We start from the raw sequence: 448,773 nt of genomic DNA, 5'->3' as shown, positions 1-448,773 counted from the left end.
AGATGGCGGCGAGCACGATGGCGGCGGTGCGGCGCACGAGCGGCGTCCAGATCAGCGCGAAGGCCAGGGTGAACTCGATGACGCCGGCGGCCTTCATGAGCAGCTCCGGGCTGGCGCCGAGCGTCATGGCGGGCTTGGCGGCGAGGAGCGGCGCGGTCCAGTCCGGATAGGCCCACTTCTCGACGGAGGCCCACATCAGGGTTACCGCGGCGGTCGCCCGCACCACGTCGATCGGGCGCATGCCGAACAGGGTCCGGTCGAGGCCGGTCAGGGCCAGGTAGGCCGCGATGCCGAGGAAGACGGGGTAGTCGGCGAGGTGGAAGGCGCCGTAGGTCCAGGTGGCGAGGCCGAACAGGAAGACGATGCCGAGGGCAGCGAGAGGCAGCGTCCGTTTCCAGATCAGCATCGCGGCGATGCCGAGTTGCAGCCACGAGACCCAGCTCGCGTCGGTCTTCAATTCGGGCGTCAGGATGATGCCGCCGAGGTTCCACAGGGACACGAAGAAGAAGCCGCAGACGACCCTGACTAGGAGCTCGGTGTCGGTCCGAAGCCGCTCGGTCGCCCGGTCGAGCGCGTTGAGGAGCGCGGTGCCGACCGGCGTTCCCTCGGCGAGGCAGCCCGCGATCAGGCAGAGCATGGCGAGGCCGACGAGCCACTCGAAATCGGCGCAGAGGACGTTCCCGAGTCCTTCCGGCTGCCCCGCCACGTTGAAGGCGCAGAACCATTTGACGTGAGCCTGCGCCGGCCCGGCGGCCACCAGACCGGCCGGCAGAGCGACCAATGCCGCCAGGCCCGAACGCAGCAAACACTTCCTGATTTGAGTCATCGGCGCCTCGGCAGCGGAGCGTTCATCATTGCTGATCGAGATATTTACCTTCACTACCAGAGGTCGCGCCAACGCTTTGTTAACAGAGCTTACCGAAAGGTTAACGCTGTGAGTTGTGTGCAGAGCCGGGACAAGCCCGGATCTCGACGACATTTCGTGCGGGAACGCCTTGCAAGGCCGGGGCGCCCCGGCCGCTGCGATCCGGGCGCCGGGACAGGGGCCACAATCAGGGGCGCGGCGCGTCCACGGTCAGGTCGGCAAGGGCCGGAACCCGGCCGGGCTCCGACGAGAGCGTCCTCAGGAAGGCGAGGAGGTCGGCCTTCTCGGACGCCGTGAGACCGAGGGGTCTGATGTCGGCGGAGCGGCTCGGCCGCTCGATGCCGCCGCGGTCGTAGAGGTCGATCACCGCCTCGAGGGTGGGGACCGACCCGTTGTGCATGTAGGGTGCGCGCCGCGACACCTCGCGCAGGCCCGGCGTCTTGAAGGCGAAGCGCAGGGCCGGCGAGGTCGGGAAGAAGCGTCCGCGGCCGACATCGGCGCCGGTCGCCGTGCCGATGTCGTGGAACGAGCCGTCGCTGAACGACCAGCCGCTGTGGCAGGCGGCGCAACGCGCCTTCCCGTTGAACAGGTCGAAGCCGCGCTTGGCCGCCTCCTCGACCGCGCCCTCGTCGCCCGCGATCCAGCGGTCGAAGGGGGCCGGCCGCGACACGATGAGGCGCTCGAAGGTGGCGAGCGCGGCCTCGACCCGCTCCCGGGTCACGGCCGGATCGGGGAAGGCCTCGGCGAAGGCGCGGGCGTAGCCGGGATCCTCGGACAGGCGGCTCAGGGCCTCGGCCACCGGCAGGTTCATGTTGCCGACCCCCGTGATGGGGAAGAAGGCCACGCTCTCCAGATCGCGGAACTTCCCGTCCCAGCCGAGACGCTCCTGCCAGGCGATGTTGAGGAGGCTCGGCGTCCGAAGCTCCATGTCGGTCGCGTTGAGATCGAGCGAGCGGGCGCGCCCGTCGCCCCAGCCGAGGCCCGGGACGTGGCAACTCGCGCAGGAGCGGTTGCGGTCGCCCGACAGGATCGGGTCGAAGAACAGCCGCCGGCCGAGCTCGGCCTTCACCTCGGTGTAGGGGTTCGCGTCGGGGAAGGGGATCGCGGTGGGCGGGCGGTACCCGCGGCGCCAGAGATCGCGCTGGGCGGTCGCGCGGGAGGCCGTCTCCTGCCGTGCGGCAGCGCCCTCGGGAGCGGGACTGACCGCGGCCGAGCCCGCCACCCAGACCAGCACGAGGAGCGACGCCAGCGCGCCGCCGACCTTCCACGCCATGACCGACCTCTCCTCCGCCCTCTACGATGCAACCCGTTGAGGATCGGTGAACGGATCGTTGCGGCTTCGTGGCGAGGCGCGTTTCCGGACCGTATCCTGTCGTGCGCTCAGCGCGTGTCGAGCGCGGCCCGGGTCAGGCCGTCGGCGCCGATGTCGTCGGTCCCGTGCATCCCGAGCGCCTCGATCAGGCGCAGCCGCGCCCGGCTGACCCGGCTCTTGATGGTGCCCACGGCCACGCCGCAGATCTCGGCGGCCTCCTCGTAGGTGAAGTTCTGCGCCCCGACGAGCACCAGCGCCTCGCGCTGCGCGAAGGGCAGCAGGTCGAGGGCGGCCTGGAACTCCCGCATCTCCACGCGCACCTCCTGCTCGGGCAGGCTGGTCAGCCGTCCCGCCAGCGCGCCGTCCGCATCCTCGACCTCGCGCTTGCGCTTGCGCTGCTCCGAGTAGAACAGGTTGCGCAGGATGGTGAACAGCCACGCGTAGAGGTTCGTCCCCCGGCGGAAGCTGTCGGCCTTGGTCCAGGCGCGCACGAGGGTGTCCTGGACGAGGTCGTCGCTGCGGTCGAGATCGTAGGTGAGCGAGAACGCGAACGCCCGGAGCGCCGGAATCGCGGCGAGCAGGAGGTCGCGCATCTCGGCGTCGGCGCCGTCGGGCGTGCCCACGGGTGCGGCAATCTGCATCATCGCGAGGGCTCCTCGGGCTTGGTGCGCGTGGCGAGATCCGCGAGCAGCGTCTCGAAGCGCGGCGGCAGCGGCTGGACGAGCACCTCGGCGTAGAGAGCCCGCAGGCTCTGCCCGATGCGGCGGCGCGCGATGGGATCGAGCCGGCTTTGGCGCTTCGCCGCGTCCGCGGCCGGGATCTGGCCAGCGGCCGGGTCGGTCAGCCTGTCATCGGGATCGCGCGTCATCACCGCCCTGCGAGAGGATGCGGCGGCCTCGGAAGTCCCGCTCCTGCACTGTGCCGATGCGGGACGCTCGCCGCCCTGTGGCCGCGGTGCTATCGAGATGGGATTTAACGCGTTCTGAAAAAAGCATTCATCGGGCCTTCAGCCGGCATTTGCAGCCGAAGACCTGGCAAATTTCACGTCAGCTTGGCCGAATACACCTTGACGCGCAGCAACGCGCGGTGACGAGCCTTCCTGTACTGCCACGCTTGAACCCCGCCTGAACGCCGGGCCGGCCCGGCGCCGCGCCATTGCGGGCGCCCCCGGGCTTGCACGGGAACGGATGCGCTGCTAGCGCAAGCGGGTTCAGCCGGTTTAGCTCAGCTGGTAGAGCAACCGCCTTGTAAGCGGTAGGTCGCGAGTTCAAGTCCCGCAACCGGCACCATTTTTCCGGATCCGAGTTGAAACTTCGCTGTTGCGTTTCGACTCGCTTCCCGAATTCCCCCTGGCGCAATCGCAAATTTCCATCGAACCGGCCCTGTGCCGGCACTGTGAAGCACAGGTTCGATCGCGCTCAGGAAGAAGCCCTCGCCCAGCAAGCGGCCGATCGGGTTGTGGCCTACCGGGAGCGAAGTCGGCGTCGCGCGGAGCGCAGCGGGAAGCAATTCGAAATCGTGACGATCCAAGACTTGGCGGCGGACGAGGACGAAATTGAGAGCCTCACGGCAGAGGGCTTAGTCGCACCCAAGTTTCCTGCATCCTGCATCGAGCGCTCAGAATAGAAGACCGCAGATGGTTGCTGAACCATTCGATAAGGCGACGGTGTTCTAGGGGTGATCGAGGTTCTCGGATTGGCGTGGGCGGTCAGCGGACATGCTCAGGGCCTGCGCCTGTTCGTCGGCGCCATTCCCGCCAGCAGCCCGACGAGTTCGGCCTGCCGGCGGGTTCCGGTCTTGGCCAGGACGGATTTGAGCTGCGTGCGGATTGTGTTGACGGAAACTCCGGCCTGCGCGGCGATCTCCTCGACCGTGCGGCACGCAGTCAGTTCGCGCGCCACCCGGGCCTCAGCCCCGGTCAGGTCGAACAATCCGGACAGGACGGTCAGGTCCGGTGCCTCACCCAGGGCGACGGGCGTGAAGATCACGATCGCCGAGGCTGCATTGAACAGGTCCGCCGCCGCGCGCCGGACCGGCAAGACATGTAGGATCAGGGGGCCACGCTCCTCTGTGGCGGGAATTGGGATGGAGCAGATCGAGGTCGGCCGCTTCGCCGCGAGAGCTTCCAACGCCGGCGCCAGCAGGCGGTCCGCTTTCGGGTTGTTGAGGGTCAGCCGGCGCGCTTCGCGGATGGTGCTCCCGAGAAGAGCTGAGCAGCCGTCATTGACCGCCAGCACCTGCGCCTGCCAGCCCAGGATTGCCGCAGGTATGTTGACGACATCGAGAACCTGTGCGGCGACCTTTACGGTCTGAAGCCTGAGCCGTGCCGACATGGTAGCCGCACGGGCGAGATGCGGACGCAGTGTGTCGAGGCGGGCGACGATGTCGCCGGTGATCGGACCGCGCGAGAAGGCACGCTCCACGTTGAAGATGAGGCGGTCGCCGCTGGGCACCGTGATGGCGCTGGCGACGCCCCAACCAAACCCTCTCGGACGCAGGAAATCGCGGAAGACGGGCTCCGTCTCCATCTCCTCGGCGGTGTAGACATCGAGATCGGTGAGGAATCCGGCATGCTGCTTGGCGAAGAGGCGGGCCGCCCGATCAGTCCGAGCCGGCCATCCTTCAGCAACGTACTCGGCGGTTCCCGCTTCGAAGCCCGGAGAGGTGACATACCGGAAGTCGTTCCCGTCGGTCGTGAAGAGAAGTGCACCGTCTCCGCCGCCAAATCGCATCAGTTGCGAAAGCACATTTGGCCACATCTCGGGTATGACCGCGGCCTCGTAGATATGGTCAACGAGGCCGCCCGAGTCGATTTCCACTATCCCCTCCGAGCACTCCGATTGCATAAGCAAGTCTTCGGGACTTCGGAGTCCGACTTGCACATCCCTGCGCGGCCGGCAAGCTGGAAGCGGTCACGGCGTCGTGAAAGCCTGCCGCGGCGAGCTCGGCAGGCTGGAGACGATCACGACATTTCCGGGATGATCAATCTCCGAAGAATGTCCGTCCCTCGCTCGCTCCGAACTGCAGGTAATGCAGCAGAGGATCGACGCCCGCCTGAGCCACATCCGGATTGGCTTCCAGATAGAGCGCAGCGTTGAACTGCAGTCCCGTGAACTCGGGCGATGGAGTGGGGTCGCGTCCTTCCTTCCAGCCGAAGAGATGGTAGTGTTCGAGCGGGTTCACGCCGGCGGCTTGGACGTCTGGATTGGCCTGCAGATATGCATCCGTATCGAAGAAGGCGTTCGGATCCCGTCCTTCCTTCCACCCGAAGGTCGCGTAGTGCGTGGCGGCATCGACCCCGGCAGCTGCCACGTCAGGGTTGGCCAAGGCATAATAGGCCTTATCGAAGCCCGACGAATTAATGTCGCTCGGTTGACCGACCGCCGTGTAGGTCTCGCGTCCTTCGGCGCGACCGAAGGCCTCATAATGCCCCAAGGGGCTGATCCCTGCCTGATCGACATCGGGATTGTGCTTCAAGTACAACTGCGTATCGAAGTCGGCTGATGGGTCGCGCCCCTCCTTCCACCCGTATTGATCGTAGTGTGCCCACGGATCGACGCCGGCGGCGCGAACGTCGGGGTTCGCTCCCAGGTAGCCGGTGGGCGAGAACGCGACGTCCTTGCCGAGGGCCGGCTGATCCGAGACGACAACGAGAACCTCAGCCGTTGCCGTCCCCTGACGACCATCGGAGATGACGTATTTGAACGTGTCGTTTCCGGTGAAGCCCGCGTTCGGAGTGTAGATCACGACACCGGAGACGGCATCGTAACGGGCGGATCCGTGATCCGGATCGTCGGCGAAGTAGCCAAACGAGATCTTGTCGCCGTCACGATCGCTGTCATTGGCGAGCACGTCGATCGCCACGATTCTCCCTGGCGCTGTCCTCGCGATGTCCGCGACCGCATTGGGGTTGAAGTTGCTCGGCAGCGGATTCGTCGGGGATGGATCGGCAGGCGGATTCGACGGCGGTTGAGGGTTCGGCGCTCCGCCTGTCGTCTTGATGTTGATGGTGTATGGCCCGTCCGCATTGAACACACGGAAAGTGGTGAGCTCATCGGACCCTATGGTGATCGTGGTCGTCAGGCTCGCGTCATCGCCGCGAATGAAGAACGACGAATCATAGTTCGGGCCGGAGGCGCTCAGATCAGCGTAGGTTTGTTCACGGCGACCGAGTTCGAGGCTCCTCCCCCCACCAATGACCTCGAAGGTGATCTGCGCTTGCTTGGGGACCGCGCCCGCAAAATCCTCTGGCTGGCCGGCGGTATCGATGACAAACCAGTCGGCGTTCGCGTCGCCCAACCCAAGGAATTGCGCGCTGCCGGAGACCAGGGACAGCACAGGATAATTATCGAGATTGGTATCTTTTGCGCGGTCGTTATAAGACGATACTGAGCTTTGCGGCAGAGACATGCGGCCCTCCACATCAGGTTAGAACAGACATCTGAGACAGGAAGTCGTTCATCACGCACGTCGGCGCGAGAACTACAGTCGGAGTCTGTATCTTTGTGCCGGGACGCCGCATCACCCAAATGAGTGAGGCCTGTTGCAGATTGTACCTTCGGCGTCTTTGAGATCGCCGGTTGCCTCGCCAAGATGGGCGACGAGGATGGTGAGTCCCACCACAGAGAACCGGGCGGGCCGAAGTTCATGAGGGTACAATGCCGCTGGGACGGCCGGCGGCGCCAGCGTGCCGGCACCGAACAGGATCGCGCCGCAGATCGCGGTGAGGCAGAGATAGCCCACAATGCGCAGGGTCATTGGAGTGCCCGCAGGGCGAACAGCTCGTACCTTCATGGCGAGCGTCACGACGCCAGCCAGGAAGGTAGCCGCCGTGCCGCAGACCCACGTCAGCACCTTGGCGGCCGTGCAGGACGAGTTGATGAAGTCGACGGCGCCGTCGAGGGTCTTGAGTTCGCGATCGTTCTTGGCGTCGACCCACTCGCTGGTCTCGGGCTTCAGGCTGATCAGCTTCTCCAGACGCTCGACATCGCCTTCGCTGAGCGAGCCGAACCATTTTCGGAGGTGCGGCGGAAAGCGCACGGTGCTGTGATCGTCGTCATCATCCCTGTCGTAGGCACGTCGGATTTCGTCCTCTCCCAGGCCGGGCTGAGGAAGCCGGCAATTGCTCCCGCACTCGCCAGCCCGCCAGCGGCCTACCTTGCCGGCCAAGCCGAGCCACCGGTGAACGGGGCTCCCATGTTCACGGCCAGGAATAGGGCCGCATTCGTCGGCCAGTCGTTGGCCAAGGCGTTCCGGTGCAACCGGGCGAAGGCCTTCCCAGGCGATCAGCGCACGCTGATGGATATGCGACGTTCTGGCGCAATCGAGGGCAATGCCGGCAACGTCGATGCCGGCGCGCTCGGTGCGACGATGGCGAACTCGATCGCGTCCGCCCGCGACCTCCAGCTGCCCTACCAACCCGTAGATCCAGCGACCGTCGCGCATGCCGACGAGGCCCGCTCTCCGGTTCCACGACGGCAAGACCGGCCGGCCCGCTGGCGAGATGCCGGGAGGTGCTTATATCGGCACCATGACCAACGACATTCCCCATCCGTACGAAATCGAAGTCCTTCCTCTCGAGATGCCGGCCGGCGCGTATCGCTGGGTGCTGAGGCGCAGCGGCAAGCTGCTGGAGCGGTCGGACCGGCCGCATGCCAGCGAGGAGAAGGCGTGGGCGAGCGCCGTGAAGGCGATGGAGAGCGACCTGACGCCGAACGGGCGGCGCCGCTAGTCGGACGCGAAGGCCGCGAACAACGCGGCCCGTCCGTGGGTTGAGGTGCCGGCCTCTCGATTCACTGAGCAGAACCCGGTGCGCCTCTCACTTACCCTTGCCGTCGTCCTCGGTCTCTCCGTCGCGGGGCCTGCCCTGGCGCAGGGAACGCTCGAAGGCCCGCGCGGAAGCGGCGGCAGGGCCGCCGGGACGAGATCGGATCCCCGCCAGGATTCCCCGCCTGCCCCGGCGCCGAACGGGGTGGGCAATCCGAGCGGCGCGTCCGTGCCCGGCTCCACCCCCGGCGTGAACATCGGGGGCACGCCCACAAGCGGGCCGCCCGGCACCGGCGGCACGGCCGGCGGTCCCGGCATCGGAAACCGGTGAGGCCGCCCGGGAGAGGGCGCCGTCCTCGCCGTTCCGCCCCGTCGCGGCTGGGTCAGGTCCGGCCGCGACGTCCCGCAAGGACGACGCGGCTCAGGACGTGGGAGAGCTGCTCGACCGAGTAGGGCTTGTGCAGCAGCTCGAAGCCGTGCGTGCCCTCCCTGGCCAGCACGTGGCTGTAGCCGCTCGTCAGCACGATCGGCAGGGCAGGACGTCGCCGCCGGATCTCGTTGGCGAGGTCGACCCCGTCGCGCCCCGGCATCACCACGTCGGAGAACACGACGTCGAAGCGGAAGGGAATCCGCTCCAGCTCCGACAAAGCCGCCCCGGCGTCGCGCACCCACACGGTCGAGTAGCCGAGCTCCTCCAGGGTCTGGGTCGCGAAGCGGCCGACCTCCGGATTGTCCTCGACGACGAGGACGCAGGTGCCGTGGCCGTCGATCGGGACGTCGTCCCGGTCGGCGGCGGGCGACGGCGCGTCGGCCGGCATCTCGGCCCGCGGGAGGTAGAGCGTGAAGGTCGTGCCCCGGCCGACCTCGCTCAGCACCAGCACCTCGCCGCCGGATTGCTTGGCGAAGCCGAAGACCTGGCTGAGCCCGAGGCCCGTCCCCTGTCCGACCCCTTTGGTCGTGAAGAACGGCTCGAAGATCCGGTCGAGGATCGCGGCCGGGATGCCGGTGCCGGTGTCGCTCACGGCGACGGCGACGTAGGAGCCCGGCACCGCCGGCTGGCCCCGGGACGCGGGGATGCCCTCCGTCGCCTGCACTGAGATCGTCAGCTCGCCCGCGCCGTCCATCGCGTCGCGGGCGTTGACGGCGATGTTGACGAGGGCGGTGTCGAACTGGCTCGGATCGACGTGAACGCAGCAGGCCCGGTCCGGAAGCCTCGTCACGACGTGTACCCGCGCTCCGGTCAGCGTCCCCACCATGTCGCCGATCGCCGCGACGCTCACGCAGGCATCGAAGGTCTCCGGCTTGAGGGCCTGCCGCCGGGCGAAGGCGAGGAGCTGCCCCGTCAGCTTCGCCGCGCGGTCGACGGTGTCGGAGATCGCGAGCACGTAGCGGCTGCGCCGCTCCTCGGCGAGATCCCGCCGCTTGAGAAGGTCGGTCGACGACTTGATGACCGTGAGCAGGTTGTTGAAGTCGTGCGCGACGCCGCCCGTCAGCTGGCCCACCGCTTCGAGCTTCTGCGATTGCCGCAGCGCCTCCTCGATCCGCTCCCGCTCGGCGATCTCGGCCGTCAGCCGGGCATTCGCCTCGGCGAGCTCGTGCAGGCGGCCGCGCTCCTCGGCGAGATCGGTGAGGACCCCGCAGAGGAGCGGCTCCTCTCCGTCGCGCTCCAGTCGGCTGAGCGAGAGGTAGACCGGGCGCGGCGCGCCACCGTCGTCGCGCAGGGCGATCTCGCCGCGCACGGGCGCGCGCAGCGCCCCCTCGAGCAGTCCCGCCAGGACCGTCTCCTGGCCGGGCTGGACGAACAGGCCGAGTGATCGCCCGATCAGCTTCTCCTGGGCCACGCCGAGGATCGCGGCGAGGCGCCGGTTGCAGTACAGCACCGTCGCGTCGGGGCTCAGGGTGAGTGCTCCCTCCTGGATCTGCTCGATCAGCACCCGGTAGGGCCGGTCGGCATTCTCCAGGGTGTAGACCAGACGCTCCCCGTTCGACCCCTCGACGACCACCGCGTCGAAATCGCCCCGGCGGATCGCCGCGAGGGTGTCCTCGCTCTCCTCCAGGCGCGCCTCCAGCTCGCCGATGCGGGCCCGGTACTGGGCGGGCGTGAGGTCGGACGGCGGCGTCGGAACGTCAGCTGTCATCGGCACCCTTCGCCGCCGGAGAGGTCAGGCCGAGCCCCTGCAGGATGCGGCGCTCGTCCGAGAGGTCGCCCGCGATCCGGCGCGCCGGTTCGGGGCGAAGCCTCACCAGGGTCGGTGCCGCGAGCACGCGGTCGGCTTCCGCGAGCGCCTGCTGCTGGTAGATGTCGACGATCTCGAGGTCGTAGGGGCCGTCGATATGGGCATCGCAGACGCGGCGCACCGTCTCGATGGTGCGCCGGGAGCGCGGCGAGGTGCCGGCGATGAACAGGCGCAGGAGATAGCGGTTCCCCCCATCCCCAGGCGTGCCGCCCGCGCTCAAGGCCCGTCGGCCTTCGGGCGGATGTCGAGGCCCACCAGCACCTTCTCGGTGTTCGACAGGTCGCCGATGATGCGCTTGAGGGGCGAGGGCAGGCGGCGCACCAGGGTCGGGATCGCCAGGATCTGGTCGCCCGCGGCGAGCTGGGGGTTCTTCAACAGGTCGACGACCTCGATGTCGTAGCGGCCCGCCAGATGCTCCTCGCAGAAGCGCTTCAGGTTCGCCATCGCGGAAAGCGACTTCGATGTCTGCCCGGCGACGTAGAGGCGCAGGTGGTAATGACCGGGGTCGAGGTCCGCCTCGGTCGCCGGTTCCCCCGGATCCTGTGTCCCGCCGCTCATCGTGCCGCACTCCGCCGCTTCGCGATCGCGCGACGCTCGCTCTCGATCGTGGTCTCGCGCGCCTCGGTCTCCCCGAGCAGCAGGCGCTCCTCCTCCTCGGTCGCCTCGAGGCTGGCGTGAAGCTCGGCGATCTGGCGCTCGATGGAGTGGCGCCGCCGGGCCACCTCGCGCTGGCGCCGCTCGCTCTCCTGCTGGCGCCGGAGGGTGGATGCCCGTTCCTCGGCCTCTTGGACGGCGCGGGCGGTGCCCGTGAGCACGCCGGCCGGCCCGATATAGGCCTCGACGAGCGCGATGCCCTCGTCCGACATCAGGAACTCGCGCACCTGATGCGAGTGGCTCATGCCCCGCGCCTTGATGACGTAGAGCGTGCGGGACCGCTCGCCGTTGGCCTCGACATTGAGGAGCTTGACCCAGGCATCCATCAGCGAGGACACGCCGAAATCGTCGGTGAGGTCGACGGCGCCGTCGATGCGCAGGCTCGTGAACACGGCCGTGATGCCGCGGCTCTTCAGAAGGTCCACCATGCGCAGGATCGTGGCCTGCATCTCGGTCGCCGGGCCGCGCAGCGCCGAGAGCGGATCGACCACGACGAGGCTCGGCTCGAAGCGGTCGAGGTCGCGATGCATGCGCGCCAAGTGCATCTCGAGGCCGAACAGGCTCGGCCGCGCCGCCTCGAAGCGCAGGAGCCCGGCCTCGACGTGCCGCCTCAGGTCGAGGCCGATCGAGCGCGCGTTCCGGCAGATCTGGTCGCCGCTCTCCTCGAAGACGAAGGCCAGGCAGCGCTCGCCCCGCCGGCAGGCCGCGTCGATCATGCTGGAACTGATCATGGTCTTGCCCGTCCCGGACTCGCCCGAGATCAGGATGCTCGACCCGCGGTAGAAGCCGCCGGGCTCCAGCATCCGGTCGAGCCCCTCGATGCCGGTGGAGACGATGCCGGCGGGCGCCGCGTAGTCGAGGTCGGCCGAGGTCACCGGCAGGACGCTGATGCCCTCGGCGTCGATCAGGAACGGGTACTCGTTGGTCCCGTGGGCCGAGCCCCGGTACTTCACGACCCGGAGGCGACGCGTCGTGATCTGGTCCTCGACGCGGTTGTCGAGCAGCACGACGCAGTCCGAGACGTATTCCTCAAGCCCCTGCCGGGTGAGCTGGCCCTCGCCCCGCTCGCCCGTGATGATCGCGGTGAGGCCGCGCTCCTTGATCCAGCCGAACAGGCGGCGGAGTTCCGCGCGCAGGATCGAGGGATCCGTGAAGCCGGAGAACAGGGTCTCGATCGTGTCGAGCACGACGCGCTTGGCCTTCACCGTGTCGACCGCGTAGCCGAGGCGGATGAACAGGCCGTCGAGGTCGTACTCGCCGGTCTCCTCGATCTCGCTGCGCTCCACGCGCACGTGGTCGATGGCGAGCCTGCCCTCCGCCACCAGACGGTCGAGGCCGTAGCCGAGGGAGGCCACGTTCGAGGCGAGATCCTCCGCCCGCTCCTCGAAGCTCATGAAGACGCCGGGCTCGTCGAACTGCGTCGCGCCGTTCACGAGGAAGGTCGTCGCGAACAGGGTCTTGCCGCAGCCGGCCGACCCGCAGATCAGCGACGGCCGCCCGGCCGGCAGGCCGCCGAAGGTGATCGCGTCGAAGCCCGCGATGCCGGTCTTGACCTTGGGCAGGGTCGGGGGCGGAACAGGGTCGGACGCCACGATGTGCTTCTCTGCGCTCTCGCTCGGCTCACCGCCGAACGCGGCCGGCCTCGAACATGAGGTCCAAGCTTCCGGCCGCCTGCGCCAGCCTGGTCCGCGAAGATCGCGTAATGCAAAGCCTCGCCCACGGCAACACGGCGCCCTGGGAGCCGGAACGCTGGGTTCCACGCCCCGGCGGGCGCAGGCTCCGGGAGGCCCCCGCCCCGCGCGGACCGGCCTACGGCCGGATCAGCGCCTCAGGATCCGGCCGACGAGGCGGTCGAGCGGCTCGGCGGGCTCGCACCGGAAGGCCGTGATCCCCGCGGCGCGCGCCGCCGCCAGGTCGCTCTCCCGATCTCCGATCAGGAAGCTGCGCGCCCGGTCGACCGGCCAGTGCCGGCACAGGTCCAGGATCATGCCGGGGGCGGGCTTGCGCCAGTCGCAGGCCGCGGCGTAGCGCGGCACCGTTCCGTCGGGATGGTGCGGGCAGTAGCGCATATCATCGATATGGGCGCCGGCGGCCGCGAGATCCTCCGCCATGCGCCGGTGCAGGCCCCGAACCTCCTCCTCGCCGTAGAAGCCGCGGGCGATCCCGGCCTGGTTCGTGACCACGAAGACGTAGAAGCCCGCGTCGTTCAGGCGCCCGACGGCCTCGATCGCGCCCGGGCGCCAGCGGAAGCGGTCCCAGCTTCCGACATGGCCGAGATCCTCGTTGAGGACGCCGTCGCGGTCGAGGAAGGCCGCGCCCCGGCATCGGGCGTCGGGCACGGCACTCTGGGCCTGCGCGTAGGCGGCCGGCACGCCGATATCGATGAAGAACCCGCCATAGGGCTTCGCGGCGACGCGGCCCTCGGCGACGAGGCAGGGCAGCACGGTCTCCTCCAGCGAGGCCGCCGGCCCGATCCCCTCCACGGCGGAGCGGCGCACCAGGGAGACGCCGCCGTTGACGAAGCCGGGGCCCGATCGTTCCGGTCGCGCCGCGAAGGCGGTCACCTGGTCGCCCTCGCGGAGCACGGTCCCGTAGCGCGAGGCATCCTCCACCTCGCGCAGGGCGAGCACGACGTCCGCCCAGGGCCGCGCCCGGCCCCAGGCCAGGAATGCGAGGAGGTCGAGGTCGAACCAGCTATCCCCGTTGAGGAGGAGGAAGCTCGGATCGAGCCGTTGCCGGGCGTGCCAGAGCGCGCCGCCGGTGCCCGCCCGGGCCGGCTCGACCGCGACCTCGACGGCGAGGCCGAGGCCGGCCCGCGTCTCGGCGGCGAAGCGCTCGACCGCCTCGGAGCGGAAGCTCGCCAGCAGCAGGAGGCGCCTCACCCCGAAGCGCCGCAGCTCGGCCGCGAGATGGTGCAGGAAGGGCGCGCCTCCGACCGGGAGGAGGGGCTTGGGCGTCTCCCTCGTCAGCGCGCCGAGCCGCGTTCCGGAGCCGCCGCACAGGATGACGGCCTGGACGAGCCCGTCCCCGCGCGGGACGGCGTCGGCGCTCACGCAGGCGACCCGAACATCGCCTGCTCGACGAGGCCGCAGATCACGTGCGCGGCGGCGATGTGGACCTGCTGGATCAGCGGGGTCGAGCGGGATGGCGCCGCGACGGTGATCGCGCACAGCCGCCCGAGCTCCGTCTCGCCCTCCCCGCAGAAGGCGACCGTGCGGATGCCGCCCGCGTTGGCCGCCTCGACGGCGCGCAGGACGTTCGGCGAGCGTCCCGAGGTCGAGATGCCGACGAGCATGTCGCCGGGGCGACCGAGGCCGCGGACCTGACGCTCGAAGACCCGCTCGAAGCCGTAATCGTTGCCGATCGCGGTCAGAACCGAGGTGTCGACGGTGAGGGCCAGGGCGGCGAGGGGAGCCCGGTCGAGGTTGAGGCGGGAGACGAACTCGCCGGCGATGTGCTGCGCGTCGGCGGCACTGCCGCCGTTGCCCGCGAACATCAGCTTGCCGCCGCCGCGCAGGCAGGCGACCATCAGGTCGGCCGTCGCGGCGAGGCTGTCGAGGAAGGCGTGGGAGCTGGCCGCCTCCTGCATCACGCGCACGGAGGCTGCGAGATGGGCGTCCATCGCCTGCCGCCGCGGCCCCGAGGCGGGCAGGCTCCCGGTCAGCTCGCGCGGGGCTGAAGCCATGTCTCCACTCCCTTGGAGGTCAGGTGGACGGGCGAGGCCTGACCGCCCGCCCGGTTCAGGCCCTCGATCAGCTGGCGCCGGTCCTCCGGCGCGACGAGGAACATCATGAATCCGCCGCCGCCCGCGCCCGAGATCTTGCCGGCGCGCGCGCCGGCGGCGAGGCCCGCCTCGAACAGGGCGTCGAGGGCGCCGCTGGAGACGGCGCCGGCGGTCCTCTTCTTCGAAGCCCAGGATTCCGCGAGGATCTCGGCGATCCGGCCGATCTCCCCCGACAGCACCGCCTGCTTCATGTCGATCGCGGCCGATTTCAGCGCGAACAGCGCGTCGAGCGCCCGCACATCGTGCCGGCGCATGTTGGCGGTCTGCTCGCGGATGATGCGCTCGGAATCCCGCGAGGTGCCGGTGAAGCAGAGGACGAGCGAGGCCTCGAACTCGTTCAGGATCGACCGATCGACGCGCAGCGGATTCACGATCGCCCGCCCGTCGCCGAAGAACTCGATGAAGTTCATGCCGCCGAAGGCCGCGGCGTAGTGATCCTGCCGGCCGCCGTCGAGGCGCAGCCGAACCCGCTCGATCTCGACGGCGAGACGGGCGAGGTCGTAGAGGCCGAGCGGCTCGCCGCCATAGACCCGGAAGGCTTCGCAGATCGCCACCACCAGCGCCGAGGACGAGCCGAGTCCCGAGCCGGGCGGCGCGTCGACCACCGTCGTCAGCGTCAGTCCCCGTCCGACCTCGACGCCGCGCGCGGCGAGGCCGCCGAGGAAGTGGTTGTAGGTGCAGCGGTGCAGCCTCAAACCGTCGTCGGTGTCCAGAATCGCGCCCGCGCGGTGCTCCTCCTCCCGGCCGATGTCGCGGGCCCGAAACACGGTTCGCCCGTCGTCACGCGGCGCGATGAAGGCGTAGGCGTAGCGGTCGATGGTGCAGTTCAGCACCACGCCGCCATACGCGTCGCAGAAGGGGGACAGGTCCGTCCCGCCTCCGGCAAGGCCCAGGCGGAGCGGCGCCCGGCTGCGGATCGCCCTCTGCGTCATGGGCAGGCCCCGCGCGTCCCCACGCCGGCGTCGCGGCCCCTCCTCCCGATCGGTATCGTCACGGCGCAGACAGACCCCGCATCACCGGGCCGAGCTGCCGGAGGAGCTTGGCCGCCGTGTACTCCCGCTCGACGAAGCCGATCGCGGCCTCGGCCCGCTCGAGCGCGCCCGCGCGGTCGTCCGCCGCCCGCGCGACGCAATCGGCGAAGTCCTCGGGCGTCTCGGCGCAGAGGGCGAGCTGTTCGCGGGACGGGATGCCCTGCAGGCCGACCGGGGTCGACACCACCGGCACGCCCTTCGCGAAGGCCTCGATGACCTTCCCCTTCACCCCTCCGCCGAACCGGAGGGGAACGATGGCGACGGCGGCGTCCGCGTAGTGGGCGGCGAGCTCCGCGTCGCTGATCGGTCCCGTCACCTCGGTATCGGCGCCGGTCAGGGCGGACACTTCTGGCGGCGGGTTCGAGCCGACGATCGTGAGGCGGATGTCGCGGCCCCGGCTGCGCAGGAGAGGCAGGACTTCCCGCGCGAACCAGAGGATGCCGTCGACATTCGGCGCGTGCGTGAAGCCCCCGACGAAGAGCAGGCGGCGCGGGTCGCGCCCGGGGATCGTCGAGGCCGCGTCCCGTGCGGCCTCGATCTCCTCCCTCCCGAGCACCCAGGCCGGCACGGCGATGACGGCCTTGCCCGGCCCGCACTGCTCCGCGACGAGCGCCCGCTCCTCCTCCTGCGGGTACATCACCACGTCGCTGAGATCCGCCAGACGCGCCTCGAGGGTGCGGAAATGCTCGGACAGGCGCAGCACCTCTTCGCTCCCGCCGAGCTCGTGCTCGAGCATCAGCCGGCGCCAGTGCAGGTCGTGCCCGTAATAGAGGATCTGCAGGCCGGGATGCCGCTTCACGGCATCCACGTAGTGGATGGCGATGTGCGGCCGGCTGAGCAGGACGCATCCGATCCAGCGAGCGTGCTCGGAGATCCACTGGTCGAAGCGGCCGACGTAATCCGGCCCGTAGACGACCTCGATGCCCATCTCCTGGAGCGGGCGGGCGTAGATCGGGTCCTGGTGCAGGTTGTCTGGCCAGAACACGACGTGGAAGCCCCAATCCACGAAGGCCCGCAGGAAGTGGATCATGGTCCGCGAGCCGGCATCGCGGTCCCATTGCGGCACGTAATGGTCGACGACGAGGAGATGGGGCCGCCCCCGCGAGCGGTCCCGCGCCAGGAAGATGTCGGTCGCGTTCGGCAGATGCTCGGTCTCCAGCGTGCGCGCCCAGCGGGCCAGCAGCTTCTCGCGGTTGACGAGCTGATACGCCTTCGGGCCCTGCCCCTCGTCCCGCCCGTGGCTGCGGCCCTCGTGGTGGATCACCTCCGCGACGGGTTGGTAGAGGGCGCGATATCCGGCCGCGCGCACGCGGAAGGCGAGGTCGGAATCCTCGCAATAGGCCGGTGCGAACAGAGGGTCGAAGCCGCCCATCTCGTCCCAGACCCGCCGGGGCAGGAGGAGGGCGGCGCCAGAGCAGTAATCGACCTCCTTGACGTAGTTGTAGGCCGGGCCGTTGGGGTGGCTGCCGCGACCGAAGTTCCAGGCCGAGGCATCCCTCCAGAGGATGCCGCCGGCCTCCTGCAGCGTGCCGTCGCCGTTCAGCAGCTTCGCGCCGACGATACCGGCCCGCGGGTCCCGCTCCGCGAGCGCGACGAGGGCGTCAAGCCAGCCGGGCAGCGGCAGGGTGTCGTTGTTGAGGAACACGAGGTGGTGCCCGCGCGCCTCGGCCGCCACCGCGTTGCACGTGCGCAGGAAGCCGACATTCTCCTCCCGGCGGACGAGCCGGACCCGGCCGCCCAGTCCTGCGAACACCTCGGGCGTCGCGTCCGTCGAGGCGTCGTCGCCGATCAGGATCTCGAAGTTGCGCCGGCCAGCCTGCTCCAGCACGCACGCGACGCAGGTCATCGTGTAGAGGAGCGCGTTATGAACGGGCACGACGATCGTGACGTCGATCGCGGCATCGAGGGGAGGCAGAGCGGCCGCGGCGGCCGCGATGCGCGCCGACAGGTCGTCCCGGTCCCTTGAGCGGGCGAAGGTGTTCGGGTCCTCCGCGTAGAGATCGATGATCCGCATCAGGCCGTGGAGGCACTCGACCGCGCTCGCGCCGTAGCGGGCCTCGACGTGCTCGCGCAGGATATCGGGCAGCCAGTAGACGGCATTCCGGTCCCGCGGCGCCGGCCTGTCCGGGATCGACATCTCCGCCGGGGGCCGGTTCTGGCCGGCGGGCATGATCGGCACGTCGAGCCGCAGCCCGTCGCCGTCGAGGAGTGCGACGAGGGGGTTCCGGCGGCCCCGGTCGAGATCGGGCAACGCCTCGGCGAGGGCGCGTTCGGAGAGGCGGTCGCTCGGGGACCGGCCCTCCGCCGCCCCCTCGAGGACGTAATGCAGGAGGGGATTCTCGGCCGCGCCGGCGGCGTCCCGGTTGCAGCGCACGTAGTGCCACGCGTCGAACAGGGGATGCGTCTGCCGGTGCTCGGCACCGCCGAAGCGCAGGAAGTGGCTCAGAGGGCTCAGGCCGGCCGCGGCGACGTCGGGGTTGCGGCGCAGATAGTAGGCCGGGTGGAAGAGCGGATGCGGACTGCGCCCCTCCGCCTCGCCACGCGCGAGGTAGTGCAGGAGCGGGTTGATGCCGGCCTGCGCGAGCCCCGGCACCTGGGCGAGGTAGCGCTGCCCGTCGAAGAGCGGATGCGGCTGCAGGCCGAAGGCGTCGGGCGTGCCCAGGTAATCGACGAGCAGGTCGGGGCAATCGTCGGCGGCCGGCCCGCGCTGGCGGGCGTACCAGGCCGGATCGAAGGCCGGGTGCGTGCGACGCCGCTCGGCGGCACCGTGCTGCAGGTAGTGCCGCAAGGGCGGCAGACCGGCCGCGGCCACGTCGCCGTTCACCGCGCGGTAGTAGTCGGTGTCGAACAGCGGGTGCGGATCGCCCTCGGCGGAGCCATCGAGGAAGGCGATGAGAGGGGCTTCGCCCTCGGGCACCTGTCCCCTGCGCCGGAGCCAGGCGGAGCTGAAGAGGGGGTGCGGGTCGCGCTCCTCGGCGAGGCCGACGGCGAGGAAGTGATCGAGGGCGGCCGCGTCCCCGAGGCCGGCGGCATCGGCGTAGGTGCGCCCGTACCAGCCAGGGGAGAACAACGGCCACGCGAGGAGTGCCGCGCGGATGTCGCGAAGCCGGCGGCGCGGCGGTGCGGGGCGCCTCGTCCGAACGCTCCCGGTGCCCAGCAGGGCGTCCCGTTCCAGGCCGGCCTCGACGCGAGGACCGGCGGCGACGAGTTCGGAGAGAGCGGCACCGCGCTGGTGCAGGAGGCGGACGCGGCGCCCGAACGCGGCCGCCGCGGCGGCATGGGCGAGGCTGACCTCTTGGACCTTGGCGCCGAGGTCGCGGCGCTGCTGTTGCAGGTGCAGAAGGGCCTCCTCCTGCTCCGCCTCCCGGGCGCGGGCTTGCGCGACCGTCTCCTCGGCCTCGGCGAGTGCCCGCGTCAGCGCGCACCTCTCCGCCGCGAGGCCGGCCGCGGCGGCGCGCTCCTGCTCCGCAGCGAGCTCGGCGGCGGCCCGCTCCCGCTCCGCCGCGGCGAGTGCCACCCTGAGGTCGGCCGCCTCCCGTTCCGATCGCTCGCGCTCGGCATGCGCCAGCGGCACGGCCTCGAGGACGGCGCGTTCCGCGCGCAGCCCCGCGACCTCGCCCACGAGGCGTCCGATCTCCCCGTGGAGGTGCGCGCGATGCTCGGCGGATTCGGTCAGGCTCAGGCTGAGCTGACGCAACTCGCCGAGCGCCGCGGCGTCTCGCTCGGACTGGCGGCCCATCGCATCGGCGCGGCCCAGGAGAACCTCGTGATTCGCGCGCAGCAGCGTGAGCGCCGCCTGCACCGCATCCCGCTCGGTGACGAGTTGCTCGACGCGGGCGGCGAGCCTGCGCTCGCGGTCCAGGAGGGGTTCGAGCCCTGCACCGGCACGCTCTTCCCCCGGATCGGTCCAGGCCCGGCCGGTTCCCTCAGGAGCGAAGCCGGGTCCGGCGATGTCCTCTCGGGTGACGTCACTTTCGGCGATGCCGTCATGGGCGATACCGTCATAGGTGAGGGCCTTTCGCAGGATTGTCATGCGAATCCGGAAGGGTGAGACGGCGAGGATCGGGGTCAGGGGCAGCCGCTTCCGGCGCGGCGCGATCAAGGCCTCGTAGGCGCTGCGACCCTCCTCGACGGAGCCGACGAACACGGTCGGGATGCCGATCGAGCCCGCGAAGTCGCGCCACTTGAAGGGAATGTCGAGGTGGCCGCTGTCCCAGAAGGCGAAGGGCACGTCGTAGGCGTGCGCGACGATCGCCGCGTGCAGCGAGCCGCAGAGGACGAAGCTGGCGGAGGCGATCGCGTCGATGGTCGCCCGGAGCGACGCCACGCCCGGGGTTATGCGCGGGACCAGCACGGTGTCGGCGCCCGACATCGCGGCAACCTCGGCCTCGGACCGGGCCGAATCGTTGATGTGGGGAACGCAGACCGTCTGGCCCGCCGTGTGGCTGTCCCGGCTCGCCTCGTGGACGAGGGGCAGGAGCAGCGCCGTGTCTCCGAGGACGGTGTCCGGCGGCAGCCCGAGCACGTCGCGGCTCAGCGGACCTCGCACGCCGTAGAAGCGGCATCGGGCCGCGATGTCGGCGTCGAGCGGCTGCTCGTCGCGCAGGCCGCATCCCCAGAACGCCACCGTCGCGTCCGGCTCCTCCGTCAGGCCGTCCAGATCATCCCGCGCGAGCCAGCTCGCGATACAACTCCCGATCACCCGGTACGTGGACGCCTGCCAGAGCGGATATTCCAGCACGCCCTCGACCAGAAGCTCAGAAATATGATCCCCGAAGTTGACTGATGGTCCCGGCGCATCGGGTATCCAATATTTGACTTGTCGTTTCCAATCCCGCAATGAAATTGCCACTTCTCAATCTGAGCCGCGCCCTTTCATATCGATCAATCTTGGCACTGTAAACAAATTCCAATCTGCTGCTTTTACTCGTTTAACTCAAAAATAGTGCTCGCCGGAAGCTTTCGGCATCAATTGGACACTTTATGCGATGCGGCGCGAGAAAATACTGAGTTCGCTGAGATGTCGATCGCGCTGATCACGGCGCACGGAACGCCGCAGGGGAGCCCGCTGCCATGACGATCCCTCTGCGAACGGGGCAGGCGATCCGGTTCGGAGCCGGGGAAGCCGGCCTCCGCGCGATCGGGACGGGTTGGTCCGCCCCCGAGCCCGGTCAGGTCTGGTCGGACGGGCCGGAAGCCTGGCTGCATCTCGGCCTCGGGCACGTTCCGAGCGGATCACGGCTCGTGATCCACGCCTCCCCCTATCTGGGGGACGGCAGCGACCATCAGCCGGTGCTGCTCTTCGGCAACGGGGCCTTCCTCCATTCGGGCCGCCTCGAGCGGGACGGAACCCTCGCCTGCGCGATCCCGACCTACCTGACGCCGGGCCTGATCGCGTTCGGCCAGCTCGACCTCGCCTTCGCGCTGCCCGGCTGCCGGATCGACCGCGGCGGCGCGGATTCGCGCAGGCTCGGCCTCGCGCTGCACGCGCTTCAGTTGCAGGCCGCCTGAACGGGGCCGCCTGCCCCGCTCAGCGACGCAATTCGAGCGGCGCGGGTGCCGGCGGCGGGGGCAGCGCCACGACCGGGCGCGGCAGCACCTCGCCGACGCCGAGCCAGCTTCCCTGCACGGCCCGCTTGAGGCCGGGCAGGTCGTTCCCGTCGATCGCCGCCAGCGGGAAAGTGTCGAGGCCGAGCGAGGCGTAGACGTTGGCGCGGGCGTTCTGCACGGCGGCGTGGGCGAGGTCGTACTTCACCTCGGCGACGAGCGTGTTCATCTCCTCGCGGATCAGGGTCTGCTCGCTGATCGAGTCGGCGGCGGCCGAGGCGCGCAACTGGCCGACGAGGCGGCGCTGCACCCGCCGGAACTCGGAGGCCGTTCCGTATTCCTTGAGCGCCAGCGCGTGCCGGATGCGGCTCACATGGACCTGCGTCATCACCGCCATGGTCACGGCGAGCGCCCGCTTGTCGAGGAGCTGGTCCTGCGCGCCGACGAGCGCCTTGCGCTCCGGATACTGGAACACCCGCATCAGGTTCCAGCTCGCCCGCGCGCCCCAGCCGACCCAGTTCGCGTTGTAGAGGAGCCGGTTCGTGTCGGCGTTGCCGCCGACGAAGACGTTGAAGCCGGGCAGGAGTTCGAGGAGCGCGGCCTCGGCCTCGCGGCCGTTGATGCGCTGGCGGTAGGCGACCTCGCGCAGCTCCGACCGGTTCTGGAGGGCGACGCGGATCAGCTCGTTCTCCGGCAGGCCGAGCTTCAGCCCCTCGTCCACCGCCTCCATCTCGGCGAGCTGGAACGGGAGGTCCGGCGGCAGGTTCATGAGCGCGGCGAGCTGGCTGCGGGCGACCTGCAGGTCCGCCTCGACGCGCTGCACCTCGCGCTTGATCTCGATCAGCTCGCGCTCGTAGGTCAGGGCCGTCACCGGCGAGGTCTGGCGCTCCGCGTAGAGCTTGCGGGCATTGCCGATCGCGGCCTGCGCCCGGCTCTCCAGCGCCCGCAGACGCGTCGCGAGCCGCTCGCTGGTGAGCGCCCGCCAATAGGCGGTGCGAACGTCCTCGATGATGCGGCTGACGACGCGCCGCCGCGTCTCCTCGGCGATCAGCACGCCGTCCGCGGCCTGCTGGGCGCGCACGTAGGAGAGGCCGAAATCGAGGATGTTCCAGCTCAGGGACAGGTCGCCGAAGGCGTATTGCTTGTCCTGGCTGTAGGAGGGCTCGAGGGACTGGCGGCCGGTGATCGCCGAGATGCTGGAACTCGCCGCGTAGGTGTCGCGCCCGGCATAGGCGCTGTTGGCGACGAAGCCCGGCAGCATCTGGTAATGGGCGAAGGTGAGCTCGCGCACCCGCACGGCGGTCTGCATGATCTCGACACGCTGATCGAGATTGTATTTCAGCGCCCGCGCGAAGGCTTCGTACAGGTCGATCCGCGGCCCCGGCAGGGGCTGTCCCTGCCCGACCCGTGCGAGCTTGTCGTCGGCATAGGCGCTGAGTTCGGCCGGGCCGAGCGGCTGCGGCTTCACGATGCAGCCGGACACGCCGAACCCGATACCGATTGCAGCCGCAACCATCGCCGCATGCGCGCGCGCGTGCGGCCGGCCGCGGTCGACCGCCTCGAAGGTCATCACTGGAAATCCCCCGCGTCGGCGCAGCGGCCACGGCACTGGCCTGCCTGCTGCAACCGACCCCGAATTGGTAAACTTTCAGGGTAAACGAAGGATGAAACGGTGCACTTCCGCACCCTTTCGCCGGCCCTCGGTACTCGCGCCGCGCGAGCTCGGGGGCTCCCCTCAGGGCGTTCCGGCCAGGGCCTGCTCGATGAGGTCGAGTTCGCGGCTCGCCCGCAGCTCCGCGGCACCGAGCTGATCGGTGAAGAGCGGCGCGCGCGCCTCCGTCTCGGGTTCCGTGGGCGGCGGGGCGGCCCGCGCCGCGGGAGCCGGCTTCCGGCCCGCGCGGATCTCGCCGGTCTCGGTGTCGAGATCGAGCGGCTGGCGGATCACGCGGCCGTCGGAGAGCGTGAATTCCACCGCCACCGAGACCCGGCCGCCACCGGCCGGAGGCCGGCCCCAGAAGCTGCCCCGGCCATCCGTCTCCAGCCAGGACGGAGCCGGCCCCCCATCCGCGCCGCGGAGCGTGACGGCGGCGATACCCGCCGCGTCGGGGGCGAGGTTGCGCAGGCTGAGGCCGAACGCGTCCGGGCGGCGGATGGCTTCCACGACCACGTCGCGCAGCACGCCCCCGGCGCCGGTCTCCTCGGCGAGCGTGAAGCCGAGCGAGCGCCCGATGAAGGGCCGGGCCGAGAACCACGGCGTCTCCAGGCCGATCTCCGGGACGAGCCCGTCGCTCCCGAGCCGCGCGAGCCGCTCGGTCTCCTGCTGGATGGCGGGGCGTACGGGCACGATATCGATGCCGTTGAGGGACCGCACGCCGTTGACCGCGGCCACAACCGCGCCCTCGGCGAGCACGACGTCCGAGACGCTCTCCAGCCTGCCGAACGCGGCGACCGTGGGCAGCACGATGCCGGTGGCCGTGAGCGCGGGCGGCGGGAGGAGGCTCGCGTCCCGCCCGGCTCCGGGCGGCGGGGCGAGGGGCGAGGGCGGCATGAGCGCCGCGGGCGGCATGGGCGGGCGCACCTCGATCGGGTTCGGGGTGACGGTCACCGCCACCGTCACGAGCGTCTCCCCGCCCTGCCCGTCGGAGACGAGGACCTTGAACTGGTCCGGTCCGTAATAGCCGTCGTAGGGCTCGTAGACGTAGCCGCCATCCGCCGCGAGGGCGAGGCTGCCGTTCGCCGGCGGCGCCGCGAGCCGGAAGGCGAGCCTGTCGCCGTCGCGGTCCGAGGCGACGATGCGGCCGCCGGCGCTGGTGTTGGCGGGCAGGGTCAGCGGGTCGGCGCTGGCCTCGGGCACGTCGTTCACGGGATCGACCGTGACCGGCACCGTGACGAGGGTGACCCCGCCGTTCGGGTCGGCGACCCGCAGGGTGAAGCTGTCGCTGCCGTGGAAGTCGCGGTTCGGCAGGTAGGTGTAGCTGCCGTCCGGCCGCAGGATCAGGCTGCCCGAGCGCGGCGCCTGCTCCACGGCAACGGTGAGCGGGTCGCCGTCCACGTCGCGCAGCGAGAGGCGCCCGTCCACCGGCGTGTCCTCCGGCGTGACGAGCGGCGGCGCCCCGGCCTCCGGCGGGTCGTTGACCGGGCGCACCGCGAGCGTGACGGTCGCGGTCGCCGCGGCGCCGTCCGCGTCGCGGAACGTGTAGGTGAAGCTGTCGGGACCGTTGTAATCGGCGTCCGGCACGTAGGTGAAGCGCCCGTCCGGGCGCAGGTCGAGGGTGCCGTGGGCCGGCCCCCGCAGGATCGCCACCGCGACCGGGTCGCCGTCCGGGTCGGCGTCGTTGCCGAGGACGGAGCCCGTGAGGGGCGCGTCCTCGTCGCCGGCGAAGGCGTCGTCGCCCGCGCTCGGCGCGATGTTGCGCGCCGCGAAGGTGAAGGTGCTGGAGGCGGCCGCGCCGGCCAGGTCCCGCGCCGTCACCGTGACCGTGTAGAGGCCGCCGGGGACGCGGGTGGAGGCGTCGGAGGCGAGACGCCCCGTGATCCGGCCCGTATCGGGGTCGATGGACAATCCCGGGGGCAGGCCGGTGGCCGAGTAGCTCAGCCGGTCCGGCACCGAGCCCGGCGCATGGTCGCGGGTATCCACGTCGCTGAAGGCGGGGGCGGTCGCGAGATCGATCACCTCCGCGTCGGCGCCGCCCCGGTCGGCGAGCGGCCCGGCGACGGGCGCGTCGTTGACCGGGCCCACCGTGACCGTGACGGCGCCGGTCGAGAAGCCGCCATTCCCGTCCGAGACGGTGTAGAGGATCGTGTCGGTCCCGTTGAAATCCGCGTCCGGCCGGTAGCGGATCGTGCCGTCCGGGTTGAGGCCGACGCTGCCATGCGCCGCCCGCAGCGAGCCCGGCACCACCGCGAGGGGGTCGCCGTCGGGATCGGTGTCCTGCCCCGGCGTGCCGGGAGCCGCGCCGGCCTTGACCACCTCGATGTCGACGGGCGTCTCTTCCGCGGTCGCGATCGTGTCGTTCACGGCCTCCGGGGGCGGATCGACCACCGTCCAGGCGAAGGCGCGGGTGACGGAGAGGCCGCCCGCGTCGCGCGCGGTGACCTCGACGACGTAGGTGCGGCTGCCGTCCGGCCCCGAGGCGGAGGCGTCGACCCGTCCGGTGACGCGGCCGGTCGCCGGGTCGATCGTGAGGCCGGGCGGCAGGCCGGTCGCCGTATAGGCGAGGGAATCCCCGTCCGGATCGGCGAAGGCGGCGCCGAGGTCGAGATCGACGCGGTCCGCGTCGGCGGCGACCCGCGCGGCGAGGCTGTCCGGTGCGGTCGGGCGCTGGTTCACCGGCCCGACGCTCACGGTCAGGAAGCCGGTTCCCTCGTCCCCTTGCGCGTCGCGGATCGTGTAGGTGATCGTGTCGGTGCCGCGGAAGCCCGGATCCGGCGTGTAGGTCAGGGTGCCGCTCGCGGGATCGACGCCGACGCTGCCATGCGCGGCGGTGGCGCGGCCGGGATCGGCCACGAGGGCGAAGGCATCCCCGTCCGGATCGCCGTCATTCGCGGTCACCGCGACGATGACGGGCCGGCCCTGGACGGTCGCCGCCGCGTCGGGTGCGGCCACGGGCGCGCCGTTGTCGACGTGCCAGGTGAAGCTGCGGCCGACGCTCGCCCCGTTCCGGTCGGTCGCGGTCACCGTCACCCTGTAATCGGGCGTGGCCGAGGCGTTCGCCGGCAGGGTGCCGCTGACCAGGCCGGTCGACGGGTCGATCGAGAGTCCCGGCGGCAGCCCGGCGGCCGAGAAGGTCAGGCCGCCCCCGCTCGTCCCCTGCGCGACGCGGGGATCGGTGTCCGGATCGCTGAAATTCGGGGCGATCGGATAGGTGATGGTCTGCCCGTCGCGGGAGACCGTGTCCGGCAGGCTGCCGGCCTCCGGCGCGTCGTTGACCGGCGTCACGGTCACGTCGACGGTGGCGGTCGAGAGCCCCCCGTTCCCGTCGGAGACCGTGTAGGTGATGCGGTCCTGGCCGTTGAAATGCGCGTCCGGCACGTAGACGAGGCGCCCGCCGACGACGTCCACGCGTCCGTGGAGCGCGCTCGGGGCGAGGCCGTCCGCCGCGACGAGGGTGAGCGGGTCGCCGTCGGGATCGGCATCGTTCGCGCGGACGTCGATGACGAGGGGCGTGTCCTCGGCGGTGCTCGCGGCATCCGCCGCCGCCGCGGGGGGCAGGTTCGCGATGCGCCACGTGAGGGTGCGGGTCTCGCTCGCCCCGGCCGGGTCCGTGGCGGTGAGCGTCACCGGGTAGCCGCGCAGGCCCGTCGGCCCGGACGCGTCGGAGGCCACCGTGCCGGACACGAGGCCCGTCGCCGGATCGAGCGCGAGGCCGGGCGGCAGGCCCGCGGCCGCGTAGGTCAGGCCCTCCCGGCCCGGGAAGAGCGCCGCGAGATCGAGCCGGAGCGGCTGCCCGTCGTTGCTGGCGAGGTCGAGGGGCGAGGGCGCCGGGAGCGCCGGGATCCGCCCGGCGACCGTGACGCTGACCTGCGCGGTGGCAAGGCCCCCCTCCCCGTCCGAGACCGTGTAGGTGAGCGTCGTGGTGCGGGTCGCGCCGGGGGCGAGGTCGGCGAAGTCGGCGCCCGGATCGAAGGCGTAGCGCCCGTCGGCCTCGACCGTGAAGATCCCGCCGGCCGAGCCCGCGACGCCCCGCCCGACATCGCCCGCCCGGCCGCCCACCGCGACGATGGCGAGCGGGTCCCCGTCCGGGTCCGCGTCGGGCCCGTTGCCGTTGTCGGCCAGGACCGACCCGGTGAGGCTGCGCCCCCCTTCCGCCAGGAACGTGTCGTTCCGGGCGATCGGTGCGGGGTTGAGCACCCGCCAGGTGAAGGTCGCGTCGGTGATGCCGCCCTGCCCGTCCGTGGCGCGCACCTGGACCGTGTAGAGCCCGCCCGCTCCCCCTTGCGAGGCGGAGCGGTCGATCCGGCCGCTCACGCGCCCGGTCGTCGGATCGGCGGAGAGACCCGGCGGCAGGCCCGTCACCGTGTAGGTGATCGGATCGCCCTCCGGATCATTGTAGGAGGCGCCGAGATCGACGCTCACCGCCGCCCCGTCGACGGAGCCGCGCGCGGTCAGAGGCCCGGTGCGGGGGGCGTCGTTGACCGCCGCGACGGCGATGGCCAGCGTGTCGGTGCGGCTCAAGGGCCCGCCCGCGCCCGTGTTGCCGAGATCGTCCGTGACGAGGGTGAGCGTGTCCGGCCCGTTGTAGTCGGCCCCCGGCCGGTAGCGCAGCCCGTCGAGCGCCGCGTTGATCTGCGCCAGCGTGCCCGTCAGCGTCACGCTGCCCGTCCCGTCCCCGCTCACCCCGGCGCCCGAGCCCGGCGCGAGCGTCAGCGTGCCGTGGGCGACGCCGAGCCGCGTCGTCAGGCTGGCCGTCCCCGCATCCACGTCCGAGACCCGGATGGCGTTCGCCCCCGACAGGACGAGGTCGGTATCCTCGTTCGTCGAGGCGCCGGCCGGCAGCGCGTGCTGGGGCGCGTCGTTGACCGCCGCGACGCCGACCGTGACGGTGGCGGTCTCGGTCGTGCCGCCGGACGTGACGGTGTAGGTGAACGTGTCGGTGCCGTTGAAGTCGGGATCCGGCGTGTAGGTGAGCCGCCCGTCCGGCTGGAAGCTGACGCGTCCGTGCGCGCCGTTCGTGACGCTCGAGACGAAGGCGCCGGGATCCTCGAAATTGTCGGCCGAGGCGCCGTTCGTGCCCGTCAGCGCGTTGAAGGTGACCGCGTTGTCCTCGCTCGTCGCCACCGTGTCGGCCACGATGTCGGCCACGGGTGCGATCGCGAGGTCGATCGTCCGGTTCACCTCGAAATTCTGGTTGATCCGGATGCCGTCGACGAAATTGCCGATGCTCGGCGATCCCCCGGCCGCGCTGACGGAGCGGAACTCGAAGCGCAGCTTGTTGCCGCTGGCGCCCTGCGACAGTTCCTCGTGGTAGGCGCCCCAGGCCGCGTTGCCGTCCGAGTAGTTTTTGTCGAGCAGCGCGATGTCGTCGCCTGTGCCGTAGACCCCGTCCGCTCCGAGATCGGTGACGACCACCCGCATCGTGTCGACGCCCTGGCGTCCGCGGTGAGCGAAGTCGAGGGAGATCCGCGACCCCTGGGCGGCATCGAAGGTCTGGAAGAGGGCGGCGACCTCGTTGGCGTTGATCTCGGCGAACTGGTTGCCTTCGTAGGCCTGCACCCCGTTGAAGCCGGAGTTCCAGATCTCGATCTGACGGTCCGTGGCATCCGTCTTCCAGCCCGGCACCGCGCTGTCGGGCTGGAGCGTGTTCGTGCCCGCAGCGATGGCCGGTTGCTCGAAGCCGCCATTGGTGAAATTGTCGGCCGCGCGGAGGGGGTCGCGCGTGACGAGGCTGATCCGGGCGGGTCCGTTGTAATCGTCATCCGGGTCGAAGCGCAGCCCGTCGAGGGCCGCATTGATGTCGGCGATGCTGCCCGTGAGCGTCATCGTCCGGTCGCCGGTGCCGTCGCCGGAGGAGAAGGTCAGGCCCGCGATCGCCGCGAGGGTGAGCCGGCCGTGATCGCTGCCGAGGGTGACCGTGAGGCTGCCGCCGTCCGGGTCCGACACGGTGACGGCGTTGCCGTTGGCCACAGAAAACACGCGTGCCGTGTCCTCGCTCGCGGCCTGCGTGCCCGCCGGCACCGAGACCACGGGCGAATCCGCGACCGCGACGACCGTCAGCGCCAGCGTGTCGGTGCGGCTCAAGGGCCCGCCCGCACCCGTATTGCCGAGATCGTCCGTGACGAGGGTGAGCGTGTCCGGCCCGTTGTAGTCGGCCCCCGGCCGGTAGCGCAGCCCGTCGAGCGCCGCGTTGATCTGCGCCAGCGTGCCCGTCAGCGTCACGCTGCCCGTCCCGTCCCCGCTCACCCCGGCGCCCGAGCCCGGCGCGAGCGTCAGCGTGCCGTGGGCGACGCCGAGCCGCGTCGTCAGGCTGCCCGTCCCCGCATCCACGTCCGAGACCCGGATGGCGTTCGCCCCCGACAGGACGAGGTCGGTATCCTCGTTCGTCGAGGCGCCGGCCGGCAGCGCGTGCTGGGGCGCGTCGTTGACCGCCGCGACGCCGACCGTGACGGTGGCGGTCTCGGTCGTGCCGCCGGACGTGACGGTGTAGGTGAACGTGTCGGTGCCGTTGAAGTCGGGATCCGGCGTGTAGGTGAGCCGCCCGTCCGGCTGGAAGCTGACGCGTCCGTGCGCGCCGTTCGTGACGCTCGAGACGAAGGCGCCGGGATCCTCGAAATTGTCGGCCGAGGCGCCGTTCGTGCCCGTCAGCGCGTTGAAGGTGACCGCGTTGTCCTCGTTCGTCGCCACCGTGTCGGCCACGATGTCGGCCACGGGCGCGATCGCGAGGTCGATCGTGCGCTGGGTGATGAAATTCTGGTTGATCCGGATGCCGTCGACGAAATTGCCGTAGGTCGGATCGTTGCCTTCCGCGCTGACGGAGCGGAACTCGAAGCGCAGCTTGTTGCCGCTGGCGCCCTGCGACAATTCCTCGTGGTAGGCGCCCCAGGCCGCGTTGCCATCGAGGTAGTTCTTGTCGAGCAGCGCGATGTCGTCGCCTGTGCCGTAGACCCCGTCCGCTCCGAGATCGGTGACGACCACCCGCATCGTGTCGACGCCCTGGCGTCCGCGATGGGCGAAGTCGAGGGAGATGATGGAGCCCGGCGAGGCGTCGAAATCCTGGTAGAGGGCGGCGACCTCCGTCGCGTTGATCTCGGCGAACTGGTTGCCCTCGTAGGCCGGCACGCCGTTCCAGCCCGTGCCCCAGATCTCGATCTTGTGGTCGCTGGCCGTGGTCTTCCAGCCCGGCACGGAACTGTCGTCCACGAGCGTGTAGCTGTTCGGCGGCTCGCCCGGCTGCTCGAAGCTGCCATTGGTGAAATTGTCCGCCGCGCGGGGCAAGTCCTGGACCGACAGGGCGATCTGCGCAGGCCCGTTATAGTCGTCATCCGGGTCGAAGCGCAGCCCGTCGAGGGCCGCATTGATGTCGGAGGCGAGGCCGGAGAAGGTCATCCTGGCGTCGTCCGCGCCGTCGCCGACCGTGATGGTCAGGCCGGTGGTCCGCGCGAGGGTGAGGACGCCGTGGTTGGCGGAGATCGTGACGGTGAGGGCACCGCCGTCCCGGTCGGCGACCGTGATCGCGTTGCCGTTCGCCGGGGAGAACACGAGGGGCGTGTCCTCGCGTGCCGGCTCCGTGCCGGTTCGCGCTCCGATCGTCGGCGCCTCCGCATTGGCCTGGACGGTGATGAGGGCTTGGCTGGTCGTGGTCTTCGGCCCCCCCGGACCGGTATTGCCGAGGTCGTCCGTCGCGACGGTGACCGCGGTCGAGCCGGCGAAATGCGTGTTCGGCCGGTAGGCGGCCCCGTCGAGGGCGGCGTTGATGTCGCTGATCGAGCCCGTGAGGGTGACGGTGCCCGTGCCGTCGCCCGTCACGCCGAGCCCCGTCGTGCGGGCGAGCGTGACGATGCCGTTGCCGGCCGTGATCGTGACCTTGATGCTCGACGCGCCCGCATCCGCGTCGGCGACGCTGATCGCGTTGCCGTTGGCGCTCGAGAAGACGAGGCTCGTGTATTCCTGCATCGTCTGCGGCGGCGGCACCGTGTTCACGGGCGCGTCGTCGACGGGCACCACGGAGATCGTGGTGCGTGAACTCGTGCCCTGCGTGGTTCCGTTGCTCACGCGCACGTCGATCTGGCGGTCGGTCGTGTCGGGCAGATCGTCCGAATTCGCGAAGGTCACCGCCTTCAGGGCGTTCTGGTAGTCCGAGAGGCTGCCGTTGCCCGAGAGCGTCACCTTGATCACGCCCGCGACGCTGCGGTCGATCCCGGCGGTGAGGGTGCCCGGCAGCGCGCCGACGATCAGGTCGTCGCCGGCCTTGGCGTTGCGCAGGATGATCTCCGCCCCGTCGACGGCCGGCGTGTTCGCGATCAGGACGTCGGTGTCCGTGACGCCGACGGCCGGTCCGTTCTCCGTGAATTGCGTCGCGTAGGTGAGGCCCGACCCGGCCGAATCGTCGGCGTCGAGATCCACCTTCGGGATGGTGACCGTCACCGGCGTGTTGAAGGCGATGTCCCGGTCGCCGTCGTGGATGAAGGCGGCGCCCCCGGTCTGCGTGTTCGCCGCGAGGTCGTAGGTCATCGTCCAAGACGAGACGTTCGTCCAATTGTAGCCGATGATCGAGACCGGATCGGGGGGCGTGACGTTCTCGTTCTGCGTGCCCGAGGCACGCACGAGGTCGTTGCGCGAGTCGAGCGTGAGGTGGGTCGCTTGGTCGACCGTGTAGGAGGTCAGGCCCGTCTGGGCGGCCGTGACCGATTCGCGGGTGTTCGGGTTGCCGTTGATGCCGTCGATGTCGCCGATCCGGAAATCGATGTCGGCGGCGATCGGCTGCCCGTTATCGGCGCGCACGAGATCCCAGCGCAGGACGACGTGCGCCGCGTTGCTCGGCGTACCGTTCGTGGTCGAGGTCGAGCGCAGCAGCACCGCCGTATCGTCGTTGCTGGTGCCGAACGAGACCGTGTCGTCGCCCTCGCCGATCGAGACCACGGTGGCCCGGAGGCTGACCGCCACGCCTCCGACCGTGCCGGCATTCGCCCAGGTCGCCGTCGCGCCGACGAGGTTCGCGTCGACGTCGAAATAGTCGACCGACCCGTTGTTGGTGGCGCGGGTCGTCTTGGCGGTGATCAGGGCCCCGCTTCCATCGAGCACGGTCGGCTCGCCGGTGATGCTGATCTGGGCCGGCGCGAGCAGATGGTGCCAGGTCTCCCGGGCCGGGGCGTCGAGGGCGGGGCCGGCCTCGATCGCGCCGGTGCGGGTCTCGAGGTCCCAGTCGCCGCCGAGCGTCGCGTCGCCCGTCGCGTCGTCCGAGGCGGCCACGTCGGCCCCGGTCGCCCGGGCGAGGAGGCGCACCGCCTCCGCCCCCTTCGCGCCCGCGCCGAAATCGCAGCCGTAGATCAGGAGGTCGCCGTCCGGCCCGAGGGCTCGCCCGATCGCGACGAGATCCTCGGCGTAGCGGCCCGCGATGGTGTCGGCGGTGAGGGTGCCGGTGCCGAGGCGCAGGTCGCCCGCGGCCCCGTGCGAGAGGATGTGGACCGCATCGACGTCGCTGCGCCCCCGCAGCGCCTCGGCGAGCTGGTCGAACCCGTCGCGGGCGGAATCGATCAGCAGCACCTCGGCCTTCTCGGGCACGCCCCGCAGGAGCGTCTGGAGGTCGGGCACGTTGCGGTCGATCACGACGATCTCGCGCCGCTCAGCCGCCGCGGCGGAGGCGTCCGCGGCCGGGCTCGGGGCGTGGTCCGGCGCGGGGCTCTCGGCCGGGTGCGCCGCTTCGGCGGCCGGATGGTCGGGCGCGGGCGCTTCGGCGGCCTGGGCGGCGGCGGCGGCGGCCGGTGCGGCCGCCGCATCGAACACGTAGCGCGGCTCCAGCGCCCGAATCGCGGTGGCGGGCCGGGCCGCGGCGGCGCGCGAGCGGGCACGCGGGCGGTTGCGGAAGCGCTCGAACATGGCGGAAGCCGTCTCCGTCCCCGGACGAAAGCGAGGGTCCGGGGGCCGTACGAGTGTGTACGAACAGGGTTAAGGATCCCTCGCCGCTCGCGTCCCGGATGCGGCGAGGGACCCGCTCAGAATCCGCTCTCGCGCACCAGCACGGCCACGATCCGGCGGACGGCCCGGCCGGCGAGGCTCTCGGGCGTCCCCGCGACGGTGACGACGCCGCGCACTACGGCGGGGCTCTCGGAAAGGCGCAGGCCCTCCGAGGGCGGTTCGAGGATCGCGGTGTACTGCGCCTCCACCGGCACGGGGCCGACGCCCTTCTCCTCCCGCACGGAGACGGGGCCGCCGAGATGCGAGGCGAGATAGGGGATCTCGACGGTCGCCGAGGCCGCCCGGGAGACCGAGGCCAGGGTCACGGGAAGCGAGGGCGCGGTGAGGTCGTCGGGCACGAAGGTGCCGGCGGCACCGGCCCGGAGCCGGCGCAGCCCATCCTCGCCGACGAGGCCGCGCACCTGGCGGGGACCGTTCGAGGCGAGCGTGCCGAGCTCGGCGCCGCGGCCGACCCAGCGGCCGGGCTGGAGATCGGGCTCCAGCTCCGCGATCGTCCCGTCGAAGGCGGCCCGGATCACGAGTTCCCCGCGCCGCCGCTCCAGGCCGGCGAGGGTCTCGCGCTGGGACGCGAATTCCCGGTCGAGGACGAGGCTCGCGCTGCGGTCGAGGGCGTCCGCGGCCCGGCGGTCGCGCCGGAACTCGATCAGGGCGAGCTTGGTGCGCGCCACCGCGATCTCGTGGTCGAGCCTCGGCGAGGCGAGGCGCAGCAGCACCTGCCCCGCCGCGACGGAGGCGCCCGCCCCCACCTCCACGGCCTCGATCCGGCCCGGCGCCGCCGCGGTGAGACGGGCGCTGCGCCCCGGCTCGGCGATGGCGGGGATCTCGACCCGGCCGTAGACCGGGATCACCAGGAGGACGAGGAGCAGCGCGAGGGCGCCGCCCGTGACGCGCAGGCGCCCGGCCGGGTCGATCCGCGTCCGGTTGCGCCACCAGAACGCCGCTTCCCGCCCGATCGGCGCCACTACGAACCAGCCGATCTCGACGGCGAAGAGCAGCAGGCCGAGCAGCTTGAAGGTCATGGCGTAGACCATGACGGCGATGCCGGTGAACAGGACGAGCCGGTAGAGCCAGACCGCGAAGCCGTAGGCGAGGACGGCGCGGCGGCGCCCTGCGCTCCACGCCTCGGGACAGGGGTCGCCGAGGTCGAACAGCCACTCGCGCAGGCGCCAGCGGGCGAGGGCGAAGGCGCGAGGCTGCAGGTTCGAGATGCCGAGGGCGTCGCAGGCGAGATAGTAGCCGTCGAAGCGCATCAGCGGGTTGAGGTTGACCGCGAGGCTCATCGCCCAGCCGGCCGTGGCGAGGAAGAAGGCGATGCTCCGCAGCGAGCCCTCCGGCAGGAAGGACCATGCGAGCGTCGCGAGCAGCGCCACGCCGAGCTCGACCAGGATGCCGGCGGCGTCGATCAGCGTGCGCTGGCGCCGGTCGCGCAGGCGCCACGCATCCGTGGTGTCCGTGTAGAGGACCGGCACCAGCACCATGAAGGCGACGCCCATGGTGGAGACGCGGCAGCCGCGATGCACGGCCGCGTAGGCGTGGCCGAGCTCGTGCAGGACCTTCACGAAGGCGAGCGCCGCGAGGTAGCCGCCGAGGCCCTCGACGCTGAGGAAGTGCAGGAAGGTCGAGGTGAAGGCGTCCCATTGCCGGGAGGCGAGCATCAGGCCGAGGAGCCCCGCGAGCCCGATCGCGGCGAGGCTGCGCCGTGAGGCGAGCCTGCGGGCATGGGGCAGCGTGCGGACGAGGAAGGCCTGCGGCCGCACCAGGGGGATGCGGATGAAGAGGTAGTTGTGCAGGAGCCAGGAGGCCCAGCCGGTGCGGCCGGCCGCGAGCTGCGCCGCCTGCGCGGCCCAGCCGCCGGGATGGGCCGCGAGCCCGTTCTGCTCCGCGAAGGCGCGGAAGGCCGCGACCTCGGCTTCGGCCACCGTGCGGCCGAGCGCCCGCCCCGCCCGCTCGGCGAGTTCCGCCGGGGTCAGGCCGGCGCGCCACGCCTGGAGCAGGGCGAGGCCCGTGGCGTCGATCTCGAAGTAGCGGTGGGCCGGCGGGTCGTAGACGAGCCAGGTCGGCGCGCCGTCGCCGGTGGGGGCGCCGGGATGGAAGCGCAGATCCTCCCGCAGCGCCGTCAGCGGCGCGGCGGCGGGTCCCGCGGCCGGGAGCGCCGGCCCGCTCACAGGCCGGCCTTCTGGCGCAGATAGGTCAGCGGCTTGCGCAGGAGATAGAAGGCGAGCGGCACCCGCTCTCCGAAGAGCTGGGCCGTGCCGTGCGCCCCGAGCCGCGGCGGCTCGCCGGGCGCCAGCGCGGCGGTGATCCGGTAGGCGAGCACCCCGGCATCGGTCAGCCGGGCGATCGGCGTCGCCTGCACCATCCTCGCGTCGAGGGCGGCGAGCGGATCGGAATCGAGGAAGAGGCGGACGCGGGCGCCCTCGGGCAGGGCCACCGCGTCGGCGACGGGCAGGTCGATGCGCACCTCCACCGTCCGCGGGTCGGCGATCTCGAGGATGCGGGCCCCGGCGGCGACCGGCTTGCCGAACCAGTCCTTGCGGTCGGCATAGACCACGACGCCGGCCCGCTCGGCGCGGATCTGCGTCTTGGCGTAGGTGTCGCGGGCGAAGTCGCGCTCGGCGCTCTTGAGGGCGAGCTCGGCCCGCGCCTGCCCCATCTCGCGGCGCGCCTTGTCGTCGAGATAGGCGCCCTGCGTCACCTGCCGCAGCCGCGCCTCGGCCACCTGCACGTCGCGCTCGGCGATGGCCAGCGCGTTGCGCTGCGCGGTGTCGACGTAGCGGGCGACGAGGTCGCCCTCCTGCACCGCGGTGTTCGGGGCGACGGCGACCTCCTCGATGATGCCGTCGATCGGGGCGGCGAGGACGAAGGGCCGCTCGGCGGTGATGCTGGCCGGCGCCAGCACCGTCATCGGCACGGGGAGGGCGAGCGCGCCGAGGGCGCAGGCCCCGCCGATCAGGAACGCCTTCCGCGAGCGCGGCGCGAGGCGCCGGCGGGTGGGGGCCTGGAGCGCCAGGAGGGCGTGGGCGCCGGTCTCCGCGAGGCGCGAGGCGAGCGCCGTGTCGGCCTCGTCCCAGGGGCGCTCGCGGGCGAGAAGCAGGCCGCCGACCAGGGTCTCCGCGCGGTCCCGCAGCGGAATCCAGAGGGCGTGCGGGAACGGGTAGGTGCGCGCCTCCTCGCCCGTCTCCGCCGCGAGATCGACCGGCCGCGCCGCCTCGCCCGCCGCCGCCGCGACCGACGCGACCCAGCGGACGAGCGGCGCGTCGCGCTCGAAGGCGCCGAGCCCCGAGACCCGCTCGACGGAGAGGGCCTTGCCCGTGCGCCCGAGCAGGAAGACCTGCCGGGCGCGGGTCAGCTTGCCCGTCTCGTTGACGAGGGCGAGCCCCAGCGCGTCCCGGGTCGCGGCCCGGCGGAACTCCGCCTCGACCCGCAGGAGCTGGCGCAGGCCGGAGGCCGGGTCGGCCGGTTGGGGGGCCGGCTGAGGGGCCGCCTGGGGGGCCGCCCGGGGAGCCGCGGGCTGCGCCTCGGCGCGCGCGGGCCGCGGCGCGATCCTCGCCTCGATCGGCATGGTCAATGGGCCGGGCGGTCGAAGCGCGCGTCGAGGCTCATGCCCGGCAGCACGGCCGCGATGTCGCCCGGCGCGAAATGCGCGGTGATCTTGATGGTCTGCGAGACCGGGTCCACCGCGGCCGCGGTGCGGGCGACGCGGGCCGCGTAGCTGAGGCCCGTCTCGTCGACGCGCACCGAGAGCGGCGTGCCGGCCCGCAGCCAGACGAGCCAGGCGGAGGGGACGATGAGGTCGATCTCGAGCGCGGCGGCATCGACGATGCGCATCAGGGCTTGGCCCGGCGTCGACATCTCGTGCTCGTGGATGCGCAGGTCCGCGACGCGGCCCCCGAAGGGCGCGAGGATGCGGCAGTCGCGCACGCGGACCTGAAGCGCCTCGGCGGCGGCCCGCGCCTTCTCCCACTTCGCCTTGGCGGCCTGCACCTCCATGCGGCCGATGGCTTGGCGCCGGTCGAGCTGCTGGGCGTTGTCGAAGGCGATGCGGTTGACCTGATCCTCGGCCTGGGCCGAGCGCAACTCGGCCGTGGCCTTGTCGCAGTCGAAGGCGACGAGGGTGTCGCCGGCCTTGAAGGCATCGCCCTCGCGGAAGGGGAGCTGGACGACGCGGCTGTTGAGGTCGGTCGCCACGCTGGCGTCCCGCAGCGCCCGCACCACGCCGCGCACGGACGCGTCGCCCTCCGCGGCCGCCGGCAGGGCGGCGAGGAGCAGAACCGGCAGCAGGACCGGACGAAGGAACCCCCGACGCACGCGCGAAACCTCTCGTTCACCCCGACCCGACATCGCGCCATCAGAGCGCGGACGTGGTTAAGGTTCGGTTCGCCGGATCGATTGTGCGCAGGCTCAGCCCGGCACGGTTCCGGGCGCCTCAGGCCGCGTCGCGACCGCGCGCGGCGGGCGCAGCGGGCACATCGCTCACAGCCGGCGCGTCGGGCAGGGGCGCCTCGGCCGGGCTCGCCGCCGCGGGCGCGCCCGATCCGAGCGCCAGGATCACCTCGATGCGGCGCTTGCCGGCCGCCTTGGCCCGGTACAGCGCCTCGTCGGCGAGGCGGAGCAGGTCGGCCTGGCCGGCCGCCGGACCCGGCGCGACGGCGGCGCCGACCGTGATCCCGACCTCGACCGCGCTCCCGTCCGCCAGCGCGATCGGCCGCCCGACCGCCTCGATGACCCGCTGCCCGAGGGCGTGCACCTCGCCGAGGTCGAGCCCCGTCGCGACGGCCGCGAACTCGTCCCCGCCGAGCCGGAAGACCCTGGCCTTCGTCCCGAAGGCGCTCCCGAGCCGGCCCGCGACCGCGACGAGGACCGCGTCGCCGGCCGGGTGCCCGTAGGTGTCGTTGATGGGCTTGAACCCGTCGAGGTCGAGGCAGAACAGGCAGGCGCCGTCCGGGCCGCCCGGCCGGATGTCGGCCTGCCGGTGGCGCTCGAAGGCCCGGCGGTTGCCGAGCCCCGTGAGATCGTCGCAGAGCGCCTTGCGCTCGTTCTCCAGAGTGGCCCGGAAGGCGCCGCCGGCGAGCACGGCGACCTGCTCGGTCACGCCGCGCACCGCCAGGACCGCGAAGGGCAGCTGGATCAGGAACAGCAGCAGGAGCGGCGCGTCGACGAAGCCGCCGCTGATCACGGTCGGCAGGATGAGCACCGTGCATTGCGCCATCGCGAGGTTCGGCACGCTGAAGTTGCGGACACAGAGAGGGCCCATCACCGCCACGGCCGAGATCGAGGCGAGGAGGATGCTCGGCCAGTCCCCGCTCAGGACGGCGCAGAGCGAGACGCAGCCCTGCAGCGTCGGCCACAGGAGGTTGAGGGCGACGTAGAGGTCCGTGGCGGTCGCGCGGCCCGAGGCCGCATTGCGGTGGCAGCGGGCGCGGACCGCGAGGCGGGCCGCCAGGAGGCCGAGATCCGCCGCCGCGACGGCGGCGACGAGGGGGCTGCCGAGCCACAGGGCGAGCGCCGCCGCCACGAGGACCGAATTGAGCCCGCCGAGGAAGAGGGCCTTGGCGTTCGCGAAATAGTTCGCCAGGAGGATGGGGTGGATCGCGGGAGACAGGGACCGATGCGGGCGCATCAGCCAGCGCACGAACCTCGTCCGGGGCTCGGAGAAGCGCGGCGTCTCGGGGGCGGGGGCTCGGTCGCTCCGCTTCGTCATCGCTCTGAGCCCCTGTCCGGATCCGGCCTCGCGGATAGGCTTAAAGGCTTAGCCCACCGGCATTGCGAGGCCCTTAATCCGATCTTCGGATTGCGCGCCCATCGCCTCGTTCCGCTCGCGCTGGCCCTCGCGCTGGCGCAACCGGTGCGGGCCGCGGACGGGCCGGGCGTGCGCTGGCCCTCGCCCGAGGGGCGCGTCGCGGTCTCGCGGCCCTTCGCCGGCTCGCAGATCGTCGTGGGCGCCTCGGCCCGCACGGCCGGCGCCATCGACAGCCTGACCTGGAACGGGCGGGAGTTCCTGAACCGCTTCGATCACGGCCGCGAATTGCAGTCGGCCGCCGCCTTCGACGGGTTCGGGGAGTGCCTGAACCCGACGGAGGCCGGCTCGCGCGGCGACGGGAGCGGCCCGGGCAGCAGCAGCCTGCTCGTCAGCCTGCGGGCGGAGGGCGGGCGCCTGCGCACCCGCACGCGGATGGCGTGGTGGGTCGGCCCCGGAGAGACCTCGCGGGAATGCCCGAAGGGTCCGGGCGGCTACGCCTCGCCCACCTCGGACACGGTCCTCGACAAGGACGTGGAGATCGGCGCGCAGGGGATCCCCAACGCCATCGCCTACCGGGCGACCTTCGCGGTGGCGCGCCCCTTCGAGGCGGCGAATTTCGAGGTGCTGACGGGCTACATGCCGCCGGACTTCTCGCGGTTCTGGAGCTACGACCCGGCGAGCGGCCGGCGGGCCCCTCTCTCGGACGGGCCGGGCGAGCAGCCGCTGCCGGTCATCCTCGCGACGGAGGACGGCGCCTACGCGATGGGCGTCTACAGCCCCGGCCTGCCCCAGCCCGCGCATCCGGATGCGGGCTACGGCCGCTTCCGCTTCCCGGCGCCGCGCGGGCCCGAGGGCAACGCCACGGTGAAATGGAACTGCGTCTACCGGCACGGGCCCGGCCGGCCGGGCGCCTACGCCTACACCTGCTACACCCTGGTCGGCACCCTGGAGGCGGTCGAGGCGGGGCTCTCCGGGCTCCACGCCGCCCTGGCCCGGGCGCGGACACGGGGGCCGCGTTGAGCTATGCTGCGCGCGAGCCGCATCGGGAGAAGAGCATGCGCCTGTTTCTGCTGGGAGCCCTGGCGTCCCTCCTGCCCCTGCCGGCCGCGGCGACCTGCAGCTGCGCCTGCGTGGGGGGCGAGGCCCGCTCCCTGTGCTCGAGCCCGGCCGAGATGGCGCCGGTCTGCGCGCGGATCTGCCCGCAATCGCTCGCGCCGATGTCCGTGAGCCCCGGCTCGATCTCGCTGCCGGGCAGCATCGTCACGGGCGGCGGGGGCGACGGAGCCGAGGGCGGCGGCGGAGGGGCGCCCCGCGGCGGAGGCGGGCTCGGCGGCGGGGGCGGGGGTGGCCTCGGGGGCGGCGGAGGTCTCGGCGGCGCCGGTGCGGCCTCGGGGCTCGGCGGCCTGCCCTAGGGCCTCCCCCGAAGGTCGCATTTGCGCGGATCGCGCACCTCGTGCATGCCGGGAGGCGGGCGGCGCGGCGCGCCGCCGAGACGCCCGTCCAGCCCGGAGAGATGCGCCCGTGACGACCCCGACGCCGCGCCAGCCCGACCACGCGGTCGACCCGCTCTTCGTCGAGCGCCGCTCGCCGCGCGCCTTCACGGGCGAGGCGGTGCCGGAATCGGAGCTGATGCGGATGTTCGAGGCGGCGCGCTGGGCGCCCTCCTCCTACAATTCGCAGCCCTGGCGCTTCGTCTACGCCCTGCGCGGCGATGCCAACTGGGACCGGCTGTTCGACCTCATCGGGCCCGGCAACCAGAAATGGGTGAAGGACACCGGCGCCCTCGTCTTCCTCGTCTCCAGCGGCCGCATGCGGGTGGGCGAGAACCTGCAGCCCTCCTGGAGCCACTCCCTCGACGCAGGCGCGGCCTCCCTCGCCTTCCAGCTCCAGGCGATCCGCCAGGGCTGGCACGCCCACGGCATGACCGGATTCGACCGGGAGCGCGCGGTCGGCGTGCTCAACGTGCCGGAGCATCACCGGGTCGAGGCGGCCTACGCGGTCGGGCGCGCGGTTCCGCCCGCCGACCTCACCGACGAGCAGCGCACCCGCGAGGCGCCGAACGGCCGCCGGCCGATCACCGACTTCGTGTTCGCCGGCGCCTTCCCCGCCCGCGACGCCTGAGCGCGCCCCGTGCTGAACCCCGCCCCCGACTACGATAGCCTGCGCGCCGCGTTCCGCTGGGAGATCCCCGGGCGCTACAACATGGGCGTCGATGTCTGCGACGGCTTCGGGACGCGCGAGCCCGATCGGCCGGCGATCCTGGAGGTCGGCCCCGACGGCACGGTCGGGACGGTCACGTTCGGGCGGCTCAGGGCGGAGTCGAACCGGCTCGCGGGGGCGCTGCGGGGCCGCGGCGTCGGGCCGGGCGACCGGGTGGCGGTGCTGCTGCCGCAATCGGCCGCCGTGGTGGTCGCGCACGCCGCCGCCTACAAGCTCGGCGCCGTCGCCCTGCCGCTCGCCGGCCTGTTCGGGCCGGACGCGCTGGCCTACCGGCTGGCCGATTCCGGCGCGCGGGCGATCCTCACCGACGCCGCCGGCCTCGCCAAGCTCGGGCCGCTGCGCGCCGGCTTGCCGGACCTCGACCTCGTCGTCTGCCGCGAGGGCGCGGAAGGCGCCCCCGAGGGGACGGTCGGCCTCGCCGACCTCCTCGCGGAGGGGGGCGAGGATTTCACGCCCCTGGAGACGGGCCCCGACGACCCCGCCCTGATGATCTACACCTCCGGCACCACGGGCGCGCCGAAGGGCGCGCTGCACGGGCACCGGGTGCTGCTCGGCCACCTGCCGGGCTGGCGGATGATGCACGATTTCGCGCCCCACGGCGGCGACCTGATGTGGACGCCCTCGGACTGGGCCTGGGCGGGCGGCCTCCTCAACGTGCTGATGCCGAGCCTGCATTTCGGCATGCCCGTGGTGGCGCGGCCCGGCCGCTTCGAGGCGGAGGACGCCTTCGGCCTGATCGCCCGGCTCGGCATCACCAACGTCTTCCTGCCGCCGACCGCCCTGCGCATGCTGCGCGGCGTCGAGAACCCGCGGGCGCGCTTCGACCTGTCCCGCCTGCGCAACATCGCCTCGGCGGGCGAGGCGCTCGGCCCCGAGACCTTCGACTGGGCGCGGGACGCCCTCGGCCTCACGATCGGGGAGGCCTACGGGCAGACCGAGTGCAACCTCGTTCTCGCCGCCTGCCGCGCGGCCGGGATCGCCCGGCCCGGCTCGACGGGAAAGCCCGTCCCGGGCCACCGCGTCGCGATCCTGCGGCCGGACGGCAGCGAGGCGGATGTCGACGAGGCGGGCGAGATCTGCGTCGCCCGCCCCGACCCCGTGATGTTCCTCGGCTACTGGAACCAGCCCGAGGCGACGGCCCGGAAGTTCCGCGGCGACTGGATGCTGACCGGCGACCAGGCCCGGCGCGACGCGGACGGCTACATCCACTTCGTCGGGCGCGACGACGACCTCATCACCTCGGCCGCCTACCGCATCGGCCCGACCGAGATCGAGGATTGCCTCCTGCGCCACCCGGCGGTGGCGCTCGCCGCCGCAATCGGCAAGCCCGACCCGCTGCGCACCGAGATCGTGAAGGCCTTCGTGGTGCTGCGCGAGGGCTTTGCCCCGTCCGACGCCCTGCGCGACGAGATCCTCGCCTTCGCCCGCGCCCGCCTCTCGGCCCACGAATACCCGCGCGACCTCGCCTTCCGGGCCGAATTGCCGATGACGACCACGGGCAAGATCATCCGGCGGCACTTGCGGGCGGAGGAATAGGGCCGCGGCTTGCCGCCGCCCTGGCGAACTCCTACCCACCGGACCATGTCGGTCGAAGTCCTCTATCGTCTGAAACGCGACGGTCCCGATGCAACGCTTCGGGACCTCGACGACGTGCGACTCGTCACCGACGCCGTGACGGACGATGGCGGCACGATCCCGGCCGGCGCCGAGGGAACCGTTGTCCACGTCGCCCCGGGCGGCGCAACGGTGATGGTCGAGTTCGCGCAACCCGAGGGAGCCCTCGTCACGGTGCGGGCTTCCGATCTCGTCCGGACCCGGCCCATCTCCCCGTGAACGATCGCCGCGCCGGTCCGGGCAGCCTCACGATCCGGGCGCCGAGGTCACGGCCTGCCTGCTGAACCGCGATCCTCCGTCGGGCGCCCCGAAAGCGACGTTCCTCCTCGGGCCAGCGTGTGGGTCGTCACTTCGCCCGACTCGGCGCGGCTCGTGACCGCCTTTCCCGCAAGGCGCCACCCCGCATGAGGCCCTGACGCGGCCCCGTCACGGCCTCGCCGCACCGGCCCGGCGAGATACGCATAAAGACATCTTTATGTCTTGATTGCCTCGTACCCCGCGCCCTGGTATAGGCACCGCCGAACAGCCAATGGAACGGAGCATCGGGCACATGGCCAAGGACTACATCGTCAGGGACATCGGGCTGGCCGATTACGGCCGCAAGGAGATCTCCATCGCCGAGAGCGAGATGCCGGGCCTGATGGCCGTGCGCGAGGAATACGCGGCGCGCCAGCCCCTCAAGGGCGCCAAGATCGCCGGCTCGCTGCACATGACGATCCAGACGGCCGTGCTGATCGAGACCCTGAAGGCGCTCGGCGCCGACATCCGCTGGGTCTCCTGCAACATCTACTCGACGCAGGACCACGCCGCCGCCGCCATCGCCGCCGCCGGCATTCCCGTCTTCGCCGTCAAGGGCGAGACGCTGGAGGAGTACTGGGACTACACCTCGCGCCTGTTCGACTGGCATGACGGCGGCATGCCGAACATGATCCTCGACGACGGCGGCGACGCCACGATGTTCGTGCATCTCGGCCTGCGCGCCGAATCCGGCGACACCGCCTTCCTCGACAAGCCGGGCTCCGAGGAGGAGGAGATCTTCTTCGCGCTCCTCAAGAAGAAGCTCCAGGAGAAGCCGAAGGGCTGGTTCGCCGGCCTCGCCGACTCGATCAAGGGCGTCTCCGAGGAGACGACCACGGGCGTGCACCGCCTCTACATCCTCGCCAAGGAGGGCAAGCTGCTCTTCCCGGCGATCAACGTGAACGATTCGGTCACGAAGTCGAAGTTCGACAACCTCTACGGCTGCCGCGAGTCGCTCGTCGACGGCATCCGCCGCGGCACCGACGTGATGATGGCCGGCAAGGTCGCCATGGTCGCGGGCTTCGGCGACGTGGGCAAGGGCTCGGCCTCCTCGCTCCGCCACGCCGGCTGCCGGGTGCTCGTCTCCGAGATCGACCCGATCTGCGCGCTCCAGGCCGCGATGGAGGGCTACGAGGTCGTCACCATGGAGGATGCCGCGCCCCGCGCCGACATCTTCGTGACGGCGACCGGCAACAAGGACATCATCACCCTCGACCACATGCGGGCGATGAAGGACCGGGCCATCGTCTGCAACATCGGCCACTTCGACAACGAGATCCAGGTCGCGGGTCTCAAGAACCTCAAGTGGACGAACATCAAGCCGCAGGTCGACGAGATCGAGTTCGCCGACGGCCACCGCATCATCCTCCTCTCGGAGGGCCGCCTCGTGAACCTCGGCAACGCGACGGGCCACCCGTCCTTCGTGATGTCGGCCTCGTTCACGAACCAGACGCTCGCCCAGATCGAGCTCTGGACGAACCCGGGCAAGTACGAGCGGCAGGTCTACACGCTGCCCAAGACGCTCGACGAGAAGGTCGCCGCCCTGCACCTCGAGAAGATCGGCGCCAAGCTCTCGAAGCTGCGCCCCGATCAGGCCTCCTATATCGGCGTGCCGGAGCAGGGCCCGTTCAAGCCGGATCACTACCGCTACTGATCCCGCCCTCGATCCCGCCCGGGGCCGGCGCCGAGCCGGCCCGCGGGAACCGTCCGAAAGCCCGGCCCCGCGCCGGGCTTTCGCGCGTTCGGGGGCTCCGCCCGCACCCGCAGGGATTGCGACCTGCCCCGTGCGGAAGTGTGTCTTTCGTGTGTCGGGGTCGGTCCGACATGCACCCCAGGGTTCATTGTTCAGCCAGACCCCCTTCCGGCGCGATTCCGCGACGGGGTACAGTGTCCCGATTCCTCAGATGAGGTGCCCTGCGGGACGGCCCGAGAGGCCGCGACGCGGGAACGGCGCGGTTCGCGCCGCGGGGCCGCGTTCGCGTGCCTCATCGAAGATTCGTGGAGGCGGTACGGATCATGAGGGTCGAACGGACGGCGCGCCTCACGGTCTGCGCCGGCGCTCTCATCGTCGCCGCGGCCGGGTTCGCCGGGAGCGCCCTGGCGGCCCCGGCGGACGGGCAAGCCGCTGCGCCCGGGATCCACACCCACAACCTCGCCGGCCTCGCGATCCTGATCGGGCTCACGGTCTTCGCCACGATCCTGTCCCTGCTGCATCTGCACGAGCGCTCCCGCTGGACCCGGCGCGAGCGCGAGCAGGCGGCGGCCCTCGGGGCGCTGCGCGGCGCGCACGACCGGGCGGAGATGCTGCTCAACGCCGAGCGGCAGGTCATCATCACCTGGGAGGGGCGGGGCGACCCCGTGATCGAGGGCGATGTCGGCCTCGCCTTCGACGGGGCGCGCCCGGCGGCGACCGCGGCGCGCCGCATCCTCGCCTTCGGAACCTGGCTCGTGCCCGCCGACGCGGCGGCGCTGGAGGCCGGCGTCGAGACCCTGCGGGTGCGGGGCACCGGCTTCCGGCTCAGCCTGCGCAGCCAGTCCGGCCGCAGCGTCGAGGCGCAGGGTCAGGCGGTGGCCGGCCGGGCGCTGCTGCGCCTGCGCGAGACCACGGACGAGCGGCGCGAACTGATGGAGCTGCGCGGGACCCTGGACGAGGCCCGCCGCGGCCTCGCCGCCCTGGCCGGCCTCCTCGACGCGATCCCGCAGCCCGTCTGGCGGCGCAACCGCGACGGCGGCCTCGCCTGGGTCAACACGGCCTACGTCGCCGCCGTCGAGGCGCCGAGCCGCGAGGTCGCCCTCGAGGCGGGCACCGAGCTTCTCGACCGGCCGGCCCGCGAGCTGATCGCCCGCGAGGAAGCGAGCCGCCGCGCCCCGGCCGCGCGGCAGGCGCTGCGGCTCTCGGCGGTGGTGGCGGGTGGGCGCCGCATCCTCGACGTGACCGAGACCGCCCTGGAGAACGGCCGGGTCGGCATCGCCGTGGACGTCTCGGAGCTCGAGAGCGTGCGCGCCGACCTCCAGCGCCAGATGGACGCGAACGTCCGCACCCTCGACCAGCTGCCCACCGCGGTGGCGATCTTCGACGCCCGCCAGCGCCTCATCTTCCACAACGCCGCCTACCGGCAGCTCTGGGACCTCGACCCCGGCTTCCTCGAAGGGCGCCCCCTCGACGGCGAGATCCTCGACCATCTGCGCTCGCAGCGGAAGCTGCCCGAGCAGGCCGACTTCAAGTCCTGGAAGCAGGGCGTGCTCGCCGCCTACCGGGCGGCCGAGGCCAACGAGACCTGGTGGTACCTGCCGGACGGGCGCACCTTCCGGGTCGTGGCCGACCCGAACCCGCAAGGGGGCCTGACCTACCTGTTCGACGACGTCTCGGACCGGATGAAGCTCGAATCCCGCTACAACGCCCTGATGCGGGTCCAGGCGGAGACCCTCGACACCCTGAAGGAGCCGGTCGCGGTGTTCGGCGCCGACGGGCGCCTCACCTTCGCCAACCGCGCCTTCGCCACCGTCTGGCGCCTCGACACCGCCACCCTCGAATCGCGCCCGCGCATCGACGCCGTGATCGCCGCCTGCCGGGCGCTCGCCCCGGCCGAGGAGCCGTGGATGGACATCCGCGACGCGGTGACGGGCCTCGAATCGCGCTCGGGCCTCGCCTGCCGCCTGGAGGTGGTCGACGGGACCGTGCTCGATTGCGCGGCCCAGCCGCTGCCCGAGGGCGCCACGCTCCTCACCCTCATCGACGTCACCGCGAGCGTGAACGTCGAGCGGGCGCTGACCGAGAAGAACGACGCGCTGGAGAAGGCGGCGCAGCTGCGCGACACCTTCGTCCACCACGTCTCCTACGAGCTGCGCTCGCCGCTCACCAACATCATCGGCTTCACGCAGCTCCTCGGCGACGAGACGGTCGGCGCGCTCAACGAGCGCCAGCGCGAGTATTCCGACCACATCCTGCGCTCCTCGGGCTCGCTCCTCGTCATCATCAACGACATCCTCGACCTCGCCTCGATCGACGCCGGCTCGCTGGAGCTGCAGCGCGAGAGCGTGGACGTGCGCTCCACCATCGAGGCGGCGGTGCGCGGCATCGAGGACCGGCTCGCCGAATCCGAGATCAGCCTCGAACTCGACGTGCCCGACGACATCGGCAGCGTGGTGGCCGACGGCAAGCGCGTCCGGCAGATCCTGTTCAACCTGCTCTCGAACGCCGTCGGCTTCTCGAGCCCCGGCCAGCGGGTGGCGGTGACGGCGCGCCGCACCGCGAGCGAGCTCGTTCTGGCCGTCCGCGACGAGGGCCGCGGCATGCCCCCCGACGTCGCCGCCCGGGTCTTCGACCGGTTCGAGAGCCACACCTTCGGCACCCGCCACCGCGGCGTCGGCCTCGGCCTCTCGATCGTGCGCTCCTTCGTGGAGCTGCATGGCGGCCGCGTCACGCTCCAGACCGCGCCCGGCACGGGCACCGTCGTGACCTGCACCTTCCCGCTGGCCGAGCCGGAGCCGCACATGGCGGCCGCGGAATAGGATGATCGCGATCTACGTCCGCGGGCGCCGGCCGGTGATCGCGATCATCGGCGCGCGAGATCGCTCGAGGCGGCCTGCGCCCGGCCGCCCGGGGGGCGGGGCGCGGGCCTGACGGAACCCGTCGCGAGCGCCGCCCCGGCGGCTTCCGGCTCGTCCCGCCGGGCCAGCGCGTCCGGCGTCGCGAAGGCGGTGCCGGCGCGCCCCAGCCGCTCCCCATGGGCGTAGAGGGCCTTCATGTAGCCCTGGTCGAAGGGCGCCGCCGAGGTCTGCCCGAAGCGCCCGTCGATCTCCGCGACCTGCACGTCGAGCCCGTTCGCCGCCGCGAAGTTCCGGGTCAGCGCCAGCGCCGCCCGGGTCTGCGCCTTGATGGCGGCCGAGAGCGAGCGGCCGAGCACGCTCAGGGTCGTGCGGCTCGCGATCTGGAAGTCGGGCGCCAGCTTGTTGTTGACGACGACGTAGACGGTCCGGGCCGGGATCCGGACCGGGGCCGCCCCCGTGATCGCCGCGGCCGGCGCGAGGTAGAACGGGGCCGTGGTGCCGCCGTCCGCGTGCATTTCCTGGAAGGCCTTCCCGTCGGGCGCGAGCGCGTCGATCATCACGGGCGGGAAGATGCCGGGCACCGCCGAGGAGGCGAGCACGATCGCCCGGAACAGCTCCAGCGCCTTCGGGCCGCCCGCGCTCGCGATCGCGCCCATGTCCCACAGGACGGGGCGCTCGGTGTCGACCTCGGTGGTGGCGACGAGAAGCCTGCGGCCCTTGGCGTGCTCGGAAGCGACCGCCTTCAGCAGCTCGGGCGTCACCGTGCGGGCGATCCGCCGCTTGAGGGGCCAGGTGTCCGTCAGCGCCTCGTTGGTGCCGCCGAACTCGAACACGTCCGCCGCCGTGACCGTGGTGTAGGCGGTCTCGAGGGGCCGGTCGCCCGCCGCTCCGATGAAGGCGAAGGGGGCGATGAGGGCCCCCGTGCTGACGCCCGTGATCACGCCGAAGGCCGGCCGGTCGCCCGCCGCGCTCCAGCCCGAGAGCAGGCCCGCCGCGAAGGCCCCGTTCTCGCCTCCGCCCGAGAGGACCAGCCAGGGCTCGCGCGCCTCGGAGGCGCCGTCGATGAGGCCCTGGAAGGCCGAAACGTCGTCGCCCGCGATCCGGACCGGCGCCGCCAGTGCGGCCGGGCGCGCGGCCGCCGCCTCACCCGGGGTGAAGGTCGCCCGCTGATCGCTCCCGCGCCCGCCCGCCGGGGCCGAGGCCTGCGGGCTCGGGGATTTCGAGGATGGCGCGGCGAGTGCCATCCCGGGAGCGCTCGTGCCGAGCATCGCCAGCGCGGTGCACAGGAGCAGGTGCCGCTTGGTCAGTCCGGACATCTGCCTGGTCCTCGGATGGGAACCCCGCGCGAGAAACGTCAGTCGGGCGACAGCCCTTCGCCGCACGCTCGGGCGCGGTCGCCGACGAAGGCCCGTCTGTCCGGGCGTCTCGCGGGGAGTCTGGTGAGACCCGCCTCGTTGTCGAAAACGTCCCCCGTGCGGCCCAGTTCCGATACGGAACTTGACCGTGCGTGCGCTGCAACACCTGTCGCGGCCCCGGCCCCGCGCGACCGGAGGGGCTCTCCCCCCGAGAGGACGGCTTTACGGCGGGGCCACGCTTGCACTACGCGAGAGCGAATCGAACCGACCGAGGACCGACCATGAAACTGCCGCGCCGCTTCTTCCAGCCGCTCGCCACCGGAGCTCCCGCCCCCTTCCGCGATCTGCCGGTCCGGCTCGAGCGGATGATCCACTTCGTGCCGCCCCACAACGACAAGGTCCGCGCCCGCGTGCCGGAGCTCGCCAAGACCGTCGACGTGGTGCTCGGCAACCTCGAGGATGCGGTCCCGGCCGACCAGAAGGAAGCCGCCCGCAAGGGTTTCGTGGCGATGGCCCGCGACACCGACTTCGCGGCCTCCGGGACCGGCCTGTGGACCCGCATCAACGCCCTCAACTCGCCCTGGATTCTCGACGACCTGTTCGAGATCGTCGCGGAGGTCGGCGACAAGCTCGACGTCGTGATGGTCCCCAAGGTCGAGGGTCCCTGGGACATCCACTACATCGACCAGCTCCTCGCCCAGCTCGAGGCGCGCCACGGGGTCGGCAAGCCCATCCTCGTCCACGCCATCCTGGAGACCGCGGAGGGCGTGGCCAACGTCGACGCCATCGCCAGCGCCTCGCCCCGCATGCACGGCATGAGCCTCGGGCCGGCCGACCTCGCCGCCTCCCGCGGCATGAAGACCACCCGGGTCGGCGGCGGCCACCCGGATTACCGCGTCATCGCCGATCCCGCGGGCGACGCGCCCCGCGCCTCCGCCCAGCAGGACCTCTGGCACTACACCATCGCGCGGATGGTCGATGCCTGCATGGCCAACGGCATCAAGGCCTTCTACGGCCCCTTCGGCGACTTCTCGGATTCCGCGGCCTGCGAGGTCCAGTTCCGCAACGCCTTCCTGATGGGCTGCGCCGGCGCCTGGACGCTGCACCCGAGCCAGGTGGCGCTGGCCAAGACCGTCTTCGCTCCCGATCCGGAGGAGGTCGCCTTCGCGGTGCGCATCGTCGAGGCGATGCCGGACGGGACGGGCGCCGTGATGCTCGACGGCAAGATGCAGGACGACGCCACCTGGAAGCAGGCCAAGGTCATCGTCGACCTCGCCAAGCTCGTGGCGCAGAAGGATCCGGAACTCGCGAAAGTCTACAAACTTTCCTGATCACCCACGAACCCGCCCGGCCGGCGCACTGACAGGCGCCCGGCCGGGACCTATCTTGACGACCATGACCGCTCTCAGGATGAGAAACGCGAAATTCGGCCTCGGCGACGTCGTTCGCCACCGCATCTACCCCTTCCGGGGCATCGTGTTCGACGTGGATCCGGTGTTCGACAACACCGAGGAATGGTGGCTCGCGATCCCCGAGGACGTGCGGCCGCGCAAGGACCAGCCCTTCTACCACCTGCTCGCGGAGAATGCGGAGTCGGAGTACGTCGCCTACGTCTCCGAGCAGAACCTCGTGCCGGACACCTCGGGCGAGGCCCTGCGCCATGCCGGCATCGCCGACGTCTTCGAGCAGGATTCGAGCGGCGCCTACCGCGTCCGCGACCGCCACCCGAACTGAGCCGAGGCCGCCCGGCGGCCAGCCCCTCCCGACATGCGAAGAGGCCGGGCATCGCTGCCCGGCCTCCCGCGTTCCGAGAAAACCTGATGCGTCCGGCCGGGCCTACGGCTTCGGGGCGGCGGTGGCGGCCGCGCCGCCCTTCTCCGCCTCGAGCTTCTTGCGCATGTCGTCGCTGCGCTTCTCGAGCTCGGACTGGAGCTTCTTCTGCTGCTCCTCCAGCACCTTCGGGTCCATGGCCGGGCCGTCGAAGGCCTTGCCGAAGCCCGCGAGCGGGACCGCGAAGGTGACCTCGCGCTGGGTCTGGTTCTGGACCGAGACGTTGAGGGTGGTGCCCTTCTTCATCGCGGCGACGACGCCGGCATCGAGCTGGGGCGCCTCGGCGAAGCAGCCGTTCGGGAAGCAGACCGCGAAGCGGCCGGCGGTGGGCTGCTGGCCGTCGACGGTGAAGCGGATGCCCGGCTGCAGGAGCAGGCCGAGGGGCAGCAGGTAGCGCACCACCCGCACCTCCTGCTTCGTCTGGGCGTTCTTCATGTCGTAGACGGCGACCGCCAGCACGGGCTGGCCCTGGTCGGAGACGAAATCGCGGGTCGTGTAGCAGACGTCGGTGCCCGAGCCCTGGTCCTTGCCGCAGACCTTGGTCCAGTCGGCCTGGCTCGGCTCGGACTTCACGTTGATGATCTGCGGGCCGGTCTGCTGCTGGGCCGCCGGGGTCTGCGGCGCCTGGGCGGGCGCGGCCGGGGCGGGGGCGGCGGGGGCCGGGGCGGCCGGAGCCGGCTTGCCCTTCGGCTGCGCCTGGGCGAGGGCCGGACCGGCGACGAGGCTGCCGGCGAGCGCGAGGAACGCGGCTTTGCGCGTGAGGCGCGCCTGGCTGTTGGCGAAGAACATCAGCTCTGACCCCTTGGAGTGCGTCGTGTAGAACCGGATCGGGACGACCGGGAACCGTATCGCGTTCGAGCCGCGCGCCGGAGGCCTCGCCCGGGGCGCGCCGTCGACCGGCACGCCGGCCCGGGCGGCGCCGTGCGGGCGCGGGTGCCTCGCGGCTCCGCTCGAACGACAGGGCGGCCTGCTTTCCTCCGGAATACGGCGAAGACATGACACCGCAGCCATTCCGGTACCCGGCGACGGCGCGGATGCATAGGGCAAACGGCCGCCCCGAGCCACCCGTCGAGGGCGGCCCTCCGCCCGCCTCGCTCCCCTCCCGATGAGAAATTAGGGATCGGTTAACCTTAAAGTCCCATCAACGAGGCCATCTCACGCGATCCATCGCTGGCTTCAGGGAAGTGGGGCGCAGGTGTCGGCGCAGGCTGCTGTCTTACCGAGGGCCTCCGATCTTCAGGACCCGCCCGGATGGGCGGCCCTCGCCGTCCCGCGCGCGCCGGCCTCCGCCCCCGAATCGCCGGCCGATCCCCGTTCCGACCCGGCCGAGGTGCCCCTGCGGCGCACGGGCCTCTGCGCCCTGCTCGCGGCCACCGCGCGGCGCCACCCCGCCCGTGTCGCCCTGCTCGACGCGGCGGACAAGGCGGCCTGGAGCGGCCGGCCGGCCATGACCTGGACCTACGGCGCGGCGGCCGAGATCGTCTCGCGCCTCGCCTGCGGCCTGCGCGCGTGGCCGCTTCCCCCCGGCAGCCGCATCGGGCTGGCGCTTCCCGGCAGCACCGAGGGCCTCGTCGCCCATCTCGCGGTGGAGGCGGCGGGCCACGTGCCCTGCCTCCTGCCCGCGACATGGGACGAGGACCAGCTCGCCGCCGGCATCGAGGCGGCGGCCCTCAGCGCCGTCCTCACGCAGACCCGGCTCGGGGAGTCGCGGCCGGCCGAGCGTCTGTGCCGGGCGGCGGCGCGCTATTTCGGCCTGCGCTACCTCGCCGCCTTCGGCCCCGACGTTCCGGACGGCGTGATCAACCTCGACGAGATGGTCCTCGACCGGCGCGCCGGACCCGTCGCCGCCGATACCGGGGGCGGCCTGATCAGCTTCGCGAACGGCGACCCCGCCCGCCCCGTCCACCGGCCGGGGGATGCCCTGCTCGCTGCCGTCGCCGTGCATCTCGTCGCGACCCGGATCGGGCCGGGCGAGCGCATCCTCAGCCTCGTTCCCCCGGGAGACCTGCGCGGCGTCGTCACCGGCCTCGGCGCAGCGCTCGTCGCGGGCGCCAGCCTGGAGACCCTGCCGGTCTTCGACGGGGCGGCGCTCGCCGCAGCCCTCCTGCGCCCCGTGCCCACGCATCTCGTCGTGCCGGCCTTCCTCGAGCCCGCGCTCGCGCAGGGCGCGCTTCCCCCCACCCTGCGGACGATCGGCTTCGCCCATCGCGCACCCACGCGCCTCACCGGCCGCAACCCGCGCCTCGCCTTCGCGAAGGGCCGCGTCGCCGTCACCGACGTGCTCGCCGTGGACGAGGATTTCGTGATCACCGGCGCCCGCGGCCTCGACGACCTCGCCTTCGGCCTCGCCGAGCCCGCGCATCTGGGATGCCCCGAGAGCCTCCTCGCCCTGCGCCTCGAGGCGGACGGGCGCCTCGCCTGCCGCGGGCAGGCCGCCAAGGCCGCCCCCGTCCGCCGCGGCGAGGAGACAGGCCTCGACGGGACCGCGTGGCGCCCCACCCGCTTCCGCCCCACCCTGTTCGCGGGCACGGCGACCGGGCTCACGGACGCCTGAGGCGCCCTAAGGCCCCAGCAGGTCGATCAGGAACGGGATCAGCGGCGCGTCGGCGGGCGGCATCGGCATGTCGCGCAGCGCCCGCGGGCGCACCCAGCGCAGGGCCTGCCCTTCGAGGGCCCGGGGCGTGCCCTCCCAGCGGCGGCAGACGTAGAGCGGCATCAGGAGGTGGAAATCCGGGTAGGCGTGGCTCGCGAAGGTGAGCGGTGCGAGGCACGGCTCCTCGACCGCGATGCCGAGTTCCTCCGCCAGTTCCCGGATCAGCGTCGCCTCGGGCCGCTCGCCCGGCTCGACCTTGCCGCCGGGGAATTCCCACAGCCCCGCGAGCTGCTTGCCGGGCGGGCGCTGGGCGAGGAGCACCCGCCCGTCGGCGTCGACGAGCGCGACGGCGACGACGAGGAGGAGGCGGAGCGGCGCGGGCCCGCTCACGGCAGGATCGCGAAGGTGGCGGCCACCTCGGCGCTCGCCTCGATCGTGCCGGCGACGAGGGGTACGGCGACGCCGCCGCGGCCCTTCGCCCGCATCGGCGCGGGCGCGGCCATCAGGATCGGCGGGGGGACGCTCGCGCGGGGCGGCGCCTGGATCGAGACCACGCGGCCGAGCTTCACCCCGGCGGCCTCGGCGAGCCGCGCGGCCTGGGCGCCCGCATCCTTCATCGCGGCGACCCGCACGGCGGCCTCGGCCGCCTCCGGGTCCTTGAGGCCGAAGCCGACGCCGTCGATGCGGTTGGCCCCCGCCTCCAGCGCGCGGCGCATCAGGTCGCCGAGGCGTCCCATCTCGGCGAGGCGCAGGCGCACCTGGTTGGCGGCGCGATAGCCGTCCGGCTTCTCGGCGACGGTGCCGTCGGGCTGGCGGATCGTGCGGGTGACGGGCTGGAGCGTGACCGCGGTGGTGCCGATGTCGCTCTCGGGCACGCCGAACTCGGCGGCGAGCGCCACGATGCGGCGCGCGGCCTCGCTGGTGCCGTCGAGGGCCGCGGCCGGCGTCGCGCCCCGGGCCTCGACGCCGATCTCGACGCTCGCGAAATCGGGCGCCGTCTCGGTGCGCGCCCGGCCGATTATGCTGATCAGCCCGTCGCCGGGGCCGCCCTCCTCCGCGCGGAGAGGCGCCGCGAGCCCGAGCGCGGCGAGGCCGAGGGCCGCGAGGGGAAGCGCCCTCACGAGCGGTAATCCCCGTTGATCTCGATGTAGCCCTTGGTGAGGTCGCAGGTCCAGACGCGGGCCCGGCCCTGCCCGAGGCCGAGATCGACCCGGATCGTGACGGCGGCCTCGCGCATCACGGCGCTCGCCGCAGCCTCGCTGTAAGCGGGGTCCCGGGCGCCCGAGACCGCCACCCGCACGTCGCCGAACCAGATCGCGAGGCGGTCCCGGTCGGCGGGCTCGCCCGCCTTGCCGACCGCCATGACGACCCGGCCCCAATTCGCGTCCTCGCCCGCCACCGCCGTCTTGACCAGCGGCGAGTTGGCGATGGAGAGCGCGATGCGGCGCGCCGAGGCGTCGCTCTCGGCCCCCTCGACGGCGACGGTGACGAACTTGCGCGCGCCCTCCCCGTCCTTCGCGACGAGCTGGGCGAGCTCGATCAGGAGGTCGTCGAGGGCCGCGCGGAACTCGGCGAGGCGCGGGTCGGCGGCATCCCCGATCGCCGCGTTGCCGGCGCGGGCGGTGGCGAACAGCAGCAGGGTGTCGGAGGTCGAGGTGTCGCCGTCCACGGTGACGCAGTTGAAGCTCCTGTCCGCCCCCTCGGTCAGCAGCGCCTGCAGCACGGGCTGGGGCAGGCTCGCATCCGTGAACACGAAGGAGAGCATCGTCGCCATGTCGGGCGCGATCATGCCGGCGCCCTTGGCGATGCCGTTGAGCGTCACCCGCGTGCCCGCAATCTCGGCCGTGCGGGTCGCGAGCTTCGGGAAGGTGTCGGTCGTCATGATGGCGCGGGCGGCCGCGTCCCAGGCGCCGGGGCCGTCCTCGGCGCGGGCCGCGCAATCGGCGAGCACGCCCTCGAACTTCGTCGCGTCGAGGGGTTCGCCGATCACGCCCGTCGAGGCGATGAAGATCGCGTCCTCCGGGCAGCCCGCGGCCGCGGCCGCGATCCGGGCCGTGAGCGCGACGGCCTCGCGGCCCTTCGAGCCGGTGAAGGCGTTGGCATTGCCCGAATTGACGACGAGGGCCCGGGCCGATTCGCCGCGCAGGGCCTCGCGGCACCAATCCACCGGCGCCGAGGGGCATTTCGAGCGCGTGAAGACGCCCGCCGCCCGGGTGCCGGGTTCCAGGCCGACATAGAGCACGTCGGTGCGCCCCGAATAGCGGATGCCGGCCTGCGCGGTGGCGAGCCGGACGCCCGGAACCGGCGGCAGCGCGGGCACCGATTCGGGGGCGAGCGGCGATACGGGCGGCGACTTGGCGGACGACATCGATCTCGCAGGCTCCTTCGGAGGGGCGCGGCCGTGTTGCCCGCCCGCCCCGCCTGCGTCAACCGCATGCCGGCTATGCTTCCCTGCCCGAAAGGCAGGCACTCCGTTCAGGCTTGCGGCGCAAATGCGGCGGGGGTCTTGTGCCGGCACGCGCCCTCGGACTAGCATGCTGCGATGCAACGCGAACACGACGTCGAGGGCGCGATGGCTCGTCCTGAAATCGGATCCGCTGCCATGAGCGCCGTCGCCCGGACCGATGCCAGGGCGAGCGTCTACGGGGTTCAGGTTCTCATAGCCGGACGCCAGAAGCAGTGGCGCGAGGAGATCGCGGGGCAGGTACGGCGAGCCGGCTACAGCGCCACGGCCTGCGATTGCGGGATCGACGCGCTCACCGTCCTCGCCCTCGGGCTCCCCGTCGACGTCCTCGTCGCCGACGTCTCGCTGGAGGGTGAGCTCTGCTGTGCACGGCTGGCGCTCGAGGCGCGGGCGCTCCGCCCCGGCCTGCGCATCGTGCTGGCGAGCGAGGTCGCGAACACCGATCCCGCGGCGGCCGAGCTGATGCCGGACGCCCTCCTCGTCGCTCGCCACCTGCGCGACGGCGCGGTGGCGAGCACGGTCCGCGAGGCGCTCGCGAACAGGGCCTGACGGGCCGCCCCTACTTCTTCGCCTCGTCCTTCTTCTGCTGGCCGAGATAGACGTATTCCGGCGCGGCGCGCAGCTGGTCCTTGTCGGTGTTGATCGTCGCCTTGAGTTTGTCGCCGTCGGTGCGCACGAGGCGCAGCGCGCTCGGGTGCACGGCGACGTACTTCGTGCCGATCCCGAGGAAGCCGCCGACGCCGACGATCCAGGACTTCACCTTCGAGCCCTCGTCGAGCACCACGTCGGCGATCTCGCCGATCGTCTCGTTGGCCGCGTTCTGGATCGTCAGCCCGACGACCTTCGAGGCCACCATGTCCGTCGGCGCCTGAGCGACGAAGGTCGGGCGGAGATCCCCCGTCAGCGTCGCGGGCTGGCCCGGCGCCGGCTCGACGGGTTTGCCCGGCGCCTGCTCGGCGGGCTTGGCGACCTCCGGCTTCGGGGCGGGGGCCGGCTGGCCCGCATCCGGCGCCTGGGCGAGGGCGAGCGAGGCGCCCGTCATGAGAAGGGCCGTGGCGGCGAGCAGGCTGCGCATGGGACGATGTCTCTTCCGGTGATCGATTGTGCACCCGCACAAGCGATCCCCCGCCGGAAGGTTCCCCCTGGCGGTGGACGGGACGCGAGCGCCAACTAGATTGTGCGCAGGAGAACGCCTGCCGGGAGTGCGCCATGACCCTGTTGCGCCGCCAAGCCCTCGTCCTGATCGGTGCCGCGCTCGCCGGCCCCCGTGCCGCCGCGGCCGCGGAGCGGAGCGGCGCGAAGGCCGGCGCCTTCGCCTTCGACAGGGCGGAGGGCGGCTCGCTGGCGCTCAGCGAATTTGCCGGCAAGCCGATCCTCGTCGTCAATACGGCCACGGCCTGCGGCTTCGCCGGCCAGCTCGCGGGGCTTCAGACCCTCTGGACGCGCTTCCAGGACCGGGGCCTCGCCGTGATCGGCGTGCCCTCGCCCGATTTCGGCAACCAGGAGCCCCTGGACGGGGTGGCGATCGTCGAGGCGGCGCGCAAGAACCACGGCGTCACCTTCCCGCTGACCGCCAAGACCCGGGTGCGAATGCCGAACGCCCACCCGTTCTATCAATGGGCGGCGGCCGAGAAGCCGGGCGAGACGCCTCGCTGGAACTTCCACAAGTACCTCGTCGCGCGCGACGGCACCCTGGCCGCGGCCTTCGGCACGCAGGTCGATCCGACCGACCCGCGCCTCGTCAGCGCGATCGCGGGCGCCCTCGACAAAGGGTGACGCCTCAGCGCGTCACCGCGATCAGGCCGATCACCAAGCCGGCGGCGAGCAGGATGAGATGCACGCCCCCGCCCTGCGCGAGCCAGCCCATCCAATCCGTCATCGGCCGATCCGCCCGGGCGGCGACAGCCGCTCGCGCCCGGCGCGGCGGGGGCGGTAGACGCGCGGCGCGGGGCGCTCCATGAGGACGGGGGGCTGCGCCGAGGGATAGTTCGAGGCGAAGGGGTTCGTCGGCACGCCCGAGGCGGGCAGGCCGACGCCGCTGCCGGGAAATCCCGGCCCCCTCTGCGCGGCGGCCGGGCCGGCGAGCGCGACGAGGGCGATGAGGGCGGCGCGGATCGGCATGGCGGGTTCCCGGATACGGGGCTCGTCGTCCTCCGCGCGCAGGCAGATAGTGCGGGCCGCCGGGTGGGGCGAGGAGAGGATCGGAGAGATGGAGCCACATCGTTTCGAGCAGGACGGAGAGACCTTCGAGGCGCGTTTCGAGCGCGCCGACACGGGCTGGCTCGCGCATATCCGCGCGCTCGGCGACGGAAGCGTCCGGACGATCGCCTTCCCGGACGGGGCGGGCTACGCGGAGGACGACCTGCGCGGCTCGCTGATCGCGGGCTGCGAGGCAGCTCTCACGCAGCTCCGCGCCGCCGCACCGACCCGTCATTGAAGGCCGAGGGCAGACGGCCGAGGAACCGCGCCCCGGCTCCGCGGGTTCGCGCACCAGCGAACCGAAACCGCGGAGGAGCGTCCATGAGCGAGATCACCTACCGGATCGTCGAGCACGACGGCGGTTTCGCCTACAAGGTCGGGGACGTGTTCTCCGAGACCTTCCGCAGCCGCGAGGAAGCCCTGCAGGCCGCTCAGCGCGCCGCGGCCGAGCAGCAGATTCCGGGCTCGACCGAGGGGATCCGCTATCAGGACGGTCAGGGGGCGTGGCACGACGAGACCTCGGACGGTCACGACCGGCCCATCGCGCGGGTGGTCGAGTAGCGGGCTCCGTCCGGCGTGAGCCCGGCCGCGGGGGATCGGCGGGAAGGATGGCACGCAAGCCCTCAAAGGCCGAGGCCGCGCCAGCGCGCGAGGAGGCGCCCAGGCGCAAGGGCGCGCGCCGCACCACGCCCTCCCCCGAGACGCTGTCCGCGCTGCGGCCGGACCGGCTGATCGCGCTCATCCTCGGCGAGACCGAGCGCAACCCGGCCTTCAAGAAGATCGTCAGCGCGGCACTCGCCGCCCTGCAGGGGCCCGAGGCGGTGGCCGCCATCGTCGACCGCCGCCTCTCGGCGCTGGAGGGCGCGCGGGGCTTCATCGACTGGCAGCGGCGCCGCGCCTTCACGGCGGACCTCAACGCCACCGTCTCGGTGATCCTGAGCGAGCTGCGCCCCCTCGACCCGGTCGCCGCCCTCGACCGGCTGGTGCGCTTCCTCCACGGCGCCTCGGGCGTGCTCGCCCGGGTGGACGACAGCCTCGGCATCACCGAAGGGGTCTACGAGCGGGCCGCGGAGGCGGCGGTCGAGATCGCGGGCGCGCTGCCCGAGGCCGAGGCCGGGCGTTTCGCGGGCCGGATCCTGCCGCTCGTCGCGGACGAGCCGGACGGCCCCCTTGCGATGCTCGTCCTCGACCTGGTTCCCCGCTTGCCGGAGGGCGCCTTGCCCGGTCTCGACGCGGATCTGGCGCAGGCGCTGGCCGCGGTGCCGGATGCGCCGGGCGACTGGCGCGCCACCCGGGCACGCGGACGCCTGCTGCGGGCGCGCCAGGACATCGCCGACCGGCGGGGCGACGTCGACGCCTTCATCGCCCTCGAACGGGCGGTCGCGGGCGAGGCGCCGGATACCGGCGCGGTCGCCGAGCGCCTCTTCGCCGCCGGGCGCCTCGACGAGGCCCTGGACTGGGTGCGCCGGCCCCGGCAGGGGAACGGGACGATCCTGACCCGCGAGGCGCTCATCACCGGCCGCGTCGACACAGAGACGCCGGCCCGGGCGCGGGCCGCCCTCGAGATCGGCATCCTCGACGCGCTCGGGCGCGCAGGCGAGGCGCAGGATCTGCGCTGGCAGCGCTTCTGCGACAGCCTCGACGCGGCGATGCTGCGCGACTACCTCGCCAAGCTTCCGGATTTCGAGGATGACGAGGCCCTGCGCGCGGCCTTCGACCGGGCGATGGCCTTTCCGCAGCCCTACCGGGCGCTGACCTTCCTCATCAACTGGCCGGATCTGGAGCGGGCCGGGCGCCTCGTCCTCGACCGGGCGAAGACCTGGGAGGGCGAGCGCTACGAGGTTCTGGCCCCGGCGGCCGAGGCGCTGGAGCAGGCCCGGCCGGAGGCCGCCGCCCTCCTCTATCGCCGCCTCATCGACGACATCCTGGAGCGGGGCCGGAGCCAGGCCTACGCGCACGCCGCGCGCTACCTCGCGCAGCTCGATGCGATCGATCCCGGCGCGAGCGGCTACCGCGACACCCTGCGCCGCGAGCACGGGCGCAAGCACGGTTTCTGGACCCTCGTCGGCGGCCGCTGAGGCGGCTCCCGGTTCCGCGCCTGGGAAGAGGGTGCGGCGGGTCCGCAGGGCGGCGCTCGCGGACGGAACTCCGGGGCAGGGCAAGCCTTTTCCCATTCATGCAATTCATGAGGGAAATAAACATGCAGAAGCATCTTCTAATTGCGGTCTGTTGCGCCGCCTTCGCCCTTCCCGCCAGCCTGCCGGCCGACGCCCAGTCCCTGAGCGAGAAGAGCGGCCTCAACGCCCTGGTCGGCGCGGCGCCCTCCACCGCCGACTTCGTGAAGGAGGCCGCGATCAGCGACATGTTCGAGATCCAGTCGAGCCAGCTCGCCACCGAGCGCGGCGACGACGCGACCAAGACCTACGCCAAGCAGATGATCGACGAGCATCAGAAGACCACCGCCGAGCTGAAGGGCTTCGTGCAGGGCGGCAAGGTGCAGGCCACGCTGCCGACGGAGCTCGACAGCACGCACCAGAGCAAACTCGACAAGCTGAAGGGCCTGCAGGGGAACGACTTCAACAAGCAGTACCACAGCGACCAGGTGAAGGCGCACAAGGACGCGGTGGACCTGTTCGGGCGCTACGCCAAGAGCGGCGACAATGCCGACCTGAAGGCTTGGGCTGGCAAGACCCAGCCGCACCTCGACCACCATCTCAAGATGGCGCAGGACCTCGACAAGTAGCGCGGGGCGCCTCGATCAGGGGCTCGCGGGGGCCTGCGCCCCCGCACCCGACCGGCGCGGGCCGGAGGCCCGCTTCGCCGCCGAGCCGGCCCGAGACTTTGCGGAAGCCTTGGCTGAAGGCTTGGCAGGCGTCCGGGCGCGCGCGCGGCTCTTGCCCGCCCCCTCCTTCGGCGCTTCCTGCACCGCTTCGAGCCGGCTGCGCAGGAGGCTCAGCACCGCCGCCTCCTCGGGCTTCAACCGGTTGAGGTCCTCGCACAATTCGGTCTCGACGGCGTCCTGAACCTGGAGGAGCAGGCCGCCCTCGAGATACCCGTCGAGGATCTGGGGGTGGATGTAGCACTTGCGGCAGATGGTCGGCGTGTTGCCGAGGCGGGCGGCCACCGACTCGATCGCCGTCCGGACGTTCTTCTTGGCTTTCGCCTCGCTGTCGAAGGCCTCGAATTCCTTCAGGGCGAGCGCCGCCAGCACCGTGCCGGCCCAGGTGCGGAAATCCTTGGCGGTGATGTCCTGCCCGGTGATCTCGCGCAGGTACGCGTTGACGTCCGCCGAGGTGACGTCGCGCTGCTCGCCGGCCTCGTCGATGTACTGGAACAGCTCCTGGCCCGGCAGGTCCTGGCAGGCCTTGACGATGCGGGCGACGCGCCGGTCCTTCACCGACAGGTTCCAGCTCTTGCCGCTCTTGCCCTTGAAGCGGAAGGTGAGATCCGAGCCCTCGACGCGCACGTGCGGATCGCGCAGCGTCGTCAGGCCGTAGCTCTTGTTGGCGCGGGCGTAATCGTCGTTGCCGACCCGGATCAGCGTGCTCTCCAGGAGATGCACGACCGTCGCCAGCACCTTCTCGCGGGAGAGGCCGGGGCGGCGCATGTCCTGGTCGATCCGCGCCCGGATGCCCGGCAGCGCGTCGGCGAAGGCCATGATGTGGCTGAACTTGCTCGATTCCCGCGCCTCGCGGAAATCGGGATGGTAGCGGTACTGCTTGCGGCCCTTCGCATCGCGCCCCGTCGCCTGGATGTGGCCGTTCGCGCGCGGGCAGATCCAGACATCGGTGTAGGCGGGCGGGATCGCGAGCGCGCGGATGCGGGCGAGGGTCTTCGCGTCGCGCACCGGCTGGCCCTTCGCGTCGAGATAGCGGAAGCCCGTGCCGCTCTTCTTCCGGCTCAGCCCCGGCATGCCGTCGTCGACGTAGCGCAGGCCCGCCTCGGCGGCGGCCTCCCGCGGATCGGCGACCGCTCTCTCATCCCGCTCCGAGGCCATGGAACGCGCCCTCCCTGGTGGTTGAGCGACAACCGGGCAGCGGGCCGCCCTGTTCCGGCCCCGGCGATCGGCCGCACAGGGCTCGGCCCATGGCGCGCGCGGCCGTGCTAAGCCAGCACCATGACCGACCCGATTCCGAACGTCGAAGCCGCGCCCGTGCCGATGCGGCGCCTCGTCCTCGTGGCGCCGGACGACCGGCTCTTCGCCGAGCGCTACCGGGCGCTCTGCGGCATCGGCGCGGAGGCGGGCCTGTCCGTCTTCGTGGTGACGCGGGCCGGCCCGCATCAGCCGGCGATCGAGGAGACGGGCGCGCGCGTCCTCGCCCTCGGGGAGGAGGGCTCGGGCCTCAACCCGATGACGGCGGGCTATGCCGCCGGACAGCTCGCCGCGACGCTGAAGGGGCTGAAGGCCGACATCCTCCACGCGATCGGCCCGCGCGGCATCCTCGTCGGTGGCACGGCGGCGGCCATGGCGGGGGTCGGAGCCCGGATCTACACGCCCGCGGGCTTCGGGGCGCTGGGGCGCCGGGACGGCGCGGCCGGGCGCCTGGCCCGGGCCGGCTTCGGCCGCCTGATGCGGGGGCCGCTCGCCACGGGCCGGACCCGGTTCCTCCTGGAGGATCCGGAGGAGGCGCGCACGCTCGGCCTCGACCCCCTCGACACGGGCGTGACCCTGCTGGCGGGCGGCGTTGCCGGGGCGGAATCCGCCGCCGCGATCGGCCGGCTCTACGCGGCGCTGCTGAGCCCATGAACGCCGCGCTCCGGCCGGAGGAGGCCCTCGCCTTCATCCGGGCCGAGACGCGCCTGCGGCCGGTGCCGCACGCCCCCGAGATCCGCCTCCACGTCGCCGACGAGGCCACCGTCCTCTGGCAGCGGACCGAGGAGGAACTCGCCGAGATCGGCCTGCCGCCGCCCTTCTGGGCCTTCGCCTGGGCGGGCGGGCAGGCGCTCGCCCGCTACATCCTCGACCATCCGGAGATCGCCGCCGGGCGGCAGGTGCTCGATTTCGCCTCGGGCTCGGGCCTCGTGGCGATCGCGGCGGCGCGGGCCGGGGCCGCGCACGTGACCGCGACCGACCTCGACCCCTTCGCGATCCCGGCGATCGGCCTCAACGCGGCGGCGAACGGCGTCGCCGACCGGATCACCGCGGTCGCGGCCGACCTCGTCGGCACCCAGCCGGGCGCGAGTCTCGTTCTCGCGGCCGACATCTTCTACGAGCGCGACGTCGCGGCCCGCGTCGGTGCGTGGCTCGCCGAACTCGACGCGGGCGGGGCCACGGTTCTGGTCGGTGATCCGGGCCGCTCCTACCTGCCGCGGGAGCGGCTGGAGATCCTCGCCACCTACGAGGTGCCGGTGACGCGGGCGCTGGAGGACGCCGAGATCAAGCGCTCCAGCGTCTGGCGCTTTCGTCGGCGCTAGCCGCCCCAAATCCTGCGCAGTCTATAATCCCTCCTGGCGCGTGCGCATCGTCACGCGTGGTCCGGGAATTGCTCCCTATATCAATCGCAAGCCTGGTCACTCGACTACAGGTAGAACAAAGAACAGTATTTCACGGAAAGGATGTCATGAAAAATACGTTGGCCACCCTGTTGACCGCCGCCGCCCTGGGTCTCGCCGCCACGTCGGCGCACGCCTTCACCGACGACGCCTACCGGGCGCCCGCCCCTCATTTCGACGTCGAGACCACCGGCTCCCTCGGCGTGCATGACGGCCCCTTCTACGAGAGCTGCCCGCGGAGCTCGGCCTCGGAGGGCAATGCCAACCAGCAGACCCGGCCCGTGAAGCAGTACGGGCAGACCTCGGGCGGCTACCGCTGCTGATCGAGAAGGAGAGAACCGGATGCTGAAGGCGTTCAACTACTTGATGATCGGGGTCTTCGCCTGCGGCCTCGTCGCCACCGTGGTCGGCTCGGCGAACGTGCTCCTGGCGCCTTAGCCGCTCTGCCCGCGGATCGGGCCGCCCCGTCCGGGACCGGGACGGATTGGGAGACAACGGGATCCGGGGCCGCCGCACGCGGCGGCCCTTGTCCATGTGTACGGGGGGCCGACATCCCTATCTGGGACATTCCGTCCCGGCCCGCCCCTTGCAATCCGGGCGTTAGGTTCCCGTATGAACCTCACGGCCCGGCTCTCGCGCGGGCCCGCCCGCGCCCCGACCCGGCCGGGACGGCGAACCGAAGACCGGAGACGAAGCCCCGTGTCCCTGCCCCGCGTCGTCGCCTTCTCCGCGAGCTCCAACCGGCCCTCGCGCACCCGCGGCCTCGTGGAGGCGGTGGCCGCGGAGCTCGGCCGGCACCGCCGGATCGACCTGCGGATCTACGACCTTCTCGATGCCGGTCCGGGCATCGGCGTGACGACGCGCGAGGCCCTGCCGCTCCCGGCCGCCCGCATCGTCGAGGCGATCGAGGGGGCGGACGCGCTCATCGTCGGGACGCCGGTCTACAAGGGCTCGTATTCGGGCCTGTTCAAGCACATGCTCGACTTCGTGGAGCCCGAGCACATGGTCGGCAAGCCGGTGGTGCTCACGGCGACGGGCGGGGGCCTGCGCCACGCGCTCATCGTGGAGCATTCCCTGCGCCCGCTGTTCGGCTTCTTCGCCGCCCACATCGCGCCGACCTCGGTCTATGCGGGCGGGGCGGAGATGGAGGATTGCGCCGTGGCCGATGCCGGCGTCGCCGAGCGCGTCGCGGCCGCCGGGCGCGAACTCGCCCTCCTGATCGAGGCTGCCGCCCTCGGCCCGAAGCTGCCGCGGGCCGCGCCGGCGGCCTGAGGCCGGCCTCCAACCGAGCGAGCGGATCGCCTCACTCGATCCGCACCACCACGCTGTCGCTGCCGCCGGCCGCGTCCATCACCGAGATCCGGGCAAAGCCCGCCCCCTCCGGCCGCCACTCGGACTGGCGGCGCGCCCCGGACGTCACCGGCAGGCTGTCCACGAGCCAGGTCAGGGGCGGCACGCCGCCGAGCGCCTTGAGGGCGAGGGCCGCCGGGCTGCCCGCCTCGGACAGGCCGAGATCGATCCGGGCACCGTCCGGCGGGTAGGCGATCTTGAGGGGCGCGCTGAGCGTCGCGGCGAGGGTCTTCGGCCCGTCGCGCCGGATGTGGCGCAGCGGCGGCGGCAGGCCGGCGCTCGTGGTGACGAGCGCCTCGCGGGGCTGGGCCAGCGGCTCCGGCTCGCCGCCGTAGCGGGAGAACGCGTCGAACAGGATGGGCGCCGCCACGAGCCGCCCGACGAGGCCCGCCACCGCCGCCCCGTCCGGCCGCCCGACCCAGACCGCGATCGTGACCCGCCGGTCGAACCCGGCCGCCCAGGCGTCGCGATAGCCGTAGGAGGTGCCGGTCTTGTAGGCGATGCGGTTCGGCAGGGCGTTCTCGGGGGGAGCCGCGCCCCGCAGGATGTCGGCCACGTACCAGGCGGCGACCGGATCGGCGACCGGCATGCCCGGGGACGGGCCGCGCGTCTCAGCGGGGTCGAGGCGGCGCACGAGGTCCGGCACGGCGCTCCCGCGCGCGAGCCCCGCATAGAGGCGGGCGAGGTCCGTCAGCGTGATGCCGAGGCCGCCGAGCGCCACCGGGAGCCCCGGCGCCGCATCCCGCGGCAGGGCGATTCCGGCGCCCGCCGCCCGCAGCCGGGCGACGAAGCGGGCGGGCCCGAGCGCCTCCGTCAGCTCCACTGCCGGCACGTTGAGGGAGAGCTGGAGCGCCCGGCGCGCCGTCACCGTGCCCTGGAAGGTGAGGTCGAAATTCTCGGGCGCGTAGGTGGCGGCGAAGCGCGAGGGGCGGTCGTCGAGGAGCGTCTCGGGGTGCGCGAGCCCGTTCTCGAAGGCGAGCGCGTAGATGAAGGGCTTCAGGGCCGAGCCCGGCGAGCGGATCGCCGCCGTCATGTCGATGGCGCCGCGCCGGGACGCGTCGAGATAGCCCGCGCTGCCCACATGCGCGAGGACGGCGCCCGTGCGGTTGTCGATCGCGAGGATCGCGGCCGAGAGGTCCGGCCCGGCGGAGGCCGCCCGCTCGGCCGCCAGCGCCTCCAGGCTCGCCTGCAACCGCCCGTCGAGGGAGAGCCGCAGCACCCGCGTCCCGGGCTCGGCCGCCACCGCCGCCTCGGCCGCGTGCGCGGCGAGCATCGGGAAGGGCCGGCGGCCCGTCGGCACGGGCTCCGCCTTGGCGGCCTCGGCCTCCGCCTGCGTGATGAGTCCGCGCCGGCCCGCGATGTCGAGCACCCGGTCGCGGGCGCGGCGCGCGGCCTCCGGCGCGCGGTCGGGCCGGCGCGCCTCGGGGGATTGCGGCAGCGCCACGAGGAGCGCGGCCTCGGCGAAGGAGAGGCGGGCGGGCTCGCGCCCGAAATAGGCGAGGCTCGCCGCCCGCAGGCCCTCGACGGCCCCGCCATAGGGGGCGAGCGCGAGGTAGAGGTCGAGCACGCCGGCCTTGCCGAGCCGCCGCTCCAGCTCGACCGCCCGGACCATCTGGCGGAGCTTCTGCGCGAGGGAGCGCTCGGTGCGCGGCTCGACGAGGCGGGCCACCTGCATCGACAGGGTGGAGCCGCCCGACACGATGCGCCCGTGCGTGAGCCACTGAGCCGCCGCCCGGAGGATCGCGGCGGGGTCGATGCCCGGATGGCTCGCGAAGCGCCGGTCCTCGTATTCGGTCAGCATGGCGAGCATGCGCGGGTCGACGCCCGCGGCCGAGAGCGGCAGCCGCCAGCGCCCGTCCGCGGTGGCGAAGGGGCGCAGGAGCCGCCCGTCCCGGTCGAGCACGATCGTGGAGCGCGCGGCCGCCTGCGTCAGGTCGAGGGGCGGCAGGGCGGCGGCGTAGCGCCAGAGGGCGAGGGCGGCCCCGAGAGGCAGGAGGAGGGCGAGGGCGAGGGCGATCCGCCTCGCGGTGCGCCGGCCGCGGCGCGGGTCCCCTCTCGTTCCGAGAGGGGCAGGGTGAGGGGGGCAGGTCGTTCCGGAGAGGTCGCATCCCTCGCCCGGTCCGCCTGCGGCGGACGCGACCTCTCCCGGGCGGGAGAGGTGGGCGCCGCCCGCCCCGCTCATTTCGCCGCCCCGACCTCGATCGTGCCGAACCCGGTGCGGCCGTAGCGCTCGGGGCGGTACATGTCCTCGATCGTCGCGCCCGGATGCACGTAGGTGCCGGGCGAGACCGCCCGCACCGTGTAGGCCGCCGTGAAGAAGGCGGATTGGCTCGGGCTGCGCTCATAGGCCGCCACGAAGCGGTCGTCGCGGAACTCGGTGTGGACCGGCTGCACCTCGCTCTTGGCGAAGGCGAGGCCGGAGAGCGCGTCCGCGTCGAGGAGCTTCGGGTTGTCGATCTCGAGGCCGGCCGGCAGCCGGTCGACGAGGAGGAGGCGGCCGGCGCTCGCCTGCGCCTCGGTCACCTTCAGCACCACGACGAGCCGGTCGTTCTGGCGCAGGCCCCGGCCCGGGTCGACGGCCGTCCCGTCGAGGCGGTGATAGGTCCGCTCGATCGTGTAGCCCTGCGCGGCCGCGGGCTCGGGGCTCACCGGGTTGCCCGAGACGCCGACCGAGACCTGCACGGGCGCGCGACCCTCGTTGCGCAGCATCACGGGCTTCGCGTCGAGGGCGGCCTGCCGGAAGGTCCGGGCGAGGGCGCCGGGCTCGACCGCCCCGTCGACCGAGACGGAGAGCGCCTCCGATTCCTTGGTGAGGCCCGCGGCCGCGAGCACCATCCAGGCATTCTCCTGCGTGCTGGTGAGCCGCCCGCTCGCCCGCTCCTCGGCGAGCACGGCGCCGACGGGCTGAAGCGCCTCCCGCGTCAGGCCGGATTCGGCCGCGAGCGCCAGGAGGCCCGCCCCGTCGCGCAGGCGCGAGCCGTAATCGGCCCGGTAGGTCTTCGCATCGCGCTCGGCCTTGAGCGAGGTGAGCGCCGAGTCGAACGCCCTGCCCGCCCGCCCGCGGTCTCCGAGGAGCGCGAGGGCCGCCGCGATCTGGCCGCGCCCGAGCGGCGTCGAGAAGTCGCCGATCTTGGTGTCGGCGAGGTAGCGCAGATCCCCCATCACCGGGCGGCCGTTGCGGGCGAGCACGTAGGCCGCGTAGGCGATGTCCATGCCGCCCTCGCGCACCTCGGTGGTGTTGGCCACCGCGTTGCGCAGCCGGTCGAGGGCGGCGTTGAAGGCCGTCTGCGGCACGGCGAAGCCGCGCTCGCGGGCGCGGGTCAGGAAGTCGGTGACGTAGGCGTTGAGCCAGACGTCGCTCATGCCGCCCACCGACCACAGGCCGAAATCGCCGCTCGAATCCTGGCGCGAGAGGACGCGCTCGATCGCCTCGCGGACGCGCTGGTCCGCCTTGTCGTCGAGGGCGAGCCGGTCCATCGCCGCGAGGCGGTTGACGTAGAGGAGCGGCATCGCCCGGCTGACGACCTGCTCGGAGCAGCCGTACGGATAGCGGTCGAGGGCCTGGAGCAGGGCCGGCACGTCGAGGCCCGGCAGCACCGAGGCGGAGACCGAGACCGTGCCGGTGCCGGGCAGGATGTCGGCCAGGAGCGCCCCGTCGATCTGGAGACCCGCGCCGGGTGCCAGCGGGCGCAGCTCCCGCCGCACCAGGGCGCCGGTGCCCGGCGAGATGCCGAGCGCGAAGCTCTGGCCGATGCCGGCCTCCAGCCCCGGGCCCGACAGGGTGACGTCGAGCCGGGCGAGGCCGGGCCCGGCGGCGGTGAGCGGGATCGCCACCTCGGCCTTGGCGCCGGGCTCGAGCCGCACCGTCCGGCGCAAGGCCTCCGCCCCGACGAGGACGGGGCCGGCGAGGTCGAGATCGACCGTGTAGGCGCCGCCCGCTCCCTCGACGTTGTCGAGGGCGAGGAAGATGCGCGAGCGGTCGCCGACGTTGAGGAAGCGCGGCAGGGTGCCCGACACCACGACGGGGTCGCGGATGATGACGTCGGCCTGCGCCTGGCCCACGCGGCTGCCGCTCCAGGCGCTCACCATGACCCGGCCGGTGCCGTTGAAGGCGGGCAGCGGGAAGGTCACCTGCGCGGTGCCGTCCGCCCCCACCGTCACGAGGCCCGAATAGAGGGCGAGCGGGGCCTGGGTCGGGGGCGCTTCGGAGAGGCTCGCGCCGCCGTCGCCGCCCGAGCGGATGGCGCCGAGCGTCCCCTGCATGCCGTCGATCAGGTATCCGTAGAGGTCGCGGATCTCGGGGCCGAGCGCCTTCTGGCCGAAGAAGTGGTTGAACGGGTTCGGCGCCTCGTAGCGGGTGAGGTTGAGGATGCCGACATCGACGAGGGCCACCGTGACCCGCGCCTCCTCGCCGGGCGCGAGGTTGCCGACCCGGACCGGAAGGGTGAGGTCGCGCCGCGGGCGGGTCTTCTCGGGCGCCGCGACCGAGACGGCGAGGTCGCGCGTGTCCCGGTCGATCGCGAACCAGGCGAGGCCGAGCGCCCGGCCCGGCAGGCGCTTGGCCGCCTGGTCGAGGGGCCGGAACGCGCTCGCCACGAGATAGGCGCCCGCGCCCCATTCGGGCTTCACCGGGATCTCGACCACGGTGCCGCCCTCCGGCACCGCGACGTCGAGGATGTCGTGCACCCGGTCGCCGACGATGGCGAGGCTCGCGCGGCCTCGGAACTTCGGCGCGAGGCGCGCCCGCAGCCGCTCGCCGCCCGCGTAGGAGCCCTTGTCGAGGGTCAGGTCGAGGAGGTCCGGCACGTCCGCGGTCTCGCCGCCGCTCCAGCCGACGCTGAACGTCACGCTCGCGGTGGCCCCGGGCTCGCCCGGCACGCTCGCCTCCAGCCGGTACTTGCCGAAGGTGGCGGGCGCCACGATCCGGGCCGGCTCGTCGGCCTTGAGGTCGACCCGCCCGTCCGCCACTCGGCGCACGGATTTCACGGGCTCGAAGGACCAGCGCCCCTCCGCCCGGTACCATTGATAGGTCTGCTCCAGCCGCGACAGGGTCCAGGTCACCCCGGGCCGGGCGAGGCGCTGGCCCTCGGGCGTCGCCATCACGAGGTCGAAGCTCGCGATGCCGCCCTCGGGCAGGTCGCCGGAGAAGCCCTTCCGGATCGCCAGCACGGGGGCAGCCGGCAGGATCGGCAGGGTGAGGCTGCGGGAGAGCGCCCGCCCGCCGGGCTCGCCGACCTGCAGGGTGATCCGCGCCTCGAGCGGCCGGGGGGCGGCCGGCGCCTCGACCGGCACCGTGAGCGCCGCCGCGCCCTTCGCGTCCGTGGTGGCGCGCTCCCCGATCTCGGCGGTGGCCGCCTCGACGGCCTCGTCGTCGAGGCCGATCGCGTAGCCCTCGAGCCCCTTGATGCCGGAGGCCGCCGCGGCCTGCACCACGACGTTGCCCGAGACCTCGAGCCCCGCGCCCGGCGCCCCGTAGAGGTAGCGGGCGGAGACCGCGATCTCGGCGGGCTCCCCGCGCCGCAGGGCCGGCGCCTTCGGGGTGAGGCTCACCTCCAGGCGCTCGGGCACGTAATCCTCGACGAGGAAGCTCGCCTCGCCGATGGCGGGCGCCTTCGGGTCGGTGTGGGCGGAGACGCGCCACGTCCCGTGCATGGCGCCCGACAGGAGCGGCAGCGGCAGGGCGCGCCCGCCGAGACCCTGGTCCGGGACCTGCGCGCGGCGGTACTCGACGCCGTCCGGCCGCTTGACCACGAGGGTCAGGGGAAGGCCGGCCACCGCCTGCCCCCGCGCGTCCCGCAGGAGGGCCGTGAGCTGCACCGTCTCGCCGGAGCGGTAGACCCCGCGCTCGGGGAAGACGTAGGCGTCGACGGCGCCGGGCGCCGGGCGCCCCTTCACGCCCCGGTCGGTCAGGTCGAAGGCGGTCTGGGCGAGGTCGAGGAAGCCGTAATCGTCGCCGAGCTGCGCCACGACGAGGCCCGGCGCGATGCCGCCCTCCCCGCGGGCGAGGCCCGGATCGAAGGCGGCGTGGCCGGAGGCATCCGTCCGGCGGGTGGCCAGCACCTCGTTGTTGCGGGCGATCAGGCGGATCTCGGCGCCCGAGACGGCCTCGGCGCTCGCGAGCGAGCGGGCGAGGACGTGGACCCCGTCCCGGCCCTTGAAGGCGGTGAGCCCGAGGTCCGAGACGACGAACCATTGCGTCGCCTGCTGCTCGTAGCCGCCCTCCCCCTCCTCCGCGGGCGTCGCGGAGCCGGCGGGGCGGGCCATCATGATGTAGAGGCCGGGTTCGAGCTTGCCGACCGCCTCCAGGACGGGGAAGGCGGTGACGACCTCCTGGTTCGGCTCCGCCTTGGCCGTGTCGAGACTGCCCTTCCAGACCTGCACGCCCTTCTGGTCGGCGATGGCCCGGGCGGTCGAGCCGTTGAGCTGGCTCAGGAACTCCTCGGTGCGCAGAGCCGGCAGCAGGCCGCGGTCGCCGATGCGCAGCACCTCGACGTCGAGCCTGCCCGCATTGACCGACACGAGCGGCACGCCCGCCTGACCCGTGCGGGGCAGGACGTAATTGCGGCCGGTGAAGCGCACCTGGGGGGCGCGGTCGCGGACGTAGACCTCGTAATCGGCCGATTTCAATAGAATCTCGCCGACCGAGGAGGGCAGGCCCTCGCGCAGCACGAACGCGTAGCGCTGGCTGTGCTTCAGCCCCTCGACGCAGACCTGCTGGCCCTCCGCCGTCACGGCCGCGTTCGCCGCGCCGGAGACGGCGACGAAGGGCGTGAAGTCGGTCTTCGGGGCGAGCGTCTCCGAGAACTGGAAGCAGACCCGCGGGGCGGCCGCGTCCGAATCGACCTTGTAGTCGAGGATGCGGAACCCGTGCTCGGCCCGGACCTCCTCGTAGGCCTGCCGGACATCCGCGTCGTCGTTGAGGGCGAGGCTCGCCCGGTAGGCTTCGAGCGCCGGGCGCCACTCGGACTGGGTGCCGTAGGCCTCGGCGAGGAAGGCCAGCGCCGCGGCCTCATCGGGCGCGGTCTTCGCCCGCCAATACGCCTGGTAGGCGGCGGCGAGCGCCCGCTCGCGCAGCCGGTAGCGGGCGGCGTAGTCGCCGCCCTTCTGCTCGTCGTTGCCCAGCGCGTCGGCGGCGCGGGCGAAGGCCAGCCAGTTGCGCGCATCCGCGGGCTCGGCGGCCACCGCCGCCGTGAGCGGCGCGAGCGCCCCCTTCGCGTCGTCGGCCTCCAGGCGCGCCTCGCCCTCGGCCCGGGCCTGAGCGGCGGGCTTCAGGCCCTTGCCCGCCTCGCTCCTGAGGGCCGCCTCCAGGCGCACGCCGGAACTGGCGAGCGCCTCGCGCAGGAAGGTCTTCGGGGGGGCGGCCTTCGCGGTGCGCGCGGCCGGAGTCGACGGGGCCTGCGCGGCCGGAGTCGACGGGGCCTGCGCGGCCGGCGCCGATGGGGCCTGCGCGGCGGCGGGCCCCGCGGCCCCGGCCAGGAGGCCTGCGGCCAGCAGACCTTCGGCGAGGAGCGCCGCGGAGAGGCGGCCGATCCGGCGCCCGAGCCTCGAAGAACCCGCCATGATCCGCCTCGCGCGTCGGACACCCGGGCCGGCCTCGACGGGGCCGGCGATTCCTTGAGAGGCGCCGTCGAGGCGCGAGCGTAGCACTTGCGCGGGCGGCCGCAACGGCTGCGAAGGCCGCTCTCTCTTCGAAGAGCGGCGCGACGCGGCCAGGACATCCCCTGATGAAATCCGGTGCGGCCTCGGTCGTCGCGATCTCCCGACCGCTTCCCTGGCTTTCGCGGCCTCGCTCTGCCAAGCTCGGCGTGCATCCGGGGGCGGGCTCACATGACGCGGCGGGACGGTATCGGTTGTGGCATCCGGTCCGGCGCGGGCCTGATCGCGGCGCTGCTCGTCCTCGGTCCCGCGGCCGCGCAGGCGCCCCCTCCACCGGCCCGGCCGAAACCGGCCGCTCCGGCTCCCGCCGCGCCGGACCCCGCCTTCGAGGCCGCCAGGGCCGCCTTCGAGGCGCTGCCCGAGGCCGAGCGCAAGGGGCTGCAGGACGCCCTCGTCTGGACGGGCGACTACAACAGCGTCGTTACCGGCACGTTCGGGCGCCGCACCTTCGAGGCGCTGGCGAGCTTCCGGACCCGGGCCGGGGCGGGCGCCGAGGATCCCCTCGCGCCGCGCCTGCGCACCGCGATCCTCGCGGGCGGCGAGGCGGCGCGACGGAGCGCCCGCTTCACCGTCAGGCCCGATCCCGCGAGCGGGGCGGTGATGGGGGTGCCGGAGCGGCTGCTGGCGAAGCGCACCGCCATCCCCGGCGGCAGCCGCTGGCAGAGCGCGGACGGGCGGGTGACCCTGGAAAGCCGCTCGTTCGGGACCGGGGAGGCGAGCCTCGACGCCCTCTTCGAGCGGGCCACGAATCCGGGGCCGGACCGGAAGGTCACCTACAAGCTGAAGCGGCCGGACTTCATCGTCGTGACGGGGGAGACGGGGGCGGGAAGGTCCTACATCCGCTACGCCGCGGGCGAGGCCGGCATCCGCGGCTTCACGATCGGCTACGACAAGGCGCTCGCGGGCGAGGTCGACCGGCTCGTGATCGCCATCGCCAACGCCTTCATCCCCTTCCCGGAGGCGGCATCCCCCACGGCCCAGGCCGTCGCGGCGGCACCGGCCGCTCCGCCGCCATCACAGGCCCGCGAAGCCCCGCCGGCCGCCCCGGCGGCCCCTGTCGCCACCACGAGCCTCGCCACCACGAGTCTCCTCGCCGCCACGGGTCTCGCCGTCGCGCCCGGCCGCGTCCTCACGGCCTCGGCCCCGCTCGAAGGCTGCGTCGCCCCCCGGATCGGGGGGGCGCCCGCCCGCATCCTCAGGAGCGATCCGGCCCGCGGCCTCGCGCTCCTCGAAGCCGGCGCGCTTCCGGGGCCTGTCCTGCCTCCGGCCCGCCCGGACCCGGCCGGGCCGGACGACGCGCTCGGGGTGATCGGGGCGGGGGCGGGCGGCACCACGCTGGCGCCCGGCACGGGCAGCGCCGCGGGCGTGATCGCGCCGCTGCAGCCGGGGGCGGCGGGCGCCCCCGCGATCGACCGGTCCGGGCGGCTCGCCGGCCTGGTCGCCCGGTTTCCCGCCTCGCCGCGCCTCGTCGCGGGCATCGTGCCGCCGACGAGCTATCCGCTGGTGGCGGGCTCCGCCGTCGCGGCATTTCTCGCCGAGAACGGCCTTCGGCCGGGCGCGGGGTCCGGCGCAGGGCCGGACGGCGCGGCGGCGAGCCTCGGCGCCGCCGCCGCGCCGGTGGCGAGCGCCGTCGTGGCGATCACCTGCCCGCGCTGAGCCGCGCCGTCAGACCCGGCCGGTGACGAGGAGCACGATCAGGATGATGACGAGCAGGCCGCCGAGGCCGAAGCTCGGGCCCCGGTAGGCGCCGCCGCCGAGGAAATTGCCGCCGCCGAGGACGATCAGGATCAGGATGATGAGGAGGATGGTGGTCAGCGTCATGGAAAGCGGTCTCCGCGGCCCGCGAGGCGCGAGCTTGACCGTTCCAACGTCGCAGGGATGATTTCTGTTCAAGCTTCGTGTGAAGCCTCAACAGAAATCGTCTTTTTCGCTCAGGCGCGCCAGTCCGGCAGCGGGTCCGCGGGTGCCGAGAGCCAGTCCGGGACCGGCAGGCCCCGCTCCGTCAGGAAGGCGGGGTTGAACAGCTTCGAGGCGTAGCGGGCCGCGCCGTCACACAGGATGGTCGCGATCGTGTGGCCGGGACCGAGTTCGCGGGCGAGCCGGATCGCCCCGGCCACGTTGATGCCCGACGAGCCGCCGAGCGACAGGCCCTCCTCGCGCATCAGCCGGAACACGATCTCGAGCGCCTCCCCGTCCGGGATGCGGAAGGAGAGGTCCGGCCGGAACCCGTCGAGGTTGCCCGTCACCCGGCCCTGGCCGATCCCCTCGGTGATCGAGGAGCCCTCGGCCTTGAGGGTGCCGGTCGTGTAATAGGCGTGGAGCGCCGAGCCCTCGGGGTCCGAGAGCGCGATCCGCACGTCGGGATTGCGGGCCCTGAGGGATTCCGCGACGCCGGCGAGCGTCCCTCCGGTGCCGGCGGCGCAGACGAAGCCGTCGATGCGCCCCTCCGTCGCCGCGTGGATCTCGGGGCCGGTCCCCTCGGCATGGGCGCGGCGGTTGGCGACGTTGTCGAACTGGTCGGCGAAGAAGGCGCCGGCGGGCTCCGTGGCGGCGAGCCGCTCGGCGAGGCGGCGGGCGACGTGGACGTAGTTGTTCGGGTTGGCGAAGGGCACGGCCGGCACCTCGACGAGGCGGGCGCCCGCGAGCCGCAGGGTCTGCTTCTTCTCCTCCGACTGGGTCTCGGGGATGACGATGAGCGTGCGGTAGCCGCGCACGCTCGCCACCAGGGCGAGGCCGATGCCGGTATTGCCCGCCGTGCCCTCGACGATGGTGCCGCCGGGCCGGATCAGCCCGCGCGCCTCCGCGTCCTGCACGATGGCGAGGGCCGCCCGGTCCTTCACCGAGAGGCCGGGATTCAGGAACTCCGCCTTGCCGAGGATGGTGCAGCCGGTCTCCTCGGAGGCGCGGCGCAGGCGGATGAGCGGCGTGCCGCCGATGGCGGCGAGGACGTCGGGTCGGGGATGGGTCAGGCTCGTTTCTCCGAGATCGTGGCGGGCGGCGGAACGGGCCGCCCGAGCCGCCGCGCCGCGGCGATCCACGTGTCGATGGCATCCGCCACGTTCGCCTCGACGCTATCCCAATCGTCAGCGTCCGACGTGCAGCCGGGCAGATCCGGAACAGTGGCGATCAGGTATCCACCCTCCTCGGGAGGAGCCCGGCCGATCTCCACAAAGTAGTCACGCACCAGCATCTTGCGCCCCTCTTACCGCATCCACGAAGGCGACGAAGGCCCTGATGTAATGGGGTCGCACCGGCCTGCGAGCCGGCACGGTCAGGATCGCCGCCTCGCTCGGATGCGAGAGGTCGTAATGTGACCCCCGGGCCGGGGGAACGCAATCGATGCCATAGGCCCGGCAGATCATGGCGATGTCCTCGATCGTCCAGTCTCCGACCGGGTTCCGGCGCATCCGGTCGAGGCGCTTCTCGGCCTGTCCCACGCCGGATCGCTCCCCCGAATCGCGTGTCTGATCTGGGACGATCGTCTCATGGTCGCGCCGTTCCGCAAGGCCGCTCAGGCGAAGACGTAGCCCCCGTTGATGCGCAGGCCCACCGGGCGGCCCGCGGCGTAGCGGTCGCCGTCGAAATCCTCCACCACGACGAGGCGCCCGTCCGGCCGCTCGACCTCGACCCGCTGGCGGCCCTGGCTGCGGTGGGAGGCGCGCACCGTGCCGGAGAGATGCGCCTCGGCCGGATCGACGAACTGGAGCTGCCAGGGCCGCACGTAGAGCCGCGCCGGGCCGATCACCCCGCGGGGCGCGACGGCGGGCGTCGGCCGCCCGTCCACGAGGACCCGCTCGCCCTCGACGATGGCCTCGAACTCGACCGAATCCCCGAGGAACTTCAGCACCGTGGCCGAGGCCGGCCGGTCCTGCACCTCGTCGGGGGTGCCGACCTGCTCCAGGCGGCCCTTGTCGAGGACGGCGACCCGGTCGGAGAGTTCGAGCGCCTCGTCCTGGTCGTGGGTGACGAAGATCGTGGTCTGGCCGGTGCGGTCGTGGATCTCGCGCAGCCAGCGGCGCAGGTCCTTGCGCACCTGCGCGTCCAGCGCCCCGAAGGGCTCGTCGAGGAGGAGCACCCGGGGCTCGACGGCGAGCGCCCGGGCGAGCGCGATGCGCTGGCGCTGGCCGCCCGAGAGCTGGGACGGGTAGCGGTCGGCGAAGCCCGACAGCTTGATGAGGTCGAGGAGGTCGCCGACGCGTTTGCGGATCTCGGCCTTGCCCGGCCGCTCCGAGCGCTTCCGGGCGTTGAGCCCGTAGGCGATGTTGTCAGCCACGCTCATGTGCTTGAACAGGGCGTAGTGCTGGAACACGAAGCCCACCGCCCGCTGCTGCACCGGCAGGCCGGTGGCGTCGTCGCCCCCGAACAGGACGCGGCCGCGGTCGGGGAAGTCGAGCCCCGCGATGATGCGCAGGAGCGTCGTCTTGCCCGAGCCCGAGGGGCCGAGGAGGCCGAGCAACTCGCCCGCCCGCACGTCGAGGTGGAAATCGTGCAGGACGGCCGCCGTGTCGAAGGTCTTCGACAGGCCCTCGACCCGGATCGCCGTGGATCCGGCCCGGTCCAGCGCGCCGCTAGTGCCGGCCGCCGGCCGCGAGGTCCCCGGCGTAGCGCCATTCCAGGACGGATTTGATGACGAGGGTGACGAGGGCGAGTCCGGCGAGGAGGGAGGCGACGGCGAACGCGCCAACGAAATTGTATTCATTGTAGAGGATCTCCACGTGGAGCGGGAGCGTGTTGGTCAGTCCGCGGATATGGCCGGACACCACCGAGACGGCGCCGAACTCGCCCATCGCGCGGGCATTGCAGAGGAGGACGCTGTACAGGAGCCCCCAGCGGATGTTGGGCAGCGTCACCGTCCGGAAGGCGTGCCAGCCGGAGGCCCCGAGGGTGAGGGCCGCCTCCTCCTCCGCCGTGCCCTGCTCCTGCATGAGCGGGATCAGCTCGCGGGCGATGAAGGGGAAGGTGACGAAGATCGTGGCGAGCACGATGCCCGGCACCGCGAAGATGATCTGGATGCCGTGCTCGATGAAGAACGCCCCGAACAGGCCCTGCGAGCCGAAGACGAGCACGTAGATCATCCCCGAGACGACCGGCGAGACCGAGAAGGGCAGGTCGATCAGGGTGATCAGCAGGCTCTTGCCCGGGAATTCGAACTTGGCGATGGCCCAGGCCGCCGCCACCCCGAAGACGAGGTTGAAGGGCACGCTGATCGCCGCGACCGTGAGCGTCAGGCGGATCGCGGAGCGCGCGTCGGGCTCCGCGAAGGCCTCGAAATAGGCCGCCCAGCCGCGGGCCAGCGCCTGCGCGAAGACGGTGAGCAGCGGCAGCACCAGGAACAGCGCGAGGAACAGGATCGCGATGCCGGTGAGCAGCCAGCGCACGCCCCGCCCCTCGGAGATGACGCTGCGCGGGCGGGGCGCGGCCGCCGCTTCGAGCGTGATGCCCTCAGACATAGCCGAACCTCCGCCGGCTCCAGGCCTGGATCAGGTTGATGACGAGCAGCGTCAGGAACGAGATCCCGAGCATGATCGTGGCGATGGCGGCCGCCCCCGCGTAGTCGAACTCGGAGAGCTTGATGACGATGAGGAGCGGCGCGATCTCGGAGACGAAGGGGAGGTTGCCCGCGATGAAGATGATCGAGCCGTACTCCCCGACGCCGCGGGCGAAGGCGAGCGCGAAGCCCGTCAGCACCGCCGGGATCAGGGGCGGCAGCACCACCCGGGTCAGCGTCAGCAGGCGCTTGGCCCCGAGGGTGGCGGAGGCCTCCTCGACCTCCTTGTCGATCTCGGCGATCAGCGGCTGCACCGTGCGCACGGCAAACGGCAGGCCGATGAAGACCATGGCGATGAAGATCCCGATCGGCGTGTAGGCCGCCTGGATGCCGACCTTGGCGAGCTGCGCGCCGACGAGCCCGTTCGGCGCGTAGAGGGAGGCCAGCGCGATGCCGGCCACCGCCGTCGGCAGGGCGAAGGGCAGGTCGACGGCGGCGTCGACGATCCGGCGGCCGGGGAAGTCGTAGCGGGTCAGCACCCAGGCGACGACGAAGCCGAACACCGAGGCCGTGAGCGCCGCGAGCAGCGACACCCCGAAGCTGAGGCGCAGGGCGCTCGCCACCCGCGGGTCGCGGGCGACATCCCAGATGCCGGACAGGCCGAGGCCCGACGCCCGCGCCACCAGGGCGGCGAGCGGCAGCAGGACCACGAGGCTGAGGCAGGTGAGCGCGTAGCCGAAGGTGAGCCCGAAACCCGGGATCACGCTGGGACGGCGGAAGTGGAACCGCCGAGGAGGCGTCGCGACCATGGGAAGACCCTCAGCGCCCGGCTTTGCTCAGTTGGTCGAACAGCCCGCCGTTGTCGAAGTTCTTCTTCTGGATGTCGTCCCAGTTGCCCTGCAGATCCTCGATCTTGAAGAGCTTAACGTCCGGCAGGAAGGCGAGATCCGCCTTGTCCGCCGCCTCGCGCTTGAGGGGACGGTAGCGGTGCTTGGCGAAGATCGCCTGCGCCTTGTCCGTGTAGAGGAAGGCGAGATAGGCCTCGGCCGCCTTGCGGGTGCCCTTCCGGTCGACGTTGGCGTCGACGAGGGCGACCGGCGGCTCGGCGTAGATCGAGGTCGGCGGCACCACGATGTCGAACTTGTCGGCGCCGAATTCCTGCAGGACGAGGAAGGCCTCGTTCTCCCAGGTCGGCAGCACGTCGCCGAGCCCGCGCTGGGCGAAGGTGACGGTGGAGCCGCGCGCGCCCGTGTCGAGGATCGGCACGTTCTTGTAGATCTGGCCGACGAAGGCGTTGGCCTTCTCGACATCCTTGTCCTGGTTGTAGGCGTAGCCCCAGGCGGCGAGGAAGTTCCAGCGCCCGCCCGCCGAGGTCTTCGGGTTCGGCGTGATCACCTTCACGTCGGGCTTGCCGAGGTCGTTCCAGTCCTTCACGCCCTTCGGGTTGCCCTTGCGGACGAGGAACACCACCGTGGAGGTGTAGGGCAGGCCCTGGTTCGGCTGCTTGTCGCGCCAATCGGCCGGGATCTTCTTCGTGAGCTTGACGATGGCGTCGATGTCGGAGGGGATGCCGAGCGTCACCACGTCGGCATCGACCCCGTCGATCACCGTGCGGGCCTGCGAGCCCGAGCCGCCGTGGGAGGCGCGCACCGTGATGGCCTCGCCCGTCTTCGCCTTCCACTCCTCGGCGAAGGCCGCGTTCACCTCCCGGTAGAGTTCCCGGGTCGGATCGTAGGACACGTTGAGGAGCGCCGTCTCGGCGAGGGCCGGGGACGCGAGGCCGAGCGCGGGCGCGAGGCAGGCCGCGAGCAGGAGGCCCCGGATGCGGTGGACCGGGCGTGCGGCTCTCGTCACAGGCATCTGCATCGTGTCGTCCTCTGGAAACGTCGGGGCCGGGGGATGCGCGACGACGATCCGGTCGCTGCACCGCACGGCACGCCTCAGCTTGTCGTTCGTTTTATCGAACATTGTCAAGCCGCGGAGGCGGGGCCTCACGCGACGACCTTCCCCGAATACCCATCATATCAGAGCGTATCAGAGACTGCCTTCTCTTATGTGGTCCGACCGGAGAACAAATTTATCGCAAGGCCGATGTTCTATAGAAAGAACACTTCGGAGATCTGCGTGCTTCGCCGCCCTCTCATGACGGGACAAGGGCCGGCACAGGCCCGCACCGGCCGGGTCACCGACCTGCCGGTTGCTGCACTGCGGTAGACATCGGCCGGTCGTCTCGACCTGTGGTTGCGTTTCCGGCAATGCAATCGAATCGGCCGTGCAGGGGCGCTTCCTCAGGCCGCGGACCGGGTGTTCGGCGCGCTCCCCGGGGCAGGAATCCACGCAGGAATCCGCCGCCCTCTCGGCGGCCCAGCCGAGGCGGGATCGCGGAACCCGGGACCGCGGGGCGTCCGCGTGGAGCGAACCCTTGGAGCAGACTCTTGGAGCGTCCTCGCGGGTCGTTTCAGACCGGGAGGTAGCCCGCGTCCCTGAGGGCGGCCTCGACCGCCTCGAACAGGCCCTCGTCGATCGCGTCCGCGGCGAGGGGGTCCGCGTCGGAATCGTCCGCGAGGTCGTCGGCGCCGGGAGCGGCGCCGAGCGGCGGGAGACCGGTGCGGAGCGCGTTGAGGCCGAACAGGCTGGAGGCCGCGCTCAGCGCTTCGCCGATCGTCACCAGAGCCATCGCTTCCTCCGGGGTCAGGGCCGCGGTCGCGCGGCGCGCAACCGCGGCCACACTGTCCCGGTTCGGCACAGGAGGCAAGCGGCGGCGGGCAAGCGTGGCCGTCCTGCATCGCCGTCAACCTTATCGCGCACGAGATGGGGAAATCCGGCCGGTGTGGGCGCATCGTGAACCGGTTGCCCCTACAAGCACGGTGCACCGTACGGTGCCGCACCCCTGGCCTGACATCCGAGCCGAGCCCCAGACGCCATGACCGTGATCGCCCTCGTCCTTGCCGGCAACCTCATGCTGGCCGGCCTGTTCTCCCTCGTCGCCGTCGCGCTGGATTGACGCCGGGCTGCCGCGCCCGGCCCGCGATCAGCCGCCCTCGGGCCCGGCCGCGAGGACGAAGTGCCGGGTCAGCCCGAGGGGGCGGTGGACGCCGCGCGGCTCGCTCAGGAAGGGCAGGCGCGGCCCCGGTCTCGGCAGCACCCTCAGCCGCCACCGCTTCTCGTCGATGAAGCGGAAGCTCAGCCGGCCCGGCCCGTCGATGGCGGGATCGCGCCACGCGCCGGTGGCGTAGGCGCCGCCGAGCCGGGCGGTGTCGAGGATGCGCAGGGCCGGATCGGTCAGCGTGATCGAGAGCGCGTCCTCGAAGGGCACGTCGTCGGTCAGGAAGAAGAGATAGCCCGGGATCGGATCCTGCGCGTCGAGCATCGCGACCGCTTCGAGCACGAGACCCTCGACCTCGCCGGCGGCCCCTGCCACCGCGACCGAGCTCCGGCCCGGCTGCGCGGGGCCGAGGACCGCGTGGCGGACCCGATCGGTGCCGAGGAAGCGCATCGGTCAGAACAGCAGGCCGACGCCGAGGGCGGCCGCGGTGCCGCCGACGAAGGCGCCGATCGTGACGCAGACGGGCGCGCCGGGCCCGCAGGCGAGGCCGGCCAGGGCTCCCCCGGCGGCCCCACCGGCGATGCCGCCGCCGAGGATCGCCCCCTCGCGGCGCGCGGCCGCCCAATGGTCCGGGTCGGTGCCGATGTTGTAGACGGCGACCGCGACGGAGACGACGAGCAGGGCGCGCCCGGCCCGGGAGATCCCGCGCATCATCCCGGTCACGCGCGGGTTGGAGCGCCCGGCCGAGTCCACGATCTCGGCGAAGACCTGGTTGCGCTGGCTCACGTCGAGCCGGTTGAAATCGGCGCGCTCGCCGAAGAGCCGCACCGTCTTCCGGGCGATCAGCTCGTTGAGCGTCAGCCCCTCGCGCTTGAGCTGCTCGGCGAAGGCGCGGCCGACCGGCGTGCTGCGCGAGCGGATAATCTCCATGGTGGCGTTGCGCAGGCCCCGCGCGCGCTCGGCCGCCGCCTCCCAGGTCAAGCGGCCCTGCTGGACGTCGGCCCGCATCTCGGCGGCGAGTCGGCTGATCAGCCGGTCGTAGGTCGCGCGGGCCTGAGCGTCGATCACCATGTGGGCGCCGGCGGCGGCGATGTCGGCCCGCAGGGCCTCGATGGCACGCTCGAAGGCGTAGGCCCTCGAGGCCGTCCGGTCGCTCGTCGCGCCTGCCGCCATGTCCTCAACCGCCCTGCCTTCGTGACGCGACGGCGGCAGGATAGGCGGATCGTGCGCCGCTCACAAAGCGCCCTCGCTCAATATTCCGTCGAGGGAGGCGCGACGATCTCGGGCCGGCGCAGGAATCGGGCGAGGACGGCTTCGAGGCGCGGGCTCGCGGGGGCCGAGAGCGCGTCCGCGTAGAAGGCCTGCAGGCTCAAGCCGAGATGGCGGCGCACGCCGGCGCTCAGCGTCGGGCGCCGCGCCTCGGGCTTCCGATCCGTCGGCATCTTGAGCATGGCCCCGGCCCGTCCTGAGAACCCACGTCGGCGCAGGATGGCCCGGGCATGGTTAACGCCCCGTAACCGGGCGAGCCCGGAGGTGGGGGGCGACCCCCGCGACTCCGGCATTTACTGTATTCGTCAACACTTTCAGCTCTTCACCATATTCCGCTGTTCGGCTTGAAGCAGCACAGTCCCACTCTTACCGTTCTGGAATGGAGTTTTCGAGGATTTCAGGATGTCTGCACGGCTCATCATCATCGAAGCCATCGAACAGGTTGCGGCGGAGCAGGAGAAGGTTCTCGCTCCCCTGACCGACGACCTCGTGCTGCTCGAATCCGGCCTCGATTCGCTCTGCTTCGCGATCTTGGTGAGCCGCCTGGAGGACGAGCTGGGCACCGATCCCTTCACCGCCTCCGAGGAGATCGAGTTTCCGGTCACCCTCGGCGATTTCGTGGCCCTCTACGCGGCTGCGCAGGTCGATGAAGCGGCCTGAGCCGCGCTCGCTGCGCGAGGCCCTCGCGCGCGGCACGAGCGCGCCGGGCGCGCCACGTCGGCTCGAGGGGATCGCGCACGGCGTCGCGCTGCCCGACCTCCTCGACCTGAGCTGCCTGAACGGCGACGTCGGCGGGCAGCGGGTCCTCCTCGTCATGGGGGACCAGTTCCTCGCCGGGCTCGCGCTGATCGCCGTCGACGGCCTCGCCGAGGCGGTGGTGCTGTGCCCGCCCGACCTCGCCCCCGAGCACCTGCCCGTGATCGCGGAGCGCGCGGGCGCGACCTGCCTCCTGACCGACCGGCCGCGCTCCGCCCTGCCGGGCCTCGACGCCCTGCCGCTGATCGACTGCGCCTGGCCGCCCGTGCCCGCGGCCCGCGAGCCCGAATTCGAGCGGGCGACGGAATGGCTGCTCCTCACCTCCGGCACGACCGGCGTGCCCAAGCTCGTGCGCCACGATCTCGCGGGGCTGACCGCCGCGATCCGGCCGCGCCCCGTGGGGGACGCGCCGCCGGTCTGGGCGACCTTCTACGACATCCGGCGCTACGGCGGCCTGCAGATCTTCCTGCGCGGGATCCTCGGCGGCGGCTCCCTCGTCCTCTCGGGCGGCGCGGAGCCGGTCTCGGACCATCTCGCCCGGCTGTGGCGCCACGGCGTCACCCACGTCTCGGGCACGCCCTCGCACTGGCGGCGCGTGCTGATGAGCCCGGCCCGGGGCCTGATCGCCCCCGCCTATCTGCGCCTCTCGGGCGAGATCGCCGACCAGGCGGTGCTCGACGGCCTGCGCGACGCCTATCCCGGCGCCTCGATCGGCCACGCCTACGCCTCGACCGAGGCCGGGGTCGGCTTCGAGGTCACGGACGGGCTCGAGGGCTTCCCGAAAGACTTCGTCGGCCGGCCCGGCGAGGTCGAGATGCGGGTCGTCGACGGGTCGCTGCGCATCCGCTCCCGCCGCACCGCCTCGGGCTATGTCGGCTCGGACGGGCTCGCGCTCGCGGATGCCGAGGGCTTCGTCGACACGGGCGACATGGTGGAGGAGCGCGTCGTCGACGGGGCGGCCCGCTACCACTTCGTGGGGCGGCGCGGCGGCATCATCAATGTCGGGGGCCTGAAGGTGCACCCGGAGGAGATCGAGGCGGTCATCAACCGGCACGCCCGGGTGCGGATGTCCCTCGTCGAGGCCCGGCGCAACCCGATCACCGGCTCGATCGTCCAGGCGAGCGTCGTCCTCGACGAGGGGGAGGATTCCGGCCCGCCCGAGGCGATCCGCCGGGAGATCCTCGCCGCCTGCCGGGCCGAGCTCAGCCCGCACAAGGTGCCGGCGCTCCTCAGGATCGTGCCCCGCCTCGACGTCACGGCCGCGGGCAAGCTCGCCCGGCGCCCCGCCTGAGCCGGGAGAGACCCCGATGCCCAACGTCCTCGTCACCGGCGGCAGCCGCGGCCTCGGGCTCGCCATCGCGACCCGGCTCGCCGCCTGCGGCCACGACGTGATCGCGGTGGCGCGGCGCGAATCCGAGGGGCTGCTCGCGGCGAGCGAGGCGGCGCGGGCGGCCGAGACCGGCTCGATCCGCTTCCGCGCGGCCGACCTCTCCGACATCGAGGCGCTGCCGGCGCTGGTGCGCGAGACCCGGCGCGCGTTCGGCACGCTCCACGGCCTCGTGAACAATGCCGGCCTCGGCACCGAGGGGCTGCTCGCCACGATGCAGAACCCGCATATCGAGGCGCTGATCCGGCTCAACACCCTCTCGCCGATCATGCTCACCAAGTTCGTGGTGCGGGGCATGATGGCGGACGGGGGCGGGCGCATCGTCAACGTCGCCTCGATCATCGCGGCGACGGGCTATTCCGGCCTCTCGGTCTACGCGGCGACCAAGGCCTCCCTCGTCGGCTTCACCAAGTCGCTCGCCCGCGAGGTCGGGCATCTCGGCATCACCGTCAACGCGGTGGCGCCGGGCTTCATCGACACGGAGATGACGGAGGGGCTCGGCGCGGAGGGCCGCGCGCGGATCGTGCGCCGCTCCGCGCTCCGCCGCCTCGCGGGCGCCGAGGACGTCGCCCACGCCGTCGAGTACCTGCTCGGGCCGGGCGGCCGCAACGTCACCGGCACGGTGCTGACGGTGGATGCGGGCAACACGGCCTGAGCCGGGCTCACCCGGGCCAGCGCGGCGCCCGCTTCTGCAGGAAGGCATCGATGCCCTCGGCGGCCTCCGCCATCATCATGTTCTCCGCCATCACCCGGCCCATCTCGGCATAGGCCTCCTCCAGGCCGAGCTCGACCTGGCGCGCGAAGGCCGCCTTGCCGAGGGCGACGACCCGGCGCGGCTTCTCCGCGATGGCCCGGGCCAGCGCGAGGGTCGCGGCCTCCAGCGCGTCGCTCGGCACCACCCGGTTGACGAGGCCGATGCGCAGTGCCTCCGCCGCCCCGATCGGCTCGCCGAGGAGCAGCATCTCGAGGGCCACCTTGCGCGGGACCGCCCGCGACAGCGCCACCATCGGCGTCGAGCAGAACAGGCCGATCTCGACCCCGGGCGTGGCGAAGCGCGCCTCCTCCGAGGCCACCGCGAGGTCGCAGGTCGCCACGAGCTGGCAGCCCGCGGCGGTGGCAATGCCGTGCACTTGCGCAATCACCGGCTGCGGCAGGCGGATGATCGCGATCAACGTTCGGGTGCATCGAGCGAAGATCGCCTCGACCGCCTCGCGGCCCGGATTCGCGCGCATCTCCCTGAGGTCGTGCCCCGCGCAGAAGGCGGGTCCCGCCCCCCTCAGGACGACGGCCCGCACCCCCGGATCCGCCCCGATCCCCTCGAGCGCCGCCAGCAGCGCCTCCATCAGCGCCAGCGACAGGGCATTGCGCGCCGCCCCCCGGTTCAGGGTGAGGATCGCGACGCCCTCCCGATCCTCCCGCAGGAGGAGGGGCGGCTCGGGGGAGGCGGCGAATGCGGCGGCAGACATCGGACGGCTCCGGGGCGGGCAGAACCCTCAGCCCCGAAGAGGTAGCATGCGGGCGTCGTGCGGTCGCGCCTCAGCCGACCACCTCGGCAAGCTCCCGCCCGATCGCCGCCAGGGCCGGCCTGCCCGCCGGGACGAGGCCGCCGAGGCCGTAGAAGAAGTGGATCATGCCCCGATGGCAGGAGTGGCGGACGGGCACGCCCGCCTCCGCGATGCGCGCCGCGTAGGCCGTGCCGTCGTCGCGGACGATGTCGTACTCGGCGGTGTGGATGATGGCCGGCGGCAGGCCGGCGAGGGAGGCCGCCCGGAGCGGCGACAGGCGTGGGTCGGCTAGGTCCAGGCCCGCGAGGCCGAGGGCCTCGACGTCGCGGGCGATCGTCGCCGCGTCGAGGAAGTAGCCGCTGGCGTAGTCGGCTCGGGAGGCCCCCTCCCCCACCCCGTCGAGGACGGGGCAGAGGAGAAGCTGTGCGGCGATCGCCGGCCCGTGCTCCCGCGCCTCCTGGGCAAGACGGGCCGCGAGCCCGGCCCCGGCCGAATCGCCGCCGACCGCGAGCCGCGCCGGATCGATCCCGAGGGCAGGGGCATGCGCGGCGACCCAGGCGAGGCTCGCGCGCGCGTCCTCGACCGCGGCGGGAAAGGGGTGCTCGGGGGCGAGCCGGTAGGCGACCGAGACGGTGCGGCAGCCGGAGGCGGCCGTCAGCGCCCGGCAAATCCCGTCATGGGTGTCGAGGTCGCCCGCGACGAAGCCGCCGCCATGGAAGAAGAGGAGCCCGGCGCTGAGGCCCGCCTCGGCGCCCGCCGGCGCGTAGAGCCGGGCGTGGAGGGGGCCGCCGGGGCCGGGCAGGATCAGGTCGCGGGTCTCGGCCGGCTCCGCCCCGCGGGCGGCGAGCCGGGCGAGGCTGCGCAGGGAGGCGCGCCGCCCGGCCACATCCGGCTCGGCCACGCCGCCCATGGTGATCATGTCGAGGAAGCGCCGGGCGTGCGGGTCGAGGGTCATGAGAGGCGTCAGAGCCGCAGGGCGGCGCGCACGCTCTCCGGCCAGCCCGCGACGTCGCCCCCATGGATGGCGAAGAGCGCCACCGCGAGCCGGTCCATGCCGAAGGCGACGCAGCCCGTATGGGCCGGCTCGCCCGCCGCGTCGCGCAGGTCCCAGGTCGTGCCGAAATGCTCGCGGTGGTAGTTGAAGCTCATGCAGGCCGTGCCCGCCGCCTCCCCGCGCAGGGGCACCAGCAGCTCGAATTTCAGCGACTGCTCCAGCTGGCTGAAGGCCATGATCTGCCCGACGCGGCCGAAGAACGGGTCGCTCGCCTGCTCGATCCGGTAGGGCAGGCCGAGGTCGTCGGCGAGCGCCGTGGCGCGGGTGATCCAGCGCTCGCGGAAGTCGCGCACCTGCTCCGGCGTGCCGATGCGGACATACTCGCGCATGCGGAAGGATTGCAGCCGGTCGAGATGCGGCGAGGGCTCGCGGCGGAAGCAGTCGCAGGCGACGTCGAAGCGGTAGCCGCCGGCCGGCACCGGCCCGCGCGCGGCGGCGATCGGGTAGACGGGGTAGCAGGCGGCCGGGGTCAGCACGAGATCGGCGGTCGCGAGCTCCGCCGTCCAGTCGCCGCCCGCCGCGTGCAGGTCGGCCGCCGCGCGGATCTCCGCCTCGCTGCCCTCGAGGCAGGAGACGCAGCCCAGCAGGTTCGGGAAGCTCTTCAGGTAGCCGTGGCGCTCCAGATGCGCCCGGCTCATCACCGGCGGGAAGCGGAACACCTCCGTCTCCGCGTCGCGCTTCGAGGAGATCAGGGCGGCGAGTGCCTCGACGACCGATTCGTAGGCGCCGGTGCGGGCGTAGACGCCCTGCGCGTTCATCGGCCGGAACATCGCGTCGAAGAGCGCGTCGAGCGGGTCCTGCGCCGGCGGCGCGGCCGGCACGTCCATGACCTTCATGTTCATGTGGGCGGCTCCTGTGAGCGATTTCCTGGCCGGTCAGTCCCGCAGGGAGGCGGCGACGGGGGACATCAGGGTGAGGGTGGAGAGGTTCGCCAGGATCCGGTCGTTGTGGATCATGACCGGCGCCGAGAGGATGTCGCGGAGCGCGCGACCGACGCTGAACGCGCCGTCCTGCCGGTAGCCCGCGAGGCCGTTGGCGCGCAGCGCGCTCGACACCGCGGCGACCGCGAGTTCCGAGACCTCGACCTTGAGCATCGTCAGCGTCGTCTGGACGTCGAGGGCGGAGAGGCGCGACGGATCCTCGCCCGCATCGGCGAACAGGTCGATCGCCTGGGCGATCAGGGCGCGGGCCTGGCGCAGGCTGGAGACGGCGCGGGCGTAGTGGACGGCGCCGGGCGGCGCCTGGCCTCCGGCCCCGCGGGCCGCGGTGCGGGTGAAGGCCTGGGCCTTGTCCACCGCGCCCGCCGCGATGCCGGCCCAGGCGCTCGACCAGAGGATGTGCGAGACCGGGGTCATGGTCTGGCCGTGGATCTCCTGGTAGCGCGCGGCGAGCACCTGCTCGGGTCTCGCGCGGGCGCGCAGCCGGAACCCCGCGCTGCAGGTGCCGCGCATGCCGAGCGTCTCCCAGCCGCTCAGGCGCTCCAGGGTGTAGTCCTCCTTCAGGAAGACGCAGAGCACCTGATCGGAGGCGGCGGCGTCCGCGGAGCGGCGGGCCACGGTGACGATGCCGTCGGCCTCCGCCCCGTAGGAGATCACGGTCGCGGCACGCTCCAGGGTCACGAAATCCCCGTCCGGCTCGATCGCGGCCGCCGAGGAGCGGACATTGCCCCCGCCCTGGCCCTCGGTGGTCGAGGAGGCCAGGAGGAGTTGCTCGGCCGAGAGGCGGCGCATCACGCCCTCGCACCAGGGCTCGCTCCGCCCGTGACGGACGAGGCAGGCGACCTTGGTCTGGTGCATCGCGAAGATCATGGCGGTCGAGGCGCAGGCGCGGCCGAGCGCGTAGGCGATCTCGGCGAGATCCTGCGTGGTGGCGCCCTCGCCGCCGAGCGCGATCGGGATGCCGGCGCCGAGGAGCCGCTCGGCGCGCAGGGCCTCCACGGCCTCGGCGGGGAAGCGCGCGTCGCGGTCCACGGCCTCGGCATGCAGGGCCGCGACGGCCGCTGCGGCGGCAGCCCGCGCCTGCAGGTCGCTCCCGCTCTCGATGGAGGCGGCCGCATGGCCGTGCTGGATCGTCATGGAACCTCTCGCGCCGTCGCAGACCTCGCGGCCCGATTCGCGACCGGTCGCGTGCGGGCCGCCGTTCGGGAGAACGTAAGTACGGCTACCGCTAAGACACCCTTATGGAGATCCTCGAAAACTACTGAGATCGGCCCAGAACCGAATTAACGAGAATTATCGTTAAATTTGAGGCCTTATTGATCCTCGACCTCCGGAGACCTATTCAACACACATCCGGGCATCGCACGTGAACGGTCGTGCCGAATGCTCACAACCGCAGCATTCCAGGATTGCGAGACCAGCATGTCACAGATCGAATCGACCCAGGTGGCCGACCGCGCGATGGCGCTCGCCCAGGAGATCGCGGCCCAGCATGCGGGCGCCCGGGCGTTCCGGCCGAGCGACGCCCTGGTCGATGTGGGCCTGACCTCCCTCGACCTCGTGAACCTGATGCTGGCGATCGAGGCGGAATTCGACATCCTGATCCCGCCAGCCTGCCTCAGCCCGCAGAATTTCCACTCGGTCGAGGCCATCTCCCGCATGGTCGAGGCGGTGCGCGCCGGAACGCATTAGGACGCGTCCCGCCGAAACCTGATGACAGCGGCGACGGCGCGCCAAGCCGGGAGGAGGCCGTGATCGGGCCCGCCGCGACCGGGCGCGGCTTCGAAACGGGGCATGGAGACGTCGAGCCCGATCGTCCGGGGGCCTGCCCCGGCGGAGGCGGCTCCGGTGAGGGGCCTCAGGCGAGGGCGCGGGCGGCGGCGGCGACCTTGCGCACCGAGGCATCCACCGCGTCCGCGGCCTCCGCGATGCTCTCCATGCTGCCCCGCACGATGCCGACGCTGTCGGCGGCGTTCTGCATGTTCACCGACATGTCGCGGGTCACCGCGGCCTGCTCGGTCACGGCCGAGGCGACGCTGAGGGAGATCTCGCTCAGGGAGCCGATCGTGTGCGTCACGCCCTCGATCGACTCGACGGCCTGCGCGGTCGCGGACTGGACGGCGCCGATCTGCTGGGCGATCTCCTCGGTGGCGCGCGAGGATTGGTTGGCGAGCGCCTTCACCTCGGCCGCGACGACGGCGAAGCCGCGCCCCGCCTCGCCGGCGCGGGCCGCCTCGATCGTCGCGTTGAGCGCGAGCAGGTTCGTCTGGTCCGCGATCGAGCGGATCAGGGTGACCGCCTCGCCGATCTTGTCGGCGGCCGAGGTGAGGCTCGCGATGATGCTGCCCGCCTCTCCCGCCCGGCGCACGGCCTCGTCGGAGGCGGCCTTCGATTCGCTGGCGTGCCGGCTCAACTCCTCGATCGAGGCGGCGAATTCCTCGGTGCCCGCGGCGACGGCCTGCACGTTGCCCGAGGTCTGGCCCGCGGTCTCGGTCGTGGACCGGGCTTGGCGGGCCACATCGGTCATCGCCCGCATGATCGCGTCGATATCGGCATCGATCGCCTGCTGGCCCGCGACGCGCCGGTTCCGGTCGGCGACCTGCCGCGTCACGTCGGTGGCGAACTTGACGACGGCGCAGGGCCTGCCCTCCGCGTCGAGGACCGGGTTGTAGGCGCCGAAGATCCAGACCTCCCGTCCGGCCTTGCCGAACCGCTGGAACTCGCCGGCCTGATACTGCCCGGCCGCGAGCGCCCGCCAGAACGCGGCGTAGGCCGGGGACGCCCGCTCAGCCTCGGAGACGAACAGGCTGTGATGCCGGCCGCGCACTTCGTCGAGGCTGTAGCCCATCGTGGCGAGGAAGTTCTCGTTCGCGTCGGTGATCGTTCCGTCGAGGGTGAAGTGGATCACGGCCTGCGAGCGATGGAGGGCCGCGATCTGGCCCTCCGTGATCGCGTCGCGCAGCTTGCGCTCGGTGACGTCGGCCGCGACCTTGACGATCTTCACGACGCGCCCGCGACGATCGACGACCGGGTTGTAGGAAGCCTGGATCCAGACGACGCGCCCGGATTTCGCGATCCGCTTGAACTCGCGGGCCTGAAACCGGCCGGCCCGCAGCGCATTCCAGAAGGCGCGATACTCTTCGCTCGTCCGTTCGGCCTCCGGCACCAGCTGGCTATGGTGGCGGCCCCTCAACTCGGCGAGATCGTAACCCAGCAGGGCGAGCATGATCGGGTTCGCGGACAGGATCGTCCCGTCGAGATCGAAATCGATTCGGCCTTGGGACTGATCGAGCGCATTCAACATCGCCGCGTGATCAGATCCGCCGAATCTCATGGCGATTCCCCCTAATCCATTCGTGGATAAGATGTTTCGCCCTCAGTGACTAAGAATCTCTTAAATGACATCGTTTCACAAAAACGTGATCAGGTTTCATGACGTTCTTGTGTTCATCTTGCAGCGCAGATTCTCGCCCGATTCCGAGATGATCATGACGTCGCTTGATGTTTTGCGCGGGTGACGGGCCACACCCGAGGGACGGGGACGAGAGTACGCTTGCGGACGCTCGCCGGGAGCGGCCCGGAAGGGGCGCGGGCGCCTCGCAAATCCTGTCCTATTCAGGTGGGGCTTGCGCCGGTTCGACCTCTTTTCGAGCACAACTCCCGCCGCACTCCAGGCTTCGAACTGTACGAAGCACAACATTCGCTCATAAATCGGGCAACGTTGCTGGCTTGCTTTGAGATAGAGGTCGCGGTCCTTTCGCGAGATCGCGCTTGAATTCACGCTCTGACGGTGTTCATCTGGGAAGTAGTTACACATTTGTCCTTGCCTTCCCCGCGCATCGTCATAACTTGCGCTGCGGAGGGGATTCAGCGTCGAGGATCGTGAACATGTCTGAGGTTGCACCAGCACCGCACAGTGTCGGCATCGAGCGCACTGTTGATGTGGTCTCCGCTTACGTCTCGAACAATTCCGTTCCCACTGCCGATCTTCCGGCTCTGATCGCGAGCGTCCACGAGGCACTGAAGAGCCTGGCGGACGGCACGCCCAAGGTCGAGGCCGACGTGGTCGAGAAGCCGACGACGGCTCAGATCCGCAAGTCGATCCGGCCGGACGGCCTGATCAGCTTCATCGACGGCAAGTCGTACAAGACGCTGAAGCGGCACCTGACGAAGCACGGGCTCGACCCGCACAGCTACCGCGAGCGCTACGGATTGCCGGCCGATTATCCGACCACGTCGGCCAATTACTCGGCGCAGCGCTCCGCCCTCGCCAAGAGCCTCGGCCTCGGCCAGCCGGGCCGGCTCGGCCTGGAGGCGTCGCCGGAGGAGGCCGAGCCGGTGGCCACCGATGGCGCGCGCCGCCCCCCGGGGGCCGGCAAGAGCCGGGCGAGCCGCAAGGCGGCCGTGGCCGCAGCCTGAGGATCGATTCCTAGAGGGTCCGCGGGCCGTTCCGGCGCAGGAGCCAGCCTCTGGCCCTCAGGAGGAGGGCGGGGCGCACGCGGGCCACGTCGTCGCCGTCGAGCAGCGGCGATGTCCCGAGCGCCGAGAGGTAGGCGGCCTCGGCATCCTTGCAGGCGCGCAACGCCGCGTCCGCGGCGAGCGTCCGGCTCGTGAGCGCGGCCTGCACGGTGAAGCTGCGATGCAGGCAGCCCTGCCACGCCTGATGACGATCGGCCGCGTCGCCCGCACCGGCCGGAAACGCTCCGGCGAGCCAGGCTCCCAGCACGGAGCATGCGAGGAAGCGTGGCGTCATGGGCGGGAGGCTCCGGAACGCTGCCAGCCTCGCGCCTCGTGCTTGACGAAGCCTGAACGCACTCCGCTCCACCCCGTCCCGGATCGGGACTCGAGCCTCCTCGCGGATCCCCGGATCAGGAAGAAGGCCCCGATGCGGCCCCCGGTCCTCGCGCGGTCCGGGCTCCGCCCCCTCGAGATGGCGCTAGCGGTTGGCCGTCATGGTCGGGGAGGGCGTGCGGCCGAGGGAGACCCAGCCGATCGCGTCCTGGCTCTCGCGCTTGATGAACGCGTAGCCGGTCTGCCGCCAGGGCAGGACGGTGCTCGTCTTGTTGTCGAGGATGAAGTCGCCGCGGTCGGTGATGAGCGTCAGGACGGCGTGGCCCTCGCCCTTCTCGTCGATCACCACGGTCATCCGCATGGCCCGGCGCGGCAGTCCCGCCTCCGCCAGCATGTGGCGCTTGAGGAGCTGGAAATCCTCGCAATCGCCGATGCCGTCCTCGGCCATGTCCCAGCGGTCCGGGACGTTGAGGTGGTCCATGTCGGTCATCGCGCGCACCGCCTTGTTCACCCGGCGGTTGACCGAGACGATGGTGTTCCAGATCCCCGGCGTGAGGGTGATGGAGGCGGGCTCGCTGCGGTCGACGGCGCACTCGGCCGCGTAGCCCTGGCAGAAGGTGACCCAGGCCGAGATCGGCCGCGCATCGCCGGCCACGACGGCGGCGCTCGGGACCGAGGGCAGGGCCGCGTAGCTCTGGGCGGCCGCCGGTGCGGCGAGAGCCGCGAGGGCGAGCCCCGCCAGGGCGCAGCGCCCGAGCCCGCGCCGGGCCGACACCGTAATCCGCTGCTTCAGACCTGCGAACCGCATCGCCGAGCCCATCCGTTAAGCTTTCATTAACGAACGTCTCACGGCCCGGCTCCGCCCGCAATCGGCCGGTTAAGATTGGGTTAATGCTGTGCGTAACGCGGGGCGGCCGTGCCCCGGTGTCAGCGGGCGGGCGCCGCCTCGGGCAGAGCCAGCTGCACGAGGCCCGGCCTCGCCCGGAGCCTGTCGAGGGCGGCCTCGACGGCCGCGGGATCGAGCCGCCCGGTCGCGAGGCGGATCCGGAACATGCCCCCCGGGAGCGGGCCGTCCACGATGACCGCGCCGGTCTCGCGCAGGGCCTCGGCGATCTGCGCAGCGCTCGCGGCGGGCGCGAAGGCGACGAGGGCGTGGCTTCCCGCCCCGGCCGCGCCTCCGCCGCCGTGCGAGGCCGTCTCGTAGGCGGGACCGCCCCGCTCCCGCAGGAGCGCACCGGCGAGGAGCCCGGCCTGCCCCAGGATCACGAGGCAGGCGGCGAGGCCGAGGCCGGCCAGCGCCGGCGGAGAGAGGCCGGACAGGGCCTCGCCGAGACGCGCCAGCCAGCCCCGCGGGCTCCGCCCGGCTTGTGCCGCGAGATCCGCATCGATCCGCGCGAAGAGCGCGTCGCGGGCCGCTCGCGAGGCCGCGCCGATCGCCTCGTTGACCGCGATCGTCTCGTCCCGCTCGGCCTCGGCGATCGCGAGCCGGCGGGCGAGGTCGGGATCGCGGGCGAGTGCCGACTCGATGCGGGCCAAATCCGCGGGGTCGAGGCGGCCCGTCGTCCGCCAAGGCAGGATGAGGTCGAGGTCGTCCGGCTCGGCGGGTGTCTTCGGGGTGGAGGGCATGGGCGGATCACCTCAGGGCCAGCCGCGGTCGATGCCGGCGGCGAGCAGGTGCTCGGACAGGCGCTTGCGCGCGTGGAACAGGCGGGTCTTCACGGTGCCCGCGGGTATGGCGAGGACCTGCGCCACCTCCTCGACGGAGAGGTCGTGATAGTAGACGAGATCGACCACCATCCGGTGCTCGGCGGACAGGGCCGCGATGCAGCGGCGCAGGGCCTCCGACTTTCCCGCCTTCTGCAGGACGGCCTCGGGCGTGTCGGCCTCGTCGGGCACGGCCTCGGCCGTCTCCGGGTCCAGCGCCGCGTGCGGGCGCCGCCGCAGGGCCGAGAGCGCCTTGAAGCGGGCGATCGACAGCATCCAGGTCGTGACGCTGGCGCGGCCCTCGTAGCGGCCGGCCTGCTGCCAGACATCGAAGAACACGTCGCTCACGAGATCCTCCGCGCCGGCCGCATCCCGGAGGAGGCGCACCAGGAACCGGTACACGGCGGTGGCGTGGCGGGCGTACAGCGCCTGCATCGCGGCCCGGTCTCCCCGGGCGATGCGGGCGACGAGGTCCGCGTCCGGGATGTCCGTCATCCGTGCTCCCCGGTTCGTCGCGCGGGAGAGGGCGTCGGTTCACGGGAGGGCGAAAGAATCCGCGGCCCGGTCACGGCCGCGCCTGATCGCTGCCGGGGATCTGGCCGCTGCCTGGGACCGGCGTCGCGCTCATGCCGCCGGAGGATTGGGCTGCGGCGACCGCGGGCGCAATGAGCGCATTCAGGACGCCCTCCGCGTCGGCGAAGCCCGCACCGAACTCGGGATCGGGCCCCGGCGCGCCGAGATCCCGGGCCGCGCGGACCAGGGCGGCGCGGATCTCGCCCGGCGCGAGCGCGGGCCTCGCCTGCAGCATGAGGGCGACGAGCCCGCTCACCTGCGCCGCCGCCATCGAGGTGCCGGAGGAGAAGCCGTAGGTGCCGGAGGGAGCGGCCACCAGCACATCGACGCCGGGTGCGGCCACGCAGACATGGGCGCCGCGGCTGGCGGCGGGAAACAGCCGGTCCTCGGCGTCGGTCGCCGTCACCGCGATGACGCTCGGATCGGCGGCGGGGTAGAGGGGGGGCGCGCCGGGGCCCCCGTTGCCGGCGGCGGCCACGTAGACGGTGCCGGCCCGCACGCCCGCCGCGAGGAAGCGCGCCAGCGCCTCGTCCCGGGGGCCGGCGAAGCTCATGTTGACGACGCGCGCCTTCGCCCGGGCCGCCCAGTCGATGCCCCGCAGGACATGCAGCGTGGTGCCCTGTGCGCCGGCGGCCGTCTCGCCGGAGAAGGCCCGCACCGCCAGGAGCCGCGCCTCAGGCGCCGCGCTCGCGAGTTGGGCGCGGGCGCCGAGAAGGCCGGCGATGGCGGTGCCGTGCGGGTGCGGCGCCGGCGGGCCGGCCTTCCCCAGCGCGTCGTAGCGCTCGGCCACCGCGCCCTGCAGGGCGGGATGGGCCTCGTCGACCCCGGAGTCGATCACCGCGACGGGCACGTCTCGGCCGGTGGCGGTGCGGTGGGCCTCGTCGAGCCGGAGCTTGCCGGCGGCGTACTGGACGCCCGCGAAGGCCGGCGCCGCGCCGACGAGAGCGTAGGCGTGGTTGGCCTGCGCGGACTCGACCGCCGGGTCCCGCGCCAGCGCGGCGACGAGGGAGTCCACGGAGCGCCCGCCGCGGATGCGGGCACGGTTCAGCGTGACCGGCACGAGGGTGAAGGTGTCGGAGGAGACGAGATCGAGCCGCTCCCGCGCCAGGAGGGACCGGAGCGTCCCGGGGCGGGCGCCGGGGCGGAGCGCGAACAGCACCTCGCCCGGGACCTCGCCGGGCTCGGCGAGCGCGGCGCGAGCCGGCGGGGGCGACGAAGCGGGGCCGGGTGCGGGCCTCGCGGGCGGCGGGTTCGGCGGTCGCGCCGCGGCCTTGGGCGGCTTGGGCGCCGGCTTGGGCGACGCTTCGAGCCCGGGGGCGGCCTGCCGGCGCCGGGGCGGATGCCGGGGTTCGGGAACGGCGCGGACCTGCGTGGCGCGGCGCGGCGGGCGTTCGACCTCCGGCGCACGCGTCGCCTCCGGGCGTCGGCGGGGCGGCGGCTCGTCCTCCTCGACGACCTCGCGCGGCGGCGGGATCAGGCGGGGCACGATGCCGATGAGGCCGGGCAGCCCGATCATGGGGCCGCCCCCGTAGCCTCCGCGCGCGGGGACGCCCCGGTCGAGGACGGCGCCGGGCCGGGTCTGCGCCGCGGCGGGCGCGAGCCCGCCCGTCAGCAGGAGGAGGGTTGCGGCGAGCCGGCGAAGCGCCCCGGCGACGGAGGACGGCGTGTCGAACGGCTGCCGCATGGCAGGGCTGCCCCTTCGGCGAGCCCCGATTCGTCAAGTGTCTCGGGGCATCTCGACTGTAGAGGAGCCGATCCCCCGGGTCCACGGCCGCTCCGGGACTTGGCGGATCGGCGGTGGACGGGGCGAAGACTTGACCTCACTCGCAGACGCGGACCCTACGGACGTACACGTTGCCCTCCTCGTCCTCCATCCGGCGGCGCTCGACGTAGCAGGACTCGGCCGCGCCCGCCGCACCCACGGCGATGGCGCCGAGCGCCAGGCCGCCCGCGAGCGCGGCGGCGCCGTAGCCCCAGCCCGGCCCGTAGCCGCCCGGCTTCTTCACGCCGAGACCGGGGAAGTACTTGATCGGGGGGGCCTTCTTCGGGCCGAAGCAGGTGCCGGACAGGGCGCAGGGGGCGAGCTTGAACTGGTCGGCCCGGGCGCCGCCGCCGAGGCCGGCGAGGACGAGGGCGGAGAGGGCGATCGGCAGGAGGGCGGAGCGGGCCATGGCGGGGATCCTTCGGGTGTTTCCGGGCCATCCATCGCGGCCCTGACATCCGTTGGTCGCGCCACCCCGCCGGTGGGTTCACCGACGGACGCACTTTTTTTCGGGATTCTTCGCGGGGCGCCCGCCTCAGCCCGGATGCGTGTTGTGGATCTGCTCGAAATCGAGCAGCGCGGTCTCGATCACGATCTGCGTCCGGCTGATCACCTCGAGCTTGCGCAGGATCTCGGAGACGTGCGCCTTCACGGTCGAGTCGCCGACCTGCAGCTCGTGGGCGATCTGCTTGTTGAGCTTGCCCTGGCGGATCATCATCAGGACGCGCAATTGCTGCGGCGTCAGGCGCGCCACGCGCTCAGCCAGCGGCGCCTTGCCCCGGCCCGCGGACGAGGCCGGCGCGCTCGCCGCCTGGGCGAGCCCGGGCGGGATCGCGAGGGCGCCGCTCAGCACGTCCGAGATCGCCCGCGTCAGCGTCGCCTTGTCGACGGCCTTCGGCACGTATCCCGCCGCCCCGTGCTGGAGCGCCTCGCGCATGATGCGCGGATCCTCGTGGCCCGAGACGATGAGGATCGGTACCCGGGGGAAGCGGGTGCGGATGGTGACGAGGCCGTCGAAGCCGGCCACGCCCTGCATGGAGAGGTCGAGGAGGGTGAGATCGATGCCGCGGTTCGCGCTGAGCACCGCGCAGGCGCTGGCGATGCCGTCGGCTTCGTGGAGCACCGCGTCCGGGTAGGCGAGGCGGATGGCGCTCGCCAGTGCGTCCCGGAACAGGGGGTGGTCGTCGACGATCAAGAGTTGCATGGGTGCCCCTCCCGCTCCGTCCTCAGCGGGAGCCCCGTTCTCCCACGATCCCGCGCCCCGGTCCAACACGCTCGCTCCTTCGCACAGGGGCCCGGATCGGAACCGGCTTTGGGAAGCGGGAGACCCGGTCCCGTCCGGAGACCCCGGGTGCCCGGACGGGCGTTGAGAAAACCGCCCCGGCTCCCGAGGTCCCGGAGCGCCCGCCGCCGGAGGAACCGGCGGCGGGGACTCACCTCAGCGGGAGGCCAGGGTCTTCGGGAGCTTGAAGGCCCAGAAGCTGCCGCCCTGGTTGATGCCGGCGGTGGACTTCGCCACCTCGCCGCCCCAGAGCGGAACCGCCCCACCCCAGCCCGCCGCGACGCCGATCCACTGCTCGCCGTCCTGCTCCCAGGTGATGGGCGAGGCGACGACGCCGGTGCCGACCTGGAACTTCCAGACTTCCTCGCCGGTCTTGGCGTCGAAGGCCTTGAGGAAGCCCTCAGGCGTGCCCGTGAAGACGAGGTTGCCCGCGGTGGTGAGGACGCCGGCCCAGAGCGGAGCCTTGTTCTTGTATTCCCAGACGACCTTGCCGTTCGTCGGGTCGATGGCCTTCAGCGAGCCGATATGGGTGTCGAAGACCGGCTTGATGGTGAAGCCGGCGCCGAGATAGGCGGCCCCCTTCTTGTAGTTCACCGGCTCGTTCCAGATGTCCATGCCCCACTCGTTCGAGGGGACGTAGAACAGCTTCGTGTCCGGGCTGTAGCCGATCGGCATCCAGTTCTTGCCGCCGAGGAAGCTCGGCACCGCGAACACGGTCTTGCCCTTCTTGCCGTCCTCGGACTTCGTCGGGTCGCCGGGGCGGAACGCGTCGTCGTAGATCGGGCGGCCGTCCTTATCGATGCCCTTGGCCCAGTTGATCTTGGCCACGAACGGCGAGGCGGAGATGAACTTCCCGTTCGTGCGGTCGAGCACGTAGAAGAAGCCGTTGCGGTCGGCGGTGGCGCCGGCCTTCACGGTCTTGCCGTCCTTCTGCAGGTCGAAGGGCACGAACTCGTTCACGCCGTCGAAGTCCCAGCCGTCGTGCGGCGTGGTCTGGAAGCCCCAGACGATCTCGCCGTTCTCGGGGTTCAGCGCGATGCGCGAGGCCGACCACTTGTTGTCGCCCGGCCGCAGGGCCGAGTTCCACGGGCCCGGGTTGCCGGTGCCGAAGTAGATCAGGTTCGTCTCGGGGTCGTAGGTGCCGCCGAGCCAGGTGGCGCCGCCGCCGAACTTCCACATGTCGCCCGGCCACGTCTCGTTGACCTTGCCGGTCATGGTCGAGGGCTTGCCGTTGAGGGTGCCCATGTGGCCCTCGATGACCGGGCGCTGCCAGACGAGCTCGCCCGTCTCGGCGTCGCGCGCCTCGACCCGGCCGACGACGCCGAACTCGCCGCCCGACACGCCGGTGATGACCTTGCCGTTCACGATGATCGGGGCGGCCGTGTAGCTGTAGCCGGCCTTGAAATCGTCGATGTCCTTCTTCCAGACGACCTTGCCGGTCTTCTGGTCGAGCGCCACGAGCTTGGCGTCGAGGGTGCCGAAGATCACCTTGTCCTTGTAGAGGGCCGCACCGCGGTTCACGACGTCGCAGCAGGGCAGGATGCCCTCAGGGAGACGCGCGGCATATTCCCAGATCTTCTCGCCGGTGCGGGAGTTGATCGCGTAGAGGCGCGAGTAGGAGCCGGTGACGTAGATGACGCCGTCCTTGACGAGCGCCTGGCTCTCCTGGCCGCGCTGCTTCTCGCCGCCGAAGGAGAAGGAGTAGGCCGGCACGAGGCCCTTGATGGTGTCGCGGTTGATCGTCTTCAGCGGGCTGTAGCGCTGGGCCTGCGGCCCGAGGCCGTAGGTGACGACGTCGCCGGTGGTCTTGGCGTCGTTCAGGATGTCCTGGTCGCTCACGCCCTCGGCGCGGGCGGGCAGCCCGGCGGCGGCGACGACGAGCGCGAGCGCCCCCACCGCGCTCAAGAATTCCTTGCGTACCCTCATGGCGTTTCCTCCGTTATGGCGCGGCCCCGGTTCCCGGAAGCCGTCGGGGCCTCGCTCCCCGATTCGAAGGAGCCCCTTGTGCCTGAGCGTAGAGCGGCTCACGGCCGCCGCTTATTGGCCATTAGTCGAAAGTTCTCAGATCTTTCTCAGGTTTCGCCGCACTTTCCGGCGGCCAAAACGGCGCCATCCGACCCAACGACTTGGATCGGAGGCCGTCTCATCGGATCAACCCCCCCGAATCGGGGCCTTGGCCGGTGCCTTGGCCGGGGCCGGCGCGGCCTAGTAGCCCTTCGGCGCCGTGAAGCTGACGCCGTAGGTCTCGCAGATCGCCTTCAGCCGCCCCTCCGCGGTGAGCGCCGTGATCGCGTCGCCGACCGCGTAGGCGAGATCGCGCGAATCGGTGCGCACGGCGCCGCCGAGGTCCCAATGCGTCTTCACCATGCCGGGGATCGCGATCTCGACGACCGGGTTCTCGCCCGGCGCCGCGCCGCCCTCGCGGAGCGCCGCCTCGATCGACGAGCGGGTGCCCGCCAGGATCGGCGCCTCGCCGGAGAGATAGGCCTTGGCCGCCTCGTCGAAGCTGCGGAAGTGCTTGAGCGCGCCGCGGTGGCGCCCGCCCTCGGCCATCAGCAGCTGGAGGTCCGAGGCGCTCGCCCCCTCGACCGCGACGGAATGCCCCTCGATGTCGGCGAGCCCCTTCAGGCCCTCGACCTTGTCCTTGCGGTAGGCGAAGGCGAGGTGCTGGTCGTAGTAGGGGATCGTGAGGAAAATCTGCTCGTTGCGGGTGGCGAGCATCTTGTCGTGGGGGACGTGCAGCATCAGGTCCGCGAGCGCGCTGCCCGCGAGGTCGCCCTTCCACAGGTTGAGGCGGAAATCGCCGTCGATGTTCTCGCCCGCATCCACGATCCGCAGGTCGAGGCGCACGCCGAGCTTTTCGGCGATGGCGCGCGCGAGGTCGACGTCGATGCCCCGCGGCTTGCCGGCCCGCTCCTCGGAGAAGGGCGCGTTGTCGCCGTAGAGGGCGACCCGCAGGGTGCCGGAGGCCACGACCTCGTCGAGGGGGCGCGCCGGCGCCGCCCCCGCGGCGAGGAGGGCCAGACCCAAGATCGCGAGGGCGCGGAGGTCGAGCCGCATCCTACTCCTCGTGCTTCGATTCGATGTAGCTGCGGATCGCCCAGAGGGCTTCCTGCGAGAGCACCCCCTCGAAGGCCGGCATCTTGGTGACGCCGTTGATGAGGGCTCCGTGGCGCACGCGCTCCTGGAACCAGGTGTCGCCCTCCTGGCCCTTGTCGAGGTAGCGCAGGTCCGGCGCCAGCCCGCCCGAGACCACCTGGAGGCCGTGGCAGCGCGCGCAGTTCTGGTTGTAGCCGGAATCGCCGATCGCGATGGCCTTGGCGTTGCCCCGATAGGGATTCTCGCTGCGCCACTCGTCGCCGAGGGGCTCAAGGCCGGTGGTGTCGACGGGCTGGGGCTGGACGTCGCCGTGGGCAAGAACGTGCTGCGCCGAGAGAACGAGACTGAGCGCGAGCGCCGCGCTCCCCGCGAGCCGGGGGACCTTCCGCATACCGTTTCCTCCTGATCTTGAGAAGGACGGTAGCAAGCCCCTTCCGTCGAACCCATTGTGCTTTGGTACAGCTTCAAGTCGCCGGCCTTGTGCACCTTGGTCCAATATCGGGCGGGTGCGCCGGCCCTCTATCGTTTCCCGACAACAGACGATCCAGGGTGGAAGCGAGATCGGCCGCGATGCGGGCTGGAGGCGAGCGCGGGCACGGCGCGACGGGACGGCACGCCGCTTCCGCACGGGCCGCCGCATGCCTCGCCCTCCTCGCCGGGCTTCTCCTCCCCGCCTTCCCGGCCGCGGCCGCGGAGGCGCCGCTCGCGATCCACTACCTGGAGCGGCGCATCGAGCGGCCGAGCCCCCTCAACAACGAGGACCCGATCCCCGACGACGAGGGCGCGGCCGGCGCGGAACTGGGCTTGGCGGACTCGAACGCGACGGGCCGCTTCCTCGGCCTCTCCTTCGCGCTGACGCGCACCCTCGTCGAGCCCGGCGCGGATCTGGCGGAGGCGTTCGGCAAGCTCGGCGCCCCCCGCTTCGTCGTGGTCAACGCGCCGGCCGAGGACGTGCTGGCCCTCGCCGACCTGCCGGCGGCGAAGGACACGGTCTTCCTCAACGTCGGCGCCCCCGACACGCGCCTGCGCGACCGCGACTGCCGGGCGCGGCTCCTGCACGTGCTGCCCTCGCGCGCCATGCTCACCGACGCGCTCATGCAGTTCCTCGTCTTCAAGCGCTGGGGGCGCATCCTCCTCGTCTCGGGGACGGAGCCGGCCGACGCCCTCTACGCCGAGGCGCTGAAGGCCAGCGCCCGCAAGTTCGGGGCGCGGATCGTCGGCGAGGCGCGCTTCGACGTGCACGGGGCCGACATCCGCGATTCGGCGCTGCGCGAATTCGCCCTCGTCACGCGGAGCCCGGACCACGACGTGGTGGCGGTGGCCGACGAGGCGGGCGCCTTCGGCACGAACCTCGTCTACAACACCGCCGCGCCGCGGCCCGTCGTCGGCACGCAGGGCCTGTCGCCCGCCGCCTGGGGCCGGGCGGTCGAGGCCTGGGCCGCCGTGCAGCTGCAGGGCCGCTTCCGCAAGCTTGCGGGGCGGGCGATGCGGCCGATCGACTACGCGGGCTGGCTCGCCGTCCACGCAATCGGCACCGCGGCCGCGAAGCTCAAGAGCCTCGATCCGGCCGCGATCCAGACCCTGATGCTCTCGCCCCGCTTCGAGGTCGGCGGCTTCAAGGGGCGCTCCCTGAGCTTCCGCCCCTGGAACGGGCAGCTGCGCCAGCCCCTCTTCCTGCTCTGGCCCGGCGCGGTCGTCGCGGCGGCCCCCGTCGAGGGCTTCCTGCACAAGCGCACCGAGCTCGACACGCTCGGCCTCGACGAGCCCGAGAGCGCCTGCCGGGCCTTCGGGGGACGCGCGGGATGAACCTCGGGAGACCCCGCATGATCCGGCTCCGCCTCCTCGCGCTCCTCCTCGCGGCCCAGGCCCTCGCGACACCGGCCGTCACGAGCCCGGCCGGGGCGGAGGAGATCTTCGTCTCGAATGAGCGGGACAACACCGTCTCGGTGATCGACGGGACGAGCCTCGAGGTGGTGCGCACCTTCCCCGTGGGGCGCCGGCCGCGGGGCGTCACCTTCTCGCGGGACGGGCGGCGCCTCTACGTCTGCGCGAGCGATTCCGATGCCGTGCAGGTGATCGACCCGGACACGGGCCGGCTCCTGCACAACCTGCCCTCCGGCGAGGACCCGGAACAGTTCGCCCTCGCCCCCGACGACCGGACGCTGTTCATCGCGAACGAGGAGAACGCCACGACCACGGTGGTCGATGCCGAGACCCGCAAGGTGCTGGCCCAGATCGATGTCGGGATCGAGCCCGAGGGCATGGCGGTGAGCCCGGACGGGAAGATCGCGATCACCACCTCCGAGACCACCAACATGGTCCACTGGATCGACGTGCCGAGCCTGAAGGCGGTGGACGCCACCGCCGTCGAGCAGCGCCCCCGCCACGCCGAGTTCAGCCGCGACGGCACCAAGCTCTGGGTCTCCTCCGAGATCGGCGGCAGCGTCGCGGTGATCGACGTGGCGACCCGGCAGGTGATCGAGACGATCCGCTTCGAGATCAAGGGCATCGCGGGCGACCGGATCCAGCCGGTCGGCATCACCCTGACGCGGGATGGGCGCTTCGCCTTCGTCGCGCTCGGCCCCTCGGACCGCGTCGCGGTGATCGACGCCAAGACCTTCAAGGTGCTCAACTACATCCTCGTCGGGCGCCGGGTCTGGCATCTCGCGCTCCTGCCGGACGAGAGCCGGATGCTGACGACGAACGGCGTCTCCGGCGACGTCACGGTGATCGACGTCGGCACCCAGAAGGCGATCAAGAGCATCAAGGTCGGTCGCTTCCCCTGGAGCGCGGCCGTGCGCCCGAGCGGCAGCGACCGCTCCGCGGGCGCGGCGCCGTGAGGGCAGGATTCCCGGCGACGACGTCGCGCGATCGGGCGCGGGCCTCGCCTCCGCCGTTCGAGAGAGGTCGAGTCCCCGCCGGCGGACCGGGTGAGGCGCGCGGCGTTTCCGGATCCGGCGAATCCCTCACCCCAGCCCTCTCCCGAACGGGAGAGGGAGCCCGTCGCGGGCTTCATCCGGCGTGGCTCGCCCTTCTCGGCCTCCTCCTTCTCGCTCTCCCCGCCCGCGCCGGCAGCCTCGACCGGGCCGGGATCGAGCGCTTCTTCCCAGCGCCCCTCGTCGTCGGCGAGCGGGACGAGGCGGTGCCGGTCTGGCCGATCCTGAAGCAGGAGGCCGGATCCTACGAGGTTTTCGCCTACGCCTTCGAGTCGATCGACCTCGCGCCGATCCCCGGCTTCGGGGGAACCCCGCCGAACCTCCTCGTGGCGCTCGCGCCCGACGGCAGTTTCCGGGACGTGAAGGTGCTCTCCCACCACGAGCCCGTCTTCCTCGAGGGATTGGGCTCGGAGCCGCTCTTCGCCTTCGTGGAGCAGTATGTCGGCCTCTCCGCGCGCCGCGCGATCCGGGTCGGCCGCTCGAACGCGCGGGCGAACGGGGCCGCACCCCAATCGGTCGTCGACGGCATCTCGATGGCGACCGCCTCGACCCGGGTGATCAACGAGTCGATCCTCAACGCCTCCCTCGCGGTGGCCCGCCGGAAGCTCGGATTCGGGGCCGCCGCGAATGTCGGCCTGAAGGTCGAGGCGAAGATCGCGATCTACGCGCCGATGTCGTTCGAAGATCTCATCGCGCAGGGCTACGCGAAGCGCTTCGTCGTGACGAACGGCGAGGTGGAGGCCGCCTTCCGGGGCACGAGCGTCGAGGGCCAGGCCGAGGGAGCGCCGGACGCGCCTCTCACCGACCTCGTGATCGCCTATCTCAACGTGCCGACGATCGGCCGCAACCTCCTCGGGGAGAACCGCTTTTCCGCCCTGATGCGGGAATTGGGCCCGGGCGACCACGCCGTGCTCGTCGTCAGCGCCGGCCCCCTCAACCCGCTGGGCGAGGATTTCGTGTTCGGCTCGATCCCGGACCGGATCGCGATCCAGCAGGAGGGCCTCGTCATCAACGCCCGCGACATGGCGATCGAGCGGCGCGGCGGCGGCATGGCGGGCCTGCCCGCCGGGCCCTGGTCCATCCTGAAGATCGCCTCCCAGGCCGGCTTCGACCCGAGCCGGCCCTGGACGCTCTCCGAGAGGATCGTCCGCGAGCGCGGGCAGATCCTCACCGAGAAGGTCTCGCGCGATTTCGCGATCGGCTACGCTCTGCCGGATACCCTCTTCACCCGCGAGAAGCCGGATGCGGGGCCGAGCTGGATCGATTCCTGGACGGCGCGAGGCTGGGAGCTCGGCGCCATCGCGGCCTCGCTCGGCCTCCTCGTGCCGGTCCTAGTGCGCCAGCGCGGCCTCGTCGCGGACCAGCGTCCCTTCTCGGCCTTCCGCCTCGCCTTCCTGGCCTTCACGCTCCTGTTCATCGGCTGGTACGCGCAGGCTCAGCTCTCGATCGTGACGCTGATCGGCCTCGTGCGGGCCGCCACCGGCAGCGGCAGTCTCAGCTTCCTCCTCTACGATCCGCCCTCGCTCCTCCTCTGGGCCTTCGCGCTGGCGAGCCTCGTCGTCTGGGGGCGCGGCACCTTCTGCGGATGGCTCTGTCCCTTCGGCGCCCTGCAGGAACTCGCGGCCTGGCCGGCCAAGCGCCTCGGATTGCGGCAGGTCGCGGTGCCACCCGCCCTCGACCGGGCTCTGCGTCTCGTGAAGTACGGCGTGCTGGCCGCGATCCTCGGAGCCGCGGCGCTCTCCTCGCCGCTGGCCGACGGCTTCGCCGAGATCGAGCCCTTCAAGACCGCGATCACCCTCTACTTCGTCCGCTCCTGGCCGTTCGTGGCCTACGCAGCCGGGCTGATCCTCCTCAACCTCTTCGTCTACAAGGGATTCTGCCGCTATCTCTGCCCGCTCGGGGCGAGCCTCGCTCTCGGCGGGCGCCTGCGCCTGTTCGACTGGATCCCGCGGCGGTCCGAGTGCGGCAGCCCCTGCCAGCTCTGCAAGGTGCGCTGCCGCTACGGCGCCATCGAGCCCTCCGGCCGCATCGACTATCCCGAGTGCTTCCAATGCATGGAATGCGTGACGATCATCCACGATCCGGCCCAGTGCGTGCCGCAGGTGGTGGCGCGCAAGCGCGGCCGGCGGATCCTTCCGCAACCGGTGGCGGCGGAATGACGGCGCGGCGCTTCCCCCCACGGCGCCGGCTGCTCCTCGGCGCGGCGGGCGCCATCGCGGCCGCCAGCCTCGGCACCGGCGCCTTCCGGACGCTCGCCCGCGCGCGGGGGCTGGCAGCCCACACCCGCGCGGGCCTCGCCTTCGGCACCACCGTCTCGGTCACGGTCGCCGCCGCGGACGGCGCGCAGGCGGAGGCCGCCCTGACCGAGGCGTTCCGCGCGGTCCGGGCTGTCGAGGCCGCCGCGAGCCTGTTCCGGCCGGACAGCGCCCTCTCGCGCCTCAACCGGGACGGCGTGCTGGAGCGGCCCGATCCGCTCCTCCTCGCGCCCCTGCGCTTCGCCCTCAACCTCGCGGCCGAGACGGGGGGCGCCTTCGACCCGACGGTGCAGCCGCTCTGGACCCTGTGGGCGGAGGCCACCGCCCGCGGCGGGCGGCCCGGCGAGACGGCCCTGCGAGAGACGCTCGGCCGGGTCGGCTGGGCCCGCGTCCGCGTGGCTGAGGGCGAGATCCGGCTGCCCGCCGGGATGGGGCTGACCCTCAACGGCGTCGTGCAGGGTTTCGCGGCCGACCGGGTCATGGCGGTGCTGGAAGCGCGGGGCATCCGGGACGCCTTCGTCGACACCGGCGAGTTCGGCGCGACGGGCGCGCATCCCGACGGCACGCCCTGGCGACTCGGTATCGCCGACCCGCGCGAACCCGCCCGGGTTTCCGAGGTGATCGCGCCGTTTTCCGGTTTCGCCTCGACATCGGGCGACTATGCGACGAGCTTCTCGCCCGACCACGCCGACCACCACATCTTCGATCCGGCCACCGGCCTCTCGCCCCGCACCCTCGCCTCGGTCACGGTGACTGCGCCGACCGGCCTCCTCGCGGACGGGCTCTCGACGGCGGCGATGGTGCTCGGCGAGGCGCGCGGCCGCGACCTCGTGGCGCAGCATCCCGGCTGCGCGATGCGCACCGTCGCGAAGGGGTGATCGAACGCCGGTCGTCCGAAATCCTCCTGCCGGTCCGGAGCCGCGGAGACCGGGCGAACGTGTCCAGTTGCGCCGGTCCATCGCGCCCGACATACTCACGTCAAAGACACGGGCCCACGAGCCCGGCAGATCGACGGGAGCGGGACGTGGGACAGGGCACGCAGATGCGCGCGCATCTGTGCGGGATCCGGACGGCGTGGACCGAGGCGGCGCGGGCGAGCGAGGCGGTGGCCGAGATCGCCGAGGCCGTCGGCGACGCCGACCCCGTGCAGATCGTGGCGTTCTTCTCACCCGATTACGATCCGGACGAGTTGAACCGGGCGTTCCGCGAGCGTCTACCGGGCACGGCGGTGAGCGGCTGCACCATGTCCGGAGGCTTCTCGCCCGCGGGCGGGCTCGATCGCGGCCTCGTCGCGATCGCCTTTCCGCGCGCGGGCTTCCGCATCGTCTCGGCGCTCCTCGACGCGATCGATCATCTCGACGTCGAGCGCACGGCCGGCGCCGTCCGGGCGCTCCGTCGCACCCTCGAGGCCGGCGGCACCGAGGAGGCGCCCGACCACCGCTTCGCGCTCTCGCTGATCGATGGGCTCGCCAACGCCGAGGAGACGGTGGTCTCGGCGATCGGCTGGGCGCTCGACGGGATCCCCCTCGTCGGCGGCTCGGCGGGCGACGACCTCACCTTCCGCGACACGGTGCTGCTGCACGACGGCTCGATCCACCGCAACGCCGCCGTCGTGATCCTCGTAGAGACAGAATTCCCGGTCCAGATCTTCAAGAGCGACAATTTCGAGCCGACCGGGACCAAATTCGTCGTGACGGCCTCCGACGACGAGAAGCGCATCGTCCACGAGCTCAACGCGGAGCCGGCGGCCCGCGAATACGCGATGGCGGTGGGGCTCGACCCGGAGCGCCTCTCGCCGATGAGCTTCGCCGCCTATCCGCTCGCAGTGAAGATCGGCGGCGAGTATTTCTGCCGCTCGATCCGGCGCATGAACGCGGACGGCTCGCTGAGCTTCTTCTGCGCCATCGACGAGGGGGTGGTGCTCACGCTCGCCCAGCCGCGCGACATCGTGGCGTCGACCTGGGCCGAGCTGTCCCGCCTCGACGAGGCGCTCGGCGGCATCGACCTCGTGATCGGCTTCGAGTGCATCCTGCGCCGGCTCGACGCCGAGAGCCGTCAGGTTCGTCACGGCATCGCCGACCTCTACCGGCGCTACAACGTCGTCGGCTTCGAGACCTACGGCGAGCAGTACCGCTCGATGCACCTCAACCAGACCTTCACGGGCATCGCCATCGGCCGCTGCGTGCCGGAGCCGGCCTCCCTTCTCCCATGATCGCGATGGCCAGTGCCGCGGACGAGGGGCTCCTGCGGCGCATCGAGAAGCTGGAGCGCATCAACGCGGCGCTGATGGCCCATGTCGAGCGCAGCATGGACCAGCAGGGCGGCGCCTATTCCCTGTTCCAGACCGCGATCATGCTGGAGGGGCGCGTCCGCTCGCGGACCGAGGAGCTGACGGGCCTGATGCGGCGGCTCGAACGCTCGAACGAGGCGCTGGTGGCGGCCAAGGAGGAGGCGGAGACCGCCAACCGCTCGAAGACCCGCTTCCTGGCGGCGGCGAGCCACGACCTCCTGCAGCCCCTCAACGCGGCCCGCCTCTCGGTCTCGGCCCTGACCGACCTTCCGCTGACGCCGGACGCGGTCGCCATCGCGGGCCAGGTCGAGCGCGGTCTCCAGACCATCGAGGACCTGATCAAGACCCTCCTCGACATCTCGAAGCTCGATGCCGGCATCGTCCGCCCCGTGCTGAAGCCCGTCGCCCTGCGCGACCTGTTCGGCGGGCTCGTGGCGAGCTTCAAGCCCTTCGCCGAGCGCAAGGGCCTGCGCCTGACCGTGCGCGGGTCCGGCCTCGTGGTGACGAGCGACGTGGTGCTCCTGCAGCGCATCCTGCAGAACCTCGTCTCGAACGCGATCCGCTACAGCGAGAGCGGCGGGGTGCTGATCGCCGCCCGCCGCCGCGGCGAGGCCTGCCGGATCGAGGTGGTCGATACCGGCCGCGGCATCGACGCGGGCGAGCGCGACCTCGTCTTCGAGGAATTCTACCGCGGCGGCGGGGGCAAGGGCATGGCCGCCGGCGAGAGCGTGACCCGCGGCGAGGAGCCGGGCCTCGGCCTCGGCCTCTCGATCGTGCGCCGCATGGCGCAGGCGCTGGGCCACCCGCTCGAACTCGCCTCCCGCCCCGGCCGCGGCACCCGCATGAGCCTCACCGTGCCGCTCGGGACGGAGGAGGCGGGCGAGCAGGCGCGCCCCGTGCCCATCGCCACGCGGCTCTCCGGCGCCCGCATCCTCATCGTCGAGAACGACCAGTCGACGGCGGACGCGCTCCAGCGCCTGCTGCGGAACTGGGATGCCGAGGTCAGCGCCTATCGCGACTTGGCCGGCGTCGCGGCGGGCGTGGCCGCCGGGACGGTCGCGCCCGACCTCCTCATCCTCGACTATCACCTCGACGAGGGTGCCTGCGGCCTCGATGTCGCGGCCTACCTCCGGAACATCGCCCAGGCGGCGCTGCCCGTGATCGTCACCACGGCGGATTACTCGCCCGAGATCGAGTGCGAGGTGGCGGGCATCGGCGCGGAACTCGTGCACAAGCCGATCAAGCCGGCGCAGCTCCGCTCGCTGCTCACCTACATGCTGACCTGAGGGAGGGCGGGGTACCGCTCAGCGGCGCCCGCCGAACCCGCCCGGACCTCCGAGCCCGCCGGGCCCGCCCAATCCGCCCGGGCCGCCGAGACCGGCCGGACCGCCCCCGCGCAGCGCATCTCCCGCACCGCCGAGTCCTCCCGGCCCGCCGCCGGGCCCCGCCCCGAAGCCGCCGAGACCGCCCGGCCGGTCCCCCTGGAACGGGCGCGTATCGATGTCGAGCCCGCGCGATCCGGCACCGCCGCCGAAATTGCCGGGACCGCCCGGACCGCTCCCGGAGCGGCCGAACCCGTCCGGCCCCCCGTGTCCGGGAAGGCCGTTCCGGAGGTCGAGCCGGTCGGGCAGGCGATCGAGACGCCCCGGCGCACCCGGCTGCCGCTCGGGCGCGGGAGCGGGCGCGGCGCGCTCGTCGACGCGAAGGCGCTCGACCGTGAGTCGGCCGTCGCGGGCGATGTCCGTGGTCAGGACGGCCCGTACGCTGCCCCGGCGCGGCACCGCGGCGCTCGGGGACCCCGCCACGTCGATGCCGGAGCCGAGGGCGAGCCGGTCGCCGCGGCGACCGATATAGGCCTCGATCGAGACCCGCCGCAGGCCGGGGCCGAGGTTCACCCCCGCCTCCTCGACGCTCGCGACCGTGAGCCCGGAGGGACCCGGCTCGCCCGTGACCGAGACGCGGCGGCCGACGAGACCGGGATCGAGGGAGGCGAGGCGCAGCCGGCCGATCACCGGCGTCCCGTCCTTGTCCCTCCGCACCGGGCCGGCGACCCGAGCGGCGCCGCCCGTCCGCGGCTCGACGAGGCTCGCCACGATCGTCCCGTCCGGACGCCGCAGCCCGCTCACGGCGACGCGGTCGCCGACCTTGAGCCCGGCCGGCCAGGGCTTGCGCCAATCGGTACCGAGACCGGCCGTCGAGACGGCTTGCCCCAGCACGGCCAGGCCGCCCTTGGTGAGCGCCTCGACCGGGCCGACCACCTCGCTCGTCACGTCGATGCGGCCCGTGGAGAGCCGGCCGTCCGCCCCCCGAGCGACGACGCGCACCACGTGGCCGATCCTGAGGTCCGCGGCCTTCGCCGCCGCCCCGTCGATGCGGACCGCGACATCCGCCGGGTAGGCGATGCGCAGGTCGTTCACGATGATCGAGCCGAACCGGCGGATCGTGCCGATGACGCCGGTGCCGCCGATCCCGCGGTCGCCCTCGAGGCCGGCGCCCTCCCCGTCCCCGGGGCGGGCGCCGGTCCCGCCGATGCCCTGGTCGCGGATCGGCGCGTCGGGCGCCGCCTGCCCGCGACGCGGGCCGGGCAGCCAGAGGGCGCCGAGCCCCGCGGCGAGGCGCAGGAATCCACGGCGCGAGTGAGCGGGCGCGCGCATGCGGGGCGCTCTCACGCCGTTTCGCCCGAGGCGGCGACCGGGACATCCTCGGCATAGACGTAGAGGCCGAAATTCCAGCGGTGGCTGCCGCCGGGATCGGTCTCGCAGGCGGCATGCGCCTCGCGGTTCGCCTGCCGCAGGGCCTCCATCGCGATCTCGCGGGCCCGCGCCTCGAGGCGCTTGGCCAATTCCTCCGAGAGCCCGTCGTAATGCACCGCCCGCTCCAGGAAGCGCGGCGCCTCACCGACGATGTTGGCCACGCTCGCCGCGATATGATCGTGCAGGTTGCGGCCGAAATAGTAGAGTTGCGGCTCGCCGCCCCCCTTGGGCACGTAGGCGCTCTCGGCGAGAACGATCCGGCCCTCCCCGTCCACCGTGGCGAGCCCGCGGTCCAGCCACTCGTCGAGCACCGCGCGGGGGCGCAGATCCCGGGTCACGCCCGCAACGAGCCCTTCGAAGGAGGGGGCCGCCCCTTCGGCCGCGCGAGGGAGCGGAAGCGGCCGACCGGCCCGGTCGGTGAAGGTCGGGTCGGCGAGCCAGCGGGCGACGATCCGGCTCGTGCGCGAGACCGCGACCGGCACCGCACTCACCGGCGCACCCGCACCCCGCAGACGCCGCACCTCCTTGCGATGGATGCCGGTGAGCAGGCTGACGCGGCTATCCGTCTGTTCCTTGCCGGGAAGCGCGAAATCGTACTCCGCCACGTTCACGTAGAGCTCGCGCAGCAGGTTCGTCAGGGCCGGGAAGGTGATGCCCCGCGCCACGAACAGGCGCACCAGCGGGCGCAGCAGGCGCGCCACGGGCGCGTGCAGACTCGCGCCCTCGGGCGACGTCGGGACGATTTCGCTCATGCCTCCAGCTTAAGGGACCATCCGTGGGACGCAATCCCACAGAGTGCGGTCGCGCACCTGACCGGCGCGTTTTCGCGTTGACGTGGGAATTTTGCACACGTAACTTCGCGGCGTGGTCAATTTTCCCACGGACGAGAGCCGATGAATACGACCCGGACCCGCCTCGAAGCCGCAGCGCAACCGCCGATCATCCTGGCGGCGCCCGCCCGCTCGCCACACGCCCCGGTCTTCGGCCTTGCCCCCCTTCGTCGCGGCCTGTTCTGCCTCGCCGCACTCGCCCTGCCCGTCCTCGGAATCGGTCTCGCGGATCAGGTCCACCGCGCCGGCCGCTCGGGGACGATGCAGACCGCCGCCCCGCCAACCCCCTCGCGCGGGGCGGCGGCACCTTCCCGCGGCCTCCGCCCCGGCGAAGTGATCCTCGCGACCCTCGAACCCCGGCAGCGCCCGTGATCGACCAAGCCGCCTCCGCCATCCCGATCCTGTGTCGAAGCGAGGAATCCGACACCTGCGGCGGCGCCCGGGTGCTCGACCTCGCGATCTGCCTGATCCTCGCCGTCGCCATCATCGCCCTTCTGACGCTGGCGCTCTGAGAACGACCTTCCAGCCTCCCCAAGACGAGACAATCCGATGCCGAGAACGCTTCCGGCCGCCTGCCTGAGCCTCGCCGTGCTGCTGCCCGCGAGCCTGACCGGGGCCGCCGCCGCCGACCTGCCCCGCCGGGAGGCGCCGCCGCCGGCCCTGCCGATCCCGCCCGCCTTTACCTGGACGGGCTTCTACCTCGGCGTGAATGCCGGCTACGGCTTCCGCGGCGCGCCCTCGGCCTTTCAGGACGCCACCTCTGGCACGGTCACGCAGTCGAGCCGGGACCGCGGCGGCTTCCTCGGCGGCGTGCAGGCGGGCTACACCTATCAGGTGAGCCCAGGGTCCGGCCTCGTGCTCGGCCTGGAGACCGATTTCCAGGGGACCGCCTTCGCCAAGGCCGACGCGGCCTATCTCGGCACGACGCCCTATGACAGCGTGGCGCCGAACCTCGACTATGTCGGCACGGTGCGCGGGCGCGTCGGCTACGCCTTCGACCGGGTGCTGATCTACGGCACCGGCGGCTTCGCCTATGGCGGGGGCGGGCGCTCCCGCTATGCCGGCGCCTATACCGGGACGCTGCCGGATTCGAGCCGGATCGGCTACGCGGTGGGTGGTGGCCTCGAATACGCCTTCACCGATCGCTGGTCGGCCAAGATCGAGGCGCTCTACGTCAATCTGCGCCGCAGCTGGGCGAATTCCGCGACCGTCTACGATGCGGGCGTGCCGGCCTATTACGGCATTGGCCGCACGGATCCGGGCTTCGCGGTCGTCCGCGCCGGCCTCAACTATCGCTGGTAGATTCGCACAACTCTGGAGCGAAGCTGAGCCTTGCCGCAGCGCGGAAGGCTCCCATCTTGAGCGGCGGAGGGGCGTTTCCGGACACGGAAGGACCAGCCTTGCCCGTCTCGACGCCCGCCCGCCTGCGGGGATGCCGGTTCGGCACCGCGGCGGCCCTCTCGCTCGGCCTCGCGCTGGCGATCGCCGGCCCGGCCCTCGGCCAGGACCTGCCGCGGCTCGATCCCGGCCGCGGCGCGCTCCTCATCCACGGCAATTACTGCGGCCCCGGCAATCGCGGCCCGGCCTACCCGCCGGTCGATGCCCTCGACGTCGCCTGCATGCATCACGATGCCTGCACGCCGCCGCCCGGCGACATTGCGCGTTGCGCCTGCCACGACCGGTTGCACGCGGAGGCCGGGCTCGTGGCCAGCAACCCGGCCGTGCCGCGGGCGCTGCGCGACAAGGCGAAGTTCGTCTCGGACGCGGCGATGCTGCTGCCGTGCCTCGATTGAGCCTGCCTCGATTGAGGCCGCCTCAGGCCGCGTCGGGCGCCGGAGCCGGCTTCGGCCCGCCCTTGGCCACTCCGACGAGGGCGGGACGCAGCACGCGCTCGCCGATGACGTAGCCGGACTGGACCACCTGCACCACCGTGCCCGCCGGCACCTCGGCGTTCGGCACCTCGAACATGGCCTGGTGCCGGTTCGGATCGAAGCGCTGGCCTTGCGGATCGACGATCTTCACGCCGTGCCGCTCCAGGGTCTTGGCGAGGTCGCGCTCGGTCAGCTCGATGCCGTCGAGGAGGCTCTTGAGAGCGCCCTCCGCAGCCGCGCGCGCCTCGGCCGGCACGCTCTCGATGGCGCGGCGGACGTTGTCGGCGACGTTCAGCATGTCGCGGGCGAAGTTCGTCACCGCGTAGGTGCGGGCATCGGCCACCTCGCGCTCGGTCCGGCGGCGCAGGTTCTCCATTTCGGCGAGCGTGCGCAGGACCCGGTCCTTCAGCTCGTCCCGCTCGGCGATGATTCCGGCGACCGCATCCGCACTGGCCTGCGCCTCCGGGGCCTGCCCCTCGAGGCCGGTCTCGGGTGCCTGCTCCGCGTTCCGGTTCGCGTCCTCGTGCCGGCCGTCATGCTCCATGTCGTTGCTCATCATCGCGATTCTGTCGTGGCCAAGGATTCAGGGATGGCCGCTGATATCAGGCGGCGCGCCCGCGAAATCAACCCGCGGCCGGACTCACGCCTCCCGCGGCGGTGGCGCCGCGACGAGCGCCTCCAGGCCCTCCGCCTTGAGGGCCGCCACGTCGCCCGCGAACACCTCCATCACGGCGCTGCGGATCGCGGCCTGCCGGTCCGGCTGGATCACCCGGGTTCCGGTGAGGTCCGTGACGTAGAAGACGTCGACCGCCCGCTCGCCGAAGGTCGCCACATGCGCCGAGGTGATGTTGAGGGAGAGGCGGCTGAGCGCCGTCGTCAGCTCGTAGAGGAGGCCCGGCCGGTCGAGGCCGGTGATCTCGACCACCGTCTCCCGGCTCGACAGGGCGTTGTCGATGAACACGTCCGGCGGCACCGGGAAGGTCTTGGCGCGGGTGCTCGTCGGCGGATGCTTGTCGGCCACGAGCTCGGCGATCTTGATCTCACCCTTCAGCGCCCGCTCGATCGCCGCGGTGATGCGCTTGGCGCGGCGCAACTCGTCCTCGTCCCGCTCGAAGGCGCGCGAGACGAAGATCGAGTCGAGGGCGAAGCCGTCCGTCGTCGTGAAGATCTGCGCGTCCACGATGTTCCCCCCGGCCGCCGCGCAGGCGCCGGTGACGATGGCCAGGAGCCGCGGATGGTCCGGCGAGTAGACGGTGAGCTCCGTGACGCCGCGGACCGGATCGGTCTCGACCTCGGTGCCGACCGTGCGGCCCTCCCCGGTCAGGCGCTTGATGAAGCCCGCGTTCTTGAACTGGCGCACCGCCTCAACCTTGAGCCAGTAGGCTTGGTTGTGCCGGGCGGCGTAGGCGTCGAACTCCTCCGAGGACCAGGCGGAGAGCTGCTCACGCAGCGCCATCTGGATCAGGCGGACCCGGTCCGTGCGGGCGATCTCCGAATGGCCGCCCGAGAGCACCACCTCGGTCTCGTCGTAGAGGGTGCGGATCAGGGTGCCCTTCCAGGCGGTCCAGACCCCCGGCCCGACCGCCGTGATGTCGGCCACCGTCAGGATGGCGAGAAGGCGCAGGCGCTCCAGCGTCTGGACGACGCTCGCGAACTTCTCGATCGTCTTCGGGTCCGAGAGGTCGCGACTCTGGGCCGTCATCGACATCAGGAGGTGATGCTCCACGAGCCAGGCCACCATCTCGGTCTCGGCCTGGGTGAGGCCGAAGCGGGGCCCGAGCTTCTGGGCGATGGCCGCGCCCGCGATCGAGTGGTCCTCCGGCCGCCCCTTCGCGATGTCGTGCAGGAGGATCGCGACGTAGAGGGCGGTGCGGTTGTGGATCGTGCCGATGAGGCGGGAGACGAGGGGGAACTCCTCCTCGGCCCGTCCGGAATCGATCGCCGCCAGCACCCCGAGGGTGCGCAGCAGGTGCTCGTCCACCGTGAAGTGGTGGTACATGTTGAACTGCATCATCGCGACGATGCGGCCGAAATCGGGGATGAAGCGGCCGAGCACGCCCGCCTCGTTCATCTGGCGCAGGATGGTCTCGGGCGAGTTCTTCGAGGTCAGGATGTCGAGGAACAGGCGGTTCGCCTCCTCGTCCGCCCGGAGCGTCGGGTTGATCAGCCGAAGGGACCGGTTGGCGAGACGCTTGGCGTCGGGGTGGATCGCGAGGTTGTGCCGGTCGGCGAGCCAGAACAGCCGGATCAGGTTCACGGGATCGCGCTCGAACGCGTCCTCGGCCCGCAGGTTCACGCGGCCATGGTCGATCCAGAAATCCTCGGCCTCGATGGCGGTCGCCCGAAAGCGGTCGCGGAAGCGGCCGATCCAGCGGTCGAGGACGGGCGTGCGCTTGGCGTGGCGCGCCTCCAGTTCCGCGCAGACGATGGCGGTGAGGTCGCCGACATCCTTGGCGATCAGGAAGTAGGCCTTCATGAAGCGCTCGACGCCCGACAGGCCGCCGCGCGCGCCCAAGCCGATCCGCTCCGCGATCCGCGGCTGCAGCCCGAAGGAGAGGCGCTCCTCCGCCCGTCCCGTGACGAAGTGCATGTGGCAGCGCACCCGCCACAGGAACTCGTCGCAGCGCTCGAACAGCCTGAACTCCTCGGGCGTGAACAGGCCGGCCGCGACGAGCTCGGCCTGGTCGCGCACCCGGTAGGTGTATTTCGCGATCCAGAACAGCGTGTTGAGGTCCCGCAGGCCCCCCTTGCCGTCCTTGACGTTCGGCTCGACGAGGTAGCGCGAGGCGCCGGCCTTGGCGACGCGGGCGTCGCGCTCGCGCAGCTTCGCCTCGACGAATTCGTGGGCCGTGCCCATGACGAGTTCCGCGTCGAAGCGGGTGACGAGTTCCTCGAACAGGCTGCGCGCTCCGAACAGGAAGCGCGCCTCGAGGAGCGCGGTGCGGATCGTCATGTCCGCCCGCCCCTCGCGCAGGCACTCCTCCACCGAGCGCGTGGCGTGGCCGACCTTCAGCTTGAGGTCCCAGAGCACGTAGAGCATCGCCTCGACGACGCTCTCCGACCACGCGGTCTGCTTGTAGGGCAGCAGGAACAGGAGATCGATGTCCGAGCCCGGCGCCATCGTGCCCCGGCCGTAGCCGCCGGTGGCGACCACCGCGAGTTGCTCGCCGGTCGAGGGATTGTCGTTCGGGTAGAGGCGCCAGACGACCGCGTCGTGGATCGCCCGCACCACCGCGTCCGTGAGGTTCGACAGGGCGCGCGCGCAGGCGATGCCGTCCCGGTCGCGCAGGAGCTGCTTCTCGGCCTCCTTGTGGCCGCGCTCGATCACGGCCCGCAGCTCCGGCACGAGGATGGCGCGCAGCTTCGTCGGCTCGCGGGCCTCGCGATCGAGGTTGTCGAGGACTTTGCTCAGGGCGGCGGCAGCGTCGAACATGCCCTTCCCGTTAGCACGTTACGCCGAAGCTGCCAGCGGCCGGAACACGGCGGGAACAGTGGGCTTCTTCTCTCGGCGAGCACAATCCAGAGTGCGTTCTCCTCCCCGGAAATTTCGTTTGACGAAACGAACGGAATTGCCTAGCTGATCTGCCGCACGCGCAGGGTACCGGGCGCGATCGGCAGGGGAGATGGATGATGCTGCGCCTCGACCGCAGGACCTTTGTGCGCACCCTCGGTGCCCTCGCCCTCGTCGCCGCCTCTCTGCCGCGGGCCTCGCAGGCCGGCGACGTCAAGGAGATCCGCCTCGACTGGGCGACCTACAACCCCGTCAGCCTCGTCCTGAAGGAGAAGGGCTTCCTGGAGGAGGCGCTGAAGCCGCAGGGCATCAAGGTGCGCTGGACGCAGTCGCTCGGCTCGAACAAGGCGCTCGAATTCCTCAACGGCGGGGCGATCGATTTCGGCTCCTCCGCGGGTGCCGCCGCGCTCCTCGCGCGCATCAACGGCAACCCGATCAAGGTCGTCTACGCCTATTCCCGCCCGGAATGGACCGCGCTCGTCACCCGCAAGGACACCGGCATCACCAAGGTCGCCGATCTCAAGGGCAAGCGCGTCGCCGTGACCCGCGGGACCGACCCCCACATCTTCCTGATCCGCGCCCTCCAGGGCGCCGGCCTGACCGAGAAGGACGCCAAGCTCGTCCTCCTGCAGCACCCGGACGGCCGCACGGCGCTCGACCGCGGCGACGTCGACGCCTGGGCGGGCCTCGACCCGATGATGGCGGCGGCCGAGATCGAGAACGACGACGTGCTGTTCTTCCGCGACGCCAACGCCAACACCTGGGGCGTGCTCGACGTGCGCGAGGATTTCGCCAAGGCGAACCCGGATCTCGTGCGCACCGTGATCGCGGCCTACGAGCAGGCCCGCGCCTTCGCGATCGCGAACCCGGACGCGCTGAGGAGCGCCCTCGTCGCGGCGACGAAGCTGCCCGATCCGGTGATCGCCCGCCAGATCGAGCGCACCGACCTGAGCCAGCCGAATGTCGGCCCGACGCAAGGGGAGGCGATCCGGGCGGCGGGTCTCGCCCTGCAGCAGGCCGGCGTGATCCCGGCCGAGACGAACGTGGCGGCGGCCGTCGACGCGCTGATCGACCCGCAGTTCAACCCCGGCGGGAAGCCCTGACCGTCTGATCTTTCGCGCCCGCCTGTGATAGGGCGAGCCGCATGACGGCTCAGATCCTGGTCTCCGAGGGCGCGGCGGCGCCCATCTCCCCTGCCGCGGGCAGACGCGGCGCCTCCGTCCTCGGTCACGGGGCCCGCACCCTCGTCGGCCTCGCGCTGCCCCTGGCGTTGGCGCTCGGCTGGGAGGCGGCGGTCCGCTACGGTCTGGCGCAGGGGCGCCTGCTGCCGCCGCCGAGTCGGATCGGCGCGGCCCTCTACGATCTCGCCGCCTCGGGCGACCTCTGGATCCACGTCACGGCGACCCTCCTGCGGGTCGTTCTCGGCTTCGCCTTCGGGGCCGTGGCGGGTATCCTGGTGGGGGCGCTCACCGGCACCCTGCCCTTCGCGCGCCACCTCCTCGACCCGAGCCTGCAGGCCCTGCGCGCGGTCCCCTCCCTCGCCTGGGTGCCCCTGTTCATCCTCTGGCTCGGGATCCTGGAGACGCCCAAGATCGCGCTCATCGCGGTCGGCGTGTTCTTCCCGGTCTACGTGGGCGTCGCCGGCGCCATCGCCTCGGTCGACCGCAAGCTCGTGGAGGTGGGCCGGATCTTCCGCCTCTCGAAGACGGCGCTGGCGCGGCGCATCCTGTTGCCGGCCGTGCTGCCTGCGACCCTGGTGTCGCTGCGCACGGGCCTCGGCCTCGGCTTCCTGTTCGTCGTGGCGGCCGAGCTGATGGGCGCCTCCGAGGGCCTGGGCTACCTCCTCGTCGACGGGCAGCAATTCAGCAAGCCGGACCAGATCCTGGCCGCGATCATCGCCTTCGCGATCCTCGGAAAGCTCGCCGACGCGACGCTGGTCATGCTGACCCGGCCCCTGACGCGCTGGCAGGACACGGCCCGTGACAGCCTCTGACCGGGCTCAGCCTTCGGCTTCGTCCCGCTCCTCGTCGCGTTCGGAGGAGGTGTGCGGCTCCCGCCGCTGCGGACGGGTCGTCTCGACCGGCGGAAACAGCTCTGCGAGCCCCCTCGCGACCCCGTACAGCACCGGGTCCGACTCGGGACCGGCATGGGGTGGGTTGAGATCGCTCCGGAACATGCTGAAACCGTCTCCCGCGACGCGCCTTTCCCGCAGCCGCTCTCGCTCGATGGGCCGAGGCGCGGCCCATGGCCGCCCGAGGAGGACAATGCGCCGAGAAACATTTCGTTTCATGCAAATGTCACGGAGAACGAACCGCCCCCGGCCCGCGACGTGCGGAGCGCGCCCGTGCTGACCATTGCGGATCTGTCCAAGACCTACGCCGACGGCACCCAAGCCCTCGCGAACATCGACCTCGAGGTGCCGGCCGGCGAGATCGTCGCTCTGATCGGCGGCTCGGGCTGCGGCAAGACCACGCTCCTGCGGCTCGTGGCCGGCCTCGACCGGGCGAGCGCGGGGCAGATCCGCCTCGACGGCGAGGCGATCACGGCTCCGCATCCGGGCGTCGGCCTCGTCTTCCAGGAGCCGCGCCTCCTGCCCTGGCTCAGCGTCTCCGACAATGTCGGCTTCGGCCTCGCACACCTGACGGGTGGCGAGCGGCGGGCCAGGGTCGCGCACGCGCTGGAGCGGGTGGGGCTTGCCGAGCATGCGGGCCGCTGGCCGCGGGAGCTCTCGGGCGGACAGCAGCAGCGGGTCTCGATCGCCCGCGCCTTCGTGGCGAACCCGCGGGTGCTCCTCCTCGACGAGCCGTTCTCGGCACTCGACGCCTTCACCCGGCGCGACCTGCACCGGCACCTCCTTGCTCTCTGGGAGGAGGTGCGGCCGACGGTGCTCATCGTCACCCACGACGTCGGCGAGGCCGTGGCCCTGGCCGACCGGGCCGTGGTGATGCGTCCGAAGCCCGGCCGCCTCGACGATATGGTCCCCTTGCCGCTCCCGCGGCCGCGGGAGCCGGCAGCCCCCCAGAGCGAGGCGGCCACGCGGAAGATCCTCGCGGCCCTCGACCGCTCCCTGCGCCCGGCCGAGGCGGCCCCGCAGAACGCGAACTGGTGGTAGCGCACCCGCTGGTCGAGCGGACCCGGGCAGGCTAGACCGCGGGCCTTGGTCGACCAGAACGAGGAAACATCCATGGACGCCACCGCCCTGCGCGCCCTCCAGGCCCCCCTGAAGGATCAGTACCGCAGCACGCCCGATTCCGCGGTCATCACGCTGAAGGCGAAGGGATCGCTCGACGACAGCAGCATCGCCTGCAAAGTCGAGACGGGCCGCGCGCTGGCCGTCGCGGGCCTGCACCCGGCGACCGGAGGCTCGGGCGCGGAGCTGTGCTCGGGCGACATGCTGCTCGAGGCGCTCGTCGCCTGCGCGGGCGTGACCCTGAAGGCCGTCGCGACCGCCCTGGAAATCCCGCTGCGCGCCGGCACCGTCTCGGCGGAGGGCGACCTCGACTTCCGCGGGACGCTCGGCGTCGACAAGGAGGCGCCGGTGGGCTTCCGCGCGATCCGCCTCGCCTTCCACCTCGACACCGACGCGCCGCAGGAGAAGCTCGACCAGCTCCTCAAGCTGACGGAGCGCTACTGCGTGGTCTTCCAGACCCTGAACCACCGGCCGGAACTGGCCGTGAGCGCGGGCAAGGCCTGACCGGCTTCGAGGCCGGACGAAAAAAAGGGGCGGGATGCACGGCATCCCGCCCCTTCACTTCCCGGGCCGCGCCTCGGCCCTCAGACCATCGCCGGCTTCGCGATCGCCGCGCCCTCGGCCGGTCTCGCGACGCCGAGCCACGTCCTGCGCATCGGCTTCAGAACGAAGAAGGCCAGGATCGCCGTCAGCAGATCGAGGGCGATGGCGATGCCGAACACGGGAACCCAATTGCCCGCCGAGTCGTGGATGAGCGCCGCGACCGGGCCGCCGAGCAGCGAGCCGACGCCCTGGGCCATGTAGAGGAAGCCGTAATTCGTGGTCGCGTGCTTGGTCCCGAACGTGTCGGTGAGGATCGAGGGGAAGAGCGAGAAGATCTCACCCCAGGCGAAGAACACGAGGCCGGAGAGGAGGGCGAAGGCGTAGGCGTTCTGCCGGTAGTAGAGCAGCAGGCAGATCGCGCAGGCCTCGAGCGCGAAGGCGATCGCCATCGTGTTCTCGCGGCCGATATGGTCCGAGACCCAGCCGAAGAAGGGCCGGGTCAGGCCGTTCGTGACGCGGTCGAAGGTGAGCGCGAAGGGCAGCGCCGCGAAGGCGACGCCGAAGAAGACCAGCGTCTCGTCCGCCACGCCGAACTCACGCGCGAAGTTGGCGAAGTTCGCGACCACCATCAGGCCGCCCGTCGACATCATCGCCATCATGCCGAACATCAGCCAGAACAGCGGCGTGCGCAGCATCGCCTTCGGGGCCGTGTCCCCGGCCGCCGAGATCACCTTCGTGTCCGGCAGCGCCTGCATCTCGCCGGGCCGCGGTGCGCGCAGGCCGAGCGCCGCGACGAGGCCGACGGCCGCGAGGACGAGGCCGAACACGAGCAGGGTGTGGCGGAAGTCTGTCGCGGCCATCAGGTTGGTGATCGGGAAGGTCGTGATCATCGCGCCCATGCCGTAACCGGCGGCGACGACGCCCACGGCGAAGCCACGGCGATCGGGGAACCAGCGCACCATCAGGCCGACGATGCCGACATAGACGATGCCGGTGCCGAGACCGCAGAGCACGCCGTAGGTGGCGTAAAGGGCGAACAGGCTCTCGGCATAGGAGGCCGTGACCCAGCCGAGCCCGCTGAGAAGGGCGCCCAGCGCGATCATCAGCTTGGGGCTGAACCGGTCGATGAGCCAGCCCTGCACCGGCGAGAAGAAGGTCTGCAGCACGATCACCAGGGTGAAGGTCACCTGGACGGCCGCCAGCGAGGCGCCGGTGCTCGTCTGAAAGGGTTTGACGAACAGGGTCCAGACATATTGCGGACTGGAGATCGTCATCATGACGATTAGTCCAAGCAGAAGTTGTATCCACCGGCGGGATGAGTTTGTTGTTGTATCCATTATACGCTCCTTGCAGATGTAACCGTTAGCAACGTCCGTGCCAGAGGGATGCCGTGGCGGCGCCCCCGGCACGGGGCGGGGCGGCTCTCGGGCACCCGCCGCTGCTGGAATGAGGCTTGGACAGTTTTTGTCGGGAGACGTCCGAGCGTCGCGAGGATGAGAGCGATGTCACAACGGGCGAGGACGTCCCGGATTGTTCTCGCATGCATCTTCCCCGTGGGCCGCAGGATTTGAGGAAGCGATAACAGCAGGCGTTGCGACGGATGCGCAAGTCTGAAATTTTCTGTTCTGCGCGTGCGAGATCGAAATCGCTCGATTCGCGGTGCCGCCGCCCTGAAAGGACAGTTTCCGCTCAGATGCCCGAGCGGTATACTGTTGACCCTTCACGCCTCCGTAAGCGGCAGGACTCATCATTGGCGCGAGGCATCGATCGGGATGCCACCGCGGGTGAGGCCGTTCGGGACCGGCGATGGACGGAGCGTGGAGAGGGGGCAGGAGGGGCTCTCCGGTCGGGAGCCTGATCGGCGACGGGGCCGGGAGCGCGGCCGTCGAGTTCGCCCTCACGGCGGTGCCGTTCCTCGGCTTCGTCTTCGTGATCTTCCAGGTCGCGCTCTACCACTTCGCCCTGCAATCCCTCGACAGCGCGACGCGGACGGCCGCGCGTCTCGTGATGACGGGCAACGTTCAGGCCAAGTCGGTCTCGGCCTCCCAGTTCCGGACCCAGCTCCTCTGCCCGGCGCTGAGGGTGCCGATCGACTGCTCGAAGATCACCGTCAGCATCTCGAAGATCGCGAAGGTCTCCTCCGCGCAGAGCGGCTCGGGCATCTACGCCTTCATCGATCAGACGCTGCCGGCTCTCAGGCCGGTCAACCTCGACCCGAACAAGAGCGTCTACTGTCTCGGCGGCCCGGGCGATTACCTCTTCATCGACGTGGCCTACAGCTTTCTCAGCTTCGGCAGGTTCGTTCAGGCCTATTTCGGGGAGTCGCTGGGCGAGGCGTTGATCCTGCGTTCGACGACCTTCGTCTACAACGAGCCGTTCCAGGTCTCGAGCGGCAGCGCGCAGGCGGGCTGCTAGATGGCGAGGCCCGGCAGCGGATCGGCCGGCGAACGGCCCCGGCCACCCCGTCCGGGCAGCGCGTGGCGCGCCCGCATCCGGGCGCTCGCCGTCAGCCGATGGAGGATCCGGTGGTGGTTCACCGACCTCCTGGACCCGGCGCGCGCGCGCCACCCGATTGCCGATGCGAAGGGCACCTCGGCGATCGAGTTCGCCCTCGTCGCGCCGGTCCTCGTTCTGATGCTGCTCGGCTCGGTCGATGCGAGCCGCGCCGTCACGGCCGCCAACCGGGCGGGCTACGTCGCGGATTCGATCGCCGAACTGGTCTCGCAGGTGGACCACGTTCTCACGGCCGACGAGATCGAGGGCTTCATCCGCAGTGCGCCGCTGATCGACGCCGACATCCTGGATTACGGCCGGCAGATCGGCAGCACGGACCTCGCCAGCCTCGTCAACGTCACGGTGTCGAGCATCGCCTTCACCAAGGCCGTCCCGACCTGCACGGCGAATTGCATCTTTCTCGCCACGACGATCTTCAGCCGGGCCCTCTCGGGCACCACGCGCCCCTGCGGCCTCCTGCTCCCGGCCGCCGACGGCGCGCCGGCCGCGTCCAAAACGCTGCCGATCTCGACCTTCGGGCCGGTCTCGCTGGTCGTCGTCGATGTCGAGGTGTTCTTCAAGCCGCTCTTTCTGTCGGCCATGGCGTTCCCCGCGAAGTTCCGGCGCTCCGCCTACTTCCGGCCGCGGCAGGTCACTCAGGTCAGGGCGGCCAGCAACTGCCCCGGCGTCTAGTGCACGGGGCGAGGAGGCGAGTCATGCCGGTCAGCGCGCGAGAGGCGGGGAGGCGGCCCGGCCGGAGAGCGTCCGAGGAGTTCTCCCGCGCCCGCAGCACGTGGAGCGCCGCGCGGGACGGCAACATCTCGATCCTGTTCGGGCTCCTGATCCTGCCCCTCATCGGCACGGTCGGGCTCGCCATCGATTACGGGCAGCTCCTCATCGCGCGCACGGCCTGCCAGACCGGCGCCGATTCCGCGGCCCTCTACGCGAGCGGCGTCGCCAAGACGCTGATCCAGCAGTCGGACGGCAGCGCGACAGCGGTTGCGGCCGCCTTCGGCGAGGCCAAGAGCCGCTCCGAGGCCCTGTTCAACGCCCACGTCGCCCGCACGGGCAAGCTCTCGGTTGCGGCAACGGTGACCCTGACCAAGACCGGCCAGCGGATCGACGCGGCCGCGGGCTACGCGGTCTCGACGCGCACGACCTTCGGCGGCCTGTTCGGCGTGCGCAGCCTCTCGGCCATCGGGCAGGCCGTCTCCTCGGCCTCGATGCCCCTCTACACCGATCTCTACATGGCCCTCGACGTGTCCCAGTCGATGGGGCTCGCCGCCACGAAGGCGGGGGCCCAGGACCTGTTCAGGCTCACCCTGAAGAGCGAGAAGGACGCCGGCAACAAGTCGCCGAAGGGCTGCGTCTTCGGCTGCCACGTCGTCCAGAACGGCAGCGCCGTGCCGCTCAGCTACGAAACGCTGGCGCGCAATGCCGGCATCCCGCTGCGCATCGACGTCCTGCGCGACGCCGTGAGCCGGACGATCAGCACAGCCGAGGCGGATGCCCGCGCGGTGGGCACCAGCAACTACCGGATCGGCCTCTACACGATGGGCCTCGCCTCGGCGAACGCGACGACCTCCGGTCTCGTCGAGCTCGCCCCGCTCAGTACGAACTGGGCGTCGCTGAAGACGGCCGCGGCCGGGATCACGCTCGGTCCCAACAACGGCGGCGGCACCGGCGACACCTTCCTCACGGAGCCGCTCAACGCGCTGCGGGGCCGGGTGCCGACGAGCGGGGACGGCAACACCCAGGCCCAGTCCCGAGCCTTCCTGTTCATCATCACCGACGGCCTGCGGGACGTGAAGGGTGCCTGCACCTCGGGTCATTGCACGGCGCCCTTCGATCCGGCGGTGTGCCAGACCTACAAGAGCGCCAACGTCACGGTGGGGGTGATCTACACGACCTTCCTGCCGATCCTGAACAACCCCACCGACGGCTCGACGGCGCTCAACGGCGACTACAAGAACCTCGTCCTGCCCCACGCCGACAAGATCGCCCCGAGCCTGCAGGCCTGTGCCTCCCCGGGCTGGTACGCGGAGGCCTCGGACGGGCCGGCCATCGACGCGGCCCTGGCCCGGATGTTCGCCCAGACCGCGCTGCAGCCGCAGATCACGAATTGAGGCCCCGTCCTCACAGGCCGAGCGCGCCACCGTCCGAGCGGGGATCGTGCATCGCCTCGATGCGCCCGTCCTGCGGGTGGCGCACGAGGAGGCCGGCATGGCCGAGCGAGTCGATGTAGGCGCCGCCGAGTTCCTCGATGTCGTGGCCCATGCCGCGCAGCGCGGCGATGCAGGCCGGATCGAACCGGTCCTCGACCTTCACGGACAGCGATTCCGCCCCCCAGGTCCGCCCATAAAGCAGGCGGGGCGCATCGACCGCGGCCGCGGGGCTCATCCCGTAATCCGCATAGCGCGTGAACACCTGTGCCTGAAATTGCGGCTGCCCGTCGCCGCCCATGCTGCCGTAGGCGGTGACCCGGCCGTCGTCGAAGGCCGCGAGCGCCGGGATCAGGGTGTGGAACGGGCGCCGGCCCGGCTCCAGCGGGTTCACGGCGCTCGGATCGAGCGAGAACGACATGCCCCGGTTCTGCCAGTGGATGCCGGTCTTCGGCAGCACCGTGCCCGAGCCGTATTCCCAGTAGATCGACTGGATGTAGGAGACGGCGAGCCCGTCGCGGTCGATCGCCCCCATCCAGACCGTGTCGCCCTCGCCCGGATTGCGCAGTGGCACCGAGGCGGCCCGGCCCATGTCGATCGCGGCCGCCTCGCGCGCCAGGCGCTCCGGTGTCAGGAAGCTTGCCGGGTCGGCGCGGAGCCGGTCGAAATCCGTGACCACCCGGTCTCGGATGGCGAAGGCGCGCTTCGTCGCCTCGATCAGCCCGTGATAATGCGCGACCGTCTCCGGCTCGCGGATGTCGAGCCGGTCGAAGATCCCGAGGATCAGGAGCGCCGCGAGCCCCTGGGTCGGGGGCGGGAAATTGTAGATCGTGGCGCCGCGCCGCCGGATGGACAGGGCGGCGCGCTCGGCCGCCCGGTAGGTTTCGAGGTCGGCCCGCGTCACGGGGGCGCCGAGATGTTCGAGGTCGGTGGCGATCTCGCGCCCGACATCGCCCCGGTAGAAATCGTCGAGCCCCGCATGGGCGAGCTGCTCCAGCGTCGCGGCGAGCGCGGGCAGGCGGCGGATCTCGCCGGCCGGCCAAGCCTTTCCGTCCTTCAGGAAGGTCGCGGCGAAGTTCGGGGCGTCGTGCAGCGTGTCGAGTTCCTTCGGGACGTAGCGCGCCTCGGAGGCCGAGACGGCGCAACCCTCGCGGGCATGGCGGATCGCGTCGGCGAGGAGGATGTCGAGGGGCAGGCGGCCCCCGAGCGCCCGGGCGAGCTCCCGCGCCATGCCCCAGCCGCCGACCGCGCCGGCGACGGTGACCGCCGCGTCCGGCCCGCGCGCGGGAATCGCGTCGAGCCCCCGGTCGCGGTAGCGCGCGATCGTGGCGAGGCGCCCGGCCGGCCCGCAGGCCTCGATGCCCCGCACTCGGCCGCCCTTCTCGCGCACCAGCCAGAAGCCGTCCCCGCCGATGCCGTTCATGTGCGGGTAGACGACGGCGATCGCCGCCGCCATGGCGATCATCGCCTCGACCGCGTTGCCGCCTTGCGCCAGCACGGTGCGGCCGGCCTCCGCCGCGAGGCTGTGGGGCGCGGCGACGGCACCGTGGGCGAAGGTCGGGGTTTCAAGGCTCTGTGTCTCGGGCATGGGGATCCGCTTGCAAGGCTCGAACCGCGCCGGCTTAGGCGAGCGGCGCGCTCCGGGAAAGACCGGGATGCCCGGCGTCGGGATCATGGGGTCGCTGACGTCACCGGCCGTCGCGGACGATGCCGTCTCCCATCATCCCTTCGCCAGGGCGAAGGCTGCCCTAGTTTCCCTCACAGGATGGTGATTTTCGAGTGGGTCGTGAGCGTCCTTCTGGGCGCGGTGCTGCTGGCGGCGCTGGCGAGGCGGGTGGGCGCGCCCTATCCCGCCTTCCTCGCGCTCGGCGGCGTGGCGCTGGCCTTCGTGCCGGGCGTGCCGAACCTGAAGCTCGACCCGGAGCTGGCGCTGGCGCTGTTCCTCGCCCCCGTCCTGCTCGATGCGGGCTACGACACCTCGCTGCGCGACCTCAAGGCCAATTGGCGGCCGATCGGGGGCCTCGCCCTCGGCGCGGTGGCGGTGACGACGGTGGCCGTCGCGGTCGTGGCGAAGGCGATCGTGCCCGAGATGCCCTTCGCCGCCTGCGTGGTGCTCGGCGCCGTCGTGGCCCCGCCGGACGCGGTGGCGGCCCTCTCCGTGCTGCGGCACGTGCCGCTCCCGCACCGGCTGACCACGATCCTGCGCGGCGAGAGCCTCCTCAACGACGCGGGCTCCCTGCTGATCTACCGCCTCGGCGTGGCGGCGGCGATCACGGGGAGCTTCCATCCCGGCGAGATCGCGCCGACCTTCCTGCTCGGCGTCGTCGGCAGCCTCGTGGCGGGCCCCATCCTCGCCTTCGCCTATGTCGGGGTGATGCGCCACTTCCAGGACGCGGCGAGCACCATCGTGCTGCAATTCGTCGCCGCCTTCGGCATCTGGATCGCGGCCGAGGGCGTCGAGATGTCGGGGGTGCTGACGGTCGTCAGCTTCGCGATCACGGTGGCGCGGTTCTCGCCCGGCATCACGCCGCCGCGCACCCGCATCCTGTCCTACGCGGTCTGGGACACGTCGGTGTTCGTCCTCAACGTGCTCGCCTTCGTGCTGATCGGCATCCAGATCGGCCCGATCCTTGAGCGGCTGAACGAGGCCGAGCAGACGACGGCGATCGTCCTCGCCAGCATGGTGTTCCTCACAGTCGTGCTCGTGCGCATCGCCTGGGTCCTGCCGGCCAGCGGTCTCGACCGACTCGAATTCGCGAGCCAGCGCCGGACGCGGGAAGGCACCTCGGACGCGGTGCTCGGCCTCAAGGCGGCTGTCGCGCTCTCCTGGTCGGGCATGCGCGGCATCGTCACCATCGCGGCCGCGCTGGCGTTGCCCCAGGGCGGCTCGAACGGCGGGTTCCCCTACCGCGACCTCATCGTGTTCACGGCCTTCTGCACGGTGATCGGCACCCTGGTGATCCAGGGGCTCACGCTGGGGCCTCTGCTCGCCTGGCTCGGCCTCTCCGACGACGATCCCGTGGGGCGGGAGGTGGGCCGCGCCCGAGCCGAGGCTTACGCCGCCGCCATCGAGACGCTGGATCCGGACGAGGGCGCCTCGACGGAAGCCTTGCGGGAGGAGTTCGCCGCCGCGCTGAAGGAGGCGAAGGGCCACGAGGAGGGCCTCGCGCCCGAGAGCCTGCCGGCCGACGAGGCCCGCCGCCGCGCGATCGGCGCCGCCCGCGACCGGGTGCTGGCACTGCGCCGGGAGGGCCGCATCGGCGACGATGCCTATTACGTGCTGGAGGAGGAGTTCGACTGGGCCGAACTCAACGTGACGCCGCGCGCCGAGACGTGAGGGGCCTCAGGTCGAGCGCCCGACCCTGCCCTCGATCGCGTCCCAGACCGCGACGGCGAGATCGGGGCCGCCCAGGCGCCTGATCGCCCGGATGCCGGTCGGCGAGGTGACGTTGATCTCGGTGAGATGCCCATCGATCACGTCGATGCCGACGAGGATCAGGCCGCGCCGCCGGAGCTCGGGGCCGATCGCCGCGCAGATCTCCCGCTCCCGCTCCGTGAGGTCCGAGGCCGCGGCCGCGCCCCCCCGCACCATGTTCGAGCGGATGTCGTTCAGGGCCGGGACGCGGTTGATCGCGCCCATCGGCTCGCCATCCACGAGGATGATGCGCTTGTCGCCCTCGGTGATCTTGTCGAGGAAGCGCTGCACCACCCATTGCTCGCGGAAGGTCGCGGCAAAGAGGTCGAACATCGAGCCGAAATTCGGGTCGGTCTCCGAGACCCGGAACACCGCCGCCCCGCCATGGCCGTGCAGTGGCTTCATCGCAATGGTGCCGTGCTCGCGCCGGAACTCCTCGATCTCCGCCTTGTCGCGGGTGATCAGGGTGGGCGGCATTAGTTCGGGGAAGTCGAGGACGAAGAGCTTCTCGGGCGCGTTGCGCACCTCGGCCGGGTTGTTGACGACGAGCGTGCGCGGGTGGAGCCGCTCTAGGATGTGGGTGGCCGTGATGTAGGCCATGTCGAAAGGCGGGTCCTGGCGCATCAGCACCACGTCCGCCTCGGCGAGATCGATCCGCTCGATGGGGCCGAGGCTCGCATGGGCGCCCTCGACATCGCGCACGGTCAGGGGCTCGACCCGCGCCGTGACCAGCCGCCCCTGCAGGGAGAGCCGATCCGGCGTGTAGTAAATGAGCCTGTGTCCACGCGCCTGCGCCTCGAGCAGCAGGGCGAAGGTCGTGTCCCCGGCGATGCGGATCGCCTGGATCGGGTCCATCTGGACCGCCACGGTGAGGGCCATGTTCGTCGTCGATGCTCCACGATGCCCGGTTGCGGAGAAGCCGCCCCCTCCGCGCCCCCGGGACGCGGGGATATGTCAGTTCTCGGGCATCGATTTGCCACCCGTGCGACGGTCGTAATCGCCGATCGCGGAGCGGCATTCGGGGGAGAGGCGCTTGCGGTTGCGCGTCATGCACCGCTCGGCGTCGTCGCTGTTCGGGTCGACGCCCGCGCAGAGGCGGAAATAGTCGTTCGCGCAGCCGAGCTGCAGGCCCTGGTCCTCGCGCTGCGCCTGGGCCGGACTCGCGGCGAGCATCAGCAGGGCCAATGGCGCGATCTTCAGAGCGGCCGAACGGCCCGCGGAGAGGCGGTCTCGGGCATTCGCCCGGGAGTGCATCAGTCGTGGCATGTCCAGTCGCATCCAGCGGTGTCCTTCGCTGTGGGTCAGAGGGGACGGCATATCGGGCGTTCCGTCGGCTAGGCAAGCCGCCGCGCACGGCCGCGGTTCCGTGCATGCGCGCCTGAAACAAAAAGGCCTCGCTCGAAGCGTGAGCGAGGCCGAGTGCAAGGGAGGAAACGCCCGCCATGGGCAGTCGAACTCAATGCAAGGGGCGAGCCAGTTGCCTCGTCGACGTCCGGGCCGGGCGATCGTCGCGGCTGCGGAAGCGGAGGATCGGGCCGCTCCGTCCCCGGCTGCGGCCCCGGGAAACGGACCGTTAACCATACCGTGCTGATCTGGTGCCGCGGTGCCGCCTGCCCGGGGCGTTCCGTCGAGACCGAAGCCGACACCGCGACTCGGGGCCGCGAGGATCATCGTCAGGAAACGACCCATGAAGCCCGTCACCCCGCAGCCCGCGCCGAGAGCCGGCAATGTCCTGGCCTTCCCGTCGGCAGAGGCGCGGCCGGCGCGCCGCGAGGCCGTGCCGAGCGAGGCGAGGGGCGAGATCCTGCTGTTCCTCGGTGTGCGCTACGAGCGCCTGCCGGAGCCCGAGGTGGCGCCGGTGCCGCGCCGCCGCCACTCCTGACGCTTCCCACGATCGATTTCCCCGACCGCGGCGGGACGATGCCGGCCTGCCCGGATGCCGAGAGCCGTAGCCGGATGCGAAGAATTCCGAGGTCCGCGCCCGCGCCGACGCGGGACGACCCGCTGCCCTCACCCCGCCCGCATTCCCTCGCGCTGGCCGCCGCGCTCACCCTCCTCGGAGCTTGCGCGCAGCAGGGGGATTTCGGCCGGCCGAAGGCGGGCACCTGGAACAGCCTCGTCGACACCACGGGCACGCTCGCGGCGCGCGAGCGCGGAGAGCCCGCCTCCGCCTTCCCGCTGACCGACGACGAACTCACCCTGCGCGACCGGGCTTGGCGCTTCCTGATGCCGGCCGCGGGCCGCGACGCCTTCCTCGACGTCCTGGCGAACCTGACCCGCGCCCGCGTGCTTCCGCCGACCCTGGGCCGCCCCGCCGACATCGCCGCCTATTACGCGACGCTGATCTCGGAGGAGGCCCGCTCGCCCGTCTCGCGCTACCGCCGCCTGTCGGAGGACGCGACCGCCGACGCCCGGCTGATCCCGGCCTTCGCGGCGACGGCCGTCCGGGTGAACGACGCCGACGCCCTGCGCCTGCGCAGCCTGCCCTTCGTGAAGGTGCTCGACGACGCCGACGTGCGCCACGCCGCGATGCGGGTGGCCGAGAATCGCTGCCTGATCGCCTGGGTGCGCCTGGAGGCCGGCGAGCGCCTCGCGCGCTACCGCTACGCCCTGGAGCACCTCGTGATCGAGGTGCCGGTGGGTCCGGAGGCGGTTCCGGTCGAGCGCACGCTGGCGGCCCTGAACAGCCGCCGCGCCCTGCTCGACCCGCTCCAGCCACCCGACGCGGCCCTGCGCTGCGGGCTTGCCGCCCCGGAGGCCCCGGTGGCGGCCCTGCCGCTCGTGACGAAGAACTGAGCCCTCCGGCGGCATTTCTCGGGTGTGACGCCGGTGCGACGGGCACGCGGGCGAGGCGGCCTAACCCTTGCGCCCGCCCGGCGCGGAGCCCTTGGCGAGAGCCGCCCGGCGCAGGGCCTCGGCGAGGGCGCCGGCCGGCTCGGGCGCGGATTGCCGGGACGGCGCCGGGCTCGGCCTCGCGCCCGCCGCGGGCCGCTCCTCGCGCCGGGCCGGGCGGGCGCCCGCCTCGTCCGAGCGCATCGAAAGCGCGATGCGCTTGCGCGCCGCGTCCACCTCGACGACGCGCACCTGCACCACGTCGCCGGGCTTCACCACCTCGCGCGGATCCTTCACGAAGCGGTCGGCGAGCATGGAGATGTGTACGAGCCCGTCCTGGTGGACGCCGATATCGACGAAGGCCCCGAAGGCCGCGACATTCGTCACCACGCCTTCGAGCCTCATGCCGGGCTTGAGGTCCTGGATCCTCTCCACACCCTCCTGGAAGGTCGCGGTCCGGAAGGCGGGGCGCGGGTCGCGGCCCGGCTTCTCGAGCTCGGCGAGGATGTCCGTCACCGTCGGCAGGCCGAAGCTCGCGTCCGTGAAGCGCTTCGGGTCGAGGCCGCGCAGCACCGCGCCGTTCCCGATCACGGCACCGATGGGCTGGCCCGTGGCAGCGAGGATCTTGCGCACCACCGGATACGCCTCCGGGTGCACGCCCGAGGCGTCGAGCGGGTCGTCGCCCTCGCGGATGCGCAGGAAGCCCGCGGCCAGCTCGTAGGCCTTCGGCCCGAGCCCGGCGACCTTGCGCAGCCCCGAGCGGCTGCGGAACGGGCCGTTCGCGTCCCGGTGGACCACGATGTTGCCGGCGACGCGCTCGCTCAGGCCCGAGACGCGGGCCAGGAGCGGCGCGGAGGCCGTGTTCACGTCGACGCCGACGCCGTTCACGCAATCCTCCACCACCGCGTCGAGGGAGCGGGAGAGCTTCCCCTCCGCGAGGTCGTGCTGGTACTGGCCGACGCCGATGGCGCGGGGCTCGATCTTCACGAGCTCGGCGAGGGGATCCTGCAACCGCCGCGCGATCGAGACGGCGCCCCGCAGGGTCACGTCGAGGCCCGGCAATTCGGCCGAGGCGTAGGCGCTCGCCGAGTAGACCGAGGCGCCGGCCTCCGAGACCATCACCTTGGTGAGGCGCAGTTCGGGCTGCTTGGCGACGAGCTCGGCCGCGAGCCGGTCGGTCTCGCGGGAAGCGGTGCCGTTGCCTATCGCGATCAGCTCCACCCGGTGGGCGCGGCAGAGCTTGGCGAGGGCCACCAGGGCGCCGTTCCAGTCGCGGCGCGGCTCGTGCGGGTAGATCGTGTCGGTGGCCACCACCTTGCCGGTGGCGTCGACCACGGCGACCTTCACGCCGGTGCGGTAGCCCGGATCGAGCCCGAGGGTCGGGCGCGGGCCGGCCGGGGCGGCGAGCAGCAGGTCGCGCAGGTTTCCGGCGAAGACCTTCACGGCGCCCTCCTCGGCCACCGCCCAGAGGCGAGCGCGCAGGTCCGTGTCGAGGGCGGGCTTCAGCTTGGTGCGCCAAGCCCGGCGCACCGTGTCCGCGAGGAAGCGGTCCCCCGGCCGGCCCCGGTCGGCGAGGCCGAAGGCCCGGGCGATGCGCAACTCCTGCCAGCCCGGCTGGTTCGGGGCCGGCGCGTCGGCCGGCGCGTCGCCGATCTCGAGGTCGAGCACCTCTTCCTTCTCGCCCCGGAAGAGGGCGAGGATCCGGTGCGAGGGCAGCTTCGTCAGAGGCTCGGCGAAGTCGAAGTAATCGGCGAACTTCTCCCCTGCCGCCTCCTTGCCCTTGCGCACGGAGGAGCCGAGCCGGCCGCGCTGCCACGTGGTCTCGCGCAAGGCCCCGACGAGTTCCGGCTCCTCGCTGAAGCGCTCGATCAGGATGGCGCGGGCGCCCTCCAGGGCGGAATCGGCGTCGGCGATGCCCTTCGCGGGGTCGACGAAGGGCTTGGCGGCGGCCTCCGGGCTCTGGTCGGGGCGGGCCAGAAGCGCCTCGGCGAGGGGCCCGAGCCCGGCCTCCCGGGCGGCCTGCGCCTTGGTGCGCCGCTTCTGCTTGAAGGGGAGGTAGAGGTCCTCGAGCCGCGCCTTGGTCTCGGCCTGGGCGATGCGGGCCGCGAGCGCGGCATCGAGCTTGCCCTGCTCGCGGAGGCTCTCGAGGATCGCGGCGCGGCGTGCCTCGAGCTCGCGCAGGTAGCCGAGCCGCTCCTCGAGGCTGCGCAATTGCGCGTCGTCGAGGGCGCCCGTCGCCTCCTTGCGGTAGCGGGCGATGAAGGGGACCGTGGCGCCGCCGTCGAGGAGATCGACCGCTGCCGTCACCTGCCCCTCGGCGACGCCGAGTTCGGTGGCGATGCGCCGGGTGATGCTGGTCATGGGCGACTCCCTCCTCTGCCGGAGGGCTCGTGTAGCGGGCGGGGGCGCGGGCTCCAACCCGGTGGGCGCGAGAGGGCGGCTTTTGCCTGTCTCACGTGAAAACTCTTCCTTAACCTCGACCCTCAGTTGAGGCGCAGGATCGCCGCGTTCAGCACCGTCGCGAAGGCGACCCAGGCCGCGTAGGGCACGAGGAGCCAGGCGGCGAGCCGGTCGTAGCGCCAGGACAGGCGGATCGTCCACAGCACCATGACGAGGAGGGCTGCAACCACGACGAGCGCCGCGCCGATGGCGTGGGCGGTGAAGAAGACGGGGCTCCAGGCGGCGTTGAGGGCGAGCTGGACGTAGAAGGCGGCGAGCGCGAGCCACCAGCCGCGCCGGGACGAACCCGTGATCGCGATCACCCCCAGAAGCCTCCAGACGCTGATCGCGATCATCGTGTAGAGGATCGTCCAAGCGACCGGAAAGACCCAGTTCGGCGGGTTGAAGCTCGGCTTGGCGAGGCCCGCGTACCAGGTCGGGATGCTCTCCTGCGTCGAGGCCGAGCCGACGAGGGCGGTCGCGGCCACGGGAAGGATCGCGAGGGCGAGGCGCAGCCAGGGCGAGAGGGCGGGCGCGTCCGGAACAGGCAGGGCCGTCGGCATGGGGAGGTCCTCGCGGGAATGGAGGGCGTCCCGCCGGGTTGCGAGGCCGCGTCGGTTCGTGTCAGGCGGCAAATTCCGCCCGAAAGCAAGCTCGGCCCCGTGCCGCAGGAGAATGCGATGCCCCTTTCCCCCAAGCCGCAGGACGAGGCGCCGGCCGAGGCCGGGCCGGCGACAGGCCCGGCGCGCGCGGACGGCCTCTCGCGGCGCAGCCTCGCGGCCCAGGCGATGGGGCGCATCGACCCCGTGACGCGGGGCGTCGTGCCGCCGCTCCACGTCTCCACCACCTTCATCCGCGACCCCGACAACGCCTACAGCTCGGGCTTCGCCTACGCGCGGCCCGACAACGCGACGGTGCGCGAGGCCGAATCCGTCATCGCCATGCTGGAGGGGGCGCAGGCAGGCGCGCTTCTGTTCGGCTCCGGCATGGCGGCGGCGACCGCCGTGTTCACGGCCCTGGAGCCCGGCGACCACGTGGTGGCGCCGAAGGTGATGTACTGGGCGCTGCGCCGCTGGCTGCGGGAGGAAGCGCCCCGCCGCACCTTCGCGATCGATTTCGTCGACGCCGACGACCTCGACGCGCTGCGCGCCGCGATGCGGCCCGGCCGGACGAAGCTCGTCTGGATCGAGACGCCGGGCAACCCGCTCTGGACGGTGACGGACATCGCGGCCGCCGCCGACATCGCGCACGCGGCCGGCGCGCGGCTCGCCGTCGATTCGACCGCGGCCTCCCCCGTCCACACGCGGCCCCTGGCGCTCGGTGCCGACATCGTGATGCACTCGGCCACGAAGATCCTCAACGGCCACTCGGACGTGGTGGCGGGCGTCCTCGCCGCGGGCCGCGCCGACGCGTTCTGGGAGCGGATCGGCGCGATCCGCGCGAACGGGGGCGCGATCCTCGGCCCCTTCGAGGCCTACCTGCTGATGCGCTCGCTGCGGACCCTGCCGCTGCGCGCGGCCGCCCAATCCGCGAGCGCCCTCGACCTCGCCCGGCGCCTGCGCCGCCACGCCTTCGTGGCCTCGGTCCTCTATCCCGGCCTGCCGGACGACCCCGGCCACGCGGTCGCCGCGCGCCAGATGGAGGGCGGCTTCGGCTACATGCTGTCGATCCGGGTGCGGGGCGGCGAGGAGGCGGCCATCGGCACCGCCGCGCGGGTGCGGCTGTGGAAGCGGGCGACCTCGCTCGGCGGCGTCGAGAGCCTGATCGAGCACCGCGCCTCCGTCGAGGGGCCGGGCTCACCCTGCCCGCCCGACCTCCTGCGCCTCTCCACCGGCATCGAGGACCCCGCCGACCTCTACCGCGATCTCGACGCGGCGCTCTGGGCCGCCCACGGGGGCGAGCCCCGCCAAGCCTGAGGCGGGCCTCGATTTTTCGGGCCGGTCAGCTGGGCCGATCGCGGATCTGGCGCGTTGTGCCCGATGCGGGCGCAACGATGCCGACGCTGGAGCGAGACCCGCGCTGGAGCGAGACCCGGGGACCCGTCATGACCGATGCGAGACTGATCCTGGCGGGCGCCGCGGCGCTCGCGACCCTCGGCCTCTTCGCGGGTCCCGCCGCAGCGGAGGGGCCGCCGAAGCTCGACATCGAGGCGACCTGCAAGTCGGCGGCCCGGGCCGAGGTCAGCGTCAGCGAGAATGCGAGCGTCGAGGGCTGCCTGCGCTCGGAGCGGGACGCCCGCAAGGAGGCCGAGCGGCGCTGGGGCGACTACTCGTCCGCCGCCAAGCGCCAGTGCGAGCAGCAATTCCAGGCGGGCGGCTACCCGTCCTACGTCGAGATGGTGACCTGCCTCGAACTCGCGAGCGGCACGGTGCCGACCCAGTCCGGCGGCGGCGGAGCGGCGACGGAAGGCCCCGGCTCGCCGCGGACGACGACCGGCGCCCGCGAGACGGGCGCGCGCGACGTCACCCGGGAGCCCGCGCCGAGCGACCGGACGAACCCGATCGAGGTCCTGAACAACAAGCAGTAGGGCCGGGAGCCCGCCCCACCCCGGCGCCTCGGGGCGAGGCGGCGAGCGGTCCCAAGTCCGACGCTTGGTACCCACGCCCGCATTCTGCACGGGGTGCGGGCTGCGTGAAAAGGCGAGCTCTCCGCGCCGCCCGAGGACGGCCTTCCACCACGCGCTTTTGGCTCCCCCAGGCCGGTCGGCCTCTAAGAGAGTGGACGGGATGGAATGAGGGTGACCGTTTCCATCGACGTCCCGTCGATCGAAGAGGGTCTGAAGTTTTTTGGCGGTGTCTTTGGTTTCGTCGAGACATCCCGGCCTCATGCCGGCTACGCCATGTTGACCTCGGGCGATGTGACGATCGGGCTTCTCGCGAAACCTGCTGGATCATCACCGGCGCCAGGAAGCAACGACCTTCGCCGGTATGAGCGCCACTGGACACCCGTTCACGTCGATTTTCGTGTCGATGACTTCGAAGGGACGCTCGAACGCGCCTTGGCCCATGGCGCAAGGTCAGAGCAGGTCCACCGCGTGCCGGGCTTTCCACCCGTTGCGTTCTGCAGCGATCCTTTCGGGCATGGGTTCTGCATCGTTGGCGTGACCACGCTGTAGACGCCCCGACTGCGCCATGGGTTAGGCCCGACCTCCGCTTCGGTCGTCCGCAGACAGCCGCTCGCGGCGGGTTACCAAGCGTCGGATCCGGACCACCGGGAGCGGCCGGGTTCCCCTCACGCCTCCTCGGCGGCAAGGCAGACCCGCGCCTGCGTCTCGCGCGCGACCGGGGCCGCCACGGGTGCGGCGCGGCTCTGGGCAAGATCGGCGAGTTCCGGAGCCTGGTCCGTGTCGTCCGAGGTCAGGAACAGACCGCGGGCGCGCGCGAGGCGGCCGAGATCGGCCCGGCTCGTCAGCACGCTCTGGGCCGGGCTCGTGATCAGCGCGAAGGCGAGCGGCGCCATCCAGAGGGCGAGCCAGAAATCGCCCGCGAGCGCCAGCCCGAGGGCGAGCGCGGCGCCGACGATCACCGCGTCGGCCTGCAGCCGGAAGGCCTCCGACCAGGGCACGTGCCGGTCGTCGCGGACCTGGGTGTCCCAGCGCACGACGCGGCCGGCGAAGGTCGAGAGCACGGCGCCCGCGGTGAACAGGGTCATCACCGGCCAGAGTAGCACCCACACGACCTGCTCCAGGGCCGCGCTCTTCAGGAGCGCGGCGGTGCCGCCGAAGGCCCGGCGGCGCTCGGCCGAGGCGAGCACGTGGCCGAGGCTCAGGAGCTTCGGCAGGGCCAGCACGGCGACGCAGAGGGCGGCGAGCGCGTGGGCGGCGGCGCCCGTCCCCGTGAGCCCGTAGGCGAGGAGCCCGAGATCGCCGGTCCGGGCGGCGAGCAGGGTGCCCGCGGCCAGGAAGGCGATCCAGAGCGGGAGCATGCCGTAGGAGAGGATGCCGACGAGAAGGTGCCAGCGGCTCGCGGCGAGCAGCCCCGGCATCGGCACGACGCGCAGGTGTTGCAGGTTGCCCTGGCACCAGCGGCGCTCGCGGCCGAGGAGGTCGACGAGGTTCGTCGGCATCTCCTCCCAGGTGCCGCCCATCTCCGGCAAGAGGCGCACCTCCCAGCCGGCGCGGCGCAGGAACGCGCCCTCGACGATGTCGTGGCAGAGGATCTCGCCGCCGAGGGGCGCACGCCCGGGCAGGACGGGCAGTTGCGCGTTGTCGGCGAAGGCCTCGATGCGCAGGATCGCGTTGTGGCCCCAGTAGCTGCCGTCCGGCCCCTGCCAGGTCTCCAGGCAGCGCAGGGCCAGCGGCGCGTAGAGCCGCACCGCGAATTGCTGGATGCGGGCGAACAGGGTGTCGCGGCCGGCGGCGTAGGAGACGGTCTGGATCAGGCCGACCCGCGGGCTCTCCTCCATCAGCCGCACGAGGCGGCGCATGGCCTCACCCGTCATCAGGCTGTCGGCGTCGAGCACGATCATGTAGTCGTATTCGTGCCCGTAGCTCCCGCAGAACTCGGCGATGTTGCCCGCCTTGCGCCCGGTATTCTCGCGCCGCCGCCGGTAGCGGATCTGCGGCAGGCCGGGCCCGTTCGCCCGGCGCCACGCCTCGATCCGGGCGAATTCGTGCTCCTCCACCGCCGCGATGGCGCCGTCGCGGGTGTCGGAGAGGACGAAGATGTCGATGTCGGAGCCGCTGCCGCCCTCGCGGGCGAGGGAGCGCGCCATCACGCGCAGGGCCGCGAACACGGCGACTGCGTCCTCGGCGTGGATCGCGACGACCGCCGCGGTGCGGCTGAGGCCGGTGGCGCGGGCCGGCACGCTCCCGGAGCGCCGCTCCAGCGCGGATTTCGCCCGGTCGCCGAGCACGGCCGCGATGAGCCCGTAGAGGTATTGCCACGCGACGAAGGATTGCCACGCCATCACGAGGGCGAACAGCGCCAGCACGGTGCCGGAGAGCCATCCCGCGGGCGGGCCGTAGGCGGCGGCCGCGAGCGCCGCGATGGCGAGCCCGGTGGCGAGTGAGGGAAGCGCCAGGGCGAGGCGGCGCCAGCGGAGCCGGGCGCGGCCGCCCGGGTGCCAGACCTCGCGCGTCTCCGCGACCTCGGCGGCCAGTTCGGCCGTCAGCTCGGCCGGGAGCGGCTTGGCGGGAACGGGCTGAACCGCAACGGGCGTGGCCGTGCCGGGCTTGGCCGCAACGGGCTTGGCCGCAACGGGCGTGGCCGCGACAGGCTTGGCCATCACGGGCTTGGCCGCCGAAACCGTGTCCGGCAGGATTTCGACCGCCGGGTCCTCGTGCGACAACGGTGTGGTGGACATGGGGGGCGTGAAACTCGACCGAGGAGGGACACCGACCACCCGTCACCGGAGACCCGAGAGGCCGATGAGCGAGCGCACCGAGAGACGCGACGTTGTACCGGGACCGGACGAGCCGGCCGATCCAGGCCCCGGCGAACCCGCCGCGCTTTCCCGCCGCCGCCTGCTTCGATCGGGGCTTCGGACGGGCCTGACCGCGGCTGCCGGTACGATCCTACCTAGCGCCTTCGACCTGAATGTCGCCAGAACGATGGCGGGCGAGGCCGTTCAGGGGACGGCGGCGCCGATGACCTTCGAGGCCCTGGGCAGCCGGGCCGCCGGGCTCGCCGCCGCCCCCTACCGGCCGCCGGCCGACGACCTCCCGCCAGCACTCGCCGCGCTGGGCTACGACGGCTACCGCGCCATCACCTTCCGGCCCGGCGAGAGCCTGCGGCTGGGCCCCTTCTTCTCGGCGCAGCTCTTCCACCGGGGCTTCCTGCAGAGGAAGCGGGTCGACCTGTTCCTCCAGCCCCGCCAGGGGCCGGCGCGGGCGATCGCCTACGAGAGCCGCCTGTTCGACCTCGGGCCGGGGCTCGCGGGCGCGAGCTTCCCGAGCGGGCTCGGCTTCGCGGGCTTCCGCCTGCACTACGCCTTCGACCGGGCGCGGCCGGAGGACAGGGAGGAGTTCCTCGTCTTCCTCGGCGCCTCCTACTTCCGCTTGCGGGGCCTGGGCCAGGAATACGGTCTCTCGGCGCGGGCGGCGGCGATCGGCACCGGCCTGCCGGCGCCCGAGGAATTCCCGGATTTCGTGGCCCACTGGATCTGCGAGCCGGAGGAGGGCGCGCGCCGGGTCACCATCCTCTCGCTCCTCGACAGCCCGAGCCTCGCGGGCGCCTACCGCTTCGTGGTGGAGCCCGGCGACCCCTCGCGCATCGCGGTCACGGCCGCGCTTCACCCGCGCCGTCCCATCGAGCGGCTCGGCCTCGCCCCGCTCACCAGCATGTTCGTGCACGGGCAGAACGGGCCGGGCGCCCGGGGCGCGGAGGGGTTCGACGATTTCCGGCCGCAGGTCCACGATTCGGACGGTCTCGTGGTCGAGACGGCGGGCGACCGGCTCTGGCGGCCCCTCGTGAACGGGCGGCGGGCACCGCAGGTCTCGGCCTTCCGCGCCGAGCCGCTGAAGGGGTTCGGCCTGCTCCAGCGGGAGCGGAGCTTTGCCGCCTATCTCGACGTGCAGGCCCGCCACGAATCGCGCCCCGGCCTCTGGGTGGAGCCGGGCCGGGGAGGCGAGGGCGCGGGCGGGAGCGACGCCTTCGCCGCGGGCGAGGTCCAGCTCTACGAGATCCCCTCCCGCGAGGAGTACATGGACAACATCGTGGCGGCCTTCGTGCCGCGCGAGCCCGCCGTTCCGGGCCGCCCGCTCGCCCTCGCCTACGGGCTCACCACGGTCGGGGCGGAGCCGGCGCCGGGCATGCCGGGGCACCTCGCCCGGGTGGTCTCGACGCGGGTCGGCTCCGCCGAGCGCCTGCGCCCGACGAACCCGCCGAGCCCCGCCCGGCGCCTCTACGTGGTGGATTTCGAGGGGCCGGGCCTCGCGGGCGCCACCGGCATCACGGCCGACGTCTCGGCGAGCGCCGGCACGATGGTCGATCCCGTCACGGAACCGGTGCCGCAGACGGGCGGCTGGCGCCTCTACGTCGAGTGGCGCCCGCCCGCGGAGAGGCCGGCCGGCGACGTGGTGCTGCGCGCCCACCTCGTGCGCGGCGGCACCCGGATCAGCGAGACCTGGGACGCGGTGGCGTGACGCTCAGGCGCCGCGGCGCTCGCGCTCCAGGCGCTTGCGCAGGCGGGTCGCGCCGTAGGCTTCCGCGAGCCGGCGGCGGGCGGCGCTCACGGGCGCCGCCTGCCGCTCGGTGCAGGCGGCCGCGATGACGCGCAAGGTCGCGTCGACGGAGCGCGCGAGGCGGCCCACGGCCGCCGAGGCATCGGTGTCCAGCATCGGATGTTCAGCCCCTCGTGCGGGCGCCCTCTGGCGGGGCGGTCCGGGAAGCACCATCGCGGAGCCCTCGGGCCGGAAGAAGGCAGCTTGGCCGTATCATCGGCGCGGGCCGCCTCGAGGCTAGGACGCCTCCCGCCACGCGCCGCGGCCGGCCGCGGCGAAGGCGAGGGTCAGGTCGAAGGCCTCGGCGACGCCCTCGTGCCAGAGGGAGAAGGGCGTCGGCCGCGCGAGGTGCAGGGCGCCCTCGGTCTCGGGGCCGGCCGGGCGGAGATCGGCGCCGAGCTTGGCCGCGAGCCCTCGCATCGGGCCGTTGCGGGTGAGGCAGCGCACGTGCAGGTCGCTGACGCCGCGGTTGCGGGCCGCGTCGGCGATCCGTGCGAACAGGGCCGCGCCGAGGCCGCTTCGGCGATACGCGTGCTCGACGGCGAAGGCGGCCTCCGCCTCCGGCCCGAGGGCCATGCCCGGCGGGCGGGAGCCCGTGGGTCGCAGCTCGCCGAGCCCGCGCAGGACCCCGTCGCGGAACGCGCCGAAGACGAGGCCGTCGGCCGTCACGCAGCGCTCGGCATAGGCGCGCACGCCCGCCTCGCTCACCGCGCCCATGAAGCGCCCGGCGCGGGTCTCGGGGTCGAGCCGCAGGAAATACGCGACGATGGCCGCGCGGTCGCTCGGCCAGAGGCGCCGGACATGAATCCGTCCGGTCGCCTGAATTCGGGGCAGTGCCATGCCGGTCTCCGGTCGGGGTGCGCGGGGCGCGCTGCAGATCCGGACGAAACCTCCCTCAAGGCCGAGCTGAGGTGGCATGGGCGAATACATTGTGCAATGCAGCAAAACGACGTACCCCGCTGCCGCCGGGGCCGCCATGCGCGGGCGGGATGGAACCGGCGGCGCCTGTCACCGATCGGCTCTCGGCGGGCTTGATCCCGGAGCGGCCGCGCGGCAGACCGGGCCGGCTCCCGTTCATCTCGCGCCCCCCATCGTACCCGTGAGGTGAGGCTCCGGCTCCAACGCGCGAGGTGACCTTGTCCAGTCCGGCCTCCGGCCCTGCCCCGTCGCCCGAGGCGCGCGCCGGCGCCCTCCCCCGCGGCCCGGTCCACGAGCGCTACGAGGCGCTGGCGGCCTCCGGCGCCATCGAGCGCGACCCCGCGCAGATCCGGCTTGTGCGCGCCCTCGACGGGCTCCTCCAGGATCTCGAGCGGCGCCGGCGGGCCCGGAAGGGCAGCGCGCTCGGCTGGCTGTTCGGCCGCAAGGACGATGCGGGCGGGCCGCCGAAGGGGCTCTACATCTGGGGCTCCGTCGGCCGCGGCAAGACCATGCTGATGGACCTGTTCCACGAGGCGGCGCCGGGGCCGAAGCGGCGGGTCCATTTCCACGGCTTCCTCGCCGACGCGCACGAGCGCATCCACGCCTACCGGCAGGCCCTGAAGCGGGGCGAGGTGAAGGGCGACGATCCGATCCCGCCGGTGGCCGAGGCGCTCGCCGAGGAGGCGAAGCTCCTCTGCTTCGACGAGTTCACGGTGACCGACATCGCCGACGCGATGATCCTCGGCCGCCTGTTCGCCGCCCTGTTCCGGCACGGCGTCACCGTGGTGGCGACCTCCAACGTCGAGCCCGACCGGCTCTACGAGGGCGGGCTCAACCGCGCCCTGTTCCTGCCCTTCGTGGCGGAGCTGAAGGAGCGGGTGGCGGTGCTGCGCCTCGATGCGCGCACGGATTTCCGCCTGGAGAAGCTCGGCGGCGCCTCGGTCTACCACGTGCCGGCGGACGCGGCGGCGCGGGAGGCCCTCGACCGGGCCTTCAAGGGGCTGACCGGCAAGGCCAAGGGCCGGGCCGCCACGATCCGGGTGAAGGGCCGCGACGTCGCGGTGCCCGAGGAGGCGGCGGGCGTCGCCCGCTTCGGCTTCGCCGACCTCTGCGCGCAGCCGCTCGGCGCCTCCGACTACATGGCGCTGGCCAGCACCTTCCACACGCTGATCGTCGAGGGCATCCCCGTGATGGGCGAGGCGCAACGCAACGAGGCCAAGCGCTTCATCACCCTCGTCGACACGCTCTACGACGCCCACGTGAAGCTCGTGGCCTCGGCCGAGGCCGAGGCGCAGGACCTCTACCCGGTCCAGGAGGGCCGCGAGGCCTTCGAGTTCGACCGCACGGTCTCCCGCCTCATCGAGATGCGCTCCTCTGCCTACCTCGCCCTGCCGCACGGGCGGGGGGATTCCGAGGCGACGGGGGCGAGCACGGGCCTCGTCGAGACCTGAGCGGAGGCGGGGCCGACGGCACATTGGAGCCCGCTCCCGGGCCGGCGGGACCTTGGCAAGCCGGGACGGGGGCGCATTTACCTGCACTCGCCCGTCCCGACATGTCTCCGGCAGGATCCCGACCATCCCGATGAACGTGCCGATCGCCGCGCTGCGCCGCTGGACCTGGCGCGGGACGCCCGGCCGGAGCGGGTGGCTCGGCGCACCCCTCGCCTTCGGCCTCCTCGCCCTCGCCCTCGCTGCCGGCGTCTGGAACTACCTCGCGGGCGAAGCGCGGCGGGCGGAGGTCGAGAGCGGCACCGGCACCATCGCCGGCGTCGAGCGCCTGCTCTCCTCGATGAAGGATCTGGAGACGGGCGAGCGCGGCTACGTCATCGTCGGGGGCGAGCGCTACCTCGCGACCTACACCGAGTCGCTCGGCGCCATCGATGGGGGGCTCGCCGCGCTCGGAGCCGCCGTCGCCGCACCGGGGCGGGTCGCGGCGGCGGGCGGCAAGTCGCTCGCCACCCTGATCGCCGAGAAGCGCGATTTCGCCGCGCGGGTCGTGGCGCTTCGCCGGGAGCAGGGCTTCGAGGCGTCGGCCGCCCTCGTGCGCACCGAGGAGGGCAAGCGGATCATGGACGCGATCCGCGCCGAATCCGCGGCGATCCAGGCGGAGACCGCCCGCCGCATCGCAGGGATCCGGGAGAGCGACCGCCTGCGCGCGCTTCTCCTCTCCCTCGTCAGCGGCCTGTCGGCCCTCGCGGCCATCGCGCTCCTCGCCCGACTCGCCCTCGTGCGGCGGCGCGAGTCGCTGCGCATGACCCGCCTCCTCGACGGGGTGCTCGCCAACGCCCCCGTCGGCCTCGGCTTCCTCGACCGCGACCTCAAGATCCGCCACATGAACCGGGCCCTCGCCACCATGAGCGAGCGCGGCTTCGGGGCCGATCTCGGGGCGCCGATCTGGGCGATGCTGCCGACGCTGCGGGAGGAACTCGCCCCGAAACTGTCGGCCGCCCTCCGCGAGGGCCTCGTCACGCCGGACGTGCCGGTGGCGGTGCCGGCCCCGAGCGCACCGGGCGGCATCCGCCAGTTCTCGATGAGCTTCTACCCGCTGCGCGGCGCGGCCGGCGAGCGGGACGTCGAGGGGGTCGGCCTCGTCGTCCTCGACGAGACGATCCGGCGGATGGCCCAGGACCGCCTGACCCGCAGCGAGGAGCGCTTCCGCTCCCTCATCGAGGCCTCCGCCGCGATCGTCTGGACGGCCGGCCCGGACGGCGAGCTCCACCCGCGCCAGACCGCCTGGACCCGCTTCACGGGACAGGACGAGGCGGCCTATGCGGGGCTCGGCTTCCTCGACGCCGTCCATCCGGACGACCGCGCCCATACCCGCGCCGCCTGGGCGCAGGCGGTGCGCACCCTCGCCCCCTACGAGACCGAGCACCGCCTGCGCCGCCGGGACGGCGCCTACCGCCACATGAGCGTGCGCGCCGTGCCGCTCCTCGAGGAGGGCGGCATCCTGCGGGAGTGGGTCGGCACCCACGCCGACATCACCGAGCGCAAGGAGGCCGAGGCGCAGATCGCCGCCGCGAAGGAGGCCGCCGAGGAGGCGAACCGGGCGAAAAGCCAGTTCCTCGCCAACATGAGCCACGAATTGCGCACGCCGCTCTCGGCGGTGATCGGCTATTCCGAGATGCTGCAGGAGGAGTTGGAGGATCTCGGCGAGCCGGCGCTGATCGCCGACATGCGCAAGATCGAGTCGAACGCCCGCCACCTGCTCGGCCTCATCAACGACGTCCTCGACCTCTCGAAGATCGAGGCCGAGCGCGTCGAGATCTTCGCCGAGGATTTTTCGGTCGCCGAGGTGGTCGCGGAGGTCGCCGCCACGGTAGAGGGCTTGGTCGAGAAGAAGGGCAACCGCCTGACCCTGACGGTCGCGGGCGATGTGGGCGCGGCCCAGACCGACGTGACGAAGCTGCGCCAGTGCCTGATCAACCTCCTCAGCAACGCGGCGAAGTTCACGCAGGGCGGGGAGATCACGCTGGCCGTGGCGCGGGAAGCGGACGACACGCTCCGCTTCACGGTCTCCGATACCGGCATCGGCATGAACCCGGAGCAGGTCGGGCGTCTGTTCGAGCGCTTCGTCCAGGCCGACGCCTCGACGACCCGGCGCTTCGGCGGCACCGGGCTCGGCCTCTCGATCACCCGCGCCTTCGCGCACATGCTCGGGGGCGACATCGCGGTCGAGAGCCGGGAGGGCGAGGGCACCTGCTTCACCCTGCGCCTGCCCGCCCGCTACGTCCCGCCCGCCGAGGAGGCGCCCCCGCCCGCCCCGGCCGGGGACGGGGACGGCGCCACGATCCTCGTCATCGACGACGACGCCGCGACCCGCGACCTCCTCGCCCGCTTCCTGGAACGCGACGGCTTCCGGGTCGCCACGGCGAGCGACGGGCGGACGGGCCTGGAGCGGGCCAGGAGCCTGCGACCGCGCGCCATCCTCCTCGACGTCACCATGCCCCACATGGACGGCTGGTCGGTGCTGCGGGCGCTGCGCGCCGACCCGGACCTCGGGGCGACGCCGATCATCATGGTGACGGTGCTCGACGAGGAGACCCTCGCCTTCTCCCTCGGCGCCACCGACTACCTGCACAAGCCGATCGAGTGGGACCACCTGAAGGCGGTCACCGACCGGTTCCGGCCCGGCCCCGGCGGCGGCCCGATCCTCGTCGTGGACGACGACGCGGATGCCCGCGAGCGGCTGGCCGCCTACCTGACGCGCGAGAACCTCCCCGTGCGAACGGCCGAGCACGGCGGCAGCGCCCTCACCTGCGTGGCGGCCGAGAAGCCGGGCCTGATCCTGCTCGACCTGATGATGCCGGAGGTGGACGGCTTCGCCTTCCTGCGCCGCCTGCGCGCCCGGGCCGACTGGCGCGACATCCCGGTCGTCGTCCTCACCGCCAAGGACATCACCGCCGAGGACCGCCGCCGCCTCGCGGGGCAGGCCGACCGGGTGATCGCCAAGGGCTCGCTGAGCCTCGCGGATCTGGCGCGGGAGGTGCGGGAACTCGTGGGGGGCGAAGCCGGGGCGTAGCGCTCACGCGCCGAGGAACTTCAAAGGCGACGCCCAGGGCGGCCGTGTCGTTCAGGAAAACAGCGTCTCGGACTCGGATGGGTCGGCCGGAATGAAGGATGCCGGCTCCTCTCAAGGCGACCATCCTGCTGCTGCGCGCGGAGGGGCGGCCTACGATTCCCGGTCGAAGCGGAAGGCGTTCGCCAGGCGCGGCATGCCGATGCGCTCGTAGAAGGCGTCGGCCCCGGGGGCCGCGGCGAGCGTCACCGCGACGTCCGGCCCCGTCCTCTCCCGCACGGTCTCGAGGAGGCGCCGGCCGATGCCCCGCCCCTGGACGGCGCGGTCCACCGCGAGATCGGAGACGTAGGCGCACCACGCGAAATCGGTGAGCACCCGCGCGATGCCGACGAGGTTGCGCTCCGGCACCAGGACCCGGGCGGTGACGATGAGGTTCGCGCCCGCCAGCATGCGGGCAAGGCGCTCCGGATCGTCCGGCCGTCGGGCGATCAGGCCCGAGGCGGCCAGCACGCGGCGGAACTCCGCCGCGCTCAGGTTCGGCTCGACGCCGTAGGCGATGCCCGGCGCCGCCAAGGCCTCAGGCCGTGTAGCTGCCGTGGCAGTGCTTGTACTTCTTGCCCGAGCCGCAGGGGCAGGGCTCGTTGCGGGCGACCCGGCCCCAGGTCGTGGCGTCCGTGGGGTCGCGCTCCAGCACCGCCGCGTCCGCCGAGAGCTCCTGCGCCGCGTAGCCGTAAGCCGGACCCGCGCCGCCGTCGCTGCCCGTGCCCCGGCCGGCATAAGCCATCTCGTTCTCGCCCGTCGCCGGGTCGAGGTGCTGGGCGAACATCGGCGGCAATTCGGGGCTGTCCAGCCCGCCGAAGGGGCCGCCCTCGCCGGCCTCCGGCTCCTGGTAGACGATCTCGATGCGCGAGAGCTGGCCGGTGACCTGCTCGCGCAGGTTCGCCACGAGGCCGTTGAACAGGTCGAAGGCCTCGGACTTGTACTCGTTCAGCGGGTCGCGCTGGGCGAAGCCGCGCCAGCCGATGACCTGCCGCAGATGGTCGAGCGTCACGAGATGCTCGCGCCAGAGATGGTCGAGGGTCTGCAGGAGGACCTGCTTCTCGATGTAGGTCATCACCTCGGGCGTGTTCTTCTCGACGCGCTCAGAATAGGCCTCGTCGGCGGCCTTGCGCAGGCGCTCGCGCATCTCCTCGTCGGCGATGCCCTCCTCCTTCGCCCACTCCTCCACCGGTACGTCGAGGTTGAGCACACCCTGGACGCGCTCGCGCAGGCCCGCCACGTCCCACTGCTCGGCATAGGCGTTCTCGGGGATGTGCAGGGTCACGAGATCGTCCACGACGCCGTGGCGCATGTCGTCGACCGTCTCGCGCACGCTCTCCTGGCCCATGAAGTCGCGGCGCTGCTCGAAGACGACCTTGCGCTGGTCGTTCATGACGTTGTCGTACTTGAGCACGTTCTTGCGCATGTCGAAGTTGCGCGCCTCGACCTTCTGCTGCGCCTTCTCGATGGCCTTGTTGATCCAGGGATGGATGATCGCCTCGCCCTGCTCCAGGCCGAGGCGCTGCAGCATCCCGTCCATCCGGTCGGAGCCGAAGATGCGCATCAGGTCGTCCTGGAGCGACAGGTAGAACTTCGAGCGGCCGGGATCGCCCTGGCGGCCGGAGCGGCCGCGCAGCTGGTTGTCGATGCGGCGGCTCTCGTGGCGCTCGGTGCCGATGATGTAGAGGCCGCCGGGGAGCGCCTTCTTGCGGCCCGCCTCGGGGTCGGCCGGCTCGCCCGAGGCGAGGACCTTGGCCCGGTTCTCGTCGATCTCCGCCTTGATCCGCGCGATCGCGGCCTCGCGCTCGCCCCCCTCGGGCAGGTCGGCGAGCTCCTTCTCGATGCGCATCTCCAGGTTGCCGCCGAGCTTGATGTCGGTGCCGCGGCCGGCCATGTTCGTGGCGATGGTGATGGCGCCGGGCACGCCGGCCTCGGCCACGATGTAGGCTTCCTGCTCGTGGAAGCGGGCGTTCAGCACCGCGAAGCGCTTCGTCACCCGGCCCTCGCGGGCGGCCGCGTAGACGTCGGTGAGCGCGTGCGGGTCCGAGTAGTCGAGCAGGCTGTAGCCGTGCTTCTTGAGGAGATCGGCGAGGTATTCGGACTTCTCGATCGAGCCCGTGCCGACGAGGATCGGCTGGTGGCGGCCATGCGCCTTGTCGATCTCCGCGATGATGCCGGCGTACTTCTCCTCGACCGTGCGGTAGACCTCGTCGTCCTCGTCGACGCGCTCGACCTCCTTGTTGGTCGGGATCTCGACCACTTCGAGCTTGTAGATCTCGGCGAACTCGTCGGCCTCGGTCGCGGCCGTGCCGGTCATGCCGGCAAGCTTCTTGTAGAGGCGGAAGTAGTTCTGGAACGTGATCGAGGCGAGCGTCTGGTTCTCGGGCTGGATCGTGACCCGCTCCTTGGCCTCCAGCGCCTGGTGCAGCCCCTCCGAGTAGCGCCGCCCCTGCATCATGCGGCCGGTGAACTCGTCGATGATCACCACCTCGTCGTTGCGGACGATGTAGTCCTTGTCGCGGGTGAACAGGGTGTGGGCGCGCAGCGCCTGGTTGACGTGGTGGACGAGGGTGACGTTGTGCGCGTCGTAGAGGTCGCCCTCCTTGAGGAGGCCCGCCTCGCGCATCGCCTCCTCGACGAACTCGTTGCCCTCCTCCGTGAGGGAGACCGTGCGCTGCTTCTCGTCGAGGTCGTAATGCGCCTTCACGAGGCGCGGCATGATCGCGTCGACGGAGACGTAGAGCTCCGAGCGGTCGTCGACGGGGCCGGAGATGATCAGCGGCGTGCGGGCCTCGTCGATCAGGATCGAATCGACCTCGTCCACGATCGCGAAGTTGTGCCCGCGCTGCGAGAGCTGGGACATCTCGTACTTCATGTTGTCGCGGAGATAATCGAAGCCGAACTCGTTGTTCGTGCCGTAGGTGATGTCGCAGGCGTAGCTCGCCTTGCGCTGCTCGTCGTCGAGCCCGTGGACGATGATGCCGACCGACATGCCGAGGAAGCGGTAGATCCGGCCCATCCACTCGGCGTCGCGCGAGGCGAGATAGTCGTTGACGGTGACGACGTGCACGCCCTTGCCCGAGAGGGCGTTGAGGTAGACGGGCAGGGTGGCCACCAGCGTCTTGCCCTCGCCGGTCTTCATCTCGGCGATGCCGCTCTCGTGCAGCACCATGCCGCCGATGAGCTGAACGTCGAAGTGGCGCTGGCCGAGCACGCGCTTGGCGGCTTCCCGCACCGTGGCGAAGGCGGGCACGAGGATGTCGTCGAGGCTCTTGCCGGCCGCGAGCTCGGCCTTCAGCGCGTCGGTGCGGGCGCGCAGCTGCTCGTCGGACAGCGCGGCGATCTCGGGCTCCAGCGCGTTGATCGCGGCGACACGCGGACGATAGCCCTTGACGCGACGGTCGTTGGACGAGCCGAAAATCTTCTTGGCGAGGGCACCGAGCATCGTGAACCTGCGGTCGTGCGAGCAGTCAAAGCGAATGGGGCGGGCTTATAGAGGTAAATATCGGCGGGCGCATCTGAAAGAGGCCCCGTCCGGCCGCCGGCGACGCGGGGCGGCGCGCGGAATGGCGTGAACGGCCGAGCTTGGCCGATCGTTCCTCACGATCGGGTGTTCGGGCGGCGCGCTCCGACGCGGCAGAGCTTGCGTTCGGGCGCGAGCCATTCCACCTGTGTCGCCGATTCCCGCGGCCCGCGCGCCGCTTCCGATGCCCCGAACCAGACCTCCGCCGGCTCGCCCGGACGAAGGCGGGGGCCGAATGCCCAAGGATTCCGACCCCATGCCGATCCTCCCCACCCTGCGCCGCGCCAGCGCGCTCGCGCTGGTCCTGAGCCTGCCGGCCACCGCGTGGACCGCCTCGGCCCGGGCCCAGACGACGACGCCGGCCGCCGCGCCCGCGCCCGCCGTCTCCCCCGAGACGGTGGTCGCCAAGGTGAACGGCACCCCGATCACGCAGGGGGACCTGACCGTGGCGGGCGAGGACCCGGCGCTCTCGCTGCCGGGCGTCGACGACGCGCAGAAGAAGAACCTCCTCGTCGACTACATGATCGACCTCAAGGTCGGCGCGCAGGCGGCGGATGCCGCCAAGATCGGCGAGACGCCGGACTTCAAGCGCAAGCTCGCCTATTTCCGCGACAAGCTCCTCCTCGACGAGTACCTCGACCGCGAGGCCAAGAAGGCGGCGACGCCCGAGGCGGCCCGCGCCCTCTACGACCAGACGGTCAAGGCGATGAAGCCCGAGGAGGAGGTCCACGCCCGCCACATCCTCGTCGACAACGAGGGCGACGCGAGGAAGATCGCCGAGCGCATCAAGGGCGGCGAGGATTTCGCCAAGGTCGCGGCCGAGGCCTCGAAGGATCCGGGCTCGAAGACGGAAGGGGGCGATCTCGGCTGGTTCACCAAGGAGCGCATGGTGGCGCCCTTCGCCGAGGCCGCCTTCAAGCTGCCGGTCGGCCAGGTCTCGGACCCGGTCAAGACGCAGTTCGGCTGGCACGTCATCAAGGTCGAGGAGAAGCGCACGAAGCCGATCCCCGGCTTCGAGGAGATGAAGGAGCAGGTCGACCAGTACCTGACCCGCAAGGCCCAGCAGGACCTCATCCTGAAGCTGCGCGAGGGTGCCAAGGTGGAGCGCACCGACGCCGCCCCGGCCGTGGCGCCCCCGCCGCCCGAGACGAAGAAGCCCTGAGGCGTAGCGATTCCCGGGCGAGGGTGTCCGCCCTCGCCCGTCCTGACCCAAGGCCCCGCGGAGGCGGACCATGCTCGCCGGGTTGCTCGCGCTCACGGTCGCCGCGCTGTTCTCGGGCGCGGCGCTCTACATCACCGTGGCGGAGCAGCCGGCCCGCCTCGGGCTCGACGACCGCGCCCTGCTCGCGCAATGGCAGCCGGCCTACCGGCGCGGCTACGCCATGCAGGCCTCGCTCGCCGTGATCGGCTTCCTGTGCGGCGCGACGGCGTGGTGGCAGAGCGGGCGCATCGCCTTCCTGATCGGCGCCCTCGTGCTCCTCGCCAACTGGCCCTACACGCTCCTCGCCATCCTGCCGACGAACCGGGTCCTGATGGCGACGACGCCCGCCGGGGCCGGCCCCGAGAGCCGCCGGCTGATCGAGCGCTGGGCCCGGCTGCACGCGGTGCGCACCGCCCTCGGCTTCGCGGCAACGATCATCATCCTGACCGCGCTGCGTTGATCGCGATCAAGCCGGGCGGTCAGGCGACGTCGGGCGTCAGGTAGGAGGAGTCCGACGGCGGCGTCGGCTCGAAGGGGCTCAGCTCCCGCGCGCGGCGCTGCGCCATCACCTCCAGCACGGCGAGGACGAGCCAGGGGCAGGCAATTCCGATGAAGAAGGCCATCTGATCCCTCGTGAGCGACGGCCTGACCGGCCTTGGCCGTATCAAGGATAGGACGGTGCGCCGTCTCAGCAAGACGGCTCCGCTCTGCGCGCGCTCAGCGCGGCTCGTGCCGCCCCAACAGGAGGAGGAGTTCGCCCTGGCCCGCCGTCCCGGTCTTGGCGAAGATCGCCTTGAGGTGCGAGCGGGCGGTCGGCATCGAGATCCGCAAGGCGGCCGCGCATTCCGCGACGCCGCGGCCCGAGAGCAGCGCCTCGCAGAAGGCGATCTCGCGCGGCGTCAGGCCGTAGAGCTGCCTCAGGATGCCCTCGTCCGGCAGCCGGGTCTCCTCAAGATCGGTGATCCGGAGGATCGCGCGGGCGCCGTCGAAATACTGGAGCCCCGCCTTGTGCAGGGGCTGGGCCCGCAGGAGGAGCGGGCGCCGGCCCGGCCGCTCGACGACGACGGGCGCCAGCGCCGGGCTGCCGGGCTGCAGCTCGGACCAGATCGCGGCGGCGACATGGGCCTGCAGGGCCGCGCTCGCCCGCAGATTGCCCGGGACCACGAGGGCGCCCCGCCTCACGTCGAGGGGGCCGCCGAGGAAGCGCTCCGCGGCGCTGCCGGTGCGCAGCACGCGGCCCGTCCTGTCGAGGAGAAGTGCTGGCACGCGCAGCGACTCGATCGTGTCGACGATCCCGTCGAGCCGGGTCGCGCCGACGTCGCGCGCCAGGGTGGCGGCCCGGCCGAGGGGGGCGATGAGCCGCCGCAGGGCCCGCTGCTCGTCTGGGGTGAAGGGGCCCTGATCGATCGTGCGCTGCAGGGTGAGGCACCAGACGTCGTCGCCCACGGTGACGAGGAGGCCGGCGAACCATTGAAACCCGTGCGAGCCCAGGAACTCGCTGTAGAACGGGTTCGTCCGCATCGCCTCGGCGGTGGTGATGTCCTGATCGACGAGGAGACCCGTGCGGATCAGCGTCGGGATGCCGTGGCCCCGGTAATCGTGCTGGAACCAGCCGGTGCTGAAATAGGCCGCCATCAGCGTCTCCAGCGAATCGCTGGTGGGCACACCCGGCACGCGGCCCCGGATGGGCAGGGCGCCGGCGCCCCGGCTGCCCGTCGCCTCGACGATCCGGGAGACCGCCTCCGGCCACGCCTCGGGCCGGATGGCGGCCGAGATCAGCGTCTCCTCGATACTGCGCAGCGTGTCGTCGTCGAGGTGCATCGGCCCTCCGGCGGCGCAGGCGCGAAGATGATGCGCTGCACTCTACCTGTCAGGCTACGCATCCGAACCGAAAGAGGGAAGTATCGGCGCCGCACGGGCGTCCGATTTCAGACCCAGCCCTGGAGCTCCCGCCGCACGACGTGCTCGATCACACGCATGCCGAGATCGGAATCGTTGAGGCAGGGAATGTAGGCGAAGTGCTCGCCGCCATTCTCCTCGAAGTAATGGCGGTTCTCGCCGTCGAGCTCTTCGAGGGTCTCCAGGCAATCGGCGGTGAAGCCGGGCGCGACGATGGCCATGCGCTTCACGCCGCTCTTGGCCAGGGCCTGAACCGTCTCGTCGGTATAGGGCTTCAGCCACTCCTCGTTGCCGAAGCGGGACTGGAAGGTGACGCGCATCCGCTCCGGCGAGAAGCCGAGCGCCTCGCGGATCAGGCGGCCCGTCTTCACGCACTGGCAATGGTAGGGGTCGCCCTTGAGGAGGTAGCTCTTCGGCACGCCGTGGAACGAGGTGAGGATCACCTCCGGCTCGAAATCGAGCTTGGCGAGGCCCTCGCGGATCGATTGGGCGATCGCCTCGATGTAGACCGGATCGTCGTGGTAGGGCGGCGAGACGCGGACCGTCGGCTGCCAGCGCATCTGCATCAGGGCCTTGAAGGCCTGGTCGCAGGCCGTGGCGGAGGTCGCCGCCGCGTATTGCGGGTAGAGGGGCACGAGCAGGATCCGGTCGCAGCCCTGGTCGAGCAGGGCCTGGATGCGCAGCGAGACCTCCGGCTTGCCGTAGCGCATCGCCCAATCGACCAGGACCGAATCACCCATCGCCGCCTGCAGGCGCTCGCATTGGCCGCGGGTGATGGTCTTGAGCGGGCCCTCGTCGCGCTCGGTGTTCCAGACGCTGGCGTAGTCCCGGCCCTTCGGCCCCGGCCGCTTCGTCAGGATGATCAGGTTGAGGAGCGGCCACCAGATCAGGCGCGGCACCTCGATGACGCGCCGGTCGGAGAGGAACTCCTTCAGGTAGCGCCGCATCGGCCAGTAGCTCGTGCCCTCGGGCGTGCCGAGATTCATCAGGAGCACGCCGACGCGGCCCCAGCGCACCGGCGGGTGCTCGGCGGGAAGCGGCGCGCCCTGCACGCCCGGGCCCGGGGCCGCAGACGGCGGCCGGACGGCCTGACCGGTCTGGAGCGAGGCGGGTTCGACGCGTTCGTTCATCGGCTTCCGGCCCCTCGAGGCCGCTTCCTGTGGCGGCCGCCGGAAACGCGGCGGCGGAGGTTTCGTGAGGTGGGGGCGGATTCGGGGGCGAATGCGCCGCGGTTGTCCGCGCGGACATATCTATCTAGAGCACGGAGCCTGCCAGCGAAGATACGACAGGACAGACCGCGACATGCCGTCTCCCCGCTACTTCATCAACCACTTCATGCCCTTCACGGGATACCCCTATACGGGCGCGCCCGCGGCCTGCAATCTCTGCGGCTCGCGCGAGGCGGTCACGGTGGCGGAGACGGACCGGCGCCTGAAGATCCTGCGCTCCATCGCCTGCTCGGAATGCGGCCTGATTCGCACCGACCCGATGCCGACCCCGGCCGAGCTCGCCGATTATTATGCCCATGCCTACCGGGCCGACTACCAGCTCGCCTTCGCGGGCGGGCCGCCCCGGCACCACCTGAACCGCTCGGCCCGCGAGGCGGCCTTCCGCGCCGACCTCCTCGCGCCGATGCTGCGGCCGGGCGCCCGCGTCCTCGATTTCGGCTGCGGCTCCGGCGAGTTCCTCGCCGCCGCGCGGGCGCGGGGCTGCGAGGCGATCGGCGTGGAGCCCGGCCGCGACTACGCCGCCTACGCCCGCAAGGCGCACGGGATCGAGGTCCTGGAGGATGCAGGCGACGAACGCTTCGAGCCGGGCTATTTCGACGTGATCACGACCCACCACGTGATGGAGCACCTGCGCGACCCGGCCGACGTGATGGAGCGCCTCGCCCGCTGGCTGAAGCCGGACGGCGTGCTCTACGCCGCCGTGCCCGACATGGCGACCGCCGCCAAGCCCCCGCACGAGCGCTTCCACTTCGCCCACGTCCACGGCTTCGTGCGCGAGACCTTCGACCTCACGGCGCGCCGGGCCGGCCTCGTGCCGCACACCGATTACTGGCGGGAGGCCACCACCGTCGTCTACCGCAAGACGGACGAGCCGGCCGGGCGCCTCGCCAATCCCGGCCTCGCGGCTCGCCTCGCCGAGGAGCTGAGGCCGATGCCGCCCGGCGCCTACCTCGCCTCCGGGGCCTGGATCTGGCCGATGGTGCGCCGGAACGCCAAGGCCGTGCGCGACACCTTCGCGTCGCGTTGACCCGCTAGGCCGATCGGGATCCCGTCTCGGAGAACGCTGCCCGATGCCCCGTCCCAGCCGCCGCCAGACCCTCGGCCTCGGCCTCGGCGCCGGCCTCGCCGCGGGATTGCCGGCCGCGGCGGAGGAGCGCGCGGAGGGGCAATCGGCCCTTCCCGAGGCCAGCTTCAGCCTGCTCCTCGTCAACGACGTCTACCAGATGCAGGAGGTCGACGGCCGGGGCGGCTTCGCGCGGCTCAACGCCGTGGTGAAGGCGGAGCGGGCGCGCGGCGTGCCGATGCTCTACGCGCATGCGGGCGACACCCTCTCGCCCTCCCTGATGTCGGGCATCGATCGGGGCGCGCACATCGTCGAACTGCTCGACCTCGCGCCGCCCGACGTGTTCGTGCCGGGCAACCACGAGTTCGATTTCGGGCCTTCGGTGTTCCTGCGGCGCATGGGGGAGGCGAGCTTCCCCGTCCTCGCCGCCAATCTCCGCGACGGCGCGGGCCGGCCGCTGACGGGCGTGCAGGACCGGATCCTCGTGACGCTCGGCGGCGTCCGGGTCGGCGTCGTCGGCATCGCGCTCGCGAGCACGCCGGAGAAGTCGCAGAGCGGCGACCTCCGCTTCGGCCCCGAGATGGAGACGCTCGCCGACCAGGCGGAGCAGCTCCGCCGCGAGGGGGCGGAGATCGTCGTCGGCGTCGCCCATACCGCGCGGCCGACCGACCGGGCGATCGTGGCGGCGGGCCTCGTCGACATCCTGCTCTCCGGCCACGACCACGATCTCCTCGTCCATTACGACGGGCAGAGGGTGCTGGCGGAATCGAGCGTCGACGCCCACTACGTCACCGCGATCGACGTCACCGTGACGGTGACGGGCGAGGGGCAGGCCCGGCGCGTGGCCTGGCGCCCGCGCTTCCACATCCACGACACCGCGACGGTGACGCCGGACCCGGAGACGCTGGCGATCGTGAACCGCCTCGAAGGGGAGCTCTCCCGCGAACTCGACGCGCCGCTCGGCGCGACGCGCACCGCCCTCGACAGCCGGATCGCCACGGTGCGGGCACGCGAATCGAGCTTCGGCGACCTCGTCGCCGACGCGCTCCGCGCCGCCACCAGCGCCGAGGCCGCGATCATGAACGGGGGCGGCATCCGGGGAAACCGCCTCTACCCGGCCGGCAGCGTGCTGACGCGGCGGGACATCCTGACGGAACTCCCCTTCGGCAACACCACCGTGCTCGTCGCGATCTCGGGCGCGCAGCTGCGCGCGGCGATCGAGAACGGGCTCGCCGATTTCGGCCGAACCGCCGGCCGGATGCTGCAGGTCTCCGGGCTCACGGTCACCGTCGACCCGGAGGCGCCGCAGGGCGCGCGGGTCGTCTCGGTCGCGGTCGGGGGCGAGCCCCTCGACGCGGGCCGCACCTATCGCGTGGCCTCGAACAGCTTCCTCTACGACGGGGGCAACGGCTACGGCGTCCTCGCGAAGGGCCGCACGCTCATCGGCGCCACCGACGGCAAGCTCGTCGCCAACGAGGTGATGGCCTACATCCGGGCGAACGCCCCCCTCGACGTCGAGTCCGGGCACCGCATCCTGGTCCGCTGATGACAGACACGCCCGTCGCCGCGGCGCTCGCGCGCTTCCGCGCCTCCGGCTCCCCCTGGGCCGGCCTTCCCTTCTTCACGGACGGCAGCGCCGACCGTGTCGCGGCGCGGGTCGACGCCCGCATCGCCTCGGGCGCGCGCGTCCTGCCCGACCCCGAGAACATCTTCCGGGCGCTCGGCCTGACGCCGCCGGATGCCGTCAAGGTCGTGATCCTGGGGCAGGACCCCTACCCGACGCCGGGCGACGCCAACGGGCTCGCCTTCTCCTACGTGGGCACGGGCCGCCTGCCGGCTTCGCTCAAGGTGATCCTGGCGGAGGTGGCGCCGGGCCGGCCGGGAAGCGGCGACCTCACCCCTTGGGCGCGCCAGGGCGTGCTCCTCCTCAACAGCGCGCTGACCGTCGAGGCGGGCCAGGCCGGGGCGCATCTGCGCTACGGCTGGGCGCGGCTCACCGACGAGGCGGTGGCGGCGGTCGCGGGCCGGCCCGAGCCCGCCGTGTTCCTGCTGTGGGGGGCGCAGGCGCGGGCGCGGGCGGGATTGATCGACGGCGCGCGGCATTGCGTGATCGAGAGCGGCCACCCCTCCCCGCTGAACCGGGCCCGCGACTTCCCGGGCTCGGCCCCCTTCGCGCGGGCGAATGCGTGGCTCACGAAGCGGGGGCTGGCGCCGATCGAGTGGCGGCTGTAGCGCGGCTCAGTCGTCGTCGCTGCCCGCGTACATCCGCTCGGCCATGCCCTCCTCCAGCATCAGCCGGGCGCGGGCCCGCAGCTTCTCGGTCTCGCTCTTGAGCTGACCGCAGGCGGCCAGGATGTCGCGGCCGCGCGGCGTGCGCACGGGCGAGGCGTAGCCGGCGTTGAACACGATCTCGGAGAAGCGCTCGATCCGCTCCCAGTCGGAGCATTCATAGCGGCTGCCGGGCCAGGGGTTGAACGGGATCAGGTTGATCTTGGCCGGGATCCCCTTGAGGAGGCGCACCAGTTCGCGCGCATCCGCGTCCGAATCGTTGACGCCTTTGAGCATCACGTACTCGAAGGTGATGCGCCGGGCATTGTTGAGCCCCGGATAGCGGCGGCAGGCGTCGAGCAGGTCCGCGATCGGGTACTTGCGGTTCAACGGCACCAGCTCGTCGCGCAGGTCGTCCCGCACCGCGTGGAGGGAGATCGCCAGCATGGCGTGCGCCTCCTCGCCGAGGCGCTGCATCTGCGGCACCACGCCGGAGGTCGAGACCGTGATGCGGCGGCGCGACAGGCCGAGGCCATCCTGGTCCGACATCACGCCGACCGCGTCGATCACGTTGTCGACGTTGTAGAGGGGCTCGCCCATGCCCATGAACACGATGTTCGTGACGAGGCGCCCCACCTCGCCGCCCCCGGTTGCGTCCCGCGAGGGCATCTGGCCGACGAAGTCGCCGAGTTCGTCGCGCGCCACGATGAGCTGGGCGGTGATCTCGGCCGCCGAGAGGTTGCGCACGAGGCGCTGGGTGCCCGTGTGGCAGAACGAGCAGGTCAGCGTGCAGCCGACCTGTGAGGAGACGCAGAGCGTGCCCCGGTCCGGCCCCGGGATGTAGACGCACTCGATCTCGGCGCCCCGGTTGTGATCGTGGGCGCCCGTCGGCGCCATGCGCAGGAGCCACTTGCGGGTGCCGTCGCGGGAGACCTGGGCGGTGACGATCTCCGGCCGGTCGAGGGTGTAGTGCTCGGCGAGCAGCGACTTCAGCCCCTTCCCGACATTGGTCATCGCGTCGAAGTCGCGGGCGCCGCGCACGTTGAGCCAGTGCCAGATCTGCCCCGAGCGCATGCGGCTCTCGCGCTCGGGCACGCCGACGGCCACGAGCCGCGCCTTCAGGTCCGCGCGGGTGAGCCCGACGAGGGAGGCCCGCCGTCCAGGCAGGGGAGCGGCCGCCTCGGGCCGGAACTCGGGCGTCTTCTCGATTGCGGGAACGGCGCTGCCTGCGCGCCGGGCGGTGTCGAACGACGCCGTCGCCATGATCGTCTCGGGGCCTTCGGAGAGGGATATCCGCCGCATATAGGCGAAAAGCGGCCGAAACGCGAACCGGGGCCGGTGCGGATCAGCCAGTTGGATGCCGCCGAACTCTCCGATCGCGGAGCGCCAAAGGAATTGTGATCGCCTCCCGGAGAAATGCTTCCCCTTCTCTGATGCGCCGAAGCGCGCCTTCGCGGATGATGGCAAGGCCTCGACGCGACGGGACCGTCCGGCCGCGCCGATCAGAAATTCCGTGCGGGCCGTCGGATGCACGACGACATTGCCGATCCAAATCTTCGCCGAAGAATCGCGATAGCGAACGAGAAGGCGAAACTTGAGGCGACGGCTGCCAACAATATCTGCGTCGCCCTGTTCTCGGGTGGTGTCATCCTGCCGACCGTAGCACTCAGCTACCTCCTCCCGACGCGACCCGATCTTGCGTCGGAATCGATCATCGGTGCGGGCTGCGCCTGGACGTTCGCCGCAGGGCTGACTCATATGATGGGGAAGCGTTTTCTCGAGTGATGGGGAAGCGTTTTCTCGAGAAGGTCCGATGAGCGTTCCTCTGATCCTCGCATGGGCGCTGCCACCTCTGGCAGGTCTCGGTCTCGTCGCCGTGATGTGGCTCGCCGCACATCGTCGGACACAGGCACTCGACCGAGAGATCGAAGCCTATCGTACTGCCCGCGATCGAGAGGCAGGTCGAAGTGACGGAGCCGAGACGAGCGATCCTCTCGTAAAGCCCGTTTCCCACCCCGCCGGCCCGATCCTCCGCTACCGGCGCTCGCGCACGAAGGGGCGGGCCAAGAGCGGAATACGGGGATATCGCGCCCTCGTCATCGGCGCGTCCCATCACGGCGATTGACGGCAGAGCCTCCTCACCCCGACACCCCCAGCGCCTCGCAGCGGAAGGCGCCGTAATCGGTGCGGGCCAGGCGCTCGGCGAGCGCCGGCAGGAACAGGCCGGCCTCCTCGGCGAGCGTCCAGGGCGGGTTGACGACGACGAGGCCGGTGCCGGTGAGGCGCGTCGGGTCCGGGCGGTCGATCATCAGGTCGAGGCGGAGCGCCGGCCGCGCCAGGGCGGCGTCGAGGTCGTCGACCATGCGGTCGACGCCCGCGACGTCCTTGATCGGGTACCACGCCAGGAAGAGGCCGGTCGGCCACTTCGCCACCGCCCGGGCGAGGCGGGTGCCGAGGCGCTCGATCTCGCCCGGCTTCTCGTAGGGCGGGTCGATCAGGACGAGGCCGCGCCGCTCCGGCGGCGGGATCAGGCTGTTCAGGGCGGTCCAGCCGTCGAGCTGCAGCACCTTGGTGCGCGGATCCTGGTTGTAGCGGGCGCGCAGGGTCTCGGCGTCGGCCGGGTGCAGTTCCACGAACACGCCCTGGTCTGTCGGCCGCAGGGCCTCGCGGATGAGCGCGGGCGAGCCCGGATAGACGCTGGGGCCGTGGCGCGCGCTCACCGCGGCCACCGCCGCGCGATAGGGCGCGAGCAGCGCCTCGATCTCGGCGGGGAAGGGCTCGTCGAGACGGCCCCAGCCGTCCCGCCACTCGGCCGTCCGCCCGGCCTCGTCCCCCGCGAGGTCGTAGAAGCCGATTCCCGCGAAGGCGTCGATCGCCCGGAAGGCCGCCGGCTTGCGCTGGAGATGGGCGAGCACCCGCGCCAGGACGAGGTGCTTCAGGACGTCGGCGAAATTGCCGGCATGGAAGGCGTGACGGTAATTCATGCTCGCTCGGGTCGGCCGCGCCCGGAGCGCCGCCTCAGCGGGCGGCCTCGACGGCGATCTCCGGGGCGCGGCAATTCTGGCGCGCCACCTCGGGGCAGGAGGCGAAGCCGCGCAGGTCCTTGGTGAAGCAGAGGCGCACCTCCTGCAAGCGCCCGCGGGCGCAGGCCACCGCCATCATGTCGGGCCGGAGCCCCTTGTTCGCCAGCACGAATTGCCGCGCGATCTCGATCGGCGCGAGCCGGCGCTCGCTGCCCGCGTCCTTGAGCGCGTCGGGGATCGTCACGGCGGCGCGCGCCTCGCGGGCGGCGCGGAAATAGGCGGCCGGGTCGAGGCCCGAGCAGGTGCCGTGCTTGCGCCACTCGTAGCGGGCGAGCCCCTCGCTGGGGAAGACCTCGCCGGCGATCTCCATGGCCTGCCGGGTCGGCGCGCGCTCGAAGGCCGAGCAATTCGTGGGGTAGCCGCGTGTGTATTGCGGCCAGAGGCCGTGCACCACGAAGCCGAGGCCGCGGCCGGGCGTGCATTGGCGCTCGTCGCGGGAGGCGCCCGCGCCGCCGCAATAGGTCGGCGACCAGGAGAGCGCCAGCACGTAGAAGTCGAAATCACCGGGCCGGCCGCGCCCGAAGCCGCCCTCGTCCTGCGCCGATGCCGGCGCGGCGAGCAGCCCTGCGGCGAGCGCCGCGATCCCCCGTAAACCCTGCTTCATCACCCTCCCCCGAGGCAGAAGCGAGCCGGACCGGACGCTTACGGACGCGCCATCCGGCAGGCCGTGGCGTAGGCGTAGGCGAGGTTGCGGTCGAGCCCGTGCACGCAGAACTCGACGCCCCAGGTCGAGCCGATGATGCCGAGGCTCTCGCGCACCGAATAGTCGACCTTGCGGCGCACCCCGTCCGAGGTGGTGGCGGTCGCGCTGCAGAAGCGGCGCGGATAATAGTCGAGGCCCCAGGGACGCCACGCCGTGCGCTCGATCCGGTCGTAGGCGACGATCGTCAGCGACGAGTTCCAGAACTTCGCCTCCTTCTCGGCGAACTGGGTCGCGACCTTCTCCAAGACGTCGGGATCCTGGCAGCCCGGGATCTTGGCGTCGAAGGGGAAGGTGCGTTCCTCGGCGGGCTCGATCTCCTCGCGCGCCGAGCGCGCGAGGGCGGGCTCGATCGCGCCGGCGAAGGCGAGGCCGAGGCACAAGGCGGCGAGGAGGGGGTTCGGGCGCATGCCGGCGTCTTCCGCTGGAAACCTGAGCGTTTGACGATGCCCCGCCGCCCTGTGGAGTCAACCCGGCGCGGGTGCTCCTCGGCGCTTTCGCGGCGCAGTGGGGTGTGCGGGGCACACCCCCCGGCGGGCGGCGCTCAGTAGATCGGGCCGCCCGCGAGGCCCGGGGCAGCGAGCGAGAGGGGCTCCTCCTCGAAGCCCGGCGCCGGCTCCTCGTAGGCGGGTGCGGCGGCAAGGCGCGAGGCGGGCGCCTGCGGCCGGTAGGGTCGCGGCGCGGGGGCGGCGGCGTAGGCCGAGGGCGCCGGTGCCGCGAGCGCAGGCGCCCCGGGCGCGCGGGCGACCTTCGTCGGGGTGCCGCGCGCCGACATCGGGGTGAGGCCGTAGGGATCGTCCTCCTCGACGTCGATCGGGGCCTGGGGCGGGGCCGGCTGGCGCATGGGCGGGCGCGGATAGGAGGAGCGGGCGCCCTCCGCGCCGAGCTGCGGCACGAACTTGATCAGGGGCTGGCAGATGCGCTTGAGGCCGCGCGGGTCGTGCCGGGCGAGGTCCACGTGGATGTGGTCGTAGTGGAACACGTTCGAGCCCGGGGCCAGCACGGTGGTGAAGCGCTGGCAGGCGCCGAGGAAGACCTCGCGCAGGAAGCCCTGCTCGGCCTCGGTGCCGCGCCAGCCGCCCTTGACGGTGATGACGGACCCGTCGGCGAGCTTGAAGGACATGATGTCGACGGCGTTGCCGAAGGAATGCTCCGAGAGCTTGGCGCCGGCCTGGTTGTTGCGGCCGCGGCAGGCGTAGGAGCCCGCGTTGATCTCGGCCACGGGCTGGCCGAAATAGAGGTTCGCCGCGGGCTGGATCGTGTCGGCGAGCCACGCCTCGGCCTCCGCCAGCGCCGGGCAGGCGAGCGTCATGCGCTGCTTGAGGAGCACCGAGCCGTTGCCGAGCCGGGTGACGCGGAAGGGCTGCTGCATGCCGCAGGGGCCCGGCCCGTCGATCTCCTTGGCCGCCGTCACGAACTCGGTCTGCTGCACGAGCTTCTTGGCGAGGCAGACCTGCTCCGCTTGGTCTCGCCACGGCTCGCGCCGCTCAAACTTGTTGAGCGCACAGCCGGTGAGCCCCGCGCCGAACAGCGCAAGGGCGGAGAACGCGAAGACGCTACGCCACATGGTCCGGAAGATGCCGCAGGTTGTGTAAAGGGACCGTCAACGAAGGAGCGGCGGGGCCTTGCGTTGACAGGCAGGGGTCGTTCGGCCGAACTCCGCGCCCATGCTGTCCCTCGTCGATCTCCGCACCCGCATCGAAGCCGGCACGCTGACGCCGGAGGGCGCCGTCCGCCTCGTCGAGGCGGCGGTCGCGCAGGGCGAGCCGGGCGTACGGGCGATCGCCGCACAGGATCCGGCACCGTCGATCCCCGCGCGGGGGCCGCTCGCCGGCATCGCGGTCGGGATCAAGGACATCATCGACACGGCCCACCTGCCGACGCAGATGGGCTCGCCGCTCTACGCCGGCTGGCGGCCGAAGGCGGACGCGGCAATCGTGAGCCGGCTCAAGAGCCTCGGCGCGGTGCCGCTGGTGAAGACGACGACCTCCCCCTTCGCGAGCCTCGACCCCACGGCGACGCTGAACCCGAGCGCGCCCGGTCGGAGCCCGGGCGGCTCCTCGGCGGGCTCGGCCGCTTCCGTGGCGGCCGGAATGCTCCCGCTGGCGCTCGGCACGCAGACCGGCGGCTCGGTGATCCGGCCCGCCGCCTTCTGCGGGGTCGCGGCGATCAAGCCCTCCTTCCGGCTGCTGCCGACGGTGGGGGTGAAGACCTTCTCCTGGGCGCTCGACACGCTCGGGTTGTTCGGCGCGGGCATCCGCGACGTCGCCCACGCGCTGGCGCTCATCGCCGAGCGGCCGGCGATCGACCTGCCCGCCACCGAGCCCGGCGCGCCGCGCATCGGCCTCGTCCGCCTGGACTTCGCGGGCGCCGCCGACCCGGAGGCCGAGGCGGCGCTGGGCCGAGCCGTCCGCGCGGCCGAACGTGGGGGCGCCCGCGTGCGGGACCTCGCCCTGCCGGAGCCCCTGCCGGAGGCCTGGGCCCGCCACGGGCTCATCCAGGATTTCGAGGCGCGCCAAGCGCTCGCCTGGGAATATGCCGCGCATCGCGCGGCCCTCTCCGAGAAGCTCGGGCCCCAGCTCGACCGGGCGCAGGACATCACGTCCTCGGCCTACGACGACGCCCGCCGCCACGCGCACCGGGCCCGGGGCGTCCTCAAGGACCTGTTTGCGGTATACGACGTGCTGCTCACCTACTCGGCGCCCGGCTACGCGCCGGAGGGCCTCGCCTCCACGGGCGACCCGCGCTTCAACCGGCTGTGGACGCTGATGGGCGTTCCGTGCGTGAACCTGCCGGTGCCGGGCGACGGCCCGCCGCTCGGCGTCCAGGTCATCGCCCGCTTCGGCGACGACGGGCGGGCGCTCGCCGCGGCCCGGATGATCGAGCGGGAGTTGGCGGAGGGTTAGCTCGCCTCCTCGCCCAGCGTCTCCTCGACGTAGAGTTGCTCCAAGAGCACCTTCATCACGGCGAGGAGCGGCAGCGCCAGCGCGATGCCCCAGAGGCCGAACAGGACGCCGAGAAGGAGCTGCCCGGCGAAGATCGTCGCGGGCGGGATGTCGAGCGCCCGCTTCTGGATGACGGGGGTGAGTACGTAGCTCTCCAGCGTCTGCACGGCGAGGTAGACGCCGAGCGCGCCGAGCACGGCGCTGAGCCCCGTGGCGAGGCTCGCCAGCAGGATGACGATGCCCGCGACCAGGGGGCCGATCGTCGGGATGAAGGCGAGGAGGCCCGCCTGCAGGCCCAGGATGAGCGAGCCGCCGACGCCGAGCAGCCAGAGGCCGGCCCAGGTGCAGAGGAAGATCACGGCCATGGTGATGAGCTGGCCGAAGAGCCAGTGGCGCAGGGTCTCGCCCATGCCGTCGAGCACCTTGGCGCCCCGCCGGCGGTGGCGCGGCGGCACGAAGCGCAGGAGCCCGTCGCGGTAGCTCCCCGGATCGACCGCGAAGGCGACGCCGAGGAAGACGATAACGAGCACGTTGCCGAGCGCGTTGAACAGGCCGAGGATCACGGAGGCCGCGGGGCCGAGCACGCTGCCCGCGTCCGACAGGAGCGTGCCGGGGCTCTTCAGGGCGCCGGAGGCGAGCCCGGCGAGGCCGCCGGATTTCTGCGGGAGATCGTCGTCCGCCTTGTCCCGCTTCTCGGCCCGGCCGGATGGCTGGCCGGAGCCCTGACCCGAGGATGTTTGGCTCGAGGATCCTTGGCTTGAGGATCCCTGGCCCGACGACCCGGATTCCCCGCCTGACCCCTGGCCGGCGCCCTGGCCGCCCTCGACGGCCTGGAGCAGGGGCACGTCGAGGCCGTGGGCCTTCAGCCAGTCGCTGACCGTACTCGTTTGCTGACGGATGGTCTGGCCGAGGTCGCGCCCCTGCTGCGCGACCGTGGCGCCGCCCAGGACGACGAGGCCGATCGTGCAGCCGGCGAGCGCGAGGCTCGCCAGCGTGAGCCGCAGGGCGCGCGAGATCGGCAGGACGTGACCGAGCCCGCGGGTGAGGCCGTCGAGGAAGACGCCGAACAGCGCGCCCGCGAAGATCAGGAGGAGCGTCGCCGCCGAGATCCAGGCGAGCGCCAGCAGCGCGGCGAAGGATACGACCGCGATGCCGGCGAAGGCCAGCGAGCGCGGCGTCCGGGCCTCGCCCGGCGGGAGGGGCGCGGCGTCGGTTGCGGAGGGTTTCATGCTAGCGGGACTCGTGCGGCTCGGGGGCCGGGCGCGCACGGCCGAAATCGGGTTCGGCCGTCTCCTGGCCCTGCGCGACGATGCCGCGGCGGATGGCGCGGGTCCGGGTGAAGAGGTCGTGCAGCGCGTCGCCGTCGCCCCAGCGGATCGCGCGCGCGAGCGCGGCGAGGTCCTCGTTGAAGCGTCCGAGCATCTCCAGCACGGCGTCCTTGTTGTTCAGGAAGACGTCGCGCCACATGGTCGGGTCGGAGGCGGCGATGCGGGTGAAATCCCGAAAGCCGCCGGCCGAGAACTTGATCACCTCGGATTGCGTCACCGTCTCGAGGTCGGCGGCCGTGCCGACGATGTTGTAGGCGATCAGGTGCGGCACGTGGCTCGTGATGGCGAGCACGAGGTCGTGGTGCTCGGCGCTCATGGTCTCGACGATGGCGCCGAGCCCCTGCCAGAGCGCGCGCACGCGCTCGACCGCCGCCTCGTCCGCCCCCTCCGGCGGGGTCAGGATGCACCAGCGGCCCGAGAACAGGGTCGAAAAGCCGGCATCCGGGCCGGAATACTCGGTGCCCGCCACGGGATGGGCCGGGACGAAGGCGACGCCCTCGCTCAGGTGCGGCGTCACCGCGGCCACCACCGCGCCCTTCACTGAGCCCACATCGGACAGGACGGAGCCTGGCTTCATGTGCCCGTGGAGCGCCTGTGCCACCGCGCCCGCGGCGCCGACCGGCACGCAGAGGATGACGAGGTCGGCGTTCTCGACCCCTTCGGCGGCGTCGCCGGTCACGCTATCGGCGAGGCCGAGGTCGCGGACCCGCGCGCGGACCGCCTCGTCCCGGTCGATCGCCACGATCGAGCGGCAGAGGCCGAACTGGCGGGCGCCGCGGGCGATCGAGGAGCCGATCAGGCCGAGCCCGACGATGGCGAGTCGGCTCACGACCGGCTCCGCCGCTCTCGCCTCAGCCATGCGCCGGTCCCCGCTGAAATTCGCTGAGGGCGGCGAGGAAGGCCTCGTTCGCCTCCGCGCTGCCGACCGTGACGCGCAGCGCGTTCGGCAGGCCGTAGGCGGCGACGCGCCGGGTGATGACGCCGCGCTGGGTCAAAAACGCGTCGGCCTCGGCCGCGCCGCGGCCGGGCTCCTCGGGGAAGTGCACGAGGAGGAAGTTGCCGACGCTCGGCGTCACCCGCAGGCCGAGACCGCTCACGGCCTCCATCAGGCGCGGCAGCCAGGCCGCGTTGTGGGCGACGGCCGCCGCGACATGCGCCTCGTCGGCGATCGCCGCGGCGCCCGCCGCGATGCCCGAGGCCGACAGGTTGAAGGGGCCGCGGATCCGGTTGACCGCGTCGACGACGTGGGCCGGCCCGACCATCCAGCCGATGCGGAGCGCCGCGAGTCCGTAGATCTTCGAGAAGGTGCGGGTCATCACGACGTTCTCGGAGCCGAGGACGAGGTCGAGCCCGGCCGAATAGTCGTTCGCGCGGACGTATTCCGCGTAGGCCCCGTCGAGGACGAGAAGGACGTTTGCCGGCAAACCGGCATGGAGCCGGCGCACCTCCGAGAAGGGGAGGTAGGTGCCGGTCGGGTTGTTGGGGTTCGCGATGTAGACGATGCGGGTGGCCGGCGTGACCGCGGCGAGGATCGCGTCGACATCCGTCGTGAGGTCGCGCTCGGGCGCCACGACGGGCGTGCCGCCCGCGGCCAGGATCGCGATCCGGTAGACCAGGAATCCGTGCTCGGCGAAAATGCCCTCGTCGCCGGGTCCGACATAGGCGTAGGCGAGGAGCGAGAGCAGTTCGTCCGAGCCCGCGCCGCAGACGATCCGGTCCGGATCGAGGCCGAACTTGCGGGCGATGGCCGCGCGAAGCCGGGTCGAGCTGCCGTCCGGGTAGAGGGCGAGGCCGCCCGCCGTCTCGCGCATCGCCGCGACCGCGGCGGGGCTCGGCCCCAGCGGCGTCTCGTTCGAGGAGAGCTTGTGGACCTTGCGCGCGCCGGGCGCCCCGCTCTTGCCCGGCACGTAGGCCTCGATGGCGAGAACGCCGGGGCGCGGCGTCGGGCGGGCGAGATCCGTGTCTCGGGAAGCGGGGGCGGTCATGGCGCGGCTTGGTGCGGAACGAGGGGTCAGGCTCGCCCCTCTACAGCGTTCGCGGGCCTCTGCCCACCGGCGGGCGGGAAAATGCGCGCTCTACACCCGGAAGCGGGCGGCGTGGCTGCCCGTCTCGTCGAGGGCGCCGACCGAGGGTCCGGCCCGCTCCAGCGCCTCGCGAAGCTGGCGGGAGCCGACGCCGCCGGGCACCGCGATGAGGAGCCGCTCCTCGCCCGCGAGCGGCGCGGCGCGGGCCACCACCTCGCCGTAGAGATCCTGAAGGGCCCGCTCGGCCTCCGGCGTCCAGCGGGCGATGCGGGCCGCGTGCAGCACCCAGTCGCGCTGGGCGGCCGAGGGGTCGTCGAGGGGTTTGGCCACCACGAAGACGGGCGTGCCCGCCGGGTGCGTCGGGCGCTCGATGAAGGGAAGCCGCGCGATCACCTTGGGCCGGCCCTCGCCCACGAGCCCGTCCCACCACGCCGCTCCCGCGAGCGGTGCCCTCGCGCCCCTCGGGTCGAAGCGGAAGATGCCGAGATCGCCCCGGGAGGCCGCTACCGCCTCGATCACCGCCGCGCAGGTGGGGTGGGGCCGGTAGGGCACCGTGAAGCCGAAATGGAAGCGGGCGGAATCGCGCATCGCCGCGTCCCCGCCCGAGATGTCCGCATGCACCGAAAACGGTGCCTGCACGTAGGTGAAGGTCGCGATGATGACGCGCCAGATCCCCTCCACCGTGTCGAGGGGGAGGAGGCCCCGGTGGCGCTCGGCCACCCGCCGCATCATCGCGGCCTCGCGCCCCGGCCGGAAGGCGGAGCCGGAGGCGGACGTGCCCTTCACCGCGATCAGCCGATCGATGATCGAGCCGCGCTGGATCAGCAGGGCATGCATCTCGGCGTCGATCCGGTCGATCTCCGCGCGGAGATCCGCGAGGTTGTCGAGCGGCGGCGCGGCTCTCTTCGAAAAGCGCATGCGGGGTCGGGGATCGCGTGGGGCCGGAGTGACGTCCGCCCGTGTTTACGATCCGGCGGCCCGGAGGGCCAGCGCCCGCGCATGACAGACGGGCGGTGGCGGAACGCGCCCGGGCCTTTCGTTGACGCCCGAGGGCGCACACACTAACTCCACGGGGCGGGGGCAGGCGTGCGAGGCGGCTCGCCTCGGCCGACCGCTTCGGACCCGGCGCCGCGGGCTTCAGGACGGCGACGGCACCCCTCAAGACGCGTCATGGATACTACCCCCGAAACCTGCCTGGACTCCCGCACGGATCCGGCCGCCCGGCTGCGGGAGACCGGCCGCGAGCCGTCCCAGGCCCTCGACCCGAAGAGCCCGGTCGCCCGGTTCGGCGCGGACCGGCCGCTACCGATGGATTCGGGGGTGATGCTCGCGCCCTTCCAAGTCGCCTACCAGACGGCCGGAACGCTGAACGCCGACCGCTCGAACGCGGTCCTGATCTGCCACGCGCTGACGGGCGACCAGCACTTCGCCCACACCCATCCCGTCACCGGCAAGCCCGGCTGGTGGGAGACGCTCGTCGGGCCCGGCAAGCCCGTCGACACGGACCGGTTCTTCGTCGTCTGCTCGAACGTGATCGGCTCCTGCATGGGCTCGACGGGGCCGGCCTCCCTCAACCCCGACACGAACCGCCCCTACGGGCTCGACTTCCCGTTGGTGACGATCCGCGACATGGTCCGCGCGCAGGCGATGCTGCTCGACCATCTCGGGATCGGCGAGCTCCTCCTCTGCATCGGCGGCTCGATGGGCGGGATGCAGGTGCTGCAATGGGCCGCGCTCTACCCCGAGCGGGTCTTCGCGGCGATGCCCATCGCGACCGGCGCCCGCCACTCGGCCCAGAACATCGCCTTCCACGAGGTCGGCCGGCAGGCGATCATGGCCGACCCGGCCTGGGCGGACGGGCGCTACCTCGAGGCTGGCACACGCCCCTCGAAGGGCCTCGGCGTGGCCCGGATGGGCGCGCACATCACCTACCTGTCGGAGGCCGCGCTGCACCGGAAGTTCGGCCGCCGCTTCCAGGCGGGCTCGGCACCGACCTTCTCGTTCAACGCGGACTTCCAGATCGAGAGCTACCTGCGCCACCAGGGCCTCAGCTTCGTCGAGCGCTTCGACGCGAACGCCTACCTCTACCTGACCCGCGCGATGGACTATTTCGACCTCGCCGAGGACCATGGCGGCGTGCTCGCCAACGCCTTCCGGGGCACGAGGACGCGCTTCTGCGTGATGTCCTTCACCTCCGACTGGCTGTTCCCCACGGCCGATTCCCGGGCGATCGTGCACGCGCTCAACGCCGCCTCCGCGCCGGTCGCCTTCGTGGAGGTGGAGAGCGACAAGGGCCACGACGCCTTCCTCCTCGACGAGCCCGCCATGTTCTCGGCCGCCAAGGGCTTCATCGACGCAGCCGCCCGGGCGCGCGGCCTATGAGCGCGCAGCCCGACATCATGGGGGATGCCGGAGCCCCCTGGGACGCGGCCGACGCCCTGCCGCGCGCCGAGGATGCCGGCGGCGCGCGCGTCGACCACCTCGTCGTGCTGGGGCTGGTGCCGCCGGGCGCGCGCGTCCTCGACATCGGCTGCGGCGACGGCACCCTGCTGGCGCTGCTGCGCGACCGGCGCGGCGTCGACGGGCGTGGCATCGAATTGTCGCGGGAAGGCGTCAATGCCTGCCTCGCCCGCGGCCTCTCGGTGATCCAGGGTGACGCCGACACGGATCTCGCGAACTATCCCGACGGCGCCTTCGACGTCGTGGTCCTGTCCCAGACCATCCAGGCGACGCGCAACCCCCGCATCGTGTTGGAGCACCTGCTGCGCATCGGCCGGCAGGTGATCATCTCCTTCCCGAATTTCGGCCATTGGCGGGTGCGGGCCGAGCTCGCCTTCCGCGGGCGCATGCCCGTCACAGCCATGCTGCCCGAGGCGTGGTACGAGACCCAGAACATCCACCATTGCACGATCCGCGACTTCGTCGGCCTGTGCCGGGTCGTCGGCGCGCGCATCGAGAAGGCCACCGCCCTCGACGCGCGGGGACATCCGATGCGCTTCTCGATGCCCTGGTGGGTCTGGAACCTGATCGGCGCGCAAGGGGTGTTCCTGCTGCGCCGGGATTGAGCCGGCCGACGAGGGGCATGGCCGGCCTCACCCCACCTGGATCGACAGGCGGCCGTCGGCCCTCTCGAGGCTGCGGGCGAGGAGCCGCATCAGCGCGTAGACCGCGTCGATATGCGGCGTCGCCGTGTCCGTGAGGCGGCCGAGCTCGATCACCGAGCCGACGAGCGCCTCGAGTTCGATCGGGCGGCCGTTCTCCACGTCCTGCAGCATCGAGGTCTTGTGCGCGCCGACCTTCTCCGCGCCCGCGATGCGCCGGTCGATGCCCACGCGGAAGCCGATGCCGAGCTTGCCCGCGATCGCTTCCGCCTCCTCCATCATCGACCGCGCGAGCGCCCGCGTGTCCGGGAACTGGCAGATGTCGACGAGGGTCGCGTGCGTCAGCGCGGAGATCGGGTTGAAGCTGAGATTGCCCCACAGCTTGAGCCAGATCTCGGCGCGGATGTCCTCGAAGACGGGGGCCTTGAAGCCGGCTCTCGTGAGCCGCTCGGCGAGGTCGAGCACGCGCGCGCTCCTCGAACCGTCGAGTTCGCCGAGGCCGTAGCGCTGTCCCTCGACCACTTGGACGAGTCCGGGCTCCGTCAGGATCGCGGCCGGGTAGACGACGGAGCCGATCACCTGGGCCGGGTCGAGATTGCGGGCGATGAGGCCGCCGGGATCGGCGGACTCGATGTGCGTGCCGGCGTAAGCGCCGCCGTGCCCGCCCGCGAAGTACCACCACGGGATGCCGTTCTGGAGGGTGACGACCACCGTGTCGGGGCCGATCAGGTGTCGCAGATCCTCGGCGATCGGGCCGACCTGATGCGCCTTGACGGTGAGCAGCACGATGTCGTGCACGCCCGCCTCCGCCATCGACTGCGTCGCCCGCACGTCGCGGGCGTGATAGCCGGTGCCGTCCTCGTCGATGAGACGCATGCCGTTGGCCCGGATGGCCGCGAGATTGGCGCCGCGGGCGATGAAGGTGACCGCCTCGCCCGCCAGCGCGAGCTTCACACCCAATTGGCCGCCGATGGCTCCGGCGCCGACGATCGCGATGCTCATGAAACCGTCCTTCGGGTCGCTCGCCCCCTCCCCCTGAGAGGGCTCGCGCGGTTTGTCGATCGGATGGGATGGGGTCCCGGGGCTGCTCGCTCTGCGGTCGGCCAGATCAGGCCGACCGTATTTTGAATGCCAGGAGCATCGCCGAAATCGAGCCCGGAAGTCGCGCGCAAAATTTTTGGTGGAACCGCAGGAAAAATTTAGGTGGTCGACAGAGAAATTCGACTCAGAGTTGTATTTATTCAGTTATTCCCGCGCCACATCAAGATGTTAGGTCCCCCCGCTCGGCTTCGTGATGGAACATTCGGGAGCCGGTCCCGTTCTGACCTCCCGAGAGCGCGCAGTCACGCTTGCGATCCGGGTCCGGGCCGAAATCCGGGCTCCCGATCACGGGTCCGCGCAGCCCCACAACACTCACACGGGAGTTCATCGATGAGCAGCACCACCGACAAGATCAAGGGCCTCGCCAACGAGGCGATCGGCAACGTGAAGCAGGGCGTCGGCAGCATCACCGGCAACGAGAAGCTTCAGGCCGAGGGCAAGGCGCAGGAGCTGAAGGGCGAGGCCCAGAAGACGGTGGGCAACGCCAAGGACGGCGTGAAGAACGCCGCCCAGAGCGCGGCCGACGCCGTCAAGAAGATCTGATCCGCACCGGTCGAACGCGCACGGAGGGCGGGCGCCAGCCCCTCTCCGCGCCCGGCACCGGAGGGCCGGCCACGCCGGCCCTCGCACAGACAGAATGAGGTTGCCAGCATGAACAGGGATCGGATCGAAGGCGGCATCCGCCATCTCCGCGGCCGCGCGAAGACCGCGGTCGGCGCCGTGGCCGGCCGGCCGGTGCCGCAGGTCGAGGGCGCGATCGATCAGGTCGCGGGCGCGGCCCAGTACGCGTACGGCGAAGCCCGGGACACCGCGCGCGGCCTGCGCCAGGACGGGGAGCGCCTCGTCGGGGAGGCGCGCGACCGCGGGCGCGAGATCGCGGAGGATCTCGGCGAGCGCGGCCAGCGCTACCGGGACGAGGCCCTGCATCGCGGCCGCGCCATCGCGCGCCGCGCCGAGGACAACAAGACGGCGACCCTCCTTCTGGTAGCGGCCGCCGCGTTCAGCCTCGGCTGGCTGAGCCGCCGCGCGCAGTGATGCGCGTCGCCGGACGGCCGAACGGGCATCCCGGAAGCGGGATGCCTTTTTTCATGGCCCGCGATCCCTTAGAGGCGTCCTGAGGGGTCGCGGCCCGAAGGGCCATCGCCGGATCCGCGAGAGGCCGAGCCATGCCGTTCCGTTCCTGGGGTGATCTCACGACGCAGGATCTCGCCGGGCGGGAGGCGGGCCGCACCATCGCGATCCTGCCCGTCGCCGCGATCGAGCAGCACGGCCCGCATCTCCCGCTCGCCACCGATCTCATCATCGCCGAGGGCTATCTCGCCCGTCTCGCCGCGCTCGTCCCGGACGACCTCGACGTGCTGGCCCTGCCCGCCCAGAGCATCGGCAAGTCGGACGAGCACGACGCCTTCGCGGGCACGCTGACGCTCACGGCCGAGACGGCCCTGCGCGCCTGGACCGAGATCGGGCTGAGCCTGCACCGGTCCGGCATCGCCAAGCTCGTCATCGTCACCTCCCACGGCGGCAACAGCGGGCTCATCGATCTCGTCGCGGGCGAGCTTCGGGGCCGCTGCGGCATGGTGGCCGTGACGACGTCCTGGAGCCGCTTCGGCTACCCGCCGGGCCTGTTCCCGGAGGCGGAGATCCGTCACGGCATCCACGCGGGCGGCATCGAGACCGCCCTGATGCTGGCGCTCCGGCCCGATCTCGTCCGGCACGGGGCGGTCGCGGATTTCGTGCCGCGCACGGTCGCGATGGAGGCGGCCTTCACGCATCTTCGCGCCGGGCGGCCCGCCGCCTTCGCCTGGAAAGCCGGCGACCTCCACCCCACGGGTGCGCTCGGCGACGCGCGCCTCGGCACGGCGGAGGCCGGCCGCGCCGCCCTCGACCACGGTGCCCGCGCCTTCGTCGAACTCCTGCGCGACGTCGACCGCTTCCGCCTCGACGGGTGAGCGGCCGCTCAGGCCGCCTTGCGGTTGACGTTCGCCTCGGCCAACGCCGTCAGGGTCTTGTCGGTCGCCTTCTCCTCCCCGAGCGTCTGCTCCAGCAGGCCCACCACGTTGCCGTGGCCGAGTTGCTTGGCGTAGGCGATGAGGGTGCCGTAGCGGGTGATCTCGTAATGCTCCACCGCCTGCGCGCCGGCGATCAGGGCCGCGTCGAGAACCTGCGGGTCGCCCACATCGCCCATGATCTCCTTGGTCTCGGAGATGATGCCGTTGATCGCCGCGCACTCGACGCCCTTGGCCGGCTTGCCGAGTTGCTGGAACACCTGCTCCAGGCGCTGGATCTGACCCTCGGTCTCACGCAGGTGCTTCTCGAAGCCCTGCTTGAGCTGCGGCTCACCGGCTTTCTCGATCATCTTCGGCAGGGCTTTGGTGATCTGCTGCTCGGCGTAATAGATGTCCTGCAGCATATGCGTGAACAGATCGTCCATCGTCTTGATCGGGGTGGTGAAGAGACCCATCGTTCCTCTCCCTCATGCTCGAGCGTGACGCGTGCAGTGTGGACATGCACGGGCCAGCTTGGCTGGGGAACCGCGAGGTGGGGCGCAAGTTCCTGAGCTTGACTTGATCTGACCTTGACATTCGGAACCGAATGTCGCCCGCCCTCACCCCTCTTCGCCGCCCTCCTCGCGCGGGCTCAGGGCCGGCCACGCGACGATGCGCTCGGGATATTCCTCCTCGTCGAACTCCTCCTCGTTGCCGGCGAGACGGCCGCGCACCGAGATGCCGGCCTCGTGGACGCTCGCGGCCCGGCCCGAGACGAGGGGATGCCAGTCGGGCAGGTCGAGCCCGTCGCGCACGAGGCGGTAGGCGCAGGTCGGCGGCAGCCAGGAGATGGTGCGCACCGCCTCCGGCGTCAGCCGCACGCAATCGGGCACCCGCTTCTGGCGGCGGGCATAATCGCGGCAGCGGCAGCCGATCCCGTCGAGGAGGGTGCAGCCGATGTCGGTGTGGTGCACCTCGCCCGTCTCCTCGTCCTCGAGCTTGATCAGGCAGCAGCGCCCGCAGCCGTCGCACAGGCTCTCCCACTCCGCCGGATCCATCGCGTCGAGGGACTTCCTGCGCCAGAACGGTTCTGCGGCGGCCGTGCGGGCGCGGCTCTCCCCCATCGGGATTCCTCTGTGCGTTCCGAGGTCTAGCGCCCGGCCGCCCGTCGCGGGCCGGCACGCCGGCCTGCTCTGCCGCAAGGCCGCGGCCGGTGCAAGCGAGGCCGGATGGGCCATCTCCGCCACCGCCGCGCCCCAATCCGGGATCAAGGTTAACGGAATCCTGCCGCGTCGCCGTGCGGCGATCCCGCCGCCTCGCGCGTTGAGGACGCACCCGCAGAAATCGACCGTGGCGCATCGGTAAGCCTCGCGGACGGGCCCGGGGCTTGGTAGAGATGGAGCGGGGCGCCGTGCCGACCGGCGTCGGACCCTGCGGTGCCCGAGGAACCGGACCACGCCGTGCGCCTGCCGAACGCCAAAACGCTCCTGACGCGCGTCAAGCACGCGGCCCTCGCCTTCGACGCCTGGGTCAATGCGAGCCTCTACGACAGCGGCCGCTCGACGGGCGAGGCCTACGAGCGCTTCCAGGAGCGCATGAGCGTGTTCTCGGTGCGCGGCTGGAAGCGCGTCGCGCTCGATCTGACCAGCGAGGGCGTCACGCTCGGCACGGGCGGCGCCATCCTGATGCTGGCGCTCGCGCAGCCCGCCTTCAACCTGACGAGCGACAACTGGCTGAAGCAGCAGGACCTCGCCGTCACCTTCCTCGACCGCTACGGCACCGAGGTCGGGCGGCGGGGCATCAAGCACGACGATTCGCTCAAGCTCGACGACTTTCCCGACATCATGATCAAGGCGCTGGTCTCGACGGAGGACCGGCGCTTCTACGAGCACTGGGGCATCGACCCGATCGGCACGGCGCGCGCCCTCGTCAACAACTCGCGCGGCGGCGGCGGCACGCAGGGCGGCTCCTCGATCACGCAGCAGCTCGCCAAGAACCTGTTCCTGACCAACGAGCGCTCGCTGGAGCGCAAGGTCAACGAGGCCTTCCTGGCGCTGTGGCTCGAGAGCCACCTCTCCAAGAACGAGATCCTGAAGCTCTATCTCGACCGCGCCTACATGGGCGGCGGCACCTTCGGGGCGGTGGCCGCGGCCGACTATTATTTCGGCAAGCCGCTCAAGGACATCAGCCTCGCCGAGGCGGCGATGCTCGCCGGCCTGTTCAAGGCGCCGACGAAGTACGCGCCGCACGTCAACCTGCCGGCCGCCCGCGCCCGCGCCGGCGACGTGTTGCACAACATGGTGGAGGCGGGCTTCGTCACGGAAGGCCAGATCCAGACCGCCCTGCGCAACCCCGCGACCCCGGTGACGCGCCAGCGCGACATCACGGCCGACTACTACCTCGATTGGGCCTTCAACGAGATCAAGGGCTTGGCGGATGCCGGCCGCTTGCGCAACGACCGCGTGCTGACCGTGAAGACGCCCCTCGACATCGGCATCCAGAAGCGGGCCGACCAAGTGGTCGAGAACGTGCTGCGCCAGTACGGGGACCAGTACGACGTCGACGAGACGGCGATGGTCATCCTCGACCCGGACGGGGCGCTCCGTGCCATGGTCGGCGGCGCCGATTACGGCGAGAGCCAGTTCAACCGCGCCACCGACGCGCTGCGCCAGCCCGGCTCCTCCTTCAAGCCCTACGTCTATGCCGCGGCGCTCGCCTCCGGGCAGTACCGGCCCGAGACGAAGGTGGTCGACCGCCCGGTCTGCATCGGCAATTGGTGCCCGCAGAATTACGGCCGCTCCTACGCGGGGGCGACGAACCTCACGGTCGCGGTGACGAAGTCGATCAACACGATCCCGATCCAGATCTCGATCGCGCTCGGCAAGGCGATGGGCATCTCCCACGAGGCCCGGGCCGCGAAGGCGGGCCGCGCCAAGATCATCGAGACCGCCCACAAGATGGGCATCACCACGCCGCTGACCGATTCCGTCTCCCTGCCGATCGGTTCGGCCGAGGTGACGGTGATCGATCAGGCCGCGGGCTACGCGGTGTTCGCCAATGGCGGGCGGCGGGCCAAGCCCTACGCGGCGATGGAGGTGCGGAACTCCTCCGGCGAGGTGATCTACCGCCACGACGACGAGAAGCCCGAGCAGGTGCTCTCGACCCAGGTCGTGGCCGACATGAACTTCATGCTGAACAAGGTGGTGGAGGAGGGCACGGCCCGGCGCGCCCAGATCGAGGGCGTCAAGGTGGCGGGCAAGACCGGCACCACGAACGCCTACCGCGACGCATGGTTCGTCGGCTACACGGGCAATTACGTCGGTGCGGTCTGGGTCGGCAACGACGACCACAGCCCGTCGAACAAGATGACCGGCGGCTCGCTGCCAGCCATGCTCTGGCACGACGTGATGGAGAGCGCCCACCAGGGCATCGAGCTGAAGGTGATGCCGGGCCTCCGGGACGGCGCCCGCCCGGCCGCGCAGGTGAGCAGCAATCCGGCCGCGCCCGCGGGCGGCGGAGCCAGTGCGGCGGGCAAGCTCTCGCGCCGCTCCTTCGAGGTGATCGGCGGCCTCAACGGATTGTTCCGCTCGGTCGAGCCCGCCGTCGCGGGTTCGGGGGGCCAGAAACCCGGCTTCAAGCCGGCGGCGGCCGCGGATCCCGCTCCGGGGACCTCCGGCAGCCTCGCCGAGGGCGTGCGCCCGGCGGCCAGCCGCATCGAGACCCGCTGAGGCAATGGTCGTGACGAGTTTGGCGGAGAGACACTCGGGCGGTCCGCGCGCGCAGGCCGGGGCGGCGGGCCTCGGCGGGCGGGCAGCGGGCGCCGTGCGCGACTTCCTGCGCAAGACCTCGCGGGTCGGGCTCGTGCTCTACGCCCTCGGCCTCGGCGCCGGGCTCGGGCTCGTCAGCGCCGACTGGGCGACGCGGGGCCGTTACCCGTTCGGCGGCGTCACCGTCGGTCCCTGGACGGCGTGGCCGCGGGCGGGCGCCGCCAATGCCGACCCCTATGCCCGGGCCGTCAACGCGCGCCGGGGCGAGATCCCGCTCGCGGTCGGCGAGGGGCTGCTGCTCTCCGCGACGACGGACGACGAAGGCCGCGCGCTCGAGGCCGGCTGCAGCTACAGCATCGCCGGCCACACGCCGCCGGCGCGGGCCTGGACGCTGACGGTCACGGGCCGCGGCGCGGCGGAGCCGGGCCGGCCGGCCCTGCGCGGCGGCTTCACCTCGACCGAGATCCTGCGCGAGCGCGACGGGCGTTTCGTGATCGCCCTCGCCCCCGGGGCCCGGCCCGGGAACTGGCTCCCGGCCCCCGGTTCGTCGGGGCCGATCCGCCTCGCCCTGCGCCTCTACGACACGCCGGTCGCGGCCGGGACCGGCTCGCTCGACCGCGAGACGCTGCCCGCCATCACGCGCCTGGGCTGCGGCGCATGAGGATCCGCTTTCTCTACGCGACGCTCTGCGGCCTCGTCCTCGCCGGCCTCGTCCACATCGTCACGGTTCTGGCGATCCCGCTCCTGTCGGATACGGACGCGCTCTCGCGGGCGCGGGGCAGCGAGAGCCTCGACCATCCGCAGCGCCTCTACGCGCTCTCGACCGCCGACGATCCGGCCCCGGCCGAGGGGTGGCTGCCGACCCCGGACCCGGCCGTGGCCCTCGGCGTCTGCGCCTACGACCTCGACGACGGCCCCATGCGCGTCTCGGCCCGCACCGGCGCGCAGATGCTCTCGCTCGCCGCGCACGGGCGACGCGGCGCCTTCTACGCGGTCACCGATCAGGCCGCCGTGCGCGGCGCCCTCGACCTCGTGATCCTGACCCGCAGCCAGTACGACGAGGCGCTCGCCAACGAGGACGACAACGAGCCGAGCCGCGACGTCCGCATCGTCGCGCCCGAGCGCCAGGGCTTCGTCACGGTCCGGGTGATCGCGGCTCTGCCGAGCCAGCGCGCGGCGGCCAACGAGGCGGTCCAGGCCGTCTCCTGCACGATCGACAGCCCGAGCGAGGAGCCGGGCAAGGAGCCCGGCAAAGAGCCCGTTAAGTAGAGCCGCCGAGAGGCGGGCACGCCGCGAAGTCAGGCGTCTCTCGTCTCCGGCCCCGGCTCCTCCTCGCCCGCCGGACGGTCGTCGTCGCGGGCGCGGTGAAGGAGGAAGATCGAGATCACCATCGTGATGATCAGGCCGGCGAGCACGCCGAGCTCGATCATGGAGGCCCGGAACAGGGCCTCCTTCTCGGCGGTCCATTCCTTGGCGTGCATGATCTCCGAGGATTGCAGGGTGATCACCAGCACCCGCCGGATCGAGGCGATCAGCCCGACGATGAGGAAGGGCTCGCAGGTGAGCCGTCCGGAGCGCATCGAGACCCGCACCGTATGCAGGATCTCGACGAGCATCAGCAGGAACAGCAGCCGGTCGACCACCTCCAGGAGCTGGGGCGCCTTGCCCAGGGCGTGGATGGCCTCGAAGGTCAGGCCGGCCGCGTCGATGAGGGCGAGGATCGCGGTCGCGGCGAGGAGCAGGCCAAGGACGGCGTAGATCGCGTGCTCGGTATGCTGGAAGATGACCGCCGACACCCGCGTCAGGCGGCCCTCGTTCTGCGAAGCCTCGGCCATCCCCGACCTCCCCGCCGTGACCATCCCGGGGAGATAGAGCGCGACGGCCGCGGGCGACGGGTCAGCACCCGATAGGCCGATCAAATCTCGCGTGAGGGGTCCCTCAGTGGAACAGGTGCAGGGCGTGCGGCGCGAGATAGCCGAAGCCCAGCAGCGTCATGCCCGCGAGCCCGAGCAGGCCGCCCGCGAAGACGAGGGCGACCACGCCCGTGATCACCTCCGCCGAGGCCAGCACGATGCCGATCTGGAACGCGGCCGAGGCCAATTCGTAATGGTGGTAGCGCTCGAGCGCCAAGTCCCGCTTCTCCTGCGCGGACTGCGCCTTCGCGGCCAGTTCCTTGCGGCCTTCGCCCGTCGAAGGCTCGGATTCCCAGCGGGCCAGGGTCTTGGCCCATTCCGCGCGCTTGGCCTGGACGGCCTCGGCGCTCGTGCCGGGCGGCAGCAGGGCCGCCAGTTCGTCGGTCGTCTTCACCACCGTGCCGCGGATGGTGCGGGCCTGGAAATAGGCCCAGAGATTCGAGGCCTCGATGTTGGCGCCGAGGGCGTCCGTCTGCGCCGCCTTGCCCAGCGTCTCGCTGAAGGCGAGGAACAGCGCCAGGACCGAGATGAGCAGCGCGACGCGCCTGTTCGATCCCTCGACCGCCCCGTGACCACCCGACATGCTCCGCGCCCCCGTTGATTCGTTGCGGCCGAGTCACAGCCTATCCGGGGCCCGGAGGCAATGCGGCACGGCCGGGCACGCGCGAGGAGACCGAACCGATGCGGCTTCTGATTCTCGGATGCGGAGACGCCTTCGGCTCCGGCGGGCGCTTCCACACCTGCTTCCACGTGAGCTGGGCCGGGCCCGGCTTCCTCATCGATTGCGGCGCCTCGAGCCTCATCGCCATGCGCCGTTTCGGCGTCGATCCGAACGGGATCGACACGGTGTTCCTGACCCATCTCCACGGCGACCATTTCGGTGGCCTGCCCTGGCTGATCCTCGATGCTCAGTTCGTGAGCCGGCGAACGAAGCCCCTGGTGATCGCGGGGCCGGCGGGAACGGGCGAGCGGCTGAAAGCGGCCATGGAGGCGCTGTTTCCCGGCTCCAGCACGGCGCAACGGGCCTTCGCGGTGGATGTGGTCGAGATCGAGGCCGGCCGGCAGGACGTTTTGGGCGGCATCGCGGTGACGCCCTTCGCCGTGTGCCACCCCTCGGGTGCGCCGTCCCACGGCCTGCGGATCGAGGCGGGCGGCAAGGTCCTGAGCTACACCGGCGACACCGAGTGGGTCGAAGACCTGATCCCGCTCGGCCACGAGGCCGACCTCCTGATCGCGGAGGGCTACACGGTGGAGCGGCCGGTGAGATTCCATCTGAGCTGGGCGGCCCTCGCGGCGCGGATGCCCGAGATCCGGCCGAAGCGTCTCGTGCTCACGCATATGAGCCCGGAGATGATCGCGAACGACCCCGCCGGCCGCTACGTCGCGGCCGAGGACGGGATGGTGCTGGAGATCTGACGGGCTACTCCGCGGCCTCGACGAAGACGGTGCCGGCCCGCGGCAGGTCGAGCGTGTCCCAGGTCTCGGCCAGCGCCGCCGTCAGCCGGGCGATGCTCGCCTCGTCGTGGAAGGGCGAGGGCGTGATGCGCAGCCGCTCGGTGCCGCGCGGCACGGTCGGGTAGTTGATCGGCTGGATGTAGATGGCATGGCGCTCGAGCAGATGGTCGGCCGCCGCCTTGCAGAGCTCGGCATCGCCCACCATCACCGGCACGATGTGCGTCTCGGTGTGCAGTACCGGCAGGCCCGCCGCCTCCAGGGCCGCCTTGGTGCGGGCGGCTTGGCGCTGGTGGGCCGCCCGCTCGGTCTGCGAGCGCTTCAGGTAGCGCACCGAGGCCCGGGCGGCGGCGGCGATGGCGGGCGGCAGGGCGGTCGTGAAGATGAAGCCCGCCGCGTGACTGCGCACCGCGTCGCAGAGGATGGCGGAGCCCGTGATGTAGCCGCCGACGCAGCCGAAGCCCTTGGCGAGCGTGCCCTCGATCACGTCGACCCGGTGCATCACCCCGTCACGCTCGGCGATGCCCGCGCCGCGCTCGCCGTAGAGGCCGACCGCGTGCACCTCGTCGAGGTAGGTCATGGCGCCGTAGCGGTCGGCGAGGTCGCAGATCCTGGCGATCGGCGCCACGTCCCCGTCCATCGAGTAGACGCTCTCGAACACGATCAGCTTCGGCCGGTCGCCGGCCTCGATCAGCAATGCCTCGAGATGCGCGAGGTCGTTGTGGCGGAAGACGCGCTTCTCGCAACCCGAGTGGCGCACCCCCTCGATCATCGAGTTGTGGTTGTAGGCGTCCGACAGGATCAGGCAGTTCGGGATGAGCTTGGCGATCGTCGAGATGCCGGCCTGGTTCGAGACGTAGCCCGAGGTGAAGACGAGGCCCGCCTCCTTGCCGTGCAGGTCGGCGAGCTCGCGCTCGAGGTCGACGAGGGGCGAGTTGTTGCCCGCGATGTTGCGGGTGCCGCCCGCGCCGACGCCGCAGCGCTCGGCCGTGCGGGTCATGGCGCCCACGACCTCCGGGTGCTGGCCCATGCCGAGATAGTCGTTCGAGCACCAGACCGTGATCTCGCGCGCCGATCCGTCGGGCTTGCGCCAGTGGGCGGTGGGGAAGCGGCCGGCGATGCGCTCGATGTCGGCGAAGACGCGGTAGCGGCGCTCGCCGTGCAGCCTGTCGAGCGCGGCGCGGAAATGGCCCTCGTAATCGGTCCTGTTGCCTGGCGCGGAATTCGTGTCGGTGAGCGTCGTGTGCGCGGGCATCCGGTTCAAGGGCTCGTCCTTCGCGTGGCTGACCGGGGCTCCATGGCTCAAGTCCCATGGCGGCCCGGGGCGGAATCGTCGAGGAGGGCCCGCTCGTCCGAGCCCGCGAGGGGGTGGCCTTGGGACTCAAGGCCCAACCCGATCCCGCATCAGGTGAGGGTGTTTCCTTACGACCGTCTTGAGCGGCGGTCTCCGAGGAGAAGATACAGGCGGATTTGGAATCGGTTCAAGGTGCGTTGCGGCATTGCTGCTTTGCACCGTTCGGCATCGACGGGCAAAGGGCGGAGCCGGTCTGGCGACGATGGGTCGCGCGAGGCTTTCCGGTTAAGATCGGTTCGAGGGCGTCAGAGCATGAGCACGCGCAACGACAGCGAACGGGCGGAGCGGCTCAAGGCCGCGCTGCGGGACAACCTGCGCCGCCGCAAGGCGCAGGGGCGCGGGCGGGCGGGAGGAGGCGTCGACGGAGGGTGCGCCGATCCGGAACTCGCGCCGAAGGACCCCGCGCCGAACGACCCGGCGCAGGAGCCGGGCGGGCGGCGCTGAGACGGCGCGCGATCGCTTCGTCGAATCCGTCCCGATTCCGCCAAAACTCGCCTATACGGGGCCGTAACGCACCGGGCGCGCACACGACGCGGTGCCCTTCAGGGGAATGACGGCGCACGAGACGGAGCCCGAGGACGGGCCGCGGGCGCGCGAGAGGACTGGAATGGACCGCATCCACATCACCGGCGGCACGCCGCTCAACGGCGTGATCCCGATCTCCGGCGCGAAGAACGCGGCCCTGCCCCTGATGATCGCGAGCCTGCTGACGGGGGAGACGCTTGAGCTCGTCAACGTGCCGCGGCTCGCCGACATCGCCTCGCTCTCGCGCATCCTCGGCAACCACGGCGTCGACCACATGGTGGTCGGCAAGCGCCCGGGGCAGACGACCGAGACCGGGCAGACCGTCCGGCTGACCGCCTCGAACGTCATCGACACCACGGCGCCCTACGACCTCGTCTCGACCATGCGCGCGAGCTTCTGGGTGGTGGCCCCGCTGCTCGCCCGCTTCGGCGAGGCCAAGGTCTCGCTGCCGGGCGGCTGCGCCATCGGCACGCGGCCCGTCGACCTGCTGATCATGGCCCTGGAGAAGCTCGGCGCGCAGATCGAGATCGACGGCGGCTACGTCGTCGCCAAGACGAAGAACGGCCTGCGCGGCGGCGAGATCAGCTTCCCCAAGGTCACGGTCGGCGGCACCCACGTCGCCCTGATGGGGGCGGCCCTCGCCTACGGCACCACGGTGATCGAGAACGCCGCCCGCGAGCCCGAGGTCGTCGACCTCGCCGAGTGCCTGATCAAGATGGGCGCCCGGATCGAGGGCGCGGGCACGCCGCGCATCGTGGTCGAGGGCGTCTCGCGCCTGCACGGCGCCCGCCACGAGGTCCTGCCCGACCGGATCGAGACCGGCACCTACGCCATGGCGGTGGCCATGACCGGCGGCGACGTGACGCTGGAGGACACCCGCGCCGACCTCCTGCACTCCGCCCTCGACGTGCTGGCGACGACCGGCACGGAGGTGACCTCGACGGACAAGGGCATCCGCATCCGCCGCAACGGGGCGGGCATCGCCGCCGTCGACGTGACGACCGATCCCTTCCCCGGCTTCCCGACCGATCTCCAGGCCCAGTTCATGGCGCTGATGACCCTCGCCAAGGGCCGTTCGCACATCCGCGAGACGATCTTCGAGAACCGCTTCATGCACGTGCAGGAGCTGGCCCGTCTCGGCGCCAAGATCCGGCTCGAGGGCGACCTCGCCGTCGTCGAGGGCGTGGAGCGCCTGAAGGGCGCGCCCGTGATGGCCACCGATCTGCGCGCCTCCGTCTCCCTCGTCATCGCGGGACTCGCGGCCGAGGGCGAGACGCAGATCAACCGGGTCTACCATCTCGACCGCGGTTTCGAGGCGCTGGAGGCCAAGCTCGGGCGCTGCGGGGCCGAGATCCGCCGCGTCCGGACCTGAGCGGGCGGCGGTTGCCGGACGGGGAGTGCGCCGCTACCTACCGGCCAGCCCTGTTCCAGCGCGCGACCTCCTTCGCGCCGAAGAGTACCGCAGCCAAGCCATGGAGCTCCTGAAGCTCGCCGCCCTCGACCCCGAGGATCTCACCGTCATCTCGGCCCACCTGCAGGACGCGATCCTGCGGGCGGGCGACCTGACCTATCTCGCCGCCGAGCACCGCTTCGTCCTCGTGGTGCGCCGCTTCGACTGGTCGGCGCCCGAGGGCGAGCCGCCGCGCCGCCGGCTCGCGGGCGTGCATTTCGAGCGGGTGCTCGGCGTGCGCACCCGCGGCATCGCGCCGGGACAGGATTCGGACGCGGCCCTGAGCCTGCTCGCCGTCACCTTCGAGCCCGGCGACGCGCCCTCCGGCACCGTGACCCTCGTCTTCGCGGGCGGCGCCGCCATCCGCCTCGACGTCGAGTGCGTCGAGGTGCGCATGAAGGATCTCGGACCCGTCTGGGAGGCGGACGCGCGGCCGGTCCACGCCGCCGGCGGCGCGCCCGTCCTCGGCGCGCCGACACCCTGACCCCGACACCTCGCCCGATTGGCCGCACGCCCGATGATCCGCCTCGACAGCACCCAACCCGATTTCGCGCAGGCCTTCGCGCGGCTCCTCACCGTCAAGCGCGAGATCTCGGAGGATGTCGACGAGACCGTCCGCGGCATCATTGCGGGCGTGACCGCGGGCGGCGACGCGGCCCTCGTCGACTACACCCGCCGCTTCGACCGGCTCGGGGAGGACTTCTCCCCCGCGCGCCTCGCGGTGACGGCCGAGGAGGTCGACGCCGCCCTCGACGCCTGCCCGGCCGAGGCCCTCGACGCCCTGACGCTCGCCGCAGAGCGGATCGAGGCGTTTCACCGGGCGCAGGTGCCGGATGACCACCTCGCCACCGACGCGCTCGGCGTCACCGCGGGCTGGCGCTGGACGGCGCTCGAATCGGTCGGCCTCTACGTGCCGGGCGGCACCGCGAGCTATCCCTCCTCGGTTCTGATGAACGCGGTGCCGGCCCGCGTCGCCGGCGTGCCGCGCATCGTCATGGTGGTGCCGACGCCGGACGGCCAGCTCAACCCCCTCGTGCTCGCCGCCGCCCGCGTGTCGGGCATCGACGAGATCTACCGCGTCGGCGGCGCGCAGGCCGTGGCCGCCCTCGCCTACGGAACCGAGACGATCGCGCCTGTCGCCAAGATCGTCGGCCCCGGCAATGCCTGGGTCGCGGCGGCCAAGCGCCGGGTGTTCGGGCAGGTCGGGATCGACATGATCGCCGGCCCCTCCGAGGTGCTGATCCTCGCGGATGGCCACGCCAACCCGGACTGGATCGCGGCCGATCTCCTCGCCCAGGCCGAGCACGACACCGCCGCCCAGGCGATCCTGATCACGGACAGCGCCGACCTCGCCGAGGCCGCCGAGGGAGCCGTCGAGCGGGCGCTGGCGACCCTGCCGCGGGCCGAGATCGCCCGGGCGAGCTGGCGCGATTACGGCGCGATCATCCGGGTGCGCGACTTCGAGGAGGCGGTGCCCCTCGTCGACCGGCTGGCGCCGGAGCACTTGGAGATCGAGACGGAGAACGCGGAGGCGCTCGCCGCCAAGGTGCGCAATGCGGGCGCGATCTTCCTCGGCTCGCACACGCCGGAGGCGATCGGCGACTATGTCGGCGGCCCGAACCACGTGCTGCCGACCGCCCGCTCGGCCCGGTTCTCCTCGGGCCTCGGCGTCCTCGATTTCATGAAGCGCACCACGATCCTGCGCTGCGACGCGCAGGCGCTTCGGGCGATCGGGCCGGCGGCCATCGCGCTCGGACGCTCGGAGGGGCTGGAGGGCCATGCCCGCTCCGTCGCGATCCGCCTGAACCTGTGATACCAGCGAGCGCGGGAACCGCGACGCCGGGCTGAAGCGGCGGGACCGGGATCCTGAGCTGCCGGCACGACGACCGGCGCGGAGGGGGGAAGCGTCCGCATGGCCAGCGAGGCGAAGGGGGAGGCGAAGGGCGCGAACCGGCTGGCGGCCGTCGCCCTCGACGAAGGTTCGATCGGCCGCGGCAATCCGGACCAGGAGCACGAGCGCGCCATCGCGATCTTCGACATCCTGGAGGAGAATCATTTCGCGATCCCCGGCCGGGAGGGGCCCTACGCGCTGACCCTCGGCCTGGTCGAGAACAAGCTCTCCTTCGCGATCGCGACGCCCGCGGGTGAGCCCGTCATCACCCACCTGCTCTCGCTCACGCCCTTCCGGCGGGTGATCCGCGATTACGAGATGATCTGCGAGAGCTACTACAACGCCATCCGCACCGCCTCGCCGACCCAGATCGAGGCGATCGACATGGGCCGGCGCGGCCTGCACAACGAGGCGTCGGAGACCCTGAAGCAGCGCCTGGAGGGCAAGGTCGAGCTCGACCACGACACGGCGCGCCGCCTCTTCACCCTCATCTTCGCCCTGCACTGGAAGGGCTGAGCCGCGTGAGCACGCCAGACCCGCGGCGAGATCCGCGCGTCGCCCGGGCCTGAGGCCGAACCCGCGATGGACGGGATCACGCCGAAGAAGAAACGGGTGCAGTCCGCCCTGTTCATGTGCAACTACAACGCCGTGCGCTCCCTCGCGGCGGAGGCGATCGCGCGTCACTATTTCGGCAAGTCGATCTACATCCAGTCGGCGGGGGTGCGCTCGGGCGAGCCGGCCGACCCCTTCATGATCGCCGCCCTCGACGAGATCGGCATCGACGCCGCCCGCCACAGGCCGCGCACCCTCGAGCAGCTCGAGGAGTGGGAGGGCCTCAACTTCGACCTGATCGTGACCCTGGCCCCGGAGGCCCACCACGCGGCCCTCGAATTGACCCGGACGCTGGCGGCGGATGTCGAGTACTGGCCGACGCCGGACCCGACCATCCTGCAGGAGGGCAGCCGCGAGCAGCGCCTCGACGGCTACCGCGACGTGCGCGACGGCCTGATCTACCGGATCAAGAGCCGGCTGAAGGGGTGAGCCGGCGCAGGCTCGTGACGGGCCCGTAGCTCTTCTCGCGGATCCGGGCGACGGCGACGGCGAGCGGCTCGACCGCGACCGCCATGTGGTGGCCGTTGGCGTGAATCAGCCGCTCGCCGTCGAGCATCAGCCCGACATGGCCGCGCCAGAACACGAGGTCGCCCCGGCGCAGGGAGCCGAGATCGCCGGGGGGAAGCGGTTGGCCGAGGGCACGCTCCTGCTGGTCGGCGTCCCGGGGGCAGGGCAGGCCGGCGAGTTCGAGGGCGAGTTGCACGAGCCCCGAGCAGTCGAGGCCGAGACTGGTGCGGCCGCCCCAGAGATAGGGCGTGCCGACGAGCCGCTCGGCGGTCACGGCGAAGTCGGGCTCCCGCCACGCGATGGGCTCGCAATGGGGCGCGAAGACGTAGAGGCCGCTTTCGAGCCGCAGGTACTCGCCCTCCTGCCCCTCCGCACTCATCGCGGCGCCGAGGCCGAGATGGCCCCGGTTCGGACGCTTCAGATCCGGCGCCGGATAGAGGAAGGTGCGCAAAGCCCGCACCCGGTGGGTCGGTTCCGGCTCGGCGCGGCCGAGAGCGTCCGCCGGCAGGTAGCCGACATAGCCGTCGTGGCGGAGCTGGACGTAGGCGAAGCCGTCCTTGACCTCGTAGACGCTCACCGCGTCGCCCATCACCGCCTCGGTGTCGATGCCGGAATCGCTGCTTGGCGCCCGGCGCAAGGGGGCCGAGGGTGCACTGACCCGGTGCGGGACCCCTTCGACGTAGCTGGCCGCCTCGACGAGTCCCCGCAGGGCGACATCGGCGAGGTCCGGCCGGGCCGGGGTCAGGCGCGGATCGCGGGGAGGAGCCGGGTGCGTCATGGCGCTAGCCGTATCGCGGCGGGCGGATCCTCCGCAACCGCGCCCGCGCCCGCGGCCTCGCGCCGCAGGCGTGGCCGTGAGCGCCCAAACCTTATCCTATGCGTTGGCGGAGGCCGGCGGCTGGAATGCATCCTGCTTCGGCACCGGCCGTTGCACTGCACGGGCGAGAGCATCGCGTTCTGATGCAGTGCACAAATCCGTGCGATGGACTATGTTCGCGCGATGACGACCGTGAGCCGAGCCGTGAAGAAGACCTCGAAATCCCAGGCCGATCTGCCGCCGATCCGCGTGCGCCGGGAGCCGCCGACGATCGCCGAGGCCGTCTCCGCCGCGCAGGACCTCGCCGACGATCTGGAGCAGCAGGTGGAGATCGCGGCCGGCCTGATCGGCCTGCCGCCGGACGAGATCCGCCCTCACGTGCTCACTGCCGAGCGCAAGCCGGAACCCCGCTACGACCGGGCCCCGGAGCGCCTGCTGAGCCCGGCCACCCCGTCGCGCGCGCCGCGCACCGTCATCGTGGAGCGCCGCACACGGGCGCCGGTGGTGGTGGAGCGTCGCGGCCGCCCGCCCTTCGACGGGCGGCGCTGAGGCCTACCAGGCCAGGGTCTCGCCCCGGTAGTCGAGATAGGCGATGCCCGTGCGGCCGAGCCGGTCCTCGATGACCGAGACCATGCCGGCGACGCTCGTCTCCACGTCGATATCCGCCTCCGCGCCGCCCATCTCGGTGCGGACCCAGCCCGGATGCATCACGAGGACGCCGAAGCCCGCGTCGCGGTGCCGGATCTCGAAGCTGCGGGCATAGGTGTTCAGAGCCGCCTTGCTCGCCCGGTAGCTCTCCCAGCCGCCATCCTCGTTGAGCGAGACGCTGCCGAGGATGGAGCTCATCAGCGCGAGCGTCCCGGCGGGGCGCAGCGCGTCGGCGAAGGTCTCCGAGAAGCGGATCGGACTCACCGCGTTGGTGAGGTAGACCTTCGCCGCCACGTCGCGCGGCACGGCGTGAATCGGCTCGTGGGCCTGCGTGGCCACGCCCGCCACGACGAAGATGAGGTCGAAGGTCTCGGATCCCAGGCGCTCGCGGAGCGCGCGGACCGCCGCGTCGTCGTCGATGTCGACGGTCTCGACGCGCACGGAATCCGAGGCGAGCGCGGCCAGGCCCGGGGAGGGCGAGCGCTGCGTCGCCGTTACGCGCCAGCCGCGCTTCGCGAAGGCCCCGGCAAGGCCGAGGCCGAGGCCGCGCGAGGCCCCGACGATGAGCGCGCTCTTCTGAGTGTCGGACATGGTGCAGATCTCCTGACGAGGCCGCCCGGGCCGGCCGCCGGCCCGATGGCGGGGCAGGTTGGGGCGTGTGCCCCTGCCGGAAAGGCGGGTGAGGACCGCGCCGTGCGGACGCGCACCCGCCTCAATCCGCCGTCTGAACCGACCAGGTGGCGTGGCGGATCCCCGGCGCCCGGGCCAGCGCCGCCGTCACCGCGTCGAGTTCCGCCCCCTCCACCGCCGTGGCGACGAGGGTGGCCACCACCTCGACCGCGTCCTCGCCGCGCTCCACCACCTCGATGCCTCCGACGGGGTAGCTCGCCGCCTCCAGGCGCTCCACGAGGAGGTCCCGGGCCGGGCCGGCCTCCTCCGGCGCCGTCGTCACCTGGACCTCGTAGGTCGCCTCCGTGGCGCTCTCGTCGATGGGCGCGCGGTTGATGGCGTTGACGAGGGGGCGCAGCAGCGTGTTGCCGGCGAGGACCGAGACGGTGACGAACAGGGCCTCGAGGGGCAGGTCGGCCCCGGCGAAGGCGCCGACCGCGGCCGAGCACCAGAGGGTCGCGGCGGTGTTGAGGCCGCGCACGTTCATGCCCTCCTTCATGATCACGCCCGCCCCCAGGAAGCCGACGCCGGAGATCACGTAGGCCACCGTGCGGGTGCCGCCGGCGGCGCCCTCGAGCCGCATCCCGAGATCGACGAAGGCGGCGGCTCCCACCGCCACGAGGACGTTCGTGCGCAGGCCCGCCGTTCGCTGCCGGTACTGCCGCTCCGCCCCGATCAGGGTGCCGAGGACGAAGGCGACGATCAGGCTGATCGCGGAGTTCAGGGATTCCGGGAACGGCCCGGCGAGGAGCGTGCTCATCCGGCCTCCATGTCGGCGCTCGATGACGGAACCGTGACGGATGGAAAGCGGGCCGCCCCCTCGGGCAAATTGACCGGGATGCGCCATTCGATTGCCCGCGGGATTGACGCCCGCCCCGGCCTGCGGGCACACCCTTCCGCAAGTCTATGGGCCGCCTAAGAGCCCGTGGGGAGACGTGCAAGGAGAAGTTTCGGATGCAGGTTCCGGTCCCTGCGGCGGGTGCGCGCTCATGAGCGGCACCACCCTTGCCGAGCGCCCCGCCGCTGCCCAGGGCACGGCCGACGCGGCGTTGCGCGCCCGCATCCTCGCCCTGCGCGACGGGCTGGAGCACGGCCTGATCGGCTGCACCGGTCTCGTCGAGCGCCTGCTGATCGGCCTCCTCACCGGCGGCCATATCCTCGTGGAGGGTGCGCCGGGGCTCGCCAAGACCCGCGCGGTCAAGCGCCTGTCGGACGGGCTCGACGGCTCCTTCGCCCGCGTCCAGTGCACGCCGGACCTGATGCCGGCCGACCTCACGGGCACGACGGTGTGGCGCCAGGACAGCGGCACCTTCGAGTTCCTGGCCGGCCCCCTGTTCCACTCGCTGATCCTCGTCGACGAGGTGAACCGCGCGCCCCCCAAGGTGCAGTCGGCGCTTCTCGAGGCGATGGCCGAGGGCCAGATCACGGTGGCGGGCCACACCCACCCCCTGCCGGACCCCTTCATGGTGGTGGCGACCCAGAACCCGATCGAGCACGCGGGCACCTTCCCCCTGCCCGAGGCCCAGCTCGACCGCTTCCTCCTGCACGTCGTCGTCGACATGCCCGACGAGGCGTCCGAGCGGCGCATCCTCGACCTCGTCGAGGGCGAATTGAACCACCACGCCGAGGCGATGCCGGTGAAGCTGACCCTGGAGGAGGTGCGGGCGGCCCGCGAGGCGGCGCTCGGAATCTACGTCTCGCCGGCCCTGAAGGACTACCTCGTGCGCCTCGTGGCCGGCACCCGCACGGATGCGGCCGCGCCGGACCTCCGCGCGGCGATCGAGCACCCCGCCTCCCCGCGCGGCACGCTGGCGCTGATGGTGGCCGGCAAGGCGCGGGCCTATCTGCACGGGCGCGACCACGTCATCCCGGAGGACGTGGCCGACCTCGCCGTGGATGCCCTGAGCCACCGCATCGGCCTCACATGGCGCGCCGCCGCCGAGGGCCAGACCGCCCGCGGCATCGTCGAGGGTCTGGTCCGGCGCGTGCGGGCGCTCTGACCGTGGCCGCCTCGCAGGCTTCGCCGGGCGCGTTCTCCGACCATCCCGGCGTGCGGCTCTCCGGCGAGGCGCTGATGGGCCTGCGCCACCTCGCCCGCCGCGGCGTCTCCCCGGCGACGCGGACGCTGGCCGGCCTGCCCGGCGGCATCGTCACGAAGCGGCGCGGGCGCGGCTCGGAGCCCGACGACGTGCGCCTGTGGTCCGAGGGCGACGACATGCGCCACATCGACCGCAACGCCACCGCCCGCACCGGCATCCTGCATGTGCGCACCCACCACGACGAGCGCGACCGCGCCGTGGTGCTGCTCGCCGATTTCCGGCCCTCGATGCTGTTCGGCACGCGGCGCGCCCTGCGCTCGGTCGCGGCGGCCGAGGCGCTGGCGCTCCTCGGCTGGCGGATCGTCGGCGACGGGGGGCGCGTCGGCCTCGTGGTCGGCAGCGCGGGCGAGCCCGCCGCCCTGCGGCCGGCCGGCGGCGAGCGGGCGATGACCGCCGTGACGGGCGCGCTCGCCCTGGCCCATGCCCGTGCCCTCGAGGCGGGTGGCGACGACCCGCCCCTCGATCCGCTTCTGACGCTCGCCGCGAGCCTGCTTCCGTCCGGCGGCCACCTCGTCATCGCGAGTGCCCTCGACGCGCCGGGACCGGATTTCGACCGGCTCCTCACCGTGCTGGCCGAGCGCCTCTCGATCCGCCTCCTCCTCGTCAGCGACGCCTTCGAGCGCGAGCGGCCCGCCGGCTACTATCCCTTCGCCACGGCGGACGGGCGGCGTGGCACCCTCGAGGGGAATGCGCGGAATGCCGAGGCCGTGAGCGCGGCGCGCCTCGCCGAGTATGCCCGCCGCGGCATCGAGGGCCTGCGCCTCGACGTCGAGGCGGGGCCGGAGGTCTACGCTCCCCTGATGGAGCGCCTCGATGCGGTCCTGTGAGGGAGAGGCGCCGTGACGCCCGCCGCCGAGACCGCCCCGAGCCTCGCCGACCTGCGCGGCCTGCACCTGCCCGCGAACGCCGCGGGCGCGATCCAGGGCGAGGTCGTCGCCGCGATCATCCTCGGCTTCACCGCCGCCCTCCTCGTCGGCGCCATCCGGTACTGGCGAGCCCGTCGCGGCAGCACGGTACGACGCGCGGCCCTGCGGGACCTGCAGGCGGCGCGGGGGCTGGAGCCCGAGGCGCGCCTCGTCGCGCAGGCGAGGCTCCTGCGGCGCACCGCGCGCACCCTCGACGGGGATGGCGTGGCGGACCTGCGCGGCGCCGATTGGGCGGCCCGGCTCGACCGGATCTTCGCCACCGACTTCTTCGGCAAAGGCGCGGGCCGCGTCCTCGTCGACGGGCTCTACGGCCGCCGCGCGACGCCGGACGTCGAGGCGATCGACGCCGAACTCGCCCGCCTCCTCGCGCGGATCAGGACCTGACGCCATGCCCGGTTGGCTCAGCGCCCTCGCCTCCTCGTTCGACCTGGCGAGCCCGCTCGCGCTCCTCCTCCTGCCGCTGCCGCTTCTGGCCGCCCGCCTTCTGCCCGCCGAGACGGCCGGCGGGAGCGGCGCGCTGTGCGTGCCGGCCTCGGTCGTGGCCCAGGCGCGGGCCGGCGCCGGCATCGCCGCCCGGGGGCGTACCCGCCTCGTCCTCATCGCGATCCTCTGGGCCGCCCTCGTCGCGGCGCTGGCCGGCCCCCGCCTCGTCCTCTCGGCGACGGCGCTGCCGGCTTCCGGCCGCGACATCATGATCGCGATGGACCTGTCCGGCTCGATGGAGCGGCGCGACTTCGACCTCGACGGCCAGACCGTGAGCCGGCTGGAGGCGGTCAAGCGCGTCGGCGCCGACTTCATCCGCCGCCGGGCCGGAGACCGGATCGGCCTCGTGATCTTCGCCAACGATTCCTACGTCGCGGCGAGCCCGAGCTTCGACACCGCCACCGTCGCGCACGCGCTGGAGGAGGCGACGATCGGCCTCGTCGGGCGCTCCACCGGCATCGGCGACGGGCTCGGCCTCGCCCTGAAGCGCCTCGCCCCCCAGGGCCCGGAGGGCGAGGTCGAGGGGCCGAGGACCGCCAAGGTCGCGATCCTGCTCTCGGACGGCACCAACAACGCGGGCCAGACCACGCCCCGCGACGTGGCGGAACTCGCCCGCGACCTCGGGGTGAAGGTCTACACGATCGCGCTCGGACCCCGCGACCTCGCCAACGCCGAGGGCGAGCAGGACGTGGTCGATGCCGAGACCCTGCGCGACATGGCGACGATCAGCGGCGGCAAGGCCTTCCGCGTGAAGACCACCGACGACCTGATCGGGGTCGCGAACGCCATCGACGCGCTGGAGGGCGGGCGTGCGCAGGCCCCGCCCCTGCCCCTGCGGCGCGACCTTTGGCCCTGGCCGGCCGCTCTGGCGCTCCTCTGCGCTGCCGCCCTCCTCGCGACGCGGAGGGCCGCATGAGCCTCGCCGAACTCGCGATCCTGCGGCCCTGGTGGCTCGCCGCGATCCCCCTCGTCGCGCTGCTCGCGCTCCGCGCCGCGTGGCGCTCGGCCCCGCTCGGCGACTGGACCCGGGTGGTCGACCCCGCCCTGATGGCGGCGCTCGCCCGCCGCGGCGCGGTGCTCGGCGGGCGCCGGCAGGCGAACCTCGCGGCGGCCGTCGCGGCCGGGATCATCGCGCTGGCCCTGACCGGGCCGGCGGTGGAGCGGCCGGATTCCGCGACCTTCCGCAACCTCGATTCCACGGTGATCGTGATCGACCTCTCGCGGTCCGTATCGGAGGGCGGCGACCTCAAGGCCGTGCGGCAGGCGGCGCAGGGAATCGCGGACGCGACGGGCACCCGCTCCGTCGCGGTCGTCGTCTACGCGGGCGACGCCTACCTCGCCGCCCCGCCGACGACCGACCGAGACAGCCTCGCCACCACCCTCTTCGCTCTCGACGCCGATACGGTGCCGGACCGCGGCAGCCATCCGGAGCGCGGACTCGCCCTCGCCCGCCGCACCCTGAGCGAAGCTGCCGTGGTGTCCGCCGACATCGTTCTCATCACCGACGGCGACGGCATCGGCGAGGCGGCGTCGCGCGAGGCGCGGGCGCTGCGAGACAAGGGCTGGCGCCTGCACGGCCTGTTCGTGCCGGCGGACAAGGCGCTGCCGCCGGGCTCGCCGAAGCCCGACCGGGCGGCCCTCGACGGCGTGGTCGGCACGGGCGGCGGCCTCGTCGCGGATGTGGGCGCCCCGGCCTCCGTCCTCGACGCGGTCGGTGCCAGCACGGCGCAGCACCTCGCCGCCGGCGGCTACACCGTGCTCGCCTACGCCGATCTCGGGCGCTGGCTGCTGCTGGCCGCGCTGCTGCCCGCCCTCCTCCTGTTCCGCAGAAGCGCCTGACGAGGAGCGTCCGATGCCGGCTGGATCCGCCCTGCACCTTCCCCGTCCCGTCGCGTTTCCCCGATCCTGGCGCCGCTCGGCCCGGATCGGCGGCCTCGCTCTCGCGGGTGCGGGCATCTTCGGCCTCACCCTCGTCTCGGAGCCCCGCACCGGGTTCGGGCGGCTGCTGATGGGAATCGGCCTGCCCGATCTCGCCGCCCGCGTGATCAGCGATCCGGCCTGGCGCGGGCCGGCCCTCTACGAGGCCGGCCAGTACGGGGAAGCCGCCGCCATCTTCCGCGACGGCGGCCGGCGCAATTCCTACAACCTCGGCAACGCGCTCGCCCGCCAGGGCGATTTCGCGGGCGCCGTCGCGGCCTACGACGCCGCCCTGCAGTTCAACCCGCGCGACGCGGACGCCCAGGCGAACCGCTCGCTCATCAGCCGCCTCCTCGCCGAGGAGATCGACCGCGGCAAGGGGGGCGGCATCGCCAACGCCTCGGCGCAGTACGGCGCCCGCTACAACAACACCGCCAACCAGGACCAGAACGACGACATCCAGGCCACGTCGAGCGGCGAGGGCCTGGCCGGCAACAAGGAATCGAGCTCCAGCGCCTCGATCCCCGGCAACAGCGCGGTCTCCCGGCGCGGCAAGGCCGAGCAGCAATCGCTCGAATCCGGCGAGGGGCAGGCCCGCGGCTCGGTGGGCGACGCGGCCGGGCGCGGGCGAAAGGGCGGCGGCTCGGCCATGGTTGCGGCGGCGCCCGAGCGCGAGGCCCGCCGGGTCACGAAGAGCTTCGAGGCCCACGAGATCCGGCCCGACCGGCTCTGGCTGCGCACGCTGCCGGACGATCCGGGCCGCTACCTGAAGCTGCGCCTCAAGGCCGAGCAGGCCCGGCGCATCGAGGCCGGCACCGCCATGCCGGCGGGGAGCAACCCGTGGTGAACCGCCTTCTCCTGGCCCTGACGCTGCTCTGCGCGCTGGCCGCCGGGCCGGCCCGCGCCGAGATCGAGCCCGGCGACCTGACGCTCACCGTCACGCCGGAGCGCAACGGCAATGCGGACCCGTTCGCGCGCGAGATGGTGCTGCTGCGCATCCACGGGGTCTACAAGCAGCAGATCCTGCTGGAGGAGGTGGTGCAGCCGACGCTCGCCAATTTCAGCTGGACGCAGCTCGGCCGCGATATCTGGTCCCGCACGAAGCTCCCCGACGGGCAGAGCGCCATCGCCTTCGACCGGGTGATCGCGATCTTCCCGCATCATGCCGGCGACTTCACCCTCGATCCGTTCGTGCATCGCCTCACCCTCAGCGATGCGGGCGTGCGTAAGGTGGTGGATGTCCGGTCCGCCCCGATCTCCCTGCCCGTCGCGACCTGGAAGGGCGCCGGCGGCCCCGACGCCAAGGAGCCCTGGTGGCTGCCGGCGCGCGACGTCTCGATCACCGATTCCTGGAGCCCGGACCCGGAGACCCTGAAAGTCGGCGAATCGGCCCGCCGGATCGTCACCGTCGAGGCGCAGGGCATGGTCGCCGAGGGCCTGCCGCCCCGCCCGGTCATGCGCACCCGCGGCATCCTCACCTTCGCGGGCCCCGTGAACCGCGAGACGATCATCACGCCGCAGGGGCCGGTGGCGCGGGCGACCTACCAATGGGACGTGAAGCCGGCGATCGACGAGATCATCCCGCTGAACGCCATCACGATCTCCTGGTTCGACACGGTCTCGCGGACCATGCGGGAGGCCGAGATCCCCGCCCGCCAGATCGGCGGCGGCCTGCCCGACCGCGAGGGCGAGGCGCCCCGCGCGGCCTTCGCCTCACCCTACGCGATCGCGGCGGCGGGGCTCGCCGCCTTCGGCCTCGGCCTCGCGCTCCTCGGCTACGGCGTCGGCGGGGGGGCCCGGCTGCGCCTCGGCGCCCCGAGCCGGCGAGCCCTCAGGCGGGCGGCGGCGGCGGGCGACGCCACCGCGTTCCGCTCCGCGCTGGGGCAGGGCCTGCAGGCCGAGCCCGGGCTCGCTCCGATCTGGCAGGGACAGCCGGAGACGGCCACGGCCCTCGCCGCCCTCGACCGGGCGGTCTACGCACCGGGCGGCAGCCCCGCGCCCGACCTCCGCCGCCTCGCCGCTCGTCTCTCCCGGCCGGTCCGGCAGCGGGGCGGCGCTCCGGAGTCGGATCCGCTGAAACCCCTCGACGGCGTGCCGGCTCCGCCCTGAGGCAGAGAACGCCTCCGCGAGAAGTCCCGCCCCGATTCGGCCAAGCTTGCCCGGCTCCTGGCCGCCCCCGTACGCTCCGCCCCGAGGCAGCCCTTGCTCACCCCGACCCGCCGCACCGCCCTCCGGGCCGGCTTCGCCGCGGCTGCGCTGGCCGCCGCATCCCGCTCCCCCCGCGCCTCGGACGCGGTTTCCGGGGCACGGCAGAGCCTGCGGATGATCGAGGACCGGCTCGGGGGGCGCCTCGGCGTCGCCGTGCGCGACACCGGCTCCGGCCGCGCCCTCCTCCACCAGGCCGACGCACGCTTCCCGCTGTGCAGCACCTTCAAGGTGCTCGCCGCCGCCGCGATCCTGGCCCGGGTCGATGCGGGCCGCGAGCGCCTGGAGCGCACGATGTCCTTCACGGCCGCCGACCTCGACAGCCACGCGCCGGCGACGGGGGGCGCCCTGCGGGAGGCCGGCCGGGATTCCGGCACGATGAGCCTCGCCGACCTCTGCGCGGCGGCCATCGTCGTCAGCGACAACACGGCGGCGAACCTGATGCTGCAGGCGCTCGGCGGCCCCCCTGCCCTCACCGCCTGGCTGCGCGGGATCGGCGACGGGACGACCCGCCTCGACCGGACGGAGCCGACCCTCAACACCGCCATTCCCGGCGACCCGCGGGACACGACGAGCCCCGCGGCGATGGCCGAGGATCTCGAGCGGCTGCTGATCGGGGACGTCCTCTCGCCCGCGAGCCGGGCGCGGCTCGAGGGCTGGATGGTCGCGGCCCGGACGGGACTGAAGCGGCTGCGCGCCGGCTTGCCGCCGGATTGGGCGGTCGGCGACAAGACGGGCAGCGGCGACAACGCCACCGCCAACGTCGTCGCGATCCTGCGGCCGCCCCACCGGGCGCCCCTCGTGGCCGCCATCTACCTCACGGGCTCCGTGAGCACGGCGGAGGAGCGGGACGCCGCCCATGCCGAGGTCGGGCGGCTCGTGGCCGCGACCTTCTGAGGAGGTTCTCGATGTCGAAGGCCACCCGCGCGACACAGGCCCTCGACCGGGCCGGCATCGCCTACAGCGTGCACGCCTACGCCTACGATCCGGAGGCGCCGCGCATCGGGCTCCAGGCCGCCGAGGCTCTCGGCATCCCGCCGGACCGGATCCTCAAGACCCTGATGGCGGAGGCCGACGGGAAGCCCGTCTGCGTGCTGGTGTCCTCCGACCGGGAGATCAGCCTGAAGCGGCTCGCCGCCGCCTGCGGGGCGAAATCGGCCGCGATGCTGAAGCCCGCGGAGGCGGAGCGGATCACGGGCTACCATGTCGGCGGCATCAGCCCCCTCGGGCAGAAGCGGCGCCTGCCCGTGCTGATCGACGAGGCCGCCCTCTCGGCGGGGCACGACGCGATCTACCTCAACGGCGGCGGCCGCGGCCTGCAGGTGCGGGTGAGGCCGGCCGACCTCGTCGCCGTGCTTCAGGCCCGCATTACCCCGCTGACCTGATCGCGGGTTGACGATCCGTTTACCCTGACCCGGTCAGGGTGGCGCGTTCGTGGGAGGGCGGCATGGCGGGACGGGCGGATGCGGGGGCGCGACGCGCCGGCCTGACGGCCGCCCTGCTGCTCCTCGCCTGTGCGGGGGCCGCCGCCGCGGACCTGATCGAGGCCCCGCCCGTCCCTCAGCCCGGGCCGTCCGCGCCGCGCTACTTCCCCCGGGGCGACGGTTCGGACGAGGCCGTCGTGCTGGTACCGCCCCGCCCGCGCCTCTTCGGCTGCCGGCCCCGCCGGGTCCCGGTGCCGACCAACGCGCCGGGCGACCCGAGTTACGTCGGTTCGGCCTACGGCCTCTCGCGCCCGAGCTACTACGGCCTGACCCCGCCGCCCGGCATCGACGACCCTTACGGCCGCCCGCTCCTGCCCTATTGCCCCTGATGGCTCTGGCGCCGGAACGAGCCGGCCCTTAAGTCCTGCCGGCCTGTCCTGCCGGAGCCCTCCGCCGTGCCCGAATCCCCGCCCCCTCCTCCGGTCTGCCGGCGTCTCGCGGAACTCGCGCCGCTCCGCGCGCAGGTGGCGGCGTGGCGGCAGGCCGGCGAGCGCGTCGTGCTGGTGCCGACCATGGGCGCGCTGCATGCGGGCCACCTCGCCCTGATCGCCCATGCCCGCGAGATCGGGCAGCGCGCGGTGGCGAGCATCTTCGTCAATCCGACCCAGTTCGGCCCGAACGAGGATTTCTCGCGCTACCCGCGGGACGTCGAGGCCGATCTCCGGCTCCTGGCCGGGGCCGGCTGCGACGCGGCCTGGACGCCCGCCGTCGAGACCATGTACCCGCCCGGCTTCTCGACGCGGATCGAGGTCGCAGACCTCACGGAGGGCCTGTGCGGCGCCTATCGTCCAGGCCATTTCTCGGGCGTCGCGACGGTGGTGACGAAGCTCCTCAACCAAGTGCGGCCCGACATCGCGCTGTTCGGCGAGAAGGATTTCCAGCAATTGCAGGTGATCCGCCGCGCGGTGCGCGACCTCGACCTGCCCTTCGAGATCCGCGGCGTGCCAACGGTGCGCGAGGCGGACGGCCTCGCCCTCTCCTCCCGCAACCGCTACCTCTCGCCCGAGGAGCGGGCGCGGGCGCCGCGGCTCCACGCGGTGCTGGCGGAGATCGCCGCCGCGGCCAGAAGCGGGGGCGAGACGGAGCCGCTTCTCGCCCGCGGCCGGGCCGACCTCGAGGCGGCCGGTTTCGCGCCGGTCCAGTATCTCGCGATCTGCGACGCGGAGACCCTGGCGCCCCTCGCCCGCGTCGAGGGCCCGGCGCGGGTGCTCGCGGCAGCCTATCTCGGCCGCACGCGGCTCATCGACAATCTGCAGGTCTAGATCAGGCGTCGACGCCCCGCAGCGGGTGCGCGGCGAAGAAGTCGAGCATGGCGCGCGAGGCGTCGGGTCCCTGCGGATCGGTGTAGCTGCCCGCCGCGGAGCCGCCCGACCACGCATGGCCGAGGCCGCGCACCCGCCAATCCTCCACCACGACCCGGCCCGCCGCATCCGCGTAGCGGGTGCGGGTGTACGAGCGCCCGTCGCTGTGGACGGACCGGCTCTCGGCGTGCAGCGAGCCGGCTCCCGCCTGGGCCAGGACCTGATCGGCGTTGCGCGGGCTCACCGTGCCGTCCTCGTCGCCGTGGAACACGATGGTCGGCACGCGCAGGCCCTCGGCCGGGGCGCCGAAACCCGTCGGGGCGTTCTGGCCGGGCGCGCCGACCTGCATGGCCATGAGCGCCGAGGAGAGGTCGCGCGCGCAGCCGGCGGCGAGGCCCGAATGCACCCCCACCGCGGCGTAGAGATCGGGATAGGCCTGCGCGATGTTGGCCGCGGCCGCCCCGCCCGCCGAGAGGCCAGCGATGTAGACGCGCTTCGGATCGATCGGGCACTCGTCCAGGATCGCCCGGGTCAGGCCTGCGATGATCGCCGCCTCGCCGGCCTCCCGGCCCTGGTCGCCGGGCTGGAACCAGTTCCAGCAGCGCTGGCCGTTCGCCCGCGCGCTCTGGGCCGGGTAGGCGACGTAGAACCCCTCCGTCTCGGCCAGGACGTTCATGTTGGTGCCGGCCGCGAAATCGTCGGGCGACTGCGTGCAGCCGTGCAGCATCACGACGAGGCAGGCGCCGGCCGCCGGACGGCTCGGGATGAACAGCTTGTAGTCGCGCGCGCCGGCCGGACTCGAGAAGGATCGGGCCACGAACTGCCCGTCCCCGGCCGCGGGCGGCGGTGTCGGGCGGCCGGTGCCCATCCCGGGAAGCGAGCCCGGCGCGAGATTCAATCCGTTCAGAACCGGTGCGACGCCGCGCCCGAGGCCGCGCAGCACCTCGCGCAGGCGCTCCGGGATGATCGCCGGATGCGCACCATCGCCGAGCAGGTCGCCATCGACCCACGGCCCGGCCGCGGCGGGTTCGTCGGCGGCCGTCGTCCCGGCGCGAGGCGCCTCCGGACGGGTCCCCTCGCCGACGCGCTCGGCCACGAGGTCGATCGTCGGCGGCTCGATGCGCTTCATCTCCGGGGCCGGCGCCGGAGCCGGCCGCTCGCGCAGGTTGCGCTGGATCAGGGCGGTGGCCTCGTCGAGACGGCCGGCGCCCGTGAGCCGGGTGGCTTCCAGCATGTCGGCGAGACGCACCTGCATCCGGGCTGCATGTTCGGTCATGGGCGGGCTTTCGTGGAAACGGGGAGGGGCGACGCGGGGGTCGAGCCTCGCGCCGGACGGAACGGCGCCCTCAGCGCAGCCGGTCTGCGAGGGCGGCCTTCACGGCGGGGCTCGCCTGGAGGCTGCCCAGCACTTCGAGGGAGGCGATGGTCTCGCGGGCGAGATCGGGGGTGACGTCGGGCTCGATGCTGGCGAGGCCCAGGACGCGGATGTCGAGGGTGCGGCCCGCCGCGCGCGCCTCTTCGAGCTCGGTGCGGCGGATCGGCCGGAGCCCGACCTCGACGCTCTTGCGGGCGACCGACTGCCGGGTAATCTCGGCATGGCGCTCGATCTCGCGGCGGATCGCCGTGCGGATGAAGTCGCTCCGGTTGCCGTAGACCCTCTCCGTGACGAGGAGGTCGATGTGGCCGAGATCGACGAATCCGAGATTGATCGTGATCTTCTCGCTCTCGGCCGTGCGGGCGGCTGGGCGTGGGCGGGGTATCAGATCGAGCATCGCTGTGACGGGTCCATCCATCGACCATCCGTGTGGATGGTATATGGGCCGTTTTTTGTGCGATGCAATGAATTATTTGCTGCGACGCAAAAAAGCCGTCAGGCGCTGCCCTCCTCGCCGATGTAGTCGCGCCAGATCGCGATGGCGCCGAGGCTTGCCAGGAAGGCCTCGTGGCGCCCCTGCTCCTCCGGTGTGAGGCGGGGGCGGACCTTGCGCAGGCCGACGGGCACCGGCTCGCCGCCCTCCTCCTCGACGGCGACCGCCTCTTGCACCTCGACCACGCCGAGGCCGAGGCTCGTCTGCTTGCCCCCGAGGAGCTCGATGTAGACCTCGGCCAGGATCTGCGCGTCGAGGAGCGCCCCGTGCTTGGTGCGCCGCGTCGTGTCGATGCCGTAGCGGTTGCAGAGGGCGTCGAGGTTGTTGGCCGCGCCCGGATGCTTGCGCCGGGCCATGATCAGGGTGTCAACGACCGCCTCCAGATCGATGGCCGGCGGCGCGGCGGCGCCGAGGCGCGCGAATTCCGCGTTGATGAAGCCGACGTCGAAGGGCGCGTTGTGGATCACGAGTCGGCTGTCGCCGCAGAAGGCGCGGAACTCGTCCACGATTTCGGCGAAGACGGGCTTGTCGACGAGAAAGGCGTCCGAGAGGCCGTGGACCGCGAAGGCGCCCTCGGACACCGCCCGCTGCGGGTTGATATAGCGGTGGAAAGTGCGGCCGGTCTGGATGTGGTTGAGGAGTTCGACGCAGCCGATCTCGATCAGCCGGTCGCCCCCCTTGGCGTCGGTGCCGGTAGTCTCGGTGTCGAGGACGATCTCGCGCAGCATGGGGGCTCTCGGGGATGACAGCGATGCCCCCCAAGAGGAGCGGCGGAACGGCTAAGCTGGAGTTAACCCGCAGCGCGCTCGCGCCTGCGTGACGGCTCCGGAACCGGATGCCCCAGTTCCCGCGCCATCTCGATCCAGGACTGGATGGCGTCAAGCACGTTGTGCAGGGCCTCCTCGGGGGTCTCGCCGTCCGATAGGCAACCGGGCAGATCGGGCACGGTCGCCGCGAAGCCCCCGCCGTCGTCATCGGCGAGCGGCGTGATCACGACCGGGTAGGCAAGATGGCTCATGACGCGGCTCTGACTTGATCGATGAACCGGACAAGGTCGCGAATGTAGACGGGCTTGATGGGCCGTTTGGCCGGGATGGTCAATTTCGTGGTCTGAGACGGATGACCAATCCGATAGTGCGATCCGCGTGCAGGCTTGCACAGGATCCCGAACTCCGCGCAGGCCGCTTCCACGTCGGCGATCGTCCATCCACCCTTCGGGTTGGCGCGCATCGCCTCGAGACGTTTCGACATAGAGAATCAGCTCCATGGAGGTGGAGCCGATTCTTGAGCGCCATGCCTAAGCCGGGATTAAATCCTGATCCTGGCGAGGACGCCGTTGACGAATCGTAAATCTTTGCCCGCAGAGCAGTGTGTCTTGAACCGGGAAGACCTCATCCGGCGGATGTGACTCTCTCCACTTGGTCAATGATTCGTTCCACATCTTTCTTCGCGTGAGCGAAGCCGAGGCTGGTGTCGATGACGAAATCGGCCCGGGCCCGCTTCTCGGCGTCGGGCATCTGCTTGGCCCGGATCGCCTCGAAATCCGCCTCCGACAATCCGGGACGGGCGAGGACGCGGGCGCGCTGCACCTCGGGAGGCGCCGTCACCACCAGGACGGCGTCGCAGCGCGCGGCGCCGTCCGTCTCGTAGAGGAGGGGGATGTCGAGGAGGACGAGGGGCGCGTCCGCGTGTCGGCGCAGGAAGGCGGTCTCCGCCTCGCGGACGAGGGGATGCACGATGGATTCGAGCCGTGCGAGCCGCTCCGGATGGCCGATCACCGCGGCGCGCAGGGCCGCCCGGTCGACGGCGCCGTCCGGGCCGAGCGTGCCCGGGAAGGCCTGGCCGATCGCGGGGCCGGCGGCACCGCCCGGCCCGTAGAGGGCGTGGACCGCGGCATCCGCGTCGTGGACCGGCACGCCGCATTCCGCGAATATCGCGGCGGTGGCGGATTTGCCCATGCCGATCGAGCCCGTGAGCCCGAGGACGAAGGGCCGGCCGCGGGGCGCCTTCGCGCTCATGCGGGCCGCAGGTCCGCGACGATGCGGGCGCGCAGGGCCTCGGTGACCGCCGGCCGCACCCCGAACCACGCCGCGAAGCCGGGCACCGCCTGGTGCAGCAGCATCCCGAGGCCGTCGACGGCGGCGAGGCCCCGGGCGCGGGCCGCAGCCAGAAGCGGGGTCTCCAGCGGCGCGTAGACGATGTCGGCGACCGCCGCCCGGCCGGGGAGGGGGGCGAGGTCGACGTCGAGCGGCGGGTGGCCGGTCATGCCGAGCGAGGTGGTGTTCACGAGAAGCCCCGTCCCGGAGAGGCGGCCCGGCAGGTCCTCCCAGGCGACCGCCTCCGCCGCGCCGGGGGCGAGCCCGACGAGGGCGGCGGCGCGCTCCGGCGTCCGATTGGCGATGAGGATGCGCCCGAGGCCGCGCTCGGCGAGGCCGACGACGATGGCGCGGGCGGCGCCCCCGGCACCCAGCACCAGGGCGGTGCCGCCCGTCCGCTCCGGCCAGTCGGCGCCGAGGCTCTGGTCGAGATGGGCGATGAAGCCCGGCGCGTCGGTGTTGTCGCCCCGGATCCGCCCGTCCGCGCCCACGATCAGGGTGTTGACGGCGCCGATCCGCTCGGCTCGCGGCGTCAGCGCGTCGGCGAGGCGGAAGGCCGCCTCCTTGTGGGGGATCGTGACGTTGCCGCCCGCAAATCCCGAATCGGGCAGGGCGCGCAGGAAATCGGGGAAGGCGTCGGGGGCGACGTCGAGGCGCTCGTAGGAGCCGGCGATGCCGTGGATTCCGAGCCAGTGGTTGTGGATCAGCGGCGAGCGCGAATGGGCGATCGGGTGGCCGACGACGAAGGCCTTCTTCATGCGGGACCGCGGGTTCCGGGGCGAGGGGGCGGGAGGGGGCCTATCACACGGCGCAATCCTGCGCGATCGGGCAGGGCGGGCCGCCCGCCTCCTCGATCTGGAGGGTGGCGTGGGCGATGCCGAAGCGGGTTTGCAACTCCTCCGCGACCTGCCGCAGGAAGCCGTTGCCGGGATGGCCCTCCACCATCACAAGGTGTGCCGTCAGCGCCACCTCGGTGGTGCTCATCGGCCAGATGTGGAGGTCGTGCAGGTCGGCGACGCCGGGCTGCACGCGCAGGTAGTCGCGCACCCGCTCCGGCTCGATCCCGGGGGGCACGGCCGAGAGCGCCATGGCGACGCTCTCGGTGAGCAGGCCCCAGGAGGCCCAGACGATCAGCCCGGCGATGGCGAGGCTGACGAGGGGGTCGATCCAGTCGAGCCCGGTGAGCCAGATCAGGAGGCCGGCCGCGACGACGCCGGCCGAGACGGCGGCGTCGGCGGCCATGTGCAGGAAGGCGCCGCGGATGTTGATGTCGCCCTTGGCTCCCGACGCGAACAACCACGCCGTGCACCCGTTCACGAGGATGCCGATGGCGGCCACCACCATCACGGTCACGCCGGCCACGGGCTCGGGGTGGAGGAGGCGGGCGAGCGCCTCCCAGAGGATCGCCCCGGTGGCGACGAGGAGGAAGACGGCGTTGAAGAGGGCCGCCAGGATCGAGGAGCCGCGCAACCCGTAGGTGTAGCGCGCGCTGGCCCGGCGCCGGACCAGCACGGAGGCGACCCAGGCGACGAGGAGGCCGAGAACGTCGGACAGGTTGTGCCCCGCATCGGCCACCAGGGACATGGCGTTGGCGGCGAAGCCGTAGCCCGCCTCGATCGCGACGAAGGCCGCGTTCAGGCCGATGCCGATGGCGAAGGCCCGCCCGAAACTCGTCGGCGCATGACCATGCCCGTGGCCGTGGCCATGCCCGTGATCATGCTTGTGGTTGTGGTGATCGCGATCATGATCGTGATCGCAGGGATCACGATTCGACGCCGTCCCGCGTTGATCGCGATCAGGGCCGGTCAGGCCGGGTTCGTTTGGGCGTCCGGTCACGTCCGGGATCCTCGAAGCGGGCTCACGGTCACAGGCGCAGGCACCCGCGGGCGCGCAGGCGGGCGAGGAGGGGCAGGAGCGGCAGGCCGAGGATCGTGCTGTGGTCGCCCGCGATCTCCGAGAACAGGTGGATGCCGAGCCCCTCGAGCTGGTAGGCGCCGACGCTCGCGGTCACGCGGGCCGCGCCGGCGAGCTCCACATAGGCCGCGATCGCCGCGGCATCGAGGGGGCGCAGCGTCAGGCGGGCCGTCTCGACGAAGCTCTCGGCGACGCGCCCATCCGCCCCGATCGCCACCGCCGCGTGGAGGGCGTGGCTGCGCCCGGCGAGGCGGCCGAGCTGGGCGCGGGCGGCCGCCGGGTCGGCGGGCTTGTGGAAGACCTCGCCGTCGAGGTCGAGCACCTGATCGGCGCCGACGACGATCCGGTCCGGGTGACGGGCGGCCACCGCGGCGCATTTCGCCGCGGCGAGGCGCCCCGCGAGCTCGGCCGGCGCGAGGCGAGCGGCCTCCCGCTCGACGGCGCGCTCGTCGACGCCGGGGCTCTCGGTCTCGACGGGGAGCGCCGCGCTCTCCAGGAGCAGGCGCCGCGTCGGGCTCGTCGAGGCGAGGAGGAGCGGGGCGGGGAGGGCCCAGGCGGTGGCGGCGCGATCCATCGCCCGGATGTGTCACCGATGGGGCCGGCCCCGCAAGGTTCGGGCGGTCAGGCGGCCCGGTGCGGCGTCGAATCGGCCTCGAGCGCCTCGGCGAGGGCGCCCCGCGCCGCCTCGATATCGGCCTCGCTGCCGCTCGCCTGGGCGACGAGGAGGCGATTGTAGACCGCGAGCCAGCCGGCATTCGAGCGGATCAGCGGCAGGCGCTCGCGCTCGACCGCGCGGCGGGCCTCGGTGACGTCGCGCAGCGCCTTGGGGAAGCCGCCGCAGCCATGGGTCGGCACCGCCTGCCGGAAGGCGAGGGCGGGCGCGGCCGGCGCGTCGTTCAGGATCGGGCTCATGGTCTGAGGCTCCTTCGTGTCGGGCCGGACCAGTGTTCGGGAGCGAATAAGGCCGTGCCGTGACTGATCCCGGCGGCGGCCGGCATCAGGGATACTGATGTGCGGGTCCGCACGACAACATCATTTGAGACCGGCCTTCGGAGGTGCGGCAGCCGCGATCGAGCCGCGCGTCGGCGCGGAAAGGGGCGGCCCCACCTCTCCCGTCCGGGAAAGGCCGGTTTCGCGGCAGCGCACCGGGCGAGGGGTGCGACGTGTCCGGATGCGGCGCATCCCTCACCCCAACCCTCTCCCGAACGGGAGAGGGGGTTACCTCGCGCCTCCCCTCAGCTCGCGATGAAGCGCAGCCGGTGCTCGCGGTAGAGGTCGAGGATGGCCGCGGCCGTCTCCTCGATCGAGCGGCGGGTGACGTCGATCGTCGGCCAGCGGTGCTTGGCGCAGAGGCGGCGCGAGGTGGCGACCTCGTCGGCCACGGCGTCGCGGTCGACGTAGAGGGAGGAATCGTCCGCCTTCAGGCTGAGGAGCCGGTTCTGGCGGATCTGCACGATGCGCTCGGGGCTGGCGATGAGGCCGACCACCAGGGGCCGCCGCACCTGCTCGAGCGCCGGCGGCAGCGGCATGCCCGGCACGAGGGGGATGTTGGTGGTCTTCAGCCCGCGATTGGCGAGGTAGATCGAGGTCGGCGTCTTCGAGGTGCGGCTCACCCCGATCAGGACGACGTCGGCCTCCTCGAGATTGTCCGGCAGGTTGCCGTCGTCGTGGGCGAGCGTGAAGTTCATCGCGTCGATGCGCTTGAAATACTCCGCGTTCAGCATGTGCTGCGCGCCCGGCCGGGCATTGGTCTGCGCGCCGAGATAGGATTGCAGCAGGGCGTGCACGGGCTGCAGCACGGACAGGCAGGGCGAGCCGGATTCCCGGCAGGCGGCCTCCAGCCGGTCGACGAGCTCGTGCGCGACCAGCGTGAACAGGACGAGGCCCGGCGCCGCCTCGATCTCGGAGATGACCCGCTCCAGCTGCGCGGCCGAGCGCACCAGCGGGTAGACGTGCTCGATCGCCGAGACGCCCTCGTACTGGGCGGCGGCGGCGCGCCCGACATTGATCAGCGTCTCGCCCGTCGAGTCCGAGACGAGGTGGAGGTGAAAGTAGCTGCGGCTCATCCGGTCCGTGTCTCCTCCGGGCGAAGCAGAGGCAGGGACCGAAGAGGCATGGATCGGGCCTTGTCCACCGCGCGCCGTCAGGGAGTCGATGAGTGTGGATAAGACGGCCCGCCGCCACGGTCCAGCGCGGGCGGCACCGAAGTCATCGACTCCGCCGTCAACAGCGCGTCATGAGGGCGCGCGGAATCGGCCCCGATGGGAGAATCCGGGACATCCGTCGGCGCATCGGCCCGCCCCGCGATCCAAGCCGCTGGCGAGACTGCCCTATCGCCGACATTAGATCGGATCTGTTAAAGCCCTCTTAACGCCGTCGCGGCGGGGACGGCCTGTGGACGCGGTTGCGATCCCGCGATCCAGCCGCCAAGAGAAAAAACAGAGTCCTAGAATCTCTCTTTCTTTGAAGAGGGCCGGGGTGGGGATGGACGCGTCGCGACCGTGCGACGGGTCCATCCCGACCGATGTCCGGACCCGAGGGGGTCTTGGACCCGAGAGGTTTTCGGGCCCAAGAGGTCTTCGGACCCGAGAGGTCTTCGGACCCGAGAGGTTTTCGGACGGACAGCGCCTCCCGCGGATCGACGCGGAGAGGGATGCGGGGGGAGGCGAGATGGCCGAGGTGAACCCAGTGGACCGCAAGGTCCTGCGCGTGCTCTCGGGCGAGGCGGTCTCGCCGCCGCCCGCCTGGATGATGCGCCAGGCCGGGCGCTACCTGCCCGAATACCGCGAGACGCGGGCGGAGGCCGGCTCCTTCCTCGACCTCTGCTACAGCCCCGACTTCGCCGTCGAAGTGACGCTGCAGCCGATCCGCCGCTTCGGCTTCGAGGCGTCGATCCTGTTCTCGGACATCCTCGTCGTGCCCCACGCCCTCGGGCAGGACGTGCGCTTCGTCGAAGGGGAGGGGCCGCGCCTCGATCCGTTGCGCGGGCGGGCGGAGTTCGAGCGGCTGCGGGCGGCCGACGACCCGGCCGTGTTCGAGCACCTCGCGCCCGTCTTCGAGACCGTCGCGCGGCTGCGCCGGGAGCTGCCCGCCGAGACGACGCTGCTGGGCTTCTGCGGCGCGCCCTGGACGGTGGCAAGCTACATGATCGGAGGCCGCGGCACGCCCGACCTCGCCCCCGCCCGGGCGCTCGCGGAGAGCGACACGGCCCTCGTCGACGCGCTGATCGACCGGCTCGTCGCCGTGCAGACCGAGTACCTCGTGCGCCAGCTCCGCGCCGGGGCCGACGCCGTGCAGATCTTCGAGTCCCATGCCGGCACCTTGCCGGCCTCGGGCAACCATGCCGGCACCTTGCCGGCCTCGGGCAACCATGCCGGCACCTTGCCGGCCTCGGGCAACCACGCCGGCACCCTGCCGAGCGGCGGCGGCGGCGAGGATGCCCTCGCCCGCTGGTCGTTCCGGCCGATCGCCCGGATGATCGAAGGCATCCGGGCCGAGGTGCCGGATGCAAAGGTCATCGTCTTCGCCCGCGGCTCGGGCCTCGACGGCCATGCCCGCGTCGTGCCGGAGACGGGCGCTGACGCCGTCGGCGTCGATTGGGCGGTGGACCTCGCTGCCCTGCGCCAACGCCTGCCGGCGAGCATCGTGACGCAGGGAAACCTGCATCCGGACGTGCTGATCGAGGGTGGGGAGGCGCTCGACGCCGCGGTCGACGCGATTCTCGCGGCGACCCGCGGCCTGCCGCACATCTTCAACCTCGGCCACGGCATCACGCCGCAGACGCCCGTCGCCCATGTGGAGCGGATGCTCGCCCGCCTGCGGGGCGCCTGAGCCGATGCTCTACGCCTGGATCAAGGCCGGCCACGTCATCGCGCTGATCGCCTGGATGGCGGCGATGCTCTACCTGCCCCGGCTCTTCGTCTACCACGCCTCGCTGCCGCCGGGCTCGGGCGCGCAATCCGAGACCTTCAAGGTGATGGAGCGCCGCCTCCTCAAGGCGATCATGACGCCCGCCATGATCGCGACCTGGATCCTCGGGCTGAGCCTCGCCTGGATGAGCGGCTTCTACGCCTCGGGCTGGCTGCAGGCGAAGTTCGCCCTGGTGCTCATGATGTCGGGGATGCACGGCTGGTTCGCCCGCATGGTCCGGGACTTCGCGGCCGACCGGAACCGGCGCGCGCCCCGCTTCTACCGGATCGTCAACGAGGTGCCGACGCTCCTGATGATCGTGATCGTGATCCTGGCGGTGGTGAAACCGGGCGCCTGATGGTGGACACTCGGAGGGATGCGGCCGGGACCCCCTGACGACGGGGTCGCGCCCGCGCCCCGAGAGGAGACCCGCCATGCTCCGCGTCCCGGCCGCCGGCCTCGCCCTCCCCCTCCTGCTCGCCGCCAGTCCCGCCCGCGCGGCGAGCTTCCCCTGCGAGGGCGTGCAGGCCGCCGACGAGACGGCGATCTGCGCCGACCGGGCGCTCAACGACCTCGACGTCGAGATGGCGGTGCGCTTCGCGATCCTGAAGGAGCTGCTGCCCATGGGCGGGCGGGGCAAGCTGCGGGACGACCAGGAAGCCTGGCTCACCGAGCGCCGCGCCTGCGGCGCCGACCCCGGCTGCCTGCGCGAGGCCTATGCGGGCCGGCTGAAGACCCTGCGGGCGGTCTTCTCGGAATTCGCCAAGCAGGGGCCGTGAGCGGGCGTCAGCGGTCGGATCGTCACTTGGACGAACATAGCTTAAAGGCTATATATGGATTGGGATGTCGTCCTGGGCGACGCGTTCGATGCGGAGTTCGAGACGTTGCCGCGGCCGGTGCAGGACGAATTGCTGGCATCGGCCAAGCTCCTCGCCGTGTTCGGGCCGCAGCTCGGTCGCCCGCACGTCGATACGCTGAACGGGTCCTCCTTCGCGAACATGAAGGAGTTGCGCTTCTCCGCCGACGACGGGGTCTGGCGCGTGGCCTTCGCGTTCGATCCGCGGCGGAAGGCGATCCTGCTCGTCGCCGGCGACAAGGCGGGGATCGGCGAGAAACGATTCTACAAGATCCTGATCGCCAAGGCCGACGGGCGCTACCAAGCCCATCTCGACGGCTTGGCGGAAGCGAAGGGAGACGGCGATGGGCCGCAATCTCGATGACGTGATCGCCGCGCTGCCCGAGGAGCGGCGCGGCGCCGTCGAAGCCCGATTTCAGCGCTTGAAGGACGAGGTCGAAAGCCTCGGCGAGTTGCGTCGCCTGGCCGGCCGCGCGCAGGCCGAGATCGCGTCGGCGCTGCAGATCAAGCAGCCCTCGGTCTCCAAGATCGAGAAGCAGGCCGACCTGTATCTGTCGACCCTGCGGAGCTACGTGGAGGCGATCGGCGGCCAACTCGATCTGATCGTGCGCCTTCCCGCGCACGCGCCGGTCCGCCTCGAGCGTCTCGGAGACGTGACGGCGGCGAAGGCGAGAGCAGGCCGCAGCGCCAAGGCGGCCGGGCGTCGTCCCCGTGCCAAGACCGAGCCTGAAGACCGAGCCTGAGAGCCGATAGGGCCCCCCTCACAGCCGCGCCAGCAGGCGCTCCGCCAGGGGGTTCTCGCCCGCGAAGGCGTAGTCGATGCGGCGCACCGTGACGGAGCGGGCGCCGGCCTCGACCAAGGCGTCCGAGAGCGCGAAGACCGCGTCGGCCGGGCAGCGCAGCACGATCTCGCCGTCCGGGCCTCGCGGGGCGCCGTAGGGCAGCTCCGCCTCGTGGAGCCCCGCGATCGTCGCGAGGTCGATCGACCCGCTCTCCGGGAGCCCCGCCCGGACCTCGCGGGTGGTGCGGGCGCGCTCCTCGGCGGCGATGCGGCCGAGCACGGCGCGCAGAGCCGTCCGCTGGCTCTCGCCCCAGGCGGCGCGCAGCGAGGCGACGAGGTTCGCCTCCGAGCGCAGGATGATGCCGTCGTCGAGGATCTTGAGGGCGTTCGCCTGGAGCGTGGCCCCCGTCGTCGTGATGTCCACAACGATCTCGGCCGAGCCCGCGGCCGGCGCGCCCTCGGTGGCGCCGAGGCTCTCGACGATGCGGTAATCGGCGACGCCCTTCTCGGCGAAGAAGCGGCGGGTCAGGTTCACGTATTTCGTGGCGATGCGAAGCCGCCGTCCGTGATGGGCGCGCATCTCGGCCGCCACCTCGTCGAGGTCGCCCATGGCGCGCACGTCGATCCAGGCCTGGGGCACCGCCACCACCACCGTCGCCTGCCCGAAGCCGAGCGGCGTCAGGAGCTCGACCCGTCCGCGATCGTCCGGCAGCGTCTCGCGGATCAGGTCCTCGCCGGTGATGCCGAGATGGGCCGCCCCGCTCGCGAGCTGGCCCGCGATCTCGGAGGCCGAGAGGTAGCGCACCTCGACGCCGGGCACGCCGACGAGCCGGCCGCGATAATCGCGTGCGCCGGCCCCTTGCGCGAGCTTCAGGCCGGCCCGGGCGAAGAAGGCGGCGGCGTTCTCCTGCAGCCGGCCCTTCGAGGGCACGGCGAGGACGAGGGCCCCATCGGTCTCAGGCATCGGGGGTCTCGCTGGAAGGGGCGTTGCGGGCGGCGCGGTCGAGCCAGAAGGCGCAGCCGACGGCCGGGAGCGGCGCCGGGCTGCCGAGATGGCTGAGGAGCCCGTCGTAGCGGCCGCCGCCGACGAGGGCGGGGCCGGGCCGATCGCCCTCGGCGGGCGCCGTCACCTCGAAGATGAAGCCCGTATAATAGTCGAGGTTGCGCGCGAAGCTCCCCGCGAAGCGGAAGCGCTCCACCGGCAGGCCGCGCGCCGCCATGAAGCCGGTGCGCTCCTCGAACAGGGCGAGCGCGGCCGCGAAGGCGGGCTGGCGCAGGAGCCCGGCCTCGTCGGCGAGCGCCCGCAGGTCGCGCGCCGCCGCGTCCGGATCGCCCGAGATCGCCCGGTAGCGCTCGATCACCGCCCGGTTCTCGGCGTTGAGGCCGGCCCCGCCATTCGCCTGCGCGGCGGCCTTGGCGAGGAAGCGCTCGGCGATCTCGCCCGCGCTGCGCCCGCCCACCGCCGAGATGCCGGCGATCGAGAGCACGTCCTCCACGAAGGCGCGCACGCCCTTGGGGTCCTGGCCCTGGATGGTGGCGAGGAGCCCCGCGTGCCGGTCCTCGCTCTGGGCCGTGTTCATCACCCCGTCGAGGCCGCGGCCGGCGGCGAGCGCCCGCAGCGTGCGGCGCTTGGCGGCCGGCGGCACGCCGAGCCCGTCGAGAAGCGCCACGGTGAGCCCCATGTCGCCGAGCCGCACCTCCGCCTCGGGGCGGCCGAGCAGCGCGAGCCCCTCGAGGGCGAGGCCCAGCACCTCGGCATCGGCGGCCGGCGTGTCGGTCCGCCCGATCGACTCGATGCCGGCCTGCAGGAACTCGTCGGGCTCGTGGCCGCCCAGGCGGAAGACGGGGCCGAGATAGCTGTAATCGGCGACCTGCCCGTCCGCGAGCGCCCGGTGCAGGCGGCAGACGGGGATGGTGAATTCGGGCCGCAGGCAGAGCTCCGTGCCCGCCTCGTCCTGAGTGACGAAGATGCGGCGGCGGATGTCCTCGCCGGAGAGTTCGAGGAAGGGCTCGACGGGCTGCAGCACCGGCGGCGTCACCGGACGGTAGCCCGCCGCGGAGAGATGCGCCGAGAGCCGCGCCGAGAGCCGCGTCTTGGCCTCGTCGGTGCCCGCCGGGCCGCCTGCCTCCGCTCGCATCATGATGGGTCCCGCTCGATGTCGCCCGGCTCTCTAGCAACCGGGGCCGCACTTGGCGACACTTGGCCCCCGCAACCCCTTGAGATGATGGCGCGGACGGTAAAAGCCGGCCCCTCAGCCCCCCGGCTGCGGGAAGTGGCGGGCCAGCACCTCGCGCACGCGCTCGACCATCTCGCCCTCCGGCACCGAGAATTGCGCCGGGCGCGCCGCCTTCCACTCGGCGTTGCTGGCGATGCCCTCGGCGGCCCGGGCGCCCTCGATCAGGTCCTTGATCTGGACCTCGCCGGCCTCGCGCTCGTTCGAGCCCTGGATGACGGCGACCGGCGCGCGCCGGCGGTCGGCGTATTTCATCTGCGCCTTCATGCCGGCGCCGCCGAGATAGAGCTCGGCCCGGATGCCGGCCCCGCGCAGGGCGGCGACGAGGCGCTGGTATTCGGCGATGCATTCCCGGTCGAGGACGAGGACCACGACGGGGCCGGGGCTCTCCGCGCCCTGAACCAGCGGGCTCTTCACGAGCTGCAGCGCCGAGAACAGGCGCGACACGCCGATCGAGAAGCCGGTGGCCGGCACGGGCTCGGACCGGAAGCGCCCGACGAGCCCGTCGTAGCGCCCGCCGCCCGCCACCGAGCCGAAGCGCACCACCTGCCCCTCCTCGTTGGTGACGGGGAAGGTCAGCTCCGCCTCGTAGACGGGGCCGGTATAGTATTCGAGGCCGCGCACCACGCTCGGGTCCGCCCGGATCTGGTCGTGGCCGTAGCCGGCCGCCGCGCAGAGCCGCATGATGGCGTGGAGTTCCGCGATGCCCTCGCGCCCCGTCTCGGATTCGCCGACCACGTCGCTCCAGGAGCGGAAGAACTGCTCCCAGAAATGCACCCGGTCGCCGCCGTCGCTGGGGGAGGCCTGGAACGAGACGTAGGCGAGGATGCGCTCGATCGCGGCCTCGTCGAGCCCCGCGCCCTTGGTGAAGTCGCCGCTCTCGTCCTTGCGGCCGGGGCCGAGCAGGAGGCGCACCCCGTCGGGGCCGAGGCGGTCGAGCTTGTCGATGGCGCGCAGCACGGTGAGGCGGCGCCCGGCCTGATCGGGACCGGCGAGCCCGATCGCCTCCATCATCCCGTCGAGCACCTTCCGGTTGTTCACCTTGATCAGGTACTGGCCCTTCAGCCCGAGCCGGTCGAGGGTGTCGGCGGCCATCATGCAGATCTCGGCATCGGCCGCGACGGAGCCCGCGCCGACGATGTCGGCATCGAACTGCATGAACTGGCGGAAGCGTCCCGGCCCCGGCTTCTCGTTGCGGAAGACGTAGCCGTTGCGGAAGCTCCGGTAGGGCTTCGGGATCGCGTCGAAATTCTCGGCCACGAAGCGGGCGAGCGGCGCGGTGAGGTCGTAGCGCAGCGACAGCCAGGATTCGTCGTCGTCCTGGAACGAGAACACGCCCTCGTTCGGCCGGTCGAGATCGGGCAGGAACTTGCCGAGCGCCTCGGTGTACTCGATGAAGGGCGTCTCCAGCGCCTCGAAGCCGTAGAGCGTGAAGGTGTCGCGGATCACCTCCAGCATCCGCCCCTGCGCCGCGATCGCGTCCGCGCGCCGGTCGAGGAGGCCGCGGGGCAGGCGCGGCTTGAGGGTGTCGGCCTTGACCGTCTCGGCCTTGACCTTCTCCGCCTTGGACATGGCTTGCGTTCGCTTCGTGCTCGCGTCCGGAATGACCCGCCGGGCTCTAACGCGCGCGGGAGGAGGCGGCAAGCGCAGGCTGCCCGCCGCCCACCTCTCCCGTTCGGGAGAGGTCGAGTCCGCGGCACGCGGACGGGGTGAGGGATCAGGTCTTTCCGGAGAGGTCACACCCCTCACCCCCGCCCTCTCCCGGACGGGAGAGGGGGCGCCTCCCGCCGGGCGCGCCCGGGCCTATCCGCCGGAGAGCTTCAGGGTGAGCAGGGCGAGAAGGCCGGCGAGCCCGAGCGGGATCTGCAGCGGGCGCAGCCGCCGGAAGAACAGGGGTGCCTCGCCGCGCGCCGCCGCGATCGGATCGAGCACCGTGATCGCCGCGTAGCCGAGGATGAGCAGGGCGAGCGCGCCCGTCTCCCGCCCCAGGACCGTCGCGACGAGGGCCGAGAAGCCGAGGCCGAACAGGAGCATCATGGTGCCGATCTGCATCGCGGTCGGCCCGCCCTCGGTGCGGAAGGAGACGCCCCGGCGCACGCCCGACAGGAACAGCAGGATGGCCGAGGCCCAGAGCAGGGTCAGCGTCGCGGCCCCGCGCGCGAGGTCGCCGCCCAGGGTCCAGGCGGCGGCGGCACCCGCGAGGAAGGGCAGCATCGGCCCGTAGCCGAGCACCACGCTGAGCCAGGGCGTCTCGCGCGGCTCGTGGGCCGTGACGGTGCGTCCGGTCGCGTCCTGCCGCATCGGCGCTCCCCTGCGTTCGAACCGCACGGGGAACCGGTGCGCCGGGCGCCGGTTCCCGCGGGGTCAGGCCGCCTGCAGGGCGGCCCGGGCCTCGCGGCGGCGGCTGCGCCGGCCCGGCTCGGTGGTGGTGTCGAGCCAGATCACGAGGGCGAGGGCGACGAGGGCCGGGGCGCCGAGGGCGAGGAAGGCGCCCGTCCAGCCGAGGAAGGACTGGGCGAGGCCGCCGTACCAGGCGGAGAGCGCCCCGCCGATGCCCTGCACGGCGTTGACGGTGCCGAGCGCCGTCTGGGTGCGGCCCGAGCCCCAGGTGAGGTCGGCGACCACGACCGGGACCGCGACGCCGACGATGCCCGAGGCGACGCCGTCGAGGATCTCGGCCGAGATCAGCCAGAGCGGATCGTCGATGAAGCCCGAGAGCGCGGCGCGCACGGGCAGCACCGCGATGGCCACGAGGAGGAGCTTGCGGCGCCCGCGCTTGTCGGCGAGCGAGCCGGCGAACAGGGCGACCGGGATCATCACGAGCTGCGCCACCATGACGTAGCGGGCGGTCCAGCTCGTGGCGTCGTCGGCGGTGGCGACGAGCTTCTGGCCGAGCAGGGTCAGCATGCCGCCGTTGCCGAGGTTGAACAGGGCGAGCGCCAGGGCCAGTACCATCAGCTTGCGGTTCGAGAGCACGCTGCGGGTGCCCGCCCGGGCCGGATGGTCGTCCGGATCGTCCTCCTTCCAGCCGACCGCCCGGCGCTCGTTGTAGCAGTGGCCGGGCGTCGTCGCGGTGGCGACGATGGCGAGCACCGCCATGACGCCGAGCACCCAGAAGGCCACCGCCGGCCCGAGATAGGGGGTGCCGACGCTGATGAGGCCGGCCGCGATCAGGATGCCGACATGGTTGTAGGCCTGGTTCCGGCCCTGCTGCTGCGGGAACCTGTCCTTGCCGACGATGCCGAGGGTCAGCGCGGTGACGGCGGGCAGGAGCAGGGTGCCCCCCGCCGCGGCGATGAACTGGGCCGCGAACACGGTGGCGAAGGCCCGGGCCGGCAGCAGGAGCAGGGTCCCGGCGAGGATCGCCGCGCAGGCGGCGCAGATCAGGAGGCGCGGGCGCCCGAGCCGGTCGACGAGGGCGCCGAAGGGTCCGCTGAGGAACAGGGTGCCGACGCCGACCAGGGTGGTCACGAAGCCGATCCGCGCCGGGCTCCACGATCCGGTCTCCGCGAGCCACGTGCCGAGGAACGGCCCGAGCCCGCCCTGGATGTCACCGATGAAGACGTTGATGAGGCCGAGATGCGTTGTGGCGTTCATGGATCCGGGCGCTGGCGGGGGCGGGCCGAGGGCGCCGCCGAGGTCCCTTCAATGCGCAAGCCTGCCTCGAGGGATCCCGAGCGCGGCAATTTTCCCCGGCTCGGATGCCCCGCCTCTCCCGAACGGGAGAGGCCGAGCCCGCGGGACGCGGACCGGATGAGGAATGCGAGGTTTCCGGAGGGGTCGCACCCCTCGCCCCGACCCTTTCCCGAACGGGAGAGGGGGACGGAGCCGGGGAGACGGAGCGCGATCGGGTCGGGTGCCGCGGGGCGGCTCAGGCGTCGAGCGGGCCGCCGGCCTGCTGGGCCTGCGCCTCCAGAGCCTTCTGGCGGTAGAGGCCGACGAAATCGATCGGATCGATGTAGAGGGGCGGGAAGCCGCCGTTGCGCACGGCCTCGGCGACGATCTGCCGCGCGAAGGGGAAGAGCAGGCGCGGGCACTCGATCATCACCGCCGGATGCAGCTGGTCCTGCGGGATGTTGCGCATGCGGAAGATGCCGGCGTACTTCAGGTCGAAGGCGAACAGCACCTCGTTGTTGATCTTCGCGTCGCCCTCCAGCGTCAGCTCGACCTCGAAATCGGCCTCGGCGATCTGCTGGGCGTTGACGTTGACCTGGATGTTGATCTGCGGGCCCTGGCCTTCCTGGGGCTGGAGCGAGCGCGGCGCGTTCGGGTTCTCGAACGAGAGGTCCTTGGCGTACTGGGCCAGCGCGTTGATCGCGGGCGCGTTCTCGGCCTGCGCCGTGGCGCCACCGTTGCCGTTCGGTGCCGGAGAGTCGGCCATGGCGTGTCATCCTCCTCGAAAGTCGTCTCTGGGACGCCCGCGATCCCGGGGCCGTCGCGCACGGGTGGCGGGAGGTGCCGCGTGCCCGGACGCCCCGATCCGCGAACCCGGCGCGGCAGCGCGCTAACACGGCCGCCTCGCTGGAACAAGCAAGCCGGTCGGCCTCAGACGGGGGGCGGGGGACGGGAACCGTACGGCCGCGCCGCCGGGGCGCCGCCCCTTCCCGCGAGGCGGCTCAGATCGCTGGCGCGGCTGCCTGGAACCCTCCGCGACGGCGCCCCATATGCCCTCCATCGCGGATCGTGCCGTCGACGTTCGGCTCGATCCTTGCGCGGGGGTCCGTTAAGAGCCTCTCGCGAAACTCCCGGATCCGCCGTTGCGGGCCGGGGGCTTCCGTGAAACGGGGGGTCTCTGCGGGGTGCTCTCGGAGCCCGACATGAAGCAATCCCTCGACAGGCCGCCTCACCGCCGCCTTGCTCCGGGTGCCTCATGGCAGGCATGGGGAACAACGCGGCGGACCCGGCGGAGCCTCTGGCAGGCGGCGCGGCCACCATCGGATCGGTGATGCAGGATACCTTCGACCTTACGACCCTGATCTTCCTGGCTCTGGCCGTCTTCGTGATCTGGCGCCTGCGCTCGGTCCTCGGCCAGAAGACGGGCACGGAGCGCTCGCCCTTCAAGCCGCTCGACCGCAGCCGCACCGAGCCGCCGGCCGGGCGCCAGGAGGGCGACAACGTCGTGCGCCTGCCCGGCGCCGACCGGGCGCAGGCCGCCGACCGCGGCCAGGCCGCCGTCGCCGAGGCGCGGGACTGGCGCGGCATCGCCGAGCCCGGCTCCGCCGTCGCCCGCGGCCTGGAGCAGGTGGTGCAGATCGAGCCGGCCTTCGACCCGCGCGCCTTCGTCGACGGCGCCAAGTCCGCCTACGAGACGATCGTGATCGCCTTCGCCAAGGGCGACCGCAAGACGCTGCGGACCCTCCTCTCCCGGGAGGTCGGCGAGGGGTTCGAGCGGGCGATCGGCGAGCGCGAGCGCGAGCGCCAGACGGTCGAGACCACCTTCGTCTCGATCGACAAGGCCGAGATCGTCGCCGTCGACGTGCGCAACCGCGTCGCCCAGATCACCGTGCGCTTCCTCTCCAACCTGATCACGGCGACCCGGAACGCCGAAGGGGCCGTCGTCGACGGCAGCGCCGAGACCGTGGTCGAGGTGCCCGATGTCTGGACCTTCGCCCGCACCCTCGGCAGCCGCGACCCGAACTGGCAGCTCGTCGCCACCGAGGCCGGCACCTGACCCTGCTGATGCCGTGCGCGCCCGACCGGTAGGACATCGCGCGGCCCGAGCGGCCGCGCTCGCCGCCTCGCTCCTGATGCTCGCCCTGCCCGGCCCGGCCCCCCACGCGGCCGGGCCGTTGCGCGTCGGCGAGGCCGTGCTGGAGCCCGTCCTGCCCGCGAGCCTGCCCGGCTTCCCCGGCACCGATGCGGCGGCCGCCCTCGACGCCTTCCGCCGGACCTGCGCCGGGGCGCCGCCGCCGCAACTGCCCACGGTGGCGGGTGCCCTCGAGGATCTCGCCTCCGCCTGCCGGGCGGCCGAGGGCGTGTCCGCGGAGGGGGCCGGCGCCTTCTTCGCGGCCCGCTTCGACGCCTACCGGGTGGTGCGGCCGGCCGACGGGGCGAACCCGGAGCGGCGCCTCGGCTTCCTCACCGGCTATTTCGAGCCGGAGCTCGCGGGCTCGCTCACGCGGGACGCGGACCACACGGCCCCGGTCCTCGCCCGGCCCGACGACCTCGTCACCTTCGAACCCGGCGAGACCCGGCCCGGCCTCGACCCGGCGCTGCGCGCCGCCCGCGCCGTCGGGGATCGCCTCGAGCCCTATCCGGACCGGGCCGCGATCGAGGACGGGGCCTTGGCCGAGCGGGGCAGGCCCCTCCTCTACCTGCGCGACGCGGTCGACCTGTTCGTGCTGCAGGTGCAGGGCTCGGGCCGGGTGCGCCTGCCCGACGGGCGCTCGGTGCGGGTGCTCTACGACGGGCGCAACGGCCGCCCCTACACCTCGGTCGGCAAGCTGATCGTGGCGGAGGGGCACCTGCCGCTGGAGGGCCTGACGCTCGCCCGCTGGACGGCGTGGCTGCGGGACAACCCGGCGGAGGGCCGCCGCCTGATGCGGAAGAACGCCTCCTACATCTTCTTCCGCCTCGCGGAGGTGGAGGATCCCGCCCTCGGGCCGCCCGGGGCCGCCGGCGCGCCGCTCGCGCCCGGCCGCAGCCTCGCGGTCGACGCCAACCTCTGGCGCTACGGCCTGCCCTTCTGGCTGGAGGGCCGGCTGCCGAGCGGCGGGGCCGAGGCCGGCCGGCTCGTCGTCGCGGCCGATACGGGCTCGGCCATCGTCGGGCCGGCGCGGGGCGACCTCTATCTCGGCACCGGCGGCGCGGCGGGCGTGGCGGCCGGGAACCTGCGCGACGCGGTCGGCTTCGTGGTGCTGCTGCCGAAGCCCGCGGCCGGGGGGCGCTGAGATGCGGGCGCCCGCATGAGACCGCCCCGGCGAACCCGCGCGCTCACCGAGGCGGAGAGCCGCCTCTGGAACGAGATCGCCCGGCTCGTGACCCCCTTGCGCGGCCGGGCGCGGCCGAAGCCTCCCGAGCCGGAGGCCGCGCCCGCCGCGCCGCGCGCGGCCAAAGCCGCGGCCAACCCGACGCTGAAGGCGACGCTGAAGCCCGCCTCGAAGGCCGCAGCCAAGCCCGGAGCCAAACCCGTAACCAAGGCTCAGGCCCGGATCGCCGCGCCCACGATGCCGCCCTATCAGGCGCCCGTGCCGCCGCCGGCTCCCCCGCCGAGCGGCCTGGAGCGGCGCGCCCGCCTCGGCCTCAAGCGCGGCACGCTGCCCGTCGAGGCACGGATCGACCTGCACGGGCTCTACCAGGCCGAGGCGCACGCCGCCCTCGTCGGCTTCCTGATGCGCTGCCGGGCGGCCGGGCACGCCCACGTCCTCGTCGTGACGGGCAAGGGCGGTCCCACGTTCGACGACGCCTTCTCCGAGCGCGGCGTGCTGCGCCGGAGCGTGCCCCACTGGCTGCGCGGCTCGGAGCTGCGCGGCATCGTCCTCGGCTTCGAGGAGGCCTCGCGCCACCATGGCGGGGCCGGGGCCCTCTACGTCCGGTTGCGCCGCCGTTGAGCGGCCCTCCGCGCCCCGGGGGCCGGCCCCACCGTCTGGTCCGGGACAGCGGCGCCGTACGGGACTTGAGCCGGGACCGGAAACGCGGTATGGACAGGTGCCCTCCTATAAGCGCCGTACCGCATCCATGAGCCGTGAGGGCTCAGCCAAGTCGATGCCCGGGGCCACCAGAACCTGCGTGACCTGACTTGTTGGCGCCCCCGCGGCGCCCGGCGCGAAGCACCATTCCCGTCCCGTCACCGTCCCCCTTTGCCGGTTTTACAGTCCACATGACGCAAACCCCCGATGTCCTCGCCACCGCGGACCTGCCGACCGAGGGCAGCATCATTGCTGCCGAACTCGACGGCATGCGCGAGATCAAGCTGCAGGATCTGAAGTCGAAAACGCCGACCGACCTGATCGCCTTCGCCGAGGAGGTCGAGGTCGAGAACGCCTCGACCATGCGCAAGCAGGAGTTGATGTTCGCCATCCTGAAGCAGCTCGCTGCCAAGGAGGTCGAGATCATCGGCTCCGGCACCGTCGAGGTGCTGCAGGACGGCTTCGGCTTCCTGCGCTCGAACGACTCGAACTACCTGCCGGGTCCGGACGACATCTACATCTCGCCGACCCAGATCCGCCGCTTCGGCCTGCGCACCGGCGACACCGTCGAAGGCCCGATCCGGGGGCCCAAGGACGGCGAGCGCTACTTCGCCCTCCTGAAGGTGAACACGATCAACTTCGAGAACCCGGAGAAGATCAAGCACAAGGTCCATTTCGACAACCTGACGCCGCTCTTCCCCACGAAGCGGTTCAAGCTCGAACTGGACAACCCGACCCGGAAGGACTTCTCGCCGCGCATCATCGACATCGTCGCGCCGATCGGCAAAGGCCAGCGCGCGCTCATCGTGGCGCCGCCCCGCACGGGCAAGACCGTGCTGATGCAGAACATCGCGCAGTCGATCACCCTCAACCACCCCGAGTGCTACCTCATCGTGCTGCTCATCGACGAGCGCCCCGAGGAGGTGACGGACATGCAGCGCTCCGTGAAGGGCGAGGTCATCGCCTCGACCTTCGACGAGCCGGCGACCCGCCACGTGCAGGTGGCCGAGATGGTGATCGAGAAGGCCAAGCGTCTCGTGGAGCACGGGCGCGACGTCGTCATCCTGCTCGACTCGATCACGCGCCTCGGGCGCGCCTACAACACGGTGGTGCCCTCCTCCGGCAAGGTGCTGACGGGCGGCGTCGACGCCAACGCCCTGCAGCGCCCGAAGCGCTTCTTCGGCGCGGCCCGCAACATCGAGGAGGGCGGCTCGCTCACCATCATCGCGACCGCGCTGATCGACACCGGCTCGCGCATGGACGAGGTGATCTTCGAGGAGTTCAAGGGCACGGGCAATTCCGAGATCATCCTGGACCGGAAGGTCTCCGACAAGCGGATCTTCCCGGCCATCGACATCACCCGCTCCGGCACCCGCAAGGAGGAGCTCCTGGTGCCGCCGGACGCGCTCAAGAAGACCTACGTGCTGCGCCGCATCCTCAACCCGATGGGCGTCACCGACGCGATCGAGTTCCTGCTCGACAAGCTGCGCCAGACGAAGAGCAACGGCGACTTCTTCGACTCCATGAACACCTGAGCCGCGAGGGGCCGCGCCCGCGCGCGGCCCCCCTCGCCGGACGCGCGCCCGCATGGCGAGCCCCTCCACCCTCTTCGCCCCCGCGAGCGGCTTCGGCCGCGCGGCGATCGCCGTCATCCGGCTGACCGGCCCGGTCTGCGAGCCGCTTCTCGCCGCGCTCGCGGGTGCCTGCCCGCCGCCGCGCCGCCTCAGCCTCAGGACCCTGCGCGACCCGCAGACGGGCGAGGTCCTCGACCGCGCCCTCGTCGCGTGGCTGCCCGGCCCGGCGACCTATACCGGCGAGGACATGGCGGAACTCCATCTCCACGGCGGTCTCGCCGTGCGCGCGGGTGTGATCCGGGCCCTCTCCGCCTTCCCCGGCTGCCGGGCCGCCGAGCCCGGTGCCTTCACCCGCCGCGCCGTCTTCAACGGGCGCCTCGGCCTCACCGAGGCCGAGGGCATCGGCGACCTGATCGACGCGGAGACCGAGGCGCAGCGGCGCCAGGCGCTCCGCCAGCTCGACGGGGCGCTCGGCCGTCAGGTCGCCGCGTGGCGGACCCGGGCGATCGCGTGCCTCGCGGGCGCCGAGGCGGCGCTCGACTTCTCCGACGAGGGCGATGTCGACGAGGCGGGCCTCGACGCTGCCCTGATCGGCAAGGCGGCCGACCTGCGCGACGAGATCTCCGCCGCCCTGCGCGACGATCGCCGCGGCGAGCGGCTGCGCGAGGGCTTCCACGTGGTTCTCGCCGGGCCGCCGAATGCGGGGAAATCCACCCTCCTCAACGCGCTCAGCCGCCGCGAGGCGGCGATCGTCTCCGACGTGCCGGGTACCACTCGCGATGCGATCGAGGTCCGCTGCGATCTCGGCGGCCTGCCCGTGATCCTCGTCGATACGGCGGGCCTGCGCGAGACGGAGGATTGCGTCGAGGCCGAGGGCATCCGGCGCACGCGAGCGCGCATGGCGAGCGCCGACCTCGTGCTGCACCTCTCGGCCGCGGACGCGCCCCCGTCGGCGGATCCCGGGCCGTCGGGGCTCGCCGTGACCACCAAGGCGGATCTGGCGGAGCCGGGCGGTCCCGGCCTGTCCGTCTCGGCGCTGACGGGGCAGGGCCTCGACCGCCTGCTCGACGCGATCGAGGCGGCAGCGCGCGGTGCGCTCGGCGGCGGCGACGCCCTCATCACCCGCGAGCGGCACCGTGCGGCGCTCGCGCGCTGCGTCGAGAGCCTCGACCGGGTGGTGGCCGGTGCCCCCCTGCCGGAACTCGTGGCGGAGGATCTGCGCCTCGCGGTGCGCGCCCTCGGCGAGGTCGGCGGCCATGTCGGCGTCGAGGAGATGCTCGACCGGCTGTTCTCCGGCTTCTGCATCGGAAAGTGACGAAGTCCGCCGAAAAAACAATCAAAACAATGACTTAGCGAGATACATCGCCATCGTGCGCGCCACGGCGCGCGCCCTTTCCCGTTCGGGTGAGGGTTCGCGTGAGGGGTGCGACCTCTCCGAAAACCTAGGCCCCCTCACCCGGTCCGCGTCCCGCGGGCTCGACCTTTCCCGAACGGGAGAGGTGGGGGCGCTCCGATCGATCCGGCCCGTCGCGTTGACGGAAATCCCGCGCGGCGCGTAATCACCGCCCATGCGCGCATTCTCTTCCCCATCCTACGACGTCATCGTCGTCGGCGGCGGCCATGCCGGCGTCGAGGCGGCCGCGGCCTCCGCACGGTTCGGCGCCCGCACCGCCCTCGTCACCCACGATCCGACAACGATCGGCGCCATGTCCTGCAACCCGGCGATCGGGGGCCTCGGCAAGGGTCATCTCGTCCGGGAGGTCGACGCCCTCGACGGGCTGATGGGGCGCGTGGCGGATGCGAGCGGTATCCAGTTCCGGTTGCTCAACCGGCGCAAGGGTCCCGCCGTGCGCGGCCCCCGCACGCAGGCCGACCGCAAGCTCTACGCGGCCGCGATGCAGGCGGCGGTGGCGGAGACAGGCGGTCTCGACGTGGTGGCGGGCGCCTGCGAGGATCTCGTCGTGGCGCAGGGCCGCGTGGCCGGCGTGACGCTCGCCGACGGGCGCACCCTCCCCTGCGGTGCCGTCGTGATCACCACCGGCACGTTCCTGCGCGGGCTCATCCATATCGGCGAGGTCCAGGTGCCGGCAGGCCGTGTCGGCGAGGCGCCGGCCCTCGGGCTTGCCGCCACCCTCGACCGTCTCGGCTTCGGCTTGGGCCGCCTCAAGACGGGGACGCCGCCGCGCCTCGACGGCCGTACCATCGATTGGGCGAGCCTGGAGATGCAGGAGGCCGATGCGGAGCCGGTTCCCTTCTCGACGCTGACGGAGCGCATCACCACGCCGCAGATCCGCTGCGGCATCACCCGGACGACACTCGCCGCCCATGACCTGATCCGCGCGAACCTTCATCGCTCGCCGATGTATTCGGGGGGCATCGCGAGCCGCGGGCCGCGCTATTGCCCCTCGATCGAGGACAAGGTGGTGCGCTTCGGCGACCGCGAGGGCCACCAGATCTTCCTGGAGCCGGAAGGGCTCGACGATCCCACCGTCTACCCGAACGGCATCTCGACCGCCCTGCCGGACAGCGTGCAGCGCGATCTCATCGCCCTGATCCCCGGGCTGGAGCGCGCCGCGATCGTGCGGCCGGGCTACGCCATCGAGTACGATTACGTCGACCCGCGCGAGCTCGAGGCGAGCTTGCAGACGAAACGCCTGCCCGGGCTGTTCCTCGCCGGGCAGATCAACGGCACCACCGGCTACGAGGAGGCGGCGGCGCAGGGGCTCGTCGCTGGCCTCAACGCGGCCCGCTCGGCCGGCGGGAGCGCGCCCGCGCTCTTCGACCGGGCCGAATCCTATCTCGGCGTGATGATCGACGATCTCGTCACCCATGGGGTGAGCGAGCCCTACCGCATGTTCACCTCGCGCTCGGAATACCGGCTGTCGCTGCGCGTCGACAATGCCGACGAGCGGCTCACCCCGCGCGGTCTGGCCTATGGCTGCGTCGGCTCCCGGAGGGCCGCCCATTTCGAGGCGACGCAGGGCGAATTGCAGATCGTGCGCGCGCGGCTCGACGGTTTGAGCCTGACGCCGGACGAGGCCCGTCGCCACGGCATCAGCCTCAATCGCGACGGCATTCGCCGTACGGCTTTCCAGCTCCTGTCCTATTCCGAGATCGACTGGGCGCGGCTCGCCGCGGTCTGGCCGGAACTCGGGCAGGTCCGGCCGCAGGTCGCGGACCGGCTCCGGACGGATGCAACCTACGCCGTCTATCTCGACCGCCAGCAGGCCGACATCGCCGCCTTCCGGCGCGACGAGGCCGTGGCCCTGCCCCCTCGCCTCGATTACGCGGGCATCGCCGGGCTCTCGAACGAGATGCGCGCGAAGCTCGAGGCCGTGCGGCCCGGCACGCTCGGTCAGGCGGCGCGCATCGAGGGCGTCACCCCGGCCGCCCTCACCCTGCTCGCGGCTCATGCGCGCCGAGGCGGCCGCGACGCGGCCACGCGATGATGTCGGACCGGGATCGCGTCCTCGCGGCGGCCGGTGTTTCACGTGAAACAGCCGAGCGGCTCGATCTCTACGTGGCGCAGCTCCGGCGCTGGCAGGGTGTGAAGAACCTCGTCGGACCCGCGACCCTCGCCGAGGTCTGGACACGGCACGTCGCCGACGCCCTGCAACTTCTCGCCCTGGCGCCGGAGGCGAGGACGTGGCTCGATCTCGGTTCGGGCGCCGGCATTCCCGGCCTGATCCTGGCCATAGCAGGCGCCGGGCGGCCGGGATTTCGGGTCGATCTCGTGGAGAGCAACGCGCGCAAATGCGCCTTCCTGACCGAGGCGATCCGCGTGACCGGCGCCCCGGCCCGGGTCCGCAACGCCCGGATCGAGGTGGTGATCGGCGATCATCAGGGGGTTGAGATCGTCTGTGCGCGGGCGCTCGCCTCCCTCGACCAGCTCCTCGCCTGGACGGAGCCGGTGTTGAAATCAGGCACCACCGGCCTGTTTCCGAAGGGCCGGGAGGTCGGGGCGGAATTGACCGAAGCTGCGCGGCGGTGGAGATTCGTTTACGATCTGCTGCCGAGCCAGACCGACTCGGCGGCGCGGATCGTCCGCGTCACCGCCCTCGACCGCGTGGAGCCATGACGAGCGACACTCCTTCTCCCGCCGCCGAGACCAAGCGTCCGCTGCGGATCCTGGCCCTCGCCAACCAGAAGGGCGGCGTCGGCAAGACGACGACGGCGATCAATCTCGGCACCGCGCTGGCCGCCATCGGCGAGACCGTGCTGGTGTTCGACCTCGACCCGCAGGGCAACGCCTCGACCGGGCTGGGCATCGACCGGCGCCAGCGGCGCGTCTCGACCTACCACGTGCTCGCCGGCGACGCGGCCCTGTCCCAGGCCGTGATCCCGACCGCGGTGCCGCGCCTCTCGGTGGCGCCCTCGACCATGGACCTGCTCGGGCTCGAACTGGAGATGGCGAGCTCCGCCGACCGCTCGCACCGCCTGCGCAACGTCCTCAAGGACATCAACGCGCCGGGCACCAGCACGGAGGCCGTCACCTACGTCCTGATCGATTGCCCGCCCTCCCTGAACCTCCTGACCATCAACGCGCTCGCGGCCGCCGACGCGGTCCTGGTGCCGCTGCAATGCGAGTTCTTCGCGCTCGAGGGCCTCAGCCAGCTCCTGCGCACGGTCGAGCAGGTCCGCGGCGCCCTTAACCCGCGCCTGACCATCCAGGGCATCGTGCTGACCATGTTCGACCCGCGCAACAATCTCTCGGCGCAGGTAGTCGCGGATGTGCGCGGCTTCATGGGCGAGAAGGTCTACGAGACCATGATCCCCCGCAACGTGCGCGTGTCCGAGGCGCCGTCGCACGGGAAGCCGGTCCTGCTCTACGACCTGAAATGCGCGGGCTCGCAGGCCTATCTGCGCCTCGCCTCCGAGGTCATCCAGCGGGAAGGCCGCATGCCCGTGGCGGCATGAGGCGGCCCGCCTTCAGCGTATCGAACAGCGTAACGGAGTTCAGCGAGTGGCAGCGATGGCGGACGACTCGGCACGCCCCCGCCTGGGGCGCGGCCTCGCGGCCCTGATCGGGGATTTCGGGCAGGACGGCGCGGACGGCGCCCGCCCGGAGAGCCAGCGCAAGGTCGCGGTGGAGTTCCTGCGGCCGAACCCGCGCAATCCTCGCCGCCGCTTCCAGGAATCGGATCTTGAGGAGCTCTCGGCCTCGATCCGGACCCGCGGCGTCATTCAGCCGATCGTGGTGCGGGCGCTGGCGAACGTGCCCGGCACCTACGAGATCGTGGCGGGCGAGCGGCGCTGGCGCGCGGCCCAGCGCGCCGGCCTCACCGACGTGCCGGTCGTCGTCGTCGAGATCGACGACAAGACCTCGCTCGAATACGCGATCCTCGAGAACGTCCAGCGCACCGACCTCAACGCCATCGAGGAGGCCGCGGGCTACGAGCGGCTGATGAGCGAGTTTGCCTACAGCCAGCGGGAACTCGCCGACATCCTCGGCAAGAGCCGCAGCCACCTCGCCAACACCCTGCGCCTGCTGCAACTGGCACCGACCATCCAGGACCGGGTGACGGCGGGCGAGATCACGGCGGGCCACGCCCGCGCGCTCCTCGGCGTGCGCGATCCCGAGGGCGTGGCACGGCGCATCGTGGCGGAGGGTCTCTCCGTGCGCGAGGTCGAGGCGCTCGCCTCCGCCGAGGTGCCGGAGAGCGACGAGCCCCGTCCAGGCCGGCCCCGCCGCGGCCCCGAGAAGGACGCCGCCCTTCGCTCCCTGGAGCAGAGCCTGACCCGTGCCCTCGGCCTCGGCGTCGTGGTCAAGGCGAAGGCGGACGGGGTCGGCGAGATTCGCATCCGCTACGGCAGCCCGGACGAGCTCGAGGCGCTGCGGCGCCGGCTCGACGGGGCAGTCGGCTGAATTCTACGGCTCGCGCCTCAGGCCCGGCACCAGGGCGGAGAGACGATCCTTCATGGTCAGGCGGGCAGGGCGCCGCATGGCGGGCGGTGGGCCGCCGCCCGGCCCTGGCTCCGGGCGCTCAAGGCGCCCGCCCCGGCTCTCGCGCCGCTCCCCGCCCCGCGCGTCCCGGCTGCGGTCGACGCCGAGGGTGAGGCTCGCCACGTAGCGCTCCGCCTCCTCCTTCACGGCGCAGAAGGCGCGGCGCTGCGGATCCTCCTCGTTGGCGATCCCGTCATTGGCGTTGACGATGAAGCGCTCGGCCCGGCGGCCCTGATAGGCGGGCACCTGCGTGTAGAGGAACTCGTTGAGCGCGTCGGGAAAGTAGATCTGCCCCGTCAGCATCGTGCGGGCGTCGAGGAAGACCTTGACGTGGATGTGCGTGGCCCGGCCCGCATACCAGCCGGGATAGATCGTCTCGAAGCCGACCCACCCGGCCGCATCCGTACTCTGGCTGCCGCGCAGAAACGTTCGCCCGGACGTGTCGAGGCTGCGCGAATCCCCCTGCCCCGGATAGCCTGAATAGAGCCCCTGCGCGTCGCAATGCCAGATGTCGACACGGGCGCCCGGCACGGGCCGGCAGGAGCCCGCCTCCACGATGCGCAGGCGCATCCGCAGGGGTACGCCGGGCCGCCCCTCGGTGATGTCGGTACGCACGAGTCGGGGGTCGCGATAGAACGGCCCCTCGATCGATTGGGGGGTCAGGACGCAGATCTCGGCCTCGCCCTCGGCGGGCGTCGCGGCTCGCGCACCCCGCGGCAGGAGGCCGGCGGCGCCCGCGCCGAGCGCAGCGAACAGGCTGCGGCGGGAGGTGAAGTGAGGCATGGCATCCTCCGGAGAGCGGGTCGATCCGCGCCGCTTGCCCGGAACCGATAGCACGCGTCACCAGGAGCGGCGTAGCTCCCGCCCGGCGCTCCGCCCTACCCCCGGCGGCGCGATCCGCCCGCGATGCGCAGGAGCGCGGCCGAGGCGTGGGCATGGGCGAGATCCGGACCCGCCCGGCGGGAGGCGAGCACGGCCTCCTGCAGGATCTGCACGGCCTGGCGGAGGGCGGCCGGCGACCAGCGCGCGAGCTGCGCCTCGACATCCGCCCGCCTGCGGAAATGCAGGCCGCGCCAGCCCGCCGCCATCAGGCTCGGGCTCTTGCCCTCTCCGGCGAGGCGCGTGGCAAGGAGCGTGAGCGCGTGGCGCAGGGCCGCGCCGAGGATCACCGAGCCGTCGAGCCCCTCGTGGCGGAAGCGGCGGAAGTCCCGCTCGACCTCGCCGCCGCGCCCGGTGAAGGCAGCATCGATCAGGGTGTTGAGCACGCTGCCCGCGACGTCGCTCACGATAGCCTCGACGTCGTCGCTGGTGACCGCCTCCTGGCCGGATGCGTAGAGCGCCAGCTTCTCGATCTCGGACAGGCTGGCGCGCCGATCCCCGCCGAGGCTCGCCACGAGGAGGTCGCGCGCGTCCGAGGCGATCTTGAGGCCCCTGTCCTGAAGGGTCTGGCGGACGAGCTCGGCGAGCGCCCGCTCGTCGTCCGGGTAGCAGGGCAGGGCGAGCGCCCGGGCCGAGCGCTCGCAGAGCGTGCGAAGCGGCGCGGATTTTCCGAGATCTCCCCCTTCGACGACGATCCGGGTTCCGGTGATCTCGCTCTTGAGGACGGCCTCGACGGCAGGGGCGTAGTTGCGGCTGCCGGCCTTCACCCAGATCGTGCGCCGGTCCCCGAAGAGGCCGACCGTGCCGGCCTCGTCGATCAGGCGGCCGGGATCGGAGGCGAGAACGTCGCCGTCGATCTTCACGAGGGCGAACGGGTCGTCGGGATCGGCGACCGCGGCCTCGGCCAGGCGCTTCGCGCGCTCGCCGACGAGGCCGGTATCGGGACCGTAGACGAGGATGACCGGGATCTTCGGATCGGGCCCGCGCCGGATCAGGCCCTCGACATCGACCGCCTTGACCGCCGTCAAGGCTTGGCCGCCATCACCGAGGCGATGCGGGTCTTGATCTGGTCGGCGAGCACCTTGGCGAGGCGGATCTCGGCGTCGCGTGCGGCCCGCAGGGAGGCGAAGCGCTGGACCGAGCGGTCGTAGGTGGCGGTCGAGGTCGCGACGCCCTCGGTGATGATGCGGGTGCCGTCGAGGGATTCGAGGGCGTATTTGACGTTGGCGATGATGGTGCCGGACTCGGCGCGCCCCGTCTGCGAGGAGACGATCGGCGTCTGCACCGTCTCGCTGCCCTGCATCTTGAGGCGGTAGCGCTTCGCGGCGGGCTGGCCCGATCCGTCGAGATCGAAGATCAACTCGCTGCGGAGATAATGCCCGATGCGCTCCTGGCCCTGCGCCATCGCGATGTCGTCGACCTGGATCGAGGCGAGCAGGGCGCCCATCGGCTCGCCCGAGGCGGTCGGCCCGTAGAGGGGGCGGAAGCAGGCCGAAAGGTTCACGGCAAGCGCGCCCGCGAGGGCGAGCCGCGCCGCTCTGGCGGCGATCCCACGCTTCATCTCGGCCCGAGCCCCACGCATCATCGCCCGCCGCTGCCCCGCTTGAATCCGGTCCCGCCTCTTACGCCGAGGCGGGCCAACGCGTCACCCATTTATGAAGGCGCAAGCTTTACGACTCCTTCAGGGCGACAGCGGGGCGAACCGCCCTCAGACCACGAGATTCACGATCCGGCCCGGGACCACGATGACCTTGCGGGGCGCGCGTCCCTCGAGGGCGCGCTGCACCGGTTCCAGAGCGAGCGTGGCCGCCTCGACGGCGGCCGTGTCGGCATCCCGCGGCACGGTCACGTCCGCCCGCTTCTTGCCGTTGATCTGGACGGGCAGGGTAATCTCGTCCTCGACGAGGAGAGCGCGGTCGAACGCGGGCCAACCGGCCTCCGCCACGAGGCCCGAACGCCCGAGCAGGCTCCAGCAACTCTCGGCGAGGTGCGGCATCATCGGGGCGATGAGCTGCACGAGGATAGCCGCCGCCTCCGCGGCCGCCGCGGCGGAGGCGGAGGCGCGCAGGCCCTCCTCCAGGGCGTTGGCAAGCGTGTAGACATGCGCCACGCAGCGGTTGAAGCGCAGCCGCTCCACATCCTCCTCGACCGCGGCGAGGGCCTTGTGGGCGGCCTTGCGGAGGAGGGCATCCGCGGCACCGTCCTGCCCTTGCGCGACGGCCGCCCCGTTGACGAGGCGCCAGACCCGCTGGACGAAGCGGGCCGCACCCTGCACGCCCTCCTCGGTCCAGATCACGTCCCGCTCGGGCGGCGAGTCGGAGAGCATGAACCAGCGGGCCGTGTCGGCCCCGTAGCTCGCGATGATGTCGTCGGGATCGACCACGTTCTTCTTCGACTTCGACATCTTCTCGATCGGGCCGATCGAGACGGGTGCGTCGGTTTTCACGTGAAACGCGCGGCGCTCCCCGCCCTCGCTGACGAGGCGGATGTCGGCCGGCTGCACCCAGGCACCGGCCTCGTCCTTGTAGGTCTCATGGACGACCATGCCCTGGGTGAAGAGGCCGGCGAAGGGCTCCGACACGCCGGACCACTCCGTCGCCTTCATCGCGCGCATGAAGAAGCGGGCGTAGAGCAGGTGCAGGATCGCATGCTCGATGCCGCCGATATACTGGTCGACGGCGAGCCAGTGATCGACCGCCTCGCGATCGGTCGGCGCGTCCGTGAGCCAGGGCGCCGTGAAGCGCGCGTAGTACCAGGACGAGTCGACGAACGTGTCCATGGTGTCGGTCTCGCGCCGGGCGGGAGCTCCGCATTGCGGGCACGGCACGGTGCGCCACGCGGCATCCCGCTCCAGCGGATTGCCGGGAACGTCGAACGAGACTTCGTCGGGCAGCTTCACCGGCAGGTCCTCGACCGGCACCGGCACGGGTCCGCAGGACTCGCAGTGGATGATCGGGATCGGGCAGCCCCAGTAGCGCTGGCGCGAGACGCCCCAGTCGCGGAGGCGGAACTGCACCTTCCGGCGCGCCACCGGCGCGCCGCCGAGTTCCTCGCCTTCCAGACGATCGGCGACGGCCGCGAAGGCCGCTTCGGTCGTCATCCCGTCGAGGAAGCGCGAATTGATGAGGCGCCCCTCCCCGTCATAGGCGACGTCGGTGATCACGAAGCTTCCCGGATCCTGCCCCTCGGGGCAGACGACGGGCGTGTTGCCGAGGCCGTACTTGTTCGCGAAGTCGAGATCGCGCTGGTCGTGGGCCGGGCAGCCGAACACCGCGCCGGTGCCGTATTCCATCAGCACGAAATTCGCGACGTAGATCGGCAGGAGCCAGTCCGGGTCGAGAGGGTGGCGGACCTTCAGGCCGGTGTCGAAGCCGAGCTTCTCCGCCGTATCGATCGCGGCCTGCGCCGTGCCGGTGCGGCGGCACTCCTCGATGAAGCTCTGCAACTCCGGGTTCCCGGCAGCGAGCGTCGCCGCGAGGGGGTGGTCGCCGGCGATCGCCAGGAACTTCGCGCCGAACAGGGTGTCGGGACGCGTCGTGTAGACCGTGACCGTCTCATCGGCGCCTGCCGGCGGCTCGGCGAGGCGGAAGCGCACCTCCAGACCCTCCGAGCGGCCGATCCAGTTCTTCTGCATCAGCCGGACCTTCTCGGGCCAGCGCTCGAGACGATCGAGGGCCGAGAGGAGGTCGTCCGCGAAATCCGTGATCTTGAAGAACCACTGCGTGAGTTCGCGGCTCTCCACCAACGCACCTGAGCGCCAGCCGCGCCCGTCGATCACCTGCTCGTTGGCGAGCACCGTGTGATCGACCGGGTCCCAGTTCACCTTGGCGGTGCGGCGCGTGACGAGACCGGCCTTCAGGAAGTCCAGGAACATCCGCTGCTGATGCTTGTAATAGTCGGGGTCGCAGGTGGCGATCTCCCGGCTCCAGTCGAGGGACAGGCCCATCGACTGCAATTGCGCCCGCATCGCCGCGATGTTGGCATAGGTCCAGTCCCGCGGGTTGACGCCCCTCTCCATCGCGGCGTTCTCGGCCGGCAGGCCGAACGCGTCCCAGCCCATCGGGTGGAGCACGTTGAAGCCCTTCGCGCGCTTGTAGCGGGCCACCACGTCGCCCATCGCGTAATTGCGCACGTGGCCCATATGGATGCGCCCCGACGGGTAGGGGAACATCTCCAGCACGTAGTATTTCGGGCGCGGATCGTCGTTCTTCGTCTCGAAGAGGCGAGCCTCGTCCCAGGCCTTCCGCCAGCGCGGCTCGGACTCCTTGGCGTTGTAGCGCTCCGGAGCGGTGGACGGGGTCGCGGCGTTCGTCATGCGGGGGCGCCAGGTCTCGATGCGGGAGAGGGCGGAAACGGATGCGGCGCCAGCCCCTTGGCGGGCGTTGCAGGGGGCCGGACTACCACAGGAGGACGGTGCGCGGTCAACCAATCCGTCATCCCTCCCCTGCCCGCCCCCTTGCCCTCGGCGGCCCCGGTGATACCTCCCGGCCTCGATCCCGAATTCGTCGAGACGCGTGAGCCCATGAGCGACCCCATGAGCGACCCCATGAGCGACCCCATGAGCGACCCCATGAGCGACCCCATGAGCGACCCCATGAGCGACCCCATGAGCGACCCGGAAAGCGACGTCCTGCCCGATGCCGCCTCCCCTGCGCGGCGCGCCGAGATCGTGGCCGGGCTCGACGCGGTGCGGGCGGGCATCCGCCGGGCAGCCGAGGATTCGGAGCGCGATCCCGCGGGAATCCACCTGATCGCGGTCTCGAAGACGATCGGGGCGGAGGGCATCCGGCCGGCCCTCGAAGCGGGCCAGCGGCTCTTCGGGGAGAACTACGTGCAGGAAGCGCGGGCCAAGTGGCCCGGGCTCCGCGAAGCCTATCCGGATGCCGAACTGCACCTGATCGGGCCGCTCCAATCGAACAAGGCCCGCGAGGCGGTGGCCCTGTTCGACGTGATCCACTCCCTCGACCGGCTCTCGCTCGCGGCGGCGCTCGCCAAGGAGATCGCGCGCGCGGGCCGCGCCCCGAAGCTCCTCATCCAAGTCAATACCGGCGACGAACCGCAGAAGGGCGGCGTCTCACCGTCCGAGGTCGACGTGCTGCTCGCCGAGTGCCGCGACACGCACGGGCTCGCCATCAACGGGCTGATGTGCATCCCGCCGGCCGAGGATCCGCCCTCTGCGCATTTCGCGCTGCTCGCCCGGATCGCCGCGCGCCACAACCTGCCGATCCTCTCGATGGGGATGAGCGCCGACTACCCGGCCGCGATCCAGATGGGCGCGACCCATGTGCGCGTCGGCACCGCCATCTTCGGGGGACGGCCAAAGCCGTAGATCACCGCCCGTTCGCAGACAGGGAGGGCCGACCCGCGCGGCCGCCCGGTTCTCGAAACCCTGCGCGGCGATCCCGCTCTCAGGCCGCCGCACCCTCCTCCGTCGCGTCGCGACCGACCACGCGCCCGAGCGCGCGGCGAAGCCGGTCGGCCTCGGCCGCCCCGTAATCCGACTCGAAGGCGGATTGCGCCTGCTCCCACAGGGGCCGCGCCGCCTCGAGCCGCGCGAGGCCCGCCTGCGTCAGGCTGAGGGCACGCGTCCGGGCATCCCGCCCGGGTGCGATGCGCACCAGCCCGTCCCGCTCCAGCGGGCGCAGGGCGCGGCCCGTCGCCGTGCGATCCATCACGAGATGCGCGGCGAGTTCGTGCACGGCCAGGGAGCCGAGGCGCGCGAGGGTTGAGAGGAGGGCGAACTGGGTCGCGCGCAGACCGGTCGGCGCGAGGTGCCGGTCATAGAGTTGCGTGACTTGCCGCGCCGCCTGCCGGACCGCGAGGCAGTGGCAGGGCGTGAGCGTCGGCCGGTCGTCCATCTATGCAACCCTTCATTGCATTATCAGTCGGTCACTGCTCGTGACCAATTGGCAGCCCCGTGTAAAGAGTGCATATGCAGCTTTCTCGCCGATTCAGGCGAGTGCACCGAAGCCCGACGCGCGGCCGCACCCTATGAGCCTCTCCCTCTCCTTGAACGCGCTGCCCCGCCGCCTCGCTGCACGCAACATCCATTATGGCTGGGTGGTCGCGGGCGTCACCTTCCTCACGATGCTCGTGACGGCCGGGGCCGTGGGCGCGCCCGGCGTCCTCATCCTGCCGCTCCAGAAGGAATTCGGCTGGAGCACGGCCGAGATCTCGTCGGCGCTGGCGCTCCGGCTCGTCCTGTTCGGCCTGATGGGGCCGTTCGCGGCCTCCCTGATGAACCGGTACGGCCCGCGCCGCATCGTGCTCGCGGCCCTCGGCCTGATCGGCAGCAGCCTGATCGCCTCCCTCGCCATGGAGCGGGTCTGGCAACTCGTCCTCTTGTGGGGCGTCGGCGTCGGGCTCGGCACGGGCCTGACGGCCCTGGTGCTCGGCGCGACGGTCGCGACCCGCTGGTTCTCGCGCCGGCGCGGCCTCGTCGTCGGCCTTCTCACCGCGAGCTCGGCCACCGGGCAGCTCATCGTCCTGCCGCTGCTCGCCGGGCTCACCGAGGCGCAGGGCTGGCGGGCCGCCCTCCTCCTCATCTGCGGCCTCCTCGCGCTGGCGGCGCTCGCCGTCTTCCTGCTGATGCGCGACAGCCCGGAGGAGATCGGCCTCGCGCCCTACGGAGAGACCGTGCAAGCGGGCAGCGCCGCACCGGCCGCCGCGCCGCCAGCGGGCGCCCTCGACGCCCTGCGCGAGGCGGCCCGCACCCGGGTCTTCTGGATCCTGTTCGCCACCTTCTTCATCTGCGGCGCGAGCACGAACGGCCTGATCCAGACCCATTTCGTGCCGCTCTGCGCCGATTTCGGCCTGCGGCCGGTCGAGGCGGCGAGCGTTCTCGCGGCGATGGGCGTGTTCGATTTCGCGGGCACCGTGGCCTCGGGGTGGCTGTCGGACCGCTACGACAACCGCTGGCTGCTCTTCTGGTACTACGGGTTGCGCGGACTCTCGCTCCTGGCCCTGCCCTTCACGGATTTCTCCTTCGCGGGCCTGTCCGTCTTCGCCGTGTTCTACGGGCTCGACTGGATCGCCACGGTGCCGCCGACGGTGAAGCTCACGGCCGCACGGTTCGGTCGGGCGCGGGCGAACCTCGTCTTCGGCTGGGTCTTCGCCGGGCATCAGCTCGGCGCGGCGGCCGCCGCTTACGGAGCCGGCCTGTCCCGCTCCGAGCTGTCGAGCTACCTGCCGGCCTTCTTCGTGGCGGGAGCCCTCTGCCTCGTCGCCGCCTCCCTGATCCTCGTCGTCGGCCGTCCCCGCCCCTCGGTGGCTCTCAGGCCATCTGCTGCGCCGGCTAACTGAACGGCTTCAGCCGATCTGGATCCGCGTGCGGGGCCCGAGCCGGCGGAGGAGGCGCACGAGATCAGCGCGTTTGAGCGCCACGCAGCCCTCGGTCGGCCCGTAGCCGGGGCGGGCGACGTGGAGGAAGATCGCCGAGCCGCGGCCCGGCCGGATCGGCCCGCGGTTCCAGTCGAGATCGACGACGAGATCGTAGAGGCCGTCCGCCCGCCAGAGCTCCTCGGCGCTGACGCCGGGGGCGGGCAGCGGGATCGGCCTGTTGTAGCGGCGGTCGCGCGGGTCGTCGCACCAGCCGTCGCGGCGCCCCGTCGGGCGCAGGGCGAGCGGCGTCGCGGGGCGTGCCCCGAAATGATCGGGCCGGTAGAAGCCGCCGCGCAGGCGCAGGCACGCGACCGGCGAGGCGCCGTCGCCCTCCCGTTTCGCCCGGGTGAGCCCGGAGCGGCCCAGGGCGCAGGGGATGACGGACGAGCCGGCCACGAGGTGCCCGCGGGCGCGGTCCCCGATGACGGGCCGCACCCGGATGCGGGACAGGGTCGTTCGCCTCACCGGCCTTCTCCGAGCCGTCCTGCGAGCCTCATCACCTTGTTCCTTCGCGAAGCCGGCAAAGGGAATGAGACCGGCAAGATCGCCTGACGGCGCGACGGAAAATGCTGTATAATTGTGCGCAAACCAATTCCCACTCGCGAAATCCGCATTATTTTGATGCGTATGCCCGGGTTACGCGGCCGGGCGCCCGAACGCTCACCGCGCCCCTTTGCCCCTTTCTGCCGCCCGAACCCTTTCCGATATCCTCGGTTCCGACGAACGGCCGGCCGGACCCGGCGATACCCGGCTTCGGAGAAGCCTGCGCCCTGTTTGAAGAGTCCCACGGACGATGCCGAACCCCCATCGCCTTCTCATCTGCGACGACGACGCGACCCTTCGCGAAACGCTGACCGAGCAGCTCGATCTCTACGACGAGTTCATCGTGGTGAGCGAGGCCGACGCGACCGGCGCGGTCAACCGCGTCGCGGACGACCGGATCGACCTCGCCGTCATGGATGTGGGCCTGCCCGACATGGACGGCCGCGAGGCGGTGCGGATCATGCGCCGCAACGGCTATCGCGGCCCCGTCATCATGCTCACCGCCCAGGATTCCGAGGAGGATACGGTCGAGGGGCTGGAGGCGGGCGCCAACGATTACGTGACGAAGCCATTCAAGTTCGCGGTGCTGCTCGCCCGCATCCGGGCGCATCTGCGCCAGCACGAGGCGAGCGAGGACGCGATCTTCCAGATCGGCCCCTACACGTTCCGGCCGGGCGCGAAGCTCCTCGTCGGCGAGCGCGGCTCCAAGCTGAAGCTCACCGAGAAGGAGACCGCGATCCTGCGCTTCCTCTACCGGGCGGGGCGCGAGGTGGTGGGGCGCGACACGCTGCTGGCCGAGGTCTGGGGCTACAACGCCCACGTCACCACCCACACCCTCGAGACGCACATCTACCGCCTGCGCCAGAAGATCGAGCCGAACCCGGCGACCGCGGCGATCCTGGTGACCGAGGGCGGCGGCTACAAGCTGCTGCCCTGACGCGCAGGGGTGCGCGCCCCAACCTTGCCTGACGCGCACGTGGTGCGCGCCGCACCCTTGCCTGACGCGAACGTGGTGCGCGCCACAACCTTCGGCTAAACAACCCCGCGGCGGGATCGTGCCGGGGGCTTGAGGCGGGGCTTGAGGGTTGGCGCTCGACGACGACATCGCGATCCTCGGCGCGGCGCCCCTGTTCGGCCTGATGGGGCGGGACGCTCTTCGCCTCCTCACCTTCGCGGCGGAGCGGCGCAGCCTCGCCGCGGGCGATCTCCTGTTCGCGCGGGGCGAGCCCGCCGACGGGGGCTTCGTGGTGATGTCCGGCGTGATCGAGCTGGCGCCGCGCGTGCCCGGCGCCGAGCCGGTCGCGGCCGGCCGCTCGGCCCTGATCGGCCAGCTCGCCCTGTTCCTGCGCGGCGAGCGCCCCAGCGAGGCCCGTGCCGCCGCGCCGGCCGAGGTCATGCGCATCACCCCCACCCTGATGCGCCGCGTGCTGGAGGAGTTCCCCGACGCCGCCGCCGCGATCGAGGGCACGCTGGCCGAGGAGCTCGGCGGGCTGATGCAGGGCCTGGAGCAGGTTCGGGCCCGGCTCGACGCGCTCTGAGCCCGGCTCCGCCGAGGTGACAGGCCGAACGGGCTTTTGTAAGCACGGGCCACATTCCTCCGCTGAGCCTCCCCGAGAACGCCCCATGTCCCACGCCGACCTCGCGACGACCATCGAAACCGCCTGGGAGGAGCGCACCGGCATCGACACGGGCACGCGCGGACCCGTGCGCGAGGCCGTGGACGAGGCGCTGGCGCTGCTCGATTCCGGCCAAGCGCGCGTCGCCGAGAAGGTCGGGGGCGAGTGGCAGGTCAACCAGTGGCTCAAGAAGGCCGTCCTGCTCTCCTTCCGCCTCAACGACATGGCGCCGATCCAGGGCGGCCCCGGCGGGGCGCCCTGGTGGGACAAGGTGCCCTCGAAATTCGAGGGCTGGGACGAGGCCGCCTTCCGGAAGGCCGGCTTCCGGGCGGTGCCGGGCTGCTTCGTGCGCCGCGGCTCCTTCATCGCGCCGGGCGCGGTCCTGATGCCCTCCTTCATCAATCTCGGCGCCCATGTCGGGCGCGGCACCATGGTCGATACCTGGGTGACGATCGGCTCCTGCGCGCAGGTCGGCGAGAATTGCCACATCTCCGGCGGCGCCGGCATCGCGGGCGTGCTGGAGCCGCTCCAGGCCAATCCCGTCATCATCGAGGACAATTGCTTCGTCGGCGCCCGCGCCGAGGTGGCCGAGGGCGTGATCATCGGGGAGGGCAGCGTGCTCTCGATGGGCGTCTATATCGGCGCCTCGACCAAGATCATCGACCGCACCACGGGCGAGGTCTTCTACGGCCGCGTGCCGCCCTACTCCGTGGTCGTCTCCGGCACGACGCCCGGCAAGCCCCTGCCCGACGGCAGCCCCGGTCCGAGCCTCTACTGCGTCGTCATCGTCAAGCGCGTCGACGCGGGCACACGGGCCAAGACCGGCATCAACGAGCTGCTGCGCACCTGAGCGGTCCCGCGCGGCGGCGCGACGTGTCGCGCGGATGAGATCCACGAAACACGCTACATCGTTCCGGGCCGGGTGAGCCGACGCGATTCGGCGGAGCCTGCCCGGAGGAAGCCCGAGCGAGGGACGCGCGAGAGATGGTCGAGCCGGCGCACGCCACCCGTACCCTGTCCCTCGACGTCGCGGGGCGGAGGGTCCCGACGCCCTGCGACGTGGTCGGCCACGGGCCGGAGGCGCTGCTCCTGCCGGCCCTCTCCTCCATCTCGGCCCGCGCCGAGATGCGGGCGCTCGCCAAGGATCTCGGACACGATTTCCGCTGCCTGATCCCGGATTGGCCGGGTTTCGGCGACCAGCCGCGGGCGCGGCTGCCGCTGGCGCCGCAGACCCTTCACGCCTTCCTCGACGCGCTGCTCGCGAGCCTGCCCGGCCCCTACGCCCTCGGCATCGCCGCGGGCCATGCCGCCCCCTACCTCGTCGCGGCCGCCGGCCGCCATCCGGGCCGGTTTCAACGCCTGATCCTCGTGGCGCCGACGTGGCGCGGCCCCCTGCCGACCGTGATGGGGCCGGAGCGGCGCGGCCTGTTCCGGGGCCTGCGCCGCCTCGTCGAGACGCCCTTCCTCGGCGACGTGCTCTACCGCATCAACATCAGCCCGCCCGTGATCGGCCGGATGCTGCGCGCCCACGTCTACGCGGACCCCGCCCACGTCACGCCCGGAATCATCGCGGACAAGCACGCCATCACCCGCCAGCCGGGCGGGCGCTTCGGAACGGCCGCCTTCGTGACCGGCGCCCTCGACCCCGTCGAGACCCGAGAGGGGTTCCTGGCTTTGTTTGACGGCAAACTACCGCCGATCCAGGTGCTGCGGCCCGAGCGCGCTCCCCGGCGCTCCGGAGCGGAGATGGATGCCCTGATCGCCACCGGCCGCGTCGCGAGGACGACGGTGCCCGGGGCCTTGAGCCCGCACGAGGAATATGCCGGCGAGGTCGCCGCCGCGATCCGCGCCGCCTGAGCGCGTCACGCGCCCGTCACCGAGCCACCCTACCCCGCGCTCCGAGCCGTTCCCGCCCCCAAGGTCCCCCGATGCCCCGTCTCCTGCCGGCCCTCGCCGCCCTCGCCCTGCTGGCCCCCGCGACGGCCCTTCCGGACCCCGTTGCCGCACAGGAGAAGGCGGCCCCGTCCGTCGGCGCCGACACGCTGAAGCCCCGGGAGCCCGCCCACCAGCCCTACCTGACGGACGCGCTGGTGCCCGACACGGTCGCGATCCTGCCGCCGCCGCCCGCGAGCCACTCGGCCGCCGAGGCGGCCGACCGCGCCGCCTTCAACGCCACTCGCGCGCTGAAGGGCACGACCCGCTGGGAACTCGCCGCCGCCGACGTGGCGGAGGGCGCCGCCGCGATCCTCGACAATTTCGCCTGCGTGCTCGGCACGAAGCTCGACCAAGCCCGCGTCCCCGCCCTGATGACCCTCCTGGAGCGCGCCCGCCTCGACATCGCGCGGGGCACCCGCGGCCCCAAGGTGCATTACCGCCGCCTGCGCCCCTTCGTCGGCAACGAGGCGCCGATCTGCGTGCAGCGGACGCAGCAGCTCACGGACAGCTACAGCTACCCGTCCGGCCACGCCTCGCAGGGCTGGGCCTACGCCCTGATCATGGCCTCCCTCGTCCCCGAGAAGGCGAGCGCGATCCTCGTGCGCGGACGGGCCTATGGCGAGAGCCGCGTCGTCTGCGGCGTGCACTGGATGAGCGACGTGGAGGCCGGCCGCACGAACGGGGCTGCGATCGTCGCGGCGCTTCAGGCCAACGCGACCTTCCGCGCCGATCTCGAGCGGGCGAGGGCCGACCTCGGCAAGGCGCTGGCCGGCAGCGGCCCGGCGCCGGACCAAGCCTATTGCGCGCGCGAGGAGGCGGCCTCGCGGATGCCGGAGCTGTGAGGACCGCGCGGTCTTCGGCAAGCCGGCATCCGGGAAGAACCGGCAGATCGGCCTGCTGGATCGGACCGTGATTGTCTCGGATGATATCAGTACAGCGCTGTAGTTTGTAAGTTTTCTAAGTCCAATTTCAGATCAGTCTTTTTGTCTTGATTGCTTAAGCTTGACGAGGCAAGTCTCGTGAGCCGCGCGTGAGGCGCGCGACATCCGAGGTTCTGTCGATGCGTGCTCGTCCCCTCTCCCTTCGTCTTGCCGCGACCGTCGCGCTCGCCCCACCCGCCGGAGCCGGCTCCGCATCGGCACAGGAACGCAGCGTGCAGCTCGACCAGATCGCGGTGGAGGGCAGCGGCGTGCCGCAGCCGGGACCCGGAATCGGCAATGGGGCGGCCACGAGCGGCGGTGGCGGCGGCCCGAGCGGGGTCGTCGGCTACACGGCGAAGGCGAGCCCGACGGCGACCAAGACCAACACGCCGCTGATCGAGACCCCGCAATCCGTGACCGTGGTCACCCGCGAGCAACTCAACGACCGCAACGTGCAGGACCTCAACCAGGCGCTGGCCTACGCGCCGGGCACGTCGACGGACGTGTTCGGCTTCGATCCCCGCTTCGACGCCTTCTACATCCGCGGCTTCTCGGCAACCTACGACGGCGTCTTCCGCGACGGCCTGCGCCAATCCGCGGTCGGGCTCGCGGTGCCGCGCATCGAGCCCTACGGCACGGAGGCCGTCACCATCCTGCGCGGGCCGGCCTCGGGCCTCTACGGCCTCGGCTCTCCCGGCGGCATCGTCGACGTGACGACGAAGCGTCCCGTCTTCGCCCGCTTCGGCGAACTCTGGTTCCAGGGCGGCAATTACGACCGCTTCCAGGGCAATTTCGACTTCGGCGGCCCGGTCGAGGGTTCGGACGGCACGATGGCCTACCGCCTCACTGGGATCGTTCGCCAGTCCGACACCTTCCTGCCCGGCGCGACCGACGACCGCTTCAACATCGCGCCGGCCTTCACCTGGAAGCCGTCCGCCGACACCACCTTCACCCTGCTGACCGAGTTCCAGAACTCGAAGCTGCCGGGCACCTCGGCCTTCTACAACTTCCCCGGATTCCGGGTGTCGCGCTACTACCAGGGCGACGGGGCCTTCAACGCCTTCACGCAGCAGCAATACCGGATCGGCTACGCCTTCGAGCACAAGGTCAGCCCCGACCTGATCGTCCGGCAGAATTTCCGCTATTACGGCGTCAACGGCGATTTCCCCTACGTCCAGATCGATTCCGTGACGGGCCTGACCGCGCAGCGCTCGACGGGCCTGTTCATCGAGAACCTGCACTCGGTCGCCCTCGACAACCAGATCGAGGGCCATGTCCAGACCGGGCCGATCGCCCACACCCTGCTCGGCGGGCTCGACTACCTGCACTTCGACTGGGACCGCGTGGGCGGCTTCGGCACCGCGCCCGACCTCGACCTCGCGACCCTGAATTACGGGCGGCAATTCATCCCGCGGCCGGTCCTGACGCTCGCGGCGCGCCAGTCGCAGGATCAGGTCGGCCTCTATCTGCAGGAGCAGGCGAAGTGGGACCGCTTCGTCCTGACGCTGACGGGCCGGCACGACTGGGTCTCGCAGACGACGGCGAGCGGCGTGCCCGGGGCGCTCGGCCCCTCCACCACCCAGAACGACACCGCCTTCACCGGCCGCGTCGGCCTGAACTACACGCTGGCACCGGGCCTCGTGCCGTATGCGAGCTACGCCACCACCTTCACGCCGCAGGTCGGCGCGGATGCGAGCGGCCGGGCGTTCAGGCCCGCCACCGGCGACCAGATCGAGGCGGGCGTGAAATACGCCGTCCCCGGCACCAACATCACCGCCGCCTTCGCGGGCTTCGACATCGTCCAGACCAGCATCCTGCGCCAGGACCCGGCCAATCTCGCCTTCACGGTGGCGACGGGCGAGGTCCGCTCCCGCGGCTTCGAGGGCGAGCTGATCGCCAACCTCGCGCCGGGCACGAACCTCACCCTCGCCTACACGCACCTCAACTTCCAGTTCGTGAGCCAGACCTCGCTGGTGACCGGCCAGCCAATCGACGGCAACACCCTGTCGGGCATCCCGGGCGACACCATCAAGGTGTTCGGCACCTACCTGTTCCCGCCCTCCTCGCCCCTGCACGGCCTGCAGATCGGCGGCGGCATCCGCTACGCGAGTTCGAGCTTCGCCGACGACGAGAACACGGTGCGCAACCCCACCGTCACGCTGTTCGATGCGCTGATCGCCTACGATTTCGCGGCGCTCGATCCGAAATACGCGGGCTTCCGGGCACAGGTGAACGCCTTCAACATCTTCGACCGCGACTATACCAACTGTCAGGCGGGCTTCTGCTACCGCGGCGCTCCCGCCACGGTGATCGGCAGCCTGATCTACCGCTGGTGAGACGCCGACCCCGCGCGGCGCGCGCCGCGCGGGGCGGAAGGGGTCACGCCTTCGCCTGCCGCTGCACCGGCACGGCCTGCCCGGCCGGTTCGGACGCGCTGCCCGCCTTCCTCCGCTTGCGGCGGCGGGCCAGCATGTTGAGGCCCTCCACCGCCGCCGAGAAGGCCATGGCGGTGTAGATGTAGCCCTTGGGCACGTGCGCGCCGAAACCCTCCGCGATCAGCGTCATGCCGATCATGATGAGGAAGCCGAGCGCCAGCATCACCACGGTGGGGTTGGCCGCAATGAAGCGCGAGAGCGGATCGGCGGCCACCAGCATCACGATCACGGCGACGACGACCGCGATCATCATGACCGGCACGTGCTCGGTCATGCCGACCGCCGTGATGATGCTGTCGATCGAGAAGACGAGATCGAGCATCAGGATCTGGCCGATCGCCGCGGCGAAGCTCAGGGACGCGCCGCCCGTCCCCTCCTCCGGGTGCGGATCGACGCTCTCGTGGATCTCCTTGGTGGCCTTCCAGAGCAGGAACAGGCCGCCGCCGATGAGGATCATGTCCCGCCAGGAGAAGCCCTTGCCGAACACCTCGAAGACGGGCTGCGTCAGGTGGACGATGTAGGCGACGGTGCCGAGGAGCCCGAGCCGCAGGACGAGGGCGAGGCCGATGCCGATGCGGCGGGCCTTCTGCTGCTGCTCGGCCGGCAGCTTGTTCGTCAGGATCGAGATGAAGATCAGGTTGTCGACGCCGAGGACGACCTCCATCACGATCAGGGTGGCGAGCGCCGCCCAGACGGTGGGGTCGGCGGCGAGTTGAAGATAGCTGTCCACGGCGCGAGGGATCCAAAATCTAGAGGGGAAGGAGGCGGCTCGCCGCGCCCGCGGCGGCATCCGGCCGCTCGGAGGGGGGCGGCGCGAAGATGCGCAGGGCGCCCGGCAGCACCTTGAAATGCGCCGGCGTGTGGGTGGTCAGCTCGCCGTCCGTGTTCACGGGGCGGGGCTTTCGCGTCCTGAGCACGATCTCGGTGGTCTTGAAGGCGCGCACGTCGTTGGACTGCCCCTGCGTGCCCCTGCGGAGCGCCGGCAGCAGGGTGATGAGCCGCCACCAATGGGCGATCTCCAGGCTGTAGAAGTCGAGCAGGCCGTCATCGACCGCCGCCCCCTCCTCCACCGTCATGCCGCCGCCGTAATGGCGCCCGTTGCCGACCGAGACCTGGATCGTCGTCACCTTCTCGACGGTGCCGTCATGCTCGATCGTCACGGTGAAGGGGCGCACCCGGCGCAAGACCCGGATCGCGGCGATGCCGTAGCCGAGCGTGCCCCACGCCTTCTTCGACTCGGCCGTCAGGTCGCCCGCGAGCTCCGCCGAGAAGCCGATGCTCGCGACGTTGAAATAGTAGTGGCCGTTGACCCAGCCGAGATCGACCGGGCGCGGCTCGGCCGTGGTGATGAGGCGCGCCGCCGCGGCCGGATCGAGGGGCAGCCCCAGCGAGCGGGCGAGGTCGTTGGCGGTGCCGAGCGGCAGGATGCCGAGGGGCAGGCCCGCATCCACGAGCCCCGAGGCGCCCGCGTTCATGGTGCCGTCGCCGCCGCCGAGGATGACGAGGTCGCAGGTCCCGGCATGCGCCCGGATCGTGTCGCTGCAATCGGGGTTCTCCGGCGGCTCGAACGGCTCGATGCCGCCGCGGCGCAGGATCGCGCGGATCTCGTCGAGGGCGGCGCCGCCGTTGCGGGCCTTCGGATTGGCGAGGAGGAGCGCCCGGCGCGGCGGGGCGGCCGCGCTCATCGGCGGGGCTCCAGGGGCAGGAGACGTCTCGAACGGTCAGCCAAGGAGCGCTCTCCGGTGCATTCGCGCCGCGTCAACGCAAAGGCAGGGAAGAGGTCCGACATCACGGTCGACGCCTCGACCGCCAGAGGGGCCCGGACCCGGGTTGTCACGAACTTGGTTGCCCGCGCCCCGAACTCAAGGGTGCGCCGCCGCGGAAATGCAGGGATCGGCATCACGATACGGGGCGGAGCACGTGGATTTCCCCGGCGATACGCGGCGGGCCGCGTGGATTCTCGGGATTACGGGCAGAGCGTCGCGGGAGCCTTGCTCCGGTGGGCGGGCGCGTGGCATGCCATCGGGCGTCAGGCTCGCGCCTCGTGGAACCCTCCGCACCTCCGGCGGCGTTTCTCCCGGCTCGGGAAGCGGCCCGGCCGGTCAGAACCTTCCGGCACCCCGTCTCCGTCGCCTCGCGACCCGGTGATCTGCATGCGCTCTCTTCTCCCTACCGTCTCCGCCGCCGCGCTGCTCGGCACCCTGCTCTGCGCGGGCGAAGCCGGGGCGCAGCCGGGCTGGGTCGACCCGCCGAGCAAGGCCGCGAAGCCGGCGCCCGAGAGCGCGGCACCCAGATCCGCGACGCCCCCTGCCTCCGCGCCGCAGGCCGCGAGCCCGGAGGTCGAGCCCGAGGCCGCCGAGGCGGCGCCCCGCCGCCGCGCCGAGCGTCGCCGGTCGGCCCGGACCGAGCGCGCGGAGCGCCGCCGCCCGCAAACCCACCACGCCCACATCCGCCACGCGCCTCCGCGGCGGCTGGCCGAGACGCCGGCGCCCGCCCCGACCGGCGCACCGGCCCCCGCGACGGATGCGCGGTTCGGCGATTGGGCCGAGTCGGCCCGCCGGCTCGCCGACGACTACATCGACAGCGTCTCGGGCACGGGCGCGGGTCTTGCCGCGACGGCGCCGCGCTTCTACGCCGAGCAGGTGCGCTTCCACGGCCGCCTGATGTCGCTGCCGGCCCTCGTGGCGGAGAAGCGCCGCTTCGCGCGCCGCTGGCCCGACCGGCGCTACGAGTTGCAGCCCGGCACGACGCGCACGGCCTGCAACGCTTCCGCCGCCACCTGCGTCGTGAGCGCGGTCTTCAGTTTCCAGGCGCGGAACCCGGGGACGGGGGCGCTGTCGCAGGGCGTGTCCGACCTGACGCTCGAAGTCAGCTTCGCGGGCGGGCGGCCGGTCATCGTCTCCGAGTCGAGCCGCGTCCTGCGCCGCGGCGCCACACTCAGCGCGGGACCCGCCGCGACGGGCCGCGGATGAGGCGGCCGGTACCCATGAGCGAGGATCCGCGTTGACGGTGTCGGAGGCCGCAGAGGTTTTGAACGAGCGCCCGGTGCCAGAATCCGCGTCGAGCCTGCCCACCGCCGACGAGCGGGAGCGGTTGCGCGGGCGCATCCGGGCCGCGATCGAGGCCGCGCGCCCGCAGCCGGTGGCCCTGCGCACCCTGGAGCTTCTGGCCCAGGCCGCCGTGGAGCCGGACCCCTCGGCGGCGGGCTACCGGGTCGTCGACCCGAGGACCGGCGCGACGCGGCTGCGCGAGCCCGCGGAGGAGGGCAGGGCCGGCTCCGCCGCCGACGCACCCTTGAGCCTCGACGATCTCGTGGCAGACCTGAAGCGGCGCCACCCCGCGCTGTTCCTGCCGGAGCCCGTGCCCGACCTCTCCGCCGCCCGGAATGCGGGGGAGGGGGCCGCCGAGCCGGGCGTTCCCGCCGATCCCGAGGGCTCCGACGTCCGGGCGGCGACGGCCCGCTTCGTCGAGACGCAATCCGCCCTCGCGAAGTCGCTCGTCGCGAGTTCCTCGGCGCGCGGGCGGGCCCTGGCCACGCGCCTCGGGACCTCGCTCGGCGCCCTTCGCGGGCGCCTCGACAGCCAGCGGCCGGCGCGCACCGAGGCCGAACCGCTCTCGGCCACCGGTGAGGCCGTGCCCGAGACCCTACCGCCGGAGCCGGCCGGCAGCGCGTGGCGCGAGCGCCTGCAGCGCGCCCGCGAGCGGCTCGGCGACGCCCTCGCCTCGGATGACGGCACGGGCCGCCGCCGCTACCTCGCCGCCGGCCTCGCGGCCGTGATCCTCGCGGTCGGCGCGGCCGTCCTCGTGACGAGCCGCCCGGATCGTCCCGGCCCGAACGTCACGGGCGCGCGCACCGAATCCGCGACCGATCCGGGGGGCGGGGCCGCGCCCGCACCCGGGGCTTCCGCCGAGCCCGAGAGCCGGGCGGCCTCGGGCGAGGCGCCCGCAAACACGGCCCCCGCCAACCCGAACGAGATCAGCGGCCCCGCCGAGGTGATCGACACCGCCACCCTGCGCGTCGGCGGCAAGCTGGTGCGCCTGTTCGGCGTCGAGTGGGTGCGCGGCGGCCAGGCCGACGACCTCACCCGCTATCTCGCCGGGCGCGCCGTCACCTGCCTGCCCGTGACGGGCAGCCAGAACGTGCTCTGCCAGGTCGAGGGGAGGGACCTCTCGGAAGTCGTCCTGTTCAACGGCGGCGGCCGGGCCTCGCCCGAGGCGACGCCGGATCTCGTCGCGGCCGAGGATCACGCGCGCAGCGAGCGTCTCGGCGTCTGGAAGCGCTGAGGCGCCATCCCGCCTCCCCCTCGCACCGCCCCTTGCGGAACGGCGCCGCCTCCGCCTCAATGGCCCGCGACAGGAGCGGATGTCCGGGGGGCGGAGCATGGATCTCTCGATCGGCCTGAGCGCCGTGGCGGTGGCGCTCGCCCTGCTCGTCATCGTGACGCTCGCCATCGGCATCAACATCGTGCCGCAGGGCCACGTCTACACGGTGGAGCGGTTCGGGCGCTACGCGCGCAACCTCGAGGCCGGGCTCGGGCTCATCGTGCCGTATGTCGAGCGGATCGGTCGGCGCGTGAACATCATGGAGCAGGTCATCGACGTGCCGAGCCAGGAGGCCTTCACGCGGGACAATGCCGGCGTCACCATCGACGCGGTGGTGTTCTACCAGGTGCTCGACGCGGCCCGCGCCTCCTACGAGGTCTCGAATCTCGAGGTCGCGATGATGACGCTGACCATGACGAACATCCGCACCGTGGTCGGCTCGATGGACCTCGACCAGCTCCTCTCGCACCGGGACGAGATCAACGAGCGGCTGCTGCGGGTGATGGATGCCGCTGCTTCGCCCTGGGGCGTGAAGATGACCCGCATCGAGATCAAGGACATCGTGCCGCCCGCCGATCTCGCGGGCGCCATGGCCCGCCAGATGAAGGCCGAGCGCGAGAAACGCGCCTCGGTCCTGGAGGCGGAAGGCCAGAAGCAGGCCGAGATCCTGCGGGCGCAGGGGCGCAAGGAGGCGACGATCCTGGAGGCCGAGGGGCGGCGCGAAGCAGCCTTCCGCGATGCCGAGGCGCGCGAGCGCGGCGCCGAGGCCGAGGCGAAGGCGACCGCTATGGTGAGCGAGGCGATCGCCCAGGGCGACCTCGCGGCGGCGAATTTCCTCGTCGCCGAGAAGTACGTGGAGGCGGTGCGGGCCATCGCCACCGCGCCGAACCAGCGCGTCGTGGTGGTGCCGATCGAGGCGGCCGCGCTCGCGGGCACCCTCGGCGGCATCGGCGAGATCACGCGGGCCGTGTTCGGAGGGGAGGGGGCGCCGCCGCGCTCCCGCTCCGGGCTGCCGCCGAGCGCCGGCACCGTCCCGAAGACGTGAGCACCCCGATGCTGAGCCAGCTCACGGCCGAGATCGGACCCGCCTGGGCCTGGATCCTCGCCGGCCTCCTCTTGATGGGCACGGAACTCGCGCTGCCGGGCGTGTTCCTGGTCTGGCTCGGGCTCGCCGCGCTGCTGACCGGGCTGCTGGCAGCCCTCGTGACGCTGCCCTGGCAGGCGCAGCTCCTCGTCTTCGCCGGGCTCGCGGTGGTGAGCGTGGCCCTGGCGAGCCGCCTCACCAAGCGGCCGATCTCCGGCCTCAACCGGGCGGATCGCGGCCTGATCGGGCGCGAGGGTATGCTGACGACGGATATCGTCGGCGGCACGGGCACGATCTGTTTCGACGACACCCTCTGGCGCATCACCGGCCCCGATCTTCCGGCCGGCAGCCGGGTCCGGGTCACGGGGATGACCGGGACGATGCTGACGGTGGCGGCGGTGTGAGGGCTGCCGGCCGCGCCGTGTCCCCCGCTCCCGCGCGGGAGAGGCCGTGTCCCCCGCGCCCGCGCGGGAGAGGTGGCGCGTCGCGGATCCTGCGCGTGCCTTACCCGAACGCCCCGACCTCGTGCTGGATCATGCCCGAGATCTCGCGCACCTGCGCGAACATGCGGCCGATCGGCTCGAACAGGCCGGTATGTTCGGCCTCGTAGGTGCCGACGTCGCGGGGGCCTGCCGGCTCGCCGAAATTCAGCCCGAGCGTCGGATCCGGGGTGATCGGGAAGATCTCGGCGAGCAGCGTGAGGCAGCCGTCGATGTCGAGGCGCAGGAAGCGCTCGAGCAGCTGCTCTCGGGTCACGCCGGCCTGGGGGCGGAAGCCCGGGATGTGGACCGCCAGGAACCAGATCCGGTGGATCAGGGCGAGGCGGATCGCGTGGAGCAGGGTGAGGCGCACCGACATCTTGCCGAGATCGGGGGCGGCCTGCTGCAGGCTCAGCCAGTCCGTGGTGAGGCGCCCGAACAGGCGCCGCAGGTTCGGGGCGAGATTGAGCCGGTCGAGGGCGCCCGCGATGATCACGAGCTCTTCGCGCCGCGTGTCGCGCTGCGTGCGCCGCGCCCGCTCCAGCCAGACCGCCGGATCGAGGGTGTCGATATAGGCGCGCAGCACGTCGAGGTCGCCGACGCTCGCCGCGTGCTGGACGAGGCGGAAGGCTCGGGAGAAGCGCACGGAATCCCGCCGCATGTCCCGGAACAGGTCCGGCGCCCGGCCCGCCGCGCGGCCCATCCCGTGCAGCGAGTTCGCGAGATAGCCGAGCTGGTGCAGGATCGCGTTGTTCGGGATCGCCCGCATCTGGCGCGGATGCGTGATCATGGCGGGGCCGCCCGAATCCGACTGCCGGACGACGGGGCGCGAGCCCGTCCGGTCGATCAGGCTCGGGCCGAAGGTGCCGAGCAGCGCCGCGTAGCCCGGGTCGTCGACGAGCGCCTCCATGTCCTGGCGCACCACCGTGAAGAACTCCGTGGCGAAGTCGGCCTCGGCGTAGACGGGATCGTCCGCCTCGTCGGCCCCGCTCCGCGGGTCGGAGAGCACGTAATCGGCGAATGTGTCGTCGTCCGCGACGTCGAGGGCGAAGACGTGCTCGGCGATCCGGGCGACGCTGGCCCGGGCGAGGGGAGCGGTCCCGAACATCAGGTAGCCGTCCGAGCCCTGGAAGCTCGATTCGAGGCGCACCCCGATGCCGGCCGCGCGGTTGCGGCGGCGCGCATCCTCCGGCGCGAGATAGGCGAGGCGGTCGCGCAGGGAGGAGGGGTGGGCGCCCCGGCCGATCGACTCGCCGTGCGTGTCGAAGATGACGAGTTCGACCCCCCCAAGATCGTTCTGCACGAGAAGCTCGGTGAGGCGCAGGCGCAGCCGCTCGATCCAGAAGGTCGCGGCGAGCTGGCCGACGTAGCGGCCGGAATCCGAGTAGCCGAACTGCACGGCGAGGCGGCCGATCCGCTTCAGGTACTGGCGCCAATGCGGGTTGCGCAGCGCGTCGTCGAGGACGCGGATGCCCTGCTCCAGCGCCGAGGCCGTCTCGAAGAGGGGCGTGATCTCGACCTTGTCGCTGATCCCGTAATGGCGCGCGAGCCAGAGGGCGGCGAGCAGGGTGTAGCCCGTCTCGGTCTCCGCGATCAGGAAGCGCACGGGATGCGTGCCGTCGACGTGCTTGAGGATCTGCGCGATCGTCATCATCAGGCGTGCCGCCGAGGCGCGCTCGGCCGCGAGGGCCCCGAAATCGACGGCGACGGGCTGCACGTCGTTGAGCAGCGTGTGGATCGTGGCGAGGTGCGAGCGCCGCTGGGCCGCATCCGTCGGCTCGCCGTCGAGGTCGATCACCCGGCGCACCGCGTTGTGGATCTGCGAGGCGTTGAGCCGGAAGTGGGGCAGGGCGTTCGAGAGCCCGTGCGTCGCGATCCCCAAGCGCAGGATCGCGATGCTGCGCCGGTCGGCGTCGTCGTCCGTCGCCGTGATCGCCGCGGCGAGGCCGGCGAGCAGCGCCCCCGCATCGGTCTGGGCCCGCTCGCGCTCGATGATGAGCGCCAGCGCGAAGCGGTGCACGGCCTCGAGCGAGGGCTGCGTGCCGAGGCGCGGCGCCACGGCGAGCTGGCGGCTGACCGCCGAGAGGGCGTTCCCGGTCAGCTCGCGCACCACCCGGGTGGCGGGGATATCGGGCAACTCGCGCGCGACGCGCTCCAATTGCATCCGCTTGGATTCGAGCCGGTAGCGCAGGGTGTCCCACCAGCCGATGTCGGTGCGCCCGTCCGTGTCGCAGCCGACCCAGCTCGCGATGGCGAAGGGGCGCGGCACGAGCTCGGTCCAGCGATCCGGCCAGCGCTCCCGGGCGGCGTCGAGGAGGGCGCCGTTGAAGGCGTCCAGCGCCGCGCGGCCGTGATTGGCCGCGATGCAGGCCTGCTCGAACTCGCCGTCGAGGGTGATGACGGGATCGGGGCGCGTCGAGAGCGCCGCCGCCTCGGCGATGACCGGTTCCCGCGCCGGCGCGCTGCCCTCGCTCGCGGCCGCCGCGATCAGGGCCGCCACCGCTTTGGGCATGCCGAAGGTCGGGTGGGCCGTGAACACGACGGCGAAGGCGGTGCGCCCCACGAGATCGCGCAACGTCTCGAAATCGCCGGGACCCTTCGGGATCGCGGCGACGAGGCGGGCCGGCATCGCCGTGTCCGCGCCGAAGCCCGCATCGCCCTCCAGCCCGACATAGGCGCGCAGGCGCGCCGCCCGCTCCCCGAGCGACTGCTCCCGCAGGCGCACGAACAGGGCGTCGAGATCGCCCGCGCCGATCTCCCCCCGGTCGAACCGGCGCGTGATCGCGAGCGTCACGGCGAGGACGGGATTGCGGAACGGATCCTCCTTCGCCTGCTCGCGGGAGGTCTCGATCAGGCCGAGGAGATGGGCCTCGAGTTCCTCGGGCGTGCGGGTGGTCTCGTCCGTGCGCATGGATCGGCCTTCGGGCATCGGGTCGCTCACGCGGGTCAAAGTCGGCTCGCCCGTCTTCTCGTCGCGCGCGGGGGCCGACGCAAGGACCGTTCCGTCACGGCCAAGCCGCGCTCGGAGCAGGGCTGGCATACCAGAGACGGGGGTCCCACGCGCGGTGATGCAACCGCGCTCGCCTTGGGGTAACGCTGGGCGGCGCAGGAAAGCCTATGGAAACCATCCTGATCCTGGCCGCCGTGGCGGCCCTGGCGATCGCCGGCACGATGGCCGCCGCGATGATGGCGCGCGGCCGGCGTCCGCCGCTCCGCCTGCCGAACGATCCCGACGACGACGACGAGCCGTTCGTCCTCGGCGGGGTGGGCAGGCGCGAGAGCCCGATCGACCGCTCGGCGCCCGTCCTCGATCTGGAGCCGATCGAGCCGGGCCGAGAGGCGGACGCACACCGGCCCCGCCGGGGCCCGGGCGAGGGACGATGACGCGGACACGGGGAGCGGAGCGGGACGTCGTGACAGGATTCATCCGCGCCAAGCTGCGCGCCAAGCTGCGCGCCAAGCTGCGCGCCAAGCTGCGCGCCGAGAGGCGCGCCGGCTCGTCGGCCTGGGCGCTGCTCGCCCTGATCTCCGCCGGCCCGGCGCTCGCACAGACCGCGCTGCCGGCCGCGCAGGCACCCGAGCCCTGCGGGGCGCGGGCGGCCCGCTACGAGGGCCCGAAGAGCTTCGCGCTCTACGTCACGCGCAAGGGGCGGGCGGAGGTGGAGAACCCCCTGCGCCCGCTGACGCCCGAGGTCACGCAGGTGCTGCAGGTGGTGATCGGCAACAAGCTCGCGACGGCCTACGGGCCGGACCTCGCCGCCCTGCGGCGCGGCAGTTCGCCCGGCGTGCTCGAGGCGCAGCTCGGCGGCCCGATCCGCTGGGAGCCCTCCCTGCCCCTCCTGCCGGACCCGATCACGATCGTCTCCGAGGCCGGCGAGACGCTCGCGAGCCTCGGCTTCCGCGGTTGCGCGGACGCGCCCGCCGTGACGGTGCCTCAGGAGGCGAAGGCGAAGAATCCGGGCAAGGGCAAGGGCAAGCCTGTGCCGCGCGCCGCGGCCAAGGCCGAGGAGGCGGCCGGCGCGGACGGGGCCAAGACCGAGGAGGCCGCCCCGCCCAAGGCACGACCCCGCGAGAAGGCCGTGGCCAAGCCCGCGCGGACGCCCCCGCAGGCGCCTCCGGGCTTCGGCCTGCCGCAGGGAGCGATCGCCGAGTAGGGGCCGGCGATCGCCGAGTAGGGGCGCAGATCGCGGTCGTCCCGCGGCCTGCCGGCGCTCACTGGGTCAGGCGGAGCGCGCCGATCGAGGTCGCGATCTGCCGGAAGGCGCTGACCAGGGCCGTCGAGTCGTTGGCGACGAAGGCGTGGGTGTTGGTCGGCTTGCTGGCGCAGCCGGCGAGCAGGTCGATGCCCTTCTGGTCGATCTTGTCGCTGTCGATGCTGAACCCGATCGTGAAGGTCTCGATCGGCGCGGGCAGCTTGGCGATGTTGTCGCAGGTCGTCTTGGTCAGCGTGTCCATCGCCGCGCGGGCGCTGTCGCTGTCGGTCGGATTGGCGATCGTGGCGGGGAAGCGCGAGGTGGCGGTGCCGTCGGAGGCCTTGGTGTCGTTCGCGTTCACGAAGAAGCCGAAGCTGCTGTAGAACGACTGGTTGATGCTGTAGGGATTGTACGGGTTGTCGTTCCAGGAATTGAACCCGTCCGTCATCAGGATGAGGATCTTCCGGGAATTGGGCTTGGTATAGCTGACCCCGTCGGCCAGCACGCTGTTGGGCGACAGGGCCCGCCAGCCCCAGATCAGGCCCTCCTGGATGTTGGTGGCCCCGTTCGCCGTCAGGCTGTCGATCTTGTTGCGGAGTGCCGTCATGTCGGTGGTCAGCCGCAGCATCGGCTGGCTGGTGCAGCCGTAATTCGGGCCGTTCGCCACGGTCGTGCCCGCGGCGGCGCGGAAATAGGTGTCCGACGGGCTCACGTACTTGCACAGGCGCTTCTCGGCCGTGACCGCGTCGCCTGGGTCGCCCTGGCAATTGTTGGCGTTCGTCTTGTCGCCGAGATAGCTGTTGTAGCTGTATTGCACGTAGGCGCGGTAATACGAGCTGTAGGTCGATTTCTTGCCCGAGGCGTAGCCGGTCGCGACCGAGTCCTGGGCGGTGCCCGGCTCGTCGGGGGCGAGCATCGGAACGTAGTAGCTGTCGCCCTTGCCGGTGTCGAAGCCGCCGTCGCTGACGTTGAGGGGGTAGGGCAGCGACTCGAAGCAGCCGCCCCATTTCCAGCTCGAATACTTCTTCTTCAGCGAGTCGAAGATCTCGAGCCGGCTCTTGAAGACGGTCTTGTCGACGTCGAAGTTGGTCCAGTGGAGCGAGGACTTGGCGTCCCGGTCCACCCACGCCGCCCCGTCGGTCGTCGTCGCGTCGAGGGCCACCGCCGAGGCGAAGGGGACGATGGCGATGCGGGTGTTGGTCGAGAAGGACGGATTGCTCGCCACGAAGTCGAGGAAGTCCTTGGCCGCCTTCCGAAGGGCTTCCATCTTCGAGACGCCGCCCTTGTCCGCGCGGTCCATCGAGCCCGTCGTGTCGAGCACGAGGGCGATCTCGAAATCCTGCGGCACGGGCGCGGCGCAGCGCGCCGAGGCGGAGACGGGCATCGCGCTCTCGAAGGGCGTCGCGCCGAAATACTTGTAGATCCTGCCGAAATAGGTCGTCGACGGCACCAGCGACCGCATCTCGATCTGGCGGGGATCGGAGGCGATCTTGAAATCCTTGTCGGGCAGGGTGACGGCGTCGCTCGCCATGTAGCTCTTCATCCAGGTGAGCGCCTTGCTCCTGATGTCGGCATCCGCGGTCGCCTTCGGCAGCTGGCACAGGCGCAAAGCCGTGGCATCGGTCGCGGCCTGAAGGCGGGCGCGCACGAGGCTCGCTTGGCTGTAATCGATCGCCGCTCCGGTCATCGCCAGCACCGGCAGCAGGGAGAGGCCGAACATGATCGCGACGTTTCCGCGCTGGTCCGTTCGGAGACGGGCGTGCCACAGCGGCATGGTAGATCCTCGGTCGAAAGCGCAGTGGTTCTCTTTCGAAGTGAACACAAATTTGCTGATGATGCGTCAGTAAGCGTGGTTAAGGATAGTTCGAGTGCTTTGCGCAGCGATCGGAAGGTCCGAAATTTTACAGGTCCTTAAGCTTTCGGCCGCCGTTGCGCCAAAAATCAGGATTGCAGGAGGTGCGAGAATGTCCGGATCGATGACGGCGGCGCAGATGATCGCGGCGCTTTCCCTTCAGCCCCATCCCGAGGGCGGCCATTACCGCGAGACGTTCCGGGACCCGCGCACGATCGAGGGCCGCTCGGCCGGCAGCGCGATCTACTATCTCCTGGATGTCGGCGAGACCTCGGCCTGGCACCGGGTCGATGCCGCCGAGATCTGGCACTGGTACGCGGGCGCTCCCCTCGTCCTCACGGTCAGCCCGAACGGGCACGACGCGACCGCGCGGCACCTCGGGCCGGACATCGCCCGGGGGCAACAGCCGCAGATCGTGGTGCCGGCGGGTCACTGGCAGACCGCGACGAGCCTCGGCGCCTGGACGCTCGTGGGCTGCACGGTCTCGCCCGCCTTCCGGTTCGAGGGGTTCGAGATGGCCCCGCCGGATTGGCGCCCGACCCCGCGGGGCTGAGGCGGCCCGGGCTTGCGGGGGATCGGCCAAGCCTCGACAATGGCGCGAGGCCGCCCGAGAGCGGCCCGTGGGAAGGGCGAGGGGCGGCATGGGGAGGGGGATCCGACAGCGTGAGGGCGCGGCCCGATGGGCCAGCCGGCGCGCCGCCCTCGTCCTCGCCGCCGGGCTCGCCGGGCTCGCGCCGGCGGCAGCGGTCGAGGAGAGCGTCGCCACCGCCCTCGTCGTGTCGGTCGACGTCTCGCAATCCGTCGACGAGGACCGCTTCCGGCTGCAGATGGAGGGGATCGCCGAGGCGCTGGAGGACCCGTCGGTGCTCGCCGCCATCACGGGCAATTCCGGGGGCATCATGTTCGCGATGGTGACCTGGGCCGACAAGGCCAGTCTCGCCGTCGGCTGGCGCCGGATCGCGAGCCGCCGGGAGGCGGCCGCCGCGGCCGCCCTCGTCCGGGCCGTGCCGCGTCAGGCCGGGGATTTCACCTGTCTCGGGCAGATGCTGCGCACGGTCGGCGCGAACGTGCTGCCCGCCCTGCCGGTCGCGGCCGACCGGGTGGTGATCGACGTCTCGGGCGACGGCATCGACAATTGCACCGATGTCGAGGCGATCCACGCCGAGCGCGACGCCCTCGCCAGGGGAGGCGCCACCATCAACGGCCTGCCGATCTTGGTGCCGGGCGAGAACGACGTGGTGGGGGCGGGCGCCTTCCGCTCGCCGGGCTACGGCCTGCGCGCCCTGCCGATCGGGCCGCAGGGCGGTGAGACAACCCTCGACCGCTGGTACCGGGACCACGTGCTCACCGGTCCCGGCGCCTTCCTGCTCGCCGCCAGGGGCTACGGCGATTTCGCCCGCGCCCTGCGACAGAAATTCGTCCTGGAGATCAGCGCGCTCGAGCCCGAGCGCGCGAAATGACGGGGAGGGGGCCGGGCGCCCGGCCCCCCGGCCGCCGGATCAGGTGAAGTACTGGCCGCCGTTGATCGTCAGGGTCGAGCCGGTGATGAAGCCGGAATCCTCGGCCGCGAGGTACTCGACGGCGCGGGCGATCTCCTCGGCCTCGCCGAGGCGGCCCGCGGGAATCGTCGAGATGATCTTGTTGCGGATGTCCTCCGGCACGGCCATCACCATCTCGGTGGCGATGTAGCCCGGCGCGATCACGTTGACGGTGATGCCCTTGGAGGCGCTCTCCTGCGCCAGCGCCTTGGCGAAGCCGATCACGCCCGCCTTGGCCGCCGAGTAGTTGGTCTGGCCGGCCTGGCCCTTCTGGCCGTTGATCGACGAGATCAGGATGATGCGCCCGAAGCCGCGCTCCCGCATGCCCTCGATGAGGGGGCGGGTGCAGGTGAACATCGAGTCGAGGTTGGTGCGGATCACCGCCTGCCACTTCTCGAAGCTCATCTTGTGGAAGGCGCCGTCGCGGGTGATGCCGGCGTTGTTCACCAGGATGTCGATCGGGCCGACCTCGGCCTCGATCTTCCTGATGCCTTCCTCGCAGGAGGCGAGGTCGCCGACGTCGAACTTGAAGACGGGGATGCCGGTCTCGGCCTTGAAGGCGTTGGCCGCCTCGTCGTTGCCGCCGTAATTCGCGGCCACCTTGTAGCCCTTGGCCTGGAGGCCCTTCGAGATGGCGGCGCCGATGCCGCGCGTCCCGCCCGTGACGAGGGCGACGCGTTCCTGAGCCATGGTTTCCTCCTGATGTTCTTATGAAGACTTCGGATGGCGCATTCTGCCGCCCGGACGGGCCGGCCGCACGCCAATAAAATTGCGGCGGGCCTCAAGAGGTTTTGAGGCCCGCGCGGGGAGCGTGCCGGCTCAGGGGCGCTCGACGCACATGGCGACGCCCATGCCGCCGCCGATGCAGAGGGTGGCGAGGCCGCGCTTGGCGTCGCGCCGCTTCAGCTCGTGGAGCAGCGTGACGAGGACGCGGGCGCCGGACGCGCCGATCGGGTGGCCGATGGCGATGGCGCCGCCGTTGACGTTCACCTTCTCGTCGTCCCAGCCCATGTCCTTGTTGACCGCGAGCGCCTGCGCCGCGAAGGCCTCGTTCGCCTCGATCAGGTCGAGGTCGGAGGGCTTCCAGCCCGCCTTGTCGAGGGCCTTGCGGGAGGCCGGGATCGGGCCGGTGCCCATGATCTTCGGGTCGACGCCGGCGGTCGCCCAGGAGACGATCTTGGCGAGCGGCTTGAGGCCCCGGCGCTCGGCCTCGGAAGCCGACATCAGCACGATCGCGGCGGCGCCGTCGTTGAGGCCGGAGGCGTTGCCGGCCGTCACCGTGCCGTCCTTCGAGAAGGCGGGCTTGAGCTTGGCCATCGCCTCGGGGGTGGCGCCGTCGCGGATGTACTCGTCGGTATCGACGATGGTGTCGCCCTTGCGGCCCGGCACCGTGACGGGGACGATCTCCTCCTTGAAGCGGCCCTCCTTGCGGGCGGCCTCGGCCTTGTTCTGCGAGCGGGCCGCGAACGCGTCCTGCTGCTCGCGGGTGAGCTGGAAGGCCTGGGCCACGTTCTCGGCGGTGGTGCCCATGTGGTAGCCGTTGAAGGCGTCCCAGAGCCCGTCCTTGATCATCGTGTCGACGAGCTTGACGTCGCCCATCTTCTGGCCGCCGCGCAGGTACTGGGCGTGGGGCGAGAGCGACATGGATTCCTGGCCGCCCGCGACGATGACCTTGGCGTCGCCGCTGGCGATCTGCTGCATGCCGATGGCGACGGTGCGAAGCCCCGAGCCGCAGACCTGGTTGAGGCCCCAGGCGGTGGCCTTCTCGGGGATGCCGGCGGCGATGGCGGCCTGCCGGGCCGGGTTCTGGCCGGCGCCGGCGGTGAGCACCTGGCCGAAGATCACCTCGTCCACCTCGTCCGGCGAGACGCCGGCGCGCTCGAGCGCCGCCTTGATCGCGACCTTGCCGAGTTCGTGCGCCGGCACGCTGCCGAACGCACCGCCGAAGGAGCCGACCGGGGTGCGCGCCGCACCGACGATCACGATCTCTTCGCTGCCTGCCATCTGACGTTCTCCTCTCGCGGCCGGCGCTGCTTGGAGCTCTCTGGGTTTCGCGCGCTCTGATGCCGTTCTCCGGATGAAAGCCTTGGGCCAGATGAAGTCAAGCAGGCGATGCGGAGGGCGGTGACGGACCCGCAGGATTGAACACGCTTGGAATGGAACGCCGCCGGCATTATTCTGCGGGGATGAGCAGGAAATTGCTGTTTTCGTCGGCGGGCGAAAGTCTTAAGGTCGGTGCGGGCGCGTCCGGAGCGCCCTGTCTCGATGCGCGCGCCTTGAACGAGGGCGGCGCCGGCAGGTACGGGTCGGGAGAGGCCGCACAGATGGCGGAAAACGGTAAGGCGCATCAGACCGTCATCAAGAAATACGCCAACCGGCGCCTCTATCACACCGGCACCTCGACCTACGTCACCCTGGAAGACCTCGCCACCATGGTGCAAAGCGGCGAGGATTTCGTCGTCTACGACGCGCGCTCGGGCGACGACATCACCCGCTCGGTGCTCACGCAGATCATCTTCGAGCAGGAGAACAAGGCCGGCGAGGACAACCTCCTGCCCGTCGCCTTCCTGCGCCAGCTGATCCGCTTCTACGGCGACAGCATGCGCACGATGGTGCCGAGCTTCCTCGAATTCTCGATGGCGAACTTCGCCCGGGACCAGGACGGCCTGCGCGAGAAGCTCTCGCAGAGCTTCGGCCCCTCGGCGTTCCAGCACGCCCTCGAGGAGCAGGTGCGGGCCAACATGAACTTCTTCGGCGACGCGATGAAGATGTTCACGAATTTCGGCGCCGGAGCCCAGGGGGCGGCGGGAGTCCCGACGACCGCGCAGCCGCCCGCGGCCGTGCCGCCCGGCAGCGACCTCGACGACCTCAAGCGCCAGATGGCGGAGATGCAGCAGCGGCTGGAAGCGCTCGCCAAGAAGTAGGCCGCGGGCGGCCCCAGAACGGTTGACGAACCGTTAACGCCGGCTCCACCCTTGCAACATCCGCGTTGGACCACGCGGAGGGCAGGGCCGATGGCGCAGGGTGAGACGGATGAGTGTCCCGAAAGGGAACGCGCCGAGCCGAACAGCTCGCACGCCCTGACGATCGTGGCCCCGCAGGGCACGGCCCATGCGGGAAATCCCGCGCGCCGGCCGCTCGCGGGCTTCGTGGCACAGCTGATCGTGAGCGAGGATCCGCGCCTGCACCCGTCGCGGGCGGAGCGGACCCGGAAGGCCGCGGCGCTCTACGCGGAGGCCGCGCGCAGGCGGGCCTGAGGCCGCGCCTGGCGGAGCCGAGGCGTCTCAGGCCTCGGCCGACTTCACCTTGAGGACCTGACGGCCGCGGTACATGCCGGTCTTCAGGTCGATGTGGTGGGGACGGCGGAGCTCGCCCGAATCCTTGTCCTCGACATAGGTCGGGGCCTTGAGGGCGTCGGCGGAGCGGCGCATGCCGCGCCGCGAGGGGGAGGTCTTTCGCTTCGGAACGGCCATGGCGGGATCCTGCTTATGCCAAAGCGGCGCCCGGGCGGCTCCCCCGTCTTGTCGGCGGATCGCCTCGCGCACCGTCGTCAAACGGAGATTCGAGGGCGCGCTTATAGCCGCCCGCACCCCGTCTGGCTAGAGCCGTCTCGCGGGCGCGGCAAGGAGAGGATGCCGGAGGGGCGCGTCGGGATGTCCGGTCCGCGACGCGCGGACGGATCACGGGGATCGGAGCGGTGAACGCCTCATTAAGCGCGGGTTCAAGCCGGCCGCTCTAGCTCTCTGGACTGCCGATGCGGCCGAACGGGCCGTCACGGCGCCGGGAGATCCCGCCATGACCACGTCCCTCACCACCGCGTCCCTGGTGCGCGGCCTCGCCCTCGCATTCTGCCTCGCCGCGGCCCCGGCGCTCGCCCAGTCGCCGGCGCCCGCGACGCCCACGAAGCCGAGCCCGACGGCGCCGGCCGCGCCCGCCACTCCCACGGCGCCGGCGAAGCCCAGCGCTCCCGTGGCCGGCGCGCCGAACGCCGCCAAGACCGCCCTGGTCGACCTCAACAGCGCCAGCGCCGAGGAACTCGACGCCCTGCCCGGCATCGGCGCGGCGCGCTCGGCCGCGATCATCAAGGGCCGCCCCTACAAGGGCAAGGACGAGCTCGTGTCCAAGAAGATCATCCCGCAGACCGTCTACGAGGGCATCAAGGACAAGGTCATCGCCAAGCAGAAATAGGCGGTGGCCGCCCCGCCCGGCCCGCCTCCCGCGGGCCGGGCTTGCGGGCGGGAGGCGCGGATGATAGGCGGCGAAAACCGCTTGTCCCCCAAAGACCTGACCTGATGCCCGCCTCACCGACCATCCGCGTCCATCGCGGCGACCTGCCGGCCGACTACGAGGCGGGCCCCGCCATCGCCATCGACACCGAGACGCTGGGCCTCAACCCCCATCGCGACCGGCTCTGCGTCGTGCAGATCTCCCGCGGCGACGGCAGCGCCGACGTCGTCCAGATCCTGCCCGAGGGGCCGGCGCCCGAGGTGCTGCAGCGGGTCCTCGCCGACCCGGGCGTCCTCAAGATCTTCCACTTCGCCCGCTTCGACCTCGCGGTGCTGTTCCAGTATCTCGGCGTGATGCCGGTGCCGGTCTACTGCACCAAGATCGCTTCGAAGCTCGCCCGCACCTACACGGACCGGCACGGGCTCAAGGACGTCGTGCGCGAACTCGTCGGCGTCGATCTCTCGAAGCAGCAGCAATCCTCCGACTGGGGGGCGGAGGCCCTGAGCCAGGCTCAGGTCGAGTACGCGGCCTCCGACGTGCTCCACCTGCACGCCGCCCGCGCCCGTCTCGACGCGATGCTCGCCCGCGAGGGCCGCACAGACCTCGCCCAGGATTGCTTCGACTTCCTCCCGACCCGCGCCCGGCTCGACCTCGCGGGCTGGGCCGAGATCGACGTCTTCGCCCATTCCTGAGGAGGGCGGCCGGGGCGTGCGGCGACGCACATCGCCACGGGAGAACGGGGTGCTTCCTCCCGCAACCGCGCGTGATGGTTGAACATTCGGAAACGCTCAGGCCATAACTTCGCCACCGGTCGGGCGCATCCGGCTCCCGCCGATGCAGGGTGAGTCTGCTGCGCGGCGGGAAACGCGCGTGAGGCAGCCCGGACCGTGATCAGCCGGGCGCATCCCTTCGGGAAAGTCATGCCAGTGGTCGAGGCCGTCGAGACGAGGGAGACCGCGAGCGGCGAGAGCGCGCGCCGGAGGCGGGCGCATGCCCGCGCGCGCAACCACAGCGCCCGGGTGCGCTGGCTGCGGCTCGTCATCCCGGTGGCGACGGGCGGGGCCGGGCTCTTCCTCGCCGCGGCTCTCCTCAATCCCTTCGGCGGCGCCGTGCCGGCCGTCTCGGTCGGCCCGGTGAGCCTGACGGGCAGCAAGGTCAAGATGGAGAACCCGCGCCTCTCGGGCTTCCGCAAGGGCGACCGGGGCTACGAGGTCACGGCGGCCGCGGCCCTCCAGGACATGCGTCGGCCGAGCCTGATCGAGCTGGAGGCCATGCGCGGCCACATCGCCACCGACGACAAGGGCGGCATCGCCCGGCTCGAGGCCGCGACCGGCCTGTTCGACACCGGCCGCGAGGCGCTGACGCTGGAGAAGGACATCCGGCTCTGGACCGACAAGGGCGAGGAGATCCGGCTGCGCTCGGCCGCGGTCGATTTCAAGGCCGGAACGGTGAAGTCGCGCGAGCCCGTCACCGTGACGGTGCCGAGCGGCTCGGTCACCGCCGACAGCCTCGACGTCGTCGATAACGGCAAAGTGATCTCCTTCGTCGGCAACGTGCGCACGCTGTTCCAGGCCCCCGAGAAGGAGCCGGGCGAGACGGGCGGCGCCCGTATCCGCACCTCGGCGGCCGAGCCCGCGGACGGGCGCCGATGAGGCGGCACCTTCCCCTCGCGCTCGCGGCCCTCCTCGCCGCCGGGCTGGCTGCCGGGCCGGCCCTCGCCCAGAAGCCCGCCGCCCCCACGGCCCCGGCCGCGCCCCGCAAGGAGAGCGCCGCGCCGCTCGGCGCCCTCGGCGGCGGCGGCAAGGACCCGATCAAGATCGACGCCGACCGGCTCGACGTGTTCGACCGCGAGAACAAGGCGGTGTTCGCCGGCAACGTCGTGGCGGTCCAGGGCGACAGCACCATCCGATGCTCCAGCCTGACCGTGCACTACAAGCGCGGCAAGGAGGCGAAGAAGGCGGACGATGCGCCCGGCGAGGAGGCGGCTGAGAAGCCCTCGATGGCCGAGAACGGCATCCAGAAGGTGGAGTGCGCCGGCCCCGTCACGGTGGTGCAGAAGGATCAGGTCGCCACCGGCGACAACGCCGTGTTCGACCAGACCGCCCGCCGCATCGTGCTGACCGGCAACGTCGTGCTCAGCCAGTGCCAGAACGTCACGCGCGGCTCGCGCCTCGTCTACGACATGGGCACGGGCCGCGCCAACATGGACCCCGTCGCGGGCGGGCGCGTCTCGGCCCTGTTCGTCCCGGGCGAGAAGGCCGACGCCAAGGGCGGTGCCAAGGGCTGCCCCCCGCCGCCGAACCTCGCCAAGCCGGCCGCCAAGCCCGCCGAGGGCGCCGACCAGCCCGCCGGGAAGGCGCGGGCCCAGGCTCCGTGATCCCCCCTTGAGCGCCTCGACCCTTCCCCTCGAGCCGGCCCAGGTCCTGCGGCCGCCCGCCGACCGGCGCGCTGCGGGCGCTGCCGCGCGAGTGCGGGGCCCCTCGCTCCTCGGCCGCCTCCTCGGCCGCGGGCGGACCGCGCCGGAGACGGGCGCCGACGGCGCGCCCGCCGCCGAGGGCGGCCCCGGCATCCTCTGCGTGCGGGGCCTGCGCAAGAGCTACGGCAGCCGCACCGTGGTGCACGAGGCGGGGCTCACCGTGCACAACGGCGAGGCGGTGGGGCTGCTCGGGCCGAACGGGGCGGGCAAGACCACGATCTTCTACATGATCACCGGTCTCGTCTCGGCCGACCAGGGCCACATCACCCTCGACGGGATGCCGATCACCCACCTGCCCATGTACCAGCGGGCGCGGCTCGGCATCGGCTACCTGCCGCAGGAGGCCTCGATCTTCCGCGGGCTCACCGTCGAGGACAACATCCGGGCGGTCCTCGAAGTGGCGGAGCCCGACCGGAAGGAGCGGGCCCGCAAGCTCGACGCGCTGCTCGAGGAATTCAACATCACGCGCCTGCGCAAGTCGCCCTCCATCGCCCTGTCGGGCGGCGAGCGGCGGCGCTGCGAGATCGCCCGGGCGCTCGCCTCCTCGCCGAGCTTCATGCTCCTCGACGAGCCCTTCGCCGGCATCGACCCGATCGCGGTCGGCGACATTCAAGACCTCGTGAAGCACCTGAAGCAGCGGGGCATCGGCGTCCTCATCACCGACCACAACGTCCGCGAGACGCTGGGGCTGATCGACCGCGCCTACATCGCCCATTCGGGCCGGATCCTCACCGAGGGCACGCCCGAGGAGATCGTGGCCAATCCCGAGGCGCGCCGGCTCTATCTCGGCGAGGATTTCCGCCTCTAGGATCGCGATCCCGTTTCGCGACGGGCGCGCGTTGATCGCGATCATCCCGCGGCCACCCCCGCACACCAAGCGGAAAGCAATCTGCCGGACACTCCGACTGTGCCGCCGCGGCCACGGCGGAATGCCGCGACGCGTCATGCGCGATCACGCTTTGACGCGCCCGGGCAATGGGTCTAGATCTGGATCTCGGGAAAGAAGCAAGAAACGTGCCGCCCCTCGCGGCAGGGATCTGCACGTCGCATCGGAGAATCGGGGCTTCGCGATGAGTTTGCTGCAACGGCTGGAGATGCGCCAGGGTCAGGCCCTGGTGATGACGCCGCAGCTCCTGCAGGCCATCAAGCTGCTCCAACTCTCCCAGCTCGACCTCGCGGCCTATGTCGATGCCGAGCTGGAGCGCAACCCGCTCCTGGAGCGCGTCGACGGCGAGGGGCACGAGACCCCCGAGGCGGCCTCCGACACGGCCTTCGAGGGCCGAGAGGGCCGAGAGGGCGGAGAGGCCGCGGACGGGGAGGGCGGCGAGCCCGAATCCTGGCTCAGCCAGGACCTGAACCCGAGCCGCAGCGAGATCGAGGGCGATTTCGACACACGCCTCGACAACGTCTTCCCCGACGAGAACCCGAGCCCGGCCCGCGAGGCGGCCTCCGGCGACATGCTCTCGCTGACGCCCGCCCCCTACGGCAATACCGGCGGCAGCTTCGACGGGGAGGCGCCCGATTTCGAGGCGACGCTCACGGCCGAGACGTCGCTGCGCGAGCACCTCGCCGCGCAGCTCGATCTCGCCACCCGCGATCCCGTCGAGCGCCTGATCGGCGGGTTCCTGATCGACGCGGTCGACGAGGCGGGCTACCTGCGGGACTCGATCGACGCGGTCGCCGAGCGGCTGGGCACGAGCCTCGACACGGTGGCCCGGATCCTCAAGCTCGTCCAGGGCTTCGATCCGGCCGGCGTCGCGGCGCGCGACCTCGCCGAGTGCCTCGCGATCCAGCTCCGCGAGAAGGACCGGTTCGATCCCGCGATGCAGGCGCTCGTCGCCCGCCTCGACCTCGTCGCCAAGCGCGACTTCCCGGCGCTGCGCCGGCTCTGCGGCGTCGACGACGAGGACCTCGTCGAGATGCTGGCCGAGATCCGCCGCCTCGATCCCAAGCCCGGCCGCGCCTTCGGCGGCAGCGCCGTCGAGGTGCTGATCCCGGACGTGTTCGTGCGCGCGGCCCCGGACGGCTCCTGGCTCGTCGAGCTCAACGGCGAGGCGCTGCCCCGGATCCTCGTCAACCAGAGCTACTATGCCCGCGTCTCGAAGGGCTCGGTGGCCGAGGGCGACAAGGCGTTCCTCTCCGAGTGCCTGCAGACCGCGAACTGGCTGACGCGCAGCCTGGAGCAGCGGGCGCGCACCATCCTGAAGGTCGCCACCGAGATCGTGCGCCAGCAGGACGGCTTCTTCGTGCACGGGGTCACGCATCTGCGCCCCCTCAACCTGAAGACCGTGGCCGAGGCGATCGGCATGCACGAGAGCACGGTCTCGCGGGTCACCTCGAACAAGTCGATCGGCACGAGCCGCGGCACGCTGGAGATGAAGTACTTCTTCACCGCGGCGATTCCGGGCGCGGCGGGCGCGGCCGCCCATTCCTCCGAGGCGGTGCGCCACCGGATCAAGCAGCTCGTCGACGGGGAGACGCCGAGCGACGTGCTCTCGGACGACGCGCTCGTGCAGAAGCTGCGCGACGAGGGCGTGGACATCGCCCGCCGCACGGTGGCGAAATACCGCGAATCCCTGCGGATTCCCTCCTCGATCGAGCGGCGGCGCGGAAACTTCGCCCCGGCCCTGCGCTAGGTCCCTGGCTCGGTCCTGCGCCCCGTCCTTGGCTTGGCCCTTCGCTTGGCCCTCGGACCCGGCGGGCCCGGGCGGCTTCGGCGCGCGTTGACTTCTGAAGGCGGCAATCCTTAAGTCGCGGGCAACCACATCGAGAGACCGGAGGAATCATGGGGTCATTGCGCGTCACAGGCCATGGCCTGGACCTCGGCGAGGCCCTGCGCGGGCGTGTCGAAGAGCGGATGGCCGCCACCCTCTCGAAATACCTCGACAGCCACATGAACGGGACGTGCTCCGGGCACGTCACGCTGCGCCGCGACGGCACCGCCTACCGGACCGATTGCGTGCTGCACCTCGTCTCGGGGCTCACGATCGAGGCTTCTTCCGCCGCCCACGATGCCCGCGCGAGCTTCGAGCAGACGGCGGACCGGCTGGAGAAGCGCCTGCGCCGCTACAAGCACAAGCTCAAGGACCACGGCGCCGCCGAGCATAACGGCGCCACGGTCGAGGCGGCCTACGCCGTCTTCGCCGCGCCCGTGGAGGACCCGGAGGAGGAGGTCCACGAGGAGGCTCACGAGGAGGGGGACGGCGCGGCCCACCCGCCGGTCGTGGCCGAGAGCACCAAGACCCTCAAGCGCCACTCGGTCAGCGAGGCGGTCACCGCCCTCGACATGACGGGCGCGCCGGTCCTCGTCTTCGTTCACGCTGGCACCGGGCGCATCAACGTCGTATATCGGCGCAGCGACGGAGCGATCGGCTGGGTCGATCCGCCCGACGCCGCGTCCTGAAACCGACGCGCGGGAGCGAGGCCGGAACCGGCCTCGGACACCGCTCATTGACCAAAGGGCCGGGCGAGTCCGGGCAAGGGGCCGGGCCCGCGGTACCAAACTCACTGCGCGGGGTCCGGAGCGGACCCGGCCGACGGGGCAGCGGTCCTCCATGTCAGTGCTGGAATTCCTGGATCCGAATTCCGTGATGCCGTCGCTACGCGCCCGCGCCAAGAAGCAGGTCCTGCAGGACCTGAGCGCCCAGGCCGTGCGCCGCCTGCCCGCCCTCGACGAGCGGGAGGTGTTCGAGACCCTGCTGCAGCGCGAGCGCCTCGGCTCGACGGGCATCGGCGACGGCGTCGCGATCCCGCACGGCAAGCTGCCGGGCCTCGACCGGTTGTTCGGCCTCGTCGCCCGCCTGGAGCGGCCGGTCGATTTCGAGGCGCTCGACGGCCAGCCCGTGGACATCGCCTTCCTGCTGCTCGCTCCCGAGGGCGCGGGCGCCGACCACCTGAAGGCGCTCGCCCAGGTCGCCCGCATCCTGCGCGAGCCCGGCATGCTGGAGCGGATCCGCGCCGCCCGCGACGCGAGCGCCCTCTACGCGCTCCTGACCCACACCTCCGCCTCGCAGGCCGCGTGAGAGCTCTCCCTTGACCCGACCGCTCCTCCGCCGCGCGGGCGCGCTCGCCGCCCTGCTCGTCCTCGCCGCCCCGGCCGCCCGCGCCCAGGGCGGGGACACGGCCTGTCCGCGCGACCTCCTCGTCGCCCAGTCCATGCAGCGGCAGGCGATCGACCAGCTCGAGCAGGCCGAGGGCGACGACGCCTCCCGCTGCCGGATCTGGCGCCGCCACGTCGAGACGATGCGGCGGGTCGCGAGCGTCTACGGGCGCTGCCTGTCGGGCGGCGAGCGCACGGAGCGGCTCGCCCAGGTCCAGGGTTCGGAGAAGGAGTTCGGGGGCCTGATCAAGACCCGCTGCCGGGGGATGTGAGCGGACCCGGCGGGCCGGTGGTCAGTCCAACCCGCGCGGGATGGGCTCGGCGACCATCTTCACGGGCTTGCCGCGGCCGATGATCACCGCCGCGTGGGAATATTCCGGATCGGCCTCGAAGCGCGTCCGCAGCCAGGCCACGAGGAACTTCACGTATTCCGCCGCGAGCAGCCGGGCGGCCGGCGGGTGCTGCCACCAGCGGCCGGCGTCGAAGCCCTCCGCCACGACGGGGTGAGGCACCACCCGGTCGCTGCCGGTCAGGGCGTGGTCGAGCTCGATCAGGGTGCGCGGCATGTGGTAGTTCGAGGTCACCACGGCCACGGTGTTGAAGCGGTTCCGCTGCATCCAGCGGCGGGTCTCGATGGCGTTGCCGATCGTGTTGCGCGCCCGGTAGTCGAGGTCGACGCAGCACTCGATCCAGTAGCGCTGGCTCGGGTTGAGGCGGGCGATCTCGTCGCGGCTGGTGCGCTCGTTGACCCCCGTGATGAGGAGCCGCCGGCCGTAGCCGCCCGCGAGGAGGTCGATCGCCTCGCCGATGCGCTCGGCGCCGCCCGTCAGCGCGACGATCCCGTCGGCGCGGCCCGGCGGCACCCGCTCGGTGCGCTCGAGGCAGGCGACGAAGGCGAGGAAGCCCGTGAGCAGCGAGACGCAGCCGAGGCCGCCGAAGCCGAGAAGAACCGTCGCGACGAGGCCGCGGCGCGGCGCGGGCGCCGCAGCGGCCGGGCGGCGGGCCGACCGGCCTGCCGTGGCCCGGCCCGCTTCCTGCCAAGCCCAGCCGAAGGCCTCGGCCGGCCTCATGTCGGGAACGCGTGGCATCCGCGGGCTCATACTCCCAGACCATAGCGCCGATTGCGGCGCCGGAGAGGCAAGTATTCCGCTCCTCCAAAGGTTCACAAAGGGTTAACGATCCCCGCAAGCCCGTAGGCCCGCGGAGGAATCGCGCCCGCGGGCGGCTCGCGCGTGCGGGCCATCTGCGGGAACGAACCACGTGCGGGAACGGATCCCCGGGCTCCCCTCAGGCCAGGAAGCGCCGCACCGTGAGCCGGGAGACGATGCCCGTGACGATGGAGGCGATGACCCCGATGAGGAGCACGCTGGCATAGCCCCGCCAGCCGATGTGGAAGGCGCCGAACAGGGCCTCGATCTCGTCGCCCGCCGGCCCCGAGCGCCAGGCGCGGGCGACGAGGCCGGCGAGCGCGAAGACCGCGAGCGCGAGGCCCGCCCCGATGGCGCCCCCGCGCAGGCCCAGCCCGAAGAAGCGGCGCTGGAAGGCCCGGGCGATGTAATCGTCGTCCGCGCCCACGAAGTGGAGCACCTCGACCACCTCGCGGTTGCCCGCCATCGCGCCCCGCGTCGCGAAGGCGACCGCGAGGCCCGTCGCGATCAGGACGAGGGTGACGATGCCGATTCCGGCCCCGACGAAGGTCGTCGCCATGGTCGAGAGCCGCTGCTGCCAGAGGGCGTGGTCGTCGAGGCTGGCGACGCCCGGCAGCGCCTCGCCGAGCGCCGCGCGCAGGTGCTTGAGGTCGGGCGCCGGGGTGTCGCCGAGCTTCAGGGTGATGAGGCGCGGCACCGGCAGGTCCGACAGGTCGAGGCCGCTGCCGAGCCAGGGTTCGAGCAGGCGCTCGGCCTCGGCCTTCGAGAAGACGCGGGTCGCCCGGATGCCGGGCTCGGCCTTGGCGAGCCCCTCCGCCCTGGCGATGTCGGCGTCGATGTCGCGGCCGGGGCCGGGGCGGACCTGGATCGTCACCTCCTGGGCGACCGCGCCCTGCCACTGCTCGGCGCTCGAGGCGACGATCTCGGCCGCCCCCGCGCAGAGGGCGGCGAGGAAGGTGAGGATGGCGATGACGGCGGCGAGCGAGCGGCTCGCGGCCGAATCCGTCGGGACCAGCGGCGCGTTCCGGCGCAGGGTCGGGGGCAGGGCGGGCTCGATGGCCGGAGCGGCCGGGTTCGGGGAGGCGGCCATCAATCCTCGATCCGCAGGCGTCCCTGCCCCAGCACCATCCGGCGGGTCGGGAAGAGCTCCATCAGCCCGAAATCGTGCGTGGCGATGATGACGGAGGTGCCGAGCTTGTTCAGCTCCACGAAGAGCCGCAGGAGCCGGCGGCCGAGTCCGGGATCGACGTTGCCGGTCGGCTCGTCGGCGAGCAGGAGTTCGGGCCGGGCGATGAGGGCGCGGGCGATGGCGGCGCGCTGCTTCTCCCCGCCCGACAGGAGCGGGGGCAGCACGTGCATGCGCTCGCCGAGGCCCACCCAGCGCAGCAGCTCGACCACCTCCGCCCGGTAGCTCGTCTCGGCGCGGCCCTGGACGCGCAGCGGCAGCGCCACGTTCTCGTAGGTGGTCAGGTGGTCGAGGAGCCGGAAATCCTGGAACACGACGCCCATGCGGCGGCGCAGGCCCGTCAGCGCCTCGCTGGAGATGCCGCTCACCTCCTCGCCGAAGACCGAGACGAGGCCCCGCGTCGGGCGCACCGAGAGCAGGATCAGGCGCAGGAGCGTGGTCTTGCCCGCGCCCGAGGGGCCGGTGAGGAACTGGAAGGAGCGCGGCGCGATGCGGAAGCTCACGTCCGAGAGCACCTCCGGCCCGAGGCCGTAGCGCATCCCGACATTCTCGAACTGAACCACCGGCTCCTCGGCGCCGGAGAGGAGGCTGCCTGTCTTCACCCGTTCGCCCGCCCCCTGGTGCCTGCCTGCGCGTCCCGTGGATTGACCCCGCGGGGCGCGGATTTTCAAGCCCCCGTGCCGACCGCACCCTCGGGCCGCGGCTTCACCGGGGATTAACCCTGTGCCGCGAGAACCATGTGCGTGGATTCTGAACGGGCGGCAACCGCCGATTCGGGGCCGGAGGCCCCACACCCATGCTGATCGTCTGCCCCGCCTGCGCGAGCGAGTACCGGATCGAGGCGGACCGCGTCGGGATGGAGGGCCGCTCGGTGCGCTGCGCGGCCTGCCGCGAGGCGTGGTTCGTCAGCCCCGCCGACGTGCTCGCCGGGCGCAGCGCCGAGCTCGAGGCGGAGTGGGAGGCCGCGGCCTCGCCGACGGGGTCCGGCCCCGAGGCCGGCGTGTCCGCCGGGGGCCCGATCGTCGAGAACGTGCCGCCGCGCCCGGCGCCGAAGCGCCGGCTCGGCGCAGCCCGGCCTCCGGGCCGGGCGACGGGTGGGCGCCGCCGGGGGCTCGCCGGGATCTCGCCGGCGGCCGCGGCCGCGCTCGTGCTGCTGGCGGCTCTGCCCCTCGCGCTCCTCGCCCGCGCGACCGTGGTCCGCGCCATGCCGCAGACCGCCGGGCTCTACGCCCGCCTCGGCCTGCCCGTGAACCTGCGCGGCCTCGACCTGCGCGACGTCGCCGCCTTCCGCGCGCCGGCCTCGGACGGGCTGCCGGCCCGGCTCAGCGTCGAGGGCGATCTCGTCGGCGTCGGCGCGCACGCGGTCCCGGTCCCCCCGATCGAGGTCGAGGTGCGCGACGCCGAGGGCCGCCCGCTGCGGGTCTTCACGGTCCCGGCCCCGCGCCCGACGCTGGAGGCCGGCGAGCGCGCCCGCTTCTCGGCCCGCCTCGACGATCCTCCGGCGCAGGGCCGGGCGATCGAGGTGCGCTTCGCCTCCGGGCCGGCCGAGGCGCATCCCTGACCGCCGCCTCGGGCGAGGGCCCGGCCCTGAGGGCCGCCGGATGGCATCGGCCACCGCCCCGGCTCGCGGACGAAGCCCTGCGGCCCCGACTTTTTGCGCCGCGAGGCGTGGGCAGGGCCGGGCGAAATGCTCTATGAGAGACCCATGACCAGCGCCTCCCGACGCGTCCGCGTCCTGTTCGACGAAGCCGCCATCGCCCGGCGCAACGAGGAACTCGCGCAGGAGATTCTCGCGACCCAGCCCCGGGACCTGCTCGTCGTGGCCGTCCTCAAGGGCAGCTTCATGTTCGCGGCCGACCTGCTGCGGGCGCTGCACCGGACCGGGCTCTCGCCGCAGGTCGAGTTCGTGCACCTGTCGAGCTACCGCACCGGCACGGTCTCCTCGGGCCAGGTCGAGATCCTGCGGGACGTCGAGAGCGAGGTGAAGGGCCGCGACGTGCTCCTCGTCGACGACATCCTCGAATCCGGCCGCACCATCGTCTTCGCCAAGGACCTCCTGATGGCCCGCGGCGCCAAGCGCGTGATGACGGCGGTGCTCCTCGAGAAGCCGGGCAAGCGCGCCGTGACGATCGACGCCGACTTCGTCGGCTTCACCTGCCCGGACGTGTTCGTGGTCGGCTACGGCATGGACGTGGCGCACGCCTTCCGGCAGCTGCCCTTCGTCGGCCTTGTGGATTACGAGAGCAGCGAGCCGGACCTGTTCGGCGGCACCTGAGGGCGCCTCCCGCCGCAACGGACTCTTCAGGAATGTCGCGGCAATTGCGCACAGGGATGGGGCGCCGGAACTGTTACGGCCGCCGGAATCTTGACAGGCACGCGGGCGCTTGCGTGATTCGCGGGCCGCTTGTCGGCACAACGATTTCTCAGACGGGACGGCATGGCGCGCATATTGCTCGTCGACGATGAAGAGACGGTCCGCGGCTTCCTCAAACGGGGGCTGGAGATCGACGGCCACGCCGTCGTGACGGCGATCGACGGCAGCGACGGGCTCGACCGCCTCAACGAGGCGGACGGCGCCTTCGACCTGATGCTCACCGACATCCGCATGCCGCTGATGGACGGCATCGCGCTGGCGCTCGCGGCCAAGCGCGACTTCCCGAACCTGACGATCCTCCTGATGACGGGCTTCGCCGACCAGCGCGAGCGCGCCCGCGGCCTCGACGCCATCGTCACCGACGTGCTGACGAAGCCGTTCTCCCTGGCCGACCTGCGCTCCACGGTGAACCGGGCGCTGGCCGCCTAGAGCCTGTCGACACAAAGCGTTTCCCTCACGCGAACCGCATCCCCGTCGCCCGGGAAGGCGCGCGGGGCCGCGCGACGCGGATCAACGCTTCACGACATGGGCGGTACCGGCCTCCCGGTTGAGCAGGATCGCCTCCTTCAGCGTGCGAAAGACCCCTCGGGGCAGATAGCCGTAGAAGCAGGGCGCACCCTCGGAGGAAGGCGTGTCGCCCTGTCGGATCGGCCGCAGATCGGGACCGGGCCAGACGAACACGTTGACTTCCGTGGCCACGATATACGAGGGGGCGGCGTCCATCCCGAGGTGACGCTTCACGGCGGCCGGAATCTCGACGGCGTCCTCGCGACGCGCAGGAGCGCTGTGCGTGACCGGCGCCACGTAGAGGATGGCGGAGGGGCCGATGTCCCGGCGGGCCAGAACGACGACGGCGGGCCGATCCTTCCGGCCTTCGAGCAGGCCCGCCTCGCTCTCGCGTCTCCACAGATAGGCGTAGCACAGCACGAGACCGGGCTGCGGGTCCTCCGGGAGGCGCATGAGCGCGTCAGGTCCGCGGAGCGGGCGACGCCTCCGTGCCCGGGTCGTCCAGATCCTCGATCTCGTAGGCGTGCGCCTCGGGAATGTCGGCCTCCCGGATCATCGCCATCTCGACCTCGGAGAGATCGCGGACGCCGACGGCCCGCCGGTAGCAGGCCCAGAGTTCGTTGTAGGTCTCGGCGGAGACGAGATAGGCGCTTTCCCGCCCATGCTTGGTGATCTGCACGGGCTCCTTCTGGGCACGGTCGTGCCACAGGCCGAAATTCTTCTGCACCTCGGAAGAGGTGACGGTGATGGACATGCCCGGCTCCGGTTTTCCGTAAAATACGGATATCCGGACCCAGCCTCAAGGGCGATGAGGCCCGGCGGCCTCGATGGCCGCCGGGCCGACGATCAGAACAACCCGTCGATCTGGCCGTTCGCGTCGAGACGGATCGTGTCCGCGGCGGGGACACGGGGCAGGCCCGGCATGGTCATGATCTCACCGCAGATCACCACGACGAAGCCGGCGCCCGCCGAGAGACGCACGTCGCGCACCCCGATGAGGTGGCCGGAGGGCGCGCCCATAAGGTTCGGGTCGGTCGAGAACGAGTACTGGGTCTTGGCCATGCAGACCGGCAACTGGCCGTAGCCCTCCTTCTCGAAGGCGGCGAGCTTGGTGGCGGCCTTCGACTCGATCTGGATGTCGGCGGCGCCGTAGAGCTTCGTCGCGATCGCCTTGATCTTGTCGGTGAGCTTGCCCTCGGGCTCGTAGGTGTAGGTCAGGGGCTTCTGCTCGCCCTCGGCGAGCTTCACCACGGCGTGGGCGAGTTCCTCGGCGCCGGCGCCGCCATCCGCCCAGTGCTTGCAGGTGATGGCCTCGACCTGGAGCTTCTCGGCGCACAGCGCCTTCAGCCTGGCGTGCTCGGCGTCGGTGTCGGCGTAGAAGTGGTTGACGCCGACGACGACCGGCAGGCCGAAATTGCGCACGTTCGTCACGTGCCGCTCGAGGTTGGCGAAGCCCCGCTCCAGGGCCTCGATGTTCTCCGAGCCGAGGTCCTTCTTGTTGACGCCGCCGTGCATCTTCAGCGCCCGCACCGTCGCGACGATGACGACCGCGGAGGGCTTCAGCCCGGCCTGGCGGCACTTGATGTCGATGAACTTCTCGGCGCCGAGATCCGCGCCGAAGCCCGCTTCCGTCACCGTGTAGTCGGCCAGCCGCAGGCCCGCGCGGGTGGCGATCACCGAGTTGCAGCCGTGGGCGATGTTGGCGAAGGGGCCGCCGTGGATGAGGGCGGGGTTGCCCTCCAGCGTCTGCACGAGGTTCGGCTGCAGCGCGTCCTTGAGGAGCACGGTCATCGCGCCCGTGGCCTTCACGTCCTTCAGCGTCACGAGCTTGCGGTCGCGGGTCTCGGCGATGACGATGCGGCCGAGGCGCTCCTCGAGGTCCTCGAGGTTCTTGGCGAGGCAGAACACCGCCATCACCTCGGAGGCGACCGTGATGTCGAACCCGTCCTCGCGGGGGAAGCCGTTGGCGACGCCGCCGAGCGACTGGTTGATGGCGCGCAAAGCCCGGTCGTTCATGTCGACGACGCGGCGCCAGAAGATGCGCCGCACGTCGATGTTGAGCTCGTTCGCCCAGTAGATGTGGTTGTCGATCAGGGCAGCGGCGAGCGAGTGGGCCGAGGTGATGGCGTGGAAGTCGCCGGTGAAGTGCAGGTTGATCTGCTCCATCGGCACGACCTGCGCCTTGCCGCCGCCGGCCGCGCCGCCCTTCATGCCGAAGCAGGGGCCGAGCGAGGGCTCGCGCAGGCAGATCATGGTCTTCTGGCCGATGCGGTTCAGGGCGTCGCCGAGGCCGACCGTCGTCGTGGTCTTGCCCTCGCCGGCCGGCGTCGGGCTGATCGCGGTCACGAGGACGAGCTTGCCCTCGGGCCGGCTCTCCAGGGAGGCGATGTAGCCGTGGTCGATCTTGGCGATGTGCTTGCCGTAATTGTGAAGCGCGTCCTCCGGGATGCCGAGCTTCTCGGCGACCTGTGCGATCGGCTTCAGGGTCGCCGCGCGGGCGATCTCGATGTCTGAGGGCATGGTTTCCTCACCTGTTCACGAGGGCATCGTGTGGCGTTGGCGTTTCTTGGCCGGGGACGGTGCGCACCCCGAGGGCTGCCGGTCCGGGCCGTGCGCCTCTCTTAGGCCGAGGAGCGCGCAGGCCAAGGGCCGAGCCTGAACAATCGGAGCAGTTTGCGCGAAGGCGGGCGGAATTGCGCGTCGGAAATTTTGAAGGCGGCGGCAAATTTTCATTCTGGCCGGGCGCGGGCCGTGTCACGGGTTGGCGCGGATCACCGGCTCCAGGCGATCGACCATCTCGCCGATCTGGTCCTCGCGCACGATGAGCGGCGGGGTGAGCGCCAGGGTGTCGCCCGCCGCCCGCACCACGAGCCCCGCCTCGAAGGCACGGTCCATGATGGTGAAGGCGCGCAGGGCCGGCGCGTCGGGCCGCGGCGCGAGGTCGATCGCGGCCGCCAAGCCCACGGTCCGGATGTCGAGGATGCCGGGCAGGCTCCGGAGGCTCATCACCGCCTGCCCGAAGGCGGGCTCCAGCGCCCGGGCGCGGGCGAACAGGTCCTCGTCCCGGTAGAGGTCGAGGGCGGCGAGCGCCGCCGCGCAGGCGAGCGGATGGCCCGAATAGGTGTAGCCGTGGAACAGCTCGACCCCGTGCTCCGGCCCCTCCATCAGGGCCGCGTGGACGGGCTCGCGCACGATCACGCCGCCCATCGGCACGGTACCGGAATTCACCCCCTTGGCGAAGGTGATCATGTCGGGCACGACGCCGTAGCGCTCGGCGGCGAAGGCGTGGCCGAGGCGCCCGAAGCCGGTGATCACCTCGTCGAAGATGAGGAGCAGCCCGTGCCGGTCGCAGATCGCGCGGAGCCGTTCGAGATAGCCCTTCGGCGGCGGCAGCACGCCGGTCGAGCCCGCCATCGGCTCGACGATCACGGCCGCGATCGTGGACGCGTCGTGGAGCGCGACGATCCGCTCCAGGTCGTCGGCGAGATGCGCGCCCCAATCCGGCTCGCCGACCGTGAAGGCCTGCCGCGCCCGGTCGTAGGTGTGGGGCAGGTGGTCGACGCCCGGAAGACCCGGCCCGAAGGCCCGGCGGTTGGCCGCGATGCCGCCGACCGAGATCCCGCCGAAGCCGACGCCGTGATAGCCGCGCTCGCGCCCGATCAGGCGGGTGCGCCGGCCCTCGCCGCGGGCCTGCCAGTAGGCCAGCGCGATCTTCAGCGCCGTGTCGACCGCCTCCGAGCCCGAATTGCAGAGGAAGACCCGGTCGAGGTCGCCGGGCGCCAGCGCCGCGAGCCGCCCCGCCAGGGCGAAGGCCGCCGGATGCCCGAACTGGAAGGGCGGCGCGTAATCGAGCTCGCCCGCCTGCGCCCGGATCGCCCGCACGATCGGCTCGCGGGCATGGCCCGCGTTGCAGCACCAGAGGCCCGCGATCCCGTCGAGGACGTGGCGCCCGTCCGGGGTGACGTAGTGCATGCCCTCCGCGCCGGAGACGAGGCGCGGCTTGCGGCGGAAGGCGCGGTTGGCCGTGAACGGCATCCACCACGCGCCGAGGTCGTTCGGGCCTGGCAAGGGGCCTGGCAAGGTGCCCGGGAGCGGAGCGGGCATCGCCAGGCCCGTCAGCCCGTCATCGCGGTCGCGGTGTAGCCGGCCCCGGTCAGGGCCTGCGCCACCTCGAGGCTCTGGGCGCGGGTGCGCAATGCGACGCGCCCGAGGGCGAGGTCGACCTCCACCTCGGCGCCGGGGTCGAGGCGCCGGATCGTGCGGCGCACGGCCTCCGCGCAGCCGCTGCAGGTCATGCCCTCGACCCGCATCATCAGGAGGTCCACCTGCCTCTCGTCCATGAGCCCTGTCCTCTCTCGGCCGCGTCCCATCCCATGTCGGACCCTCGGCGCGGCGATGCAAGGCGGTTCGACGAGGGCGCCCGGCCCAGGCGTGCATCCGGCACCCGGGACCGGGAGGGTCATCGGGCCCGGCAAGTCATCGGGCCCGGCAAGTCATCGGGCCCGGCAAGTCCATGTCACACCGGCCGGAAATCGGCGGCCCTTGCCGGCTCGCGCCTTGCCGGGCCGGACCGCCTCGGCAACAAGGTGGGATGCCCCGATTCGGCGCGGTCCGTCCGGTGCAGGTTTCCGTTCCCGCGTTCGAGGGGTTTGGGCTTAGTCCGATGGACCGGATCTTCGGCCGGCGCAGCAGCCTGTTGGCCCTGGCTCTGCTCGGGCTCCTCCTGCTCGGCCCCCTCGCGATCGTCTCTCCCCTCGCCGCCGCCCTCGCGCTGACCCTCGCGGCGGCGCTCGCCGCGCTCCTCTCGCATCGGCGGGCGGCGGCGCTGACGCGGCGCTGCGACAAGCTCTCCGCCGAGTTCGACGTGCTGGCCAAGCGCCTGATCCGCCTCGAAGCCGGGGCGGCGGCGCCGGCGGCCGCCGAGCCTCCGGCGGACACGGCCGCGCTCGCGACCGGCATCGAGGAGGTGACCGTCGAGATCGGCCTCCTCAGCGGCATCGTGCGCGACCTCGCCTCCGTGGTCGCCACGCAGGACGGCGAGATCGCCCGCCTCAAGGCGGAGATGCAACGGCCGGCCCCGCCCGTCGCGCCGCCGCCGCCCGTCCTCGCGGCGCCCGTCCTCGCGGCACCGGTCGCCCCGATGCCGATCCCCGCCGCCCCCGTCGCGCCGCCGCCGCCCGAGCCGGCGCGGCCGGCCGCCTTCGCGCCGCGGCCGATCCCGCCCCTGCCGCGATCGTCCGGGGCCGACATCGTCCCGGGCCCGGCCGGCGCAAGGCCGGAGCGGGGCGCCCGCGACGAGGCCGTCGTGGCGGCCTTCGACCGCGAGGGCCTGGAGGTGCACCTGCAGCCCGTGGTGGTGCTGCCGCAGCGCAAGGTCGTCTCCTACGAGGCGCTGGCACGGCTGCGGGTCGAGGGCGAGGTCCTGGCGCCGGAGGCGTTCCTGCCGGTGCTGGAGCGCTACGGCCGCACCACCGACCTCGACCGGCGCATGCTGCAGCGGGTCGCCACCATCGCCCGCCATCTCGCGGGGCGCGGCAGCGAGGCGGCGGTGGCCTACGGGCTCTCGCCGCTCTCCCTCTACGAGCCCGGCTTCCTGCGCTCGCTGGCCCGCCTCGTCGCCGCCGAGCCGGGCCTCGCGGGGCGGATCGTGATGGCGCTGCCGCAGGCGAGCTGGCGCAACCTCGACGCCGAGCAGGCGGCGGCGCTTGCCGCCCTCCGCGGCCGCATCGGCTTCATCCTCGACCGCCCGACGGACCTGCGCTTCGACGCCCTCTCGCTCGCCGAGCGCGGCGTCGGGCAGGTCAAGGTGCCGGCCGACCTGCTGCTCCGGCAGGCGGCGGGCCGCGGCCCCCTCTCCGACATCGCGGTGGAGGATCTCGTCGCGGCGCTCGCCCGGGCCGGCATCCGCCTCGTCGCCTGCGCCGTCGAGCACGAGGGCGACGTGCCCGACCTGATCGACCTCGACGTGCCCTTCGCGCAGGGAAGCGTCTTCGCCGCGCCCCGCGCCGTCCGGGCGGAGGTTCTGACTGCGCCCCCCGCGCCGCCCCCGCCTCAGCCCCCGGCCGACGACCCCGAGCCGCCGCCGCAGCGGCGGCCGTTCCGCGACTTCCTGCGCCGGGCGAGCTGAGGGCGGGCGTTGCAATCGGCGGGCGCGCCGCCTAACCGGGCCTGGACCAGAGCCATCCCGGGACGCTTCATGACAGCCTCATCCGCCGCGGCGGTTCCAGCCCAGGGCCGGGCCGCCGTCCCGGTCCTCGCCGGCATCGCGGACATCGCGCCGCGCTACGACCTCCTCCTGTGCGACGTCTGGGGCGTGCTGCACGACGGCACGGTCGGCCATCGCGCGGCGGGCGAGGCCCTGATCCGCTTCCGCCGCCTCGACCCCGAGGGCCGGCCGCGCCGGGTGATCCTCGTCTCGAACGCGCCGCGGCCCTGGCCGGGCGTGCAGCGGATCCTCGACGGCTACGGCGTGCCGCGGGAGGCCTACGACGCCATCCTCACCTCCGGCGACCTCACGCGGGACCTGATCGCGCGGCGCGCGGGGGCGGCCATCTACCATCTCGGGCCGGAGCGCGACGGGCCGATCTTCGAGGGGCTCGACCTCGATCTCGTCCCTGCCGAGGCGGCCGACCTCGTCGTCTGCACGGGCCTGTTCGACGACACGCGCGAGACGGCCGACGATTACCGCGCCGCACTCGCGGCCTTCCGCGCCCGCGCGGTGCCGATGATCTGCGCCAATCCCGATCTCGTGGTGGAGCGCGACAGGAAGCTCATCCCCTGCGCCGGGCTGATCGCCGCGGCCTACGCCGAGATCGGGGGCGAGGTCGTCTACGCGGGCAAGCCCTACCGGCCGGTCTACGAGGCGGCGCTGGAGAAGGCGGCGGCCCTCGACGCCGCCGGCCCGCCGGACAGGGCCCGGGTGCTGGCCATCGGCGACGCGCTCCGCACGGATATCGCGGGGGCCGCCGCGTTCGGCATCCCGAGCCTGCTCGTGGCCCGCGGCATCCATGCGGAGGAGCTCGGCGTGCTCGGCGAGCACGAACGGCTGGGCGATGCGGCCGACTGGCTCGCCCGCCAGAGCGTGCACCCCGACGCGCTGATCGAGCGGCTCGTCTGGTAGGCGCCTCAGGCGAACAGGGCGTCGATGTCGTCCTGGGAGGTGGCCGGCCCGCCGATCTGCGGCCCGTTGAGGAGGAGGCGCTCGGCCCGGCCCAGGCGATCGGCCTCGCTCGGATCGACGCCCGATTCGTCCCGCGCCTTCACGGCGTTCGCGAAGCGGGCGAGCCGCAATTCGAGCTGGCGCAGGGCCTCGACCACCTTCGAGATGCGCTGGCCGGTGATGTCCTGGAAGGCGCAGGCCTCGAAGATCTCGTAGATCTTCGCCTCGACGTTGACCCGGTAATCGGCGTCCTCGGGCAGGGACAGCATCTCCTCGGCGGAGGCCATGATCCGGTTGGTGGCGCCGGCCGTCGCCTCGAGCACGTTGCCGAGCTCCTCGTGCGCCATCGGGATGCGGTCGCGGGTGATCTCGTTGGCCCGCAGCGCCGCGATCTCCTGGCGCAGATGGCTGATATACTCCGCGATCTCCACGAGCTCGTGGATCACCGCCGGCGAGGGCCGCTCGGGAGCCGAATCCCGCGTCTTGCGTGCGAATAGCATCCGCGCTCACTCCACAGGGCGGCGCCGAACGGGCGCCGCCGGTACGCGTGCCGGCCCCTCCGCCCGGGGGGCCGTGATCGACAGGACGCCTCAGGCGCCGCAGACCGCCTCGATCTTGCTCTTGAGCGTGGCGGCGTTGAACGGCTTCACGATGTAGTTGTTCACGCCGGCCTTCTTGGCGGCGATCACGTTCTCGGTCTTCGACTCGGCGGTGACCATGATGAAGGGCGTGGTGCGCAGCGACTCGTCGGCGCGCACGTGGCGCAGCAGCTCGTAGCCCGTCATCGGCTCCATGTTCCAGTCGGAGATGACGAGGCCGTATTTGCGGCTCTTCAGCCGGGCCAGCGCCGCGGTCCCGTCGGAGGCGTCGTCCACCTCCTCGAAGCCGAGCTGCTTCAGGAGGTTGCGGATGATGCGAACCATCGTCTGGTAGTCGTCGACGACCAGGATCGGCATGCTGAGATCGAGGGCCATGGGGGTTCTTCGCTCCGTATTCCCGGGGGACGGTGCGGCGTCCCCTGCATATTGAGGGAAGCGCCCAGCGACGCGGCGCCTCGTAGTCGCGAAATTACCGGAGACCCGCTTGCGAAGCGGTTAACTGCGCGCGCATCCGTACGCGCCCCACCCGCGGGGCCCGTGCCCCTCGCTTGACCCCCCGTGCGGTTTTCGACAGGGTCCGCCCGGCCTCCTCCCCCAGAGCCCGGCCCACCCGCCCCGCAACGCCCCATGAATCCGATGTCGTCCGCCGACGAGACACCCGCGCGGCCCTTCACGGTCTGCCGCGAGGACGAGCCGCTGCCGCCGCAGCTGCGCGGCGCCGTGGCGGCGATCGGCAATTTCGACGGGGTGCATCGCGGCCACCGGAGCCTCGTGGAGGCCGTGCGCGCGGGCGCGCGCGCCGAGGGGCGCCCGGCCGTCGTCCTCACCTTCGAGCCGCATCCGCGGGCCTATTTCGCGCCGCACCTCCCCCTGTTCCGCCTGACCGACCCCGGCGCCAAGGAGATCGTGTTCCGGCGCCTCGGCCTCGACGGGCTCGTCGTGCGCCGCTTCGATGCGGGCCTTGCCGGCACGGGCGCCCGCGACTTCGTGCGGGGCCTGCTCGTGGAGGATCTCGGGCTCTCGGGCGTGGTGATCGGGCACGATTTCCATTTCGGCCGGGGGCGCGAGGGAACGCCGACGCTGCTCGCCGGGCTCTGCCGGGATTACGGCCTGTCCTGCCGCATCCTTCCCGCGGTCTCGCTGTTCGACGAGGCGGAGCCGGTCTCCTCCAGCGCCATCCGCGCGGCGCTCTCCGGCGGCGACATCGCCCGGGCGAACGCGCTCCTCGGCTACCGCTGGTTCGTGCGGGGCGAGGTCCGCCACGGCGACAAGCGCGGGCGGGTCCTCGGCTACCCCACCGCCAACATCGCGCTCGACGATTGCGGCCTCGCCCACGGCATCTACGCGGTGCGGGCGCGGCTGCCGGACGGGCGGGTCCGCGCGGGCGTGGCGAGCTACGGCCGCCGCCCCACCTTCGACGACGGGGCGCCGCTCCTCGAGGTCAATCTGTTCGATTTCGCGGGCGACCTCTACGGCCAGGCGCTCGAGGTCGAGTTCCTCGCCTTCATCCGCGGCGAGGAGCGCTTCGCGAGCGCCGAGGCGCTGGTCGCCCGCATGGATGTCGACGCGGCCGAGGCCCGCGCCCTCGTCGCGACGGACCGGACGCCCTCGATGATCGAGGGCGGGCGGTAGGTCCGCCGCTCACCTCTCCCACCCGGGAGGCCGCCCTCGGCGGGCCGACCCGGACGGGTCTCGGAGAGGCCGATCTGCCAGCTCAGAGCTTCTCCCGGCCCATCTCGCCCGCGAGGTCGGCGGCCGCCTGCCGCAGGTCGGTCGCGTCGCGGGTGCCGCTGAGGGCGTAGGTGGAGCCGCCCGCCGTCCAGTAGGCGGTGGTGCCGTCGCTGGAGCGGACGACCTCCTTCTCGCGGGCGCCCGACTTGCGGTGCGTGGCGAACAGGGAGACCTCTCCGAGGGCGCCCGCGTCGATCGCGACCTCGACGCCCGCGCCGCGATGGGCGGGGAAGACCTGCACGTCCCGCACCGTCCATCCGGCGGGCAGGTCCGGCAGGCGGATGCCCGTCGCCGCCTCGATGTCGGCCCGGTCGTAGGCCGGCGTCGGCCGCTGCGAGGCCATGCGGGCGCGCAGCTGCGCCGTCTGGCGGGCCTGCGCCGCGTCCTCCACGAAGGTCGGATCGATCGGGGAGGCGAAGGTATCGGGCACGCCGAACCCGCCGACCTCGGCATGGGCGAGCCAGCCGGCCCCGACCAGGATGGCGATGGCCGCCGCGCGCCGCAGGCGGGCGCCGACGGAGCGCCAGCGGAGCGAGCGGTCGAGCCTGCGGGCGGCAGCCCGGTTACGCTCGGGGCCGGGACCGGGCAGCCGGGCGAAGGCGGCGCGCAGGGCGTCGCTGTCGTGCATCTCGGCCATCACGCGGGCCGCCACCTCGGGGTGGCGCGCGAGATGGGCCTCGACCTCCAGGCGCCTCATGACGTCGAGCTCGCCGTCCACGAAGGCGATGAGATCGGAATCGGTAATCGGGTCGACCATGGCGGCAGGTCCTCATGCCCTGTCCGGGCGCATCTTGAACGATCGCGAGACCGGCCGATGCGGCGGCCGGTGCGGGTGGCCTCAGGTTTCCCCGACGGCCCGGCTCTCGTAGCCGAGGGGCGGGGCTCCCCGGATCTCCGGCTGGCCGCTCGACGGCACGAGGCGCAGATGCGGCCGCTCCGAGCCTCCCCCTTCGCGCTCGGGCGGCTTGCGGGCGGGCCGGCCCTCCTCGAAGGCCCGCAGCGCCGCGCGTCCGCGGCCGAGCCGCGACATCAGGGTCCCGATGGGAATGCCGAGCACGGCCGCGGCATCGGCGTAGGCCATGCCCTCGATCGTCACGAGATGCAGGGCCGCGCGCTGCTCCTCGGGCAGGGTCAGGAAGGCCTCGCGGATCTGGGCGAGGCGCACCTGCCCTTCCTGGGCGGGCAGCGCCACCTCGTCGCTCATCTGCACCAGCACGTCGGCGTGGCGCGCCTCGACGCGCTTGCGACGCTGGTCGTCGATGAAGACGTTGTGCAGCACCGTCATCATCCAGGTGCGCAGGTTGGTGCTCGGCCGCAGGGTCGCCTGAGCCTCCAGGGCGCGCACGAGGGTGTCGTGCACGAGATCGTCGGCCCTCAGCGTGTCGCGGGTGAGCGAGCGCGCGTAGCGCCTCAGGGGCACCAGCAACTCGACGATATCGGGACGCTTCGACTTGTCGGATGTCATACCGGTTCAGACGGGTGCCGAGGCACCTTTAATCCCCGCCCGCGCCCGTCGCGGACGGGGTTTGTGCTTGAGACTACTGGTAGGCGGCGTGGAGATCGAGGGTGCATTCGTGGCCGACCCGCTCGAAATGCTCCGCGAGCCACGCCTGCGCGGCCGCGCGACCCCGGTCGCGCAGGCGCTCGAACACCCGCCAGCGCGCGTCGAGGCGCGAGGAGGCCGGGTAATCCTCGAGGGCGTCGGTGCCGTCGATCCGGTGGACCCGCACCCGCTCGTAGGCGCCCTGGCCGAGGACGCCCTCGTCGATCAGGTTGTCCACGAAGTCGATCGCGCGCAGCTCCCGCATCAGGTTGGCGTTGAACGTGATCTCGTTCAGCCGGTCCTGGATCTCGGCCTCGGTGCGGGGCGTCTCGCGCCGCTCGACGGGGTTGATCTGGACGAGGAGGATGTCCCGCGTGCGCGCCCCGCGATGCAGGGGATAGAGGGGTGGGTTCCCGAGATAGCCCCCGTCCCAGTAGGGCACGCCGTCGATCTCGACCGCCTGGAACACGGTGGGCAGGCAGGCCGAGGCCATCAGGTGGTCGACCGTGAGCCGCTCGCGCTCGAACACGGCGAGCTTGCCGGTCCAGACATTGGTGGCCGAGACGTAGACGCCCGCCGTCTCGGCCTCCCGCAGCCGCTCGAAATCGACCTGCTTGGCCAGAGCCTTGCGCAGTGGGTTCACGTTGAGGGGGTTGGCGACGTAGGGGCTCGGCATCAGCGCCTTCGTCCAGAACTCGGCGACCGGGTTGCCCTGCCACAGGCCGAGCAGCCCGCTGACGACGCGGCGCTGGGCCGGCCAGAGGTCGCCGTCGAGGCTGACCTCCCGCCAGAACCGCTCCAGCGCCTCGCGCGCCCCCTCGGGGCCGCCCGAGAGCCAGCCGTCGATCATCACGACCGCGTTCATGGCGCCCGCGCTCGCCCCCGTGACCGCCTCGAAGCCGAGGCGGCCATCCTCGATCAGCGCATCGAGCACGCCCCAGGTGAAGGCGCCGTGCGCGCCGCCGCCCTGAAGGGCGAGGGCGACGGTCTTCTCCGCCCGCGCACCGGCCAGGACGTGCATCGGCGGGCGCGCCTCGGACCGCGCCTCGATCCCGTCCTCGGACTGCACGGGCTCGGGCACGGCGGTGGCCGGGTTGTGCGGCTCCGGCCCGTGCGGGTTCGCCGCGGGCGGGGCTGGTCTCTCGGTGCGGCTCATGGGATCCGTCATGCCTCTCAACATGGTATGTTGCGCTGCAACAGCAACGGCCAGGCCAAACGGCCGGCCGACGCCTCCGTTCCGCGAATCGGCGCACGGGGCCGGGGCAGCCGATGAGGCGAAAGGGCCGCAAGCCCGGCCGCCCGCAGGGGCGGGGCGCCGGAATCGGGGAGAACGGCCCTCCGCCTCGACATTCGCGCCCGGATGCGACATGACACGCGCGATGCTGCCATGCGCGGCCTCGGCTTGACGCTGCGGGCCGGCAATCTCAGCTAAACCAACGCGCGCGTATCCTGCGCATCTCTTGAGTTGATCCTGGCGGCGCGCCGGCTCCGAACGAGCGGGCCCGGGCCGCCGGGGGCGGCGAAACCCGGAGACGGGCGGGGCGGGAGCCCTGCGGCCCGGGCCACGCGCGCCCCGAAGGATCGCAGACGAGATCCTGCAGACAAGGTCCATCGATGGAACTCACCACAGCCGCAGCCGCTCCCGAGACCCTCGGCGGAACCGGCCCCGAGATCGCAGGGCCGGCCCCCCGGCACCGCACGGTCGGCGTGCGCGTCGGCACGGGGGAGGGCGCGGTCACCGTCGGCGGCGGCGCTCCCGTCGTCGTCCAGTCCATGACGAACACCGACACGGCCGACATCGACGGCACCGTGGCGCAGGTCGCCCAGCTCGCCCGGGTCGGCTCGGAACTCGTCCGCATCACCGTCGACCGCGACGAGGCGGCCGCCGCCGTTCCGAAGATCCGCGAGCGCCTCGACCGCATCGGCGTGCACGTGCCCCTCGTCGGCGACTTCCACTACATCGGCCACAAGCTCCTCTCCGACCACCCGGCCTGCGCCGAGGCGCTCGCCAAGTACCGGATCAACCCGGGCAATGTCGGCTTCAAGGAGAAGAAGGACACGCAGTTCTCGACGATCATCGAGCAGGCGATCCGGTACGGGAAGACCGTGCGCATCGGCGCCAACTGGGGCTCGCTCGACGGCGAGCTCCTCACGCACCTGATGGACGAGAACGCGAAATCCCCGAGGCCCATCGACGCCCGCGCCGTGATGCGCGAGGCGATGGTGCAATCGGCCCTCTCCTCGGCCAAGCGCGCCGAGGATCTCGGCCTGCCGAAGGACCGCATCATCCTCTCGGCCAAGGTCTCGGCCGTGCAGGATCTGATCGCGGTCTACCGCGAGGTCGCCCGCCGCTCGGACTACGCGATCCACCTCGGCCTGACCGAGGCCGGCATGGGCTCGAAGGGCATCGTCGCGGCCTCGGCCGCCATCGGCGTGCTGCTCCAGGAGGGCATCGGCGACACGATCCGCTACTCGCTCACCCCCGAGCCCGGCGGCGACCGCACGCTGGAGGTCAAGACGAGCCAGGAACTCCTGCAGACGATGGGCTTCCGCACCTTCGTGCCCCTGGTCGCCGCCTGCCCGGGCTGCGGGCGCACCACCTCGACGACCTTCCAGGAGCTGGCCCGCGACATCCAGAACTGGATCACCACCTCGATGCCGGAATGGAAGAAGACCTATCCGGGCGTGGAAGGGCTGAACGTCGCGGTGATGGGCTGCATCGTGAACGGCCCGGGCGAGTCGAAGCATGCCGATATCGGCATCTCGCTGCCCGGCACGGGCGAGACCCCGAGCGCGCCGGTCTTCATCGACGGCAAGAAGGCGATGACGCTGCGCGGCGCCACCCTCGCCAAGGACTTCGAGACCATCGTCATCGACTACATCGAGCGCCGCTTCGGCCAGGGCGCCCGCAGCGCCGCCGAGTGAGGCTCGCCCGCTGATCCCGAGGCCGGGCCGATGGCCCGGCCGGGGCTTGCCGAAAGGTCGCTGTTTCCGCCGCTCCGGCCGCGTGCTAAGCGTGCCGGCACGATCCCCTTGAGCGGCCCGGCGAGCGCCGGGCGCGCGTGCCCCGGACGGCATCGCGTCCCCATGGCGTCCTCGATGCGCCGCGTCGCGAGCCTTCGGGCGGCCCTCACCCTAGATCGCCCTTCATGACGCACTCCGCCACACCGAGCGTCCCCGCCGCTCAAGCCGCCGCGGGCGCTTCCGGTACGGCCTCCGCCGCGGGCGCTTCCGGCACGGCCTCCGGAGCTCCCGCGCCCGGCGAGGGCGGAGGCACCCCGCCGACCTCGGCGGGGGTCCTGGACGGGCCCGAGGAGGGGCACGCCCCTGCGAGCTTCTGGACCCTCGTCGTCGGCTCGGTCGGCGTCGTCTACGGCGACATCGGCACGAGCCCGCTCTACGCCTTCCGCGAGGCGCTGGCGCCGGCGCGCGCCGACAACATCCTGCTCGCCGAGGAGGTGCTCGGCACCGCCTCGCTGATCCTGTGGGCGCTGCTGCTCATCGTCACCATCAAGTACGTCGCCATCCTCCTCCGGATGGACAACAACGGCGAGGGCGGCATCCTCTCGCTGATGGCGCTCGCCCGGAAGTCGCTCGGCGGCTCGCGCCTCGTCTTCACCCTCGGGCTCCTCGGCGCCTCGCTGTTCTACGGCGATGCCGTGATCACGCCCGCCATCTCCGTGCTCTCGGCGGTGGAGGGCTTGAAGCTCGTCACCCCCGCCTTCGAGAACTCGGTGCTGCCGATCACGGTCGGCATCATCGTTGCCCTCTTCCTCGTGCAGAGCCGGGGCACCAGCAAGGTCGCGGCCTTCTTCGGGCCGATCATGGTCGTGTGGTTCCTGGCCCTGGCGCTCGCGGCCCTGCCGCACATCCTGGCCAATCCCGGCGTGTTCTGGGCCTTCCACCCCTGGTACGCGGTGCATTACCTGCTTGGCCACGGCTCGGGCGCGCTGGTGGCGCTCGGCGCCGTCTTCCTCGCGGTGACGGGCGCGGAGGCGCTCTTCGCCGATCTCGGCCATTTCGGGCGCCGCCCGATCCAGGTGGCGTGGCTCGGCCTCGTCGCGCCCTGCCTCGTCCTCAACTACCTCGGACAGACCGCGCTGGTGCTCGCCAAGCCCGACACGACGGACCCGTTCTACCAGCTCGTGCCCGAATGGGGCCTGATCCCGATGGTGGTTCTGGCGACGCTCGCCACCGTCACGGCGAGCCAGGCGGTGATCACGGGCGCCTTCTCGCTCTCGCGGCAGGCGATCCAGCTCGGCCTGCTGCCGCGGCTCGAGATCCGCCATACCTCCGAATCCCATTCGGGCCAGATCTACCTGCCGCAGATCAATCTGCTCCTGATGATCGGCGTCGTGGTGCTGGCGGTGCTGTTCCGCTCCTCCTCGGCGCTGGCCTCGGCCTACGGCATCGCCGTGACGGGCACGATGCTGCTCACCGCCTCACTCTCCTTCATCGTGCTCTGGCGCTACTGGCGCTGGTCGCCGATCGCGGCCGCGGCGGCGATCATGCCCTTCATCGTGGTCGAGTTCCTGTTCATGCTCTCGAACCTCCTGAAGGTGTTCGAGGGGGGCTACGTGCCGCTGCTCGTGGCGGGCTGCCTCATCGTGCTGATGTGGACCTGGGTGCGGGGCGTCACCATCCTGTTCAACAAGACCCGCAAGACCGACGTGCCGCTGGTCGAGCTCGTCGGGATGCTGGAGAAGAGCCCGCCCCACCACGTGCGGGGCACGGCGGTGTTCCTCACGAGCGACCCCGAGATCGCGCCCGCGGCCCTCCTGCACAACCTCAAGCACAACAAGGTCCTGCACGAGAAGAACGTCATCCTGACGGTCGAGACGGTCGACACCCCCCGCTCGAACCAAGCGGACAAGGTGCGCATCGAGCCGATCGGGCCGCATTTCTCGAAGGTCGTGATGAAGTTCGGCTACATGGAGCAGCCGAACATCCCCAAGACCCTGACGCTCCTGCGCAAGCAGGGCTTCAAGTTCGACATCATGGCGACGTCGTTCTTCCTGTCCCGCCGCTCGATCCGGCCGGCGGCGCATTCCGGCATGCCGCTCTGGCAGGACCGGATCTTCATCACGCTCGCCAAGAACGCCAACGACGCGACGGACTTCTTCCAGATCCCGACCGGACGCGTCGTCGAGGTAGGCACCCAGGTCACAGTCTGAACCGGGCCGCGCCCTGTGCGAAAGGGCACATACCATGCGCTCCGCGCAGGGTTCGCGGGCCGGGAGGCGATGCACCCGTGTTGCCGCGCGGCGGACAGCTGGCTTAGATTGAATTCATTCTGAAGACGGCGCGGACCGGGGGCGGTCGCGATTTCGGTCTCCCGTTCGGGAGGCCAGATCGCGGGCACCCTGGCACCGCTTGCGCTGCCTGGGGCACCCGCTGTGCCCCGGGGCCGGCCCCCGTGCCTCACGACAGGACGATGCTGATGATCAAATTCACCGTGAACGGGGCTGAGCGCAGCTTCGACGGCGATCCCGACATGCCCCTGCTCTGGTACCTGCGGGACGAGCTGGGCCTCACCGGCACCAAGTTCGGCTGCGGTCAGGCCCTCTGCGGCGCCTGCACCGTCCATCTCGGCGGCACGGCCGTGCGCGGCTGCGTGACCCCCGTCTCGGCGGCCGAGGGCCAGACGGTCACGACGATCGAGGGGCTCTCGCCGGACGGCAACCACCCGGTCCAGGCCGCGTGGCGCGACCTCAACGTCTCCCAGTGCGGCTATTGCCAGCCCGGGCAGATCATGCAGGCGGCCTCCCTCCTCAAGGACACGCCGAAGCCGACCGACGCCCAGATCGACGAGGCGATGAGCGGCAATCTGTGCCGCTGCGGCACCTACCCGCGCATCCGCGCCGCCATCCACCAGGCCGCCGGCCAGCCCAAATCCGCCCCCGGAACCAAGGGAGAGCGCCTGTGATCCACGACGCCAAGCTGATGGCCGAACTCGCGGCCGAGACCCCGAAGGCCGCCGTGCCGGCCGTGCTCGCCAATGTCAGCCGCCGGGCGGTGCTGGGCGGCCTGGGCGCCTTCGCGCTCGCCCTCTCGCTGCGTGACCGCGCGCAGGCCGAGGAGAAGAAGGACGAGCCCAAGAAGTTCGGCGCCGACGGCATGCCGAACGGCTGGAAGGACGATCCGAAGGTCTTCGTCGCCATCGCGCCCGACGGCACGGTGACCGTGACGAACCACCGCTCGGAGATGGGCCAGGGCGTGCGCACCTCGATCGCCCTCGTGGTGGCCGACGAGCTCGAGGCCGACTGGTCGAAGGTCAAGGTCGTCCAGGCCTGGGGCGAGGAGACCCGCTTCGGCAACCAGGATACCGACGGCTCGCGGAGCCTGCGCCACTTCTTCCAGCATTTCCGCCATGTCGGCGCCGCCGCCCGCCTGATGCTGCGCGAGGCTGCCGCCAAGCAATGGGGCGTGCCGGTCTCCGAGGTGAGCGCCGAGAACCACGTCGTCGTCCACGCCAAGTCGAAGCGCCAGATGGGCTACGGCGAGGCCGCGGCGGCCGCCGCCGCGCTTCCCGTCCCCGCCCGCGAGAGCGTGGCGCTGAAGGACCCGAAGGCCTTCCGCTACATCGGCAAGGGCGAGATCGGCCTCATCGACAACCGCGACATCACGACCGGCAAGGCGATCTACGGCCTCGACACCCGCCTCGACGGGATGCTCTACGCCCTCGTCGCCCGGCCGCCCGTCTACGGCGGCAAGGTCGCGAGCCTCGACGATTCGGAGGCCAAGAAGGTCCCCGGCGTCGTGAAGATCTTCCAGATCGAAGGGGCGCCCATCCCCTCCGAGTTCATGCCGCTCGGCGGCGTCGCGGTGGTGGCCAAGAACACCTGGGCGGCGTTGAAGGCGCGCGACGCCCTCAAGATCACCTGGGACGACGGCCCGAACGCGGGCTACGACACGGACGCGTTCCGGGGCGAGCTGGAGAAGGCGGCCCGCGCGCCCGGCAAGGTCGTGCGCAACCAGGGCGACGTGGACGGCGCCATGGCCAAGGCCAAGAAGCGGATCACGGCCGAGTACTTCGTGCCCCACCTCGTCCAGGCGCCGATGGAGCCCCCGGCCGCGGTGGCCTTCGTGAAGGACGGGGCCTGCGAGGCCTGGGCCTGCACGCAGGGGCCGCAGGCCGCCCATGACCGCCTCGTCAAGGCGCTCAAGCTCCCGGCCGACAAGGTCAAGGTGAACGTGACGCTGCTCGGCGGCGGCTTCGGCCGCAAGTCGAAGCCCGACTACGTGGTCGAGGCCGCGCTCTGCTCGCAGGCCGTCGGCGGCGTGCCGGTCAAGCTGACCTGGACCCGCGAGGACGACATCCACCACGGCTACTACCACACGATCTCGGTGGAGCACGTGGAGGCCGGCCTCGACGAGAAGGGCATGCCGGTGGCTTGGCTCCACCGCTCGACGGCGCCGACGATCGGCTCGATCTTCGCGCCGGACCCGAAGCACGAGCTCCCCTTCGAGCTCGGCATGGGCCTCGTCAACACGCCCTTCAACCTGCCCAACATCCGGCTGGAGAACCCGGAGGCCCCCGCGCATGTGCGCATCGGCTGGTTCCGCTCGGTCTCGAACATCCCGCACGCCTTCGCGATCCAGTCCTTCGTGGCCGAACTCGCGCACGAGGCGGGGCGCGACCCGAAGGAGTACCTGCTCGAGCTGATCGGACCCGACCGGAAGATCGACCCGACCGACATCGGCGACGTCTGGAACTACGGCGAGGATCCGAAGCGCTACCCGATCGAGACGGGGCGCTTGCGGCGCGCCATCGAGGCGGCGGCGGGCGGCATCGGCTGGGGCCGGAAGATGGAGAAGGGCCGCGGCCTCGGCATCGCGGGCCATTACAGCTTCGTCACCTACACCGCGGTCGCGGCCGAGGTGGAGGTGAGCGACAAGGGTCAGGTCTCGGTCAAGCGCGTCCACATCGCGGTCGATTGCGGGCCGCAGGTGAACCCGGAGCGGGTGCGCTCGCAGATGGAGGGCGCGGTGGTGATGGGGATGGGCCTCGCGCTCACCTCCGAAATCACCTTCAAGCAGGGCCGTGCGCAGCAGAACAACTTCGACGGCTACGAGATCGTCCGGATCGACGCCGCTCCGGAGGTTCACGTCCACCTGCTGCCGAACCCGGATTACCGAGCGCCGCTCGGCGGCGTCGGCGAGCCGGGCGTCCCGCCCGTCGCGCCGGCCATCGCCAACGCGGTCTTCGCGGCCACGGGCCGGCGCATCCGCGAGCTGCCGATCCGCGACAAGCTCAGCGCCTGAGCGCTCCGCAGGTCTCCGGGGTGACGCCCGGGACCTGCGGGCCTTCCGTCCGCGCACCCGCGTCGTTCCGAGGGGACGACGCGGAGGCTCGGTGCCTCCCGCAGGGATCGGGAGCCGCGCCTGAAGCGTTCCTCCCGCGACCGGCACCCGCGGCAAGCCTCGCGCTGTAAGCCTCGGCCTGCACGGATGCCGCCAGCAATCGAGGATCTTCCGCCCATGATGCGTCTCGTCCGGCCGTTCGCCGCCTGCCTCTCCGTCGCCGTGGCGACGCTGCCCGGAGCGGCCTACGCCTCGCCCTGCGCGGACCAGATCGCGGCCCTCGACAAGCGCGTGAAGGACGAGGCCCGCGACGCCATCTCCGCCTCGACGAGCGGAAAGTCCGTCGCCGCCGCCCGCGAGGGCCAGGGCGCCGAACCCGGCCGGGCCGGCCAGCCCGCCGTGGCCGAGGCCCCGCCCGAGAAATCGGCCGAGGCCGGGAAGGGCGGCGACACGGCGCAGCAGGCCAAGGTCGCCCTCGACGAGGCCCGGACCGCCGACAAGAAGGGGGATGCCAAGGGCTGCGAGGCGGCCCTCGCCCGGGCCAAGCAGCAGCTTTCGCAGAGCCCCTGACCGGGACCAGCCCGCGGCCCCGGTGGGGCGGAGCGCCCGTGCCGGACGCCCCGCCCGCTGCTCCGTGGGTTTCCCCTAGACCCGGGCCGCCGAACTGCCGCCGGCGCTTCCCGCGTTCCCGATCCGGCGGGAACGGCCCGGCCTACGCACGCGGCGCGCGAAAGGTTTCAGGCCGCTCCGAGCGGCGCTCCGCCCCTCATCGTTGCGCCCGCAACGCAATCTTTCGGCGGCGCGACGCAACAGGCGTGAAAGACGGCCCTGCTAGACCCTGCCCCAACGAGAGCCGGCCGCGACGCGGGCTCCACCACGAGGGGACAGACCATGCGCGATCTCATCAAGCTCTTCGCCGCCGGCACCATCCTGACGGCCTACGCGCTCGTCGTGCCGAGCCTCGCCGATGCGGGGCTCGCGCCGCACCCTGCGGCGGCCCGGATCGTCCAGGTGTTCTGAACCCGGTCCGAATGCGCGTTGAAATTGCGATGTGGGGTGAGGCCGAGAAATCCGGACCGGCCCGTCCGAGATAGGGGCGGATCACTCCGCCCCGAAGTCGCGCTCAGGCGCTGGCGCGCAATGCGTGCTTGTTGCCGTTCAGGCCCGCACACAGATCATCGACTTCGGTCAAATCCAGAGCGTCGCCATTCTCACTCGCGATGGCATCGATGAGATGATCCTGCCGCGGATCGAAAGGATGACCCTGCATCCTATAGAATTGATAATAGCGTAGAGCCGCAAGAACGGTATCACGTTCGCGGGCAGTTACAGTTATGTTCTGCATGGGTCTATTATTCCCCTAAGGCTGCAACGAACGCTTGGACGAGGCCGCGCGACGACTCAACCAAGCTTGACTGTTGTAACCCTTCGGCAACCCGGGCGTCCATATCTTGACGCGCGCGCCCCTGGTGATTCGGGAGGCTCTCCCGTCGCGGCCGGACCCGCAGCGATCCGGTAAGTCGTTGGGCCGCGTTGCGTCCTGCAGTTGCAGGCGCGTCTCCGTACTGAGGGAGCGCAGGACCGGGCCGGATCGTAGCCCGGCAAACAGCCCCTGCCGAGCCCCCGACGCGCCTCAGCCGAGCCCGTATCCGGCGAAGAAGGCGGGCACGACCTCGCTCGCCGGGCCGTAGCGCGTCTCGTCGAACAGGCCCGCGTTGTCGGAGGGCTCCAGGTTCAGTTCGCAGGTGCGGATGCCGAGCGTGCGCGCCTGCGCGGCGTAGCCCGCGGCCGGGTAGACGGAGCCGGAGGTGCCGATCGAGACAAAGAGATCGGCGCGCGTGAGGGCGGCGTCGATCGCCTCCAGGTGCATCGGCATCTCGCCGAACCAGACGATGTCGGGCCGCAGGGTGCCGGTGCGCGCGCAATGGGGGCAGGGCTGCGCGCGCAGGATGTCGTCGCGGCGGCCGAAAGCGTGGCCGCAACCCGTGCAGCGCGCCTTCAGAAGCTCGCCATGCATGTGCACGACCGCGCCCGCGCCGCCGCGCTCGTGCAGGTCGTCCACGTTCTGCGTGCAGAGAAACAGATGTCCGCCCGCCTCCGCCGCGCGCGCCTGGGCCCGGGCGAGGGCCCGGTGGGCCGGGTTCGGCTCGGCCGCCAGCGCGTTGCGGCGGCGCCAATTGTAGAAGTCGAGCACCGTGTCGGGATCGGCCGCGAAGGCTTCGGGAGTGGCCAGCCGCATCGGATCGAAGCGCGCCCAGAGGCCGCCCCGGTCCCGAAAGGTGCCGAGCCCGCTCTCCGCCGAGATGCCGGCGCCGGTGAGGACGAAGATCCGCGGGACGGGGGAGGCCATGCCCGCGACTGTACGCGGCCCCTCAGATCAGTTCCACGGCCGCGTTGGGGAAGCGGATCGCGAAGGTGGCGCCCCGGCCCGGTCCCTCGCTCTCGGCCGTGGCCCGGCCCCCGTGCAATTCCGCGATGCGCTTCACGATCGAGAGGCCGAGGCCCGTCGAGCCCTCGCCCGCCGTGGGCTTCGCCGAGAGGCGCTGGAAGCGGCCGAACAGGCGCCCCGCATCCTCCGGCGACAGGCCGGGCCCGTGGTCGGAGACGGCGCAGACCGTCTCGTCCGCGTCCCGCCAGACCGCGACCCGGATCGCCCCGCCGGGGAAGCTGTACTTGATCGCGTTCGAGACGAGGTTGTCGATCGCCTCGCGCAGGCGCTCCGTGTCGCCGCAGAGCCAGGTCTCGCCCGGAAGCGCCGCCTCCAGGCCCTGGTCCTTGAGGTCGGCCAGCGGCCGGTTCGCCTCGCAGACCTCGCGGGCGAGGGCGGCGAGGTCCACGGGCTCCCGGCGCAGGGTGATGTCGAGGGCGTCGTTCATGGCATCCGCCATCAGGCTCTCGATCATGCCGGTCAGGCGCTTGGCCGAGCTGCGGATGTGGTCGGCCTGCGCCCGCATCTGCTCCCCCGGCGGCGGGCTCATGCCGGTGAGGTCGTTGAGCATCTCGGCGCGGCCGAGGATGACCGCGAGCGGGTTCTTGAGATCATGCGCGATGGTGCCGAGGATCTCGGTCTTGAGGCCGTTCGCCCGGCGCAGGTCCGAGCGCTGCATGCCGAGGCGGCGGTTCGCCCGGATCAACTCGGCCGTGCGCTCGACCACGCGCTGCTCCAGCCCGACATTCGCGCGCTGCAATTGCTCGTAGAGGATCACGTTGTCGAAGGCGATGGATAGCCGGCTCGTGAACAGGTCGATCAAGGCCCGGTCCGTGTCGGAGAGCGAGCGGTCGGCATCGATCAGGGCGACGATCTCGCTGCCGCTCGCGGTCTCGAGGTAGAGCGTCGAGCAGCGGGTCCCGAAGCTGTGGCGGCGCTCGGCGAAGGTGCGGGCGACGATCGGGTGCACGTCCGCGTCGAGGGGCCAGGCCGGCTCGCGGCCCATGTAGTGGTGGTAGCAGCCGGAGCCGGCGAGCACGCAGAAGCGCTCGTCCGTCTCCCCGTTCTCGCGCAGCACCAGGATGCCGGCGCAATCGACGTTGAGGAGCGAGGCGACCTGGGTCAGCATCCCCTCCGCCAGGAGCTGCATCGACTTGTGGTCGAGGAGCATCGGGGCCGCGTCGATGATGATCTCCAGGCCCCGCCGGGTCTCGTGGAGGCGCTTGAGCTGCTGGTAGGCGCGCAGCGCCGCGGTGAGGCTCGTGAAGAGCTTGTCGGCGGTGAGCTCCGTCTTCGCCTTGTAGTCGTTGATGTCGTAATCGACGATGACGCGCCGCTCCGGCGCCTGCCCCGGCTGGCCGGTGCGCAGGATGATCCGCGCGGTCTCGTCCCGCAATTCCCGGCGGATGAAGTCGACGAGGACGAGGCCCGCGTCGTCCGTCTCCATCACCACGTCGAGGAGCACCACCGCGATGTCGCGGCGCGCCCGCAGGAGCGCGCGCGCCTCCTCGGCGGAATGGGCGGAGAGGATCTCGAGCCCCCGCCCGTCGAGCGTGTAGCCGGCGAGCGCGTAGCGCGTGCCCTCGTGCACCGCCGGGTCGTCGTCGACGACCGCGACGGCCCAGGTCCCGGCCCGCTCGGGCAGGGACGGCACCTCGTCCGGGATCAGGTGGAGGATATCGTCGTCCATCGTACCGTTCCGACCAAGCCGCAACCGCGGGTTTCACGTATCCGGCGCCGATGGGCCGCATTGTCCTCAAGCCGATCCGAGATGAAAGCCCTTTGTGGCCCCTGTGCGGTCGGCTCGGTGCGGGAGGGCACAAACAAAAGAGACGCCCCTCCGGCAAGCCTCATCAGTTGATCGGGCGTCTCGTCCAGCCATTCCGCCGTCATCAAGACTGTGGAATGACGCGTCGACGCCGTGGCATCGGACCCGCCTTCAGGCTTGATGGCTCCGGCCGGCCGGCCTCGACAGGTTTCGGGCAGCTCTGACCGGAGCCGGGCGGCGGCGAAACCGGTCGTTGACAGAACGGGGCGTGCATCGCCAGAGGGGCTCGCATGATGCATGATGCAATCTTGCCGTGTAACGGCGCCGGGCATCCGCCGATGCCCGCCCCCTGGAAGCGAGACCCCTCGATCCGCGTGCCCGCGAGCGTGATGCGTCAGATTCCCAACGAGCCGGGACGGAGCGGCCGGTGAGCGCGAGTGCCGCTCACGTCGTCGTCGTCGACGACGAGGCCGAGGCCCGCGCGATGGTCGGCGACTACCTGCGCCTGCACGGGTTCGACGTGACCCTGTGCGACGGGGGACGCGCGCTGCGCGCGCACATCGCCGAACGCACGCCCGACCTCGTGGTCCTCGACCTCAACATGCCGGAGGAGGACGGGCTCTCGATCGTGCGCGACCTCAAGGCGCGGAGCGCGATCCCGATCATCATGCTCACCGCCACGGCGAGCCCGATCGACCGCGTCGTCGGCCTGGAACTCGGCGCCGACGATTATCTCCCCAAGCCCTGCGAATTGCGCGAGCTCGTGGCGCGGGTCCGCTCCGTGCTGCGGCGGGCGCAAGCGACCCCCCGTTCGGAGGCACCCGCGGCCGCACCCGAGGCCACGCGACGGATCCGTTTCGGCACGAAGTGGCTGGAGCCCGATTCCCTCCGCCTCAGCGACGATGCCGGCCTCGAGCAGCCCCTGACCCGCTCGGAATACGACCTCCTGAAGGCCTTCGCGGACCACCCGAAGCGGGCGCTCTCCCGCGAGCGGCTCCTCGACCTCGCCGACGCGCGCGATCCCGACGCCTTCGACCGGGCGATCGACGTGCGCATCAACCGCATCCGCAAGAAGATCGAGCCCGACCCGGCCAACCCCCGCTTCATCCGCACCGTGCGCGGCCTCGGCTACGTCTTCCGCCCCGAGGGCGATTGAGGAGGGGCGGTCCGAAACGCGCTATGACGGGCTCATGCGCGTCCTCGGCCGTCTCGTCCTCATGGCTCTCGGCCTCCTCCTGGCGATTCCCGCCGGCGCCGGGGCGCTGACCCTCCTGCTCGTCCTCGATCCGGCCGCCCAGGGCTGGCTCGCGGACGGCGCGCTGGCCGGGCTCGACGCGCTCCTGCCCGATCTCGCCGCGGGGCTTTCCCCCGAGACGCTGCCGATCGTGCTGGCCGGCCTCGCGCAGGCGCTGTTCGTGCTCCTCGTCGTGCCCCCTTGCCTCGTCGCCCTCGTCGGGGAGACGCTGCGGCTGCGCAGCCTCGTCTGGTACGGCGGCGCCTGCGGCCTGCTCACCGCCTCCCTGCCCTGGCTGGTGCGCGGCGCCCCGCGGCCGGGCGGCGCTGCGGGCCGGCTCGCGGCGGAGGGGCACCTCAGCGCGATCCTCTTCCTCGCGGGTGCTGCGGCGGGCCTCGTCTACTGGCTTGTGGCGGCCCGGGGCACGGATCCCCGATAGGTCCGGGGAGAGGGTCGCAAGGCCGTGACCTCGGCCCCCGCGGCGACGGGGCCGCGCGAGGGGGCTCGGCGCCCGGCCGTCAGACAGTGGAGTGTGGCACCGAAAGATGACGGAGACCGGAGACCCGACGAAGCGTCGATCCCTGACGGTCGCCCGTGCCCTCACCGCTGCGGCCTGCCTCGTGCCCCCTGCGGGAGGGGCGCTGGCCGGCTCCGCCGCCCAGCCCGGCCAGACCCGGCTCGCCCCGCCGCTCGCCTGGATCTCGGCCAGGATTTCGGCGTCAGCGACCTGTTCGGCGGCGACCTGCCGCCCGACACCCGCTTCCTGACGCAATCCGCCTCGCCCTCGCACCCTCGTCACCCGGCACCAGGGGGAGCAGCCCTTGCGGCCGGCGCGACGCTTGCGCCCTATCTGGAGCGCCATGACCCGCACCGGCTCCCTCGCCCTCGCCCTTCTCCTGTCGGTCTCGGCGCCCGCCGGCGCGCAGGAGCCGCCCGCGCCCGAGACCGCTCCGATCCAGGCGGACGACGCGCGGTTGCTGCCCGTCCTGGCGAGCCACGGCATGGTCTCCTCGCAGGAGGAACGGGCGAGCCGCGTCGGCGTCGAGATCCTTCGGCGGGGCGGGAACGCCGTCGACGCCGCGGTGGCGGTGGGATTCGCGCTCGCCGTCACCCTGCCGCGGGCAGGCAATCTCGGCGGCGGCGGCTTCATGATGGTGCATCTCGCCGCCCGCAACGAGACCGTGGCGATCGACTACCGGGAGACGGCGCCCGCCGCCGCCAGCGAGACCATGTTCCTCGGCCCCGACGGCGAGCCGGACCGCGCCGCCTCGACCCGCACCGGCAAGGCGGTCGGCGTGCCGGGGACGGTGCGGGGGCTTGCCGAGGCGCATCGGCTCTACGGCTCCGGCCGCCTCAGCCTCGCGGACCTGATCGCCCCGGCGGAAAGGCTCGCCCGGGAGGGCATCCCGGTCGAGGCGGGCCTCGCCGATTCGCTGCCCCGCGCCTCGGGCCTCCTCGGCCAATGGCCGTCGAGCCGGGCGATCTTCTTCTCGGGCGACCGGACGCTCCAGCGCGGCGAGACCCTCGTCCAGCGCGACCTCGCCGACACGCTCCGAGCCGTCGCGGAGGGCGGGCCGGACGCCTTCTACCGCGGGCCGGTCGCCGCCCGCATCGCCGCCGCCGTGCAGGGGACGGGCGGCGTGATGACGGAGGCCGACCTCGCCGCCTACAAGCCCGAGACCCGCACGCCGGTGCGCGGCACCTACCGGGGCTACGACATCGTCTCGATGCCGCCGCCGAGCTCGGGCGGGGTCCATCTCATCGAGATCCTCAACGTGCTGGAGGGTTTCGACCTGGCCGGGATGGGGGCGGGCAGCGCCGCCGCGATCCACACGCTGGCCGAGGCGATGAAGCCGGCCTACGCCGACCGCGCCACCTGGCTCGGCGATCCGTCCCGCACGCGGGTGCCGGTGAAGGGCCTCATCGCCAAGCCCTACGCCGACACGCTTCGCGCCGCGATCGACCCCGAGCGGGCGCGGCCCGCGGCCGCCGTGAAGGCCGGCGACCCGCTGCCCTTCGAGCATACCGAGACAACGCATTTCTCGGTGGTCGACGCGGAGGGCAACGCCGTCTCGAACACCTACACGCTCAATTTCTCCTACGGGATCGGGCTCGTCGCCGAGGGCACCGGGGTGATCCTCAACAACGAGATGGACGATTTCTCCGCCAAGACGGGGGCGCGCAACGCCTACGGCCTCGTCGGCGGCGCGGCGAACGCCGTGGCGCCCGGCGCCCGGCCGCTCTCCTCGATGACCCCGACCTTCGTCTTCAGGGACGGGCGCCTCCTCCTCGTCACCGGCAGTCCCGGCGGCAGCCGCATCATCACCACCGTCCTGCAGGTGATCGTGAACGTGCTCGATTTCCGCATGAATCTCGCCGAGGCCGTGGCGGCGCCGCGCATCCACCACCAATGGCAACCGGACGTGCTGCTCGCCGAGGAGGGGCTCTCCCCCGACACCCTGGCGATCCTGAGAAGCCGGGGCCACACGGTGAAGGTGGGGACGAGCTCCGGCTCGGCGAATTCGGTGATGCGGGTCGACGGGCTGCTCGCCGGCGCCTCGGACCCGCGCCAGCGCGGCACCCTGGCGGAAGGGTACTGACGGTTGGTGGTGGCGCGCAGGGCAGGCTAAAGGGAGCCCGCGCCGCTCCCGGCGCACGATTCCGGTCGCCCATGCTCGCCCTGCGCTCGCTCGCCTTCAACGTCTGCTTCTACCTCTTCACCACGCTGCTCGCGGTCGGTGGCCTGCCCACCCTCGTCTCGCAGCGGGCGGTCATCCGGCTCGCGCAGACCTGGGCGCGGGGGACGCTGTGGCTCCTGCGCGTGGTGGGGGGCTTGCGGGTGGAGTTCCGGGGCCTCGGCAACATCCCCGAGGGGCCCGTGCTGATCGCGGCCAAGCACCAATCCGCGCTGGAGACGCTCGCCCTCGTCACGATGTTCGACGACTTCGCCTACATCCTGAAGCGCGAGCTGCTCTGGATCCCCCTGATCGGCTGGTACCTGTCCCGCAGCGGAATGGTGGCGATCGACCGCACCAAGGGCACCCGCGCCATGGCGCTGATGAACGAGGCGGCTCTGGGCGCGATCCGGCAGGGGCGCCAGCTCATCATCTTCCCCGAGGGCACCCGCCGCCCGCCCGGCGCGCCGCCGGCCTACAAGCTCGGCCTGACCCATCTCTACGTGGCGCTCGGCGTGCCCTGCCTGCCCGTCGCCCTCAATACGGGGCTCTACTGGCCGCGCCGCAGCCTCAAGCGCCGCCCCGGCACCGCCGTGATCGAGTTCCTGCCGCCGATCCCGCACGGGCTTGCCCGCGCGCCCTTCCTGGAGGTGGTGGAATCGCGCGTCGAGACCGCCTCGAACGCGCTCCTCGCGAGCGGCCGCGCCGACCTCGCCGCCGCCGGCCTGACCGTGCCGTCCGCGGAGACGCCGCCGAAGCCGGAGCGGAGCCGCAGCAGCGCCTGAGCCGCGCGGAAATCCCGTTCCCGAGGTGCGATATCACGCCTCGGGAGCCCCGGTTCCGCTTGTGGATAACCCTCCGAATACCCACCTTTCGGGTACGGTAGCGGCGTCCTTGACGCGGGCGAATCGAGCGGGATAGTGTAGAACAAATGGCGAACAAGAGAGCTTTGTCCTGGTCGGCCGCGCTCCGCGACCTCAAGGACGATCGGTCACGGAGACAGGACGTGCGCGAAGAGCGTCTGAGAACGACGGCGAGCCTGCGCGGTACCCCGGCGCTGGCGCTGAGCGCGTGGCGCGGCCGCTCCGGCAAGCGCTACGTGGTCGGCGTCCACGACCTGAGCGAGCCCGATCTCGAGGAGATGGGGGAGGCCGTGGTGATCGCGGTGCGCCGCGACGAGGCGGGCATCGCCGAACTCGTGGCCGTGGCCGCCGCCGGCGAGAGCCCGCGCGAGCGCCTGCACCGCAACTGGCTCGCCCGCGTACGCACGAACGGCGCCAACGAGATGCACGTGCACCGGCTGGCCGGCAGCGCGGACGAGCGCAGCGCCATCGTCGACGACCTCAAGAGCGACGTGGGCGCGCCTGCCCGCGTCTGAGCGGCGGCCGCTTCGTCGGGGGATCGGGGGCGGCTGCCATGCTTTCGCCCCGTTGGACCGACCATGACGCTGCCTGAGGCCGCAGGGACGCCAACCGAGCCCTTGCGCGCCCGCCGCCGGGCCGCGTCGAGCCCGCGGACCTGTTCAGGGAGCGGACGAGATGGTGGGTGATCCGGAATCGCGGGCCGAGCACTCCGTCCGCGCGAAGCCCCGCTCGCGGATCGGCCTCTTCCTGCCCTTCGGCCTTCTCCTCGCCCTCGTCGTCCTCTGGTCCGCCGGCTGGGTCTTCATCCGGGACCGGGCCGCGAAGGAGATGGACGCCTGGATCGCCCGCGAGGCGGCGGCCGGCCGCGCCTGGACCTGCGCGGACCGCTCCATCAGCGGCTATCCGTTCCGGATCGAGCTGCGCTGCGCCTCCCTCAAGCTCGCCCGCTCCGACGGCGGCTTCACGCTCGGGCCGATCACCGCCCTCGTCCAGATCTACCAGCCCCGGCACGGGCTCCTGATGGCGCAGGGGCCCTTCCACGTCGACCAGGGCGACCTCACCGCCGACGTGACCTGGACCGCGCTGGAAGGCAGCTTCCACGGGGCATCGGACGGCTTCGTGCGCGCCTCCCTCGTCGTCGACGACCCGAAGGGCAGCGTGCGCGGCGCCGGGCCGGAGCCGATCGACTTCGCCACGAAGCACCTCGAGCTCCACGCCCGGCCGACGCCCGGCCGCTTCGAATCGGACGGGGCCGTCGACGTGAGCCTGCGCGCGGCGCAGGTGCTGCTGCCGGTGATCGACGCCTTCGTCGGCAGCGCGGCGCCGGCCGACCTCTCCCTCGACGCGACCGTGAACCGGGCCACGGTGCTGCGCACCGGCCCCGTCCCGCAGGAACTGGAAGCGTGGCGCCAAGCCGACGGCAGCCTCGACCTGACGATGCTGTCCTTCGCCAAGGGCGACCGCCGCCTCCAGGCCCGCGGCACCCTCGACATCGACGACGCGCATCGCCCGGCCGGTCAGCTCGACCTGCGGGCGGCGGGCCTCGAATCGATCGTCGGCCAGATCATGGGCCAGCGCATGGGCGCGGAGAAGGGCGCCCTGATCGGCAACCTCGTCGGGCAGCTCCTCGGCGGGATCCGGCGCAAGGATCGCGGACCGGATGCGCCGGCCGAGGGCGGGACGGCGGGAGACGCCGCGCTGAAGCCGCTGCCCCCGTTGCGGCTCGCGGACGGGCGGCTGATGCTCGGGCCCTTCCCGATCCCGAACGTGCAGCTGCCGGCCCTCTACTGAGGCCTCAGCCTTCCCAGCGCCCGGCGGCGAGATCGTCCGCCGCGGTCGCCTCGACCCAACCGCCGACGCTGCCGTCGGCGAGGTGCTCGCGCTTCCAGAACGGGGCGCGCGTCTTGAGGTAGTCCATCAGGTAGCTCGCGGCCTCGAAGGCGGCCGTGCGATGGGCCGAGGCCGTCAGCACGAGCACGATGCCGTCACCCGGCGCCACGCGGCCGTGCCGGTGCACGACGCGCACCCCGGCGAGCGGCCAGCGGGAGCGGGCCTCCTCGACGACGCGGGCGATCTCGGCCTCCGCCATGCCCGGATAATGTTCCAGTTCCAGGGCGGTCAGGCGCCCGCCCTCGTCGCGGCACAGGCCGGTGAAGGTCACGACCGCGCCGGCCCGGCCCGCCGTCTCCGCGGACAGCCGGGCGATCTCGGCGGCGACGTCGAAGGGCTCGGCCTGGATGCTGACGGGGGACGTGGTCACGGCAACTCCCGATGCGGGGCGGGCGCCGCCGCGCTCGGGTGGCCACCCCGCGCGAACGGCGCTAAGAGCCTGTCGCAGAACTCGCCCCGCGATGCCAGGGCTCTCGGCCGGACGCGCCTTGGCCGGACGCGCTCGGGTCGGCGCGCGGAAACGCTCGACTCGATGGCCGTGCGCGTGCGCCTATGGGCCTTGAGCGAGTCGCGGCCGGTTCGCGATCCGAAGGACGACCCGTGTGACGCCAGACCTGATCCTGCCCCATGACGGCGTGCTGCCGCAATTCGCCTCCCGCCCCGTCTGGTGCGGGCGGGGCAGCACGGTGATCGGCGCCGCGACCCTCGGCGCGCAGGCTTGGCTCGGGGACGACGCCGTGATCCGCGCCGACGGCCAGACCGTGACGCTGGGCGACCGCTTCTGGCTCGGCCACCGCTCGACCGTTCACATCGCCACCTTCACCCACGGCACCCGCGTCGGCGACCGGGTGACGGTCGGGCGCAACGCCGTGGTCCATGCCTGCGCGGTCGGGTCCGATGTGGTGATCGAGGACGACGTCGTCATCCTCGACGGCGCCACCGTCGAGGGCGGCGTGGTGATCGAGGCGGGCTCGACGGTGTTCCCCCGGGCGAACCTGCCTGCCGGCTTCGTCTATTCCGGCAGCCCCGCCAAGCCGCAACGCCCGATCACGCCCGAGGAGATCGCCGAGCGCGCCGAGCGCCTGCGCGAGGCCAGCGGCGACAGCGCCCCCGTGCCGCCGGCCGACGCGCCGGAGGTCGAGGAGAGCGTTTTCGTCGCCCGCACTGCGCGGCTGCGCGGCCGCATCGCCCTCGGCGCCGGCTCAACCGTGCTGTTCTCCTGCGAGTTGAGCGCGGAGGCCGGCCCGATCGTTGTGGGCGCCGATACCAACATCCAGGACAACAGCGTCCTGCGCAGCCGGGGCGAGGGCATCGTGATCGGGCGCGACACCACGATCGGCCACAACGTGCGCATGGCCGATTGCCGGATCGGCGCCCGCAGCCTCATCGGCATCGGCGCCGCCATCGCGCCGGGCACCGTCATCGCCGACGACGTGATGCTGGCGGCCGGCGCCACCACCGACCCGGGCCAGCTGCTGGAGGGCGGCCAGCTCTGGGGCGGGCGCCCGGCCCGCATCCTCGGGGCGCTCGACGCCGAGAAGCGCGCCATGATGAGCCGCATCGTCGAGGGTTATTGCGAGCACGGCCGCGCCTACCGGAAGCTTCAGGCGGAGGCCCCTTGAGGGAGTCTCAGGCCTCGTCGAACAGGCCGGTCGGCAGGCCGTCGAGGCTGCGGGCGTTCTTCTCCCGCCGGTAGGCGTCGAGCCCCGCCTCGCCCTTCGCGGCGGCCCAGCGGTCGAGGTTTGCCCGCTCCTCGCGGTAGTCGAAGAGAGGCACGGCGTAGCCGCAGGAGGTCTGCACGAGGTCGATGGCGAGGTGCACGATCTGGCGGGCGCCGGGGGGCTCCGTGCCGCCGAAGGCCGTGTCGAGGAGGCGCGCGTAATCCGCGCCGCCCCGCGCCAGCACCGTGCCGCGCCCGTAGAGCCGCAGGATCATCGGCAGGCCCTCGAAGGCGCAGAGCATCAGGGTCAGTCGCCCGTCGGCCAGGAGATGGGCCGCCGTCTCGTTGCCGCTGCCGGTGAGGTCGAGATAGGCCGCCGCGTCGTCGCCGAGGATGCGCAGCTCCCGCGTGCTGCGCGGCGACACGTTCACCCGCGTGCCGGCGGCGGCAGAGGCCGTGAAGAAGACGTGCTGGCGCCCGATGAAATCGCGCAGGCGTTCGTCGAGCCTTGGAAACTGCTTGGCCATGGAGGGCGCCCTGACAGGGTGGCGGGTTGCCTTCAGAAGGCTAGGGTGCGGCGTTCCACAGGCGCACGATGCCGAGATGATCCCAGTCCGCCTCGTTCGAAGCTGCGACGAGGTCTTCCGACTGCGCCTGTGCGACGATCATGCGGTCGAACGGATCGGCATTGGCCAAAGTCAGGAGTCCGGCCCGGAATGCGTGCCGGCTGGTCACCGCCAGATCGACGATCCCGCAGGCTTCGAGGATCTCGGCCCAGTGGGCGACGAGGTAGGACGCCTCCGGGAGCTTGCCCTTCCGGTACTTGGCCGCGATCTCCCAGGCGGATGCCGCGCTCACGAAGACCTCGTTTTGCGGATCCGCGATCGCTTCCCTGACCGGATCCGGAAGACGCGTATCGCCAGCAGCGAACCAGATCAGCGCGTGCGTGTCGAGGAGGAGCCTCAATCCTCGCCCCAGGCGCGCCGCTCATCCTCGGAGAGGGGCTCGAAGAACTCCGGACCGATCGTGAACCTGCCTGCAAAGGCGCCGAACCTGCGCGGCTGCCGGTCGGCTGGACCCTGTGCGGTCTCCGCATCCAGGACCTTCTCCAGCGTTTCGGCCTCGCGGATCACACGGGGGCTGACGCCGGACTGCCTGAGATCGCGGAGCGCATCCCGCGCCGAGCGCACCGCCGCGTCACGCGGATCCTCCCCCTGGCGCCGTGATGCATCACCGCGCTCCATGCGGCGGTCTCCTTCGCTGGCTCGCGCGAGAATGTGGGAAGACCCTGCGCCTTTCAAGACCGATCACCCGAGGAACCGCCTGACCAGCATCTGCCCCAACGCCCGCGGCGATTCCGCGGTCAGCATGGCGAGCTTGCGCGAGGTCGAGAGGGCGGCAAGGCCGTGAAGGCCGGCCCAGAGAGCCGCCACCGCCTGCCGCCGCTCCTCGGCCTCCGGGATCAGCGGCGCCAGGACCGCGTCGACCGGGCGGATCGCCTCGGAGAGCGCCTCCGCGTACCAGTCCGGAAAGGGGGCGCCGGGCGCGGTCGTGTATTCTGAGACGAGGCTCCACACCGCCGGGTTCGCGGCCACGAAGGCGAGGTAGGCGTCGGTGAGCGCCAGCGCGTTCTCGCGCGGCGACACCTCCGGCCGGGTCGCCGCGAGCAGCGTGTCGCGCAGGCGCCCGAAGGTGCGGGCATTGACCCGCAGCACCACTTGGTCGAGGTCGCCGACCGCATTGTAGATCGAGTTCGGCGCGTAGCCGATCGCGCTCGCGAGCCGGCGCATCCCGAGGCCCCGCAGGCCCTCGGCGCGCAGGAGCCCCTCGGCGGTCTCCGTCACGAGGGCGAGGAACGCCTCCCGGTCGTGCTCGCCGCGCGGACCCGTGCCGCGCCTCCCGCTTCGCTTTCCCGCCACCTTTGCCACGCATCCTCCCATCGGCGTGCGCGCCCGCACCCGGCGGGCCTTCTAGATTGTACGGCGTGCAAATTCAACGTTGCAGGCCGAACGGAGCGGATCTAATTCTTGTACACCGTTCAAAAACGGCGGCCGCACAGAGCGGGCCACGCCGGATTTGACGCTTTACCGATCGGCGGGCAGTCATGCGCTCAGCCGGGGAGGCAACCATGTTCCGCTCGCTGATGACGGCGCGACGCTTCGCGCCCTTGTTCTGGTGCCAGTTCTTCTCGGCCTTCAACGACAACTTCCTCAAGAACGCGCTCGCCTTCCTGATCCTGTTCAAGATCGGCGAGCGCGATCCGGGGCATTCCGGCATCCTAATCACGCTGGCGAGCGCGGTCTTCATCGGCCCGTTCTTCATCCTGTCCGGCCTCGGCGGGCAACTCGCCGACCGCTACGACAAGGCGATCATGGCCCGGCGGCTCAAGTTCGCCGAGATTTTCGCGGCGGCGACCGCCGTCATCGGCTTCTTCCTCCATTCCGTGCCCGTCCTGTTCGTGGCGCTCGGCCTGTTCGGCGTGATCGCGGCCCTGTTCGGCCCGATCAAGTACGGCATCCTGCCCGATCATCTGCGGCGCGAGGAATTGCCGGCCGGCAACGCGCTCGTCGAGGGCGCCACCTTCCTGGCGATCCTGCTCGGCACGATCGTGGCGGGGCTCGCCACCGCCGCGGGCGGCAGCGGGGCGGCCTTCGGCGCCATGATCATGGGCTTCGCCCTGCTGTGCTGGCTCTCGGCCCGGCTGATCCCGCGCACCGGCGAGGGCGCGCCGGACCTGCGCGTCGACCCGAACGTCGCCCGCTCGACGGTGGAGCTTCTGCGCGACCTCTGGTCCGATTCTCGCCTGTGGCGCGGCTCGGTGATCGTGAGCTGGTTCTGGCTCGTCGGCGCCGTCGTGCTGTCCCTGCTGCCCGTCCTCGTGAAGACGGGGTTGAACGGCTCCGAGACCGTGGTGACGCTCCTGCTCGCCACCTTCTCGGTCGGCATCGCGCTGGGCTCCGGCCTCGCCTCCTGGCTCGCGAGCGGGCGCATCGTTCTCCTGCCGGTGCCGGTCGGCGCGGTGCTGATGGGCCTGTTCGGCCTCGACCTCGCCTGGACGGTGGCGCACCTGCCCCCCGCCTCGGGCCCGATGGTCGGCGCCGCCGAGTTCCTGGGCACCGGCACGGGCCTGCGGGTGGCGATCGACTTCCTCGGCCTCGCGATGGCGGGCGGCCTCTACATCGTGCCCTCCTTCGCCGCGGTGCAGGCCTGGACCGACAAGGCCAAGCGCGCCCGCGTCATCGGCGCCGTCAACGTGCTCACCGCCGCCTTCATGGTGGCGGGCACCCTGGCGCTCGCCATGCTCCAGGGGGCGGGCTTCTCGATGGCCGCCCTGCTGGCCCTCGTCGCGATCCTCAACCTGATCGTCGGCGCGGTGATCTTCGCGACCCTGCCCACGAGCCCGTTCCGCGATTTCCTCTCGATCTTGTTCCGCGCCTTCTACCGGCTGGAGGTGCGGGGCCTGGAGAACGTCGAGAAGGCGGGGCCGAACGCCATCGTGGCCCTCAACCACGTCTCCTTCCTCGACGCGCCGCTCGCCCTCTCGCTCCTGGAGCAGGAGCCCGTCTTCGCGATCGACCACGGCATCGCGCAGCGCTGGTGGGTGAAGCCGTTCCTGACGATCACCAAGGCGATGCCCCTCGACCCGACGCGGCCGCTCGCCACCCGCACGCTGATCAACGCGGTCAAAGCCAGCGAGACGCTGATCATCTTCCCCGAGGGCCGGCTCACGGTCACGGGCAGCCTGATGAAGGTCTATGACGGCGCCGGCCTCATCGCCGACAAGTCGGGCGCGATGGTGGTGCCGGTGAAGATCGAGGGGCTGGAGCAGACCGCCTTCTCGCGCCTCTCCCGCGCCCAGGTCCGCCGCCGCTGGTGGCCGAAGGTGACCGTGACGGTGCTGGAGCCGGTCCGGCTCACGGTCGACCCGGAGTTGAAGGGCAAGGCGCGCCGCCAGGCGGCGGGCGCGGCCCTCTACGGCATCATGTCCGACCTCGTCTTCCGCACCGCCGACATCGACCGCGGCCTGATGGAGGCCCTGATCGAGGCGGGCGACCGCCACGGCTGGCGCCGCAGGGCGGTCGAGGATCCGATCGGCGGCACGCTCTCCTACGGCCGCCTCGTGATGGGCGCCAACATCCTGGCCCGCAAGCTGATGCCGCTCGCCCCCGTCGGCCGGCCGGTGGGCGTGATGCTGCCGAACGCCAACGGCGCGGCCGTCACCTTCTTCGCCCTCGCCTCGGCCGGCCGGGTGCCCGCGATGATCAACTTCTCGGCCGGGCCCGCCAACATTCTCTCGGCCTGCAAGGCGGCGGAGGTGCGCACGGTGCTCACCTCCCGCGCCTTCATCGAGAAGGGCCGCCTGAGCGGCCTGGTCGAGGCGATCCGCGGCGAGGTCGAGATCCTCTACCTCGAGGACGTGCGCGCCACCGTCACGCTCGGCGACAAGATCCGGGGCTTCCTCGGCCCCCGCAAGCCGCTCGTGGCGCGAAAGGGCGACGATCCGGCCGCGATCCTGTTCACCTCGGGCTCCGAGGGCACGCCGAAGGGCGTGGTGCTCGCCAACCGCAACATGCTGGCCAACACCGCCCAGGCCGCCGCCCGCATCGATTTCGGCCGCACCGACAAGGTCTTCAACGTGCTGCCGGTCTTCCACGCCTTCGGGCTGACGGTCGGCCTCGTGCTGCCCCTGATCTCGGGCGTGCCCGTCTACCTCTATCCCTCGCCGCTGCATTACCGGATCGTGCCGGAGCTCATCTACGGCTCGAACAGCACCATCCTGTTCGGCACCGACACGTTCCTGGCCGGCTACGCGCGGGCCGCCCACGCCTACGACCTGCGCTCGCTCCGCTACGTGCTGGCCGGCGCCGAGGCGGTGAAGGACTCGACGCGGCGCACCTGGGCGGAGAAGTTCGGCCTGCGCATCCTCGAGGGCTACGGCGTCACCGAATGCGGGCCGGTTCTCGCGCTGAACACCCCGATGTTCAATCGCTTCGGCACGGTCGGCCGGCTGATGCCCGGCATGGAGGCGCGCCTCGAAGCCGTGCCCGGCATCGACACGGGCGGGCGCCTCTTCGTGCGGGGGCCCAACGTCATGCTGGGCTACCTGCGCGCCGAGAAGCCGGGCGTGCTGGAGCCGCCGGCGGGCGGCTGGCACGACACGGGCGACATCGTGACGATCGATCCGCCGGGCTTCATCACCATCAAGGGCCGGGCCAAGCGCTTCGCCAAGGTGGCGGGCGAGATGGTCTCGCTCGCCGGCATCGAGGCGCTCGCCGCCGATCTCTGGCCGGAGGCCCCGAGCGCGGTCGCGGCGGTGCCCGATGCCCGCAAGGGCGAGCGGCTGATCCTGTTCACCGAGCGGAAGGGGGCGACCCGGGCCGAGTACCAGAGCTTCGCCAAGGGCCGCGGGGCCACCGAGATCGCCATTCCCGCCGAGGTGGTGGTGCTCGACCGGATCCCGATGCTCGGCACCGGCAAGGTCGATCAGGTCGGCGTGACGCGGCTCGCCCGCGAGCGGGCGCAGGCCGTCGAGGCGGCCTGAGACGGGCCGCGGGCGCGTCGGAGCGCCCGCGATGCGATCATCGGTGCGATCACCGTTCGGGGGCCTGGGACGTTGATCGCGATCACGTCGCGCGCGGGGGGCTCAAGCCCGCAAGTCGCGCAAGTCCCGCAAGGCCTCGGCCAGCGCGTCGACCTGCGCCTCGCTGTGGGCGGCCGAGAGGGCGATCCGCAGGCGGGCGGTGCCGGCCGGCACGGTGGGCGGGCGGATCGCCACGACGAGGAAGCCCCGCGCCTCGAGCGCCGCCGAGAGCGCGAGCGCGCCCTCCGCCGCGCCGACGAGGATCGGCACCACCGCGCTCTCGGCCTCCGGCAGCCCGAGCCGGGCCGTGAGGCGGCGGGCGAGCACCAGGGGCCGGGCGGCGCGCTCCGGCTCCGCCTCCAGGATCTCGAGGGCGGCGAGCGCCGCCGCGGCGGAAGCCGGCGGCAGGCCCGTCGTGTAGACGAAGCTGCGCGCCCGGCTCGTCAGGAGGTCGACGACGGCCCGGCTCGCGCAGACATAGCCCCCGTAGGAGCCCAGGCTCTTCGAGAGCGTGCCCATCTCGAGCGGCGCCCGCGCGCCCGGCTCGACCACGCCGAGGCCGTGCGCGTCGTCGACGAGGGTCCAGGCGTCGAAATCCTCCGCCAGGGCCAGGATCTCGGGGAGCGGCGCCCGGTCTCCGTCCATGCTGAAGACCCGCTCGGTCAGGATCAGCGCCCGCCTGCAGGCCGGCCGGTGCCGGTCGAGGAGGCGCCGCAGGTCGGCGAGGTCGTTGTGGCGGAAGCGGACCACCTCCGCGCCCGAGACCCGCGCCCCCGCCCAGAGGCAGGAATGGGAGAGCGCGTCCGCGAGCACGAGGTCGCGGGGGCCGACGAGGGCCGGCGTGATGCCGAGATTGGCGAGGTAGCCGCTGCCGAAGACGAGCGCCGCCTCCTTGCCCTTGTAGCGGGCGAGCCGCTCCTCGAGCGCGGCGAGCAGCGGGTGGTTGCCGGTCACGAGCCGGGAGCCGCCGGCGCCGGCGCCGTAGCGGGCCGTCGCCGCCTGCGCCGCCGCGATCACCCGCGGGTCGTTGGCGAGGCCGAGATAGTCGTTGCAGGAGAAGGAGCTCAGCCTCCGGCCGTCGCGCTCGGCCAGGGCGCCCGCCGTGCGGATCGTCGGCCGCAGGCGGCGGCGCAGGGCCGAGGCGTCGAGCTCGATGAGCTTCTCGCGCGCGAAGGTTTCGAGGCTCGTTCCGGAATCGGACATCAGAGCGTGAAGCACGCGCAGGCCGGAGGCTGTCAAGCGGCGGCCCGAACCGGACTTGGGTCAGTTTGAAATGTGAGCGCGGCCGAGTCCGCTCCGCGTTCCCGCGTCATTACCTCCCGCAGGCGTATGCTTGGCGCCAAGCAGGAGGAATGTATGTGGAAGCCCTGGCAGGGACGGCGTTATGGAAATCACCTGCTGCTGCCAGGCGAGAGTTGGTATGCATGGCGGAATAATGGGAAACTCCGCCATCCCGAGCCGCACCATCCAGTCAACATTGTCGAAGCAGCAATGGAAGACCGGCCCGGCTATGGCGGGTTCATGATCTGCCTGACGCGGGCGCGTCGAATCGGCTTAGGAGCATCGAGGACATCGCCGCGCTTGTTGAGGCTGCGGCGCTCGCGCCGGGCAAGCGTGGGCCGTACCAGAAAAGAGCGGTCTAAGCTGCTTGCGTCGTCTCGCCATCGCGGTGGAAGTCGGTTTCTACAGTTCCGCCAGCCTCAGTCACGACATAATGAAATGACCGGCTAATCTCTGGAAGCTCTGAATCGGCCGTGCCATACCAGAACACATCAACTCTGAACTTTATATCTGATTCGTTGACGAGGGCCTGTATTTTTGCAAGCGTCTTATTGGGCCATTGAGAAAATTCACCAATGACCAATCGCTCCAGAGCGGCAAGGTGTTTCTTTAAACTACTTGAATGTACGACATTCCGGGTACTATAGACCCAAAGGCCAAACTGCCTTTCGCGTATCTCGTGCTTGATTCGGTACGTATCGCCGCGCTTGTACGAGAGCGTAGGCGATGTCTCCATGATCGCAGAGATCAGTTCAGGATCGAGGTCGACGCCCTGAAATACGACAGACGCATACGTAGCGGGGAGCGGCCTAGAGTCAGTACTCGTCATGCAGGTTTCCGATCTCATCGCCGCTTAGCTTTCCGACCACGTCGCCGTTGTCGTAAATTACTGTGTCATCTCTAGGACTCAGTCCTGCCGCCTGCTTGATCGTGTGCAACGCATCGCTGCACCTATAGGGGTCTATGCCCAACTCCTTGCTAACGTGTGGAACCGGATTTCCGCCCCGATCCCAAATGACGCGACGTGGCAACCGGGTCTCTCATAGGGTTGCTACGTCGCTCAGCGCGCAGCCCCTCGCCAAGGGTGCCACGGTATCCCATCCCGCCTGCCAGGCAACCCCCGCGCCATGCCCAATCGGTGCCTGAGCCTGAATGCCCAAAGCAAACGATCCCTCGCCGACGCGCGGTGCAAACGGCGTCGTTCGGTGGCTTCGGCGAGCGAGGTCGGCGGAGTCAAGCTGAGACATTCCTCCTAGGCCGGAAGCCTGGCCGCGGGCCCGGGGCCGTGCGATCCTGGACCGAGGCCGGGATGCGGGGAAAACCCGTTCCGTGCGGGGGCCGCTGCCCTTTAAGATCGGGAGAGACGAGGGTCGGGTGAAGCCATGATCGGCGGCAGAAGAGAGCGGGTGCCGGATTTCTCGAACCATCCGGATCTCGTCGTCATCTATCTCGGGATGAAGGTTCGGGCCCTCTACGGCCTGAAGACCCTGATCGGGTTCGGCGCGCCGATCGAGAAGGCCGGCGCCGGCCGCCCGGACGGGCTCCTGCATTACGAGAACAACATCATCTTCAGCCTGCGCCCCCTGCATGTGGGCATGCGCTGGTACTGGCGCGACATGGACAGCCTCATCGCCTGGTCGAGATCCGAGCCGCACCGGCAATGGTGGGCGGATTTCCTGAAGGACACGCGCGGCGTCGGCATTTGGCACGAGACCTATCACATGCGCGGCGGCATGGAGGCCATCTACAACGACGTGCAGACGCCGGTGGGCTTCTCCGCCTTCCTGCCGATGCAGGAGGCGCGGGGCTCCCTGGCGAGCCGCCACCGGCTGCACGCCGCATCCGATCTCGGCGCCCTGCCCTCCGAGAACCGCCCGGACGCCGCCGCTCTTCCCTGAGCCCGGGCCGTTCCCGCCCCTTGACCGCGCCGCCCGCGCGCCGCAATCCCGGCCGCAATGCCCGCGCACGACACCCATCTCTGGCGGCCCTACACGCAGATGAAGGGGGCGGCCCCGCCGCTCGAGGCGGTGCGCACCCACGGCAGCCGCATCGTGCTCGCGGACGGGCGCGAACTCGTCGACGGCATCGCCTCGTGGTGGACGGCGGTCCACGGCTACAACCATCCCCACATTCGCGAGGCCCTGGTCGCCCAGGCAGGCGCGATGCCGCACGTGATGTTCGGCGGCCTGACCCACGCGCCGGCCGAGCGGCTGGCCGCCCGCCTCGCCGCCCTGCTGCCGGGCGACCTCGACCACGTCTTCTTCACGGATTCGGGCTCGGTCGCCGTCGAGGTCGCCCTCAAGATGGCGGTCCAGCTCTGGATCAACCGCGGCGTTCCGGGCCGGACCCGCATCCTCGCCTTCCGGGAGGGCTATCACGGCGACACCCTGGGCGCGATGTCGGTCTGCGATCCTGACGAGGGCATGCACCGCCGCTTCGGCGCCTACCTGCCGGGGCAGGTCTTCTGCGACCTGCCGCGCGACGCCGGGACGGAGGCCGCCCTCGACGCGGCGCTCGCGCGCCACCGCCACGAACTCGCCGCCGTCATCGTCGAGCCCCTCGTCCAGGGGGCGGGCGGCATGCGGATGCACCCGCCCGAGACGCTGGCGGCGATCGCCCGCCTCGCCCGCCGCCACGGCCTGCCCCTCATCCTCGACGAGATCTTCACAGGCTTCGGGCGCACCGGCACCCTCTTCGCCTGCGAGCAGGCGGGAATCGTGCCCGACATCCTGTGCCTGTCGAAGGCGCTGACCGGGGGCACGCTGGCGCTCGCCGCCACGGTCGCCCGCACCGAGATCTTCCAGGGCTTCTGGTCGGACGACCCGGCCGCCGCCCTGATGCACGGGCCGACCTTCATGGCGAACCCGCTCGCCTGCGCGGCGGCCAATGCCAGCCTCGACCTGTTCGAGCGGGAGCCCCGCCTCGCGCAGGCCCGCGCCATCGGCGAGCAGCTCGCCGCGGGAATGGCGCCGCTCGCGCGCCTTCCGGGCATCCGGGACGTGCGCGTCCTCGGCGCGATCGGCGTCGTGCAGTTCGAATCGCCCCCCGATCTCGCGGAGCTGAAGCGCGGGCTCGTCGCGCGCGGCACCTGGGTGCGCCCCTTCGGCGACATCCTCTATCTCACGCCCGCCCTCACCATCGGGCAGGACGATCTCGGCCATCTCCTCGCGAGCGTGGGCGCGAGCGTGCGGGAAGCGGTTTCCCCCTGAGAGAGTGCTGCAACCCGGAGGATGGTTCCACAGTTGGGATTGCGACACGGTTCACCGGGATGCCCGCCCGGTGCGCCGGCCCTGGATCTGGGAGGATGCACACGGTGACGAACGAGACGACGAGCCCCTCGGACGACCGGCCCGTGATTCTCCTCGTCGAGGATGAGGCCCTCACCATCATGGATCTCGGAGACGTCCTGGAGAATGGCGGCTACGAGACCGTGCAATGCGCCTCCGCGGAGCGGGCGCTCAGCATCCTGCAGGCGCGGCCCGACATCTGCGGCCTCGTCACCGACGTCGAATTGTCGGGGCGGACCAACGGGTTCGACCTCGCCAATTCCGTGGCGGAGGCTCGTCCGCAACTCCCCATCGTGATCGTCTCGGGGCGCGCCGCGCCCGATCCGGAGCGGATGCCGGCGGGCGCCCGCTTCATCGCCCGCCCCTGCAGCGGCGAGGACATCCTCGACCAGTTGCGGAGCCTGCTTCCCTGCTGAGGCGGCGGACCGGGCCCCCGCCGCGCTGTCATCGCAGCTTCACACGAAACCGTCACATGCCGTTCCGGTCGGCACCCGACCCCGTCCGGGGCCGGGCGCTCGGCCTTGGCCGTTTCGGCCGGACAGGCAGCGTGAGAAGGTGTAGGCGATGAGAGCGGCGGAGGATGGTCTGTCGGCCGCGTCGAGCGACGAAGTCTCCGGCATGCAGGCGAGCGGCAAGGTCAAGCCGGGGAAGGAATCCGGCAGGGAACCCTCCCTTGCGGAGGGCAAGCCGGGGCGGGAGGAGCAGCGGCGCCTGCGTCCCCCCGGCGCCAAGAGCGTGGGCTGGGCCCTCGTCCAGGCGGCCCGCCTCCACCGCTCCCGCATCGGCGACCGGCTGGCCGCCCTCGACCTCTTCGCCGGCCAGGAGCAGGTGGTGCAGGCGCTCGCCGCCGCCGGCACCATGACGATGGGCGATCTCGCCGCGACCCTGCGGGTCCGCCCGCCCACCGCCTCGAAGACGATCTCGCGGCTCGCCGCCCTCGGCTTCGTGGAGCGCCGGGCCGAGGCCGGGGACGGCCGCATCGTGCGGGTCCGGCTCACCGAGACGGGCCTTGCCCGGGCGGCCGCGATCGAGCGGCTCTGGGACGAGGTTGAGGCCGAGCTTCTCGACGGGTTCGACAACAAGGAGCGCCGCCGCCTGCGCAAGCTCCTGCGCAAGGTCGCCCGCAACCTCGCCGACGTCACCGGCGCCGCGGGCCACGAGGCGGAAGCGGAGCTCGACGGCGAGGAGGAGGACGAGGCGGGGCTGATCGCGCCGGACGCGGTGATCCGCCCGCTCTAGGGCCTGCCCTGCGCCGCCCGCCGTCGCGCCCGCCGGCCGGACCCTGTAAGCCCCGACTCTCGAACGGCGGAGGCGGCACGGCGCGGTGGCAGGGAACGGGCACGGGGCGGGGATCGCGGCGGAGACCGGGGAGCCGAAGGCCGAAGCGGCACCCGATCCGCGCCGCCTCGCGGGCATCGGGCTGATGTGCGCGACGGTGGCGTTCTTCGCCTGCCTCGATGCCTCGGCGAAGGCGCTCGCGGGCTTCGGCGTCGACCCGCTCCTGACGACCTTCATGCGCTATGCGGTCAGCGTCGCGCTCATCTCCCTCGTGCTGAACCCGGTGACGACGCCGCACGTGGCCCGGACCCGGCGCCCGCTCCTGCAGGTGTTGCGCTCGCTGCTGCTGTTCGGCTCCACCGCCTTCAACTTCGTGGCGCTCCGCCACCTCCAGCTCGCCGAGACCCTCTCGATCCAGTTCGCCGTGCCCCTCGCCGTCGCCCTGCTCGCGGGGCCGCTCCTCGGCGAGTGGTCCTCGCGCGAGCGCCTCGCGGCAATCGGATTCGGCTTCCTCGGCGTCCTCGTGATCGTGCAGCCGGGCGTCGGCGGGGTGCAGCCGGCCGTGCTCTACAGCCTCGGCAACATGCTCTGCTACGCGCTCTACATCATCACGACGCGCAAGCTCGCGGCCTACGATTCGACCGCGACGACGATGTTCTACTCGGGGCTCGCAGGTCTCGCGCTGATGAGCCCGCTCCTGCCCTGGATCTGGACGAGCCCGGCCACGCCCCTGGCCTGGGCGCTCCTCGTCGGCGTCGGCCTGTTCGGCACGCTGGGGCACTGGCTCCTCGTCCTCGCCCACGCGCGGGCGCCGGCCAACGTGCTCGCGCCCTTCATCTACACGCAGCTCCTGTGGTCGGTGCTGCTCGGCTATGCGGCGTTCGGCGACGTGCCGCGGCGGACCACCCTCATGGGTGCGGCGATCGTCGTGGCCTCGGGTCTCTACCTGCTCGCGCGGGAGCGCCGGGCACGAAAGGCGCGGCCGGCCGCCTAAAGGGGCCGGCCGCGCGGCGCGCCTCAGCGGCGGTGATACCGGCGGTGGTGGCGGGAATGGCGGCGCGAGCGCAGGTCGGTGCGGTAGGCGCGCCGGCCTGGATCGATGCCGAGCGCCCCGTTGACGGTGCCGACCGCGCCGCCGACGGCGCCGCCCACGATGCCGCCGACCGGGCCGGCGACCCGGTCGCCCTCGGCCGCGCCGCGGCGGACGCCGCCCGGCAGGCCCTGCGCCTCGGCGGCGCCGGACAGGGTGAGCGCCGACAGCGCGAGCGTGGCGGCGACGAGAATGCGTTTCATGGCAGGTGAGTCCTCATTGCGTTGTCTCGCTTCCTGAGAGGCCGGCCTGCGGCACCCGGAAGGTTGCCGGATCAACGGCCGAGCTTGGAAAAAGTGGCAGGCGTGCGATCCGAAGTCGGCTGCGTCGCGAATGCGCAACACTCCGGCGCGCGCATGGCCGCTGGTCTCCGGCCCGCGCCGCTGCTAGAAGCGGCGTCCCATGCGCGACGTCTTCGATCCGCGCGGCTTGCGCCGCCCCACCCGAATTACGGGCCCGGCCTCCGTGTGAGGCCCCGCGCCCGCGCGGGAGCCCCGGATGCCGGGAGAGCGAAGTCGCCGGTCGACGGCCGGCCCGACAGACCCGCCAGACGAGCGCGAAGACGCCTGACCTCATGAGCGACAGCACCGACGCCCCGGCCACCCGGGACTATTCGCAGACCCTGTTCCTGCCCCGCACCGAATTCCCGATGCGGGCGGGCCTGCCCGTGCGCGAGCCGCACCTCCTGGAGCGCTGGGCCGGGATCGACCTCTACGGGCGCATCCGGAAGGCCGCGGCGGGACGGCCGAAATTCGTGCTGCACGACGGCCCGCCCTACGCCAACGGCAACATCCACATCGGCACGGCGCTCAACAAGATCCTCAAGGACGTGATCGTCCGCAGCCAGGGCGCGCTCGGCCACGACGCCAATTACGTGCCGGGCTGGGACTGCCACGGCCTGCCGATCGAGTGGAAGATCGAGGAGCAGTACCGCGCCAAGGGCCGGAACAAGGACGAGGTGCCCGTCATCGAGTTCCGGCAGGAGTGCCGCACCTTCGCGGGCCACTGGCTCGACGTGCAGCGCGAGGAGTTCAAGCGCCTCGGCGTCACCGGCGACTGGGACCATCCCTACGCGACCATGGCCTTCCCGGCCGAGGCGGCGATCGCCCGCGAGCTCCTGACCTTCGCCATGACGGGCCAGCTCTATCGCGGCTCGAAGCCGGTGATGTGGTCGGTCGTCGAGAAGACGGCGCTCGCCGAGGCCGAGGTCGAGTACGAGGACCACGTCAGCGACACGATCTTCGCCGCCTTCCCGATCCGCGAGGGCGCGACGGGCGACCTCTCCGGCGCCCGCATCGTGATCTGGACGACGACGCCCTGGACCATCCCCGGCAACCGCGCCGTCGCCTACGCGAAGAAGGTGGCCTACGGCCTCTACCGCGTCACGCAGGCACCGGACGACAATTGGGCGCGGCCCGGCGACACGTTCATCCTCGCCGACGCGCTGGCCTCCGGCGTCTTCTCGGCCGCCCGCGTCGAGGCGCAGGAGCGCCTGCGCGACGTGTCGCCCGAGGAACTCGCCGGCCTCACCCTGTCGCACCCGCTCGGCGGCCATGTCGGCGGCTACGACTTCCCCGTCCCGCTCCTCGACGGCGAGCACGTCACGGAGGAGGCGGGCACCGGCTTCGTCCACACGGCGCCGGGCCACGGCCGCGAGGATTTCGAGCTCTGGATGGCGAGCGGGCGCCTGCTCGCGCAGCGCGGCATCGACACGCGCATCCCCTACACGGTCGACGCCGACGGGGCGCTGACCGGGGAGGCGCCCGGTTTCACGGGAAAACTCGTTCTTAACCATAAGGGCGAGAAGGGCGACGCCAACAAGGCCGTCATCGCGGCGCTGACCGAGTCGGGCAACCTGATCGCCCGCGGCGTCCTGCGCCACAGCTACCCGCATTCCTGGCGCTCGAAGAAGCCGGTCATCTTCCGCAACACGCCGCAATGGTTCATCGCCCTCGACAAGCCGGTCGAGAGCCTGGGCAACCGGACCCTGCGCGAGGTCTCGCTCCGCGCGATCGCCGACACCGAATGGGTGCCGCCGCAGGGGCGCAACCGCATCAACGGCATGGTCGAGAACCGGCCCGACTGGGTGGTCTCGCGCCAGCGCGCCTGGGGCGTGCCGATCACCGTCTTCGTGAGGAAGGGCACGAGCGAGGTGCTGCGCGACGAGCGCGTCAACGCCCGCATCGTGGACGCCTTCGCCGCGGAGGGCGCGGATGCGTGGTTCACGGATGCGGACGGCGCCCGGTTCCTCAGGCCCGACCACGACCCGGCCGATTACGAGAAGGTGACGGACGTCCTCGACGTCTGGTTCGATTCGGGCTCGACCCACGCCTTCGTGCTCGACGATCCGGAGGCGTTCCCGGGGCTCTCCGGCGTGCGCCGCAGGCGCGACGGGGGCGCGGACACCGTGATGTACCTCGAGGGCTCCGACCAGCATCGCGGCTGGTTCCAGTCCTCGCTCCTCGAATCCGCCGGCACGCGGGGCCGCGCGCCCTACGACATCGTCCTGACCCACGGCTTCGTCCTCGACCCGAAGGGGCTGAAGATGTCGAAGTCGAAGGGCAACGTCGTGGCGCCCCAGAACGTCATCAAGGATTCGGGCGCCGACATCCTGCGCCTCTGGGTGGCGGCCTCCGACTACGCCGACGACCTCCGGATCGGGCCGGAGATCATCAAGACCTTCGCCGAGACCTACCGGAAGCTGCGCAATTCGCTCCGGTGGATGCTGGGCTCGCTCGCCCACCGGGTGCCCGGGCAGGACGTGGCCCTCGGGCAGATGCCGGAGCTGGAGCGCTTCATCCTCCACCGGCTGGCCGAGCTCGACGGCGAGGTCCGCGAGGCCTACCGCACCTTCGACACGAAGCGGGTCGTGGCGCTCCTCAACGGCTTCATGACGGGCGACCTCTCGGCCTTCTACTTCGACGTCCGCAAGGACACGCTCTACTGCGACCCGATCTCCTCGACGGCCCGGCGCGCGGCGCTGCAGGTCATCGACGAGGCCTTCCGGCGGGTCACGATCTGGCTGGCACCCGTGCTCGCCTTCACGGCCGAGGAGGCGTGGCTCGACCGCTACCCGTCCGAGGACGGCTCGGTGCACCTGCAGACCCTGCCGGAGACCCCGGCGGAATGGCGCGACGAGGCGCTCGCCGCGCGCTGGCAGAGGATCCGCCGGGTGCGGCGGGTGGTGACGGGCGCCCTCGAGATCGAGCGGGCGCAGAAGCGCATCGGCGCGAGCCTGGAGGCCGCCCCCAGCGTGCACGTCTCGGACCCCGACCTCCTCGGGGCCCTCGACGGGATCGACTTCGCGGACATCTGCATCACCTCGGCCATCCGGATCGAGGCCGGCGAGGGACCGGCGGACGCCTTCCGCCTCGACGAGGTCCGCGGCGTCGCCGTGGTGCCGGGGCTCGCCGAGGGGCGCAAATGCGCCCGCTCCTGGCGCGTCAGCCCGGATGTCGGGATGGATCGGGACTATCCCGACGTGACCCCCCGCGACGCGCAGGCCCTGCGGGAGTGGGATGCGGCGCACGGCACCGCGAGCGCGGCGTGAGGCTGGACCCGATCGGTTCTCACCCATCCCCTTCCCCGCGCGGGGCGGGGAGGGCCTGCGGCGTGCGCCCATGAGGCCCATGACGACGCCCACGACGTCCATGACGCCCTTCCGCCTCGGCCTCGCGGCGCTCGTGGCCACCCTCCTCCTCGATCAGGCCTCGAAGCTGTGGCTCTATCTCGGCACGGATCTCGTGCTGACCCAGCCCTGGCGCTTTGGCCCCTACGCCGAACTCGTCGTGGTGTGGAACCGCGGCGTCTCGTACGGGCTGTTCCAGCAGGAGGGCGGAATCGGGCGCTGGCTCCTCGTGGCCCTGTCGCTCGCCGCGGCCCTCGGCCTCGGCCTCTGGATGCGCCGGGCACCCTCGCGGCTCCTCGCGCTCTCGCTGGGACTGATCGCGGGGGGCGCCCTCGGCAACGCCGTCGACCGGGCGGCCTACGGCGCCGTGTTCGACTTCGTGCATCTGCACGCGGGCACGTGGTCCTGGTACGTGTTCAACGTGGCGGATGCGGCCATCGTTGCGGGCGTGATCGGGCTGATCCTCGACGGGCTCCTGCCGCAGCGGCGATCGGCCGGGCCGACGGAGAAAAATGCTCCGACCGTGTGATCCGTAAACCACAGCGGCGTTCTCTCGCCGCCGGACCCTGGTGCAGTGCAGTCAAGGCGCCATACGATCGCCCGAAACCGGGATCAGGCCGGACGGGTCGGATCAGGCCGCCGCGAGCGCGACCGCCCCGGGCCCCGTTCAGGGACCTCGAGGCCCGGCCGGAACCTGTGGGGCAGCATGACCGGGTATCGCCGTATCCTCCTTGCAACCGTCGCCGGCCTCCTCGCCGCCGGGACCGCCCAGGGCCAGGAGCGGGGCGAGCTCATGCGGGACACGCTGAGCAATCTCGGCCTCCTCGAGAAGGACCAGCCCGCGATCAACTACCGCGAGCGCGCGCCGCTCGTGATGCCGCCGAAGCTCGACGGCAAGGCGCTGCCCGCGCCCCGGCCCCGCACCGCCTCCCCGCAATGGCCCAAGGAGCCCGAGGTGCTGCAGCGCGAGCGCGACGAGGCGGAGCGCCGCGTGCCGAAGGGCAACCAGCCGCGCGGGCGCTACAACGACAACAACGCGACGCTCGGCATCGACGACATCCGCGCGGGCCGGCGCGCCGACGCGAACATGACGACGCAGCCCGAGCGCAAGCCCGGCGACAACAACCGCGACTCGTTCTGGGTGAACCCGCTGGAGCTGATGCGGGGCGTCGGCCAGGAGAAGACCGAGCCGTCCGTGGCCGAGCCGAGCCGGGACACCCTCACCGATCCGCCGACCGGGTACCGCAAGGCGCCGCGCAAGGTCGTCGTCGAGGGCCGCGACCCCGTCAACAATGCGAGCCGGGAACGGGAAGAAGCCGATCCCGGGCTCTATCTACGCTCTCAGGGCCGCTGAGCGGCCGCCCCGTCCCCAGGCAGGGTCGCGGTACGAGATTTGCCCGGCTGCCGGCTGACCGAGATCGGCGCCAGGGCGTGAGCCAGAACCGGACGGCCCGCGGGACGGGCCGCAAAGGACATCAGGATGCACCTCTTCCGGAAGCCCAAGCCCGCCGGACTCCTGCGCCGGCCGAGCCGCGCCGAGGCCCCCCTGCTCGCCCATGCCGGGCGACTCGAGGCCGCGCCGTTCGGGCGCTCGGAGGCCGGCGGCCCTGAGGTCTCGTCGTTCAGCCTCGACAACGGCCTCGACGTCGTGGTCGTGCCCGACCACCGCGCGCCCGTCGTCACCCACATGATCTGGTACCGCAACGGCTCGGCGGACGATCCGCTCGGCCAGTCCGGCATCGCCCACTTCCTCGAGCACCTGATGTTCAAGGGCACCGAGACGCATCCGGTCGGCGCCTTCTCCAAGGCGGTCTCGGGGCTCGGCGGCCAGGAGAACGCCTTCACGAGCTACGACTACACCGCCTATTTCCAGCGCGTCGCCCGCGACCACCTCAAGACCATGATGGAATTCGAGGCGGACCGGATGACCGGCCTCGTCCTCGACGATGCCGTGGTCGCGCCCGAGCGCGACGTGGTGCTGGAGGAGCGGCGCATGCGGGTCGAGACCGACCCCTCCGCCCAGCTCTCCGAGGCGATGGCGGCCTCCCTCTTCGTCCACCACCCCTACGGCATCCCGATCATCGGCTGGATGCACGAGATCGAGGAGCTGAACCGCCACCACGCCCTCGACTATTACAAGCGCTTCTACACGCCGGAGAACGCGATCCTCGTCGTCGCGGGCGACGTCACGCCCGACGAGGTGCGCCGGCTCGCCGACGGCACCTACGGCCGCGTCACGCCCCAGGGCGCCCGGCCGAAGCGCATCCGGGCCCGCGAGCCGGAGCCGAAGGCGCTCCGCCGCCTCAGCGTCGCCGATCCGAAGGTCGAGCAGCCGACCCTGCAGCGGCTCTACCTGACGCCCTCCTGCATCACGGCCCGCGACGGCGAGTGCCATGCGCTCGAACTCCTCGCCGAGGTGCTCGGCGGGGGTGCCACCTCCTACCTCTACCGCAAGCTCGTCCTGGAGACCGGCATCGCCGTGAACGCGGGGGCCTGGTACATGGGCTCGGCGATCGACGACACCCGCTTCTCCGTCTACGCGGTGCCCGCCGAGGGCGTCAGCCTGGAGACGCTGGAGGCGGCGGTGGACAAGGTCCTGCGCCGCGCGCCGGCCGAGGCGCTGGAGCCCGAGGCGATCGAGCGGGCCAAGACCCGGCTCGTGGCCGAGACCGTCTACTCCTCGGACAGCCAATCCTCCCTCGCCCGCATCTACGGCTCGGCGCTCGCCATCGGCGAGACGATCGAGGAGGTGCGCCGCTGGCCCGTCGACATCGAGGGCGTGACGAAGGAGCGCCTCGCGGCGGTGGCCGAGCGCTACCTCGTGCCCGCCCGCTCCGTGACCGGCTACCTCGTCAAGTCCCGCGACCCGGACGCGCCGGTCTCCGTCGCGGCTGCCTGAGGGCGCCGCTGCCGACATCTCGGGGCGCGGCCGGATCAGGCGCCGCCCCCGCACAAGAACAACGAGGTTCCCATGAACTTGGCCGAGACTCCCACCCGCACCGCGGCCTCGCCCACCCAGGCGAAATCCGTCGCCACCGTCGGCGGGGTCGAGGCGTGGCACGTCGAGTCGCCGGTGGTGCCGATGGTGGCGCTGGCCTTCACCTTCGAGGGCGGCGCCGCGCAGGACCCGGACGGCAAGGCCGGCTGTGCCCAGATGCTGGCGCGCCTCCTCGACGAGGGCGCGGGCGACCTCACCTCCGACGCCTTCCAGGAGCGCCTCGCGGCGCGCGCCGTCGAGCTTTCGTTCCATGCCGGACCCGACGCGGTCGGCGGCTCGCTGAAGACCCTCGTCAAGCACACCGACGAGGCGATCGACCTACTCGCCCTGGCCCTGACCAAGCCCCGGCTCGACCCGGACGCGATCGAGCGCGTGCGCGCGCAGACCATCGCCGGCCTGCGCTACCAGCAGAACGATCCGGGCGTGCTGGCCTCGCGGCGCTTCTTCAAGGAGGCCTTCGCCGGGCACCCCTACGGCCGGCCCTCCTCGGGCACGATCGAGAGCATCTCGGCCATCACCCGCGACGACCTCCTCGCCCTGCACGCGCAGGTGATCGGGCGGGGCGCCGTGAAGGTCGCGGCCGTCGGCGCCATCGACGCGGCGGCTTTGGCCGACGCGCTCAACCGCTCCTTCGGCGCCCTGCCGGAGGCGGGCCCGCTGCGCGCCGTGCCGCGCACCACCGTGCAGGATCTCGGCCGGCGCGTGGTCGTCGATCTCGACGTGCCGCAATCGGTGATCCGCTTCGGCATGGCGGGCGTCCCCTGGCGCGACCCGGACTTCATCCCGGCCTACGTGCTGAACCACATCCTGGGCGGCGGCGCCTTCACCTCCCGCCTGTTCCAGGAGGTGCGCGAGAAGCGCGGCCTCGCCTACTCGGTCGGCACCTCCCTCGTCAGCCACCGCTCGGCGGCGATGACCTGGGGCTACACCGCCACCAAGAACGAGCGCGTCGGCGAGGCGCTCGCCGTGATCGGCGACGAGATCGGCCGCTTGATCACCGAAGGCCCCTCCGACGAGGAGCTGCAGAAGGCGAAGGACTATCTCACCGGCTCCTACGCGCTCGGCTTCGACACCTCGACCAAGATCGCGCACCAGATCGTGCAGATCGCCTTCGAGGGGCTCGGCATGGACTACATCGCGCGCCGCAACGACATGGTGGCGTCGGTGACGCAGGCCGACATCCGGCGCGCCGCGGGCCGCACCTTCGCGGACGGGCGCATGCTCGTCGTCGCCGCCGGCCGGCCGACGGATTTCTGAGACCGGCCGCGGCGCGCCGGCCCAGGGCTGGCAAGAGAGCTGGCAACAGGGCTGGCAACCGGGCGCGCCGTCGCCATCTCAGGGGTCCCGGACGCCAGCGGACAGGCTCCCGATGCACCTCACCGGACTTCACCACCTCACCGCGATCACGGCCCGGGCGGCGGACAACCTCGCCTTCTACACCCGGATCCTCGGCCTGCGCCTCGTCAAGAAGACGGTGAACCAGGACGACCTCTCGGCCTATCACCTGTTCTACGCCGACGGGGTCGCCGCACCCGGCACCGACATCACCTTCTTCGACTGGCCGGCGCCGCCCGAGCGGCGGGGCGCCAACAGCATCGTGCGCACCGGCCTGCGGGTCTCCGGCCCCGAGGCGATCGCGTGGTGGCGCGAGCACCTCGCCCGCGAGGGCATCGACCACGCCCTCCCGGTCGAGCGGGACGGCCGCCTGACCCTCGACTTCGAGGACGGCGAGGGCCAGCGCCTCAGCCTCGTCGACGACGGCGGTGCCGGCCCGGCCCATCCCTGGAGCGGCAGCCCCGTGCCCGCCCCCCACCAGATCCGCGGGCTCGGCCCCGTGCGCCTCGCGGTCGCCGAGGCCGGGCGGACCGAGGCGGTGCTCACCGAGGTGCTCGGGATGCGCCACGACCGGACCTTCGAGCTGCCCGAGGGGGAGGTGCGGGTCTACGCGATGGGGGAGGGGGGCGCCGGCGCCGAACTCCAGGTGATGCAGGACGCCTCGGCCCCGGCGCGCCAGGGCGCGGGCGCCGTGCACCACGTCGCCTTCAGCATCCCGGACGCGGATTACGCGGCCTGGGCGGACCGGCTGAAGACGCGGCGGATGCCCTCCAGCGGGCCGGTCGACCGCTACTACTTCCGCAGCCTCTACTTCCGCGAGCCGAACGGCATCCTGTTCGAGATCGCCACCGAGGGACCCGGCTTCACCGCCGACGAACCCCTGGAAGCCTTGGGCGAGCGCCTCGCCCTGCCGCCCTTCCTGGAGCCGCGCCGGGCCGAGATCGAGGCGGGGCTGAAGCCGCTGTGAGACGGCGCCTCCTGGGGCCGTCAAGAATTCAGAGCCGTTCTAGACAGTAGAATCATCCCCCGCATGCGCTGCTGCCATGCCTTGACGGGCGTGCTGCACATGCGAGAAGACGCGCCAAAAGTCCGCGAGATTCGGAGTCACCTGTCCCGATGAGCAAATACAACGAGGAGCGGGTGCTCTCGGTGCACCACTGGACGGACACGCTGTTCTCCTTCCGCACCACCCGCGACCCCTCGTTCCGCTTCCGCAACGGCGAATTCACCATGATCGGCATCGAGGTCGAGGGCAGGCCGCTGCTGCGCGCCTACTCGGTGGTCTCGGCCAATTACGAGGAGGAGCTGGAGTTCTTCTCCATCAAGGTGCCGAACGGCCCGCTGACCTCGAAGCTCCAGCACCTCAAGGTCGGCGACCCGATCATGGTCGGCAAGAAGCCGACCGGGACGCTCGTGCTCGACAACCTGCTGCCGGGCCGCCACCTCTACCTGCTCGGCACCGGCACGGGGCTCGCGCCGTTCCTGTCGATCATCAAGGACCCGGAGACCTACGACCGCTTCGAGAAGGTGGTTCTGGTGCATGGCTGCCGGCAGGTGCAGGAGCTCGCCTACGGCGAGACGATCACGCAGGACCTGCCCCGCCACGAGTTCCTGGGCGAGATGATCAGCCAGCAGCTGGTCTATTACCCGACGGTGACGCGCGAGCCGTTCCGCAACCGGGGCCGGATCACGGACCTGATGACCTCGGGCAAGCTGTTCGCGGATGTGGGCCTGCCGGTGATGAGCAAGGAGGCGGACCGGTTCATGCTGTGCGGCAGCCCGGAGATGATCCGCGACACGCGCCAGCTCCTGGCCGATGGCGGCTACGAGGAGGGCAACCACGGCGAGGCCGGCCACTTCGTCATCGAGAAGGCCTTCGTCGAGAAGTAGACGGCCTCGATGCGGGCCCTGTTCGTCGCCGGCGCCGGGACCGAGATCGGCAAGACCTACCTCACCGCGGCGCTGACGCAGGCCCTGCGGGCGATGGGCCGCCCGGTCCGCACCCTGAAACCCCTGGCCAGCGGCGTCCCGCCCCTCGACCATCCGGATTTCGCCGAGAGCGACACCGCCCGGCTGCTCGCCGCGCAGGGCCTGCCGGTGGGCCCCGAGACGGTCGCCGCCTGCTCGCCCTGGCGCTTCGCGGCGCCCCTCGCGCCCGATCTCGCCGCCGCCCGCGAGGGCCGCAGCCTCGCGCTCCCCGATCTGGTGCGATGGTGCGAGGCGCAGATCGCGGCCGCGGAGCCCGGCACCACCGTCGTGATCGAGGGCGTCGGCGGGCTGATGAGCCCGATCACCGGGGCCGAGACCGGCCTCGACTGGCTCAAGGCCCTGCGCCTGCCCGCCCTCCTCGTCTCCGGCAGCTATCTCGGCGCGATCAGCCACGCGCTGACGGCGGTCGAGACCCTGCGGGCGCATGACTGCCCCCTGGTCGCCGTCGCGGTGAGCGAGAGCGCGGGCGCGCCGACGCCCCCCGAGACCGTCGCCGAGGCGATCGGAAGCCGGATCGGCGCGCCCGTCTTCTGCCTGCGCCGCGGGGCGGAATGCCCCGAGGCGCTCGCGCTCCTCGCCGCCGCTTGATCCGAGCGGCCGGGGCGGGCCGACACGAGCGCGTGATTCCCGGCTCGCGCCCCGCACCGGCCCTGGACGAGCGCCCGCCGCCTTCTACCTTCGCGGAACACGGCCGGGCCCGGATCGGCGCGGCCGGAGGTCGGAGTCGCCCCCGTGAGCCAGCTCGCAACCCATGAGACCGCCATCGGGATGGGAGCGGAGGGGCAGCGCGGCGGGGCCGTCCGGCCGGCCATCCTGCTCGGCGCCCTCGGCATCGTCTACGGCGACATCGGCACGAGCCCCCTCTACGCCTTCAAGGAGGCGGTGCGGGCGGCGAGCCACGGCACGGGCACGGCCGAGCCCGCGGCCGTGATCGGCGCCGTCTCCTTGATCCTGTGGGCTCTGATCCTGATCGTCTCGATCAAGTACGCGGTCCTGATCCTGCGGGCCGACAACCGGGGCGAGGGCGGCATCGTCGCCATGCTGGCGCTGCTCGGCGCCCGCCACGCCAAGCCCGGATCCTGGCAGGCGCTCCTCCTCGTCGTCGGCCTCGTCGGCGCGGCCCTGCTCTACGGGGACGGGGCCATCACGCCGGCCATCTCGGTCCTCTCGGCGGTCGAGGGCCTCAAGGTCGACGCCCCCGCCCTCCACCGGTTCGTGGTTCCGATCACGCTGGCGATCCTGGTCGGGCTGTTCCTCGTCCAGAGCAAGGGCGTCGCCTTCATCGGGCGCATCTTCGGCCCCGTGATGCTGGTCTGGTTCGCCGTGCTGGCGCTTCTGGGCATCGGCGGCATCCTGCACCGGCCGGAGATCCTGCGGGCGCTCAATCCCTTCGAGGCGGTCGACTTCCTGACGCATGCCGGCTGGCATGTCAGCTTCGCCATGCTCGGCGCGGCCTTCCTGGCGGTGACGGGCGGCGAGGCGATGTATGCCGATCTCGGCCATTTCGGCGCGCGCGCCATCCGCCTCGCGTGGTTCGCCCTCGTTCTGCCGGCCCTCGTGATCAACTATTTCGGCCAGGGCGCAGTCCTCCTCGCCGAGCCCGCCGCGATCGAGAACCCGTTCTACGCGCTCGCGCCGGACTGGGCGCATTATCCCCTGATCGCGCTGGCGACGCTCGCCACCGTGATCGCCTCGCAGGCCATCATCTCGGGCGTGTTCTCCCTGACCCAGCAGGCGATCCAGCTCGGCTTCCTGCCGACCATGCGCATCGTCCAGACCGCCTCCGACGAGCGCGGCCAGATCTACGTGCCCGCCGTGAACGGGCTCCTCGCCATCGCGACGCTCACCGCCGTCGTCGTGTTCGGCTCCTCCGACGCGCTGGCGGGCGCCTACGGCATCGCGGTCTCGATGCTGATGGCGATCACGACGCTGCTCGCCGCCTTGATCGCGCTCAAATGGGGCTACAACCCCGTCGCGGTCGCGGCCCTCAACGGCTTCTTCCTCGTCATCGATCTCGTCTTCCTCGGCGCCAACAGCGTGAAGCTGTTCGAGGGGGGCTGGTTTCCCCTCGTGCTGGCCGGCCTCGTCGCGATGATGATGCTGACCTGGCGGAAGGGCACGGCGATCATCGAGGAGACCCGCGCGTCCCTGCGCATGCCGGAGGCGGAGTTCCTGGAGCGCCTGCGGCGGGACCCGCCGGTGCGGCTTCCCTGCGCGGCGGCCTACCTCTCGGCGGCCACCCACGGCATCCCGCTGCCCCTCTCGCGCTTCCTGGAGCGCAGCCACGCGCTGGCCGAGCGCCTGCTCATCATCACCGCCCTCTACGAGGAGACGCCGACCGTGCCCGAGAGCGAGCGGGCGGAGGTCTCGCAGATCGCCCCCGACTTCTACCGGATCATCCTGCGCTACGGGTTCATGCAGGACGCCTCGATTCCGGAAGGGCTCGCCTGCGCCGTCGGGCACGGCCTGCTGCCGCCGGGCTTCGTCGAGGACGTCACCGTCTTCATCGGCCACGAGACGGTGATCCCGAAGAACGACCGGCGCGGCATGTCGCACTGGCGGGAGAAGCTCTTCGCCTTCATGCAGCGCAACGGGGAGCGCACGGGCGCCTTCTTCTGTGTGCCGACCCGGCAGGTGATCGAGGTCGGCACCGAGATCGAGATCTGATCAGGCCGCCCGGAGGGCTGCCGAGACCTCGATCCGGTTCCGGCCGTTGCGCTTGGCGCGGTAGAGGGCGGCGTCGGCGTGGCGCAGGAGGGCGTCGAGCTCGCGCCCGATCGCCGCGCTCTCCGCCGCCCCGATGCTCACGCTGACCGCGAGCCCCGGTAGGCTCGGCACGGAGAGCCGGGCCACCGCCGCCCGGATCTGCGAGGCGTGGCGGAGCGCGCTCTCGACGTCGCGGTCCGGCAGCACGCAGGCGAATTCCTCACCGCCCATCCGGCCGAACAGGGCGCCCGGCGGCAGCAGGGCCTGCACGAGGCAGCAGAAGCCCACCAGGACCCCGTCGCCGACCATGTGGCCGTGGGCGTCGTTGATGCTCTTGAAGTGGTCGAGGTCGAACAGGAGCAGGGTGACCGGCCGGTCGGAACCGGCGAGCAGCGCCTGCGCGCCCGCCACCAGGGCCCGGCGGCTCGCGATGCCGGTCAGCGGGTCGGTCTCGGCCGCCTGCCGCTGCACCCGCTCGACCCGCTCCTTGGTCAGCGCCATGAAGGTGAAGGCGATCGCGACCGTGAACAGCATGCCGACGAAGCAGAGGATCGCGAGCCAGGCCGACTGCATCACGTCCTGGTTCGTCGGCAGGGGGGTGAGCAGGGCCAGCGGGATCCGCAGGACATAGACGAGGGCGTAGGCTCCGAGCAGGACCATCGCCGGATAGCGCGAGACCAGGGCCTCGGCCCGCCCGCGCCAGATCTCGTAGGCCCCGGCGGCGCAGAACCCGCCGGCGATGGCCGAGGCCAGGATCACCCGGGCCGCGAGGGAGGCGTAGAAGTCGGGCACGAAGCAGAGGGCGCCCCAGAGGGCGCCGCCGGCCAGGGCGAGATCGAGGCGGAGAGGCCTGCCCTCGAAGGCGCGCACGCCGCTCCAGATCAGGCCGTAGGCCCCGATCATCAGCGTGTTGGCGAGGCCGATCGAGGCCGCGTCGGGAATGACGCCGCGAAGCGCGAGGAGGCCCGAGGCCGCCGCGCCCGTCACGTGCGCGACGCCCCAGATCGCGAGCGGGCGGGCCGTCCGGTCCTGGCTCCAGGACAGCAGGAACAGCGTGCCGACCACGAAGGTGACGATCACCGTCACGAGCAGCAGGGTCGGGGTGTCGAGGCGCATCGATCCGTTCCGGTAACGGCCCGGCTCGCCCGGGCATCGCTGCCGGTAGAGTCGATAGACGGCCCATGCTGTCGGGATCGTAAAGGCAGGGCCGCAAATGCAACCTATTCGGTGCATCGTGCGGTCTCAACACTTCAGGGTCGAATACTGGAGCGGCACAGGTCGAGGCGCGCGGATAGAGCCGGACCTGTAGCCTCCGGGCATCGACGCGCGGTGGCGAATTCAGGTTTCCGGCCTGTCCGCCCGCCGCGCGGACGGGGCGGGCGCGAGCGGCGTGATGCGCAGGGTGGTGATGCGGTTCTTGGCCTTGCGCAGGACCTGGAAGCGGAAGCCGTGGAAGTTGAAGGCGGTGCCCTGGTCGGGGATCGCCCGGGCCTCGTGGATCACGAGGCCGGCGATGGTCGTGGCCTCCTCGTCGGGCAGGTTCCAGTCCATCGCCCGGTTGAGGTCGCGGATCGGGACCGAGCCGTCCGCGTTCACGGAGCCGTCGCCCTGCGGGCGCACGCCGGAGACCGTCACGTCGTGCTCGTCGGCGATGTCGCCGACGATCTCCTCCAGGATGTCCTCCAGGGTCACGAGGCCCATCACCTCGCCGTACTCGTCGACGACGAGGGCGAAGTGGGTCTTCTTGGTGAGAAAGGCCTTGAGCTGGTCGCGCAACGAGGTGGTGCCGGGCACGAACCACGTCTCGAGGGCCAGCGCCTCGACCTTGAGGCCGGACGCGTCGCCGCCGGCCGCGTCGAGGGCGCGCAGCAGGTCCTTGGCGTGGAGCACGCCGACGATGTTCTCCGAGGTCCCGCGCCAGAGCGGCATCCGGGTGTAGGGCGAGGACAGCACCTCGCGCACGATCTCCTCGGACGGCAGGTCCGCGTTGATCGTGCGCATCTTGGTGCGGTGGACCATCACCTCCGAGACCGTGAGGTCGGAGAGGTCGAGGAGGCCGCCCAGCATGTCGCGCTCGGCCTTGGCGACGCCCCCCTCCCGGTGCAGCAGCGCCACCTGCCCCCGGATCTCCTCGGTGGCGGAGAGGATCGACTGGTGCTCCCCGATGGTGATGCCGAAGGGGCGCAGCATCAGCCGCACGAGGTTCTCGATGGCGATCGCGAGGGGGCCGAGGAGCGCCACCGTGAAAGCGACGGGCCGCGCCGTCAGCAGCGCCGCCTGGTCCGGCTTCGAGATGGCAAGCGTCTTCGGCAGCACCTCCGCGAAGACGATGACGAGCACCGACATGCCGGCGGTGGCGTAGAGCACGCCGCTCTTGCCGAAGATCGCGGTGAGCACGCTCGTGGTGAAGGCCGAGGCCCCGATCGCCACGATGTTGTAGCCGATCAGCATGGAGCCGATGAAGCGCTCCCGGATCGCCAGGATCCGGTTGACGATGGCGGCGCGCGGGTCGCCCGAGGTCTCGAGCGAGAGCATCCGGGCTCGCGAGGCCGCGGTGAAGGCGGTCTCGGCGCCCGCGAAGAAGGCCGAGAGCAGGAGCGAGATCGCCACGATGCTCGCGGCGAGCCAGAGGTCGGTGTGGGATTCCATCGGACCCGTAACGTCGCCGCGCGGCCGGTGTGCCGAGGAAGCCGCGTGCGAGCGCCCCTCTTAGAGCATTTTCACGCCGAAGTGGTTCCCGGTCCGCCGCGGCCCGGTCCGACGCCCCCTAGCGGGCCCCGGCGCCCGACGGGACCGGGCCGGGCACGCGCCGCGGCAGCGCCCGGGCCGCGACGAGGGCGAGGGTGGCGAGGGCGAGGGCGAGGCCGAGGGAGAGGCCGGTCGCGCCGGCGACCGGGCGGAGCGCGGCCGCGGCGAGCGGGGAGGCGATCAGGAGCGCCCGCTCGGCCCCGGTGAGGCCGCCGCGGCGATGCGCCTCGATCGCGAGGAGCGCGCTCGCGGGCACCAGCGGCGCGAGGTCGTAGAGGGGGACGTAGGGCGAGACGAGGGGGGCCGCGGCGAGCAGCGCCGCCGCCCGCAGGGTCAGGGGCGCCCCGCCCGCCCAGACCCGCCACGCCGTGCCGACCGCCAGGAGGGCCACGGCGACCTGCCCGGCCCAGGCCGAGGCGAGCGAGCCGCCGAGGAGGCGCACCGCACCGAAGGCGCTGGCGTTGATGTCGAGCCCGGACCACGCCTCCCGCAGGGCGATGCGGTTCGTCTCGGCGAGGGTGGCGAGGAAGGCCTGCCAGGGCGCGAGGCCGAAGGCGAGGCAGGAGAGGGCGCACAGCCCCGCGACGCCGGCGGCGCAGGCGGCGAGCGCCCGCCAGCGGCCGGTGACGAGCAGGAGGGCGGGGGCGAGGGCGGCGAGCTGCGGCTTGTAGGCGACGCAGGCGAGGAGGAGGCCCGCCAGCACGGGCCGCCGGTCGACGAGGAGCGCGCCGAGCGTCAGGAGGCCGGCGGTGAGGAGCCCGTTCTGCCCGTAGGCGAGGTTGCACAGGACGAGGGGGTGGGCGCAGGCGATCAGCACGCCGTCGCGGCTGCCCGTCGCCTGCCGGAGGGCGAGGGCGAACAGGCCGAGGGTGACGAGCATCCAGAGCAGGAAGGCGGCGCCGTAGGGCAGGAGGCCGAGGAAGGCGGCCGGCAGCAGGAAGACGGGCGGGTAGTGCCACGCGAAGCGGTCCGCGTCGGGGCCGAAGGCGGCGGCCTGCGCGGCGAGATGGGCGTTGAGGTCGTAGGCACCCGCCGCCCGCCCCTCCAGCGCCCCGCGCCCGGCGAGCCAGACCTGCGAGAAGTCGTAGCCGAGGAGGTCCCCGAGCCAGTTCCGCCCCGGCAGCGGCCCGGTGCCGAGGAGCCCGAAGGCGATGAGGAGGGTCAGCGGCACGAGGGCGAGGGCGGCGCGCCGGGCGAAGGCGCGGAGCCGGGCATCGCTCGTCAGGAGCGCCGAGAGCTCGCCCCGCGGCGCTCCCCCGACCGTCGATACGCTCATCTGGCTGAACCCGTCGCGGCGCCCGTGATGCGGGATGTTAGGCGCCGGAGGGTTAAGGAGTCGCGCTGAGCGGGGAGGGGCCGGAGGCGGCCCCTCCCTCAATCCGCCCGCAATTCGTCGTCGAGGAAGGCACGCACCTCCGCCCGGTCGATGCCCGGCGCGATGAAGCTCTGCCCGATCCCGCGGGCGAGGATGAAGGTCAGGGCCCCGTCGCGGACCTTCTTGTCCTGGGCCATGGCGTCGAGGATCGCCTCCGCGCCGCCGCAGCCGCCCGGCACCTGCTGCAGGCGGGTCGGCAGGCCGGCGAGCGCCAAGTGGTTGGCGACACGCCCCGCCTCCTGGCCGGGGCAGAGGCCGAGCCGGGCCGAGAAGCGGAAGGCGAGCGCGAGGCCGATCGCGACGCCCTCCCCGTGGACGAGGCGCCCGGAATCGTAGCCCGTCAGGCGCTCCAGGGCGTGTCCGAACGTGTGGCCGAGGTTGAGCAAGGCCCGCTCCCCGTCCTCGCGCTCGTCGCGGACCACCACGCCGGCCTTGGCGCGGCAGCAGATCGCCACCGCCTCGTCGCGCTGGGCCTCGCCCGCGAAGATGCCGCGCCAGTTCGCCTCGCACCACGCGAAGAAGCCCGCATCGCCGATGAGGCCGTATTTCGCCACCTCCGCGTAGCCCGCCCGCATCTCGCGCTCGGTGAGCGTATCGAGGGCGGCGGTGTCGGCGAGCACGAGGCGAGGCTGGTGGAAGGCGCCGATCAGGTTCTTGCCGAGGGGCGAATTGATGCCGGTCTTGCCGCCGACCGAGGAATCGACCTGCGCGAGCAGGGTCGTCGGGGCCTGCACGAAGCGCACGCCCCGCCGGAGCGTCGCGGCGGCGAACCCGGCGAGATCGCCCACCACGCCGCCGCCGAGGGCCACGACGAGGTCGTTGCGCTCGACCCTGTGGGCGAGGAGCCCGTCCGAGACGGCCGCGTAGGTCGCGTAGGATTTCGAGGCCTCGCCCGGCGCCACCGCGATCACGCCGGAGCGCAGGCCCGCCGCCTCGAGGCTCGCGCGCACCCGGTCGCCGTAGAGGCCGGCCACCGTCTCGTCGGTCACGATGACGGCCGCCCGCGCGCCGAGCGCCGCCACGCGGGCGCCCGCGCCCGCGAGCAGCCCCCGCCCGATCAGGATGTCGTAGTCGCGCCCCCCGTCGAGGGGGACGTGAACGGTGAGGGGCTGCCGGATGGCCTCGGCCCCGGTCTCGGTCACAGTCTCGGTCACTGGGCGGCGACGCCTCGGTTGGTGGGGCCGGTGAGGTGGGTGTCGAGGGCTTCGAGCACGTCCTGCACCACCCGGTCGTGGGACACGTCGCGGGAGAGCACCATCACGTCGGCTCCGCCGTAGACGGGGTGGCGCGCCTCCATGAGCTGGCGCATGGTCTCCTCCGGATCCTCCGTCTGCAGGAGGGGCCGGTTGCCGCGCTTGCGCACCCGTCGCATCAGCACGTCGAGATCGGCCTTGAGCCAGACCGAGATGCCGCCCTCGGCGATCCGCGCGCGGGTCGAATCGCGCATGAAGGCGCCCCCGCCCGTGGCGAGCACCATCGGGCCCTCGCGGATCAGCCGCGAGATCACCCGCTCCTCGCCCTCGCGGAAGCTCGGCTCCCCGTAGATCGCGAAGATGTCGGGGATGGTGAGCCCGGCGGCCGCCTCGATCTCGTTGTCGGCGTCCTTGAAGATCATGCCGAGGCGGCTGGCGAGGCGCCGGCCGACCGTGCTCTTGCCCGCGCCCATCAGACCGACGAGCACGATCGACCGCGGCCCGAGGGCGTGGCGCAGACGCACTTCGATCGGTTCGCCTGCCGGTTCAGGCTCTGTCATGGCTCGGATCTACGCATGGACCAGTCTGCACGGGATCCGGGGGTCTTACCGCGTTTTGCCGCGGGCGTGAAACAGCCGACATGCCCGCATCCGAGCCGGGCGCGCAATGCGCGCGCGAGAGCCCGGCCGCACGCAGCGAGACCCCGGCTGTGGCTTCGCGGGCCTTGCCAGCGGCCTGCCCGCGTGATGGAACCCCTTGACGCCGCAGTGCAACACCCGCTCCCGCCCGAGGTTCGCCCGACGTGCCGACCCTGTTCCGTTTCATCGCCACCCTGGCGATCCTGGCCGGCCTCGTCTTCGCCGGCATGTTCGCCCTGGCGACCTTCGTCGAGCCGACCCCGCGGGAGATGAGCGTGCCGATCCCCGCCGCGAAGCTCCAGCCGGGCAACCGGTGACGCGGGGGCGCGCGGCCGACGGACCGGCGAAAGGTCAGCCCGAGCGGCGGCCCGGGCCGGCCCCCGAGATCGCCGCCTATCTCGACATGCTGGCCGCCGAGCGGGGCGCGGCACGCAACACCCTCGACGCCTACCGGCGCGACCTCGACGATTATCTCGACTTCCTCTCCGAGGAGGGGGTCGAGCCGGCGGAGGCCGAGGCGGGGACCCTGCGGGCCTACATGGCGGGGCTGGAGACGCGGGGGCTGAAGAGCTCGTCGGCCGCCCGGCGCCTCTCCTGCATCCGCGGCTTCCACAAGTTCCTCTACGCGGAGGGCATGGCCGAGGGGGACCCGAGCGCGCCCGTCTCCGGCCCGCGCCGCGGGCGCGCCCTGCCGAAGGTGCTCTCGGTCGCCGAGGTCGACCGCCTGCTCGCCGCGGCGCGCGCGCAGGCGAGCATCCCCGACGCCTCCCCCGGGGAGCGCGCGCGGGCGCGGCGGATGCTGTGCCTGATCGAGCTTCTCTACGCCACGGGCCTGCGCGTCTCGGAGCTGATCGCGCTGCCGCGCACGGCCGCCTCGGCGCGCGAGCGCTTCCTCGTGGTCAAGGGCAAGGGCGGCCGCGAGCGCTTGGTGCCGCTCACCGAGATGGCGCGGGCCGCCATGCGCGAGCACCTCCCCGCGAGCCCCGCCGACCAGACCTGGCTGTTCCCCTCCGACAGCGAGAGCGGGCACCTCACGCGGCAAGCCTTCGCCCGCGACCTGAAGGCCGTGGCGGGCGCGGCCGGCCTGCGCGCCGACCACGTCAGCCCCCACGTCCTGCGCCACGCCTTCGCGAGCCATCTCCTGCAGAACGGGGCGGACCTGCGCATCGTGCAGGAACTGCTCGGCCATGCCGACATCTCGACGACCCAGATCTACACGCACGTCCTCGACGAGCGCCTGAAGGGCATGGTGCGCGACCTGCACCCGCTCATGGACGAGGCGAACGAGAGGCCGGCGGAGGCGTGACGCGGCGCGGTCCGGACCTCTCCCGGACCGCGCCGGGTTGAGCGCGACTCCACCCCGCGCTAAGCGGTCGGCTCCCGCGCTCGAACCGTCCCGAAACCCGCCGATGTCGTCATGGAAGCAGGCCGTCGCGCGCGCCTTCGACGGCGCCGAAGGCTACGACCGGGCCGCCGAGGTTCAGGCGCGGGTCGCCGGGCACCTCGCGGAACGGATCGCCGGCCTGCCGCTGGCGCCCCGCCCCCGCGTGCTGGAGATCGGCTGCGGCACCGGCCTGCTGACGCAGGCCCTGCGGGACCGGCTCGCACCCCGCGCGCTTCTCGCCACCGACATCGCCCCCGGCATGGTTGCGCGGGCGAAGGCGCGGGCGCCGGAGGGCGCGGATCTGCGCTATCTCGTGATGGACGGCGAGCGTCCGAGCCTCGCCCCCGGTCCCCGCTTCGACCTGATCGCCTCCAGCCTCGCCGCGCAATGGTTCGAGGATCTGCCCGCCGCGGTCTCGACGCTCAGCGGGCTCCTCGCCCCGGGCGGCTGGCTCGCCCTCGCGACGCTCGCCGACGGCACGTTCGGGGAATGGGGGCGGGCCCACGCGGCCCTGGGCTACGCGCCCGCCACGCCCGCCTACCCGACCCTGCAGGCCCTGCGGGCGCTGGCGCCCCCCGGCTGCACGCTGAGCGTCGAGGAGGAGCCGTTCCTGGAGGCGCACCCGAACGGGCGCGCCTTCCTCGCCGCGCTCCGGGCGATCGGGGCCGGCACGCCGCGGGGCGGGCGGCCCCTGCCCGCGGGCGCCCTGCGCCGCGTGCTGCGCCGCTTCGATGCGGAGGGCGCCCGGGTCACCTACCGGGTCGCCCTCTGCCTCGTGCGGCACCGGCCCGATCAGGCCGCCGAGACGTCGACGCGGATGTTGCCGCGGGTGGCGTGCGAGTAGGGGCAGACCACGTCGGCCCGCTTCACGAGATCCCGCGCCTTGTCCGGGTCGATGCCGGGCAGGGTGGCCTTCAGCGTCACGGTCAGGCCGAAGCCGGTGCCGTCGTCGCGCTTGCCGATGCCCACGGTCGACTCGACCTTGGCGTCGTCGGAGATCGTCACCTTGTCCTGCGCGGCCACGAACTTGATGGCGCCGAGGAAGCAGGCGGCGTAGCCCGCGGCGAAGAGCTGCTCCGGGTTGGTGCCGGCACCGCCGCCACCGCCGAGTTCCTTCGGGGTCGCGAGTCCCACCGACAGGCGGTCGTCGTCGGTGGCGGCGGAGCCTTCGCGGCCGCCGGTGGCGTACGCATGAGCGGTATACAGGGCTTGCATGGGTCTCTCCTTCGACGGGGATCGATACCGCAACGGGAGGGGTGCGGAAACGCGACATCGATTGATCTTTGATATGGCGCCCCTTCGCAGAGGGCCGGATTTTGCGATGCGTCCGGCATCGCATGCCGAACATCGATTGCGCGCGATCTGATGCCGGGTCTCGCATATTATTCGATTGCGCGCAACCTAGTTGGGGCCGGTGCCTTGATTGTGCACATGATGCAATGTGGCTAGGATGTTGGGGATCGTGAGTTTTTTCCGCGCGACGGCGCGGCGAGGGGAGTGACGCCAATGCCGGGCCGAGAAGTCCCGCGCGGGGCAGGGCCGCGAGGCGCGCCGTCGACGCAACGGAGCGCCGAGGCGTCGAGCGACGCCCAGCGCTTGAACAACCAGCTCTGCTTCGCCGTCTACGCTGCGGCGCACGCCTTCGGCCGCGCCTACCGCGCGCTCCTGAGCGAGCACGACCTCACCTATCCGCAATATCTCGTCCTGCTCGTCCTCTGGGAGGAGGAGGGGCTGACGGTGAAGGAGATCGGCACGCGCCTGTTCCTCGATTCCGGCACGCTGACGCCGCTGCTGAAGCGGCTCGAGGCCTCGGGGCATGTCCGCCGCGCCCGCGACCGCGCCGACGAGCGTCAGGTCAGCATCTTCCTCACGCCGAAGGGGCGGAGCCTGCAGGAGCGGCTCGCCTGCATCCCCGACCAGGCGGGCGGCATGACCGGGCTCGATCTCGAGGCGCGCCAAGCCCTCCTCGACCATCTGGTCACCCTGCGCACGGGCCTGCACGAGGAGACCGGCGCCGAGAAGCTGGCGGCGGCGAGCGCCAACGCCGCCTGACCGCGGGCTTCGCCGGCGCCATCCCGGCAGCTCGGAACGGGTCGAGAAAAAGGCCGCCCTCGCGTCGCGAAGGCGGCCTCGTTCGTGCGGACGTGCCGCGCGGGTCTTACGACTGGGTCTTGAGGTAGGCGATCAGGTCGCTGAGCTTCTTGTCGTCCTTCAGGCCCGGGTAGACCATCTTGTTGCCCGGCACCTTGGCCTTCGGGTCCTTCAGCCACTCCTTGAGGTTCGCCTCGTCCCAGGTCAGGCCCGAGCCCTTCAGGGCGGCGGAGTAATTGTAGCCCTCGTGCGTGCCCGCCTTGCGGCCGACGACGCCCTTCAGGTCGGGCCCGACGCCGTTCTTGCCGAAGGCGTGGCAGGCCTTGCAGGGCGCGAAGGCCTTCTCGCCGGCCGCCGCGTCGCCGGCGTCCTGCGCCTGGGCGGAGAGGGGCAGCATCAGCGCGAGGGCGGCGCCGAGGATGAGGTGACGCATCTTTTTTCCTCCGTGGTGACGGTCGTTGAAGACCGCCGAGGCTTATAGCCGAGCTTGACGTTTAGAACAGATCGAGACTGCGACGCTAGGCCGGCATCTAGGGCATCCGCGACGAAAGGAAGCCCTTCTGCCGCAAAACGGTTCCGGATGCGCGCCGTCCGGGTTTCGTCTAGAACGGTGCGGAGGCCCGAACGGGACCTCGCGCAGGATCTTGGGCGCACGAACCTGAGCGCGCGCTGAAGGCCGGGCGACCCGCCGGCCGGTCACTCTGGGAGAACGCCATGTCGATCGCCTTCCCCGCCCCCGATCCGGAGATCGTCGCGCGCCGCGAGGCGATCATCGAGGGGCTGCGCCCCCTCGTGGCGGCGGAGGCGCTGATCACCAGCGAGGACGAGCGCCGCGCCTTCGAGACGGACGGGCTGACGGCCTACCGCAAGATGCCGCTCGCCGTGATCCTGCCCTCGACCACCGAGGAGGTCTCCGCGGTGATGGCCTATTGCCACGCCAACGGCGTGCGCGTGGTGCCCCGCGGCGCCGGCACCTCGCTCGCCGGCGGCGCCATCGCGCAGGAGGATGCGGTCATCCTCGGCGTCGGCAAGATGACCCGCGTCCTCGACCTCGATTTCGCCAACCGCACCGCGCGGGTGCAGTCGGGCATCACCAACCTCGCGATCTCGGGGGCGGTCAGTCACGAGGGCTTCTTCTACGCCCCCGACCCGTCGAGCCAGCTCGCCTGCACCATCGCGGGCAACATCGCCATGAATTCGGGCGGCGCGCATTGCCTGAAATACGGCGTGACCACCAACAACCTGCTGGGCGTCACCCTGGTGATGAACGACGGCACGGTGGTCGAGATCGGCGGCCAGCACCTCGACAGCGGCGGCTACGACCTGCTCGGGCTGATCTGCGGCTCGGAGGGGCAGCTCGGCATCGTCACCGAGGCGACGGTGCGCATCCTGCGGGCCGCGGAGGGCGCGCGGCCCGTCCTCGTCGGCTTCTCCTCGGTGGAGGATGCGGGCAATTGCGTCGCGGCGATCATCGCGGCCGGGATCATCCCCGTGGCGATCGAGTACATGGACCGCGAGGCGATCCTGATCACCGAGGATTTCGCGCAGGCCGGCTACCCGCGCGACGCCGAGGCGATGCTGATCATCGAGGTCGAGGGCTCGGACGCCGAGATCGACGACATGCTCGGCCGCATCGCGGCGATCGCGCAGGGCTTCCGGCCGACGAGCCTCAAGGTGTCCCGCTCGGAGGCGGAGAGCGCCGCGATCTGGAAGGGGCGCAAATCCGCCTTCGGCGCCACGGGCCGCATCTCGGACTACGTCTGCATGGACGGCACCATCCCGACCGGGCGCCTCGGCGAGGTGCTGGAGCGCATCGGCGCGATCTGCGCCGGCCACGGCCTGCGCGTCGCCAACGTGTTCCACGCCGGCGACGGCAACCTGCACCCGCTGATCCTGTTCGACATCAACAAGCCGGGCGAGCTGCAGAAGGCGGAAGCCGCGGGCGACGAGATCCTGAAGCTCTGCGTCGAGGTCGGCGGCTGCCTCACCGGCGAGCACGGGGTCGGCATCGAGAAGCGGGAGCTGATGCGCTTCCAGTACAACCAGGCCGATCTGGAGCAGCAGATGCGGGTCAAGAACGTGTTCGACCCGGCCTGGCTGATGAACCCCGCCAAGGTCTTCCCCCTGGAGGGGCGCATCGCCGCCTGAGGCGGGCCGTGCCCTACTTGACCTGCACGCTGTCGACGACCTCGCGGAACTTCGCCAGCGTGCCCTCGCGCTGGTCCTCGCGCACGACGCCGACCGCGCGCAGGTAGCCGTCCGGCGCGAAGCGGATCGTCTGCGAGACGACGACGGGCACGTTGGTCGGCAGGTCGGTGGCCCGGGCCACGATCTCGTGCCAGTCGACGCCGTTCTGCCGGTAGCTCTGCGAGCGCTCGATCACGAAATCCTTCATGGTCTGGTTGGCGTAGAGGGCGGCGCGGGCGAAGCCGTCGCGCTGCTCGGGAGCCGGCGGCGGCTGCACGGCCTGGGCCAGAACCAGGATCGGCTGCTCCAGGCTGACCATCTGGTCCTTCGGGCCCTGCGTCAGCAGCACCGAATTGCCGCCGAGCACCCGCACGGGCCGGAAGCCGGCCGGGTTCGCGATGCGGAAGGGCAGGGACTCGACCTGCTGGTCGAGGCTGAGCGCGGGCCGGATCGTCACCCCCGTCACCATGCCGCGCATGGTCTCCTCGGTCTCGGCGCCGGGCAACGCCTGGGCGATGATGATGCCGGTGACGGTCGGATCGCCGACGAGGAGAAGCCATTTCTGAACCGCGGGACCCGCCGCGCCGCCCTCCGGCGGCTGCTCGCCCGTGAAGAGCACCGCGTCGGCCCCGCCCGCGACCTTCAGCGCCTCGCGCTTCTGCACCACGAAGCCCTGGCTCTTCAGGTTCTCGTCGGTGAAGTTCTTCTCGAGATCCCCGAAAGCCGCCGCCGGCAACTCGACCACCGAGACCGTGGCGCCCCCCTCCTTGCGCTCGAAGCCGGAGAAGCGGCGCGAGGGCGCCATGTCGGAGGGCGGCTCGAAGCCGAAGCGGGAGCCCGAGGGGAAGATCGGCTCGGCCAGCGCCGGCCCGCACAGGAGGGCGGCGAGGCCGAGGGCGAGGACACCTGCGATCGGGCGCGCAGGGAGAGAGGTGGCGTGACGCAGCCGCATCGAACAGGATTCTCCGCTTCTCGCCCCGGTTCGTCCGAGGATTCGGGGACCGGCGCCGCTGCCCGGGCGCGTCTCCTCCGGATGCGATGCGTCGGCGCCCGTGGCGCCGGTGTCAAGCCGCGGGAGTCCCTCCCAGCCGCGTCACGCGGCGCAGGGTCAGGTTGCAGCGCCAGCCCGGCGGCAGGAAGTCCGGGCGCGGCGCCGCCGGCTCCGCGAGGAGGTCCGCCGCCTCGGCGAGGATGCGGTCGATCCCGTGGAAGGCGAGGCGGGAGGGTCCGCCGATCACCAGGGCGTCGCCCGGTTCGAGCCGGACGGACCGTGTCGGGTCGCCCCGCCTCGTGCCGCCGTAGCGGAACAGGGCCGGGGCCCCGAGGGAGAGGGACAGGACGGGGGCGTCGAGATCCTCCTCGTCCCGGTCCTGGTGCAGGCCCATCCGCGCGCCGGGGGCGTAGAGGTTGACGAGGCAGGCCTCGGGCGGCGGCGCGTCGGCGGCGAGCCGCTCCCAGGCCGCCCGTGCGACGGCCGGGATCTCAGGCCAGGGCGCGCCCGTCTCCGGGTGCCGGGGCTGGTAGCGGTAGCCGTCCGCGTCCGAGACCCAGCCGAGCGGGCCGCGATTGCTCATCCGCACCGAGAAGGGGCGTCCCGTGCGCGGCATGCGGGGCGTGTAGAACGGGGCGCATGCAAGCCCGCCCGCGAGTTCGCGCCCGAGCTCGGCCTGCGCCGCCGCGTCGAGATGCCCCGGATGGTGGATCAGCCCCGGCGCGAGCGCGACCCCGCCCGTCACCGGCGGCCCCTCGACGGGCGCGACGGGCGATCGTCCGGGCGATCGGGCCCGGCATCCCTGCCCCGCGCGCGGCTCGGCGCAGACGAGAATGGTCGCATTCGTCTCTCCTGTCGGCCCACCCCCCTGCGGGCCGGGCCGGGCCGGCGCCGGGCGCGGGAAAGCGGGGCCGGACAGCCCGGCCCGACGATGGCCCGCGACAGGGGCCTGCCCTCGCGAGGACCTCGCGCGGGAGGGGACCGAACGGTTTCCGCCCTCCGCGCGTTCCCATCGTCCGTCGGCAGGGGTAGGCAGGGGAGCGCAGGATGATGAGCTGGCGGCCCATGGACAGGGCCCCTCGGGATGGCCGGTGGATCATCGCGATCGACCGGCACGATCCGGACCGGCGCGCGGTGATCCGCTGGGATCCGCGCCGCTTCGGCGATGCTCGGCCCTGGCGGGTCGCCTCCTGCGAGCACAGCTACCCGCAGGACGCCTTCACCGACTGGCAGCCCTTTCCCGACTGCCCGGCCGGCGCAGAGGCCCAGGGACAGGCGCACGCGCGCGAGCCGGAGCCGGGCTGAGAGCTCAGGCCGGCACGGCGCCGTCGACGCGCGCCCCGAGCGCGCCCGAGAGGGTGGCCCGGGCCCGGCTGACCCGGCTCTTCACGGTTCCGACTTGGCAGCCGAGCCGGGCGGCCGCCTCCTCGTAGGTGCAGCCCTCGGCGCCCACGAGGATCAGGGCCTGGCGCTGCGGCAGGGGCAGGGCCGCGATCCTCTCCCAGACGGCCCGGAGCGTCGAGGCGTCCTCCTGGTCGGCCGGGGCGGTGAGCTGGCCGGCATGGGTGCCGTCCGCGTCCTCGACCTCGCGCTTGGCCCGCCGCAACTCGGTGTAGAACTGGTTGCGCAGGATGGTGAACAGCCACGCCGTGAAGTTGGTGCCGGGCCGGAAGCGATCCTGGTTCGCCCAGGCCTTGATCATCGTCTCCTGAACGAGGTCGTCGACCCGGCTGACATTGCCGCAGAGGGAGAGCGCGAAGGTGCGCAGGGCCGGCAACGACCGGATCAGGTCGTCGCGGAAGCCGCTCGCGACCGCAGCCCCGCGCGCGGCCAGCGCCGCCTCGAAGCGCGTCACGAGGCCCGCGAGGCGGGGGGTGAGCGGCTCCTGCTCCGTGAGCTGGAAATAATCGCGCAGCGGCAGGGAGAGGTGATCGCGCAGAGCGGCCGAGAGACCGTCCCGGTCGAGACGGGGGATGTCGTCCGCGCCCTCCTGCCTGCTGGTCCCTCTGGTCCCTCGCAAGCCGCTCGTCATACCCGCCGGACACCCTCGGAGGCCGAAGCTCGGCCGCACATTCCACTCAGCCGTTTAAAGTCATTCCAAATTCTTTGGCAATGAAAACTTGGGAGGGATCGGCAACGATCTGCGCGCCGTCGCCCCCGAGCCACCCCGCGAACCCTGCGCGCGGCGCGCCCCGCCCGCCTCAATCCTGATCGATGTCGCGCTCCAGCACGGTCTTCATCAGGACCGTGGTGTCGGCCTTGAGGCGGTAGACGAGGGGGATGCCGGTGGCGATCTCGAGCCCCGCGATGGTGGCGGGCGTCATCCGGTCGAGGACCATGACGAGGGCGCGCAGCGAATTGCCGTGGGCGGCCACCAGCACCCGGTCGCCCGCCATCACGCGGGGCAGGATCGTCTCGATGTAGTAGGGCAGGACGCGCGCGGCGGTGTCCTTGAGGCTCTCGCCGCCGGGGGGCGGCACGTCGTAGGAGCGGCGCCACTTGTGCACCTGCTCGTCGCCCCAGCGGTCGCGGGCATCGTCCTTGTTGAGGCCGGACAGGTCGCCGTAATCCCGCTCGTTGAGGGCCTGGGAGCGGACCACCTCGATGTCGGAGAGATCCATCTCGCCGAGCATCAGGGAGCAGGTGCGCTGCGCCCGCTTCAGGTTCGAGGTGAAGGCGACGTCGAAGCCGTAGCCCTGGTCGCGCAGCCAGCGCCCGGCCTTGCGGGCCTCCTCGATGCCGAGCTCGGTCAGGTCCGGGTCGCGCCAGCCGGTGAACAGCTTCTTCAGGTTCCACTCGCTCTGACCGTGGCGAGCGAGGACGAGCAGGCGGTCCATCGGGACGGTTCCTTGTGCGGTTCGGTCGGGGCGTCTCGACCGCGCTCTAGCAGAGGGGGCGGGAGGGCTGAAGCTTGGGCTCGGTTACAGGCCGAGGACGTCTGTCATGCTGTAGAGCCCGGGCCTCTGCGGAAAGGCCCAGAGCGCCGCCTTCACGGCGCCGCGGGCGAAGATGCCCCGGTCCTCCGCGTGGTGGCTGAGCGTGATCCGCTCGCCCGGCCCCGCGAAGGTGACGCTGTGGTCGCCGACGACGGTGCCGCCCCGCAGGGTCGCGAAGCCGATGTCGCCGGGGCGCCGCGCGCCCGTCTGTCCGTCGCGGGTCGAGACCCGGACGTCGGGCAGGCGGACGCCGCGCCCCTCGGCCGCGGCCTCGCCGAGGAGGAGGGCGGTGCCGGACGGCGCGTCGACCTTCATGCGGTGGTGCATCTCGACGATCTCGATGTCGAACTCCTCGCCGAGCGCGGCGGCGACCTTGCGCACGAGGCTCGCCACGAGATTGACGCCGAGCGACATGTTGCCCGAGCGCACGATGCGGGCGTGGTGGGCGGCGGCCGCGAGCTTGGCGAGGTCGCCCTCCGACAGGCCGGTCGTGCCGACGACGTGCACGATGCGCGCCTGCGCGGCGAGCTCGGCGAAGTGGGTGGTGGCGGCGGGTGTGGTGAAGTCGAGCACGCCCTCGGCGGCGGCGAAGACGGGCAGCGGGTCGTCGGTCACGGGCACGCCGAGGGGGGGCAGGCCGGCGAGCGTGCCGGCATCCTGCCCGAGCGCGGCCGAGCCCGCGCGCTCGATCGCCCCGGCGAGGGAGCACCCGTCCGCCTCCGCCACCGCGCGGATCAGCATCCGCCCCATGCGCCCGTCGGCGCCGACCACGACGAGCCGCATCGTCCTCATCCCGCTGAGAGTGCTGGGGGAGCGGGGTACAGGGTCGGCCGGCCGGTGCCAAGCCCGCGTGTGGACGGGTCCGTCAGGGACGGCGAGACAAGAAAAAATAGGCAGCGATAGGATTTAAGGGCTAGCCGGTGGGAGAATAGTCGCGGTGCGGTCAACATGACGACAGAGGAGGCCGGTCGCCCGCCGAGAGTGAAGCCCAGGCTTCGGATGGCGCCAAAGGTCCGCGACTTCTACTGGTGCGATTTCCCGGTCGATGCCCATCTGCCGGAATTCTGGAAGCGCCGTCCGGTTATCGTGATCGCCACGGACCGCACGCTCTCGGGGGCGGTCACCGTGGTTCCCTGCAGCTCGCAACCGCAGCCTGAAAATCGGTGGGCATACCGGCTCGCGACAACGATCGACGGCTCTCCCGAATCCTGGGCGATCTGCGATAAGCCGACGACCGTCGCGGTCAGCCGGCTCTCTCCCGCCAAGCCCGGCAGAGTGCGTCTCCCGGAGCCGGAATTCACGATTCTCCTGAGATTGCTGCTGGCTTGGCTTCCGACGCCGCGGAGCTGAGTGGGTCGCACCGGCCGACATTGACGGGGCAGGCTCGCTTTCCTATCTTGATCGGACCTGCGGCCCCGTAAGGGTGTCCGTCTTCCCGGCCATCGCGCCGGGAGCTACGTGCCGAGGGGAGCTCGCGAGGGCTCCCCTTCGGTCGTTTTCGGGCAGCACGCCGCTACCGCGCCCCCACATTCCTCACAGACCACGTCGCCCAGTAGGTCGGCCGGCCGTAGACGGTCGAGGCGTCCGTGCCGTCCTCGCGCGGGGCGAGGCGGTCGAGCCAGGTCAGGAAGCCCGCCTTGGTGGAGAAGCTCGTGGGCGTGTCGAGGTTGCCGTAGCGGTCGGTCATCCAGAAATGGTGCGTCCGGCCGTAGCGGCCGCTGCCGTCGCCGCCCGAGCGCAGGCCGAGATAGGCGGCCGAGCGCATCGCCGCCACGGGCTCGGCGTACCAAGTCAGCCCGGCCAGCGCTCCGATCGAGAGATCGGCCGTGTACTGCACGCAGAGATCCGAGACCGGGCCGCCGGGGGCGTTGGCGGGGCGGTTGCAGGCATAGGCCACCGCCCAGCGGTCCATCCCCTTCGCCTTGGCCACCCGCACGAGGCTCGCCGCCGGCAGGGGCTCGGCCACGGTGCGGGGCGCCGACCAGACCCGGTCGACGGTGAGGTCGCGGCTGGTGCGCAGGTAGAGGGCCGTGCGCCGCTTCAGAACGGGCTCGTTGCAATCGGCGGGGATCACGTCCGTGTAGAACCAGTGATAGGTCTGATCGACCACGCTGATCGAGCCGACGAGACCCTGCGTGTCGAAGCCCCGGCCCGGGCAATTCCCGTAGATCGGCTTGCCCGCCTCGTCGAGCACCGCCGCCGGGCTCGGGTTGTCCCCGTCCCGCGCTCCGTCCCGCGCTGAGGCGCGCCCGCGGGCGCGGCGCGTCCGGCGGCCCGTCTCCGCCTCGGGCTGGAACGGCACCCAGGCCGGGTTGCCGTCCTCGCCCCGGCCGCGGATGTCGAAGCGCTCGAAATCGTAGGTGCGGGCCTGGATCTGGACGCGGCGCAGGCTGCCGGCCTCGGTCGCCGCCGTGGCGAGGAGGAAGACGTAGTAATATTCGTCGCCCGCCCAGTTCCGGCCCGTCACCACCACGGGGTCGCGGGCGGCGATCCCCTCCGTCGCGGCCTCGGCCGGCGCCGCGGCGGGCTCGCGCTCGCGCGTCCGGCCGCGGCGCCGGCGGCGGGGCTCGGGGCGGGCGACCTCGCGAGCCATCTCCCAGAGGCGGTAGCCCGTCGGCGGCAGGGTGGTGGCGAGCTGCTCCGGGCTGCGGCCCGAGCGCACGGAGCCGCCGTCGAGGGGGTTCGTGGCCTGCCGCGGCTCGCAGGCGGGGCCTTCCGCGCGGCGCCCCGGCCCCTTCTGCGCCGGCGTCTCGCCCTGGTAGACGGCCTGGAGGGGGCCCGGGGCGCCCCGAACCCCGGTGAGGCGCAGCACCTGCACGCCCGCCGCGTATTCGCAGGGGCGGGGCGTGAAGAGCACGCCCTCCGCCTCGCCGCCGCTGCGGCAGATCTCCAGCCCGCCCCCGCCCGTCAGGAAGCAGGCCGGCGCCGCGCTCTCGTTCTGCGCGCGCGCGATGGGGGGGACCAGCGGGATCGTCGCGAGCGCGAGCCCGGCGGCCGCGAGGCGGCGCAGGCGGGAGGGAACGGGCGGGGAGGGGGGCTGGATCGTGGACACGCGAGCCGAGTTAGCGCGGCCCCTGCCCGGCGAAAAGGACCGCGCCCGCCGCGGCCCACAGGCGGCTGCGCCCGCTACCTGCCGAACCGCCGGCCCGCTCGGGGGTTGTCGGTGCGCCGGGGCGTCCCGCCCCACCGTTTCAGGAGTCACCCATGGACATCGCCGTCGACAAGGTCACCGAGATCATCCTGCGTCTGCGGGCGATCGAGGTGAAGGAGGGCGCGACCGATCCGGATTCCGGCTCGAACCCGATCGACGACGGCTCGACGGACGTCCTCGTCTCCGGCACCGACGACGCCACCGAGAGCGAGGTGCGCGGCATGATCGCGGGCCTCAACGACGACGAGCGCGCGAACCTCCTGGCGCTCCTCTATGTCGGGCGCGGCGATTACGAGGCCGCGGAATGGGCCGACGCGGTGCGCTTCGCCCGGGAGCGCGAGGGCGTCGGCGAGGGCGCGGCGCGCGAGCTCCTCGGCGCGCCCGATGCGGGCGACCTCCTCGACGAGGGCCTCGACGCGCTGGGCATCGTGCCGGACCTGCCGCAGGCGTGAGGGGGCTCGCCGGAGGGCGGGCTCCGGGGCGGATCGTCAAGTCGTCGCTTGCCGCATATATCGGCGCCTGATATATGTCAGGCATGCTCGACGAGCCGATGCAGCGTCTCCTGGCCTATGCCAGGCGCCGCTACTGGCTCGAGAACGGGTGGAGCCTCCGCTTCCGCGTCACAGAATCGGCGGTGACGGCGGGCCGGCCGCACGGCATCAAGTACGCCTTCACGCTGCACGACATGGATCGGACGAGGCTCCTCGGATTCGACAATGCGCACGGCCTTCCGCGCCGCAGCGTCTATGACCATCGGCACCGTTTTCGGAGGACCGACGAGCTCGTGGCCTACGCGTTCATCGATGCCGACACGCTGATCTGCGACTTCTTCGCGGCCGTCGAGCAGGCATGCCGTGAGGAGGGTGTCCCGTTCGAATGCGTGGCCGAAGATCTGGAGGACGACGATGAAGCGGACGAGCCTCGCAAGCCTTCGCGATGAGATGCGGGCCGTCGCCCGAGGGGCGTGCGCGCCGCCCCCTCGGCCGGCCGCACAACTCCTGGCCACCCTGTCGCCGGAGGCGCTCGAACTCCTGGGCATCGTGCTGCGCGAGCGTCCCGCCACGATCGCGGACGTCGTCCGGCTGACGGGCCGATCCCAGCCGAACGTCTCCCGCTCGCTTCAGCAGCTGGCCGGCCACGGCCTCGTCCGCTTGGTCCGGACCGGGCGCGAGGTCAGGCCCGAGCCGCTCGTGCGCACGCTGCGGGTCGACCTGAGCGAGGGCACCTACGAGACGGAGCCCGCGGCGGCTCCGGCCTGATCGCGTCCGGCCGGGGGCTCGGCGAGCATCGCCCCGGCATTCATCATCCCCTCCGGGTCGAAGGCGCGCTTCACCGCCGCGAGGAGATGCAGCCGCGTCGGGTCGGTGTAGCGGACGAGCAGGTCGCGCTTGAAGCGGCCGATGCCGTATTCCGCGCTGAAGCTGCCGCCGAGATCGGCCGCGATGGCGTAGAGGTCATGGGCGATGCCGGCCTCGATCGCCCGCGTGAAGGCGAGCCGGTCCTGCCCCTTGGGCACCACGAGGTTGTAGTGGATGTTGCCGTCGCCGACATGGCCGTAGAAGGAGAGGCGCACCTCCGGCAGCCGCGCGGCGAGCAGCGCGCCGCCCCGCTCCAGGAAGGCGGCGAGCTGCGAGACCGGCACGGCGATGTCGTGCTTGACCGAGCCGCCCGCGTGCTTCTCGCCCTCCGGGATGGTCTCGCGGATCGCCCACATCGCCCGCCGCTGCGCCTCGGACTGGGCGAGCACCGCGTCCTCGACCTCGCCCCGCTCCATCAGCAGCTCCAGGGTGCCCATCAGCACGTCGTCGAGGGAGATGCGCGCCGAGGAGGCCTGCAGCTCGAGGAGCACCGCCCCGCCCGGACCCGCCCGCACGCCGGGATCCGTGCCGCGCATCTCGGCGACGAGGCCGAGGGAGGAGGCGGAGATCAGCTCGAAAGTGCTGGCGAGGTCGGAGGTCTCCCGCCGCACCAGCGCTGCGATCTCGGGCAGGGAGGAGCCCGCGCTCAGCTGCAGCCACGCGGTCGCCCGGTAGGCTTGCGCCGGCCACAGCTTCAGGACGACGCCCGTGACGATGCCGAGCGTGCCTTCCGCCCCGATGAAGGCCTGCTTCAGGTCGGTGCCGATGTTGTTCTTGCGCAGGCTCCGCATGTCGGAGAACAGGGCGCCATCGGGCAGCACGGCCTCGAGGCCGAGGACGAGGTCGCGGGTCATGCCGTAGCGCAGCACCTGCAGGCCGCCCGCATTGGTGCCGAGATTGCCGCCGAGGCGGCAGCTCCCCTCCGAGCCGAGGCTGAGCGGCAGCAGGCGGTCGTGCTCGGCCGCGGCGGCTTGCGCCTCGGCGAGGAGGGTGCCCGCGTCGCAGGACAGGGTGAAGTTGAGCGGGTCGACGGCGCGGATGCGGGTCATCCGCTCCAGGCTCACCACGAGCTGGCGCCGGCCGGGCTCCGGGGTCGCGCCGCCGACATAGCCCGTGTTGCCGCCCTGGGGCACGAGCCCGTAGCCGTGCGCGCGGGCGAGCCGCACGAGGCCCTGCACCGCCTCGACGCTGCGCGGGCGCAGCACCGCCTCCGTCTGCCCCCGCATCAGCTCGCGGTGGTCGAGGGTGTAGGCGGCCGTGCGGTCGGGCTCCGACAGCACGCCGCCCTCGCCGAGGAGGTCGCGGAAGGGTCCGAGGGCGTCGGGCATGGCGGGTCTCCAGCGCGGGAATTCCGGCCCTCTTAGCAGACCGCGCGCCCGGCGGGCCGCCCCTATTGCGCGGGTTTCGGCGCCTCGGCGGCGGGCGGGGACGCGGGAGGAGAGGTGGACGGAGAGGCGGGCGCGCCGGCGGCCGGCGGCGCGTCGGCGGCCACCGGCAGCAGCACGTTCTTGGCGACGTTGCCCTCCGGCCCGTACTCGCCCGCCACCGCGAGGCAGGCCTGCTCCCGGTTGAGCGCCATCTGGTTCGACATCAGGGCGAACATCGTCTGCACCCGGTTGCCGAAGGGGCCGCGCGGGCTCACGTCCTCGGCGCGGGTATTCTGCTTGGCGAGCAGCGCCTCGAACTGGTCGGTGCCGATGCGGTAGCCGCAGACGTTCGAGGCGGCGAAGATGTAGGCGGCGAATTCGAGCGCGCGCGGGGCCGGCGCGTTGCGGATCTGGGCCGAGGCCGGCGGGGCGGCCAAGGTCGCGGCCAAGGTCGCCGCAAAGGCCGCAACGCGGCTTGCGGCGGCGGGGGAAGGGATTCTGCGCATCCTGAAAGACGTCCTCCGGGCGCGGCCTCGTTGATGCGGGCCGCGTGACGGGAAGCGAGATAGTTCGGGCGCCCGCCGCCACCAAGGGGCGGGGACGGGGCCGCCCCATCGGCGAATCGTCTCAGGCCGGCGAAATGTTGCGTGGGCGGGGCCGGACGCAACAATCGCGGTCCGATCCCGGGGATCCCGGCAGCCCCCACGCAAAACTGCGGACATGCATCCCCCGTAGAGGAGGGCCTGCGAACGGCCGAATCGGCCGGGAGGACGCCGGGAAGAGGCCAGGAGGCTGCCGTGTCGATCTACGTTCACCTTGCCGGGATCAGCGCCGCCCTCGCGGCGGCCCTCGCCCTCGCGATGCCGGGCGCCGGCGGGCCGGCCCGGGCGGCAGTGCGGGCCGAGCCCGCTCGGGCCGCGGCGCCCGCCCCGGGCGGAGCGCCCCTGTGCCGGGAGGCCGCGTGGCCCTACGCGGTCTCGGCCTGCCCGGCCGGCGCCGGCCGGATCGTGCGCGTCATCTCCTTCGCGGGAGCCCCGCCGCAGCCGCGCGGCGGGCCACGGCCCTGAGACGCGGGATTGTCCGCGAAAGGACGGAGATCCGGACAATTTGACGGATGTCCTGAGGCCGTCCGCAACGCGAATCCTGCACCATCCCCGTCGATCCGCCCAGGATCCGGACAGAGACCATGTCCCATTTCGAGAAGAGCCTGCTCGACGCCGATCCCGAGGCCGCCGCGCGCCTGAGGGAGGTTCTGCACGGGGCCGAGGGGCACCCGGCCGCCGCCCCGACGCTGGCCGCGCGCTTCGGCACGGCCGCGCCCGATCCGGCCCCGAGGCCCGCCCGCGGCGGGCGCCCCCGCCGCGACGGGGGCCGCTGCGCGAAAGCCCTCGTCACGCCCTGACCCGGACGCCTCCCGCCCCGCGCGCTCCCCGGGTCAGCTTGCCCGCCCGGATGAAGGATCTACACTGGCGCGCGTCCGTCCGACGGGTCTCCCCCGCGCGAGAGCCGGTGCGTCCCGCGCGGTGAGCCCCCGTGCGGGTTCTCCCGCGGCGCTCACCCCGCGGGAAGGGCGCTCAGCGCGCGGGAAGGGGGTTTGACAGGCGTATCGATGCGGGTCGGGCGGAAGATACTTCTCGTCGGCGGCGTCCCGATCCTGATCGCCGCCGCGATCGCCGCGGCCGGCTGGCTCCTCCTCGCGCAGGAGGAGCGCGCCCGCGGCGGCGCCGTGCTCGCCGGCCAGGTCGACCGCGTCCTCGCGCTGGCCCGGATGGTGCGCGACGACTACGTCGGCGCCCGCTCGAGCGAGCGCGCCGCCCATGCCGAGCGCTTCCTCGCCCTGACGGCGGAGGCCGGCACGGGCCTCGACGGCCTCAAGGCCTATGTCCGCACCGCCGACCAGACCGCCCGCATCGAATCCGCGCAAGGGGCGCTCGCCCGCTACGTCGTGCGGATGCGGGATTTCGTGCGCGTCACCCGCGAGAACGACGCCCTCGTCAGCGAGATGACGACCCGGGCCGGGCGCCTCGTCGAGCTGGCGGACCGGGCGCGGCTGCGCCAGCAGGCCTCCAACGCCGACCTCGTCCTCTCGCTCACCGAGAAGGTGCGGCGCCTCAGCGCCACCCGGGAGGTGATCGCGGGCATCAACGGCGTGCGGGCGGGCGCCGTCGAGGCCGGGGCCGCCCAGGCCGCGGAGCCCGGCGGGGCGGCGACCGGCCCCCCCGCCGGGCAGCGCCTGCGCGAGGCGGCCCGCACCCTGGCGCAGGCGCTGCAGGCGCAAGGACGCGGCCGCGAGGCGGACGAGCTCGCCGCGCTCGCGGAGGGCCTCACCCGCGACCGGTCGGCGGCCCGCGGCCTCGTGGACTGGTCCGAGCGCCTGCTCAAGATCGATTCCTCCGGCCAGCGCACCCTGCACGAGGAGGTGGCCCAGCTCCTCACCTACGCGGTCGAGGCCAACGAGACCGAGCAGGCCACCCAGAACATCGCCGTCACCACGCTCCGCCTCGGGCAGCGCACGGCCGACGCGCTCGGCCGGCGCGACGTGCCGGCGGTCCGGGCCATGCTGGGGGAGGGCGAGCGGCTCTCGGCCCGGACCGAGGCCCTGCCGATCTCGCCGCTGATCCAGGCCGAGATGGTCGACGCCGTCGAGGGCTGGCGCAAGCGGCTGACCACCACGGTCGGCGGCCTGGAGCGGCAGAACGAGATGCTCGCGGAGATGGACCGCCTCGCCGCGGCCATGAGCGCCAGCGCCCAGAGCCTCAACGACGCCTTCATCGGCGATGCCGAGAGCTTCGGCGCCTCGATCCGCCGGATCCTGCTCGCCGGGGCGACGGCGGGCCTCCTCATCGGCACCCTCGTCGCGCTCGCCGTCGCCCGCTCCATCACGACGCCGCTGCGGGCGCTGCAGGGCGACATGATCGCGCTCGCGGCCAATCCCGCCGGCGGCCAGGTCAGCGGCCTCTCCCGCGGGGACGAGCTCGGCGACATCGCCCGGGCGACCCACGTCTTCGTCACCGAGATCGCCCGGCGCGAGCAGGCCCTGCGCCGCGCCAAGGACCAGGCGGACGCCGCCCTCGTCGACCTGCGCCAGGCCCAGTCCGACCTGATCCAGGCCGAGAAGCTCGCCTCGCTCGGGCAGCTCGTGGCGGGCGTCGCCCACGAGATCAACACGCCGCTCGGCCTCGCGCTCACCACCGCCACGGTCGTGCGCGACGAGACGCGGGTCTTCGACGAGGCGCTGGCGGCGGGCCAGCTCTCCCGCTCGCGGCTCACCCACTACGTCGGGCGGGTGCGGGAGGGGGCGCTCCTCCTCTGCACCAACCTCGCCCGCGCCGCCGACCTCGTGCACGGCTTCAAGCAGGTGGCCGTCGACCGCGTCAGCGATGAGCAGCGCCGCTTCCCCCTCGACGCGTGGCTCGACGAATTGCTCGCGAGCCTGATGCCCCTGCTGCGCCAGGGCGGCCACGCCGTCTCCCGCACCTGCCCGCCGCTCACCGTCGAGACCAATCCGGGCGCCCTCGCCCAGGTGGTGACGAACTGCGTCACCAACGCGGTCGTGCACGGCTTCGCGGCCGGGAGGCCGGGGCACATCGCGGTCACGGTCGCCGAGCTGCGGCCCGGCACGATCCGCCTCGAGATCGCCGATGACGGGCGCGGCATCCCGCCCGAGAATCTCGACCGGATCTACGATCCGTTCTTCACCACTGCCCGCTCGCGCGGCAGCACGGGGCTCGGCATGCACATCGTCCACAACCTCGTCACCGCCAAGCTCGGCGGCCGCATCACCCTGGAGAGCCGGCCGGGGGAGGGCACCCGCGTCCGCATCGAGTTCCCGGCCTCCCCGGCCGAGGGCGAGCGCCCTGCCCTCGCGAAGGCCCTCGGATGAGGCTCGCCCGTTCCCTCTCGGCCGCCCTCGGGCTCGGGGCCTGCCTCGCGGGCCCCCCGGCCGCCGCCCGCACCCTCGTCTTCTGCTCGGAGGGAAACCCGGAATCCCTCGATCCGGCCGCCGTCACCACCACGACGGCGATGAACGTGGTCTGGCAGATGTTCAACACGCTCGTGGAGTTCACGCCGGGCTCGACCGTGATCCGCCCCGGCCTCGCCGAAGCCTGGCGCGTCTCGGAGGACGGGCGGACCTACGATTTCACCCTGCGAACCGGGGTGCGCTTCCACGCGAATGCCCGCTTCACCCCGAGCCGGACCCTGGAGGCGCAGGATGTCCTGTTCAGCGTCCTGCGCCAGTGGAAGCCGGACCACCCGTTCCACAAGGCCAAGGACGGCTTCGCCTATTTCCGCGATCTCGGCCTCGCCGACCTCCTGGAGGGCGTGGAGGCGATCGACGCCCGCACGGTCCGCTTCCGCCTGAAGGAGCCGGACGCGACCTTCCTGCCGAACCTCGCCCAGGCCTTCGCCGCGATCCACTCCGCGGAATACGCCGAGACGCTCGCTCGCGACGGCGTTCCGGACGAGCTGGAGCGGCTTCCGATCGGCACCGGGCCGTTTTCTTTCGTCGGCTACCGGCCCGACATCACGGTGCGCTACAAAGGTTTTGCCGGCTATTGGAGAGCGCCCGAAGAGTCGGAGCCCGGCCTCGAGCCGGTCGACGGGCTCGTCTTCTCGATCACGCCGAACCCGGCCGTGCGCCTTGCCAAGCTGAGGGCGGGGGAGTGCCAGGTCATGGCCTTTCCCGCGCCCGCCGACCTCCCCGCCATCGAGGCGGACCCGAACCTGACGCTGGCCTCGAAGGCCGAGCTCAACGTCTCCTACCTCGCGCTGAACACCCGCAAGCCGCCCTTCGACGACGTGCGCGTGCGGCGCGCGATGAACCTCGCCATCGACCGGCGCGCCATCGTCGAGGCGGCCTACGGCGCGGCGGGAATCGTCGCCCGCGGACCCCTGCCGCCGGGGCTCTGGGCCACCGACACGGGGCTCGCCGACATCCCCTTCGACCGGGCCGAGGCGCTGCAGCTCCTGACCGAGGCCGGCCACGCGGACGGGTTCGAGACGGATCTCTGGTACCCGCCTGTCAGCCGGCCCTACAATCCGGACGGGCGGCGCGTCGCCGACATGATCCAGGCGGACCTCGCCCGGGTCGGGGTGCGGGCCCGCCTCGTCACCGAGCCCTGGAGCGCCTACCGGGCGGCCCTCTACGGCGGCGTGCCGCAGGCGATGCTCTACGGCTGGACCGGGGACAACGGCGACCCGGACAATTTCCTCAACGTGCTGCTCGGCTGCAAGGCGGCCGAGCCCGGCGGCGCCAACCTCGCCCGCTGGTGCGAGGCGGACTACGATTCCGCCATCCAGGCGGCCCGCCGCACGGGCGATGTCGCCGCCCGCACGGCGCTCTACCGGCACGCGCAGGGGATCTTCCGGCGGGAGGCGCCCTGGGTGCCGCTCGCCCACACCGTCGTGCACATGGCGCTCCGCCGGAGCGTCGTCGGCTTCCGCATGGACCCGCTCGGCCGCCACCTGTTCGAGGGCGTGGCGCTGCGCGACGAGGGGGCCGAGACGTCCCGCTAACGTTTCGGGACTAGGATTCCGGCGTCCCCGGCGGGACGTCCGCGCGGCGGAGACCGGAGCCCCATGACGATCGAAGCCCGCACCGCCGCCCAGGCCCTCGTCGCGCAGCTTCAGGCGAACGGCGTGCGCCACGTCTTCACGGTGCCCGGCGAGAGCTTCCTGCCCGTCCTCGACGCGCTCTACGACGCCGACATCGCCGTCACCGTCTGCCGCCAGGAGGGGGCGGCCGCCATGATGGCGGAGGCGCACGGCAAGGCGACGGGCCGGCCCGGCATCTGCTTCGTGACGCGGGGGCCGGGCGCCACCAACGCCTCGGCCGGCATCCACATCGCCCAGCAGGATTCGTCGCCGATGATCCTGTTCGTCGGCCAGGTCGAGCGGGGCTACCGCGACCGCGACGCGTGGCAGGAGGTCGATTACCGCGCGGCCTTCGGGCCGCTCGCCAAATGGGCCGCCGAGATCGACCAGGGCGCGCGCGTGCCCGAATACGTCTCCCGCGCCTTCCACGCCGCCACCTCGGGCCGGCCGGGCCCGGTCGTGCTCGCCCTGCCGAAGGACATGCTGAAGGAGCCCTGCCCCGGCTCCCTCGCCCCCGCCTGGCAGCCGGTCGAGGCCGCGCCGGGGGCCGACGAGATGGCGCGCCTCGCCGCGCTGCTCGCGCAGGCCGAGCGGCCCCTCCTCCTCCTCGGGGGCAGCCGCTGGACGGAGGCGGCCTGCGCGGACATCCGCACCTTCGCGGAGCGGTTCCGGCTGCCCGTCGCCACGAGCTACCGGCGCCTGCCCCTGTTCGACCCGCTCCACCCCTCCTATGCCGGCGATCTCGGCCTCGCCGCGAACCCGAAGCTCGCCGCACGGGTGCGGGCGGCCGACCTCCTGATCGTGCTCGGCGGTCGCCTCGGCGAAGTGCCGAGCCAGGGCTACGCCCTCCTCGACATCCCGGGGCCGCAGACCCGCCTCGTCCACATCCATCCGGGGGCGGAGGAGATCGGCCGGGTCTACGTGCCGCATCTGGCCGTCAACGCCTCGGCCACCCGCACGGCCGCCGCGCTGGCGCGGCTCGAAGCCCCCGCCCGCACCCCCTGGGCCGGCGAGACCCAGGCCGCCCATGCCGAGTATCTCGCCTGGAGCGAGGTGCCGACGCCCCAGCCCGGCGGCGTCAATCTCGGCGCCGTGATGGTGCATCTGCGCGACACGCTGCCGAGTGACGCGATCCTCTGCAACGGCGCGGGCAATTATGCGGCCTGGATTCACCGGTTCTACCGCTTCCGGCAGCCCGGCACGCACATCGCTCCCACTTCCGGATCAATGGGTTACGGCCTGCCGGCGGCGGTCGCGATGCAGATCCTGCACCCCGCCCGCACCGTGATCGCGATCAACGGCGACGGGGACGTTCTGATGAGCGCACAGGAATTCGCGACCGCCGTCCAATACAACCTGCCCGTGATCTGCCTCGTCGTCGACAATGGCAGCTACGGGACCATCCGGATGCACCAGGAGCGGGACTTCCCGGGCCGGGTCTCGGCCACCGACCTGCGCAACCCCGACTTCGCGGCCTATGCCCGCGCCTTCGGCGGCTTCGGCGTCACGGTGGAGGCGACCGGGGATTTCCCCGCCGCGCTGGAGGCCGCCCGCGCCTCGGGCCAGCCCTCGATCATCCACCTGAAGATCGACAAGGACGCCATCGCGCCCGGCACGACGCTGACGGCGATCCGGGAGCAGGCGCTGCGGGCGCGGTGAGGGCCCGCCTCACCCGTGCGCGAAATCCCAGTAGAGCTGGCGCGCCTTGCGGAAGATCGGGCCCGGCTCGAAACGGGCCTCGTCGAGGGCGGTGATGGGGGCGAGCTTGGCGAAATTGCCGGCCGTGAACACCTCGTCCGCCTTGAGGAAATCCTCGTAGGACAGGGTCGCCTCGACGACCGTGACGCCGGCCTCGCGCAGGAGGCCGATCACCCGCGCCCGGGTGATGCCGGCGAGGAACGACCCGTTCGGCACGGGCGTGAACACCACCCCGTCCCGGGCGAGGAAGGCATTGGCGTTGGCGAACTCGGCGACGTTGCCGAGCCCGTCCCGCATGAGGCAATTGCCGAAGCCCCGGCCGTGCGCCTCGATCAGGGCCCGCGTCCCGTTCGGGTAGAGGCAGCCGGCCTTGGCGTCGACCGGCGCCGTCTCGATCGAGGGCCGCCGGAAGGGCGAGAGCGTCGCGCGGACTCCCGAGGGCAGCGGCATCGGCGCGTGGTAGAGGCTGAGGCACCAGTTGGTGGAGTCGGGATCGAAGCGCACGCCGCCTGCGAACCCGTCCTCCGCCCAGTACATCGGGCGGATGTAGAGCTCGGCATCGTGGGGGAAGCGCCTGAGGCCCTCCTGCACCAGCTCCAGCCATTCCCCCTCGGCGACCTTCGGCTTGAGGCCCAGCGCCACGGCCGAGCGGTTGACCCGGGCGATGTGGCGGTCGAGGTCCGGCGCCACGCCCTCGAAGGCCCGGGCCCCGTCGAACACCGTCGATCCGAGCCACGCGCCGTGGGTGCGCGGCCCCATCATCCGCACGTTGCCGGGGTGCCAGGCGCCCTCGAAGAAGGTCCAGGTCGCATCGGGCGAGGCATGGGTCATGGGGCCGCCTCCGGGACGGTCGCGGGGGGAAGGCTCAGGCGGCTTCGAGGAAGCCGGAGGTCTTCGGTGCGGGCGTGCGGCCGAGAATCCGCTTGAGGCGGCCCAGCACGCGGATCGCGAGCGTGACGCTCCTCGGCTGCACGCGCCGGCAGAAGGCGACCTTGCGGACGTAAGTCTCCACCTGCCAGCGGCAGACGGCGCCCCGGGGCAGGAACAGCACGTCGCCCGCCCGGAAGGTCTTCGGCGGGGCGTGCCCGTCGCTGATCGTCGCCGAGCCTTCGAGGAAGTAGATCGTCTCGTCGATGTCGTAGAACCAGTCGAACGTCCCGGCCGTGCAGTCCCAGACCAGGGTGCTCGCCATGCCGTCGGCGCTTCGCGAGAGCGTGGCGTTGCGCGCCACCGGCCGGCCCTCGCGGATCCAGCTCGGCTCGATCTGCGCGGGCTTGAGCTCCACCGTGGTGACGGAGGGGATCATCGGGGTCGTCGGCACGGGGGCTCCCTGTCTCGGGTCGTCGGCACACGGGCCGAGGCCGTAACCCCCTATAAGCGGCAGGTCACCGCGGCGGGCAAGACATGAGATGAAGACATGATTAATTGGCGTCGACGGTGATAGGTCCGAGAAGAACTGCGCTGTACTGAAGGTGGCGGCGACCTGATCCAATGACGGGACGGTTTCGTGCCGCACCGGTACAGGGTCCGCTCGCGCGGGATCCGGACGATGGGGAAGGGCTCGGGCAACGCGCTCGCCTCGGGCGACGCGCGTCCTCCAAACTTCGAGAGCAGACGGCGCGCGAGATCAGGTCTTCGCGGATGATTTACCGCATTCGCCGGAGTGCGGAAGCTTAACCATCGATCTTCAGCAATCGTACCGTCGCGGAACAGCAAGGCTTGGCGCAGGGCTTGCGCCTCTCGCGGTGCAGGCCGCGCCCCCCGCGCCTCTCACGACGGACCTTCCATGCGCAGCGAGACGATCGCCGTCCACGCCGGCTTCGAGCACGATCCGACCACGCACGCGGTCGCGGTGCCGATCTACCAGAGCGTGGCCTACGCCTTCGACAGCGCGGATCACGGCGCCGCCCTCTTCAACCTGGAGGAGGAGGGCTTCCGCTACAGCCGCATCGCGAACCCGACCGTCTCGGTGCTGGAGCAGCGGGTGGCCGCGCTCGAGGGCGGCCATGCCGCGCTCGCCGTCGCCACGGGCCAAGCCGCGCTCCACTACGCCATCGCGACGCTGGCCGACCATGGCGGCAACATCGTCTCGGTGCCCCAGCTCTACGGCACCACCCACACCCTGCTCGCCCACGTGCTGCCCCGCCAGGGCATCACGACGCGCTTCGCCGCGAGCGACCGGGCGGAGGACATCGAGGCCCTCATCGATGCCGAGACCCGCGCGGTCTATTGCGAGTCGATCGGCAACCCGGCCGGCAACATCTGCGACATCGAGGCGCTCGCCCGCGTCGCCCACGCCCACGGCGTGCCGCTCATCGTCGACAACACGGTGGCGACGCCGATCCTGCTGCGCCCGATCGAGCACGGGGCCGACATCGTCATCGCCTCGCTCACCAAGTTCATGGGCGGCCACGGCACGACGCTCGGCGGCATCATCGTCGAGGCCGGGCGCTTCGACTGGATGGCGCATGCCGCGCGCTTCCCGATGTTCTGCACGCCGGACGCCTCCTATCACGGGCTCGTCTACGCCGAGCATTTCGGCCCCGGCGCCTTCGTCGCCCGCGCGCGCAGCGTCTACCAGCGCACCACCGGCGCGGTGCTGCCGGCTCTGAGCGCCTTCCTCCTCCTCCAGGGCATCGAGACGGTGGCGCTTCGCGTCGAGCGGCACGTGGAGAACGGCCGCCGGGTCGCCGAATTCCTGCGGGGCCATCCGGACGTGGCCTGGGTCAATTACGCCGGCTTTCCCGACAGCCCGCACCACGCCATGGCGCGCAAGTATCTCGGTGGTCAGGGCTCCTCCCTCCTCACCTTCGGGGTGAAGGGCGGCTTCGAGGCGGGCAAGACCTTCTACGACGCGCTGAAGCTGGTGAAGCGCCTCGTCAATATCGGCGACGCGAAGTCGCTCGCCTGCCACCCGGCCTCCACCACGCACCGGCAGATGAAGGCCGACGAGCAGCGCAGCGCCGGGGTCTTCCCCGAGATGATCCGGATCAGCGTCGGCATCGAGCACAGCGACGACATCGTCGCCGACCTGGAGCAGGCGCTGGCGGCCGCCCGGCCCGCCGCGCTCGCCGCCTGACGTCGCACGCCTTGGGAGACCGACATGCTGGAGGTGCCGCAGGGTGAGGGGAGAAGCGACCCGATCGCGCGGCCGCCCGAACCCCCGGGCGTACGGGCGGCCGCGCTCCCGCCGCGCCTGAGCGTCGGCCTCCTCAACAACATGCCGGACGCCGCCCTCGTCGCGACGGAGCGCCAGTTCCGCCGGCTGATCGAGGCTGCGGGCGTCCCGGTCGATCTGCGCCTGTTCTCGCTGGCCGGGCTGGAGCGCGGCCCGCAGGCGCTGGCCCATCTCGACGCGGCCTACGCGCCCCATACGGCGCTCGCCCATGCGGGCCTCGACGCCCTCGTCGTCACGGGCTGCGAGCCGCGGGCTGCCCGCCTCTCGGACGAGCCCTACTACCCGGCCTTCGCGGGGATCGTGGACTGGGCCGCGACGAACACCGTCTCGACCCTGTTCTCGTGCCTCGCCGCCCACGCCGCGGTGCTGCACCTCGACGGCATCGAGCGGCGCCCGCTCAACGCCAAGCATTCGGGCCTCTATGCCTGCGCGGCGGCCGCGCGCCACCCGCTGCTCGCGGGCGCGCCCCGCGTCGTGCCCGTACCCCATTCCCGCTGGAACGACCTGCCCGAACCGGATCTCGCGCGCGCCGGCTACACCGTGCTGCGCCGCTCGGAGGAGGTCGGGGTCGACCTGTTCGTGCGCGAGGGCGCGAGCCTCCTCGTCTTCCTCCAGGGCCATCCCGAATACGACGGCGACAGCCTCGCCCGGGAATATCGCCGGGATGTCGGCCGCTTCCTCTCCGGCGAGCGGCCGGCCGCGCCGGTCCTGCCCGCCCACTATTTCGCTCCGGAGGCGGCCGCGCGGCTCGCCGCCTTCGCCTCCGCCCGGGGCAGCCGCTTCGAGGCCTATCCCGCCATCGATCCGGCCCCGCCCCTCCAGGCCGCGTGGCAGGCCGAGGCCGTCCGCCTGTTCCGGGCTTGGCTCGGCGAGGTGGCGCGGCGGGTCTCGCGGGCGGCGGAGCCGGCCCCGGCATCATCCGCGATCCCGTCAGGCGGCCCCACCGCTCCCGATCCTCGTCCCGCGCCCCCATTCCCGTCCGGGACAGGATGGGGGTGAGGGACGAGACCTCTCCGGACAGGTCGCACCCCTCGCCCGGTGCGCGCGCCGCGAAACCGGCCTCTCCCGTCCGCGAGGGGAGATCCGTGCGCTCCCGGCCGCACGCTCCCTGCCGCCACCGAACACGATCCCGCACGGCCTTCCCATGCTCTCCTCCCCTCCCGTCCCCGCGAAGCGCTCCTCCACCTTCGGCTGGATCGGCGCCCTCGAGCGCACGGCGCGCATCGACGCCCGACCCGAGCGCACCTTCCCGCGGGTCATCGACGACCTCGCCGCCTTGCACGGCGAGCGGCCTGCCCTGATCGGCGAGGACGAGCGGATCAGCCACGCGGAACTCGCCGCCCGCCAGAACCGCTACGCCCGCTGGGCGCTGGCCGAGGGCCTCGCCAAGGGCGACACGGTCGGCCTGCTGATGCGCAACAGGCCGGACTACCTCGCCCTCTGGCTCGGGCTGACCCGGGTCGGCGTGCGGGTCGCGCTCCTCAACACGAACCTGCGCGGCGCGGGCCTCGCCCATTGCATCGACGTCGCCGCGCCCCGCTGCTTGATCGTGGAGGCCGGCCTCGCCGACTTGCTCGCGGGCGTCCAGGGGCAGCTCGCGCGGCGTCCCGCCGTGTGGTGGCACGGGGCGGGCGCCGACTTCCAGCGCGTCGATGAGGCGGCGGCCGAATCTTCGGGCGAGCCGCTCGGGGCGGGCGAGGGTCCGGAGGTCGGCCTCTCCGACGAGGCGCTCCTCATCTACACCTCGGGCACCACCGGCCTGCCGAAGGCGGCCCGCGTGAGCCACCACCGCATCATGATGTGGACGCACTGGTTCGCCGGGCTGATCGAGCCGACGCCGGAGGACCGGACCTACAATTGCCTGCCGCTCTACCACAGCGTCGGCGGCGTGGTGGCGACGGGCAGCGTGCTCCTCGGCGGCGGCTCGGTCGTGATCCGGGAGAAGTTCTCGGCCCGCCGCTTCTGGGACGACGTGGTCGGCGAGGGCTGCACCCTGTTCCAGTATATCGGCGAGCTCTGCCGCTACCTGACGCTCGCCCCCGAGCACCCGCTGGAGCGGGCGCATGCCTTGCGCCTCTGCGCCGGCAACGGCCTGCGCCCCGACGTCTGGGAGCGGTTCGAGACCCGCTTCGCGATCCCCCGCATCCTGGAATTCTACGCCGCGACGGAGGGCACGGTCTCGCTCTACAACGTCGAGGGCCGGGTCGGGGCGGTCGGCCGCGTGCCGAGCTTCATGGCTCACCGCTCGCCGGCCCTCCTCGTGCGCCACGATGTCGAGGCCGGCGCGCCCGTCCGCGACGCGGACGGCTTCTGCGTGACCTGCGCCCGCGGCGAGACCGGGGAGTTGCTCGGCCGCCTCTCGGGCAGGGCCGAGCACCGGTTCGAGGGCTACACGAGCGCCGCGGAGAGCGCGCGCAAGGTGCTGCGCAACGTGCTGAAGCCGGGCGACGCCTGGATGCGCACGGGCGACCTGATGCGTCAGGACGCGCAGGGCTTTTTCCACTTCGTCGACCGGATCGGCGACACCTTCCGCTGGAAGGGCGAGAACGTCGCCACTACCGAGGTGGCCGAGGCCCTGTGCGCCTGCACCGGCGTGCGCGAGGCGATGGTCTACGGGGTCGCGGTGCCGGGGGCGGAGGGCCGCGCCGGCATGGCGGCGCTGACCGTCGAGCCGGGCTTCGACGGGGCGCGCCTCCACGCCGAGCTCGCGGAGCGGCTGCCTCCCTATGCCCGCCCTCTCGTCCTGCGGCTGTGCCCCGAGATCGGGCTGACCGAGACCTTCAAGCAGAAGAAGGCGGTGCTCGCGGCCGAGGGGTTCGATCCGGCGCAGGTCCCCGACCCGCTCCTGATCGCGGAAGCGGGCGCCTACCGCCCCCTCGACGCCGCGGCCTTCGCGCGGATCGCGCAGGGGACGATGCGGTTCTGAGGGAGCCTCGACAGGCTCCTCGACACGATCGAGGGGAACGGCCGGGACGGCTTCTCCGTCGTCGCCGAGGACGGCGCGGCCCTCACCCGGGCACGGTCCGGGCCGACACGGACAGGGATGCCTTCGAGGCCGCCTTCACGCGCGATGGCACGCCGCCCGCCGTCGCGCCGCCCCGATGGTGCGAACGCAACCAAGAATTAAATCATCGGTTGTGTTGGCGCGCCCTGCAACGGGTCCTGCGCGTTCGCGCGGGCCGGGGCGCCACGAGGAAGTGCCCATGAGGAAGTCCATCGCCGCGGGCGTGCTCGCCCTGCTCGTCGCCGCGCCGGTTCTGGCAACGCCCGCCCTGTCGCAGGGCCGCGACCCGAACAGCTCGTCGGCCGCCTCCGGCAATGCGGAGGAGAACAACAAGCCCACCTCGAACAGCGCCGGCGGCGGCGGCGGCAGCGGCCGCTGAGGATCCGCGACGCCTGCCCGTGCTGCGGCTCGCCCCGCGGCACGGCCGGGATCGGTCAGAGCGCCCTCACGAGAAGGTCTTGCGCGGGTCGAAGGCGTCGCGGACCGCTTCGCCGGCGAAGATCAGCAGGCTCAGCATCGTCGCGACAACGGCAAAGCCCGTAAGCCCGAGCCAGGGCGCCTGAATGTTGTCCTTGCCCTGGGCGAGCAACTCCCCGAGGGAGGGTGAGCCCGGCGGCAGGCCGAAGCCGAGGAAGTCGAGCGAGGTCAGCGTCGTGATCGAGCCGTTCAGGATGAACGGCAGGAAGGTCAGCGTCGCCACCATGGCGTTCGGCAGGAGGTGCACGGCCATGATGCGCAGGTTCGAGAGGCCGAGCGCGCGGGCCGCTCGCACGTACTCGAAATTGCGCGCGCGCAGGAACTCGGCGCGGACCACGCCGACGAGCGCCACCCAGGAGAACAGCAGCAGAATGCCGAGCAGCACGAAGAAGCCCGGCGCGATGAAGGCCGAGATGATGATGATGAGGTAGAGGGTCGGGATGCCGCTCCAGACCTCGATGAAGCGCTGGAAGGCGAGATCGACCCAGCCGCCGAAATAGCCCTGCACCGCGCCCGCCACCACGCCGATCACCGACGAGATCAGGGCGAGGATCAGCCCGAACAGCACCGAGATCCGGAAGCCGTAGATGATCCGCGCCAGCACGTCGCGCGTGGTGTTGTCGGTCCCGAGCCAGTGCCACTCGATGTCCCGGCAGCCCGTGCCGCCGGTCTTCTCGGCCACCGGCCGGCACTGCTCGTCCGTGAGCATCCAGGTGGGGGGCGAGGGGGAGGGGGTCGGCAGGCCGGTGAGGATGGTGTCGTAGGAATACGGGATCGGCGGCCAGACCGCCCAGCCGTTCTCGGCGATCTCCTTGCGGGTCTCCTGCGAGCGGTAGTCGGTCCGCGCGAGGAAGCCGCCGAACTTCTCGTCCGGATAGTCGATCAGGACGGGAAACAGGATCTCGCCCTTGTAGGAGACGACGATCGGCTTGTCGTTGGCGATGACCTCCGCGAACAGGCTGGCGACGAACAATCCGAGGAAGATCGCGAAGGACCAGAAGCCGAGGCGGTTGCGCCGGAAATTGGCGAGCCGCCGCCGGTTCAGGGGCGAGAGGCCGCGCCGCGTGACCGGCATGGCGACGATCGGTTGAGCCCCGGGAACGGGGGGCGCGACGGCCGCGCCGGTCGGGGGAGGGGCGAGCTCGTTCACCGGCCGATCTCCCGGGGCCATGCGGCCCGCATCAGTCGAGGCGCGTCGCCGTTCCGTCGATCTCGTTCGGGCGCACGGCGCCGCTGCGCTCCAGGTGCTTGCGCAGCAGGCGCACGTTGCGGCGGTTGGCCTTGAAGGCCGCGTCGAACAGGTCGCCCGCCAGCGGTACCACGCCCACCGCGCCGTCGAAGGCGACGTTCAGCGCCATCCGGGCCAGCACCCAGCGCGGCACCCCGAGGCGCTTGGCCTCGTAAAGGATGTAGGAGGAGAGCGCCACGCCCGCGATGTCGCCGATCACCGGCACGAGCCCGATCACGGCCTCGAGCCCGACGCGCCGGTTGAGGCCGGGGATCAGGAAGGCGGAATCGAGGAGGTAGGCCAGCTTCTCCAGGCGTGCGAGGCTCGCCTCCCGGCTCGTGTCCGTGAAGCGGAAGGGCGGGCTGGCGCCGGGGCTCTGGCCGAAGGCCGTCGCGGAGTCCCGCGGGAAGGCGCGAAAGGGCTCGGAGTTGGGCATCTCGGAGGTGCTCATGGGGGCTGATGTGGCCCCGCTCCCCGGCCACGGCAAGACGCACGGCGAGGCGCACGGCAAGATGCACGAGGCGCGCGCCCGCGCGATCGCTCGCGGGACCTCCGGCAGACCCCCTCACGCCGCCCTCCGGGCGAGCCGGCCCAGGCGCTCGAGGGCCGCGTCGATCGTCGCGTCGCTCTTGGCGAAGCACAGGCGCACGAGGTTGCGCACGGGATCCTCCGCGTAGAAGGCGCTCACGGGAATGGAGGCGACCCCGTGCCGGCGCACCAGGGTCTCGCAGAAGGCCACGTCGTCGGCGATTCCGAGGGGCGCCACGTCGACGTTGAGGAAGTAGGTCGCCGCGCTCGGGAGCACGGTGAGGCCGAGGCTCCCCAATCCGTCCGCGAGGCGGTCGCGCGAGCGGGCGAAGTCCCGGCGCATGCCGGTGAAGTAGGCCTCGTCCTTGGCGAGGCCGTAGGCCACCGCCTCCTGCAGGTTCGGCGGCGTCGTGAAGGTGAGGTACTGATGCGCCTTGGCGAGCACCCGCATCAGTGGCGGGGCCGCCATCACGAAGCCCACCTTCCAGCCCGTCAGGCTGAAGATCTTGCCCGCCGAGCCGATCTTCACCGTGCGCTCCCGCATGCCGGGAAGACCGATGAGAGGGATGTGCGCGCGCCCGTCGAAGACGACGTGCTCCCAGACCTCGTCGCAGATCGCGACCGCGTCGTGGCGCCGGCAGAAGCCCGCGAGGAGCTCGAGATCCGCGCGGGAGAACATCGTGGCGCTCGGGTTGAGCGGGTTGTTGAGGAGCACGGCCTTGGTACGGGGGCCGAAGGCCGCAGCGAGCGCATCCGCGTCGAGCCCGAAGGCGGGCGGGCGCAGCGTCACGATGCGGGGCACGCCGCCGGCCCGGCGCACGAGCGGGAGGTAGGCGTCGTAGAGGGGGGCGAACAGCACCACCTCGTCACCGGGCTCGATCAGCGCCAGCAGCGCGCCGGCCAGCGCCTCGGTGGCGCCCGAGGTCACCATCACCTCGGTGGCGGGATCGAGGTCGAGCCCCTGATGGCGGGCGTAATGGGCCGCGATGGCCTCGCGAAGGGCGGGCAGCCCCATCATCGGCGGATATTGGTTGAACCCGTCGACCAGGGCCCGTGCCCCCCGCTCGCGGATGTCGGCCGGGCCGGGATCGTCGGGAAACCCCTGCCCGAGATTGATCGCCCCGTGCTCGCGGGCGAGACGGGACATCGTCTCGAAGACGGAGGTCGGAAGATCGGCGAAGACGGGGTTCATGCCATCCCGGTCGGAGGTCGGGCGCATCGGCTTCCGGGCGCCCGGTTGCGGCTGCTCTAGCATGGGCGCGAGCCGCGGCGAAACGTGCGCAACGGCACGTCGCCGGCCGCGGATCCGCCGGTCGGGAGCCTTTGGCAGCTGACGATTATTGACAATCATCAGCCGTGAGGTACCTCTTGGGCACACGGCTGGAGCGGTGATCGCGGGGACGAAACTCCGCCCCCTCGTTTCGGACACGCGGTGCACCGCTCCGGTCGTGGATCGAGCCGCCAAGACCTTGGCGGTCCGCTTCGTGCGGCTCCGCGGGCGCCCCTCCGCCTCGCGGGCCGCCGAATGCGCGCCCGGCCCCGGCCGACCTCCCTCTCCGCACCGCCTGACCCGAGCGCAGGACCCGTCCCGGGTCGGGAGCGCCTGTGGGCGCAGGGCTTTCCAGCAATACGCCGGAAACCTGCGCGCCGTACTCGTGGCACATTGGCCGGGCACGGATTCCGGCCGGGTGCGGCCGCGCGCGCCGGGGCCGTGCGACATAGGGACGTGGCCCACCGGAACATCTGCCGAAATCCTGTACACTTCATGGTTCGCGACGACGTCTAGCGGGAGAGCGCGAGACCGAGGGGGCGTCGCCCTCGACCCCGGCCGGGGAAGAGGCCAGAGACGAGGCCGGCCCGCGGACGGGGCCGGAGACCGCAGCAGCAAGCACGCAGGGCATGAACGAGAGCTCACCCATCCGCACGGAGACGGCACGCGAATATCCCGCGGCGCCCGCGCGCATCCGGCGCCGCAGCCGCCTCGTCCGCTGGCTCCTGGTGCTGCTCGTCCTGGGCGGAGCGGGCGCGGTCGCGCATCGCTGGTACGACCAGTCCCGGACCGACGTCGCGGGCGAGCCCGGCGCGGGGCGGGGCAAGGGCGGCCCGGGCCGCGGCGGGCGCGGGCACGACCAGCCGCAGGCGGTCGGCATCGTCTCCGTCACGAAGGGCGACATGCCCGTGGTGCTCCAGGGGCTCGGCACCGTGACGCCGCTCGCCACCGTCACCGTGCGCTCGCAGATCAGCGGCTACCTGACCGAGATCGGCTACCGCGAGGGCCAGATGGTGAAGAAGGGCGATTTCCTCGCCCAGGTCGATTCCCGCCCCTACGAGGCGCTGCTGGCGCAGTACCAGGGCCAGCTCGCCCGCGATCAGGCGCTCCTGCAGAACTCGAAGCTCGACCTCGCCCGCTTCCAGCGCCTGGCGCAGCAGGATTCGATCTCGAAGCAGAACGTGGACACGCAGGGCGCCCTCGTGAAGCAGAACGAGGGCACGGTCGCGGCCGACCAAGCCCTCGTCGACCAGCAGAAGCTCAACATCGCCTACACGCGCATCACCTCGCCGGTCGACGGGCGGGTCGGCCTGCGGCAGGTGGACCAGGGCAACTACATCACGGCCGCCAACACGGCGATCGTCGTCGTCACGCAGCTGCACCCGATCTCGGTGGTCTTCACCCTGCCCGAGGACGACGTGGCGCGGGTGATGCGGCGGGTGCGCTCGGGCGCGAAGCTGGCCGTGCGGGCCTACGACCGGGGCGACGCCCACGAGATCGCCACCGGCACCCTCGACACGGTCGACAACCAGATCGACACGACGACGGGCACGGTGAAGCTGCGCGCCCTGTTCCAGAACGACGACGAGGCCCTGTTCCCGAACCAGTTCGTCAACGCCAAGCTCACGGTCGACACCGTGCGCGACGCGCCCATCGTGCCCACCGGCGCGATCCTGCGGGGCACGCCCGGCACCTACGTCTACCTGATGGAGGGGAACGACAAGGTGGTGGTGCGGCCGGTCAAGATCGGCGAGAGCGACGGGCCGCGCACGGTGGTGACCGAGGGGCTCGCCGTCGGCGACCGGGTCGTCGTCGACGGCACCGACCGCCTGCGCGACGGCGCCAGCGTGCGCATCACGGGCGGGCCTGCGGCCGGCGAGGCGAATGCGGAGGGCAAGGCCCCCGGGAACGGCGCCGCCGCGGGCGAGGCGCCGCCGGCCGAGCCCGGCCGCCGCCAGCGCCGCCAGCGGTCGTCGCCGTGAGCGGGGTGAGCGACCCTGCGGAGAGCGTCGCCCACCTCTCCCGTTCGGGAGAGGGGGCCTGTCGTGGATGCGATGAGGGTGCATGCATCGCTCCGGCGGGCGTGCAGCCATGAACCCGTCCCGCATCTTCATCCTGCGGCCGGTCGCGACGACGCTCCTGATGCTGGCGATCCTGATCGTCGGCCTCGTGTCGTATCTCAACCTGCCGGTCTCGGCCCTGCCGTCGGTCGATTACCCGACGATCCAAGTGCAGACCTTCTATCCGGGCGCGAGCCCCGAGGTGATGACCTCGTCCGTGACGGCGCCGCTCGAGCGCCAGTTCGGGCAGCTCGCCAACCTCAACCAGATGACCTCCCAGAGCGCGGCCGGCGCCTCGGTCATCACCCTGCAGTTCAGCCTCGACCTGCCCCTCGACATCGCCGAGCAGCAGGTGCAGGCGGCGATCAACGCGGCCGGCAATCTGCTGCCCTCGGACCTGCCCGCGCCTCCGATCTACGCCAAGGTGAACCCCGCCGACGCGCCGATCCTGACGCTGGCGCTGACCTCGAAGACGCTGGCGCTGACGCAGGTGCGCGACCTCGCCGAGACGCGGCTCGCGCAGAAGATCTCCCAGGTCGCGGGCGTCGGCCTCGTCAGCATGGGCGGCGGCCAGCGCCCGGCCGTGCGGGTGCGCTTCAACGCCCGGGCGCTCGCCGCCTACGGCCTCAACATCGACGACCTGCGCACCACGATCACGAACCTCAACGTCAACACGCCGAAGGGCACGATCGACGGCCCGACCCAGTCCTACGCCATCAACGCCAACGATCAGATCCGCGACCCGAACACCTACAAGGACGCGATCATCGCCTACCGCAACGGCGCGCCGGTGCGCCTCTCGGACGTGGCCGACGTGGTGGACGGGCCGGAGAACACCAAGCTCGGCGCCTGGATGGACGAGACGCCCGCCGTCATCCTCAACATCCAGCGCCAGCCCGGCGCCAACGTCATCGCCACGGTCGACAAGATCAAGGCGCTGCTGCCCCAGCTCCAGGCGACGCTGCCCGCCGCCATCACGGTGACGCCGCTGACCGACCGCACGGTCACCATCCGCGCCTCCGTCGAGGACGTGCAGTTCGAGCTCGGGCTGGCCATCGCCCTCGTGGTGATGGTGATCTTCCTGTTCCTGCGAAGCCTGTCGGCGACGCTGATCCCCAGCCTGTCCGTGCCGCTCTCCCTCGTCGGAGCGCTCGCGATCATGGACCTCTACGGCTTCTCCCTCGACAACCTGTCGCTGATGGCGCTCACCATCGCCACGGGCTTCGTCGTGGACGACGCCATCGTCGTGATCGAGAACATCGCCCGCCACGTCGAGGACGGCGACTCGCCCCTGGAAGCCGCGCTGAAGGGATCGCGCGAGATCGGCTTCACCATCATCTCGCTCACCGTCTCGCTGATCGCCGTGCTGATCCCGCTCCTGTTCATGGGCGACGTGGTGGGCCGCCTGTTCCACGAATTCGCGATCACGCTCGCGGCCACCATCATCATCTCGGGCGTCGTCTCCCTCACCCTCGTGCCGATGCTCTGCGCCCGCCTCCTCAAGCACGCGCCGGAGGGGCACGCGGCCCGCCGCGAGGGCGTCCTGTCACGGATGGGCCGGGGCGCGATCGACCGCACCATCGCGGCCTACGGGCGGGCGCTGCGGGTGGTGCTGCGCCACCAGGGCCTCACCCTCCTCGTCACGATCGGCACGGTGGTGCTGACCGGCTACCTGTTCGTGGCGATCCCGAAGGGCTTCTTCCCCGTGCAGGACACGGGCGTGATCCAGGGCATCACCCAGGCCGACCAGACGGTCTCCTACGCGGCGATGGCCGAGCGCCAGCAGCGTCTGGCCGGCCTGATCCTGAAGGACCCGGCGGTGGCGAGCCTGTCCTCCTTCATCGGGGTCGACGGGCAGAACGTCACCCTGAATTCGGGCCGCTTCCTCATCAACCTGAAGCCGCGCGACGAGCGCACGGCCTCGGCCAGCGCCGTCATCGACCGGCTGAAGCGCATCTCCGGCGAGGTGCCGGGCATCCGCCTCTACATGCAGCCGGTGCAGGACCTCACCATCGACACCGCGGTCTCGGCGACGCAGTACCAAGTGATCCTGGAGAACCCGAACCTCGACGAGTTCGAGACCTGGGTGCCCCGCTTCGTCTCCGCGCTGCAGCGCTCGCCGCTCCTGTCGGACGTGGCGAGCGATCTCCAGGGCAGCGGGCTCGCGGCCTACATCACGATCGACCGGGCCACGGCCGGCCGCTACGGCATCACGCCGGCCACGATCGACAACGCCCTCTACGACGCCTTCGGCCAGCGCATCATCTCGACGATCTTCACCCAGTCGAACCAGTACCGGGTGATCCTGGAGGCGGATCCCGACCTCCACAAGACGCTCGAGAGCCTCAACACGATCTACCTGCCCTCCTCGACGGCGACGAGCGGCCAGGTGCCGCTCTCGGCCGTGGCCCGCGTCAGCGAGCGGCGGGCGCCGCTCCTGATCAGCCATCTCGGGCAGTTCCCCGCCACCACCGTCTCGTTCAACCTCGCCCCCGGCGCGGCGCTGGGCCAGGCCGTCGAGGCGATCGAGGGGGTCCGGCGGGAGATCGACCTGCCGCCGAGCTTCCGCATCGTGCCGCAGGGCTCGGTCTTCGCCTTCCAGGCGGCGCTCGGCAACGAGCTGTTCCTCGTGCTCGCCGCCATCGTGACCGTCTACATCGTGCTGGGCGTGCTCTACGAGAGCTTCATCCATCCGATCACGATCCTCTCGACGCTGCCATCGGCGGGCATCGGGGCGCTCCTCGGGCTGATGCTGTTCGGGCTCTCCCTCGACGTGATCGCGATCATCGGCATCGTGCTCCTGATCGGGATCGTGAAGAAGAACGCGATCATGATGATCGACTTCGCGCTCCAGGCCGAGCGCGAGGAGGGGATGAGCCCGCGGGACGCGATCTTCGAGGCCTGCCTCCTGCGCTTCCGCCCGATCCTGATGACGACGCTCGCCGCCCTCTTCGCGGCGGTCCCGCTCATCCTCGGCACCGGCGTCGGCTCGGAGCTGCGCCAGCCGCTCGGCATCTGCATCGCGGGCGGCCTCATCGTCAGCCAGGTGCTGACGCTCTTCACCACGCCCGTGATCTACCTCGCCTTCGACCGCCTGGAGCGGCGCGTCACGGGCCGCCGCGAGGGGGGCGCGCCGACCGGCGAGGCGGTGCCGTGAACGTCTCCGAGCCGTTCATCCGGCGCCCGGTCGCCACCACGCTCCTGACGATCGGGGTGCTGCTCGCCGGTATCTTCGCCTTCCTGAAGCTACCCGTCGCGCCGCTGCCGCAGGTCGACTTCCCCGTCATCCTCGTCCAGGCGCAGATGGCCGGCGCCTCGCCCGAGACCATGGCGACGACGGTCGCCGCACCGCTCGAGCGCCGCCTCGGCGCCATCGCCGACGTCAACGAGATGACCTCGACGAGCTCCACCGGCACGGTGCGCATCGTCCTGCTGTTCGGCCTGAACCGGAACATCGACGGGGCGGCGCGCGACGTGCAGGCGGCGATCAACGCCGCCCGCGCCGACCTGCCGACGGCGCTGCGCACCAACCCGACCTACCGCAAGTTCAACCCGGCCGACGCGCCGATCCTGATCCTTGGGCTGACCTCCGACACCCTGTCGCCGGGCCAGCTCTACGATTCCGCCGCCACCGTCGTGCAGCAGAAGATGTCCCAGCTTCCGGGCGTCGGGAACGTCGATATCGGCGGCTCCTCGCTGCCGGCCGTGCGCGTCGAGCTCGATCCGACGGCGCTGTTCCACTACGGGATCGGGCTCGAGGGCATCCGGGCGGCACTCGCCTCGGCCAACGCCAACTCGCCGAAGGGCGCGATCGAGACGGATACGCGCCGCTACCAGCTCTACGCCAACGACCAGGGCCGCACGGCGGCCGATTACCGCGACATCGTCGTGGCCTACCGCAACGGCGCGGGGGTCCGCCTCAACGATGTCGGGCAGGTGGTCGACGGGGTCGAGGACCGGCGCAACCTCGGCCTCATCAACGGCAAGCCCGGCGTCATCCTGTTCATCTACAAGCAGCCGGGCTCGAACGTCGTCGAGACGATCAAGGGCGTGAAGGCGGCGATCCCGCAAGTGCAGGCGGCGCTGCCCGGCGACATCGACCTCACCATCACGGGCGACCGCAGCGCCACGATCCGCGCCTCGCTCGCCGAGACCGAGGAGACGCTCCTCATCGCCGTCGGCCTCGTCGTGTTCGTGGTGTTCGTGTTCCTGCGCTCGGGGCGGGCGACCCTGATCCCGGCGGTCGCCGTGCCGATCTCCATCGTCGGCACCTTCTCGGCGATGTACCTGTTCGACTATTCCCTCGACATCCTGTCCCTGATGGCGCTCATCATCGCGACAGGCTTCGTGGTCGACGACGCCATCGTCGTCCTGGAGAACATCCAGCGGCACATCGAGCAGGGCAGGCCGCGCCTCGAGGCGGCGCTGCTCGGCGCCCGCGAGGTCGGCTTCACCGTCATCTCGATGAGCCTGTCGCTGGTGGCGGTCTTCCTGCCGATCCTGCTGATGGGCGGCCTCGTCGGGCGCCTGTTCCAGGAATTCGCCGTGACCCTGTCGCTGGCGATCCTGATCTCGCTGGTGCTGTCGCTGACCACCACGCCGATGATGTGCGCCCGCCTCCTGAAGCCCGAGCCGCACGGCGCGGCGCGCAAGCGCCCGAACCTGCTGTTCCGCCTGCTGGAGGGCGCCTTCGACCGGACGCACCGGGCCTACGAGCGGACACTCGACGCGGCGCTCCGCCACCGCCGCCTCGTGCTCCTCTCGCTCTTCGCCACGATCGGGCTGAACGTCTACCTCTACGTCATCGTGCCGAAGGGCTTCTTCCCCGAGCAGGATACGGGGCAGATGATGGGCGGCATCCAGGCCGACCAGCGCATCTCCTTCCAGTCGATGGAGCAGAAGCTGCGGCAGGCCACCGCGATCGTGCAGGCGGACCCCGCCGTCGACAACGTCGTCGGCTTCACGGGCGGGCGCGGCACCAACTCCGCCAACGTGTTCGTGAGCCTGAAGCCGCGCTCCGAGCGCCCGCCGATCTCCGAGGTGATGAACCGCCTGCGCCCGAAGCTCGCGCAGGTGGCGGGCGCGCGCCTGTTCCTGTTCCCGCGCCAGGACCTGCGGATGGGCGGGCGCCAGAGCTTCGCGCAGTACCAGTACACGCTCCAGGGCGACACGGCGGAGGAGCTCTACGCCGCCGCGCCCCAGCTCCTCGCCGCACTCCAGAAGAACCCGATCTTCGCCGACGTCACCTCGGACCAGCAGGAGGGCGGGCTGGAGAGCCGCCTCGTGATCGACCGGGCCACCGCCTTCCGCTACGGCATCACGCCGGACAAGATCGACAACACCCTCTACGACGCCTTCGGCCAGCGGCAGGTCTCGACGATCTACAACCCGCTGAACCAGTACCACGTCGTGATGGAGATCGCGCCGCGCTACCTGCAGAGCCCAGAGACGCTCAAGATGATCTACGTCTCGACGTCGGGCGGGAAGGCGCGGGGCTCGGCGACGACGAACGCCGTGGCCGGCACGGTGGCCGCGAACGGCACCGCCAACACCAACGGCACGGGGGCTGCGGCCACGACCGACACCACGGCGACCGACCCGTCGTCGACGGCCGCGGCGATCGCGAGCGACTCGGCCCGCAACGCCGCCTCGAACGCCATCGCGGCGGGCAAGGGCGGCGCCTCCTCGAGCGCGCCGGTCTCGAGCGCCAAGGAGACGATGATCCCGCTCTCGGCCTTCGCGCGGCTGGAGACGGGCAACGCGCCGGTGCAGGTGAGCCACCAGGGCCTGTTCGTGGCGACCACGATCTCGTTCAACCTCGCCAGCGGCAAGAGCCTGTCGGACGCCACCGCAGCGATCGACGAGGCGATGGCCTCGCTCAGGCTGCCCGCCACCATCCACGGCGAGTTCGCGGGCGCGGCCAAGAATTACCAGGCTTCGGCCTCCCGCCAGCCGCTCCTGATCCTCGCCGCGATCCTGGCCGTCTACACGATCCTCGGAATCCTCTACGAGAGCTTCGTGCACCCGATCACGATCCTCTCGACCCTGCCCTCGGCCGGGATCGGTGCGCTGCTCGCGCTCCTCGTCTCGGGCACCGAATTCACGGTGATCGCGCTCATCGCCGTGTTCCTGCTCATCGGCATCGTGAAAAAGAACGCCATCATGATGATCGACTTCGCCCTCGACGCGGAGCGCACCCGCGGAGCCTCCCCGCGCGACGCGATCTTCGAGGCCTGCCTCTTGCGCTTCCGGCCGATCATGATGACAACGCTGGCCGCGCTGCTGGGCGCGGCGCCTCTGATCCTCGCCGGCGGCGAGGGCTCGGAGCTGCGCCGGCCGCTCGGCATCGCGATCGTCGGCGGCCTGATCGTGAGCCAGATCCTGACCCTCTACACGACCCCCGTCGTCTACCTGTATCTCGACCGGCTGCGCCATCGGGTCCTGTCCCGCCGCCGCGGCTCGGGCGCCGCCCCCCTTCCGGCCGCCGAGTGATGCGGGTTCCGAGCCTTCTGGCGGCGGCCAGCCTCGCCGCCGCCCTCGGCGGCTGCATGGTCGGGCCGGACTACGCGCGGCCCTCCGTCGAGACGCCGCTCGGCTTCAAGGAGGGTGGGCAGCGCGAGGACAGCGCCGCGCACGTCGCCTCGAAGAAGGGCTGGCGCCTCGCCCAGCCGAACGACGGGGCCGAGCGCGGCGACTGGTGGCGGGTCTTCAAGGACCCCACCCTCGACCGGCTCGTGCGCCTCGTCGACGTCGACAGCCAGACCCTGCGGCAGGCGGTGGCCGGCTACCGGCAGGCCCGCGCCCTCGTGGAGCAGGCCCGCGCCGCCCTCTACCCGACCGTGATCGGCGCGCCCTCAATCACCCGGGTGCGCACGGCGGGCGTCGAGCGCACCAACGTCTCGCTCCAGGGGCAGGCGAACTGGGAGCTCGACCTGTTCGGCGGCATCCGGCGCAACATCGAGAGCGAGGTCGCCGCCGCCCAGGCCGACGCCGCCCAGATCGGCGCCGTCCGCCTCGCGGTCCAGGCCGAGCTCGTCACGAACTACCTGCAACTGCGCTACAACGATGCCCTGCAGCGTGTGCTCAACGAGAACGTCGAGAACTTCAAGAAGACGCTCGCGATCACCGAGAACCAGTACAATGCGGGCGTCGCCGCCCGCTCCGACGTGATCACGGCCCAGACGCAGGTCCAGACGACGCAGGCCGCGGCCATCGCGGTCGGGCTGCAGCGGGCGACCTTCGAGCACGCCATCGCGGTCCTCGTCGGGCGCCCGCCCTCCGAGGTCTCGGTCCCGGTGGCCCCGCTCGCCGCCCGCCCGCCTGCCGTGCCCGTCGGCATCCCCTCCGACCTCCTGGAGCGGCGCCCCGACGTCGCCCAGGCCGAGCGGGCCGTGCAGCAGCAGAGCGAGCTGATCGGGGTCGCGGTCGCGGCCTTCTACCCGACCGTCACGCTCTCGGCCTCGGGCGGCATCTCCGGCGACCCGCGCAACGGCCTGTTCTCGGCCGCGAACCAGGTCTGGTCGGTGGCCGCTGCCGGCACCGAGGTGCTGTTCGACGGGGGCGCCCGCGCCGCCGCCCTCCAGAGCGCGCGGGCGGCCTATGACGGGGCCGTGGCCAATTACCGGCAGGTGGTGCTCACCGCCTTCGGCGAGGTCGAGAACGGCTTGGCCGGCGTGCGCATCCTCGCCCGGCAGCAGGTGGCGCAGGACGCGGCCCTCGCCTCGGCCCGGCGCGCCGTCGAGATCACCCTCAACGAGTACCGCGCCGGCACCCAGAACTTCACCACCGTCGTGACCGCGCAGAGCCTCGCCCTCAACAACGAGGTCGCCGCGCTGCAGGTGCGGCTCAACCGCTTCACCACCGCGGTGTCGCTGATCCGGGCGCTCGGGGGCGGCTGGGACGTCCGCAGCCTGCCGGACGGCCCTGAGCTGAAGGGCCCGCGCCTGCCGATCGACCGGGGCGGTCAGGCCGTGCGGACGGACGAGTAGCGCCGTACGCGGGCATCGCCGGTCCGGAACGGGGGCCCGGATCGCCCGTTTGACGTGCGAGCCCCCGGCCGAGCTTCCGGCGGGCACGCACCGGAGCCTGCCGATGGACCCCACCGTCACCCCGAGCGGGCGCGCCGCCTGCGGCACGCAGGCCGCTCCGCCCTGCACCCTCGTCATCTTCGGCGCGGCCGGCGACCTGACGAAACGTCTCCTGATGCCGGCCCTCTACAACCTGTCGAGCGCGGGGCTCCTCGCCGACGGGTTCAAGATCCTCGGGATCGACCACAACGACAACACCGACGAGGGCCTGCGCACGGATCTCACGGAGACGATGGATTCCTTCACGAAGGACAAGACCTCCGAGTTCCACGCCGACCGGATCGACCCGAAGGCCTGGGGCTTCGTGCGCGAGCGCATCCACTTCCTGAAGGGCGACTTCGAGGACCCGGCCGCCTACGCCGCGCTGAAGGGCCGGATCGCGGGCAGCGTCGTGTTCTACCTCGCGGTGGCCGCCCGCTTCTTCGGGCCGGTCGTCGACCATCTCGGGCAGGCCGGGCTTCTCGCCCAGGAGGAGGGCGCCTTCCGCCGCGTCGTGATCGAGAAGCCGTTCGGGTCCGACCTCGCCTCGGCCGAGGCGCTGAACGCGCGGATCCTCAAACAGGCCGACGAGAGCCAGTTCTTCCGGATCGACCATTTCCTCGGCAAGGAGACGGTCCAGAGCCTGATGGCGCTGCGCTTCGCCAACGGCATGCTGGAGCCGATCTGGCGGCGGGAATATGTCGACCACGTCCAGATCACGGCCGCCGAGACGATCGGCGTCGAGGATCGCGGCGCCTTCTACGAGCCCACGGGCGCGCTCCGCGACATGGTGCCGAACCACCTGTTCCAGCTCCTCTGCATGGTGGCGATGGAGCCGCCGAACTCCTTCGACGCCGAGGCGGTGCGGACCGAGAAGGCGAAGCTCGCCGAGGCCGTGCGCCCGATCGAGCCCGGCGACGCGGTCCGCGGCCAGTACCGGGCCGGGACCGAGCAGGGCCGGCCGGTGGTCGGCTACCGGGACGAGCCGCACGTCGCCAAGGATTCCCACACCGAGACCTACGTCGCCCTGAAGCTCGGAATCGAGAATTGGCGCTGGGCCGGGGTGCCCTTCTACCTGCGTACGGGCAAGCGCATGACGGACCGCCTCACCGAGATCGCGATCCACTTCAAGCCGCCGCCCTTCCACCTGTTCCGCGAGACCGCGGTGACGGAACTGGCGCCGAACGTGATGCGGCTCACCATCGACCCCGAGCAGGGGTCGAGCACCGTCCTCAACGTGAAGCGGCCGGGGCCGAAGATGGAGCTCGGCAGCGTCGCGACGCGCTTCCGCTACGGCGACTTCTTCCAGGAGAAGCCGAATGTCGGCTACGAGACCCTGCTCTACGATTGCATGGTCGGCGACGCGACCCTGTTCCAGCGGGCCGACAACATCGAGGCCGGCTGGGCCGCGGTCGACCCGCTCCTGAAGGCCTGGGCGAACGCGGACGTCGCCTTCTACGCCGCGGGCACGGACGGGCCGAGCGAGGCCGACGACCTCCTCGCCCGCGACGGGCGGCGCTGGCTGCCCCTCGGCGAGACCCCCTGATCAGCGGGCCTTGCGGACCTGCCGGACCGGGTGGAGATCCGCGAGGTCGTCGTGGTGGAGGAGGAGGACGCCGGTCGCGGCGGCGAGCTTGCGGGCGGCCGGGGTGAAGCCGGCATTCGTCACCACGGCGGCCATGTCGCCCGACCAGTAGCGGGCGGCCGCCGCGACCTCCTGCACGGCGGCGTTGCCCACGGGCTTGCCGTAGCGCTTGCACTGGACGACGAGACGCACCCGGTCGCGCTCGGCCACGATGTCGGCGCCCTGGTCGCCGCTCGTCCGCGTGGTGTGGGCGCGCCAGCCCGCCTCCGTCAGGCGGCCGGCGCAGAACTGCTCGTAGCCGATCCCGTCGTCGGGCGCCTCGGTCTCGTCGGGGAGGTCGACCTCGGCCGCCACCGCCTCGACGATCCCGACCATCTCGTCGAACCGATCTTCGGCGTAGTCCGAGAAGCCCCGCGCCTCGATCTCGGGCAGGATCGTGCGCTCGACGAAGTACGCGCGCTCCCGCAGCCAGCCGTCCCGGACGAGATTGCCGTAGGCGTCGACGAAGCTCTCCTGGCGCTGGCGGAGCGCCAGCGTGGCGGCATGGCGGCGCGCCGCGCGGCGCACCAGCCGCCGGAACCGGGCAGGCCGGTCGAGCACCCGCAGCAGGACGAGGAGGGCGACGAGGCCGGCCGCGACGAGGGCCGCCCGGCCGAGCCAGATCGCAGCGCAGCCGCCGATCACGGCCGTCCAGAACAGCGGTGCCGCGAGCCGGACGGCCATGATCCCTTCCCCACGGCCCGAGTGGCCAGGGACAGAGCCTTGCCGGGCGGCGCTTGCCCGATCTCTAACGGCTTCGGATCGGGCCTGTCTTCACCCCATCGGCCTGTGGATATCCCGGGCGCCCGCGGCTTCGCGGAGCGACCGGGAGGGGGCTCAGGATTCCGCCTCGGCGGGGGCCGCCTTGGCGCGTCGCCCGCGGGGCGCGCTCGCGGCCTTGGTCTCGCCCGAGGACTTGGCCCGCGTCTTACGCCGCTGCTGGCCGAGGCCCATGTTCTTGGCGAGCTCCGAGCGGGCCGCCGCGTAGTTCGGCGCCACCATCGGGTAGTCCGCCGGCAGATTCCACTTCTGGCGATACTGGTCGGGCGTCATGTCGTAGCGCGTGCGCAGGTGGCGCTTCAGCGACTTGAACTTCTTCCCGTCCTCCAGGCAGACGATGTAGTCGGGCGTGATCGAGCGCTTCACGGACACGGCCGGCTGCAGCGGCTCCGGCTTCTCCTCCACGGGGCCGTTCGAGAGCCGGCCCAGCGTCGAGTGCACGGACGCGATGAGGCCCGGCAATTCGGTGACGGGCACGGAGTTGTTGCTCACGAAAGCCGAAACGATGTCCGCGGCGAGCTCGATGTAATCCGGCAAACCGCTGTTCTCCGCCGTCATTAGCGTCCCCTGTGTGGAAGGAAGGTACCGGCCGTCAGTCCGCGCTGGGCTCTCGCCGGGCGAGCGGCTCTCGACAAGGTGGTGATTTGAGAGTGCGTACGATGTCCTAAATTTCTTAGGGCAATGCAAGATCAATGGCGAGAGTTATGGAAAAATTCAACTGGTCAATAAGCGAGTATGACAGACGGAATGGAAGAAGCTCCCGTCTCACGAAATGGAATCCGAGGAGCGTCCTTGCTCGTGCCCGACCAGATGGCGCTGTTGCATGGTCCGCAGGGACCCGAATGCGACTTCTACGATAGGCTGTCTGATGACAGGCGCTGCTGAACTTTCACAACTTTGAATTGAATCGCGAGCCTCCTGACCCTGCGGCGAGTGCTTCCCGTGCCGTGCTCCACATCGATCGGGTGAGGCTCAAGACGCGCGTTTTCGCGGCGTGCGGGTAACGCCGGAAGATTGCGTCAGATGCCGCCGCATTGAAGCAAACGGCAGATCACATTCTCGCGATAATTCGATTAGCTGTGGAGAGCGTCAGGTTTCCAGGGACTGCAATATGATGCCGCCCCGTTGGAAAGTCTCAAAACTGCGCTCGCCCGCCAGTGAAATTAACTTTTGATAGGACGTGAATGAAATTTTACTAACGTCCATCTGCGGCGCCATCGCGCCTCAGGCTTGCCCGGTCCGGTCCTCTTGGCCGACCGCGACGTCCGGGGCGGGCGTGTCGATCCGGCGGGGACCGTAGGATTTAAACCGCTCCACGGTCCGCGCGATCTCAGCGTCGTCGAGGAGGACGGGCGTGCCGACCTGCAGGGCGATCGCGTATTGGCGGCAGAGGGCCTCGACCTCGACCGCGAGCCAGAGGGCCTTGGCGAGGTCCGGCCCCGTGGCGATCATGCCGTGGTTGGCCAGGAGGCAGCAGCTGCGCCCTTCGAGCGCGGCGAGCGCCGCCTCGGACAGGGCCTCGGTCCCGTAAGGCGCGTAGGGCGCGCAGCGGATGGTCGGACCGCCCGCCATCGCGATCATGTAATGCACGGCCGGGATCTCGCGCCCGCAGATCGCAAAGCCCGTGGCATAGGGCGGATGGGCATGGACCACGGCGCCGATTTCGGGCCGGCTGGCGAGGATGTCCCGGTGGAAGCGCCACTCGGACGAGGGGGCGAGCGGATGCGCGTGGCGCCCGGAGAAATCCATCGGGACGATGTGCTCGGGCGCGAGGTCCTCGGGCGGGATCCCGGAGGGCGTCACCAGGAAGCCGTCCCCGAACCGGACCGAGATGTTGCCCGAGGTGCCCTGGCTGAGCCCGAGGGCGATCACCCGGGCCGAGGCCTCGACGATGGAGCGGCGGAGTTCGTCTCCGGGCGGGTGAGCGGCTGGCATGTCCCGCCTCCTAGAGCATGAGCCTGCGGAGGGAAATCGGTGCCGCCCGGCCGGGATGCTTCCGGGCGTACGGAAACATCCTGCGGTCCGAACGCTTCAACGGGCCCGGGTCCCGCACCCCCGCGTCGCGGCCCCCGTTGACGGCCGCGCCGATTTCGCGTCCCCAGACCCGGATGGCCCGGCATGCCGGGCACGGATTCCGGGAGCGGCCATGAGCACCTACCGCTTCGAGGCCCTGCTGCGGCCACGCTCGGTCGCCCTCGCGGGAGCCGGTGCGCGCGAAGGGTCGCTCGGTCGTGCGGTCCTGGACAACCTGCGCCGGGCCGGGTTCGCGGGGCCGGTCTTCCCCGTCAATCCGCGCCACGCCGAGGTCGACGGCACCCCCTGCTTCGACCGGGTGACCGACCTGCCCGAGGCGCCCGATCTCGTGATCGTCGCGGCCCCCCCGCCGGTCGTGCCGGGCATCGTCGAGGATGCCGGCCGGCGCGGGGCCGGCGCGGCGGTGATCCTCACCGCCGATCTCGGCGAGGGTCCGGACGATCCGGGGCCGCGCACGCGCGAGATCGCGCGGGTGCACGGCCTGCGGCTCCTCGGCCCCAACAGCATCGGCCTCGCGGTGCCGGGCCGGCATCTGAACGCGAGCCTCCTGGCCCACATGCCGGCACGCGGCGATCTCGCCCTGGTCTCGCAATCGGGCACGGTCGCCTCCGGCATCGTGGAATGGGCGTCCCGGCGCGCGGTCGGCTTCTCGGCCGTCCTCTCCCTCGGCCGCTCGGCCGACATCGACGTGGCCGATTGCCTCGACCACTTCGCCGGCGATCTCGGCACACGGGCGATCCTGCTCTGCCTGAAGACGGTGCCGGACGCGCGCAAGTTCATGTCGGCCGCCCGCGCCGCCGCCCGCGCCAAGCCCGTCGTCGTCCTGCGGATCGGCCGGCGGGACGCGGACGGCCCCGCCCCGGAAACCCATACCGGCGCCCTCGCCAAGCCCGACGCGGTCTACCAAGCGGCCTTCCGGCGGGCGGGCCTGCTCTCGGTGCGCGACCTCGACGAGATGTTCTCCGCGGTCGAGACGCTCGGGCGGCAGCGTCCCTTCCCGGGCAAGCGCCTGGCGATTTTGGCGAACGGCCGCGGCATCGGCGCGCTCGCGGCCGACCGGCTCGCGGATCTCGGCGGCTGCCTCGCCGAGATCACCCCGGCGGACGGGTTCACCGCCCGCAATCCCGTCGATCTCGGCGTCGATGCCGACGCGGAGGCCTACCGCTCCGCGCTCGCCCCCCTCCTGGCCGATCGGGCGAACGACGCGGTGCTCGCGATCCACGTGCCCACCGCCCGCTCGGGCGGCACCGCGGTGGCGGAGGCGATCGCGCGGACCGTCACGGCGGCCCGCGCCTCAGGCGGCCGCAGGAAGCCGGTCTTCGCCGTCTCCCTCGGCGAGGACGAGGCGGCGACCGCGCCTCTCGCCGAGGCCGGGATCCCGCGCTTCGCCACCGATTCCGACGCGGTCGAGGGCTTCCTGCATCTCGTGCGCTATCGCGAGGCGCAGAACGACCTGATGCGCACGCCCGATTCGCTGCCGCGCGACTTCGCGCCGCGCGCCGACGAGGCCCGCGCCATCGTCGCCCGCGCGCTGGCGCAGGGCGCCACCTGGCTCGATCCGGGAAGCGTCGCGGAGTTGCTCGCCGCCTACGACATCCCGAGCGTTCCGCTCACCCTCGCCCCCGACATCGACGCGGCGGCCGAGGCCGCCTGGCCGATCCTGGCGCGGGGCGAGACCGCGGCGCTCAAGGTCGTCTCGCCGGACATCGTGCACAAATCCGACATCGGCGGCGTGCGCCTCGACCTCACGAGCGAGGCCGACGTGCGCAATGCCGCCCGCGAGATCCTGGCCTGCGCCCGCCGCGAGCGGCCGCAGGCGCGCATCCAGGGCTTCGCGGTGCAGCCGATGGTGCGGCGGGGCCGGCGGCGCGAGCTGATCGCGGGGCTCGCCGAGGATCCGGCCTTCGGCCCCGTCGTCGTGTTCGGCCGGGGCGGCACCGCCGTCGAGGTGATCGACGACCGGGCGCTGGCGCTGCCGCCCCTCGATCTCGCGCTGGCGAGCGAGCTGATCTCGCGCACCCGCGTCGCCCGCCGCCTCGCCGCCTACCGCGACGTGCCCGCCGTCGACATGCGGGCGCTCAGCCTCGTCCTCGTGAAGCTCGCCCAGCTCGCCGCCGACCTGCCGCAGGTGCGCGAGCTCGATCTCAACCCGCTGCTCGCCGACGATGCGGGCGCCGTCGTGCTCGATGCCCGCGTGCGCGTCTCCCGTACGGTCGCCATGGCGGGCCGGACAGCCCGCGGCGCCGGCCACCCCCGCTTCGCGATCCGCCCCTACCCGGTCGAGTGGGAGCGCAACATGATGCTGAAGGGACGCCCGATCCGGGTGCGCCCGGTCCGGCCGGAGGACGAGGGGCTGTTCGCGACCTTCTTCCATCAGGTCAGCGAGGAGGATCTGCGCCTGCGCTTCTTCTCGTCGGTGCGCGACTTCAGCCACACCTTCCTCGCCCGGCTGACGCAGCTCGACTATTCGCGCGCCATCGCCTTCGTCGCCACCGACGTCGAGAGCGGGGCCATGCTCGGCGCCGTGCGCCTCCACGCGGACGCGAACCACACGAGCGGCGAGTACGCGATCCTGATCCGGACCGACCGCAAGGGCACCGGCCTCGGCTTCGCCCTCATGCGGCTGATGATCGACTGGGCGCGGGCGGAAGGATTGCGCCGCGTCGAGGGCTCGGTCCTGCCCGAGAACCGGCCGATGCTCGCCGTCTGCCGCCGCCTCGGCTTCGCGGTCCACCCGGACCCGGAGGATCCGGGCGTGATGAAGGTGGGGCTGGAACTGTAGGCACCCGAAACGAGAGGAGCCCCGCACGGGGGTGCAGGGCTCCGGAAAGGGTCTCCGGCGTCAGGCCGGGCGTCCCGTCAGTGGCCGCCCTCGGTGGCGTTGCGGGTCGACTCGTAGAGGAACCACGTGCGCTCCTCGGACTGGTCGATCCACTCCTCCAGGAGGCTGGTCGTCGAGACGTCGTTCGCCTCGTCGGTGACCTCGTGCAGCTCGCGCATGTGGGCCGTCAGCGCCTTGTTGTCGTCCCGCAGCTCGATCAGCATGTCGAGGGGGCTGACATACTCGGCATCGTTGTCCTGCACGCGCTTCAGCTGGCTCGCCTGGCCGATCGACCGCAGGGTGGTGCCGCCGATCTTGCGGGCGCGCTCGCCGACCGCGTCGATGATCGAGAAGATCTGCTGCGACTGCTCGTCGAGCAGCAGGTGATAGTCGCGGAAGTTCGGGCCGCTGACGTGCCAGTGGAAATTCTTCGTCTTGATGTAGAGGGCGAACAGGTCGGACAGCAGGACCGTGAGGCCCTCGGCGATCTTCTTGGTGTCGGCCGGGTCGAGATCGGTCGGGGTATTCAGGCGGTCGCTCTCGACACGCAGGGGCTTGGCCTTGGCCATGGTCTCACTCTCCGTCGATGTTTGCCGATGGGGTCTTCTTGGGCGCGGCAGCGGCGTGCGGCGCCTCTCGATCGGCAGAATGAACGGTGAAGCCGAATGTTCCGCGGCGCAGGGCAGCGCTGCCGTGGGCGGATAGCTTGGAGCGGTTCCAAACAGGCCGGGCGCAGGCGGGTCCGGGACAGCGGAGTCCAGCACCGTTCCGTCAGGGCCGGGACAGGGGTCCGGAGGCTGGCTCCCCTCTCCAGGGTGGAAGGCGAATCAGGCGGGGGGCGGGCTTCGTCCGACACAGGGCTCGAAGCCTCGCGCCTCGCCCCGAATCCTCGGTGCCCTGGCCCGGTGCCCGCCGCTCCTCACGCCCGCGGGCCGACGAGGCCCGGAGGCAGCATCACGGGTTCGCGAGCGATGGCCCTGGGCGCTGCCGCGGTGGAGGGGCTCGGCTTGCGGGCCTCGGGCTTCGGAGGGGTGGCCGAAGGCTCGATGCGGGGCGGCTTCGGAGCGGCGGATCGGGGGGCGATCGAGCCGGTCGTCTGCGGCTCGGGCGCCGCGGCGGCGGGAGCCGGCGCGGCGTTCGGCGTGTCGAGCCCGTAGATGTCGTCCCGGAAATGCGCGCGCCCGTCCGGCGTGGCGTAGCCCGTGAGATACACGAAGGCGACGGGAACCGGCTTCGTCAGCTTGACGTCCCGACGCTCCCCCATGGCGATCCCGGTCTCGATCTCCATCGGGCCCCAGACGGTGCCGGGGCCGTTCGGGCCGGGCGTGCCCGCGAGCAGCCAGCCCGCCAGCTCCTTCACCTGACCGACGCGCACGCAGCCATGCGAGTGGAACCGCACCGAGCGGGCGAAGAGCGATTTCGAGGGCGTGTCGTGCATGTAGACCGCGTGCCGGTTCGGCATGTCGATCCGCACCTGCCCCAGGGAATTGTCGAGGCCGGAATCCTGGCGCAGCGTGTAGTTCACCGCCCGCTCGGTCTTCCAGTCGACCGCGGTCGGATCCACCTCGACCCCGCCCGGCCCCAGAATGCGGATCCGGTTCTTGGCGAGCCAGGTCGGGTCCTTGCGCATCTTCGGGATGATCTCGTTCTTCACCACCGAGACCGGCACCGTCCAGGTCGGGTTGAGGTTGACGTCGGTGATGCGCGTCTCGACGGCGGGAGTCGGCTTGTCGGTCGAGCCCACCACCGCGACGTAGCGCCGGACCACGGCACCCTTCTCCACCGCCTCGACGGCGGCGGAGGGGATGTTCACGGTGACGTAGCGCTCGCCGAAGGGGAAGTTCGAGCCCATCAGCCGGGCGGCGGAGGCCGCGAGCTGGCGCTGGCGCACGCTGGCCGGCACGTTCAGCGCCGCCACCGTCTGTCGGGCGACGAGGCCGGTCTCAGGCAGGCCGTGGCGGGCCTGGAAGGATTTGACGGCGGCGACCAGCGCGGCGTCGTGCCGGTCGCTCGGGGTCGCGTCGGCGGGCAGATCGCCCGTGAGCGTCAGGTGGTGGCGCAGGCTCGGCACGGACGGGCTCTGCGCGCCCGGCTTCAGCACGAGGTCCGCCGGCAGGCTCTCCCAGCCGCCGGCCTCGGCATAGGCTTGGTAGCGCTCGGCCATGCGGAGCGTGTCGAGGAAGGTCGAGGGCGCGAGCGTCGGCACCGGGTCCTCGGAGACGCGGGCGTAGACGAGGGGCGCCGGCTCGCGGGATTTCTTCACGGGCGCCGCGGGCGCCTCGGCCAGCGGCTGGGCGGGCGCTCCCTGCGTCGCGGGCGGGGCGGGCACGGGCATGGTGGGCACGGGCGGAGGAGGGGGCGCAACGGCGGGGGCCGGCTCCGCCAGGGGCGGCGGGGCCGGCGGCGTCTGCGCGGAAGCGGTGCCGAGCGCGGCGATGAGTGCCAGCGGCGACAGGCCCGCGCGCAGGCGGGAGGCAAACGGGAACAGACGCGAGCGCATCGCTGGCCTTTCGGAGGTGCGTGCGCCGGATCATGGGCGGGGATGGTTACCATTCCCCTGAACGGAGACGGGACGAGGTGTCCAGCTTCGGTGACAGGTGCGATGCCTCACACCCGGCGCAGGCGATCCCGGGCCGCCCGATGGTCCGGCGCGGCCGCGAAGGCCCTGTGCATCGCGTGCCAGAGGGGCTTGCGCCGGTAGGCCGCGTCGAAGGGCAGGGCCCGCTGCGGCAGCCCGTCCGGCCGGCGGCGGTCGGGGTGATGGTTGAGCCAGGTGGCGGGATCGTAGACGTCCCAGCTCAGGACGTTGAGCACCGCCGGCTCGTCGAGCACCACGTCGAGATAGCGCCGGGCATAATCCGCCACCATCCGGTCGCGGGTCGCGATGTCGGCGGGAAAGGCGCGGTCGTCGAAATCGAGCTCGGTGATCTCGATGCCGAGCCCCATCTGGCCGAGTTCGCGCAGGAAGCGCCGCAATGCTCGCTCGTCGATCGGGATCGGGCTCGCGAGGTGGGATTGCAGGCCGAAGCGGTGGATCGGCACGCCGCGGGCGCGCATGCCCTCGATTCGGCGCAGCACCAGGGTCCGGCGCGCCTCCATCCAGGGCACGCCCTGCTCCACCGCATCCTCGTTCCAGGTGCCCGCGGCCTTGGGGTCGACCTCGTGCAGGATGCGGAAGGCGAGGTCGATGTAGTCCGGCCCGAGGGCGGCGAGCCAGGGTGTCTCGCGCAGGCCGTCGGCGCGGCGGATCTCGCCCTGCGCCAGCACCTCGTTGACGACGTCCCAGGCCTCGATCCGGCCTCGGCAATGGCCCGCCACCGCGCCGATCCAGCGCCGCAGGAAGCTCTCGGCCTGATAGGCATTGGCGCGGGCGAGGAGCGGCTGCGCCCAGGCCGGGATTCCGTCGTGCCAGACGAGGGTGTGCCCGCGCAGGCGCTGCCCGTTGGCGCGGGCGAGCCGCAGCACCTTGTCGGTCTCGCTGAAATCCTCGACGCCGGGCGCGGTGAGGATGCTCAGCATCTTCGTCTGGGTGTTGGGGACGAGGATGCCGCATTCGCGGGCGACGACGGCGAGGTAGGCCCTGTCCCCCATCCGCTCGACCGGCACGGCGGTGCCGTAGGCGAGGCCGGTGCGGGCGGCGGCCGCGTGGAGGCCGTCCGCCGACCACGATCCCGCCGCGGCCGGCGAGGCTGCGAGGCCGGCGAGCCCGGCGATCACCGCGCGGCGGCTCGGGTCAGGGATGCGCAAGGGATCGGCCTGGGAGGGAAGGGCGGGAGCGATCATTGTACGCACGAGCGCGTGCAGCCCGCGAGCGTCCCCTCGACAATGCGTCCCCGCGCCCCACCCTCTCAGCGCCCGACCGGAGACCGAGCCTATGCCCCAGCACCCCGCCCTCAGCCCGGGCCGTTCGGCCCTCGTCACGGGGGCCGCGAGCGGCATCGGGCTCGCCGCCGCCAAGGCGTTCGCGGGAATCGGCATGAACGTCTGGCTGGCGGATCTGCCCGGCGAGGCGCTGGAGGCGGCCCGCGCCGAGGTCGCGGCGTTGGCCGCCGTGGAGGTTCGGGCCGTGCCGACCGATGTCGGGAGCCGCGAGGCGATGGAGGCCCTGCGCGACGCCGTCACCGCGCAGGGCGGCCCCCCGGCCGTGCTGATGCTGAATGCCGGCATCGAGGCGGGCGGCACGCTCTTCTCCGACCTCGACCTCTGGCACCGCATCCTCGACACCAACCTCTGGGGCGTGGTGAACGGGATCGGGGGCTTCGTGCCGGGCATGATCGAGGCGGGGCGGCCCGGCGCCGTCATCGTCACGGGCTCGAAGCAGGGCATCACCACGCCGCCGGGCAACACGCCCTACAACGTCTCGAAGGCGGGCGTGAAGGTCGTCACCGAGGCGCTCGCCCACGACCTGCGCGGGCGCGACGGCTGCCGGGTGAGCGCCCACCTCTTCATCCCGGGCTTCGTCTACACGGGCCTCGCCAAGGCCCGCGGCGTCGCCGAGAAGCCGGACGGCGCCTGGACGCCCGAGGAGACGGTGGCCTTCCTCCTGGAACGGCTCGCGGCCGGCGATTTCTACATCCTCTGTCCCGACAATGAGACGACGCGGGCGCAGGACGAGCGCCGCATCGCCTGGGCGGCCGGCGACATCATCGGGAACCGGCCGGCGCTCTCGCGCTGGCACCCGGATTTCGCCGAGGCGTTCCGGCGGCACATGGAGGGCTGAGCCGCCGTATCGGGCCGTCGTCGCGTCCTCCCACGCAACACGGCACGCAATCACCCGGACACGCGGCTCCGCTCATCATGGCGCCCGCGGCCAAGCTCCGGCCGCCAGCGGGGCGGAAAGACCATGACGACAGGCGTGAGCACGCGGACCGGGGGGCAGATCCTGCGGGTCCTCATCGCCCTCTTCTTCCTCGTCGCGGCGGGGATGAAGTTCGCGGGCACCGCGTTCGAGGTCTCGGGCTTCCAGCGCTTCGGCTATCCCCTCTGGTTCATGTACGCGGTCGGCGCCCTCCAAGTCGTCGGCGCCCTGCTCCTCGCGATGCGCGGAACCGCCGCCCTCGGTGCGGCTCTGCTCGCCGTGATCATGCTCGGCGCGGTGGGGAGCCATCTGCGGGCGGGCGATCCCGTGACCATGGCGATCCCGGCCCTCATCCTCCTCGTCGTGCTGGCCGGCATCGCCGTGCTGCGCCGGCCTGCCGGCCGTGGGGGCCGGCGGGCGGCGTGAGCCCGGTGCCGCTCTCGTGAGACGGCCCCGTCTGGCGAACCTTTTGCGAGGGGTATAATCCGGGTCTCCGCCGGGCGGGTGCCCGTGAGGCCCGAGTCCGGCCCTCCGCCCCGGAGGCCGCACGAACACGGGAGCCGCCCTTGGCCACGATCATCCCCGTTGCTTCCTTCGACTGCGTCGTCTTCGGCGCCACGGGAGACCTCACCACCCGCAAGCTCCTGCCGGCTCTCTACTACCGCTACAAGGACGGCCAGATCCCGCCGACGAGTCGCATCATCGGCGCCTCCCGCTCCGAGATCACGGGCGACCAGTTCCGCGAGCGGGCGCGGGACGCCCTCAAGCGCTTCGTACCGGCCCACGACCTCTCCGAGGAAGCGCTCTCCGCCTTCGTCGACCATCTCGACTACGTCGCGGTGGACGGCGCGGGCGAGGACGGCTGGGAGGATCTCGCGGAGAAGCTCGCCGAGCGGCCCGATCAGGTGCGGCCCTACTACCTCGCCACCTCGCCCGACCTCTACGGCGCGATCTGCCGGAACCTCGCGCGCCACGGGCTCATCGGCGAGAGGAGCCGCGTCGTGCTGGAGAAGCCGATCGGCAAGGACCTGAAATCGGCCCGCGCCATCAACGACGCGGTCGGCGAGGTCTTCCCCGAGGAGCAGATCTTCCGGATCGACCATTATCTCGGCAAGGAGACGGTCCAGAACCTGCTGGCGCTGCGCTTCGCCAACACCATCTTCGAGCGGCTCTGGACGGCGGACGTGATCGACCACGTCCAGATCACGGTGGGCGAGACGGTGGGCGTCGAGAGCCGCGCGGGCTATTACGACACTTCGGGCGCCCTGCGGGACATGGTGCAGAACCACCTCCTGCAGCTCCTTTGCCTCACCGCGATGGAGAGCCCGCTCAATCTCGACGCCAATTCCGTGCGCGACGAGAAGCTGAAGGTGCTGCGCGCCCTCAAGCCGATCACGGCCAACGACGTGCAGCACGTCACCGTGCGCGGCCAGTACGCGGCGGGCGCCGTCGAGGGCAGGCCGGTGGAGGGCTACCTCGCCGATCTCGGCCCCGGCTCGCAGAGCCGCACCGAGACCTTCGTGGCGCTCAAGCTCGAGGTGCAGTCGTGGCGCTGGGCCGGCGTGCCCTTCTACCTACGCACCGGCAAGCGGCTGCCGCAGAAGATGTCCGAGATCGTGGTGCAGTTCCGCGCCTCGCCCTTCTCGATCTTCCCCGAGGAGTCGTTCGGGCGCGAGCCGAACCGCCTCGTCATCCGCCTGCAGCCGCAGGAGGGCATGAAGCTCGAGGTGATGACGAAGGATCCCGGCCCCGGCGGCATGCGCCTGCGGCCGACCGCCCTCGACATCTCCTTCGAGGAGACCTTCAAGCAGCGCTACCCCGACGCCTACGAGCGCCTGCTGATGGACGTGGTGCGCGGCAACCCGACGCTCTTCATGCGGCGCGACGAGGTGGAGGTGGCCTGGGCCTGGGCAGATTCGCTGCTGAAGGCCTGGGCCGACCGGCCCGAGGCGCCCCGGCCCTACGCCGCAGGCTCCTGGGGGCCGACCGCGGCGATCGCCCTGATCGAGCGCGACGGGCGCACGTGGCACGAGGATCTGCGCTAAGGCGCAGCCGGCACGAGGACCTGCGCTAAGGCGCAGCCGGCACGAGGACCTGCGCTGAAGCGCAGCCGGCACGAGGATCTGCGCCGAGGCGTAGCCGGTACGAGGACACGCACGCGGTCACGCAGGGGCACACGAGAGCCCGGACCTCGTGAGGCCCGGGCTCCGCCCCCGGCCCTCCGGCGCACCGGAGGGCATTTGTCGCGCATCCGCGCCCTTAGCGGCCCGTCGTCGAGGTGGACTTCACCGGCTTCTCGCCGGGCTCGTGCGACATCGACTTGGTCCGCGATTCCACGGATTCGCCGTCGCGCACCTTGGTCTTGGTCTGCGACTTCGAGAAGGTGCCGCCGTCATGGGCCATCGCCTTCGACTGTCCGTTGAGGCCCTGCCCCGTCTCGTTCACGTGCGAGCGGCTCCGCGCCTTGTCGCCGGCTGCCGCGCCCCCGGTGGCGAGGGAGGAGCCGGTACGCCCGTCCGCCCCGGTCGACGTGCCGCCGGTGCCGACGCTCGAGGCCGAGGTTCCGCCCGCGGCCGCCGAGCCTCCGCTGCCGCCGGTGGCGCTCGTCTGAGCCGGTGCCGGGGACGCGAGGAGGGTGGCGCAGAGCGCGACGGGGAGGAGGATTCGGATCATGGGTCGCCTCATTTCTTGTCGGGATGGCGGGTGACGACGCAATCGCCGGAGCCCGCGACGGCGGCCGAGCCGTTGCCGCTGGTGCTCACGGACGAGCTCGAACGGCCGTCGCCGGAGCGGACGGTGACCGAGTTTCCGCCGCTGCTGGAACTCGTGGCGCCGCCGGGTCCGGCCGTGACGGAACTCGTCACGCTCCCATCCGCCTTCGCGGGACCCTCCACCACGCGGCAGGGCTTGCCCTCGCTGTTGGTGATGGTGGTGCCGCCCGACACGCCGCCGGGCCCGGCCGTGACGGTGCTGGTCTGCGCGTAGCCCGCCGCCACGGCGCCCGTGAGGGCAGCGACGCCGAAGACGGGCAGGAGCAGGCTGGGAAAGCTGAAGCGCGACATGAACGTCTCCCTCGGCGTCGAGTCTGACATCGTCCGGATGCCGGAACGGGCGGCCCCGAAGGACCGCCCGAAGCGCGTCAATGCTTGTCGACGCCCTTGTGCTCGCCGCGCTCGCCGGCCTTGCCGTGCTCGCCCGACTTGCCGGGGCCGTCCTTCATGCTGCTGCCGGAACCGGCCGAGGAGCCGCCGGTGCCCACCGTGGAGCCCGTGGTGTTGCCGGCCGAGGAGCCGCCGGTACCGACCGAGGACGAGCTCTTGCCGCCGCCCGCGGACGAGCCGCCGGTGCCGAGCGTCGAGGAGGAGCCCGAGCCGCTGCCGGAGCCGGCCGAGGAGCCGCCGGTGCCCACCGTCGACGAGCTGGTGCCGCCGCCCGCCGAGGAACCGCCGGTCCCGACCGTCGAGCTCGACTGGGCAAGAGCCAGCGCGGCGCCACCGACGACGAACGTGGTCGCCAGGGCGGCGACGCGAATCTGCTTCAGCAACATAGAGTTCCTCCGAATTTGTCGTTCATATCGAGGCGGGGCCCCGATATTCGCGGCTTGAAATGCATAGCGGTTCGATACCGTTCCGAGATTTTCTTATGGTTTTTCGGCAAATGCGTCCGCGGATGTTGTTGCGACAACAAATTGCGCGCGTCATTTCTTGGAATGACTGCCGGTCCCGACATGTCATGCGGCACCGTTCGGCGCGGCTGCCGGCTCGCCGGTCGGTCGGGGGGGCAGGAACGGGGGCGTGGGGCGAACCGTTCCGCGGGCCGGTGCGGGCTCGCAATGGGAGCGCGGCTGCCCGTCAGAGCGGCTCCTGCGCGACGAGGGCGAAGGTAAGGAGGTCGACGGAGGCCGCCCCGCCCCGCAGCAGGGCCCGGGCCGCGGCATTCGCCGTGGCACCGGTCGTGGTGACGTCGTCCACGAGGAGCACGCGCCGGCCCTGCAGCCGGGCGCGCGCCGTCTGCGCCACCCGTCTGCGCCACCCGGAAGGCACCCTGGAGGTTCGCCGCGCGGCCTGCCCGGCTCAGGCCGACCTGGGAGCGGGTGGCCCGGACGCGCGTCAGGGCGCCGGGCTCGAAGGGCAGCCCGGCTCCGCGGGCGATCGGCCGGGCGAGGAGGGCGGCTTGGTTGAAGCGGCGCCGGAACAGGCGCCAGCGGTGGAGCGGCACCGGCACCACGCAATCCGCCTCGGCGACGAGCTCGCGCCCGCGCGACGCCATCATCCGCGCCATCGGCACGGCGAGATCGAGCCGGTCCTCGTACTTGAGGCGGTGCACGATCTCGCGCGCCGCCCCGTCATAGAGGGCAACGGCGCGCGCCCGCCCGAAGACCGGCGGTTCGGCGATGGCGCGGGGCGAGAGGAGGGGGCCGAGGCCGAGATCGAGGGCGAAGGGCGTGCCGTAGCGGGGGCAGAGCGGGGCTTCGATCAGGCGCAGCGAGGCCCAGCAGCCGGGGCAGAAGGCGCCGGGATCGGCCGTCGCCGCCCCGCAGGCCGCGCAGGCCGGCGGGTAGACGAGGCCGAGCGCGACCCGGAGCAGCGATCGGAGAGCGGGCACCGGGGCGAGGAGCGGTGCCCGCACGCAGGCTCCTAGTGCGCCGACTGGGCGGGCGGCTGGCCCGTACCGGTCCGGCGCTCCTCCTTGTTGGCGCGGTGGCGCCCGATGGCGCAGCCCGCGGCCGCGCCGACGACGCCGTGCCCGGCCATGTGGCCGGCGACGCCGCCGACGATGGCGCCCTTGATGCAGCCCTTGGCCTCGGCCGCAGGGCTGAGAGAGAGGGCCGTGAGGACCATCGCGGCTCCGAGGACGATGCGCTTCATCGCTGATTACTCCGGTTGCGGTGGAGCGGAAACGGCGCCGCTTCCGCTCCGTTCCGGTCTCGCGCAAGCGTGATGCGCGGGCCCCGCCGCGAGCGTTTCCGCGCACGCATGCCGCGCAAGGCACCGGGCGCTGGCAACCTCGCCGACCCGGCTTCATTGTCCCTCGATGGACGCGCCGATTCCCCTGTTCGATACCCCGCTCGCCCGCCGCCGCCTCGCCCGGGCGCGGGCGGGGGGCTACGCCGATTTCCTGCTGGCACGCGCGGTGGAGGATCTGGAGGAGCGCCTCGCCGCCGTGCTGCGGAGCTTCTCGCGCGCCCTCGATCTCGCCTCGCCGACGGCCGCCGCGGCGTGCCGCCTCGCGGCGAGCGGGCGGGTCGAGTCGGTCCTGCGCCTCTCGCCGGTCCCGGAGGCGGCCGACGGCCTCCCGCGCGCGGTCGGCGACCCGGAGGCGCTTCCCTTCGCGCCCGCCAGCTTCGATCTCGCGGTCTCGCTGCTGGCGCTCCAGCACGTCAACGACCTGCCCGGCGCCCTCGTCCAGCTCCGCCGGGCGCTGCGGCCCGACGGCCTCTTCGTCGGCTGCCTCCTGGGCGGGCGCACCCTGACCGAGCTGCGCCAAGCCTTCGCAGCCGCCGAGAGCGAGGTCGAGGGCGGGATCAGCCCGCGGGTCGCTCCCTTCGCGGAGGTGCGCGAGATCGGCGGTCTGCTCCAGCGGGCGGGCTTTGCGCTGCCCGTCACGGACACCGAGACCCTGACCGTTCGCTATCGCGACCCCTTCGCCCTGATGCGGGACCTGCGGGCGATGGGGCTGACGAACGTCCTGACCGAGCGGCGGCGCACGCCCCTGCGGCGGGCGACGCTCGTCCGCGCGGCCGAGATCTACGCCGACCGCTTCGCCGACCCGGACGGGCGCCTGCGGGCGAGCTTCGAGATCCTCTGGCTCTCGGGCTGGGCACCGCACGAGAGCCAGCAGAAGCCGCTCCGGCCCGGCAGCGCCCAGGCGCGACTCGCCGACGCCCTGAACACCCGCGAGATCGATCCCGACAGTATCCCCGCCGAGAGGAGCCCGCGATGAGAGAGCCCGGCCCCGACCATTCGATCCGGATCGCGCCGCATGCGGGCCGGGTCCGCATGAGCGTGCGCGGCACCACCGTCGTCGACACGCGGGGCGCGCTGCGCCTCAGCGAGGCGAGCTACCTGCCGGTCCTCTACATTCCCCGGGCGGACGCGCGCTTCGAGCTCTTCGCCCGGAGCACCCGCACCAGCCGCTGCCCCTACAAGGGCGAGGCGAGCTACTACGACATCGCCGTCGACGGCGAGGTGCGGCCGAACGCCGTCTGGAGCTACGAGGACCCGTTCCCGGCGGTGAGCGCCATCCGCGGCCATCTCGCCTTCTATCCCGACAAGGTCGACGCCATCGAGGAGGGCTGAGGCGCGGCCCGCTCTTGATGCGGACTGCACAAACGTCATTTACTCCGCCCCTGGCCGTTCCCGGCCCGATGACGAGGGATCCCCATCATGGAACTCGACGCGCTCATGCTCTCGCGCATCCAGTTCGGGTTCACCATGGCGTTCCACATCATCTTCCCGGCCTTCACGATCGGGCTGGCGAGCTTCCTGGCGCGGCTCGAGGCGCAGTGGCTGTGGACCGGCAACCCGATGTACCGGAACCTCTACCAGTTCTGGGTGAAGGCCTTCGCCGTGTCCTTCGGCCTCGGCGTCGTCTCCGGCATCGTGATGAGCTACCAGCTCGGTACGAACTGGTCGCGCTACTCCGACTTCACGGGCAACGTGCTGGGTCCCCTGATCCAGTACGAGGTGATCACGGCCTTCTTCCTGGAGGCGGGCTTCCTCGGGATCATGCTGTTCGGCTGGGAGCGGGTGGGGGACCGCCTGCACTTCCTCTCCACCTGCATGGTGGCCCTCGGCACCCTGATCTCGGCCTTCTGGATCCTGTCGGCGAACTCGTGGATGCAGACGCCGGCGGGCTTCGTCGTCGAGAACGGCCGGGCGGTGGCGACCGACTGGCTGAAGGTGATCTTCAACCCCTCCTTCCCGATCCGCTACGCGCACATGGTGCTCGGCTGCTTCCTCACCACCGCCTTCGCGGTGGCGGGCATGTCGGCCTGGATGATCCTGCGGGCCCGCAAGGAGCCGCCGGCCAAGGTGGCGGGCGCCCGCCTCTCCCTCTCGATGGCGCTGTGGTTCGCGGTGATCTGCACGCCGCTGCAGATCTTCATCGGCGACTCGCACGGGCTGGCCGTGCTCAAGCTGCAGCCGACCAAGCTCGCGGCGATCGAGGCGAACTGGGAGACGCAGGCCGACATGCCGCTCCTGCTGTTCGCGATCCCGAACGAGAAGGAGGAGCGGAACGACTTCGAGATCGGCATCCCGAAGCTCGGCAGCTTCATCCTCACGCATGATTTCTCGGGCGTGGTGCCGGGCCTCAAGGACGTGAAGCCCGATCAGCGGCCGCCGGTCTGGCCGGTCTTCTACTCGTTCCGCATCATGGTCGCCCTCGGGATGGCGATGCTGGCCCTGAGCCTGTGGAGCCTGTACCTGCGCTGGCGCGGCACCCTCTACACGAACCGCGTCTTCCTCACCTGCGCCATGCTGATGACACCCTCCGGCTTCGGGGCGGTGCTGTTCGGCTGGTTCACGGCCGAGATCGGCCGCCAGCCCTACATCGTCTACGGGCAATTGCGCACGGCGGACGCCCACTCGCCGCTGACCACACAGGCGGTGACGACATCCCTCGTCGCCTTCCTGATCGCCTACACGATCATCTTCGGCTTCGGCAGCTACTACCTCGCCAAGCTCCTGCGCAAAGGGCCGGAGCCGCTGGAGGAGGCGGTGCGCGGGGACGACGTCGCCCGCAAGCCCAAGCGCCCGCTCTCGGCCGTCAACGAGGATCTCAAGCCGAATCCCGCCTGAGAGGAGGGCGGGCCCCTCTCAGTGCCGGGCGGCACCATCCGGGCTGTTGGCGCGCGCGCCGTCGCCCAGCCGGCGCGCGGTGTCGCTGTCGACGACAGGCGCGAGCCCGAGGTGCCGCGCCAGGGACACGAGGTCCTTGAGCCGGCCGGTCTGGGTCTTGCGCCGCAGGTTGAGCCGGTGGGTCTCCACCGTCCGCACGCTGAGGGTCAGGCGGCGTGCCACCTCCTTGTTGCTGAAGCCGGCGCTGAGGAAGCGCAGCACCTCGGCCTCCCGCGGCGTCAGGCCGAGGCCGTCCGCCTGATCGGCCGCGGCGGGGGCCGGCTGGGCGTCGGTGAGCGAGGCCGCGCCGTCCACGAGCCTGAGCAGCGCCGTGCAGATCGCCTCGGGCGAGGCCGTGCGCGCCACGAACCCGTCGGCGCCCGCCTCCAGGAGGCGCGTCAGGTCGGGGCCGGTCAGGGCCTGGAAGGCGATCAGGGCGCGCAGGGCGGGAAGGCGCTCCTTCAGATCCGAGACGCGGGCTGCGGCATCGCCCGGGCGGGCCTCGTCCACGAAGACGAGGGCGACGGTCGAGCGGGGATCGGCCGCGGCCAGATCGGCCTCGCCGATCGTGTGCACCGCCGGCATGTGCTCCAGCGTTGCACGGAAGGTCGGACAGACCTCCTGTGGTCCGTCGACCACCAGAACTCCCACAACGCGACTCATGCCGGTCACCCCTTTTGATCCCGGCTCGACACAGGGTTGCCGGGTTAGAGGCAATAATTCAAGAGTCGTTCCAGGGCTTTAGCCCCAGCCGCGATGGTTAAGTGTGGGTAAAATCCGGATTCCGCGCGGTCGGACCGCCCGCCCTGTGCCGCAAAGAAACAAGCTCGTTAACGATCCGTGTCCCAGATCATGCCGCCGCCGCGCCGAATCTTGCGCGGCCCGGAGGCTCGACTCGGCCGGCACCCGCCTCGATCCCGCGAAGACTCGCGACGATGCCCGCCCGGCCGCCAAGGCACCGGCAAAGCCGTGCCGGCCCTCGCCCTTGGCGCGGCCCACGGCGCTTGATCGATCCCTCGACCCCGCTTAGGCGGGGCCTTGCGCGTCGCAGGCGGGATCGGACCGGATGCAGTATCTCCTCGTCTTCCTCGGCGCCGGCCTCGGCGGGATGGCCCGCCACGGCGTCAATCTCGCCTCGGTCCGGCTCGGCTCGGACTTTCCGGTCGGCACCCTCGTCATCAACGTCCTCGGCTCGGTGCTGATGGGCGTGCTGACGGGCTGGTTCGCCCTGCGCGGCGGAGCGACGGGCGCGCGGCTGTTCCTGGCGACCGGCGTGCTCGGCGGCTTCACCACCTTCTCCACCTACTCGCTGGAGGCCGTGACCCTGCTGGAGCGCGGCGCGGTCGGCGCGGCGCTCCTCTACGTCCTCGGCTCGGTTCTGCTCGGCGTCGGCGGCCTCTTCCTCGGCCTCCTCGCGATGCGGGCGATGCTGTAGCGCCGCCGATGGGACCGCTCCTCGAATCCTGGCGCTTCTGGGCCCTGCTGGCGGCAGCCTTCGCCGCCATGACCGCGATCCTCGCCAAGGTCGGCGTCACCGGCATCCCGTCTGATGCCGCCACCTTCGTGCGCACCGTCGTCGTGCTGCTCCTCACCGGCGCCATCCTCGCCGCCACCGGGCAGGTGCAGGGGCTCGGCAGCCTGTCCGGCCGCAGCCTCGTCTTCCTCATCCTGTCCGGCCTCGCGACGGGGGCCTCCTGGCTCTGCTACTTCCGGGCGCTCTCGCTCGGCGACGCGGCCCGCGTGGCGCCGATCGACAAGCTCAGCGTCGTGCTGGTGGCCCTGTTCGGCGTCCTCTTCCTCGGCGAATCACTCTCCCTTCCCGGCTGGCTCGGCGTCGGCCTGATCGCGGCGGGGGCGATGCTCGTCGCCTCGGCGGGGTGACGCGGAGGCCCCGCCGTCGGAACGATCCCGGCTGCGCTCCGGCCGTCCAAGCCGCCCGGAAATCTCGCGGTTTTGCGTTTCATGGAATGGATCCAGATTGAAGCGACTGTAAACTACGCGCATTGTCAAAATTACATGCTTTCTAATCTTTCGTGGATCGCTTGATTACTCGTGCGAACACTGTTCCTTTGCAGCCGGCGGCGTTGCGACGCCCGCGGAGGAGAGCAGGATGGCACGGGCCCTGAACCTGATACGAGGCTGCGCGCGGCTCGCGTGGTGGGACGGCTCCTGCCTCGACATGCGGCTGCATCGCCTCACGGACCTGATCGACTTCGTCGCCACGAGCCCCACCCCGGCTCCCCTGCGCCGGGAGGTTCGCCGGTGACGGTCGTGCAGAGGGAGGCCGCGCCCTGCTGCGCGGAGGAGGAGCGGCGGCTGGCCAAGCTCGAGCAGGCGCTGCTGCGCACCTTCTGGCAGAGTCTCGGCAACGACCCGCTGCCGCCGATGGCGGCGCTCGAGGCGGCGGCGCGGGTGGTGGGCACCCTCTACGCGCAGGTGGCCCGCGCCCACGAGGAGCCGAACGGCTGCCGCTGCGGCTGGGAGCCCGATGCCGACAGCGACCTGATCGTGCTGGAGGCGAATCTCGCCGCGGCACTCCTCGCGCCCGAGCGGGTGCCGGACCTCGCGCGGATGCCGGCGGCGGGACGCGCCTGACCCGATCCGCCGCTCGCCCCGGGGATCCCCGCCGCGCGCCTTGGCGGGGATCGCCGCTCGCTCATCGGCGGCCGGCCGGAGCGGCGAGCGCTACACGATTTGCTCATTCCTTCCGGGGATGATGGGGCGGTTCCAGGACCGCACCCGGGAGACCTCGGATGGACGGCTTCTATCGCGGCGTCGAGGCGTCGCTCCTCGCCCTCAGCCTCGCCCTCGGCATCGGCGCCTTCGCCGTTCAGCCCCGCGAGCGGCCGCCCGAGCCGGCGTCCCTCTCCGTCACGCTGCCGATGCTCTCCGTCACGGCGGGCGGCGCGCTCCTGCACTGAGGGCGCGCCGTCCGGCGTCAGGACGGGGTTCTACGCCGCCTTGGCCTGTGCCGCCTTGGCCTCCGGCGCCCGGTCCGGCTTGCGGAGCGAGAGCAGCGTCAGGCAGAGGATGGCCGCGACGATGAGGGCGCCCTGCACGCCGAGCGCTTCCCAGCTGCCGTTGAAGCCGAGATTGGTCACGAGTTCCGGCACGCCGTCATTGTGCACGGACACGATCGTCTGCTCCTGCATCTCCTGAAGGGCCTGCCCGACGAGCCGCAGGCCCATCACGAACAGGAAGGCCGAGGTGATCAGGAACATCGGCCGCAGGGGCAGGCGCAGCGCCAGCCATTGCATGGCGACGAACATCGCGGCGAGGGCGAGGGCCGCCACGGCAAGGCCGCCGAGCAGCGAGCCGTCGAAGCCGTTCGCCGTCCGCGCCAGCGCGTGCAGGAACAGCACGGTCTCGGCGCCCTCGCGGAAGACGGCGAGGAAGGCGATGCCCGCGAGCGACAGGACGGTGCCCGCACCGAGCGCCCGCTGGGCCATCCGGTTCAGGTCGGCCTGCCAAGCCCGCGGATCCTGGCGCAGGAACAGCCAGCCGCTCATGTAGAACATCAGCGCCGCGGCGAGCAGCATGACGCCCGCCTCCACGAGGTCGTTGTGGTTGCCGTCGAAGTAGGTCTCGAAGACCCAGGCCATCGCGAGGCTCGCCAGCGCCGCCGCGCCCGCGCCGGCATAGAGCGGAGTGATCTTCTCGGGCGCGCCGGCGCGCCGCAGGAAGGCGGCGAGCGCCGCGATCACCAGAAGCGCCTCCAGACCCTCGCGGAACAGGATCGTGAAGGCCTGAACGAACGTCGATCCGTCCGCCATGATGGAGCTCCAGTTTAGAAGTGTTCGAATGACATGCGGCCGAGCGAGATCTGCCGCCTCAAAGATTAGAAGTGTTCTTAAAAAGGACCTCGCGTGCACCAGATCTCGGGAAGATCGAGGATCTGCTTTGCGCGCCCTGCCTATAACCGCCGGCCGCCCGCGGCAAGACGTCGGCGCGCGGCGCAGGCGCGCGGCCCTCGGACCCGGCCCCGGGCCGGCCGAATCGTTTTTCATCACGTGCGCGTGAATGAAAGCCGGGAAGGTCTGCAACCGAACCGGCCGGTCGCGAATTACCGCACCAGAGTCGCAGCGGTACATCGCTGTACAATCCCTAAAAGCAGGACACGTCGGCGTCGGCGTGCGGGCAGGACGATGAGTCTGATGAAACCGGCGGCTGTCTCGGTCGCTCTCCTTCTTCTCGCCGGCGGTTCGGCCGCGCTCGCCGCGCCGGGCGCGGACCGCAGCCCGACCCGTGTCGCCGATGCGAGCCAGACCGTGCGCCCGGTGGCCTCCGTCACCGAGGCCGAGGACGACACGGCCAATTGCAGCCGTTCCCGCCGCCGCCTCTGGGTCGAGGGCGAGGGCTGGATCGTGCGGCGCGTCACGACCTGCCGCTGATCCGACAAGGGGGACGAACCCGCCGCTTCCCCGCACATGCCGAACCCCGCGTCGCCGCGGGGTTTTTGCTGACCTCGCGGGGCGTGCCGTGATCCCCTCGCGGGGCGTGCCTACGCACTCTGCGCGGCTGGCTCGGCGGGGTTTGCGGAACGAGGCTGCACCTCGACGGTTTCCCGGATTCCCGTCGTCGCGTTGGAGTGCCGCCGCATGCCCGAGGTCCGTTCCCTCCGTTCCCTCGTGGCCCTCGGCCTCGCCCTCGCGACCGGCCCGGCCCTCGCGGACCCCTACGGCGACCGGAACGGCGTCGTCCTCGGCTATGGTGGCGGTTACGGCTACGCGGACGGTCTGATCGGCGGCTCTTATATCGGCGCGCCCTTCACCCGGGTGCCGCGGCCGAGCCAGATCGTGCCGGCCCCCTGGACCTACGGCACCTACGGCGTGCCGACCTTCTCCGGCAAGCGCCAGGCGCCCGTCGGGGAGCCCACGGTCTACGTGATCGACGCGCCCGCCGCTCGGACCCGCGCGCCGGGCAAGGCGCGCATCCTCTCCCGTGGACGGGACGGGGAATGGTCTCGGTTCGAGGCCGCGCCGGCCTCGGCGGGCGGAGCCCGCGTGATCACCGTCTCCGTGCCCCGCTCCGGCCCGCAGGCCGCTCGCCGCTGACGGGCGCCGCCCCGGCGGCTTCGAGGCCCGCATACCACGCGGCATAGCCGGTGTTGCGCGCGAGGCGCCGGTTCTCGTCCGGCGCCCCGTCCTCCCACCAGACCGGCCCGCGCTCCCCCAGCCCGACCTTCGCGGCATCGACGGCGGCCCGCGCCTCGGCGAGCCGTGCCGCCGCATCGGCCTCGCCCCGGCGCCCGGCTTCCTGCGCCTCCCGGACGGCCCGGCGCCCTGCCATCAGCGCCCGGACGAGCACGCCGCGGCGCTCCTCGCCGAGGGCCGGGTTCGCGCGGCGCCAGAGGCGGCCGCGCACCACGATGTAGCGGCCGTCCGGCGTGACGGGCGGGGCATCCGCCCTGTCGGAGGATCGCGGTTCGGGCTCGGTCACGGCCACACTCGGTAGTTGCGAAAATCGTCCCGGCACATCCGGTCTTCGCGACAAATTAAGACTTCAGACCCAGGATCGCGAGGTTCGCGGGTAACGAGTTTGGCCTCCCATGCATATCGTCATCGTCGACTCGAGCCGCGTGGTGCTGAAGATTGTCGCCGGCCTGCTCGAGCCGCGCGGCCACCGGGTCGATGCCTTCACGGATTCTCAGGAGGCCCTGGATTTCCTCACCCAGACCGCCTCGGTCCGGGTGCTGATCACGAGCCTGGAGGTGCGGCCTCTCAGCGGATTGGAGCTGTGCTGGTCCGCCCGCCTCCTCGCGGAGGCCCGCCGCCCCCTCTATGTCGTCACGATGTCCTCCGCCCGGAACGCCCGCAACCTCGCCGAGGCCCTCGACAGCGGCGCCGACGACTTCATCGAGAAGCCTCCGGGCGCCGAGGAGCTGCACGCGCGCCTGCGCGCCGCCGAGCGGCTGACCACCCTGCAGGACGAGCTGATCCGCCTCGCGGAGACGGACCCGCTGACCGGCCTCCTCAATCGGCGGGCCTTCTTCGCCCGGATGGAAGCCGCGGCCGACCGGGTCGGCAATCACGGCCGGATGGCCGCCATCCTCGTCGACATCGACCATTTCAAGCGCATCAACGACGAGCACGGCCACGATGTCGGCGACGCCGCGATCCAGGCCGTCGCCCGCCTGATCGGCGCGGAGGGCATCGTCGGCCGGCTCGGCGGCGAGGAATTTGCCGTCGCCCTGCCCCACCGCTCCCTGGAGGAGGGGGAGGCCCATGCCGGCCGCCTGCGCCTCCTCGCGCGGGACCTGCGCATCCGCGGCAGCCGCGGGCCGGTGCGACTCACCTGCAGCTTCGGCGTCAGCGGCTGGAGCGAGGGCGAGACGGTGGCGGGCCTGCTGAAGCGCGCCGACATCGCCCTCTACGAGGCGAAATCCTCCGGCCGCGACCGCGTCGTCTCCGCCGAGACCGAGATCGTCCTCGCCCGCGCCGGCTGAGCCCGGCCGGGTTGGAAGGCCCCGCCGGGGATTGAAGGCCCCGCCGGGGTTCGAAGGCCCCCGGGGGATTGAAGGCCCCGCCCGGCCGCCGGCTGGCGCGGTCCCGGCGGAGGAGCCGGCTTCAGCCGATGATCTTGTCGATCGTGATCGGCAATTCGCGGATGCGCTTGCCGGTGGCGTGGAACACGGCGTTGGCCACCGCCGCCATCGTGCCGACGATGCCGATCTCGCCGAGCCCCTTCACGCCCATCGGGTTCGCCCTGTCGACCTCGTCGACGAAGATCACGTCGATGTCGTAGATGTCGGCGTGGACCGGCACATGGTACTCGCCGAGATTGTGGTTCATGACCCGGCCGAGGCGGTGGTCGAGCATCGCCTCCTCCTCCAGCGCGCCGCCGATCCCCATCACCACGCCGCCGAGGATCTGGCTGCGGGCGGTCTTCGGGTTGATGACCTTGCCCGCCGCGATGGCGCTGACCACGCGGGTGACGCGCACCTGGCCCAACTCCTCGTCGATTTTCACCTCGGCGAATATCGCCGAGTGCGTGTAGGCCGAGAATTCCTTCTGGTGGCTCGAATCCGGGCCGGCCGACTCGGTCGCTTCGACCCTGTCGACGCCGCCGGCCTTCATCGCCTCGGCGAGCGAGACGCTGCGGGAGGGGTCGTCGGCCACGGCGATGCGGCCGTCCCTGAACACGACGCGGTCGAAATCGACGTTGGCGAGCGGCGAGTGATCCATCCGGCGCGCCATCGTGAAGACCTGGTTCGCGATGGTGCGGCAGGCCTTCATCACGGCGGTGCCCGAGGAGGCGGCCGTCCACGAGCCGCCCGCCACGGGTGCCTCGGCGAGCGCCGTGTCGCCGAGCTTCGTCGTCACGTCCTCCATGCGCAGGCCCAGCGCGTCGGCCGCGATCTGGGTCAGGATCGTGTAGGTGCCGGTGCCGATGTCGCCGGTGGAGTTCCCGACCACGAGCTTGCCGTCGGCGGTCAGGGTTGCCTGCGCGCTCGATTGCTGCATCAGCGATTCCCAGACGCCCGTCGCCATGCCCCAGCCGACGAGTTCCTTGCCCTCCCGCATGGAGCGGGGCTCAGGCGTGCGCTTGCTCCACCCGAAGCGCTCGGCGCCCTCCGCGAAACAGGCCCGCAATTCCTTCGAGCCGAAGGGCTTGTCCTCCGTCTGGTCCCGCTCGCTGTAGTTCTTGAGCCGCAGGGCGATCGGGTCCTGCCCGGTCGCGTAGGCGAGCTCGTCCATCGCGGTCTCGAGGGCGAAGACGCCGGTCACCGCGCCCGGCGCCCGCATGTCGCCGGGGGTCGGCAGGTCGAGATGGGTGAGCTTGTAGGTGAGCGCGACGTTCTCGCACCGGTAGAGGATCGCCGACCAGTTGACGACGACCTCCTGGTAATCCTCGTAGCGCGAGGTGCCCGAGACCGCATCGTGCCGCAGGGCCTGCAGGGCGCCATCCGGGCCGGCGCCGAGCGAGACGGTCTGCAGCACGTCGGGACGGTGCGTGAAGGTGAACATCTGATCGCGGGTCAGCGTCACCCGCACGGAGCGCTCGAGCTCGCGCGCGGCCATCACGGCGAGGAAGAGCTGGTATTGCGGGCGCAGCCCCGAGCCGAAGCCGCCGCCGAGATAGGGGTTGAGCACCCGCACCTCGTCCTTCTTCAGGCCGAACACGCCGGTGAGGTAGCCCTGGCTGTTCGAGACGCCCTGGATCTTGTCGTAGACGGTGAGGCGCCCGTCGCCCTCCCAGATCACGGTCGAGGCGTGGGGCTCCATCGGGTTGTGGAACTCGATGGCGTGGCGGTACTCCTGCTGCACCTTGACCGGGGCGCCGTCGAAGGCGGCATCCGCGTCCCCCCACGGCTTCGGCGGCGGCTTGATGCCGGCCCGCTTCATCGGCGGGGTGTAGGAGAGGTCGCGCTTGCGCGCCACGTCGGTCTCGGGCTCCTCCGCCTCGTAGGAGAGCTTGACGAGGGAGGCGGCGTAGCGCGCCGTCTCGAAATCCTCTGCCACGACGAGGGCGACCGGCTGGCCGCTGAAATGGATCTTGTCGTCGTAGAGGGCGCGGAACGGCGAGCCGGGCGGGGCGACCGCGTCCTGGTAATTGTAGTCGAGCCAGGCCGTGCGCGGCCGGTTCTCGTGGGTGAGCACCTTGATCACGCCGGGCACGGCCTCGGCCTCCGCGGTGTCGATGACCGCGATCTTCCCGCGGGTGATCCCGGACGAGACCACGTAGCCATGGGCGAGATCGCGCGCTTCGAACTCGCCGGCGTACTTCGCCTGGCCGGTGACCTTGGCGGGTCCGTCGACGCGGCTGCGGGCGGTGCCGAAATAGGGTTCGGGGCTGCTGGCCATGGATTCTCTCGGATTCAGGCGATGCGCTTGTCGGTCTGCGACTGGGGCGTGCCGGCGGCGGCCTGCTCCAGGGCGCGCACGATGGCGCGGCGGGCGAGTTCGACCTTGAAGCCGTTCTCGGATTGGGGTGTCGCCTCCGAGACGACCCGGTCCGCGGCCGCCGCGAAGGTCTCGCGGGTGGCGGGCTTGCCGAGGAGCAGCCCCTCGGCCTCCGCGTTGCGCCAGGGCTTGTGGGCGACGCCGCCGAGGGCGAAGCGGGCGGCCTTGATGGTCTGCCCGTCGAGCTCCATCACCGCGGCGACCGAGACCAGGGCGAAGGCGTAGGACAGGCGGTCCCTCAGCTTGAGGTAGGTGTAATGTCCGGCAAATCCCTCCGCCGGCAGGTCGACGGAGAGGACGATCTCGTCGGCGCTCAGCGTGGTGTCGCGCTCCGGCTCGTCGCCCGGCAGGCGGTGGAACTCGGCGAGCGGGATGGTGCGCTCGCCCGACGGCCCGGCGACCCGCACCGTGGCCTCCAGCGCCGCCAGCGCCACGCACATGTCGGAGGGGTGCGTCGCGATGCACTTGTCGCTCGTGCCGAAGATCGCGTGGATGCGGTTGACGCCGCCGATGGCGCCGCAGCCGGAGCCCGGCAGGCGTTTGTTGCAGGGCGTGCCCTCGTCGTAGAAATAGTAGCAGCGGGTCCGCTGCAGCAGGTTGCCGCCGGTGGTCGCGGCGTTGCGCAACTGCCCCGTGGCGCCGGCGAGGATCGCGCTCGACAGGACCGGGTAGCGGTCCTTCACCCGCTCGTCGTAGGCCACCGCCGCGTTCGTCGCGAGGGCGCCGATGCGCAAGGCTCCGTCGCGCTCCTCGATCTGGTCGAGGGGCAGCCGCGTGATGTCGACGAGGCGGCCCGGCCGCTCGACATTGTACTTCATCAGGTCGACGAGGTTGGTGCCGCCGGCGATGAAGCGGGCGTTGGCCCCCGACGCGACCGCCTGCACGGCCTCCTCGACCGTGCCGGCGCGGACGTAATCGAAGCGGTTCATCCCTGGGCTCCCGACTGGATCACGTCCTCGATGGCGTCGACGATGTTGGTGTAGGCGCCGCAGCGGCAGATGTTGCCGCTCATCGCCTCGCGGATCTCGTCGCGGGTCCGGGCGTGGCCCTCGGCGAGCACGCCGGCGGCCGAGCAGAGCTGGCCCGGGGTGCAGTAGCCGCACTGGAAGGCGTCGTGCTCGACGAACGCCTCCTGCAGCGGATGCAGCCCGTTGCCGCCGGACAGCTTGGCGAGGCCCTCGACGGTCGTGATCTCGGCCCCGTCCTTCATCACGGCGAGCGCGAGGCAGGAATTGACCCTGGTCCCGTTCACCAGCACCGTGCAGGCGCCGCACTGGCCGTGGTCGCAGCCCTTCTTGGTGCCGGTGAGGTCGAGCTGCTCACGCAGCAGGTCGAGGAGGGTGGTCCAGGGCGCGACCTGGAGCCGGCGCGCCTCTCCGTTGATGGTGAGGCCGATCTCGACCTTCGTGTCGGCGGCTATGGGCGAACCGCTTTCGATGAGCATGGAATGTCCCACATGGCTTGAGGCCGGCCGCGCCGGATTGCGGGCCGGTCGGAATTCGAGAGCCGCGCGCCGCACCGGGCGGCGAAGCTGGGGCCGCGGCGGCGCGCGAAGGCGCGCCCTGCCCGAGGCCACTCGATAACCGTTCCAAGGTGACCCTGTTCCCAGGTCGTACTGCGGCGTGGCTGCAACGTCCGGTTATTGACGGGGGCGATTCCGTTTCCCGCCGGGCTCGGCTAACGCTAGGCCCGATCCCAGTCTCGACCGGATTGCGGCATGGGAACCCCGACGAAGGAAGGACCGATGGCTGCGCTCGACCCGATCCTCAACGATATCGACCGCGACCTCGACAACGCGCTCGATCGCCTGTTCGAGTTCCTGCGGATCCCCTCGATCTCGACGGACCCGGCCTATGCGGGCGAGTGCCGCCGGGCCGCGCAATGGCTCGCCGGCACGCTCGACGCCCTCGGCTTCGAGACCACGATCGGCGAGACCTCCCTGCACCCGGTCGTGTTCGCCCACGCGCCGAAACCCGGCGCCCCGCACGTCCTGTTCTACGGCCATTACGACGTGCAGCCGGTCGATCCCCTCGATCTCTGGGAGACGCCGCCCTTCGAGCCGCGGATCGCCGAGGGGCCCGATGGGGCCAAGCGCATCGTCGCCCGCGGCGCCTCCGACGACAAGGGACAGGTGATGACCTTCGTCGAGGCCTGCCGGGCCTGGAAGGCGATGGCGGGCGAGCTGCCCTGCGGCGTCACCATCTTGGTCGAGGGCGCCGAGGAGAACGGCTCGCAGGGCCTGCCCGAATGGGTCGCGGCGAACCGCGACAGGCTCGGCGCCGACATCGTCCTCGTCTGCGACACCAGCATGTGGAACGCGGGAACGCCCGCCATCACCACCTCCCTGCGCGGCCTCGCCTATTTCGAGGTCAAGGTGCGCTGCGCCGACCGCGACCTGCACTCGGGCTTCTTCGGGGGCGCGGCGGCCAACCCCATCCACGTGCTCGCCCGCATCATCGCGGGGCTCCACGACGCGGATGGGCGCATCACCCTGCCGGGCTTCTACGAGGGCGTGCGCGAGACGCCGCCCGAGATCCTGGAGCAGTGGCGCGGCCTCGATCTCAGCCCGGACAAGTTCCTCGGGCCGATCGGCCTGAAGGAGCCCGCCGGCGAGCGCGGGCGGATGCTGATCGAGCAGATCCAGTCGCGGCCCGCCTGCGACGTCAACGGCATCATCGGCGGCTATACGGGGGAGGGGACGAAGACCGTGATCGCCGGCGAGGCGAGCGCCAAGGTCTCCTTCCGCCTCGTCGACGACCAGGACCCGGAGGCGCTGGCCAGGACCTTCGAGGCCTACGTGCGCGAGCGGGTGCCCGCCGACTGCTCGGTCGAGGTGATCTGCTACAAGGGCTCGCGGGCGATCAGCCTGCCCTTCGACATGCCGGAGCTGGAGACGGCCCGGACCGCGCTCGAGGCCGAGTGGGGCGTGGCCCCCGTGACGGTCGGGGCGGGCGGCTCGATCCCGATCGTCGGCGACTTCAAGCGGATCCTCGACCGCAACACCCTGCTGATCGGCTTCGGCCTCGACGACGACCGCATCCACTCGCCGAACGAGAAGTACGAGCTCCGGAGCTTCCACAAGGGCACCCGCTCCTGGGCCCGCATCCTGGCGGCCCTCGGCGCCGACAGCAGCTGAGACGGGGGCTCTTGCGTTCCGTGAGGGGCCTCTTGCGTCCCGTGCCGGGTCCAGTGCAAGAAGCCGTCTCTTGCCTGCGCGCGGCGCAGGCTGCCTCGGGCGCCCTCCGGGCGTCCGACGATCGCCTGCCGGCCCTGCATCCCGCCGGTCGGGCTCGGGTCACGCCGGACCGTAAAGGCATTCGGGCCCCGAAGGAGATGCCGAACCCGTGACTCGACGGTGGAAGACGAACTGGCGGCAACTCGCCGACATCTGGGACACGCTGCGCTTCACGCTGCTGCCGCGCTGGATCCGGACAGCCACCTTCCAGAAGCGCCGGACCGTCGGCCATTTCGATGGAATCTTCGGGAACGTCGCGCTCGGCTGGGTCTGGAACCCGAAGCTCCCCGACACGCCGGCCGCGGTCGAATTTCTCGTCAACGGCCGCGTCATCCACACCGCCACGGCCGAGATCTTCCGCCCCGACATCGCCGCGGCGGGCCACGGCAGCGGCGTCGCCGGCTTCATCGCCGAGCTTCCCATCGCCAAGCTGAAGGGGGTCCGGCGCCTGCGGGCGCGGCTTGCCGGCACGTGGCACGAGCTCGGCGGTTCGCCCAAGCGCCTCGACCCGGCGACGAACAGCGACCTGCCCCGCTGGCTGGAGAGGCGCGACCGCGTCACCGGACGCTTCCGCGAGCGCCTCGGCGAGCGCCTCGCCCGCACCGTGGCGGGGCGGCGCCTGTCGATCATCGTCCCCGTCTACAACACGCCGCCCGACTGGCTGTCCGAATGCCTGTCGAGCGTGGTCGCGCAATGGTGCCCGAACTGGGAGCTGATCTGCGTCGATGACTGCTCCGCGAACCCGGAGACGCGGCGGGTCTTGGACTCCTTCGCCGGCGCGCACGCCAACATCCGAGTGCTGCGCAACGCCGAGAACCTTGGCATTGCCCGGGCGACGAATGTTGGCATCCGCGCGGCCACGGGCACGCACATCACGTTCCTCGACCACGACGATTGCCTGGAGCCCGACGCGGTCTTCCATCTCCTCAACGCCGCCCGAACCGGGGCCGAGCTGATCTGCGCCGACGAGATCGTGGCAGGCGAGTCCCTGTCGGCGATCCGCAACCCGCAGCTCCGCCCGGCCTTCAGCTGGGACTATTACATCAATCACCCCTACGTCGTTCACCCGATCTGCGTCGAAACCGACCTCGCCCGCGCGATCGGCGGCTGGGATGAGGGGATGACGATCTCGGGTGACGTCGATTTCGTGCTGCGGGCGATCGAGCGGGCGCGGTCCGTGGCCCATGTGCCGGCGCTCCTCTACCGCTGGCGAACCCACAGCGCGAGCGCCGGCCACGCCCTGATGGATCGGGTGACGGAGGCCACGACCGGGGCCCTCAACCGCCATCTCTCCCGCGTCTGCCCGGGCGCCCACGCGGTGCCGACCGAATTGTTCAACCACTACGAGGCGCGCTTCCCCGATCCGGGCGGGAATACCCTCGTCATCATCCCCACGAAGAACCGCGCCAACCTGCTCGCGCAGTGCATCGACTCCCTGGAGCGGACGACCCAGCCTGGGGAGCTCGAGATTCTGGTGATTGACCACGAATCCGACGACCCGAAGACGATCCGCTACCTCGAGGCCAACGCACACCGCTTCACCACCTTCCGCTACAGCGGGTCCTTCAACTACGCCCGCATGAACAACCGTGCCGTGGCGTTCTACGAGGAACGCCACGGCGCCCTGCCGCCCTTCCTGCTGTTCTCCAACAACGACATCGAGGCGCGGGAGGCGGGCTGGCTCGGCCGGATGCGCTCGTTGGCGGGGCGCCCCGACGTCGGCGCGGTCGGCGCGACGCTGCTCTACCCGAACGACACGGTGCAGCACGCGGGCGTGGTGCTGGGCCTGCACGGGCGGCCGGCCGACCATGCCCACAGGTCCGCCCCCTTCCGAAACCGCGATGGCAGGCGCAACGCAGGCCCGATGGGGATGCTCGTGAGCACGCGCGAATACTCCGCCGTCACCGCCGCCTTCCTGATGATGCGCGCGGAGGTTTTCGGCCGGGTCGGCGGCTTCGACGAGGGCTTCACGGTCGGCTTCAACGACACCGATCTCAGCCTGCGCGTCGGGCAGGCTGGCCTCAAGGTCCTGAACGACGCGGCGTCCGTGCTCTACCACCACGAATCCGCCACGCGTCGGGCGGCCGGCGGCGTGGACCACCCGGAGGACGACCGGCGCTTCCACGAGCGCTGGGCCGGTCTCCTCGCCGAGGGCGACCGCTTCTACAACCCGCTCCTCGGCTCACATGGGCCGATGGACCATCGGCCGAAGCGGTTCTCGGTCAACTTCCCGAAGGCTCGCGTCCGGCCGGGGCTCGGACGGGTGGAGGCCGGCCGCGCGCCGGCGACCCCGGCGCGGTCGGCGCCGGCCAGCACGAGCTGACCGCTTTGCCCCCCGGTTCCGTGACCCGAGCGCCGGCTGCATCCGCGGCACGGGCGTGCGACAAGCCCGCCGGTCGTCCCGCCGCTCCGGCGCGGAACGGAGTCCGCTGCGGCTGCCCACGGACGGCCGGGCCCCTGCCCGAGCGTCCATCGGCGCAACGGTGAGAGGAAATGCGCTTCTTCATCGATCACGACAGAGGTGATTCCATCCGAGGCTGGGTCGTCCCCGACCATCCGACCGCCATCAGCCGCGTCGTCGTCAGCGTCGAGGGTCAGCGGGTGGCGGAGGTGTCCGCAACCTTGTTCGACGAGAACTTCCGCAAGTTCGGTTGGCACGCGACCGGACAATGCACCTTCATGATCACCGAGGCCGAGGTCCCGGGCCTCGCCGGCTTCCCGCGGCTCGAAATCTACGACACCGAAACCAACGTGCTCGTTCATCGGCGCGTCCCGGAGGACACGACGGTCGCGCACCGGCTGCTGCTCATCAACACGAGCATCATCCCGGAGACCGTCATCCAGTCCCTGCTGTTCCGGCATTTCCGGCAGAGCTATTTCGGGCTCGAAAAGCTCAGCGACGACATGCTGCAATCCGTCTGCGGCAACCCGGCCCTGGTCTCGTGCTGCGTCTCGGGTGGGCTGCTGGTCCAGCGCTACGAGCCGTATTTCCCATCCGAGCGCTGGCTGACCGCCGTCCTCGTTCACGATCCCTACGTGGAGATGGCGGCACGTCTCACCTGGCTCGGGGAGCGCGCCGCGCTCGCCGCCGACCCGGCCCAGAACTGGCGCCTCGGACGCCTCGTCGACGCGGCGTCCTTCGTGGGCGAGCAGGACATGTCCACGTCGCGCGGTCTCAAGCGCCTGTTCCAGACGATGCCGGAGACGGTCTACAAGCTCCTGTACAACCCCTTCACACGCCAGTTCGGCACGTCGCTGCCCGATATCGAGCTTCGGCCGAGCCACTCGATCGCGGCGATCGAGACCCTGGCGCATATCGGGCTCGTCGGCCACCGCGACCATTACGAGGCGTTCATGGCGAGCCTCCTCGACCGGCTCGGGATCGAGGAGTCGGCGCCGCAGGCTCATCCCGTCCCAGCCGCCGTGCTCGACCTTGCCGACCGGTTGAGGAAGTTGTCGAGCCTCGAAGAGATGATCGTCTTCGACGTCGCGATCTCGGACGCCGTGCGCAGCGCCGTCGCCAAGAATTGGCGCTGACGGATCGGGGCGCGAGAGCCGGCTCTCAGGACCGGCGCCGGCCCTCATCGAGGCTGAAGGCACCGGGGCCTGCGGCGGCGAGGTAGAGGAAGACGAAGCAGAACAGGATCGCGGCGTCGCCCCCGTTCAGGGCCGGAAAGACGTTCTTCGGCGCGTGGAACATGAAGTAAGCCACCGCCATCTCGCCGCTGAGGAGGAAGGCGACGGGGCGCGTGAAGAGCCCGAGCACGATGAGCGCGCCACCGACAAGTTCGAGCATTCCGCCGACACCGAACAGCGAGAGTAGCTCCGGCGCAGGGTTGGTCCGCGGCGGGATGCCGAGAAGTTTCTGGGAGCCGTGGGCGAGGAACAGGAGCCCCGCCATGATCCGGAGAGCGGCGAGCGCGTAGGGCGCGTATCCGGAGAGTCGGGTGGTGAGGGCGGCCATGCGGAACGTCGTCTTGAGATGGGAAGAGGACCGACATCGCGGCCCCGTTCGGACCGCGATGTCAAGCAAGGGCTGCCCTGGACCGTGCGGCGACGCACAGGTACCCGGCCTCTGGAGTCCCGCACCCGCCGTGTTCCGGCAGCGGGTCCAGGCCGCGGCGCACCGTAGGTCCGAGATCGAAGGTCCCTAATGCCCCCGGCCATGGATGGCGTTCACGCCCGCCCGGATCGTATCGAGGTTCCCCACGATCGTGTGGGCAGTCAGCTCCACCCCTGCGCCTGGTTTCAGCTCGGTCAGGGTCTGATCGACGAGGGACAGGTTGTTCGTGCCCTGCGTCGGGAAGCTCTGTGCCGCGAAGTTCGGGCATTGGTCCGTCTGGTCCGGCAGCGCCATCGGGAACTTGTGGGTGCCGCAGCGCTGATCGAGCGTCCAGCGGCCATAGAGCGCGACCCCCCAGCCGAGGTCGGATCGCATCCAGGCCATGGCGCGGAAGCGATAGAGGGACGGAGCGTAGGTGGCTGCGGCGGACACGTTCGACGAGAGGTCGGTCCAGGCCGTGCCGTCCATCGACAGGCCGTAGAGCTTGCTGAGGACTTGTCTGTCGAAATAGGCCGCTGGAACGAACGGGACGGGCGTCGGCCGCGAGAGGCCGTCGAAGACGGCATGCATGAAGGCGAGGTTCGACGGCCGCGCATCGGCCCTGTCCCGGTGGACTTGGTACCGCATCCGGATCACTTCCTGCGCGTCGAGGTAGGGCAGGGGGCCGACGGTGTGGTGCCCCTCGATGCGCAGGCCCGACGTCGTGCCCCGCCCCGCCCACTCGCGGGGATAGCTGCCGACGCTCACGCTGCGGCCCGACGTGCCGAGCGCGTAGACCTGCGAGGGCACGCCGCACTCGTCGCCCGCCTCCTGGGGGTTCAACCAGGGCGGAGCCTTGGTTTCGCAGGTCTTCGCCTGGGGCGGGAGCGAGGTGGAATCGAAGAAGAGGGAGGCCTGGATCTCGCGCCCGAGATCGGCGGTGTTGATGGTTTCAACGCCCAGGATCCGGAGGGAGTCGATGCTCCCGCCGCGCGAGCCGCTGACAGTGAGGGACACGACGCCGTTGCTGGCCGTCTGGCAGAGGGCCGGGACGGGGCCGAGGAGGGCCAGAACGACGGCTGTCAGGGAGAGGATGCTGAGACGGGACACGATCCCTCCGGAACGATGTGGGCACCGTGCCGTGTGGCAGTTCGGGCGCAGGCTTACAATCGGGATCCGAGTAGGAGCATGATCCCGATCGTAAGCCTGATCCGCCCATCGAGGCGATCTCGTCGGCTGGGCCGCATCCTCTCACGCCGAAAGGGTCTCCGCCTCGGCCTGGAAGCCTTTAGCCCTCGTTGAAGCCGTATTCGGGCACGTCCTCCTCGTTGCCGTAGTCCTTGTAGGGTAGGAACTTGCCCGAAAGGTTCATCTTGACGCGGTCGCCGCTGCTGTTGGGCTCGCGCTCCATCGTCCTGGTGAAGTCGATCACCCACATGATGCCGTCGCCGATCTCCTCCTGGATGCACGTCCAGGTCGAGCGCTTCTCGCGCTTGATGTCGAGGAGCTTCTCGGCGAGGTCGCCGCGCTTCGTGGAGTTTCAGGTGGCGGTGATGGCTCTAAACCTCGCCCCGCGAGGCCAGGAGGATGACGGCGTCTTGTCGGGGCCGTGGCGGAAGGCTCATCGCCGGCCGCTCCCAAGGATCGCATCTCCCAAGGATCGCATCTCCCAAGGATCGCATCTCCCAAGGATCGCATCTCTCAAGGCTCGCACGAGTAAGCGGCGTGCCATCTGGGCGGCCCCGCGACAGCCCTCGGACGAAAGCCGATCAGGCCCGCCCCGTCGGCCCCACCCCGCCGGCATCGCAGGGCCGCGAGGCGGCGTTGGCCGGTTGCGCGCAAGGGGGTTAATGAAAAACGAACGCGTTTCGCCTAGGGCCGATCTGTGAGGCGCGGAGAGCGCGCGGCATGCGGGGGGCTGATGGCGCTGGTTCCGGTCTGGACGATGGCGGTGCTCGCGGGCACCATGATCGTCAAGCACTACGTCGCCGACTTCGTGCTCCAGACGGACTGGATGGCGCGCGGCAAGGAGCAGGAGCGCGGCTGGCTCCTGCCGCTGACGGCGCACGTGGCCTGCCACGCCCTCGCGACGCTCTGCGTGGCCCTCGTCGTGGCGCCGCGCCTCTGGTGGCTCGCCCTCGTCGATTTCGCGATCCATTTCTGCGTCGACCGCACCAAGAGCGTGATCTCCCGGCGCACCCGCTGGAATCCGGGCCAGGTCCAGTTCTGGTGGCTCCTGGGCTTCGACCAGATGCTGCACGCGCTCACGGATCTCGGGCTGGCGGCGTCGTTCCTGAGCCTGTGACGGAGGCGGGGCCGTGGGCGGCGGCGCTACGTGTTGCCCCGGATCGGATTGAGCCTGAGGCTGTTGGGCGGCCGAGGATAGAAGGTCTTGACGTAGAACTGGTCGCCGGTCTGCCCGTCGAGCCGGAAGAGCACCAGAGTCATATGGTTGCAGTAGAATTCCCTCACGCCGCCGCCGAGGGCGAAACGCGCCTTGAAGGCCTCGTCGGTCCTGATGTCGCTGAAGCTGGCCGAGCCGTTCCTGTTCAGCGTGCTGATGACTTTGTCGGCGTTCTTGAAGGTTTGTGAGGCGGCCCGGGCGGCTTCCCCCTCGGTCGTGAAGGTCGACACGTACTGGATGCCGCCGTCCCTCGCCCCGTCGCCCGCGAACAGCCGCTGCATCAGCTGATCGTTCGACAGGCCGATATGGCGCGTGCAGGGATGCCCGCCGTGCTTCTCGGACTCCTTCATCAGGGCAAGTGCGCGGACGGGAGTGATCGTATGGCCCATGCCGGTCTCGACGTTGATTCGCGTCCGATGCAGTCCTCGCGAGATGAGCAGCCCGCGCGCATGCAGGCAACCGGTGCCGGTGCTGAGAAGCCTCGCGGATCCACGGGATCGATCGGCAATCGAGGCTCGGGATCGCGACGGGACCTGGACGAATCCTTCGCGAATGTCGAAGCGCGGCGCGCTCACGCGGCGATCCGCGTCGAATACTCGCCCGCCCGCAGGCGGCGGGCGTGGAGGGCGACGACGGGATCGTCCGGCCGGCTCTCGTGGAGGGCGATGAGGTCGGCCGCCGCCGCCTCGCCCCGGCCGAGGCCCGCATAGGCCGCGAGGTAGCGCTGCGTGAACGGGTCGGCCGCGGCCTCCGCGGTGATCGGATCGTAGACCTCGACGGGCCGGGCCTTGCCGCGCAGGGAGAGGGTGCCGATCGGCCGGAAGGGGATGTCCCGGCAGAGGGCGGCCGTGGTGCCCGCCACGCAGATGCGGGTGCCGAGCGCCTTGTTGGCGGCCTCCAGCCGGGCCGCCGTGTTGATGGCGTCGCCGTGGGCCGTGTAGTCGAAGCGGCGGGTGCCCCCGAAATTGCCGACCACCGCCGGTCCCGTGTTCACGCCGATCCGCGTCGTGCCGAAGGGGATGCCCTCGGCCCGGCGCGCCGCCGCGAAGGCGGTGGCGAAGGCGTCCATCGCGAGGGCGCAGGTCACGGCCCGGGCGGCGTGGTCGGCCTGGTCGAGGGGCGCGTTGAACATCACGTGCACCGCATCGCCGACGATCTTGTCGACGGTGCCGCCATGCTCCATCGCGACCCCGCAGAGGCCGTCGAGATAGGCGTTGAGCAGGGCAACCAAGGCCTCGGCGCCCCGCGTCTCGGTCATCGCGGTGAAGCCCTCGAGATCGGTGAACAGGAAGGTCATCTCCCGCGTCTCGCCGCCGAGCTTCAGCCGCTCGGGCTCGCGGGCGAGCGCCGCCACGAGATCCGGCGAGAGATAGTGGGTGAAGGCCGTCCTGAGGCGCGTGGCGTCCCGCTCGACGAGGAGGTGGCGCGTCAGCGTGGTGGCGCCGAAGCCGGCGAGGATCGCGCCCACGGGGAGGCTCGGGTCGAGGAGAAGCCGCTCGCGGGTGAAGGCGAACCAGGCGAAGGCTGCCGCGAGGCCGAGGGCGGCGAGCGCCGCCCCGCCCGCGAGGCGCAAGGGGGCGCGGGCGGCGAGCGTGACGACGAGAAGGGCGATCAGCCCGGCGGCGAGGCACTCGGCGCCCGCGGCCCAGAGGGGGCGCTCGAGGACGTGGCCCGCGAGCATCTGCTCGATCACCTCCCCGTGGATGGCGACGCCGGGCTCGAAGGCGTTGAGCGGCGTCGCGCGCAGGTCCGAGAGGCCGAGGGCGCTCGTTCCCACGAGCACGACCTTGCCGGCGACGTCGCGGCCGAGATCCGCGTCCACGGCCGGCTCCAGCAGGCGCCAGGCCGGGATGGCGTTCCGTGCCAGGGCTCCGCTGTGATGCACGCGGAAGGTCCCTTCCGCGTCGAGGGGCACGTCGAGGGCGCCGACGCGCAGGAGGTAGCCGGTGACGGGGCCGTCGGCGCCCGCGCGCTCCGTGCGCACGAGGAGCGTGTCCGCGCCCTGCGCGACCCGGAGGGCCTCCACCGCGAGTGCCGGCACGAGGCTGTCGCCGCGGGCGCTGAGAAGCGGCACCCGCCGCACGATCTCGTCCGACCCGGCCTTGAGCGAGAAGCTGCCGCGCCCGGCCGCCGCCGCGTCGAGGAGGGGCAGGTTCGGCACGGCCCCGGCGAAGCGGACGACCGTCGCCGCGGGATCGCCGCCGATCAGGGCGAAGCCCGGCGCCTCCGGCATCCGCGCGCCGTTGTCCTGCGGGAGCAGCCCGTAGCCGAGGACGACGCGGCCGCGGGCGATCGTCTCGGCGAGCAGCCGGTCGTTGTCCGGCAGGGCGTCCGTGCCGGTCTCGACACGCCAGCCGCGGGCCTCGCGCCATTCCTGCGCGAGGCGGGCGGGCGAGGTCCGGTCGGGCTCGGCGAAGACGGTGTCGAGGGCGATGGCCGCCGGTCCCTGCTCCTGGAGGGCCGCGACGAGCCGGGCGACGACCGAGCGCGGCCAGGGCCATTGCCCCACGCGGCGCAGGGATTCCTCGTCGATGTCGACGATCCGCACGAGCGAGTCCGGCCCGCCGCCCGCGCGAGGGGCGGCCCGCTGACCGGCGTCGAACAGGGCGAGGCGTGCCCGCTCGAACGGCTCCGGCACCGTGAGACGGGCCCCCATCAGGGCCGCCACCGCCGCGAGGCCGGCCAGGGCCGGCGCGAGCCGCCGCATGAGGGCACGGCAAGGATTTCGCATGGATTCAGCTTCAAATTGTATTTGTCCCGCCCGTCATTCTGCGCGCGAGAACGGATGAATTCGTGAATCCGCAGGATCCGCCGCAGACCTCGTGAAGCCCTTTGAGGTTTGTTTAACGCCTGCGTGCCATCAGGACCTCATCGCCCGTGCCGCGGTCGAGGGACCCCATGCACGACCCCTACGCCCACATCACGCTGCCCGCCGGCACGATCCTGTTCGAGGAAGGGGAGCCGGGCGCCTACGCGTACCTGATCACGAGCGGCCGCATCGAGATCTTCCTGAGGCGCGACGGGCGCGAGATCCCGCTCGCGGTGCGGGGGGCGGGCGAGATCTTCGGCGAGATGGCGATCCTCGATTCCGACCCGCGCTCGGCCTCCGCCCGCGCACTGGAGGATTGCCTCCTCGTGCCCGTGAGCGAGGCGCAGATCCGCCACCGCCTCTCCGAGACCGACCCGATCCTGCGCCTCTGCCTCGGCGTCGTGATGGCCCGCTACCGCGAGACCGCCTCCCTCCTCAAGGAGAAGGGCGTCGTCGCCCGCCGGGACGCGCCGCCCGCCGGTCCCTCGCCGTCCGCGCAGGCCGATTTCGACGCGGCGATCTCCGCCGTGGTGCTGGAGCGCGAGCTGCGCCGCGCCCTCGACCGGCGGGAATTCGAGCTGTTCTTCCAGCCGATCGTCCGCCTGGGCGGCGAGCAGCTTGCCGGCTTCGAGGCGCTGATCCGCTGGCGGCATCCCGAGCGCGGCCTCGTGCCGCCCGCAGCCTTCATCCCGGTCGCCGAGGAGAGCGGGCTCATCGTCGACGTGACGGACTGGGTCGTCGCGGAGGTCGGCCGGGTGATGCCGGAGATCATGCTGGCCGGCCTGCAGAACGTCGCCGCGGTGGACGGCTCCCTGTTCGTCAGCGTGAACGTCTCTGGCCACGATCTCGCCCGTGCGAGCTTCCCCGGCATGATCTGCGAGATGCTGCGCACGACCGGCATCGCGCCGGGCAGCCTCAAGCTCGAGATCACCGAGAGCACCCTGATGCGGGACCCGGGGAGCGCCGCCGACGCGCTGACCCTCTGCCGCGCGAGCGGGATGGGCATCGCCATCGACGATTTCGGCACCGGCTACTCGTCGCTGAGCTATCTCAGCACGCTGCCGATCACGACCCTCAAGGTCGACCGGGCCTTCGTGCGGGCGATGCTCTCCGAGCCGCGCGACCGCAAGATCGTCCAGACCATCCTGCGGCTCGCCGACGAGATCGGCATCCCGGTCGTCGCGGAGGGCATCGAGGAGCGGGAGGAGGCGGTCGCGCTCGCCGCGATGGGATGCGCCTACGGCCAGGGCTACCTGTTCGGCCGGCCCGTGCCGCTGCCCGAGACGCTCGCCCTGATCCGCTCATGGAACGGGATGGAGCCCGTCGCCCACCGCCTTCCGGCGGCCTGACGCCGCCCCACCCACAGTGAACCGAAGGGGACCATCGTGCTTCGCCTCCCGTCGTTGACCCTGTTCGTCGCCCTCGCCGCCGGGAGCGCCGCGGCTGCCCCCGCGCAGGTCGGCCGGGTCGACAAGGTCGAGCAGCAGGCGGTCGCCGTCCTCGACGGCCAGCCCCGCGACATGACCCTCGGCGGGCCGGTCTACTTCAACGACATGATCCGCACGGGCGGCGCATCCCGCCTCGAATCGCAGCTCGCGGACGGGACCAAGGTCACGCTCGGCGAACACGCCAAGATCACGATCGACGCCTTCGTCTATCGGCCGGGCCAGCCCGGGGGCCGGCTCGACCTCAACGTGGTGCGGGGCGCCTTCCTGTTCGTCGGCGGCAAGATCGAGGGGCCGACCGGCGGCAACGTCGCGATCAGGACCGCGGTGGGCACGCTCGGCGTGCGCGGCACCACGGTCTGGGGCGGGGCGATCGACGGCGGCTACGGCGTCCTCGTCCTCGACGGAATCGTCACCCTCAGGACCGGGCGCGGCAGCGTCACCCTGCGCAAGGGGCAGGGCACCATGGTCTATGCGGGCCGGCCCCCGCAGGCCGCCGCGCCCTGGCCGGAGGACCGCACGAAGCGCGCGGTCGCGACGATCAGCTTCCAGCCCGCCCGCTGAAGCCGGCTTAAGCCGGCGCGCGATTTTGGTTAAGGATCCTCCGCTAAGAACGGTTGCATCCGCGTTCTCCTCACGGGGAACGCCCGCTGCAGGGTTCGGAGGACATGGCGGTGAGTGAGGACGGTCCGGACATCCCAGCGCGCGACGCGCACGGCGCCGCGTCCGCCGAGGCTGGCCCGCCGCCCTGGGTGATCGTGCTTCCCGAGGAGGGCGCGACGGAGGATCTCGGCCGCTTCCTCGCCGAGCTACTCCGGCCCGGCGACCTCGTGGCGCTCTCCGGCGGCCTCGGCGGCGGCAAGACCACGCTCGCCCGCGCGCTGATCCGCGAATTGACCGGCGAGCCCGACCTCGACGTGCCGAGCCCCACCTTCACCCTGGTCCAGCCCTACGAGGGAAGGCGCGGGCAGGCCATCGTGCACGCCGACCTCTACCGCCTGCGCGGACCGGACGAGCTCGTCGAGCTCGGCTTCGACGAGCTGACCGAGGGCGCGATCACCCTCGTCGAGTGGCCGGAGCGCCTGCCGGCCCGCGAGGGCCCGGTCCTCACGGTCGACCTGGCGCTGCGGCGCGAATTCGGCGAGGGCTCGCGCTTCGCCAGCATCGACGGCAGCGGCGGCATGCGCGCCCGCCTCGACCGGGCGCGGGCCCTGCGCGGCCTCCTCGTGCGGGCGGGCTGGGACGAGGCCGAGCGGATCCCGATGCAGGGCGACGCCTCCAGCCGCGCCTACGAGCGCCTGCGGAAGGCCGACGGCGCGACCGCGATCCTCGTGATCTCGCCGCCCCGGGCCGACGGGCCGCCGGTGCGCGACGGCAAGCCCTACAGCGCCATCGTGAAGCTCGCCGAGAGCGTGCACGCCTTCGTCGCCGTCGACCGCGGCCTGCGGGCGCTCGGCTTCTCCGCGCCCCGGATCTTCGGCGAGGATCTCGGCGCGGGCCTGCTGATCCTGGAGGATCTCGGCGCCGAGCCCGTCGTCGACGCGAGCGGGCCGCGGCCCGAGCGCTACGCGGAGGCCGTGCGGGTGCTCGCCAAGCTCCACGCCATGGAGCTGCCGAACGTGCTGCCGGTGGCGGAGGGCATCGACCACGTCCTGCCGCCCTACGATTCCGAGGCGCTGCTGTTCGAGGCCGAATTGCTGCCCGAATGGTACGCGCCCGCGATCCGCGGCGTGACCCTCGCGCCCGCGGCCCGGGACGACTTCCTCGCCCTCTGGGCCGAGGCCCTGCGCGGCGCGATTCCCGAGCGCCCGACCTGGACGCTTCGCGACTATCACTCGCCGAACCTGATCTGGCTGCCCGAGCGCGAGGGGCTGGAGCGCGTCGGCCTGATCGACTTCCAGGACGCCGTGCTCGGCCACCCGGCCTACGACGTCGCCTCGCTCCTGCAGGATGCCCGCGTCGACGCGAGCGCCGAGTTCGAATTGCGGCTGCTCGGCCTCTACGTGCGCGAGCGGCGCGCCCGCGAGCCCGATTTCGACATGCAGGGCTTCGCCCGCGCCTACGCGCTGCTCGCCGCGCAGCGCGCCACCAAGATCCTCGGCATCTTCGCCCGCCTCGACCGGCGCGACGGCAAGTCGGGCTATCTCGCTCACCTGCCGCGCATCGAGGGCTATCTCGCCCGAAACCTCGCCCACCCGGCGCTCGCGCGCCTGCGCCTGTGGCACGAGGAGCACCTGCCCGGTCTCGCCGCCCTGGTGGCGAGGCCCGAGGCTTGAACCCCACCCCGCACCGACCGGTCCCGCGAGCCCCAGCATGAGCGCGCACGTCACGAACCCGCCCGCCATCACCTGCGCCTTCGTCCTCGCGGCCGGGCTCGGCAAGCGGATGCGGCCGGTCACGGCGACGCTGCCGAAACCCCTCGTCGAGGTCGCCGGCAAGGCGCTCCTCGACCACGCCCTCGACCGGGCGGCGGAAGGGGGCATCACGCGGGCGATCGTCAACGTCCACTGGCTCGCCGACCTGATCGAGGCGCATCTCGCCCGGCGCGAGGGCCTGCCGAGGATCGCGGTCTCGGACGAGCGTGCCGCGCTCCTCGAGACCGGCGGCGGGGTGAGGAAGGCGCTCGACCTCGTCGGGCCCGACCCCTTCGTGGTCTTCAACTCGGATTCCTTCTGGCTCGAAGGGCCGGAGCCGAACCTCGCGCGCCTCGTCGCCCAATGGGACCCGGCCGCGATGGACATCCTGCTCCTCGTCGCGCCGACCGCGACGAGCCTCGGCTACGAGGGGACGGGCGACTTCGTGATGGACCCGGACGGGCGCTTGGAGCGGCGCGGCGAGCGCAAGGTCGCGCCCTTCATCTACGCGGGCGTCGCGATCCTGAAGCCGGAGCTCTTCGCGGACACGCCGGAGGGCTCGTTCTCCCTCAACCTGCTGTTCGACCGCGCCATCGCCCGCGAGCGCCTCTACGGCCTGCGTCTCGACGGCCAGTGGCTCCATGTCGGCACGCCCGAGGCGATCGCGGCCGCGGAGGAGCGGGTGCGGGCCAGCGCACAGGTGCCGTGAGGCCGCGCTTCATTGCGGAACGAAGGGCGAACGAGTACGTGTCATCCGTCCTCGGCGACAAGTGGCGATGGCGATCGGGAGGCGGGGCGACGACGTGATGCTGGCCGGCAGGTTTCTCCGCATCCCCGGGTTGGTCTCGACGTCCCACCTCTCCGGTTCGGGCGAGGTCGCGGGCGCGTCGGCGCACCGGGCGAGGGGGGCGACCTCTCCGGATCGGGCGAGCCCCTCACCCTGTCCCTCTCGGAACGAGAAGGGATTCGCGCCTGATCAGGGGTGCCACGGTTCTCCATGACGGAATCCCGCGTCTTCACCATCCCGCCCGGCGCGCCCTTCCTGCCGGCGCTCGCCGAAGCCCTGATCGAGGGGCGCCTCGTCGGCGACCTCGGGAGCGATCCGCTGGCGCTCGCCGCCGTGACGATCTACGTGCCGACCCGCCGCGCGGCCCGGGCGCTGGGCACCGTGCTGGCCGAGCGCCTCGGCGAGGCAGCCCTCCTGCCGCGGATGATCCCCCTCGGCGAGGCCGACGAGGCGGAACTCGACCTCGCGGCGAACCCGCTCCTGGAGAACGGCCCGGACGCGCTCCACCCCTCGATGCCGCCGCTGGAGCGGCGCCTGATCCTCGCCCGCCTCGTCCAGGCCTGGGCCGAGACCGTCGACCGCAAGCTCCTGCCGATCGACGACGACGTGCCCTTCCTCGTGCCGTCCTCGCCCTCGGACGCGGTCGGCCTCGCGGCCGATCTCGAACGGCTCATGGACGCGCTCACCGTCGAGGGGCTGCCCTGGTCCGAGATCGGCAGCGCCGTCGAGGCCGAGTACTCGCAGTATTTCGGCCTCACCCTCGATTTCGTGCGCATCGCGGCCGAGAACTGGCCCAAGATCCTGGCCGAGCGCGGCCTCAGCGACCCGGTCTCCCGCGCCCGCCGCCTCGTTCTCGCCGAGGCGGACCGCCTGATGCGCGAGCGCCCGGCCGATCCGGTCGTCGTGGCGGGCTCGACGGGCTCCGTGCCGGCGACCGCCCGCCTGATCGCGTCGGTGGCCGGCCTGCCCCGCGGCGCGGTGGTGCTTCCGGGGCTCGATCTCGACCTCGACGCGGCGGGCTGGGACGGGATCGAGACCGGCGAGGGCTTCGAGCGGCAGATCGCCCACGGCCACCCGCAGGCGGTGCTGCACCGGCTCCTCGGCCCCGGCGGCCTGCGCCTGGAGCGCGGGGCGGTGACCGCCCTCGGGACGCCCGCGCCCGACCTCGCGGCGCGCGTGCGCCTCCTGTCCGAGGCCCTGCGCCCGGCCGAGACCACCGATGCCTGGGCGCGGATCGAGCCGGCCACGCGCGCGGACATCGCGGCCCGCGGCCTTGCGGACGTTACCGTCGCCGAGGCGGCGGACGAGCGCGAGGAGGCGCTGATCGCCGCGCTCGCCCTGCGCGAGACGCTCGAGAGCCCCGGCGCCACGGCGGCCCTCGTCACGCCGGACCGGGGCTTGGCAACCCGCGTCGCGGCGGAACTCGCCCGCTGGGGCATCGTCGCCGAGGATTCGGCGGGGCTCGCCCTCGCTCAGAGCTCGGCCGGGCGCCTCGCCCGGCTCGCGGCCGAGCTCGCCGCGGATCTCCACCCGGCTCGCCTGATCACGCTCCTCGCCCACCCGCTGGTGCGGCTCGGCCTCGACCGCGAGGACGTGGTGCGGGGCGCCGCCGCCCTGGAGATCGGCGTGCTGCGCGGGCCCGCCCCGGCTCCGGGCTTCGAGGGCCTGCGCCGGGCGCTCGATGAGGCGCGGAACCCGCGCGACGGCGAGCGCCGCCCCCGCGCGAAGCGCCGCCTCAAGCCGGTCGACTGGGACCTCGCCGAGGCGCTGGTCGAGCGGCTGGCCCTCGCCTTCGCCAAATTCCCGGGCGACGATGCCCGCGGAATCGGCGACCTCGTCGCCGTGGCGGGCCGCCACCGGGCCGCCTGCGACTGGCTGATCCTGGGGCCGGACGAGGCGCCGGAGGCCGAGCTCGACGCCTCCCTCGCCTGCCTCGACGCCCTGTTCGACGATCTCGAACTCGCCGATTCCGGCCTCCTGCCCGGCCGCTTCGGCGACTACCCCGCCTTCTTCACGGCGCTCGCCCGCGAGCGCGTGGTGCCCTGCGCCACCGCGGCCCCGCATCCGCGCCTGCGCATCCTGGGCCTCCTGGAGGCCCGCCTCCTCAGCGTCGATCGGGTGGTGCTCGGCGGGCTCGACGAAGGCGTCTGGCCGATGAAGACGGTCACCGATGCCTTCCTGAACCGGCCGATGCGCGAGCGCGTCGGCCTCAACCCGCCGGAGCGGCGCATCGGCCAGAGCGCCCACGATTTCGTGCAGGCGCTGGGCTGCCGCGACGCGGTGATCACCCGGTCCGGCAAGCGCGAGGGCGCGCCGACCGTGCCCTCGCGCTTCCTGCAGCGGATGCGCGCCTTCGTCGGCGAGGAGGTCTGGCAGGGAGCGCTCGGGCGCGGTCGGCGCCTCGCAGCCTACGCCGCCGCCCTCGACGGTGGCGCCGAGCCGCCGCAGCCGCGCCTGACCCAGCCGAAGCCGAAGGCCGACCCGGCCCTGTTCCCGCGTACCCTCAGCGTCACCGAGATCGAGACCCTGGTGCGCGACCCCTACGCCATCTTCGCCCGGCACGTGCTCGGTCTCGACCCGCTGGAGCCGGTGGCGGCCCTGCCGGGCGCGAGCGAGCGCGGCACCCTGATCCACGCGATCCTCGGCGCCTTCGCGCAGGCCCATCCCGAGACCCTGCCGGCGCGGGCGGAGGAGCTGCTCTTCGCCTTCGCGCTCAACGCCTTCGGTCCGATCCAGGACGTCTATCCGGAGCTCTACGCGGAATGGTGGCCCCGCTACGAGCGGATGGCGGCGGCCTACCTCCCCTGGGAAATCCAGCGCCGTGCGGACCTCGCCCGCGTGCATCCCGAGATCTCCGGGCGCTGGGTGATCCCGATGGGTTCCGAGACCTTCACGCTGCGCGCCCGGGCCGACCGGATCGAGTGGCGGCGCGACGGGGGGGCCTGCATCGTCGACTTCAAGACCGGGGCGCCCCCGAGCGCCCGCGAGGTCTTCGCGGGCTTCTCGCCGCAATTGACGCTGGAGGCCGCCATGCTGATGCACGGCGCCTTCGAGGGCTTGCCCGCGGTGACGGCGACGCCCGACCTCCTCTACCTGTACGCCTCCGGCGGCCGCAAAGCCTTCCATCCCGTGCCGGTCAAGCCGCCGCGCGGCGACGCGCGCCCCGTCGAGGCGATCGTCGCCGAGCATGCCGAGCGCCTGCGCGGCCTCATCGCCCGCTTCCTCACCGGCGAGGCGGCCTACGTCTCGCGCCCCTACCCGAAATACGCCCGCGCCTACGGCGATTACGACCACCTCGCCCGGGTGCTCGAATGGTCGCTCGGCGGCGAGGAGGAGGGCTGATGTCCGCCCGCACCACCCCCTTCCTCGTCGACGCGCTGACGGTCGCCGCCCAGCGGCAGGCGGCGGATCCGCGCGCCTCCGCCTGGGTCTCGGCGAATGCCGGCGCGGGCAAGACCAAGGTCCTCACCGATCGGGTCGTGCGCCTCCTCCTCGACGGGGCCGCGCCCGGGCGCATCCTCTGCCTCACCTTCACGAAGGCGGCCGCCGCCAACATGTCGATCCGCGTCTTCCAGCGCCTCGGCCGCTGGGTGACCCTCGACGACGCGGCGCTCACCGCCGAGCTGACCGAGCTGACGGGCGAGCGGCCCTCGCGGACGATGCTGGAGGCGGCCCGCCGCCTGTTCGCCCGCGCCGTCGAGACGCCGGGGGGCCTCAAGATCGAGACCCTGCACGCGCTCTGCGAGCGGCTGCTGCACATGTTCCCCTTCGAGGCGAACGTGCCGGCCCGCTTCGTGGTCCTCGACGAGAACCAGTCCCGCGAGGCCTTCGCGGTCGAGACCGACAACGTGCTGGCCGACGCGATCGGCACGCTCCACCCGCACCTCACCGAGGCCCACGCCCTCGTGGCCCCCGAAGCGACGGGCGACGTCCTGCGGAAAGCCATCCGCGCCGCGATCCAGGCCCGCCACGTCCTCGGCGCGCGCGGCGGCCTCGATCCCCTGTTCTCCGCGCTCTCGGCCTCCCTCGGCCTCGCGGCGGAGGAGACCGCACAAGCCATCGAGGCGCGGATCCTCGACGGGCTCGCCGACCTCGCCGGGCAGGCGGACGCCCTGCGCACCGGCAAGAGCACCGACGAGGGTCTCGCCGACGCCCTCCTCGACGCGCGCCGCGCGCTCGCCGCGGAGGATCCGGTCGGCGCGATCGAAGCCTACCGCTCGGTCTTCTTCACCCAGAAGGACGAGCCGAAATCGGCGAAAAGCCTCGGCACCAAGGCGGTGCCGGAGGGTCTGCGGGAGGCGCTCATCGCCGAGCGCGACCGGCTGGAGCGATTGTTCGAGCGCCTGCGGGCGGCCCGTGCCCATGCCCGCACCCGGGCCCTATTCACGCTGGCCGCCGAGATCCATCGCCGCGTCGAGGCGCAGAAGGCCCGGCTCGGGGCGCTCGATTTCGACGACCTGATCCACAAGACCCTCGACCTGCTCTCGCGGGTCGGCGCCTCCTGGGTCCTGTACAAGCTCGACCGCGGCGTCGACCACGTGCTGATCGACGAGGCGCAGGACACCAACCCGCACCAATGGGAGATCCTGCGCCGGATCACCGCCGAGTTCGCGGCCGGCGAGGGCGCGCGGCGCGTGCGCCGCACGCGATTCGCCGTGGGCGACCCCAAGCAGTCGATCTACAGCTTCCAGGGAGCCGAGCCCCGCGAGTTCGAGGTGACGCGCCGGGCCTGGGCGGGCGAGGCGCGGGCGGCCGAGCACGCCTTCGCCGATGTCGGGCTGACCCTCTCGTTCCGCTCGGCCCGCGGCGTGCTGCGGGCGGTCGACGCCACCTTCGCGGTGCCCGAGCATTATCGCGGCCTCTCCTTCGACGACGCGGCCATCGGCACCGTCCATTCCACCGCCCGCGGCGAGGAGGCGGGCGCGGTCGAGCTCTGGTGCATCGAGGAGCCGGCCGAGGAGGTCGAGCCCGATGCCTGGGCCGCCCCCGTCGACGCGCCCGAGACGAACGCCCCGGCGATCCGGACGGCGCGCCGCATCGCCCGCGCCGTGAAGACCTGGATCACCACGGGCGACGAGCAGGGGCGCCGCCGCTCGCCGGGCGAGATCCTGATCCTCGTGCGCAAGCGCGGCACCGCCTTCGAGGAGGTGATCCGGGCGCTCAAGGGGCTCGGCGTGCCGGTCGCCGGCCAGGACCGGCTCGACGTCGCCGCCCATATCGCGGTCAACGACCTCGTCGCGGCGGGGCGGGCCGGGCTCCTGCCCGCCGACGACCTGACGCTGGCCACCGCCCTCAAGACGCCGCTCGTCGGGCTCAGCGACGACGACCTGATCCGGATCGCGGCCCGCCGCGAGCTGTCCGAGACCCTGGAGGACGCGCTTCACCGCCACGCGGACGCGGGCGACGCCGCCGCCATCCGCGGCCGCGCGGCGCTTGCCGGCTGGATCCGCCTCGCCGCCGCGCACGGGCCGTTCGGCTTCTACGCGGCCCTGCTCGGGCCGATGAACGGGCGCGCGCGCCTCGTCTCCCGCCTCGGCGGCGAGGCCGGCGATGCGATCGACGTGTTCCTCGCCTCCGCCGCACAGGCCGAGCAGGGGAGCGACGCGCCCTCCCTCGGCGGCTTCCTCGCCCGCTTCACGGGGTCGGCGGCGCGCGACGGCGGCCACACGGTCAAGCGCGACCTCGAGGCCGGCCGCGACGAGGTCCGGGTGATGACCGTCCACGGCGCCAAGGGCCTGGAGGCGCCGGTCGTGGTCGTCATCGACGGCTGCGAGCCCCTGGGCCGCAACGACCCGCCGCTCCTCGCCATGCCGGCGGGGGAGGGGGCCGCGCTGCCCCCCGTCTGGTCGAGCGCCCGGGCGCATGATTGCGCGGCGACCGCGGCGGCGCGCGCCGAGATCCAGGCCCGCGCCCGCGAGGAGCACAACCGCCTCCTCTACGTCGCCATGACGCGGGCCGCCGACCGCCTCGTGATCGCGCCCTACCGGGGCCGCACGGAGGCCGCCGAGACCGCGTGGTGCCGGATGATCGAGGCCGGCCTGGAGCTCCGGCTCGGCCCCGGCGAGACGGTCGAGACGGAATACGGCTCGGTCACCCTGTGGCGGGACGGCCAGGATGCGGGGCTGAGCCTCGCCGCCGCGCGGGGGGGCTCGGCGCCGGTGCCGCTGCCGGGCTGGCTGCGGGCGCCGGTGGCGCCCGAGACGGATGCGGCGCCCCCGCTGAGCCCTTCGGGCAGCCTGCGGGGGGCGGATGGACGGCGCGATTCGGGGCGCCGCCTCGCCGATGCCGAGGCGCGCCGCCGCGGCGTGCTGATCCACGCACTGCTCGAGCACCTGCCGCGGCTCGATCCCGCGCGGCGCGCGGAGGCCGCCGCCACCTTCGTGCGGGCGCGCGCACCCGGCCTGCCCGAGCCGAAGCGCCGGGCCATCGCGCAGGCGGCGCTCACCCTCATCGACGAGCCCGACCTCGCGCCGCTCTTCGCCCGCGAGGCGCGCGCGGAGGTGACGCTGTCCGGGCGCGTGCTGGCGGAGGGCCGCGAGCGCCCGGTCTACGGCCGGGTCGACCGCCTCGCGGTCCGCGACGGCACGGTGTGGCTGGCCGATTTCAAGACCGGCCGGCCCCCGGAAGGCGGGGCGCCGCTGCCGGAGGCCGACGCGGCTCAGATCGCCCTCTACGCGGCGCTCCTCGGCCGGGTCTATCCCGGCCACCGCATCGTGCCGATGCTCGTCTGGACCTCGGGCCCGGCGATCCGCCGCCTCGGCGAGGCGGAGATCGCGGACGCGCTCCGGGGCCTCGCGGTCAGCCCTCCCGGTTCTTCGGCGTGAGCTTGAGGACCTTGCCGTCCGGCCCGTCCGTGACCGCGTAGATCGCCCCGTCCGGGCCGACCTTCACGTCGCGGATACGCTCGCCGAGGTCGATGCGCTCCTCCGTCACCACCTTGTCGCCGTCGAGCTTGAGCACCACGAGACCCGCGCTGATCAGGCCGCCGATGACGAAGTTGCCCTTGAAGGCGGGAAACAGCGCGGCGTCGTAATAGGCGAGGCTGGAGGGCGCGATCACGGGGTCCCAGTAATAGACCGGCTGCACCGTGCCGCCGGCCTGCGTGATGCCCTCGCCGATCTTCTCGCCCGAATACTCGATGCCGTAGGTCACGGTCGGCCAGCCGTAATTCAGGCCGGGCCGGGGCCGGTTCAGCTCGTCGCCGCCGCGCGGCCCGTGCTCGATCGTCCAGAGCCGGCCCTGGCCGTCCAGGGTCGCGCCCTGCACGTTCCGGTGCCCGTAGGACCAGATCTCGGGCTTGGCCTTCTCGCTGCCGACGAAGGGGTTGTCCTTCGGGGCGTTGCCGTCCGTGTCGATGCGGAAGACCTTGCCGAGGCCGCTCGACAGGTCCTGCGCCTGCACGCGCGGCCCCTTGTCCGAGCGCTCGCCGACCGTGACGAACAGCTTGCCGTCCGGCGTGAAGACGAGGCGCGAGCCGAAATGCTTGTCGCCCTCGTAGGAGGGCGTCTGCCGGAAGATCACCTTGACATTGTCGAGGCTGCCGCCGTCGCCGCTCTCGGTCAGCGTCGCCTTGGCCACCGTCGTCCCGTTGCCCTTCTCGCGGGGCTCCGCGTAGCTGATGTAGATCGTGCGGTCGTTCCGGAAGCCGGGGCTCAGCGCGATGTCGAGGAGGCCGCCCTGGCCCCGCGCATCGACCTTCGGCACGTTGGCGAGGGCGGCGCCGACCTTGCCGTCCTTGCCGACGATGCGGATCTTGCCGGCCTTCTCCGTCACGATCATGCGCCCGTCCGGCAGGAATTCCAGCGCCCAGGCGCTGGCGAGCCCCCTGACCACCGTCGCGACCTCGACCCGGGCCGCCTCGGCGGGCTTCGGAGCCCGGGTCTGGTTCGGCAGGAGCGGCTTGTAGCCCGTGTTCGGCTCCGCGGTCTCGGCAGGGGAGGAGCCCGCCGAGTCGCTGCTCGGCGCGGCGAAGGCGCCGCCCTCGACGCGGGAGGCCGGCGTCTCGGGCGCGGCATTCTGGGCGAGGGCCGGCAGGCTGAGGCTCAGCGCGGCGACGGTGGCGAGCAGGGTGGGATGGATGCGCGTCACGTGCGGTGTTCCTCCATGCGGTCCGCCTCGCCGGGGGCTTGGTCGCGGCGCGTCCGTGTGGACGGCTCGACGGGTCCCGGGCTTTAAGGCCGGTGCCGCCCGGCGGCGGCCGATGGGCGGGGAGATGGGGCGCAGGAGGGGTCGCGGCGAGGGTCGGGCGCCGCCACCGGGACGATTCGGCCCAGGTTGCGGGTCGGCGCGGGGTCGGGGACCAACCCCTTTCATGAGCCTGGGGCGTCTCTGCTCTGCCCCGGTTGCAGGGCGCCTTGACCCTCGGGGGGAGCGTCGCCAATTCTGCCGCAGTCGCGGCGAGGGCGCCCTGTGAGAGGTCTTCCGGCCGCGAAACCGGAAAGGGACTGTGATGGCGACGGTGAAAGTGACCGACGCGAGCTTCGAGCAGGATGTTCTCAACTCCGCCGAGCCCGTCGTCGTGGATTTCTGGGCGGAGTGGTGCGGCCCCTGTCGGCAGATCGGCCCCGCGCTGGAGGAGATCTCGGCCGACCTTCAGGGCCGCGTGAAGATCGCCAAGGTGAACGTCGACGAGAACCCGGGCATCGCCTCGCAGTACGGCATCCGCTCGATTCCGACGCTGCTCCTGTTCAAGAACGGGCAGCGGGTGGACCAGAAGGTCGGCGCCGCGCCGAAGGGCGATCTCTCCCGCTGGATCCAGACCGCCTCGGCCTAGGGCCGGTCTCCGACGGGACGCCTCGAACAGGAAAGGCCCGGCTCCACGAGCCGGGCCTTTCTCGTCTCTGCGGCCTGCCGCCGGCAGAAAAGCAAAAAGCCCGGCCTTGCGGCCGGGCTTCCTGGTTTCGAGACCCGTTGTTCGGCTTAGTAGGTGCCGAACTTGTAGTTGAGGCCGGCGCGAACCACGGCGAACTCGGTGTCGCGGCGGACGGTGCCGAACTGGTTGTAGACGGGGACCAGACCGCCAGCGGTCTGCAGGCCGCCGACGACCGGGAGCACGGTGCCCCGACCGCGATCGAGGTTCACGTACAGACCTTCGACCTTGAGCGTCACCGCCGAGGAGCGGAAGAAGTTCAGGAACGAGTCGGTCGGGAGCGCGTACTCGACGCCACCACCGGCAGCCCAGCCGGTGAGGAAGTCGCTGCCGCGGGCGACGTTCGCGAACTGGTTCAGGCGGCTGTCGCCCGAAGCGTAGGCGAAACCGCCGGTGCCGTAGAACAGGACGCGGTCGAAGGCGTAACCGATGCGGCCGCGAACGGTACCGAAGAAGTCGAGCGTGCTGAGCACGCCGTTCACCGGCACGAAGTTCGGGTTAATGACGGCCGCGTTGGTGGTGAACGCGTTGTTCCGGCGAGCGCCGAAGTCGAGGTACTGGGCGTCAGCCTCGATACCGACGACCACACCGGCGCCCGGCGTGAACTGGTAGTTGTAGCCGATCTGGCCACCGCCGGTGAAGCCGTCACGCTCCGCATTGCGGTAGGCGAGGGTGGCGCCGAGCGGCAGGATCGCGGCCGGAACGGCGGCGCCGCCCGGGCCCGTCAGCGTGACGGGGTTGTTCGCCGTCTGGGTGAAGGCGTTGAGGTTCGTATTACCGGCGTCGAAGGCGTAACCGGCATTGAAACCAGCGTAGAAGCCCGTCCAGGTGAAGACCGGAACCGGCGTGAAGATTGGCGGCGCAGCGCGGCGCGGCAGGTCGGCAGCGGAGGCCGCTGCGGTGAGCGCCGTGAAGGCGGCGAAGGTCGAGAGAAGCTTTTTCACTTTTTGATCCCCAGCATTATGCCCGATCGGTGGCGAAACTAAGGGATTTTCCACAGTTAAGATGTAGCGCTGAGGCCACACCGCCCGGCACTCGACAACTTGCCCGGCGTACCGGTGGAGAACGGGGATGACGGTTCTCCTGCGATCAGGCCGCCGGCAACCACAGTCCCGCTGCCGGCATCGAGCCGGATGCACTGCACGGTTGAAGTGTTCGGCGGGCGCTCGTCAGGTCGGCGGCGTGCCGTTCGCCGTCAGAACCGCGCCCGCGAGGTAGAGCGAGCCGCAAATCAGGATCCGCGGCGGCCGCTCGAAGGCGATGTCCCCGACCAGGGCGAGGGCGGCCTCGACGCTCGGCGCCGTGCGGGCGCTCAGGCCGACGCTGCCAGCGATCTCGGCGACCTCCTCGGCCGGGCGCGCCGCCATCTGGCCGGCGATCGGCACGGCGATCAGCGCCCGCGACAGCCCGACGAAATTGCGCAGGAAGCCCTCCGCGTCCTTGGTGCCGAGCAGCCCGACGATGAGGACGAGGGGGACGTCGCTGCGCTCGCCCAGATCGGCGGCGGCGGCGGCGAGGATGCGGCCGCCGTCGATGTTGTGGCCGCCGTCGAGCCAGAGTTCCGAGCCGGCGGGGACGAGGGCGGAGAGGTGCCCGCGGCTCAGCCGCTGCAGGCGGCCCGGCCAGTCGACCTGCCGCAGGCCCGTCTCCAGGGCGGCCGTGCCGATATCCCCGAAGCCCGCCGCCCGCAGCGCCGCGATCGCGGTGCCCGCATTGGTGAGCTGATGGCGCCCGATCAGGCGGGGCTTGGGGAGGTCGAACAGGTCGGTCTCGTCCTGGAAGACGAGGCGCCCGCTCTCCTCGTGGACGGAGAAATCCTGGTTGCCGACGAGGATCGGGGTCGCGCCGACCGATTCGGCGTGGCGGCAGAGAACCGAATCGGCCTCGGCATAGTCCTGGGCGGCGATCACCGCCGGGCAGCCGCGCTTGAAGATGCCGGCCTTCTCGCCCGCGACCGCCTCGACCGTGTCGCCGAGATACTCGGCATGGTCCCGCCCGATCGGGGTCACGACCGCCGCAGCCGGCCGGTCGATCACGTTCGTGGCGTCGACGCGGCCGCCGAGCCCGACCTCAAGGAGCAGCACGTCGGCCGGCGCCTCGGAGAAGAGCAGCAGGGCCGCGGCCGTCGTGATCTCGAACACGGTGATCGGGTCGCCGCGGTTGGCCGCCTCGCAGCGGGCGAAGGCGTCGGCGAGCCGGTCCTCGGCGACGAACTGGCCGCCGCCGATCGCCCCGAGGCGGATGCGCTCGTGGAAGCGCACGAGGTGCGGCGAGGTGTAGACGTGGGCCGACAGGCCCCCGGCCTCCAGGATCGCCCGCATGAAGGCGATGGTGGAGCCCTTCCCGTTGGTGCCGGCCACGTGGATCACCGGCGGCAGGCGCCGCTCGGGATGGTTCAGCTTGGCGAGCAGCCCCTCGATGCGCCCGAGCGAGAGATCGATCGTGCGGGGGTGGAGGGCGAGGAAGCGCGCCATCAGCGCGTCGGAGGAATCCATGTCGTGCGTCGCGCTCTCGTGTCGCGTCCTGTCAGGCCGGCTCGGGCACCGGGGCCGTGCTCGGGGCGGGGGCCGCCACGCGGGCGGCGTCCGGGGCCGTGTTCATGAGGAGGCCGCAGATCCGGGCGACCGTCTCCTTCAGGGCGTGCCGGTGCACCACCTGATCGACCATGCCGTGCTCGCGCAGGTACTCGGCGCGCTGGAACCCGTCCGGCAGCTTCTCGCGGATCGTCTGCTCGATGACGCGGGGGCCCGCGAAGCAGATCAGGGCGCCGGGCTCGGCCAGGTGCACGTCGCCGAGCATGGCGTAGGAGGCGGTGACGCCGCCCGTCGTCGGGTTCGTCAGCACCACGATGTAGGGGAGCTTCGCCGCGTTGAGGCGCCGCACGGCGACCGTGGTCCGCGGCATCTGCATCAGCGAGAGGATGCCCTCCTGCATGCGCGCGCCGCCGGAGGCCGAGAACAGGATGTAGGGGGTGCGCTTGTCCAGCGCCGTCTCGGCGCCGCGGATGAAGGCCTCGCCCGCGGCCATGCCGAGGGAGCCCGCCATGAAGCCGAATTCCTGGGCGGCGAGCGTCATCGGGATGCCGCCGACGCGGCCGAAGCCGATCTTGAAGGCGTCGGCCATCCCGGTCTTCGCCCGCGCCTCCTTGAGGCGGTCGACATAGCGCTTCTCGTCGCGGAACTTGAGCGGGTCGGCGGCGACCTCCGGCAGGGGCACGTCGATCCAGGTGCCCTCGTCGAACATCATCTTGAGGCGGGCCTGGGCGCTCATCTTCAGATGGTGCTCGGAGCCTGGGATCACCCAGTGGTTCCCCTCCACCTCCTTGTGGAAGACCATCTGGCCCGTGTCCGGGCACTTGATCCAGAGATTCTCCGGAGTCTCGCGCTTGAACAGGGTCTTGATCTTGGGGCGCACGACCTCCGAGATCCAGTTCATCGGTTCCACCATCATGAAGCGCCGTTCGCTCTGAGCCGAGGCTGATATCGGTTGCGCGCCCCTAGCCCGCCAGTGTGGCCGTCCTCAGGCGGAGGCCGCGCGCACGCCCTCGGCGAGGTCCCGCACGAGATTCGACACCGCCTCGACGCTGCCCGCCTGCGCCCTGCCGTCCGCGTCGAGGGAGCGGAACAGGGTGTCGACGAGGGCCGAGCCGACGACGACGCCGTCCGCGCCCCGCGCGATCGCGGCTGCGTGCGCACCGGTCTTCACGCCGAAGCCGACCACCACCGGCAGGTCGGTGTGGCGGCGGATGCGGGCGACCGCGTCCGAGACCCTGCCGAAATCCGGCGTCGCCGTGCCGGTGATGCCCGTGATCGAGACGTAGTAGACGAAGCCCGCCGTGTTCGCGAGGACGGCGGGCAGGCGCCGCTCGTCCGTCGTCGGGGTGGCGAGGCGGATGAAGGCGAGGCCCTTGGCGAGAGCCGGCAGGCAGAGCTCGTCGTCCTCCTCCGGCGGCAGGTCGACGACGATGAGGCCGTCGACGCCCGCCCCGATCGCGTCGGCGAGGAAGCGCTCGACCCCGTAGGTGTGGATCGGGTTGTAGTAGCCCATCAGGATCACGGGCGTCCCGGCATTGCCGGCCCGGAAGCGGCGCACGAGGTCGAGGGTGCCCGCGACGTTCTGGCCCGCCTTCAAGGCGCGCAGGCCCGCCGCCTGGATCGCCGGCCCGTCGGCCATGGGGTCCGTGAAGGGCAGCCCGAACTCGACGATGTCGGCGCCCGAGCGCGGCAGCGCCTCCAGCACCTTGAGCGAGGTCTCGGGATCGGGGTCGCCCGCCATCACGTAGGTCACGAGGGCGGCGCGGCCTTCCGCGCGGCAGCGGGCGAAGGTGGCTTCGATGCGGCTCGTCATCGCTTGCGGTCTCGGGCCTCGAGGGGCGCGGGCCGGCCGGGGCCGGGGCGTGCTCAAGCCGCCGCGCCTACACCATCGGGGCGCGCCCGTGAAGCGCGCGGCGCGCGCTATCCGACCGAGCGGCCCCCGCGGCCGTCCCGCGTGGGCGCGGGGCCGGCGCGGCCCATATGGCTGAGCATCGGCCCCGCCAGCCCCGGACCCCCCATGCCCGATCCCGGCTCCGACGCCTGCGAGGCGCCCCGCATCTTCGACACGGCCGAGGGCGCGCGCCTCGCGCTCGCCCGCACCGATCCCGCCTGGCGGCTCTGGGGGCCGTATCTGAGCGAGCGCCAGTGGGGCACCGTCCGCGAGGATTACAGCGCGGAGGGCGATGCCTGGACCTACCTGCCCCACGACCACGCCCGGTCCCGCGCCTATCGCTGGGGCGAGGACGGGATCGGCGGCTTCGGGGACACGCACCTCAACTGGTGCCTGTCGCTCGCCCTCTGGAACGGGCGCGACCCGATCCTGAAGGAGCGCCTGTTCGGCCTCACGAACGAGGAGGGCAACCACGGCGAGGACGTCAAGGAACTCTACTACTACCTCGACGGGACCCCGACCCACTCCCTGATGCGGATGCTCTACAAGTACCCGCACGGGGCCTACCCCTACGAGCGGCTCCTCGCCGAGAACCGGGCGCGGGGCCTCGACGACCCGGAATTCGAGCTCCTCGACACGGGCCTGTTCGACGAGGGCCGCTACTTCGACGTCGGGATCGCCTATGCCAAGGCCGCGCCGGACGACGTGCTGATGCGCGTCACGATCGAGAATTGCGGCCCGGAGCCGGCCCCACTCTGCGTCCTGCCGCAGCTCTTCGCCCGCAACACGTGGTCCTGGCGGGCGGGCGCGCTGCGCCCGGAGCTCTCCGCGGACGGGGATGTCGCGGTCGCGGCCGTGCATCCGGCGCTGGCCCCGATGCGCCTCGCCGTCGAGGGGCCGGCCGAACTCCTCTTCACCGAGAACGACACCAACGAGCCCCGGCTCTTCGGCGTCGGCGACCCCGCCGGCTTCTACAAGGACGGGATCGGCCGCTACCTCGTCGAGGGCGAGGCGGGAGCGGTCAACCCGGCCCGGCGCGGCACCAAATGCGCCGCCCTCCACCGCCTCGACCTCGGGCCCGGCGAGAGCCGCACGCTGCGCCTGCGCTTCCGCCCCGCGGGATCGCCCGGCGAGCCCTTCGCCGATTTCGACGCCGTCTTCGCCGAGCGCGAGGCCGAGGCGGACGCCTTCTACGCGGCCCTTCAGAGGGGGATCGCCGACCCGGATCTCCGCTCCGTGCAGCGGCAGGCGCTCGCCGGCATGCTCTGGTCGAAGCAGCTCTACCATTACGACGTGCGGGAATGGCTCGCGGGCGATCCCGCCCAGCCGGCGCCCCCCGAGAGCCGGAGATCCGGCCGCAACAGCGACTGGGCGCATGTGCGCGCCAACGACATCATCTCGATGCCGGATGCCTGGGAATATCCCTGGTTCGCCTCCTGGGACCTCGCCCTGCAGAGCCTCGTCCTCGCGATGATCGACCCCGACTTCGCCAAGGGCCAGATCCTCCTCCTGATCGACGAGGCCTACACGCACCCGAACGCCGCCTTGCCGGCCTACGAATGGGGGTTCTCCGACGCCAACCCGCCGCTCCACGCCTGGGCCGCCTGGCGGGTGTTCGAGCTCGACCGGGCGCTCACGGGCACGCCCGATCACGCCTTCCTGAAGCGCGCCTTCAACAAGCTGACGCTCAACTTCACATGGTGGGTCAACCGGAAGGACGCGGCCGGCCGCAACCTGTTCCAGGGCGGCTTCCTCGGCCTCGACAACATCGGCATCTTCGACCGCTCGAAGCCCCTGGCGAACGGCGACACGCTCACCCAGTCCGACGCGACGGCCTGGATGGCGATGTTCGCGATCAACGTCCTGAGGGTCTCAATCGAGATCGCACGCGATGATCCGGCCTACGAGGACATGGCCGAAAAGTTCTTCGAGCACTTCCTCCTGATCGCCGCCGCCACGGGGGAGGGGGTCTGGGACGAGGCGGACGGCTTCTTCTACGACGTGATCGAGACGGCGGAGGGCGAGCGCCGTCCGATCCGCGTCCGCACCATGGTCGGGCTCATCCCGATCTTCGCCGTCGCCGTCCTGTCGGAGGCGGAGGTCGCGCGCCTGCCCCGCCTCGTCGAGCGGCTGCGCTTCTTCCTCGTGAACCGGCCCGACCTCGCCCGCCTCGTCTCCCGCTGGAACGAACCCGGCCAGGGCCGCACGGCGCTGCTCTCGCTGCTGCGCGGCCACCGCCTCAAGGCGCTGCTGCGGCGGATGCTCGATCCGGCCGAGTTCCTCTCGGACCACGGCGTGCGCGCCGTCTCGCGGAGCTACGCCGAGGCGCCCTTCTGCTTCCCCTACGAAGGCCGCGACCTCGGCCTCGCCTACGAGCCCGCGGAATCGCGCTCGCGCCTCTTCGGCGGCAACTCGAACTGGCGGGGCCCCGTCTGGATGCCGGTGAACTACCTGCTGATCGAGAGCCTGCACCGGTTCCACGGCTATTACGGCCCCGACTTCCGGGTGGAGGCGCCGACGGGTTCGGGGGAATTCCGGTCGCTGCAGGAGATCGCCGACGACCTGTCGCGCCGTCTCATCGGGCTCTCGGCCCGCGGCCCGGCCGGCCGCCCGGTCTACGGCGAGAGCCGCATCGAGCAGGACGACCCGCATTTCCGCGACCACGTCTTGTTCTACGAATATTATCACGGCGACACGGGGCGCGGCCTCGGCGCCTCGCATCAGACGGGCTGGTCGGGCCTCGTGGCGCTCCTCATCCAGCAATGCGCGATCGGAACGGCCGACCGGATGCGCCGCTAGGCTCGCGAACCGGAGGGCGCGGCCGGCTCGGGCGCACGCGGACCGTTGCGGTGGGGCGAACCCTCCCGGCACGGGGCGGCAACCGCCCCGCGGCACCTCGGAGATCGTCGGGATCGCCGGAGGCCCCGCCTCCGGCTGCGGCCGTGCCGCGAGAGCTTCGGGAAGCCCTTACATGCGGCGCATCATCCGGCGCTTCATCATGCGGCGGTGCATCATCTCCTTCCGCATCATGCGCTTCTTCATCATCATGCGCTCGCTGCCCGTCATGCGGACCTGGGTAACGGCAGCCGAATCCGCCTGGATGCCGTTCACGGCCAGCGGAGCCGCCGAGGCCGAGCCGGCACCGAGCGCGAGGCCGCCGAGAAGGGTGGCGGCGAGAGCGAGTGTGGTCTTCTTCATGCACTGTCTCCAGCGGAGGCCGGTCTTGCCGGCGGGACGTCGGAGAAAGCCAGAAAACACTTCATAAGTTCCTGTTTTCAATAACAAAATTCTCTTCTTTCGGGGGTCGGGCATGCGCCGCCGGGCGTCAAAGCTTTCGCTTCGCGCCTCGCTCGCCCCCGAGCATTCGCTCGGCCTTACGGGATGCGGGATCGAAAGGTTTCGCCGAACCGGTTCCGCGCCGGGAACCGGCTGCCCGGCGTGACGATCGTGGCCGGCCTGCCCGCCCTGACGCTGCGGGTTGGCGCCTGCCGTCGCGGACACTTGCGGTCAACGGCGGCCGCTCCCGTGGGTATTTCGAGGCGTCGCGAAATGTTCCGTGCCGCCGATGGCGAGGAGGCGGAGGCGAGAGGCCGGGCGCCGGAACCGGCCCGGAGGCCGCCCGACGGTTCAAATCCTCATCATCCCTGAAACCGTCGCTTAAACACCTTTCGCAAGCGCTCCTTCAGTCCCGCCTGCGATCCTCCCTTTCTGACCGGCGCCTCCGCGCCGGAGGGACCCGCATGGACCTCAAGGACATCGCTCTCGTCCTCGCCCTCCTCGCCGCCGGATTCAGCCTGGCGGCGCTGGTCTGGCGCGGGCGGCCCACGCGGCGGGAGGAACCCGGCGTCGAGGATCTGCACGACCGCATCTGGCGGATCTCCGAGAGCGAGGAGCGCTACCGGGCGCTCGTCGAGGCCACGATGGAGGTCATCGTCCAGCGCGATGCGCTCGGGCGCATCACCTTCGCCAACGAGGGCTTCGCCCGGCTTCTCGGCCGCCAGCCTCTCGATCTCGTCGGGGCGACCCTCGATCCGACGATCCTGGAGCAGGGGCCGGTGAGCCGTGGGCCCGACGGCGTGCGGCGCCTGGAAGCGCGCGTCCTGTCCGTCGACGGGCAGGCGCGCTGGTTCTCCTTCGTCGAGATGCCCGTCGCCCGCGCGGACGGTCCTGTCCAGTGGCTGCGCGCGGGCTACGACATCACGACCCGCGTCGAGGCGGCCCGCTCCCTCGACGAGGCGCTCGCCAAGGCCGAGGCGGCGAGCGTCGCCAAGTCCCGCTTCCTCGCCACCGTCAGCCACGAGTTCCGCACGCCGCTCAACGGCATCCTCGGAATGGCCGACCTCGTCCTCGATACCGGCCTCGACCCGGAGCAGCGTACCTACGTCGAGTCGGTGCGCACCAGCGGCAAGGCGCTGCTGACGCTCATCGACGGCATCCTCGACTTCTCGCGCATCGAGGCCGGCCGCCTCGACCTCGCCGCCGAGCCCTTCGACATCGCGGCGCTCGCCGAGGGCGTCGTCGAGTTGCTGGCACCGCGCGCCCAGGACAAGGGCATCGAGATCGCCCTCGACGTGGCCGACGACCTCAATCCCCTCGTGATCGGCGATGCCGACCGCATCCGCCAGATCCTGATCAACCTCGCCGGCAACGCCATCAAATTCACCGAGCGCGGCGGGGTCGGCGTCACCCTGGCCCGGGCGGAGGGCGGTCTCGCCCTCGCCATCTCCGATACCGGTCCCGGCATTCCGGAGGACCGCATCCCAGCCCTGTTCGAGGAGTTCGAGCAGGGCGACGGCAGCGCGAGCCGCCCCCATGAGGGGACGGGGCTCGGCCTCGCCATCACCCGGCGCCTCGTCGCCCGCATGGGAGGTCGGATCGAGACCCTGTCGAGGGTCGGCCGCGGCTCGACCTTCCGGGTGCTTCTCCCGCTGCCCGAGGCCGAGGAGGCGGAACCCGCTCCCGGAATCATCCTGGACGACCGGCGCATCCTCATCGTCGCGGATTCGCCCTATCAGGCGCCCTACCTCGCCCGGCGCCTGTCACGGTCGGGCGCCGCATCCGTGGTCGTCGGCAGCGTCGAGGCAGGGCTCGACGCGCTGGCCGGCGCCCCCTTCGACGCTCTCATCGCCGACCGGGCTCTGGGCGATGCGGCGGTGCGGCGGCTCGCCGACGAGGCGCGTCGCTGCGGGGTCCGCTGCAGCCTGATCCTGCTCTCGCCCTTCGACCGGCGCGAGTTCGGCGCGCCCCACGCGGCCGGCTTCGACAGCTACCTGATCAAGCCCGTGCGCGCCCGCTCCCTGTTCGATCGCCTGCTCGCCCCGGCGACGCCCCTCGACGCGGGGCCGGCCGCGATCCCGCCGCAGGCGTCGCCCCCGCGCGCGCAGGCCCGGGTGCTGCTCGCCGAGGACAATCCGATCAACGCCCTGCTGGCTGGCAAGGCGCTGGAGCGCCTCGGCGCCAGCGTGGTTCTGGCCCGTGACGGGGCGGAGGCGCTGACGCGTCTCGCCGAAGCGGGCATCGCCCGCCAGCCCTTCGACCTCGCGCTCATCGACATCCGCATGCCGGGCCTCGACGGACTGGAGACCGCCCGGCGCATCCGCGCCGCCGAGGCCGCGGCGGGGGAGGAACCGCTCCACCTCGTGGCGCTGACCGCCAATGCCGGGCGCGAGGACGAGCGGGCGGCCCGCGCCGCCGGCTTCGACGGCTTCCTCGCCAAGCCTCTCAACCTGAAGGCGCTGCCGGCGCTCCTCGACCGCCGGGCGGCCTGACGGGGTGCGTTGACAGGCGGCCCCTCTCTGCGCGAACACGGCCCGCATGGTGGACCCCACGAACCCGGATTCGAAGGCGGCATCGCGGGACGGTCTCGTCGTCGCCGCGCTCGGAGGCCTCGTCGCCGCCACGGTCCTCCTCGGTGCCCTCCTGCCCGGCTCGGCCGAGCACCGCCCGGTCTCCACCGCGGAGCCCTCGGGCGACAGGGCCTGCCTCGAGTGGAGCGACGGCTGCCGGGTCTGCCAGCGCCTGCCCGAAGGGCCCGCCTGCTCGCTGCCCGGCATCGCCTGTACCCCGGAGGTGCCCCGCTGCCTTCGCCGCGCCGACGGGTGAGCGCGCCGACGCTGGGCTTTACGCCGACGCTCCGCTTCGCGCCGAGCCCGAACGGGCGCCTCCATCTCGGCCACGCGGCGTCCGCGCTCCTCAACGCGGAGATCGCACGCCGTCTCGGCGGCCGCCTCCTGCTGCGGATCGAGGATATCGATCCGGTGCGCTCGCGGCCCGAGCTCGCCGCCGGAATCGTGGAGGACCTCGCCTGGCTCGGCCTGCGCTTCCCCGAACCGTTTCGCCGGCAATCGGACCACATGGGGGAGTATCGCGCCGCGCTCCTGAGCCTCGCGGAGCGCGGCCTCGCCTATCCCTGCTTCTGTTCCCGCGGTGCCGTCGCGGCCCGCCTCGCGGCTCTCGGCGTCGAGGGGTCGGACCCCGCTCCCGATCCCGACGGCACGCCCCGTTATCCCGGCACCTGCCGACATCTGAGGGCCGGGGAGGCGGGCGCCCGCCGCGCCGCCGGGGAGCCGCACGGGTGGCGGCTCGACATGGCCCGCGCCCTCGCGGCGGCGCCCGGCCCCCATGCCTGGACGGCCTTCGAGCCCGGGGGCCACGAGCGGCGGGTCGCGGCCGATCCGGCTCGCTGGGGCGACGCGCTGATCGGCCGCCGCGACGTGCCGACGAGCTACCATCTTTCGGTCGTCCTCGACGACGCGGCGCAGGGGATCACGCACGTGGTGCGGGGGCGGGACCTCGAAGCGGCCACCGACCTGCATGTCCTGCTGCAGCATCTCCTCGCCTTGCCGAGCCCGCGCTACCATCACCATCCGCTGATCGTGGACGAGGGCGGCGCCAAGCTCGCGAAATCGAAGGGGTCCGCCTCCCTCGCCGACCTGCGGGCGGAAGGTGTGAGCCCGGAATCGGTGCGGGCCCGCCTTGGATTCGCGCTCCTCTAGATCCTCAGCGCATCGCGTCGCGCTGGGCCATCGCGGTGGCGCTCTTCGATTTCTGCATCACGGCCTCGATCTGCTCGCGCTGGCGCTTGAACTCGGCGAGCAGCCGCCCGTCGAGCTCGCGCCCGCGCGGCACGCGGATCTTCATCGGGTCGACGAAATGCCCGTTGATCACGACCTCGTAGTGGAGATGCGCGCCCGTCGAGAGGCCCGTGGAGCCCACGTAGCCGATCACCTGACCCTGGCGGACCTTGGCACCCGCCGAGACGCCGCGGCCGAACCGCGACATGTGGTTGTAGGTCGTGACGTAGCCGTTGATGTGCTGGATCTCGACGCGACGTCCGTAGCCCGAATCCCACTCGGCCTTGATCACGGTGCCGTTTCCGGCCGCCACGATCGGCGTGCCGATCGGGTTGGCCCAGTCGACGCCGGTATGGAGCTTGGCGTAGCCGAGGATCGGGTGGCGCCGGTAGCCGAAGCCGGAGCGCATGATGCCGTCGGCGATCGGCTTGCGGATCAGGAACTTCTTCAGCGAGCGGCCCTGCTCGTCGAGGTAGTCGATCGCGCCGTCGTCCGGGGACTGGAAGCGGTAGATCTTGCGGCTCTCGCCCCCGAGGTTGAGCGAGGCGTAGAGCAATTCCGGCCGCTCGGCGGCGCCCTGGCCGGCATCCTCGTCGTAGGTGTAGAACACGTCGAGACCGTCGCCGCTGGAGATGCGACGCTGGAAGTCGACGTCGTAGCTGAACACCCGCACGATGTCCTCGACGGTCGAGCGCGGCAGGTCGTGGCGGGCCGCCGTCTCGTAGAGGCTCTGGTAGAGGCGGGGGCCGGAGCCTCCCTCCTCTTCCTCCTCGCCGCTCTCGGCCACGGCCGGCGCCTTGGCCCGCGCGGGCGCGTCCTCGGTCGGAGGCGCCACGGAGACGAAGGCGCCGCGGTCGTTGAGCGCCGCGATCCCCTCGATCCCGTTCTCCCCGTAGAGGATGACGCGGGTCACCTGCCGCGGGTCGCCGGGCTTCGGCCCCGGCGCGACCTGGACGCGGAACTGCTGGCCCTCCGCGAGCGCCCCCGTGCGTCCCCGGCCGCCGTGGGCGGCGACGATCGCGCGGACCTGCTCGTCGCTCGCCTGCCCCGTCGCCTTCAGCGCAGCCTCGAACGTGTCGCCGCGCTTGAGCGCGAGGTCGCGCTCCTCAACGAGGGGGGACTCGTTCGGGCGCAGCTCGACCTTGGGCAGCCGGGTGACGTTCTCGGGGACGACCAGGACCTCGATCGACTTGAACGGGCTGCCATCCTGAGGCGCCTTGGCCGTGCCGTCGAAATCCGGCCCCACCGGCGCCTGCTGCAGGGTCCGCGACAGCATGAGCTGCGGCGCGATCGGAAGGGTGGTGCGGCGCCCGGCCTCGGCCGCCATCCGGCGCTCCTCCTCGACCTGGGCGGCGACGTCGTCGTCGCCGAGGGCGGGCGCCGCAGGGTCGACCGAGACCTCGGCAAGGTCGCGCTTGACCACCGTGACCTCGGCGCCGGGCGCATCGGCCCCGTTCGCGTCGGGGGCCCGCTCCAGGGGCTCGTCCGAGACGAAGCGCAGGGGATCGAAGCGGGGGATGTCGGAGGCGAACACGCCGGTCGCCATCGAGAGCGCGGTCGAGATCCGGACGAAGGGGCGGACCTTGATGATCTCGCGCTCGCCCAGGCGCACGGTCACCGGCGCGCGGAAGCTCTGCTTGGCGGAGGCGATCATCAGGTTGCGCACGAGCCGGTCGCCCTTGCGCGCGGCGTTGCTGCCGCCCTCGCTCGCCTGGGGACGCACCACCACGGTCGCCCGCTCGGGAATCGCGGCGAGAGAGGTGGAGCCCTGCAGCGAGACGTGGAGGGCCGCGCCGATCAGGCCGGCGCCGGTCAGGCCGGTGAGCGCGCTCGCGCAGAGCCAGCGCAGGTTCACCTCGCGCCGGTCGACGCGCGCGGCATCCGATCCCGACAGATCGAGGGGCGGCTCGGCCCCGTGGGCCGGCGGGGCGGCCCGGCCGGTGTCGCCGGCATTACCGATCTTCAGGCGGCCGCGCTTCACGGGCGTTCCTTCAACGGGGAGCGGACGCCCTGGAAACCGGGCGCCGCGAGGCCGGCCGCAGGGCGACGACCGGGCGCCGCCGATCGCCCGCGCGCCGGCGGATCCGATGATCAAGCATGTCGAGGCTCAGCATGTCGAGATTGAGGCGCGGGGGAAGGCGCCCGGCCGCTCTCAATCCCGCTCGCCCCCGCGCGCGGGGGCGCCACGCGAGAACCGCCGTGCGTCTCGCTGCGTCACACGGCTGTCGCGGGATTTTCATGGGTCTGTGATTTTTCGGGTTGACGTTTTTGGGGGTGGTCCGTATACCGCTGCTCATCGGCGCCGGCCGCGGAAGTGGCCCGGGCGCTGAAACGTCTCTTGGACAATCTGAGCTTTGGGCTTGGCTTCGGTCGGGCTGGGCTTGGTTGTCCGCTACGGGTCTTTCGGGCCTGTGTTCTTTGACAAGTTCATCTGAGGAAGAGAAGCGTGGACGGCGCGTGTCCTTGCGGATCTGGCTTTGTGCTGGATCGTGAGTGGATACAAGCTGTTT

General features: G+C 72.0%; 415 protein-coding genes, 1 tRNA gene and 2 pseudogenes (1 of these 418 only partly in view). 220 read left to right on the top strand and 198 right to left on the bottom strand.

Annotation, left to right across the window (positions count from 1 at the left end):
- The 4 genes from J2X36_RS02090 to J2X36_RS02075 all read right to left on the bottom strand — a co-directional run.
- Positions 1–826, bottom strand: the 5' portion of a protein-coding gene (locus tag J2X36_RS02090) for a hypothetical protein (protein ID WP_310345506.1). The gene continues 227 nt to the left of window position 1, outside the view; only the first 826 of its 1,053 coding nucleotides appear in the window; it begins with the start codon at positions 824–826; its stop codon lies beyond the left edge, outside the window.
- Between the two features lie 226 nt (positions 827–1,052).
- Complete coding sequence (locus J2X36_RS02085; protein WP_310345503.1) at positions 1,053–2,138, bottom strand: cytochrome c peroxidase; 1,086 nt, start codon at positions 2,136–2,138, stop codon at positions 1,053–1,055.
- 107 nt (positions 2,139–2,245) lie between these two features.
- Positions 2,246–2,821 (bottom strand): sigma-70 family RNA polymerase sigma factor, encoded by a 576-nt coding sequence (locus J2X36_RS02080; protein ID WP_207919238.1) that lies wholly within the window; start codon positions 2,819–2,821, stop codon positions 2,246–2,248.
- The gene (locus J2X36_RS02075) at positions 2,818–3,045 is read right to left on the bottom strand and encodes a NepR family anti-sigma factor (protein ID WP_310345499.1); all 228 of its coding nucleotides are present in this window, start codon (positions 3,043–3,045) and stop codon (positions 2,818–2,820) included. Before J2X36_RS02075 ends, J2X36_RS02080 begins: the two co-directional genes overlap by 4 nt.
- A gap of 345 nt (positions 3,046–3,390) precedes the next feature.
- Between J2X36_RS02075 and J2X36_RS02070 the strand changes: the two genes are divergently transcribed.
- A tRNA-Thr gene (locus J2X36_RS02070) sits at positions 3,391–3,466 on the top strand.
- A 432-nt stretch (positions 3,467–3,898) separates the two neighbouring features.
- Here J2X36_RS02070 and J2X36_RS02065 read toward each other — a convergent pair.
- The 3 genes from J2X36_RS02065 to J2X36_RS02055 all read right to left on the bottom strand — a co-directional run bounded on the left by J2X36_RS02065 (position 3,899) and on the right by J2X36_RS02055 (position 7,622).
- Entirely contained in the window at positions 3,899–4,996 is a 1,098-nt protein-coding gene (locus J2X36_RS02065; RefSeq protein WP_310345496.1) for a helix-turn-helix transcriptional regulator, read from the bottom strand.
- A gap of 163 nt (positions 4,997–5,159) precedes the next feature.
- Complete coding sequence (locus tag J2X36_RS02060; RefSeq protein ID WP_310345493.1) at positions 5,160–6,587, bottom strand: Ig-like domain-containing protein; 1,428 nt, start codon at positions 6,585–6,587, stop codon at positions 5,160–5,162.
- A 111-nt stretch (positions 6,588–6,698) separates the two neighbouring features.
- Positions 6,699–7,622, bottom strand: a complete 924-nt coding sequence (locus J2X36_RS02055) for a hypothetical protein (RefSeq protein WP_132255288.1) — start codon at positions 7,620–7,622, stop codon at positions 6,699–6,701.
- Here J2X36_RS02055 and J2X36_RS02050 point away from each other — a divergent pair.
- Positions 7,621–7,908 carry a hypothetical protein gene (locus tag J2X36_RS02050; protein WP_310345490.1) on the top strand — a complete coding sequence of 96 codons (288 nt, stop codon included), beginning with the start codon at positions 7,621–7,623 and terminating at the stop codon, positions 7,906–7,908. The genes J2X36_RS02055 and J2X36_RS02050 overlap by 2 nt on opposite strands.
- Positions 7,909–8,326: 418 nt before the next feature.
- On the opposite strand, the gene J2X36_RS02045 is transcribed toward J2X36_RS02050, so the two are convergent.
- The 8 genes from J2X36_RS02045 to J2X36_RS02010 all read right to left on the bottom strand — a co-directional run bounded on the left by J2X36_RS02045 (position 8,327) and on the right by J2X36_RS02010 (position 20,390).
- Entirely contained in the window at positions 8,327–10,081 is a 1,755-nt protein-coding gene (locus J2X36_RS02045; RefSeq protein ID WP_132255286.1) for an ATP-binding protein, read from the bottom strand.
- Positions 10,071–10,400 carry a circadian clock KaiB family protein gene (locus tag J2X36_RS02040; RefSeq protein ID WP_245516636.1) on the bottom strand — a complete coding sequence of 110 codons (330 nt, stop codon included), beginning with the start codon at positions 10,398–10,400 and terminating at the stop codon, positions 10,071–10,073. The genes J2X36_RS02045 and J2X36_RS02040 overlap by 11 nt, the downstream gene beginning before the upstream one ends.
- On the bottom strand, positions 10,397–10,738 hold the full coding sequence (locus J2X36_RS02035; RefSeq protein ID WP_310345485.1) for a circadian clock KaiB family protein: 342 nt from the start codon (positions 10,736–10,738) through the stop codon (positions 10,397–10,399). Before J2X36_RS02035 ends, J2X36_RS02040 begins: the two co-directional genes overlap by 4 nt.
- Entirely contained in the window at positions 10,735–12,426 is a 1,692-nt protein-coding gene (kaiC, locus tag J2X36_RS02030) for a circadian clock protein KaiC (RefSeq protein WP_310345482.1), read from the bottom strand. The genes J2X36_RS02035 and kaiC overlap by 4 nt, the downstream gene beginning before the upstream one ends.
- Positions 12,427–12,654: 228 nt before the next feature.
- Positions 12,655–13,887, bottom strand: coding sequence for an HAD-IIIA family hydrolase (locus J2X36_RS02025; RefSeq protein ID WP_310345479.1), 1,233 nt, complete (start codon positions 13,885–13,887; stop codon positions 12,655–12,657).
- Positions 13,884–14,519 carry a D-sedoheptulose 7-phosphate isomerase gene (locus J2X36_RS02020; protein WP_310345477.1) on the bottom strand — a complete coding sequence of 212 codons (636 nt, stop codon included), beginning with the start codon at positions 14,517–14,519 and terminating at the stop codon, positions 13,884–13,886. The genes J2X36_RS02025 and J2X36_RS02020 overlap by 4 nt, the downstream gene beginning before the upstream one ends.
- Entirely contained in the window at positions 14,495–15,550 is a 1,056-nt protein-coding gene (locus J2X36_RS02015; protein WP_310345474.1) for a hypothetical protein, read from the bottom strand. The genes J2X36_RS02020 and J2X36_RS02015 overlap by 25 nt, the downstream gene beginning before the upstream one ends.
- A 58-nt stretch (positions 15,551–15,608) precedes the next feature.
- Positions 15,609–20,390: a glycosyltransferase gene (locus tag J2X36_RS02010; protein ID WP_310345471.1), complete on the bottom strand. Its 4,782-nt coding sequence runs from the start codon at positions 20,388–20,390 to the stop codon at positions 15,609–15,611.
- Between the two features lie 332 nt (positions 20,391–20,722).
- On the opposite strand from J2X36_RS02010, the gene J2X36_RS02005 reads away from it, so the two are divergent.
- On the top strand, positions 20,723–21,160 hold the full coding sequence (locus tag J2X36_RS02005; RefSeq protein ID WP_310345468.1) for a hypothetical protein: 438 nt from the start codon (positions 20,723–20,725) through the stop codon (positions 21,158–21,160).
- Between the two features lie 19 nt (positions 21,161–21,179).
- On the opposite strand, the gene J2X36_RS02000 is transcribed toward J2X36_RS02005, so the two are convergent.
- From J2X36_RS02000 to J2X36_RS01975, 6 genes are all read right to left on the bottom strand, one after another.
- The gene (locus J2X36_RS02000; RefSeq protein ID WP_310345465.1) at positions 21,180–22,766 is read right to left on the bottom strand and encodes a TolC family protein; all 1,587 of its coding nucleotides are present in this window, start codon (positions 22,764–22,766) and stop codon (positions 21,180–21,182) included.
- A 165-nt stretch (positions 22,767–22,931) separates the two neighbouring features.
- The gene (locus J2X36_RS01995) at positions 22,932–32,729 is read right to left on the bottom strand and encodes an Ig-like domain-containing protein (protein WP_310345462.1); all 9,798 of its coding nucleotides are present in this window, start codon (positions 32,727–32,729) and stop codon (positions 22,932–22,934) included.
- Between the two features lie 116 nt (positions 32,730–32,845).
- Positions 32,846–34,993, bottom strand: a complete 2,148-nt coding sequence (locus J2X36_RS01990) for an HlyD family efflux transporter periplasmic adaptor subunit (RefSeq protein WP_310345460.1) — start codon at positions 34,991–34,993, stop codon at positions 32,846–32,848.
- Positions 34,990–36,390 carry an HlyD family efflux transporter periplasmic adaptor subunit gene (locus J2X36_RS01985; RefSeq protein WP_310345458.1) on the bottom strand — a complete coding sequence of 467 codons (1,401 nt, stop codon included), beginning with the start codon at positions 36,388–36,390 and terminating at the stop codon, positions 34,990–34,992. The genes J2X36_RS01990 and J2X36_RS01985 overlap by 4 nt, the downstream gene beginning before the upstream one ends.
- 2 nt (positions 36,391–36,392) lie before the next feature.
- Positions 36,393–37,136, bottom strand: coding sequence for an efflux RND transporter periplasmic adaptor subunit (locus J2X36_RS01980; RefSeq protein WP_310345456.1), 744 nt, complete (start codon positions 37,134–37,136; stop codon positions 36,393–36,395).
- A gap of 118 nt (positions 37,137–37,254) precedes the next feature.
- Entirely contained in the window at positions 37,255–38,529 is a 1,275-nt protein-coding gene (locus tag J2X36_RS01975; protein WP_310345452.1) for a GGDEF domain-containing protein, read from the bottom strand.
- A 90-nt stretch (positions 38,530–38,619) separates the two neighbouring features.
- Here J2X36_RS01975 and J2X36_RS01970 point away from each other — a divergent pair, with 90 nt between their 5' ends.
- From J2X36_RS01970 to J2X36_RS01940, 7 genes are all read left to right on the top strand, one after another.
- Entirely contained in the window at positions 38,620–39,588 is a 969-nt protein-coding gene (locus J2X36_RS01970) for a hypothetical protein (protein WP_310345450.1), read from the top strand.
- A 35-nt stretch (positions 39,589–39,623) separates the two neighbouring features.
- The gene (locus J2X36_RS01965; protein WP_132253708.1) at positions 39,624–39,980 is read left to right on the top strand and encodes a hypothetical protein; all 357 of its coding nucleotides are present in this window, start codon (positions 39,624–39,626) and stop codon (positions 39,978–39,980) included.
- A 109-nt stretch (positions 39,981–40,089) separates the two neighbouring features.
- Positions 40,090–40,689 carry a nitroreductase family protein gene (locus J2X36_RS01960; RefSeq protein ID WP_132253706.1) on the top strand — a complete coding sequence of 200 codons (600 nt, stop codon included), beginning with the start codon at positions 40,090–40,092 and terminating at the stop codon, positions 40,687–40,689.
- 9 nt (positions 40,690–40,698) lie between these two features.
- Positions 40,699–42,324 (top strand): AMP-binding protein, encoded by a 1,626-nt coding sequence (locus J2X36_RS01955; RefSeq protein ID WP_310345444.1) that lies wholly within the window; start codon positions 40,699–40,701, stop codon positions 42,322–42,324.
- A gap of 45 nt (positions 42,325–42,369) precedes the next feature.
- Positions 42,370–42,621, top strand: a complete 252-nt coding sequence (locus J2X36_RS01950) for a DUF4926 domain-containing protein (protein ID WP_310345442.1) — start codon at positions 42,370–42,372, stop codon at positions 42,619–42,621.
- A 331-nt stretch (positions 42,622–42,952) separates the two neighbouring features.
- Positions 42,953–44,353, top strand: coding sequence for an adenosylhomocysteinase (gene ahcY, locus J2X36_RS01945; protein ID WP_132253700.1), 1,401 nt, complete (start codon positions 42,953–42,955; stop codon positions 44,351–44,353).
- 362 nt (positions 44,354–44,715) lie between these two features.
- Positions 44,716–47,211, top strand: coding sequence for a PAS domain-containing sensor histidine kinase (locus tag J2X36_RS01940; RefSeq protein WP_132253697.1), 2,496 nt, complete (start codon positions 44,716–44,718; stop codon positions 47,209–47,211).
- Between the two features lie 44 nt (positions 47,212–47,255).
- On the opposite strand, the gene J2X36_RS01935 is transcribed toward J2X36_RS01940, so the two are convergent.
- Positions 47,256–48,566 carry a patatin-like phospholipase family protein gene (locus J2X36_RS01935; RefSeq protein ID WP_310345436.1) on the bottom strand — a complete coding sequence of 437 codons (1,311 nt, stop codon included), beginning with the start codon at positions 48,564–48,566 and terminating at the stop codon, positions 47,256–47,258.
- Positions 48,567–48,886: 320 nt separating this feature from the next.
- On the opposite strand from J2X36_RS01935, the gene J2X36_RS01930 reads away from it, so the two are divergent.
- Both J2X36_RS01930 and hspQ read left to right on the top strand, forming a co-directional pair.
- Positions 48,887–49,936, top strand: coding sequence for a CoA ester lyase (locus J2X36_RS01930; protein WP_132253693.1), 1,050 nt, complete (start codon positions 48,887–48,889; stop codon positions 49,934–49,936).
- A gap of 64 nt (positions 49,937–50,000) precedes the next feature.
- The gene (gene hspQ / locus J2X36_RS01925) at positions 50,001–50,339 is read left to right on the top strand and encodes a heat shock protein HspQ (RefSeq protein WP_310345430.1); all 339 of its coding nucleotides are present in this window, start codon (positions 50,001–50,003) and stop codon (positions 50,337–50,339) included.
- A gap of 102 nt (positions 50,340–50,441) precedes the next feature.
- Here hspQ and J2X36_RS01920 read toward each other — a convergent pair whose 3' ends face one another.
- Positions 50,442–51,224, bottom strand: coding sequence for an invasion associated locus B family protein (locus tag J2X36_RS01920; protein WP_310345428.1), 783 nt, complete (start codon positions 51,222–51,224; stop codon positions 50,442–50,444).
- Positions 51,225–51,765: 541 nt separating this feature from the next.
- Between J2X36_RS01920 and J2X36_RS01915 the strand changes: the two genes are divergently transcribed.
- Entirely contained in the window at positions 51,766–52,989 is a 1,224-nt protein-coding gene (locus J2X36_RS01915; RefSeq protein ID WP_310345425.1) for an AMP-binding protein, read from the top strand.
- 6 nt (positions 52,990–52,995) lie between these two features.
- On the opposite strand, the gene J2X36_RS01910 is transcribed toward J2X36_RS01915, so the two are convergent.
- The 3 genes from J2X36_RS01910 to argJ are packed head-to-tail and all read right to left on the bottom strand — an operon-like array spanning position 52,996 to position 55,396.
- Positions 52,996–53,418 (bottom strand): (deoxy)nucleoside triphosphate pyrophosphohydrolase, encoded by a 423-nt coding sequence (locus tag J2X36_RS01910; protein ID WP_310345422.1) that lies wholly within the window; start codon positions 53,416–53,418, stop codon positions 52,996–52,998.
- Positions 53,415–54,149 (bottom strand): SIMPL domain-containing protein, encoded by a 735-nt coding sequence (locus J2X36_RS01905; RefSeq protein ID WP_310345419.1) that lies wholly within the window; start codon positions 54,147–54,149, stop codon positions 53,415–53,417. Before J2X36_RS01905 ends, J2X36_RS01910 begins: the two co-directional genes overlap by 4 nt.
- Positions 54,146–55,396: a bifunctional glutamate N-acetyltransferase/amino-acid acetyltransferase ArgJ gene (gene argJ / locus J2X36_RS01900; protein WP_132253680.1), complete on the bottom strand. Its 1,251-nt coding sequence runs from the start codon at positions 55,394–55,396 to the stop codon at positions 54,146–54,148. Before argJ ends, J2X36_RS01905 begins: the two co-directional genes overlap by 4 nt.
- Positions 55,397–55,630: 234 nt before the next feature.
- Here argJ and J2X36_RS01895 point away from each other — a divergent pair, with 234 nt between their 5' ends.
- Positions 55,631–56,041: a histidine kinase gene (locus J2X36_RS01895; RefSeq protein WP_310345416.1), complete on the top strand. Its 411-nt coding sequence runs from the start codon at positions 55,631–55,633 to the stop codon at positions 56,039–56,041.
- A 10-nt stretch (positions 56,042–56,051) separates the two neighbouring features.
- On the opposite strand, the gene J2X36_RS01890 is transcribed toward J2X36_RS01895, so the two are convergent.
- Complete coding sequence (locus tag J2X36_RS01890; RefSeq protein WP_310345413.1) at positions 56,052–56,567, bottom strand: PRC-barrel domain-containing protein; 516 nt, start codon at positions 56,565–56,567, stop codon at positions 56,052–56,054.
- A gap of 134 nt (positions 56,568–56,701) precedes the next feature.
- Between J2X36_RS01890 and J2X36_RS01885 the strand changes: the two genes are divergently transcribed.
- Complete coding sequence (locus tag J2X36_RS01885; RefSeq protein ID WP_310345411.1) at positions 56,702–57,268, top strand: glutathione peroxidase; 567 nt, start codon at positions 56,702–56,704, stop codon at positions 57,266–57,268.
- 99 nt (positions 57,269–57,367) lie between these two features.
- Here J2X36_RS01885 and J2X36_RS01880 read toward each other — a convergent pair whose 3' ends face one another.
- Entirely contained in the window at positions 57,368–57,613 is a 246-nt protein-coding gene (locus J2X36_RS01880) for a hypothetical protein (RefSeq protein WP_310345408.1), read from the bottom strand.
- A gap of 88 nt (positions 57,614–57,701) precedes the next feature.
- Between J2X36_RS01880 and J2X36_RS01875 the strand changes: the two genes are divergently transcribed.
- From J2X36_RS01875 to J2X36_RS01860, 4 genes are all read left to right on the top strand, one after another.
- On the top strand, positions 57,702–57,929 hold the full coding sequence (locus J2X36_RS01875; RefSeq protein WP_132253670.1) for a hypothetical protein: 228 nt from the start codon (positions 57,702–57,704) through the stop codon (positions 57,927–57,929).
- Positions 57,930–58,012: 83 nt separating this feature from the next.
- Positions 58,013–58,252, top strand: a complete 240-nt coding sequence (locus J2X36_RS01870) for a DUF2188 domain-containing protein (RefSeq protein WP_132253668.1) — start codon at positions 58,013–58,015, stop codon at positions 58,250–58,252.
- 47 nt (positions 58,253–58,299) lie between these two features.
- On the top strand, positions 58,300–59,769 hold the full coding sequence (locus J2X36_RS01865) for a DUF6880 family protein (protein ID WP_310345398.1): 1,470 nt from the start codon (positions 58,300–58,302) through the stop codon (positions 59,767–59,769).
- A gap of 122 nt (positions 59,770–59,891) precedes the next feature.
- Positions 59,892–60,434 carry a DUF4142 domain-containing protein gene (locus tag J2X36_RS01860; RefSeq protein WP_132253664.1) on the top strand — a complete coding sequence of 181 codons (543 nt, stop codon included), beginning with the start codon at positions 59,892–59,894 and terminating at the stop codon, positions 60,432–60,434.
- 15 nt (positions 60,435–60,449) lie between these two features.
- Here the strand turns inward: J2X36_RS01860 and J2X36_RS01855 are convergent, their stop codons facing one another.
- Positions 60,450–61,688: a DNA topoisomerase IB gene (locus J2X36_RS01855; protein ID WP_310345393.1), complete on the bottom strand. Its 1,239-nt coding sequence runs from the start codon at positions 61,686–61,688 to the stop codon at positions 60,450–60,452.
- Positions 61,689–61,808: 120 nt separating this feature from the next.
- Here J2X36_RS01855 and J2X36_RS01850 point away from each other — a divergent pair, with 120 nt between their 5' ends.
- The 4 genes from J2X36_RS01850 (at position 61,809) to J2X36_RS01835 (ending at position 64,456) form a co-directional block, all read left to right on the top strand.
- The gene (locus J2X36_RS01850) at positions 61,809–62,438 is read left to right on the top strand and encodes a hypothetical protein (RefSeq protein ID WP_310345390.1); all 630 of its coding nucleotides are present in this window, start codon (positions 61,809–61,811) and stop codon (positions 62,436–62,438) included.
- Entirely contained in the window at positions 62,435–63,106 is a 672-nt protein-coding gene (locus J2X36_RS01845) for a methyltransferase (RefSeq protein ID WP_310345387.1), read from the top strand. Before J2X36_RS01850 ends, J2X36_RS01845 begins: the two co-directional genes overlap by 4 nt.
- Before the next feature lie 146 nt (positions 63,107–63,252).
- Positions 63,253–63,507 carry a hypothetical protein gene (locus J2X36_RS01840; protein ID WP_310345384.1) on the top strand — a complete coding sequence of 85 codons (255 nt, stop codon included), beginning with the start codon at positions 63,253–63,255 and terminating at the stop codon, positions 63,505–63,507.
- 376 nt (positions 63,508–63,883) lie between these two features.
- Positions 63,884–64,456: an NAD(P)H-dependent oxidoreductase gene (locus J2X36_RS01835; RefSeq protein ID WP_405029708.1), complete on the top strand. Its 573-nt coding sequence runs from the start codon at positions 63,884–63,886 to the stop codon at positions 64,454–64,456.
- A gap of 31 nt (positions 64,457–64,487) precedes the next feature.
- Here J2X36_RS01835 and pbpC read toward each other — a convergent pair whose 3' ends face one another.
- Both pbpC and J2X36_RS01825 read right to left on the bottom strand, forming a co-directional pair.
- Positions 64,488–66,716, bottom strand: coding sequence for a penicillin-binding protein 1C (gene pbpC, locus J2X36_RS01830; RefSeq protein WP_310345381.1), 2,229 nt, complete (start codon positions 66,714–66,716; stop codon positions 64,488–64,490).
- Complete coding sequence (locus J2X36_RS01825) at positions 66,713–72,094, bottom strand: alpha-2-macroglobulin (RefSeq protein ID WP_310345378.1); 5,382 nt, start codon at positions 72,092–72,094, stop codon at positions 66,713–66,715. Before J2X36_RS01825 ends, pbpC begins: the two co-directional genes overlap by 4 nt.
- Before the next feature lie 267 nt (positions 72,095–72,361).
- On the opposite strand from J2X36_RS01825, the gene J2X36_RS01820 reads away from it, so the two are divergent.
- A complete protein-coding gene (locus J2X36_RS01820) occupies positions 72,362–73,846 on the top strand; it encodes a serine protease (RefSeq protein WP_310345375.1) in 1,485 nt (494 codons plus the stop codon).
- A gap of 9 nt (positions 73,847–73,855) precedes the next feature.
- Here J2X36_RS01820 and J2X36_RS01815 read toward each other — a convergent pair whose 3' ends face one another.
- The 8 genes from J2X36_RS01815 to J2X36_RS01780 form a co-directional block, all read right to left on the bottom strand.
- Entirely contained in the window at positions 73,856–74,011 is a 156-nt protein-coding gene (locus tag J2X36_RS01815; protein ID WP_109889843.1) for a DUF3309 domain-containing protein, read from the bottom strand.
- A gap of 110 nt (positions 74,012–74,121) precedes the next feature.
- On the bottom strand, positions 74,122–75,159 hold the full coding sequence (locus J2X36_RS01810) for a cysteine synthase A (protein WP_132252551.1): 1,038 nt from the start codon (positions 75,157–75,159) through the stop codon (positions 74,122–74,124).
- A complete protein-coding gene (locus tag J2X36_RS01805) occupies positions 75,156–75,380 on the bottom strand; it encodes a type II toxin-antitoxin system HicB family antitoxin (RefSeq protein ID WP_132252534.1) in 225 nt (74 codons plus the stop codon). Before J2X36_RS01805 ends, J2X36_RS01810 begins: the two co-directional genes overlap by 4 nt.
- Positions 75,367–75,627, bottom strand: coding sequence for a type II toxin-antitoxin system HicA family toxin (locus tag J2X36_RS01800; protein ID WP_132252532.1), 261 nt, complete (start codon positions 75,625–75,627; stop codon positions 75,367–75,369). The genes J2X36_RS01805 and J2X36_RS01800 overlap by 14 nt, the downstream gene beginning before the upstream one ends.
- Positions 75,628–75,701: 74 nt before the next feature.
- Positions 75,702–76,727, bottom strand: coding sequence for a sulfate/molybdate ABC transporter ATP-binding protein (locus tag J2X36_RS01795; RefSeq protein ID WP_245516495.1), 1,026 nt, complete (start codon positions 76,725–76,727; stop codon positions 75,702–75,704).
- Between the two features lie 31 nt (positions 76,728–76,758).
- Complete coding sequence (gene cysW, locus J2X36_RS01790; RefSeq protein WP_132252530.1) at positions 76,759–77,640, bottom strand: sulfate ABC transporter permease subunit CysW; 882 nt, start codon at positions 77,638–77,640, stop codon at positions 76,759–76,761.
- Entirely contained in the window at positions 77,633–78,487 is an 855-nt protein-coding gene (gene cysT, locus J2X36_RS01785; RefSeq protein WP_132252528.1) for a sulfate ABC transporter permease subunit CysT, read from the bottom strand. The genes cysW and cysT overlap by 8 nt, the downstream gene beginning before the upstream one ends.
- A gap of 10 nt (positions 78,488–78,497) precedes the next feature.
- Positions 78,498–79,538, bottom strand: coding sequence for a sulfate ABC transporter substrate-binding protein (locus J2X36_RS01780; RefSeq protein WP_310345363.1), 1,041 nt, complete (start codon positions 79,536–79,538; stop codon positions 78,498–78,500).
- Between the two features lie 39 nt (positions 79,539–79,577).
- Here J2X36_RS01780 and J2X36_RS01775 point away from each other — a divergent pair, with 39 nt between their 5' ends.
- Positions 79,578–79,892 (top strand): hypothetical protein, encoded by a 315-nt coding sequence (locus J2X36_RS01775; protein ID WP_310345360.1) that lies wholly within the window; start codon positions 79,578–79,580, stop codon positions 79,890–79,892.
- 244 nt (positions 79,893–80,136) lie between these two features.
- Here the strand turns inward: J2X36_RS01775 and J2X36_RS01770 are convergent, their stop codons facing one another.
- The 4 genes from J2X36_RS01770 to J2X36_RS01755 all read right to left on the bottom strand — a co-directional run bounded on the left by J2X36_RS01770 (position 80,137) and on the right by J2X36_RS01755 (position 82,175).
- Entirely contained in the window at positions 80,137–80,355 is a 219-nt protein-coding gene (locus J2X36_RS01770; protein WP_310345357.1) for a hypothetical protein, read from the bottom strand.
- 354 nt (positions 80,356–80,709) lie between these two features.
- Positions 80,710–81,099, bottom strand: coding sequence for a hypothetical protein (locus J2X36_RS01765; RefSeq protein ID WP_310345354.1), 390 nt, complete (start codon positions 81,097–81,099; stop codon positions 80,710–80,712).
- A gap of 78 nt (positions 81,100–81,177) precedes the next feature.
- Complete coding sequence (locus tag J2X36_RS01760; RefSeq protein WP_132252519.1) at positions 81,178–81,897, bottom strand: hypothetical protein; 720 nt, start codon at positions 81,895–81,897, stop codon at positions 81,178–81,180.
- A 77-nt stretch (positions 81,898–81,974) separates the two neighbouring features.
- Positions 81,975–82,175: a hypothetical protein gene (locus J2X36_RS01755; RefSeq protein ID WP_132252516.1), complete on the bottom strand. Its 201-nt coding sequence runs from the start codon at positions 82,173–82,175 to the stop codon at positions 81,975–81,977.
- A 220-nt stretch (positions 82,176–82,395) separates the two neighbouring features.
- Here J2X36_RS01755 and J2X36_RS01750 point away from each other — a divergent pair, with 220 nt between their 5' ends.
- The 3 genes from J2X36_RS01750 to J2X36_RS01740 are packed head-to-tail and all read left to right on the top strand — an operon-like array spanning position 82,396 to position 84,791.
- Positions 82,396–82,653 carry a phosphopantetheine-binding protein gene (locus J2X36_RS01750; RefSeq protein WP_310345349.1) on the top strand — a complete coding sequence of 86 codons (258 nt, stop codon included), beginning with the start codon at positions 82,396–82,398 and terminating at the stop codon, positions 82,651–82,653.
- Entirely contained in the window at positions 82,640–84,040 is a 1,401-nt protein-coding gene (locus J2X36_RS01745) for a class I adenylate-forming enzyme family protein (protein WP_310345347.1), read from the top strand. The genes J2X36_RS01750 and J2X36_RS01745 overlap by 14 nt, the downstream gene beginning before the upstream one ends.
- Positions 84,041–84,056: 16 nt before the next feature.
- Positions 84,057–84,791, top strand: a complete 735-nt coding sequence (locus tag J2X36_RS01740) for an SDR family NAD(P)-dependent oxidoreductase (RefSeq protein ID WP_132252509.1) — start codon at positions 84,057–84,059, stop codon at positions 84,789–84,791.
- 7 nt (positions 84,792–84,798) lie between these two features.
- Here J2X36_RS01740 and J2X36_RS01735 read toward each other — a convergent pair whose 3' ends face one another.
- The 4 genes from J2X36_RS01735 to J2X36_RS01720 all read right to left on the bottom strand — a co-directional run bounded on the left by J2X36_RS01735 (position 84,799) and on the right by J2X36_RS01720 (position 88,770).
- Positions 84,799–85,602: an enoyl-CoA hydratase gene (locus tag J2X36_RS01735; protein WP_310345343.1), complete on the bottom strand. Its 804-nt coding sequence runs from the start codon at positions 85,600–85,602 to the stop codon at positions 84,799–84,801.
- A gap of 70 nt (positions 85,603–85,672) precedes the next feature.
- Entirely contained in the window at positions 85,673–86,596 is a 924-nt protein-coding gene (locus J2X36_RS01730; RefSeq protein WP_310345341.1) for an alpha/beta hydrolase, read from the bottom strand.
- 8 nt (positions 86,597–86,604) lie between these two features.
- On the bottom strand, positions 86,605–87,537 hold the full coding sequence (locus tag J2X36_RS01725) for an amino acid--[acyl-carrier-protein] ligase (RefSeq protein ID WP_132252502.1): 933 nt from the start codon (positions 87,535–87,537) through the stop codon (positions 86,605–86,607).
- Positions 87,538–87,570: 33 nt separating this feature from the next.
- On the bottom strand, positions 87,571–88,770 hold the full coding sequence (locus J2X36_RS01720) for an acyl-CoA dehydrogenase family protein (RefSeq protein WP_310345339.1): 1,200 nt from the start codon (positions 88,768–88,770) through the stop codon (positions 87,571–87,573).
- Between the two features lie 285 nt (positions 88,771–89,055).
- Here J2X36_RS01720 and J2X36_RS01715 point away from each other — a divergent pair, with 285 nt between their 5' ends.
- A complete protein-coding gene (locus tag J2X36_RS01715; protein ID WP_310345335.1) occupies positions 89,056–89,325 on the top strand; it encodes a phosphopantetheine-binding protein in 270 nt (89 codons plus the stop codon).
- 166 nt (positions 89,326–89,491) lie between these two features.
- Here J2X36_RS01715 and J2X36_RS01710 read toward each other — a convergent pair whose 3' ends face one another.
- The gene (locus J2X36_RS01710; protein ID WP_310345332.1) at positions 89,492–90,937 is read right to left on the bottom strand and encodes a PAS domain-containing methyl-accepting chemotaxis protein; all 1,446 of its coding nucleotides are present in this window, start codon (positions 90,935–90,937) and stop codon (positions 89,492–89,494) included.
- A 584-nt stretch (positions 90,938–91,521) separates the two neighbouring features.
- On the opposite strand from J2X36_RS01710, the gene J2X36_RS01705 reads away from it, so the two are divergent.
- Entirely contained in the window at positions 91,522–92,052 is a 531-nt protein-coding gene (locus tag J2X36_RS01705) for a MucR family transcriptional regulator (RefSeq protein ID WP_132252492.1), read from the top strand.
- A 10-nt stretch (positions 92,053–92,062) separates the two neighbouring features.
- Here the strand turns inward: J2X36_RS01705 and J2X36_RS01700 are convergent, their stop codons facing one another.
- The 10 genes from J2X36_RS01700 to pedF all read right to left on the bottom strand — a co-directional run bounded on the left by J2X36_RS01700 (position 92,063) and on the right by pedF (position 101,235).
- Complete coding sequence (locus J2X36_RS01700; protein ID WP_132252490.1) at positions 92,063–92,386, bottom strand: hypothetical protein; 324 nt, start codon at positions 92,384–92,386, stop codon at positions 92,063–92,065.
- 183 nt (positions 92,387–92,569) lie between these two features.
- Positions 92,570–93,232, bottom strand: a complete 663-nt coding sequence (locus tag J2X36_RS01695; protein WP_310345326.1) for a transglutaminase-like cysteine peptidase — start codon at positions 93,230–93,232, stop codon at positions 92,570–92,572.
- A 119-nt stretch (positions 93,233–93,351) separates the two neighbouring features.
- Positions 93,352–94,050 (bottom strand): hypothetical protein, encoded by a 699-nt coding sequence (locus J2X36_RS01690; protein WP_310345323.1) that lies wholly within the window; start codon positions 94,048–94,050, stop codon positions 93,352–93,354.
- 12 nt (positions 94,051–94,062) lie between these two features.
- The gene (locus tag J2X36_RS01685; RefSeq protein ID WP_310345320.1) at positions 94,063–94,623 is read right to left on the bottom strand and encodes a sigma-70 family RNA polymerase sigma factor; all 561 of its coding nucleotides are present in this window, start codon (positions 94,621–94,623) and stop codon (positions 94,063–94,065) included.
- Positions 94,624–94,693: 70 nt separating this feature from the next.
- A complete protein-coding gene (locus J2X36_RS01680) occupies positions 94,694–96,385 on the bottom strand; it encodes a S8 family serine peptidase (protein WP_310345316.1) in 1,692 nt (563 codons plus the stop codon).
- Between the two features lie 136 nt (positions 96,386–96,521).
- On the bottom strand, positions 96,522–96,872 hold the full coding sequence (locus tag J2X36_RS01675) for a hypothetical protein (RefSeq protein ID WP_310345313.1): 351 nt from the start codon (positions 96,870–96,872) through the stop codon (positions 96,522–96,524).
- Positions 96,873–96,998: 126 nt separating this feature from the next.
- A complete protein-coding gene (locus tag J2X36_RS01670) occupies positions 96,999–97,667 on the bottom strand; it encodes a response regulator transcription factor (protein ID WP_132252477.1) in 669 nt (222 codons plus the stop codon).
- Between the two features lie 234 nt (positions 97,668–97,901).
- Positions 97,902–99,671 carry a PQQ-dependent methanol/ethanol family dehydrogenase gene (locus J2X36_RS01665; RefSeq protein ID WP_310345306.1) on the bottom strand — a complete coding sequence of 590 codons (1,770 nt, stop codon included), beginning with the start codon at positions 99,669–99,671 and terminating at the stop codon, positions 97,902–97,904.
- 279 nt (positions 99,672–99,950) lie between these two features.
- Positions 99,951–100,805: a transporter substrate-binding domain-containing protein gene (locus tag J2X36_RS01660; protein WP_310345304.1), complete on the bottom strand. Its 855-nt coding sequence runs from the start codon at positions 100,803–100,805 to the stop codon at positions 99,951–99,953.
- Between the two features lies 1 nt (position 100,806).
- Positions 100,807–101,235, bottom strand: coding sequence for a cytochrome c-550 PedF (gene pedF / locus J2X36_RS01655; protein WP_310345301.1), 429 nt, complete (start codon positions 101,233–101,235; stop codon positions 100,807–100,809).
- Between the two features lie 179 nt (positions 101,236–101,414).
- Between pedF and J2X36_RS01650 the strand changes: the two genes are divergently transcribed.
- The 6 genes from J2X36_RS01650 (at position 101,415) to J2X36_RS01625 (ending at position 109,611) form a co-directional block, all read left to right on the top strand.
- The gene (locus J2X36_RS01650) at positions 101,415–102,650 is read left to right on the top strand and encodes an ABC transporter substrate-binding protein (RefSeq protein ID WP_405029712.1); all 1,236 of its coding nucleotides are present in this window, start codon (positions 101,415–101,417) and stop codon (positions 102,648–102,650) included.
- 17 nt (positions 102,651–102,667) lie between these two features.
- Positions 102,668–103,684 (top strand): YVTN family beta-propeller repeat protein, encoded by a 1,017-nt coding sequence (locus J2X36_RS01645; RefSeq protein WP_310345296.1) that lies wholly within the window; start codon positions 102,668–102,670, stop codon positions 103,682–103,684.
- Complete coding sequence (locus J2X36_RS01640; protein ID WP_310345293.1) at positions 103,681–105,939, top strand: 4Fe-4S binding protein; 2,259 nt, start codon at positions 103,681–103,683, stop codon at positions 105,937–105,939. The genes J2X36_RS01645 and J2X36_RS01640 overlap by 4 nt, the downstream gene beginning before the upstream one ends.
- Positions 105,936–106,913: an FAD:protein FMN transferase gene (locus J2X36_RS01635; protein WP_310345289.1), complete on the top strand. Its 978-nt coding sequence runs from the start codon at positions 105,936–105,938 to the stop codon at positions 106,911–106,913. The genes J2X36_RS01640 and J2X36_RS01635 overlap by 4 nt, the downstream gene beginning before the upstream one ends.
- Positions 106,914–107,059: 146 nt before the next feature.
- Complete coding sequence (locus tag J2X36_RS01630) at positions 107,060–108,247, top strand: FIST N-terminal domain-containing protein (RefSeq protein WP_310345287.1); 1,188 nt, start codon at positions 107,060–107,062, stop codon at positions 108,245–108,247.
- Between the two features lie 5 nt (positions 108,248–108,252).
- On the top strand, positions 108,253–109,611 hold the full coding sequence (locus J2X36_RS01625) for a hybrid sensor histidine kinase/response regulator (RefSeq protein ID WP_310345284.1): 1,359 nt from the start codon (positions 108,253–108,255) through the stop codon (positions 109,609–109,611).
- Positions 109,612–109,629: 18 nt separating this feature from the next.
- On the opposite strand, the gene J2X36_RS01620 is transcribed toward J2X36_RS01625, so the two are convergent.
- Positions 109,630–110,979 (bottom strand): DUF5666 domain-containing protein, encoded by a 1,350-nt coding sequence (locus tag J2X36_RS01620; RefSeq protein ID WP_310345281.1) that lies wholly within the window; start codon positions 110,977–110,979, stop codon positions 109,630–109,632.
- 11 nt (positions 110,980–110,990) lie between these two features.
- Positions 110,991–111,830, bottom strand: coding sequence for a DUF6502 family protein (locus J2X36_RS01615; protein ID WP_310345279.1), 840 nt, complete (start codon positions 111,828–111,830; stop codon positions 110,991–110,993).
- Positions 111,831–111,971: 141 nt separating this feature from the next.
- On the opposite strand from J2X36_RS01615, the gene J2X36_RS01610 reads away from it, so the two are divergent.
- The 4 genes from J2X36_RS01610 to J2X36_RS01595 all read left to right on the top strand — a co-directional run bounded on the left by J2X36_RS01610 (position 111,972) and on the right by J2X36_RS01595 (position 113,701).
- Positions 111,972–112,280 carry a hypothetical protein gene (locus J2X36_RS01610; RefSeq protein ID WP_310345276.1) on the top strand — a complete coding sequence of 103 codons (309 nt, stop codon included), beginning with the start codon at positions 111,972–111,974 and terminating at the stop codon, positions 112,278–112,280.
- Positions 112,277–112,420 carry a hypothetical protein gene (locus J2X36_RS01605; protein ID WP_310345272.1) on the top strand — a complete coding sequence of 48 codons (144 nt, stop codon included), beginning with the start codon at positions 112,277–112,279 and terminating at the stop codon, positions 112,418–112,420. The genes J2X36_RS01610 and J2X36_RS01605 overlap by 4 nt, the downstream gene beginning before the upstream one ends.
- 37 nt (positions 112,421–112,457) lie before the next feature.
- Complete coding sequence (locus J2X36_RS01600; RefSeq protein WP_132252450.1) at positions 112,458–113,210, top strand: outer membrane protein; 753 nt, start codon at positions 112,458–112,460, stop codon at positions 113,208–113,210.
- A gap of 98 nt (positions 113,211–113,308) precedes the next feature.
- Entirely contained in the window at positions 113,309–113,701 is a 393-nt protein-coding gene (locus J2X36_RS01595; protein WP_310345268.1) for a hypothetical protein, read from the top strand.
- 22 nt (positions 113,702–113,723) lie between these two features.
- On the opposite strand, the gene grpE is transcribed toward J2X36_RS01595, so the two are convergent.
- Together grpE and J2X36_RS01585 are read right to left on the bottom strand one after the other, a co-directional pair.
- Complete coding sequence (gene grpE / locus J2X36_RS01590) at positions 113,724–114,338, bottom strand: nucleotide exchange factor GrpE (protein WP_132252447.1); 615 nt, start codon at positions 114,336–114,338, stop codon at positions 113,724–113,726.
- An 81-nt stretch (positions 114,339–114,419) separates the two neighbouring features.
- A complete protein-coding gene (locus tag J2X36_RS01585; protein WP_310345264.1) occupies positions 114,420–117,212 on the bottom strand; it encodes a [protein-PII] uridylyltransferase in 2,793 nt (930 codons plus the stop codon).
- Between the two features lie 194 nt (positions 117,213–117,406).
- On the opposite strand from J2X36_RS01585, the gene J2X36_RS01580 reads away from it, so the two are divergent.
- On the top strand, positions 117,407–118,393 hold the full coding sequence (locus tag J2X36_RS01580; protein ID WP_405029707.1) for an aliphatic sulfonate ABC transporter substrate-binding protein: 987 nt from the start codon (positions 117,407–117,409) through the stop codon (positions 118,391–118,393).
- A 41-nt stretch (positions 118,394–118,434) separates the two neighbouring features.
- Positions 118,435–119,283: an ABC transporter permease gene (locus J2X36_RS01575; protein WP_310345261.1), complete on the top strand. Its 849-nt coding sequence runs from the start codon at positions 118,435–118,437 to the stop codon at positions 119,281–119,283.
- Positions 119,284–119,289: 6 nt separating this feature from the next.
- On the opposite strand, the gene J2X36_RS01570 is transcribed toward J2X36_RS01575, so the two are convergent.
- Complete coding sequence (locus J2X36_RS01570; protein ID WP_310345259.1) at positions 119,290–119,466, bottom strand: hypothetical protein; 177 nt, start codon at positions 119,464–119,466, stop codon at positions 119,290–119,292.
- Positions 119,467–119,634: 168 nt separating this feature from the next.
- Between J2X36_RS01570 and J2X36_RS01565 the strand changes: the two genes are divergently transcribed.
- On the top strand, positions 119,635–120,402 hold the full coding sequence (locus J2X36_RS01565) for an ABC transporter ATP-binding protein (RefSeq protein ID WP_310345256.1): 768 nt from the start codon (positions 119,635–119,637) through the stop codon (positions 120,400–120,402).
- 72 nt (positions 120,403–120,474) lie between these two features.
- Positions 120,475–120,984, top strand: a complete 510-nt coding sequence (locus J2X36_RS01560) for an OsmC family protein (protein ID WP_132252438.1) — start codon at positions 120,475–120,477, stop codon at positions 120,982–120,984.
- Positions 120,985–121,064: 80 nt separating this feature from the next.
- On the opposite strand, the gene oxlT is transcribed toward J2X36_RS01560, so the two are convergent.
- Positions 121,065–122,360: an oxalate/formate MFS antiporter gene (gene oxlT / locus J2X36_RS01555; RefSeq protein WP_132252436.1), complete on the bottom strand. Its 1,296-nt coding sequence runs from the start codon at positions 122,358–122,360 to the stop codon at positions 121,065–121,067.
- Positions 122,361–122,829: 469 nt separating this feature from the next.
- Between oxlT and J2X36_RS01550 the strand changes: the two genes are divergently transcribed.
- From J2X36_RS01550 to J2X36_RS01540, 3 genes are read left to right on the top strand one after another with little or no spacing between them, the layout of a single operon-like run.
- Positions 122,830–123,438: a TadE/TadG family type IV pilus assembly protein gene (locus tag J2X36_RS01550; protein ID WP_310345251.1), complete on the top strand. Its 609-nt coding sequence runs from the start codon at positions 122,830–122,832 to the stop codon at positions 123,436–123,438.
- Positions 123,439–124,209, top strand: a complete 771-nt coding sequence (locus tag J2X36_RS01545) for a pilus assembly protein (RefSeq protein WP_310345248.1) — start codon at positions 123,439–123,441, stop codon at positions 124,207–124,209.
- Between the two features lie 23 nt (positions 124,210–124,232).
- Entirely contained in the window at positions 124,233–125,642 is a 1,410-nt protein-coding gene (locus J2X36_RS01540) for a pilus assembly protein TadG-related protein (protein ID WP_310345245.1), read from the top strand.
- 10 nt (positions 125,643–125,652) lie between these two features.
- On the opposite strand, the gene J2X36_RS01535 is transcribed toward J2X36_RS01540, so the two are convergent.
- Positions 125,653–127,266 (bottom strand): gamma-glutamyltransferase family protein, encoded by a 1,614-nt coding sequence (locus J2X36_RS01535; protein WP_310345242.1) that lies wholly within the window; start codon positions 127,264–127,266, stop codon positions 125,653–125,655.
- A 177-nt stretch (positions 127,267–127,443) separates the two neighbouring features.
- On the opposite strand from J2X36_RS01535, the gene J2X36_RS01530 reads away from it, so the two are divergent.
- On the top strand, positions 127,444–129,015 hold the full coding sequence (locus J2X36_RS01530; RefSeq protein WP_310345239.1) for a sodium:proton antiporter: 1,572 nt from the start codon (positions 127,444–127,446) through the stop codon (positions 129,013–129,015).
- Positions 129,016–129,021: 6 nt separating this feature from the next.
- Here the strand turns inward: J2X36_RS01530 and gshB are convergent, their stop codons facing one another.
- Positions 129,022–129,972 carry a glutathione synthase gene (gshB, locus tag J2X36_RS01525; RefSeq protein ID WP_310345236.1) on the bottom strand — a complete coding sequence of 317 codons (951 nt, stop codon included), beginning with the start codon at positions 129,970–129,972 and terminating at the stop codon, positions 129,022–129,024.
- Between the two features lie 75 nt (positions 129,973–130,047).
- Entirely contained in the window at positions 130,048–130,359 is a 312-nt protein-coding gene (locus J2X36_RS01520) for a hypothetical protein (RefSeq protein ID WP_405029706.1), read from the bottom strand.
- Positions 130,360–130,780: 421 nt separating this feature from the next.
- Between J2X36_RS01520 and J2X36_RS01515 the strand changes: the two genes are divergently transcribed.
- Positions 130,781–130,975, top strand: coding sequence for a hypothetical protein (locus J2X36_RS01515; RefSeq protein WP_132252422.1), 195 nt, complete (start codon positions 130,781–130,783; stop codon positions 130,973–130,975).
- 74 nt (positions 130,976–131,049) lie between these two features.
- A complete protein-coding gene (locus tag J2X36_RS01510; RefSeq protein ID WP_310345231.1) occupies positions 131,050–131,889 on the top strand; it encodes a hypothetical protein in 840 nt (279 codons plus the stop codon).
- Positions 131,890–131,949: 60 nt separating this feature from the next.
- On the opposite strand, the gene J2X36_RS01505 is transcribed toward J2X36_RS01510, so the two are convergent.
- On the bottom strand, positions 131,950–134,286 hold the full coding sequence (locus J2X36_RS01505) for a Tex family protein (RefSeq protein WP_310345229.1): 2,337 nt from the start codon (positions 134,284–134,286) through the stop codon (positions 131,950–131,952).
- Positions 134,287–134,408: 122 nt separating this feature from the next.
- A complete protein-coding gene (locus tag J2X36_RS01500) occupies positions 134,409–134,927 on the bottom strand; it encodes a TspO/MBR family protein (protein WP_310345226.1) in 519 nt (172 codons plus the stop codon).
- A 117-nt stretch (positions 134,928–135,044) separates the two neighbouring features.
- Between J2X36_RS01500 and J2X36_RS01495 the strand changes: the two genes are divergently transcribed.
- From J2X36_RS01495 to J2X36_RS01485, 3 genes are all read left to right on the top strand, one after another.
- Positions 135,045–136,280 (top strand): trans-sulfuration enzyme family protein, encoded by a 1,236-nt coding sequence (locus tag J2X36_RS01495; RefSeq protein WP_405029705.1) that lies wholly within the window; start codon positions 135,045–135,047, stop codon positions 136,278–136,280.
- Positions 136,281–136,408: 128 nt separating this feature from the next.
- Complete coding sequence (locus J2X36_RS01490) at positions 136,409–136,891, top strand: hypothetical protein (RefSeq protein ID WP_132257023.1); 483 nt, start codon at positions 136,409–136,411, stop codon at positions 136,889–136,891.
- Between the two features lie 204 nt (positions 136,892–137,095).
- A complete protein-coding gene (locus tag J2X36_RS01485) occupies positions 137,096–137,479 on the top strand; it encodes a VOC family protein (RefSeq protein ID WP_310345219.1) in 384 nt (127 codons plus the stop codon).
- Positions 137,480–137,595: 116 nt separating this feature from the next.
- Here J2X36_RS01485 and mdoH read toward each other — a convergent pair whose 3' ends face one another.
- Positions 137,596–139,668: a glucans biosynthesis glucosyltransferase MdoH gene (mdoH, locus tag J2X36_RS01480; protein ID WP_310345217.1), complete on the bottom strand. Its 2,073-nt coding sequence runs from the start codon at positions 139,666–139,668 to the stop codon at positions 137,596–137,598.
- Positions 139,669–139,951: 283 nt separating this feature from the next.
- On the opposite strand from mdoH, the gene J2X36_RS01475 reads away from it, so the two are divergent.
- A complete protein-coding gene (locus tag J2X36_RS01475; RefSeq protein ID WP_310345577.1) occupies positions 139,952–141,448 on the top strand; it encodes a glucan biosynthesis protein in 1,497 nt (498 codons plus the stop codon).
- A 3-nt stretch (positions 141,449–141,451) separates the two neighbouring features.
- Here the strand turns inward: J2X36_RS01475 and J2X36_RS01470 are convergent, their stop codons facing one another.
- Positions 141,452–141,643 (bottom strand): hypothetical protein, encoded by a 192-nt coding sequence (locus J2X36_RS01470; protein WP_310345215.1) that lies wholly within the window; start codon positions 141,641–141,643, stop codon positions 141,452–141,454.
- A gap of 120 nt (positions 141,644–141,763) precedes the next feature.
- The gene (locus J2X36_RS01465) at positions 141,764–142,366 is read right to left on the bottom strand and encodes a GNAT family N-acetyltransferase (RefSeq protein WP_310345212.1); all 603 of its coding nucleotides are present in this window, start codon (positions 142,364–142,366) and stop codon (positions 141,764–141,766) included.
- 296 nt (positions 142,367–142,662) lie between these two features.
- Between J2X36_RS01465 and zapE the strand changes: the two genes are divergently transcribed.
- Both zapE and J2X36_RS01455 read left to right on the top strand, forming a co-directional pair.
- A complete protein-coding gene (gene zapE, locus J2X36_RS01460) occupies positions 142,663–143,895 on the top strand; it encodes a cell division protein ZapE (protein ID WP_132255410.1) in 1,233 nt (410 codons plus the stop codon).
- Between the two features lie 130 nt (positions 143,896–144,025).
- Complete coding sequence (locus J2X36_RS01455; RefSeq protein WP_310345210.1) at positions 144,026–146,965, top strand: response regulator; 2,940 nt, start codon at positions 144,026–144,028, stop codon at positions 146,963–146,965.
- A gap of 150 nt (positions 146,966–147,115) precedes the next feature.
- Here J2X36_RS01455 and J2X36_RS01450 read toward each other — a convergent pair whose 3' ends face one another.
- Together J2X36_RS01450 and secA are read right to left on the bottom strand one after the other, a co-directional pair.
- Complete coding sequence (locus J2X36_RS01450; RefSeq protein ID WP_132255408.1) at positions 147,116–147,535, bottom strand: GNAT family N-acetyltransferase; 420 nt, start codon at positions 147,533–147,535, stop codon at positions 147,116–147,118.
- 4 nt (positions 147,536–147,539) lie between these two features.
- Entirely contained in the window at positions 147,540–150,446 is a 2,907-nt protein-coding gene (gene secA, locus J2X36_RS01445; RefSeq protein WP_310345205.1) for a preprotein translocase subunit SecA, read from the bottom strand.
- Positions 150,447–150,780: 334 nt separating this feature from the next.
- Between secA and J2X36_RS01440 the strand changes: the two genes are divergently transcribed.
- Together J2X36_RS01440 and J2X36_RS01435 are read left to right on the top strand one after the other, a co-directional pair.
- Positions 150,781–151,686 carry a peptidylprolyl isomerase gene (locus J2X36_RS01440; protein WP_310345203.1) on the top strand — a complete coding sequence of 302 codons (906 nt, stop codon included), beginning with the start codon at positions 150,781–150,783 and terminating at the stop codon, positions 151,684–151,686.
- 70 nt (positions 151,687–151,756) lie between these two features.
- The gene (locus J2X36_RS01435; RefSeq protein ID WP_132255405.1) at positions 151,757–152,185 is read left to right on the top strand and encodes a DUF1772 domain-containing protein; all 429 of its coding nucleotides are present in this window, start codon (positions 151,757–151,759) and stop codon (positions 152,183–152,185) included.
- Positions 152,186–152,204: 19 nt separating this feature from the next.
- Here the strand turns inward: J2X36_RS01435 and J2X36_RS01430 are convergent, their stop codons facing one another.
- The 3 genes from J2X36_RS01430 to hemH all read right to left on the bottom strand — a co-directional run bounded on the left by J2X36_RS01430 (position 152,205) and on the right by hemH (position 154,754).
- Complete coding sequence (locus J2X36_RS01430; RefSeq protein ID WP_165937916.1) at positions 152,205–152,348, bottom strand: hypothetical protein; 144 nt, start codon at positions 152,346–152,348, stop codon at positions 152,205–152,207.
- Positions 152,349–152,442: 94 nt separating this feature from the next.
- Positions 152,443–153,546 (bottom strand): helix-turn-helix transcriptional regulator, encoded by a 1,104-nt coding sequence (locus J2X36_RS01425; protein WP_310345201.1) that lies wholly within the window; start codon positions 153,544–153,546, stop codon positions 152,443–152,445.
- A 107-nt stretch (positions 153,547–153,653) separates the two neighbouring features.
- Positions 153,654–154,754 (bottom strand): ferrochelatase, encoded by a 1,101-nt coding sequence (hemH, locus tag J2X36_RS01420; protein ID WP_132255403.1) that lies wholly within the window; start codon positions 154,752–154,754, stop codon positions 153,654–153,656.
- Positions 154,755–154,926: 172 nt separating this feature from the next.
- Here hemH and J2X36_RS01415 point away from each other — a divergent pair, with 172 nt between their 5' ends.
- Genes J2X36_RS01415 through J2X36_RS01405 form a run of 3 tightly spaced genes read left to right on the top strand, consistent with a single transcriptional unit; the run spans position 154,927 to position 158,148 of the window.
- Positions 154,927–155,880: a class I SAM-dependent methyltransferase gene (locus tag J2X36_RS01415; RefSeq protein ID WP_310345199.1), complete on the top strand. Its 954-nt coding sequence runs from the start codon at positions 154,927–154,929 to the stop codon at positions 155,878–155,880.
- A gap of 43 nt (positions 155,881–155,923) precedes the next feature.
- Positions 155,924–157,462, top strand: coding sequence for a bifunctional UDP-sugar hydrolase/5'-nucleotidase (locus tag J2X36_RS01410; RefSeq protein ID WP_310345198.1), 1,539 nt, complete (start codon positions 155,924–155,926; stop codon positions 157,460–157,462).
- Positions 157,462–158,148, top strand: coding sequence for a uracil-DNA glycosylase (locus J2X36_RS01405; protein WP_310345196.1), 687 nt, complete (start codon positions 157,462–157,464; stop codon positions 158,146–158,148). The genes J2X36_RS01410 and J2X36_RS01405 overlap by 1 nt, the downstream gene beginning before the upstream one ends.
- A 6-nt stretch (positions 158,149–158,154) precedes the next feature.
- On the opposite strand, the gene rlmN is transcribed toward J2X36_RS01405, so the two are convergent.
- Complete coding sequence (gene rlmN, locus J2X36_RS01400) at positions 158,155–159,447, bottom strand: 23S rRNA (adenine(2503)-C(2))-methyltransferase RlmN (protein ID WP_310345189.1); 1,293 nt, start codon at positions 159,445–159,447, stop codon at positions 158,155–158,157.
- A 264-nt stretch (positions 159,448–159,711) separates the two neighbouring features.
- On the opposite strand from rlmN, the gene J2X36_RS01395 reads away from it, so the two are divergent.
- Positions 159,712–159,969 (top strand): hypothetical protein, encoded by a 258-nt coding sequence (locus J2X36_RS01395; protein ID WP_310345187.1) that lies wholly within the window; start codon positions 159,712–159,714, stop codon positions 159,967–159,969.
- Between the two features lie 353 nt (positions 159,970–160,322).
- Here the strand turns inward: J2X36_RS01395 and J2X36_RS01390 are convergent, their stop codons facing one another.
- The 4 genes from J2X36_RS01390 to J2X36_RS01375 all read right to left on the bottom strand — a co-directional run bounded on the left by J2X36_RS01390 (position 160,323) and on the right by J2X36_RS01375 (position 163,534).
- Entirely contained in the window at positions 160,323–161,168 is an 846-nt protein-coding gene (locus J2X36_RS01390; RefSeq protein WP_310345184.1) for a 23S rRNA (adenine(2030)-N(6))-methyltransferase RlmJ, read from the bottom strand.
- 34 nt (positions 161,169–161,202) lie between these two features.
- On the bottom strand, positions 161,203–161,871 hold the full coding sequence (locus J2X36_RS01385; protein ID WP_310345182.1) for a ribonuclease T2: 669 nt from the start codon (positions 161,869–161,871) through the stop codon (positions 161,203–161,205).
- Between the two features lie 38 nt (positions 161,872–161,909).
- Positions 161,910–162,377 carry a hypothetical protein gene (locus J2X36_RS01380; protein WP_132255395.1) on the bottom strand — a complete coding sequence of 156 codons (468 nt, stop codon included), beginning with the start codon at positions 162,375–162,377 and terminating at the stop codon, positions 161,910–161,912.
- 134 nt (positions 162,378–162,511) lie between these two features.
- Positions 162,512–163,534 (bottom strand): extensin family protein, encoded by a 1,023-nt coding sequence (locus J2X36_RS01375; protein ID WP_132255394.1) that lies wholly within the window; start codon positions 163,532–163,534, stop codon positions 162,512–162,514.
- 100 nt (positions 163,535–163,634) lie between these two features.
- Between J2X36_RS01375 and J2X36_RS01370 the strand changes: the two genes are divergently transcribed.
- Positions 163,635–164,873: an amidase gene (locus tag J2X36_RS01370; RefSeq protein WP_310345176.1), complete on the top strand. Its 1,239-nt coding sequence runs from the start codon at positions 163,635–163,637 to the stop codon at positions 164,871–164,873.
- Here the strand turns inward: J2X36_RS01370 and J2X36_RS01365 are convergent.
- The 4 genes from J2X36_RS01365 to J2X36_RS01350 all read right to left on the bottom strand — a co-directional run bounded on the left by J2X36_RS01365 (position 164,870) and on the right by J2X36_RS01350 (position 169,182).
- Positions 164,870–166,141, bottom strand: a complete 1,272-nt coding sequence (locus J2X36_RS01365) for an AI-2E family transporter (RefSeq protein WP_310345173.1) — start codon at positions 166,139–166,141, stop codon at positions 164,870–164,872. The two genes, J2X36_RS01370 and J2X36_RS01365, sit on opposite strands and share 4 nt — an antisense overlap.
- Before the next feature lies 1 nt (position 166,142).
- On the bottom strand, positions 166,143–167,099 hold the full coding sequence (locus J2X36_RS01360; protein ID WP_310345170.1) for a prephenate/arogenate dehydrogenase family protein: 957 nt from the start codon (positions 167,097–167,099) through the stop codon (positions 166,143–166,145).
- Positions 167,092–168,225: a histidinol-phosphate transaminase gene (locus J2X36_RS01355; RefSeq protein WP_310345167.1), complete on the bottom strand. Its 1,134-nt coding sequence runs from the start codon at positions 168,223–168,225 to the stop codon at positions 167,092–167,094. Before J2X36_RS01355 ends, J2X36_RS01360 begins: the two co-directional genes overlap by 8 nt.
- A 90-nt stretch (positions 168,226–168,315) precedes the next feature.
- Positions 168,316–169,182 carry a chorismate mutase gene (locus tag J2X36_RS01350; RefSeq protein ID WP_132256157.1) on the bottom strand — a complete coding sequence of 289 codons (867 nt, stop codon included), beginning with the start codon at positions 169,180–169,182 and terminating at the stop codon, positions 168,316–168,318.
- A 252-nt stretch (positions 169,183–169,434) separates the two neighbouring features.
- Here J2X36_RS01350 and J2X36_RS01345 point away from each other — a divergent pair, with 252 nt between their 5' ends.
- Together J2X36_RS01345 and metW are read left to right on the top strand one after the other, a co-directional pair.
- Entirely contained in the window at positions 169,435–170,646 is a 1,212-nt protein-coding gene (locus J2X36_RS01345; protein WP_310345164.1) for a homoserine O-acetyltransferase, read from the top strand.
- A complete protein-coding gene (gene metW / locus J2X36_RS01340) occupies positions 170,643–171,329 on the top strand; it encodes a methionine biosynthesis protein MetW (protein WP_310345161.1) in 687 nt (228 codons plus the stop codon). Before J2X36_RS01345 ends, metW begins: the two co-directional genes overlap by 4 nt.
- Positions 171,330–171,356: 27 nt before the next feature.
- Here metW and J2X36_RS01335 read toward each other — a convergent pair whose 3' ends face one another.
- A complete protein-coding gene (locus J2X36_RS01335; protein WP_310345158.1) occupies positions 171,357–172,367 on the bottom strand; it encodes a 2-dehydropantoate 2-reductase in 1,011 nt (336 codons plus the stop codon).
- A gap of 429 nt (positions 172,368–172,796) precedes the next feature.
- Between J2X36_RS01335 and J2X36_RS01330 the strand changes: the two genes are divergently transcribed.
- The 3 genes from J2X36_RS01330 (at position 172,797) to J2X36_RS01320 (ending at position 174,415) form a co-directional block, all read left to right on the top strand.
- Positions 172,797–173,009, top strand: a complete 213-nt coding sequence (locus J2X36_RS01330; protein ID WP_132256148.1) for a CsbD family protein — start codon at positions 172,797–172,799, stop codon at positions 173,007–173,009.
- A 108-nt stretch (positions 173,010–173,117) separates the two neighbouring features.
- On the top strand, positions 173,118–173,501 hold the full coding sequence (locus tag J2X36_RS01325; RefSeq protein WP_310345153.1) for a CsbD family protein: 384 nt from the start codon (positions 173,118–173,120) through the stop codon (positions 173,499–173,501).
- A 131-nt stretch (positions 173,502–173,632) separates the two neighbouring features.
- Entirely contained in the window at positions 173,633–174,415 is a 783-nt protein-coding gene (locus tag J2X36_RS01320) for a creatininase family protein (RefSeq protein WP_132256146.1), read from the top strand.
- A gap of 8 nt (positions 174,416–174,423) precedes the next feature.
- On the opposite strand, the gene J2X36_RS01315 is transcribed toward J2X36_RS01320, so the two are convergent.
- Complete coding sequence (locus J2X36_RS01315) at positions 174,424–174,927, bottom strand: ferritin-like domain-containing protein (RefSeq protein ID WP_310345148.1); 504 nt, start codon at positions 174,925–174,927, stop codon at positions 174,424–174,426.
- Positions 174,928–175,071: 144 nt separating this feature from the next.
- A complete protein-coding gene (locus tag J2X36_RS01310; RefSeq protein WP_310345145.1) occupies positions 175,072–175,575 on the bottom strand; it encodes a YcgN family cysteine cluster protein in 504 nt (167 codons plus the stop codon).
- A 336-nt stretch (positions 175,576–175,911) separates the two neighbouring features.
- Here J2X36_RS01310 and J2X36_RS01305 point away from each other — a divergent pair, with 336 nt between their 5' ends.
- The 3 genes from J2X36_RS01305 to J2X36_RS01295 all read left to right on the top strand — a co-directional run bounded on the left by J2X36_RS01305 (position 175,912) and on the right by J2X36_RS01295 (position 179,487).
- Positions 175,912–178,179: a PBP1A family penicillin-binding protein gene (locus tag J2X36_RS01305; RefSeq protein ID WP_310345574.1), complete on the top strand. Its 2,268-nt coding sequence runs from the start codon at positions 175,912–175,914 to the stop codon at positions 178,177–178,179.
- Between the two features lie 94 nt (positions 178,180–178,273).
- Positions 178,274–178,879 (top strand): DUF1214 domain-containing protein, encoded by a 606-nt coding sequence (locus tag J2X36_RS01300; RefSeq protein ID WP_310345571.1) that lies wholly within the window; start codon positions 178,274–178,276, stop codon positions 178,877–178,879.
- Positions 178,876–179,487 (top strand): hypothetical protein, encoded by a 612-nt coding sequence (locus J2X36_RS01295; RefSeq protein ID WP_132255456.1) that lies wholly within the window; start codon positions 178,876–178,878, stop codon positions 179,485–179,487. Before J2X36_RS01300 ends, J2X36_RS01295 begins: the two co-directional genes overlap by 4 nt.
- A 29-nt stretch (positions 179,488–179,516) precedes the next feature.
- Here J2X36_RS01295 and J2X36_RS01290 read toward each other — a convergent pair whose 3' ends face one another.
- Positions 179,517–180,053: a phosphate-starvation-inducible PsiE family protein gene (locus J2X36_RS01290; RefSeq protein ID WP_310345141.1), complete on the bottom strand. Its 537-nt coding sequence runs from the start codon at positions 180,051–180,053 to the stop codon at positions 179,517–179,519.
- Positions 180,054–180,156: 103 nt separating this feature from the next.
- On the bottom strand, positions 180,157–180,714 hold the full coding sequence (locus J2X36_RS01285) for a DUF4337 domain-containing protein (protein WP_132255454.1): 558 nt from the start codon (positions 180,712–180,714) through the stop codon (positions 180,157–180,159).
- A gap of 98 nt (positions 180,715–180,812) precedes the next feature.
- On the opposite strand from J2X36_RS01285, the gene J2X36_RS01280 reads away from it, so the two are divergent.
- A complete protein-coding gene (locus J2X36_RS01280) occupies positions 180,813–181,547 on the top strand; it encodes an MBL fold metallo-hydrolase (protein ID WP_310345137.1) in 735 nt (244 codons plus the stop codon).
- A 4-nt stretch (positions 181,548–181,551) separates the two neighbouring features.
- On the opposite strand, the gene hemA is transcribed toward J2X36_RS01280, so the two are convergent.
- Positions 181,552–182,838 carry a 5-aminolevulinate synthase gene (gene hemA, locus J2X36_RS01275; protein WP_310345134.1) on the bottom strand — a complete coding sequence of 429 codons (1,287 nt, stop codon included), beginning with the start codon at positions 182,836–182,838 and terminating at the stop codon, positions 181,552–181,554.
- Positions 182,839–183,189: 351 nt separating this feature from the next.
- Here hemA and J2X36_RS01270 point away from each other — a divergent pair, with 351 nt between their 5' ends.
- From J2X36_RS01270 to J2X36_RS01245, 6 genes are all read left to right on the top strand, one after another.
- Positions 183,190–183,381: a hypothetical protein gene (locus J2X36_RS01270; protein WP_310345131.1), complete on the top strand. Its 192-nt coding sequence runs from the start codon at positions 183,190–183,192 to the stop codon at positions 183,379–183,381.
- A gap of 163 nt (positions 183,382–183,544) precedes the next feature.
- A complete protein-coding gene (gene murA, locus J2X36_RS01265; protein ID WP_132255450.1) occupies positions 183,545–184,834 on the top strand; it encodes a UDP-N-acetylglucosamine 1-carboxyvinyltransferase in 1,290 nt (429 codons plus the stop codon).
- A 100-nt stretch (positions 184,835–184,934) separates the two neighbouring features.
- Positions 184,935–185,396 (top strand): DUF2948 family protein, encoded by a 462-nt coding sequence (locus tag J2X36_RS01260; RefSeq protein WP_132255449.1) that lies wholly within the window; start codon positions 184,935–184,937, stop codon positions 185,394–185,396.
- 33 nt (positions 185,397–185,429) lie between these two features.
- Positions 185,430–186,725: a histidinol dehydrogenase gene (gene hisD / locus J2X36_RS01255; RefSeq protein ID WP_132255448.1), complete on the top strand. Its 1,296-nt coding sequence runs from the start codon at positions 185,430–185,432 to the stop codon at positions 186,723–186,725.
- A gap of 99 nt (positions 186,726–186,824) precedes the next feature.
- Positions 186,825–187,319 (top strand): UPF0262 family protein, encoded by a 495-nt coding sequence (locus J2X36_RS01250; RefSeq protein WP_310345122.1) that lies wholly within the window; start codon positions 186,825–186,827, stop codon positions 187,317–187,319.
- Positions 187,320–187,385: 66 nt separating this feature from the next.
- Positions 187,386–187,844 carry a low molecular weight phosphatase family protein gene (locus tag J2X36_RS01245; RefSeq protein WP_132255446.1) on the top strand — a complete coding sequence of 153 codons (459 nt, stop codon included), beginning with the start codon at positions 187,386–187,388 and terminating at the stop codon, positions 187,842–187,844.
- Here the strand turns inward: J2X36_RS01245 and J2X36_RS01240 are convergent.
- Positions 187,822–188,700, bottom strand: coding sequence for a C40 family peptidase (locus tag J2X36_RS01240; RefSeq protein WP_310345118.1), 879 nt, complete (start codon positions 188,698–188,700; stop codon positions 187,822–187,824). The genes J2X36_RS01245 and J2X36_RS01240 overlap by 23 nt on opposite strands.
- Positions 188,701–188,922: 222 nt before the next feature.
- On the opposite strand from J2X36_RS01240, the gene J2X36_RS01235 reads away from it, so the two are divergent.
- On the top strand, positions 188,923–189,288 hold the full coding sequence (locus J2X36_RS01235; RefSeq protein ID WP_132255443.1) for a hypothetical protein: 366 nt from the start codon (positions 188,923–188,925) through the stop codon (positions 189,286–189,288).
- A 3-nt stretch (positions 189,289–189,291) separates the two neighbouring features.
- Here J2X36_RS01235 and J2X36_RS01230 read toward each other — a convergent pair whose 3' ends face one another.
- Entirely contained in the window at positions 189,292–189,978 is a 687-nt protein-coding gene (locus tag J2X36_RS01230) for an SDR family oxidoreductase (RefSeq protein WP_132255442.1), read from the bottom strand.
- Between the two features lie 121 nt (positions 189,979–190,099).
- Positions 190,100–190,816, bottom strand: coding sequence for an MgtC/SapB family protein (locus tag J2X36_RS01225; RefSeq protein ID WP_310345110.1), 717 nt, complete (start codon positions 190,814–190,816; stop codon positions 190,100–190,102).
- 229 nt (positions 190,817–191,045) lie between these two features.
- Here J2X36_RS01225 and J2X36_RS01220 point away from each other — a divergent pair, with 229 nt between their 5' ends.
- The 11 genes from J2X36_RS01220 to panC all read left to right on the top strand — a co-directional run bounded on the left by J2X36_RS01220 (position 191,046) and on the right by panC (position 200,432).
- Positions 191,046–192,056, top strand: coding sequence for a MoxR family ATPase (locus J2X36_RS01220; RefSeq protein ID WP_310345106.1), 1,011 nt, complete (start codon positions 191,046–191,048; stop codon positions 192,054–192,056).
- A 74-nt stretch (positions 192,057–192,130) separates the two neighbouring features.
- Positions 192,131–192,982 (top strand): DUF58 domain-containing protein, encoded by an 852-nt coding sequence (locus J2X36_RS01215; RefSeq protein WP_132255459.1) that lies wholly within the window; start codon positions 192,131–192,133, stop codon positions 192,980–192,982.
- Between the two features lie 12 nt (positions 192,983–192,994).
- Positions 192,995–193,465, top strand: a complete 471-nt coding sequence (locus J2X36_RS01210) for a DUF4381 domain-containing protein (RefSeq protein WP_132255439.1) — start codon at positions 192,995–192,997, stop codon at positions 193,463–193,465.
- Positions 193,466–193,469: 4 nt separating this feature from the next.
- The gene (locus J2X36_RS01205) at positions 193,470–194,480 is read left to right on the top strand and encodes a VWA domain-containing protein (RefSeq protein WP_310345100.1); all 1,011 of its coding nucleotides are present in this window, start codon (positions 193,470–193,472) and stop codon (positions 194,478–194,480) included.
- Positions 194,477–195,403: a VWA domain-containing protein gene (locus J2X36_RS01200; RefSeq protein WP_132255437.1), complete on the top strand. Its 927-nt coding sequence runs from the start codon at positions 194,477–194,479 to the stop codon at positions 195,401–195,403. Before J2X36_RS01205 ends, J2X36_RS01200 begins: the two co-directional genes overlap by 4 nt.
- 13 nt (positions 195,404–195,416) lie before the next feature.
- The gene (locus J2X36_RS01195) at positions 195,417–196,328 is read left to right on the top strand and encodes a tetratricopeptide repeat protein (RefSeq protein ID WP_132255436.1); all 912 of its coding nucleotides are present in this window, start codon (positions 195,417–195,419) and stop codon (positions 196,326–196,328) included.
- On the top strand, positions 196,325–197,590 hold the full coding sequence (locus tag J2X36_RS01190) for a hypothetical protein (protein WP_310345096.1): 1,266 nt from the start codon (positions 196,325–196,327) through the stop codon (positions 197,588–197,590). The genes J2X36_RS01195 and J2X36_RS01190 overlap by 4 nt, the downstream gene beginning before the upstream one ends.
- A gap of 93 nt (positions 197,591–197,683) precedes the next feature.
- Positions 197,684–198,583, top strand: coding sequence for a class A beta-lactamase (gene bla / locus J2X36_RS01185; RefSeq protein ID WP_310345093.1), 900 nt, complete (start codon positions 197,684–197,686; stop codon positions 198,581–198,583).
- An 11-nt stretch (positions 198,584–198,594) separates the two neighbouring features.
- Positions 198,595–199,071 (top strand): Cys-tRNA(Pro) deacylase, encoded by a 477-nt coding sequence (gene ybaK / locus J2X36_RS01180; RefSeq protein WP_132255433.1) that lies wholly within the window; start codon positions 198,595–198,597, stop codon positions 199,069–199,071.
- Positions 199,072–199,133: 62 nt separating this feature from the next.
- Positions 199,134–199,499 (top strand): hypothetical protein, encoded by a 366-nt coding sequence (locus J2X36_RS01175; RefSeq protein WP_310345089.1) that lies wholly within the window; start codon positions 199,134–199,136, stop codon positions 199,497–199,499.
- A 66-nt stretch (positions 199,500–199,565) separates the two neighbouring features.
- Positions 199,566–200,432 (top strand): pantoate--beta-alanine ligase, encoded by an 867-nt coding sequence (panC, locus tag J2X36_RS01170; protein ID WP_310345086.1) that lies wholly within the window; start codon positions 199,566–199,568, stop codon positions 200,430–200,432.
- A 1-nt stretch (position 200,433) separates the two neighbouring features.
- On the opposite strand, the gene J2X36_RS01165 is transcribed toward panC, so the two are convergent.
- The 11 genes from J2X36_RS01165 to J2X36_RS01115 form a co-directional block, all read right to left on the bottom strand.
- Positions 200,434–201,747, bottom strand: a complete 1,314-nt coding sequence (locus J2X36_RS01165) for a PHB depolymerase family esterase (RefSeq protein WP_310345083.1) — start codon at positions 201,745–201,747, stop codon at positions 200,434–200,436.
- Positions 201,748–201,817: 70 nt separating this feature from the next.
- Positions 201,818–202,243 carry a CopG family transcriptional regulator gene (locus J2X36_RS01160; RefSeq protein ID WP_310345567.1) on the bottom strand — a complete coding sequence of 142 codons (426 nt, stop codon included), beginning with the start codon at positions 202,241–202,243 and terminating at the stop codon, positions 201,818–201,820.
- A 98-nt stretch (positions 202,244–202,341) separates the two neighbouring features.
- On the bottom strand, positions 202,342–203,067 hold the full coding sequence (gene dnaQ, locus J2X36_RS01155) for a DNA polymerase III subunit epsilon (RefSeq protein WP_310345081.1): 726 nt from the start codon (positions 203,065–203,067) through the stop codon (positions 202,342–202,344).
- 62 nt (positions 203,068–203,129) lie between these two features.
- Positions 203,130–203,357 (bottom strand): type II toxin-antitoxin system HicB family antitoxin, encoded by a 228-nt coding sequence (locus J2X36_RS01150; protein WP_310345078.1) that lies wholly within the window; start codon positions 203,355–203,357, stop codon positions 203,130–203,132.
- Positions 203,354–203,590, bottom strand: a complete 237-nt coding sequence (locus tag J2X36_RS01145) for a type II toxin-antitoxin system HicA family toxin (RefSeq protein ID WP_310345076.1) — start codon at positions 203,588–203,590, stop codon at positions 203,354–203,356. Before J2X36_RS01145 ends, J2X36_RS01150 begins: the two co-directional genes overlap by 4 nt.
- A gap of 140 nt (positions 203,591–203,730) precedes the next feature.
- The gene (gene coaE, locus J2X36_RS01140) at positions 203,731–204,357 is read right to left on the bottom strand and encodes a dephospho-CoA kinase (RefSeq protein ID WP_310345074.1); all 627 of its coding nucleotides are present in this window, start codon (positions 204,355–204,357) and stop codon (positions 203,731–203,733) included.
- Positions 204,354–205,193, bottom strand: coding sequence for a shikimate dehydrogenase (locus J2X36_RS01135; RefSeq protein ID WP_310345072.1), 840 nt, complete (start codon positions 205,191–205,193; stop codon positions 204,354–204,356). Before J2X36_RS01135 ends, coaE begins: the two co-directional genes overlap by 4 nt.
- Before the next feature lie 43 nt (positions 205,194–205,236).
- The gene (locus tag J2X36_RS01130; RefSeq protein ID WP_310345563.1) at positions 205,237–206,244 is read right to left on the bottom strand and encodes a cation diffusion facilitator family transporter; all 1,008 of its coding nucleotides are present in this window, start codon (positions 206,242–206,244) and stop codon (positions 205,237–205,239) included.
- 55 nt (positions 206,245–206,299) lie between these two features.
- Positions 206,300–206,923, bottom strand: a complete 624-nt coding sequence (locus J2X36_RS01125) for a nucleoside triphosphate pyrophosphatase (RefSeq protein WP_132256817.1) — start codon at positions 206,921–206,923, stop codon at positions 206,300–206,302.
- 47 nt (positions 206,924–206,970) lie between these two features.
- Complete coding sequence (locus tag J2X36_RS01120) at positions 206,971–207,261, bottom strand: hypothetical protein (RefSeq protein ID WP_132256819.1); 291 nt, start codon at positions 207,259–207,261, stop codon at positions 206,971–206,973.
- Between the two features lie 323 nt (positions 207,262–207,584).
- A complete protein-coding gene (locus J2X36_RS01115; protein ID WP_132256821.1) occupies positions 207,585–208,415 on the bottom strand; it encodes a pyruvate, water dikinase regulatory protein in 831 nt (276 codons plus the stop codon).
- Between the two features lie 604 nt (positions 208,416–209,019).
- Between J2X36_RS01115 and J2X36_RS01110 the strand changes: the two genes are divergently transcribed.
- The 5 genes from J2X36_RS01110 to J2X36_RS01090 all read left to right on the top strand — a co-directional run bounded on the left by J2X36_RS01110 (position 209,020) and on the right by J2X36_RS01090 (position 211,857).
- Positions 209,020–210,180 (top strand): uroporphyrinogen decarboxylase, encoded by a 1,161-nt coding sequence (locus tag J2X36_RS01110; protein WP_310345066.1) that lies wholly within the window; start codon positions 209,020–209,022, stop codon positions 210,178–210,180.
- Positions 210,181–210,184: 4 nt separating this feature from the next.
- On the top strand, positions 210,185–210,616 hold the full coding sequence (gene hemJ / locus J2X36_RS01105) for a protoporphyrinogen oxidase HemJ (RefSeq protein ID WP_132254615.1): 432 nt from the start codon (positions 210,185–210,187) through the stop codon (positions 210,614–210,616).
- Positions 210,617–210,692: 76 nt separating this feature from the next.
- Positions 210,693–211,037 carry a lysozyme inhibitor LprI family protein gene (locus tag J2X36_RS01100; protein WP_310345063.1) on the top strand — a complete coding sequence of 115 codons (345 nt, stop codon included), beginning with the start codon at positions 210,693–210,695 and terminating at the stop codon, positions 211,035–211,037.
- Between the two features lie 54 nt (positions 211,038–211,091).
- On the top strand, positions 211,092–211,478 hold the full coding sequence (locus tag J2X36_RS01095; RefSeq protein ID WP_310345060.1) for a type II toxin-antitoxin system RelE/ParE family toxin: 387 nt from the start codon (positions 211,092–211,094) through the stop codon (positions 211,476–211,478).
- The gene (locus J2X36_RS01090) at positions 211,459–211,857 is read left to right on the top strand and encodes an XRE family transcriptional regulator (RefSeq protein ID WP_310345057.1); all 399 of its coding nucleotides are present in this window, start codon (positions 211,459–211,461) and stop codon (positions 211,855–211,857) included. The genes J2X36_RS01095 and J2X36_RS01090 overlap by 20 nt, the downstream gene beginning before the upstream one ends.
- 18 nt (positions 211,858–211,875) lie before the next feature.
- Here J2X36_RS01090 and hisG read toward each other — a convergent pair whose 3' ends face one another.
- The 6 genes from hisG to secB all read right to left on the bottom strand — a co-directional run bounded on the left by hisG (position 211,876) and on the right by secB (position 218,510).
- Positions 211,876–212,859: an ATP phosphoribosyltransferase gene (gene hisG / locus J2X36_RS01085; protein WP_132254619.1), complete on the bottom strand. Its 984-nt coding sequence runs from the start codon at positions 212,857–212,859 to the stop codon at positions 211,876–211,878.
- Positions 212,852–214,036 carry an ATP phosphoribosyltransferase regulatory subunit gene (locus tag J2X36_RS01080; protein WP_310345052.1) on the bottom strand — a complete coding sequence of 395 codons (1,185 nt, stop codon included), beginning with the start codon at positions 214,034–214,036 and terminating at the stop codon, positions 212,852–212,854. The genes hisG and J2X36_RS01080 overlap by 8 nt, the downstream gene beginning before the upstream one ends.
- Positions 214,037–214,147: 111 nt before the next feature.
- The gene (gene hisS / locus J2X36_RS01075; protein ID WP_310345050.1) at positions 214,148–215,701 is read right to left on the bottom strand and encodes a histidine--tRNA ligase; all 1,554 of its coding nucleotides are present in this window, start codon (positions 215,699–215,701) and stop codon (positions 214,148–214,150) included.
- A gap of 231 nt (positions 215,702–215,932) precedes the next feature.
- Positions 215,933–216,430 carry a DUF3429 domain-containing protein gene (locus tag J2X36_RS01070; RefSeq protein ID WP_132254622.1) on the bottom strand — a complete coding sequence of 166 codons (498 nt, stop codon included), beginning with the start codon at positions 216,428–216,430 and terminating at the stop codon, positions 215,933–215,935.
- A 63-nt stretch (positions 216,431–216,493) separates the two neighbouring features.
- On the bottom strand, positions 216,494–217,726 hold the full coding sequence (locus J2X36_RS01065; RefSeq protein ID WP_310345045.1) for an MFS transporter: 1,233 nt from the start codon (positions 217,724–217,726) through the stop codon (positions 216,494–216,496).
- Between the two features lie 274 nt (positions 217,727–218,000).
- The gene (gene secB / locus J2X36_RS01060) at positions 218,001–218,510 is read right to left on the bottom strand and encodes a protein-export chaperone SecB (RefSeq protein WP_132254624.1); all 510 of its coding nucleotides are present in this window, start codon (positions 218,508–218,510) and stop codon (positions 218,001–218,003) included.
- A gap of 564 nt (positions 218,511–219,074) precedes the next feature.
- Between secB and J2X36_RS01055 the strand changes: the two genes are divergently transcribed.
- The 9 genes from J2X36_RS01055 to J2X36_RS01015 all read left to right on the top strand — a co-directional run bounded on the left by J2X36_RS01055 (position 219,075) and on the right by J2X36_RS01015 (position 229,197).
- Entirely contained in the window at positions 219,075–219,800 is a 726-nt protein-coding gene (locus J2X36_RS01055) for a Tim44/TimA family putative adaptor protein (RefSeq protein ID WP_132254625.1), read from the top strand.
- 76 nt (positions 219,801–219,876) lie between these two features.
- Positions 219,877–221,019 (top strand): murein transglycosylase A, encoded by a 1,143-nt coding sequence (locus J2X36_RS01050; protein ID WP_310345561.1) that lies wholly within the window; start codon positions 219,877–219,879, stop codon positions 221,017–221,019.
- 15 nt (positions 221,020–221,034) lie between these two features.
- A complete protein-coding gene (locus tag J2X36_RS01045; protein WP_310345038.1) occupies positions 221,035–221,679 on the top strand; it encodes a Smr/MutS family protein in 645 nt (214 codons plus the stop codon).
- Between the two features lie 269 nt (positions 221,680–221,948).
- On the top strand, positions 221,949–223,292 hold the full coding sequence (rho, locus tag J2X36_RS01040) for a transcription termination factor Rho (RefSeq protein ID WP_405029704.1): 1,344 nt from the start codon (positions 221,949–221,951) through the stop codon (positions 223,290–223,292).
- A 52-nt stretch (positions 223,293–223,344) separates the two neighbouring features.
- The gene (mnmE, locus tag J2X36_RS01035) at positions 223,345–224,646 is read left to right on the top strand and encodes a tRNA uridine-5-carboxymethylaminomethyl(34) synthesis GTPase MnmE (RefSeq protein WP_310345036.1); all 1,302 of its coding nucleotides are present in this window, start codon (positions 223,345–223,347) and stop codon (positions 224,644–224,646) included.
- Between the two features lie 253 nt (positions 224,647–224,899).
- Positions 224,900–226,780 (top strand): tRNA uridine-5-carboxymethylaminomethyl(34) synthesis enzyme MnmG, encoded by a 1,881-nt coding sequence (gene mnmG / locus J2X36_RS01030; protein WP_310345032.1) that lies wholly within the window; start codon positions 224,900–224,902, stop codon positions 226,778–226,780.
- On the top strand, positions 226,780–227,409 hold the full coding sequence (gene rsmG / locus J2X36_RS01025; RefSeq protein WP_405029711.1) for a 16S rRNA (guanine(527)-N(7))-methyltransferase RsmG: 630 nt from the start codon (positions 226,780–226,782) through the stop codon (positions 227,407–227,409). Before mnmG ends, rsmG begins: the two co-directional genes overlap by 1 nt.
- On the top strand, positions 227,406–228,248 hold the full coding sequence (locus tag J2X36_RS01020) for a ParA family protein (RefSeq protein WP_132254629.1): 843 nt from the start codon (positions 227,406–227,408) through the stop codon (positions 228,246–228,248). The genes rsmG and J2X36_RS01020 overlap by 4 nt, the downstream gene beginning before the upstream one ends.
- Positions 228,249–228,303: 55 nt before the next feature.
- Positions 228,304–229,197 (top strand): ParB/RepB/Spo0J family partition protein, encoded by an 894-nt coding sequence (locus J2X36_RS01015; RefSeq protein ID WP_310345024.1) that lies wholly within the window; start codon positions 228,304–228,306, stop codon positions 229,195–229,197.
- 3 nt (positions 229,198–229,200) lie between these two features.
- Here J2X36_RS01015 and J2X36_RS01010 read toward each other — a convergent pair whose 3' ends face one another.
- The 4 genes from J2X36_RS01010 to leuS all read right to left on the bottom strand — a co-directional run bounded on the left by J2X36_RS01010 (position 229,201) and on the right by leuS (position 234,469).
- On the bottom strand, positions 229,201–230,058 hold the full coding sequence (locus J2X36_RS01010; protein WP_310345022.1) for an intradiol ring-cleavage dioxygenase: 858 nt from the start codon (positions 230,056–230,058) through the stop codon (positions 229,201–229,203).
- A 95-nt stretch (positions 230,059–230,153) separates the two neighbouring features.
- Entirely contained in the window at positions 230,154–231,182 is a 1,029-nt protein-coding gene (gene holA / locus J2X36_RS01005; protein ID WP_310345018.1) for a DNA polymerase III subunit delta, read from the bottom strand.
- Positions 231,179–231,739, bottom strand: coding sequence for an LPS assembly lipoprotein LptE (lptE, locus tag J2X36_RS01000; RefSeq protein WP_405029703.1), 561 nt, complete (start codon positions 231,737–231,739; stop codon positions 231,179–231,181). The genes holA and lptE overlap by 4 nt, the downstream gene beginning before the upstream one ends.
- A gap of 123 nt (positions 231,740–231,862) precedes the next feature.
- On the bottom strand, positions 231,863–234,469 hold the full coding sequence (gene leuS, locus J2X36_RS00995; protein WP_310345015.1) for a leucine--tRNA ligase: 2,607 nt from the start codon (positions 234,467–234,469) through the stop codon (positions 231,863–231,865).
- A gap of 279 nt (positions 234,470–234,748) precedes the next feature.
- Between leuS and J2X36_RS00990 the strand changes: the two genes are divergently transcribed.
- Entirely contained in the window at positions 234,749–235,483 is a 735-nt protein-coding gene (locus J2X36_RS00990) for a YggS family pyridoxal phosphate-dependent enzyme (protein WP_405029710.1), read from the top strand.
- Between the two features lie 79 nt (positions 235,484–235,562).
- Here the strand turns inward: J2X36_RS00990 and J2X36_RS00985 are convergent, their stop codons facing one another.
- Complete coding sequence (locus J2X36_RS00985) at positions 235,563–236,012, bottom strand: MarR family transcriptional regulator (protein ID WP_310345012.1); 450 nt, start codon at positions 236,010–236,012, stop codon at positions 235,563–235,565.
- A 151-nt stretch (positions 236,013–236,163) separates the two neighbouring features.
- Here J2X36_RS00985 and J2X36_RS00980 point away from each other — a divergent pair, with 151 nt between their 5' ends.
- On the top strand, positions 236,164–237,456 hold the full coding sequence (locus J2X36_RS00980; protein WP_405029702.1) for an MFS transporter: 1,293 nt from the start codon (positions 236,164–236,166) through the stop codon (positions 237,454–237,456).
- Positions 237,457–237,462: 6 nt separating this feature from the next.
- Here the strand turns inward: J2X36_RS00980 and J2X36_RS00975 are convergent, their stop codons facing one another.
- On the bottom strand, positions 237,463–237,999 hold the full coding sequence (locus tag J2X36_RS00975; protein WP_132254637.1) for a L,D-transpeptidase: 537 nt from the start codon (positions 237,997–237,999) through the stop codon (positions 237,463–237,465).
- 328 nt (positions 238,000–238,327) lie between these two features.
- Between J2X36_RS00975 and J2X36_RS00970 the strand changes: the two genes are divergently transcribed.
- The 6 genes from J2X36_RS00970 to J2X36_RS00945 all read left to right on the top strand — a co-directional run bounded on the left by J2X36_RS00970 (position 238,328) and on the right by J2X36_RS00945 (position 244,884).
- The gene (locus J2X36_RS00970) at positions 238,328–239,014 is read left to right on the top strand and encodes a response regulator transcription factor (RefSeq protein WP_132254638.1); all 687 of its coding nucleotides are present in this window, start codon (positions 238,328–238,330) and stop codon (positions 239,012–239,014) included.
- A 148-nt stretch (positions 239,015–239,162) separates the two neighbouring features.
- Positions 239,163–239,615: a cyclic nucleotide-binding domain-containing protein gene (locus J2X36_RS00965; protein WP_132254639.1), complete on the top strand. Its 453-nt coding sequence runs from the start codon at positions 239,163–239,165 to the stop codon at positions 239,613–239,615.
- An 85-nt stretch (positions 239,616–239,700) separates the two neighbouring features.
- Entirely contained in the window at positions 239,701–240,543 is an 843-nt protein-coding gene (dapD, locus tag J2X36_RS00960) for a 2,3,4,5-tetrahydropyridine-2,6-dicarboxylate N-succinyltransferase (protein ID WP_310345000.1), read from the top strand.
- Positions 240,544–240,677: 134 nt separating this feature from the next.
- Complete coding sequence (locus J2X36_RS00955) at positions 240,678–241,550, top strand: alpha/beta fold hydrolase (protein WP_132254641.1); 873 nt, start codon at positions 240,678–240,680, stop codon at positions 241,548–241,550.
- Positions 241,551–241,621: 71 nt separating this feature from the next.
- Entirely contained in the window at positions 241,622–242,470 is an 849-nt protein-coding gene (locus J2X36_RS00950) for a phosphatase PAP2 family protein (RefSeq protein WP_132254642.1), read from the top strand.
- A gap of 218 nt (positions 242,471–242,688) precedes the next feature.
- On the top strand, positions 242,689–244,884 hold the full coding sequence (locus J2X36_RS00945) for a TonB-dependent siderophore receptor (protein ID WP_310344997.1): 2,196 nt from the start codon (positions 242,689–242,691) through the stop codon (positions 244,882–244,884).
- A gap of 43 nt (positions 244,885–244,927) precedes the next feature.
- Here J2X36_RS00945 and J2X36_RS00940 read toward each other — a convergent pair whose 3' ends face one another.
- Together J2X36_RS00940 and J2X36_RS00935 are read right to left on the bottom strand one after the other, a co-directional pair.
- Positions 244,928–245,713: a TerC family protein gene (locus tag J2X36_RS00940; RefSeq protein WP_310344994.1), complete on the bottom strand. Its 786-nt coding sequence runs from the start codon at positions 245,711–245,713 to the stop codon at positions 244,928–244,930.
- Positions 245,714–245,732: 19 nt separating this feature from the next.
- Complete coding sequence (locus J2X36_RS00935) at positions 245,733–246,668, bottom strand: lipid kinase (protein WP_132254645.1); 936 nt, start codon at positions 246,666–246,668, stop codon at positions 245,733–245,735.
- A 468-nt stretch (positions 246,669–247,136) separates the two neighbouring features.
- Between J2X36_RS00935 and J2X36_RS00930 the strand changes: the two genes are divergently transcribed.
- The 4 genes from J2X36_RS00930 (at position 247,137) to J2X36_RS00915 (ending at position 250,794) form a co-directional block, all read left to right on the top strand.
- The gene (locus J2X36_RS00930; protein WP_310344989.1) at positions 247,137–247,955 is read left to right on the top strand and encodes a hypothetical protein; all 819 of its coding nucleotides are present in this window, start codon (positions 247,137–247,139) and stop codon (positions 247,953–247,955) included.
- A gap of 73 nt (positions 247,956–248,028) precedes the next feature.
- On the top strand, positions 248,029–249,267 hold the full coding sequence (locus tag J2X36_RS00925) for a nuclease (protein WP_310344986.1): 1,239 nt from the start codon (positions 248,029–248,031) through the stop codon (positions 249,265–249,267).
- A gap of 97 nt (positions 249,268–249,364) precedes the next feature.
- Positions 249,365–250,351: an SPFH domain-containing protein gene (locus tag J2X36_RS00920; RefSeq protein ID WP_310344984.1), complete on the top strand. Its 987-nt coding sequence runs from the start codon at positions 249,365–249,367 to the stop codon at positions 250,349–250,351.
- Between the two features lie 8 nt (positions 250,352–250,359).
- A complete protein-coding gene (locus J2X36_RS00915) occupies positions 250,360–250,794 on the top strand; it encodes an NfeD family protein (protein ID WP_310344982.1) in 435 nt (144 codons plus the stop codon).
- 100 nt (positions 250,795–250,894) lie between these two features.
- Here the strand turns inward: J2X36_RS00915 and J2X36_RS00910 are convergent, their stop codons facing one another.
- Entirely contained in the window at positions 250,895–253,780 is a 2,886-nt protein-coding gene (locus J2X36_RS00910) for a phosphoenolpyruvate carboxylase (protein ID WP_310344978.1), read from the bottom strand.
- 206 nt (positions 253,781–253,986) lie between these two features.
- Here J2X36_RS00910 and J2X36_RS00905 point away from each other — a divergent pair, with 206 nt between their 5' ends.
- A complete protein-coding gene (locus J2X36_RS00905; RefSeq protein WP_132255507.1) occupies positions 253,987–254,253 on the top strand; it encodes a hypothetical protein in 267 nt (88 codons plus the stop codon).
- A gap of 29 nt (positions 254,254–254,282) precedes the next feature.
- Positions 254,283–255,023, top strand: a complete 741-nt coding sequence (locus J2X36_RS00900; protein WP_310344975.1) for a hypothetical protein — start codon at positions 254,283–254,285, stop codon at positions 255,021–255,023.
- 58 nt (positions 255,024–255,081) lie between these two features.
- Here the strand turns inward: J2X36_RS00900 and J2X36_RS00895 are convergent, their stop codons facing one another.
- Positions 255,082–256,836, bottom strand: a complete 1,755-nt coding sequence (locus J2X36_RS00895) for a pilus assembly protein (RefSeq protein ID WP_310344972.1) — start codon at positions 256,834–256,836, stop codon at positions 255,082–255,084.
- Between the two features lie 190 nt (positions 256,837–257,026).
- On the opposite strand from J2X36_RS00895, the gene J2X36_RS00890 reads away from it, so the two are divergent.
- Positions 257,027–257,467, top strand: a complete 441-nt coding sequence (locus J2X36_RS00890; RefSeq protein WP_310344969.1) for a cupin domain-containing protein — start codon at positions 257,027–257,029, stop codon at positions 257,465–257,467.
- An 88-nt stretch (positions 257,468–257,555) separates the two neighbouring features.
- Entirely contained in the window at positions 257,556–258,374 is an 819-nt protein-coding gene (locus J2X36_RS00885) for a DUF1194 domain-containing protein (protein ID WP_310344966.1), read from the top strand.
- Positions 258,375–258,413: 39 nt separating this feature from the next.
- Here J2X36_RS00885 and phbB read toward each other — a convergent pair whose 3' ends face one another.
- Together phbB and J2X36_RS00875 are read right to left on the bottom strand one after the other, a co-directional pair.
- The gene (gene phbB / locus J2X36_RS00880; RefSeq protein WP_132255502.1) at positions 258,414–259,142 is read right to left on the bottom strand and encodes an acetoacetyl-CoA reductase; all 729 of its coding nucleotides are present in this window, start codon (positions 259,140–259,142) and stop codon (positions 258,414–258,416) included.
- Positions 259,143–259,271: 129 nt separating this feature from the next.
- On the bottom strand, positions 259,272–260,456 hold the full coding sequence (locus tag J2X36_RS00875; RefSeq protein WP_132255501.1) for an acetyl-CoA C-acetyltransferase: 1,185 nt from the start codon (positions 260,454–260,456) through the stop codon (positions 259,272–259,274).
- A 320-nt stretch (positions 260,457–260,776) separates the two neighbouring features.
- Between J2X36_RS00875 and phaR the strand changes: the two genes are divergently transcribed.
- Positions 260,777–261,376 (top strand): polyhydroxyalkanoate synthesis repressor PhaR, encoded by a 600-nt coding sequence (gene phaR, locus J2X36_RS00870; RefSeq protein ID WP_132255500.1) that lies wholly within the window; start codon positions 260,777–260,779, stop codon positions 261,374–261,376.
- 90 nt (positions 261,377–261,466) lie between these two features.
- Positions 261,467–261,709, top strand: a complete 243-nt coding sequence (locus tag J2X36_RS00865) for a hypothetical protein (RefSeq protein WP_310344958.1) — start codon at positions 261,467–261,469, stop codon at positions 261,707–261,709.
- Between the two features lie 27 nt (positions 261,710–261,736).
- Here the strand turns inward: J2X36_RS00865 and rpmF are convergent, their stop codons facing one another.
- Positions 261,737–261,925, bottom strand: a complete 189-nt coding sequence (gene rpmF / locus J2X36_RS00860) for a 50S ribosomal protein L32 (protein ID WP_003601373.1) — start codon at positions 261,923–261,925, stop codon at positions 261,737–261,739.
- Between the two features lie 322 nt (positions 261,926–262,247).
- Here rpmF and J2X36_RS00855 point away from each other — a divergent pair, with 322 nt between their 5' ends.
- From J2X36_RS00855 to J2X36_RS00815, 9 genes are all read left to right on the top strand, one after another.
- The gene (locus J2X36_RS00855; RefSeq protein WP_132255498.1) at positions 262,248–262,640 is read left to right on the top strand and encodes a helix-hairpin-helix domain-containing protein; all 393 of its coding nucleotides are present in this window, start codon (positions 262,248–262,250) and stop codon (positions 262,638–262,640) included.
- 104 nt (positions 262,641–262,744) lie between these two features.
- Positions 262,745–263,371 carry a ribonuclease D gene (locus J2X36_RS00850; protein ID WP_132255497.1) on the top strand — a complete coding sequence of 209 codons (627 nt, stop codon included), beginning with the start codon at positions 262,745–262,747 and terminating at the stop codon, positions 263,369–263,371.
- A gap of 228 nt (positions 263,372–263,599) precedes the next feature.
- The gene (gene lptC, locus J2X36_RS00845) at positions 263,600–264,331 is read left to right on the top strand and encodes an LPS export ABC transporter periplasmic protein LptC (RefSeq protein WP_310344823.1); all 732 of its coding nucleotides are present in this window, start codon (positions 263,600–263,602) and stop codon (positions 264,329–264,331) included.
- Positions 264,328–265,056 (top strand): LptA/OstA family protein, encoded by a 729-nt coding sequence (locus J2X36_RS00840; RefSeq protein ID WP_132255495.1) that lies wholly within the window; start codon positions 264,328–264,330, stop codon positions 265,054–265,056. The genes lptC and J2X36_RS00840 overlap by 4 nt, the downstream gene beginning before the upstream one ends.
- A gap of 91 nt (positions 265,057–265,147) precedes the next feature.
- Positions 265,148–265,963, top strand: coding sequence for an LPS export ABC transporter ATP-binding protein (lptB, locus tag J2X36_RS00835; RefSeq protein ID WP_310345551.1), 816 nt, complete (start codon positions 265,148–265,150; stop codon positions 265,961–265,963).
- A 262-nt stretch (positions 265,964–266,225) separates the two neighbouring features.
- On the top strand, positions 266,226–267,791 hold the full coding sequence (rpoN, locus tag J2X36_RS00830; RefSeq protein WP_310344819.1) for an RNA polymerase factor sigma-54: 1,566 nt from the start codon (positions 266,226–266,228) through the stop codon (positions 267,789–267,791).
- Positions 267,792–267,940: 149 nt separating this feature from the next.
- Positions 267,941–268,558, top strand: coding sequence for a ribosome hibernation-promoting factor, HPF/YfiA family (gene hpf / locus J2X36_RS00825; protein WP_310344816.1), 618 nt, complete (start codon positions 267,941–267,943; stop codon positions 268,556–268,558).
- A gap of 151 nt (positions 268,559–268,709) precedes the next feature.
- Positions 268,710–269,177: a PTS IIA-like nitrogen regulatory protein PtsN gene (ptsN, locus tag J2X36_RS00820; protein WP_109889695.1), complete on the top strand. Its 468-nt coding sequence runs from the start codon at positions 268,710–268,712 to the stop codon at positions 269,175–269,177.
- 10 nt (positions 269,178–269,187) lie between these two features.
- Positions 269,188–269,526, top strand: coding sequence for a hypothetical protein (locus J2X36_RS00815; protein WP_132255492.1), 339 nt, complete (start codon positions 269,188–269,190; stop codon positions 269,524–269,526).
- 21 nt (positions 269,527–269,547) lie between these two features.
- Here J2X36_RS00815 and J2X36_RS00810 read toward each other — a convergent pair whose 3' ends face one another.
- The 3 genes from J2X36_RS00810 to ftsE all read right to left on the bottom strand — a co-directional run bounded on the left by J2X36_RS00810 (position 269,548) and on the right by ftsE (position 272,190).
- Entirely contained in the window at positions 269,548–270,342 is a 795-nt protein-coding gene (locus tag J2X36_RS00810; protein WP_132255491.1) for a YdcF family protein, read from the bottom strand.
- Positions 270,343–270,541: 199 nt separating this feature from the next.
- The gene (locus J2X36_RS00805; protein WP_310344812.1) at positions 270,542–271,492 is read right to left on the bottom strand and encodes an ABC transporter permease; all 951 of its coding nucleotides are present in this window, start codon (positions 271,490–271,492) and stop codon (positions 270,542–270,544) included.
- The gene (gene ftsE, locus J2X36_RS00800) at positions 271,492–272,190 is read right to left on the bottom strand and encodes a cell division ATP-binding protein FtsE (RefSeq protein ID WP_132255489.1); all 699 of its coding nucleotides are present in this window, start codon (positions 272,188–272,190) and stop codon (positions 271,492–271,494) included. Before ftsE ends, J2X36_RS00805 begins: the two co-directional genes overlap by 1 nt.
- 194 nt (positions 272,191–272,384) lie before the next feature.
- Between ftsE and J2X36_RS00795 the strand changes: the two genes are divergently transcribed.
- The 3 genes from J2X36_RS00795 to J2X36_RS00785 all read left to right on the top strand — a co-directional run bounded on the left by J2X36_RS00795 (position 272,385) and on the right by J2X36_RS00785 (position 274,391).
- Positions 272,385–273,149 (top strand): MJ0042-type zinc finger domain-containing protein, encoded by a 765-nt coding sequence (locus J2X36_RS00795; RefSeq protein ID WP_310344807.1) that lies wholly within the window; start codon positions 272,385–272,387, stop codon positions 273,147–273,149.
- A gap of 144 nt (positions 273,150–273,293) precedes the next feature.
- Entirely contained in the window at positions 273,294–273,863 is a 570-nt protein-coding gene (hpt, locus tag J2X36_RS00790; protein WP_132256911.1) for a hypoxanthine phosphoribosyltransferase, read from the top strand.
- Positions 273,864–274,025: 162 nt separating this feature from the next.
- A complete protein-coding gene (locus J2X36_RS00785; RefSeq protein WP_132256913.1) occupies positions 274,026–274,391 on the top strand; it encodes a response regulator in 366 nt (121 codons plus the stop codon).
- A gap of 81 nt (positions 274,392–274,472) precedes the next feature.
- Here the strand turns inward: J2X36_RS00785 and J2X36_RS00780 are convergent, their stop codons facing one another.
- From J2X36_RS00780 to J2X36_RS00760, 5 genes are all read right to left on the bottom strand, one after another.
- Positions 274,473–274,922: a hypothetical protein gene (locus tag J2X36_RS00780; protein ID WP_310344797.1), complete on the bottom strand. Its 450-nt coding sequence runs from the start codon at positions 274,920–274,922 to the stop codon at positions 274,473–274,475.
- A gap of 7 nt (positions 274,923–274,929) precedes the next feature.
- Positions 274,930–275,223 carry a type II toxin-antitoxin system Phd/YefM family antitoxin gene (locus J2X36_RS00775; RefSeq protein ID WP_132256915.1) on the bottom strand — a complete coding sequence of 98 codons (294 nt, stop codon included), beginning with the start codon at positions 275,221–275,223 and terminating at the stop codon, positions 274,930–274,932.
- 92 nt (positions 275,224–275,315) lie between these two features.
- Entirely contained in the window at positions 275,316–276,989 is a 1,674-nt protein-coding gene (locus J2X36_RS00770; RefSeq protein ID WP_310344793.1) for a formate--tetrahydrofolate ligase, read from the bottom strand.
- Between the two features lie 234 nt (positions 276,990–277,223).
- On the bottom strand, positions 277,224–278,573 hold the full coding sequence (locus J2X36_RS00765; protein WP_310344791.1) for an aspartate aminotransferase family protein: 1,350 nt from the start codon (positions 278,571–278,573) through the stop codon (positions 277,224–277,226).
- A gap of 11 nt (positions 278,574–278,584) precedes the next feature.
- Positions 278,585–278,809 carry a heavy-metal-associated domain-containing protein gene (locus tag J2X36_RS00760; RefSeq protein ID WP_132256922.1) on the bottom strand — a complete coding sequence of 75 codons (225 nt, stop codon included), beginning with the start codon at positions 278,807–278,809 and terminating at the stop codon, positions 278,585–278,587.
- Positions 278,810–279,132: 323 nt separating this feature from the next.
- Here J2X36_RS00760 and J2X36_RS00755 point away from each other — a divergent pair, with 323 nt between their 5' ends.
- Together J2X36_RS00755 and J2X36_RS00750 are read left to right on the top strand one after the other, a co-directional pair.
- On the top strand, positions 279,133–280,596 hold the full coding sequence (locus J2X36_RS00755) for an EAL domain-containing protein (protein ID WP_310344788.1): 1,464 nt from the start codon (positions 279,133–279,135) through the stop codon (positions 280,594–280,596).
- 69 nt (positions 280,597–280,665) lie between these two features.
- Complete coding sequence (locus J2X36_RS00750; protein WP_310344786.1) at positions 280,666–281,589, top strand: TIGR01459 family HAD-type hydrolase; 924 nt, start codon at positions 280,666–280,668, stop codon at positions 281,587–281,589.
- A gap of 5 nt (positions 281,590–281,594) precedes the next feature.
- Here the strand turns inward: J2X36_RS00750 and J2X36_RS00745 are convergent, their stop codons facing one another.
- Complete coding sequence (locus tag J2X36_RS00745) at positions 281,595–282,128, bottom strand: protein phosphatase CheZ (RefSeq protein WP_310344783.1); 534 nt, start codon at positions 282,126–282,128, stop codon at positions 281,595–281,597.
- Between the two features lie 90 nt (positions 282,129–282,218).
- Positions 282,219–282,602, bottom strand: coding sequence for a response regulator (locus J2X36_RS00740; RefSeq protein WP_109889715.1), 384 nt, complete (start codon positions 282,600–282,602; stop codon positions 282,219–282,221).
- Positions 282,603–282,863: 261 nt separating this feature from the next.
- Here J2X36_RS00740 and J2X36_RS00735 point away from each other — a divergent pair, with 261 nt between their 5' ends.
- Positions 282,864–283,859: a bifunctional riboflavin kinase/FAD synthetase gene (locus J2X36_RS00735; RefSeq protein WP_310344774.1), complete on the top strand. Its 996-nt coding sequence runs from the start codon at positions 282,864–282,866 to the stop codon at positions 283,857–283,859.
- A gap of 82 nt (positions 283,860–283,941) precedes the next feature.
- On the opposite strand, the gene J2X36_RS00730 is transcribed toward J2X36_RS00735, so the two are convergent.
- The 3 genes from J2X36_RS00730 to J2X36_RS00720 all read right to left on the bottom strand — a co-directional run bounded on the left by J2X36_RS00730 (position 283,942) and on the right by J2X36_RS00720 (position 286,657).
- Positions 283,942–284,715: an anti-sigma factor gene (locus tag J2X36_RS00730; protein WP_132251827.1), complete on the bottom strand. Its 774-nt coding sequence runs from the start codon at positions 284,713–284,715 to the stop codon at positions 283,942–283,944.
- Positions 284,716–284,796: 81 nt separating this feature from the next.
- Complete coding sequence (locus J2X36_RS00725; protein ID WP_132251830.1) at positions 284,797–285,423, bottom strand: sigma-70 family RNA polymerase sigma factor; 627 nt, start codon at positions 285,421–285,423, stop codon at positions 284,797–284,799.
- A 73-nt stretch (positions 285,424–285,496) separates the two neighbouring features.
- The gene (locus J2X36_RS00720; protein WP_310344770.1) at positions 285,497–286,657 is read right to left on the bottom strand and encodes a patatin-like phospholipase family protein; all 1,161 of its coding nucleotides are present in this window, start codon (positions 286,655–286,657) and stop codon (positions 285,497–285,499) included.
- Between the two features lie 458 nt (positions 286,658–287,115).
- Here J2X36_RS00720 and ispG point away from each other — a divergent pair, with 458 nt between their 5' ends.
- The 6 genes from ispG (at position 287,116) to J2X36_RS00690 (ending at position 294,825) form a co-directional block, all read left to right on the top strand.
- A complete protein-coding gene (gene ispG / locus J2X36_RS00715) occupies positions 287,116–288,426 on the top strand; it encodes a flavodoxin-dependent (E)-4-hydroxy-3-methylbut-2-enyl-diphosphate synthase (RefSeq protein ID WP_132251834.1) in 1,311 nt (436 codons plus the stop codon).
- 224 nt (positions 288,427–288,650) lie between these two features.
- Entirely contained in the window at positions 288,651–290,675 is a 2,025-nt protein-coding gene (locus J2X36_RS00710) for a potassium transporter Kup (RefSeq protein WP_132251836.1), read from the top strand.
- 266 nt (positions 290,676–290,941) lie between these two features.
- The gene (locus J2X36_RS00705) at positions 290,942–291,427 is read left to right on the top strand and encodes a (2Fe-2S)-binding protein (RefSeq protein ID WP_132251838.1); all 486 of its coding nucleotides are present in this window, start codon (positions 290,942–290,944) and stop codon (positions 291,425–291,427) included.
- Positions 291,424–293,766 (top strand): xanthine dehydrogenase family protein molybdopterin-binding subunit, encoded by a 2,343-nt coding sequence (locus J2X36_RS00700; RefSeq protein WP_132251841.1) that lies wholly within the window; start codon positions 291,424–291,426, stop codon positions 293,764–293,766. The genes J2X36_RS00705 and J2X36_RS00700 overlap by 4 nt, the downstream gene beginning before the upstream one ends.
- Before the next feature lie 216 nt (positions 293,767–293,982).
- On the top strand, positions 293,983–294,375 hold the full coding sequence (locus J2X36_RS00695) for a hypothetical protein (RefSeq protein ID WP_310344763.1): 393 nt from the start codon (positions 293,983–293,985) through the stop codon (positions 294,373–294,375).
- 321 nt (positions 294,376–294,696) lie between these two features.
- On the top strand, positions 294,697–294,825 hold the full coding sequence (locus J2X36_RS00690; RefSeq protein WP_310344761.1) for a hypothetical protein: 129 nt from the start codon (positions 294,697–294,699) through the stop codon (positions 294,823–294,825).
- Between the two features lie 103 nt (positions 294,826–294,928).
- On the opposite strand, the gene J2X36_RS00685 is transcribed toward J2X36_RS00690, so the two are convergent.
- The 3 genes from J2X36_RS00685 to J2X36_RS00675 form a co-directional block, all read right to left on the bottom strand.
- Positions 294,929–295,150: a hypothetical protein gene (locus J2X36_RS00685; RefSeq protein ID WP_109889730.1), complete on the bottom strand. Its 222-nt coding sequence runs from the start codon at positions 295,148–295,150 to the stop codon at positions 294,929–294,931.
- Positions 295,151–295,438: 288 nt separating this feature from the next.
- On the bottom strand, positions 295,439–296,155 hold the full coding sequence (locus J2X36_RS00680) for an NAD-dependent deacylase (RefSeq protein WP_310344754.1): 717 nt from the start codon (positions 296,153–296,155) through the stop codon (positions 295,439–295,441).
- A gap of 22 nt (positions 296,156–296,177) precedes the next feature.
- Positions 296,178–297,923, bottom strand: a complete 1,746-nt coding sequence (locus J2X36_RS00675; RefSeq protein WP_310344751.1) for a DUF3369 domain-containing protein — start codon at positions 297,921–297,923, stop codon at positions 296,178–296,180.
- Positions 297,924–298,428: 505 nt separating this feature from the next.
- Here J2X36_RS00675 and J2X36_RS00670 point away from each other — a divergent pair.
- From J2X36_RS00670 to J2X36_RS00640, 7 genes are all read left to right on the top strand, one after another.
- The gene (locus J2X36_RS00670; protein ID WP_310344748.1) at positions 298,429–299,157 is read left to right on the top strand and encodes a response regulator transcription factor; all 729 of its coding nucleotides are present in this window, start codon (positions 298,429–298,431) and stop codon (positions 299,155–299,157) included.
- 34 nt (positions 299,158–299,191) lie between these two features.
- Positions 299,192–299,674, top strand: a complete 483-nt coding sequence (locus J2X36_RS00665) for a hypothetical protein (RefSeq protein ID WP_310344745.1) — start codon at positions 299,192–299,194, stop codon at positions 299,672–299,674.
- 106 nt (positions 299,675–299,780) lie between these two features.
- Positions 299,781–300,002, top strand: coding sequence for a hypothetical protein (locus tag J2X36_RS00660; protein ID WP_310344742.1), 222 nt, complete (start codon positions 299,781–299,783; stop codon positions 300,000–300,002).
- Between the two features lie 93 nt (positions 300,003–300,095).
- Entirely contained in the window at positions 300,096–301,835 is a 1,740-nt protein-coding gene (gene ggt, locus J2X36_RS00655) for a gamma-glutamyltransferase (RefSeq protein WP_310344739.1), read from the top strand.
- Between the two features lie 71 nt (positions 301,836–301,906).
- Positions 301,907–302,695: a 1-acyl-sn-glycerol-3-phosphate acyltransferase gene (locus tag J2X36_RS00650; protein ID WP_132251856.1), complete on the top strand. Its 789-nt coding sequence runs from the start codon at positions 301,907–301,909 to the stop codon at positions 302,693–302,695.
- 146 nt (positions 302,696–302,841) lie between these two features.
- The gene (locus tag J2X36_RS00645; protein ID WP_132251859.1) at positions 302,842–303,288 is read left to right on the top strand and encodes a hypothetical protein; all 447 of its coding nucleotides are present in this window, start codon (positions 302,842–302,844) and stop codon (positions 303,286–303,288) included.
- A 160-nt stretch (positions 303,289–303,448) separates the two neighbouring features.
- Complete coding sequence (locus J2X36_RS00640; protein WP_132251862.1) at positions 303,449–304,564, top strand: DUF2125 domain-containing protein; 1,116 nt, start codon at positions 303,449–303,451, stop codon at positions 304,562–304,564.
- A 4-nt stretch (positions 304,565–304,568) separates the two neighbouring features.
- Here the strand turns inward: J2X36_RS00640 and J2X36_RS00635 are convergent, their stop codons facing one another.
- A complete protein-coding gene (locus J2X36_RS00635) occupies positions 304,569–305,033 on the bottom strand; it encodes a molybdenum cofactor biosynthesis protein MoaE (protein WP_310344735.1) in 465 nt (154 codons plus the stop codon).
- A 232-nt stretch (positions 305,034–305,265) separates the two neighbouring features.
- Between J2X36_RS00635 and J2X36_RS00630 the strand changes: the two genes are divergently transcribed.
- On the top strand, positions 305,266–306,285 hold the full coding sequence (locus J2X36_RS00630; protein WP_310344731.1) for a gamma carbonic anhydrase family protein: 1,020 nt from the start codon (positions 305,266–305,268) through the stop codon (positions 306,283–306,285).
- A 7-nt stretch (positions 306,286–306,292) separates the two neighbouring features.
- On the opposite strand, the gene J2X36_RS00625 is transcribed toward J2X36_RS00630, so the two are convergent.
- From J2X36_RS00625 to J2X36_RS00610, 4 genes are all read right to left on the bottom strand, one after another.
- Positions 306,293–306,850: a pyridoxamine 5'-phosphate oxidase family protein gene (locus tag J2X36_RS00625; RefSeq protein ID WP_132251870.1), complete on the bottom strand. Its 558-nt coding sequence runs from the start codon at positions 306,848–306,850 to the stop codon at positions 306,293–306,295.
- A 40-nt stretch (positions 306,851–306,890) separates the two neighbouring features.
- Positions 306,891–307,289: a type II toxin-antitoxin system VapC family toxin gene (locus tag J2X36_RS00620; RefSeq protein ID WP_310344722.1), complete on the bottom strand. Its 399-nt coding sequence runs from the start codon at positions 307,287–307,289 to the stop codon at positions 306,891–306,893.
- On the bottom strand, positions 307,286–307,567 hold the full coding sequence (locus J2X36_RS00615; RefSeq protein ID WP_310344719.1) for a hypothetical protein: 282 nt from the start codon (positions 307,565–307,567) through the stop codon (positions 307,286–307,288). The genes J2X36_RS00620 and J2X36_RS00615 overlap by 4 nt, the downstream gene beginning before the upstream one ends.
- A 63-nt stretch (positions 307,568–307,630) precedes the next feature.
- Positions 307,631–308,251, bottom strand: a complete 621-nt coding sequence (locus J2X36_RS00610; protein WP_405029701.1) for a TetR/AcrR family transcriptional regulator — start codon at positions 308,249–308,251, stop codon at positions 307,631–307,633.
- 200 nt (positions 308,252–308,451) lie between these two features.
- Between J2X36_RS00610 and J2X36_RS00605 the strand changes: the two genes are divergently transcribed.
- Positions 308,452–311,865, top strand: coding sequence for an acyl-[ACP]--phospholipid O-acyltransferase (locus J2X36_RS00605; RefSeq protein ID WP_310344716.1), 3,414 nt, complete (start codon positions 308,452–308,454; stop codon positions 311,863–311,865).
- Between the two features lie 102 nt (positions 311,866–311,967).
- Here the strand turns inward: J2X36_RS00605 and J2X36_RS00600 are convergent, their stop codons facing one another.
- Together J2X36_RS00600 and J2X36_RS00595 are read right to left on the bottom strand one after the other, a co-directional pair.
- Positions 311,968–313,107 (bottom strand): aminotransferase class I/II-fold pyridoxal phosphate-dependent enzyme, encoded by a 1,140-nt coding sequence (locus J2X36_RS00600; protein WP_310344713.1) that lies wholly within the window; start codon positions 313,105–313,107, stop codon positions 311,968–311,970.
- Between the two features lie 436 nt (positions 313,108–313,543).
- Complete coding sequence (locus J2X36_RS00595; RefSeq protein ID WP_310344710.1) at positions 313,544–314,014, bottom strand: DUF4279 domain-containing protein; 471 nt, start codon at positions 314,012–314,014, stop codon at positions 313,544–313,546.
- A gap of 553 nt (positions 314,015–314,567) precedes the next feature.
- On the opposite strand from J2X36_RS00595, the gene J2X36_RS00590 reads away from it, so the two are divergent.
- The 5 genes from J2X36_RS00590 to J2X36_RS00570 all read left to right on the top strand — a co-directional run bounded on the left by J2X36_RS00590 (position 314,568) and on the right by J2X36_RS00570 (position 318,744).
- Positions 314,568–315,083 carry a DUF4188 domain-containing protein gene (locus J2X36_RS00590; RefSeq protein WP_310344707.1) on the top strand — a complete coding sequence of 172 codons (516 nt, stop codon included), beginning with the start codon at positions 314,568–314,570 and terminating at the stop codon, positions 315,081–315,083.
- Positions 315,084–315,140: 57 nt separating this feature from the next.
- On the top strand, positions 315,141–316,394 hold the full coding sequence (locus J2X36_RS00585) for an adenosylmethionine--8-amino-7-oxononanoate transaminase (protein WP_310344704.1): 1,254 nt from the start codon (positions 315,141–315,143) through the stop codon (positions 316,392–316,394).
- A 95-nt stretch (positions 316,395–316,489) separates the two neighbouring features.
- The gene (locus J2X36_RS00580; protein ID WP_132251885.1) at positions 316,490–316,888 is read left to right on the top strand and encodes a response regulator; all 399 of its coding nucleotides are present in this window, start codon (positions 316,490–316,492) and stop codon (positions 316,886–316,888) included.
- Positions 316,889–317,036: 148 nt separating this feature from the next.
- Positions 317,037–317,711, top strand: a complete 675-nt coding sequence (locus J2X36_RS00575) for a MarR family winged helix-turn-helix transcriptional regulator (RefSeq protein ID WP_310344697.1) — start codon at positions 317,037–317,039, stop codon at positions 317,709–317,711.
- A gap of 112 nt (positions 317,712–317,823) precedes the next feature.
- Positions 317,824–318,744: a DMT family transporter gene (locus tag J2X36_RS00570; RefSeq protein ID WP_310345544.1), complete on the top strand. Its 921-nt coding sequence runs from the start codon at positions 317,824–317,826 to the stop codon at positions 318,742–318,744.
- 23 nt (positions 318,745–318,767) lie between these two features.
- Here the strand turns inward: J2X36_RS00570 and J2X36_RS00565 are convergent, their stop codons facing one another.
- Positions 318,768–319,043: a hypothetical protein gene (locus J2X36_RS00565; RefSeq protein ID WP_132251887.1), complete on the bottom strand. Its 276-nt coding sequence runs from the start codon at positions 319,041–319,043 to the stop codon at positions 318,768–318,770.
- A gap of 371 nt (positions 319,044–319,414) precedes the next feature.
- On the opposite strand from J2X36_RS00565, the gene ileS reads away from it, so the two are divergent.
- The 9 genes from ileS (at position 319,415) to J2X36_RS00520 (ending at position 331,457) form a co-directional block, all read left to right on the top strand.
- Positions 319,415–322,390, top strand: coding sequence for an isoleucine--tRNA ligase (gene ileS, locus J2X36_RS00560; RefSeq protein WP_310344693.1), 2,976 nt, complete (start codon positions 319,415–319,417; stop codon positions 322,388–322,390).
- 100 nt (positions 322,391–322,490) lie between these two features.
- A complete protein-coding gene (gene lspA / locus J2X36_RS00555) occupies positions 322,491–322,997 on the top strand; it encodes a signal peptidase II (protein WP_310345542.1) in 507 nt (168 codons plus the stop codon).
- A gap of 177 nt (positions 322,998–323,174) precedes the next feature.
- Positions 323,175–323,822: a hypothetical protein gene (locus J2X36_RS00550; RefSeq protein ID WP_132251891.1), complete on the top strand. Its 648-nt coding sequence runs from the start codon at positions 323,175–323,177 to the stop codon at positions 323,820–323,822.
- Between the two features lie 126 nt (positions 323,823–323,948).
- The gene (locus J2X36_RS00545; RefSeq protein ID WP_245516464.1) at positions 323,949–325,367 is read left to right on the top strand and encodes a pitrilysin family protein; all 1,419 of its coding nucleotides are present in this window, start codon (positions 323,949–323,951) and stop codon (positions 325,365–325,367) included.
- Positions 325,368–325,439: 72 nt separating this feature from the next.
- Positions 325,440–326,723, top strand: coding sequence for a pitrilysin family protein (locus tag J2X36_RS00540; protein ID WP_132251893.1), 1,284 nt, complete (start codon positions 325,440–325,442; stop codon positions 326,721–326,723).
- 112 nt (positions 326,724–326,835) lie between these two features.
- On the top strand, positions 326,836–327,768 hold the full coding sequence (locus J2X36_RS00535) for a ring-cleaving dioxygenase (protein WP_132251895.1): 933 nt from the start codon (positions 326,836–326,838) through the stop codon (positions 327,766–327,768).
- 149 nt (positions 327,769–327,917) lie between these two features.
- Complete coding sequence (locus J2X36_RS00530) at positions 327,918–328,691, top strand: ferredoxin--NADP reductase (protein WP_132251897.1); 774 nt, start codon at positions 327,918–327,920, stop codon at positions 328,689–328,691.
- A gap of 9 nt (positions 328,692–328,700) precedes the next feature.
- On the top strand, positions 328,701–329,378 hold the full coding sequence (bioD, locus tag J2X36_RS00525; RefSeq protein ID WP_310344679.1) for a dethiobiotin synthase: 678 nt from the start codon (positions 328,701–328,703) through the stop codon (positions 329,376–329,378).
- A gap of 180 nt (positions 329,379–329,558) precedes the next feature.
- The gene (locus J2X36_RS00520) at positions 329,559–331,457 is read left to right on the top strand and encodes a potassium transporter Kup (RefSeq protein WP_310345539.1); all 1,899 of its coding nucleotides are present in this window, start codon (positions 329,559–329,561) and stop codon (positions 331,455–331,457) included.
- Here J2X36_RS00520 and J2X36_RS00515 read toward each other — a convergent pair whose 3' ends face one another.
- The 5 genes from J2X36_RS00515 to J2X36_RS00495 all read right to left on the bottom strand — a co-directional run bounded on the left by J2X36_RS00515 (position 331,458) and on the right by J2X36_RS00495 (position 337,372).
- Positions 331,458–332,612 (bottom strand): GGDEF domain-containing protein, encoded by a 1,155-nt coding sequence (locus J2X36_RS00515; RefSeq protein ID WP_310344675.1) that lies wholly within the window; start codon positions 332,610–332,612, stop codon positions 331,458–331,460.
- A gap of 222 nt (positions 332,613–332,834) precedes the next feature.
- The gene (locus J2X36_RS00510; protein WP_132251904.1) at positions 332,835–334,145 is read right to left on the bottom strand and encodes an HlyC/CorC family transporter; all 1,311 of its coding nucleotides are present in this window, start codon (positions 334,143–334,145) and stop codon (positions 332,835–332,837) included.
- Positions 334,146–334,263: 118 nt separating this feature from the next.
- Positions 334,264–335,520: a glycosyltransferase family 87 protein gene (locus J2X36_RS00505; protein WP_310344672.1), complete on the bottom strand. Its 1,257-nt coding sequence runs from the start codon at positions 335,518–335,520 to the stop codon at positions 334,264–334,266.
- 98 nt (positions 335,521–335,618) lie between these two features.
- Positions 335,619–336,773, bottom strand: a complete 1,155-nt coding sequence (gene aroB / locus J2X36_RS00500) for a 3-dehydroquinate synthase (RefSeq protein ID WP_310344669.1) — start codon at positions 336,771–336,773, stop codon at positions 335,619–335,621.
- Positions 336,770–337,372, bottom strand: coding sequence for a shikimate kinase (locus tag J2X36_RS00495; RefSeq protein ID WP_310344666.1), 603 nt, complete (start codon positions 337,370–337,372; stop codon positions 336,770–336,772). The genes aroB and J2X36_RS00495 overlap by 4 nt, the downstream gene beginning before the upstream one ends.
- A gap of 242 nt (positions 337,373–337,614) precedes the next feature.
- On the opposite strand from J2X36_RS00495, the gene J2X36_RS00490 reads away from it, so the two are divergent.
- The 3 genes from J2X36_RS00490 (at position 337,615) to J2X36_RS00480 (ending at position 339,678) form a co-directional block, all read left to right on the top strand.
- Positions 337,615–337,767: a histidine kinase gene (locus J2X36_RS00490; protein WP_132251912.1), complete on the top strand. Its 153-nt coding sequence runs from the start codon at positions 337,615–337,617 to the stop codon at positions 337,765–337,767.
- 68 nt (positions 337,768–337,835) lie between these two features.
- Positions 337,836–338,756 (top strand): site-specific tyrosine recombinase XerD, encoded by a 921-nt coding sequence (locus J2X36_RS00485; RefSeq protein ID WP_310345537.1) that lies wholly within the window; start codon positions 337,836–337,838, stop codon positions 338,754–338,756.
- Positions 338,757–338,859: 103 nt separating this feature from the next.
- Positions 338,860–339,678, top strand: a complete 819-nt coding sequence (locus J2X36_RS00480; protein WP_310344661.1) for a methyltransferase domain-containing protein — start codon at positions 338,860–338,862, stop codon at positions 339,676–339,678.
- Here the strand turns inward: J2X36_RS00480 and J2X36_RS00475 are convergent.
- Positions 339,627–340,049 carry an organic hydroperoxide resistance protein gene (locus tag J2X36_RS00475; protein ID WP_310344658.1) on the bottom strand — a complete coding sequence of 141 codons (423 nt, stop codon included), beginning with the start codon at positions 340,047–340,049 and terminating at the stop codon, positions 339,627–339,629. The two genes, J2X36_RS00480 and J2X36_RS00475, sit on opposite strands and share 52 nt — an antisense overlap.
- Before the next feature lie 291 nt (positions 340,050–340,340).
- Between J2X36_RS00475 and J2X36_RS00470 the strand changes: the two genes are divergently transcribed.
- Complete coding sequence (locus J2X36_RS00470; protein WP_132251918.1) at positions 340,341–340,886, top strand: MarR family transcriptional regulator; 546 nt, start codon at positions 340,341–340,343, stop codon at positions 340,884–340,886.
- Positions 340,887–340,992: 106 nt separating this feature from the next.
- Here J2X36_RS00470 and J2X36_RS00465 read toward each other — a convergent pair whose 3' ends face one another.
- Entirely contained in the window at positions 340,993–341,358 is a 366-nt protein-coding gene (locus tag J2X36_RS00465) for a cytochrome c family protein (protein ID WP_132251920.1), read from the bottom strand.
- A gap of 281 nt (positions 341,359–341,639) precedes the next feature.
- On the opposite strand from J2X36_RS00465, the gene J2X36_RS00460 reads away from it, so the two are divergent.
- Positions 341,640–343,073, top strand: coding sequence for an FAD-linked oxidase C-terminal domain-containing protein (locus tag J2X36_RS00460; RefSeq protein WP_310344648.1), 1,434 nt, complete (start codon positions 341,640–341,642; stop codon positions 343,071–343,073).
- A gap of 13 nt (positions 343,074–343,086) precedes the next feature.
- Here the strand turns inward: J2X36_RS00460 and J2X36_RS00455 are convergent, their stop codons facing one another.
- Positions 343,087–344,064: a hypothetical protein gene (locus J2X36_RS00455; RefSeq protein WP_310344646.1), complete on the bottom strand. Its 978-nt coding sequence runs from the start codon at positions 344,062–344,064 to the stop codon at positions 343,087–343,089.
- Between the two features lie 112 nt (positions 344,065–344,176).
- Positions 344,177–344,848, bottom strand: a complete 672-nt coding sequence (locus J2X36_RS00450) for an alpha-ketoglutarate-dependent dioxygenase AlkB (RefSeq protein ID WP_310344643.1) — start codon at positions 344,846–344,848, stop codon at positions 344,177–344,179.
- Positions 344,849–345,168: 320 nt separating this feature from the next.
- On the opposite strand from J2X36_RS00450, the gene J2X36_RS00445 reads away from it, so the two are divergent.
- Positions 345,169–345,408, top strand: coding sequence for a hypothetical protein (locus J2X36_RS00445; RefSeq protein ID WP_310344640.1), 240 nt, complete (start codon positions 345,169–345,171; stop codon positions 345,406–345,408).
- Positions 345,409–345,412: 4 nt separating this feature from the next.
- On the opposite strand, the gene J2X36_RS00440 is transcribed toward J2X36_RS00445, so the two are convergent.
- From J2X36_RS00440 to dapB, 3 genes are all read right to left on the bottom strand, one after another.
- Positions 345,413–346,135 (bottom strand): sigma-70 family RNA polymerase sigma factor, encoded by a 723-nt coding sequence (locus J2X36_RS00440; protein ID WP_132251929.1) that lies wholly within the window; start codon positions 346,133–346,135, stop codon positions 345,413–345,415.
- Positions 346,136–346,304: 169 nt separating this feature from the next.
- Positions 346,305–346,940 carry a 2,3-bisphosphoglycerate-dependent phosphoglycerate mutase gene (locus J2X36_RS00435; protein ID WP_132251931.1) on the bottom strand — a complete coding sequence of 212 codons (636 nt, stop codon included), beginning with the start codon at positions 346,938–346,940 and terminating at the stop codon, positions 346,305–346,307.
- An 84-nt stretch (positions 346,941–347,024) separates the two neighbouring features.
- On the bottom strand, positions 347,025–347,822 hold the full coding sequence (gene dapB / locus J2X36_RS00430) for a 4-hydroxy-tetrahydrodipicolinate reductase (RefSeq protein ID WP_132251933.1): 798 nt from the start codon (positions 347,820–347,822) through the stop codon (positions 347,025–347,027).
- A 216-nt stretch (positions 347,823–348,038) separates the two neighbouring features.
- On the opposite strand from dapB, the gene J2X36_RS00425 reads away from it, so the two are divergent.
- Positions 348,039–348,389 (top strand): type II toxin-antitoxin system PemK/MazF family toxin, encoded by a 351-nt coding sequence (locus tag J2X36_RS00425; protein ID WP_310344635.1) that lies wholly within the window; start codon positions 348,039–348,041, stop codon positions 348,387–348,389.
- A gap of 163 nt (positions 348,390–348,552) precedes the next feature.
- Here the strand turns inward: J2X36_RS00425 and J2X36_RS00420 are convergent, their stop codons facing one another.
- Positions 348,553–350,091 (bottom strand): hypothetical protein, encoded by a 1,539-nt coding sequence (locus J2X36_RS00420; protein ID WP_310344632.1) that lies wholly within the window; start codon positions 350,089–350,091, stop codon positions 348,553–348,555.
- Between the two features lie 152 nt (positions 350,092–350,243).
- Here J2X36_RS00420 and J2X36_RS00415 point away from each other — a divergent pair, with 152 nt between their 5' ends.
- The 3 genes from J2X36_RS00415 to J2X36_RS00405 all read left to right on the top strand — a co-directional run bounded on the left by J2X36_RS00415 (position 350,244) and on the right by J2X36_RS00405 (position 351,449).
- Entirely contained in the window at positions 350,244–350,642 is a 399-nt protein-coding gene (locus J2X36_RS00415) for a DUF3775 domain-containing protein (RefSeq protein ID WP_132257071.1), read from the top strand.
- 83 nt (positions 350,643–350,725) lie between these two features.
- Positions 350,726–351,130, top strand: a complete 405-nt coding sequence (locus J2X36_RS00410) for a DUF6516 family protein (protein WP_310344628.1) — start codon at positions 350,726–350,728, stop codon at positions 351,128–351,130.
- Positions 351,096–351,449: a MarR family transcriptional regulator gene (locus tag J2X36_RS00405; RefSeq protein ID WP_132257067.1), complete on the top strand. Its 354-nt coding sequence runs from the start codon at positions 351,096–351,098 to the stop codon at positions 351,447–351,449. Before J2X36_RS00410 ends, J2X36_RS00405 begins: the two co-directional genes overlap by 35 nt.
- Here the strand turns inward: J2X36_RS00405 and J2X36_RS00400 are convergent.
- Together J2X36_RS00400 and J2X36_RS00395 are read right to left on the bottom strand one after the other, a co-directional pair.
- Entirely contained in the window at positions 351,416–352,876 is a 1,461-nt protein-coding gene (locus J2X36_RS00400; RefSeq protein WP_310344622.1) for an FAD-binding oxidoreductase, read from the bottom strand. The two genes, J2X36_RS00405 and J2X36_RS00400, sit on opposite strands and share 34 nt — an antisense overlap.
- A 62-nt stretch (positions 352,877–352,938) precedes the next feature.
- Positions 352,939–353,421 carry a hypothetical protein gene (locus J2X36_RS00395; RefSeq protein ID WP_310344618.1) on the bottom strand — a complete coding sequence of 161 codons (483 nt, stop codon included), beginning with the start codon at positions 353,419–353,421 and terminating at the stop codon, positions 352,939–352,941.
- A gap of 291 nt (positions 353,422–353,712) precedes the next feature.
- On the opposite strand from J2X36_RS00395, the gene J2X36_RS00390 reads away from it, so the two are divergent.
- The 5 genes from J2X36_RS00390 (at position 353,713) to J2X36_RS00370 (ending at position 360,169) form a co-directional block, all read left to right on the top strand.
- Positions 353,713–353,982 carry a hypothetical protein gene (locus tag J2X36_RS00390; protein ID WP_310344615.1) on the top strand — a complete coding sequence of 90 codons (270 nt, stop codon included), beginning with the start codon at positions 353,713–353,715 and terminating at the stop codon, positions 353,980–353,982.
- 119 nt (positions 353,983–354,101) lie between these two features.
- Complete coding sequence (locus J2X36_RS00385; RefSeq protein ID WP_132254520.1) at positions 354,102–354,317, top strand: hypothetical protein; 216 nt, start codon at positions 354,102–354,104, stop codon at positions 354,315–354,317.
- 207 nt (positions 354,318–354,524) lie between these two features.
- Positions 354,525–356,798 carry an ATP-binding protein gene (locus J2X36_RS00380; RefSeq protein WP_310345534.1) on the top strand — a complete coding sequence of 758 codons (2,274 nt, stop codon included), beginning with the start codon at positions 354,525–354,527 and terminating at the stop codon, positions 356,796–356,798.
- Positions 356,795–358,432: an ABC transporter substrate-binding protein gene (locus J2X36_RS00375; RefSeq protein WP_310344610.1), complete on the top strand. Its 1,638-nt coding sequence runs from the start codon at positions 356,795–356,797 to the stop codon at positions 358,430–358,432. Before J2X36_RS00380 ends, J2X36_RS00375 begins: the two co-directional genes overlap by 4 nt.
- Before the next feature lie 63 nt (positions 358,433–358,495).
- Positions 358,496–360,169: a thiamine pyrophosphate-binding protein gene (locus J2X36_RS00370; protein WP_310344607.1), complete on the top strand. Its 1,674-nt coding sequence runs from the start codon at positions 358,496–358,498 to the stop codon at positions 360,167–360,169.
- A gap of 9 nt (positions 360,170–360,178) precedes the next feature.
- Here J2X36_RS00370 and J2X36_RS00365 read toward each other — a convergent pair whose 3' ends face one another.
- Positions 360,179–361,039: a branched-chain amino acid aminotransferase gene (locus tag J2X36_RS00365; RefSeq protein ID WP_132254524.1), complete on the bottom strand. Its 861-nt coding sequence runs from the start codon at positions 361,037–361,039 to the stop codon at positions 360,179–360,181.
- 34 nt (positions 361,040–361,073) lie between these two features.
- On the bottom strand, positions 361,074–361,514 hold the full coding sequence (locus J2X36_RS00360) for a cupin domain-containing protein (protein WP_405029709.1): 441 nt from the start codon (positions 361,512–361,514) through the stop codon (positions 361,074–361,076).
- A gap of 480 nt (positions 361,515–361,994) precedes the next feature.
- Here J2X36_RS00360 and J2X36_RS00355 point away from each other — a divergent pair, with 480 nt between their 5' ends.
- The 4 genes from J2X36_RS00355 to J2X36_RS00340 all read left to right on the top strand — a co-directional run bounded on the left by J2X36_RS00355 (position 361,995) and on the right by J2X36_RS00340 (position 366,769).
- Positions 361,995–363,287 (top strand): O-acetylhomoserine aminocarboxypropyltransferase/cysteine synthase family protein, encoded by a 1,293-nt coding sequence (locus J2X36_RS00355; protein ID WP_310344598.1) that lies wholly within the window; start codon positions 361,995–361,997, stop codon positions 363,285–363,287.
- Between the two features lie 24 nt (positions 363,288–363,311).
- The gene (locus J2X36_RS00350) at positions 363,312–364,385 is read left to right on the top strand and encodes a homoserine O-succinyltransferase (RefSeq protein ID WP_310344596.1); all 1,074 of its coding nucleotides are present in this window, start codon (positions 363,312–363,314) and stop codon (positions 364,383–364,385) included.
- Positions 364,386–364,530: 145 nt separating this feature from the next.
- Positions 364,531–366,312 carry a long-chain-acyl-CoA synthetase gene (locus J2X36_RS00345; RefSeq protein WP_310344593.1) on the top strand — a complete coding sequence of 594 codons (1,782 nt, stop codon included), beginning with the start codon at positions 364,531–364,533 and terminating at the stop codon, positions 366,310–366,312.
- A 277-nt stretch (positions 366,313–366,589) separates the two neighbouring features.
- Entirely contained in the window at positions 366,590–366,769 is a 180-nt protein-coding gene (locus J2X36_RS00340; RefSeq protein WP_132254528.1) for a hypothetical protein, read from the top strand.
- Positions 366,770–366,835: 66 nt separating this feature from the next.
- Here the strand turns inward: J2X36_RS00340 and J2X36_RS00335 are convergent, their stop codons facing one another.
- The 3 genes from J2X36_RS00335 to J2X36_RS00325 all read right to left on the bottom strand — a co-directional run bounded on the left by J2X36_RS00335 (position 366,836) and on the right by J2X36_RS00325 (position 369,815).
- Positions 366,836–368,017 (bottom strand): ABC transporter permease, encoded by a 1,182-nt coding sequence (locus J2X36_RS00335; protein WP_405029700.1) that lies wholly within the window; start codon positions 368,015–368,017, stop codon positions 366,836–366,838.
- A gap of 31 nt (positions 368,018–368,048) precedes the next feature.
- A complete protein-coding gene (locus J2X36_RS00330) occupies positions 368,049–368,531 on the bottom strand; it encodes a DUF4112 domain-containing protein (RefSeq protein ID WP_132254529.1) in 483 nt (160 codons plus the stop codon).
- 129 nt (positions 368,532–368,660) lie between these two features.
- Positions 368,661–369,815 (bottom strand): aminotransferase, encoded by a 1,155-nt coding sequence (locus tag J2X36_RS00325; protein WP_310345527.1) that lies wholly within the window; start codon positions 369,813–369,815, stop codon positions 368,661–368,663.
- A 707-nt stretch (positions 369,816–370,522) separates the two neighbouring features.
- On the opposite strand from J2X36_RS00325, the gene J2X36_RS00320 reads away from it, so the two are divergent.
- From J2X36_RS00320 to zwf (J2X36_RS00300), 5 genes are all read left to right on the top strand, one after another.
- A complete protein-coding gene (locus J2X36_RS00320; protein ID WP_132254530.1) occupies positions 370,523–371,875 on the top strand; it encodes an MdtA/MuxA family multidrug efflux RND transporter periplasmic adaptor subunit in 1,353 nt (450 codons plus the stop codon).
- 109 nt (positions 371,876–371,984) lie between these two features.
- Positions 371,985–375,110, top strand: coding sequence for an MdtB/MuxB family multidrug efflux RND transporter permease subunit (locus tag J2X36_RS00315; protein ID WP_310345524.1), 3,126 nt, complete (start codon positions 371,985–371,987; stop codon positions 375,108–375,110).
- Positions 375,107–378,445, top strand: a complete 3,339-nt coding sequence (locus J2X36_RS00310) for an efflux RND transporter permease subunit (protein WP_310344585.1) — start codon at positions 375,107–375,109, stop codon at positions 378,443–378,445. The genes J2X36_RS00315 and J2X36_RS00310 overlap by 4 nt, the downstream gene beginning before the upstream one ends.
- Complete coding sequence (locus J2X36_RS00305) at positions 378,445–379,941, top strand: efflux transporter outer membrane subunit (protein ID WP_310344583.1); 1,497 nt, start codon at positions 378,445–378,447, stop codon at positions 379,939–379,941. The genes J2X36_RS00310 and J2X36_RS00305 overlap by 1 nt, the downstream gene beginning before the upstream one ends.
- 103 nt (positions 379,942–380,044) lie before the next feature.
- Positions 380,045–381,565 carry a glucose-6-phosphate dehydrogenase gene (zwf, locus tag J2X36_RS00300; protein WP_310344581.1) on the top strand — a complete coding sequence of 507 codons (1,521 nt, stop codon included), beginning with the start codon at positions 380,045–380,047 and terminating at the stop codon, positions 381,563–381,565.
- Here zwf (J2X36_RS00300) and J2X36_RS00295 read toward each other — a convergent pair whose 3' ends face one another.
- From J2X36_RS00295 to J2X36_RS00285, 3 genes are all read right to left on the bottom strand, one after another.
- Positions 381,566–382,327, bottom strand: a complete 762-nt coding sequence (locus tag J2X36_RS00295; RefSeq protein ID WP_310344578.1) for a restriction endonuclease — start codon at positions 382,325–382,327, stop codon at positions 381,566–381,568. It abuts the gene before it with no gap.
- 153 nt (positions 382,328–382,480) lie between these two features.
- Positions 382,481–382,981: a MucR family transcriptional regulator gene (locus tag J2X36_RS00290; protein ID WP_310344576.1), complete on the bottom strand. Its 501-nt coding sequence runs from the start codon at positions 382,979–382,981 to the stop codon at positions 382,481–382,483.
- Between the two features lie 666 nt (positions 382,982–383,647).
- Positions 383,648–384,358, bottom strand: coding sequence for a class II aldolase/adducin family protein (locus tag J2X36_RS00285; protein ID WP_310344573.1), 711 nt, complete (start codon positions 384,356–384,358; stop codon positions 383,648–383,650).
- 211 nt (positions 384,359–384,569) lie between these two features.
- Here J2X36_RS00285 and J2X36_RS00280 point away from each other — a divergent pair, with 211 nt between their 5' ends.
- Positions 384,570–387,239, top strand: a complete 2,670-nt coding sequence (locus J2X36_RS00280; RefSeq protein ID WP_310344571.1) for a bifunctional acetate--CoA ligase family protein/GNAT family N-acetyltransferase — start codon at positions 384,570–384,572, stop codon at positions 387,237–387,239.
- Between the two features lie 77 nt (positions 387,240–387,316).
- Here the strand turns inward: J2X36_RS00280 and J2X36_RS00275 are convergent, their stop codons facing one another.
- The 3 genes from J2X36_RS00275 to J2X36_RS00265 all read right to left on the bottom strand — a co-directional run bounded on the left by J2X36_RS00275 (position 387,317) and on the right by J2X36_RS00265 (position 391,025).
- Positions 387,317–387,847: a Dps family protein gene (locus J2X36_RS00275; RefSeq protein ID WP_132254537.1), complete on the bottom strand. Its 531-nt coding sequence runs from the start codon at positions 387,845–387,847 to the stop codon at positions 387,317–387,319.
- A 350-nt stretch (positions 387,848–388,197) separates the two neighbouring features.
- On the bottom strand, positions 388,198–389,778 hold the full coding sequence (locus J2X36_RS00270) for a L,D-transpeptidase family protein (RefSeq protein ID WP_310344565.1): 1,581 nt from the start codon (positions 389,776–389,778) through the stop codon (positions 388,198–388,200).
- A gap of 107 nt (positions 389,779–389,885) precedes the next feature.
- Positions 389,886–391,025: an endo-1,4-beta-xylanase gene (locus tag J2X36_RS00265; protein ID WP_310344562.1), complete on the bottom strand. Its 1,140-nt coding sequence runs from the start codon at positions 391,023–391,025 to the stop codon at positions 389,886–389,888.
- Positions 391,026–391,152: 127 nt separating this feature from the next.
- Here J2X36_RS00265 and J2X36_RS00260 point away from each other — a divergent pair, with 127 nt between their 5' ends.
- The 3 genes from J2X36_RS00260 (at position 391,153) to zwf (J2X36_RS00250) (ending at position 394,121) form a co-directional block, all read left to right on the top strand.
- Positions 391,153–391,998: an SDR family NAD(P)-dependent oxidoreductase gene (locus tag J2X36_RS00260; protein ID WP_310344560.1), complete on the top strand. Its 846-nt coding sequence runs from the start codon at positions 391,153–391,155 to the stop codon at positions 391,996–391,998.
- A gap of 123 nt (positions 391,999–392,121) precedes the next feature.
- A complete protein-coding gene (locus J2X36_RS00255; RefSeq protein WP_310344557.1) occupies positions 392,122–392,502 on the top strand; it encodes a DoxX family protein in 381 nt (126 codons plus the stop codon).
- 140 nt (positions 392,503–392,642) lie between these two features.
- The gene (gene zwf, locus J2X36_RS00250; RefSeq protein WP_310344555.1) at positions 392,643–394,121 is read left to right on the top strand and encodes a glucose-6-phosphate dehydrogenase; all 1,479 of its coding nucleotides are present in this window, start codon (positions 392,643–392,645) and stop codon (positions 394,119–394,121) included.
- Between the two features lie 214 nt (positions 394,122–394,335).
- Here zwf (J2X36_RS00250) and J2X36_RS00245 read toward each other — a convergent pair whose 3' ends face one another.
- From J2X36_RS00245 to J2X36_RS00225, 5 genes and pseudogenes are all read right to left on the bottom strand, one after another.
- Entirely contained in the window at positions 394,336–394,749 is a 414-nt protein-coding gene (locus tag J2X36_RS00245) for a hypothetical protein (RefSeq protein ID WP_132255180.1), read from the bottom strand.
- Positions 394,750–394,757: 8 nt separating this feature from the next.
- Positions 394,758–395,138 carry a glycosyl hydrolase gene (locus J2X36_RS00240; RefSeq protein ID WP_310344550.1) on the bottom strand — a complete coding sequence of 127 codons (381 nt, stop codon included), beginning with the start codon at positions 395,136–395,138 and terminating at the stop codon, positions 394,758–394,760.
- Positions 395,139–395,215: 77 nt separating this feature from the next.
- The gene (locus tag J2X36_RS00235) at positions 395,216–395,623 is read right to left on the bottom strand and encodes a hypothetical protein (RefSeq protein WP_310344547.1); all 408 of its coding nucleotides are present in this window, start codon (positions 395,621–395,623) and stop codon (positions 395,216–395,218) included.
- A 304-nt stretch (positions 395,624–395,927) separates the two neighbouring features.
- Positions 395,928–396,705 (bottom strand): annotated as a pseudogene (locus J2X36_RS00230) (ComF family protein).
- Positions 396,706–396,713: 8 nt separating this feature from the next.
- Positions 396,714–396,944, bottom strand: a complete 231-nt coding sequence (locus J2X36_RS00225) for a hypothetical protein (protein WP_310344546.1) — start codon at positions 396,942–396,944, stop codon at positions 396,714–396,716.
- Positions 396,945–397,110: 166 nt separating this feature from the next.
- Here J2X36_RS00225 and J2X36_RS00220 point away from each other — a divergent pair, with 166 nt between their 5' ends.
- The 3 genes from J2X36_RS00220 (at position 397,111) to J2X36_RS00210 (ending at position 399,878) form a co-directional block, all read left to right on the top strand.
- The gene (locus J2X36_RS00220; RefSeq protein ID WP_132255183.1) at positions 397,111–398,019 is read left to right on the top strand and encodes a methyltransferase domain-containing protein; all 909 of its coding nucleotides are present in this window, start codon (positions 397,111–397,113) and stop codon (positions 398,017–398,019) included.
- Positions 398,016–398,375, top strand: a complete 360-nt coding sequence (locus J2X36_RS00215; protein ID WP_310344542.1) for a DUF427 domain-containing protein — start codon at positions 398,016–398,018, stop codon at positions 398,373–398,375. Before J2X36_RS00220 ends, J2X36_RS00215 begins: the two co-directional genes overlap by 4 nt.
- A gap of 87 nt (positions 398,376–398,462) precedes the next feature.
- Positions 398,463–399,878, top strand: coding sequence for a cytochrome ubiquinol oxidase subunit I (locus J2X36_RS00210; RefSeq protein WP_310344540.1), 1,416 nt, complete (start codon positions 398,463–398,465; stop codon positions 399,876–399,878).
- Positions 399,879–399,896: 18 nt separating this feature from the next.
- On the opposite strand, the gene J2X36_RS00205 is transcribed toward J2X36_RS00210, so the two are convergent.
- Entirely contained in the window at positions 399,897–400,580 is a 684-nt protein-coding gene (locus J2X36_RS00205; protein WP_310344538.1) for a response regulator transcription factor, read from the bottom strand.
- A gap of 403 nt (positions 400,581–400,983) precedes the next feature.
- Here J2X36_RS00205 and crcB point away from each other — a divergent pair, with 403 nt between their 5' ends.
- From crcB to J2X36_RS00180, 5 genes are all read left to right on the top strand, one after another.
- Positions 400,984–401,352 (top strand): fluoride efflux transporter CrcB, encoded by a 369-nt coding sequence (gene crcB / locus J2X36_RS00200; RefSeq protein WP_132255187.1) that lies wholly within the window; start codon positions 400,984–400,986, stop codon positions 401,350–401,352.
- Between the two features lie 8 nt (positions 401,353–401,360).
- Positions 401,361–401,798 (top strand): EamA family transporter, encoded by a 438-nt coding sequence (locus tag J2X36_RS00195; RefSeq protein WP_310344533.1) that lies wholly within the window; start codon positions 401,361–401,363, stop codon positions 401,796–401,798.
- A 229-nt stretch (positions 401,799–402,027) separates the two neighbouring features.
- The gene (locus J2X36_RS00190) at positions 402,028–402,183 is read left to right on the top strand and encodes a hypothetical protein (protein WP_165937907.1); all 156 of its coding nucleotides are present in this window, start codon (positions 402,028–402,030) and stop codon (positions 402,181–402,183) included.
- Entirely contained in the window at positions 402,180–402,512 is a 333-nt protein-coding gene (locus J2X36_RS00185) for a hypothetical protein (protein ID WP_405029699.1), read from the top strand. The genes J2X36_RS00190 and J2X36_RS00185 overlap by 4 nt, the downstream gene beginning before the upstream one ends.
- A 158-nt stretch (positions 402,513–402,670) precedes the next feature.
- Complete coding sequence (locus J2X36_RS00180; RefSeq protein ID WP_165937908.1) at positions 402,671–402,838, top strand: hypothetical protein; 168 nt, start codon at positions 402,671–402,673, stop codon at positions 402,836–402,838.
- 30 nt (positions 402,839–402,868) lie between these two features.
- Here the strand turns inward: J2X36_RS00180 and J2X36_RS00175 are convergent, their stop codons facing one another.
- The gene (locus tag J2X36_RS00175) at positions 402,869–403,690 is read right to left on the bottom strand and encodes an FTR1 family protein (RefSeq protein WP_132255189.1); all 822 of its coding nucleotides are present in this window, start codon (positions 403,688–403,690) and stop codon (positions 402,869–402,871) included.
- Between the two features lie 381 nt (positions 403,691–404,071).
- On the opposite strand from J2X36_RS00175, the gene J2X36_RS00170 reads away from it, so the two are divergent.
- Entirely contained in the window at positions 404,072–404,308 is a 237-nt protein-coding gene (locus J2X36_RS00170) for a hypothetical protein (RefSeq protein ID WP_245516628.1), read from the top strand.
- A gap of 207 nt (positions 404,309–404,515) precedes the next feature.
- Positions 404,516–404,971 carry a hypothetical protein gene (locus J2X36_RS00165; RefSeq protein WP_310344527.1) on the top strand — a complete coding sequence of 152 codons (456 nt, stop codon included), beginning with the start codon at positions 404,516–404,518 and terminating at the stop codon, positions 404,969–404,971.
- On the opposite strand, the gene J2X36_RS00160 is transcribed toward J2X36_RS00165, so the two are convergent.
- Entirely contained in the window at positions 404,925–405,356 is a 432-nt protein-coding gene (locus J2X36_RS00160) for a hypothetical protein (RefSeq protein ID WP_310344524.1), read from the bottom strand. The genes J2X36_RS00165 and J2X36_RS00160 overlap by 47 nt on opposite strands.
- Positions 405,357–405,465: 109 nt before the next feature.
- Between J2X36_RS00160 and J2X36_RS00155 the strand changes: the two genes are divergently transcribed.
- Positions 405,466–406,362 (top strand): diguanylate cyclase domain-containing protein, encoded by an 897-nt coding sequence (locus J2X36_RS00155; RefSeq protein WP_132255193.1) that lies wholly within the window; start codon positions 405,466–405,468, stop codon positions 406,360–406,362.
- Between the two features lie 121 nt (positions 406,363–406,483).
- On the opposite strand, the gene J2X36_RS00150 is transcribed toward J2X36_RS00155, so the two are convergent.
- From J2X36_RS00150 to J2X36_RS00140, 3 genes are read right to left on the bottom strand one after another with little or no spacing between them, the layout of a single operon-like run.
- Positions 406,484–408,721, bottom strand: a complete 2,238-nt coding sequence (locus tag J2X36_RS00150; RefSeq protein WP_310344520.1) for a xanthine dehydrogenase family protein molybdopterin-binding subunit — start codon at positions 408,719–408,721, stop codon at positions 406,484–406,486.
- 14 nt (positions 408,722–408,735) lie between these two features.
- Positions 408,736–409,749 carry a xanthine dehydrogenase family protein subunit M gene (locus J2X36_RS00145; protein WP_310344517.1) on the bottom strand — a complete coding sequence of 338 codons (1,014 nt, stop codon included), beginning with the start codon at positions 409,747–409,749 and terminating at the stop codon, positions 408,736–408,738.
- Positions 409,746–410,264: a (2Fe-2S)-binding protein gene (locus J2X36_RS00140; protein ID WP_132255196.1), complete on the bottom strand. Its 519-nt coding sequence runs from the start codon at positions 410,262–410,264 to the stop codon at positions 409,746–409,748. Before J2X36_RS00140 ends, J2X36_RS00145 begins: the two co-directional genes overlap by 4 nt.
- 300 nt (positions 410,265–410,564) lie before the next feature.
- Here J2X36_RS00140 and J2X36_RS00135 point away from each other — a divergent pair, with 300 nt between their 5' ends.
- The 3 genes from J2X36_RS00135 to J2X36_RS00125 all read left to right on the top strand — a co-directional run bounded on the left by J2X36_RS00135 (position 410,565) and on the right by J2X36_RS00125 (position 415,592).
- A complete protein-coding gene (locus J2X36_RS00135; RefSeq protein ID WP_310344510.1) occupies positions 410,565–411,956 on the top strand; it encodes a M20/M25/M40 family metallo-hydrolase in 1,392 nt (463 codons plus the stop codon).
- A 208-nt stretch (positions 411,957–412,164) separates the two neighbouring features.
- Positions 412,165–414,378, top strand: coding sequence for a glycosyltransferase (locus tag J2X36_RS00130; protein WP_132255198.1), 2,214 nt, complete (start codon positions 412,165–412,167; stop codon positions 414,376–414,378).
- 170 nt (positions 414,379–414,548) lie between these two features.
- Positions 414,549–415,592, top strand: a complete 1,044-nt coding sequence (locus tag J2X36_RS00125; protein ID WP_310344507.1) for a hypothetical protein — start codon at positions 414,549–414,551, stop codon at positions 415,590–415,592.
- Positions 415,593–415,617: 25 nt separating this feature from the next.
- Here J2X36_RS00125 and J2X36_RS00120 read toward each other — a convergent pair whose 3' ends face one another.
- The 3 genes and pseudogenes from J2X36_RS00120 to J2X36_RS00110 all read right to left on the bottom strand — a co-directional run.
- A complete protein-coding gene (locus tag J2X36_RS00120) occupies positions 415,618–416,019 on the bottom strand; it encodes a DoxX family protein (RefSeq protein ID WP_132255200.1) in 402 nt (133 codons plus the stop codon).
- A gap of 186 nt (positions 416,020–416,205) precedes the next feature.
- On the bottom strand, positions 416,206–417,207 hold the full coding sequence (locus J2X36_RS00115; protein WP_310344500.1) for a hypothetical protein: 1,002 nt from the start codon (positions 417,205–417,207) through the stop codon (positions 416,206–416,208).
- 178 nt (positions 417,208–417,385) lie between these two features.
- A pseudogene (locus J2X36_RS00110) lies at positions 417,386–417,562 on the bottom strand (cyanase); the annotation flags it as partial.
- 456 nt (positions 417,563–418,018) lie between these two features.
- Here J2X36_RS00110 and J2X36_RS00105 point away from each other — a divergent pair.
- A complete protein-coding gene (locus J2X36_RS00105) occupies positions 418,019–418,402 on the top strand; it encodes a DUF3307 domain-containing protein (protein ID WP_245516629.1) in 384 nt (127 codons plus the stop codon).
- Positions 418,403–418,428: 26 nt separating this feature from the next.
- On the opposite strand, the gene J2X36_RS00100 is transcribed toward J2X36_RS00105, so the two are convergent.
- Both J2X36_RS00100 and J2X36_RS00095 read right to left on the bottom strand, forming a co-directional pair.
- Complete coding sequence (locus J2X36_RS00100; protein ID WP_132255203.1) at positions 418,429–419,076, bottom strand: RNase A-like domain-containing protein; 648 nt, start codon at positions 419,074–419,076, stop codon at positions 418,429–418,431.
- On the bottom strand, positions 419,073–421,232 hold the full coding sequence (locus J2X36_RS00095; protein ID WP_310344493.1) for an adenylate/guanylate cyclase domain-containing protein: 2,160 nt from the start codon (positions 421,230–421,232) through the stop codon (positions 419,073–419,075). Before J2X36_RS00095 ends, J2X36_RS00100 begins: the two co-directional genes overlap by 4 nt.
- A 167-nt stretch (positions 421,233–421,399) precedes the next feature.
- On the opposite strand from J2X36_RS00095, the gene J2X36_RS00090 reads away from it, so the two are divergent.
- From J2X36_RS00090 to addA, 6 genes are all read left to right on the top strand, one after another.
- Positions 421,400–422,659 carry an EAL domain-containing protein gene (locus J2X36_RS00090; RefSeq protein ID WP_132255428.1) on the top strand — a complete coding sequence of 420 codons (1,260 nt, stop codon included), beginning with the start codon at positions 421,400–421,402 and terminating at the stop codon, positions 422,657–422,659.
- A 36-nt stretch (positions 422,660–422,695) separates the two neighbouring features.
- Entirely contained in the window at positions 422,696–423,319 is a 624-nt protein-coding gene (locus J2X36_RS00085; protein WP_310344488.1) for a FecR family protein, read from the top strand.
- Positions 423,320–423,423: 104 nt separating this feature from the next.
- On the top strand, positions 423,424–425,031 hold the full coding sequence (tsaE, locus tag J2X36_RS00080; protein WP_405029698.1) for a tRNA (adenosine(37)-N6)-threonylcarbamoyltransferase complex ATPase subunit type 1 TsaE: 1,608 nt from the start codon (positions 423,424–423,426) through the stop codon (positions 425,029–425,031).
- A 37-nt stretch (positions 425,032–425,068) separates the two neighbouring features.
- Complete coding sequence (locus tag J2X36_RS00075; protein WP_310344486.1) at positions 425,069–425,818, top strand: nucleotidyltransferase family protein; 750 nt, start codon at positions 425,069–425,071, stop codon at positions 425,816–425,818.
- 288 nt (positions 425,819–426,106) lie between these two features.
- Positions 426,107–429,238, top strand: a complete 3,132-nt coding sequence (gene addB, locus J2X36_RS00070) for a double-strand break repair protein AddB (RefSeq protein ID WP_310344483.1) — start codon at positions 426,107–426,109, stop codon at positions 429,236–429,238.
- On the top strand, positions 429,238–432,720 hold the full coding sequence (gene addA / locus J2X36_RS00065) for a double-strand break repair helicase AddA (RefSeq protein ID WP_310344480.1): 3,483 nt from the start codon (positions 429,238–429,240) through the stop codon (positions 432,718–432,720). The genes addB and addA overlap by 1 nt, the downstream gene beginning before the upstream one ends.
- On the opposite strand, the gene J2X36_RS00060 is transcribed toward addA, so the two are convergent.
- Positions 432,695–433,984, bottom strand: a complete 1,290-nt coding sequence (locus tag J2X36_RS00060) for a PQQ-dependent sugar dehydrogenase (RefSeq protein ID WP_310344475.1) — start codon at positions 433,982–433,984, stop codon at positions 432,695–432,697. The genes addA and J2X36_RS00060 overlap by 26 nt on opposite strands.
- A gap of 361 nt (positions 433,985–434,345) precedes the next feature.
- Here J2X36_RS00060 and trxA point away from each other — a divergent pair, with 361 nt between their 5' ends.
- Positions 434,346–434,669, top strand: coding sequence for a thioredoxin (gene trxA, locus J2X36_RS00055; RefSeq protein ID WP_132255421.1), 324 nt, complete (start codon positions 434,346–434,348; stop codon positions 434,667–434,669).
- 146 nt (positions 434,670–434,815) lie between these two features.
- On the opposite strand, the gene J2X36_RS00050 is transcribed toward trxA, so the two are convergent.
- The 4 genes from J2X36_RS00050 to trpA form a co-directional block, all read right to left on the bottom strand.
- A complete protein-coding gene (locus J2X36_RS00050; RefSeq protein ID WP_310344471.1) occupies positions 434,816–435,709 on the bottom strand; it encodes a porin family protein in 894 nt (297 codons plus the stop codon).
- Positions 435,710–435,934: 225 nt separating this feature from the next.
- Entirely contained in the window at positions 435,935–437,260 is a 1,326-nt protein-coding gene (locus J2X36_RS00045) for a folylpolyglutamate synthase/dihydrofolate synthase family protein (RefSeq protein WP_310344468.1), read from the bottom strand.
- A 31-nt stretch (positions 437,261–437,291) separates the two neighbouring features.
- Positions 437,292–438,212, bottom strand: coding sequence for an acetyl-CoA carboxylase, carboxyltransferase subunit beta (gene accD / locus J2X36_RS00040; RefSeq protein ID WP_310345515.1), 921 nt, complete (start codon positions 438,210–438,212; stop codon positions 437,292–437,294).
- Positions 438,213–438,284: 72 nt separating this feature from the next.
- Entirely contained in the window at positions 438,285–439,112 is an 828-nt protein-coding gene (gene trpA, locus J2X36_RS00035) for a tryptophan synthase subunit alpha (protein ID WP_310344466.1), read from the bottom strand.
- 204 nt (positions 439,113–439,316) lie between these two features.
- Here trpA and J2X36_RS00030 point away from each other — a divergent pair, with 204 nt between their 5' ends.
- Complete coding sequence (locus J2X36_RS00030) at positions 439,317–441,989, top strand: MGH1-like glycoside hydrolase domain-containing protein (protein ID WP_310344463.1); 2,673 nt, start codon at positions 439,317–439,319, stop codon at positions 441,987–441,989.
- 168 nt (positions 441,990–442,157) lie between these two features.
- Here J2X36_RS00030 and J2X36_RS00025 read toward each other — a convergent pair whose 3' ends face one another.
- Positions 442,158–442,388 (bottom strand): hypothetical protein, encoded by a 231-nt coding sequence (locus J2X36_RS00025; RefSeq protein ID WP_310344461.1) that lies wholly within the window; start codon positions 442,386–442,388, stop codon positions 442,158–442,160.
- 542 nt (positions 442,389–442,930) lie between these two features.
- On the opposite strand from J2X36_RS00025, the gene J2X36_RS00020 reads away from it, so the two are divergent.
- From J2X36_RS00020 to gluQRS, 3 genes are read left to right on the top strand one after another with little or no spacing between them, the layout of a single operon-like run.
- Complete coding sequence (locus J2X36_RS00020; protein WP_310344458.1) at positions 442,931–444,958, top strand: ATP-binding protein; 2,028 nt, start codon at positions 442,931–442,933, stop codon at positions 444,956–444,958.
- A 46-nt stretch (positions 444,959–445,004) separates the two neighbouring features.
- On the top strand, positions 445,005–445,292 hold the full coding sequence (locus J2X36_RS00015) for a hypothetical protein (RefSeq protein WP_132256899.1): 288 nt from the start codon (positions 445,005–445,007) through the stop codon (positions 445,290–445,292).
- Positions 445,289–446,185 (top strand): tRNA glutamyl-Q(34) synthetase GluQRS, encoded by an 897-nt coding sequence (gene gluQRS / locus J2X36_RS00010; RefSeq protein ID WP_310344453.1) that lies wholly within the window; start codon positions 445,289–445,291, stop codon positions 446,183–446,185. Before J2X36_RS00015 ends, gluQRS begins: the two co-directional genes overlap by 4 nt.
- A 4-nt stretch (positions 446,186–446,189) precedes the next feature.
- On the opposite strand, the gene J2X36_RS00005 is transcribed toward gluQRS, so the two are convergent.
- Complete coding sequence (locus tag J2X36_RS00005; protein WP_405029697.1) at positions 446,190–448,244, bottom strand: M23 family metallopeptidase; 2,055 nt, start codon at positions 448,242–448,244, stop codon at positions 446,190–446,192.
- Between the last annotated feature and the right edge of the window lie 529 nt (positions 448,245–448,773).

It is taken from the genome of Methylobacterium sp. BE186 (assembly GCF_031457035.1).
Classification (GTDB): Bacteria; Pseudomonadota; Alphaproteobacteria; order Rhizobiales; family Beijerinckiaceae; genus Methylobacterium; species Methylobacterium segetis.
The sequence above is the reverse complement of the archived record's forward strand: the minus strand, read 5'-3'. Positions and strand labels throughout refer to the sequence as shown.

Bases quoted from the DNA above. Each gene is read 5' to 3' on its own strand.
- J2X36_RS01290 (WP_310345141.1), bottom strand. From the start codon at position 180,053: ATGGCCGAGGCTTCGCAGAACGAGGGCCGCCTGACGCGGGTGTCGGCG.
- J2X36_RS01120 (WP_132256819.1), bottom strand. From the start codon at position 207,261: ATGAGCCCGATCCTGAACGACGCGCCGGCCGCGCCCGCCCTCGCCTTC.
- J2X36_RS01805 (WP_132252534.1), bottom strand. From the start codon at position 75,380: ATGCTGGTGCGTGACTACTTTGTGGAGATCGGCCGGGCTCCTCCCGAG.
- hpf (WP_310344816.1), top strand. From the start codon at position 267,941: ATGGGGTCATTGCGCGTCACAGGCCATGGCCTGGACCTCGGCGAGGCC.
- J2X36_RS00625 (WP_132251870.1), bottom strand. From the start codon at position 306,850: ATGGCCAAGCAGTTTCCAAGGCTCGACGAACGCCTGCGCGATTTCATC.
- J2X36_RS00440 (WP_132251929.1), bottom strand. From the start codon at position 346,135: ATGACGAGCGGCTTGCGAGGGACCAGAGGGACCAGCAGGCAGGAGGGC.
- J2X36_RS00375 (WP_310344610.1), top strand. From the start codon at position 356,795: ATGAGGCTCGCCCGTTCCCTCTCGGCCGCCCTCGGGCTCGGGGCCTGC.
- J2X36_RS01380 (WP_132255395.1), bottom strand. From the start codon at position 162,377: ATGCGCCCGAACCCCCTCCTCGCCGCCTTGTGCCTCGGCCTCGCCTTC.
- J2X36_RS01920 (WP_310345428.1), bottom strand. From the start codon at position 51,224: ATGTTCTTCGCCAACAGCCAGGCGCGCCTCACGCGCAAAGCCGCGTTC.
- J2X36_RS00015 (WP_132256899.1), top strand. From the start codon at position 445,005: ATGGTGGACCCCACGAACCCGGATTCGAAGGCGGCATCGCGGGACGGT.
- J2X36_RS01860 (WP_132253664.1), top strand. From the start codon at position 59,892: ATGCAGAAGCATCTTCTAATTGCGGTCTGTTGCGCCGCCTTCGCCCTT.
- J2X36_RS00760 (WP_132256922.1), bottom strand. From the start codon at position 278,809: ATGGACGAGAGGCAGGTGGACCTCCTGATGATGCGGGTCGAGGGCATG.
- J2X36_RS00090 (WP_132255428.1), top strand. From the start codon at position 421,400: ATGCACGACCCCTACGCCCACATCACGCTGCCCGCCGGCACGATCCTG.
- J2X36_RS00725 (WP_132251830.1), bottom strand. From the start codon at position 285,423: ATGACATCCGACAAGTCGAAGCGTCCCGATATCGTCGAGTTGCTGGTG.
- J2X36_RS01160 (WP_310345567.1), bottom strand. From the start codon at position 202,243: ATGCTCGATCTGATACCCCGCCCACGCCCAGCCGCCCGCACGGCCGAG.
- J2X36_RS00745 (WP_310344783.1), bottom strand. From the start codon at position 282,128: ATGCTATTCGCACGCAAGACGCGGGATTCGGCTCCCGAGCGGCCCTCG.
- J2X36_RS00340 (WP_132254528.1), top strand. From the start codon at position 366,590: ATGAGGAAGTCCATCGCCGCGGGCGTGCTCGCCCTGCTCGTCGCCGCG.
- J2X36_RS01745 (WP_310345347.1), top strand. From the start codon at position 82,640: ATGAAGCGGCCTGAGCCGCGCTCGCTGCGCGAGGCCCTCGCGCGCGGC.
- crcB (WP_132255187.1), top strand. From the start codon at position 400,984: ATGCAGTATCTCCTCGTCTTCCTCGGCGCCGGCCTCGGCGGGATGGCC.
- ahcY (WP_132253700.1), top strand. From the start codon at position 42,953: ATGGCCAAGGACTACATCGTCAGGGACATCGGGCTGGCCGATTACGGC.
- J2X36_RS01500 (WP_310345226.1), bottom strand. From the start codon at position 134,927: ATGCCGACGGCCCTGCCTGTTCCGGACGCGCCCGCCCTCTCGCCCTGG.
- J2X36_RS00405 (WP_132257067.1), top strand. From the start codon at position 351,096: ATGAAGCGGACGAGCCTCGCAAGCCTTCGCGATGAGATGCGGGCCGTC.
- J2X36_RS01780 (WP_310345363.1), bottom strand. From the start codon at position 79,538: ATGCCTGTGACGAGAGCCGCACGCCCGGTCCACCGCATCCGGGGCCTC.
- J2X36_RS00460 (WP_310344648.1), top strand. From the start codon at position 341,640: ATGTCGATCGCCTTCCCCGCCCCCGATCCGGAGATCGTCGCGCGCCGC.
- J2X36_RS01695 (WP_310345326.1), bottom strand. From the start codon at position 93,232: ATGCGGTTCGCAGGTCTGAAGCAGCGGATTACGGTGTCGGCCCGGCGC.
- J2X36_RS00645 (WP_132251859.1), top strand. From the start codon at position 302,842: ATGGCGAACAAGAGAGCTTTGTCCTGGTCGGCCGCGCTCCGCGACCTC.
- hemJ (WP_132254615.1), top strand. From the start codon at position 210,185: ATGCTCTACGCCTGGATCAAGGCCGGCCACGTCATCGCGCTGATCGCC.
- J2X36_RS01270 (WP_310345131.1), top strand. From the start codon at position 183,190: ATGAGCACGCGCAACGACAGCGAACGGGCGGAGCGGCTCAAGGCCGCG.
- J2X36_RS00685 (WP_109889730.1), bottom strand. From the start codon at position 295,150: ATGCAGAACATAACTGTAACTGCCCGCGAACGTGATACCGTTCTTGCG.
- J2X36_RS00400 (WP_310344622.1), bottom strand. From the start codon at position 352,876: ATGCCCGACGCCCTCGGACCCTTCCGCGACCTCCTCGGCGAGGGCGGC.
- J2X36_RS01315 (WP_310345148.1), bottom strand. From the start codon at position 174,927: ATGGGTCTCTTCACCACCCCGATCAAGACGATGGACGATCTGTTCACG.
- J2X36_RS00945 (WP_310344997.1), top strand. From the start codon at position 242,689: ATGCGTGCTCGTCCCCTCTCCCTTCGTCTTGCCGCGACCGTCGCGCTC.
- J2X36_RS01560 (WP_132252438.1), top strand. From the start codon at position 120,475: ATGGACGCCACCGCCCTGCGCGCCCTCCAGGCCCCCCTGAAGGATCAG.
- J2X36_RS00020 (WP_310344458.1), top strand. From the start codon at position 442,931: ATGGACCTCAAGGACATCGCTCTCGTCCTCGCCCTCCTCGCCGCCGGA.
- rho (WP_405029704.1), top strand. From the start codon at position 221,949: ATGACGCAAACCCCCGATGTCCTCGCCACCGCGGACCTGCCGACCGAG.
- J2X36_RS01345 (WP_310345164.1), top strand. From the start codon at position 169,435: ATGGATACTACCCCCGAAACCTGCCTGGACTCCCGCACGGATCCGGCC.
- J2X36_RS01395 (WP_310345187.1), top strand. From the start codon at position 159,712: ATGCACGACGACATTGCCGATCCAAATCTTCGCCGAAGAATCGCGATA.
- murA (WP_132255450.1), top strand. From the start codon at position 183,545: ATGGACCGCATCCACATCACCGGCGGCACGCCGCTCAACGGCGTGATC.
- J2X36_RS00875 (WP_132255501.1), bottom strand. From the start codon at position 260,456: ATGGCAGGCAGCGAAGAGATCGTGATCGTCGGTGCGGCGCGCACCCCG.
- ybaK (WP_132255433.1), top strand. From the start codon at position 198,595: ATGTCGAAGGCCACCCGCGCGACACAGGCCCTCGACCGGGCCGGCATC.
- addA (WP_310344480.1), top strand. From the start codon at position 429,238: ATGTCCGCCCGCACCACCCCCTTCCTCGTCGACGCGCTGACGGTCGCC.
- J2X36_RS00805 (WP_310344812.1), bottom strand. From the start codon at position 271,492: ATGGCCGCCTCCCCGAACCCGGCCGCTCCGGCCATCGAGCCCGCCCTG.
- J2X36_RS00225 (WP_310344546.1), bottom strand. From the start codon at position 396,944: ATGAAGCGCATCGTCCTCGGAGCCGCGATGGTCCTCACGGCCCTCTCT.
- J2X36_RS00650 (WP_132251856.1), top strand. From the start codon at position 301,907: ATGCTCGCCCTGCGCTCGCTCGCCTTCAACGTCTGCTTCTACCTCTTC.
- J2X36_RS00255 (WP_310344557.1), top strand. From the start codon at position 392,122: ATGACGACAGGCGTGAGCACGCGGACCGGGGGGCAGATCCTGCGGGTC.
- J2X36_RS01535 (WP_310345242.1), bottom strand. From the start codon at position 127,266: ATGCCCGAGACACAGAGCCTTGAAACCCCGACCTTCGCCCACGGTGCC.
- J2X36_RS00540 (WP_132251893.1), top strand. From the start codon at position 325,440: ATGAACTTGGCCGAGACTCCCACCCGCACCGCGGCCTCGCCCACCCAG.
- cysT (WP_132252528.1), bottom strand. From the start codon at position 78,487: ATGGTCGCGACGCCTCCTCGGCGGTTCCACTTCCGCCGTCCCAGCGTG.
- J2X36_RS00695 (WP_310344763.1), top strand. From the start codon at position 293,983: ATGATGCGTCTCGTCCGGCCGTTCGCCGCCTGCCTCTCCGTCGCCGTG.
- J2X36_RS01580 (WP_405029707.1), top strand. From the start codon at position 117,407: ATGATGCTGCGCCTCGACCGCAGGACCTTTGTGCGCACCCTCGGTGCC.
- J2X36_RS01575 (WP_310345261.1), top strand. From the start codon at position 118,435: ATGACGGCTCAGATCCTGGTCTCCGAGGGCGCGGCGGCGCCCATCTCC.
- J2X36_RS01520 (WP_405029706.1), bottom strand. From the start codon at position 130,359: ATGCCACGACTGATGCACTCCCGGGCGAATGCCCGAGACCGCCTCTCC.
- J2X36_RS00290 (WP_310344576.1), bottom strand. From the start codon at position 382,981: ATGACGGCGGAGAACAGCGGTTTGCCGGATTACATCGAGCTCGCCGCG.
- J2X36_RS01735 (WP_310345343.1), bottom strand. From the start codon at position 85,602: ATGTCTGCCGCCGCATTCGCCGCCTCCCCCGAGCCGCCCCTCCTCCTG.
- J2X36_RS01430 (WP_165937916.1), bottom strand. From the start codon at position 152,348: ATGGCCTTCTTCATCGGAATTGCCTGCCCCTGGCTCGTCCTCGCCGTG.
- J2X36_RS01370 (WP_310345176.1), top strand. From the start codon at position 163,635: ATGCTGTCCCTCGTCGATCTCCGCACCCGCATCGAAGCCGGCACGCTG.
- J2X36_RS01490 (WP_132257023.1), top strand. From the start codon at position 136,409: ATGACCGATGCGAGACTGATCCTGGCGGGCGCCGCGGCGCTCGCGACC.
- J2X36_RS00605 (WP_310344716.1), top strand. From the start codon at position 308,452: ATGTTCCGCTCGCTGATGACGGCGCGACGCTTCGCGCCCTTGTTCTGG.
- J2X36_RS01390 (WP_310345184.1), bottom strand. From the start codon at position 161,168: ATGAATTACCGTCACGCCTTCCATGCCGGCAATTTCGCCGACGTCCTG.
- J2X36_RS02075 (WP_310345499.1), bottom strand. From the start codon at position 3,045: ATGACGCGCGATCCCGATGACAGGCTGACCGACCCGGCCGCTGGCCAG.
- J2X36_RS00025 (WP_310344461.1), bottom strand. From the start codon at position 442,388: ATGAAGAAGACCACACTCGCTCTCGCCGCCACCCTTCTCGGCGGCCTC.
- J2X36_RS00590 (WP_310344707.1), top strand. From the start codon at position 314,568: ATGATCGGCGGCAGAAGAGAGCGGGTGCCGGATTTCTCGAACCATCCG.
- J2X36_RS00325 (WP_310345527.1), bottom strand. From the start codon at position 369,815: ATGAACCCCGTCTTCGCCGATCTTCCGACCTCCGTCTTCGAGACGATG.
- J2X36_RS00665 (WP_310344745.1), top strand. From the start codon at position 299,192: ATGCGCGTCCTCGGCCGTCTCGTCCTCATGGCTCTCGGCCTCCTCCTG.
- J2X36_RS00720 (WP_310344770.1), bottom strand. From the start codon at position 286,657: ATGAGCCGCACCGAGAGACCAGCCCCGCCCGCGGCGAACCCGCACGGG.
- J2X36_RS00520 (WP_310345539.1), top strand. From the start codon at position 329,559: ATGGGAGCGGAGGGGCAGCGCGGCGGGGCCGTCCGGCCGGCCATCCTG.
- phbB (WP_132255502.1), bottom strand. From the start codon at position 259,142: ATGGCTCAGGAACGCGTCGCCCTCGTCACGGGCGGGACGCGCGGCATC.
- J2X36_RS00435 (WP_132251931.1), bottom strand. From the start codon at position 346,940: ATGGACCGCCTGCTCGTCCTCGCTCGCCACGGTCAGAGCGAGTGGAAC.
- J2X36_RS00380 (WP_310345534.1), top strand. From the start codon at position 354,525: ATGCGGGTCGGGCGGAAGATACTTCTCGTCGGCGGCGTCCCGATCCTG.
- J2X36_RS01820 (WP_310345375.1), top strand. From the start codon at position 72,362: ATGACGCGGCGGGACGGTATCGGTTGTGGCATCCGGTCCGGCGCGGGC.
- secB (WP_132254624.1), bottom strand. From the start codon at position 218,510: ATGGCCGACTCTCCGGCACCGAACGGCAACGGTGGCGCCACGGCGCAG.
- J2X36_RS01550 (WP_310345251.1), top strand. From the start codon at position 122,830: ATGGACGGAGCGTGGAGAGGGGGCAGGAGGGGCTCTCCGGTCGGGAGC.
- J2X36_RS01530 (WP_310345239.1), top strand. From the start codon at position 127,444: ATGGTGATTTTCGAGTGGGTCGTGAGCGTCCTTCTGGGCGCGGTGCTG.
- J2X36_RS00905 (WP_132255507.1), top strand. From the start codon at position 253,987: ATGGAAACCATCCTGATCCTGGCCGCCGTGGCGGCCCTGGCGATCGCC.
- J2X36_RS01975 (WP_310345452.1), bottom strand. From the start codon at position 38,529: ATGACGAAGCGGAGCGACCGAGCCCCCGCCCCCGAGACGCCGCGCTTC.
- J2X36_RS01885 (WP_310345411.1), top strand. From the start codon at position 56,702: ATGACCCTGTTGCGCCGCCAAGCCCTCGTCCTGATCGGTGCCGCGCTC.
- J2X36_RS01050 (WP_310345561.1), top strand. From the start codon at position 219,877: ATGCTCGCCCTGCCCGGCCCGGCCCCCCACGCGGCCGGGCCGTTGCGC.
- J2X36_RS01740 (WP_132252509.1), top strand. From the start codon at position 84,057: ATGCCCAACGTCCTCGTCACCGGCGGCAGCCGCGGCCTCGGGCTCGCC.
- J2X36_RS00795 (WP_310344807.1), top strand. From the start codon at position 272,385: ATGCTGATCGTCTGCCCCGCCTGCGCGAGCGAGTACCGGATCGAGGCG.
- J2X36_RS01670 (WP_132252477.1), bottom strand. From the start codon at position 97,667: ATGCAACTCTTGATCGTCGACGACCACCCCCTGTTCCGGGACGCACTG.
- J2X36_RS02050 (WP_310345490.1), top strand. From the start codon at position 7,621: ATGCCGACGAGGCCCGCTCTCCGGTTCCACGACGGCAAGACCGGCCGG.
- J2X36_RS00425 (WP_310344635.1), top strand. From the start codon at position 348,039: ATGGCGCCAAAGGTCCGCGACTTCTACTGGTGCGATTTCCCGGTCGAT.
- lspA (WP_310345542.1), top strand. From the start codon at position 322,491: ATGACGCCCTTCCGCCTCGGCCTCGCGGCGCTCGTGGCCACCCTCCTC.
- J2X36_RS01325 (WP_310345153.1), top strand. From the start codon at position 173,118: ATGAACAGGGATCGGATCGAAGGCGGCATCCGCCATCTCCGCGGCCGC.
- J2X36_RS01965 (WP_132253708.1), top strand. From the start codon at position 39,624: ATGCGCCTGTTTCTGCTGGGAGCCCTGGCGTCCCTCCTGCCCCTGCCG.
- J2X36_RS00865 (WP_310344958.1), top strand. From the start codon at position 261,467: ATGGCGCAGGGTGAGACGGATGAGTGTCCCGAAAGGGAACGCGCCGAG.
- J2X36_RS00915 (WP_310344982.1), top strand. From the start codon at position 250,360: ATGCTGAGCCAGCTCACGGCCGAGATCGGACCCGCCTGGGCCTGGATC.
- J2X36_RS00550 (WP_132251891.1), top strand. From the start codon at position 323,175: ATGACCGGGTATCGCCGTATCCTCCTTGCAACCGTCGCCGGCCTCCTC.
- J2X36_RS00155 (WP_132255193.1), top strand. From the start codon at position 405,466: ATGCATATCGTCATCGTCGACTCGAGCCGCGTGGTGCTGAAGATTGTC.
- J2X36_RS00120 (WP_132255200.1), bottom strand. From the start codon at position 416,019: ATGGCCGCCCTCACCACCCGACTCTCCGGATACGCGCCCTACGCGCTC.
- J2X36_RS01440 (WP_310345203.1), top strand. From the start codon at position 150,781: ATGCCGATCCTCCCCACCCTGCGCCGCGCCAGCGCGCTCGCGCTGGTC.
- J2X36_RS00890 (WP_310344969.1), top strand. From the start codon at position 257,027: ATGTCCGGATCGATGACGGCGGCGCAGATGATCGCGGCGCTTTCCCTT.
- J2X36_RS01095 (WP_310345060.1), top strand. From the start codon at position 211,092: ATGGATTGGGATGTCGTCCTGGGCGACGCGTTCGATGCGGAGTTCGAG.
- J2X36_RS00345 (WP_310344593.1), top strand. From the start codon at position 364,531: ATGCTCTCCTCCCCTCCCGTCCCCGCGAAGCGCTCCTCCACCTTCGGC.
- J2X36_RS00245 (WP_132255180.1), bottom strand. From the start codon at position 394,749: ATGATCCGAATCCTCCTCCCCGTCGCGCTCTGCGCCACCCTCCTCGCG.
- J2X36_RS01175 (WP_310345089.1), top strand. From the start codon at position 199,134: ATGGCGGGACGGGCGGATGCGGGGGCGCGACGCGCCGGCCTGACGGCC.
- dnaQ (WP_310345081.1), bottom strand. From the start codon at position 203,067: ATGCTGCGCGAGATCGTCCTCGACACCGAGACTACCGGCACCGACGCC.
- leuS (WP_310345015.1), bottom strand. From the start codon at position 234,469: ATGACGAACGCCGCGACCCCGTCCACCGCTCCGGAGCGCTACAACGCC.
- J2X36_RS01625 (WP_310345284.1), top strand. From the start codon at position 108,253: ATGGCCAGTGCCGCGGACGAGGGGCTCCTGCGGCGCATCGAGAAGCTG.
- J2X36_RS00935 (WP_132254645.1), bottom strand. From the start codon at position 246,668: ATGAGCGCGGCCGCCCCGCCGCGCCGGGCGCTCCTCCTCGCCAATCCG.
- J2X36_RS01350 (WP_132256157.1), bottom strand. From the start codon at position 169,182: ATGCGCTTTTCGAAGAGAGCCGCGCCGCCGCTCGACAACCTCGCGGAT.
- J2X36_RS00970 (WP_132254638.1), top strand. From the start codon at position 238,328: ATGCCGAACCCCCATCGCCTTCTCATCTGCGACGACGACGCGACCCTT.
- J2X36_RS00615 (WP_310344719.1), bottom strand. From the start codon at position 307,567: ATGGAGCGCGGTGATGCATCACGGCGCCAGGGGGAGGATCCGCGTGAC.
- J2X36_RS01645 (WP_310345296.1), top strand. From the start codon at position 102,668: ATGATCCGGCTCCGCCTCCTCGCGCTCCTCCTCGCGGCCCAGGCCCTC.
- J2X36_RS00240 (WP_310344550.1), bottom strand. From the start codon at position 395,138: ATGTCGCGCTTCAGCTTTCCCAGCCTGCTCCTGCCCGTCTTCGGCGTC.
- J2X36_RS00545 (WP_245516464.1), top strand. From the start codon at position 323,949: ATGCACCTCTTCCGGAAGCCCAAGCCCGCCGGACTCCTGCGCCGGCCG.
- J2X36_RS00105 (WP_245516629.1), top strand. From the start codon at position 418,019: ATGGCGCTGGTTCCGGTCTGGACGATGGCGGTGCTCGCGGGCACCATG.
- J2X36_RS00585 (WP_310344704.1), top strand. From the start codon at position 315,141: ATGCCCGCGCACGACACCCATCTCTGGCGGCCCTACACGCAGATGAAG.
- J2X36_RS01540 (WP_310345245.1), top strand. From the start codon at position 124,233: ATGCCGGTCAGCGCGCGAGAGGCGGGGAGGCGGCCCGGCCGGAGAGCG.
- hemH (WP_132255403.1), bottom strand. From the start codon at position 154,754: ATGAACGAACGCGTCGAACCCGCCTCGCTCCAGACCGGTCAGGCCGTC.
- J2X36_RS01750 (WP_310345349.1), top strand. From the start codon at position 82,396: ATGTCTGCACGGCTCATCATCATCGAAGCCATCGAACAGGTTGCGGCG.
- J2X36_RS00595 (WP_310344710.1), bottom strand. From the start codon at position 314,014: ATGACGAGTACTGACTCTAGGCCGCTCCCCGCTACGTATGCGTCTGTC.
- J2X36_RS00730 (WP_132251827.1), bottom strand. From the start codon at position 284,715: ATGGTCGACCCGATTACCGATTCCGATCTCATCGCCTTCGTGGACGGC.
- pedF (WP_310345301.1), bottom strand. From the start codon at position 101,235: ATGCGGAAGGTCCCCCGGCTCGCGGGGAGCGCGGCGCTCGCGCTCAGT.
- J2X36_RS01870 (WP_132253668.1), top strand. From the start codon at position 58,013: ATGAGCGAGATCACCTACCGGATCGTCGAGCACGACGGCGGTTTCGCC.
- J2X36_RS00530 (WP_132251897.1), top strand. From the start codon at position 327,918: ATGAGCAAATACAACGAGGAGCGGGTGCTCTCGGTGCACCACTGGACG.
- J2X36_RS01110 (WP_310345066.1), top strand. From the start codon at position 209,020: ATGGCCGAGGTGAACCCAGTGGACCGCAAGGTCCTGCGCGTGCTCTCG.
- J2X36_RS00780 (WP_310344797.1), bottom strand. From the start codon at position 274,922: ATGCGCCTCCCGGAGGACCCGCAGCCCGGTCTCGTGCTGTGCTACGCC.
- J2X36_RS01365 (WP_310345173.1), bottom strand. From the start codon at position 166,141: ATGAAACCCTCCGCAACCGACGCCGCGCCCCTCCCGCCGGGCGAGGCC.
- mnmG (WP_310345032.1), top strand. From the start codon at position 224,900: ATGCGCGCATTCTCTTCCCCATCCTACGACGTCATCGTCGTCGGCGGC.
- secA (WP_310345205.1), bottom strand. From the start codon at position 150,446: ATGCTCGGTGCCCTCGCCAAGAAGATTTTCGGCTCGTCCAACGACCGT.
- mnmE (WP_310345036.1), top strand. From the start codon at position 223,345: ATGGCGAGCCCCTCCACCCTCTTCGCCCCCGCGAGCGGCTTCGGCCGC.
- J2X36_RS01940 (WP_132253697.1), top strand. From the start codon at position 44,716: ATGAGGGTCGAACGGACGGCGCGCCTCACGGTCTGCGCCGGCGCTCTC.
- J2X36_RS00395 (WP_310344618.1), bottom strand. From the start codon at position 353,421: ATGCGCAGAATCCCTTCCCCCGCCGCCGCAAGCCGCGTTGCGGCCTTT.
- rsmG (WP_405029711.1), top strand. From the start codon at position 226,780: ATGTCGGACCGGGATCGCGTCCTCGCGGCGGCCGGTGTTTCACGTGAA.
- trxA (WP_132255421.1), top strand. From the start codon at position 434,346: ATGGCGACGGTGAAAGTGACCGACGCGAGCTTCGAGCAGGATGTTCTC.
- J2X36_RS01080 (WP_310345052.1), bottom strand. From the start codon at position 214,036: ATGATGCGAGCGGAGGCAGGCGGCCCGGCGGGCACCGACGAGGCCAAG.
- J2X36_RS01825 (WP_310345378.1), bottom strand. From the start codon at position 72,094: ATGGCGGGTTCTTCGAGGCTCGGGCGCCGGATCGGCCGCCTCTCCGCG.
- J2X36_RS01245 (WP_132255446.1), top strand. From the start codon at position 187,386: ATGGACGGGATCACGCCGAAGAAGAAACGGGTGCAGTCCGCCCTGTTC.
- bioD (WP_310344679.1), top strand. From the start codon at position 328,701: ATGCGGGCCCTGTTCGTCGCCGGCGCCGGGACCGAGATCGGCAAGACC.
- J2X36_RS00135 (WP_310344510.1), top strand. From the start codon at position 410,565: ATGGCTGCGCTCGACCCGATCCTCAACGATATCGACCGCGACCTCGAC.
- J2X36_RS00565 (WP_132251887.1), bottom strand. From the start codon at position 319,043: ATGAAACGCATTCTCGTCGCCGCCACGCTCGCGCTGTCGGCGCTCACC.
- J2X36_RS01150 (WP_310345078.1), bottom strand. From the start codon at position 203,357: ATGAGCCATCTTGCCTACCCGGTCGTGATCACGCCGCTCGCCGATGAC.
- J2X36_RS00045 (WP_310344468.1), bottom strand. From the start codon at position 437,260: ATGGATTCCTCCGACGCGCTGATGGCGCGCTTCCTCGCCCTCCACCCC.
- J2X36_RS01615 (WP_310345279.1), bottom strand. From the start codon at position 111,830: ATGAGCGAAATCGTCCCGACGTCGCCCGAGGGCGCGAGTCTGCACGCG.
- J2X36_RS00475 (WP_310344658.1), bottom strand. From the start codon at position 340,049: ATGCAAGCCCTGTATACCGCTCATGCGTACGCCACCGGCGGCCGCGAA.
- J2X36_RS00710 (WP_132251836.1), top strand. From the start codon at position 288,651: ATGACGCACTCCGCCACACCGAGCGTCCCCGCCGCTCAAGCCGCCGCG.
- J2X36_RS00270 (WP_310344565.1), bottom strand. From the start codon at position 389,778: ATGCGCTCGCGTCTGTTCCCGTTTGCCTCCCGCCTGCGCGCGGGCCTG.
- J2X36_RS00030 (WP_310344463.1), top strand. From the start codon at position 439,317: ATGCCCGATCCCGGCTCCGACGCCTGCGAGGCGCCCCGCATCTTCGAC.
- rpmF (WP_003601373.1), bottom strand. From the start codon at position 261,925: ATGGCCGTTCCGAAGCGAAAGACCTCCCCCTCGCGGCGCGGCATGCGC.
- addB (WP_310344483.1), top strand. From the start codon at position 426,107: ATGACGGAATCCCGCGTCTTCACCATCCCGCCCGGCGCGCCCTTCCTG.
- grpE (WP_132252447.1), bottom strand. From the start codon at position 114,338: ATGATGAGCAACGACATGGAGCATGACGGCCGGCACGAGGACGCGAAC.
- J2X36_RS00495 (WP_310344666.1), bottom strand. From the start codon at position 337,372: ATGACAGAGCCTGAACCGGCAGGCGAACCGATCGAAGTGCGTCTGCGC.
- J2X36_RS01840 (WP_310345384.1), top strand. From the start codon at position 63,253: ATGAAAAATACGTTGGCCACCCTGTTGACCGCCGCCGCCCTGGGTCTC.
- J2X36_RS00840 (WP_132255495.1), top strand. From the start codon at position 264,328: ATGAGGCGGCACCTTCCCCTCGCGCTCGCGGCCCTCCTCGCCGCCGGG.
- phaR (WP_132255500.1), top strand. From the start codon at position 260,777: ATGGCGGAAAACGGTAAGGCGCATCAGACCGTCATCAAGAAATACGCC.
- J2X36_RS01570 (WP_310345259.1), bottom strand. From the start codon at position 119,466: ATGTTCCGGAGCGATCTCAACCCACCCCATGCCGGTCCCGAGTCGGAC.
- J2X36_RS01585 (WP_310345264.1), bottom strand. From the start codon at position 117,212: ATGTTCGACGCTGCCGCCGCCCTGAGCAAAGTCCTCGACAACCTCGAT.
- J2X36_RS01995 (WP_310345462.1), bottom strand. From the start codon at position 32,729: ATGTTCGAGCGCTTCCGCAACCGCCCGCGTGCCCGCTCGCGCGCCGCC.
- ispG (WP_132251834.1), top strand. From the start codon at position 287,116: ATGGAACTCACCACAGCCGCAGCCGCTCCCGAGACCCTCGGCGGAACC.
- J2X36_RS01385 (WP_310345182.1), bottom strand. From the start codon at position 161,871: ATGAAGCAGGGTTTACGGGGGATCGCGGCGCTCGCCGCAGGGCTGCTC.
- J2X36_RS01010 (WP_310345022.1), bottom strand. From the start codon at position 230,058: ATGCCTCACTTCACCTCCCGCCGCAGCCTGTTCGCTGCGCTCGGCGCG.
- hisD (WP_132255448.1), top strand. From the start codon at position 185,430: ATGATCCGCCTCGACAGCACCCAACCCGATTTCGCGCAGGCCTTCGCG.
- J2X36_RS01230 (WP_132255442.1), bottom strand. From the start codon at position 189,978: ATGTCCGACACTCAGAAGAGCGCGCTCATCGTCGGGGCCTCGCGCGGC.
- tsaE (WP_405029698.1), top strand. From the start codon at position 423,424: ATGGCGGTGAGTGAGGACGGTCCGGACATCCCAGCGCGCGACGCGCAC.
- J2X36_RS00955 (WP_132254641.1), top strand. From the start codon at position 240,678: ATGGTCGAGCCGGCGCACGCCACCCGTACCCTGTCCCTCGACGTCGCG.
- J2X36_RS00505 (WP_310344672.1), bottom strand. From the start codon at position 335,520: ATGAGCGTATCGACGGTCGGGGGAGCGCCGCGGGGCGAGCTCTCGGCG.
- zwf (WP_310344581.1), top strand. From the start codon at position 380,045: ATGGACCCCACCGTCACCCCGAGCGGGCGCGCCGCCTGCGGCACGCAG.
- J2X36_RS00355 (WP_310344598.1), top strand. From the start codon at position 361,995: ATGCGCAGCGAGACGATCGCCGTCCACGCCGGCTTCGAGCACGATCCG.
- J2X36_RS00675 (WP_310344751.1), bottom strand. From the start codon at position 297,923: ATGGACGACGATATCCTCCACCTGATCCCGGACGAGGTGCCGTCCCTG.
- J2X36_RS02045 (WP_132255286.1), bottom strand. From the start codon at position 10,081: ATGACAGCTGACGTTCCGACGCCGCCGTCCGACCTCACGCCCGCCCAG.
- J2X36_RS01295 (WP_132255456.1), top strand. From the start codon at position 178,876: ATGAGGATCCGCTTTCTCTACGCGACGCTCTGCGGCCTCGTCCTCGCC.
- J2X36_RS02060 (WP_310345493.1), bottom strand. From the start codon at position 6,587: ATGTCTCTGCCGCAAAGCTCAGTATCGTCTTATAACGACCGCGCAAAA.
- J2X36_RS00210 (WP_310344540.1), top strand. From the start codon at position 398,463: ATGGAACTCGACGCGCTCATGCTCTCGCGCATCCAGTTCGGGTTCACC.
- J2X36_RS00320 (WP_132254530.1), top strand. From the start codon at position 370,523: ATGAACGAGAGCTCACCCATCCGCACGGAGACGGCACGCGAATATCCC.
- J2X36_RS01335 (WP_310345158.1), bottom strand. From the start codon at position 172,367: ATGAGCATCGCGATCGTCGGCGCCGGAGCCATCGGCGGCCAATTGGGT.
- J2X36_RS02015 (WP_310345474.1), bottom strand. From the start codon at position 15,550: ATGACGCAGAGGGCGATCCGCAGCCGGGCGCCGCTCCGCCTGGGCCTT.
- J2X36_RS00680 (WP_310344754.1), bottom strand. From the start codon at position 296,155: ATGGCCTCCCCCGTCCCGCGGATCTTCGTCCTCACCGGCGCCGGCATC.
- J2X36_RS00535 (WP_132251895.1), top strand. From the start codon at position 326,836: ATGCACCTCACCGGACTTCACCACCTCACCGCGATCACGGCCCGGGCG.
- J2X36_RS01650 (WP_405029712.1), top strand. From the start codon at position 101,415: ATGCGGGCTGGAGGCGAGCGCGGGCACGGCGCGACGGGACGGCACGCC.
- rlmN (WP_310345189.1), bottom strand. From the start codon at position 159,447: ATGGCGACGGCGTCGTTCGACACCGCCCGGCGCGCAGGCAGCGCCGTT.
- J2X36_RS01620 (WP_310345281.1), bottom strand. From the start codon at position 110,979: ATGCGCGCGCCCGCTCACTCGCGCCGTGGATTCCTGCGCCTCGCCGCG.
- J2X36_RS01465 (WP_310345212.1), bottom strand. From the start codon at position 142,366: ATGGCACTGCCCCGAATTCAGGCGACCGGACGGATTCATGTCCGGCGC.
- pbpC (WP_310345381.1), bottom strand. From the start codon at position 66,716: ATGAGCGGGGCGGGCGGCGCCCACCTCTCCCGCCCGGGAGAGGTCGCG.
- J2X36_RS00515 (WP_310344675.1), bottom strand. From the start codon at position 332,612: ATGCGCCTCGACACCCCGACCCTGCTGCTCGTGACGGTGATCGTCACC.
- J2X36_RS01100 (WP_310345063.1), top strand. From the start codon at position 210,693: ATGCTCCGCGTCCCGGCCGCCGGCCTCGCCCTCCCCCTCCTGCTCGCC.
- J2X36_RS01355 (WP_310345167.1), bottom strand. From the start codon at position 168,225: ATGACCGCCCCCGCTTCCCGAGACACGGATCTCGCCCGCCCGACGCCG.
- J2X36_RS01215 (WP_132255459.1), top strand. From the start codon at position 192,131: ATGGGCCTGCGCCACCTCGCCCGCCGCGGCGTCTCCCCGGCGACGCGG.
- J2X36_RS01495 (WP_405029705.1), top strand. From the start codon at position 135,045: ATGCCCCTTTCCCCCAAGCCGCAGGACGAGGCGCCGGCCGAGGCCGGG.
- J2X36_RS01015 (WP_310345024.1), top strand. From the start codon at position 228,304: ATGGCGGACGACTCGGCACGCCCCCGCCTGGGGCGCGGCCTCGCGGCC.
- J2X36_RS01360 (WP_310345170.1), bottom strand. From the start codon at position 167,099: ATGGCTGAGGCGAGAGCGGCGGAGCCGGTCGTGAGCCGACTCGCCATC.
- J2X36_RS01375 (WP_132255394.1), bottom strand. From the start codon at position 163,534: ATGTGGCGTAGCGTCTTCGCGTTCTCCGCCCTTGCGCTGTTCGGCGCG.
- J2X36_RS00330 (WP_132254529.1), bottom strand. From the start codon at position 368,531: ATGCCCAACTCCGAGCCCTTTCGCGCCTTCCCGCGGGACTCCGCGACG.
- J2X36_RS00175 (WP_132255189.1), bottom strand. From the start codon at position 403,690: ATGGCGGACGGATCGACGTTCGTTCAGGCCTTCACGATCCTGTTCCGC.
- J2X36_RS01280 (WP_310345137.1), top strand. From the start codon at position 180,813: ATGCGGCTTCTGATTCTCGGATGCGGAGACGCCTTCGGCTCCGGCGGG.
- coaE (WP_310345074.1), bottom strand. From the start codon at position 204,357: ATGAGCGCGAAGGCGCCCCGCGGCCGGCCCTTCGTCCTCGGGCTCACG.
- J2X36_RS01070 (WP_132254622.1), bottom strand. From the start codon at position 216,430: ATGCGGCAGGACGCGACCGGACGCACCGTCACGGCCCACGAGCCGCGC.
- J2X36_RS02005 (WP_310345468.1), top strand. From the start codon at position 20,723: ATGACGATCCCTCTGCGAACGGGGCAGGCGATCCGGTTCGGAGCCGGG.
- J2X36_RS01715 (WP_310345335.1), top strand. From the start codon at position 89,056: ATGTCACAGATCGAATCGACCCAGGTGGCCGACCGCGCGATGGCGCTC.
- argJ (WP_132253680.1), bottom strand. From the start codon at position 55,396: ATGTCGTCCGCCAAGTCGCCGCCCGTATCGCCGCTCGCCCCCGAATCG.
- J2X36_RS00150 (WP_310344520.1), bottom strand. From the start codon at position 408,721: ATGGCCAGCAGCCCCGAACCCTATTTCGGCACCGCCCGCAGCCGCGTC.
- J2X36_RS01405 (WP_310345196.1), top strand. From the start codon at position 157,462: ATGACAGACACGCCCGTCGCCGCGGCGCTCGCGCGCTTCCGCGCCTCC.
- J2X36_RS01165 (WP_310345083.1), bottom strand. From the start codon at position 201,747: ATGACCGAACATGCAGCCCGGATGCAGGTGCGTCTCGCCGACATGCTG.
- J2X36_RS00580 (WP_132251885.1), top strand. From the start codon at position 316,490: ATGCACACGGTGACGAACGAGACGACGAGCCCCTCGGACGACCGGCCC.
- J2X36_RS00705 (WP_132251838.1), top strand. From the start codon at position 290,942: ATGATCAAATTCACCGTGAACGGGGCTGAGCGCAGCTTCGACGGCGAT.
- J2X36_RS01775 (WP_310345360.1), top strand. From the start codon at position 79,578: ATGCGCGACGACGATCCGGTCGCTGCACCGCACGGCACGCCTCAGCTT.
- J2X36_RS01855 (WP_310345393.1), bottom strand. From the start codon at position 61,688: ATGGCCTCGGAGCGGGATGAGAGAGCGGTCGCCGATCCGCGGGAGGCC.
- hpt (WP_132256911.1), top strand. From the start codon at position 273,294: ATGACCAGCGCCTCCCGACGCGTCCGCGTCCTGTTCGACGAAGCCGCC.
- J2X36_RS01205 (WP_310345100.1), top strand. From the start codon at position 193,470: ATGCCCGGTTGGCTCAGCGCCCTCGCCTCCTCGTTCGACCTGGCGAGC.
- J2X36_RS00285 (WP_310344573.1), bottom strand. From the start codon at position 384,358: ATGCCAGCCGCTCACCCGCCCGGAGACGAACTCCGCCGCTCCATCGTC.
- J2X36_RS00195 (WP_310344533.1), top strand. From the start codon at position 401,361: ATGGGACCGCTCCTCGAATCCTGGCGCTTCTGGGCCCTGCTGGCGGCA.
- J2X36_RS01115 (WP_132256821.1), bottom strand. From the start codon at position 208,415: ATGAGCCGCAGCTACTTTCACCTCCACCTCGTCTCGGACTCGACGGGC.
- J2X36_RS00275 (WP_132254537.1), bottom strand. From the start codon at position 387,847: ATGGCCAAGGCCAAGCCCCTGCGTGTCGAGAGCGACCGCCTGAATACC.
- J2X36_RS01485 (WP_310345219.1), top strand. From the start codon at position 137,096: ATGAGGGTGACCGTTTCCATCGACGTCCCGTCGATCGAAGAGGGTCTG.
- J2X36_RS01950 (WP_310345442.1), top strand. From the start codon at position 42,370: ATGTCGGTCGAAGTCCTCTATCGTCTGAAACGCGACGGTCCCGATGCA.
- J2X36_RS02080 (WP_207919238.1), bottom strand. From the start codon at position 2,821: ATGATGCAGATTGCCGCACCCGTGGGCACGCCCGACGGCGCCGACGCC.
- J2X36_RS01260 (WP_132255449.1), top strand. From the start codon at position 184,935: ATGGAGCTCCTGAAGCTCGCCGCCCTCGACCCCGAGGATCTCACCGTC.
- J2X36_RS01515 (WP_132252422.1), top strand. From the start codon at position 130,781: ATGAAGCCCGTCACCCCGCAGCCCGCGCCGAGAGCCGGCAATGTCCTG.
- J2X36_RS00810 (WP_132255491.1), bottom strand. From the start codon at position 270,342: ATGCCACGCGTTCCCGACATGAGGCCGGCCGAGGCCTTCGGCTGGGCT.
- trpA (WP_310344466.1), bottom strand. From the start codon at position 439,112: ATGACGAGCCGCATCGAAGCCACCTTCGCCCGCTGCCGCGCGGAAGGC.
- J2X36_RS00600 (WP_310344713.1), bottom strand. From the start codon at position 313,107: ATGTCCGATTCCGGAACGAGCCTCGAAACCTTCGCGCGCGAGAAGCTC.
- J2X36_RS01690 (WP_310345323.1), bottom strand. From the start codon at position 94,050: ATGCCCTCCACCCCGAAGACACCCGCCGAGCCGGACGACCTCGACCTC.
- J2X36_RS01425 (WP_310345201.1), bottom strand. From the start codon at position 153,546: ATGCACCTCGACGACGACACGCTGCGCAGTATCGAGGAGACGCTGATC.
- J2X36_RS00220 (WP_132255183.1), top strand. From the start codon at position 397,111: ATGGACGCGCCGATTCCCCTGTTCGATACCCCGCTCGCCCGCCGCCGC.
- J2X36_RS00640 (WP_132251862.1), top strand. From the start codon at position 303,449: ATGGTGGGTGATCCGGAATCGCGGGCCGAGCACTCCGTCCGCGCGAAG.
- J2X36_RS01055 (WP_132254625.1), top strand. From the start codon at position 219,075: ATGCAGGATACCTTCGACCTTACGACCCTGATCTTCCTGGCTCTGGCC.
- lptE (WP_405029703.1), bottom strand. From the start codon at position 231,739: ATGATGCGTGGGGCTCGGGCCGAGATGAAGCGTGGGATCGCCGCCAGA.
- J2X36_RS00990 (WP_405029710.1), top strand. From the start codon at position 234,749: ATGAGCGACCCCATGAGCGACCCGGAAAGCGACGTCCTGCCCGATGCC.
- J2X36_RS02035 (WP_310345485.1), bottom strand. From the start codon at position 10,738: ATGAGCGGCGGGACACAGGATCCGGGGGAACCGGCGACCGAGGCGGAC.
- J2X36_RS00660 (WP_310344742.1), top strand. From the start codon at position 299,781: ATGACGGAGACCGGAGACCCGACGAAGCGTCGATCCCTGACGGTCGCC.
- J2X36_RS01415 (WP_310345199.1), top strand. From the start codon at position 154,927: ATGCCGTCTCCCCGCTACTTCATCAACCACTTCATGCCCTTCACGGGA.
- J2X36_RS00385 (WP_132254520.1), top strand. From the start codon at position 354,102: ATGTCCCATTTCGAGAAGAGCCTGCTCGACGCCGATCCCGAGGCCGCC.
- J2X36_RS00785 (WP_132256913.1), top strand. From the start codon at position 274,026: ATGGCGCGCATATTGCTCGTCGACGATGAAGAGACGGTCCGCGGCTTC.
- J2X36_RS01470 (WP_310345215.1), bottom strand. From the start codon at position 141,643: ATGCTGGACACCGATGCCTCGGCGGCCGTGGGCCGCCTCGCGCGCTCC.
- J2X36_RS00140 (WP_132255196.1), bottom strand. From the start codon at position 410,264: ATGCTCATCGAAAGCGGTTCGCCCATAGCCGCCGACACGAAGGTCGAG.
- J2X36_RS01455 (WP_310345210.1), top strand. From the start codon at position 144,026: ATGAACGTGCCGATCGCCGCGCTGCGCCGCTGGACCTGGCGCGGGACG.
- J2X36_RS01865 (WP_310345398.1), top strand. From the start codon at position 58,300: ATGGCACGCAAGCCCTCAAAGGCCGAGGCCGCGCCAGCGCGCGAGGAG.
- J2X36_RS00165 (WP_310344527.1), top strand. From the start codon at position 404,516: ATGCCCGAGGTCCGTTCCCTCCGTTCCCTCGTGGCCCTCGGCCTCGCC.
- J2X36_RS00370 (WP_310344607.1), top strand. From the start codon at position 358,496: ATGACGATCGAAGCCCGCACCGCCGCCCAGGCCCTCGTCGCGCAGCTT.
- J2X36_RS00765 (WP_310344791.1), bottom strand. From the start codon at position 278,573: ATGCCCGCTCCGCTCCCGGGCACCTTGCCAGGCCCCTTGCCAGGCCCG.
- J2X36_RS00215 (WP_310344542.1), top strand. From the start codon at position 398,016: ATGAGAGAGCCCGGCCCCGACCATTCGATCCGGATCGCGCCGCATGCG.
- J2X36_RS00910 (WP_310344978.1), bottom strand. From the start codon at position 253,780: ATGCGCACGGACGAGACCACCCGCACGCCCGAGGAACTCGAGGCCCAT.
- J2X36_RS00095 (WP_310344493.1), bottom strand. From the start codon at position 421,232: ATGCGAAATCCTTGCCGTGCCCTCATGCGGCGGCTCGCGCCGGCCCTG.
- J2X36_RS00295 (WP_310344578.1), bottom strand. From the start codon at position 382,327: ATGGCCGTCCGGCTCGCGGCACCGCTGTTCTGGACGGCCGTGATCGGC.
- J2X36_RS00180 (WP_165937908.1), top strand. From the start codon at position 402,671: ATGGACGGCTTCTATCGCGGCGTCGAGGCGTCGCTCCTCGCCCTCAGC.
- J2X36_RS00750 (WP_310344786.1), top strand. From the start codon at position 280,666: ATGACAGCCTCATCCGCCGCGGCGGTTCCAGCCCAGGGCCGGGCCGCC.
- cysW (WP_132252530.1), bottom strand. From the start codon at position 77,640: ATGTCTGAGGGCATCACGCTCGAAGCGGCGGCCGCGCCCCGCCCGCGC.
- J2X36_RS00510 (WP_132251904.1), bottom strand. From the start codon at position 334,145: ATGGAATCCCACACCGACCTCTGGCTCGCCGCGAGCATCGTGGCGATC.
- ggt (WP_310344739.1), top strand. From the start codon at position 300,096: ATGACCCGCACCGGCTCCCTCGCCCTCGCCCTTCTCCTGTCGGTCTCG.
- J2X36_RS02055 (WP_132255288.1), bottom strand. From the start codon at position 7,622: ATGCGCGACGGTCGCTGGATCTACGGGTTGGTAGGGCAGCTGGAGGTC.
- J2X36_RS00145 (WP_310344517.1), bottom strand. From the start codon at position 409,749: ATGAACCGCTTCGATTACGTCCGCGCCGGCACGGTCGAGGAGGCCGTG.
- J2X36_RS01090 (WP_310345057.1), top strand. From the start codon at position 211,459: ATGGGCCGCAATCTCGATGACGTGATCGCCGCGCTGCCCGAGGAGCGG.
- J2X36_RS00755 (WP_310344788.1), top strand. From the start codon at position 279,133: ATGGACCGGATCTTCGGCCGGCGCAGCAGCCTGTTGGCCCTGGCTCTG.
- J2X36_RS00365 (WP_132254524.1), bottom strand. From the start codon at position 361,039: ATGACCCATGCCTCGCCCGATGCGACCTGGACCTTCTTCGAGGGCGCC.
- J2X36_RS01755 (WP_132252516.1), bottom strand. From the start codon at position 82,175: ATGCTCAAGATGCCGACGGATCGGAAGCCCGAGGCGCGGCGCCCGACG.
- J2X36_RS01125 (WP_132256817.1), bottom strand. From the start codon at position 206,923: ATGGATCGCGCCGCCACCGCCTGGGCCCTCCCCGCCCCGCTCCTCCTC.
- J2X36_RS00850 (WP_132255497.1), top strand. From the start codon at position 262,745: ATGCCCGCCTCACCGACCATCCGCGTCCATCGCGGCGACCTGCCGGCC.
- J2X36_RS01710 (WP_310345332.1), bottom strand. From the start codon at position 90,937: ATGTTGAATGCGCTCGATCAGTCCCAAGGCCGAATCGATTTCGATCTC.
- rpoN (WP_310344819.1), top strand. From the start codon at position 266,226: ATGAGTTTGCTGCAACGGCTGGAGATGCGCCAGGGTCAGGCCCTGGTG.
- J2X36_RS01505 (WP_310345229.1), bottom strand. From the start codon at position 134,286: ATGACCAGCATCACCCGGCGCATCGCCACCGAACTCGGCGTCGCCGAG.
- J2X36_RS01760 (WP_132252519.1), bottom strand. From the start codon at position 81,897: ATGGCGGCAGGCGCGACGAGCGACCGGACGGCCTCGAGGGCCTACGCC.
- J2X36_RS00920 (WP_310344984.1), top strand. From the start codon at position 249,365: ATGGATCTCTCGATCGGCCTGAGCGCCGTGGCGGTGGCGCTCGCCCTG.
- J2X36_RS01875 (WP_132253670.1), top strand. From the start codon at position 57,702: ATGGAGCCACATCGTTTCGAGCAGGACGGAGAGACCTTCGAGGCGCGT.
- hisG (WP_132254619.1), bottom strand. From the start codon at position 212,859: ATGCCTGAGACCGATGGGGCCCTCGTCCTCGCCGTGCCCTCGAAGGGC.
- J2X36_RS00775 (WP_132256915.1), bottom strand. From the start codon at position 275,223: ATGTCCATCACCGTCACCTCTTCCGAGGTGCAGAAGAATTTCGGCCTG.
- J2X36_RS00575 (WP_310344697.1), top strand. From the start codon at position 317,037: ATGAGAGCGGCGGAGGATGGTCTGTCGGCCGCGTCGAGCGACGAAGTC.
- J2X36_RS00735 (WP_310344774.1), top strand. From the start codon at position 282,864: ATGTCGTCCGCCGACGAGACACCCGCGCGGCCCTTCACGGTCTGCCGC.
- J2X36_RS01635 (WP_310345289.1), top strand. From the start codon at position 105,936: ATGACGGCGCGGCGCTTCCCCCCACGGCGCCGGCTGCTCCTCGGCGCG.
- J2X36_RS00855 (WP_132255498.1), top strand. From the start codon at position 262,248: ATGACCACGTCCCTCACCACCGCGTCCCTGGTGCGCGGCCTCGCCCTC.
- J2X36_RS01310 (WP_310345145.1), bottom strand. From the start codon at position 175,575: ATGGGGGAGAGCCGCGCCCGCACGGCCGCCGCAGAACCGTTCTGGCGC.
- J2X36_RS01815 (WP_109889843.1), bottom strand. From the start codon at position 74,011: ATGACGCTGACCACCATCCTCCTCATCATCCTGATCCTGATCGTCCTC.
- J2X36_RS01890 (WP_310345413.1), bottom strand. From the start codon at position 56,567: ATGCGCAGCCTGCTCGCCGCCACGGCCCTTCTCATGACGGGCGCCTCG.
- J2X36_RS01720 (WP_310345339.1), bottom strand. From the start codon at position 88,770: ATGACGATCCAGCACGGCCATGCGGCCGCCTCCATCGAGAGCGGGAGC.
- J2X36_RS01320 (WP_132256146.1), top strand. From the start codon at position 173,633: ATGCCGTTCCGTTCCTGGGGTGATCTCACGACGCAGGATCTCGCCGGG.
- J2X36_RS01675 (WP_310345313.1), bottom strand. From the start codon at position 96,872: ATGGCCCGCTCCGCCCTCCTGCCGATCGCCCTCTCCGCCCTCGTCCTC.
- J2X36_RS01660 (WP_310345304.1), bottom strand. From the start codon at position 100,805: ATGCGGCTCGACCTCCGCGCCCTCGCGATCTTGGGTCTGGCCCTCCTC.
- J2X36_RS01680 (WP_310345316.1), bottom strand. From the start codon at position 96,385: ATGCGGCAGCCGTTCGACACGCCGTCCTCCGTCGCCGGGGCGCTTCGC.
- J2X36_RS00445 (WP_310344640.1), top strand. From the start codon at position 345,169: ATGGACAGGGCCCCTCGGGATGGCCGGTGGATCATCGCGATCGACCGG.
- J2X36_RS00410 (WP_310344628.1), top strand. From the start codon at position 350,726: ATGCTCGACGAGCCGATGCAGCGTCTCCTGGCCTATGCCAGGCGCCGC.
- J2X36_RS01705 (WP_132252492.1), top strand. From the start codon at position 91,522: ATGTCTGAGGTTGCACCAGCACCGCACAGTGTCGGCATCGAGCGCACT.
- J2X36_RS01930 (WP_132253693.1), top strand. From the start codon at position 48,887: ATGAAACTGCCGCGCCGCTTCTTCCAGCCGCTCGCCACCGGAGCTCCC.
- hisS (WP_310345050.1), bottom strand. From the start codon at position 215,701: ATGTCCAAGGCGGAGAAGGTCAAGGCCGAGACGGTCAAGGCCGACACC.
- J2X36_RS00480 (WP_310344661.1), top strand. From the start codon at position 338,860: ATGTCGTCATGGAAGCAGGCCGTCGCGCGCGCCTTCGACGGCGCCGAA.
- J2X36_RS01845 (WP_310345387.1), top strand. From the start codon at position 62,435: ATGAACGCCGCGCTCCGGCCGGAGGAGGCCCTCGCCTTCATCCGGGCC.
- J2X36_RS01195 (WP_132255436.1), top strand. From the start codon at position 195,417: ATGCCGGCTGGATCCGCCCTGCACCTTCCCCGTCCCGTCGCGTTTCCC.
- J2X36_RS01600 (WP_132252450.1), top strand. From the start codon at position 112,458: ATGCCGAGAACGCTTCCGGCCGCCTGCCTGAGCCTCGCCGTGCTGCTG.
- J2X36_RS00190 (WP_165937907.1), top strand. From the start codon at position 402,028: ATGGCACGGGCCCTGAACCTGATACGAGGCTGCGCGCGGCTCGCGTGG.
- J2X36_RS00740 (WP_109889715.1), bottom strand. From the start codon at position 282,602: ATGGCCCTCGATCTCAGCATGCCGATCCTGGTCGTCGACGACTACCAG.
- J2X36_RS00930 (WP_310344989.1), top strand. From the start codon at position 247,137: ATGCGCTCTCTTCTCCCTACCGTCTCCGCCGCCGCGCTGCTCGGCACC.
- J2X36_RS01725 (WP_132252502.1), bottom strand. From the start codon at position 87,537: ATGAACATGAAGGTCATGGACGTGCCGGCCGCGCCGCCGGCGCAGGAC.
- J2X36_RS00305 (WP_310344583.1), top strand. From the start codon at position 378,445: ATGCGGGTTCCGAGCCTTCTGGCGGCGGCCAGCCTCGCCGCCGCCCTC.
- J2X36_RS01880 (WP_310345408.1), bottom strand. From the start codon at position 57,613: ATGCCGATCCGCGCCGCCCTCATCGCCCTCGTCGCGCTCGCCGGCCCG.
- J2X36_RS00770 (WP_310344793.1), bottom strand. From the start codon at position 276,989: ATGCCCTCAGACATCGAGATCGCCCGCGCGGCGACCCTGAAGCCGATC.
- J2X36_RS01065 (WP_310345045.1), bottom strand. From the start codon at position 217,726: ATGAACGCCACAACGCATCTCGGCCTCATCAACGTCTTCATCGGTGAC.
- ptsN (WP_109889695.1), top strand. From the start codon at position 268,710: ATGTCAGTGCTGGAATTCCTGGATCCGAATTCCGTGATGCCGTCGCTA.
- hspQ (WP_310345430.1), top strand. From the start codon at position 50,001: ATGACCGCTCTCAGGATGAGAAACGCGAAATTCGGCCTCGGCGACGTC.
- J2X36_RS00985 (WP_310345012.1), bottom strand. From the start codon at position 236,012: ATGGACGACCGGCCGACGCTCACGCCCTGCCACTGCCTCGCGGTCCGG.
- accD (WP_310345515.1), bottom strand. From the start codon at position 438,212: ATGGTGGAACCGATGAACTGGATCTCGGAGGTCGTGCGCCCCAAGATC.
- J2X36_RS01220 (WP_310345106.1), top strand. From the start codon at position 191,046: ATGAGCGGCACCACCCTTGCCGAGCGCCCCGCCGCTGCCCAGGGCACG.
- J2X36_RS01730 (WP_310345341.1), bottom strand. From the start codon at position 86,596: ATGACCCTCGACCCGCACGCCCGGCGCTTCCTCGACATGATCACCATG.
- mdoH (WP_310345217.1), bottom strand. From the start codon at position 139,668: ATGTCCACCACACCGTTGTCGCACGAGGACCCGGCGGTCGAAATCCTG.
- J2X36_RS01985 (WP_310345458.1), bottom strand. From the start codon at position 36,390: ATGCCGATCGAGGCGAGGATCGCGCCGCGGCCCGCGCGCGCCGAGGCG.
- J2X36_RS00360 (WP_405029709.1), bottom strand. From the start codon at position 361,514: ATGATCCCCTCCGTCACCACGGTGGAGCTCAAGCCCGCGCAGATCGAG.
- J2X36_RS01330 (WP_132256148.1), top strand. From the start codon at position 172,797: ATGAGCAGCACCACCGACAAGATCAAGGGCCTCGCCAACGAGGCGATC.
- J2X36_RS01475 (WP_310345577.1), top strand. From the start codon at position 139,952: ATGACCTTCGAGGCCCTGGGCAGCCGGGCCGCCGGGCTCGCCGCCGCC.
- dapB (WP_132251933.1), bottom strand. From the start codon at position 347,822: ATGCGGCTCGTCGTGGTCGGCGCCGACGGGCGCATGGGGCGGATGCTG.
- oxlT (WP_132252436.1), bottom strand. From the start codon at position 122,360: ATGGATACAACAACAAACTCATCCCGCCGGTGGATACAACTTCTGCTT.
- J2X36_RS01020 (WP_132254629.1), top strand. From the start codon at position 227,406: ATGACGAGCGACACTCCTTCTCCCGCCGCCGAGACCAAGCGTCCGCTG.
- J2X36_RS00950 (WP_132254642.1), top strand. From the start codon at position 241,622: ATGCCCCGTCTCCTGCCGGCCCTCGCCGCCCTCGCCCTGCTGGCCCCC.
- J2X36_RS01240 (WP_310345118.1), bottom strand. From the start codon at position 188,700: ATGACGCACCCGGCTCCTCCCCGCGATCCGCGCCTGACCCCGGCCCGG.
- J2X36_RS00470 (WP_132251918.1), top strand. From the start codon at position 340,341: ATGCCGGGCCGAGAAGTCCCGCGCGGGGCAGGGCCGCGAGGCGCGCCG.
- J2X36_RS01510 (WP_310345231.1), top strand. From the start codon at position 131,050: ATGCGAAGAATTCCGAGGTCCGCGCCCGCGCCGACGCGGGACGACCCG.
- dapD (WP_310345000.1), top strand. From the start codon at position 239,701: ATGTCCCACGCCGACCTCGCGACGACCATCGAAACCGCCTGGGAGGAG.
- gshB (WP_310345236.1), bottom strand. From the start codon at position 129,972: ATGGCCCTCACCGTGGCGGTCCAGATGGACCCGATCCAGGCGATCCGC.
- J2X36_RS00125 (WP_310344507.1), top strand. From the start codon at position 414,549: ATGCGCTTCTTCATCGATCACGACAGAGGTGATTCCATCCGAGGCTGG.
- J2X36_RS00315 (WP_310345524.1), top strand. From the start codon at position 371,985: ATGAACCCGTCCCGCATCTTCATCCTGCGGCCGGTCGCGACGACGCTC.
- J2X36_RS02000 (WP_310345465.1), bottom strand. From the start codon at position 22,766: ATGACCTTCGAGGCGGTCGACCGCGGCCGGCCGCACGCGCGCGCGCAT.
- J2X36_RS00465 (WP_132251920.1), bottom strand. From the start codon at position 341,358: ATGCGTCACCTCATCCTCGGCGCCGCCCTCGCGCTGATGCTGCCCCTC.
- J2X36_RS00280 (WP_310344571.1), top strand. From the start codon at position 384,570: ATGAGCACCTACCGCTTCGAGGCCCTGCTGCGGCCACGCTCGGTCGCC.
- J2X36_RS00350 (WP_310344596.1), top strand. From the start codon at position 363,312: ATGCTGGAGGTGCCGCAGGGTGAGGGGAGAAGCGACCCGATCGCGCGG.
- metW (WP_310345161.1), top strand. From the start codon at position 170,643: ATGAGCGCGCAGCCCGACATCATGGGGGATGCCGGAGCCCCCTGGGAC.
- J2X36_RS01235 (WP_132255443.1), top strand. From the start codon at position 188,923: ATGACGACCGTGAGCCGAGCCGTGAAGAAGACCTCGAAATCCCAGGCC.
- J2X36_RS01610 (WP_310345276.1), top strand. From the start codon at position 111,972: ATGAATACGACCCGGACCCGCCTCGAAGCCGCAGCGCAACCGCCGATC.
- J2X36_RS00885 (WP_310344966.1), top strand. From the start codon at position 257,556: ATGGGGAGGGGGATCCGACAGCGTGAGGGCGCGGCCCGATGGGCCAGC.
- J2X36_RS01850 (WP_310345390.1), top strand. From the start codon at position 61,809: ATGACCGACCCGATTCCGAACGTCGAAGCCGCGCCCGTGCCGATGCGG.
- J2X36_RS02020 (WP_310345477.1), bottom strand. From the start codon at position 14,519: ATGGCTTCAGCCCCGCGCGAGCTGACCGGGAGCCTGCCCGCCTCGGGG.
- J2X36_RS01700 (WP_132252490.1), bottom strand. From the start codon at position 92,386: ATGACGCCACGCTTCCTCGCATGCTCCGTGCTGGGAGCCTGGCTCGCC.
- J2X36_RS01685 (WP_310345320.1), bottom strand. From the start codon at position 94,623: ATGACGGACATCCCGGACGCGGACCTCGTCGCCCGCATCGCCCGGGGA.
- J2X36_RS01435 (WP_132255405.1), top strand. From the start codon at position 151,757: ATGCTCGCCGGGTTGCTCGCGCTCACGGTCGCCGCGCTGTTCTCGGGC.
- J2X36_RS01250 (WP_310345122.1), top strand. From the start codon at position 186,825: ATGGCCAGCGAGGCGAAGGGGGAGGCGAAGGGCGCGAACCGGCTGGCG.
- hemA (WP_310345134.1), bottom strand. From the start codon at position 182,838: ATGCCCGCGCACACGACGCTCACCGACACGAATTCCGCGCCAGGCAAC.
- J2X36_RS00895 (WP_310344972.1), bottom strand. From the start codon at position 256,836: ATGCCGCTGTGGCACGCCCGTCTCCGAACGGACCAGCGCGGAAACGTC.
- J2X36_RS00170 (WP_245516628.1), top strand. From the start codon at position 404,072: ATGAAACCGGCGGCTGTCTCGGTCGCTCTCCTTCTTCTCGCCGGCGGT.
- J2X36_RS00690 (WP_310344761.1), top strand. From the start codon at position 294,697: ATGCGCGATCTCATCAAGCTCTTCGCCGCCGGCACCATCCTGACGGCC.
- J2X36_RS01895 (WP_310345416.1), top strand. From the start codon at position 55,631: ATGAGCGCCGTCGCCCGGACCGATGCCAGGGCGAGCGTCTACGGGGTT.
- J2X36_RS01770 (WP_310345357.1), bottom strand. From the start codon at position 80,355: ATGGCTCTGGTGACGATCGGCGAAGCGCTGAGCGCGGCCTCCAGCCTG.
- J2X36_RS00075 (WP_310344486.1), top strand. From the start codon at position 425,069: ATGAGCGCGCACGTCACGAACCCGCCCGCCATCACCTGCGCCTTCGTC.
- J2X36_RS01225 (WP_310345110.1), bottom strand. From the start codon at position 190,816: ATGAGCACGCTCCTCGCCGGGCCGTTCCCGGAATCCCTGAACTCCGCG.
- J2X36_RS01145 (WP_310345076.1), bottom strand. From the start codon at position 203,590: ATGTCGAAACGTCTCGAGGCGATGCGCGCCAACCCGAAGGGTGGATGG.
- J2X36_RS00455 (WP_310344646.1), bottom strand. From the start codon at position 344,064: ATGCGGCTGCGTCACGCCACCTCTCTCCCTGCGCGCCCGATCGCAGGT.
- lptC (WP_310344823.1), top strand. From the start codon at position 263,600: ATGCCAGTGGTCGAGGCCGTCGAGACGAGGGAGACCGCGAGCGGCGAG.
- J2X36_RS01285 (WP_132255454.1), bottom strand. From the start codon at position 180,714: ATGTCGGGTGGTCACGGGGCGGTCGAGGGATCGAACAGGCGCGTCGCG.
- J2X36_RS00205 (WP_310344538.1), bottom strand. From the start codon at position 400,580: ATGAGTCGCGTTGTGGGAGTTCTGGTGGTCGACGGACCACAGGAGGTC.
- J2X36_RS00260 (WP_310344560.1), top strand. From the start codon at position 391,153: ATGCCCCAGCACCCCGCCCTCAGCCCGGGCCGTTCGGCCCTCGTCACG.
- J2X36_RS01545 (WP_310345248.1), top strand. From the start codon at position 123,439: ATGGCGAGGCCCGGCAGCGGATCGGCCGGCGAACGGCCCCGGCCACCC.
- J2X36_RS01135 (WP_310345072.1), bottom strand. From the start codon at position 205,193: ATGAAGAAGGCCTTCGTCGTCGGCCACCCGATCGCCCATTCGCGCTCG.
- J2X36_RS01935 (WP_310345436.1), bottom strand. From the start codon at position 48,566: ATGTCCGGACTGACCAAGCGGCACCTGCTCCTGTGCACCGCGCTGGCG.
- J2X36_RS00415 (WP_132257071.1), top strand. From the start codon at position 350,244: ATGGACATCGCCGTCGACAAGGTCACCGAGATCATCCTGCGTCTGCGG.
- J2X36_RS01045 (WP_310345038.1), top strand. From the start codon at position 221,035: ATGAGACCGCCCCGGCGAACCCGCGCGCTCACCGAGGCGGAGAGCCGC.
- J2X36_RS01665 (WP_310345306.1), bottom strand. From the start codon at position 99,671: ATGAGGGTACGCAAGGAATTCTTGAGCGCGGTGGGGGCGCTCGCGCTC.
- ileS (WP_310344693.1), top strand. From the start codon at position 319,415: ATGAGCGACAGCACCGACGCCCCGGCCACCCGGGACTATTCGCAGACC.
- J2X36_RS01410 (WP_310345198.1), top strand. From the start codon at position 155,924: ATGCCCCGTCCCAGCCGCCGCCAGACCCTCGGCCTCGGCCTCGGCGCC.
- J2X36_RS00235 (WP_310344547.1), bottom strand. From the start codon at position 395,623: ATGTTGCTGAAGCAGATTCGCGTCGCCGCCCTGGCGACCACGTTCGTC.
- J2X36_RS02085 (WP_310345503.1), bottom strand. From the start codon at position 2,138: ATGGCGTGGAAGGTCGGCGGCGCGCTGGCGTCGCTCCTCGTGCTGGTC.
- J2X36_RS01200 (WP_132255437.1), top strand. From the start codon at position 194,477: ATGAGCCTCGCCGAACTCGCGATCCTGCGGCCCTGGTGGCTCGCCGCG.